We start from the raw sequence: 461,373 nt of genomic DNA on the forward strand, positions 1-461,373 counted from the left end.
CGCCTGCTGGAAATAAGGAAATGCACATGCAACGTCGTGATTTTTTAAAATTTTCTGCCGCACTGGGGGTTGCCAGCGCGTTACCTCTCTGGAGCCGCGCCGTTTTTGCCGCCGACAGACCGGCTTTACCCATTCCTGAATTACTCGCCGCAGATGCCCGCAGCCGCATTCAGCTTGTGGTGCAGGCCGGTAAAACCACGTTCGGTCAGCACGCCGCCACGACGTGGGGCTATAACGGCAATCTGCTCGGCCCGGCGTTGCAGTTACGCAAAGGGAAGGCGGTGACGGTAGACATTCATAACACGCTTGCGGAAGAGACCACGCTGCACTGGCACGGGCTGGAAGTCCCGGGCGAAGTGGATGGAGGGCCTCAGGGCATTATCAGGCCTGGTGGTAAACGCAGCGTAACCTTTACTCCGGAACAACGCGCGGCGACCTGCTGGTTCCACCCGCATCAGCATGGCAAAACGGGCCATCAGGTGGCGATGGGGCTGGCCGGCCTGGTGCTGATTGAAGACGATGAAAGCCGCCTGCTGCGCCTGCCAAAACAGTGGGGAATCGACGATGTCCCGGTGATTGTGCAGGACAAAAAATTCAACGCTGACGGGCAAATTGACTATCAGCTGGACGTAATGAGCGCGGCGGTAGGCTGGTTTGGCGAGACACTCCTGACCAACGGCGCGATCTACCCGCAGCATGCCGCGCCAAAAGGCTGGCTGCGCTTACGTCTGCTTAACGGCTGTAACGCCCGCTCGCTGAACTTCGCCACCAGCGATAAACGCCCGCTTTACGTGGTGGCAAGCGACGGCGGCCTGCTGCCGGAGCCGGTGAAGGTGAGCGAGCTGCCGATGCTGATGGGGGAGCGCTTCGAGGTGCTGGTGGACATCAGCGATGGCAAAGCGTTTGACCTGGTGACCCTGCCGGTCAGCCAGATGGGGATGGCCGTTGCGCCGTTTGATAAGCCGCATCCGGTCCTGCGCATTCAGCCGCTACAGATCACCGCCTCCGGTACGCTGCCGGAGACCCTCACCACGCTGCCAGCACTCCCGTCGCTGGACGGGCTTACGCAGCGTAAACTTCAGCTTTCTATGGATCCGATGCTAGACATGATGGGCATGCAGGCGCTGATGAAGAAGTACGGCAATCAGGCCATGGCGGGAATGCATCACGGCCAGATGATGGGCCATATGAATATGGACCACGGTAAAATGGGCGGCATGGATCACGGCGGCCATGGTTTCGATTTCCACAACGCCAACCGCATCAACGGCAAAGCGTTCGATATGAACACGCCCATGTTCGCCGCCACGAAAGGGCAGTTTGAACGCTGGGTTATTTCAGGCGAAGGCGACATGATGCTGCACCCGTTCCATATCCACGGCACGCAGTTCCGTATTCTGTCTGAAAATGGTAAAGCGCCGGAGGCGCATCGTGCGGGCTGGAAAGATACGGTGAGGGTGGAAGGCGGCGTCAGCGAGGTGCTGGTGAAGTTCGACCACGAGGCGCCGAAAGAGTTTGCCTATATGGCCCACTGTCATCTGCTGGAGCATGAAGATACGGGGATGATGCTCGGTTTTACCGTATAAAAAAAGCCAGGTGGCGGCTTCGCCTTACCCGGCTTACATATGGAAATCGTAGGCCCGGTAAGCGCAGCGCCACCGGGCTTTTTTAATTACTTACTTTCATCTGGCAAAGCATACGCGACAATATAGTCGCCCATCTTCGTGCCAAACGAACCGTGACCACCCGCAGAGATGACAACGTACTGCTTGCCATTCACTTCATAGGTCATCGGCGTTGCCTGTCCACCGGCTGGCAGACGGCCTTGCCACAGTTTCTCACCGTTGGTCATGTTGTACGCGCGCAGGTAGTTATCTGCGGTTGCCGCGATGAACAGCACGTTACCGGCGGTGGAGATTGGGCCACCCAGCATTGGCATACCCATATTGAAAGGCACTGGAACAGGCATCGGGAACGGCATGCTGTCCTGTGGCGTACCAATACGTTTCTTCCAGACGATCTTGTTGGTCTTCAGATCCAGACCAGAGATGTAACCCCAGGCAGGCTGTTTACACGGCAGACCGAACGGAGAAAGGAACGGATTCAGGGTCACACCATAAGGAACGCCATACTGCGGCTGGATACCGGCTTCGGTACCGCTGCCTTTCGCATCTTTCGGCTGCTCCATTGGGTTACCCGGACCACGAGGGATCAGGCGGGAAACGAACGGCAGCGCCATTGGGTTAGCGATGGCGACCTGACGGTTAGGGTCAACGGAGATCCCACCCCATTCGAACATCCCCAGGTTACCCGGGAAGACCAGCGTACCCTGCTCTGACGGCGGGGTGAAAATCCCTTCGTAGCGCAGCTGGTGGAACATCACGCGGCATACCAGCTGGTCAAACATGGTGGCACCCCACATGTCTGCACCGCTGAGATCTTTCTTCGGACGGAAGCTCAGGTCAGAGAACGGCTGCGTTTTGGTGACGTAGTCGCCTTTGGCCGCACCCTGCGGAACCGGTTTTTCCGGCGCAGGAACAACCAGCTTACCGTTGCTACGATCAAGCACGAAGATGTTACCGGTTTTCGCCGGGGCGTAAATCACCGGTACGGTTTTACCGTTAACGGTAATGTCCGCCAGCGTCGGCTGGGACGGCATATCCATATCCCACAGATCGTGGTGAACGGTCTGGTAGCTCCATGCCAGTTTACCGGTCGTTGCGTTCAGCGCCACGATGGAGCTGGCGTAACGTTCCTGCTCCGGCGTACGGTTACCGCCCCAGATATCCGGCGTGGTCACGCCCATCGGCAGATAGACCAGGTCCAGCTTCGCGTCATACGCTGCCGGTGCCCAGGAGTTCGGTGAGTTAAAGGTAAAGGTGTGTTCATCCGATGGGATCGCGTTAGGATCTTTCGCGCCCGGGTCGAAGGCCCACAGCAGTTTACCGGTGTTCACGTCGAAACCACGGATAACGCCGGAGGTTTCACGGGTAGAGAAGTTATCCGTTACCGAACCGGCAATCACGATGGTTTTATCGGTGATGATTGGCGGGGAGGTCGGCTCATACAGGCCCGGCGTGGTGTCCGGCATGTTGGTCTGAAGATTCAGAATGCCTTTATTGGCGAAGGTTTCGCACAGCTTGCCGGTCTCAGCGTTAATGGCAAACAGGCGGCCATCGTTCACCGGCAGCATAATGCGGCGAGGACAGTCGGCAATGACTTCCGGGCTGGCATTATCGGCGCGCGCTTCGTGGTAAGAGACGCCGCGGCAGGTAATGTGCTGGAACGACGGGTTGGAGTTCAGCTGTGGATCAAAGTGCCATTTCTCTTTACCGGTAGCCGCGTCGAGCGCGAACAGACGCTGGTGCGCCGTACACAGGTAGAGCATGTTGCCCACTTTAATCGGGGTCACTTCGTTGGTCAGCTCACCCGGATCGTTTGGCATCTTCAGGTCGCCGGTACGGAATACCCAGGCTTCCTTCAGGTTTTTCACGTTGTCCGCGTTGATCTGCTTCAGCGGGGAGTAGCGTTGACCTTCCTGGTTACGACCATAAGCAGGCCAGTCACCGTCCGCCACCTGCGAAATAGCCGCAGCCGGCGTGGATTCCGCGTTCAGCGTACCGTTGATCTCCTGCGGGTCGTTAAAACCGGCCCAGGTCAGGATGCCGCCACTAATCAGCAGGGCAACGACCAGACCGGCCACGGCGCCACTGGAAGGGACGATCAGACGACGCCAAACAAACGGCAGGATCAGCCAGATACCGAAGAAGACCAGAATGTCGCTGCGCGGCGTCAACGCCCAGAAGTCGAACCCGACTTCCCAGACGCCCCAGATCATGGTTGCGAGCAGTAACGCTGCGTACAGCCACAGAGCAGATTGTTTTCTGCGTAAAAGCAGGACGGTTACGCCAACCATAACCAGACCCGCAATCGGGTAGTACCAGGAGCCGCCAATCGCGACCAGCCATACGCCACCGATTAACAAATACAGCGCGCAGAACGCGGCAAACGCGGCTGTTAATGTCACCAGTAGACGCGGCTGTTTAGTTTTTGTTTCAGCCATAGAAAAGTACTCGTCAGTTTTGTTAATTATTTGCTAGCAATTAATTATAGGTATTAACAACTGTGATCGGAATCACAAATATTGCTTTTTATAACTCATACGCCAGGCTTATCCAATTACTGGTATAATGGCTGGCTTGCGTATCGATGCCGGAGCGAGAGTCATCCGCATTGAGAGATTTTCACTAAAATCATTTGGTTAGTAATATGAAACATACTGTTGAAGTGATGATCCCGGAAGCCGAGATCAAAGCGCGTATCGCCGAACTGGGTCGTCAAATCACCGAACATTACAAGGACAGCGGCAGCGAAATGGTGCTGGTCGGTCTGTTGCGTGGCTCTTTCATGTTCATGGCAGACCTGTGCCGTGAAGTGCAGGTGCCGCACGAGGTCGATTTTATGACCGCCTCCAGCTACGGCAGCGGCATGTCCACAACCCGTGATGTGAAAATCCTGAAAGATCTGGATGAAGATATTCGTGGCAAAGATGTGTTGATTGTTGAGGACATCATCGACTCCGGCAACACGCTCTCTAAAGTGCGTGAGATCCTGAGCCTGCGTGAACCAAAATCACTGGCGATTTGTACTCTGCTGGATAAGCCTGAGCGCCGTGAAGTGCAGGTGCCGGTGGAGTTCGTTGGTTTCTCCATCCCGGACGAATTCGTGGTGGGTTACGGCATTGATTACGCACAGCGTTATCGCCATCTGCCGTATGTTGGGAAAGTAGTGATTCTGGACGAATAATTGCGGGCTGATGCCCTCACCCCAGCCCTCTCCCACAGGGAGAGGGTGAAAACCCCCGGCTTTGTTATTTATGGTTAACGTGCTTAAGCTTGAGGTTGGCAATTCCCGAGCGGTAACGCTGTTCCAGCGTTTCGCGGTTGGTGGCGGTCACTTCCAGATTGCGTAGCAGGCCGTCGTGAATACCGTACGCCCAGCCGTGGATGGAGACCTTCTGTCCGCGTTTCCAGGCAGACTGCATAATCGTCGAGTGGCCCAGGTTATAGACCTGCTCCATCACGTTCAGCTCACACAGCGTGTCGAGACGGCGCTCCTGCGGCATTTCGCCCAGCAGTGAGCTATGTTTGAACCAGATATCACGGATGTGCAGCAGCCAGTTATCGATTAACCCCAGCTCTGTATTTTCGACCGCCGCCTGTACGCCGCCGCAGCCGTAGTGGCCACAAATAATGATGTGCTCAACCTCCAGAACGTCAACGGCATACTGAACAACCGAAAGGCAGTTGAGATCGGTATGAATAACGAGGTTAGCCACATTGCGGTGAACAAACAGTTCGCCCGGTTCAAGACCGGTCAGACGTTCGGCGGGGACGCGGCTGTCGGAACATCCAATCCAGAGAAAGCGCGGGTTCTGCGCCTGTGCCAGTTTTCCAAAAAATCCGGGGTCTTCCTCCACCAGCATTTTTGACCATAGTGCATTGTTGCTGATGAGTGTATCTATGTCGTTCATGGAGGTTAGCGACCTGTAACCAAGTGATTGCGTTGCGCTACTATAGGGTAACCCGACTTTTAATGAAACCACACAACGTGTGTCAGAACTTAAGGTAAGTTGAATTCATGGCGATTGCACTGGAGCTTGAACAGCTCAAAAAAACCTACCCGGGGGGCGTCCAGGCGCTGCGCGGGATAGATCTTAAAGTCGAAGCGGGAGATTTCTACGCGCTTCTGGGGCCGAACGGGGCGGGAAAATCGACCACCATCGGGATTATCAGCTCGCTGGTCAATAAAACCTCGGGCCGCGTCAGCGTGTTTGGCTACGACCTGCAAAAAGACGTGGTCAACGCCAAGCGCCAGCTGGGGCTGGTGCCGCAGGAGTTCAACTTCAACCCGTTCGAGACGGTACAGCAGATTGTTGTTAACCAGGCGGGTTACTATGGCGTTGAGCGCAAAGAAGCGCTGGAGCGCAGCGAAAAGTATCTCAAACAGCTTGACCTGTGGGAGAAGCGTAACGAGCGCGCGCGGATGTTGTCCGGGGGGATGAAGCGCCGCCTGATGATTGCTCGCGCGCTGATGCACGAGCCAAAGCTGCTCATTCTTGATGAACCGACCGCTGGCGTGGATATTGAACTGCGTCGTTCCATGTGGGGCTTCTTGAAGGATCTGAACGACAAAGGCACCACCATCATCCTGACCACACACTACCTGGAAGAGGCAGAGATGCTGTGCCGCAACATCGGCATCATTCAGCACGGCGAGCTGGTGGAAAACACCTCGATGAAGAACCTGCTCTCCAAGCTAAAATCAGAGACCTTTATCCTCGATCTGGCGGCGAAAAGCGCCCTGCCGAAGCTGGAGGGGTATAACTATCGCCTGGTCGATACCTCGACGCTGGAGGTAGAAGTGCTGCGCGAGCAGGGAATCAACAGCGTGTTCTCCCAGTTGAGCGCGCAGGGCGTTCAGGTATTAAGCATGCGTAACAAAGCGAACCGACTGGAAGAGCTGTTTGTCTCTCTGGTGCACGATAAACAAGGAGACAAGGCATGACGCATCTTTACTGGGTCGCGCTGAAAAGCATCTGGGCGAAAGAGATTAACCGCTTTATGCGCATCTGGGTGCAAACCCTGGTGCCGCCGGTGATCACCATGACGCTCTACTTCATCATTTTCGGCAACCTGATTGGCTCCCGCATTGGTGAGATGCACGGCTTTACCTATATGCAGTTTATCGTGCCGGGCCTGATCATGATGGCAGTGATCACCAACGCTTACGCGAACGTGGCATCCTCATTCTTCAGCGCCAAGTTCCAGCGCAACATTGAAGAGCTGCTGGTGGCGCCAGTGCCGACGCACGTCATTATCGCCGGTTACGTGGGCGGTGGCGTGGCGCGCGGGCTGTGCGTGGGTATTCTGGTGACGGCGATTTCGCTGTTCTTCGTGCCGTTCCAGGTGCACTCGTGGCTATTCGTCGCGCTCACGTTATTGCTTACTGCGATCCTGTTCTCACTGGCCGGTTTGCTGAACGCCGTGTTCGCCAAAACGTTCGATGACATCAGCCTGATCCCGACCTTTGTGCTGACGCCGCTAACCTATCTGGGCGGGGTGTTCTACTCCCTGACGCTGCTGCCGCCGTTCTGGCAGGCGCTGTCGCACCTGAACCCGATTGTCTATATGATCAGCGGCTTCCGCTTTGGTTTCCTCGGCATTACCGATGTCCCGCTGTTCACCACCGTTGTGGTGCTGGCGGTATTTATCGTGGCGTTCTATGTGCTGTGCTGGTATCTGATCCAGCGTGGACGTGGGCTGCGTAGCTAATCTTCTGCCCGGCGACGTTCTGTTTGCCGGGCACTTTCTTTGACAGTTATCACCGTAAACTAACCTTCACCTGGATAAACTACTCGCCTGCTAAGGAGAGACGTTATGCTGGGATGGGTTATCACCTGCCACGATGAAGAGGCACAGGAAATGCTCCTGAAGCTGGAGGCCCGATTTGGCCCTCTGGCGCAATGTCGTGCGGTAAATTACTGGCGAGGGCTGAGCACCAATATGCTAAGCCGGATGATGTGCGACGCGCTGCATGAAACCGACACCGGTGATGGCGTGATTTTTCTCACCGACAGATCGGGCGCGGCGCCTTACCGTTCAGCGGCGTTAATGAGCCATAAGCATGATAACTGTGAAGTGATCTCCGGTATCAGCCTGCCTTTACTCGAAGCGATGTATCCGCTGCGCGCAACGTTGAGCAGCGCTGAGTTTCGTCACGCCATTGTGGCGCAGGGCTCGCCGGGCGTGAGCAGCCTGTGGCACCAGCAGCAGAAGAATCCGCCTTTCGTTTTGCTTCACGATCTGTATAAGCATTAAACATTGGTATTGATGTCGCTTTTGCTACAATGGCGACTGATTTTCCGTATCGATTTATATCCCATGCTCATGCGCGTTATCTTTATCCTTCTGCTACTGATTTCCGGTGGTGCGTCTGCCAGCCTGACCAGTCAGCAAGGCCTTCCTGCCCAATATATGCAAACCACCGAAGATGCGGCCATCTGGGCGCAGGTGGGAAATGCTGTCGTGAACGTGGGCAATGTCCGCGCCGGGCAGATCCTCGCCGTCTTTCCGGCCGCGGCGGATTACTATGAATTTCGTTTCGGATTCGGTACGGGGTTTATTGATAAAGAGCACCTGGAAAAAGTGCAGGGTAAGCAACGCGTCGAGGATAGTCTGGGCGATCTGAACAAGCCGCTCAGCAATCAAAACCTCATCACCTGGAAAGACACGCCGGTGTATAACGCCCCCAGCAGCGGAAGCGCGCCCTTTGGCACCTTAAGCGCCAATCTTCGTTATCCGATTCTGAATAAGCTGAAAGATCGCCTGAACCAGACCTGGTTTCAAATTCGCATCGGCAATCGTCTGGCGTGGATCAGCAGCCTGGATGCACAGGAAGATAACGGACTGCCGGTTCTGACCTACCACCATATCCTGCGTGATGAAGAGAACACCCGTTTTCGACATACCTCCACGACAACCAGCGTACGTGCGTTTAATAATCAGATGGCCTGGTTACGCGATCAAGGCTATACCACGCTGACGATGTACCAGCTTGAAGGGTACGTACGTAACAAGATGAATCTGCCCGCGAAAGCGGTGGTGATCACTTTTGATGATGGCCTGAAATCGGTGAGCCGCTACGCGTATCCGGTGCTGAAAGAGTATGGCTTCAACGCGACGGCGTTTATTATCTCATCCCGTATCAAAGGTCACCCTCAGAAGTGGGATCCCCGATCGCTACAGTTTATGAGCGTTCAGGAAATCAAGGCCATCCAGGATGTGTTCGACATTCAGTCTCACACCCACTTCCTGCATCGCATTGATGGGTATAAACACCCCATCTTATTGAGCCGCAGCTATCACGTGATCCTGTTCGATTTTGAACGCTCACGGCGTGCACTGGCGCAGTTCAACCCGCGCGTGCTGTATGTTTCGTACCCGTTTGGCGGGTATGACAATAAAGCGATTAAAGCCGCGAATGATGCCGGTTTTCATCTGGCGGTGACAACGGTGAAAGGGAAGGTGAAGCCGGGGGATAATCCGTTCTTACTGAAGCGGCTGTATATTCTAAGAACGGATTCGCTGGAGACGATGTCGCGGCTGATCAGCAATCAGCCGCAGGGGTAGGGGTCAATCGTAAGAAAGGGTGAACACGCCAGTGGCTTTAAACGAGCCCGGCTTCACCGTGCTTCCATTAGCTACCAGCTGGGCAACATAATCAATTTGCTTTGAACCCGGCGTGTAATAGTCCGTTACGACATAGGTTGAGTTAGGATTATTCGGCATAAGCTGGGACGTCCCGTTATACATTATTCTCACACCTGCCCCCTCAGCTCCGGACGACAATGTGTTACCAAGAAGGTCATTATTAGTTCCGGTCAATTTTGTCGTGGTCAGTTTGGTTGTGAAGTTTGCCACGCTGGTGCAGTTATCCAGCCTTATGGAAAAAGGGACATCCTTGATCCGATTGTTTTTGATATCTGAGACATAATATTCTCCCAGGTCAACATCGTTAGTCCCATCCGAAAGCATGGCAATGTCGCAGGTAGGAAGAACGATAGGGATCTGGAATGAGTTCTCATTGACCATAAATGTCCATGGCCGGTTGTTAGTGTCATTTGGATCGCCAATCGACATTTTTCCCAAAGTCCCTGGTTTGGGTTTGATGAAGGTTTCTTTATTCGGGTTACCTTGATAGCCATCATCAATAAAAATATGAACTGAGGTATTAATCCATTTTCCATCCCAGGGGTCAGCATTATCGGAATGAGAAACCATGGCCCAGCCGGTGGTATTCGTTCCGAAATAGGCCCCCATGCCACCATCGCTTTCGGCAGTGTGAACCCTCACGGAATAATGAATACCGGGAATATTCGTTTCAAACATGGCCTCGCCATAATGGCTCCCCACGAACACGGACGGGTCTGTTTGCGACATGAGGTTATAGCCATCGTTTCCTGGACCACAGTCGGCCTGAATGCCCGGCGTGAGGTTAACGTTAAAAAGGGCGCTGATGTAGTTTCCCGGTGGTGGAAGGCGGATGGGGCCGCCCGAATACTCGGGGTTGATCAGGGTAGTGGTGCCGCCATTCCCATCGTTCATTCGGCACTCCCTTGCCCAGCCTGTCTGGCTAAGGGATAACAACAAGCTCACCATGGCAAACGCCATTGGGCCTTTAAAAGTTAAACCCTTTCTGAAAGCGTTGAACATTCTCATCCTTTTCCTGTTCTGGTTATTATTCGTAAGTGACGTCAACCCGTACTTTACTGGTGACGATACCGCCAGCCACTACGCCAGTGTTCTGATAGCGGGCATAGAACTGATAATCCGTTAAAAATGCAGTACCCTGGTCGCTCACGTCATAAATGACTTTTGACGTACCGTCGTTGTTTAACACATTCGTTTTATATTTCTCAGAGAAAAGGACGACGCCAACATTTTTGGCTGCCCCAGCTGCTGTCTCTTCACTTCTGAATACCTGGTTTTGCCCCGGCCAGAATCCTGATTGTGGCGAGAAGCTAAAATTCAGCTTTTTAGCGGTGCTGCTGTCTCCGTAGCAATCATCAACATGGATCTTAAAAGGGGTGCCGCCTGCATCATCGGTAGCCGTATAGCGATCGCTACCATCAGCGTTATAAAACCAATTCCGCATCACGTTGGGGAGATAGATCTCTCCGCCATTCTCAACGCTTAACTTACAGGTGCTATTAACAATATTGGCCGTAAGATTGACGTCGAGCCCAGAGCCTGCCTGGCTTACGCCCGGCAGGATGTTACCAGCCAGGCCCATTAGCAACACAAGACCGGGCTGGTATAAAGTAAACGGTGATTGTTGCATGATGGTTCCTGGAATTATGGGTAGGTGATAGTGAAGGTTACCGGTGCGGTAACGGCACCTGCGCCAACATCAGCAATCTTTTTGTCTTTCGCAATCACAATGCGTGAATTCATCGGGAATTCCCTTGCACCGTCAGCAATAGTGACTTCCGGTGCCGCCGGAGGTCTTTTGCAGCTCAGCATTACGCCCGTATCGACAGACCCTGACCAAATTTCGAAGCCAGTTGATAACCCTGCGGCATAAGAATCTCCGTCCGTATTCGGACCCGAGCATCCGTTACCAGCACCAGTAATACCACTCGCCGCGGATACCGTCGCCTTGCTTACCCCAGAACAGTTTGTAAAGGCAATTTTTAACGGCTCGACACGGGTTTTATTCACCAGATCGGACTTATATACGTCGCCAAAGGCAATCTCACTGGATGCAGTCCCTGCACCGTTAAGCACTTTTGCTGTACACGTGCCCGATACGACTTTTGTTTTAATCGTCAGTTCGACGCTGCTGGTACCTGTAATTGCTGCACTTGCCATTCCAGAGAACAGAAGGGCAGAAACGGACAGGGCGATAAAAGTTGATTTCATTTTCATAATGTTGCTCCGTTTTCCTGCACCAATCACTCGTAGCTGAATTCAAAGGTTGCTACGGATTGAAAATCGCCAATAGTCATGCTGTTTTCTTTGGTTTCACGTAATGTGGCTACCAGATTAACTTCCTTATTCTGGATTTCTGATGGGCTCCAGACCAGGCGTTCTGCATCCAGGGTAGAGTTAACGATAAAGGGCGCATCCGGAGCATCCGCTCTGGCAATTTCGGCAGCAGAAAAATCAGCGCCGCCGTTAGTTTTTGCTATCTGGTTAACAAGGCCGCTCGCCAAATAACCTGATTTAGTTCCTTTTACGGTTGTTTTTAATGAGGTCAGCGACGCCGGGCATTCAACCATCACGATTTTGAAAGCGGCATTCGCCGTTCCGGCTTTGACATCATCCAAACGCACCTGACCGTTAGTACCGAGAGTCAGCGTTTGCTGCGTATCTGAACCTTCACCGCCAACCAGCTTCATATCGCAGGTGGTTTCGCGAATATTGGCCGTGAAATTAACATTCAGATCGGTTGCCGCAGCATGTCCTGTCATTGCTAACATTGCTAATGCGATTAATGAATAACCGCAACGTTGTTTCTTCATATTATTTCCCATGGGTGTAATTCCCTGTTGTAAATATCATTACATTAGGCACTGCTGATTACTCAGAAGGGTTGTGAGACCCGCTTTTTTCGCATTCGCTGGGATCTGATAATGTACGGTGCAAGAACTGGTGCTATCGCTGCCCCATACCACTCGCAAGACACCTTTATCTTCCACACCGCGTACATACGCTTGCCCAGCTTGTCCTACTGTTCCAATTGGTTCATTCTTCTCGTTCAGCACATCTGCGCCCAGCGGAATAAAGCCCTTATCAGAACGTTGTAATTCCAGAACAAGCGAACGGCCTTCATCTGTTTCAAAATTTACTAATACAACGGAGCCATTACGCGGCACAGCAACTGCACTTGTGTTTTTAATTTCGACATCCGCTTCGAGAGTGCTGATATCAATTGAAACCCGGTTTTCTCTGTAGGCGGACATATACGGCATAATGCCGTACCCGGAGCTATCAATACGGCTCTGGCCATAACCCAGGCGAGCCCCCGTCGCGCCACTCGCTTTCACCAGCGCCAGTGAATCCGTTTCGCCGATACTGCCTGGCGTAAATACAACGCCACCTGAGTGAACAACCATCCCACCGTTGTAACTCGCAGAATATTGCTTACTGTTGTCATCACCAAAGGACGCCGAGACACCGAGCGGGCCGTAAGGACTGTTCCATGAGCTAAAACCGCTGATCTGGTTGAGATTGCCGTAATTTCCACCACTTGAAGAGGCGCTAACGGAGTAACTGACGTCACTGTTTTTGGTGTTACCGCTCGCCGTAGAGTTGAAGCTGGTACCGCCTTTCAAATCTGAGCGCAGGCTCATGTTGACGTTGTTAAACCCGCCTGACTGCGTATGGTCTTTATCAAAAACGCTGAACGGGACGCTGAGGTTGACGTATACGCTGTCATCCTTCTCACCCGATTCGTTATAGGTACGCTGGAGTGAAACGCTATAGCTGCCGTACGCGAAACTATTGTTGTAGCCCAGGCTGTAGTCAGAAGTTGAACTGCTATCGTTCCAGTAATCCTCCCAGGTGCCGCTAATATAGAGAGAACCGTATTCCTCACCGCTTACATTTAACGGCTGGTTAAGACTGACCTGAACCTGGTTTTTTGTACGCTGATAGTCAGCATACAGTTGCGCATTGCTTTCATAGGAACGGTTACCGTATTCCTGATGATGGATACTGTCCTGCAAAGAGGCGGCATCATTCAGGCTAAGGTAATCCTCGGTTGAGAAGCGATAGGCTGCCACGTTCAGGGAGGTGTTAGTCGCTTCCAACATTTTGCTGTAGGTCAGCCGGTAACTTTGTCCTTTAAGCGTGTCGAGCCCATCGATGTCGGCATAAGACTGCGTCACGTCGAATGCAAATGCACCAATACGGGTGTTCATTGCCAGGCCAAGCAGGCCGGCATAGAAATCCATATCTGTATATTGCGCGCCAACGTAGCCGGTAAAGGTATTATTCAGGCCATACGCATAGGTCGCATAACCGACTTTGGGTTTGTCATGCAGTGAATCATCATTCAGCTCGCCTAAACCGACATCCCACCGGCTGGAACCCGGGCGGAGCATTTGCGTTACCGAGGAGAACGGAACGGTAAACGTCCGTTTACTTCCATCAGCTTCTTCTACGGTAACAATCAAATCATTGCCATAGCCTGTCGTACTAAGGTCATTGATCTCAAAAGCACCCGGTGGAACGGTCGTTTCATAAATCTTGTTACCGCTTTGCATTACGCTAACTTTAGCGTTGCTGTTTGCCACGCCACGAATCACGGGCGCATAACCAGTAGCGCCTTGTGGGAGCATGCGGTCATCGTTAAACATACGCGTACCACGCAGGCTCACCGAGTCAAAGATATCGCCGCGGGTATAGGAATCACCCAAAACCATCTGTGCGTTAAGCGGTGTAATGTCTCGCTGAAGATAGATATCCTGGCTTGAATAGTGCGAACCGTTATCGCTGTCCCAGTTCATGCTGCCGCGAGAACGTAAACGCCACGCACCCATGTTCAGGCCATAGCGCAGCCCTGCATATGCAGTATCCGAGTTTGTTCCGTTAGATTCGCTGTGCCAGGTATTGAGATCGTATGAGAGCAATCCAGCGGTAACGCCGTCATCCCATAAAGAGGGATCGACATACCCTGCCGGGAGTTTAGGCACATAGATCTGCGGGAAGTTGAGATCCATTTCCTGCTTACTACTATCAAAACTCTCAGATGCGCCGGGATAATATTTCTTTATATCCACACAGGCTGCTTCATCCTTCTTGATGTCATCACCTAATTTGCTGGTATCTATACCTGATTGAGACAAGATGAGTTTTGTCAGACATGCTGAGGCGCGAGGCGTTTTATTATCAATGAATGTCATCTCAACCGTGGATTTTGAATTGCCATTCAAATTCACTTTTACACGGTAGGTGCCCGGCAATACCGGGTTGCCGTAAGCGTAACGCTCAACGTTGATACTTCCACCATTAGCGATAAGGAACTGGTCATTAAATTCAATGGCCGATTCTGATTCGGAAGCGGTGTCTACATTATTTTTTCCATTCTCGCTGGCGTGCAGCGGTAGTGCTGCACAGATAGCGAGGCATAAAAGTGAACGTTGAAATAGCATGCTTCATCCAGACAAGTCGCCGTTCGAATGCTTCACAACATTCAAACGTTTTATTTTTATAATGTGGCGGTGTTGTATTGATTAATTGACTTTGGCTTCGAAATTATCAGAGCCGCCATTGTCGTTAATCGTGTCGTAAGCAACAGTACCGGCAGTCGTATTGCTGAGGCCTTTTATCTGCATGGTTTGAATGCTAAAAGGTAAAATTGATTTATGAACAACCTGGTATACTTTGCCTGCGGATTTCAATGTGACGTTCGAAATTGAAACGTTATAAGGTGAATCATTGTGGGCGACCAGGTTAACCGTACTGCCTTGTTTTTGCTGCGACCATGTTACTTTGGCTGCGGCGTCTCCTGGCGTACCTTTCAGGCCGTCAGGACGGAAAAAGAGTTTAATACGAGTGCGGAATGCTAACTGAAGCTGGTTTGGGCTTTCACCGTCTTTTACTTTTGATTTTGGTGGGATTTCAAGCACATTGAACCAGAATAAGGATTCTCGATCTTTAGGCAATGAACCGCCCAGATAAGAAATACGAACGGATTGACCTTTTTGTGGATCAATTCTGGATACAGGTGGAGTGATAATAAACGGTAATTTTAATTCTTGTGGGTTAGTATCATCGCGGCCATCATCGAGCCATGACTGTACCAATAACGGTTTTTTACCACGGTTATCTAAAGAAACAATCACATCTTTCTGCGATTGCTGATAAACAATACGCGTACCTGAAATAACGATATCTGCACTTGCCTGAAATGATGCAAAAACAGCAGCAGCAAGGCAGGCTACTTTTAATCCCTTATAAAATGATGTACTTAACATTTTTCCACTTCCTGTTGGAATGATATCAAATAATCCCCCGACGAATGTCAGGGGATGAATAGTACTCTTGAACTACGTTTTATGAATTATTCGTAGATCATTGTGAAAGCAGCTTGAGCCTGAACAACACCCGCAGTTACTGGGTTGCTGTTTGCGTCCCAGCCCTGACCCTGGGTGTAAGCTACACGGTAGTAAAGTGCGCCTGCGCCATTGCTATCAATAGTGGCTTTCTGGGTATTGTTGGTCTGATCAAGTTTGATCTGATCGGTAGCGGAGTTGCCATCGTTTGACAGAACCAGGTTGACGTTTTTCGCAGCACCCTGGGTGTTTGTTGGTGGAACCAGCAGGCCGCCGGAAGTGGAAGAAGAACCCGCCCATGAATCGAACTGAGCAGATGCCTGAGAAACGGTAGCAGAATCGCAGCCAGTCAGCGTCAGGGAGAATTTCTTCTCGCCCAGGGTGCTGTCGGTGCTCAGTGCAGTAGCGAAATCTTTTACAAACACGGTATCCAGGTTAACGTCGAAATCGTTACCGTCCTGGTCAATTTTCTGATCCAGGGATACTTTACAGGTGTTGTTAGAAACCATACCGTGGAAAGTAATGGTACCTGTATCTGAAGGAATTGGATCAGCCGCCATTGCAGAACCAGCGCTCAGAACCATTGCTACTACAGTTGCCAGACCTAATTTATTAAAAGACATTTTTTATATCCATATTAAATGCTAGAAATTAAACATACGCAAAGCCTATGTTTGTTCCGAACTAATGTTTCGGGAAAAGGATTCTAAGGAATGAATAATGTCTGTGAGAAGCTTTCAGGCGTTAGAAATTCTTAAATATTTTTTAGATATAATGTTTATTTGTAGGTGATTGATAATGATGATTTATAATTTTGGGTGGGCGCTTGTCGGACGGGAAATCTAAAACAATAGTTAGTATATATATAAGTTAAATTTATTTGCTTGGTCTATGAATTAATTACCCGACATATTGTTCGGGTAATTAATAATTATATTATCGGTTCAGGCAACCTGCACCGGAATCGCCTTCGCGGTACGTTTCATCTCATTGTCGCCTTCAAAGTAGGCTACTTTTGGCTGCCAGCGACGCGCTTCTTCGTCAGACATCATGACAAAGCTGGCGATAATGACGATATCGCCTACGTCCGCGCAGTGCGCCGCCGCACCGTTGACGGAGATGATTTTGGACCCGCGCTCAGCGGCAATCGCGTAGGTAGAGAAGCGTTTACCGTTGTTCACGTTCCAGATATCAATGGCTTCGTTTTCGAGAATACCCGCCGCGTCGAGAAAATCCTGGTCGATCGCGCAGGAGCCTTCATAATGCAGGTCGGCCTGGGTGACTTTCACACGGTGAAGCTTACCTTGCAGCATTTTGCGAATCATTACGTTTACCTTTCATCTTCCGGGTAGAAAAACTACGCCAGCTCAACCACTTTGTTGTCGATAAGGCGGGCCTGGCCGAGCCATGCCGCCACCAGAATTACCGCACGTTTGCTGGTCTCTGTAAGCGCCAGAAGCGTATCAGCATCCCGAATTTGAACGTCGTCAGCACGAAGGCCTTTCTCGTTCAGCGCCTGTTCAGCCAGGGCGATAATCTCTTCTGCTGTTAACTCTTTCGCCAGCAGTTGCTCTGCCATGGTATTCATGACTTTGCTTAAGCCCGGCGCAATTTTACGCTGTTCGGCGGTCAGATATCCGTTACGGGAGCTGAGCGCCAGGCCATCTTTCGCACGCACAATCGGTACGCCGACGATCTCGATATCGTAACCCATGTCCGCGACCATCTTGCGGATCAGCGCCAGCTGCTGGAAATCTTTCTCACCAAAGCAGGCGATGTCCGGCTGCACCAGGTTAAACAGCTTGCTGACGATGGTGGAGACGCCACGGAAATGGCCCGGGCGGCTGGCGCCCTCCAGCATGGTCGAAATACCCGGCACGTCGACATAAGTCGATTCAGTGGTACCCTGGGGATATACATCTGCGGGTGCCGGTGCAAAGACGATATCCGCATGACGTTTTTTGAGCTTCTCGCAATCTTCCTGCAAGGTACGTGGGTAGCGCGCCAGATCGTCTTCGCGATCGAACTGCATCGGGTTAACGAAGATACTGACCACCACGATATCTGCCCGGGCTCTCGCTTCATCGACCAGCTTCATATGGCCGTCGTGCAGGTTGCCCATGGTCGGGACCAGGGCGATACGTTTACCTTCCTGACGCGCACGGCGGATATGCTGGCGCAGCAGCGGCAGGGTTTCTATGATTAGCACACTTAGACTCCTTAATGGAAACTGTGTTCTTCGCCCGGATAAACGCCGGACTCAACCTCGGCAATATACTGCCGCACAGCAGCACGCATGTCGCCTGCTTCTGACAGGAAATTTTTAGCAAATTTTGGAATGTGGCCGCCGGTGATCCCGAAGGCGTCGTGCATGACCAGAATCTGGCCATCGGTGACGTTGCCCGCGCCGATACCTATCACCGGAATCGACAGCGCCTCAGTGATACGCTTAGCCAGCTCAACCGGCACACACTCCAGCACCAGCAGCTGCGCGCCTGCGGCTTCCAGCGCCACGGCATCATCAAACAGCGTCTGTGCCGCATCGCCTCGGCCCTGCACCTTATATCCGCCAAAGATGTTGACCGACTGCGGCGTCAGCCCCAAATGACCACAAACCGGCACGGCGCGGTCGGTGAGCATTTTCACCGTATCGACCAGCCAGGCGCCGCCTTCGATTTTGACCATATTGGCGCCGGCGCGCATCACGGTCGCCGCATTTTCGAAGGCCTGCTCCGGGGTGGCATACGCCATAAACGGCAGATCGGAAAGCAGCAGGCAGGCGGGGGCACCCCGGCGCACGGCGCGGGTATGGTAAGCAATATCCTCGACCGTGACCGGCAGAGTGGAATCATGTCCTTGTACCGTCATCCCTAACGAGTCTCCGACCAGCATGACGTTGATCCCTTCTTCGGCAAACAGTTTTGCGAAGCTGTAGTCATACGCGGTGATAGTGGCGAAGCGTTTTTTTTCCTGTTTGCATTTCTGCAATAAGGAGATGGTGGTTGGTTTCATACTGTTTCCTGATGGCCCAAAAGCGAATCTTTGCGCATTCTAACAGTAACATTTGAGGGAACAATGATTTTAGGCAATCGATTAACCGCAAATAATGAATGGTTAATCGATGCGGAGGCGGGATTACCAGCGGGCCGGTTTATCCGCGTTGAGATTTTGCAGAACGGCTTGCAGCGAGGAGCCGTCAGGGAAGGTGAGATCGGGCGCGACTTCAAACAGCGGCCAGAGCATAAACCCGCGGTTTTTCATGTCGTAATGCGGAACGGTGAGGCGTTCGGTGTTAATCACCTCGTGACCGAAAAGCATAATATCGAGATCGAGCGTGCGCGGTCCCCAGCGTTCGGCTTTGCGGACACGACCCTGCTGTAGCTCAATACGCTGGGTATTATCCAGCAGCGTTTCTGCGTCAAGGGTCGTTTCCAGCACCACGGCGGCGTTCAGATAATCAGGTTGATCCTGCGGGCCGAGCGGCGGCGTACGGTAAAATGAGGACAGCGCGACAATGCAGCTTTGGGGGATCTCTCCCACGGCCTGCACGGCAGCGTTAACCTGCTCCAGCGGAGAGGCCAGATTGCTGCCGATGGCGATATACGCAAGGGTCATGCCGTACCTTCACGACGCGGTGCGCGTTTGCGCGGGCGACGGTGACGACGGCGCGGTGCCGGTTCATCATCCAGATCCGTAAGCATATCTTTTTGCTCCGGTGGCGCAGAAACCTGAAACTCGCCCCACCACTGCGCCAGGCGCTGTAGTTCCGGGTTCCTTTCAACTTCAGCACGCAGAGAGAGCAGATCGAACGCGGCGCGGAACTTAGGATGCTCCATCAGCTTCCAGGCGCGTTTACCCTGACGGCGGGACATACGCAGCTGAAGCTGCCAGATATCACGCACCAGCGTGGTAATACGTTTCGGGATCGCCAGCGTGCGACAGCCTTCGTCCAGCACGTCGTTTGCCGCCAGCGCGAACGCATCATAATAGGCGAGACCGCTCTCCTGGGTAATGCGCTGCGCCGTTTCCAGCAGCGGATACCAGAACATGGCCGCGAACAGGAACGCCGGATTCACGCGCATATCGTTATGAATACGGGTATCGGTGTTCTTCAGCACCTGCGCAATTATCCGCTCCATTGCGCTGTCACCGTTTTCGGTGAAGTAGCGGGTAATGGTCGGGAACAGCGGCTGGAACAGGTTGTATTCACGCAGCAGGTTGTAGGTTTCAAACCCGTAGCCTGCCTGGAGCAGCTTTAACGACTCCTCAAACAGACGGGCAGGGGGCACGTCGTTGATCAGCGTCGCCAGACGCGGGATCGGCTCTGCGGTTTCCGGGCTGATACGCATGTTCAGCTTGGCGGCGAAACGCACGGCGCGCAGCATTCGGACCGGATCTTCGCGATAGCGTGTTTCCGGCGTGCCGATCAGGCGAATCAGACCGTCTTTCAGATCCTGCATACCGCCGACGTAATCGCGCACGGTAAAATCCGCCACGCTGTAGTAAAGGCTGTTGATGGTGAAATCGCGACGCTGAGCATCTTCTTCAATAGAGCCGAAGATGTTGTCGCGCAGCAGCATGCCGTTTTGGCCGCGCTGGGAAGTCGTGCGATCGTTGACGCCCGCTTCGTGGTGACCGCGGAAGGTCGCCACTTCAATAATTTCCGGTCCAAACATCACGTGCGCCAGACGGAAACGGCGGCCAACCAGACGGCAGTTGCGGAATAATTTACGCACCTGCTCAGGCGTGGCACTGGTCGTCACGTCGAAATCTTTTGGTTTTTTGCCCAGCAGTAAATCGCGCACCCCGCCGCCGACGAGATAGGCCTCGTAGCCTGCTTTATTCAGACGATAGAGCACCTTGAGGGCATTTTCACTGATATCTTTGCGGGAAATATTGTGCTGCTCACGCGGAATGACCGACATGTGTGGCTGTGCAATAGCGTCGTTCGCCATGCTCTCTTCGCGGCTCAGCACTTTACGGCAAAAATTAGCGACTCGGGTAAAAATAGTACACCTCGTAGTGTGTTTTGTTATCAAAAAAGCGGCTAATCATAGCTCAGCGCAACGCATTTGAGAATGCTGGATTTTTGGCACGGCCATAAGCGCCCAGTCAGCAATGGCCGTTTTCAGCAATTCATCCAGACTCAGATCCTGCCATTCCTGCGTTACATTCTGGTTGAGAAATCGCAGCGCGTCGATCAAAACCGGGCGCGGATCGCCGTCAGGCAGCGCCGGGGCATGATTCTGTTTCGATAGCTTATTTCCCTGTTCATTGACTGCCAGCGGCAGATGGATGTAATCCGGCACCGCCCAGCCAAACTGCTGGTAAAGCGATATTTGCCGCACGGTAGGCTCAACCAGATCCGCCCCGCGCACGATTTCCGTAACGCCCTGGAAATGGTCATCGATAACCACCGCCAGGTTATAGGCAAACAAACCATCACGACGGTGAATAATAAAATCTTCACGCGCCAGGCGTTCATCCGCCTGAATTGTTCCTGAGAGTACGTCGGTAAACTGCGTCACCGGAGAACGCTGTATCAGCCGCACGGCGGCATTCTCAGGACCGTTGTGCCGCGTACGGCAGTGGCCGTCGTAAACGCCACCCACGCTCTGAATTCGCGCCCGCGTGCAGGTACAGTTATAGGAAAGGCCCTGTTCAGCAAGCCACGCCAGACGTTCACGGTAGGCATCATGGCGTTGAGACTGCCAGAGTATGTCGCCGTCCCAGTGAAGACCGTAATGTTCCAGCTGACGCAGAATAGTTTCTGCTGCACCGGGAACTTCACGTGGAGGATCGATATCTTCAATGCGGACCAGCCATTGACCCTGACGGGCGCGAGCCTGTAGGTAGCTGCCGAGCGCGGCAATTAATGAGCCGAAGTGTAATTCACCGGAGGGAGATGGCGCAAAGCGCCCGATATAGTGAGATTCAGACATATCAACGGTAACAAGGCGGGAGAGACTCCCGCCTTAGCTGAGTAGTGAGAGGGCAGGCGTTAGCCGGCCATCTGTTTTTCGCGGATTTCTGCCAGCGTTTTACAGTCGATGCACAGATCGGCTGTTGGACGCGCTTCCAGGCGACGAATACCGATTTCAACACCGCAGGATTCGCAGTAGCCAAAATCTTCGTCCTCGACCTTCTTCAGCGTTTTTTCGATCTTTTTGATCAGTTTGCGCTCGCGGTCACGGTTACGCAGTTCGAGGCTGAACTCTTCTTCCTGAGCGGCACGGTCGACCGGGTCCGGGAAGTTAGCAGCTTCATCCTGCATATGTGTAACGGTGCGATCGACTTCATCCCTGAGTTGATTACGCCATGCTTCAAGAATACGCTTGAAGTGCGACAGCTGGGCTTCGTTCATATACTCTTCGCCCGGCTTCTCTTGATACGGCTCCACCCCAGCGATGGCGAGAATACTCAGGGACGATGTTTTACGGTTTTGCCCTTCTTGCATGTTGCTTCTCCTTAACACGCACTATCGATCCCCGTGTTGGGGGAAAAATCAGGTCGCTATAAATAGCAGATGCTTTTCCGTATGGCAATTATCTAAACGTAACACTTGACAACCCTGTGAGGAAAAGCGTATTTGCGCACGCGGCCAGAACACTTATTAGTCAATCGTCTAATCCCTTATAAGACAATGGGAAGAGAGGATCTCAGAGTCATATTATCGGCAGAAAGTTCCGCTTTATAAGCGAAAATCTCCACCCCCTGCTTTTGTGCCTCATTCAACAATTGCGCGTATGTAGGATCAATATGACGGGCCGGGGAAAAGCGTTCAATGGCTGAATGCAGAACCGCAAACAGCAACACGGCGCGCTTGCCCGCCGCCGCTACACTCATTAGCTCTCGCAGATGCTTCTGGCCACGTAGCGTTACCGCATCCGGAAAGAAGCCGTTTTCCTGTTCCGCTAACGTCACTGATTTCACTTCAATATAGCACTCAGGGCGGTCTTCCGCCTGTAACATAAAATCAATTCTGCTGCCTTCATCGCCATATTTCACTTCGCTTTTTTGCGTGCCGTAACCCACCAGTTCAGGAAGCATTCCATTTGTCAGGGCTTCCTTAACCAGCTGATTTGCGCGCAGGGTATTAACGCAAATAAATGCCCCGCTTTGCGTCTCGGTCATTTCCCAGGTATGAGGATATTTGCGTTTAGTATTTTCTGATGTGGAATACCAGACCGTGTCACCCGGCGTGGCGCAACCGGTCATGGCGCCGGTGTTGGGGCAGTGCAGCGTGAGCGTTTCGCCCTCAGGCGTGATCACGTCAGCGAGAAAGCGTTTGTAACGCTGGATCAGCGTAGCGGGCTGGAGTGCAGGGCTAAACTTCATCAGGATTCCTTAACGTGTCGCCCAGCGTCCAGCGCTGGAGCGGAGTATAGCGGGTGCGTCCTTGTACAAAGGCAGATTCGTACAGCGCAAATTCATTCACCTGAAAGGACCAGTGAAAGCCCGGTGGCGGGATGGCAACGGCCTGACCCGCATCGCGCAGCAGGGTAATGTGGGGATGAAACGGCTGCGGGCTCTGATAGCAGCCGCTGCGCGCGGCCTGCGCCCGCAGCATGTTTGCGAGCTGGAGCAGGCCGCGAGGGGGCTGCCGCGTCCCCAGCCAGACCACCCGAGAGCGCAGCCATTGCCCGGCATCGTCAAGATGCAGCGTAAACCCCGGCTGCGAAATGCGTCCGGCCATTGCGCTTAACGCGCGCTGCTTTTCAGCGCTTACTTCACCAAGAAAGGCTAACGTCAGGTGCATATTGGCGGCGACGACGGGGCGGCCCGCTTCCGCGGGGAAGTGGCTGGCGCGCCAGCGAACAATCTGCCGTTGAAGCGTGGTGGGTAATTCAATGGCGAAGAATAGCCGTTTTGACTCAGACATGCGCAAGACTCGGTAATGATATGCGCCGATGCTACAATGTACGCCGATTAATGTTAACCCTCTGGAGCCGTAAGTGTCCTCTTTGCCCGTCGCCGTCGTCCTTCCTGAGCTTCTCGCAGCCTTAGAACATGCGCCACAGGTTTTGCTCAGCGCGCCCACCGGAGCGGGTAAATCCACCTGGCTGCCCCTGCAAATTCTGCGCGAGGGGAGCATCAGCGGGAAAATTATCCTGCTGGAGCCACGCAGGCTGGCCGCGCGCAATGTGGCGCAGCGCCTGGCGGAACTGCTGAATGAAAAACCGGGCGAGACGGTAGGGTACCGGATGCGCGCCGAAACCTGCGTTGGACCGTCCACGCGGCTGGAGGTGGTCACCGAAGGTATTCTCACCCGTATGCTGCAAAACGATCCGGAGCTGACCGGCGTCGGGCTGGTGATCCTTGATGAATTTCACGAGCGCAGCCTCCAGGCCGATCTGGCCCTTGCGCTGCTGCTCGACGTTCAGCAGGGGCTGCGCGACGACCTTCGGTTGCTGATTATGTCGGCGACGCTGGATAACGAGCGGCTCCGGCAGACGCTCCCTGACGCGCCGATGATCTCCTCTGAAGGGCGTGCGTTCCCGGTCGAGCGCCGCTATCAGCCGCTGCCTGCCCATCAGCGTTTTGACGAAGCGGTTGCCATCGCCACCGCCGAATTGCTCCGTCAGGAACCCGGCTCGCTGCTGCTGTTTTTACCCGGCGTAGGCGAAATCCAGCGCGTACAGGAGCAGCTGGCATCCCGGGTGAACAGTGACGTTATGCTGTGCCCGCTCTACGGCGCGCTGCCGTTGGCTGACCAGCGCAAGGCGATCCTTCCCGCACCGGCGGGGCAGCGCAAAGTGGTGCTGGCAACCAATATCGCGGAAACCAGTTTGACCATCGAAGGCATTCGCCTGGTGGTGGACAGTACGCAGGAGAGGGTGGCCAGTTTTGATCCGCGTACCGGGCTGACCAGGCTACTGACGCAGCGCATCAGCCAGGCCTCAATGGTGCAGCGCGCAGGGCGAGCAGGGCGTCTTGAGCCGGGTATTTGCCTGCATTTAACCAGCGCCGAGCAGGCGGAGCGTGCGGCATTGCAGAGCACGCCTGAGATTTTACAAAGCGATCTCTCCGGGCTGGTGATGGATCTGATGCAGTGGGGCTGCCCGGACCCTGACCAGCTCACCTGGCTTAATCCTCCGCCTGTCGTGAACCTTTCCGCCGCGCGCAGCCTGCTGACCCAGCTTGGCGCGCTGGAAGGCGAGCGACTGACGGCGCGCGGTCAGAAAATGGCGGCGCTTGGCAACGATCCGCGTCTGGCGGCAATGCTGGTGGCAGCACAGGGCGACGATGAAATTGCCACGGCGGCAAAACTGGCGGCTATTCTTGAGGAGCCGCCGCGCGGTGGCAGCAGCGATCTGGGACAGGCCTTTTCTCGCCATCAGGGAAACTGGCAACAACGCGCGCAGCAGCTGTGTAAACGCCTGAATTGCCGGGGCGGTTCGCCTGACAGCGATAAAGTTATCCCTCTGCTGGCCCAGGCCTTCCCGGACAGGATCGCTCGCCGTCGCGGGCTGGATGGTCGCTATCAGCTGGCAAATGGGATGGGCGCGATGCTGGACAGCGATGACGCCCTGACGCGTCACGAATGGCTGATCGCGCCGCTCTTGCTCCAGGGCAGCCACTCCCCGGACGCGCGTATTTTACAGGCGGTTGCCGTGGATATTGACGCGCTGACGCGTGCCTGCCCGCAGCTGCTTCAGCAATCTGACATCTTGGAATGGGATGATGCCCAGGGCACGCTGAAGGCGTTCCGTCGTAGCCAGATTGGCAAACTGACGCTCGGGACGAAACCGCTGGCGAAGCCGTCGGAGGAAGAGTTACACCAGGCGATGCTGAACGGCATTCGGGAAAAAGGGCTGAGCGTACTGAACTGGACGCCGGACGCCGAACAGTATCGCATTCGCCTGCACTGCGCCGCGAAGTGGCTGCCGGAACAGGGGTGGCCAGCGGTGGATGATGAGACGCTGCTCGCGACGCTTGAACAGTGGCTGTTGCCGCAGATGAGCGGCGTACACTCGCTGCGCGCCCTGAAGGCGCTTGATGTTAAGGCAGCGTTACAGAATTTACTGGACTGGTCGTTACGTCAACGTCTGGATAGTGAACTGCCTGGGCATTACACTGTGCCAACCGGGAGCCGGATTGCCATTCGTTATCATGAGGATAATCCGCCGGCGCTGGCGGTTCGGATGCAGGAGATGTTTGGTGAGGCCACCACGCCGTCCATCGCTGAAGGGCGCGTGCCGTTAGTGCTTGAGCTGCTTTCGCCTGCGCATCGTCCCTTGCAGATCACCCGCGATCTGGGGGCGTTCTGGGCGGGGAGCTATCGTGAAGTGCAGAAAGAGATGAAAGGGCGATATCCCAAACACGTCTGGCCGGACGATCCGGCGAATACCGCGCCGACGCGGCGCACGAAGAAATATTCGTAATGGATCGAAAAGGGGAGTGCGGCCTGATGCCCTCACCCCAGCCCTCTCCCACAGGGAGAGGGAGAAACAAACTTTGAGAGATTTCTTCTTTCACTGACCTGTGCAAGATAAGAAAATCTGGCCTTTGCGCCTGAATGTTGCGGAGAAAAAGCATGGCGGGGAATGACCGCGAGCCAATAGGACGTAAGGGAAAGCCGACGCGTCCGGCGAAAGAAAAGGTAAGCCGTCGTCGCCTCAGAGATGAGGAGTATGACGATGACTATGAAGACGATTATGAGGATGAAGAACCGATGCCGCGTAAAGGGAAAGGCAAAGGGCGTAAGCCTCGTGGGAAGCGCGGCTGGTTCTGGCTGCTGCTGAAGCTGTTCATTGTTTTTGTTGTCCTGATCGCGATTTACGGCGTTTATCTGGATCAGAAGATCCGCAGCCGTATCGACGGGAAAGTCTGGCAATTGCCTGCGGCAGTGTACGGCCGCATGGTGAACCTTGAGCCGGACATGTCCATCAGCAAGAACGAGATGGTGAAGCTGCTGCAAGCCACGCAGTATCGTCAGGTCACGAAAATGACCCGTCCGGGTGAATTTACCGTCCAGGCGAAAAGCATTGAGATGATCCGCCGTCCGTTCGACTTCCCGGACAGTAAAGAAGGGCAGGTGCGCGCGCGTCTGACCTTTGACGGCGATCGCCTGGAAACCATTGAGAACATGGATAACGATCGCCAGTTCGGTTTCTTCCGTCTCGATCCACGTCTCATCACCATGCTGTCGTCCGCAAACGGCGAACAGCGCCTGTTCGTGGCGCGTAACGGCTTCCCGGATCTGCTGGTAGATACCCTGCTGGCAACCGAAGACCGCCACTTCTACGAGCATGACGGTATTAGCCTTTACTCCATTGGTCGTGCGGTACTGGCGAACCTGACCGCCGGGCGTACGGTGCAGGGGGCAAGTACCCTGACCCAGCAGCTGGTGAAAAACCTGTTCCTCTCCAGCGAGCGCTCTTACTGGCGTAAAGCCAACGAAGCGTACATGGCCGTGCTGATGGATGCACGCTACAGCAAGGATCGTATTCTTGAGCTGTACATGAACGAGGTGTACCTCGGTCAGAGCGGTGATAACGAGATCCGCGGCTTCCCGCTGGCGAGCCTGTACTACTTTGGCCGTCCGGTAGAAGAGCTGAGCCTTGACCAGCAGGCGCTGCTGGTGGGCATGGTGAAAGGCGCGTCGATCTACAACCCGTGGCGTAACCCGAAACTGGCGCTGGAGCGTCGTAACCTGGTGCTGCGTCTGCTGCAACAACAGCAGGTGATTGACCAGGAGCTGTACGACATGCTGAGCGCGCGTCCGCTGGGCGTTCAGCCGCGTGGTGGGGTGATTTCTCCGCAGCCTGCCTTTATGCAGATGGTGCGTCAGGAGTTGCAGTCTAAGCTCGGAGATAAAGTGAAAGATCTCTCCGGCGTGAAGATCTTTACCACCTTTGACTCCGTGGCACAGGACGCCGCAGAAAAAGCGGCGGTAGAAGGTATTCCGGCGCTGAAAAAACAGCGTAAGCTGAGCGATCTGGAAACCGCGATGGTAGTGGTGGACCGTAACACCGGCGAAGTTCGTGCCATGGTGGGCGGTGCTGAGCCGCAGTTTGCGGGTTACAACCGTGCCATGCAGGCGCGCCGTTCAATAGGTTCACTGGCAAAACCGGCGACCTATCTGACCGCGCTGAGCCAGCCGAATCTTTATCGCCTGAATACCTGGATTGCCGATGCGCCAATTTCCCTGCGCCAGCCTAACGGCCAGGTATGGTCACCGCAGAACGATGACAGACAGTTCAGCGGCCAGGTCATGCTGGTGGATGCGTTAACCCGCTCGATGAACGTGCCAACGGTTAACCTCGGAATGGCGCTGGGCCTGCCGGCCATCACCGACACCTGGCAGAAGCTGGGGGTACCGAAAGATCAGCTGCACCCGGTGCCAGCGATGATTCTGGGGGCGCTTAACCTGACGCCAATCGAAGTGGCGCAGGCGTTCCAGACCATCGCCAGCGGCGGTAACCGTGCTCCGCTTTCCGCTCTGCGTTCGGTGATTGCCGAAGATGGTTCCGTGCTGTATCAGAGCTTCCCGCAGGCTGAGCGTGCTGTTCCGGCGCAGGCGGCCTATATGACGCTGTGGACCATGCAGCAGGTTGTCCAGCGCGGTACCGGCCGTCAGCTGGGAGCGAAGTATCCGGGCCTGCATCTGGCGGGTAAAACCGGGACCACCAACAACAACGTCGATACCTGGTTCGCCGGTATTGATGGTCGTGAAGTGGTCATCACCTGGGTGGGGCGCGATAACAACCAGCCGACCAAACTGTATGGCGCGAGCGGTGCGATGTCGATTTACCAGCGCTACCTGGCCAACCAGTCTCCGGTGCCGCTGAACCTGGTTGCCCCGGAAGATATCGTTGATATGGGCGTGGACGCATCGGGCAACTTTATCTGCGGTGGCGGGATGCGTACGCTGCCGGTCTGGACGACTAACCCGGATGCGCTGTGCCAGCAAAGTCAGCCAGAAGAACCAACAGGTAACCCGTTCGATCAGTCTTCTCAACCCCATCAGCCGCAGCAGCAACAGCCGCAGCAGCAGAATGAGAAGAAAGACAGCGACGGTGTCGCCGGCTGGATCAAGGACATGTTTGGCGGAAACTAATTAGTTTCCTGAATAAAAGGCCGCTTAATGATTAAGCGGCCTTTTTTTATATTTACATTCATTTATATTTAAAATTATTAAATTTAAAATGTAGAATTATTAATTTTTGCTTTTTTTAATCTAAAACAGAAAGTTGCAACCGTTTTCCTTAGTATTGCCTTTTTGTGATCTAGACGCGATGAAGAATAATCTGATTAAATCCTCTCCAGAAATTTACTGACCTCACAGGATATTCCTTAGAGGACTTCCCAACATTTTTGTATATATCAAGAATGGATATCTTCATCATCACATATAAGGATATTGTTATGAGTAAATATGTTGTTTCAACGGTGCTGGCCAGCACGTTTATGGCTGCACTTTCTCTGCCGGTATTTGCAGCGAATGATTCTGGCACGGTAAATTTCGCCGGAAAAATTGTGGCGGATACCTGTGAAATTGATGTTGATGGCTCGGGGTCCAATACTTCCACCGTCACATTTGCAGATACTTATCCTTCTGATTTTGGTACTGACGGTCAGGTCGGGACGTCGAAGGCCTTTAAGATTGAAGTGAAAAAATGTGATCCGCTGGTTGCCAAACTGAACCTCAAGTTCAGTGGCACCACAACGGATGCGGAATACAAGCGCCTGAAGAACGATCTTGACGGCGCTGGCAATGCGACCAACGTTGGCATCATTGTCAGTAATGAAAATGGGACTAAGGGGGACGTGGTTTTCAACGGATCAGAACCGGAAGCCGGTACCGATGTTGCGAACGATGCCACTGGCGCCACAGCATCTGTCTTTAATTACACCGCGAAAGTTATTCAGGTTGGTGATAACAAACCAACAGCAGGTCACTACTCCTCATCTGCAACGTTCGAGGTTGTTTATCGCTAAATCTATTTTGGCAGCCTGAAAGGGCTGCCTTCTGGAACGTAGTATGAATTATTTATTAAAATTGTTAGGTGGATGTTTGATTATCTCTTGCTGTTCAGTACAGGCAAGTGTGGTTCTCGGTGGCACGCGAATTATTTATCCATCGAATAAATCCGAAGTACAAATAGCACTCAAAAATAAAGACCCTCATACTCGATATCTGGTGCAAAGCTGGGTGAGTTACCCCAACGATGCAAAAGCACCTTTCATCATTACGCCGCCTGTCTATAAATTACAGGAAAATCGTCAGACCCTTTTGCACATCATTTTTACCGGCGATAAAAAAAATCTGCCCGCAGATCGCGAATCTTTATTTCTGGCGAATGTGAAATCCGTCTCGGCGTTATCACCTGACTTAAAAGACAAGAATACGCTGCAATTCGCGATGAAAACGCGTCTGAAGCTGTTCTGGCGCCCTGCTGATTTGAAAGAAGCCGATGCCCTACAGGCCTATGAAAAAATCACGTTCCTCCGCCAGGGTAACAAGCTCATTGCGAAAAACCCAACGCCGTTTTACGTCTCCTTTGGCGAGTTGGCCGTGGGCGGGAAAAGTGTCCCTGTGACTGACACAAAAACCACGCCGGGGGCGATTTCAATGATGGTCGCACCTTTCAGCGAGCAATATTTTTCTGTGCCTCAATCTGCAAACGGGCCTGTGACGTGGACTGCTATTAGCGATTTCGGCGCGCAAACCCCCCAGCGCAAGCAGGCTCTTTAAACACACAATGCTGGTACCCTATGTCGTCATCTCCACTCTACAAACAGGTTCTGAAGGGAATCGCGTTAGCGCTGCTCGCGATGATCCAGCCTGTGAGTGCAGATGACGAATTTAACCTGCGGATCCTTGAGATGGACACTCCGCTGGAAAACACCTCAACGCTAAAAAATTTCATCAATGATAATGGCCTACTGCCCGGAAACTTTCTGACGACCATTATGTGGGATCGGGATGTTCTGGATAAACGCACGGTGAGTTGGATCTTGTCTGACGATAAGCAGCGCCTGTTACCGGAGCTGACCAAAGCGGATCTGCGTGCATTAGGGGTAAAAGTCGACACGATCCCGGACATGAAAGATCTGGATGATGCAGCGAAAATCGATGACATCTCCCATTTTATTGATAATTCCCGCTACGATTACGACCAGGATAATCAGACGCTCAAGCTGGTGATCCCGCAAAAATACCGCGATCAGGCTGCGGCTGGGGCTATCAACCCGAAATTCTGGGATGACGGTGCTCCCGCCGCCTGGACAAGCTACCAGTTCAGTGGCTCTCAGCAGCACTACCGTACTGGTAAAACGTCATCTGCATGGCTTGGCCTGGAGTCAGGGATCAACCTCGGGGCGTGGCGGTTGCGTAACAACAGCACCTGGAGTGACAACGCCGGTTGGGATGCAATCGCCAGTACGCTGCAACGTGATATCAAAACCCTGCAAAGTCAGCTTGAGATAGGCCAGACGTACACTAACGGCGAGCTTTTCGACAGCGTCCAAATGACCGGCGTGAAGCTGGAAACGGATACTTCCATGCTGCCCACCAGCCAGCAGGGGTTTGCTCCCGTGGTGCGTGGCATAGCAAATAGCGATGCAAAGGTCACCATCAGGCAAAACGGTTACACCATTTATCAAAGCAACGTCTCTCCGGGGCCATTTGAGATCCGCGATTTAAGCCAGGTCACATCCGGTGCGGATCTGGAGGTGACGGTGGAAGAGGCCGACGGTAGCGAACACAGCTTCATCCAGGCCAGTGCATCGGTTCCGGTGCTACAGCGGGAAGGGGCATTTAAATATTCGCTGGCGGCAGGGCGTTATCGCGGTAATGAAGGTGAGGATGAGCCCCCTTTTCTGCAAGGGACGGTCATCTACGGCCTGCCTTATGGCGTAACGACTTACGTCGGCGCGCTTGGTGCATCGCTGTATCAGGCTATGCTGGCGGGAACAGGCGCCGATCTTGGCCGTTTCGGATCGGCATCCGTGGATGTGACCGCCGCCCGTACGGCTTTTGATGATGGACGAGATGATGCCCGCGGGATGTCATGGCGTGCGCAGTATTCCAGGGATATTCCGGATACAGACACCACCGTGACGCTTGCCAGCTACCGTTATTCCACCTCTGGGTTTTATACCTTTCAGGAAGCTGTCGACCAGCGTGACAGCGAGATTGACGACGGGATTTATACCTATCGGCGAACCAATAATCGGCGCAGCCGCATGCAGGTTAATCTTTCCCAACGCGTTTCCGACTGGGGATCGGCTTACCTTAATGGCTATCAGCAGGATTACTGGAACATGGCAGGACACGAGCGCAGCGTCAGTGCGGGGCTAAGCTCCGGCTGGCGCGGTATAACCTGGTCGGTAAGCTACAGCCTGACGCGTACGCCGGACGCCAATACCGATCGGCAAATGGCGTTGATGGTCAACGTACCTCTTTCACGCTGGTTAGCGAACGCCTGGTCAACTTACAGCGTCAACACTGCCAGCGGTGGATTCGTTTCGCATCAGGTAGGGATCGGCGGCACGGCACTTGAGAACAATAACCTCAGCTATAACCTCCAGCAGACCTATGCCAGTCACGATACTGGCTATGGCGGCAGTGTATCCGGGCGCTACCGGGGATCTGCCGGTGATGTCGGGCTGGGGTATAACTACGGGGGCGATAACCGACAGTGGAACTACAGCGCGCAGGGTTCAATTGTTGCGCATGAACATGGAGTAACCCTGGGGCAATCCGTCCGCGATGCCTTTGCCATTGTCCATATCAAAGATGGCGATAACGTCAAAGTACAAAACGGGCGAGGGATTTATACCGACCGCTTTGGCAATGCGATTGTTCCCTCCCTGACGGCCTACCGGCACAATATTCTCACAGTGAATACTCAGGATCGGGAAGATATTGATATTGACGCGGCGACACAGGATCTTGTGCCCACGAAAGGTGCCGCGGTATCCGCCACCTTTGATGCTCGCGTTGGGCAGCGTGCCCTGGTGACCTTATTACGACAGGGAAAAGTGGTTCCCTTTGGCGCTGTTATAGCGCTTGATAACACTACGGCAATCGTGGGGGATGAGGGGGAGGTCTATCTCTCAGGGCTTCGTGGCAAAACGGCATTCAGCGTGCAGTGGGGGGAAACGCCGGAACAACAATGCCAGGGCATGATTGATGTACCTGTCGACAGCCCATCAGGGATCGTTAAAACCACAGTAAATTGTAAGTGAGTCAGGTGACAAAATGAGTCAACGTTTTTCTATGATACCTTACCTTCGGGCCGCTTTTTTACTGGTGCTGAGTGCTTTCTTTCATCCGGCTTTTGCTACGTGTACCTTCAGCGGCGGGGGAGAGAGTGATGGCATAGTCACGTTCCCGCTTCCAGCCGTGATTGTTCTCGAACCTGACACGCCAGTCGGCACGGTGATTTACGAAGATAATGTTGAAAGCAAAGAGATCACCGTGAGGTGCTCAGGCTCTGATGAGATAATCCGTCGGGGGTATTTGACGCTAACGGACGCAGATGCACGCGAAGATGTTCTGCCTGGCGTGTATAAAACCAATGTGCCTGGCATCGGGATCCGCACGGCGTCATCTAACGAGCAGTTTCCCAATTACATCGAAGATAATTTAACTCGCCCGTGGCGCTATATCGGTATGACTCACGGTTCGTCTAAGAACAAGTCAATATTTCGTGCGATTGCACAGTTGGTTGTGATTGGTGATGTGGAAGAGGGCTACCTGGATACTTCCCGATTAACCGCTCAGGACGAGTTAGGGGGCGTCGTCATCGGTGAGATGAGGTTTTCACCTACCAGTGTTCACATTACGACCAACACCTGTAATCTGGTTGATAAGAATATTTATGTTCCGCTTAAGACCGTAAATACACAGGATTTCGACGGACAGTATTCCGATATTCTGACAGACAGTGCCTTCAAAATTAATATTACCGACTGTGCGGCGGGGACGAAGGTGGACTACCAGTTCACTAGTGCAGGATCAACCGGGGTGACCGATGGAAACATTCTTTCTATCGCCGACGGCGATAGTGCAGCGAGAGGTGTCGGTATTCAAATCCTCGACAAGAACGACACGGTGTTGCAGTTCGACCAAAGCTATACGGCGATAACTCGTACTCAGGACAACGTCCCGGTTGAGATCCCTCTCAAAGCCCGTTACATCAAAACGGGAGAGGTTAAAGCCGGGAAAGTCGACGCCGTCGCGACTTTCGAACTCTTCTATCGTTAAGCCCTCCGGCCCGTTTCGGCGGGCTTTAGCGATCATTCCGCTAACTTCATTAACCCTCTATTTTCATCTGGTTAATTCTTAAACCCTTAAATCTTGTAGGGCCGCATACTGCTTGCTATGCAGCCAACGTTTCGCATATTATTCTGCGGTCATAATAATAATTCTCGTTTACGTTATCATTCACTTTTTCCATCAGAGATCCATCATGGCGCTTTCCAATACTGCTCAGCCAATTAACACGTCGCTGCGTAAAATCGCGGTCGTCGTAGCCACAGCGGTTGCCGGCATGTCTGCTTATGCTCATGCCGCCGAAACCCCGAAAAAAGAAGAAACCATTACTGTTACTGCCGCACCGGCTGCGCAGGAGAGTGCCTGGGGGCCTGCACCGACGATTGCAGCAAAGCGCACTGCAACGGCGACGAAAACCGATACACCGATCGAGAAAACCCCGCAGTCCATTTCCGTGGTCACACGTGAAGAGATGGACATGAAACAGCCGGGGACGGTTAAACAGGCGCTGGCCTACACGCCGAGCGTTTTCGCAACGCGCGGCGCCTCCACGACCTATGATGTGGTTTCGATTCGTGGGTTCACCACCTCCAGCACCGTGAATACCAACCAGTATCTGGATGGTATGAAGCTGCAAGGGGATAACTACTCTGAAGCGTCGATGGATCCATACTTCCTGGAGCGCGTAGAGCTGCTGCGAGGCCCGACGTCCGTACTGTATGGAAAAAGCCACCCTGGCGGCGTAGTGAGTATGGTCAGCAAGCGTCCAACCACGGAACCGTTAAAAGAAATTCAGTTCAAAATGGGGACGGATAACCTGTGGCAGACTGGGTTTGACTTCAGCGACGCGATTGATGATAACGGCGTGTGGTCCTACCGTCTGACCGGCCTAGGACGCAGTGAAAATGCGCAGCAGGAGATGGTGAAGTCTACTCGTTACGCGATTGCGCCGTCTTTCAGCTGGCGTCCTGATGATAAAACCGATTTCACTTTCCTGAGCAACTTCCAGAGCGATCCCGATGCGGGTTACTACGGCTGGCTGCCGCGTGAAGGTACCGTTGTGCCTTACTATGATGCTAACGGAAAGGCGCACAAACTGCCGACCGATTTCAACGAAGGCGATGAAGACAATAAGATCTCCCGTCGTCAGAAAATGGTGGGTTACAGCTTCGCGCATGAATTCAACGACACCTTCACCGTGCGTCAGAATCTGCGTTATACCAAAATCAATACGCTTTACCGTTCAGTTTACGGTAACGGCTATATCGCTCCGGCCCAGATCAGCCGTGCGTACGTGCGCTCAGATGAAGACCTCAACTCGTTCACGGTTGATACACAGCTCCAGTCGAAATTCGCGACCGGTGCCGTTGACCATACGCTGCTGACGGGGGTGGATTACCTTCGTATGCGCAATGATATTGATGCTGACTACGGTACCGCCGATCCGATCAGCATGAACAATCCGCAGCACGGCAATGCGAACGTCAATGTGAACTTCCCGTATGCCATGCTCAATCGCCAGGAGCAGACCGGGCTCTATGCGCAGGATCAGGCGGAATGGGATAAGTGGGTACTCACCATGGGTGGCCGCTATGACTTTGCAAAAACGTCTGCCTTTAACCGTAATAACGGGACCACCGCGGAAATTAACGATCAGGCATTTACCTGGCGCGGGGGGATTAACTACCTGTTCGACAACGGGATTACCCCATACTTCAGCTACAGTGAATCCTTTGAACCGCTCTCTGGCACCACCCAGGGCGGCAAACCGTTCGATCCGGCGCGCGGCAAGCAGTATGAAGCGGGCGTGAAGTATGTTCCGAAAGATCTGCCTGTTGTGGTGACGGCCGCGGTATATCAGCTGACCAAGAACAACAACCTGACCGCCGATCCGGCGAACCCGACCAGCGGCTTTAGCGTGCAGGGCGGTGAAATTCGCTCCCGTGGCTTTGAGCTGGAAGCGAAAGCGGCGGTGTCGGCTAACGTGAACGTAACGGCGGCCTACAGCTACACAGATGCGGAATATACCCACGATACCTGGTATGAAGATCGTCGTCCGGCAGAAGTACCGCGCAACATGGCATCCCTGTGGGCGGATTACACCTTCCACGAGACGGCGCTGAGTGGCCTGACCGTCGGTGCGGGCGCGCGTTACATCGGTAACACGGTGACGTACTACTCCTCAGCGTCGCCTAAAGCCTATGAGTCCTTTAACGTCGCGGGTTATGCCCTGGCGGATGCGACCGTGAAATACGATCTGGCGCGCTTTGGTCTGCCGGGATCTTCCGTCGGCGTCAACGTGAACAACATCTTTGACCGTGAATACGTCTCCAGCTGCTACAGCGAGTATGCATGCTACTGGGGAGCAGGACGCCAGGTTGTTGCCACCGCGACCTTCCGCTTCTAACCTCTTTATGGGCACGGTTCGCCGTGCCCTTTTTATTTAAGTTGGCTGACATGCAGGATAATAAAACGCAATCCGACTCCACCTTCACGCTTAACAATCTCTCCTTTCGCGTACCCGGGCGCACCTTGCTGCATCCGCTCTCTTTGACGTTTCCCGCAGGTAAAGTGACCGGTTTAATCGGGCACAATGGTTCCGGTAAATCGACGCTGCTGAAGATGCTGGGTCGTCATCAGCCGCCGTCCGAGGGCGACATATTGCTGGATGACCAGCCGCTGGCGAGCTGGAGCAGTAAGGCCTTTGCCCGCAAGGTGGCCTATCTGCCGCAGCAGTTGCCGCAGGCGGAGGGGATGACGGTGCGCGAGCTGGTGGCGATTGGACGTTATCCGTGGCACGGTGCGCTCGGGCGTTTTGGCGTCGCTGACAGAGAGAAAGTGGAAGAGGCGATCGCGCTGGTTGGGTTAAAACCGCTGGCGCATCGTCTGGTGGATAGCCTGTCCGGTGGCGAGCGTCAGCGCGCATGGATCGCGATGCTGGTGGCGCAGGACAGCCGCTGCCTGCTGCTCGACGAACCCACTTCGGCGCTGGATATTGCTCATCAGGTTGACGTCCTGGCGCTGGTGCATCGCTTAAGTCAGCAGCGCGGCCTGACGGTGATTGCCGTTCTGCATGATATCAACATGGCGGCACGCTATTGCGACTACCTGGTAGCGCTGCGCGGCGGTGAAATGATCGCTCAGGGTACGCCTGCCGAACTGATGCGCAGCGAAACGCTGGAACATATCTACGGTATTCCTATGGGCATCCTGCCTCACCCAGCCGGGGCTGCACCCGTGAGCTTTGTCTACTGATGCTGGATTCAACATTCATTAGCCGCCGTCGCCTGCTGACGGCCATGGCGCTCTCACCGCTGCTGTTAAAGATGGGCCCGGCCCGCGCTGCCGCTATCGATCCGCACCGCATCGTGGCGCTGGAGTGGTTGCCCGTCGAACTGATGATGGCGCTTGGCGTGACGCCTTACGGCGTGGCCGATATTCCCAACTACACCCTGTGGGTGAATGAGCCAAAACTGCCGGACTCCGTCATCGACATTGGCCTGCGTACGGAGCCGAACCTTGAGCTTCTCACCCAGATGAAACCGTCTTATTTATTCTGGTCTGCGGGGTATGGCCCGTCGGAAGAGACCATGGCGAAGATTGCGCCCGGACGGGGCTTTTCCTTTAGCGACGGCAAAAAGCCGCTGACCATGGCAAAAAATTCCATCCACGAGATGGCGCAGTTCCTCAACCGTGAGGCTCAGGCGAAAAAACATCTCGATGAATTTGATGCGCTGATTGATTCCCTCAAGCCGCGCTTTGCCCACCGTGGCGATCGGCCTTTGCTGATGGTAACCCTGCTGGATGCCCGCCATATGCTGGTCTTTGGAAATAACTGTCTGTTCCAGGAAGTGCTCGACAGCTTTGGCATTCGCAATGCCTGGGAAGGCGAGATGACATTCTGGGGCAGTACCGCCGTGGGTATTGACCGTCTGGCGGCGTTTCGTGATGTGGACGTGCTGTGCTTCGATCACGGGAACGAGCGCGAGATGCAAACCCTGATGGCGACCCCGCTCTGGCAGGCAATGCCGTTCGTCCGCGAGCAGCGCTTCCTGCGCGCGCCAGCGGTATGGTTCTACGGCGCGACGCTGTCGGCAATGCATTTTGCCCGCGTGCTGGACAATGCACTGGGAGGCAAGGCATGAGCACGCGTATGGCCCGTTTCCCGATGTTACTGTTAGCGCTCATTTTTCTGGCTGCCCTGATGTTAACCGGCTTTAACCTGAGCACGGCGTTACCGCGCGATCAATGGGCAGCCGCGTTTGCCGCACCGGATATCGATAATATTCAGCAAATGCTGTTCCACTACAGCCTGCTGCCGCGTCTGGCTATCTCCCTGCTGGTCGGGGCGGGACTGGGACTGGTGGGCGTACTGTTTCAGCAGGTGCTGCGTAACCCGCTGGCAGAGCCGACCACGCTGGGCGTGGCGACGGGGGCTCAGCTGGGGATCACCATCACTACTCTCTGGACCCTGCCGGGAGTGCTAACCTCGCAGTTTGCCGCGCTGGCAGGCGCATGCGTGGTCGGTGCGCTGGTCTTTGGCGTGGCATGGGGAAAACGTCTCTCGCCAGTCACGCTGATCCTCGCGGGGCTGGTCGTCAGCCTCTACTGTGGGGCGATCAACCAGCTGCTGGTGCTGTTTCACCACGACCAGTTGCAAAGCATGTTTATGTGGAGTACCGGCACGCTCACCCAGACCGACTGGAGTATCGTCCAGCGCCTGTGGCCGCAGCTGTTCGGCGGCGTGGTGCTGACGCTGCTGCTGCTGCGTCCGCTGACGTTGATGGGCCTCGATGACGGCGTGGCGCGCAATCTGGGGCTGGCGCTGTCGCTGGCGCGTCTGGCGGCCCTGACCCTGGCGATTGTGCTGAGCGCGTTACTGGTTAACGCCGTCGGCATCATCGGTTTTATCGGTCTGTTTGCGCCGTTGCTGGCAAAAATGCTCGGCGCGCGCCGTCTGCTGGCGCGTCTGATGCTGGCTCCGCTGATTGGTGCGCTGATCCTCTGGCTTTCCGATCAACTCATTCTCTGGCTGGCGCGCGTCTGGATGGAAGTTTCCACGGGCTCGGTGACGGCCCTGATCGGCGCGCCGCTGCTGCTGTGGCTGTTGCCGCGCCTGCGCAGCATTAGCGCCCCGGCAATGGATGCCGGCGATAAAGTACATGCCGAACGTCAGTCGGTGGTGTGGTTCAGCCTTGCCGGACTGGCGGTGCTGGTTATCGCCTCGTTTGCCGCACTCTCGCTGGGACGCGACGCCACAGGCTGGCACTGGGCGACGGGGGATTTGCTGCATGAACTCATGCAGTGGCGCTGGCCGCGGATCTTCTCCGCGCTGATTGCGGGCGTCATGCTGGCGGTGGCGGGCTGTATTATCCAGCGTCTCACCGGCAACCCGATGGCAAGCCCGGAAGTATTAGGGATCAGCTCCGGGGCCGCGTTTGGCGTAGTGTTGATGTTGTTCCTCGTGCCGGGAAATGCGTTCGGCTGGCTAATGCCTGCCGGGAGTATCGGCGCGGCAGTCACGCTGATGATTATCCTGATCGCCTCCGGGCGAGGGGGGTTCTCACCTCACCGCATGCTGCTGGCCGGGATGGCGCTCAGCACCGCGTTTACTATGCTGCTGATGATGTTGCAGGCGAGCGGCGATCCGCGCATGGCGCAGATCCTGACCTGGATTTCCGGTTCAACGTACAACGCCACCGGCAGTCAGGTGGTGCATACCGGGATTGTGATGATCGTACTGCTGGCGATTGTGCCGCTGTGCCGTCGCTGGATGACCATTCTGCCGCTGGGTGGGGATACCGCCCGCGCGGTCGGGGTGGCGCTGACGCCAACGCGTATCGCCCTGTTGCTGCTGGCCGCGTGCCTGACGGCGACGGCCACCATGACTATCGGCCCGCTCAGTTTTGTCGGATTAATGGCGCCGCACATCGCCCGTATGATGGGCTTCCGCAGGACTTTGCCGCATATCGTGATCTCTGCGCTGACGGGCGGAGCGATCCTGGTCTTTGCTGACTGGTGCGGAAGGATGGTGCTGTTCCCGTATCAGATCCCGGCGGGCCTGCTGTCGACCTTTATCGGCGCGCCGTACTTTATATATCTGTTGAGAAAGCAAAGTCGGTAATAAAAGTAAACGGCAATCCTTAGATTGCCGTTTTCGTGTTTGCTCCCTCTCCCTGTGGGAGAGGGTTCTCCACAAAATAATGCCTGCACAGACGGCCCCCTCTCCCTTGAGGGAGAGGGCTGGGGTGAGGGGGAACATACGGCTCTGGTGGTCATTCCGTTCACGTTATGTTCCTTGCTACTCTGTCACGACATGAGCGGTGAACGTGCCAGGGTGGCTCAGTCGCCACCACCCTGGCGACCCGGGCTCCCGGCGGAAAATCGCCGCTTCGCGGTGCCTTCGGCTTATTCCTTCCGGCTTATCGGGGACGGGCGGAGGTAACATCCCTGTAAAGCCCGCCCTCTCGGCGCATCCCTGCGCCTCGCCCCGGCCTACAGGAAACGCCTCAGCGATTTACAGCCGGACCGAGGCATCGCTGAAAGCCCTCAGTTATTCTGAGGCAACGTTATCGCTTTTGCTTTCAAATTACTGGGGAACCCTCTCCCTGTGGGAGAGGGTTGGGGTGAGGGCATCAAGCCGTACATTTTACAGCTTCGCGAACACCTTACGCGCGGCGTCGATGGTGTTATTGATATCTTCTTCGCTGTGCGCCACGGACATAAAGCCCGCTTCAAACGCTGACGGGGCCAGATACACGCCTTCTTCCAGCATCAGGTGGAAGAAGCGTTTGAAGCGTTCCACGTCGCATTTCACCACGTCCTGATAGCAGGTCACGGTTTTCGCATCGGTGAAGAAAATCCCGAACATCCCGCCGACGTGGTTTACCACCAGCGGAATACCCGCGTCTTCTGCGGCTTCCAGCAGGCCGTTTGCCAGCTGCGTCGTCCGGTCCGTCAGGGTTTCGTGGATACCCGGCTGCGCCACTTCGGTCAGACAGGCAAAGCCCGCCGCCATCGCAATCGGGTTACCGGAGAGCGTACCTGCCTGGTAAACAGGACCGGTTGGCGCCAGCGCGTCCATCACGTCCTTACGGCCGCCAAACGCGCCGACAGGCATGCCGCCGCCAATGATTTTGCCGAGGCAGGTCAGATCCGGCTCTACGCCGTAGTATGACTGTGCTCCCGCCAGCGCGACGCGGAAACCGGTCATCACTTCGTCGATGATCAGCAACGCGCCGAACTCATCGCACAGTGCGCGCAGGCCCGGCAGGAAATCCGGCTGCGGTGGAATACAGTTCATGTTGCCCGCCACCGGTTCAACGATGATGCAGGCGATCTCCTGCGGATACTGCTCGAACGCGGCGCGAACGGTGTTCAGATCGTTATAGGTGCAGGTCAGCGTGTGTTTCGCGAAATCAGCCGGCACCCCCGGGGAGTTCGGTTGACCGAGCGTCAGCGCGCCGGAACCGGCTTTTACCAGCAGGCAGTCGGCGTGGCCGTGATAACAACCTTCGAACTTGATGATCTTGTCACGACCGGTAAAACCGCGCGCCAGACGGATAGCGCTCATGGTCGCTTCGGTACCGGAGTTCACCATACGCACCATGTCCATCGTTGGCACCAGCTCGGTGACCAGCTCCGCCATTTTGACTTCCATCTCGGTTGGCGCGCCGAAGCTCAGGCCGCGCTGAGCGGCTTCAATCACCGCGTTGCGGATCGCCGGGTGGTTGTGCCCCAGTACCATCGGGCCCCAGGAGCCGACGTAATCGACATAGGCTTTACCATCCACATCATACAGATATGCCCCATCCGCACGTTCGATAAACAGCGGGGTGCCACCCACGCCGGTAAAGGCGCGCACGGGTGAGTTCACGCCGCCTGGGATTAGCTCGCGGGCTGCGCTGTAGAGGTTTTCAGACTTGCTCATGGCGTCGTTCCTGGTTCGTAGAAATAAGTTAAGGCAACTATTCTAAGTGATTCGGAAGAGGTTATAAAATTTTTGCCCCTCAGAAGGCTTAACAATTGTTAAGTATTTTTCAGGGGACGAGGGGATTGTCTCTGGTAGAATCCCTGCGGCCTTTTGTATGACGAAACAGAACAGGTAATGAACGAGAACACACCTTCTTTTGAACAACAACAGTTTACGCGCGCGAAGCACCGGGTCAGTATCCGGCGGCTGCTCAACCGTGACAAAACACCGTTAGCCATTCTGCTGGCAGCCGCCGTGGTCGGTACGCTGGCCGGGCTGGTGGGGGTCGCATTCGAGAAAGCGGTCAACGCGGTGCTCAACTGGCGCATAGGTACTGTCGCCAGCTTTGCCGATCGGGAATGGCTGGTCTGGGTGTGGGCCTTTGGCCTTTCGGCGCTGTTTGCCATGGTGGGGTATTTTCTGGTGCGTAAATTCGCACCTGAAGCAGGTGGCTCGGGGATCCCTGAAATTGAGGGGGCGCTGGAGGAGCTACGCCCGGTTCGCTGGTGGCGGGTGCTTCCTGTGAAATTTATCGGCGGGATGGGAACCCTCGGGGCGGGCATGGTGCTCGGTCGGGAAGGGCCAACGGTACAGCTGGGCGGTAACGTCGGGCGCATGGTCGGCGATCTGTTCCGTATGCGCAGCGCCGAAGCACGGCATACACTGCTGGCGACGGGGGCCGCAGCGGGGCTGTCTGCGGCGTTTAACGCGCCGCTGGCGGGTATCCTGTTTATCATTGAAGAGATGCGCGCCCAGTTCCGCTACAACCTGATCTCCATTAAAGCGGTGTTTACCGGCGTGATTATGTCTAGCATTGTCTTTCGCGTCTTTAACGGCGAAGGGGCGGTGATTGAAGTTGGCAAGCTGACCAATGCGCCGGTCAATACCCTGTGGCTGTATCTGGTTCTTGGGATGATTTTTGGCGTCGTCGGCCCGCTTTTTAACACCCTGATTTTACGGGCGCAGGATATGTTTCAGCGCATCCATGGCGGAAATACCACGAAATGGGTGCTGGTGGGAGGCCTGCTTGGCGGCGTGTGCGGGATCCTCGGCTTTATCGAACCTAATGCGGCGGGCGGCGGTTTCGGCCTGATTCCCATTGCCGCGGCGGGGAATTTCAGCGTAGGCCTGCTGCTGTTTATGTTTATTTCACGCGTCATTACCACGGTATTGTGCTTCTCCTCCGGCGCACCGGGTGGCATTTTCGCTCCGATGCTGGCACTGGGGACGCTGCTGGGTACGGCGTTCGGGATGGCGGCGGCGGCAGGGTTCCCGGCCTACCATCTGGATGCGGGGACGTTTGCGGTTGCGGGAATGGGGGCGCTGCTGGCGGCCTCCCTGCGCGCGCCGCTGACCGGGATCGTACTGGTGCTGGAAATGACCGACAATTACCAGCTCATTTTGCCAATGATCATTACCTGTCTCGGCGCGACACTATTAGCCCAATTCCTGGGTGGAAAACCGCTATACTCCACCATTCTTGCCCGTACCCTGGCGAAACAGGAAGCTGAACAGGCCCTGAAGCAGAATACTTGAATGAATTACCAGGGTATTAGATAATGACAAAAAGAATTGGGTGATTTTTGCCCAATAGCAGTCGCAGTATTCATGGGAGCATAAGATGAGTGATGACGTAGCGTTGCCGCTGGAATTTACCGAAGCAGCAGCGAAAAAAGTGAAAACCCTGATTGCCGACGAGGACAATCCGGATCTGAAACTGCGTGTTTATATTACCGGCGGCGGCTGTAGTGGCTTCCAGTATGGTTTTACCTTTGACGACCAGGTTAACGATGGTGATATGACTATCGAGAAACAGGGCGTCGCGCTGGTGGTTGACCCGATGAGCCTGCAATATCTGGTGGGCGGTTCAGTGGACTACACTGAAGGTCTGGAAGGTTCGCGCTTTGTGGTGACTAACCCGAATGCGACCAGCACCTGCGGGTGTGGTTCTTCGTTCAGTATTTAAGCCTGAACGCAGATTGTAGGCCCGGTAAGCGAAGCGCTACCGGGCTTATAAACGACGCCTATCTTGAATTTTCATCCAGCGCAAACGTCGGCAGCTTCAGGTGCCAGCGTATCGCCGCTAAACGGATCACCAGCGTTACCACCATCCCCAGCATCGCCGCATTCTCCAGCGGGACAGCAAAGGTGTAATACGCCGTGGCGTGAACAATCCCCCCGATGATACAGGCCGTCGCGTAGATTTCCGTTCGCAGGATCATCGGGACTTCTCGCGCCAGTATGTCGCGAATAATCCCTCCGCCCACGCCGGTTAACACGCCCATACAGATCGCCACCAGCGGGCCAGTCCCGGCAATAAAGGCTTTATTCACGCCTATCCCCACAAAGACCGCCAGACCGACGGCATCCAGCACCGGCAATATCCATTTTGGCAGTCTGCGAGGCTGACGAACCAGCACGATGGTTAACAGGCAGGTGACCATCGCCACCACCAGATCCGTGGGATCTTTTACCCAAAATACCGGGCCATTTGCCAGCGCCATATCGCGGATCGTTCCGCCTCCCACCGCCGTAACGACGCCGAGTACCAGTACGCCAAAAGGGTCCATGCGTAGTTTTCCGGCAAGCAAAACGCCGGAGATAGCAAAAACGGCTGTGCCAAGAATATCCAGCCAATACACGAGCATCGTTAAATCCTCGAAGGGGGTATTTATCTGTTTGAGTGACTCTCTGCCAGTTCGGCGCAGAGTTGTTTTGCGGCGAGGATAATACGCGGGCTGGCGCGTTCAAACCAGTCGCTGTTGAGTGCGATAACCGGAATTTTAAGCTGCCGATGCCAGAATTGTTCTATTTTAGGAATCTCGCTCGCATTTCCGACCACCACAATGGCCTGCGGTTGTCGCGCAAGAACCTGCTCACGACTGACCTGGGGCCAGGGAACCCGGCTTTCGGCAAAGATATTTTCACCTCCACAGGTTTCAAGCACCTGGTTCTGGATCGAACCTTTCCCGGTAGTGAACAGCGGCTGGCTGCCAAATTGCAGAAAAACGCGTTGTTTCGGTTGCGTGCCGTATCGGGCTTTTAGCGCGGCATAGTCGTTGAGCATCTGCTGTGCAGCCTGCCCGGCGCGTTGGGGGGTAGGGCTGAAAGGCGCGAGGTCACGGAGGGTTTGCGCCACCTGTTCGATGCTCACCGCGTCCACCCATTTTACCGTTATTCCCAGCGAAGAGAGCTGGTTCACCTGCCGTTCGGCATTACCGCCGCGCCAGGCGAGGACCAGATCGGGCTTCAGCGCCACGATGCGTTCCAGGTTCATTCCCTGCCAGGTGGCAACCTGTTCGATATGGGCGGCCTGCGGTGGATAATCGGAAAAGCTGCTCACCGCAACGGGCGTGATCCCGGCGGCAAACGCCAGTTCCGTATTGGCAGGGGAGAGAGTGATCACCCGCGGCGCGGCGATGAGCCAGGCCGGAGCGAGCAGAAGCAGGGCGACCAGCGCCCTGAATGACACCTTACCCACGCGCCAGTTTCTGCACCAGGGTTTCCACCATCACGGTGGACTGTTTGGCCGCAACGGCCAGGAATTCGTCGAAGCTGATGTGGGACTGCTGGTCCGCCACGTCAGAGATCGCGCGAACGACCACGAACGGCACGCTGAAGTTATGGCATACGTGCGCGATGGCCGTGGCTTCCATCTCAACGGCCACAGCCTGCGGGAAGTTATGACGGATTTTCGCCAGACCGACAGAGCCGTTGATAAAGGCATCGCCGCTGACGATCAGGCCACGTACCGCATTGAGGTTCAGCTCGTTAATGCAGCTTTCAGCGGCGGCAATCAGCTTATCATCCGCTTTAAACCCGGCCGGGCAGCCCGGAAGCTGACCATATTCGTAGCCGAATGCGGTGACATCTGCATCGTGATAACGCGCTTCGTCGGAAACCACGATATCGCCCACTTTCAGCGTTGGCGCCAGACCGCCCGCAGAACCCGTATTAATGATAACGTCAGGCTTGCAGCGCTCAAGCAGCAGGGTCGCGCCCAGTGCCGCTGCAACTTTACCGATGCCTGATTTCAGCAGAGCCACGTCAACACCGTTCAGCTGGCCGGTGTAGATCTCACAGCCACCGAGGGAGAGGGTCTGACGGTTCTCAATTTTGTCACGCAGCAGCGTAACTTCTTCTTCCATTGCACCAATAATGCCGATTTTCATAGATTTACTCGCGATGTGCCTTGTTAAGATGCATAGTCTATCATGCGGTTAAGGGGAAACGCATTCTCACGCGGGGGAGCACATGGCACCAATCGATTTTCGCACCAAAATTAACTGGCACCGACGTTTCCGTTCGCCACAGGGCGAAAAGAGCGAACATGAGATCCTGAGCATTTTCGAAAGCGATCGCGGACGCATCATCAACTCGCCCGCCATCCGTCGGTTACAGCAAAAAACCCAGGTGTTCCCGCTGGAGCGTAACGCCGCGGTGCGTACGCGGTTAACGCACTCCATGGAAGTGCAGCAGGTGGGGCGCTACATTGCGAAAGAGATCCTCAGCCGCCTTAAAGAGCAACGTCTGCTGGAAACCTACGGACTGGATGAACTGACCGGGCCGTTCGAAAGCATCGTTGAGATGGCCTGCCTGATGCACGATATCGGCAATCCTCCCTTTGGTCATTTCGGCGAGGCCGCCATCAATGACTGGTTTAAACAGCGGCTTTTTCCCTCTGACGCCATAAGCCAGCCGCTCAGCGATGACCGCTGTGTGGTACGCGATTTATGCCTGCGTGAAGGCGAAGATAGCCTGAACGATCTGCGCCGTAAGGTGCGCCAGGATCTGTGTCATTTCGAAGGTAACGCGCAGGGGATCCGTCTGGTGCACTCCCTGATGCGGATGAATCTGACCTGGGCCCAGGTGGGCTGTATTCTTAAATACACGCGTCCCGCATGGTGGACCGGAGAAACGCCCGCCACGCATAGCTACCTGATGAAAAAACCGGGCTATTACTTATCGGAAGAAGCATACATCGCGCGGTTGCGTAAAGAACTGTCTCTGACCCCTAATGGCCGTTTTCCATTGACATGGATTATGGAAGCGGCTGATGACATTTCTTATTGCGTGGCCGATCTGGAAGACGCGGTGGAAAAAAGAATATTCAGCGTCGAGGAGCTGTATCAGCATCTTCATGATGCCTGGGGAGAGCATGAAAAAGGTTCTCTGTTTGCGCAGGTCGTCGAGAATGCCTGGGATAAATCGCGTTCAAATTCGCTGAGCCGCAGTACCGAAGATCAGTTCTTTATGTATTTGCGGGTGAACACGCTGAATAAACTGGTGCCGTATGCGGCCGCCCGTTTCATTGATAATTTGCCGATGATATTTAGCGGGGAATTTAATCACGCCCTGCTGGAAGATGAGAGCAGTTTTAGTCAGCTTCTTGAATTATATAAAAACGTGGCTGTTCGCCATGTTTTCAGCCACCCGGATGTCGAGCAGCTGGAGCTGCAAGGATACCGGGTTATCAGCGGGTTGCTGGAGATTTATGGCCCGCTGCTCCAGCTGACGGTCGATGAGTTCAGTGAGCTGGCAGATAATGAACGTGTTCGCCGCCTGCCGATTGAATCTCGTCTCTATCAGAAGCTTTCAACCCGCCACCGGCTGGCATACATTGAGGCCGTCAGTAAAATAGATCGCCATTCTTCCCAATGGCCAGTCATGGAATATTATTATCGCTGTCGCCTTATCCAGGACTATATCAGCGGGATGACAGATTTGTATGCCTGGGATGAATACCGCAAGCTTATGGCCGTTGAATAAGCCATGAGTTTTGTAAAGACGACCAATAAATTTTTACTTTTTCCATAAACTTAATCCCGGAACTAAGCGGTATAAAACGAATCTGAGTTACACAGCAATTTTGCGTTATCTGGTAAATCGAGATTGAGAAACATGAAAAAAACCACATTAGCAATGAGTGCACTGGCTCTGAGTTTAGGTTTAGCGCTGTCCCCTCTGGCGATGGCGGCCGAGACAGCTTCCTCGGCAGCGACTGCGCAGCAGATGCCAAGCCTGGCCCCGATGCTCGAAAAAGTGATGCCATCGGTGGTGAGTATTAACGTTGAGGGCAGCACGACCGTCAATACGCCGCGTATGCCGCGTAATTTCCAGCAGTTCTTCGGCGACAATTCGCCATTCTGCCAGGACGGTTCGCCATTCCAGAGTTCTCCGTTCTGTCAGGGTGGCGGCGCAGGGGATGACGGTCAGGGCGGCGGCCAGCAGCAGAAATTCATGGCACTCGGCTCGGGCGTTATTATTGATGCAGCGAAAGGCTACGTGGTGACCAATAACCACGTGGTAGATAATGCTAACACCATTAAGGTGCAGATGAGCGATGGCCGTAAATTCGATGCCAAAGTGGTCGGTAAAGACCCGCGCTCTGATATCGCGCTGATTCAAATCCAGGATCCGAAGAACCTGACGGCGATTAAGCTTGCCGACTCTGACGCGCTGCGCGTGGGTGACTACACCGTCGCCATCGGTAACCCGTTTGGTCTGGGTGAAACCGTGACCTCGGGTATCGTCTCTGCGCTGGGACGTAGCGGCCTGAACGCGGAAAACTATGAAAACTTCATCCAGACGGATGCGGCCATTAACCGCGGTAACTCCGGCGGTGCGCTGGTTAACCTGAACGGTGAGCTGATCGGTATCAACACCGCTATCCTGGCACCGGACGGTGGCAACATCGGTATCGGCTTTGCTATCCCGAGCAACATGGTGAAAAACCTGACTGCGCAGATGGTGCAATATGGACAGGTGAAACGCGGTGAGCTGGGGATCATGGGTACCGAACTGAACTCCGAGCTGGCGAAAGCGATGAAAGTGGACGCTCAGCGCGGCGCATTCGTAAGCCAGGTCATGCCGAACTCCTCGGCGGCGAAAGCCGGCATTAAAGCGGGTGACGTGATCACCTCCCTGAACGGTAAGCCGATCAGCAGTTTTGCCGCCCTGCGTGCGGAAGTGGGTTCTATGCCAATCGGCAGTAAAGTGACCCTCGGACTGCTGCGTGAAGGTAAGCCGGTTAACGTGAGCCTGGAACTGCAACAGAGCAGTCAGAATCAGGTGGATTCCAGCACCATCTTCAGCGGTATTGAAGGTGCTGAAATGAGCAACAAAGGGGCAGATAAAGGCGTGGTGGTGAACAACGTGAAAGCGAACTCACCTGCTGCCCGTATCGGCCTGAAGAAAGGTGATGTGATCATGGGCGCTAACCAGCAGCCGGTGAAAAACATCGCTGAACTGCGCAAAATTCTCGACAGCAAGCCTTCCGTGCTGGCACTGAATATTCAGCGTGGTGATACCTCTATTTATCTCCTGATGCAGTAATCTTCTTAAGCCCCTGTTCGCAGGGGCTTTCTCTTTTCTGTGACCTTTCCCACAACTCCATACATCTCTCTCTGCCTTTGGGCATCTGCACAATGCAGCCTTACCTGAACTTCCCTATGCTTGAGCTCTGCTCACGGGAGGGTTATATGGCTGGCTGGCATCTTGATACCAAAATGGCGCAGGATATCGTGGCGCGAACCATGCGCATCATCGATACCAATATCAACGTAATGGATGCCCGTGGGCGCATTATCGGCAGTGGCGATCGTGAGCGTATTGGGGAATTGCACGAAGGGGCGTTGCTGGTGCTCTCTCAGGGGCGCGTGGTCGACATCGATGACGCCGTGGCGAAACATCTCCACGGGGTCCGTCAGGGGATCAACCTGCCGCTGCGTCTGGAAGGAGAAATTGTTGGCGTTATCGGTCTGACCGGCGATCCTGAATCGCTGCGTAAATACGGCGAGCTGGTCTGCATGACGGCGGAGATGATGCTGGAGCAGTCGCGTCTGATGCATCTGCTCGCCCAGGACAGCCGCTTGCGTGAAGAGCTGGTGATGAATTTGATTCAGGCGGAGGAGCACACGCCTGCCCTGAGCGAATGGGCGCAGCGTCTGGGTATCGACCTGAATCAGCCGCGCGTAGTCGCCGTTATTGAGGTGGATAGCGGCCAGCTTGGTGTGGACAGCGCCATGGTGGAGCTACAGCAGCTGCAAAACATGCTGGCGACGCCGGAGCGTAACAACCTGGTGGCGATTGTCTCTTTGACGGAAATGGTGGTGCTCAAGCCTGCGCTTAATCAGTTTGGTCGCTGGGACGCGGAAGATCATCGTCGCCGCGTTGAGCTGCTCATCGAGCGCATGAAGGAGAACGGACAGCTCCGTTTTCGCGTCGCGCTGGGAAATTATTTTACCGGGCCGGGAAGTATTGCCCGTTCATGGCGAACGGCGCGCACCACCATGATGGTGGGTAAACAGCGCATGCCGGAGAGCCGCAGTTATTTCTATCAGGATCTGATGCTGCCAGTCCTGCTCGACAGCCTGCGCGGTGGCTGGCAGGCCAACGAGCTGGCGCGTCCGCTTGTGCGTCTGAAAGCGATGGACAACAACGGGCTGCTGCGCCGCACGTTGCAGGCATGGTTCAGGCATAACGTGCAGCCGCTGGCAACGTCAAAAGCGCTGTTTATTCACCGTAATACGCTGGAGTATCGGCTAAACCGGATCTCGGAACTGACGGGGCTGGATTTAGGGAACTTTGACGACCGGCTACTGCTGTATGTGGCGTTGCAGCTGGATGAACAGAGATGATGCTGTTTGCCGGGTGGCGGCTTCGCCTTACCCGGCCTACATGCGTTCGTAGGCCCGGTAAGCGAAGCGCCACCGGGCAATAAAACGGCTCATTTGTTACGCGTCAATTTCTCAAGATCCGCTTCAATCTCGCTGATCTTATTGGTGACTACGCTTTCCAGGTGACGCAGGTCGTCAAGGATCTTACGTTTCAGATCGACTTCGCTGCGATCGCGCTGGCAGATTTGATCGAGTTCGTCGATCACGTAGCGCAGGTTAGGGCTGATTTCCTGTACTTCTTTATATCCCTGACCGATACCGTCAGCGACAACGGTCTTACGCTGGCGAGGGTATTTAAACTTAACGCTTTTGGCGAAGAACTCTCCTTTGTCCTTGTGAAAATAGATTTTCAAAATATCGTTATTGGCTTCCTGGCGGAGACTATAACGATCAATTTCATCAGGATTGGTAATGCCCAGACTTTTCAGATTATCGTACATAGCGGTACCCTTGATCTCAACATAACCTATGAATAATTAACGAAAAAATCTATTTTCGCCACCTTCGGATATAAAAAAAGCGGGGTTGCCCCCGCTTTTTGTTATACCTGATTAATCGATGGTGCGCAGCAGTTCATTGATGCCTACTTTACCGCGCGTTTTCGCGTCCACTTTTTTCACGATGACCGCGCAATACAGGCTGTATTTGCCATCTTTAGACGGCAGGTTGCCGGAAACCACAACGGAACCGGCTGGAACGCGGCCGTAGTGAATTTCACCGGTTTCGCGATCGTAAATACGGGTGCTCTGGCCAATATAAACGCCCATGGAGATCACAGAACCTTCTTCGACGATCACGCCTTCCACCACTTCGGAACGTGCGCCGATGAAGCAGTTGTCTTCGATGATGGTTGGGTTAGCCTGAAGTGGCTCCAGAACGCCACCGATGCCCACACCGCCGGACAGGTGAACGTTTTTACCGATCTGCGCGCAGGAGCCGACGGTAGCCCAGGTGTCCACCATGGTGCCTTCGTCAACGTAGGCGCCGATGTTCACGTAGGATGGCATCAGCACGGTGTTGCGTGCGATGAAGGCACCCTGACGAACGGCCGCCGGTGGTACTACGCGGAAGCCCTCTTTCTGGAAGCGCGCTTCGTCGTAATCCGCAAATTTCATTGGCACTTTATCGAAGTAGCGGCTTTCTGCTCCGTCGATAACCTGGTTATCGTTGATGCGGAAAGAGAGCAGCACAGCTTTCTTCAGCCATTGATGAGTAACCCACTGACCGTCGATTTTTTCTGCCACGCGCAGCGCGCCGGAATCCAGCAGGGAAATAACCTGGTTTACCGCTTCACGGGTCACGGTATCCACATTTGCCGGAGTGATGTCGGCGCGACGCTCAAAAGCGGACTCAATAACGTTCTGTAACTGCTGCATTGTTTACTCTTTCCATTTCACTAAAAAACACGTCACCCTTTATCGTTTGGATTGAGGGCTGCTGTCAACCGTTGTTGCACTTCAAGTTGCAGGTCATTATTAAGGGCACGCCGGTCGGCCGTCGCGATTATAAATAAATCTTCTACTCGTTCGCCAATGGTTGTAATTCGGGCGCCATGAAGCGAAATTCCCAGATCGGCAAAAACCTGACCGACGCGGGCGAGCAGCCCTGGCTGGTCGAGCGCAATCAGCTCAAGGAAGGATTTACGGTCGGTATGGGTCGGCAGGAAATTGACCTCGGTATCGACGGTAAAGTGGCGCAGTTTTGCCGCCTGACGACGCGGCTGCGGAGGTTGCCAGCTGCGCTGCGTAATCGCCTGCTCGAGGCCAAAGCGTATCCCCTCATGCCTGTCCGACGACAGCGGGCTGCCGTCCGGCTCCAGCACAATAAAGGTGTCCATCGCCATGCCGTCGCGGGTGGTAAAAATCTGCGCGTCGTGAACGCTCAGGTTACGCCTGTCCAGCTCGGCACAGACCGCTGCAAACAAATAAGGCCGGTCCGGGCTCCAGATAAAGATCTCCGTCCCGCCGCGCGTGGCCTGTGGGCTGAGCAGAATCATCGGTTTTGTCAGGTCGTGCTTCAGCAGATGCCGGGCGTGCCAGGCAAGCTGGTTTGGGCTGTGGCGCACAAAGTAGTTGGCGCGACAGCGCGCCCAAATCTGATGCAGCGCCTCTTCGTTGATGTTATCCATGCGCAGCAGAGCCAGCGCCTGCAACTGATGGTGGCGCACACGCTCGCGCATGTCGGGGGTGTTCTGCATCCCGCGACGCAGCTGTTTTTCGGTGGCGAAGTAGAGTTCGCGCAGCAGGCTCTGCTTCCAGCTGTTCCACAGGGTTTCGTTGGTGGCGCAGATATCGGCTACCGTCAGGCAGACCAGGTAGCGCAGGCGGTTCTCCGTTTGCACTTCCTCGGCGAACTGCTTGATCACTTCCGGATCCTGAATATCACGACGCTGAGCGGTAACTGACATCAGCAGATGATGGCGAACCAGCCAGGCGATAAGCTGCGTTTCACGCGAGTTCAGGCCGTGCAGCTCGGCAAATTTCAGCACGTCCTGGGCACCGAGCACGGAGTGGTCGCCGCCGCGACCTTTGGCGATATCATGGAACAGGGCGGCGATCAGGATCAGCTCCGGGTGCGCCAGACGTGGCCACAGATCAACGCACAGCGGATGGCGGGAGCGCGTCTCTTCTTTAGCGAAGCTTTCCAGCTTCAGCATGACGCGGATCGTGTGCTCATCTACCGTATAGGCGTGAAACAGGTCGAACTGCATCTGCCCGACAATATGCGACCACTGGGGCATATAGGCCCACAATACGCTGTGACGGTGCATCGGCAGCAGACCGCGGCTGACGGCGCCCGGATGACGAAGCATGCTCAGGAACAGCGAGCGCGCCTCCGGGATGTAACACAGCGGCTGCTTCAGATGACGTCGTGCATGGCGCAGATGACGCAGGGTGGTAGAGTAGATCCCGGTGATCGTGCTGTTGCGCACCATGGTGTAGAACATTCGCAGGATCGCTTCCGGTTCGCGAATGAACAACGTTTCGTCGCGCAGATCGATAAGCGTGCCGCGCAGCTGAAATTCGTCATCAATCGGACGCGGTTTTTCGTCTGCCGTCAGCGCGAGGATCGCCTCATCGAACAGCTGTAACAGCATCTGGTTTAGCTCAGAGACGCGGCGGGTGACGCGGAAGAAATCCTTCATCATTTGCTCGACCGGCTCGTTGCCCTCGCCCTGGTAATTCAGGCGCTGCGCCACGCTGAGCTGTCGGTCAAACAGCAGGCGGTTATCGTAGCGGGTGACTTCCAGGTGCAGGGCAAAACGGATGCGCCACAGCAGATGCAGACACTCATTGAGTTCGTTACGTTCGGCTTCGGTCAGAAAACCAAACCCGACCATTTCGTCCAGCGATGTTGCCCCAAAATGGCGACGGGCGACCCATTGCAGCGTGTGGATATCGCGCAGGCCACCGGGGCTGCTTTTAATATCCGGTTCGAGATTATAGCTGGTACCGTGATAGCGCTGGTGGCGCTGGTTTTGTTCTTCGACTTTCGCGGCGAAGAATTTTTCCGAAGGCCAGAAGCCGTCGCTAAAGATGTGCTTTTGCAGTTCGAGGAACAGCGCCACGTCGCCAATCAGCAGGCGGGTTTCAATCAGGTTGGTGGCGACGGTCAGGTCAGATAACCCTTCCAGCAGACACTCTTCCAGCGTGCGTACGCTGTGGCCCACTTCCAGCTTTACGTCCCAGAGCAGGGTCAACAGTTCACCGATTTTCTGCGCCCGATCGTCCGGCAGTTTTTTACGGCTTAAGATCAGCAGGTCGATATCAGAGAGCGGATGCAGTTCACCCCGGCCATAGCCGCCGACCGCAACCAGCGCGACGTCGCTCACCTGTCCGAAACCGTAGTCGATCCACAGACGTTGCAGGAGCTGGTCGATAAATTCGGTGCGCGCTTCAATGAGCTGCTCGGCTGAAACGCCTGCGTCAAATGCGTTACCCAGCCAGCGATGGAAAACCTCCATGTGGGCTTTGATATGCGCGCAGGTCAGCTCATGTGGTGGCCAGACGCCCGGGTTATCAGGCTGGTCGGGGAGGGTGGGAAGTGCTGTGTTAGCATACTGTTCGGGTAAGAGATTACTCATCGTGCGCCACCCATAAGAAAAAGCTATCGCCATTAAAAAAGCCGGCATTCGCCGGCTTCTTATCACTCAATGTTCGTCAGTATCGCCGGGATGGTGTCATCCTTGCGCAACGTCATAATTTCGCAGCCGTTGTCTGTAACCACAATAGTATGCTCGTACTGGGCAGACAAGCTTCTGTCTTTGGTTTTTACCGTCCAGCCATCTTTCATGGTACGGATGCGGTAATCACCCGCGTTGACCATTGGTTCGATAGTGAAGGTCATGCCCTTTTGCAGCACTACGCCGCCGTCGTCTGCATCGTAGTGCAGAACCTGCGGTTCTTCATGGAACACACGACCAATACCGTGACCGCAATATTCGCGCACCACGGAGAAACCTTCCGCTTCCACAAATTTCTGGATTGCGGCGCCGATGGTGCGCAGGCGGATGCCCGGCTTCACCATTTTCAGCGCCAGGTAGAGGCTCTCTTGCGTCACTTTGCACAGACGCTCGCCCAGAATCGTTGGCTTGCCAACGATGAACATCTTAGAAGTGTCGCCGTGGTACTCGTCTTTAATCACGGTCACGTCGATGTTGACGATGTCGCCATCTTTCAGCAGTTTTTCGTTGTCCGGAATGCCGTGGCAAACCACTTCATTAATAGAGATGCAGACGGATTTCGGGAAACCGTGATAGCCAAGGCAGGCGGAGACCGCGTGCTGCTCGTTGACGATATAGTCGTTACAGATGCGATCCAGTTCGCCAGTGCTGACGCCCGGTTTCACAAACGGCTCGATCATTTCCAGCACGTCCGCGGCCAGACGACCGGCGACGCGCATCTTTTCAATTTCTTCAGGTGTCTTAATAGAGATAGCCATGTAATCTGTCCATCGGTGTCGATTTTTTCGACAATACTAGTGTAAGTGTTGTCAATGGTATCAGTCAGGCGCACCCCGTGCCAAATTGAGAATCATTAACAGCACACTCCGCCAACAATTATTGGTTTCTGGCCGTGTTTTGTGATATAAAGCGCGCCGGACTTCCGATCCATCTCAGATACACAGGCTGGACGGGAGCGACAAATCTCACTTTGTGTAACAACACACACGTATCGGCACATATTCCGGGGTGCCCTTCGGGGTCGGTAATATGGGATACGTGGAGGCATAACCCCAACTTTCAATATAGAGGTTTTAAACATGGCAACTGTTTCCATGCGCGACATGCTCAAGGCTGGTGTTCACTTCGGTCACCAGACCCGTTACTGGAACCCGAAAATGAAGCCTTTCATCTTCGGCGCACGTAACAAAGTTCACATCATCAACCTTGAGAAGACTGTACCAATGTTCAACGAAGCCCTGGCTGAGCTGAACAAGATCTCTTCCCGTAAAGGTAAGATTCTGTTCGTTGGTACTAAGCGCGCTGCAAGCGAAGCTGTGAAAGATGCTGCTAACAGCTGCGACCAGTTCTTCGTGAACCATCGCTGGTTGGGCGGCATGCTGACCAACTGGAAAACTGTTCGTCAGTCCATCAAGCGCCTGAAAGATCTGGAAACCCAGTCTCAGGACGGTACTTTCGATAAGCTGACTAAGAAAGAAGCGCTGATGCGCACTCGTGAACTGGACAAGCTGGAAAACAGCCTGGGCGGTATCAAAGATATGGGCGGCCTGCCAGACGCGCTGTTCGTAATCGATGCAGACCACGAGCACATCGCAATCAAAGAAGCTAACAACCTGGGTATCCCGGTATTCGCTATCGTTGATACCAACTCCGATCCGGACGGTGTTGACTTCGTTATCCCGGGTAACGACGACGCAATCCGTGCTGTTAGCCTGTACCTGAGCGCTGTAGCTGCTACCGTTCGTGAAGGCCGTTCCCAGGATCTGGCTTCTCAGGCGGAAGAAAGCTTCGTAGAAGCTGAATAATAAGGTTTTACCCCTTATTAGTACCGTGTATGAATAGGGGCCCATTATCGGCCCCTTTTTTCAATTTATACTGTTTGGCTCCCGGCCGGGCAGTTCACATCTCCCGAGGATTTAAGAATGGCTGAAATTACCGCATCCCTGGTAAAAGAGCTGCGTGAGCGTACTGGCGCAGGCATGATGGATTGCAAAAAAGCGCTGACCGAAGCGAATGGCGACATCGAGCTGGCAATCGAAAACATGCGTAAATCCGGTGCGATCAAAGCAGCTAAGAAAGCAGGCAACGTTGCTGCTGACGGCGTGATCATCACCAAAATCGACGGCAACTACGGCATCATTCTGGAAGTTAACTGCCAGACTGACTTCGTTGCTAAAGATGCTGGTTTCCAGGCATTTGCTAACAAAGTTCTGGACGCAGCGGTTGCAGGCAAAATCACTGACGTTGAAGTTCTGAAAGCACAGTTCGAAGAAGAGCGTGTTGCGCTGGTTGCTAAAATCGGTGAGAACATCAACATCCGTCGCGTTTCTTCCCTTGAAGGCGATGTTCTGGGCTCTTACCAGCACGGCGCGCGTATCGGTGTTCTGGTTGCGGCTAAAGGCGCTGACGAAGAGCTGGTTAAACAGCTGGCAATGCACATCGCTGCAAGCAAACCAGAATTCGTTAAGCCAGAAGACGTGTCTGCTGAAGTGGTAGAGAAAGAGTACCAGGTTCAGCTGGACATCGCGATGCAGTCTGGTAAGCCAAAAGAAATCGCAGAGAAAATGGTTGAAGGCCGCATGAAGAAATTCACCGGCGAAGTTTCTCTGACTGGCCAGCCTTTCGTAATGGATCCAAGCAAGTCTGTTGCTCAGCTGCTGAAAGAGCACAACGCTGATGTAACTGGCTTCATCCGCTTCGAAGTGGGCGAAGGCATCGAGAAAGTTGAGACTGACTTCGCAGCAGAAGTTGCTGCAATGTCCAAGCAGTCTTAATGATTGAAAAGGAGCCGCCTGAGGGCGGCTTCTTTTTGTCACCCGTCTCACGAAATCAGACAGGCTCCAGTATCGCTGTGCTGATTTGCGACATATCATGTCGCCAGAATTAACCCCATCTTAATCGTTGACAGTCTCAGGAAAGAAACATGGCTACCAATGCAAAACCCGTGTACAAACGCATTCTGCTTAAGCTGAGTGGCGAAGCGCTGCAAGGATCGGAAGGCTTCGGTATTGACGCAAGCATCCTTGATCGCATGGCACAGGAAATCAAAGAACTGGTCGAACTGGGTATTCAGGTTGGCGTGGTCATTGGCGGTGGCAACCTTTTCCGTGGTGCTGGTCTGGCGAAAGCGGGGATGAACCGCGTAGTGGGCGACCACATGGGTATGCTGGCAACCGTGATGAATGGCCTGGCGATGCGTGATGCGCTTCATCGCGCCTATGTGAACGCTCGCCTGATGTCCGCTATTCCTTTGAATGGCGTATGCGATAACTACAGCTGGGCAGAGGCCATCAGCCTGCTGCGCAACAACCGCGTGGTGATCCTCTCCGCCGGTACGGGTAACCCGTTCTTTACCACCGATTCCGCAGCCTGCCTGCGCGGTATCGAAATCGAAGCCGATGTGGTGCTGAAAGCGACCAAAGTAGATGGCGTGTTTACTGCCGACCCGGCAAAAGATCCTTCCGCGACCATGTACGATCAGCTGACCTACAGCGAAGTGCTGGAAAAAGAGCTGAAAGTGATGGATCTTGCCGCCTTTACGCTGGCTCGTGACCACAAACTACCGATCCGTGTCTTCAACATGAACAAGCCTGGCGCGCTGCGTCGCGTTGTTATGGGCGAAAAAGAAGGCACTTTGATCACGGAATAATTTCCGTCGGCGATAAATACAGGTAAGATTCCGCTTTATTTCGACGTGGTATCTTACCCGGGCGCGCCTTTGGCGTTGTCATGAATTAAACGCGACTATACTTAGCACACCTGTAGCGCTGTGCTGGCGGATAGTCTGCCTGAGACAAGTTTTCAAGGATCCGTAACGTGATTAACGACATCAGAAAAGATGCTGAAGTACGCATGGAAAAATGCGTAGAAGCGTTCAAAAACCAAATCAGCAAAATCCGTACTGGCCGTGCTTCCCCAAGCCTGCTGGATGGCATCATCGTAGAATATTACGGTACGCCAACGCCTCTGCGTCAGCTGGCGAGCGTGACGGTAGAAGATACCCGTACCCTGAAAATCAACGTGTTCGATCGCTCAATGAGCCCGGCCGTTGAAAAAGCGATCATGGCATCCGACCTGGGTCTGAACCCAAGCTCAGCCGGCGCGGATATTCGCGTTCCACTGCCTCCGCTGACGGAAGAGCGTCGTAAAGACCTGATCAAAGTAGTTCGTGGTGAAGCTGAGCAGGGTCGTGTTTCCGTACGTAACGTGCGTCGCGATGCGAACGATAAAGTGAAAGCCCTGCTGAAAGAAAAAGAGATCAGCGAAGACGACGATCGTCGTTCTCAGGACGACATTCAGAAAATGACCGACGCGGCCATCAAGAAAATTGATGCGGCGCTGGCAGAAAAAGAAGCGGAACTGATGCAGTTCTGATTTTCGCTGTACACTGATAAACGCCGTTCAGAAGGACATTGAGTCTTGCTGGCGGCGTTTTGCTTTTATCTGGTCTAACTTTTGGGCATCTCATGAAGCATCTCACTCTCCTCGGCTCGACCGGCTCTATCGGTTGCAGCACTCTCGACGTTGTACGTCATAATCCTGACAGCTACACCGTGGCCGCGCTTGTGGCCGGAAAAAACGTGCAGCGAATGGTCGAACAGTGCCTGGAGTTTACCCCCCGTTTTGCGGTGATGGATGACGAAGAGAGCGCCCGCCAGGTGAAAGCGCTGTTGCAGGAGAAGGGCTGCCGTACCGAGGTACTCAGCGGGCAACAGGCGGCGTGCGATATGGCCGCGCTTGATGAAGTTGATCAGGTCATGGCGGCAATCGTCGGGGCGGCGGGTCTTCTGCCGACGCTTGCCGCTATTGATGCGGGTAAAGATGTCCTGCTTGCGAACAAAGAGTCGCTGGTCACCTGCGGACGCCTCTTTATGGAGGCGGTAAAACAGCGTGGGGCGCGTCTTTTGCCGGTCGATAGCGAACACAACGCGATTTTTCAGAGTTTGCCTCAACCTTTTCAACAAAACCTGGGGTACGCTGACCTGGAGCAGAATGGCGTTGTGTCGATTCTGCTTACCGGGTCTGGTGGCCCGTTCCGTGAAACGCCACTGTCTGAATTGAGCGCAATGACGCCGGATCAGGCGTGCCGTCATCCGAACTGGTCAATGGGGCGTAAGATCTCCGTCGATTCGGCCACCATGATGAACAAAGGTCTGGAATACATTGAAGCTCGCTGGCTGTTCAATGCGTCGGCGAAACAGATGGAAGTGCTGATCCACCCGCAGTCGGTGATTCACTCGATGGTGCGCTATCAGGACGGCAGCGTGCTGGCCCAGCTGGGCGAACCGGATATGCGTACGCCTATTGCTCATACGATGGCGTGGCCAAACCGCGTTAAATCGGGCGTTAAACCTCTCGATTTTTGTAAGCTGAGTTCACTGACGTTTAGCGAGCCTGATTACGACCGTTATCCCTGTCTGAAACTGGCGATGACGGCCTTCGATCAGGGGCAGGCGGCGACAACGGCGCTTAATGCAGCCAATGAAGTGACCGTTGAAGCATTCCTGAATCAGCAGATCCGCTTTACTGACATCGCCGCGTTGAATTTATCCGTGCTGGAGATAATGGATTTGCGTGAGCCGCAGAGCGTGGAAGAGGTGCTGGCCGTGGATGAACAGGCACGCATTGTTGCGCGTAAACAGGTGACACGTCTCGCAAGCTGGTGATAAAGCAAGCACTAGTCGTCGTGCTATTTGTTAGCGTTGGGCTTCAGTGATATAGTCTGCGCCACCTGATCGCAGGTATTTGGCTTTAAGTGGTCAGGTAAGCCGTGGTTTGACACGGCTTTTTTATGTATAGGCTTCAGTATTCCTGTGTACCGTTAAATCCTTTCAGGGACTAAAAACGCGTTATGTTGTCTGCGAATCAACCAATAAGCGAAAACTTGCCAGCACATGGCTGTCGCCATGTTGCAATCATCATGGATGGCAATGGCCGCTGGGCGAAAAGACAAGGGAAGATACGAGCCTTTGGGCATAAAGCTGGGGCGAAATCTGTTCGCCGCGCCGTCTCTTTTGCCGCCAATAACGGCATTGATGCGTTAACGCTCTATGCTTTTAGCAGTGAGAACTGGAATCGACCTGCGCAGGAAGTGACTGCGTTGATGGAACTGTTCGTGTGGGCGCTCGATAGTGAAGTAAAAAGCCTGCACCGCCACAACGTCCGCTTGCGTATTATTGGCGAAACCAGTCGTTTTAACTCACGTTTGCAGGAACGGATTCGCAAAGCAGAAGCGCTGACGGAAAATAATACCGGCCTGACGCTCAATATCGCGGCGAATTACGGCGGACGCTGGGATATTATCCAGGGGGTTCGGCATTTGGCTGAGCAGGTTCAGGAAGGGCTGTTAAGACCCGACCAGATTGATGAAGAGGCGCTGAGTCAGCAAATCTGCATGAATGAACTGGCACCCGTGGATTTGGTTATAAGGACAGGGGGGGAACATCGCATAAGTAACTTTTTGCTGTGGCAAATTGCCTACGCCGAACTTTACTTTACGGATGTTCTTTGGCCAGATTTTGATGAACAAGACTTTGAAGGTGCGCTGCATGCCTTTGCCAATCGAGAGCGTCGTTTCGGCGGCACCGAGCCTGGTGGCGATAACGCCTGATGGGGGTAGCTTTTGCTGAAGTATCGCCTGATTTCCGCTTTTGTATTAATACCCGTCGTCATCGCAGCGCTGTTTTTACTGCCTCCGGTGGGATTCGCTATTGTTACGCTGGTGGTGTGTATGCTCGCCGCGTGGGAATGGGGGCAGCTTAGCGGCTTTACCTCGCGCACTCAGCGGGTATGGCTGGCGGTACTCTGTGGTTTTTTACTGGCCCTGATGCTGTATACCTTGCCTGAATATCATCATGATGTTCACCAGCCGCTGGTTGCCGGATCCTTATGGATATCGCTGGCCTGGTGGATTGCTGCGCTTGTTTTAGTGCTTTTCTATCCGGGCTCTGCGGCGATCTGGCGTAACTCTAAAGTGTTGCGCCTTATTTTTGGTCTGCTCACGATTGTTCCGTTTTTCTGGGGGATGGTTGCGTTGCGCGCCTGGCACTATGACGAAAACCACTACAGCGGCGCGATATGGCTGCTTTATGTGATGATTCTCGTCTGGGGGGCTGACTCCGGGGCCTATATGTTTGGTAAACTGTTCGGCAAACATAAACTGGCGCCAAAGGTTTCTCCGGGCAAAACCTGGCAAGGCTTCATCGGCGGCCTGTTTACGGCAGCGATTATCTCCTGGGGCTATGGCGTCTGGGCGAATCTTGAGGTTGCCCCCTCGACGCTGCTGGTATGTTCGATTTTCGCGGCGCTGGCATCGGTGCTGGGTGATTTAACCGAGAGTATGTTTAAGCGTGAAGCAGGGATTAAGGACAGTGGTCACCTGATTCCAGGACATGGCGGAATACTGGATCGCATTGACAGCCTTACCGCGGCTGTTCCCGTATTTGCTTGCCTGCTTTTACTGGTGTTTGGGACGATATAACGGAAGGTTTTATGCTGAGCATTCTCTGGAATCTGGCGGCGTTCATTGTTGCACTGGGTGTACTGATTACCGTGCATGAATTTGGCCATTTCTGGGTTGCCCGGCGCTGTGGTGTGCGGGTGGAGCGATTCTCGATTGGCTTTGGCAAATCGCTCTGGAAGCGCACCGATAAGCATGGCACCGAGTTTGTCATTGCTCTGATTCCCCTGGGCGGCTATGTCAAAATGCTCGACGAACGCGTTGAGCCTGTCGCCCCGGAACTTCGCCATAGCGCGTTTAACAATAAAACTGTTGGACAACGTGCTGCCATCATCGCTGCCGGCCCGGTAGCCAATTTCATCTTCGCTATCTTCGCTTACTGGCTGGTGTTTATCATCGGCGTGCCTGGCGTGCGCCCGGTCGTGGGCGAAATCACTACGGGTTCTATTGCGGCAACGGCGCAAATTACACCGGGAATGGAACTTAAAGCGATTGATGGTATCGAAACCCCTGATTGGGATGCCGTGAGGTTACAACTGGTTGCCAAAATTGGTGATGAGCAGACAACCGTCAGCGTATCGCCATTTGGTTCCGACCAGCGGCAGGAAAAAGTGCTGGATTTACGCCACTGGCGCTTTGAGCCAGACAAAGAGGACCCTGTCGCCGCACTCGGGATTCGACCGCGCGGCGCGCAGATCGAGCCGGTATTAGCCGAAGTACAGGCCAAATCGGCAGCGAGTAAAGCAGGTTTACAAGCGGGTGACAGGATCGTTAAAGTCGATGGTCAGCCATTAACACAATGGATGACCTTTGTTACTCTGGTGCGCGATAATCCAGGCAAGCCGCTCGCGCTGGAAGTGGAAAGGCAGGGGAGTTCGCTCTCACTGACTCTCACCCCGGATACCAAATCGGGCGGCGGTAAGGCGGAAGGGTTTGCAGGCGTTGTGCCGAAAGTGATCCCACTGCCAGATGAGTACAAGACAATACGCCAGTATGGGCCGTTTAGCGCCATCGTTGAGGCCACGGATAAAACATGGCAGCTGATGAAGCTTACGGTCAACATGTTGGGGAAATTGATAACCGGTGATGTGAAACTGAACAACCTCAGTGGGCCAATTTCGATTGCTCAGGGGGCTGGGATGTCAGCGGAGTTCGGGGTGATTTACTATCTCATGTTCCTTGCGCTGATTAGCGTGAACCTGGGGATAATCAACCTGTTCCCGCTTCCCGTATTAGATGGGGGCCATCTGCTGTTTTTAGCGATTGAAAAGCTAAAAGGCGGACCGGTATCCGAGCGAGTTCAAGACTTTAGTTATCGCATTGGCTCGATTTTGCTGGTGCTGTTAATGGGGCTTGCACTTTTCAATGATTTCTCTCGGTTGTAAGAGAGTTAGTTAGGAAGAACGCATAATAACGATGGCGATGAAAAAGTTGCTCATAGCGTCGCTGCTGTTTAGCAGCGCGACCGTATACGGTGCTGACGGGTTCGTAGTGAAAGATATTCATTTCGAAGGCCTTCAGCGTGTCGCCGTTGGTGCGGCCCTCCTCAGTATGCCTGTGCGCCCCGGCGATACGGTTAATGATGAAGATATCAGTAACACCATCCGTGCTCTGTTTGCCACTGGCAACTTTGAGGACGTCCGCGTCCTGCGCGATGGTGATACGCTGGTGGTTCAGGTAAAAGAACGTCCAACGATTGCCAGCATCACTTTCTCCGGTAACAAATCGGTGAAAGACGACATGCTCAAGCAGAACCTTGAGGCATCGGGTGTTCGTGTGGGGGAATCTCTGGACCGCACAACCCTTGCAGACATTGAAAAAGGTCTGGAAGATTTCTACTACAGCGTCGGTAAATACAGCGCGAGCGTTAAAGCGGTTGTTACACCGCTGCCACGTAACCGTGTTGACCTGAAACTGGTCTTCCAGGAAGGTGTTTCTGCGAAGATCCAGCAGATCAACATCGTGGGTAACCACGCGTTCAGCACCGACGAACTGATCTCCAACTTCCAGCTGCGTGACGAAGTGCCGTGGTGGAACGTGGTAGGCGATCGTAAATACCAGAAACAGAAACTGGCGGGTGACCTTGAAACCCTGCGCAGCTACTATCTGGATCGCGGTTACGCCCGTTTCAACATCGATTCAACTCAGGTGAGTCTGACTCCGGACAAGAAAGGTATCTACATTACCGTTAACATCACAGAAGGCGATAAGTACACGCTTTCGGGTGTTGAAGTCAGCGGCAACCTGGCAGGACATTCAGCTGAAATTGAATCTCTGACCAAAATTCAGCCGGGCGATCTGTACAGCGGATCTAAAGTCACCAAAATGGAAGACAGCATTAAGAAGCTGCTCGGCCGTTATGGTTATGCGTATCCGCGTGTGCAAACGCAGCCGGAAATTAACGACACGGATAAAACCGTTAAGCTGCACGTTAACGTTGATGCGGGCAACCGCTTCTACGTGCGTAAGATCCGCTTCGTAGGTAACGATACCTCTAAAGACTCCGTTCTGCGCCGTGAAATGCGCCAGATGGAAGGGGCATGGCTGGGAAGCGATCTGGTAGATCAGGGTAAAGAGCGTCTGAACCGTCTGGGCTACTTCGAAACGGTCGATACCGATACTCAGCGTGTACCAGGTCGTCCGGATCAGGTTGATGTTGTTTATAAAGTTAAAGAACGTAATACCGGTAGCTTCAACTTCGGTATTGGTTACGGTACTGAAAGTGGCGTGAGCTTCCAGGTCGGTGTTCAGCAGGATAACTGGCTGGGTACGGGCTACTCTGTCGGTATCAACGGGACGAAAAACGACTACCAGACCTACTCTGAGTTCTCCGTTACCAACCCATACTTCACCGTCGACGGTGTAAGCCTGGGCGGTCGTATCTTCTATAACGACTTTAAAGCGGACGACGCGGACCTCTCCTCGTATACCAACAAGAGTTACGGTCTGGATGGTACGCTCGGCTTCCCGGTTAACGAATACAACACCTTGCGCGCAGGTTTAGGGTACGTGCATAACGACCTGTCCAACATGCAACCGCAGGTGGCGATGTGGCGTTACCTGGACTCCATCGGTCAGTCGGCGAGTACGTCCAGCGATGATAACGGTTTCGCCGCGGATGACTTCACCTTCAACTACGGTTGGACCTACAACCGTCTTGACCGTGGCTACTTCCCGACGGAAGGTTCACGCGTCAACCTGAACGGTAAAGTGACTATCCCGGGCTCGGATAACGAGTTCTACAAGGTCACGCTGGATACAGCGTCCTACTTCCCAATTGATGAAGATCACAAGTGGGTTGTTCTGGGTCGTACCCGTTGGGGTTATGGTGACGGTATTGGAAGCAAAGAACTGCCGTTCTATGAAAACTTCTACGCCGGTGGTTCAAGCACCGTGCGTGGCTTCCAGTCCAATAACATTGGTCCGAAAGCGGTTTATTACGGCGGTAATGACGAAGATAACTGCGCAAGCCGTGATCCTAAGCAAGTATGTAGCTCTGATGACGCAGTAGGTGGTAACGCTATGGCCGTGGCGAGCCTCGAGTTCATCACGCCTACGCCGTTTATCAGTGATAAGTATGCGAACTCCGTGCGTACCTCCTTCTTTATGGATGCAGGTACGGTGTGGGACACCAACTGGGAGAACACCGCCCAGATGCGTGCGGCGGGGGTTCCGGACTACAGCGATCCGAGCAACATTCGCATGTCCGCAGGTATCGCATTACAATGGATGTCACCGCTGGGGCCGTTGGTCTTCTCTTACGCCCAGCCGTTTAAGAAATACGATGGAGACAAAGCGGAGCAGTTCCAGTTTAACATTGGTAAAACCTGGTAATAATCCGCTGCAATGGAATGCGTTGGCAGTGTAGCGCTGACAACCGGCGATCGGTAACACGGTCGCCTTGCCACGCAAAGAACGGTACCCCTCGGGTGCCAATGGGATGGTAAGGAGTTAATTGTGAAAAAGTGGTTATTAGCTGCAGGTCTCGGTTTAGCGATGGCAACTTCTGCTCAGGCAGCGGATAAAATTGCAATCGTCAACATGGGTAATTTGTTCCAGCAGGTTGCACAGAAAACCGGTGTTTCTGCAACGCTGGAAAACGAATTCAAAGGCCGTGCGAGCGAACTGCAACGTATGGAAGGTGATCTTCAGTCCAAGATGCAGCGTCTTCAGCGTGATGGTTCTACCATGAAAGCGAGCGAGCGCAGCAAACTGGAAAAAGACGTCATGTCTCAGCGCCAGACCTTCTCTCAGAAAGCACAGGCTTTCGAGCAGGATCGTCAGCGTCGTTCTAACGAAGAGCGTGGCAAACTGGTGACGCGTATTCAGTCTGCCGTTAAAGCAGTAGCAGCCGATCAGAGCATCGATCTGGTTGTTGATGCGAACGCCGTTGCATTCAACAGCAGCGATGTTAAAGACATCACCGCTGATGTTCTGAAACAGGTTAAATAAGTAATGCCTTCAATTCGACTGGCTGATTTAGCTCAGCAGTTGGATGCAGAATTACACGGTGATGGCGATATCGTCATCACCGCTGTTGCGTCCATGCAATCTGCTAAAGCAGGCACTATTACCTTCATGGTAAGCCCTAAGTACCGTGAACACCTGGCCCAGTGCCAGGCGTCTGCCGTTGTGCTGACGCAGGACGATCTTCCGTTTGCCACTAGCGCTGCACTGGTAGTGAAAAATCCCTACCTGACCTATGCGCGCATGGCCCAAATTCTTGATACCACGCCGCAGCCGGCACAGAACATTGCAGCCAGTGCTGCGATTGATCCGACGGCTCAGCTGGGTAACAACGTATCAGTCGGCGCAAACGCCGTTATCGAATCCGGCGTTGTTTTGGGTGATAACGTGGTGATTGGCCCTGGCTGCTTTGTTGGAAAAAATACGAAAATTGGCGCAGGGACTCGTCTGTGGGCCAACGTCTCTGTCTACCATGAGGTTGAGATTGGCGAGAATTGTCTCGTACAGTCCAGCACGGTGATTGGTTCTGACGGATTTGGTTACGCCAACGATCGGGGTAACTGGGTTAAGATCCCTCAGCTGGGTCGCGTGATTATCGGCGATCGTGTAGAGATCGGCGCTTGCACAACTATCGACCGCGGTGCGCTTGACGACACCATTATTGGTAACGGTGTTATCATAGACAACCAGTGCCAGATTGCACATAACGTTGTGATTGGCGACAATACCGCAGTTGCGGGTGGTGTTATCATGGCAGGCAGCCTGAAAATTGGCCGTTACTGCATGATTGGCGGTGCCAGCGTGATCAATGGCCATATGGAAATATGCGACAAAGTCACGGTGACGGGGATGGGTATGGTGATGCGTCCAATCACTGAGCCTGGCGTTTATTCCTCAGGTATTCCGCTGCAACCGAACAAGGTCTGGCGTAAAACAGCTGCACTGGTGATGAATATTGATGATATGAGCAAGCGACTCAAAGCGATTGAGCGCAAAATCGATCAACAAGACTAAGCGTTCATCCGTTTAACGCTAAATTTCCCGGCCTGTCGGCTTTGTTTATAAACCGGCAGGCCGTGTTATTATTGCTACTTAGTACATTTGACAGGAAGAGTATTTTGACTACTGACACTCATACTCTGCATATTGAAGAGATTTTAGAACTTCTGCCGCACCGCTATCCGTTTTTACTGGTAGACCGTGTGCTGGATTTTGAAGAAGGTCGCTTTCTGCGCGCAGTGAAAAATGTCTCCGTTAACGAGCCGTTCTTCCAGGGGCACTTCCCTGGTAAGCCTATCTTCCCGGGTGTATTGATCCTGGAAGCGATGGCACAGGCTACCGGTATTCTGGCGTTTAAAAGCGTAGGTAAACTGGAACCGGGTGAACTCTATTACTTCGCGGGTATCGATGAAGCGCGCTTCAAGCGTCCGGTCGTGCCTGGTGATCAAATGATCATGGAAGTCACTTTTGAAAAAACGCGTCGCGGCCTGACTCGCTTCAAAGGCGTAGCTATGGTTGACGGCAAAGTTGTTTGCGAAGCGACAATGATGTGTGCGCGTAGCCGGGAGGCCTGATACGTGATTGATAAATCCGCCTTTATTCATCCTACCGCCATTGTGGAAACGGGTGCCATCATTGGTGCCAATGTCCACATTGGCCCGTTTTGTATTGTTGGACCCCATGTCGAAATTGGTGAGGGTACAGTACTGAAATCTCACGTTGTCGTGAATGGTCATACCACCATTGGCTGCAACAATGAGATCTATCAGTTCGCCTCCATCGGCGAAGTTAACCAGGATCTTAAGTATGCTGGCGAACCGACCCGCGTGGAAATCGGCGATCGTAACCGCATTCGCGAAAGCGTCACCATTCATCGTGGTACAACGCAAGGCGGTGGATTGACGAAGGTGGGCAGCGACAACCTGTTTATGGTTAATGCGCACATTGCGCACGACTGTACCGTGGGTAGCCGCTGTATTCTCGCCAACAACGCAACGCTGGCGGGACACGTATCGGTCGATGATTTCGCAATTATTGGCGGCATGACCGCAGTCCATCAGTTCTGCATCATTGGTGCACACGTGATGGTCGGCGGATGCTCCGGTGTGGCGCAGGACGTCCCACCGTTTGTGATTGCGCAGGGCAACCATGCCACGCCGTTTGGCGTGAACATCGAAGGTCTCAAACGTCGTGGTTTTAGTCGCGAAGCGATTACTGCCATCCGCAACGCGTACAAACTGCTGTACCGTAGCGGTAAAACGCTGGAAGAGGCTAAGCCGGAAATTGCCGAGCTGGCGAATAAGCACCCTGAAGTGAAAACGTTCATGGAATTCTTTGAACGTTCAACCCGTGGTCTGATTCGTTAATGGTCGACAGTCGTCCGCTTACCATCGCCCTGGTCGCCGGAGAAACCTCCGGCGATATTCTTGGTGCAGGTCTTATCCGCGCGCTTAAAGCCCGTGTACCCAATGCCCGCTTTGTGGGCGTGGCTGGGCCGCTGATGCAGGCCGAAGGCTGTGAAGCCTGGTATGAAATGGAAGAGCTGGCTGTGATGGGCATCGTCGAGGTGTTGGGGCGCTTGCGTCGCCTGCTGCATATTCGCGCCGACCTTACCCGCCGCTTTACCGACCTCAAGCCCGATGTTTTTGTCGGCATTGATGCGCCTGATTTCAATATTACCCTTGAAGGGAACCTGAAAAAGCAGGGGATCAAAACTATCCATTACGTCAGTCCGTCCGTGTGGGCGTGGCGACAGAAACGCGTTTTCAAAATCGGACGATCCACTAATCTGGTGCTGGCTTTTCTGCCTTTCGAAAAAGCGTTTTACGACAGATTTAATGTCCCGTGCCGTTTTATCGGTCATACCATGGCGGATGCCATGCCGCTGGATCCGGATAAAAACGCGGCGCGTGACGAACTGGGCATCCCGCATGATGTGCACTGTCTGGCGCTGCTGCCAGGGAGCCGGGGTGCGGAAGTTGAAATGCTCAGTGCCGATTTTCTGAAAACGGCGCAAATTCTTCGCAAGACTTACCCCGATCTTGAAGTGGTCGTGCCGCTGGTGAATGCCAAACGCCGCGAGCAGTTTGAGCGTATCAAAGCTGACGTCGCCCCGGATCTTCACGTCCGCCTGCTGGACGGGAAAGGGCGGCAAGCCATGTTTGCGAGCGATGCCGCACTACTGGCTTCCGGCACGGCTGCGCTGGAGTGTATGCTGGCAAAATGCCCAATGGTGGTCGGTTATCGCATGAAGCCATTTACCTTCTGGCTGGCAAAACGTCTGGTAAAAACAGATTACGTATCCCTGCCAAACCTGCTTGCGGGTCGCGAACTGGTGAAAGAGCTCTTGCAGGATGAATGCCAGCCGCAGGCGCTGGCTGATGCATTACTGCCGCTGCTGGCCAACGGTAAAACCAGCCACCAGATGCATGATACCTTCCGTGAACTGCATCAACTGATCCGCTGTAATGCTGATGAGCAGGCGGCCGATGCGGTGCTGGAGTTAGCACAATGATGGAATTTATTTATCCCCATACCCACCTCGTTGCCGGTGTGGATGAAGTCGGTCGTGGCCCGTTAGTGGGTGCCGTTGTGACCGCGGCGGTGATCCTCGATCCAGCCCGCCCGATCGTTGGCCTGAACGACTCGAAAAAACTGAGTGAAAAGCGTCGCCTGGCGCTGTTCGATGAAATTAAAGAGAAGGCGCTGGCTTGGAGTCTCGGGCGCGCAGAGCCGGATGAGATCGACGATCTGAACATTCTGCACGCCACCATGCTGGCGATGCAGCGTGCCGTTGCTGGCCTGAAGATTGTGCCTGAGTATGTGCTGATCGACGGTAACCGTTGCCCGGCGCTGCCGATGCCTTCCATGGCTGTTGTTAAAGGCGATAGCCGCGTCGCAGAAATCAGTGCGGCGTCAATCATTGCCAAAGTGACGCGCGATGCCGAAATGGCCGCGCTGGACCTCACTTATCCCGTGTATGGTTTCGCCCAGCACAAGGGATATCCAACGGCTTTCCATCTGGAAAAGCTGGCTGAACATGGCGCAACTGAACATCATCGGCGCAGCTTTGGCCCGGTGAAACGCGCGCTGGGACTGGTGTCCTGAATCAAGACGCAAGCAATTAAGTAACGCGGGATTTGAAGATGGCTGAACCACGTTTCGTACACCTGCGGGTGCATAGCGACTACTCCATGATCGATGGGCTGGCAAAGACCGGGCCGCTGGTAAAAAAGGCGGCCTCGCTTGGCATGCCTGCGCTGGCGATCACCGATTTTACCAACCTGTGTGGCCTGGTGAAGTTCTACGGAACGGCGCATGGCGCAGGATTAAAGCCCATCGTCGGCGCGGATTTTCATGTGCAGAGCGACCTGCTCGGCGATGAGATGACGCAAATTTCCGTGTTAGCCATGAATAACACGGGTTATCAGAACCTCACTCTGCTGATCTCAAAAGCCTACCAGCGCGGTTACGGCGCACTGGGTCCATGGATTGACCGCGACTGGCTGGCGGAGCTGAACGAAGGTTTGCTGCTGATCTCCGGTGGCCGTATGGGAGATGTCGGCAAATGTCTGCTACGCGGTAATAACGCGCTGGTGGATCAGTGCGTCTCGTTCTACGAAGAGTATTTCCCGGATCGTTATTACCTGGAGCTGATCCGTACCGGGCGTGCGGATGAAGAGAGCTACCTGCATGCGGCCGTCGCCCTGGCGGAAGCGCGTGGCCTGCCTGTGGTGGCCACCAACGATGTGCGCTTCCTTGAGGCGGGTGATTTTGACGCGCATGAAATTCGCGTCGCCATCCACGACGGCTTCACCCTCGACGATCCGAAACGTCCGCGCAACTACTCATCGCAGCAGTACATGCGCAGCGAAGAGGAGATGTGTGAGCTCTTCTCCGACATCCCGGAAGCGCTGGAAAACAGCGTAGAGATTGCCAAGCGCTGTAATGTCACCGTGCGTCTCGGCGAATACTTCCTGCCGCAGTTCCCGACGGGCGACATGACCACCGAAGATTTCCTGGTCATGAAATCGAAAGAGGGTCTGGAAGAGCGTCTGGAATTCCTCTTCCCGGATGAAGCGGTCCGTAAAGAGAAGCGTCCTGAATATGACGAGCGCCTGGATATTGAACTCCAGGTGATCAACCAGATGGGGTTCCCTGGCTACTTCCTGATCGTGATGGAGTTCATCCAGTGGTCGAAGGATAACGGCGTGCCGGTAGGCCCGGGCCGTGGTTCTGGTGCCGGCTCGCTGGTGGCGTACGCCCTGAAAATCACTGACCTCGATCCGCTGGAATTCGACCTGCTGTTCGAACGTTTCCTCAACCCGGAACGTGTCTCCATGCCCGACTTTGACGTCGACTTCTGCATGGAAAAACGAGATCAGGTGATTGAGCACGTGGCCGATATGTACGGTCGTGATGCGGTTTCGCAGATCATCACCTTCGGTACGATGGCGGCGAAAGCGGTTATCCGCGACGTGGGCCGCGTTCTGGGCCACCCGTACGGTTTTGTCGATCGTATCTCTAAGCTGGTGCCGCCCGATCCGGGCATGACTCTGGCGAAAGCCTTTGAAGCTGAGCCTCAGCTGCCGGAAATCTACGAAGCCGACGAAGAGGTCAAAGCGCTGATCGACATGGCGCGCAAGCTGGAAGGCGTCACGCGTAACGCCGGTAAGCATGCGGGGGGCGTGGTTATCGCCCCGACCAAAATCACCGACTTTGCGCCGCTGTACTGCGATGAAGCGGGCCAGCATCCGGTCACCCAGTTCGACAAGAACGACGTAGAATACGCCGGGCTGGTGAAGTTCGACTTCCTCGGCCTGCGTACGCTGACCATCATCAACTGGGCGCTGGAGATGATCAACGCCCGTCGCGAGAAGAACGGCGAGCCTCCGCTGGATATCGCGGCTATCCCGCTTGATGACAAGAAAAGTTTCGACATGCTGCAACGCTCGGAGACGACAGCCGTCTTCCAGCTTGAATCCCGCGGCATGAAAGATTTGATTAAGCGTCTGCAACCAGACTGCTTCGAAGATATGATCGCGCTGGTGGCCCTGTTCCGTCCGGGGCCGTTGCAGTCGGGGATGGTAGATAACTTTATCGACCGTAAACACGGGCGCGAAGAGATTTCCTACCCGGACGTGCAGTGGCAGCATGAAAGCCTGAAACCGGTACTGGAGCCAACCTATGGCATCATCCTGTATCAGGAACAGGTCATGCAGATCGCCCAGGTGCTTTCGGGTTATACCCTTGGCGGCGCAGACATGCTGCGTCGTGCGATGGGTAAGAAAAAGCCGGAAGAGATGGCCAAGCAGCGTTCCATCTTTGAGGATGGGGCGAAGAAAAACGGCGTCGATGGCGAACTGGCGATGAAAATCTTCGACCTGGTGGAGAAATTCGCCGGGTACGGATTTAACAAATCCCACTCCGCCGCCTATGCTTTGGTTTCGTATCAAACGCTGTGGCTGAAGGCTCACTATCCCGCTGAGTTTATGGCGGCGGTAATGACCGCCGATATGGACAACACCGAGAAGGTGGTTGGCCTGGTGGACGAGTGCTGGCGCATGGGGCTGAAGATCCTGCCGCCGGATATTAACTCTGGCCTGTACCATTTCCACGTTAACGATGACGGGGAAATCGTCTATGGGATCGGCGCGATCAAGGGCGTGGGTGAGGGGCCGATCGAGGCGATCATCGAAGCGCGTAACAACGGCGGCTATTTCCGCGAGCTGTTCGATCTGTGCGCCCGCACCGATACCAAAAAACTGAACCGCCGCGTGCTGGAAAAACTGATCATGTCCGGCGCGTTTGACCGGCTGGGGCCACACCGCGCCGCGCTGATGAACTCGCTCGGCGATGCGCTGAAAGCAGCCGATCAGCACGCGAAAGCGGAAGCCATTGGCCAGGCGGATATGTTCGGCGTGCTGGCGGAAGAGCCAGAGCAGATTGAGCAGTCTTATTCCAACTGCCAGCCCTGGCCAGAACAGGTGGTGCTGGATGGGGAGCGTGAGACGTTAGGCCTGTACCTGACGGGGCACCCGATCAACCAGTATCTGAAAGAAATTGAGCGCTATGTCGGCGGCCACAGGCTTAAAGACATGCATCCGACAGAACGTGGTAAAATCACCACGGCTGCGGGGCTCGTGATTGCTGCAAGGGTAATGGTCACCAAGCGCGGCAATCGTATCGGCATCTGTACCCTGGATGACCGTTCCGGGCGTCTGGAGGTGATGTTGTTCACCGACGCGCTGGATAAATACCAGCAATTGCTGGAAAAAGACCGCATACTTATCGTCAGCGGACAGGTCAGCTTTGATGACTTCAGCGGGGGGCTTAAAATGACCGCCCGCGAAGTGATGGACATTGACGAAGCCCGTGAAAAATATGCTCGCGGGCTTGCTATCTCGCTGACGGACAGGCAAATTGATGACCAGCTTTTAAACCGACTCCGTCAGTCTCTGGAACCCCACCGCTCGGGGACCATTCCAGTACATCTCTACTATCAGAGGGCGGATGCACGTGCGCGGTTGCGCTTTGGTGCAACGTGGCGTGTCTCTCCGAGCGATCGTTTACTGAACGATCTCCGTGGCCTCATTGGTTCGGAGCAGGTGGAACTGGAGTTTGACTAATACAGGAATACTATGAGTCTGAATTTCCTTGATTTCGAACAGCCGATTGCAGAGCTGGAAGCGAAAATCGATTCTCTGACAGCCGTGAGCCGTCAGGATGAAAAACTGGATATTAACATCGACGAAGAAGTGCATCGTCTGCGCGAAAAAAGCGTAGAACTGACGCGCAAAATCTTTGCCGATCTCGGCGCATGGCAGATCGCCCAGCTGGCGCGTCATCCACAGCGTCCGTACACCCTGGATTATGTCCGCCTGGCGTTTGACGAATTTGACGAACTGGCAGGCGACCGCGCATACGCTGACGATAAAGCTATCGTCGGCGGTATCGCGCGTCTGGATGGACGTCCGGTGATGATTATTGGTCATCAGAAAGGCCGTGAAACCAAAGAGAAAATCCGTCGTAACTTCGGTATGCCAGCACCAGAAGGCTACCGTAAGGCCCTGCGTCTGATGGAGATGGCTGAGCGTTTCAATATGCCTATCATCACCTTCATCGACACGCCGGGTGCTTACCCGGGTGTTGGCGCTGAAGAGCGCGGTCAGTCTGAAGCCATCGCACGCAATCTGCGTGAGATGTCTCGCCTGAAAGTGCCGGTCATCTGTACCGTTATCGGTGAAGGTGGGTCTGGCGGTGCGCTGGCAATTGGCGTGGGCGATAAAGTGAATATGCTACAGTACAGTACCTATTCCGTTATCTCTCCGGAAGGCTGTGCCTCCATTCTGTGGAAAAGTGCCGATAAAGCGCCGCTGGCTGCTGAAGCGATGGGCATCATTGCCCCACGTCTGAAAGAGCTGAAGCTGATCGACACCGTTATCCCTGAACCGCTGGGTGGCGCGCATCGTAAGCCGGAAGTGATGGCTGCTTCCCTGAAAGCGCAACTGCTGGCAGATCTGGCGGACCTGGACGTGCTGAGCACAGAAGATCTGCTCAACCGTCGTTATCAGCGTCTGATGACCTACGGTTACGCGTAAGCCTCACAATTATCCTAAAAGCCGCACATTGTTGCGGCTTTTTTTATACCTGCCGTTTACCTTAACTATGCTTATCTGATGTTTTTCAAGGAGGTAAACCATGAACATCATTGCCATCATGGGGCCACACGGCGTCTTTTATAAAGACGAACCCATCAAGGAGCTGGAGCAAGCCCTTAAAGCACGTGGATACCAGCTGATCTGGCCGCAAAACAGCGCCGACCTGCTGAAATTTATCGAACACAATCCGCGCATCTGTGGCGTGATATTCGACTGGGACGAATACGACATGGAGTTGTGCAGCGATATCAATAAGCTCAACGAATATCTTCCGCTGTACGCGTTTATCAACACTCACTCGACCATGGACGTGAGCGCGCATGATATGCGTATGGCGCTGTGGTTCTTCGAATACTCACTCGGCGTTGCCGAGGACATTGCGACCCGCATTCAGCAGTACACCGGTGAATACCTCGATAACATCACACCGCCGTTCACGCGCGCGCTGTTCACCTATGTGAATGAAGGGAAGTACACCTTCTGTACGCCAGGCCACATGGCGGGAACAGCCTATCAAAAAAGCCCGGTGGGATGTCTGTTCTACGATTTCTTTGGCGGTAACACGCTGAAGGCGGATGTGTCGATTTCGGTCACCGAGTTAGGCTCTCTGCTGGATCATACCGGCCCGCATCTGGAAGCCGAAGAGTACATCGCCCGGACCTTTGGCGCCGAGCAAAGCTACATGGTGACCAACGGTACCTCAACCTCGAACAAAATCGTCGGGATGTACGCCGCGCCTGCCGGCAGTACGCTGCTGATTGACCGCAACTGCCACAAATCACTGGCGCATTTGCTGATGATGAGCGACGTGGTGCCGCTCTGGCTGTCGCCTACGCGTAATGCGCTGGGTATTCTCGGCGGCATTCCTCGCCGTGAATTCGCGCATGAAGCCATTGAAAATAAGATCGCGGCGATCCCCGAGGCAAGCTGGCCTGTGCACGCGGTGATCACCAACTCCACCTATGACGGGCTGCTTTACAACACGAACTGGATCAAGCAGACGCTCGACGTGCCGTCGATCCACTTTGACTCCGCGTGGGTGCCTTACACCAATTTCCACCCGATTTACTCGGGTAAAAGTGGGATGAGCGGCGAGCGGGTGCCGGGCAAGGTGTTCTTCGAAACGCAGTCGACGCACAAAATGCTGGCCGCGTTTTCCCAGGCGTCTCTCATTCACATCAAGGGCGAGTACGACGAGGACACCTTCAACGAAGCCTTTATGATGCACACGACCACGTCGCCGAGCTACCCGCTGGTGGCGTCCATCGAAACGGCGGCGGCGATGCTGCGCGGTAATCCGGGTAAACGCCTGATCAATCGTTCGGTGGAACGGGCGCTGCATTTCCGAAAAGAGGTTCAGCGGCTTAAAGATGAAGCGGACGGCTGGTTCTTTGATATCTGGCAGCCGGAAGAGATTGATGAGGCAGAATGCTGGCCCGTCGCGCCGGGGGAGAGCTGGCACGGTTTTCGGGATGCCGATGCGGACCACATGTTCCTCGATCCGGTTAAGGTGACGATCCTGACGCCGGGCATGGATGAGCAGGGCGTGATGGGTGAGGAAGGGATCCCGGCTGCACTGGTGGCGAAGTTCCTTGATGAGCGCGGCGTGGTGGTGGAGAAAACCGGCCCCTATAATTTGCTATTCCTGTTCAGCATCGGGATCGATAAAACCCGCGCGATGGGGCTGCTGCGCGGACTGATGGAGTTTAAGCGCGCATACGATCTGAACCTGCGGGTGAAGAATATGCTGCCGGATCTCTACGCGGAAGATCCTGACTTCTACCGCAATATGCGTATTCAGGATCTGGCCCAGGGGATCCACAGGCTGATCCGCCAGCACGATTTGCCGCGCCTGATGTTGCAGGCATTTGATGTTCTGCCTGAAATGAAGCTGACGCCGCACAGGGCGTGGCAGCGCCAGGTGAAAGGGGAGGTTGAAACCGTTGAGCTGGAGAACCTGGTCGGCCGGGTATCGGCCAACATGATCCTGCCTTATCCGCCGGGCGTGCCGCTGCTGATGCCGGGTGAAATGATCACTGAGGAGAGCCGGGCGGTGCTTGATTTCCTGCTGATGCTCTGTTCGGTGGGGCGCCACTATCCGGGCTTTGAAACGGATATTCATGGCGCGAAACGCGATGATAACGGCGTGTACTGGGTGAGAGTCCTAAAATAAAAGGGTCTGCTTGCCAGGGGCGGGTTGTCGGTTGTAACGTTCAGGGCATCATAAAAAGGAGAAACTATGCTGGGTTTAAAAGCGGTTCATCATATTGCGATCATTGCCACCGATTACGCGAAAAGTAAGGCATTCTACTGCGACGTTCTCGGCTTTACGCTGTTGAGCGAGGCCTACCGTGAGGAGCGCGACTCCTGGAAAGGCGATCTGGCGTTAAACGGACAATATGTGATTGAACTGTTCTCTTTTCCTTTCCCGCCAGCGCGTCCTTCACGCCCGGAAGCCTGCGGCCTGCGCCACCTGGCCTTCAGCGTCGATGACCTGGACAGCGCGGTAAAACATCTGGAAGCCCACGGCGTGGCCTGCGAAGCGATTCGTGTCGATCCCTTTACCGATAAACGTTTCACTTTTTTCAACGATCCGGACGGGCTGCCGCTGGAGCTTTACCAGCAGTGATCGCCGTCATGTGTGATAATGCCCGTTCAGTTCGGGCATTTTTTATGTGTAATTTCCTATGACCTTACCCGCTATCGCGCACGCCGTTTCACCCTACCGCCAGCTGCTGGTGGGGTTCAGCGGTGGCCTGGATTCCACCGTTTTGCTGCACCGCCTTAAGCTCTGGCGCGACCGTGAGCCTGACGTCCAGCTGCGGGCGATGCATATCCATCACGGCTTAAGCCCCCATGCCGACGACTGGGTGGCGCACTGCGAAGCGGTGTGCTCAGGGTGGGACATCCCGCTGATCGTTGAACGCGTCACGCTTGAGGATGAGGGGCTGGGTATTGAGGCGCAGGCGCGGAAAGCCCGCTACGCCGCGTTTTCTGGCGCATTACAGCCTGGAGAAGCGTTGGTCACCGCGCAGCATCTGGACGACCAGTGCGAGACGTTTTTACTGGCGCTCAAGCGGGGCAGCGGGCCTGCGGGTTTATCCGCCATGCCTGAGCGCGCTGATTTTGCTGAAACAGAGCTCATCCGCCCGCTACTGGGTGAGACGCGCGCATCACTGGAAGCCTGGGCACAGCAGCATCATCTGTGCTGGATTGAAGACGAGAGCAATCAGGATGACAGTTACGACCGTAACTTCCTGCGCCTGCGCGTCTTACCGCTGCTGAGTGAGCGCTGGGCCCATTTTTCCGAAGCGGCGGCCAGAAGCGCCATGCTTTGTGCTGAACAGGAAAGCTTGCTGGATGAGTTGCTGAGCGGGGAGCTGAATACGCTGACTACCGCTGACAGTGCCCTGAACATTGCGCCGTTGAAAGTGATGAGCCCTGTGCGTCGGGCTGCTCTGATTCGCCGCTGGCTGGCTTACCACCGTGCGGTTATGCCGTCCCGGGCGATGCTCAACCGTATCTGGGAGGAAGTTGCACAGGCGAGGGAAGATGCCGCACCGTGTATACACCTGAATGGTTATGACGTCAGGCGCTATAAAGGGCAACTCTGGTGGGTAAAATCTGTGCCGTCGCTGGCTGACGTTGTGCTCGACTGGCCGTCGCCGGAAAAAGCATTAACGCTACCGATGAATGCCGGTGTCGTTGCGTTAAGCCATTCGGGGAATGTGCGTCTACCTGAACCGGACGAGAACGTTACCATACGCTTCAGGGCCAGCGGCATGCTGCATATCGTCGGGCGTAACGGCGGGCGTAAGCTGAAGAAAATCTGGCAGGAACAGAATGTTCCGCCCTGGCGACGTGATACCACGCCGCTTCTGTTTTACGGCGACACGCTCATCGCGGCGGCAGGGGTTTTCATCACTGAAGAGGGGTGGGCTGAAGCGGGTGTTAATTTTGAATGGAAAGCGTAACGGGCAGCCTGGCTGCCCGTTGGTTATCAGGATTCGCTCACCACAACGGTGCCGATTTCCGGATGGCTGAAACTGGCAATTTTGTCGAGGCGTAGCTCACGCGTTGCACCTGCATCTTCCACAACCAGGTATTCCACATTTTTACGGGAAACCAGATCGCTGGCCTTTGCCTTTAGCACTTCGCCATCTTTTAGCTCCAGCGTCAGTATTAAATGATGCTGGCAGGCGAGTTCGAGGTTGTCATAGTCATCACAATTGATGGGTTGATAGGTATCATTCATCGACATAATCGCTCACCAGTAAATTCGCCGCAGCATACGCTGCTTTTTCCCTGACCGATTCAGAAAGGCTCTCATCAGAGGCCACTTCATTTAGCACGTTCAATACACAGCCCAACGCATCCGGAATGTACCCCAGATCTCCGCTGGCGATCTCCGCATACCGTCTGCGAATCAACTCACAATAATTATTCACATCACCTCCTGCCAGCGTACTGACTTACTGTGAGATATCATTAAGCCTACGAAGTTAAACTCGGTTTAGCAAGGTGACTATACCATACTCATTTAAGCAATATCAGCGCCTTGATAAGAGGGAGACACCACCTCGTAACAGCCTTTTGCCGCGGTTTTCGCTACAATGTACGCCTGATTCGAAAGGAGTTCTCTCATGGCGCTGAAAGCGACAATTTATAAAGCTGTGGTCAATGTGGCGGATCTTGACCGTAACCAGTTTCTGGATGCGTCATTGACGCTGGCGCGTCACCCTTCTGAAACCCAGGAGCGCATGATGCTGCGCCTGCTGGCGTGGATTAAGTATGCCGACGAGCGTCTGCAATTTACCCGTGGTTTAAGCGCGGAAGATGAACCGGAAGCCTGGCTGCGCAACGATCATCTGGGTATCGATTTATGGATTGAGCTTGGCCTGCCGGATGAACGCCGGATCAAAAAGGCCTGCACCCAGTCTGCTGAAGTGGCGTTGTTTGCCTACAACCAGCGAGCGGCGGAGATCTGGTGGCAACAAAATAAAAATAAATGTGCGCAGTTCAAAAATCTTACCGTCTGGTATCTGGATGATGAACAGCTGGCGCAGCTGAGTGCGTTCGCCAGCCGGACGATGGCGCTACAGGCGACGATTCAGGACGGCGCCATCTGGCTTTCCGATTCTCAGAATAATCTGGAAATTCATCTCACGGCCTGGCAGCCCGCATCATGATTGTATTGTCCCGAAACGTCAGCATCCCTGATAACGAGCTGGAGATCACCGCCATCCGGGCCCAGGGAGCAGGGGGACAGCACGTTAACAAGGCCTCAACGGCTATCCATTTGCGCTTTGACATTCGGGCCTCCAGCCTGCCAGAGTATTATAAAGAAAGCCTGCTTGCCGCCAGCCATCACCTGATCACCAGCGAGGGTGTGATGGTGATTAAAGCGCAGGAGTATCGTAGCCAGGAGCTTAACCGGGAAGCGGCAACAGCCCGGCTGGTCGCGGTCATTAAAGAGCTGACGGCTGTACAAAAAAGTCGCCGGGCAACACGTCCAACGCGGGCATCGAAAGAACGTCGGTTGTCATCGAAGGCGCAGAAATCCACCGTAAAATCACTGCGTGGCAAAGTCCGTCACCCATAATGTGACGAAAGGGATACCCTTTTTCATAAGGAAAGTATTGTGAAAAAAGCATTATTATCAGCGCTGGCCGTGACAAGCCTGTTCGCGCTTTTTGGCTGTAATAACCGTTCAGAAACGCAGGTACTACAGCCAACGCAAAATGAAGAATTAAAGCCGATGCAGCAAAGCTGGCGCGGCGTATTACCGTGTGCAGATTGCGAGGGCATCGAAACCTCTCTGTTCCTGCAAAAAGATGGCACCTGGGTCATGAACCAGCGTTACCAGGGGGCGAAAGAACCGTCTTCTTTTGCATCTTACGGAACATGGGCGCGTACGGCTGAGAAGCTGGTATTGACGGATACCACGGGCGATAAAACCTTCTTCCGCGCCAAAGGCGAGGGGATGGAGATGCTCGATCGCGAAGGTAATCCGATTGAATCCCAGTTCAACTACACGTTGGCCCCGGTAAAAGCGACCCTGCCAGCCACCCCAATGGCGATGCGAGGGATGTATTTCTACATGGCGGATGCGGCGATCTTCACTGACTGTGCAACCGGAAAGAAAGTCAGCGTGGCGAACAATGCCCAGCTGGAGCGAGACTATGCCGTCGCGCGCGGCAACGACAGTAAGCCAGTGTTGCTGACGGTTGAAGGGCATTTTACGCTGGAGCCAAACCCGGATAGCGGCGAGCTGGTGAAAACGCTGGTGGCAGATAAAGACGCGAAGTTTGCTGCGGGGAAAGACTGCGAAAGCAAATAAGATATAGCCATTAAAAAACCCCGCACTGGCGGGGTTTTTTGTTTCTTAACCTTTGATGGCTTTCACCAGGTAATCAAGAATATCTCCCGTCTTGATCATCTGTTTTTCGCCGTTGCGACGGTATTTGTATTCAATCTCGTCGCTGTCGAGGTTACGGTCGCCAATGACGATGGTGTGTGGAATACCGATCAGTTCCATGTCAGCAAACATCACGCCAGGACGCTCTTTACGGTCATCCATCAGCACGTCGATACCTTTCGCGCTCAGCTCAGCGTAGAGTTTCTCAGCCAGTTCCTGCACGCGATAAGACTTGTGCATGTTCATTGGCAGGATCGCCACCTGGAACGGCGCGATGTTATCCGGCCAGACGATTCCGCGTTCGTCATAGTTCTGCTCGATAGCGGCAGCAACAACGCGCGTTACGCCAATGCCGTAGCAGCCCATGGTCAGAACCTGGTTACGGCCATCTTCGCCCTGAACGGCAGCGTTCATTGCGCGCGAGTACTTATCGCCCAGCTGGAAGATGTGGCCTACTTCGATACCGCGTTTGATCATCAGAGTACCCTTGCCGTCCGGGCTTGGATCGCCTGCGACCACGTTACGGATGTCAGCCACTTCCGGCGTCGCCACGTCACGATCCCAGTTGATGCCGAAGAAGTGTTTACCGTCGATGTTTGCGCCCGCAGCGAAGTCGCTCATCGCCGCAACGGTGCGGTCAATGACCACCGGAACAGGCATGTTCACCGGACCCAGAGAACCAGGACCTGCATTCACCACGGCGCGGATCTCTGCTTCCGTTGCGAAGGTCAGCGGGCTGGCAACCTGCGGCAGCTTCTCGGCTTTCACTTCGTTCAGCTCGTGATCGCCTCGTACCAGCAGGGCAACCAGTGGATAAGCGCTACCTTCAGCCGATTTCACCAGCAGGGTTTTCACGGTTTTTTCGATCGGCAGAGTAAACTGCTCAACCAGCTCGGCGATAGTTTTCGCGTTTGGCGTATCAACCAGCGTCATCTCTTGCGTTGCCGCGCCGCGTGGTTCTTTTGGTGCCAGCGCTTCTGCAAATTCGATGTTCGCGGCGTAATCAGAGGAGTCAGAGAAGATCACATCGTCTTCGCCGCTCTGCGCCAGAACCTGGAATTCATGGGAGGCGCTACCGCCGATTGAACCGGTATCAGCCTGTACAGCACGGAAATCCAGCCCCATGCGGGAGAAGATTTTGCTGTAGGCCGCGTACATTTTGTCGTAGGTCTCTTGCAGCGATTCCTGAGAAGTATGGAAAGAGTAAGCATCTTTCATCAGGAACTCGCGAGAACGCATGACGCCAAAGCGTGGACGCACTTCGTCACGGAATTTAGTCTGGATCTGGAAGAAGTTCAGCGGCAGCTGTTTGTAAGAGCTCAGCTCGTTACGGATCAGGTCGGTGATCACTTCTTCATGCGTTGGGCCGAGAACGAATGGACGATCGCCACGATCGGCAATACGCAGCAGTTCAGGACCGTACTGCTCCCAGCGACCGCTCTCCTGCCACAGTTCAGAGGGCTGAACGACCGGCATTAACACCTCGATAGCACCGGCGTTGTTCATCTCTTCACGCACGATGTTTTCGACTTTTTTCAGGACGCGCACGCCGGTCGGCAGCCAGGTGTATAACCCGGAGGCCAGCTTGCGGATCATCCCGGCGCGCAGCATCAGCTGGTGGCTGATCACCTCGGCGTCGGCAGGTGTCTCCTTCAGAGTGGAGAGCAGATATTGGCTAGTACGCATGTTGTTACGGTTCCATTTCGACGATTGGAACAGGCTGAAACACCAGCCTGACACAAAAAAAGTGGTTTAGTTTACCAGTGTGGCAAAGATGCCAAAAGAGAGGAGAACAAAATTACCTGGGTTCCAGGGCAAACACTTCAAAACCCGCCGCAGTCACGCGCCAGCGCACGTTAAAGTCCAGCAGCCAGACGGCGTACGTATTCCCGGCTTCCTCTTCTTTGCGGTAGGCGGGACGGGGGTCCTGCGCCAGCACTTCAACGATAAAGTCACGCAGGCGAGGATAACGCTTTTCCAGCTCGCTGATTTGCGTCGTTATTTCAGACGTGAAGTGAACCGGCATATCTGCCTGCGGTGCGTCCTGAGCATAGCTTGCCCGGGCATCCGGCAGCGCTTCGGCGAAGGGCAGGTAAGGCTTAATATCTATGACTGGCGTGCCATCAACCAGGTCAAGGCTACCTAACTCCAGAATCACCTGATCTTTCTGACAGCGTATGCCTTTCAGCTCGACCAGCGACATCCCGATGGGGTTGGGACGAAAGGTTGAGCGGGTGGCAAAGACACCCATTCTGGCATTTCCGCCCAGACGAGGCGGACGCACGGTGGGACGCCAGCCGCCTTCCATGGTCTGGTGAAACACAAAGACCACCCATAAATGGCTGAACGCCTCAAGCCCGCGCACTGCATCGGCCTGATTATACGGCGCGACAAGATGAAGTTCGCCGCCGCCGTTAATGACCAGACCCGGCTGACGCGGCACGGCGAACTTTTCTTTATAAGGGGAGCGGATAACGCCTATCTGCTCGAACTGAAATGAACTCATTTCGCCGTAATGTTAAGCGCAGAACCGATACATACCGCCTGGCGATAGCAACCTGGTGTGCCGCTGGTGACTTCGCAGCTGTGCAGCAGCACCGCGTTGGCTTTCATTTTCGACGCGTTGATTTGCATACGCTTGCGGGCTGTCGGAATATTGGGTGGGGAGTCCTGATTCGTTGCCTGGCAGGATTCGCCGCTCACTTCGCCCAGTTCACGGAATGGCTTACCGACCAGCTCGTCGGCTTTGGTAATAATACGTACCGGCGCAGCGCGAGGCGCTTTCGGTTTTGCTGGCTCCGCTTTTGGCGGGGTTGCAGTGCTTTGAACAGGTTCAACAGGAGATCTGCTTAGCATAGAACAGCCGCTCAGCATCAGTGCTAAAAAACAGATCGGTAAAGCACGCATAATAATTCCTCAGTGGATAATCAAAACGTCAGATATTGAAGCAGTTGACCGCACAAATGACAAGACGGGCAAATGCCCGTCTTGATGATATTACACTGCCGGGAGATTACCAGCCTTTAACCGCGCCGCCGTTAAACACCTTATTGGCTTCCTGGTACACTTCTTCAGACTGATATGCCTGTATGAATTTCTTCACATTCTCCGCGTCTTTGTTGTCTTCGCGAGTCACGATCAGGTTGACGTACGGGGAATCTTTATCTTCAACGAAGATGCCATCTTTCGCTGGGGTCAGGCCGATCTGGCTGGCGTAAGTGGTGTTGATCACGGCCAGGGCGATCTGCGCATCGTCCAGAGAACGTGGCAGCTGTGGTGCTTCCAGCTCAACAATTTTCAGATTTTTCGGGTTTTCGGTTACGTCCAGAACGGTCGGTAACAAGCCAACGCCTTCTTTCAGTTTAATCAGGCCCACTTTCTGTAGCAGAAGCAGGGAACGGCCAAGGTTGGTTGGGTCGTTAGGGACGGCAACCTGTGAACCCGGCTGGAGTTCATCCAGAGATTTAATTTTCTTGGAGTAACCGGCAATCGGGTAAACGAAGGTGTTACCGACAGCAACCAGTTTGTAGCCGCGATCTTTGATCTGCTGATCCAGGTACGGTTTATGCTGGAAGGCGTTAGCGTCAATGTCGCCTTTGCTCAGCGCTTCGTTCGGCAGAACGTAATCGTTGAAAGTCACCAGTTCAACGTCCAGGCCATATTTCTCTTTAGCGATTTTCTGCGCGGCCTCAGCAACCTGCTGTTCTGCACCGACGATAACGCCTACTTTGATGTGGTTTGGATCTTTTTCGTCCTGACCGCAACCCACCAGTGCCAGCGAGCCAATCAGTGCGCCTACTGCTGCGAAGGTCTTAAATTTAAACGCCATGTTATATCCTTAACTCGTCGAGTTTGTGTTGTTTGTAACGTTATTTATGCGTAACAGCCCGGACGATACGATCGCCAGAGAATTGAATTAAGTAAACCAGCACAACCAGCAATACCAGAACGGTATTCATTACGGTAGCGTTATAGCCAATATAGCCGTACTGATATCCAATCTGGCCTAAACCGCCAGCACCTACGGCGCCGCCCATTGCGGAATAACCGACCAGGGTGATAAGCGTGATGGTTGCTGCGTTCACCAGCCCAGGCAGCGCCTCTGGCAGCAGAACTTTGCGAACGATCTGCATTGGCGTCGCACCCATAGCGCGGGAAGCTTCGATCAGGCCGGTTGGGATTTCCAGCAGGGCGTTTTCCACCATACGGGCGATAAACGGTGCCGCGCCTACGGTCAGCGGGACAATAGCTGCCTGCAAACCAATCGACGTCCCGACGATCACGCGCGTAAACGGAATCATCCACACCAGCAGAATAATGAACGGAATAGACCGGAAAATGTTCACCAGCGCAGAGAGCGTACGATACAGCTTCGCGTTTTCAATAATTTGACCCGGGCGCGTAACGTACAGCAGCACGCCGACCGGCAGCCCAATCACAAAACCAAAGAAGCCCGATACGAAGGTCATTGCCAGCGTTTCCCAAACGCCGCGAACCAGTAGCCACATCATCGGCTCAGACATAACCCAGTACCTCTACTTTTACGTGATGTTCTTGCAGCCAGGCAATTGCCGCCTGGGTTTCTTCCTGTGTGCCGTGCATTTCCGTCAGCATAATGCCGAACTTCACGCCACCGGCGTAGTCCATCTGCGCGCTAATAATGTTGTTATTCACGTTAAAGCGACGCGCGGTTTCGGACAGCAGCGGTGCGTCAACGGACTGGCCCGTGAACTCCATGCGCAGCATCGGGACGCTGTCAGGCGTTGCGTCTGTTTTTAAACGTTCCAGATAATCTTCCGGAATATCCAGATGCAGTGTGGACTGAATGAACTGCTGAGCCAGCGGCGTTTTCGGGTGTGAGAAGACTTCACTCACCGTGTCCTGCTCAATCAGCTCACCGTTGCTGATGACCGCCACGCAGTCGCAGATGCGTTTCACTACATCCATTTCATGCGTAATAAGGAGAATCGTCAGGCCCAGGCGACGGTTAATGTCTTTTAACAGTTCCAGAATAGAGCGCGTGGTGGCCGGGTCTAACGCGCTGGTGGCTTCATCGCACAGCAGCACCTTAGGATTGCTTGCCAGCGCGCGGGCAATGGCCACACGCTGTTTTTGCCCACCGGACAAATTTGCCGGGTAGCTATCATGCTTGTCGCCCAGACCAACAAGGTCGAGCAGTTCGGTGACGCGACGCGTAACTTCTTCTTTCGGCGTGTTATCCAGCTCAAGCGGCAGGGCAACGTTGCCGAACACGGTGCGGGATGCCAGCAGGTTAAAGTGCTGGAAAATCATGCCAATCTGGCGACGCGCTTTGGTGAGTTCTTTTTCTGAGAGAGCGGTAAGCTCCTGGCCGCCAACTTCTACGCTGCCCTGGGTTGGGCGCTCAAGCAGGTTAACACAACGGATCAGCGTACTTTTACCCGCACCCGATGCGCCAATGACGCCATAAATCTGACCAGCAGGCACATGCAGGCTGACGTTGTTCAGCGCCTGAATGGTTCGGTTCCCCTGCTGGAACACTTTGGTGATATTGGAAAGTTTAATCATTAGATTATTTTTATCGTAAGTAAGTTAGCCGTGGCATTTTCTTCTGCCAGATACGGGGAATGACCGTAAACAAAATGGATGTTAAGGCATCCAGACGTCTAAATCAATCCACCTCTGTGCGATGAGCACTTTATTGCGCTGCGATTCATGAGATACTAGCTGAACAAGCCTTTTTCAGGAGCAAACCGGTGGCAAAATCTGTACCCGCAATTTTTCTCGATCGTGACGGCACTATTAATGTGGATCACGGTTACGTCCATGAGATTGATGAGTTCGAGTTTATCGAGGGCGTAATAGATGCCATGCGCCAGTTGAAAGAGATGGGCTATGCGCTGGTGGTGGTGACTAACCAGTCCGGTATCGCCCGGGGTAAATTCACCGAAGCGCAGTTCGAGACGCTGACGGAATGGATGGACTGGTCTCTGGCCGATCGTGGCGTCGATCTTGATGGCATCTATTATTGTCCGCATCACCCGCAGGGAAGTGTAGAGGCGTATCGTCAGACCTGTGATTGCCGTAAGCCACACCCGGGCATGTTTATCTCTGCACAGGAATTCCTGCACATTGATATGGCCGCATCTTATATGGTGGGCGATAAACTGGAAGATATGCAGGCAGCAGCGGCGGCAGGTGTAGGTACCAAAGTATTAGTGCGTACCGGTAAACCGGTCACCCCAGAAGCAGAAAATGCAGCCGACTGGGTGATAACGAGTCTGGCAGAACTGCCAAAAGAGATTAAAAAGCACCAAAAATAGGCGTTTTGGCGAAAAGGTGAGCGGTTGAAATAAAAATGCATTTTTCCGCTTGTCATTCCTCGGCGGCTCCCTATAATGCGCCTCCATCGACACGGCGGATGTGAATCACTTCACAGATAACCCGGTCGGTTGAAGAGAAAAAATCCTGAAATAACGGGTTGACTCTGAAAGAGGAAAGCGTAATATACGCCACCTCGCAACGGTGAGCGAAAGCCGCGTTGCACTGCTCTTTAACAATTTATCAGACAATCTGTGTGGGCACTCAAAGTGACATGGATTCTTAATGTCTTCGGACACTAAATGAATACCAAGTCTCAACGAGTGAACACGTAATTCATTACGAAGTTTAATTCATTGAGCATCAAACTTTTAAATTGAAGAGTTTGATCATGGCTCAGATTGAACGCTGGCGGCAGGCCTAACACATGCAAGTCGAACGGTAACAGGAAGCAGCTTGCTGCTTCGCTGACGAGTGGCGGACGGGTGAGTAATGTCTGGGAAACTGCCTGATGGAGGGGGATAACTACTGGAAACGGTAGCTAATACCGCATAACGTCGCAAGACCAAAGAGGGGGACCTTCGGGCCTCTTGCCATCGGATGTGCCCAGATGGGATTAGCTAGTAGGTGGGGTAACGGCTCACCTAGGCGACGATCCCTAGCTGGTCTGAGAGGATGACCAGCCACACTGGAACTGAGACACGGTCCAGACTCCTACGGGAGGCAGCAGTGGGGAATATTGCACAATGGGCGCAAGCCTGATGCAGCCATGCCGCGTGTATGAAGAAGGCCTTCGGGTTGTAAAGTACTTTCAGCGGGGAGGAAGGCGATAAGGTTAATAACCTTGTCGATTGACGTTACCCGCAGAAGAAGCACCGGCTAACTCCGTGCCAGCAGCCGCGGTAATACGGAGGGTGCAAGCGTTAATCGGAATTACTGGGCGTAAAGCGCACGCAGGCGGTCTGTCAAGTCGGATGTGAAATCCCCGGGCTCAACCTGGGAACTGCATTCGAAACTGGCAGGCTAGAGTCTTGTAGAGGGGGGTAGAATTCCAGGTGTAGCGGTGAAATGCGTAGAGATCTGGAGGAATACCGGTGGCGAAGGCGGCCCCCTGGACAAAGACTGACGCTCAGGTGCGAAAGCGTGGGGAGCAAACAGGATTAGATACCCTGGTAGTCCACGCCGTAAACGATGTCGACTTGGAGGTTGTGCCCTTGAGGCGTGGCTTCCGGAGCTAACGCGTTAAGTCGACCGCCTGGGGAGTACGGCCGCAAGGTTAAAACTCAAATGAATTGACGGGGGCCCGCACAAGCGGTGGAGCATGTGGTTTAATTCGATGCAACGCGAAGAACCTTACCTACTCTTGACATCCAGAGAACTTTCCAGAGATGGATTGGTGCCTTCGGGAACTCTGAGACAGGTGCTGCATGGCTGTCGTCAGCTCGTGTTGTGAAATGTTGGGTTAAGTCCCGCAACGAGCGCAACCCTTATCCTTTGTTGCCAGCGGTCCGGCCGGGAACTCAAAGGAGACTGCCAGTGATAAACTGGAGGAAGGTGGGGATGACGTCAAGTCATCATGGCCCTTACGAGTAGGGCTACACACGTGCTACAATGGCGCATACAAAGAGAAGCGACCTCGCGAGAGCAAGCGGACCTCATAAAGTGCGTCGTAGTCCGGATTGGAGTCTGCAACTCGACTCCATGAAGTCGGAATCGCTAGTAATCGTGGATCAGAATGCCACGGTGAATACGTTCCCGGGCCTTGTACACACCGCCCGTCACACCATGGGAGTGGGTTGCAAAAGAAGTAGGTAGCTTAACCTTCGGGAGGGCGCTTACCACTTTGTGATTCATGACTGGGGTGAAGTCGTAACAAGGTAACCGTAGGGGAACCTGCGGTTGGATCACCTCCTTACCTTAAAGAACCTGCCTTTGTAGTGCTCACACAGATTGTCTGATGAAAAACAGCAGTAAAAAACCTCTACAGGCTTGTAGCTCAGGTGGTTAGAGCGCACCCCTGATAAGGGTGAGGTCGGTGGTTCAAGTCCACTCAGGCCTACCAAATTTTTGCTGATGCTGCGTTGCGGCGACACTCACATACATAAGTATGCTTCGTGTCACCACGGCTTGCCTCAACAAAAATTACCGGTACAGAGGTGACTACGATGGGGCTATAGCTCAGCTGGGAGAGCGCCTGCCTTGCACGCAGGAGGTCTGCGGTTCGATCCCGCATAGCTCCACCATCTTTTACTGCGAACACAAGAAAACTTCAGAGTGAACCTGAAAAGGTGCACTGCGAAGTTTTGCTCTTTAAAAATCTGGATCAAGCTGAAAATTGAAACGACACACAGCTCATGTGTGTTCGAGTCTCTCAAATTTTCGCAAGTCGATGGTGAATCGAAAGAAACATCTTCGGGTTGTGAGGTTAAGCGACTAAGCGTACACGGTGGATGCCCTGGCAGTCAGAGGCGATGAAGGACGTGCTAATCTGCGAAAAGCGCCGGCGAGGTGATATGAACCCTTGACCCGGCGATGTCCGAATGGGGAAACCCAGTGCAATCCGTTGCACTATCGTTAACTGAATACATAGGTTAACGAGGCGAACCGGGGGAACTGAAACATCTAAGTACCCCGAGGAAAAGAAATCAACCGAGATTCCCCCAGTAGCGGCGAGCGAACGGGGAGCAGCCCGGAGTCTGAATCAGCTTGTGTGTTAGTGGAACGGTCTGGAAAGTCCGACGGTACAGGGTGATAGTCCCGTACACGAAAGCACACATGCTGTGAACTCGAAGAGTAGGGCGGGACACGTGGTATCCTGTCTGAATATGGGGGGACCATCCTCCAAGGCTAAATACTCCTGACTGACCGATAGTGAACCAGTACCGTGAGGGAAAGGCGAAAAGAACCCCGGCGAGGGGAGTGAAAAAGAACCTGAAACCGTGTACGTACAAGCAGTGGGAGCCTCTTTATGGGGTGACTGCGTACCTTTTGTATAATGGGTCAGCGACTTATATTCTGTAGCAAGGTTAACCGTATAGGGGAGCCGAAGGGAAACCGAGTCTTAACTGGGCGTTAAGTTGCAGGGTATAGACCCGAAACCCGGTGATCTAGCCATGGGCAGGTTGAAGGTTGGGTAACACTAACTGGAGGACCGAACCGACTAATGTTGAAAAATTAGCGGATGACCTGTGGCTGGGGGTGAAAGGCCAATCAAACCGGGAGATAGCTGGTTCTCCCCGAAAGCTATTTAGGTAGCGCCTCGTGAACTCATCTTCGGGGGTAGAGCACTGTTTCGGCTAGGGGGCCATCCCGGCTTACCAACCCGATGCAAACTACGAATACCGAAGAATGTTATCACGGGAGACACACGGCGGGTGCTAACGTCCGTCGTGAAGAGGGAAACAACCCAGACCGCCAGCTAAGGTCCCAAAGTCATGGTTAAGTGGGAAACGATGTGGGAAGGCACAGACAGCCAGGATGTTGGCTTAGAAGCAGCCATCATTTAAAGAAAGCGTAATAGCTCACTGGTCGAGTCGGCCTGCGCGGAAGATGTAACGGGGCTAAACCATGCACCGAAGCTGCGGCAGCGACGCTTATGCGTTGTTGGGTAGGGGAGCGTTCTGTAAGCCGTTGAAGGTGTGCTGTGAGGCATGCTGGAGGTATCAGAAGTGCGAATGCTGACATAAGTAACGATAAAGCGGGTGAAAAGCCCGCTCGCCGGAAGACCAAGGGTTCCTGTCCAACGTTAATCGGGGCAGGGTGAGTCGACCCCTAAGGCGAGGCCGAAAGGCGTAGTCGATGGGAAACAGGTTAATATTCCTGTACTTGGTGTTACTGCGAAGGGGGGACGGAGAAGGCTATGTCAGCCGGGCGACGGTTGTCCCGGTTTAAGCATGTAGGCGGAGGTTCCAGGTAAATCCGGTACCTTATTAACGCTGAGGTGTGATGACGAGGCACTACGGTGCTGAAGTGATAAATGCCCTGCTTCCAGGAAAAGCCTCTAAGCATCAGGTAACACGAAATCGTACCCCAAACCGACACAGGTGGTCAGGTAGAGAATACCAAGGCGCTTGAGAGAACTCGGGTGAAGGAACTAGGCAAAATGGTGCCGTAACTTCGGGAGAAGGCACGCTGATATGTAGGTGAAGCCCCTGCGGGCGGAGCTGAAATCAGTCGAAGATACCAGCTGGCTGCAACTGTTTATTAAAAACACAGCACTGTGCAAACACGAAAGTGGACGTATACGGTGTGACGCCTGCCCGGTGCCGGAAGGTTAATTGATGGGGTTAGCGGCAACGCGAAGCTCTTGATCGAAGCCCCGGTAAACGGCGGCCGTAACTATAACGGTCCTAAGGTAGCGAAATTCCTTGTCGGGTAAGTTCCGACCTGCACGAATGGCGTAATGATGGCCAGGCTGTCTCCACCCGAGACTCAGTGAAATTGAACTCGCTGTGAAGATGCAGTGTACCCGCGGCAAGACGGAAAGACCCCGTGAACCTTTACTATAGCTTGACACTGAACACTGGTCCTTGATGTGTAGGATAGGTGGGAGGCTTTGAAGCGTGGACGCCAGTCTGCGTGGAGCCAACCTTGAAATACCACCCTTTAATGGCTGGTGTTCTAACGTGGACCCGTAATCCGGGTTGCGGACAGTGTCTGGTGGGTAGTTTGACTGGGGCGGTCTCCTCCCAAAGAGTAACGGAGGAGCACGAAGGTTGGCTAATCCTGGTCGGACATCAGGAGGTTAGTGCAATGGCATAAGCCAGCTTGACTGCGAGCGTGACGGCGCGAGCAGGTGCGAAAGCAGGTCATAGTGATCCGGTGGTTCTGAATGGAAGGGCCATCGCTCAACGGATAAAAGGTACTCCGGGGATAACAGGCTGATACCGCCCAAGAGTTCATATCGACGGCGGTGTTTGGCACCTCGATGTCGGCTCATCACATCCTGGGGCTGAAGTAGGTCCCAAGGGTATGGCTGTTCGCCATTTAAAGTGGTACGCGAGCTGGGTTTAGAACGTCGTGAGACAGTTCGGTCCCTATCTGCCGTGGGCGCTGGAGAATTGAGGGGGGCTGCTCCTAGTACGAGAGGACCGGAGTGGACGCATCACTGGTGTTCGGGTTGTCATGCCAATGGCACTGCCCGGTAGCTAAATGCGGAAGAGATAAGTGCTGAAAGCATCTAAGCACGAAACTTGCCCCGAGATGAGTTCTCCCTGAGACTTTAAGTCTCCTGAAGGAACGTTGAAGACGACGACGTTGATAGGTCGGGTGTGTAAGCGCAGCGATGCGTTGAGCTAACCGATACTAATGAACCGTGAGGCTTAACCTTACAACGCCGAAGGTGTTTTGGCGAAGAGACAGAAGATTTTCAGCCTGATACAGATTAACAGAATTTGCCTGGCGGCTTTAGCGCGGTGGTCCCACCTGACCCCATGCCGAACTCAGAAGTGAAACGCCGTAGCGCCGATGGTAGTGTGGGGTCTCCCCATGTGAGAGTAGGGAACTGCCAGGCATCAAATTAAGTAGTAAGCCGGTGCATTAATCCGGTGGTTACAGAAGTATTCGGTGGAGCGGTAGTTCAGTCGGTTAGAATACCTGCCTGTCACGCAGGGGGTCGCGGGTTCGAGTCCCGTCCGTTCCGCCACTTATTAAAAGCCCTGAGCGTTAGCTCAGGGCTTTTTTCTTATCTGTCGTTTGATTGTTGCGAAATTAGCAAAAATCCTCTGCGTTTCACGATCTTTTTCGTCATAACAACTACAGCGATAATTCTCCTCAGTTTATGAACATAACGATTGAGGAATCATATGACTATCCCTGCACTGGGTCTGGGCACTTTCCGCCTGAAAGACGATGTTGTTATTGCATCTGTTAAAACCGCACTCGAGTTGGGCTATCGTGCTATTGATACGGCGCAGATTTATGATAACGAAGCTGCCGTAGGCCAGGCCATCGAAGAGAGTGGCGTACCGCGCGACGAACTTTTCATCACCACTAAAATCTGGATTGAGAATCTCAGCCAAGACAAGCTGATCCCAAGCCTGAAGGAAAGTCTGAGAAAGCTGCGTACTGACTATGTTGATCTGACGCTGATCCACTGGCCATCACCTGACGATGCCGTCTCTGTGGAGGAGTTCATGCAGGCGCTGCTGGAAGCGAAAGAGCAGGGCCTAACGCGTGAAATTGGCATCTCTAACTTCACCATCCCGTTGATGGAAAGGGCGATTGCCGCAGTGGGTAAAGAGAATATTGCCACCAACCAGGTTGAACTCTCTCCTTACCTGCAAAACCGCAAAGTCGTGGACTGGGCGAAACAGCATGGTATTCACATCACCTCGTACATGACGCTGGCATATGGTAAGGCGCTGAAAGATGAAGTGATTGCACGCATCGCTGAAAAACACAATGCGACAGCCGCACAGGTGATCCTGGCATGGGCGATGGGTGAGGGCTATGCCGTGATCCCGTCTTCAACCAAACGTGAAAACCTGGCAAGTAACCTGTTAGCGCGGGATCTCCAGCTTGATGATGAAGATAAAAACGCGATCGCTGCACTGGAATGCAACGATCGTCTGGTCAGCCCGGAAGGGTTAGCACCAGACTGGGATTAATAAAAGCCCTTCCTCTGTACCCTTAAACCCTCACACAGCTCCTCCGGGAGCTGTTTTTATATGTTCGCTAAGGAAGTCGATAAAAGCGCGTATGCGCGTACTTACCGCTCTGTCACTGTAATACACTGCGCTAAAAGGCATCTCTACAGGTAAGCGTTTGTCAGCCATCAGTTCTACAAGCTGACCCGCAGCTATTTCCTTATCAATCATATAGTCTGATAAACAGGCGATCCCATTTCCTTCAAGACAAAGCTGTTTCAGCGTTTCTCCGCTATTAGACGAAAGTCCGCAGGTGATCTCATGAAGTTGTCCGTCATGACAGGCCACGGGCCAGGTGTTCAGCGAGACAGGTTCCGTAAAGCCCAGGCACAGGTGCTGCTTCAGCTCCTCAACGGCCTCCGGTTTGCCATGCTCTGCAATATATTGCGGTGATGCGATAATTTTGCGGTAGCTGGTGAACAGTGGGCGAGCGCGTAAACTTGAATCCGTCAGGGTTCCCGCGCGGATCGCCACATCAACTTTACGCTCAATCAGGTTAATAAACGTCTCTGAAGAGACCAGAGACAGGGTCATCTCCGGGTAACGCTCCCGGAATGGCTTGATTAACGGCATCAGAAAATGAAGCACGACCGGCGTCGCCGCATCAATGCGTAGCAATCCACGCGGAGTGCTACGCGACTCCATTATTTCCGTCTCAGCTGCCGCCATCTCCTGCAAAACGGATTGCACGCGGCGAAAATAACGTTCACCTTCTTCCGTCAGGCTGAGCTGCCGCGTTGTTCTGTTGAGCAGACTCACCCCGAGCTTCATCTCCAGCTTTTTCACCGAGCGGCTGATGGCGGAGTTCGCCTGCCCGAGCTGTTCGGCCGCACGGCTGAAGCTGCCGCTTTCAACAACGGCAACAAAGATAGTCAGTTCTTCCGATGTGGCTTTCATTATTGCATCATCCGCAAAATTCTATTGAGATTCTAACCATTTTTGTTATTTAAACACTGGCGCATACTGCCTGTCATCTTAATCCTGAAGAGACGGAGTATTTATGCCACTGGCGCTTCTTGCCCTGACGATCAGTGCCTTCGCAATTGGCACGACCGAATTTGTTATTGTAGGACTTGTTCCTACCATTGCTGATCAACTCGCCATTTCGCTGCCTTCTGCCGGACTGCTGGTATCTATTTACGCGTTAGGCGTCGCTGTTGGGGCGCCTGTGCTGACCGCACTGACTGGACGCTTTCCACGTAAACAACTGTTAGTTGCCCTGATGGTGCTCTTCACCGCCGGCAATATTCTGGCGTGGCAGGCACCGGACTACACCACGCTGGTCATTGCCCGTTTGCTGACTGGCCTCGCGCACGGTGTCTTCTTCTCCATCGGTTCCACGATTGCAACCAGCCTGGTGCCAAAAGAGAAAGCGGCGTCAGCCATTGCGATTATGTTTGGCGGCTTAACCGTCGCGCTGGTCACCGGCGTGCCGTCAGGAACGTTTATTGGGCAACATTTTGGCTGGCGAGAAACCTTCCTCGCGGTATCGCTGTTGGGCGTAATTGCTCTGGTAGCCAGCCTGCTGCTGGTGCCCTCCAGTATTTCGGGGCGCGCGAGCGCCAGCCTGAGCGATCAGGTTAAGGTTCTGACACACCCGCGCCTGCTGCTGATCTATGCCGTTACGGCTCTGGGTTATGGAGGTGTGTTCACTGCGTTCACTTTCCTTGCACCGATGATGCAGGAACTGGCTGGTTTTTCTCCGGGCGCAGTGAGCTGGATTTTACTGGGCTACGGTATCTCCGTCGCAATCGGCAATATCTGGGGCGGCAAGCTTGCAGATAAGCATGGTGCGGTACCGGCGCTAAAATTTATCTTCGCCGCGCTGGTTGTCCTGCTGATGATTTTCCAGTTCACCGCGTCGATACAATACGCCGCGCTGGTAACTGTGTTGGTTATGGGAATATTCGCGTTTGGTAACGTACCGGGATTGCAGGTCTATGTTGTACAGAAAGCCGAACGCTATACGCCCAATGCGGTGGATGTCGCATCCGGCCTGAATATCGCCGCATTCAATATTGGTATCGCACTCGGATCGGTTATCGGCGGGCAGACGGTTGAACACGTTGGATTAACCCAAACGCCATGGATTGGTGCGGTAATTGTGCTTGTCGCTTTCCTGCTTATTGGTCTGAGTGGACGGCTTGATAAACCCGCTCGCGTCGCGCTTGGATAAGTATCAGTAAGTGCTTGCTTACAAAACTGGAAAGCGGTTTCTCAGTAATTGCGTTGAAAGTGTGACCTAAAATCCCTATAACATTAGAACCAGTCCGTTTTCCGGGCTGGTTCATGTTACAGAGGTCGTTTCCAAAAGTGCGAAAAAATACCTATGCCATGCGTTATGTTGCCGGAATGCCCGCGGAGAGGATCTTGCCTCCGGGGTCGTTTGCGAGCCTGGGTCAGGCATTACCAGCGGGCACGCCATTAAGCAGTGACGAAAAAATTCGCGTACTGGTGTGGAACATCTTTAAACAACAGCGTGCGGAGTGGTTATCCGTACTTAAAAATTTTGGTAAAGATGCGCATCTGGTGCTGTTACAGGAGGCGCAAACCACGCCTGAGCTGGTCAGGTTTGCAACGACAAACTATCTTGCAGCCGATCAGGTGCCTGCCTTTGTCCTGCCACAGCATCCTTCTGGGGTGATGACCCTTTCAGCCGCACATCCGGTCTATTGCTGTCCGCTGCGTGAACGTGAGCCAATCCTGCGTCTGGCAAAATCGGCGCTGGTCACGGTCTATCCGTTGCCCGACACCCGTCTGCTGATGGTGGTAAACATTCATGCGGTGAACTTTAGCCTGGGTGTTGATGTGTACAGTAAGCAGTTACTACCCATTGGCGATCAGATTGCTCATCACAGTGGGCCGATCATTATGGCCGGGGACTTCAATGCCTGGAGCCGTCCACGTATGAACGCGTTGTATCGCTTCGCGCGTGAAATGTCGCTGCGTGAAGTTCGTTTTAACGATGACCAGCGCAAGAAAGCGTTTGGTCGTCCTCTCGATTTTGTCTTCTATCGGGGTTTAAGCGTGCACGACGCCTCCGTTCTGGTGACGCGCGCCTCCGATCATAATCCTCTACTAGTTGAATTCAGTCCCGGCAAACCTGATAAATAATGGTGCGTCAGGTCTGCCGTGGGGCAGGCCTGTGCGGGTGCTGCCCTTTATTTTTTAACCCATAAAAGGACAGCAACATGACAACAACACACTCCCATCATGACAACGTCGAAAAACAGTTTGGTTCTCAGGCAAGTGCCTACCTGAGCAGCGCCGTGCACGCCTCTGGCCGCGACCTGGTGCGTCTCGGCGAGCGGCTCGCCGCGTTTCCTGACGCGCACGTGCTGGACTTAGGCTGCGGGGCGGGGCACGCCAGTTTTACCGCCGCACAGCAGGTTGCTCAGGTGACGGCATATGACTTATCGAGCCAGATGCTGGATGTGGTTGCTGAAGCGGCGAAAGCGAAAGGGCTGAATAACGTCACGACGCGCCAGGGCTACGCTGAATCTTTACCCTTTGAGGATGCGTCGTTTGAGGTTGTGATTAGCCGTTACTCTGCACACCACTGGCATGATGTGGGGCAGGCATTACGGGAAGTGAAACGCGTGCTCAAACCGGGCGGAATCTTCATCATCATGGACGTGATGTCTCCCGGACATCCAGTACGAAATATCTGGCTCCAGACGGTTGAAGCGCTGCGTGATACCTCGCACGTGCAAAACTACTCCAGTGGAGAGTGGCTTACGTTTATCACCGAAGCCGGCTTGATTTCACGCTCATTGATAACCGACCGTTTGCCGCTGGAGTTCACATCATGGATTGCACGGATGCGCACACCCGAGGCATTGACTCAGGCGATCCGATTGTATCAGGAGAGCGCCTCTGCTGACGTGAAGGCGTACTTTGAACTGCATGACGATGGTTCGTTTACCAGCGACACCATTATGGCTGAAGCGCAAAAAGCGGGATAAATAAAAAAGGCACCGAGGGGAATCGGTGCCTTTTTAACAAGCGATCGTACTATCAGGAATCTGGCGTAGCGCTGTTTTTCACAAACAACGTCAGCTGGTCGCCAGGTTGCAGGTTGTCAGTATCGTTGTTCCAGCGCATCACATCTTTGATGTTTACGCCGTGACGCTTAGCAATACTGGACAGCGAGTCGCCTTTACGTACGCGATAGGTAATGCTATCGCTGTTTTTAGCGAGACGCTGTGCGCTGCTACCTGCACCTACGGTCAGCGTTTGACCCACTTTCAGACCAGATCCGCGCAGATTATTCCACTGCTGGAGATCTTTCGCATTCACGCCAAGACGTGATGCAATACCTGAAAGCGTATCACCTGAACGCACCTTATAGCTGCGGCTGCTTACAGGCGACGTATCAGCGATCAGCGTGGACTGAACGGCTGCAATTTCACCCGAAGCTAAAGACTCTCGTAACTGTTCCGCATGTTTCTGCGGAACCATCACATAGCCAGGGCCACTAGCGCCCAGCGTGGAGCCTTTAACACCTGCATTAAAGGTTTTAAGCTTACTTACCGACATACCCGTCATATCGGCAACCTGTTGAATATCAACCGGGCTGCTGAGGCGGACACGCGCCAGTGCACGACTTTCGTCTGGTGTTGGCAGTTGTACACCGTAACGTTTGCTGTTCTTGAGAATATCGCCCAGTGCCAGCATTTTCGGTACGTAAATCTTTGTTTCCTGTGGCAGTGAGAGCGACCAGAAGTCTGTGGATTTTCCACGCGCTTTATTCGCTTTCATTGCCTTCAGTACACGACCTTCACCACTGTTATACGCCGCGACGGTCAATAACCAGTCGCCGTCAAACATCTTGTTCAGACGTTGCATCATGTCGAGAGCGGCTGTCGTTGAAGCGACAACATCACGACGCGCATCGTAGTTGCGGGTCTGCTTTAAACCATAATTTCGCCCTGTGCTCGGAATGATCTGCCAGATGCCTGCTGCATTGGCGCCAGACGTCGCGTGCGGGTCAAAAGCGCTCTCCACTATGGGTAGTAGTACCAGTTCCATAGGCATGTTACGTTTCTTAACTTGCCCGGCTATCCAGTACATATACGGCTCTGCCCGTAATGTTACATCGTGGAGATAGCTCTTATTTCTCAAATACTTCTGTTTCTGTTCGCGAATCCGGCTGTTTTCCGGAATTCCCATCTTTAGCTCGTCGCCAATAGAGGCCCACAAGTCTTGTTCCTGCGCGAAGGATGTCCCATCGTCCAACCATCGCGCCTGACTCGTAAACTTCCCTGCTTCCCCTTGACCAGCCGCAGAAAGGCTCTGTGCGTGCTGTTGTACGTTGCTGCCGTTTTGTGACTGGCAACCTACAAGCAGGACAGAGGCGAGTAATATCGCTTTTGCCTTCATGTGTGTGTCAATAGTTGCTTAAAAGACGAGCGATGATAACGGCGAAATTTTGAAAAGGCAACCCGCAATTATCTGAAGTTATCTTTCTTTGACCTTAACCATGCAAATCGCGCTTCAGGTTGTAACAAATTTGTTTCTTGATTAATTTTACTAATTAAATCAACATCATCAGTTCTTAAAAATAAATTTATTTGTCGCTCATTTTTCAGAATTACGGGGAGTGTTTTTTGGTTTTTTGCACGTAACTCCTTCACTTTCTGGTAATAATCCTGAATCGCCCGATCCTCAGGCAGCACGCTTGCAGCAAACTTCATATTCCCTAATGTATACTCATGTGCGCAACAAATTACGGTGTCGGCTGGCAGCGCATTAATTTTTTGTAAAGATTGATACATCTGTTCTGGCGTGCCTTCAAACAGCCTTCCACAGCCGCCAGAAAACAGCGTGTCGCCACAAAACAGATAAGGTTTGCTGTAGAAACAGAGATGACCGGAAGTGTGACCTGGCGTGGCAAATACGGAAAACTCCCACCCGAGGATGAGGATACTTTCGCCTTCTTCAACAACTTGCGTCGTACCCTTATCCTGTGTCTCCGCTGGTCCGTAGACGGGAATATGGGGATAGCGCGCAAGGAGATCGGGAACACCGCCGACATGATCGTGATGGTGATGGGTAAGGAGGATCGCTTCAGGCTGCCAGTCGTTTTCTTTTATCGCGTGCAGGATCGGTGCGGATTCGCCTGGATCAACAATGATGCATCTGCGATCGTCGTCGACTAAAACCCAGATGTAATTGTCCTGAAAGGCGGAAATACTGATAAGATTCATGCATTACCTCTTATAGCGTGGCGGGTGTTTTGATGAAACCGGCAAGGATACCTCAGACTGTCGCACCACCGGAACGTTGGGCAGAGTTGCCCTGGGGTGAATATTATCGCGAGGCCTTAGAACTTCAGCTTAAACCCTGGCTCGCGAAAATGTATGGTTTTCACCTGCTTAAGATTGGCAATCTGAGCGCAGAAATCAATACCGAAAGCTGCGCTATCTCGCATCAGGTCAGCGTATCGCTTAATGGCTCCCCGGTTCAGGTGAAAGCGGATCCGCTGCATTTGCCGTTTGCGGAAAAATCCATTGATGCCTGTCTGCTCGCCCACACGCTGCCCTGGTGCAGCGATCCCCATCGTCTGCTGCGGGAAGCCGACCGCGTTTTGATTGATGACGGCTGGCTGATCCTGAGCGGTTTTAATCCGCTGAGTCTGATGGGGCTACGTAAGCTGACGCCCGTTCTGCGTCGCACGCCGCCTTATAACAGCAGGATGTTTACCATGATGCGCCAGCTGGACTGGCTTTCACTGTTAAATTTCGAAGTGCTGAGCTACGGGGGTTTTCAGGTCATCCCCTGGACGCGTAAAGGCGGGGTCTTATTAAGCACCCATTTACCCGCGCTGGGCTGCATGCAATTTATTGTCGCGCGTAAGAGGACGATCCCCCTTACGCTCAACCCGATGAAGCAAAGCAAATCAAAAACGCGGATCCGCCAGACCGTGGGGGCCACGCGGCAGTACAAAAAACCATGATCAGGATTCAGGTTGATAACCTGCATCCTCATGGGTTGGGTTGGATGCCGCCGCGCGAGCCAGCTCGTCACAGCGTTCGTTTTCAGGGTGACCGGCGTGCCCCTTTACCCACTCCCATTTGATTTCGTGCTGACCGAGGGCGGCATCAAGACGCTTCCAGAGATCGACATTCTTGACGGGTTTTTTCTCTGCCGTTTTCCAGCCGCGTTTTTTCCAGTTGTGGATCCATTGGGTAATACCCTGGCGGACATACTGGCTGTCGGTACTCAGCACCACGTCACAATGTTCTTTTAACGCTTCCAGCGCCACGATGGCCGCCATTAGCTCCATGCGGTTGTTGGTGGTCAGGAAATAGCCTTCACTAAATGTTTTTTCATGCTGGCGATAGCGCATAATGGCGCCATAGCCGCCGGGCCCTGGGTTACCGAGACAAGATCCATCGGTGAAAATTTCTACCTGTTTACGCATCTCTGGTAGACTTCCTGTATTTGAAACGTTCAGTAAAACGATAAGTCTGACATAAATGACCGCTATGAGCACTGCAATTACTCGCCAGATTGTTCTTGATACCGAAACCACCGGTATGAACCAGATTGGCGCCCACTACGAAGGGCACAAAATCATTGAGATTGGTGCCGTTGAAGTGGTGAACCGTCGCCTTACGGGCAACAACTTCCACGTTTACCTCAAACCCGATCGGCTGGTGGACCCGGAAGCGTTCGGCGTTCACGGAATTGCCGATGAGTTTTTGCTGGATAAGCCCACCTTTGCCGACGTCGCAGATGAATTTCTCGACTACATCAGAGGTGCGGAACTTGTCATTCATAACGCGTCGTTCGATATCGGCTTTATGGACTATGAGTTCAGCAAGCTCAACCGTGATATTCCGAAGACGAATACGTTCTGTAAAGTCACGGATAGCCTGGCGCTGGCAAGGAAGATGTTCCCCGGCAAGCGTAACAGCCTTGATGCCCTGTGCTCTCGCTATGAGATAGACAACACCAAGCGAACGCTGCACGGCGCGTTGCTCGATGCCCAGATCCTGGCCGATGTCTACCTGACCATGACCGGCGGGCAAACGTCGATGAAATTCAGTATGGAAAATGAATCCCAGCAGACGCGGGATGAAGGGGGAATTCAGCGTATTGTGCGTCAGGCGAATCGCCTGCGGGTTGTTTTAGCCAGTGATGAAGAACTGATGAACCATGAATCTCGTCTCGATTTAGTGCAGAAGAAGGGCGGAAGCTGTTTGTGGCGCACGTGAAAATGTGCCGAAACGTTTGTTAAATCACCGTTTGGGTGAATTTTGCAGCAAACGATTCAAAACCTGAGAAAAAGCGTTGACGAGTTCAGAGGCAAACCGTAATATTCGCCTCGTTCCCCAAACGGGAACAGTGGAGCGGTAGTTCAGTCGGTTAGAATACCTGCCTGTCACGCAGGGGGTCGCGGGTTCGAGTCCCGTCCGTTCCGCCACTATTCAGAAAGCCTGAGTCAGAAATGATTCAGGCTTTCGTCGTTTTATCGTCCCTCGAATATTGTTCATTCCTCTTTTTATTTTTATTAACAAAAAGTTAATAAATGCAGTGCATTTTATTAACAATTGCACGATTTTAGTGCGTTGTTTGCACTGTTTTTGTGCATTTTTTGCCCGCTCTCACCTCCGTGTCCATCTTCTTATGTAATAATTATGTAATATAATTGGTAAGAAATCATTCGGTTACCGATCATTTTTCAGAAAATTACCGAACCAATACGCTATTGGTTCGTTAATTGCTTAATCATTAGCACGTTAAGTTCTGCGTCATATCAATAACTTATTATTAATAAAAATAAAGCAATGATGAAAGCGAGCGAACCAATATGGAAAAGCCTTCACGGTTTTTAGCTAATTCCAGTACCGCGCTTGAGCAGCTGCGCGGGCTTATCAACCAGCACGAGTCAACACCAGGCATTCCGCTGCCCACTGAACGTGAGCTGTCGGACACTCTCGGCGTAGGCCGACGTGAAGTGCGTCGCGCGCTGGACGTGCTGGAAGAGGAAGGGCGTATCTGGCGCAAGCAGGGCAAGGGTACCTTTATTGGTCCATCTGCCCCGGTTGAGCCGTTGGCGCTTCAGGGATTGGTTCAGCAAACCAACCTGCTGGAAGTCATGGAAGCTCGACTACAGCTCGAACCCGGCTTAGCCCGACTTGCGGCACTGCGTGCCACCAGGGAAAACCTCGCGCTCATGCAGCGTATGCTGGAACGCATTAATAAGGTCAGCCCGGATGACCGCGATCTCAACGAACTGTGGGATAGCGCCTTCCACCGCGCCATTGCGGAGGCAGCAGGTAACCGCCTGATGCTTGGGCTTTTTGATGCGATAGATGCCGTCCGCCGGGAGCCTGGCTGGCAGCATTTACGCGAACTTGCCCGCACCCCTGAACGTGTCGATAGCTACAACGACCACCATCACAAAATCATGTCAGCGATTATTCATCGCCAGCCTAATGAAGCAGCTGCCGCCATGCGCGAACACCTGCTCAGCCTGCAAACCGCCCTGATTCAGGCTATCCACCTTGAGGACGATTCCACGCTATGACGACGATACCCTTTAAGGACTCCACGCCCGTACTGCGGCTGCAAAACCTCAACGTTAAATTCGCAGGCTCGCCGGTGAGCGTGCTCGAAGATATCTCGCTGACGGTCAGGGCGGGAGAAACGCTGGCGCTGGTAGGCGAGTCCGGCTGCGGTAAAAGCATCACTTCCCTGGCGCTGATGGGGTTATTACCTGCCAGCGCCCGGGTCGTCAGCGGGGAGATGAATTTCCGCCGCCAGGATCTGCGCAAGCTCTCGCCGCGGGAGTATGCCGATCTGCGCGGCAGCGAGCTGGCGATGATATTCCAGGAGCCCATGACCTCGCTCAACCCGGCCTTCACGCTTGGCGATCAGCTCAGTGAAGCGGTGATGCGCCATCAAACGATCTCCCGGGCTGAGGCGATGACGGTTGCGCTACAGATCCTGGAGAAGGTGCAGATCCCGGCCGCAGAGATGCGCCTTAAGGCTTACCCGCATCAGCTTTCCGGCGGTATGCGCCAGCGCGTGATGATTGCGATGGCGCTGATAAACCATCCCAAACTACTCATTGCTGACGAACCCACTACTGCTCTGGACGTGACCATTCAGGCGCAAATTCTCTCCCTGCTCAATACCTTAAAAGAAGAAACGGGCACGGCGGTGCTGATGATCACCCACGATTTAGGCGTGGTGGCCGAAGTCGCGCAGCAGGTGGCGGTGATGTATGCCGGACAGGTAGTGGAGCAGGGGAGTGTTGAAGCCCTGTTTGCCGATCCGCAGCACCCCTATACCATTGGCCTAATGGGTTCCCTTCCTTCTATGGGCGCGCGTAAAGGCCAGCTATCAACTATTCCCGGATCGGTCCCGCTGCCGGAATCCATGCCTCAAGGCTGCCGCTTTGCCACCCGATGTCCCTTCGCGCAGACGCGCTGTCATGCTGAAAAACCACCGCTCACTACGCTCGGTACGGGCCATCAGGTTGCCTGCTTCCGCGTGCCGCTCGAACACCACATTGCCCTGGGAGAGACCGCATGACTATGCCCATTCTTGAAGCCCGCGATCTGAGCAAGCTTTTCCCCGGCCCGAAAAAACTGTTTACGCCGGCCCGCTTTGTCACCGCTGTCGACCGAGTTTCGATGTCGGTGATGCCTGGCGAAACGCTGGCAATTGTCGGCGAGTCGGGTTCCGGGAAATCCACCCTTGGTCGTCTGCTGCTGCGCCTGCTGGGCGCCAGCGAAGGGCGGGTATTTTATCAGGGTGAGGAGATCACCCACGCCTCGGGCGCCCGTCTGAACCAGCTCCGGCGTGAGCTACAGATCATCTTTCAGGATCCCTTCGCTTCGCTGAACCCGCGCATGACGGTGGAGCAAATTGTCGGTGAGCCGCTGTGGCTGCATCAGAACATGAAAAAAACGGATCGCCAGTACCGCGTCTCCGAGCTACTCAGGACGGTCGGCTTGCCCGCGGCCTGGGCCGGGCGTTATCCACACGAATTTTCCGGCGGGCAGCGTCAGCGTATCGGCATTGCGCGCGCGCTGGCGTCAGGCCCAAAGCTGCTGCTGGGTGATGAGCCGGTTTCTGCGCTGGACGTTTCCGTGCAGGCACAGGTGGTTAATTTACTGGAAAGCCTGAAGCACCAGTTGGGGCTAACGATGGTGATCGTCGCCCACGGGCTGGCGGTTATCCGTCATATGAGCGACCGCGTGGCGGTAATGTATCTTGGGCAAATCGTCGAGCTGGCCACCGTCGACGACATCTTCGACGCACCGTTGCATCCTTATACCCAGGCGTTGATTGCCTCAGCGCCGCAAATGCAGCCAGGCGTAGCGCGGGATACGCCGCTGTTGCAGGGTGATTTACCGAACCCGGCTAACCCGCCGTCCGGCTGCCGTTTCCACACCCGTTGCCCCTACGTTACAGATGAATGCCGCCAGATCGAGCCGATTAATCAGGTGCTCGACGGCGGACGTCAGGTTGCTTGCCATCGCTGGCAGGAGATCAATCGCGATCGCAGCGTTATCCAGATCGCACCGCCATCCGCCGCTTTTCTGCGCCGCCGCGCGCTGTTTGAACACGCGGCCACTCACTCCTCCCTTCCTTCAAGGAACTCATGATAATGACAATGCGTAATTCTCTTTTGACCGTACTGGGAAGTGTTATGTTGCTTGGCGCGGCGCTGCCCGCCCATTCTGAAAGCGTGCTGCGGATCGGCCTGGGGGCCGACCCGGATATGCTCGACCCGCATCTGGCGCGCACCTACTATGGCCGTTTCGTGTTTGCCTCTCTCTGCGACAGGCTGGTGGACGTTGATGAGCATTTAAAGGTGGTGCCGGGGCTGGCAAAAGACTGGGCCTGGAGCGAAGACGGTAAAACCCTGACGCTCAACCTGCGTGAAGGCGTGACCTTCCACGACGGTGAAAAATTTGATGCGGTGGCGGCAAAGTACAACCTCGACCGCGCCCTGACCTTAAAAGGCTCCCTGCGTAAAAGTGAAATCTCGTCCGTAGAGTCCGTGGAAGTTACTGGCCCGATGCAGATCGCCCTGCACCTGAAGACCCCCGATGCCGCGCTGCTGATGCAGCTCACTGACCGCGCCGGGGCGATGATGGCTCCGGAAGCGGCGAAAAAGCCCGACTTTGCCGCCCATCCGGTCTGCTCTGGCCCCTATAAGTTCGACAGCCGCGTCTCGCAGGACCGCATCGTTCTGACCCGCTTCGACAACTACTGGAACAAAGACGCCTACCACTTCGACAAAATCATCTATCTGCCGATCCCGGATGCCTCCGTGCGTCTCGCGAACCTGCGCGCGGGCGATCTCGACCTGACCGAAGGCATTGCCGCCAGCGACGTCAAAACCGTCGAAGCCGACAGCAAGCTGGCGCTGGCGAAGGTCACCGGTCTGGGCTATCAGGGGATCACCTTTAATATTAACAACGGCAAGGTGCCGGCCAACGATCCGTTCAAAGATGCCCGCGTGCGCGAGGCATTTTCTCAGGCAATCGATCGCGATGCCTTAAACCAGGTGGTCTTTGAAGGGCTCTACACCCCGGCAAATCAGGCGTTTTCACCGGTCAGCCCGTACCACGTTAACCTGCCGGTCCCGCCGCGCGACGTCGATAAAGCCAAAGCGCTGCTGAAAGCTGCCGGTGTGACCACGCCGCTGAGCGTCAATCTGCTGGTGCCGAACAACCCAACCTCGCAGCAGGTGGGACAGGTATTGCAGGCGATGGTGGCAGAGGCGGGCTTTAACCTGAACCTGCAAATGACCGAGTTCGCCACGCTGCTGGATCGCCAGCAGAGCGGTGACTACCAGTTGAGCTTCTCCGGCTGGTCGGGGCGCCCGGATCCGGACGGCAGCATTTACGGCTTTATCAACAGTAAAGGCACCCTGAACGACGGTCGCTACAGCAACGCGCAGATCGATGAATGGCTGACTCAGGCGCGTCAGAGCACCGACCAGGCCGCACGCCAGCCGCTGTACGACAAGGTGGTGAAGCAGCTCCAGACCGACATGCCGATTGCCTACCTCTACTTCGAGCCGCGCATTTTTGGACTGAACAAGAACGTGCAGGGCTTTAAGCCGTACCCGGACGGCATCGTGCGTCTGGCCGGTTTGACGCTGGCAAAATAAACGTCCTGAGGAGAACCCATGCTGGAACTGATTTGCAAACGTCTGCTGCTGGCCGTCCCGACGCTATTGCTGGTGAGCATGATGGTGTTCGGACTGCAAAAGCTGCTGCCCGGCGACCCGCTGATCGCCATGGCCGGGGAGGAGCGCGATCCGGCGGTCATTGCCCAGCTGCGTGCTGAGCTTAATCTGGATGCGCCGATCCCCGTGCAGTATTTCCATTGGCTGACGCGCGCGCTGCAGGGCGATCTGGGCGTCTCCTTGCGCACGCATGAACCGGTCACGCAGCTGATTGCCAGCAAGCTGCCGGTCACGCTGGAGCTCTCTCTGCTGGCGATGATCATCGCGCTGGTGTTTGGCATCAGCATGGGGATCCTTGCGGCGGTGAATAAAAACAGCTGGGTGGATCACGGGGCGAACTTTGTGGCGATCTCGGGGATATCAATTCCGCACTTCTGGCTGGGGATCCTGCTGATTCTGGTCTTTTCGGTGAACTTGCAATGGTTACCTGCGTCCGGTTATGTGCCATTCAGTGAAGATCCGATCCAGAACCTGCGCACGCTGCTGCTGCCCGCGTCCGTGCTCGGAACCGGACTGGCGGCGACGCTGATGCGCCATACCCGTGCGTCGATGATTGCGGTGCTGAAAGCGGATTACATCCGCACCGCGCGCGCGAAGGGGCTGCTGCCGAAAGCAGTGATCCTGAAGCACGCCTTTCGCAACGCGCTAGTGCCTGTAATCACCCTCACCACGCTGCTGTTCGGCGAGCTACTGGGCGGCGCGGTGCTGACCGAGCAGGTCTTCACCATTCCGGGCTTTGGCAAAATGATCGTCGACTCGGTGTTCAATCGTGACTATGCGGTGGTGCAGGGCGTGGTGCTGATCGTGGCGATCGGCTTCCTGATGCTCAATCTGCTGGCCGACGTGCTCTACGTCCTTATCAACCCGAAAATGCGAGGTTAACCATGGCGGAACTGACGACGCAAACCGTTTCCCCCACGCTGCCGCGCGCGCAGAACCGGGTGCTGAAGAAATTTCTCGGCAATAAAAGCGCGGTGATTGGCGCGCTTGTGGTGGGTTTTTTTGTCCTGGTGGCGCTGCTGGCGCCGTGGATAGCCCCCTTCGACCCGGTCAAAGCCAACTTCCTGGCGGTGCGCAAAGCGCCGTCGGCGATGTACTGGTTCGGCACCGACGAGCTGGGGCGTGACATCTTATCCCGCATTATTTGGGGGGCGCGCACCTCGCTGATGGCGGGCTGTATGTCGGTCATTATTGCCGTGGTCATCGGCGTGCCGCTGGGGCTGGTGGCGGGCTACTTCCAGAAGATGTGGGACGGCGTCATCTCACGCTTCATTGAGGCGCTGCTGGCCTGTCCATTCCTGATCATGGCGATCGCGCTGGGGGCATTTTTAGGCCCAAGCCTGACGAATGCGATGATCGCCATTGGTCTCTCGGCAATGCCGATCTTCGCCCGGCTGACGCGCGGCCAGGTGATCGCCATTCGCAACGAAGAGTATATCGACGGCGCGCGGGCGATTGGCCTGCCGGATCGCTGGATCATCATTAAATACGTCCTGCCAAACGTGATGTCGCCGATCCTCGTGCAGGCCACGCTGGCGATCGCCTCGGCGATTATCGCCGAAGCCAGCCTGTCGTTTTTGGGGCTGGGACAGCAGCCGCCAAATCCGTCCTGGGGCTCCATGCTCAACACCGCGAAAGGGTTTCTGGAGCAGGCTCCGTGGATGTCCGTTTTCCCCGGCGTGGCGATTTTCCTTGCCGTGCAGGGCTTTAATCTACTCGGCGACGGGCTGCGCGATGCGCTCGATCCGCGCCACGACTAAGGAGTCATGATGACCAAAGCGCTTGATTTTACGTCCGGTTACGATTCACGCCGTCCGCCGATGCTGGGCCATAACGCGGTTGCCACGTCGCAGCCGCTGGCGGCGCAGGCGGGGATGAAGATGCTGCAACTGGGCGGCAATGCCGTCGATGCAGCCATTGCCACCGCGATGGCGCTGACGGTGGTTGAGCCGACCGGCAACGGGATCGGCAGCGACGCCTTTGCCATCGTCTGGGACGGTGAAAAGCTTCACGGCCTCAACGCATCAGGCCGCTCGCCGGCCAGCTGGCATGCGGATCTGTTTGCCGGAAAAAGCGCAGTGCCGGAAATTGGCTGGGACGCGGTGACCGTGCCGGGAGCGGTATCCGGCTGGGTCGCGCTGGCGGAGCGCTTCGGCACGCTGCCGCTGACCACGCTGGCGCAGCCTGCCATTGACTACGCGCGCAACGGCTTTCCCGTCTCGCCGCTGATTGGTCATCTCTGGCAGCGAGGCTATAGCAAGCTGAAAGATCAGCCGGGCTTCAGCGCCTGCTTCGCGCCGGAAGGCCGCGCCCCGCGCGTGGGGGAAATCTTCCGTAACCCGGCGCAGGCGAACTCGCTGGAGCTGATTGCGAAAACCAACGGCGACGCGTTTTACCGCGGCGAGCTGGCGCAGAAAATTGCCGCCTTTGCCAAAGAACACGGTGCGCATCTGACGGCAGAGGATCTGGCAAACCACCGCGTGGACTGGGTAGACCTGCTGTCGCGCGACTTCGCGGGCGGTTCGGTGCAGGAGCTGCCGCCTAACGGTCAGGGGATCGCCACGCTGATTGCGCTGGGTATTCTTGAGCAGTGCGGCATTGAGAAGCATCACCCGGATTCCGTGCAGTCTCTTCATCTCTCCATCGAGGCGATGAAGCTGGCGCTGGCGGATCTCGACCGCTACGTTGCGGATGAAGAACATATGGCGTTCGCGGCGAAAGAACTGCTGAGCGACCATTACCTGAAGTCGCGCGCCGCGCTTATCAACCACGATAAAGCTTCTGATTTTGTGTATGGATCGCCGACGCAGAGCGGGACGGTTTACGTCAGCACCGCGGATGCGAGTGGGATGATGGTCTCGTTTATTCAGTCCAACTATATGGGATTCGGTTCAGGGATCGTGGTGCCGGATACCGGGATCAGCCTGCAAAACCGGGGCTGCGGCTTTGTGCTGGATCCTGCGCACCCGAACGCGCTGGCGGGCAGCAAGCGCCCGTTCCACACCATCATTCCGGGATTTGCGATGGACGGCAGCGGCAAGCCGCTGATGTCCTTCGGCGTGATGGGCGGCCCGATGCAGGCTCAGGGTCACATGCAGATGGCGCTGCGCATTATGCTGCACGGGCAAAACCCGCAGGCGGCAATCGATGCCCCGCGCTGGCGCGTGGTGCAGGGCAGGGAGGTGATCGTCGAATCAACGTTCGATCGCAATACTATCGCGGCGCTGCGCGAGCGCGGGCATCAGATCGTGGTGGAAGATCCGCTTCAGGATTATAACTTCGGCGGTGCGCAGGTGATTTACCGTATGCCGGAAGGGCACTACGTGGCCGCGACGGAAAGCCGCAAAGACGGGCAGGCGCTGGTGAGTTAATTAACGCCCGGTGGCGCTGCGCTTACCGTGCCTACGCTGTGCTTTTTGTAGGCCGGGTAAGGCGCAGCCGTCACCCGGCTTTTTTTCAACCAATGCTAAACGGATCTGCATCCTGCCAGGCCGGAAATTTCTCCCGATACTCCTTTAACGTCGTTAACGAGATCTCAGCGTCAATTCGTGTTGCCTGATGCGGCTCGGCGGTGGCAATAATCTCACCCTGCGGACTTATCACCCGGCTGTCACCGCGATAGTGATGCCCGTTGCCGTCCGTTCCCACGCGGTTACAGCCAACGACATAAGCCTGATTTTCAATCGCGCGCGCGGTCAGTAAAGCCTGCCAGTGCAGGGAGCGTGGGGCGGGCCAGTTGGCGACGTACAACGCCAGGTCATAATCGTTGCGGTTGCGCGACCACACCGGGAAGCGCAGGTCATAGCAGACCAGCGGCAGAATACGCCAGCCGCGCCATTCAAATACCACGCGTTCGCTTCCGGCTTCATAATGTTGATGTTCATCCGCCATGCGGAACAGGTGGCGCTTATCGTAGAAATGGACTTTTCCTTCCGGCTCGACCAGCAGGAAGCGGTTGACCGGTCCGCGCCCGGTCTGGAGTGCGACGCTACCGGCAATCAGCGCATTTGTTTCCTGCGCCCTGGCGTGCATCCAGGCCACCACCTCGTCCTGCGGCATGAACTGTTTTGCTGCCTCCATCGCGAAACCTGTGGTAAACATCTCCGGCAGGACAATCACATCGCGTCCGGTAATCTCTTCCAGCTGGCGATCAAAATGGCGAAGGTTGGCGGGGCCGTCCATCCACACTAAAGGTTGCTGCAAAACAGAAATCTTTAAACCAGGCACGATACAGGCTCCTTAATAAACACTTTTTGACACTGTAGCACGTCATTACCAGAAAATGTGTCAATAAAAAACCCCGCGCGGGGCGGGGTTTGTGGGAGCAAAAGGCCTTATGCCGCTTCAGGTTTGCGGTGCTTCTCTGGCAGCTTTACCGGCTGTGTCGCCAGCTCTTCAGGTTCGAAATCATCCACATTAATACTGCGCAGACGGCTCTCTTCGGCTTTCACCAGAATCGCAGCTTCGCTGTTGTCGATGATGCCACCCGCCAGCGCCTGTTTTGCCAGCTCATCCAGTCGTGTAAACGGCAGGTTTTTGCCCAGCTGTTTGCAGATCTTCTGGTGAATCGGGTCGGCGGCCATCACGTCAAGCAGCGCCTCTTCCAGCAAACCTACCGGGTTATGGGGGGTAGGTGCCAGATATTGACCCCGACCAATACGAGAGCGGGTTGCGCTTGGTACCTGGAGGATTTTTGCCACTTTGTGATCCAGCTTGTCGGACGGCGCCAGGTGATGACGACCGGTCGGGAAGATCACCGCGCGCAGGGCACCCGCCACGAAGCGGTTCGGGAAGTTCGCCAGCAGATCGTCAATCGCCTGTTCGGCCTGATACATCGCATCCTGAACGCCCCAGTGCACCAGCGGCAGATCCGCTTCCTGACGGCCTTCATCGTCGTAGCGTTTCAGCACCGCAGAGGCCAGGAAGATCTGGCTCAGCACATCACCCAGACGGGCGGAGATGCGTTCGCGACGCTTCAGGCTACCGCCCAGCACCGCCATGGAAACGTCAGACAGCAGAGCCAGGTTGGCGCTCAGACGGTTCAGATGCTGGTAGTAACGTTTGGTCGCATCGCCGGTTGGCGTCGCGCTGGTCAGCCCGCGCGTCAGGCCCAGCCAGAAGCTGCGCACCTTGTTACTGCCGACGTGACCGATATGTTTGAACAGCAGCTTGTCGAAGGCATCCACATCATTATTCTGCGCGGCAGCCATCTCTTCCAGCACGTACGGATGGCAGCGAATCGCACCCTGGCCGAAGATCATCATGCTGCGGGTCAGGATGTTTGCCCCTTCCACGGTGATGGCAATCGGCGCACCCTGATAGCCGCGCGCCAGGAAGTTGCCTTCGCCGAGCATGATACCTTTACCGCCTGCGATATCCATTGCATCAATAATTGACTGCTGTGCGCGGTGGGTACAGTGATACTTCACAATCGCCGACAGCACGGCGGGTTTTTCGCCCAGCATAATGCCGTAGGTAATCAGCGAGGCTGCGGCGTCCATCACATAGGCATTGCCCGCAATACGCGCCAGCGGCTCTTCGATACCTTCCATCTTGCCGATGGAGATTTTGAACTGACGGCGGATGTGCGCGTACGCACCAATCCCCATCGCTACCGACTTCAGACCGCCGGTTGAGTTCGACGGCAGGGTAATGCCGCGGCCCACTGACAGACATTCCACCAGCATACGCCAGCCCTGACCGGCCATTTTCGGACCGCCGATGATGTAGTCAATCGGCACGAAGATATCCTGGCCGCGGGTTGGACCGTTCTGGAACGGCACGTTCAGCGGGAAGTGACGACGACCAATTTCAACGCCTGGGGTAGAGGTTGGGATCAGCGCACAGGTAATGCCCAGATCTTCATCGCCGCCCAGCAGTTTTTCCGGGTCAGAGAGCTTAAAGGCCAGACCCAGTACGGTGGCGATAGGCGCCAGGGTGATATAACGCTTGTTCCAGGTCAGGCGCATGCCAAGCACCTGTTCACCCTGCCATTCGCCCATGCAGACCACGCCGGTATCCGGGATCGCGCCTGCATCGGAGCCCGCCTCCGGGCTGGTCAGCGCGAAGCACGGAATTTCCTGACCACGCGCCAGACGCGGCAGGTAGTGATCTTTCTGCTCTTCCGTACCGTAATGCTGTAACAGCTCGCCCGGGCCTAAGGAGTTTGGCACGCCAACGGTGATCGCCAGGATCCCGGAGACACCCGCCAGTTTTTGCAGCACCCGAGCCTGAGCGTAAGCGGAGAATTCCAGACCGCCGTACTCTTTCTTAATGATCATCGCGAAGAAGCGATGCTCTTTCAGGTATGCCCACAGCTCAGGCGGCAGGTCGGCCATTTCGTGAGTGATAGCAAAGTCGTTTGCCATGCGGCACGCTTCTTCTACCGGACCATCAATAAAGGCTTGTTCTTCGGCGGTCAGACGCGGCTGCGGATAGTTGTGAAGCTTTTTCCAGTCCGGGTTGCCCTGGAACAGATCGCCTTCCCACCAGGTCGTACCGGCGTCAATCGCTTCTTTCTCTGTACGCGACATCGGCGGCATCACTTTACGGAATCCCCTGAACACCGGCGCAGAGATCATCGACTTACGCATCGGCGTCAGGTTGAACGGCAGCAAAATGATGGCCAGGGGAACAAGGACCCAGATATTCCACAGGCCAGCGACGCCAAGTGCAGCCGTCCAGGCCAGAAGAATCAGGCTACTCAGGAATAAACTGACACGGTGATAGAACAACACACCGAGCAGCACAACGGTTGCGAAAATGCTCAAAATCATCATAAAGAAAAGCTCCCTTGCTTGTAGGAGGTCTGACCACTTGTGATGATATGGTTGTAGTTGATGTCATTTCCTTTAGCAATGTGTTTACAAAATAATTACAACCTGGTTCACATTGTTCGCGTTTTAGCCGGCACAAAAAATCAAAACGCCGGACGATTCGCATGGCTTTAGCTTCTCGCTTTTACTGCTATCCGGTACACTCCACTGTGTTATTTCATCAATACTGAAGGATTATCCTCATGTACCAGGATCTTATTCGTAACGAACTGAACGAAGCGGCGGAAACGCTGGCGAATTTTCTGAAAGATGATGCCAATATTCACGCTATTCAGCGCGCGGCGGTCCTGCTGGCCGACAGCTTCAAAGCCGGCGGTAAAGTGCTCTCCTGCGGTAACGGCGGTTCCCACTGTGACGCCATGCACTTCGCCGAAGAGCTGACCGGACGCTATCGCGAAAACCGTCCGGGCTACCCGGCGATAGCGATTTCCGACGTGAGCCACATCTCCTGTGTAGGCAACGACTTCGGTTACGACCATATCTTTTCCCGCTACGTTGAAGCCGTAGGCCGTGAAGGCGACGTACTGCTGGGTATCTCCACGTCCGGTAACTCCGCTAACGTGATCAAAGCGATCGCCGCCGCGCGTGAGAAGGGCATGAAAGTGATCACCCTGACCGGGAAAGATGGCGGTAAGATGGACGGTACAGCGGACATTGAAATCCGTGTACCACACTTCGGTTATGCGGATCGCGTTCAGGAAATTCACATCAAAGTGATCCACATCCTGATCCAACTGATCGAAAAAGAGATGGTTAAGTAAGACTTCGCTGGGGGCGCCGGTGCCCCCGCTGTTGTGGAGGTGATCTATGTGCGAACTGCTCGGGATGAGCGCCAATGTGCCAACCGATATCTGCTTTAGTTTTACCGGGCTGGTTCAGCGCGGTGGAGGAACCGGGCCGCATAAAGACGGCTGGGGCATTACCTTCTACGAAGGCAAAGGATGTCGCACGTTTAAAGATCCACAACCCAGCTTTAACTCACCCATTGCCAGACTGGTGCAGGACTATCCTATTAAATCCTGTTCGGTGATCGCCCATATCCGCCAGGCAAATCGCGGCGAAGTGGCGCTGGAAAATACCCATCCGTTTACCCGTGAACTGTGGGGCCGTAACTGGACCTATGCGCACAACGGGCAGCTCTCGGGCTATAAATCACTGGAAACCGGCAATTTTCGTCCTGTCGGTGAAACGGACAGCGAAAAAGCATTTTGCTGGCTGCTGCACAAGCTGACCGAGCGCTACCCCCGTACGCCCGGCAACATGACCGCCGTTTTTAAGTACATAGCGTCACTGGCGTCTGAGTTACGCGAGAAGGGCGTCTTTAATATGCTGTTGTCTGATGGGCGCTACGTGATGGCGTTCTGCTCGACAAATCTGTTCTGGATCACCCGACGTGCGCCGTTTGGGGTCGCCACGCTGCTCGATCAGGATGTGGAAATTGATTTTCAGAAGGAGACCACACCGAACGATGTGGTCACTGTCATTGCAACGCAGCCGCTGACCGGCAACGAAACCTGGCAAAAGATTATGCCAGGCGAGTGGGCGCTATTTTGTCTCGGGGACCGCGTAATTTGACGCCAGCTGCGGCTGAACCACTTCATGGCTGAGCGGTTTACTCACCACGTAACGGCCATTGACGATGGACACCACCGGCGGCTTATGGGTCTGCTCGAAGTAGTCATAGCCCGGTTTTAGCTGTTTCCAGAAATCTGTGTAAACAGAGTATTTATGGCGCGCCATGTTCGCATCCGTCATACGGAACGGATAGATGCTGACCTGAACATTCGGCTGGCCGAAGACCAGTGCGCCCGTGACAAACTGGAAGATTTCATCAATGCCGGAATCCGTCATCGCATAACAACCGACAGACACGCAGGCACCGTGAATCATCAGGTATTTCCCTTCGTAACCGTGCGCACGGTCGAAGGCATTGGGGAAACCGATGTTAATCGCTTTATAGAAGCGGCTGTCCGGTTTTAGCTGGTTACGCTGAACGTTGTAAAACCCTTCCGGACTTTTGAAGTCACCCTGGCGCTGTTTCGGCCCCAGCCCGCCAGAATAGTTACAGATTTTGTAGCTATCGAGCAGCTGATACGTCTCGCCCATTTTGACAAACAGATCGAGTGTGCGCTCTTCCTTGAAGATTTGAATATAAACCGGGGATCCCATCAACTGCTGTTTATACTCTTTGCTGACCGGCGTCGTTGAACTATTACTGCCAAGCAGCCCGGCAAACGACATGCACGGTATCAGAAGCATCGCAATGAACAATGCGATTTTACGCATACTACTGGTTCCTTGATAAAACAATGACCAACTTGCCAGAACGGCAAAAGACACCCGAAATCAGACTAATCTGGACAGGAGCGCTCACATTAGCACCGATGGAGATTTTCGCAAGAGCCAACCTTTGCGTTTACAAATTAGTTTTACTTTATAACCCATTCACATTGTCCTGACTCCAGGAACTTTGCGCAATAGCTCGCATTTCGGCGCGCCAGACGGCGGATTTGCTGCCCTCGTCAGGGCCGAAAATGGTACACTCCGGCCTCTCTGGATTGTTGTTCATGGATACCTGCTAACCACATGTTTAGAATCAGAAAAGGACTCGAGCTGCCAATCTCTGGCGTGCCTGAACAGCACGTAACAACCGGCGCCAGTATTCACCATGTCGCTATTGTAGGTGATGATTACGTGGGCATGCGTCCTGCGATGCTGGTACAGGAAGGCGATCGCGTAATAAAAGGCCAGGCGCTCTTCAAGGATAAAAAAAATCCTGGCGTTATGTTTACAGCCCCAGCCAGCGGCACCGTTGTCGCCATCCATCGTGGTGAGCGTCGCGTCCTGCAATCGGTTGTCATTCGAATTGAAGGCGATGAGAAACGCGAATTTGCGCGTTTTGATGCTGCCGATCTTGCCACCCTCAGCCACGACGCGGTGCAGACGCAACTGCTGGAGTCGGGACTGTGGACGGCGCTTCGCACGCGCCCCTATAGCAAAACGCCCGTGCCTGGCACTGTGCCGGCCGCTATCTTCGTTACGGCCATCGACACCAACCCGCTCAGCGCAGATCCGCAGCCTCTTATCCTGGCGGAACGAAAAGCTTTCGATGCCGGCCTCACCGTGTTAACGCGCCTGACGCCGGGCAAAGTGCATGTCTGCCAGGCCAGCGGGGGTAAGCTGGGCGGTCATCCGCAAGGGCAGGTGGCCTTTAATGAATTTGCCGGCCCGCATCCGGCCGGGCTGGTGGGAACGCATATTCATTTTCTGGAGCCGGTAAGCCTGACGAAACAGGTCTGGCATCTTAATTATCAGGACGTGATCGCTATCGGTAAGCTGTTCACCACGGGTGAGCTGTGCGCAGAACGCATTATTGCCATCGGCGGCCCTCAGGCAACCCACCCGCGTCTGGTTCGCACGCTGCTTGGGGCAGACCTGACGGCGCTGTTGGCTGGCGAAACGAAAGAAGGTGAAAACCGTATTATTTCCGGTTCGGTGCTGAGCGGCAGGCACGCGACAGGCCCGATGGCCTGGCTGGGGCGTTTCCATCTTCAGGTGAGCGTTGTGCTTGAAGGACGCGAGAAAGAGCTGTTCGGCTGGGTACTGCCTGGTGCAGAAAAATACTCGGTAACGCGCACCACGCTCGGCCACTTCCTGCGTCGTAAGCTGTTTAACTTCTCCACCAGTACCAACGGCGGTGAGCGCGCCATGGTTCCGATTGGCAACTACGAACGCGTGATGCCGCTGGATATTCTGCCCACCGTGCTGCTGCGCGATCTCCTGGCCGGCGATACCGACGGTGCCCAGGCGCTGGGCTGTCTGGAGCTGGACGAAGAAGATCTGGCGCTGTGTACCTATGTGTGTCCAGGTAAATACGAATATGGACCCGTATTGCGCGAGGTGTTAACCCGCATTGAGCAGGAAGGATAACCATGGGCTTAAAACACCTCTTTGAAAAAATTGAGCCGCACTTTACCGAAGGGAAGCTCAAAAAGTACTACCCGCTGTATGAAGCGACAACGACCATTTTCTACACGCCGGGTCTGGTGACGAAAGGCGCGGCGCACGTTCGCGACGCCATTGACCTCAAGCGAATGATGATTCTGGTCTGGTTTGCGGTCTTCCCGGCCATGTTCTGGGGGATGTATAACGTTGGGTTGCAAACTATTCCGGCTCTGCATCATATGTACGATGCAGAGCAGCTGGCGCAGGTGATTCAGTCTGACTGGCACTATCGTCTGGCGCAGTCGCTGGGGGTGAGCTTTGCGGCAGATGCCGGCTGGATCAGCATGATGACGCTGGGCGCTGTCTTCTTCCTCCCTATCTATATGACTGTCTTTATCGTGGGCGGTTTCTGGGAGGTGCTGTTCGCCATTATTCGCAAACATGAGATCAACGAGGGCTTCTTTGTTACCTCTATTCTGTTTGCGCTGATTGTTCCGCCAACGCTGCCGCTCTGGCAGGCGGCGATGGGGATCAGCTTTGGCGTGGTGATTGCCAAGGAGATCTTCGGCGGGACCGGACGCAACTTCCTCAATCCGGCTCTGGCAGGGCGCGCGTTCCTGTTCTTTGCTTATCCGGCGCAAATCTCGGGCGACCTGGTGTGGACGGCAGCAGACGGATTCTCCGGCGCGACGCCACTTTCACAGTGGGCGGCTGGCGGCGGCGAAACGCTGGTCAATAATGCAACCGGACAGCCTGTCACCTGGTTTGATGCGTTTATCGGCAATATTCCAGGCTCCATCGGTGAAGTGTCTACCCTGATGATTTTGATCGGCGGGGCCATCATCCTCTTTGGCCGCGTGGCGTCCTGGCGCATTGTCGCAGGCGTCATGCTCGGGATGGTACTCACCGCCACGCTTTTCAACTTCATTGGTTCAGACACAAACCCGATGTTCTCCATGCCGTGGTACTGGCACCTTGTGCTGGGAGGCTTTGCGTTTGGCATGATGTTCATGGCCACCGATCCGGTCTCGGCTTCGTTTACCGACAGAGGTAAATGGTGTTACGGCGCGCTCATTGGGGTGATGTGTGTACTGATTCGCGTGGTCAACCCGGCTTATCCGGAAGGGATGATGTTGGCCATTCTGTTTGCCAATCTGTTTGCGCCGCTGTTCGACTACCTGGTCGTGCGCGCCAACATTAAGCGGAGGAAGGCGCGTGGCTGAGATCAAAAATAACGACAGCATCAGCAAAACGCTGCTGGTGGTGCTGGTACTGTGTCTGGTCTGTTCCATTGTCGTGGCCGGTTCTGCCGTAGGGTTAAAACCGCTACAGCAGGAGCAACGAGCGCTGGATAAACAGCGTAACATCCTGGCCGTGGCCGGGCTGATGCAGGAAGGCATGACGAAGGATGACGTCGCAGCGGTGTTTGCCGAACGTATTACCGCACGGCTGGTGGATTTAAAAACCGGGGAGTTAATGGATAAAGACCCGGCGAAATACAACCAGGCGCTGGCGCTAAAAGATCCGCAGATGAGCACTACGCTTGACGCCTCGCAGGATCCGGCAGGCATTAAGCGCCGCAGCAATGTCGCGGAGATTTACCTCGTCCGTGACGAGCAAAAGCGCATCCAGGAAATCGTGTTGCCCATCTATGGCAACGGTTTATGGTCAATGATGTACGCCTTTGTGGCGTTGGATACCGATGGTCGTACGGTGAAAGGCATTACTTATTACGATCAGGGCGAAACACCAGGGCTGGGGGGCGAAGTTGAGAACCCTAACTGGCGGGCACAGTTTGTTGGTAAAAAAGTGCTCGACGACAACGGCCAGCCTGCGCTGAAGGTGGTGAAAGGGGGCGCGCGTCCCGGCGATGAATTTGCCGTTGATGGCCTTTCCGGTGCCACGCTCACCTCTAACGGTGTACAGCACAGCTTTGATTTCTGGATGGGTGAACTGGGCTTTGGTCCCTTCCTGAAGAATGTACGTGAAGGAGCGCTGAATAATGGCTGATACGGGTGAACTGAAAGAAGTTAAAAAGGTGCTGATTGGCCCGCTGTTAGCCAATAACCCGATAACGCTACAGGTGCTGGGGGTGTGCTCGGCGCTGGCGGTGACCACCAAGCTGGAAACGGCGGTGGTCATGACGCTGGCGGTAACGCTGGTGACAGCGTTTTCCAGCATGTTTATCTCAATGATCCGCCACCACATACCCAACAGCGTGAGGATCATCGTGCAGATGGCGATTATCGCCTCGCTGGTGATCGTGGTCGATCAGCTCCTGCGCGCCTTCGCCTATGAAACCTCGAAGCAGCTTTCGGTGTTTGTCGGCCTGATAATCACCAACTGTATCGTGATGGGGCGTGCTGAAGCCTATGCGATGAAAATGCCACCGCTGGCGAGCTTTATGGACGGTATCGGCAACGGCCTGGGTTACGGCGTGATCCTGTTGACGGTTGGTTTCCTGCGCGAGCTGATTGGCAGCGGCAAGCTGTTTGGCATTCCGGTGCTGGATACGGTACAGAACGGCGGCTGGTATCTGCCGAACGGCCTGTTCCTGCTGGCCCCAAGCGCATTTTTCATTATCGGTTTGCTGATCTGGCTGATTCGTACGTTGAAGCCTGAACAGCAGGAAAAGGAGTAACCGACAATGGCTCATTACCTGAGTTTATTTGTGCGCGCGGTGTTTGTTGAAAACATGGCGCTCGCTTTCTTCCTGGGCATGTGTACGTTCCTTGCCGTTTCTAAAAAGGTATCGACGGCATTTGGTCTGGGCGTGGCGGTCACCGTTGTGCTGGGGCTTTCCGTTCCGATTAACAACCTGGTATTCAACTTCGTGCTGCGCGATGGCGCGCTGGTGGAGGGGGTTGATCTTAGCTTCCTGAACTTCATCACCTTTATCGGAGTGATTGCGGCGCTTGTTCAGATCCTGGAGATGATCCTCGATAAATACTTCCCGTCGCTGTACAACGCGCTGGGGATCTTCCTGCCGCTGATCGCCGTGAACTGCGCCATCTTCGGTGGCGTCTCGTTTATGGTTCAGCGCGATTACAACTTCAGTGAATCGGTTGTGTATGGCTTCGGTTCCGGTATCGGCTGGATGCTGGCGATTGTCACCATGGCGGGGATCCGTGAAAAAATGAAATATGCCAACGTACCTGCGGGGCTTCGTGGCTTAGGGATCACCTTTATCACCACCGGCCTGATGGCGTTGGGCTTTATGTCCTTCTCCGGTGTGCAGCTATAAGGGCTAACAGATGGAAATTATTCTTGGCGTGGTGATGTTCACGCTGATAGTACTGGTGCTGTCAGGGCTGATCCTGGCGGCGCGTGCGAAGCTGGTCAATTCCGGGGATGTGATCATTGATATCAATGACGATCCGCAGAATCAGATCCGTACCCCAGCAGGGGATAAGCTGCTTAACACGCTCTCCGGCAACGGGATTTTTGTCTCGTCTGCCTGTGGCGGCGGTGGCTCCTGTGGCCAGTGCCGTGTGACGGTCAAAGAGGGCGGCGGTGATATTCTGCCAACGGAACTGTCGCATATCACGAAGCGTGAAGCGAAAGAAGGATGCCGTCTGGCGTGCCAGGTCGCTGTGCGCCAGAACATGAAGATTGAGCTGCCGGAGGAGATCTTCGGCGTGAAAAAATGGGAGTGCGAAGTTATCTCTAACGATAACAAAGCCACGTTCATCAAAGAGCTCAAGCTGCGTGTCCCTGAAGGGGAGAGCGTCCCGTTCCGTGCGGGTGGGTATATCCAGATTGAATGTCCGGCACACACCGTCGCGTATGCTGACATCGACGTGCCCGAGGAGTACCGGGCAGACTGGGATAAATTTAACCTCTTCCGCTTTGTTTCTGAGGTAAAAGAGCCCGCGCTTCGCGCCTATTCCATGGCTAACTATCCGGAAGAGAAGGGCATTATTATGCTCAACGTGCGTATCGCCACGCCGCCACCGAATGTGCCTGATGCCCCTCCTGGCATCATGTCGTCGTATATCTGGTCCCTCAAGCCTGGCGACAAAGTGACGATTTCCGGCCCGTTCGGCGAATTCTTTGCCAAAGATACTGACGCGGAGATGGTCTTTATCGGCGGCGGTGCGGGTATGGCGCCGATGCGTTCGCATATTTTTGACCAGCTCAAACGACTTGGCAGCAAGCGTAAGATCAGCTTCTGGTACGGGGCGCGTTCACTGCGCGAAATGTTCTATGACGATGAGTTTGAACAACTGGCGCGTGATAACCCTAACTTTACCTTCCATGTGGCGCTATCCGATCCGCAGCCGGAAGATAACTGGACAGGCTATACGGGCTTCATCCACAACGTGCTGTATGAAAATTACCTCAAACAGCACCCGGCACCGGAAGACTGCGAGTTCTATATGTGTGGTCCACCAATGATGAACGCCGCCGTGATTAAGATGCTAAAAGATCTTGGCGTGGAAGATGAGAACATCATGCTTGATGATTTCGGAGGCTGATTATGCTGACTTTTCTGGCGACCTTTGCGGTGTTTGTGCTGGTGATCTTCGGCATGTCCTTAGGCTGGATCATCAAGCGTAAAAGCATTCAGGGCAGTTGCGGAGGCATCTCTTCCATCGGAATGGAAAAAGTGTGCGATTGTCCGGAACCGTGCGATGCGCGGAAAAAGCGGATGGCTCGCGAGCAGCAACGCATTATTTAGTCTTCCAGGTCGGGTAAGGCAACGCCGCCACCCGACAATTCCTGCGCGCACTTCTCAACCCTCATTTGTTTACTGTATACTTATCCAGTAATAAGTGAGGGCTTACTATGCGCAAAATAATCCATGTCGATATGGACTGCTTTTTTGCCGCAGTGGAGATGCGTGACAACCCGGCGCTGCGGGATATTCCGATCGCCATTGGCGGCAGCCGGGTTCAGCGCGGTGTCATCAGCACCGCCAACTATCCTGCTCGCAAATACGGTGTACGCAGCGCCATGCCGACAGCGATGGCGCTGAAACTGTGCCCGCATCTCACTCTTTTGCCCGGACGTTTTGATGCCTATAAAGAAGCATCGAGCCACATTCGGGAGATCTTCTCCCGCTACACCTCACTGATTGAACCGTTATCGCTGGATGAAGCCTATCTGGATGTCACCCACAGCGTGCACTGCCACGGCTCCGCCACCCTCATGGCGCAGGAGATCCGCCAGACTATTTTTAATGAGCTGAACCTGACGGCATCGGCAGGCGTCGCGCCGGTAAAATTTCTCGCCAAAATCGCCTCCGATTTAAATAAGCCCAACGGCCAGTACGTCATCACTCCGGAAGAGGTTCCGGCGTTTTTAAAGACGCTGCCGCTCAGCAAAATCCCCGGCGTGGGCAAAGTCTCCGCCGCGAAGCTGGAAAGTATGGGGCTACGCACCTGCGAAGATGTTCAGCGCAGCGATCTGGCGCTGCTGCTTAAGCGTTTTGGCAAGTTTGGCCGCGTACTGTGGGAACGCAGTCAGGGCATTGATGACCGGGATGTGAACAACGAACGGCTGCGTAAATCGGTCGGCGTTGAACGCACGCTGAGCGAAGATATCCATGACTGGACCGAGTGTGAAACCATTATTACGGAACAGCTTTATCCTGAGCTTGAACGACGCTTACTGAAGGTCAAACCGGATCTGCTTATTGCCCGACAGGGCATCAAACTGAAATTTAACGATTTTCAGCAGACGACGCAGGAGCACGTCTGGCCACGCCTCAACAAAGAGGATCTTATCGCGACGGCGAAAAAGGCGTGGGAAGAACGACGAGGCGGACGAGGGGTGAGGCTGGTGGGGCTGCACGTCACCTTGCTGGATCCGCAGCTGGAGCGTCAACTGGTGTTGGGACTGTAGATTACGCTAATCGTAGGCCCGGCAAGCGTAGCGCCACCGGGCATCAAACGGCTAATTACTTAACAGGAATTGCTTTCAGCAGCTCAGTCAGCAGCGTCCAGTAGTGACCGACGCTTTCAATGTGAACCTGCTCATCCGGGGAGTGTGGCCCGGTGATGGTTGGCCCGATGGAGACCATGTCCATATCCGGATACGGTTTCTTGAACAGACCACACTCCAGACCCGCATGAATAACCTGAATGTTCGGGGTGCTGTTGAACAGTCGCTGATAAGTTTCACGCACCAGTGCCATGACCGGAGAACTTGCATCCGGCTGCCAGCCCGGGTAGCTGCCTTTTGCAGACGTTTTCGCGCCCGCCAGGGTACCAAGAGATTCCAGCATGCTTACAACGTACTCTTTACCGCTGTCGATCAGGGAACGGATCAGGCAGATGATCTCTGCGCTGTCGTCACCCATGGTCACCACGCCCACGTTCAGGGAGGTTTCCACCACGCCTTTCGCCACGTCAGAGTTGCGAATAACGCCGTTTGGCGTTGCGTTCAGCAGCTGGACGAACGTGTCACGAGACTGTGCGGTCAGCGCGGCTTTATCCGTCGTAACGGACTCCAGCACCACCGTCAGGTTTTTCTCTTTTGCAGACAGTTCGTTTTTCAGGATCTCCAGATACACGCTGGAGAGTTTTTTCAGTTCGTCCGCTTTCGACGCAGGCACCGCCACGGTAGCGAAGGCTTCGCGAGGGATCGCGTTACGCAGAGTACCGCCGTTGAAGTCCACCAGACGCAGATCCAGTTCAGCGGCATGGCCCGCCAGGAAACGCGCCAGCAGTTTGTTGGCGTTGCCCAGGCCCAGGTGAATATCACCGCCAGAGTGACCGCCTTTCAGCCCTTTCAGCGTCAGCTTAAAGGTCTCGAATCCGGCAGGGATCGCTTCGCGGGACAGCGGCAGGGTAGAGATAAAATCGATCCCGCCCGCGCAGCCCATGTAGATCTCACCTTCTTCTTCGGAGTCAGTGTTGATCAGAATGTCCGCTTGCAGCCAATTTGCCTGAAGACCGAACGCGCCATCCATGCCCGCTTCTTCAGTCATGGTCAGCAGCACTTCCAGCGGACCGTGTTCAACGCTGTCGTCAGCCAGCACGGCCAGCGCGGAAGCCATACCAATGCCGTTATCTGCGCCCAGGGTCGTGCCGCGCGCCTTCACCCACTCACCGTCGATGTACGGCTGAATCGGGTCTTTTGTGAAGTCGTGAACGGTGTCGTTGTTTTTCTGCGGAACCATATCCAGGTGCGCCTGCAATACCACTGGCTTACGGTTTTCCATACCTGCGGTGGCAGGTTTGCGGATAAGAATATTGCCAACCTGGTCGCGCTCAGCGTGCAGACCTTTTTCCTTTGCCCAACCCATAATATGTTCGGCAAGCTGTTCTTCGTGATAGGAAGGGTGCGGAATGGAGCAGATTTTGGCAAAAATATCCCACAGTGGTTGTGGAGATAATTGAGACAGTTCAGACACGATAGGTCTCCTTGTCGTTGCGCTGCAAAACAATGTTGCAGGTCACAGGGTTAGCAGGTTAATCGTTACCACAAGTCAGGCTTGCGAGATGCAACTGAGAATACCACTTTCTCCCGTGGCTGGTAGCATTAAGCATGTAAAAACTCAGGCTCATGGCGCGTAACACTGGTTTTTAGTGCGTCAGATCTCTATAATCTCGCGCAACCTGGTTCACCCTCATTTTTTTAAGCCGTATATAAACAGGCTGGGACACTTCACATGAGCGAAAAATACGTCGTCACCTGGGACATGTTGCAGATTCACGCACGCAAACTGGCTGCGCGTCTGATGCCTTCCGAACAGTGGAAAGGCATTATTGCCGTCAGCCGTGGCGGTCTGGTACCGGGGGCGCTGCTGGCACGTGAGCTGGGTATTCGTCATGTCGATACCGTATGTATCTCCAGCTACGATCACGACAACCAGCGCGAACTGAAAGTGCTGAAACGCGCGGAAGGCGACGGTGAAGGCTTTATCGTTATCGACGATCTGGTGGACACCGGCGGTACCGCGGTGGCTATCCGCGAAATGTATCCAAAAGCGCACTTCGTCACGATCTTCGCGAAACCAGCGGGTCGCCCACTGGTTGATGATTACGTCATTGATATCCCGCAGGATACCTGGATTGAACAGCCATGGGATATGGGCGTGGTCTTCGTACCGCCTATCTCTGGCCGTTAATTTCAGTACGTAACTTTACACGCCCGGTTATGCCGGGCGTTGTTCTTTTTACCCTGCCACGCGTTACAATGGTCTTCATATGACGTATCCATGGAGGCAACGCAATGACGCAGGCGAATCTTACCGAAACTCTCTTCAAACCCCGTTTCAAGCACCCTGAAACGTCGACGCTGGTGCGTCGGTTTAATCCGGGGACAATGCCTGCCGTTCAGTCAGCGTTAGACGGTAAAAACGTGCCCCACTGGTATCGAATGATTAACCGTCTGATGTGGATCTGGCGCGGCATCGATCCGCGTGAAATCCTCGACGTGCAGGCGCGTATCGTGATGAGTGAGTCCGAGCGTACCGACGGCGATCTCTACGATACGGTGGTGGGCTACCGTGGTGGAAACTGGATCTACGAATGGTCAAAGCAGGCCATGCTCTGGCAGCAAAAAGCGAGCCAGGAAGAAGATGCCACTCTCAGCGGCAAGCACTGGCTGCATGCGGCAAATCTGTACAGCATCGCTGCATATCCGCATCTTAAAGGCGACGAACTGGCAGAACAGGCGCAGGCGCTGGCAAACCGGGCTTATGAAGAGGCCGCGCAGCGGTTGCCTGGCCGGATGCGTGAAATTGAGTTCGCCATTCCCGGTGGCAGCCCGGTGACCGGATTCTTGCATATGCCGGAGGGGGAAGGGCCGTTCCCGACGGTTCTGATGTGCGGTGGACTGGACTCGTTACAAATTGACTATTACAGCCTGTATGAGCGCTACTTTGCCCCAAACGGAATCGCCATGCTGACGCTTGATATGCCTTCCATTGGTTTTTCATCCAAATGGAAACTTACGCAAGACTCCAGCCTGCTGCATCAGCATGCTTTAAAAGCGCTGGAGAATATCCCCTGGGTTGATCACACCCGGGTTGGCGCGTTTGGCTTCCGCTTTGGCGCTAACGTCGCGGTACGGCTTGCCTACCTTGAATCTTCACGCCTGAAGGCCGTCGCCTGTCTTGGCCCGGTGGTGCATGCTCTGTTAAGCGATCCTGCGCGTCAGGGTAGCGTTCCTGAGATGTATCTGGACGTGCTGGCGAGCCGACTTGGCATGCATGATGCTTCAGACGAAGCGTTGCGCATTGAACTTAATCGTTATTCATTAAAAACGCAGGGCCTACTCGGCCGCCGCTGCCCAACCCCGATGATGTCCGGTTTCTGGAAGAACGATCCGTTTAGCCCGGAAGAGGAGTCACGCTTAATCACGTCGTCATCTTCTGATGGTAAATTGCTGGAGGTACCCTTCAGCCCGGTGTACCAGAATTTTGACAAAGCGCTGAAAGAGATCACACGCTGGATCACGCAGAGATTGTGTTAATAGTTTGCTAAATTTCGTTGGTTTGGTAAAACAGTGCTTCACAAAAGGAGATCGCAATGACGTTACCGAGTGGACACCCGAAAAGTAGACTGATTAAGAAGTTCATGGCTCTTGGCCCGTATATTCGAGAAGAGCAGTGTGAAGAGAATCGCTTTTTTTTCGACTGCCTGGCTGTATGCGTCAACGTGAAGCCTGCACCCGAAAAACGTGAGTTCTGGGGCTGGTGGATGGAAATGGAAGCACAGGAAAACCGTTTTACCTATAGCTATCAGTTTGGCCTGTTTAATAAAGACGGGCACTGGCAGGCGACGAGCATCAAAGATCAGGAAGTGATCGATCGTCTGGAGCATACGCTAAAAGAATTTCACGGCAAAGCTCGTGATCTGCTGGCAACGCTGGATCTGAAGCTGGAGCCTGCGGACGATTTTTCCAGCGAAGCGGTGAAACTGAGAGCCTGATGATGTCACAGCGCCGGGTGGCGGCTACGCCTTACCCGGCCTACAAAAACTGATGCTCTTCTCCCTCTCCCTGTGGGAGAGGGCCGGGGTGAGGGCACCAGACCGCATTAATTCCCGACAAAAAAACCGGCTCAGCGCCGGTTTTTTATTACCACAACATCAGAACTGGTAGGTCATGCCCAGCGCAACGATATCATCGCTGCTTACGCCCAGTTTATTATCGTCATCGATCTGGTTGATCTTATAATCAACAAACGCAGACATATTTTTGTTGAAATAATATGTCGCACCTACGTCGATGTATTTCACGATATCTTCATCGCCGATACCTTCGATATCTTTGCCTTTAGACTGCACGTAACCCAGAGATGGACGCAGACCAAAGTCAAATTGATATTGCGCGACCACTTCGAAGTTTTGTGCTTTATTTGCAAAGCCACCGGAAATAGGGGCCATATTGCGGGTTTCGGAATAGATAGTGGCCAGATAAATATCGTTGGCATCATATTTCAAACCGGTTGCCCAGCCTTCTGCTTTTTTACCTTCGCCGCGTGCCTGAAGGTTTTGATCGTTAGTGCGATCGGAGCTGGCATACGCACCAATCACAGAAAAATCGCTGCCGCCGAAGTCATAGCTCAGGGAGGTACCGAAGCCGTCACCGTTTTGCTTCTTCACGTCGCGGTTTTCATTTTTGCCCTGGTATTGCAGGGTCATATTCAGGCCGTCAACCAGGCCAAAGAAATCGGTATTACGGTATGTGGCCAGACCGGAGGCGCGTTTCGTCATGAAGTTATCGGTCTGTGCCAGGCCGTCACCGCCGAACTCCGGGAACATATCGGTGTATGCGGCGACGTCATACAGCGCGCCCAGGTTACGGCCGTAATCCAGTGAGCCGAAGTCTTTCAGTTTCAGCCCGGCAAATGCCAGACGTGTTTTTTGAGAAGAGTCGCTCTCAGCTTTGTTACCTGCGAACTCAGCTTCCCAACGTCCGTAGCCCGTCAGCTGATCGTTAATCTGCGTTTCACCCTTAAAGCCGAAACGAACGTAAGTCTGGTCACCATCCTTAGCGTCATCATCACTGATGTAGTGCATTGCTTTTACTTTGCCGTACACGTCCAGTTTATTCCCGTTTTTATTATAAACTTCTGCTGCCTGAACAGATGCGGAAGCAACTACGCCCATTACCACTAATGCCAGAGTGCTCTTTTTCATTTTCAATCCTGATTTTATAAAAACGCGCTAATATTCGCTGAGCAATAAGATTCGACTTATTACCCCGTGAAAAACAGGAAGGGTTTTATCGTTCGTGGGTGAAAGTTTTATGACAAAGTAAGAATATGTCTAAAAAAGTATGTTTTAATTTTTCGGTAATAAAATTGTCAAAATCTGCCGCTACGCTTCCTGATCCCGCGCAACAAAGTGACGGGTCATGCGCTAAGGCAGTTGGCAACGGAGCTGACACCTGTTAAAACGTCTGACTGACATCATTTTCCCTTATTGTTGAACGGCAGAGAATCATGAGTGACAGCCAGACGCTGGTGGTAAAACTCGGTACCAGTGTGTTAACAGGCGGATCGCGCCGCCTGAATCGTGCCCATATCGTTGAGCTTGTACGTCAGTGCGCTCAGTTGCATGCCGCAGGGCATCGTATTGTGATTGTGACTTCCGGGGCGATTGCCGCCGGGCGTGAACACCTGGGCTACCCCGAACTCCCCGCGACGATCGCCTCCAAACAGCTGCTGGCCGCCGTGGGACAAAGCCGACTCATACAGCTCTGGGAACAACTGTTCTCCATCTACGGCATTCACGTCGGGCAGATGCTGCTGACGCGTGCGGATATGGAAGACAGAGAACGTTTCCTGAACGCCCGCGATACGCTGCGTGCGCTGCTGGATAACCATATCGTTCCGGTCATTAACGAAAACGACGCTGTTGCCACCGCTGAAATCAAAGTAGGCGACAACGATAACCTCTCTGCGCTGGCGGCGATCCTGGCAGGGGCCGATAAGCTGCTGCTTCTGACCGATCAGCAGGGGCTGTTTACCGCTGACCCGCGCTCTAATCCACAGGCTGAACTGATCAAAGACGTTCACGGCATTGACGATGCGCTGCGTGCCATTGCGGGTGACAGCGTTTCTGGTCTGGGGACAGGCGGCATGGGCACCAAGCTCCAGGCCGCGGACGTGGCGTGCCGGGCCGGTATCGACACCATCATCGCCGCGGGCAGCCGTCCGGGCGTGATCGGTGATGTGATGGAAGGCATCTCTGTGGGCACTCGCTTCCACGCCCAGGCGTCCCCGCTGGAAAACCGAAAACGCTGGATCTTTGGTGCGCCCCCGGCTGGCGAACTGACCGTGGATGAAGGCGCGACCGCCGCTATTCTGGAAAGAGGAAGCTCGTTACTTCCAAAAGGAATTAAAAGCGTGACAGGCAACTTCTCGCGTGGTGAAGTGATCCGAATCCGTAACCTTGAAGGTCGCGACATCGCTCATGGCGTAAGTCGTTATAACAGCGACGCGCTGCGTCGGATTGCTGGTCACCATTCCCAGCAGATCGACGCCATCCTGGGCTATGAATATGGCCCGGTTGCCGTGCATCGTGACGACATGATTATTCGTTAAGGAGCCAGAACATGCTGGAACAAATGGGCGCAGCCGCGAAAGCCGCCTCTTATAAACTGGCGCTCCTTTCCAGCCGCGAGAAAAATCGCGTGCTGGAAAAAATCGCTGATTATCTGGAATCTCAGTCGCAGGAAATTTTGCTCGCCAACGAGCAGGATCTGCTGGAAGCGCGTCGCAACGGCTTGAGTGAAGCGATGCTCGATCGTCTGGCGCTGACCCCGGCGCGTCTGAAAGGTATTGCCGACGACGTCCGTCAGGTGTGCAACCTCGCCGACCCGGTAGGGCAGGTGATTGACGGTGGGGTGCTCGACAGCGGATTACGCCTTGAGCGTCGCCGCGTGCCGCTTGGCGTCATTGGGGTGATTTACGAAGCGCGTCCAAACGTGACGGTGGATGTCGCCTCCCTGTGCCTGAAGACCGGTAATGCCGCGATCCTGCGTGGCGGGAAGGAGACCTGGCGCACCAACGCCGCGACGGTAAACGTCATTCAGCAGGCGCTGGAGGAGTGTGGTTTACCGGCGGGTGCCGTGCAGGCGATTGAAAGCCCCGACCGTGCGCTGGTCAACGAGATGCTGCGCATGGACAAATACATCGACATGCTCATCCCACGCGGCGGCGCGGGCTTGCACAAGTTGTGCCGTGAGCAATCTACCATTCCGGTGATCACCGGCGGTATTGGCGTATGCCATATCGTAGTGGATGACACCGCGGAGATCGAACCGGCGCTGAAGATTATCGTCAACGCTAAAACCCAGCGTCCAAGCACCTGTAATACGGTGGAAACGCTGCTGGTGCATCAGGGCATCGCCAGTACCTTCCTGCCAGCGCTGAGCAAGCAGATGGCGGAAAGTGGCGTCACACTGCATGCGGACGAGAGCGCTCTCGCCCTGCTGAAAGACGGTCCGGCGAAGGTCGTTCCGGTTAACGCGGAGCAGTACGACGATGAGTATTTGTCGCTGGATTTGAACGTGAAGGTGGTTGCGGATCTCGATGACGCTATTGCGCACATTCGTGAACACGGAACCCAGCATTCTGACGCGATCCTGACACGCACCCTGCGCAATGCCGATCGGTTTGTGAATGAAGTGGATTCGTCTGCGGTTTATGTGAATGCCTCGACGCGCTTCACCGATGGCGGCCAGTTTGGTCTGGGCGCGGAGGTGGCTGTGAGCACTCAGAAGCTGCACGCCCGCGGTCCGATGGGGCTGGAAGCACTGACCACCTACAAGTGGATCGGCTACGGTGATGATACGATTCGTGGGTAAATAATCGCGGGTGATGCAAAAATAGCCGTTTGATTCAAAAGGGCATTGACGCATCACCCGGTTAGATCTACTCTTTTGCCCCGTGGTTACGCTCGTAACCGGCCTTTCAGGGCCGATATAGCTCAGTTGGTAGAGCAGCGCATTCGTAATGCGAAGGTCGTAGGTTCGACTCCTATTATCGGCACCATCTCAACTTCCTCAAACGTCCGTATCCATCCATAACTACCATGATTTATATAGATTTTATCGAATTTTAGTCCGTCACTGTCCGTAACCATCCAGTAGAATCCGATACGGAATGTGTATAGGATTGTGTATATGTTCATGTTCGGTCTTGGATTCCTATACACATGCCTTTAAACGATATGCAGATTCGCCGCGCTAAGCCTGAAGCTAAAGCCTATACACTTGGAGATGGGCAAGGGCTGTCATTGCTTATAGAGCCTAATGGAAGCAAGAGCTGGCGGTTCCGTTATCGTTTTGCCGGTAAACCCAAAATGATCTCGCTTGGTGTTTATCCAACAATCACACTTGCCGATGCGCGTTCCCGTCGTGAGGATGCCCGAAAGCTGGTCGCCGAAGGAAAGAATCCGAGTGAGGTTCGAAAAGAGCAGAAGATTGCTTTGCAAACGGAATCCGAAAATGCGTTTGAAAAGATAGCCACAGAATGGCATCAGATGAAGTCTACCAAATGGTCGGCAGGATATGCGTCAGACATCATGGAAGCATTTCAGAATGATATTTTCCCATATGTAGGGGAAAGACCCATTGGCGAAATAAAACCGCTAGAACTGCTTAATGTGCTGCGTAAAATTGAAAAGCGCGGAGCGTTAGAGAAGATGCGCAAAGTGCGACAGCGTTGCTCAGAGGTTTTTCGTTACGCGATCGCTACAGGAAGGGCTGAGTTTAATCCTGCTGCGGATCTATCCAGTGCTCTCGAAGTACATCAATCCAATCACTACCCTTTTCTAAAAGCTGACGAGATAACTGATTTTCTGCGTGCTTTAGACAGTTATACAGGGAGTCGGCTTGTCCAAATTGCTACTAAATTACTGATGATCACAGGTGTAAGAACCATCGAATTGCGTGCAGCATTATGGTCAGAATTTGATCTAGATAACGCTCTTTGGGAAATTCCTGCCGAAAGGATGAAAATGCGTAGGGCGCATCTTGTGCCATTGTCAACTCAGGCGTTAGATTTACTCAATGAACTCAAGATAATGACAGGAAACTATCTTTATGTTTTTCCGGGACGTAACGATCCGAACAAACCTATGAGTGAAGCAAGCATAAATCATCTTATCAAACGTATTGGATACGGTGGGAAGCTAACTGGACATGGTTTCAGACATACATTGTCTACAATTTTGCATGAGCGTGGTTATGAAAGTATATGGATTGAAATGCAACTAGCTCATGTGGACAAAAACAATATCAGAGGTACTTACAACCATGCTCAATATATATCAAATAGAAGAGTCATGCTTTCATGGTATAGTGATTTTATTTTTAAAAGTGGTGAATGATGAAATTCCAAATTGAAAAAGTGACTAGTGATAGTCGTGTGTTTACCTTAAGCAAAGGTAATGTAAGTGAACAAAACACATATACGATTATCACTGGTAAAAATTCAAGCGGTAAGAGCCGTCTACTTAGTAAGGTAGTTAATTCTTTTATATTCTCTAAAGATGACAGTGCACTCTTAGCATCAGGTTCAATTACTAGTCCAAAGAAAGTTATTGCAGTTTCAACTGGGCGATTTGATAAGTTTCCTTTATATGTGCATGCTGCAAAAAATAGCAACTTTAAGAATAATTATTTTTATTATGGTTTAAAAACAACTAGTAATTCACCACACGCGATTCTGACTAAAGGTATCGCCTCAATTTTTTATGGCATGAGTATTAATCATGGCATCTTAAAAAGATTAGGGAGACTATTTTCATATTTAGGATTCGCTCCAATGATGGATATTAGTTTCTCTTTAAATGTCAATCTCGGCAAGTTAAAAAGCGGCAACTATGTAGAATTCTATAACGATTACGTAGAGAGAAACAGATTTAAAGATCCATTGTTCATTGAAAAACTTAATAATTATAAAGAAAAGAATAATTTAACTCATCTTGAAGATTTTATATCAAATGTTTCTAAATACATCGATTATACCCAATATCATTATCTTGGTAAAAACTTCTATTTCAGGCTCAACTTATATTCAGAAAGCGATATGTTTGAATCTGAGATTGAAAATTTGTTGGTTCTTATTGATTTAAATATTTTGCAAGTTAAAGATATTAGGGTCTTTGGGAAGACTGAAAAAAACAAAATAAGCCTTTTCCAATCTAGTTCTGGTCAGCAATGTATGATTTTGATGATGATGGGGATAGCGAGTTCCATCTCAAATGGCTCTCTAATTTGCATTGATGAGCCAGAGATAAGTCTTCACCCGAAATGGCAGCTAGAATTTATAGATTTACTACAAAATACATTTTCTGACTATGTTGGTTGTCATTTTTTAATTGCGACACACTCTCCGCAAATAGTATCAGGTTTAAAGTCTGATAATGGATACATTCTCTCTCTTGAGAATGATGAGCTAACTTCTTCTGTCGATAATTCATTTAGATCAGCTGATTATCAACTAGCAGAAGTGTTCGATGCTCCTGGGTATAGAAATGAATATATAACGAAGTTAGCAATCAACTTATTTTCAAAAGTTAAAAAGAATAAATCTTTCGATGTAGAAGATACTGCTTTGTTGGAAAGGTTAAAAAGTTTTAAGGAAAATATAGCATCAGAGGATCCTGTCTACGAGTTGATTAAAGTGTTGGAGGAGGTTTTCGATTATTATGGCTGATATTGAAAACCTTTATGTTTTTACCAGGGATGATCTTTTGGCTATCGATGAGGTCAAGCGAGGTAATTATACACATTTGTCTTGGGGGGAGGGTTTGCTATCTAATCTTAGAGCAAGAATTAGGGATTTTTATCGTGGTGAACAACGCGGTACGTGTGCATTTTGTAAAAATGATATTTCATTACGCTCTGCTCTAAACTGTACTGTTGAACATATAATACCAAAATCCTTAAAGTTAGATTTTATGTTCACTTCTAGAAATCTATGTGTAATATGTGCTGATTGTAATGAGATTAAACGCGCTCAGGAAGTGATTAATGAAGTTCCTGATGTAACTAGAAAAAGCTCTCGACGTGTAAGATACCCAACGACAGGTACTGTCTTTAAAATAGTACATCCCCATTTTGATTCATGGGATGAGCACATTATCAGGTTTGGCAGGGCATATATTGACAAATCAATGAAAGGTGCGAATACCATAAGCATCTGTAAGCTAAACAGATTTTTTCATGAATTTGAAGTTGGTGATGAATATATAACCGAAACTGACTTGACCGGTTTGATGGAAGAGTATCTCAGCACTCAGAGTATTATTAGGCGGGCTGAACTTTTGTTGCAAATAAAAGCAGCCTTGCGATAGTTTATGGTTACGCCTCTCATGTAAAAAAGGATATGATTTTTATTTTTAGATGTGAGGCGTTTGTTAATATTTCAAGAAGTCAATGTAGTGCGTAATGTGCAATTATTCGAGGTTATTGGAATAACCAGAGTGATAGTATGCTATTATTTTATTCTGGAGTTATTTTACATGTACATAGGATGTTTGTTTTTTATAGGTTTTTTAAAGAAGGTTTTTTATATTCTATTTTTTTTGCAGTGATTATATGTCAAGGAATTGAGTCTAAAACTAGTAATGTCTCGCATTCTGTATGCACAGCTTAATTACTCAATGTCATACCGTTTATGGACCACAATCAGATGTTAATATTTAACCGAAAGTTTACGCTTTATCTCTATGTAAGTGGTTCTATAAATATTCGAATAGTATAAATTAAAAATGATTAATCACTGTCTTGGCGCGCAATGCTCTCCCCGCCACGCCTGCCCGCTTAAGGGGGCGCTTTTAATGCAGGTGCATGACCGGCCTCAGGGCGCGCCAGTGCTGGCGCTGGCGGGGAATTCAGTGTCGTTAAAACGCATGCAAAACCATGCACCTATGCATGCATGGCTTTTATACGTAAAAATGGAGGGATTTTTGGGGATTTTTAAGCGGACTACTGCACGGCCAGTTCTGCACGGCGGCGGGTGTAATTCAGGTTCTGTGCAGGCGTGAATTTTTCACGATTATCATCGCGCGAAGCCGCGTCAGGCCTGAATCCGATGGTCGTTAAAATGTCATTATCCTGCGCCGAATAATTGATTTTTTCACCGGCGGACAGCCAGAGCTGTAGCGCCTCGCGCAGATAATCGAGTGAGTGCTGCATAGCGCAGCGCTGAACGGCGGAATGTTGCCCGGAATAATTCATCAGTTCAGGGGCAAGGGCGGCGGCCAGCTCCGCGCCGTGCACCTGCATAAAATCATTTAATCGGTCGCGGATGCTGATGCGCTGCACCTCCTCATGTGAGCGGATGTAGCGACCGGCAGCCTGATTAATTTCCCATTTTTTCACGTCGATAATCTCACGCAGCGTTTGCAGGCTCCGGCCGCTGTGGCCGCTGCCGGCAAGCTGTTCGCGGTATGCCTGTTCGGCCTGCGTCAGTTCTTCCCTGCGTTGCAGCCAGGCGGTTTTGTTTGCCTGACAGGTCTCAAAGGCTTTCTGTAGCGTCAGTGTGGTCACGTATGTTTCTCCTGATGACTGGCCGTGCTTACGCACCGGCACGGTTAACGGTGGCCGCCGGTGCGGGTACAGGGATGACCGGCTCTGTTACCGGTGAACGAATAACCCCGTCGATGGATTCAAGCGTGCGGAACGTGGCCGAGCACTCGATGTTCATGCACTGGTGATAGCGCTGTTTGACGTTATCGGACAGATAGCGACTGGTGCGGGAATGCGCGCTGGTTTTGCAGAACGGGCAGTGAAACATGCTTACCCCTCCGCTTCTGTCTCGCCATTTTCAGCCAGCTTTCTGGCAAGCATCATTCTCTTCGCAGGGCTGCGTAACAGCTCCGTATCAACGTCAGTAATCTGCGGCCGGTGCATGCCCGTCACGGACAACACCGGCTCCTGCGTCATATCGAAGTGATACAGGCTGCCCTGACGGCTCAGCGCATCGCGCAGCTCGCCAGTGGCCACGGACTGCGGGGCGCTTTCTCCCTTCATTTCGAGGGCACGAATGCGCAGCAGGAAAGCGCGGATGAGGGTGACAGGAACCGCATTGACAGCCTGAGCCCATTCCGCACCGGCATAAGCGGTAAAGGCATCTTCATGCGCTGAAAGGTATTTATTGCCGGTGGAGCAGGCAGTCAGCATGGCGCGCGTCCGGTCGGCCTCCAGCTCGGCAATCAGGCTGGTGAACTCGTCGGCCAGCTCGCGGCTGGCGATACGCCTGCTGTGCTCAGCTTTCATTTCAGGGGTAAGACTGCCGCGCAGGGTGCGAAAGCGGCTGCGCCAGTCCTGCTCCGCCTCAGTGCTCTCATCGAGAGCGGTCTGCCGCTCCTGCTTACAGCGTTGAATGGACGTATCAATCTCTTTCAGTACCTGCATGCTGGCCGCGTGGGTGTCTCTGGCCGCAGTAAATGCGCTCAGCTTATTAGTGATGTGCTGGCTGTTCTCTGCGTACTGCCTGGCGGCAACATTTTGCAGGGCGGTAATGACTGTTTCGGGTTTCATGTTCAGGCTCTCCGTTTATTCAACCTGAAATGATTCTGCCCTTCATCACACAACATCTCGATTCATTGCAGTTGTGGCAGTTCTGGCACAAACATCACTCAAAACCCGGCTGGCCAGAGACAGGTCTCAGCAAAACCTTACTCATCGTTTGTTTTTTTACATATAACTGTTCACTACTGTTCACCTTAAATAAAAATATAAGTAATACAGTAAGATAAAGGGTGAACAGTTGAGGGTCTGACTGTTCACCGTCTGTTCACCACTGTTCACCACTGTTCACCTATCTTCTGAACTCTCCTGGAGGTGTATATATTTTTTATCAATAAAAAATACGCTATTAACCACTTTTGATTATGTATGGATATGCCAGAATGTGCCAAAGGATACCCACGATATACCAGAACATTGTCAGAGATTGTCGCTGTATAAAAAACAGTCTGTTGTGTGGTGAAGTCCTGCAAAATGACTTGTTGCCCTGAGGGAAAATATTCACAAAATAGAGAGCTACCCGAGGCCGGACGGACACGACCGGCACTGTATGGACATTATGAGGTAGCCCGATGCAAACCGCTTTTTCTTCCCCGTCTTCTGCCCCTGCCGCGCCACTGATGCCGGTTTCTGATGCCGTTCAGGAGCGCTTTATCCGCCTGCCCGAAGTGATGCATCTGTGTGGCCTGTCCCGGTCGACGATTTACGACCTCATCAGCCGGGAAGCCTTCCCGAAACAAATCAGTCTGGGCGGTAAAAACGTGGCGTGGGCGCAGTCTGAAATCACTGCATGGATGGCAGATCGCATTGCCGAACGCAACCGGGGCTATGACGCATGATGATGACCGTTCAGCAAACAGCCCCTTTTTCTGGCTTGCTTCCTGTCGCCGTTTCCAGGTATAGTTTTCCCGCTGTCGCAAAATCGGCAGCCGGGCGTGAGAACCCGAGTTACTCAGTGGCGACACCGGACGCGCCATGCGTCTTTTTTTGTGTCTATGCCTTTGTGCACCTGTTGTTTACGCATCGGTTCTTAAGCCGTTGCTGTATCTGCGTAATGGTGGCTCAGGCGGGGCAGTCTTCGGGCTGGCCGGTACCCATTGAGGCCGGTTTCTCACCCCCGTCTGGGCTACCACCCGAGCGTGAGAACTCCGGTGGTAGCGTTAACCGCTACTCAATGGAGGTTGCCCTTATGGCTACGACCCTCACCCCGTCACACCCGCAGTTTGTTTTTGTGTTTGCCGCCGTTCGTCGCGCAGACCGTAAACCCCGTATCTGTATGCTCCGCACCGTTGCCGGTGATGAGCACGCCGCACGCCTGTCCCTCGTTCGCGACTACGTTCTGTCGTTCGCTGGCCGCCTGCCGGTTGCGGAGGTGCGTGCATGAGACACACCACCATTACCGCCCGTGACCTCGAATGTCTGGAGCATATGCGCAACGTCGGCCAGCTCGTCAATGAGCTGATGCAGGTGCAGGACTGCGCCACCGTTCGTCGTGACCCTGCGCAGCAGTCGCAACTCACCTCCGTGATTTACCTTATGACCGCCCAGCTCGACGGCGTGGTAGAGCGCTGCAATCAGCGCTGGCTGACCGGGGAGGGCAACGTATGAAAAAGCCATTACCGCCCGTATTACGCGCCGCGCTATATCGCCGCGCTGTCGCCTGTGCATGGCTGACGGTATGCGAACGCCAGCGCCGCTACCCGCACCTCACCCTCGACACGCTGGAAAGCGCCATTGCCGACGAGCTGGAGGGCTTCTACCTGCGCCAGCACGGCGAGGAAAAAGGCCGCCAGATTGCCTGTGCACTACTGGAAGATTTAATGGAAGCCGGACCACTCAAATCCGCGCCGTCACTGTCCTTTCTCGGGCTGGCCGTGATGGATGAGCTTTGCGCCCGTCATATCACCGCAACGGTACTGCACTGAGGGAGAAAATAACGATGAAAATGAACGTAACGGAAACGGTAAAACATGCCTGCGGCCACTGGTCGCGTATTCTCCCGGCGCTGGGTGTGAAGGTGATTAAAAACCGGCATCAGGCCTGCCCGATGTGCGGCGGCTCTGACCGTTTCCGCTTTGACGATAAAGAGGGACGCGGGACGTGGTTCTGCAACCAGTGCGGCGCAGGTGACGGGCTTAAGCTGGTTGAGAAGGTATTTGGCGTGTCGGCCTCCGAGGCCGCCGGAAAGGTGAACGCCGTGACCGGCAACATGCCGCCGGTTGCCCCGGAAGTGATTGCGGCCGCAGAGGCTGAAACGGAGGCTGACCGCAAGGCTGCGGCCGCACTGGCCGTCAGGCTCATGGAGAAAACCCGACCTGCCAGCGGCAACGCCTACCTGACCCGCAAGGGCTTCCCCGACCGGGAATGTCCGGTACTGACGTCGATGCATAAAACCGGCGGCGTGACGTTCCGCGCCGGTGATGTGGTTGTCCCGCTGTATGACGATACCGGCGCACCGGTTAACCTTCAGCTTATCAATGCTGACGGTCTCAAACGCACCCTGAAAGGCGGTCAGGTCAAAAGGGCATGTCATGTCATCGAAGGGAAAAAACAGGCCGGAAAACGCCTGTGGATTGCAGAGGGTTATGCGACCGCACTCACCGTGCATCACCTGACTGGGGAAACCGTCATGGTGGCGCTGTCCTCCGTGAACCTCCTTTCTCTGGCGAGCCTTGCCCGACAAAAACACCCGGCCTGTCAGATTGTTCTCGCCGCCGACCGTGACCTTAACGGCGACGGCCAGAGCAAAGCCGCTGCGGCCGCAGCCGCCTGTGAGGGTATTGTTGCCCTGCCGCCGGTGTTCGGTGACTGGAACGATGCGTTCGTTCAGAAAGGCGAGGAGGCGACGCGGAAAGCGATTTATGACGCCATCCGGCCACCGGCTGACAGTCCTTTCACTACCATGAGCGAGGCGGAATTTACCGCCATGAGCGCCAGCGACAAGGCTCTGCGGGTGCATGAGCATTACGGCGAAGCGCTGGCGGTGGATGCGAACGGACAGCTCCTGTCCCGCTATGAAAACGGCATCTGGAAAAATATCCCTGCCGCCACTTTTTCACGGAATGTGGCTGACTTATTCCAGCGCCTGCGCGCCCCGTTCTCGTCCGGGAAAATTGCCTCGGTGGTGGAGACCCTGAAACTGATTATTCCGCAGCAGGATACACCGGCGCGCCGTCTGATTGGCTTTCGCAACGGGGTACTCGATACCCAGAGCGGCGTATTCAGCCCGCACCATAAATCGCACTGGCTGCGCACGCTGTGCGACGTGGATTTCACCCCACCGGTGGACGGGGAAACGCTGGAGACTCACGCGCCGAACTTCTGGCGCTGGCTCGACCGTGCAGCCGGTAAAAGTCCCCAAAAACGCGACGTGATTCTAGCTGCGCTGTTTATGGTACTGGCGAATCGTTACGACTGGCAGCTCTTTCTCGAAGTCACCGGTCCCGGCGGGAGCGGTAAAAGTATTCTGGCTGAAATCGCGACCCTGCTCGCCGGGGAAGATAACGCCACGTCAGCCGATATCGACACACTGGAAGACCCGCGCAAGCGTGCCTCCCTGATTGGCTTCTCGCTTATCCGTCTGCCAGACCAGGAAAAATGGAGCGGTGACGGCGCAGGACTCAAGGCCATCACCGGCGGCGATGCGGTCTCGGTTGACCCGAAATATCAGAACCCGTACTCAACACATATTCCGGCGGTGATTCTGGCCGTGAACAACAACCCGATGCGCTTCACCGACCGCAGCGGCGGCGTGTCACGTCGCCGGGTGATTATTCACTTTCCGGAGCAGATTGCGCCGGAGGAACGCGACCCGCAGCTCAGGGATAAAATTGCGCGCGAGCTGGCCGTGATTGTGCGCCAGCTTATGCAGAAATTCAGCGACCCGATGACCGCCCGCGCACTGCTCCAGTCGCAGCAGAACTCCGACGAGGCGCTCAGCATCAAGCGTGATGCTGACCCGACGTTTGATTTTTGTGGCTATCTGGAAATGCTGCCGCAGACCAGTGGAATGTTTATGGGTAATGCCAGCATTATCCCGCGTAATTACCGTAAATATCTTTATCACGCGTATCTGGCCTATATGGAGGCTAACGGATACAGGAACGTGCTCAGCCTGAAAATGTTCGGGCTGGGGCTGCCCATGATGCTGAAAGAGTACGGCCTGAATTATGAAAAGCGGCACACAAAGCAGGGGATACAGACCAACCTGTCGCTGAAAGAGGAAAGCTACGGCGACTGGCTGCCGAAATGTGATGAACCCGCAGCGACATAACCTGACTCAGACCGGCTATAGCCGGTCTGTTACTTTAACTACCAACATAACGATTTACGAGATGTGTATAATGGTCGAATATTTCATCTTTTTTTCGAGAGGTAGAAAATGGATTACTTTCAGACTAGTGGGTTATTAATAAATATATTAACAATGTTAGTTGCCGTTGGCTCATCATGTATTAGTTACCTTGTATACAAAGAGAGCACCTACCCAGACGTCATTGTTTACCTTGAACAAAACAATGAAGTCAAAACTGTTTTAAATATTGTAATTAAGAATATAGGTAAAAGTGCTGCAAAAGATGTAACCTTCAGTTTTGATGAAAAGACCTTTAAGAATTCACTGCCTAATGGTGAGTATAGTGCGTTAACGAAAGGTGCATTGGTTTCAGGCATACCATTCCTTGCACCTGGTTCATGCAGGATATTGAGGCTTGGAAATTTCGCTGATTCGAAGATGATTTTAGGTGACCACAAAATTAGAGTAACTACAACTTTCCGTAAAGCTAATAGCAAGAACCCTTTCGCAAAAAATATTACTAATGAAAGTTATATTGAATTGTTATCGTTGGCTAGGGTGGATGCCTCAGATAACAGTAATGAGAAAAAGATTGCTGAAAATCTAGCCAGAATTGAGAAAGCTTTGCTTAATATCAAAACACAACACTAATTCATCTGCGCCAGGATAATCTTTCTTACCTGCAATTTATATTTTCTGCCATGAAGGGTGAACAATCTACTGTTCACCCTTCACCGTATGTTCACCCTTTATCACTATGAAATTATTGATAAAAAACAAGAGGTGAACAGTGTGAACAGTCAAACCCAAAAAAACTTTTTATCCCCCCGCTCATCGCCTGACCGGGCACATCCAGAACGAGCAAAAATCACAATGGTGAAGAGTCGACTGTTCACTCTTCACCAACTCATCACCATCTAACAACATGATATTAAATGATAAATAATCGAGGTGAACAGTGTGAACAGTTAAGTGTAAAAAAACTTTTTCTTACCCAGAATCAGGTCCAAAAAATGAACGCTATCGCTGATGTGTATAGGGATGTGTATAGTTTTATTTATCGAATTTAAATTTTCACAATAAATCAGTATGTTGAGTTGGTTTGTTGGTTCCTATTATCGCACCATTCATATCAAGTAGTTACGCGTCATTTGTACCTTCCTTATTTTCACTATGGGACATATTTGGGACAGAACACCCAAAAATCGAGTCAATTTGTCGTGCATGTTCCGTCAGGTGGTTAGGCGCAAGGTGAGCATATCGACGAACCATTTCGATTGACTCCCAGCCTCCCATCTCCTGCAACACAGAAATAGGGACTCCAGCCTGAACAAGCCAACTTGCCCACGTATGTCTCAGGTCATGAAAACGTAAATCCTCAATACCTGCGCGTTTTAGAGCAGCCCTCCATGCAGTGTTGGCATCGTAGCGCATCTTCCTCACTACAGGTGATTTAGTTCCGTCAGGCTTAGTGCTGCTTTCCTTGTAAACGAACACCCACTTGTGGTGATTTCCGATTTGCTTTTTCAGCACCCGGCAAGCAGTATCATTCAGCGCCACGCCAATGGCCTGATTTGACTTGCTCTGCTCCGGATGAATCCACGCAACCTTTCTCTGCATGTCTATCTGCTGCCATTCCAGATTGATGATGTTCGAACGTCTTAAGCCAGTAGAAAGCCCAAACTCTACGACTGACTTAAGCGGCTCCGGACATTCATCAATCAACCTTCTCGCCTCGTAAGGCTCAAGCCATCTGATGCGCTTGTTCTTCGGTTGAGGAACTTTGACGATCGGAGCCTTATCCAGCATCTTCCATTCACGTTCTGCCGCCCTGAGAAGCGCCTTAATGAATGAGAGGTGAGTTGCTTTTGTGGCTACCGCTGCCGGCTTTGGTTTGTATTCTGGAGGTTTCTTCCCTTTCTTGCGACACGCCTCTTCCATGAGCTTCCAGTTCTCCTCGTGACGGCGATTTGTCATCTTCTGGATAGCAGAGTAAATCTTCGTTTCTGTAATGTCCTTCAACTGCATCCCTGCAAAATGCTGTAGCCAGAATCCGATCCGACTCTTGTCATCGTCCAGTGACTTCTTGTGCGACTTCTCCTCCAGCCACCTGACACAAGCCTCCTCAAAGGTCATATCAGGGGTCTCGCCTAACTTACTTACCCGGGGAAATACATAAACTATGATCTGCAAGAACCCTATGGGCTATTTTTATTCTATGCAAATCATCTCCATACATGCACAGTTGTTGTGATTGAGAACTGATACTTAAATTTTGGTTAGGGGTGCTAAAATTTTTCTGGGGAATGATTTTTAATAATTCATTCTTTATGTGAATGTATTTTGTCTCAGAATAAAATAATAGATTACTGAATTGTCTTTTGGATTATTTCCAGATTATTTCCAATTCCGCTTGTGACAAGGCTTCAGAGGCTGAGATACTATTTGCGTTACATTTTGTAACATCCATTTCATTGCCCGGCCAATTGCGCGCAAATACCATCATTGAAAATGAGCCTCATTCTAATCATGGACATAGCCGCGTGATCTCAACGAGTTCCGGGACGGATATTCAGGCACACCCCATTATATCAACATTCATCGATAATATATTCCAGGATACATGGCTTCTCGCATTGGCTATTAGGAATATTCCCGGTGTTGTTGTGGATAAAGCGCTTTATCAGCATTGCGAAAGCATGATTGAACAAGTTCAAAAAGATCTCAATAAAGCCGATGCTACCAACCACCTTGTCGACGAAATTAAATTTGCACATTGTGTATTTCTGGATGAAGCCGTAATGACTCAGCCAGATACCGATGTGTCTGTCTGGTATTCAGAGACTCCGTCAACTGAACGACCGCAAGACCTTTGATAATACGGAGTACACAGACCTGCTGGCACAGCCGGATGTGGTGCTGAAGGACTCGCTGCTGACTTCGCGCCAGATCACGGTTAACCCCGGCCAGACGGTCAATCTTGATATCCCGATGGACGAAAAAGCACAGTTTGTGGCGGTGGTCGGTCTGTTCCGCAAGCCGGACAGAACCCGTGGCACCTGGAAGAAGGTGTTAAGCCGCGACTCACTTGACCCGGATGAGCCGCGCGTCATTGAAGTACGAGATAACACCCTGTTTTTAAGACCATTGAAATAGAAATCCCTCAAACACAAGGCAGGAGCCATAACGTGACTCTGTATGACATCAAACCTAAGTTTCAGAATTTACTTCGACCTACCGTCGTCAGACTGCATGCCATGGGAGTGACGGCAAATCAGGTAACAATATTGGCAATGCTGGCCTCGGTTCTGCTCGGCGGCATGTTGATGTGCCTCCCGAACCCTCTGTTTTTTATATCATTGCCGGTCTTTTTATTTTTCCGCATGGCGCTGAATGCTATCGACGGCATGTTAGCACGGGAATTTAACCAGCAGTCCAGGCTTGGGGCGATCCTCAATGAAGTCGGCGACATTATCGCTGATGCTGCACTCTATCTCGCGTTTGCTTTTTTGACCGGAGTTGCTCCGTGGTTGGTTGTGCTGGTGGTACTGCTGTCGTGGCTGACAGAGTTTTGCGGCATCACTGCCCAGACCCTGACGGGCAGCCGAAATTATCGTGGCCCGATGGGTAAAAGTGACCGTGCCTTTGTTCTGGGGGCTTTGGGTCTGTTTATCGCGCTTTGGCCGCAGTACATCATCGTCGCCAATATCGTCTTTGGTATCTCGGCTGTGCTGCTGGCCTGGACCTCAATCAACCGCTGTCGCAGTGCGCTGGAGGTCACCAATGCCTGATTCCCTGCACACGTTGTATTACTGTCTTGGTGGGTTCTTCAGCGTTTTAGTACTGGCGACCGCCATTATCTTCATCTTAAAAAAGTGCAGCCCGCAGCGTAACTGGCTGGAACTCCAGCAGCGGATCAACAGCTGGTGGGTCATCGTTGGCTTATTTTCGCTGGCGATGCTTTCGCCTAAAGGGCTGGCACTCACCTTCTTCGGATTTCTCAGCTTCCTGTCACTGAAGGAGTATCTGACGCTGGCCCCGACACGCCGCTCTGACAGCGTGCCGTTGCTGTGGATGTATGCCGCGATCCCGCTGCAATATATCTGGGTGGGGATGTCGTGGTACGGCATGTTCATTATCTTCATCCCGATTTACATCTTCTTATTCCTGCCCGCCCGCATGGTGCTCGTTGGCGATACGAAAGGGTTCTTACACTCTGCATCCGTCATGCACTGGGGCATGATGACAACAGTCTTTGCTTTAAGCCACGTCGCGTTCCTGATGATGTTGCCAGGCGTGGATATTAAAGCAGGCGCACTGCTGGTTATATTCCTGGTCGCGACCACTGAGCTTAACGATATTGCGCAATATCTGTGGGGAAAATCATTGGGCAAAATCAAGGTCACGCCGAAGGTCAGTCCGAATAAAACGCTGGGCGGATTGTTGGGCGGCGTGCTGACCACCACGCTGCTGGCGGCCATTTTCGGCCCGCTGCTGACACCGATGAACTGGATCCACTCGCTGGGTGCCGGGGTGATTATCGGCCTGAGCGGGTTCTGCGGCGATGTGGTGATGTCGGCCATCAAGCGTGATTTTGGTGTGAAAGACTCTGGGAAACTGCTGCCGGGGCACGGCGGCATCCTTGACCGTCTGGATTCGCTGATTTACACCGCGCCGCTGTTCTTCCACTTCTATTACTACTTCTACGTATAAGGAGCGCAGATGAACCGTTTTATGCGCTGGATCTTTACGTTGTGTATTGCGTACCCCGTGGTCTGGATATGGCTGGGTGTTCGCGTGTCAGGCCGCAAAAAGCTGCCTGTGGAAGGCCCGGCCATTATCGTGGCGAACCACAACAGCCATCTGGATGTGCTGACGCTGTTCACGCTGTTTCCACTTTCAACGCTGGTGAACGTGCAGCCCGTGGCGGCGGCAGACTATTTCCTGCGAAACAAAGTGATTGGCTGGTTTGCACTGAAGGTCATCGGCATCATTCCTGTTTATCGTGGAGCCCATCAGGCCAATCCGCTGCAGGCCTGCGTCGATGCGCTGGCAGCAAAGAAAATTGTGATTATTTTCCCTGAAGGCACGCGGGGCGAGCCGGGGAAATTCGCAGAGATCAAATCTGGCATCTGGCATTTAAGCCAGCAGTGCCCGGAGGTGCCGATTATACCCGTCTACATGCACGGTCTGGACCGCTCAATGGGCAAAGGGCAGAAAATCCCCGTGCCGTTTTTTATCGACATCTTTATCGACGAACCGCTGTTTTACGACGCGGATAAAGTCACTTTTAAACAATCGTTATTCACTCGTTTCGTCACATTACAACAGCAGGCGACAAGGAAAACCACATGAGTCAGGAAGCGCGTTTATTTCAGGAAAATACATTTGCAACCAGCGATGGTGAGCCGCTCTATTTTCGCCACTGGCCTGCAACGGAAGGCAACGGTAAGAAAGTGATCGTGTTGTTTCACCGTGGGCATGAACATTCCGGGCGTCTGCAGCACATTGTCGATGAGCTGAATATGCCCGATACGCATTTTTACGCCTGGGATGCTCGCGGTCACGGTCAATCGCCGGGCGCTCGCGGTTACAGCCCGAGCCTGGCTCGCTCTGTTCTGGACGTGGATGAATTTGTGCGCTTCGTGGCGAAGGACACGCAGGTCAGCCTTGAGGATATCGTAGTGATTGCGCAGAGCGTGGGGGCGGTACTGGTCTCTACCTGGGTTCACGACTATGCGCCGAAAATTCGGGGGATGGTGCTGGCTTCCCCGGCCTTTAAGGTCAAACTGTATGTGCCGTTCGCCCGAACGGGCCTTGGGTTGATGCAGCGGATCCGTGGCCTGTTCTACGTCAACTCCTACGTGAAAGGAAAATTCCTTACCCACGATCCGGTGCGTGTTGCCAGTTTTGAGCAGGATAAACTCATCACGCGGGCAATCGCGGTGAACATTCTTCTTGATCTCTACAAAACGGCTGAGCGCATTGTGTCCGACTCTGCCGCCATTACGCTGCCGACCCAATTACTTATCTCTGGCGATGATTTTGTCGTGCATGCGAAGCCGCAAAAACAATTCTACGCCGGTCTGCGAAGTTCTATCAAAGAGCAGCATATTTTACCCGGTTTCTATCACGATACGCTGGGTGAAAAAGACAGGGCTATGGCCTTCGATAAAATGAAAACCTTTATCGACAAACTGTATGCGGCAAAACCTTACACCTTCGATTACAGCCATGAAGACCAATGGAGCCCGAGTGCCGACGCGTACCGCGAACTGCAGGCACCGCCAAAAGCACGCTCGCTGGAGGGGATGTTCTATTCCTCAATGAGCTATGGCATGAAAACAATCGGCAGACTGTCAAAGGGGATGCGTCTGGGCTACGAGACGGGCTTTGATTCCGGTAGTACGCTGGATTATGTGTACCGTAACTACCCGGAAGGCACAGGTATTCTGGGGCGCATGATTGACCGACACTACCTGAGCAGTATTGGCTGGCAGGGGATCCGGGTACGAAAAGTCAATATTCAGCAGGTCATAGAGCAGGCTGTCGCCTGGCTGAAAGAGAGTGATATGCCGGTACGTGTAGTGGATATCGCAGCCGGACACGGTCGCTATGTGCTCGACGCGCTGGAGAAACATCAGGATATCGAAAGCATCCTGCTGCGTGATTACAGCGACCTGAATGTCGAAAAGGGCCAGGCCATGATTGAAGAACGCGGGTTAAGTCACGTTGCTCAGTTCAAAAAGGGCAATGCCTTTGACTATGATTCTCTCGCCACGCTTGAGCCTGCTCCTACTCTGGGGATCGTTTCAGGGCTGTATGAACTCTTCCCGGATAACTCCTTAATCAAAGCCTCGCTCGCCGGGCTGGCTGCAGCAATCCCGCCTGGCGGCGTGCTAGTTTACACCGGGCAACCGTGGCATCCGCAGTTGAAGACCATCGCTTATACCTTAACCAGCCACCAGAACGGCATTCCGTGGATGATGCGAGTGCGTACCCAAAAAGAGATGGACACGCTGGTGGAGCTGGCGGGCTTCGAGAAATGCCACCAGATGATTGATGAGTTTGGTATTTTCACCGTCTCGCTGGCCGTGAGAAAGCAGCATGGCTGAGTCCACGCTCATGCAGAACAAGGTCAGCCTCTGGAAACAGGGGATGTGCTGGCTGATGCTGCTGGGACCGCTGTTTTTCCTCAGCTATGAGCAGGTGAATCAGTTCACAGCCACACGTCATGATGTGGGAAGCATGGTCCTTGGATGGGAACATGCTATCCCGTTTATGCCCTGGACCATCGTGCCCTACTGGAGCATTGACCTGCTGTATGGCATTTCGCTGTTTATATGTACTACAAAGCAGGAGCTGACCCGCCACGGCTGTCGGCTGTTCGCCGCATCGCTGATTGCCTGTGTCGGTTTTCTCCTTTTCCCGCTGAAATTCACCTTCATTCGCCCGGAAACGCAGGGGATGTTTGGCTGGCTTTTTCAACAGCTCGAACAGTTTGACTTGCCTTATAACCAGGCTCCGTCGCTGCATATCATCCTGACATGGCTGCTGTGGCTGCGTTTTCGTCAGCAACTGGGGAAGGGCGCAAGGCTGCTTTCCGGTGCGTGGTTTTTGCTGATAGCGGTATCTGTGCTTACCACCTGGCAGCACCATTTCATCGATGTCGTTAGCGGGTTTGTGGTCGGCGTGGTGGTTAGCTATGCCATTCCGGTTGAAGGCCACTGGCGGTGGAAGCGCCCATCAGCGCACGCCGTACGGCTCGCAGCGAAATATGGTGCTGGTGGAATAGTGTTTTTATTGGTGGGATTGTGGATCCCCCACGGCTTCATTTTGCTGTGGTTTGCAGCGGCATTATTGATGGTGGCGGCGGGCTATGCCGGGCTCGGGGTGTCGGTGTTTCAGAAAAATAATCACGGCGATTTATCCCTTTCTGCCCGCTGGCTGTTGTTCCCCTATTTAGCCGGGGCATGGCTTTCAAAAAAATGGTTTTCCCGACGGATATCTCTGAGCAACGTTGTTTATGATGGCGTGGCATTGGGTCGCTTTCCGGATAGAACCATGGCGCAGGCCGCCGTTTTCGATCTGACGGCTGAATTTCATAGGGGCCGCCGCAAAGCAGATCACTGGGAAGCTTACCCGCTGATGGATTTGATGGTGCCGGACGTACGGGGTATCCGCCAGGCCGTGATGAGGCTCAGTCAGCTGCAGCAAGGACATGAAAGTGTGCTTGTGTGCTGCGCCTTAGGTTTATCCCGTAGTGCAACAGTTGTAGCTGCATGGCTGCTGAGTGAAGGCCATGCCGAATCTGTATCGCAGGCTGTAGCGTTAATCAAATCCCAGCGCCCTCAGGTTGTGCTTACGCCCGCCCATCTTCAGTTTCTGGAAACGTTCAGCAAGGAGCTGCAATGTCAGATATCACCATGACCAACAAAATCATGCACATTCATCTGTCGAGCTGGCGCTACTTTGCTGCGCTGACGCTGCCACCTTTGGTGCTGATCTTTAACCTGTTGTTTTCACTCGATTGCGTGTTGCTGATGGGACTCTTTTTGCTGACCCATTATTACTGTTGGCGTATATGGCTGGATGAACGACTTTTTCAGCTCATTGAGAGTGAAAGCGATCTCGCTGAATTTGATAACGGGATGGCGAATTTGTGGGCCAAAAAGACGGGTAACACTCGTACGCTGGCTGAACGTTGGCGAGGGGCGAGAAACCTTTTTTACCGGGCCATGTTCTCGCTAATGGCGCTGTGGGTCGCCTCACTGTGCACAGTCCTTTACCAGTCTTTTACGTTGGTGGATTAACCAGCCTATGAATGACCATGACTTTCTGAAATATTTCGACAGCGAAATGCACTGGCTGAAGGCGGTGGCGCGTGAGTTTGCTGAACAACACCCGGAGGCCGGTCGGCGGCTGGGTATCGACCGACAGTCTCATAAAGCTGATGATGGCACAACTCAGGCGCAAGCTTGATGACGATATCCCGGAGCTTACGGAGCCGCTGCTGGGCCATCTGTTGCCGATATCCATCATCCTCTCCTCAACGATTATCAGGCTGAGCGCGAACATTGTTCAGCCCGGTGGTGTTAATGCGGTAGGGCTGACCGTTAACGGATTTGATCAGCTTTTTGGTTTTGAGCTTTTTGAAAACGGCGAGGGTGCAGTCAGCCAGCAGTAGCCCTTCGCGGCTATAGCATTCAACGGCGGTGACGCGGCCGGAGGTATCGCGGACGTGCACAATACGGCCACCTTTGGCGAGAACGTGTAAGGTACGTTGTTCCTGACGGGATAAATTCATACTGGAAAACCTGTTTAATCATCATGTGCAAAACGTGCAAACACACAGCGGTGTCCGCATACGATTTCGGCGCATTGATAATCAGTCCGGCCTGGAAAGGTCGGGAAGCTGATTATCGGATGATTACATTCTCCAGCATCAAAGCCTCGGATTGAGTTGATAGGTATTTACGGGGTGAATGATAACACCTGGTTATTGTCAGTGAATACCCAGGGGTGAAAAATGTGATCCCGGTTGGTATCGGGCTGAGGAGAGGGGATCATTCCTGGCCGCTCTTAATTTTGCTGTCGACCTGAGGCTGTGGTTTGCTGAAAAGATATCCCTGCACAAGCTCGCAACCCAGAGCCTGAAGCCGCTCAAGCTGCTCTTCGGTCTCAACGCCCTCGGCAATGACGCCCATATTAAGGCTTTTAGCCATACCGGTAATCAGCTTCACAATATTAAGCGCATCTTCCTGCGTAGATATCGGATTGACAAAAGATTTATCGATCTTGATTTTATCAAAATTCAGTTCGCTGAGTCTGGAGAGCGACGAATAACCCGTGCCAAAATCATCAATAGAAATTCTTACGCCCAGTGAGCGTAGTTTTTTGAGGATCGCAATGGGGTTATTTCTGTCACTGAAGAGGGAAGACTCTGTGACCTCTAACTCAAGACGGTTAGCCGGGAGCCCGGTCTCAGCTAGAACGGACTGCACCGTATTAATAAATGATTTGCTGCCCAATTGAACAGGCGAGACGTTGACGGAGATCCTGGCCGGAACAGCCCAGGAGACCGCCTCCCTACAGGCCAGTTTAAGTACGGTTTTACCTATCTCGTTGATCATGCCTGTTTTTTCAGCGGCGAAAATAAAGCTATCCGGGGAGAGCATCCCCTTGACGGGGTGCATCCAGCGAATAAGCGCTTCATAGCCGTAAATTTCCTTGCTGACGGAATTCACAATAGGCTGGTAATAAACAATAAACTCATCATTCTCTATTGCTCTTGCCATATCATTTTCAAGGGTTCTGCTTTCCTGCAACTTCTGTAGCATTCGCTGGCGGAAGACTTTGATTTGCTGAGAACCTTCTTTCTTGGCTTCATAGAGCGCCAGATCGGCAAATTTATAAAGGTAATCTGAACGTCGTTCGTTATCCGATAAAACAATACCCACACAGGTGGCTATTTTTATAAGTTGATTATTAATTGTATAGGGCTTGCTGATGCTATCACTGATTTCTCGCGCGCGTGAAACGGTTGCGGCTTCGGTTAAGCCACTGGAGAGGAACGCAAATTCGTCGCCGCCCAAACGATAAAATGTCTCTGAAAAGCGGCTCAAAGCGTTAAGGCGCGTGGATACCTCACGTAACAGTAAATCGCCAGCATCATGACCGTAGGTATCATTCACCTCTTTGAACCGGTCTAAATCGAATAACATCACCGTGACCGAAATATGTTTTTCCTCAGCCTGTAGATTAAGTTTATTGAGATCATCCCAGAAGAAAAGACGGTTTTTCATGCCGGTAAGGGAGTCATGATAAACATCGTATTCCAGTTTTGTATTCTGGATTTGCAGGGTTTCTTTGGACAGCTGAAGTTCTTCAGCCAGAGTTTTAACCTGTGTATGTGCTTTGAGAATGTTTTTATTTTGATAGATAATCAAAAAGCCCAGTATGAAGCTTAAAATAACCAGTAACAGCGAAAGTGCTGAATAAATATAATACAGAACCTGTATTTTTAGGTTAGTTTCATTGATTGTATTAACATCTTTTGTTAAAGCCGTTGATGAAAGCTGGCTTAGCGGTGCATCCAGTAAATGCATATTTTTCAGATAGAGCTTTAACTCTGAACGGCTCATTTTCTCAAGGTGACCATCCAGATAGTTCAGTATATTTTCCAGGCGTAAGGCGAGCACCTGATGCGCTTTCGCGCTGTTTATATAACGACCCAGGCCGCCCTCTTTCAATAAATCATTCTGGCTCAGCATGATTTCCAGGCGCATGCGAACCTGGTCTACCGTAACGTCATCAGTCTCGGTTGCGTACAGTCCAATCCATGATTCAAATCGGTAATATTCAGATACCAGTTGGGCTACAGACCAGGACTCAGTGTAGTGAGTCAATTTTTGCAACTCCTGCTGACGGTCGTAGACAAGAAAGGCTATATATCCCGTAGTGATAAAAAGAGAAAAAATGATACCAACCAGTATCCTGTTCATTATGTTCTCCTGAACTACTATTCAATCTTCATTTTGCTGACCTGCCATGCCGATCGCGAGTAATAAATCTGATTATTGAGTTCAGGAAGACTGTCATAAGGGTAGACGATGAATGACGGACCTTTATCGCGGATGCGCATATATTCGCCATTGACCTTTAACGCCAGGATGGCGTTGTATTTCTGGAAGTCGCTGAGAGGGATGACGGTAGTATAATCATTGAGTGCAACCACATTCAGAACAGAACCCTTAGCACCCACATACTCCATGAGTTTGCGCATTGGGATACCCTCAAACTTCGTGCGGCCATTATACCAGGGAGAGGTCGTCTGGAAACTCACCATCCCCAGTTTTTCCAGGCCGGCAATATCAAAAACGGCTTTTCCATTTTCGTTCGTATTTTCTATATTACCGGTAATGGTTAAGATAGGTTTGCCCACAGGCTTTGGCAGTTCGCCAGCCCAGCTTAAACTTTGTACCAAAAAGCAGCACAGCATTAGGATTATTCGCATATTGGCCTCCTCTTTTTAACAGAAGTATAAGAATTATAAGTTATTTATCCTATAAGTTTGTCTATTTTGTTGAACGCCACGGCTTTTTGCAAACGATACCTCATTAAATGTATTAAAATCAAATGGATAATCGTTGTTTGCCCCGTGATTGCAGACCTCTGGCTGGAGCTTACGTTTTTTAAAACATAAAAACTCAGTGTAATTAGCCACCCGGGTTTAAAAAATGATCGCTTTGATTATTGATATATTTACGCCCCCCCATTTTTTATCAATGGTGGCATCGTTAAGATTGATTTATTTGTACAAAGAATGATAACGCACCCTCAATGTGAGGGAATAAGAGAGTGCGCGTACCTCTGACGTCATTTGCACTGAGTTTCGGTTAACCCGTCTCCAGCATACTAAAACTGACGATCCGCGAGCGCCCCAGCTCTTTCGCCCGGTAAAGCGCCACGTCTGCCGCGCGCAGCAGGTCGTCGCTTTGGGCGTGCTGCGGGTAACTGGCGATCCCGATCGACACATCCACCGGGCCAATCTCAGCAAGCCCATAGCGCAGCGACAGCGTATGGACGCCGTTATAAATCTCCGTTGCGCAGGCGTGAGCCGCTTCCTCATCCGCACCCGTTAGCAGCACCAGAAACTCTTCGCCACCAAAGCGGAAGGCCAGGCCGGCATCGTGCACGGCACGCTGAACAATTGTCGCCACGCTCTTTATCACATGATCGCCAGCCTCATGGCCGAAGCGATCGTTAATGCTTTTAAAGTGATCGATGTCGATCATCATGCAGCTCATCGGCTCATCATTGCGCATTGCCTGAGCTATCTGAGTGCGCAGGGTATCTTCCAGGTGGTGACGGTTACGCAAGCCGGTGAGCGGGTCGAATAGCGCTTTTTCCAGCAGGGCATCGCGCAGACGCTGGTTGGCCAGCGCCAGACCCAGGGCTTCCGCCATTAATTCGAGATATGCGCGGGACGGTGCCGTTTCTGGCGTGATGTTCTGAAACGACAGCAAACCAATGGCTTCCCCCTGCGCAATGAGCGGCACGCACAGTGAGCTGTCTTTTTGTGATTCAGGCAGATGCTGGCAACCGATATCCGGCTCGCCGTTGACCGGTGGATGGCTCTGACCACGGCGTATGGCCCAGCATTGATCGGGGTGGAAAGCATTTTTTTCTCCCTGTGGAGATAACCATTCCGCCGCACAGCGCATCTCCCACGGGTTTCGATCCAGGATATACAGACGTCCGGCGATACCCGGCGCAATGTTGGGAGCAAACAGCTCTGCCACCTCAATCACGTCGCTGACGTTCTCGCACCCCTGCAAGCGCTGGGTCATTCGCGCGAGCAGCTCGCGGATGGCCCAGTCTGCGTCGCGTTCTTTTTCAAGCCGCTGCCTTGCCAGCCCGTTCTCGCGGAAAATGCGAATGGCCTGCGCCATATCGCCTATCTCATCGACCTGGTTGAAATTGGGCGTTTCGACGCCGTAATCCTGTGAGGCCAGGCGGTGAACCACATCGCTGAGGCGCACTACCGGGCGCAGCACGCGGTGCTTGAGAATAAAGCCCATCACGAATAAGAAGAGCAGGGCGGTCAGGCCGACCATCAGCTCTGAGGCGGTACGCAGCGTTTTCGACGTGTTGGTCGCTGCCTGGACATCAGCAATAATGCGCTTATCCAGCAGCATACGAAAATGGTCAATCTTGCTCTGGGCGCGTTCCGTTTCAAGTTCGTAGATTTTGCCGAAGAGTAACGCAATGGCCTGTTGTTCCTCACCCCGGGCGACGCTGGCAATTGCTGCCTGCTGTTCATCCTGGAGGCCATCAACAATCTTCAGCCCTTCATACAGCAGCGCCAGCTCTTCGCCCGTTGCGCCCGTATCTTTTAACTGTCCCACTTTGTGTTCAATATTCTTCAGTTCACCTTCTTTCGCCTGGTACGCTTTCAGCACATCGGGCTCTTTTTTGATGGCGTAAAGGCGCGCTAAATCGGAGAGCATCCAGGTTTCTGCCTCAATCTCTTCCGTAAGCTGGTCAAAAATTTGTCGTTGCTTAACAGCCTGACGCTCTACGTTGTCGGCATGGGAAGCCATCAGCATGACGATACCGGAGGCAATGGTCAGGCACACCGTGACACCATAGGCCCAGTTTGTGATCGTGGCGATTCGCACCTGTTGGATCCTTCTACGACAAATGTGGAAGAGCGTTCATTTCAGATTATAGAAAACCCCTGATTTATCGCGAAAAAAAAGGCGGCACAGGGCCGCCTGACAAAACGCGTTTCGTTAGAGATCCGGAGGGTTTTTTCCCTCTTCGATAAAGTCTGCGTCCAGCTCCTCGGCGTTGCCTGCGTGGTCGCGGCCGGAGAAGAGGTTCCAGCAGGCGATAAACAGGGCGGCAATCAGCGGCCCAATAACAAAACCGTTAATGCCGTACAGCTCCATACCGCCGAGCGTGGTGATCAGTATCAGGTAGTCCGGCATTTTGGTGTCTTTGCCCACCAGCAGCGGACGTAAAAGGTTGTCCACCAGCCCGACGATAATGACAAAAAAGCCCACAATGAACAGACCCTGCCACAGCTGGTGAGTGGCAAACAGGAAGATCGCGGCGGGAACCCAGACGATAGCCGAGCCGACGGCGGGCACCAGGGAGAGGAACGCCATCAGCGCTCCCCACAGTACGCTACCGTCAATACCGACGATGGCAAAGGCGATACCGCCAAGCGTACCCTGAACCACTGCCACGACCGCCGTACCTTTTACCGTGGCTCGTGAGACGCCGACAAACTTAGCGAACAGGTGCTGTTTGGCGAAGTCAGACAGCGGCAGCGAGTCGAGGATCTGGCGCACCAGATAGGGCCCGTCTTTGAGCAGGAAAAACAGCAGGTACAGCATAATGCCGAAGCTAATAGCAAAGCCGAACGTCCCTTTACCAATCAGGAACGCGCTTCCCGCCAGATACTGTCCACCCTGTAACGCGACATCGGAAAGCTTTTTCTGAATCTGCGCGGCGTTGGTCAGGTTGTGATCCGCCAGGAAGCCGCTGGCCCAGTCCGGCAGTCGGTTGAAAATACCGGCGATGACTTCCGGGAACTGCGTGTTGTTCTGTTGCAGCTTGGTGTAAACCATGTTCAGTTCCACCGCGAGCGAGGAAAGGATCACCATCAACGGAATAAACACGATCAGGCAGATAATGCCGAGTGTAAGGAGGGAAGCCAGCCCGTTGCGATCGCCCAGCGCGGTACGCAATTTGTTTTTCACCGGGTTGAAAATGATGGTCAGGATCGCGGCCCACAGAATCGCCGAGAAATAGGGTGACAGCACGTCAAAGAAAGCCCAGGTAACAAGGGCCAGGATGAGAATAAAGAAACCTTTGGTCAGTCCGTTAAATCGCATAGTGAGTCCTGGTGAAGAAGAAACTGTGTCGACTATAGAACTGATTTAAAGATTTACCAATAATTGCGCCGAAGTCGCGTCGGGTGGCTTTTTGTTAACAATCGCGGTATAACACCCTTCTTTGGATGTTTAGATGTCCATACGTTTAGAAGGTAATATGCAAACAGAACAACAAAACGGGCAGCTTAAGCGCACCATGAAAACCCGTCACCTGATTATGCTCTCGCTGGGGGGCGTTATCGGCACAGGGTTATTCTTCAATACCGGATACATCATTTCGACAACCGGCGCGGCGGGCACGCTGCTGGCGTATCTTATTGGTGCGCTGGTGGTCTGGCTGGTTATGCAGTGTCTGGGCGAGCTTTCCGTAGCAATGCCGGAAACCGGCGCGTTCCACGTCTACGCCGCTCGTTATCTCGGCCCGGCGACAGGGTATACCGTGGCGTGGCTCTACTGGCTTACGTGGACAGTGGCGCTGGGATCGAGCTTTACCGCAGCCGGGTTCTGTATGCAGTACTGGTTCCCGCAGGTTCCCGTCTGGACGTGGTGCGTCGTCTTTTGCGTGGTGATTTTTGCTCTTAACGTCATTTCCACGCGCTTCTTCGCCGAAGGGGAATTCTGGTTCTCGCTGGTGAAAGTCATCACCATCATCGCCTTCATTATTCTCGGCGGGGCGGCGATCTTCGGTTTTATCCCGATGCAGGACGGTTCACCGGCGCCGGGCTTGAGCAACATTACTGCCGAAGGCTGGTTCCCGCACGGCGGTCTGCCGATCCTGATGACCATGGTGGCGGTCAACTTTGCCTTCTCCGGAACGGAGCTTATCGGCATCGCGGCAGGAGAAACGGAAAACCCACACAAGGTTATTCCGGTTGCTATTCGCACCACCATCGCCCGGCTCATCATCTTCTTTATTGGCACCGTGTTTGTGCTGGCGGCGCTGATCCCGATGCAACAGGCTGGCGTGGAGAAAAGCCCGTTCGTGCTGGTGTTTGAAAAGGTCGGCATTCCGTATGCGGCGGATATCTTTAACTTCGTGATCCTGACGGCGATCCTCTCGGCGGCGAACTCGGGCCTGTATGCCTCTGGCCGTATGCTGTGGTCTCTGTCTAACGAGAAAACGCTGCCACGCTGCTTTGCCCGCGTCAACAAAAACGGCGTGCCGCTGACGGCGCTCTCCGTTTCCATGCTGGGCGGCGTGCTGGCGCTGTTCTCCAGCGTGGTCGCGCCGGATACGGTGTTTGTGGCCCTGTCAGCCATTTCCGGTTTTGCGGTGGTGGCGGTGTGGATCAGCATCTGCGCGTCACACTTCGTGTTTCGTCGCCGTCACGTGCAGTCCGGGCAGCCGCTTTCGGCGTTGCAGTATCGCGCGCCATGGTATCCGCTGGTGCCCGTGCTTGGCTTTATCCTCTGCCTGGTGGCCTGTGTCGGCCTGTGGTTTGACCCCAGCCAGCGTATTGCCCTTTATTGCGGGCTTCCGTTTGTCGCCCTGTGTTATGGTGCGTACTACCTGACCCGAAACCTGACCACGCAGGAGCCTGAACATGTCGCAGAATAATCCGCTTACCGCCCTCCTTGAAAACCAGCCGTTTGTCGTGCTGGATGGGGCGATGGCAACGGAGCTGGAAGCGCGCGGTTGTAACCTTGCCGACAGCCTCTGGTCGGCCAAAGTGCTGATGGAAAACCCGGAGCTGATCCGTGACGTGCACCTCGACTACTACCGCGCGGGGGCACAGGTGGCGATCACCGCGAGCTATCAGGCCACGCCTGCGGGCTTTGCCGCACGCGGGCTCGACGAGGCGCAATCCCGGGCGTTGATTGGCAAAAGCGTAGAGCTGGCACGCAAAGCGCGGGAAGCGTACCTGGCAGAGAATGCGCAGGCGGGCACGCTGCTGGTGGCGGGGTCGGTAGGGCCGTACGGCGCGTATCTTGCCGATGGATCTGAATATCGCGGCGATTACGCGCGTCGCGCCGAAGAATTCACCGCGTTCCACCGTCCCCGCGTGGAGGCGCTGCTGGATGCGGGCGCGGATCTGCTGGCCTGTGAAACGCTGCCTTCGTTCCCGGAGATTAAGGCGCTGGCGGCGTTGCTGACGGCGTATCCTCGCGCCCGGGCATGGTTCTCATTTACCCTGCGTGACAGCGAGCATCTGAGTGACGGGACGCCGCTGCGGGATGTCGTTTCTGCGCTCGAAAGCTATCCACAGGTTGTCGCGCTGGGGATCAACTGTATCGCGCTGGAAAACACCACCGCTGCGCTGACGCATCTGCACAGCCTGACGTCGCTGCCGCTGGTGGTCTATCCGAATTCCGGCGAGCATTATGATGCGGTGAGCAAAACCTGGCATCACCACGGTGAAGCCTGCGAGACGCTGGCGGGGTATTTACCGCAGTGGCTGGATGCCGGTGCGAAGCTGATTGGCGGCTGCTGTCGCACCACGCCGCAGGATATTGCTGCGCTGACGGTTCAGCGCTGAGGTTTTTGCCGGGTGGCGGCTGCGCCTTACCCGGCCTACAAATTGCACGAACCGTAGGCCGGGTAAGCGCAGCGCCACCCGGCGAAACAACCGCACAAAATTCACTATCCTTTCCCGCTTTTTTTCTAAAAACGAATCGTCATTAGCGATTCTTTTTTATTCCTTTATCAAAATTCTCGCGCCGGAAATACTGCCCTCATAACAACAAGGGGAGCAGACTTATGGCAATTTCATCGCGGATCACACTTCTCGGCGCACTGGCGCTGTGGGCATTTCAGGCGCAGGCGGTGGACGTCACCGTCGCGTATCAGACTTCCGCTGAGCCGGCGAAAGTCGCGCAGGCGGATAACATCTTCGCCAAAGCGAGCGGGGCGAATGTCGACTGGCGCAAGTTCGACAGCGGCGCGGCGATTGTGCGGGCGTTAGCCTCGGGCGACGTGCAGATTGGCAACCTGGGCTCCAGCCCGCTGGCGGTGGCCGCCAGCCAGCAGGTGCCGATTGAAGTCTTCCTGCTGGCGTCGCAGCTCGGAAATTCCGAAGCGCTGGTGGTGAAGAAAAGCATCACAAAACCTGAAGATTTGATCGGCAAACGCATCGCGGTGCCGTTTATCTCCACTACGCATTACAGCCTGCTGGCAGCGCTGAAACACTGGGGCATTAAGCCGGGCCAGGTGCAGATCATTAACCTGCAACCTCCGGCGATTATTGCCGCCTGGCAGCGTGGCGACATCGACGGAGCATACGTCTGGGCGCCCGCCGTCAACGAGCTGGAAAAAGAGGGCACCGTGCTGACCGACTCCGAAAAAGTGGGGCAGTGGGGGGCGCCAACCCTTGATGTCTGGGTCGTACGTAAGGACTTTGCCGAGAAACACCCTGAAGTGGTGAAAGCCTTCGCCAAAAGCGCCATCGACGCACAGCAGCCATACATCAGCAACCCGGATGAATGGCTGAAACAGCCCGCCAACCTGGAGAAACTCTCACGTCTGAGCGGCGTGCCGGAAGCTGACGTGCCGGGGCTGGTAAAAGGCAACACCTATCTGACGCCTGCGCAGCAGGTCCAGCAGCTGAACGGGCCGGTGAGCAAAGCGATTGTCGACACTGCGACGTTCCTGAAAGAGCAGGGCAAAGTGCCTGCGGTGGCGGCGGATTACAGCCAGTTCGTGACCGATCGCTTTGTGAAATAAGGGGGCTGCAATGCTGAACATTACAAACCTGTCTGCCGATTACGGCGGCAAACCCGCCCTGGAAGAGATCAACCTGACGCTGGACAGCGGTGAACTGCTGGTGGTGCTGGGGCCGTCCGGCTGCGGGAAAACGACGCTGCTGAACCTGATCGCCGGGTTTGTACCGTATCAGCACGGCACGATCCAGCTGGAAGGGAAACGGGTAACGGGGCCGGGCGCAGAGCGCGGCGTGGTCTTCCAGAATGAAGGATTACTCCCGTGGCGAAACGTTCAGGAAAACGTTGCGTTTGGTCTGCAACTGGCCGGTGTAGCGCGTGAACAACGCCTGAATACGGCGCGCGATATGCTGAAAAAGGTCGGGCTGGAGGGGGCTGAAAAACGCTTTATCTGGCAGCTTTCAGGCGGGCAGCGTCAGCGCGTCGGGATCGCCCGTGCGCTGGCGGCTAACCCACAGCTGCTGTTGCTGGACGAACCTTTCGGGGCGCTGGATGCCTTCACTCGCGAGCAGATGCAAACCCTGCTGCTGCGCCTGTGGCACGAAACCGGCAAGCAGGTGCTGTTAATCACCCACGATATCGAAGAGGCCGTGTTTATGGCGACGGAGCTGGTGCTGCTCTCACCAGGGCCGGGACGCGTGCTGGAGCGCCTGCCGCTTGAGTTTGCCCGGCGTTATGTGGCGGGAGAGCCGGTACGCAGCATCAAATCCGATCCGCTGTTTATTGAACAGCGTGAATACGTCTTAAGCCGCGTGTTTGAGCAACGGGAGGCGTTCTCATGAGCATTGTTTTCAGTGAAAAAACGCGGCGGACGCGCCTTGCCTTACGCTGGCCGTTCTCTCGCCAGCTCACTTTAAGCGTCAGCACGCTGGTGGTGTTGCTGGCGGTATGGTGGGCGGTTGCCGCGCAGCAGTGGGTCAGCCCGCTGTTTCTGCCCCCGCCAGGCCAGGTTCTGGAAAAACTGATTACTATCGCCGGGCCGCAGGGCTTTATGGATGCCACGCTCTGGCAGCATTTAGGCGCCAGTCTGACGCGTATTCTGGTGGCGCTGCTGGCGGCGGTCATTATTGGCGTTCCGGTGGGGATCGCGATGGGACTGAGCCCGACGGTACGCGGCATTCTCGACCCGCTGATAGAGCTTTACCGTCCCGTCCCGCCGCTGGCTTACCTGCCCCTGATGGTGATCTGGTTTGGCATCGGCGAGACGTCAAAGATCTTACTGATATACCTGGCGATATTTGCGCCGGTAGCCATGTCGGCCCTGGCTGGCGTAAAGAGTGCGCAGCAGGTACGCATACGTGCGGCGCAGTCGCTCGGCGCCAGCCGCGCGCAGGTACTGCTGTTCGTCATTTTACCGGGCGCGCTGCCGGAGATATTGACCGGGCTGCGCATCGGCCTTGGGGTGGGCTGGTCTACGCTGGTGGCGGCAGAGCTGATAGCCGCCACGCGCGGCCTTGGGTTTATGGTGCAGTCGGCGGGAGAGTTCCTGGCGACTGACGTAGTACTGGCAGGGATCGCGGTGATCGCCGCGATTGCCTTTGGATTAGAACTGGGACTGCGCGCGCTACAGCGTCGCCTGACGCCCTGGCATGGAGAAATACAATGAGTGAACGACTGACCATTACCCCGCTGGGGCCGTATATTGGCGCGCAGGTGTCGGGCCTGGACGTAACCCGTCCGCTGAGCGATAACCAGTTTGAGCAGCTGTACCACGCGGTGCTGCGTCATCAGGTGGTGTTCCTGCGTGAACAGGCCATTACCCCGCAGCAGCAGCGCGCGCTGGCCCTGCGTTTTGGCGACCTGCATATCCACCCGGTCTACCCGCATGCGGAAGGGGTGGAGGAAATTATCGTGCTGGACACCCATAACGATAACCCGCCCGATAATGACAACTGGCACACGGACGTTACCTTTATCGACACACCGCCAGCCGGGGCGATTCTGGCAGCAAAACAGCTGCCGGAGACGGGTGGGGATACGCTGTGGGCCAGCGGGATTGCCGCGTTTGAGGCGCTCTCCGCGCCGCTCCAGACCCTGCTGAGCGGCCTGCGGGCGGAGCATGACTTCAAAAAATCGTTCCAGGAATACAAGTACCGCAAAAGCGAAGAGGAGCACCAGCGCTGGCTGGATGCGGTCGCAAAACATCCCCCGCTGCTGCACCCGGTGGTGCGTACCCATCCGGTGACCGGAAAGCAGGCGCTGTTTGTGAATGAAGGGTTTACCACGCGTATCGTGGACGTAGCGGAAAAAGAGAGTGAGGCGCTGCTCGGCTTCCTGTTCGCGCACATCACCAAACCGGAGTTCCAGGTGCGCTGGCGCTGGCAGGAGAACGATCTGGCGATCTGGGATAACCGCGTCACGCAGCATTACGCCAATGCGGATTACCTGCCGCAGCGAAGGATTATGCAGCGGGCGACGATCCTGGGGGATAAACCGTTTTACCGTGCGCCTTGATTGCCGGGTGGCGGCGTTGCCTTACCGGGCCTACGTTTAATTGTAGGCCCGGTAAGCGCAGCGCCACCGGGCAACGGAGCTAGAGGTGTGCTTCTATATACCGCTGATAGCGGTTTGCCTTCAGATAACACAGATCCACCAGCACCAGCCCGTCGATACAGTTATTGAACGCCGGATCGCTGCCGAAATCGATAAACTGCACGCCGCCTGGCTCGCATAGCTCGGAATACTGTTTATAGAGCGGCGGAATGCCGCAACCCAGGTTGCCGAGCAGGGATTTCAGCTTTGTCAGGTCATCTACGTAATCCACTCCGCCAAACTGTGCCAGCACGTCCGGAAGTGAGGCCGGGTAGGGTTGACGCGAGGCGGCTAAGGGATGGCTGGCCGGAAACCAGAGACGATAAAACGCCACCAGCAGATCCCGTGCGGCAGGCGGTAAGCCGCCGGAGATGGACACCGGACCAAACAGGTAACGGTAATGGGGATAGCGTGCCAGATAGGCGCCAATGCCTGACCACAGATAGTCCAGACCGCGACGCCCCCAGTAGCGCGGCTGTATAAAGCTGCGCCCCAGCTCAATACCGTGCTCAAGTATGTCTTGCATTTTTTCGTCGTAGTGGAACAGGCTGTAGCTGTACAACCCCTCGACGCCGCGCTTTTCCACCTGCATGGCCGTTGGCATAAAGCGGTACGCGCCGACAATCTCCAGGTCATCGTCATCCCACAGAATAAGGTGCAGATAGTCATCATCGTAGCTGTCGGTATCCCGGCGCTTCCCGCTGCCTTCCTCCACGGCACGAAAGGCAATCTCGCGCAGCCGCCCAAGCTCGCGCAGCAGAGGCGCCTCTTCCTGCCCGTTGCGCTGCCAAAGATAGATGGCCTTACCATCGCTGGTTTTGCCCAGACACTCGGCCTGCGCCAGTTCGCGCTTGAGCGTGGCCCTGTCTTCCGGGCGGGCAATGGCGCACTGGGTTTTAAAGACGCCAGGCAATCCCTTGCCAAGACGTATCACGTGCTGACGACACTGCTCGGCCATCTCACGCGATGAAAGGGTAGAACTAAACCGGTCATTCCAGGCAATCTGCTGGCCGATTTTGATCGGCAGCTGACTGTGACGGCGGCGAAACATCTGTTGCATCAGCAGCAGCATGGATACCGTTGGCGAGACCAGGGTACTGGCATAAAACAGCAGGCTGTTGTGCGCCTGGATATGTACCGGGAGTAGCGGCACCCGTAGTTTGCCGGCCAGCTTGATAAAGCCCGGATGCCATTTTTTATCGCGGATGCCTTTGCGCGTTGGGCGGGAAACTTCGCCCGCCGGAAAGAAGATCAGCACGCCGGCGTTTTGCAGGTGCTGCTCCATCTGTATCAGCGAAGCTTTTGCGGTTCTTCCGCCCATATTATCTACGGGAATAAATAATGAACTGAGGGGCTCAAGGTGGGACAGCATCCTGTTGGTAACAACCCTGACGTCGCGGCGCACGCGGGAAACGGCATACAGCAGCGCCAGCCCATCCAGGGTGCCGGTGGGGTGGTTCGCTATCACAATGAGTGGGCCGTGTTCGGGGATTTGTTCGAGGTCGCGGGCGGAAACGGAGCAGTGAATATCAAGGTGTTCCAGTACCTGCTCCACCATATCCAGCCCTTTCAGGTGACGGTGGCTGGCGGCAAACTGCTGAAATTCGTCTTCGTGAAGCAGTCTTTTTAACAGACTTTTTTGCCAGGGTGCGGGCCTCGCCTGAGGCCAAAGGTCATCAAGAACGCTGTCGAGACTAAACATTGATCACTCCTCCTGCCGTCTTGCCCAGACAGTAGAAGGAGGAGATGTCGTTTGTATTGCAGTTTGGTGAAGATTAGCGCAGAGAGCAGGCCGGGTAAGGCGAAGTCGTTACCCGGCGCTAAAGCGGATTAACGCAGAATTTTCTTCTCAGCCAGATCCAGCGCGAAATAGCTGAAGATCAGATCCGCGCCCGCGCGTTTGATCGCCCCCAGGCTTTCGAGGATCACTTTCTCTTCGTCGATGGCACCCGCCTGCGCGGCGAATTTGATCATCGCGTACTCGCCGCTCACCTGGTAGGCGCCCAGCGGCAGTTCGGTGCGTTCGCGAATGTCGCGCAGGATATCCAGGTATGCGCCAGCCGGTTTCACCATCAGGCAGTCAGCGCCCTGGGCTTCATCCAGCAGAGACTCACGAATCGCTTCGCGGCGGTTCAGCGGGTTCATCTGATAGGTTTTACGATCGCCTTTCAGCGCCGTGCCGGCTGCTTCACGGAACGGGCCGTAGAAAGAGGAGGCGAATTTGGTGGAGTAGGACATGATGGCGGTGTCGGTGAAGCCCGCGGCGTCCAGCGCCTGACGGATCGCCTGCACCTGTCCATCCATCGCCGCAGAAGGCGCAATGAAATCCGCACCCGCAGCGGCGGCAACCACCGCCTGCTTGCCCAGATTTAGCAGGGTCGCATCGTTGTCCACGCCGTGATCGCACAGCACACCGCAGTGGCCATGAGAGGTGTATTCGCAGAAGCAGGTATCGGACATGACGATCATCTCCGGCACACTCTCTTTGCAGATGCGCGACATGCGGGCGACGAGGCCGTCTTCTTTCCAGGCATCGCTGCCGGTCGCGTCAGTGTGGTGGGAGATACCGAACGTCATTACCGAGCGGATGCCCGCATTCGCAATGCGTTCGATCTCGCGGGCCAGATGCTTTTCAGGAATGCGCATCACGCCCGGCATCGCGTCGATGGCTTTGTAGTCATCGATCTCTTCTTCAACAAAAATCGGCAACACCAGATCGTTTAAGGTCAGTGTTGTCTCTTCAAACATGGCGCGCAGTGCGGGTGACTTGCGCAGGCGACGGGGACGTGCAATTAAATCGGTCATGGTATGCCTGATGTTTGTGGAACAAAGAGGCATAGTGTACCTGAAAGCGGGGAGCGGTGTTTTACTAAAGTTGTCTTTTAGATTTTCGAAATCGACTAATATTCGCTACATGTAATTTATATATTATAAGACTTATTATGGTGTTGAGAGGGGTGTGCAATATTGGCGAGGCTTCTGTATTGGGCGGGGATTATAACTATGAATGATTCATTGTGTTATATTACATGTGTCGGCCCGATTGAGGTGGTTTGTAATCAATTGAATTTATAATATTTATTCATAATGATTGTTATTGCCCTGGGTTTATAAGCTTATTTGTCTGAATACGGACTTAATGGAATCATTCATTGAACCTTTTCGAAGTGAAACTGCATAATTCCTTCCGCAATTTAATGTTGCCAAATGATTTGATGGACAAACTTGCTTACGTCCCTGAGGAGGGATGACCCAATGCAAACATGGAAAAAGAAACTGGTTGTATCACAACTTGCATTAGCCTGCACACTGGCTATCGCTTCTCAGGCCAATGCGAAAGATATATCCGGCACGACATATAATACTTTTGGATATGACAATACCGCGTCCACGCCATGGTATTATGGTTATTCTGACTGGGATTATTCAGATGCCACACATGATGGTGACATTTATCCAGTCATCAATAAATCAACCGTAAACGGAGTTATTTCAACATACTATCTGGATGATGGTGTCAATGGCCGTGCGAACGCGTTGAGTATTTCTAACAGCACCATTAACGGCATGATCACGTCAGAGTGTATGACCACGACGTGTGCAGATGGCGTGGATACTGACGGCACCACTCATACCCAGTATGATCGTTTTAGCCTGACTGTTGATAACTCCACCATCAACGATACCTATGAGCATTACGCGTATGATGTCGTCAACGGCGAAACCACTGAAACGCATTATCTGGACACCTATGGTCTGGGTAACGCGATCACCCTGGACGTTGAATCTGATATCGTTATTCAGAACAATTCCCACATCGCGGGTATTACACTGACGCAGGGTTACCATGAACTGGATAACACGCCATACGACGGTGTTGAAGGGGTTGCTAACAGCAGCAATATCTTTACCGATACGCTGGTGGTGAAAGACTCTGTGCTGACCTCTGGCGCGTACAGCGATCTCGGTACCAGTGGCTTCTACGGTCAAACGGCGAAGCCGAGCGACTACGGTGAAACCAACGCCACGGCTGCGGATGATGCGGCGCTGATCGTTGTTGCTGGCGCGTCTGATAACGCCATGCAGACCACCGCCACCTTCGATCACTCTACCATTACCGGCGACATCCTTTTCGCCAGCACCTTTGATAACAACTTCTACGAGAATGGCGATCCGGCAACGGATACCACCGATGACGGCGTCTATAACCCAACTACCAACGGCTGGGATGATACCGACAAGCTGGATGTCACACTGACCAACGGCAGTAAATGGGTGGGTGCCGCGCAGTCCAGCGTTGAAGCCATCGGCACGGCGCAGATGTATGGTGAAGGCTACAGCGATGTAGACTGGCACACGCTTTCTCCAAACAGCATCTGGCCTGATTCTACCTACGACAGCAACGGTCACGTTGCGGGTGAAGAGGTTTATCAGAGCGGCCTGTTCAACGTGGCGCTGGATAACGGTTCCGAGTGGGATACCCGTAAGATCTCCAACATCGACGCGCTGACGGTGAATAACCAGTCTCAGGTCAATGTTGAAAACTCCGGCCTGCTGGCTGATTCCATCACCCTGACCAATGCGTCTGGCCTGAACATCGGCGACAGCGGCGCAGTAGCAACCGACAGCTTGTATCTGGATAGCTACAGCCGTGCTGCACTGACTGAAGAGACAGCTGAGCTGTATGCCAACACTATTACCGTGGACAACGGTGCAGAGCTGGCGCTGGGTCTGGGTCAGGTTGATACACACAATATGGTGCTGACTGATGGTGGTGTGCTCAACGTTGCCAGCCGCGATTATGTGCTGAACAGCGACCTGAACAACGCACGCTATATCACCAACGATCGCTATAAAGCAGACTACGATTACGGTATTGTCGCGCTGAACTCCGACGGCCATCTGGCGGTGAATGGTGACGTTGCCGGTAACTATAAAGTGCGCATCGACGATGCGACCGGCGCAGGCTCCGTAGCTGACTACAAAAACAAAGAGATCGTTCGCGTCTATGACAATAACGCGGATACCGCAGCCAGCTTTACTGCCGCAAACAAAGCCGATTTAGGTGCTTACACCTATCAGGCGCAGCAGAAGGGCGACACCGTTGTTCTCCAGCAGGAAGAGCTGACTGACTACGCCAACATGGCGCTGAGCATTCCTTCTGCTAATACCAACATCTGGAATCTGCAACAGGATACCGTGGGTACCCGTCTGACCAACAGCCGTCATGGCCTGGCAGATAACGGCGGCGCATGGGTGAGCTATTTCGGCGGCAACTTTGACGCGGATAATGGCACCGTTAGCTACGATCAGGACGTAAGCGGCATTATGGTAGGTCTGGATACTCAGATCGACGGTAATAACGCGAAGTGGATTGTCGGTGGTGCGGCTGGTTTCGCGAAGGGTGATATCAGCGATCGTACTGGTCAGGTCGATCAGGACAGCCAGACTGCGATGATCTACGCGTCGGCGAAGTTCATGAACGACATCTTCCTCGACAGCTCCCTGAGCTACACCCGCTTCAACAACGACCTCTCTGCTACCATGAGCAACGGTCAGTATGTTGACGGTAATACCACGACTGACGCCGTTGGTTTCGGGATGAAACTGGGCTATGACTGGAAACCAAACCTGTCTGGCTACGTCACGCCTTACGCGGCGATCTCTGGCCTGTTCCAGTCCGGTGATGACTACCAGTTAAGCAACGACATGCATATCGATGGTCAGTCTTACGACAGTATGCGTTATGAACTCGGCGTGGATGCAGGTTATACCTTCAACTACGGCGGCGAGCAGGCATTAACGCCTTACTTCAAACTGGCTTACGTGTATGACGATGCCGACAACAATGCTGATATCAACAATGACAGCATTGATAACGGCGTGGAAGGCTCTGCGGTTCGCGTGGGACTGGGCACTCAGTTCAGCTTCACGAAAAACTTCAGTGCTTACACTGATGCGACTTATCTGGGCGGCGGCGACGTTGACCAGAACTGGGGAGCAAACCTGGGTGTGAAATACACCTGGTAATATAGAAAGCGCGGGGGATTTTTCCCCCGCTTTTTTATGTGTTTTAAAAATTATAAAGAACCGACAGATACAGATGACTTGAGGTATGCATGAACGTTAATGCGAAGCCACTTTCTGAATTAAGCCGGCTCATAAAGTGTCTGGAAGTCGCCGGTACCCCATTTAAGAACGAACCACAACAATTAATAACTACCGGCAATAATGATGATGAACCATTGACCGTTGTCATACAATCCGGCCTGACGGCCGTCCACCGTAAATCAGACGAATTACTTATGGGTATTGCGCGGGCACCGTATATCCACGGTTTAAGCGCATGGATAAATGAAAACTATCTTGAATATTCTTTGATGGCACAGACGCCTTGTACCGGATTTTATTTACCGGCATCTGACGCGTACCAGCTTATTCAGGACGCGCAACTTTGGCAAGAGGCTTTCTGCTGGCTGTCATGGCTTAACCATTTATTGGGAAAACGTGACATGCAGTTGGTCGGAAATAATTCCTATAGCCAAATCCGGGCGATGCTGATCAATATGGCCGAGTGGGATGACACGCTACGTTCAAAAATTGGTGTTATGAATCATATTCAGCGTAGCACTCGTATTTCTCGTTCGGTCGTTGCTGAGGTTCTGGCGGCGCTGCGACAGGGGAACTACATCAATATGAGCCGGGGCAAACTGATCAGTATCAACCGTTTGCCCACGGACTATTGAGATCAGTTAGAGGCCGTAAGCACCTGCGCTTTATTGGCGCTCAGCTCGGCCACCAGGTTATTTATGCCATCACTCATATTCACGAAGCGTGTATTTGGCGACCGGGTGACCACCACAAAAGCGCCTACGTTTGATTGCGGAATCATCGCCATGTAGGTGATGAATCCGCCACCTCCACCGGTTTTTTGAATAATCCCCGGTCGGCCATCTTTTGGCGCCATATACACCCAGCCCATGCCGAGGGCATCGGCTTTACCTGGAACATCCATGCCAATGACGCGTCGTAGCTGAGCACGCTGGTAGATGAGCGTCTGCATTCGGTCGGCCTGATTGCTACGCGCGTAAAAATCCGATGAGAGGAACTGTTGCATCCAGCGCATCATGTCGCCAGGCGTAGAGTAAACGCCACCGCTGCCAATGGCGGCCAGCGTGTTATTGCACGGGCTGGCCCCTTTTTCCGCCACCATCAGACGCTTGCACTGGTCCGGGGAAGGGGTGTAAGTGGTATCTTTCATCCCGAGCGGACGCGTGATCTGCTCTTCAAACAGTTGAGGGTAAGGCTTACCCGACGCCGTCGCTAAAGCGTCGGCCAGCAGATCAAACGCCAGGTTAGAATAGCCGGCCTGCGAGCCCGGGGCCGATTTCAGGGTTGCTGTGCTCAGGTAGTTCCAGCGTTGCTCGCGGGTTGGCCAGACAAAGACAGGGCGATGCGCAGCGCCACCGGGCTGTTCTCGCGGCAGGGCGCTGGTATGGGTCGCCAGATTCACCAGTCTGATCGGCGTTCCCTGATATGTCGGAACGCGAGCGCCGGCCGGTGCATATTTGCTGAGCGGATCGTCGAGTTTCACCACGCCCTGATCGAGCAGTTTCACCAGCATTTCGCTGGTCATCAGCTTGGTTATCGATGCGACACGGATAACGGAATCCAGCTGCGGACGAACGTTATTTCCCGGTCGTGTTTCACCGAAGCTGCGAAACACTCGCTGGTTACCGTCGATCACGACCAGCGCCATTCCCGTCGCACCGCTGCCGTAATAAATAAGGTTCGCGTAGCGATCGGCAATGTCAGAGGCCAGAACCGGGGCCGTCAGAGGCTGTGCTGCCTGGGCGGTGGACAGGCTCACCGCACACAGCGCGGCGATAGAGAGCAGACAACGTTTCAACGAAAAGCATCCATCAAGTGAATAAGGAAAGTTACGGGTAGTTATACTACTAATCGACGTCGGGCAATGGCCCGATTTGCATAACGATAGCGAGAAAAACGTAACCGTGGGTAAATTTGAACAATTTACTTGCGGCGTGGCTCCCATTTTGTGACATCGACCGTATGATAGACGCTACGATCGCTGTTGCGAATGAAACGCACCGAAACAATTCTTGAAAACTGGGAAGCGAACTAATAATTCACCCGCAGGTCTCACTTTTTTGCCTGAGCCGGGAGGCTGGCACAGGCAAGGTTTCGTGTGGCGATATGTTGAACACAGCAACAGCCATAACAACAAAAGGAAGCACAATGTTTAAATCTTTTTTCCCAAAGCCGGGGCCCTTTTTCCTGTCGGCATTTATTTGGGCACTGCTGGCTGTCATTTTCTGGCAGGCCGGTGGCGGCGCGTGGCTGACCCGTCTTACGGGGGCAACGGGCGACATTCCCATTAGCGCAGCGCGCTTCTGGTCCATGAGCTATCTGCTTTTCTACGCTTATTACGTGCTCTGCGTAGGGCTTTTTGCCATGTTCTGGTTCGTCTATTCTCCTCACCGCTGGCAATACTGGTCGATTCTCGGCACGTCGTTAATCATCTTTGTCACCTGGTTCCTGGTGGAAGTGGGCGTAGCGGTCAACGCCTGGTATGCGCCGTTTTACGATCTGATCCAGACGGCGCTGAGTTCGCCGCATAAAGTGACCATCAATCAGTTCTACCATGAGGTGGGGATCTTCCTCGGCATCGCCCTTATCGCCGTGGTGATTGGCGTGATGAATAACTTTTTCGTCAGCCACTATGTGTTCCGCTGGCGTACCGCGATGAACGAACACTATATGGCGCACTGGCAGCACCTGCGGCATATCGAAGGTGCCGCACAGCGTGTGCAGGAAGACACCATGCGTTTTGCCTCTACTCTGGAAGATATGGGCGTGAGCTTTATCAACGCCATCATGACGCTGATCGCCTTCCTGCCGGTGCTGGTGACGCTCTCGTCGCACGTTCCGGAGCTGCCGATTGTCGGCCATCTGCCATACGGCCTGGTGATTGCTGCGATTGTCTGGTCGCTGATGGGAACGGGGCTGCTGGCGGTGGTGGGGATCAAGCTGCCGGGGCTGGAGTTTAAAAACCAGCGCGTGGAAGCGGCCTACCGTAAAGAGCTGGTGTATGGCGAAGACGATGCCAACCGTGCGTCACCGCCTACCGTGCGTGAGCTGTTTGGCGCCGTACGTCGTAACTATTTCCGCCTCTATTTCCATTACATGTATTTCAATATCGCGCGCATTCTTTATCTTCAGGTTGATAACGTTTTCGGGTTGTTCCTGCTGTTCCCGTCCATCGTTGCGGGTACGATTACGCTCGGTCTGATGACCCAAATCACCAACGTCTTTGGTCAGGTTCGCGGTTCGTTCCAGTATCTGATTAGCTCCTGGACTACGCTGGTGGAGCTGATGTCCATCTACAAACGTTTACGCAGTTTCGAGCGTGAGCTGGACGATAAGGACGTGCAGGAAGTCACCCATACATTAGGTTAAAAAGGAATTGCTATGCCATTTGCCGTACCACGTGCATTACCGCTGACGTTACTCGCCGCTTTCGTGCTGGCGGGCTGTGCCGAAAAAGGGGCTGCCCCGCTCAAAGAAGGGGAGAAGCCCGTTGATGTGGCGAGCGTGGTGCGGCAAAAAATGCCCGCCAGCGTGAAGGATCGCAGTGAGTGGGCTGATGCGCTGGCAGCGACCTTCAAAAGCCAGAAGATCGCGCCTACCGAGGAGAATATCTGCTCGGTGCTCGCGGTGGCGCAGCAGGAATCGATGTATCAGTCAGATCCTGTTGTGCCTGGCCTGAACAAAATTGCCTGGAAAGAGATCGACCGCCGGGCCGAATCGATGCATATCCCGGTTTTCCTGGTGCATACCGCCCTTAAAATCACCTCGCCAAACGGTAAAAGCTACAGTGAACGGCTGGATACGGTGAAAACCGAGAAACAGCTTAGCGCCATTTTCGATGATTTCATCAATATGGTGCCGATGGGGCAGAAGCTGTTTGGCTCGCTAAATCCGGTGCATACCGGCGGTCCGATGCAGGTCAGTATCGCATTTGCGGAAAAGCATACTGACGGCTATCCGTGGGATATCGACGGTACGGTACGTCAGGAGGTCTTCTCCCTGCGCGGTGGGCTGTGGTTTGGGACGTATCACCTGCTAAATTATCCGGCCAACTACGATAAACCGCTGTATCGCTTTGCCGACTTTAACGCGGGCTGGTATGCCAGCCGAAATGCAGCCTTCCAGAATGCGGTAAGCCGCGCCAGCGGCGTAAAGCTCGCTTTGGACGGCGATCTCATTGCATATGGCAGCAGTGAGGCAGGGACAACCGAACGTGCGGTGCGAAAACTGTCGACAAAGCTGGAGATGAGCAACAGCGACATTCGCCGACAGCTGGAGAAGGGCGACAGCCTGGCGTTTGAGAAAACGGATCTGTATAAGCAGGTCTTTGCGCTGGCCGACAAGAAAAGTGGAAAGGCTTTACCCAGAGCCATTCTGCCAGGCATTCAGCTGGAAAGCCCGAAGATCACGCGTAACCTGACGACCGCCTGGTTCGCGAAACGCGTTGACGATCGTCGGGCACTCTGTATGGGACTGTAATCAGTGGCGGTTGCGCCAGCGCAGGACAAGGGCAATCACGCCCAGAACCATGCTGCCCGCGAGGAAGGGAATGAGTCCAAATACGGTGCTCACGCCTAAACCGATTTCAACGCGCGGGCGGCCTGTATCCTGCACCTGCATCAGATGCTCATACACGCCAGGGGCATGCACCAGCATATTCAGCAGTTGGGTTCCTGCCCAGAAACAAAACAGAACAAACAGGGCATAGGCAATATTCCCCGCCGTGGAGGTTTTTGGTTGTTTTCCGCCAAAAATCGGTTTCGACAATGTAAAGTCTGCCATAAGACCTCCCGATAATATCACTCTGTTTTAATACGCGTCGTACAGGGTGAGTGTGACAGGTCATAGCATTTGTCAATATCAGAATCGTGGGAAATTCGGCTCAGGATTTCTCCTGGATTGTCGATTTCTGCATCACGTCACAAATTGATAACATAAGTGAAACTGCGCTGCATTTCAGAATTTACGTATCCGCCACAGACGCCTTTATCAAACTGTGAGAGGATAGTTTTTTTTCTGCCGGAGTTGTCATGAAGCTCACTTCCAAATTACGCCGTGACTGGCATTACTACGCCTTTGCGATCGGGCTGATCTTTATTCTCAACGGTGTTGTCGGGCTGCTGGGATTTGAAGCGAAAGGCTGGCAAACCTATGCGGTTGGGCTGGTAACCTGGGTAATCAGTTTCTGGCTGGCGGGATTTATTATCCGCCGTCGTCCCGATGAGACGACGACGGCAGAGAAAGCTGACTAAGCGTTAGTTAACGGAACTTTTCAGGGCGCTGTCATCGGCGTGGCGCTCCAGTGCCAGTTCAATCAGGCGGGTGATCAGTTCCGGATAGCTTATCCCGCTGGCCTGCCACAGCTTCGGGTACATGCTGATATTGGTAAAGCCCGGCAGAGTGTTGATTTCGTTAATCACCACCTCGTTATCCGGCGTCAGAAACACGTCGACGCGCGCCATCCCACAGCATCCCAGCGCCTGATAGGCTTCAACGGCGATCGCCCGGATCTTGTCGTTAACGTCGGGATCGAGCGCGGCGGGAACCACAACCTGGGCACCTTTGTCGTCAATATATTTGGTGTCGTAGGAATAGAAGTCACTGTTCAGTACCACTTCACCACAGGTACTCGCCTGCGGGAAGTCGTTGCCCAGCACGGCGCACTCAATTTCACGACCGTTAATTCCCTGCTCAACCACCACCTTATGGTCAAACTCAAAGGCCATACGAACGGCATCGTTAAACTGCGCTTCGCTGGTGACTTTGCTGACGCCGACGGACGAGCCCTGATTTGCTGGTTTCACAAACAGCGGCAGGCCGAGTTGCGCCTGGATCTGCGCGAAGCTGTGTTTATCGCGGTTGGCGCGAGTGAGCGTCACGAACGGCGCAATATTCAGACCGGCGTCGCGCAGGAGACGTTTTGTGACGTCTTTATCCATGCAGGCGGCAGAGCCCAGCACATCGGAACCGACAAACGGCAGGTTCGCCATCCGCAACATGCCTTGCAGAGAGCCGTCTTCGCCCAGCGTGCCGTGAACGATAGGGAATACCACGTCAATCTGTGCCAGCGCCTGCGCGTTCCCGGCATCGATAAGCTGTCCCTGTTCCACGCCTGGAACCGTTGCGACGCTGATATCAGAAGGATTAAGGGCAATGTGCGCCGGATCGTCAGCGTGTAACAGATACTGGCTGGCATCGTTAACATGCCACTGGCCCTGTTTATCAATGCCCAGCAGCACCACGTCAAAACGGCTTTTATCAATCGCATCAACGATATTTTTAGCCGATTGCAATGACACCTCGTGCTCTGCCGATTTTCCCCCAAAGACAATACCTACGCGCTGCTTTGCCATCTCACTCTCTTCCAGTCTGACGAAAAGCCAATAACATACCACGATGCCCGGCGGGTTTCGCGGCCTTCTGCCATAATGTTTTGAGGGATGCTGAAGGGGGGCGCGTGAAAGGAAAAGGTCTGCTTATTCTTATTGTTATTGCCGGGATCGCCACGGTGGGCTACCGCTGGTTGCCGCCGTATTACAATCCTTTCGTGCCGCTTACGCTTGACGATCCGCCCGGAAAAATCACCCAATTTAAACTTCGACGTTTAACACCCCAGGCGTGCGAAAGCCTGTTAGCGCAGGCGAATCAACGCCAGCTTATCCGTACCCAGGCTGTCGCTGACAGCGCCGGTGAGTGTCCGCTGAGTAACGTGGTGCGCGTGCGCGATTTGGGCCCGGTGAGCCTGAACAGCAGCTTTCTGGCCAGTTGCCCGCTGGCGTTAAGTTCGGCGCTGTTTGTCAGCCAGCAGGCCCGACCGCTCACCAAAACCTGGACCGGAAGCGAGCTTACGCGTATTGAACATCTGGGCAGCTTCGCCTGCCGCAATATCTACAGCCGCCCGGATGCGCGGCGCAGCGAACATGCCACGGCGGATGCGCTGGATATCAGCGCTTTCAGGCTGGCAAATGGACAGCGCGTTACCGTCCTGAACGGCTGGAAAGCGGAAAAAACGCAGCCCTGGCTACAGGCCCTGCTCTCGGCAAGCTGTGGCTATTACGGTAACGGTCTGGGGCCGGACTATAATGCCGCCCATGCCAACCATTTCCATCTGGGGATGCGCGGCTATGGATTATGTCGATGAAGAATAATCTTCCGCCAAAAATTGGATAAATTGTGACTTATTTCACAAATATGATGACTGGGAAGATAAAACACCAAAGTCTGCAAGGCCGCATCTCTGGCGCTATGTCATTGCGCGTAACTTGCTAATCTGTCGGCGAATTCGCCTAAAAATGAAGACTATTTCTGTTATGGAATCCTGGAAAGTTAATCTCATTTCAGTCTGGTTCGGCTGCTTCTTCACCGGACTGGCTATCAGCCAGATATTGCCCTTCCTGCCGCTGTATGTGTCGCAGCTGGGAGTGACTTCTCATGAAGCGCTCTCTATGTGGTCCGGCCTGACGTTCAGCGTGACGTTTCTGGTCTCCGCCATTGTGTCGCCGATGTGGGGCAGCCTGGCGGATCGCAAGGGGCGCAAGTTGATGCTGCTCCGCGCCTCGCTGGGGATGGCGATAGCCATTTTGCTCCAGGCCTTCGCCACCAACGTCTGGCAGCTGTTTATTCTGCGGGCGATAATGGGGCTGACCTCCGGTTATATTCCAAATGCCATGGCGCTGGTGGCCTCACAGGTACCGCGTGAGCGAAGCGGCTGGGCGCTCAGCACGCTTTCCACCGCCCAGATCAGCGGGGTAATTGGCGGCCCGCTGCTCGGCGGCTTCCTGGCTGACCATGTCGGGCTGCGTGCGGTCTTTATCATTACCGCGATCCTGCTGACCATCAGCTTTCTGGTCACCCTTTTTCTGATTAAAGAGGGCGGGCGGCCTGTTGTCAGTAAATCCGAACGCCTGAGCGGAAAAGCGGTTTTCGCCTCGCTGCCTTATCCTGGCCTGATGATTAGCCTCTTTGTGACGACGATGGTGATCCAGCTCTGTAACGGTTCGGTAGGGCCGATTCTGGCGCTGTTTATCAAGTCGATGGCGCCGGACAGCAGCAACATTGCTTTTCTGAGCGGGATGATTGCCGCGGTGCCGGGCGTGTCGGCGCTGATGTCTGCTCCGCGTCTGGGGAAACTGGGCGACAGGATCGGTACGGCACGTATTCTGATGGCAACGCTCATCATTGCGGTGATCCTTTTCTTTGCCATGTCATTCGTCACCACACCTCTTCAGCTCGGCATCCTGCGCTTCCTGCTTGGCTTCGCGGATGGCGCCATGCTGCCCGCTGTTCAGACGCTGCTGGTGAAATATTCCAGTGACCAGGTAACCGGCCGCATTTTTGGCTACAACCAGTCGTTCATGTATTTAGGCAACGTAGCAGGCCCGCTTATCGGCGCCTCGGTCTCGGCGATGGCGGGTTTCCGCTGGGTATTTGCCGCGACGGCGGTGGTGGTCCTGCTGAATATTATTCAACTGGCCTTTGCCTTGCGACGCCGCAGGCGAATCGCTGAGGCAAAGTCGGCCCGGTAAACACGATAATATATTATTTATTCTTATGAACGCCGCATTTTTATATAACGAAATGCGGCGCCTTTCTTTCAGGAAAACGTTTCGCTTCCGCGCTGAAATATCTTTTTTGGCAGCGATGTCACTTTTGCATAAGATAAAGCCAATCCATGCTTTTCATTATTCAGAGAGGGTGTTAATTTCAGGGGAAATCACATAAGGAAATAGCACCATGAAAAATCTCATTGCTGAGTTGTTGGTTAAGCTTGCCCAAAAGGAAGAAGAGTCGAAAGAGCTGGTTGCCCAGGTCGAGGCGCTGGAAATCGTTGTGACGGCGCTGCTGCGACAGATGGCAAAACCGGAACAGGAGGCGTTGATCGACAACGTTGAAGGCGCGCTGGAAAAAGCGCGTCCTGATTCCCAGGTGCCTGCGGAAGATGCGGAGCTGCTTCAGCAATACGTAAAGAAGCTTTTAAGGCATCCTCGCAGCTAACCTGTCTGAGGTGAAATGACCTGTCACAGAATTGTCATGCAGGATGCCTGGCGTCGCTCTGTTTTTATTTTTACACATTTATGCAGGGAAAATTAAATTGAGACAGAGCACACCTTTCACCGCATAATTTCTGTTATTAATTACCGCCTCCCCCCCGGCGAAACCGGTTAATGAATATTATGCCGATACAGGGCTGAAATAACCGCAGAGCCCGGCGAAAATCAGAGTCGCAGGGTGGTTTTTTTCCCGTAACGAGCCAGACTTAACGTGGAACTTCACATAAAGGATGGTGCAATGAAAACAACAATACTGGTTACCCTGCTCTCTGGCCTGTGTCTGATCGCCTCAGCACACGCGGAAGAGAAAACGTTAACGCCCCAGCAGCAGCGCATGACGACCTGTAACCAACAGGCGACATCGCAAAGCCTGAAAGGGGATGCCCGTAAAACGTACATGAGCGACTGCCTTAAAAATGGTGCGGCTAAACCCGGTGAAAAAAGCCTGACCCCACAGCAGCAAAAAATGCGTGAGTGCAACGCCCAGGCGACACAGCAGATGCTGAAAGGCGACGATCGCAGCAAGTTTATGAGCGCGTGCCTCAAAAAACAGGCGTAGTGCTAACGGGTGAGTCACGGCTGTGGCTCACCCAAAATTTCATACTTTCCCCGCTATCCCCCTCTCTATAATTTGGGAAAATGTTTCAGAATATTCCCAAAAATGATGAATGATGAGTTTTATGACAATCACGAGAACATTCGGGAAGCGTGGCACCAGCAGCTTTCTCAGGATGATTCATACCGTTCCGGTCTGCGATTTGCCCGGCGAATACGGCTGGCACGCATCGTTGGTCTGGCGGCGCTATTTGTTCCGCTTGCCAGTGTTCTGGTGAGCCAGTTTCTTTCCGGCGTCTGGTGGTTATTGCTGGTGGGCTGGGTCTTTGTCTGGCCCCATCTGGCCTGGCAGCTGGCTTTTCGTTCGGCTGAACCCCACAGCAGTGAAATTGTTAATCTGAAAATCGATGCCATTATTGCCGGTGTCTGGATGGGGCTAACAGGGTTCAATGCGCTACCTACGGCGGCGCTGATCGTGATGATCGGCATGAATATGATGGGATCGGGGGGATGTCGGTTATTTCTGACAGGACTGGCGCTGCTTGCCCTGTCTGCTCTGCTCACCGTGCAATCCACGGGTACTCCTGTGGTATTGACCTCTGAACCACTGGCGTTGTGGCTGACGCTCCCCGTGCTGGTGGTCTACCCCATACTGTTTGCCTGGCTCAGCCACCGCACGGCGATCCGTCTGGCAGAGCATAAGCGTCGGCTTGAGCTGATGAGTACCCGCGACGGAATGACCGGCGTGTTCAATCGCCGTCACTGGGAAACGCTGCTGCGTAACGAATTTGAGGCCTGCCGTCGAAGCCATCGACAGGCGACGATACTGCTCATCGATATCGATCACTTCAAGACGATCAACGACACCTGGGGGCATGACGTGGGGGATGAAGCGATTGTCGCCATCACGCGCCAGCTTCAGCTGACCCTGCGCTCAGGCGATTATATTGGCCGTTTTGGCGGGGATGAGTTCGCGGTGATCATGTCCGGCACGCCTGCCGACAGCGCGATTGCTGCGATGTCGCGCGTCCACGAACGGCTGGTCAACATGCCGCTGCACGGAGCACCTATGGCGAGGTTGTGTATCAGCGTTGGGGTTGCTCCCTGGGGGGCGCAGTTCACCCACTATCGTGAATGGCTAAAGGCGGCGGACGTGGCCCTCTATAAAGCCAAAAATGCCGGACGGGGCCGCACCGAAGTGGCCGCCTGACGCCCGGCGTAGCGCATCAGGACTTACTGAGCTTCTCTGATTTTTCCATGCATTTTTCCATCGCCTCGATCACGGCGGAGCGGAACCCGCGATCTTCCAGCACGCGCACGGCTTCAATGGTTGTGCCCCCCGGTGAGCACACCATATCTTTCAGTTCGCCCGGATGTTTACCCGTTTCCAGCACCATTTTGGCCGAACCCATCACCGCCTGCGCTGCAAATTTGTAGGCCTGCGCGCGCGGCATTCCACCCAGTACGGCGGCATCGGCCATGGCTTCGATAAACATAAAGACATACGCCGGGGCAGAGCCGCTCACGCCGACTACCGGGTGGATCATCGGTTCGGCAATCACTTCCGCTTCGCCGAAGCAGCGGAAAATATTCAGTACATCCGCCACGTCTTCAGATGTGACCAGCGCGTTCGGGGTAACGGATGTCATACCGGCGTTCACCAGCGACGGGGTGTTTGGCATGGCGCGAACAATCTTACGGTCGTGGCCCAGCGCGCGGGCGAGCTGATCGAGGGTCACGCCTGCGGCAATCGATACCACCAGGGTCTCTTTGTTAAGGCTGGAGGTGATCTCGCTCAGGACTTTAATCATGATATTCGGTTTAACGGCGCCAAAGACAATATCCGCCACCTGAGCCACGTCCTGTGCGCTTTCGGCAGCGTTGACACCATACTCATCACGCAGCGCCGCGACTTTATCCGGGGATGGGGTATAGACCCAAATCTGCCCCGGCAGCACCTGCCCGCTGGCAATCAGTCCGCCGAGGATAGCTTTGCCCATATTTCCGCAGCCGATAAACCCGATTTTCTTATCCATCACGTCTCTCCGTTATTATGCGTTGTTATCTCTCATTGATAGCTTAACAACGAAATGCAGGCGACAATAGTCACCAGAATCATAATGGGGAGAGACTATGGCGATTTGGGTTGATGCGGACGCGTGTCCGAATGTCATCAAAGAGATTTTATTTCGCGCTGCCGAGCGCGTGCAGATGCCGCTGACGCTGGTGGCGAACCAGAATATCCGCGTGCCGCCCTCCAGATACATCCGTTCTCTGCGCGTTCCGGCCGGGTTTGATGTGGCGGATAACGAGATAGTACGCCTGTGTGACGCAGGAGATCTGGTGATCACCGCGGATATCCCGCTGGCTGCCGATGTACTGGCGAAAGGGGCGGCGGCGCTGAACCCGCGCGGAGAACGCTATTCGCCGGCAACGATCCGCGAGAAGCTCACCATGCGTGATTTTATGGATACGCTTCGTTCCAGCGGCGTGCAAACCGGTGGGCCGGACAGCCTGTCGCAGCGCGATCGCCAGCAGTTTGCCGCCGAGCTGGATAAATGGCTGCTGGAAGTGAAGCGCCGCCCGGCGTAGCCCACCTCCGGGCGGTTTTGTGGTACAGTGTGGCTTCCACAGGCTTGTCATTCCGTACCGCTTTGCAGTAAAGTTAGCGCAACATCTACTGCAATCATTTCTTTACAGCCTTCAGTTATCCGGCAGCAAGGGGAACACCTGGTAATGAACCCACCCATCTTTTTAGTTGGCCCTCGCGGCTGTGGGAAAACCACCGTTGGTCTGGAGCTGGCGCGTCTGTGCCAGAGTCAGTTTGTCGATACTGACCACTGGCTCCAGGAGAATGCCGGTAAGACCATCGCCGATATCGTTGAGGATGAGGGTTGGAAGAGCTTTCGTGCGCGTGAAACGGCCACGCTGGAAGCGGTGACCGCGCCGTCAACCGTGATTGCGACCGGTGGGGGCATTATTCTGGCACCGTATAACCGCCAGTTTATGCGCGAAAAGGGTGTCGTGATCTACCTCTGTGCCCCGGTCTCTACGCTGGTGGGGCGGCTGGAGGCGTTTCCGGAAGAGGGACAGCGCCCGGCGCTGACCGCGAAACCGCTGAATGAAGAGGTCAGCGACGTCCTCGCCGAACGCGATGCACTGTACCGCGAGGCGGCACACCACGTTGTGGATGCGTCGGCGTCACCCGAGAAAGTTGCGATTCAGATTATTACCGCCCTGCGTTTGGCTTGCGCCAGCTAACAGCCGTCTATACTCATAGCTCAGACATAAAAAAAGGATGAGCTATGCCAACCAGACCTCCCTATCCACGTGAAGCCCGCATCATTACCGTTGAAAAAGGTAACGGCGATCAGACCGTAACCTGGTACCAGCTGCGTGCCGATCACCCTAAACCTGATTCGCTGATCAGCGAACATGAAACCGAACAGGAAGCGCTAGATGCGAAACGGCGCTATGAGGATCCTGAGAAGTCCTGACAGGAATCCGAATTCGTTACAACCGTGCCTGAATCACACTTTTAACATATCGCTGATGTTAAGCAGCAGTTAATATTTAGTTATTACAGGTGGATTCGGAAAGGCCAGTCGATCTTTACATTACGGTGTAGAGATCCCCTGCTACCCTTGGTGCTGTTTTGTTGAAAAAATGAACAGTGCAGCGTAGTGAGCCTGTACTTATGTGGCAGTTGTGGTAGTAACGGAAGGCGATCAAAATGAAGGCGACGTTGGCGATCCTCACGATTGGTGTGGTGCCTGTAAGCGAAGTATTACCGCTCTTAACCGAGCATGTCTCTGAACAACAAATTACGCATCTCAGTCTGTTAGGGAAGCTCAGTCGGGAAGAGGTCATGGAAGACTACGCGGTCGGAGAGGGGGAAGATCCCCTGGCAACGTTACTCAGTGACGGTAAACTGGCGCATGTGTCACGCCAGAAAATCGAGCGCGCGCTACAGGGCGTGATCGAAGTGCTCGACAATCAGGACTATGACGTTATTTTGCTGATGAGCACGGCACCCGTTAAAGGGCTCAGCGCGCGTAATGCCATTCTGCTCGAACCGATGCGGATTATCCCCCCGCTGGTGGCCTCAATTGTTGATGGTCATCAGGTTGGGGTCATCGTTCCCGTTGAGGAACTGCTGGATAACCAGACGGTGAAGTGGGCCGCGCTGGAGCACACCCCGCTGTACGCGCTGGCAAACCCGTTCTGGGACAGCGAAGCGAAGCTGATTGCGGCCGGGCAGGAGTTGATCGACAGAGGGGCGGATGTCCTGATGCTCGACTGCCTGGGCTTCCATCAGCGGCATCGTGATTTACTGCAAAAGGCGCTGGATGTTCCGGTGTTGCTCTCTAACGTCCTGATGGCGCGCCTGGCGTCAGAATTACTGGTGTAATGATTTTGCGTGACAGGTCATGAGCATGGCCCCTATAGTGGATTTTTCTCAATAAATATAAGGGCCAGTTCATGCTTCAAAGTAACGAATACTTTTCCGGTAAAGTGAAATCCATTGGTTTTACCAGCAGCAGCACTGGCCGCGCCAGTGTCGGCGTAATGGCGGAAGGGGAATACACCTTTGGCACCGCAGAAGCGGAAGAGATGACGGTGGTCAGCGGCGCGCTGAACGTCCTGCTGCCGGGTGAAACGGAGTGGAAAGTCTACAGTGCCGGGCAGGTCTTCAACGTGCCGGGCCACAGCGAGTTCCATTTACAGGTTGCAGAGCCAACCTCTTATCTGTGCCGCTATCTGAAATAAAAGCATGCCGGGTGGCGCATTCGCTTACCCGGCCTACGTTTTGCCTGTCAGCGCTGCGCTTCGCCGCCGAGACCTTCCACCAGGTTCTGAATTAACGCCGCCAGCTCGCCGGTCATCAGGATAAAGTCTGCGTCAAAGCGCTGAGCATAATCTTCGCGGTCGATATCTTCGTTCTGATCGCGCAGTTCATCGCAGAACTTAAGGCGCTTCACGGAGCCGTCATCACACATCACAAACTGAATGCGCTGCTGCCAGTCGAGTGCCAGTTTGGTCACCACTTTGCCCGCTTCAATGTGCACGGCGATTTCGTCGCTCACCAGATCCTGTTTCTTCGCGCGGATCACGCCGCCATCTTCCAGCAGCGCTTTCAGCTCTGCTTCATCAAGGATCTGGAAGCCCTGCGCGGCAGTCCCGCTGCGCACCCACTCGGTCAGGGTCAGCTCAATCGGCGTTTCCAGCGCCAGCGGTACCACCGGTAATGAGCCAAGGCTCTTACGCAGCAGCGCCAGCGTATCTTCCGCTTTTTTGGCGCTGGCGCAGTCCACCATGATCAGCCCGTTAACAGTGTCGATCCACATCATGGTCTGGCTAAAGCGGCTAAAAGCGCGCGGCAGCAGCGAGTGCAGCACTTCATCCTTCAGCGAATCTTTTTCGGTTTTTTTAAGCTTACGGCCCTGTTCAGCTTCCAGCTTGAAGATCTTCGCTTCGAGCGCCTGCTTAACCACGGGCGTCGGCAGGATCTTCTCTTCTTTACGGGCGCAAACGATGATTTGCCCCGTGCTGCTGGCGTGGGTCAGCGCATCGCTTTGAGAACCCATTGGCGGAACCCAGCCGGTTTTTGCCATATCCTGGCTACCGCAAGGGGTAAAGGAGTAAGCGGCTAACTGTTTTTCCATCTCTTCTGCACGCAGCGAAACGTCGCGGCTGAGACGGTAAACCATCAAATTTTTGAACCACAGCATGATAATTTCCACGGCCTTGTCGTTAAATCAGCGGGCATGATAACGAATTGTCGCATCGCTTGCATTGCTAATCGGGAAGCGGGCTTCTACTCTGTTGATAATCAAAATAATGAGGAGTGTCTTGTGCGTATTGGGATTGATTTGGGCGGCACCAAAACAGAAGTTATTGCGCTGAGCGAGCAGGGGGAGCAACTGTTTCGCCACCGTCTGCCTACGCCGCGCGATGATTATCACCAGACCATAGAGACGATTGCCCGCCTGGTCGATATGGCAGAGCAGGCAACGGGCGAGACGGGCACGGTCGGGATGGGGATCCCCGGCTCCATTTCGCCGTATACCAGCGTGGTGAAAAATGCCAACTCCACCTGGCTCAACGGTCAGCCATTTGATAAAGACTTAAGCGAACGCCTGAACCGGGAGGTGCGTCTGGCGAATGACGCTAACTGCCTTGCGGTGTCTGAGGCCGTGGATGGCGCAGCGGCTGGCGCGCAGACCGTATTTGCGGTCATTATCGGCACCGGCTGCGGGGCGGGCGTGGCCTTCGGTGGGCGCTCGCATATTGGCGGCAACGGCACCGCGGGCGAGTGGGGGCACAATCCGTTGCCGTGGATGGATGAAGATGAACTCAAATACCGCGCCGAAGTACCGTGCTACTGTGGCAAGCAGGGCTGTATTGAGACCTTTATTTCCGGCACGGGGTTTGCCACCGATTATCATCGTCTGAGCGGTCAGCCGCTGAAAGGTAACGAGATTATGCGTCTGGTTGAGGAGCAGGATCCGGTGGCTGAACTGGCGCTCAGCCGCTACGAAATGCGGCTGGCTAAGTCACTGGCGCATGTGATCAATATTCTTGATCCCGACGTGATTGTACTGGGCGGAGGCATGAGCAACGTCGACCGGCTGTACGCCACGGTGCCAACGCTGGTGAAACAGTGGGTATTTGGCGGCGAGTGCGAAACGCCGATCCGCAAAGCCGTCCACGGTGACTCCAGCGGCGTACGCGGCGCGGCGTGGCTCTGGCCGGAATAAACGCAAAACCGTTTTTGATGTTTGTAGCCTCTCCCCGTGGGGAGAGGCTACCCCAGTAATTTGAAAGCAAAAGCTATAACGTTGCCTCAGAATAACTGAGGGCTTTCAGCGATGCCTCGGTCCGGCTGTAAATCGCTGAGGCGTTTCCTGTAGGCCGGGGCGAGGCGCAGGGATGCGCCGAGAGGGCGGGCTTTACAGGGATGTTACCTCCGCCCGTCCCCGATAAGCCGGAAGGAATAAGCCGAAGGCACCGCGAAGCGGCGATTTACCGCCGGAAGCCCGGGTCGCCAGGGTGGTGGCGACTGAGCCACCCTGGCACGTTCACCGCTCATGTCGTGACAGAGTAGCAAGGAACATAACGTGAACGGAATGACCACCAGAGCCGTATGTTCCCCCTCACCCCAGCCCTCTCCCTCAAGGGAGAGGGGGCCGTCTGTGCAGGCATTATTTTGTGGGGAACTCTCAGCCCACAGGGAGAGGGCCAGGGTGAGGGCAGCAGAGCGCATCATCCCCCCATTTACTGCACCGCAAACTCCCTGTCCAGCCTGCTATATCCCAGCCCGTTGATCTTCTTCACTTTGATCTGCACCGGAATGCGCTCTTTCATTGCCTCTACGTGGCTGATCACGCCAATGGTTTTCCCGGTGGCGTTCAGCGCGTCGAGCGCATCCAGCGCGGTGTCCAGCGTTTCGCTGTCGAGCGTGCCGAACCCTTCATCCAGGAACAGCGAGTCAATGCGCGTTTTATGACTGACCAGATCGGAAAGCGCTAAAGCCAGCGCCAGGCTGACCAGGAAACTCTCCCCGCCGGAAAGGGTACGGGTATCGCGTACCGCATCGGCCTGCCAGGTATCGACCACTTCCAGCTCCAGCGCATCGCTGGCTTTACGCTGAAGCAGATAGCGGCCATGCAGACGGTTGAGCTGCTGGTTGGCAAGCCACACCAGATTATCCAGCGTCAGCCCCTGGGCGAATTTACGGAATTTATCGCCGGTGCTGGAGCCTATCAGCGCGTTGAGATAGCCCCAGTCGTCGGCCTGACGCGCCGCCTCCTCAATCTGCTGCATAAGCGCCTGCTGGTGCAGACGGTTATCGGCGTCCTGTTTGAGCTGCTGGCGGATCTCCCCCTGATGCGTGGTGTTGTCCCGAAGCTGTTGCGCCAGCTGGTGTAACTGCGCCTGAAGCGTTGCGGCATCGGTTTCCAGCCCCTCGGGGCGCTGTGCCTGATGCGCCTGAAGCTGCTGGCTTGCCTGCACCGAAAGCGCCGTGGCCTGCTGGAGCTGGTTTTCCAGCGTCTGCTTTTGTTGTTCAAGCTGGTGGATCGACGTTTCATCCAGCAGGGCGGAGAGAAATGCCTCCCGATCGGCAAAGCAGCTCGCGGTCAGCGCGGCGTTGAACTGAGCCTGTGATTGCTGGAGCCGTTCACGCTCAAGCGTCTCCTGTTGCTGTAGGGTGGTGAGCTGACTTTGCAGCGACACGCATTCGTCGTGGATGCCGCGCCAGTTCTCAGGGATAACCGCGTCGGCTTCTGCATCATTGGTAACCGGCAGCGTCTCCAGAATGGGCATCAGGGCGTTAATACCTTCCTGAATCGTACCGTGCTGGGCCTGTTTTTCCTGCCACAGGGTATATTCGCTTTCGCGCGCGCTCAGCCAGGCGCTTTCAGCCCCTTCATCGGGCACGCTAAGCGACAGCGATTGTAACGAGGCCGCCAGCGCCTGACGCGTCGCCGTCAGCTGCTGCTGGTACTGGCGCGCCTGACCTTCCTGTTCATTGAGCTGGTTTTGCAGCGTCAGACGCTGGCTGAGCTGATACAGCTGGCGTTCATACTGTTCCTGTTCGCTCATCCAGGGGGCAATATCATCCTGAATATTCAGCGCTATGTTCAGGGAGGCGCAGACCTCCAGCCACTCTTTAGTGAGTGCTTGCTCTTCCTCAGAGAGAGCCTGTGCTTCCTCTGTCTCGCGCTGGATCTGCTGGGTCAGCGCATTCACCTGCCCGAGCACCAGCAATCCTTCCTCTTTTAGCGCAGCAACCTCTTTCTCCAGCGCGTCGCGGCGGCGCTGATTGTCGGTCAGTTCAAGCGCCTGATACTGCACAACTGCCGGGTGTTCGCGTGAACCGCAGAGCGGGCAAGGCTTACCCGCTTCGAGTTGTGCACGATAGTTCTCAAGATCCTTGATTGTCGCCTCACGCTCACAGAGCGCTTTCAGGTCGGCATAGTGCTGATTTTTCTCTTTAAACTGCTGACGCCGCAGGATCAGCGTTTCATTGAGCTTAGCCTGCTCAGCCTGCGCTTTATGCACGCTTTCCGCATTCTGGCGCAGCCGTTTTTGCAGCGGCTGAAAGCGAGCGTGAAGCGCTGTCAGACGCTGGCGGAGCGCCCGCGACTGTGCCTGTTGCTCCATTGCCGTCGCGAGATCCTCAGCCGTCAGCGTCAACGTACTTTCAGGCAACTCAGCCAGCTTCTGACGAAGCTCAGCCATGCGCGCTGACTGGGCAACAAGCTGATTTTTATCGCGACCCAGCTGCGTAAAATGCGCCCGCCAGCCGGCAATTTCCTGCCCCCACTGACGGAAACGGTCGTGTTCGGTCAGCCACTCCGTCAGTACCGTGTGCTCTGTCTGCAACTGTTCACGGTTGCGCAGCGCACCGTTGCGAATACGCGAGCGCTGCGCCGCTCTGTCGAGTAAGCGAGTATTTACTTCAACAATTCGCTCTGTTGTCTGCGCCAGGCGGGTGGTCTGCTCCTGCTGATACTCCCATAGCGGACGTAGCTGGGCGGCGGGCTGCGCCAGCTGGAGCTTCGCCAGTTGGGGCGCGGCGTCCGTCAGAGCCTGTTGCGCCTGCTGCTGCGAAGCGGCTGCACGCTGCTGCTCACGTATCAGTTCGTCGTTACGCGTAAGCCACTGAAAATCTTTCTGTTGGCTTTGCTGCTGTGCCAGCAGGACTTTTTCTTCGTCAGTAAGTGCCTGCAAACTTTGCTGCAAGTGCTGCTGCTGTTCCTCGCTCAGCAGCACAACCCCTGCGGCCTGCGCTTCGCACATCTCCAGCGCGTTACGTGCCGCTTTGTGTTTTTCAAAAACCATGGCGGAAATCTGGCCGTAAATTTCCGTGCCGGTCAGTTCCTCCAGCAGCTCAGCGCGATCGCTCGGTTTAGCATTCAGGAAGGCGGCAAACTGCCCCTGAGAGAGCAACATCGAGCGGGTAAAGCGACCATAGTCCAGCCCGGTAAGCGTGGCGGTTTGTTCCAGCTTATCCGTGACTTTGTCGGCCAGAATTTTGCCGTCTTCGCAGCGGGCCAGCTCAACGCGCGGTGCCTGTAAGTTCCCGTCCGGCTGGTTGCGGGCGCGGTTCTGGCTCCAGAAAGCGCGATAAGCAACGCCTTTGACCTCAAATTCCACTTCTGCCAGGCATTCGGCGGTATCGCGCGTCATCAGGTCGTTTTGCGCCTGAGAGACCTTATTAAGACGCGGCGTTTCGTGGTAAAGCGCCAGGCAGATGGCATCCAGCAGCGTGGTTTTACCCGCGCCGGTTGCGCCGGTGATGGCAAACAGCCCGTTGCTGGCGAACGGCTCCGCGGTGAAATCAATTTTCCACTCATCCTTTAGCGAATTTAGATTTTTCAGGCGCAGGCTCAGAATTTTCATGCGTTTTCGTCCTCGTCATGGAGGGAATGCAGGGTCTGGGCAAACAGCTCGTTAAGCCTGGTGCGTCTGGCCTCGTCCACCTCTTCATGCGCAAGCCGCCGCGCGAACACCTCTTCAACCCGAAGTTCGCTAAGCGTTTCACGCTGGGCGTTGAGCAGTATTTTCTCGCGCTGCTCGCGGCTGCGGCGTACCAGCAGCACCTCCACGGGAAGGTCTTCCGTCAGCGTCTGAATTTTACGCTGCATATCGTACAGGTAGTCGTCGGTGGTGATTTCGATATCGAGCCAGACGGGGGGATTAAGCGCTGCGCCGCGCCACTGCTCAAGCTGAGCGGTAATGGCGGCCAGATCGCCTTTCAGCACCGCCAGCGGCTGGGTGACCGGCACCTCACGCGTCTCAACGGCGCTGAGTTTGCCTCCGGTGAAGCTCACCAGATGCACGGATTTGGCTTTGCCCGTTTCGTCAAAGCTGAGCGAAATGGGCGAGCCGCAGTAGCGGATATGCTCGCAGCCGCCGATGATCTGCGCCCGGTGAATATGCCCGAGGGCAATGTAGTCGGCCGGGGGAAAGTTTTGCGCCGGAAACGCGTCCAGCGTACCGATATAAATCTCGCGCACCGCGTCACTCTTACTGGCCCCGACGGTGGTGAGGTGCCCGGTGGCAATGATCGGAATGGCCTGTTCGCCGCGCAGGGCGCAGGCTTCCGTATGCTGCTGGTGATAATAGCGGGTGATGGCCTGCAACAGATGCTGCTGTTTTTCGCTGCCGGACAGACCTGCCTGGCTTTGCACGATATCGCGCGGGCGTAAAAACGGAATTGGGCACAGCACTGCGCCCGGCGTGCCGTCGCGTTTTTTCAGGATCTGCGGCGCGTGTCCGGCGCTGGCCACCACGGTGGTATTGAGGAACGCCAGAATATCGCGGGATTCATTCAGCGTCGCCACCGAGTCATGGTTTCCAGCGACAATCACAAGGTGACAACCGGTTTGCTGGAGGTTGACCACAAAACGGTTGTACAGCTCACGCGCATAGCTCGGCGGCGATCCGGTATCAAAAATGTCGCCCGCCACAATAATCGCGTCCACCTCGTGAGCCTGAGCCGTCTCCAGCAGCCAGTTCAGGAACGCTTCATGTTCCGCGGCGCGGCTTTTGCTGTAAAAATTTTGACCCAGGTGCCAGTCTGAGGTGTGAAGTATGCGCATAAAAGATCCGTGGCAATAATAAGAAAGCAGGATTATAAACGTTCAGGGAAGGGAAAATAACCGCTGTAATAAAACAACAGTTTGCCATTTATAGTGGTAATGTTTTTCATAAATCTGTCATAAATCTGACGCATAATGACGCCGCATTACAGACTTGTAACTTAAATACGATAAGACAGGGCAAAGTATGGCGAGACGTATTCTGGTCGTAGAAGATGAAGCTCCGATCCGTGAAATGGTGTGCTTCGTGCTTGAACAAAATGGCTTCCAGCCGGTTGAAGCGGAAGATTATGACAGCGCGGTGAACCAGCTGAATGAACCCTGGCCCGATCTGATCCTGCTGGACTGGATGCTGCCTGGCGGTTCCGGATTGCAGTTTATCAAGCATATCAAACGCGAGGCGATGACCCGCGATATCCCGGTGGTAATGCTGACGGCGCGCGGCGAGGAAGAGGATCGCGTGCGCGGTCTGGAAACCGGCGCGGACGATTACATCACTAAACCGTTCTCCCCGAAAGAGCTGGTGGCGCGTATCAAAGCCGTGATGCGCCGTATTTCACCGATGGCGGTGGAAGAGGTGATTGAGATGCAGGGGCTGAGCCTGGATCCTACCTCACACCGGGTCATGACCGGTGAAAATCCCCTCGATATGGGACCGACCGAATTTAAACTCCTGCACTTCTTTATGACCCACCCGGAGCGCGTTTACAGCCGCGAACAGTTGCTGAATAACGTCTGGGGAACTAACGTCTATGTCGAAGACCGAACGGTTGACGTCCATATTCGCCGCCTGCGTAAAGCACTGGAACTGAGCGGCCACGATCGCATGGTACAGACGGTCCGCGGCACGGGTTATCGTTTCTCGACCCGTTTCTGAACAATGACAGGAGTGTGACGCGTGCTGGAACGTCTGTCATGGAAAAGGCTCGTCTTTGAACTGATCTTATGTTGTATTCCGGCCCTCATTCTGGGGGCTATCTTTGGCTATCTGCCGTGGTTTTTACTGGTGGCCGTGACGGGATTGCTCGTCTGGCATTTCTGGAATTTACTGCGTCTCTCCTGGTGGCTGTGGGTCGACAGAAGTATGACACCCCCGCCGGGAAGCGGGAGCTGGGAACCGCTACTCTACGGCCTGCACCAGATGCAGATGCGTAACAAAAAGCGCCGTCGTGAGCTGGGAAGCCTGATCAAACGCTTTCGTAGCGGTGCGGAGTCGCTGCCGGACGCGGTGATCCTGACGACAGAAGAAGGGACAATCTTCTGGTGTAATGGCCTCGCGCAACAGCTGCTGGGCCTGCGTTGGCCGGATGATAATGGTCAGAACATCCTGAACCTTCTGCGTTATCCCGAGTTCACGCTGTATCTGAAAAAGCGGGATTTTTCGCGCCCGCACAATCTGAAGCTCAATAACGGTCGCCATCTGGAAATCCGCGTGATGCCCTACAGCGATCGGCAGTGGCTGATGGTGGCGCGGGACGTTACCCAGATGCACCAGCTTGAGGGCGCGAGACGTAACTTCTTTGCCAACGTCAGCCACGAGCTGCGTACGCCGTTGACGGTGCTTCAGGGCTATCTGGAGATGATGCAGGAACAAACGCTTGAGGGGGCGCCGCGTGAGAAAGCACTGCATACCATGCGGGAGCAGACGTTCCGCATGGAAGGGCTGGTCAAACAGCTGCTGACGCTTTCAAAGATTGAGGCTGCGCCGTCGCTGGCGCTAAACGACATCATTGATGTGCCGATGATGTTGCGGGTGGTGGAGCGCGAAGCCCAAACGCTGAGTCATAATCAGCACACCCTGAGTTTTGACGTTGATAACACGCTGAAAGTGCTCGGCAGTGAAGATGAGCTGCGAAGCGCTATCTCAAACCTGGTCTATAACGCCGTGAATCATACCCCGAAAGGGACGCATATCGCGGTGCGCTGGCAGCATACCCCGGCGGGCGCTGAGTTTAGCGTCGAGGACAACGGGCCGGGGATTGGGCCCGAACACCTCCCGCGTCTCACCGAACGGTTCTACCGGGTGGATAAGGCGCGCTCGCGGCAGACCGGCGGGAGCGGACTGGGACTGGCAATTGTGAAGCATGCCGTCAGCCACCATGAAAGCCGGCTCAATATCGAAAGCACCCTGGGTAAGGGCACGCGCTTTAGCTTCGTGATTCCGGAACGATTAATTGCCAAAAAAAGCGCCTGACGGCAGATGTGTCAGGCTACCTTTCCACGGGCCAGCGATTGCTGGCCCGTTTGCTTTGCAGTCAAGCGAAACGCGGATGAATATTATACGGCTGGTGCTTTTTTGTTCGCATGATTAGCCATGAGTTTTTCTTATACATGGCATATTATTTTGGTCTGAATTTTCATGCTGGCATATTGTTCTGGTTTTACGATCCCTTCTTGCCTTTAAACGTTATAAGCGTTTAAATTGCCCCCCATATACTGTCAGACCGACTGTATTTGCGTGGTAAATCGAAAAACTATTCTTCGCCACGCCAGGACGGGAGCATATCCCGCTGAAATTGAGCAAATTTTCCGCTGTATCGTCCCGTGAGGGATGGCGAAAATCTCAACGTATTCAACACCACATCCACAGGCAGTAAGGTTTTATGACCCATCACTTGAAATCGCGTGACATTATCGCGCTGGGCTTTATGACATTTGCGCTGTTCGTTGGCGCAGGCAACATCATTTTTCCTCCAATGGTTGGCTTACAGGCGGGTGAACATGTCTGGACGGCTGCGTTTGGCTTCCTGCTTACTGCCGTGGGCCTGCCGGTACTGACCGTTATCGCGCTGGCGAAAGTCGGTGGCGGTGTGGACAGCCTCAGCACCCCGATTGGCAAAGTGGCTGGCGTTCTGCTGGCAACCGTCTGCTATCTGGCCGTTGGCCCGCTGTTCGCGACCCCGCGTACGGCGACCGTCTCCTTTGAAGTGGGTATCGCCCCGCTGACCGGTGACGGCGCGATGCCGCTGTTTATCTACAGCCTCATTTACTTCGCCATCGTGATCCTGGTTTCGCTTTATCCGGGCAAACTGCTGGATACCGTGGGTAACTTCCTGGCTCCGCTGAAAATTGTGGCGCTGATCGTGCTGGCGGTTGCGGCCATCGTCTGGCCTGCGGGGCCCATCAGCTCCGCGATGGACGCTTACCAGAACGCGGCGTTCTCAAACGGTTTCGTGAACGGCTATCTGACAATGGATACGCTCGGTGCGATGGTGTTTGGTATCGTTATCGTTAACGCCGCGCGTTCCCGCGGGGTGACCGAAGCGCGCCTGCTGACTCGCTACACCATCTGGGCTGGCCTGATGGCCGGTGTCGGCCTGACGCTGCTGTATCTGGCGCTGTTCCGTCTGGGTTCAGATAGCGCAACGCTGGTCGATCAGAGCGCAAACGGCGCGGCAATCCTGCATGCTTACGTGCAGCATACCTTTGGTGGTGCAGGCAGCATGCTGCTGGCGGCGCTGATTTTCCTGGCCTGTCTGGTGACGGCGGTGGGTTTGACCTGCGCCTGCGCGGAGTTCTTCGCTCAGTATCTGCCGCTCTCTTACCGCACGCTGGTGTTTATCCTCGGCATCTTCTCCATGGCGGTGTCAAACCTCGGTCTGAGCCACCTGATTCAGGTGTCAATTCCGGTGCTGACGGCGATCTATCCGCCATGTATCGTGCTGGTGGTGCTGAGCTTCACCCGCCCGTGGTGGCATAACTCGACGCGAATTATTGCGCCGGCCATGTTTATCAGCCTGATTTTTGGTATCCTTGACGGGATCAAAGCATCAGCATTTGCAGAAATCCTGCCAGCCTGGACACAGCGTCTGCCGCTGTCCGAGCAGGGCCTGGCCTGGCTGATGCCTTCCGTTGTAGCGCTGGTTCTGGCGATTATCTGGGACCGTGCGGCAGGGCGTCAGGTGACATCCAACGCCCATTAATCAACGGCAACAAATTGTTTAACCACGGGGCTTAAGGCCCCGTGGTTTTTTGTTTTTTTCGTGTTGAATGGCAAGATTTTAATGGAAAGCACTAACAAACTTAAACGTGGATTGAGCACCCGCCACATCCGCTTTATGGCGCTGGGCTCGGCTATCGGCACCGGTCTTTTTTATGGCTCGGCAGATGCCATCAAAATGGCCGGTCCAAGCGTTCTGCTGGCCTACATCATCGGCGGCGTGGCGGCCTATATCATCATGCGTGCGCTGGGGGAGATGTCGGTTCACAACCCCTCTGCCAGTTCCTTCTCCCGCTACGCGCAGGAAAACTTAGGTCCGCTGGCCGGGTTTATCACCGGCTGGACCTACTGCTTCGAAATTCTGATTGTCGCCATTGCCGATGTGACGGCGTTTGGCATCTATATGGGGGTCTGGTTCCCCGCCGTGCCGCACTGGATCTGGGTACTGAGCGTGGTGCTGATCATCTGCGCCGTCAACCTGATGAGCGTGAAGGTGTTTGGCGAGCTGGAGTTCTGGTTCTCCTTCTTCAAGGTCGCGACCATTATCATCATGATCCTCGCCGGTTTCGGCATCATCATCTGGGGTATCGGTAACGGTGGGCAGCCAACCGGCATCCATAACCTGTGGAGCAACGGCGGCTTCTTTAGCAACGGCTGGCTCGGGATGGTCATGTCGCTCCAGATGGTCATGTTCGCCTACGGCGGTATTGAGATTATCGGCATCACCGCCGGGGAAGCGAAAGATCCGGAGAAGTCCATTCCGCGCGCCATCAACTCGGTGCCGATGCGTATCCTGGTGTTCTACGTGGGCACGTTGTTTGTGATTATGTCCATCTACCCGTGGAACCAGGTGGGCACCAACGGCAGCCCGTTTGTCCTGACTTTCCAGCATATGGGCATTGCGTTTGCCGCCAGCATTCTCAACTTTGTGGTACTGACCGCCTCGCTGTCGGCCATCAACAGTGACGTGTTCGGCGTGGGTCGTATGCTGCACGGCATGGCGGAGCAGGGCAGTGCGCCGAAGGTGTTTGCCAAAACGTCGCGTCGCGGCACCCCGTGGGTAACGGTGCTGGTCATGACCGTGGCGCTGCTGTTCTCGGTTTACCTGAATTACATCATGCCGGAGAACGTCTTCCTGGTGATTGCGTCACTGGCGACCTTTGCGACGGTGTGGGTGTGGATCATGATCCTGCTGTCGCAGATTGCGTTCCGTCGCCGCCTGTCGCCAGAAGAGGCCAAAGCGCTGAAGTTTAAAGTGCCGGGCGGCGTGCCAACGACCATTGTCGGTCTCATCTTCCTGGTCTTCATCATTGGCCTGATTGGTTATCACCCGGATACCCGTATTTCCCTGTACGTGGGCTTCGCGTGGATCGTCCTGCTGCTGGTGGGCTGGATGTTTAAATGTCGCCGCGATCGTCAGCTGGCGGAAGCACAGTAACATTCTTTTCACCCTCTCCCCGTGGGCTGAGGGTTCCCCGCAAAATAATGCCTGCACAGACGGCCCCCTCTCCCTTAAGGGAGAGGGCTGGGGTGAGGGGGAACATACGGCTCTGGTGGTCATTCCGTTCACTCTATGTTCCTTGCTACTCTGTAGCGAAATGAGCGGTGAACGTGCCAGGGTGGCTCAGTCGCCACCACCCTGGCGACCCGGGCTCCCGGCGGAAAATCGCCGCTTCGCGGTGCCCTCAGCTTATTCCTTCAGGCTATCGGGTCGGGCATGAGCCTGCATCCATGCAGGCCACGCCCTCTCGGCGCATCCCTGCGCCTCGCCCCGGCCTTACGGCAACGCTTCGGCGATTTTCAGCCGGACCGAGGCATCGCTGAAAGCCCTCAGTTATTCTGAAGGGAACGTTATTGCTTCTGCTTTCAAATTGCTGGGGCTATCTCTCCCCGTAGGAGAGGGGGAGAGCATCAGGCCGCACTGATGCCTCCTCCCCCGTCCTCCTCCCCCAATAAATCCCATCATGGTGAGCTATCCTTAATCACCCTGTGGCAAGGTGACGTCAATTTCATCAAAGGGGATTCGTGATGTTAAACGCCTGGCACCTTCCGGTTGCCCCATTTGTTAAGCAAAACAAAGACAACCTTGTGATTACGCTCTGGCTGGCAGGGGACAATCAGCCTGAACGTGTGACCCTGCGCGCCGAAGTGGATAACGAAGAAACGTCGCTGAAAATGCACAAAGTGCGCAGCCAGCCGCAGCCGGGCGTCACGGCGTGGCGGGCAAATATCAATTTGCGCAGCGGGCAGCCGCGTCGCCGCTACGGCTTTAAGCTGCTGTGGAACAACCGCCAGCTGTGGTTTACCCCGCAGGGCTTCAGCCGTTTTCCTCCGGCCCGGCTGGAGCAGTTTGCCGTGGATCACCCGGATAACGGCCCGCAGTGGGTTAACGATCAGGTCTTTTACCAGATTTTCCCGGACCGCTTTGCGCGCAGCGAAAAGCGCACCGCCGATCAGGACAAGGTTTATTACCATCATGCGGTCGGTCACGACATTATTCTGAAAAAATGGGACGAGCCGCTGACCGCCCAGGCGGGGGGATCGACCTTTTACGGCGGCGATCTCGACGGTATCAGCGAAAAACTGCCGTACCTGAAAACGCTCGGCGTCACGGCGCTGTACCTGAACCCGGTGTTTAAAGCGCCAAGCGTGCACAAATACGATACGCAGGATTATCGCCACGTTGACGAGCAGTTTGGCGGTGACGAGGCGCTGCTGCGGCTGCGACACAACACGCAAAAAGAAGGTATGCGCCTGATCCTTGATGGCGTGTTCAATCACAGCGGTGATTCTCACGCGTGGTTTGACCGTCATAATCAGTCGATGAGCGGCGCATGCCATAATCCTGACTCACCGCAGCGTGACTGGTACAGTTTTGATGAGAATGGCCGCGCCCTGGACTGGCTGGGCTACCCGAGCCTGCCGAAGCTCGATTTCCAGTCGCCATCGCTGGTGAATGAGATCTACGGCGGCGACGACAGCATCGTGCGCCACTGGCTGAAAGCGCCGTGGAACATGGACGGCTGGCGGCTGGATGTGGTGCATATGCTGGGTGAATCAGGCGGGGCGCGGAATAACCTTCAACATGTCGCCGCCATTACCCGGTCGGCAAAAGCGGCCCGGTCGGAAGCATTCGTCTTCGGGGAGCACTTTGGCGACGCGCGTCAGTGGTTGCAGGCTGATGCAGAAGACGCGGCGATGAACTATCGCGGCTTCACCTTCCCGCTGTGGGGTTTCCTCGCTAACACCGATATCTCTTACGATCCGCAGCATATCGACGCCGAAACCTGCATGGTGTGGATGGAAAACTATCGCGCTGGCCTGTCGCATCAGCAGCAGCTGCGGATGTTTAACCAGCTCGACAGCCATGATACCGCGCGCTTTAAATCATTGCTGGGTAAAGATGTGGCGCGTCTGCCGCTGGCAGTGACCTGGCTCTTTACCTGGCCGGGCGTACCCTGCATCTACTATGGCGATGAAGTGGGGCTGGAGGGGAATAACGATCCGTTCTGCCGTAAAACCTTCCCGTGGGAGAGTGAAAAACAGGATCAGGATCTGCTCAGCCTGTACCAGCGTATGGCGACGCTGCGCAGGCAGAGTCAGGCCCTGCGCTACGGGGGCTGTCAGGTGATGTACGCCCACGATAACGTGGTGGTGTTTGTCCGCGTCTATAACCAGCAGCGCGTGCTGGTGGCGATCAACCGGGGCGAGGCGTGTGAAGTGGTGCTGGAAGATTCACCGCTGCTGGCCGGTAAAACGTGGAAGATCAAAGAGGGTAAAGCGACGTTCCAGGAGAGCGTGCTCACGCTGCCCGCGATCTCCGCTGCGGTCTGGTTCGGCAGCTAAGCGCAGGCAGAATGGTTTTCACCTTTTAAGATGGCGCAAATGCAACGATTTGTGTCAATCTTAGCGGATCGTTTACGGTGAAGGTGGAAACATGGACGAGCTTTACATCCTTGGCTGTTTGTTCCTGGTTTTTGCGCTGGTCGTGGCACCCGTGCTCGCGCTGATAGGTTTTAACCGAAGCACGGCGGCGCGGCAGGAGATCGCCCGGCTTCGCCAGCGCATTGAGGCGCTTGAGCAGCGCGGTGTCGCTGAGAAAGCGCCGGAGCCGGTGCAGGCCGCCGCGCCGGTGGAGACGCCAGCGTCGGTGGCAGAAGCCGTTACCGCACCTGTCGATCCCTGGCGTCCCGAACCGCCCGTCACTCAAGCAGAACCTGCGCGTGTACCGGCGGCAAAACGGCCTTCCGCCTTTGGCGGTATCCTGTCCTCGCTGACGCGCTGGTTTATGCAGGGCAATCCGCTGGCAAAACTGGGGATTGTACTGCTCTTCCTCGGCCTCTCTTTCCTGCTGCGCTATACCGTTGAACATTCACTGTTTCCGCTTGAACTGCGTCTTGCCGCCACGGCGCTGTTTGCCATGGTTCTGCTGGCCGTTGGATGGCGGCTGCGGCACAGGCAGCGGATCTACGCGCTGATCCTCCAGGGCGGGGCGACCGGCGTGCTTTATCTGACCGTCTTTGGCGCATTCCGGCTGTGGCAAATGCTGCCGATGACGCTGGCGTTTGCGCTGCTGGTGGTGATTTGCGCGGCGAGCGTCGGGCTGGCCGTGCTGCAAAAGGCGCTGAGCCTTGCCATGCTGGCGAGCCTCGGCGGATATCTTGCGCCGCTGCTCCTGTCTACCGGGGGCGGTAGCTTTGTGGCGCTGTTCTCCTTCTATCTCCTGTTATCCATCGGTATTCTCGTCATCAGCATCTGGCAGCACTGGCGCGAGCTCAACCTGCTCGGGCTGCTCTTCACGTTTGGCGTTGGCGGGGTATGGGGGCTGAGCGACTACCAGCCTGAAGACTATGCTATCTGTCAGCTGTTCCTGATTGCTAATACGCTTATTTTTGGCGTGTTTAGCGTGGCGCTGTCGCTGCGGGCGCAGGAAAAAGGCAAACAGATTATTGACGGCGTACTGCTGTTTGCTCCGCCGCTGATTGGTTTTGGGATGCAGTATGGCATGACGTCTCACTGGACGTACGGCCCGGCGCTCAGCGCGCTGGGCTATGGTGCGTTTTATCTCTCACTGGCGTTTCTCGCACTGCGACGCTATCCGTCTGTCGGGCGGCCACTGGTTATGGCGGCGCTGGCGATCGGCGGCGGGTTTGCCACGCTTGCCATTCCGCTGGCGCTTTCAGCGCGCTGGACGGCGATGGCCTGGGCGCTGGAAGGGCTGGGTATTCTCTGGCTGGGCGTGCAACAGCAGCAGCGGCGCATGAGCTATAGCGGGACGGCCCTGCTGGCGCTGGCGCTCGGCAGCGCGATATGGGCGCAAATGGACGGCGTCACCTCGCTGAGCCTGCTGCTTATTTTCGCAGTGCTCAGTCTTTGCTGGCTGGCTGCGGCCTGGCTGTGGCAGAAAATCGCGCAGCCGGGCAGTTGGGCATTGCTGGCCGGTGGGCTGCTGTTCTGGTTAGTGGCGCTGCTGGGCGCGTCGCAGCTGTTCCTGAAGCAGGAGTTATCGGTTCTGGCAGGCGTGATGGCGCTGACGGCGGCGTCGGCCTGGGGATGGCGGCAGGCTGCCGCTCGTCTGGCATGGCGGGAGCTGGATGCCAGCAAATGGCTGCTGTGGCCGGTGATGCTGCTGATGGTGCTGTATCAGGTCTGGCAACAGCAGATCCTGGCGGCCGGCTGGGCAAATCTGGCCTGGGCTATCGCGCTGCCTGCCGCCCTGATGCTGCTGCGGCGCGACGAAGATAAACTTCTGCCGCGCATCTCAATGGGGCTGCATCTGTCGCTGGTGTGGATGATTTTACTCGCCATAGCCGCCGAGCTTTACTGGTTTGCCCGCTCCCTGCCGTGGGGCATGGCGGCCTGGGGAAGCGGCATTGCGATGGCTGTTGGCGGTGGGGTGATTATGGCGCTCTCCGCGGCCGTACGGCGTCGCGGGTGGCCGTTCCGGGTATGGCCTGCGCTCTACGCCTGCCTTGCCGCGATCCCTGTGGTTGTGGCGCTGGTGGTATTACTGGTCGTGACCAATTTGCAGGACGGTGTGGTCTATCAACAGACCTGGCTGCCGCTGGTGAACCCGCTTGAGGAAGGGGCGGCGTTCGCGCTGCTGGGGCTGGTGGTGTTTTATCGGGCAGTGGATCGCTACTATCCGGCATCGCTTGCGCAGTCCCGTCCGTGGCCCGCCGTTGTGCTGATGGCCCTGGGTTTCTGGTGGCTTAACGGCGCACTGCTGCGCGCGCTGGCGTGGTACGGCGAGGTGGCCTGGAATATGGAGTCGTTGTGGCATTCGCGGCTTATCCAGACCACCTTTGCCCTGTTCTGGATGTTCTGCGCGCTGGTGGTCATGATCCGCGCCACCCGTCACGCCTCCCGTCAGCAGTGGCTTGGCGGTGCGGCGCTACTGGCGGTGGTCATGCTCAAACTGATGCTGGTGGACAGCGCGGGCGGTGGCGGCCTGGCGCGCGCCGTCGCGTTTATTGGCGTGGCGATCCTGGTCCTGATTGTGGGCTATTTCTCGCCGCTACCGCCTAAAGCAGGAGAAGAAAAATGAAATGGATGAACGCGGTTGTTTGTGCGGCACTGCTGGCCCTGGCCGGTCCGGCATTCAGCGAGGGCGCGCCAGCGGAATCCCCGCGGGATTATGCCTATGGCCTGTCCCTTGATACCTCTGCCTCTTCGCCGTGGTATCGGGTCATGCTGCCGCTGGCGGTTTATCAGCAGAGCACATCGCCCGATCTGCGCGACGTGCGCGTGTTTAATCAGTCGGGCGAGCCGGTACCGTTCAGCCTGGTTACCACGACGCGTCCGCAGCCGGCACCGACCACCACGGCGCTGCGCCTCTTTGCGCTTAACGCCTCGCCGGGCGGGGAAGAGGGGAGCGGCGATAAAATTATGCTACGGGCCAGAAACGGCGTGGAAATTGTGCTGGAAGGGCAACACGCGGCGGCTGCCGGACAGCACTATCTGCTGACTTTGCCGGAAAACGCGACGGAGGTTCCACTCTCTCAGCTCCAGCTTTTCTGGGACACGCCGCAGGGCTCGTGGCAGGGGACGGCATCGGTCTATTACAGCGAGGATCTGAAAAACTGGTATACCCTGCGCGAAGAGATGCCCCTGCTGGACGTGATGAGTGGACAGGATCGCCTGAAGCTCGACCGCATCGATACCGATCTGGTGTTATCTCCTGAGGCGAATCGCTATCTGCTGCTGGTGCTGAACACGGGGCGTTCTGCCCTGACGTTAACCGGCGTCAACGCGATTAACGCGCCTGCGCAGCCGGAATCAGAGCACATTAGCCTGGCGGGAGAGGGGGAGCGGTTATCCGAAAGCGAAGCCGTGTGGCGCTGGAAACATCCGCAGCCTCTGAGTGCGATCGGCTTCATGCTGAATGGCGACGGCGTTCTCCCGGCAGAAATAGCCTGGCGGGAGGCGGATAAGGATCGGTGGCATACGCTGAAAAAAGAGGTGATCTACCAGCTCGGCGGCAAAACGTCTGAACCTGTTCCGCTTCCTGGCGGGCTGGTCGAGGCGGTAAAAATTAAGACCCTCAATGCGCGACTGCCTGAGAACCTGCCTGGCGTAACCGGGCAACGCGTGCGCTACGATCTGGTGTTCAACGCGCAGGGGAAGGGGCCGTACCTGCTCGCGTGGGGGAACGGGGCTGCGAAACCGGCGAGCGTGGAGACGAATATGCTGATCCCGACCGAACTGCGTAAAACCTACGATCTGGCAGCCCTGCCGATGGTGGATACGCTGGAACCTGTCCCGCTGGGCGGCGAGTCGCGTTTAACCGCGACGTCTGCGGCTGAGCAGGAAAGCAGAATGAAAACGCTGATGGTCTGGGGCGTACTGATTGCGGGGGTGATGGTGCTTGCGGGTATGGCATGGCGCATCTGGCGCGAGGTAAAAAAAGACGGCGCAGCATAAGCCAAAAAAAACCCGCGTATTCGCGGGTTTTTTCGTAAACCGTGCCGATTACAGGCTGGATACGTTCTCAGACAGGTATTTAGCTACGCCGTCTGGGGAAGCCGCCATACCTTCTTTACCTTTTTCCCACTGAGCCGGGCACACTTCACCGTGCTCTTCGTGGAACTGGAGCGCGTCAACCATGCGCAGCATTTCGTCGATGTTACGACCCAGCGGCAGATCGTTCACAACCTGGTGACGAACGATGCCGTTCGCGTCGATCAGGAAAGAACCACGCAGTGCAACGCCAGCGTCCGGATGTTCAATACCGTAAGCCTGCTGGATTTCGCGTTTGATGTCCGCAACCATCGCGTATTTCACTGCACCGATGCCGCCGTTTTCGACAGGGGTGTTACGCCATGCGTTGTGTACAAATTCAGAGTCGAAGGAGACGCCAACCACTTCCACGCCACGCTTCTGGAATTCTTCGTAACGTTTGTCGAACGCGATCAGCTCAGACGGGCAAACGAAAGTGAAGTCCATTGGCCAGAAGAACAGAACGGTCGCTTTACCGTTGGTGTGCTGTTTGAAGTTGAAGTTTTCAACGATTTCACCATTGCCCAGAACGGCGGCAGCTGTAAAATCCGGAGCCGGACGAGTTACCAGAACCATATGATTCTCCTGTAGATACTAAGGTTATTTAGAACGCAACGCGGGCCAGTATAGAGAGTGTTCGCGAATAAGACAAAGAGGTGGCGACAATCGTTCCGCCAGCTTTTACCTATCAATCATACCGGCATCACAGTTCTTTATTTTTCGCCTGCGTCATCATTCGCGGGTAGAACTGCCAGAAGCGGGTTTCCAGCGCATCGTAATGTTCATCCAGGTCATGCCATGAGTCGCGCAGCGCGTCCAGACGCGGTCGACGGCTCGCCATGCCGTTCAGGACGTTCTGAATGAAATCCATCTCGCGGTATCGCTCCAGCCAGCGTTCAGACCAGAGATAGTTATTCAGATTCACAAAGCGCGGCGGGGAGTCCGGCAAAATGATAGACACCTGCGCGTGGGCGTAGCGCACAAACTCAGGCAGCGACATATCAGGCGACAGCCGGGACCAGTGGCGCGACAGGAAATGATCCCACATGACGTCGAGCGTGATCGGCGCCACGCGTCGCGTTTCGGGGCGGAACCAGGCTTTGGCTTCCGTCACTTCCGGCAGGTTATCGGTCAGCACGTCGATGCGGCGGTGCATAAAAATCCCGTCGACAACCTCAGGGGAATACGCTTCCGCGGGGTTGCCGCGTACAAAATCGGCCAGCAAATTGCCGGAGAGGGAGCTGTCCGCGAGATGAGCGAGATGCAGGTGAGCGAGAAAATTCATGCGTTTTCGTTGTCCGGTGGCGGCTAGTTGTTGCAGCAAAAGGGTGTGAGCACTAGACTATGCCGCCTGTTTTTAAGTCACGAGTATACGTCATGCGCGTCGCCGATTTCTCCTTTGAACTACCTGAATCCCTGATTGCTCACTACCCCATGCCTGAGCGAAGCAGCTGTCGCTTGCTGTCACTGGACGGGCCAACGGGCGCGCTGACGCACGGTACTTTCACCGATCTGCTCGACAAGCTCAACCCTGGCGATCTGCTGGTCTTTAACAATACCCGCGTGATCCCGGCGCGTCTGTTTGGCCGTAAAGCCAGCGGCGGTAAGATTGAGGTGCTGGTCGAACGTATGCTCGATGATAAACGTATTCTGGCACATATTCGCGCCTCTAAAGCGCCGAAGCCGGGCGCTGAACTGCTGCTGGGGGATGACGAGAGCATCAAAGCGACCATGACCGCGCGTCACGATGCGCTATTTGAAGTGGAATTCAACGACGAGCGCACGGTGCTCGATATCCTCAACGCCATCGGCCACATGCCGCTGCCGCCGTATATTGAGCGCCCGGACGAAGAGGCCGACCGCGAGCTGTATCAGACTGTCTACAGCCAGAAGCCTGGCGCGGTGGCGGCGCCAACGGCGGGCCTGCACTTTGATGAGCCGCTGCTGGAGAAACTGCGCGCGAAGGGCATTGAGATGGCGTTCGTGACGCTGCACGTTGGTGCAGGCACCTTCCAGCCGGTGCGCGTGGACAGCATCGAAGACCACATCATGCACTCTGAGTATGCCGAAGTGCCACAGGAGGTTGTGGATGCGGTGCTGGCGGCGAAAGCGCGCGGTAATCGCGTCGTGGCCGTCGGTACAACGTCGGTACGTTCCCTTGAGAGCGCTGCGCAGGCCGCGAAAAGCGAGCTGATTGAGCCGTTCTTTGGCGATACGCAGATCTTTATCTACCCGGGCTATCAGTACAAAGTCATTGATGCGCTGGTGACCAACTTCCATCTGCCTGAATCGACGTTGATTATGCTGGTCTCCGCGTTTGCGGGGTATCAGCATACGATGAACGCCTACAAGTCTGCGGTAGAACAAAAATATCGCTTTTTTAGCTACGGTGACGCGATGTTTATCACGTACAATCCGCAGGCTTTGAATGAGCGTGTCGGGGAATAAGTCCGCGGCACCGTGTTACAACGTTGGACTGTTTTTCTGACGTCGGAGAAAAAATGAAATTTGAACTTGATACCACCGATGGCCGCGCGCGTCGCGGTCGTCTGGTGTTTGATCGCGGCGTGGTCGAAACCCCCGCGTTTATGCCTGTGGGCACGTACGGCACCGTAAAAGGAATGACGCCGGAAGAAGTTGAAGCCACTGGCGCACAGATTATCCTCGGCAACACCTTCCACCTGTGGCTGCGTCCGGGTCAGGAGATCATGAAGCTCCACGGCGACCTGCACGATTTCATGCAGTGGAAAGGCCCGATCCTCACCGACTCCGGCGGTTTCCAGGTCTTCAGCCTGGGCGATATCCGTAAGATCACCGAGCAGGGCGTACACTTCCGTAACCCGATCAACGGCGATCCAATCTTCCTCGATCCGGAAAAATCGATGGAGATTCAGTACGATCTCGGCTCTGACATCGTGATGATCTTCGACGAATGTACGCCTTACCCGGCCGACTGGGACTACGCGAAACGCTCTATGGAGATGTCTCTGCGTTGGGCGAAGCGTAGCCGCGATCGTTTTGACGCCCTGCAGAACAAAAATGCGCTGTTCGGCATTATTCAGGGCAGCGTTTACGAAGATTTACGCGATATCTCGGTTAAAGGTCTGGTAGAGATAGGCTTTGATGGCTACGCTGTCGGCGGTTTGGCTGTGGGTGAGCCGAAGGAAGACATGCACCGCATTCTGGAGCATGTCTGCCCGCAAATCCCGGCGGATAAACCACGATACCTGATGGGTGTGGGTAAACCAGAAGATCTGGTGGAAGGCGTACGTCGCGGCATTGATATGTTCGACTGCGTTATGCCAACCCGAAATGCGCGTAACGGTCATCTGTTCGTTACCGATGGCGTGGTGAAAATCCGTAACGCGAAGCATAAGAGTGACACCAGCCCGCTCGATTCCGAGTGCGATTGCTATACCTGTCGCAATTATTCTCGCGCGTATCTGCATCATCTCGATCGTTGCAACGAGATTTTGGGGGCGCGTCTCAATACCATTCATAATCTTCGTTATTATCAGCGCTTAATGGCTGGTTTACGTAAGGCTATCGAAGAGGGTAAATTAGAGAGCTTCGTGACCGATTTCTACCAACGTCAGGGGCGGGATGTTCCACCGTTGAACGTTGATTAATTTTAATAATGAGGGAATTTGAATGAGCTTTTTTATTTCTGATGCGGTAGCAGCAACGGGTGCACCAGCGCAGGGCAGCCCGATGTCTCTGATTCTGATGCTGGTTGTGTTCGGTCTGATCTTCTACTTCATGATCCTGCGTCCACAGCAGAAGCGTACTAAAGAGCACAAAAACCTGATGAACTCCATCGCGAAGGGCGATGAAGTCCTGACCAATGGTGGCCTGGTGGGTCGCGTAACCAAAGTAGCGGAAAACGGCTACATTGCTATCGCCCTCAACGACACCACTGAAGTGGTTATCAAACGTGACTTCGTAGCTGCCGTTCTGCCGAAAGGCACCATGAAGGCGCTGTAATCCCAACTTTTCCCAAAGGGAACTGCCGTGTTAAACCGTTATCCTTTGTGGAAGTACATCATGCTGGTCGTCGTGATTATCGTCGGCCTGCTGTACGCGCTTCCCAACCTGTATGGTGAGGATCCGGCCGTTCAAATCACTGGCGCGCGCGGTGTCGCCGCCAGTGAGCAAACGCTGATCCAGGTCCAGAAAACGTTACAAGAAGAAAAAATTACCGCTAAGTCTGTGGCACTGGAAGAGGGCGCAATTCTTGCTCGCTTCGACACCACCGACACGCAGCTCCGCGCACGTGAAGCGCTGATGGGCGTGCTGGGTGATAAGTATGTCGTGGCGCTTAACCTTGCTCCTGCAACCCCACGCTGGCTGGCTGCGCTGAACGCAGAGCCAATGAAACTGGGTCTTGACCTGCGTGGCGGCGTTCACTTCCTGATGGAAGTGGATATGGATACCGCGCTCGGCAAGTTACAGGAACAGAATATCGACAGCCTGCGCAGCGATCTGCGCGATAAGGGCATTCCGTACACCACCGTACGTAAAGAAGATAACTACGGCCTGAGCATCACGTTCCGCGACAGCGCGGCACGCGATCAGGCTGTGACCTATCTGTCTCAGCGTCACCGCGATCTGGTGATCACCTCTCAGGGCAGCAACCAGCTGCGTGCGGTAATGACCGACGCGCGTCTGAGTGAAGCTCGTGAATACGCCGTTCAGCAGAACATTAACATTCTGCGTAACCGTGTAAACCAGCTGGGCGTGGCTGAGCCACTGGTACAGCGTCAGGGTGCTGACCGTATCGTGGTCGAACTGCCGGGTATCCAGGATACCGCCCGTGCGAAAGAGATTCTGGGCGCGACGGCGACCCTGGAGTTCCGTCTGGTTAACTCCAATGTCGACCAGGCTGCTGCGGCTTCAGGCCGTGTACCGGGCGATTCCGAAGTGAAACAGACCCGCGAAGGCCAGCCGGTTGTGCTGTACAAACGCGTGATCCTGACCGGTGACCATATCACCGACTCCACTTCAAGCCAGGATGAGTACAACCAGCCGCAGGTTAACATCTCGCTGGATAGCGCAGGCGGCAACATCATGTCTAACTTCACCAAGGACAACATCGGCAAGCCGATGGCGACCCTGTTCGTGGAGTACAAAGACAGCGGTAAGAAAGACGCCAATGGCCGTGCCGTGCTGGTGAAAGAGGAAGAGGTGATTAACATCGCCAACATCCAGTCTCGTCTGGGTAACAGCTTCCGTATTACCGGTATCAGCAACCCGAACGAAGCGCGTCAGCTCTCTCTGCTGCTGCGTGCCGGTGCGCTGATTGCGCCAATTCAGATTGTTGAAGAACGTACCATCGGTCCAACCCTGGGTATGCAGAACATCAAACAGGGTCTGGAAGCGTGTCTGGCCGGTCTGGCGGTGTCCATCATCTTCATGATCTTCTTCTATAAGAAGTTCGGCCTGATTGCGACCTCCGCGCTGATTGCCAACCTGGTGCTGATCATCGGTATCATGTCTCTGCTGCCGGGGGCGACGCTGACCATGCCGGGGATTGCGGGTATCGTTCTAACCCTTGCGGTGGCGGTCGACGCCAACGTACTGATAAACGAACGTATCAAAGAAGAGTTGAGTAACGGTCGTTCTGTACAGCAGGCGATCGAAGAAGGCTACAAAGGGGCGTTCAGCTCCATCTTCGATGCGAACGTAACAACACTGATTAAGGTTCTTATCCTGTATGCAGTGGGTACTGGCGCGATCAAAGGCTTTGCGATTACTACCGGTATCGGTGTCGCAACGTCGATGTTTACCGCTATTGTCGGCACCCGTGCCATCGTGAACCTGCTGTACGGCGGCAAGCGCGTCAAAAAGCTGTCTATCTGAGGAGTGCGTTGTGGCACAGGAATATACTGTTGAACAATTGAACCACGGCCGTAAAGTCTGGGACTTTATGCGCTGGGACTACTGGGCCTTCGGCATTTCAGGTTTTCTGCTGATCTTGTCCATCGTCATTATGGGCGTGAAAGGCTTTAACTGGGGTCTGGATTTCACCGGTGGTACGGTGATCGAAATTACCCTGGAAAAACCGGTCGATATGGACCAGATGCGTGAGTCTCTGCAAAAAGCGGGCTTTGAAGAGCCGCTGTTACAGAACTTCGGCAGCAGCCGCGACATCATGGTGCGTATGCCGCCGGTTCACGATGCCAACGGCAGCCAGGAGCTGGGCAGCAAGGTCGTCCAGGTTATTAACGAAACGACCAGCCAGGATGCAACGGTTAAGCGTATTGAGTTTGTCGGCCCGAGCGTTGGTGCTGACCTGGCGCAGACCGGTGCGATGGCGCTGCTGGTGGCGCTGATCTCGATCCTGATTTACGTCGGTTTCCGCTTTGAGTGGCGACTGGCGGCAGGCGTGGTTATCGCCCTGGCGCACGACGTGGTGATCACCATGGGCATACTGTCTCTGTTCCACATTGAGATTGACCTGACGATTGTGGCATCCCTGATGTCCGTTATCGGTTACTCACTGAACGACAGTATCGTGGTATCTGACCGTATTCGTGAAAACTTCCGTAAGATCCGTCGCGGCACGCCGTACGAAATCTTTAACGTGTCGTTGACCCAGACGTTGCACCGTACGTTGATCACCTCCGGCACCACCCTGATGGTGATCCTGATGCTGTTCCTGTTCGGCGGCCCGGTGCTGGAAGGCTTCTCGCTGACCATGCTGATCGGTGTGTCTATCGGTACGGCCTCGTCTATCTACGTCGCGTCCGCACTGGCGCTGAAGCTGGGCATGAAGCGTGAGCATCTGATCCAGCAGAAAGTCGAGAAAGAAGGGGCGGATCAGCCGTCCATTCTGCCGTAAGAGTCTTATGTAGTATCGAAATCCCGGCCTGTTGGCCGGGATTTTTTTTGTCTGCATCTCAAAAACACTCCTGACAGTATGCTGTCAGGAGCCCTGTCGTAGACTCCTTCTGAACCCTAACAACAGGCAGGAGGACGTATGAAAAGTGTTATTAACTGGTTTGAAATTCCGGTCGCCGATATGGATCGCGCCATCAAATTTTATGAGTCGGTGATGCAGGTCGCGCTGCGGCGCGAGAAGATGGACGTGGCTGATCTGGCGATTTTCCCGCACGAGGATCCGGCCACCGGCGGCGCGCTGGCGAAATTTGACGGCGTTACACCGTCTTCGCAGGGCGCTATTATTTACCTGCATACTGACAATCTGGCGGCCACGCTCGATCGTATTGCTTCTGCGGGCGGTGAGTGCGTGTTTGGCCCGCTGGAACTGCCGCAAGGCATTGGTACTATAGCCCTGTTTACCGACAGCGAAGGTAATCGCGTCGGCCTCCATCAACCGGTATGAGAGTAAACCGATGACCCGACGCGCTGACCGTTTGTTCCAGATTGTGCAGATCCTTCGGGGCAGGCGTCTGACAACGGCAGCGCATCTGGCGGAAAGGCTTGGCGTGTCCGAGCGCACGGTGTACCGCGATATCCGCGACCTGTCGCTTTCCGGCGTGCCGGTGGAAGGCGAGGCGGGAAGCGGATATCGGCTGATGTCGGGTTTTGATTTACCCCCGCTGATGCTGACCAACAAAGAGTCCGAGGCGCTGATGGTGGCGATTCGCCTGCTCAAAACCTGGGGCGGGGAATCGCTGTCGCGCGAGCTGGAGTCGGCCCAGGAAAAAGTGCTGGCGATCCTGCCAGAAGAGAGCCGCCGCAAAGCTGAGCAGACGCGGATTTACGCGCCGGATATTGCCCTTCAGCCACATTCCCGTAGTGGTTTCGACGTGATCCATCAGGCGATTTCCGCCCAGCGTGTGCTGGCACTGCATTATCGTGATGAGGCAGGACAGTTATCATGGCGTGAAGTGCAACCTCTGGGGCTGTTCTTCTGGGGTGAGCACTGGCTGCTGGCCGCGTGGTGTGAACGGCGCGATGACTACCGCTGCTTCCGTCTCGACCGATGCCTCAATATTGTGCAGACGAAGAGGCGGTTTAGCGAAAGTGCGGACAGGTCATTGGCAGATTTTTTGCGCAAGGTGAGGCAGTAAAAAGCCGGGGGGCGGCTACGCCTTACCCGGCCTACATTCGGATCGTAGGCCCGGTAAGCGTAGCGCCACCGGGCGGAATCCGCACTGTTTAGAAGTTGTAACCCACGACCAGGTAACCACCCCAACCGGTAGAGCGAACGCTGAAGTCGCCGTTGCCAAAGTTCAGGCTGGCGTCGTCGTTCCACTGGCCACCGTTGTGCCAGTAACGCGCAACAACAGAGTAGTGCCAGTGATCGTAGTTCAGCGCCAGGATGTGGCTGGACGCGATGGAGTCGTTAGTGCGCGCTTTTCTGCCGTTCAGGTCGCGGAAATCGTTATCGCCCAGGTCTGAACCCCAGTCAAAGTTGGTGAAGCCGATATAGCTCAGGTTGCCGCCCCACAGTTGGGTAATTGGCACGAAGTATTTCACTTTGAAACGGTAGCCGTCCCACTCGTTCTCGTTCGCGGCGCCGTAGTTCTGCCACTGGTATTTCGCGTACACGTTCATGGACAGGCTCATCGGCAGGCCAGTCTCAATGTCTGTACCCAGACCCATATACCAGGTGCTCTGGCGACCGGACTTGTTGCGACCCATGTCGTAGATGTAGTTGTTTGCGAAATACCACTCTTTGAACGGACCAAACGCCAGACTGGTACCGGTCAGTTTATCAATGGAGAAGCGGGGTTCGATCTCCATGAACAGTGGGGAACCGTGGTTCCAGATACCTTTCGCGTCGGTATTACCGCCGAAGAATACCGGTGCGTCCATGTAGCCATAGAAATCAAACCAGTCTTTTTTAGCGAATGCTTCGTACTCGAGGTAGGTATCGTTACGGATCTGCGGTCCGAAACGGGTATGGTAGCTGCCTACAACGTTAACGCTCTGATGCCACCAGTCGGAAAGGTATTGTGGTTTGTCGTTTTCCGCTGCGTTAACAGTGAAAGAGGTGGAGAGTGCCAGAACTGCACCGGCTGCGAGTAATGTTTTTTTCATAATCATGCCACTGATTGAAATTCCCTTCCGGGAGTGAAAAATGCGCGAATTGCGTTTCTAAATATTTCGTATTTCTGCGGAGCCTATTATAGGAATCCTTGCTCACAAAAATATGTGTTGTTTCACATATCTCTCACATACGTAATCGATTGCGTTCACGTTTGCGTACTTTAGACGGGCGGGATTGTAGCGGCAATCATTTATGTTGCCAATCCATACGAAATGTAAATGTTAGCGGAGTGACATTTCACTCCGCTAAAAGGGCGGGTTATTGCGCGGCGGGTTGAATGTCATGAATACGGATAAAGCCCAGCTGTTCTGGCGTCAGTCCGCTCAGCTGGAGCGGGATATCAACATCGCTCGGCGCCAGCGTGCTGGCGGGGGCGGTGAAGAGCTGATTCTTCACGTTCACTTCCTGATAGCTCTCCGTGGTGCCCTGAATCTGGCCCCACTCTACGGTGCCGCTGAACGCGGGAAGCGGATCGTTGGACTCACCCTGAATGCGTAATGTTGCGCGAGTACCATCGGCATTTGCTGCAACATTCACCACAGACATCTTTAGGGTGCCAATCTGGCTGTTCAGACGTGCGGGCGTGTTTGCACCTGGCAATAAATAAACGCCATTGCTGGATTTGGCATTGAGCGCGTTCTGCTGGGTGATCTTCACGGTTTCTTTGTTAAGGTTGTCCATCGCCACGTTAAGCGTATTCACGCTTTGTTTCATCTCGCGGACTTCGCTTTGCTGTGCGCAGGCGCTGAGCGTGAACAGGCTCCCCACCAGCACTATTTTCAGGTAACTTCTTGTCATTGCGTTTAATTCCTAGAAATCACAGATTACTGCAATGGTAGACAGGATAGTGCCGTCAGGCATAGATCCTTTGTCTCAAAAAGCTCTTCCTTTGTTGTCGGGCCAGTTCAGGGTAAAATAGAAATCAGTTAACCAGATAACAGGGACATCGTATGCATTGCCCATTTTGCTCCGCTGTGGATACCAAAGTCATCGACTCACGTCTTGTAGGCGAAGGGTCTTCCGTGCGTCGTCGTCGGCAGTGTCTGGTGTGCAACGAGCGTTTTACCACCTTTGAGGTGGCAGAGCTGGTAATGCCGCGCGTGGTAAAAAGTAACGATGTGCGCGAACCGTTCAATGAAGAGAAACTGCGTAGCGGGATGCTCAAGGCGCTGGAAAAACGGCCCGTCAGCTCCGATGACGTCGAAATGGCGTTAAACCATATTAAATCTTATCTGCGGGGGTTAGGTGAGCGCGAAGTGCCGAGCAAAATGATCGGCAATCTGGTGATGGAACAGCTGAAGAAGCTCGATAAAGTCGCCTATATCCGCTTTGCCTCCGTTTACCGCAGCTTCGAAGACATCAAAGAGTTTGGCGAAGAGATCGCCCGCTTACAGGATTAAGCCCATGCACGATGAGATGTACATGGCGCGCGCCATGAAGCTGGCGCAGCGCGGTCGGTTTACCACTCACCCTAACCCCAATGTCGGGTGCGTCATTGTTAAAGATGGCGAGATCGTGGGGGACGGTTTTCACTACCGCGCAGGCGAGCCGCATGCTGAAGTGCATGCCCTGCGCATGGCGGGTGAGAAAGCGCGTGGCGCGACGGCCTATGTGACGCTGGAGCCATGCAGCCATCACGGACGTACGCCGCCGTGCTGTGAGGCGCTGATTGCGGCGGGCGTCTCGCGCGTTGTCGCCGCCATGCAGGATCCTAATCCGCAGGTGGCGGGCCGCGGGCTGTATCGTCTGCAACAGGAAGGCATCGACGTCAGCCACGGCCTGATGGTGCAGGATGCCGAAAACATCAACAAAGGCTTCCTGAAGCGTATGCGCACCGGCTTCCCGTTTATCCAGCTTAAGCTTGGCGCGTCACTGGATGGCCGCACGGCGATGGCGAACGGCGAGAGCCAGTGGATCACCTCGCCGCAGGCAAGGCGCGATGTGCAACGTCTGCGCGCGCAAAGCCATGCTATTCTCACCAGCAGTGAAACGGTACTGGCTGACGATCCGGCCATGACCGTGCGCTGGGAAGAGCTGAATGCGGATACGCAGGCGCTCTATCCGCAGGAGAACCTGCGTCAGCCGCTGCGCATTATTGTTGATAGCCAGAACCGCGTGACGCCGGAGCACCGCATCGTGCAGCAGCCGGGTGAAACCTGGATTGCCCGCACCAAAGAAGATACGCGCGAGTGGCCGGAAGGCGTGCGCAGCATTATGGTGCCGGAACATAACGGGCATCTCGATCTCGTGGTGCTGATGATGTTGCTCGGCAAACAGCAGGTCAACAGCATCTGGGTTGAAGCCGGTCCGACGCTCGCCGGCGCACTGCTTCAGGCGGGGCTGGTGGATGAGCTTCTCGTCTACGTTGCGCCTAAACTGTTAGGTAATGACGCGCGCGGCCTGTTTGTGCTGCCCGGCCTTGAAAAACTGGCCGATGCGCCGCAACTCTCATTCAGCGAGATTCGTCCGGTAGGCCCGGATGTCTGCCTCCATTTAACGACAGCGTAATTGCTCCTGAAATAGGGAAGCAGTGCGCAAAGTATTATGATAAAATCCGCCCCCCTGCGGGGCCAAATGAACCCGTAAAGGAAGAGTATGAACATTATTGAAGCTGCTGTAGCTACCCCGGACGCTCGCGTCGCCATCACCATTGCGCGTTTCAACAACTTCATCAACGATAGCCTGCTGGAAGGTGCGGTTGACGCCCTGAAACGTATCGGCCAGGTTAAAGATGACAACATTACCGTCGTTTGGGTACCAGGTGCTTACGAACTGCCACTGGCAGCGGGCGCGCTGGCGAAAACCGGTAAATACGACGCGGTGATTGCGCTGGGTACTGTTATTCGTGGCGGCACTGCGCACTTCGAATACGTTGCGGGCGGTGCAAGCAATGGTCTGGCGCACGTTGCACAGGATGCTGAAATCCCTGTCGCGTTCGGCGTGCTGACCACCGAAAGTATTGAACAAGCCATCGAACGTGCTGGCACTAAAGCCGGTAACAAAGGTGCAGAAGCTGCACTGACCGCGCTTGAAATGATCAATGTATTGAAAGCCATCAAGGCCTGATTTTTTTGTAAGGGGAATTCCGTGAAACCTGCTGCTCGTCGCCGCGCCCGTGAATGTGCCGTCCAGGCACTTTACTCCTGGCAGTTGTCCCAGAACGACATCGCTGATGTTGAATACCAGTTCCTGTCAGAACAGGACGTGAAAGACGTTGACGTTCTGTACTTCCGTGAACTGCTGTCGGGAGTGGCGACTAATAGCGCGTATCTCGATGGTCTGATGAAGCCATACCTGTCCCGTCTGCTCGAAGAGCTGGGCCAGGTCGAAAAAGCAGTGTTGCGTATCGCGCTGTTTGAGCTGTCTAAACGTGATGATGTGCCGTACAAAGTGGCTATCAACGAAGCGATCGAACTGGCGAAAACCTTCGGCGCTGAAGACAGCCACAAGTTTGTTAACGGCGTGCTGGATAAAGCCGCACCTGCGATCCGTCCCCACAAAAAGTGATCCGCAAACCGGAGTCTTGCATTGCCTTTTTGGCAGTGCGGCTCCGGTTTTTTATTTAATTTGCTGAGGCATAACGTATGGCATGCGGCGAATTCTCCCTGATTGCCCGTTATTTCGACCGTGTCAGAACCTCTCGTCTTGATGTTGAAACCGGCATTGGCGATGACTGCGCACTTCTCAATATTCCCGAAAAACAGACGCTGGCAATCAGCACCGACACCTTAGTGTGTGGGCGTCATTTCCTGCCGGATATCGATCCTGCCGATCTGGCGTATAAAGCGCTGGCGGTGAACGTTAGCGATCTGGCGGCAATGGGCGCCGACCCGGCCTGGCTGACGCTGGCTCTGACCCTGCCGGAGGTGGATGAAGCCTGGCTTGAAGCCTTCAGCGATGCCCTGTTTGAACAGCTTAATTATTACGATATGCAGCTGATTGGCGGTGATACCACCGCCGGTCCGCTGTCCATGACCCTGGCAATCCACGGCTATGTGCCTGCCGGGCGCGCGCTGAAGCGCTCGGGTGCAAAACCAGGCGACTGGATCTACGTGACCGGTACGCCGGGCGACAGCGCGGCAGGGCTGGCGATCCTTCAGAACCGTTTAATGGTTGAAGATGCTGACGATGCGGCGTATCTGGTGAAGCGCCATCTGCGGCCAACGCCGCGTATTCTGCACGGTCAGGCGCTGCGCGAGCGGGCCAGTTCGGCTATCGATTTGTCTGACGGGCTGATCTCCGATCTCGGCCATATCCTGAAGGCCAGCGGCGTGGGCGCACGCGTTGACCTGGATCTGTTCCCGCTGTCGGAGCAACTGCTTCGCCATGTCGAACCTGAACAGGCGCTGCGCTGGGCGTTATCCGGTGGAGAAGATTATGAGCTGTGCTTCACCGTGCCTGAGCTGAATCGCGGGACGCTTGATGTGGCGCTAGCGCATCTGGGGGCGAAATTTACCTGCATCGGGCAGGTGATGCCGGAAAGTGAAGGGCTGAAGTTTGTGCAGAATGGCGCACTGCGAGAACTTGACGTGAAAGGGTTTGATCACTTTGCCTGACTCAGGATGCAGATTGCATCCTGGATTCTCGCGGATTATTTGAATAACGAATGTTCCGGGCATGCTCGCTCATTAACTTCCACCTTCTCTCTATCGGATTCAGGTTAGGGTTGTAAGGTGAAAGATAATGAAAGTTCTTTTTTATAAAACGGATCGCAAAATTTAATTAGGTTAATAGATTTATCAGTGCAATATTATTCATTGCGTGAATGTCATTTATATAATTTTGGCAATTACTTTATTTATAATGTTTTTATCTTGCCGTCTGGCGTATGATGACCCTGAAATGAGGATGTAAATTATAGGATTGTTAGTACGTGTACTATTAAGGGATGAATATGTACGAAATGAATTTTCCTTGCGAAATACTTTTTCAGACAAAACACAGAATTAATGATGCAAGTACAGATGATATGCGGTATAGCGATCTGTCTGCTGTAGAATTACAATCATTAGGGCTAAACGACGTTTCTTCTATGGTCAACCCCTATAATATGATCTTCAAAGATAACGCTGATAAATACTTCAAATTTCCATCTATTGCTGGGTATTCCCTTAAAGACGATCGGCCCGTTACCCCTGATGAATGCGCCAGTATTCTTTTTGATGAAATGAGAGAATTGTCAGGGGCGTTTGCGTTCGGGCAATATAAAAACTTAACTGGAGAGATGATTAACCATTTTCAGCATGGAGATGGCAGACCTTATGGTCATAGTGCGTTACTCAACAGGTCATACTCTGATCTTCTCAGGGCAAAGCAATATGGAGATACTACGCTTGGTGTTATCAGGGATATAATTAATAAATATGTCAGTGACAGGCGAAAACAAGTTGGTAGTCAGGATTTTATTTGGGATGTACAAACAGAAATATCGAGGACGATATTGCCTAAGTTTAATGATTTCGAAGACAGATTTAACGGAATGGGGATCACCGTCCATGATATCTATTTCCAGCGGATTGTTATGCTTAATTTTAGACGATACCAGATAGGATGGGAAGCGGATATATTATTTGAAGCTCAGGACCATTTTGGACTGGGGCGAGAAGATATCATGAAAAAACCATACCAAAACTTCAGGTTTTTTCGGATATGGTTTGTTCTTCAGCGTTATAACCGCTTTTCATTTAAACCTTTTGTGACGAACTTTAATGCTTCTATAAAATTAACGGGGTAATAATGCTATGAAGAAATTCAGGTTTCTTTATATAGCAACTGTTTTTGTTGTGATTGTTTGCAGTCATTGGGGTGATATTTATCCGGTGAAAATCATTGATGTCCATCGCAGTACTGATCGCTTTGGCTATGATGATATTATCGTTGACCATTTTCCGTTAACGGATCGGGGAAGAATCAACTGGTGGCTATCTCAGCGGGATATGCTTAAGAAAAAATATAACATCCCCTCCGGGCAGGAGTTTGTTTTGACGGTCTGGGATATGGGGGGCGGGTATCTGCGGGACTCACCACGAGAGGATTATTTTTGTTTTCCTGATATGACATCAGAGAAGAACTGTATTGAGAAAAATAAACTTCTTAAGGTTGATGCCAGGTTTTCTGATAAAAACAAAGTTAATTTCATTATTGGTGATAATAAGTATGTTATGGATAAAAAAGATGGTTCAATGACGAAAGCGCGGTACTGAAAACCGCAATTGGGAATTATCAAATTATCGGAGCGATAATGCTATGAAAAAATCCTGGTTTCTTTATACGGCGATTGCTTTGGCTGTGATTGTTCTTAGTTCCTGGGATTATATCTATCCTGTGAGAATTATTGATATCCATCGCAGCACGAATAGACTTGGCTATGATTATATTATCGTTGACCATTTCCCGTTAACTGACCGGGGGAGAATCAACTGGTGGCTATCTCAGCGGGATATGCTTAAGAAAAAATACAACATACCCTCCGGGCAGAGATTTGTTTTGACGGTCTGGGATGTGGGGGACGGGTATCTGCGGGATTCGCCGCACGAGGATTATTTTTGTTTTTCTGAAATGACTTCAGAGAAAAATTGTATTGAGAAAATTGAACTACTTGAGGTTACTTTCAGATTTCCTGAAAGCAATAAAATCAAGTTTTATGTTGATGGTAATCTGTACATTATGAATAAAAAAGATGGCTCAATGACCAAAGAGCGGTATTGAAAGCTACTGCCTATAATGGCGTCAGAGAGTGTAGGCCGGGTAAGCGCAGCGCCACCCGGCTTGTGTTTACTTAAACCCCACCACCGGATGCTGCTGATACGGCGTTTCCAGCTCAGCAATCTGCTCCGACGTTAGCGTTAAATCCACCGCACTCAGCAGCTCATCCAGCTGTTCCTCGCGCGACGTGCCAATGATCGGTGCCGCAACGCCGCGCTTGCTCAGCAGCCACGCCAGCGCCACCTGCGCGCGCGTTGCGCCCGTATCGTCGGCAATGCCTGCAAGACGTTCGGCAATCAGCGCATCGCTGCCCTCTGTGCCTTCATACAGCGTTTTGCCAAACTCGTCAGATACCGAGCGGGCGGTAGTTTCCCCCCACGGACGGGTTAACCTTCCGCGCGCCAGCGGACTCCACGGGATCACCGCCACGCCTTCCTGGTAGCAGAGCGGCAGCATCTCGCGTTCTTCTTCCCGGTAGATCAGGTTGTAGTGATCCTGCATGGTGACAAAGCGCGCCCAGCCGTGCTGCGCCTGGAGATCGAGCGCCTGGGCAAACTGTGAGGCATGCATGGATGATGCGCCGATGTAGCGCGCTTTACCGGCTTTCACAACGTCGTTCAACGCTTCAAGCGTCTCCTCGATCGGCGTGTTGTAATCCCAGCGGTGAATTTGCAGCAGGTCGACGTAATCCATGTTCAGGCGTCTGAGGCTGTCATCAATGGAACGCAGGATCTGCGCGCGAGAAAGGCCTTCCGCCAGATCGCCTGACGGGTAGTACACCTTAGTGGCGACCACAACGTCATCCCGACGGGTAAAATCTCGCAGGGCGCGGCCGACAATCTCTTCGCTGCTGCCGTCTGAGTAGCTGTTGGCGGTATCGAAGAAGTTGATGCCGCCGTCAATGGCGCGCTTGATGATAGGGCGGCTGCTCTCTTCCGGCAGCGTCCAGGCATGATTTCCCCGGTCAGGCTCGCCAAACGTCATGCATCCCAGGCAAAGCCGGGACACCTTAAGGTCCGTTTTTCCTAATGTCGTGTATTGCATGGTTCCGCTCCTGCTGTTTAAACAATACGTTTAAGCATAGCAGGAGCAGAAAAGGGGAGGGATCAGGCCAGCCAGGTGCGGATTTTAGCTTCGATACCGGCGGCGTCCAGACCAATGTCGGCGCGCGCCTCATCCTGGGTGCCTTGCGGGATGAAGTGGTCAGGGAGGCCGAGATTAAGCACCGGAACGGCTTTACGGTTCGCCATCAGCACTTCGTTCACGCCGCTACCCGCGCCACCCATGATGGCGTTCTCTTCCAGCGTGACCAGCACGTCATGGCTTTCCGCCATGCTCAGAATCAGAGATTCATCGAGCGGCTTCACGAAGCGCATATCGACCAGCGTCGCATTCAGGTTTTCAGCGACTTTTGCCGCTTCCGGCATCAACGTACCAAAGTTCAGGATCGCCACTTTTTCACCGCGGCGTTTCACCAGACCTTTACCGATGTCCAGTTTTTCCAGCGGCTGTAATTCAACGCCAAGGGCATTACCGCGCGGATAACGTACCGCGCAGGGGCCGTCCTGATAGTGGTAACCGGTATACAGCATCTGACGACACTCGTTTTCGTCGCTTGGCGTCATGATCACCATGTCAGGGATGCAGCGCAGGAAGGAGAGATCAAACGCGCCCTGGTGCGTCTGGCCGTCAGCCCCCACAATGCCCGCGCGATCGATAGCAAACAGCACCGGCAGCTTCTGGATGGCAACGTCATGGATAACCTGATCGTAGGCGCGTTGCAGGAAGGTAGAGTAGATCGCTACCACCGGCTTGTAGCCGCCAATCGCCAGGCCCGCAGCAAAGGTTACCGCGTGCTGCTCGGCAATGGCGACGTCGAAATACTGGTCCGGGTATTTTTTGGAAAATTCCACCATGCCGGAGCCTTCACGCATGGCAGGCGTCACCGCCATCAGCATGTTGTCTTTCGCCGCCGTTTCGCACAGCCAGTCGCCAAATATTTTTGAGTAGCTTGGCATCCCGCCGCTGCTTTTCGGCAGACAACCGCTGGTATGGTCGAACTTAGGCACCGCGTGGAAGGTGATCGGATCTTTTTCCGCCGGTTCGTAACCACGCCCTTTTTTGGTCATGATATGGAGGAACTGCGGGCCTTTCAGGTCGCGCATGTTTTTAAGCGTCGTCACCAGGCCCAGCACATCGTGGCCGTCCACCGGGCCAATATAGTTAAAGCCCAGCTCTTCGAACAGCGTACCCGGCACGACCATGCCTTTGATGTGTTCTTCGGTACGCTTAAGCAGCTCTTTAATCGGCGGTACGCCGGAGAAGACTTTTTTACCACCTTCACGCAGTGAGGAGTAAAGCTTGCCGGACAGCAGCTGCGCCAGATGGTTATTCAGCGCGCCGACGTTCTCGGAGATCGACATTTCGTTATCGTTGAGGATCACCAGCATGTCCGGTTTGATATCGCCCGCGTGGTTCATGGCCTCAAAGGCCATCCCGGCGGTGATCGCCCCGTCGCCAATCACGCAGACGGTGCGGCGTTGTTTATTCTCTTTTTCGGCAGCAACGGCAATACCAATGCCCGCAGAAATGGAGGTGGAAGAGTGGCCGACGCTTAACACATCATATTCACTCTCGCCGCGCCACGGGAACGGGTGCAGGCCCCCTTTCTGGCGAATGGTGCCAATTTTATCGCGACGTCCGGTCAGAATTTTGTGCGGATAGGCCTGGTGGCCTACATCCCAGATCAGCTGATCGAACGGCGTGTTATAGACGTAATGCAACGCCACGGTCAGCTCAACCGTGCCAAGTCCGGAGGCGAAGTGGCCGCTGGAGCGGCTAACGCTGTCGAGCAGGTAGCGACGCAGCTCGTCACACAGCTTCGGCAGACTCTCTTTCGGCAACAGACGTAACTCCTGAGTGGAGTCAACTAACGCCAGTGTCGGGTATTTGGCAATATCAAAACTCATCAAAGGCTCATCGAGATTTATAGTTTATTTATCACGCTGGATTATGTAGTCCGCTAGCGCTTCCAGTGCCGAGGTATCCAGCGATTGCGCGGCCAGCTCATTCAGCGACCGGCGGGCATCGTCTATCAGATCCCGGGCTTTACGTTGGGCATGCTCAAGGCCCAACAGGGCGGGGTAGGTACTTTTGCCAAGCTGCTGATCCGCACCCTGACGTTTTCCCAATGTTGCAGTATCGCCCACCACATCCAGAATGTCATCCTGAACCTGGAATGCCAGACCGATACTTTCTGCGTATCTGTCCAGAATCGACAGGGCTTTACGCCCGCGTTCACCCGCGCTCAACGCGCCCAGGCGAACGGCTGCACGAATCAGTGCGCCCGTTTTGTGACGGTGGATGCGCTCCAGCTGTTCCAGGGTAACCTGACGACCTTCAGCCTCTAAATCCAGCGCCTGGCCGCCGCACATCCCGGCGACGCCGCTGGCCATTGCCAGTTCGGACACCATTGCCAGACGATCGCGATCGCTCACCTCAACCATCGGCGCATCGCTCAGAATGGAGAAGGCCAGGGTTTGCAGCGCATCCCCCGCCAGAATGGCATTCGCTTCGCCAAATTTTATATGGCAGGTTGGCTGACCGCGACGCAAATCGTCATCGTCCATGGCCGGCAAATCATCGTGGATCAGCGAATAGGCGTGGATACACTCCACGGCGGCTGCCGGGGCGTCCAGCGTGTTATCGCTGATACCGAACATATTGCCCGTGGCATACACCAGGAACGGACGCAGGCGTTTACCCCCCAAGAGTGCGCCATAGTGCATGGCTTCAACCAGTGGAGTGTTCTGAAAAGGCTGCGGCGCAATGAATCGGCGCAGCGCATCGTTGGCGCGGATGACGCGCGCCTGAAGCGCGTTGGAAAAATCCATTTACTCGGCGTCCGGTGTGAATGGCGTGGTTTTAGCGTCTTCGCTGTCGGAAAGCAGGATCTGCACACGCTGCTCGGCCTGCTGGAGTTTTACCTGCCCCTGGCGCGCGAGCTGCACGCCGCGTTCAAATTCGTTGAGCGCGTCTTCCAGCGGGAGATCGCCGCTCTCAAGACGGGTAACGATCTGCTCCAGTTCACTCAGCGCAGTTTCGAAACTGGCCGGTGCGTCGTTTTTCTTCGGCATAGTGAATTGACTCTTAAATTTTTCGCCCTGACATGGTAACGGACTCGGGGCAATTATCAAATAACGCGAGTGGCGCGATGGTGGTATACTTGCGCGCCTGGATGCAGCCACGGGTGTGGGCTGCTGTATCATTTTCCACTACAAGCCTTTATAAGCTTGCCTAAGAAACATTGCCGCCATGAAGTTTATCATTAAATTGTTCCCTGAAATCACCATCAAAAGCCAATCCGTGCGTTTGCGCTTTATTAAAATTCTCACCGGGAACATTCGTAACGTATTAAAACACTACGACGAAACGCTCGCCGTGGTGCGTCACTGGGACCACGTAGAAGTCCGCGCGAAAGACGAAAACAAACGTCTTGATATTCGCGACGCGCTGACCCGTATCCCGGGTATTCACCATATTCTGGAAGTGGAAGACGTTCCCTTCACCGATATGCACGATATCTTCGAAAAGGCGTTGGTGCAGTACCGCGACCAGATCGAAGGGAAAACGTTCTGCGTGCGCGTGAAGCGCCGGGGTAAGCATGAGTTTAGCTCTATTGAGGTTGAGCGCTACGTCGGCGGTGGTCTGAACCAGCACGTTGAAACGGCGCGCGTGCGCCTGACTAACCCGGACGTCACCGTTAACCTTGAGATCGAAAACGATCGCCTGCTGCTGGTCAAGGGCCGTTACGAAGGTATTGGCGGTTTCCCTATCGGCACTCAGGAAGATGTGCTGTCGCTGATCTCCGGCGGGTTCGACTCCGGCGTGTCCAGCTATATGCTGATGCGTCGCGGCTGCCGCGTGCATTACTGCTTCTTCAACCTGGGCGGCGCGGCGCATGAAATCGGCGTACGTCAGGTGGCGCATTACCTGTGGAACCGCTTCGGCAGCTCTCACCGCGTGCGTTTTGTGGCGATCAACTTTGAGCCGGTGGTCGGCGAAATCCTCGAAAAAGTGGACGACGGCCAGATGGGCGTGGTGCTGAAACGTATGATGGTGCGTGCGGCGTCCAAAGTGGCTGAGCGCTACGGCGTGCAGGCGCTGGTCACCGGTGAAGCGCTGGGGCAGGTCTCCAGCCAGACGCTGACCAACCTGCGTCTTATCGATAACGTGTCTGATACGCTGATCCTGCGTCCGCTGATCTCTCACGATAAAGAGCACATCATCGATCTGGCGCGTAAAATCGGTACTGAAGATTTTGCCCGCACCATGCCGGAATATTGCGGTGTGATCTCAAAAAGTCCAACCATCAAAGCGGTAAAGGCGAAGATCGAAGCGGAAGAAGAGAACTTCGATTTCAGCATCCTGGAAAAAGTGGTGGCGGAAGCGTCCAACATCGATATCCGTGAGATCGCTCAGCAGACCGAGCAGGAAGTGGTTGAGGTAGAGACGGTCAGCGGCTTCGGTGCTAACGATACGATTCTGGATATCCGTTCTGTTGATGAGCAGGATGACAAGCCGTTGCAGGTGGAAGGCGTCGAGGTGGTTTCGCTGCCGTTCTACAAGCTGAGCACCCAGTTTGGCGATCTCGACCAGAGCAAAACGTATCTGCTGTGGTGCGAACGTGGGGTCATGAGCCGTTTGCAGGCGTTGTATCTGCGTGAGCAGGGCTTCGCGAACGTGAAGGTGTATCGCCCGTAGTTTCTCGCCCGGTGGCGCGAGCGCTACCGGGCCTGCGATTCTATGCTCTTTTTGGCCGGGTAATCGACAATGGAAAAAAAACATAAGTACTGGGAAATCAAAGAGAGAATCAAAAAAGATATTCTCAATGAAGTCTACAAAAAGGGCGAAAGCATTCCGTCGGAGCGCGATCTTGCCGGTATTTATGACGTTACGCGCGTAACGGTTCAGAAAGCCATGGCGATGCTGGTACAGGAAGGGTATATCGAGCGTATCCACGGCAAGGGCATGTTTGTTTTAAAGAATACTGCCAGCAATATTTACATTCTGAATAATGAAAAGAGTGACAGTATTCTCGGGTTTTCCCGTGAATTTCAGGGGCGGGTCAACGTAACCAGCCGCTTGCTGACGTTGACGACCCTTCACGCCGACGCGGCGCTGGCACAGCACCTCGAAATTGCGCAGGGTGATGATGTCTGGTTTATTCGCCGTATCCGTTTACTGGACGGACAGCCGGTGTTAATTGAAGACAGCAATATTCCTCACAAGGTGGTTGCCACTGTTCCGCAGGCTATTCTCGAAGTGGGATCGCTGTATGGCTATATTGAAGACTTTACCGGTAAGAAAATCAGCGACGCCGATTCACTGATTGAAGCGGATCTTTTTGATGAGGAGCTGGCGGCCCATCTCAATATTCTGCCAGGCCAGCCGATGTTGAAAATTACCGAAGTCACGCGCCTCGATGACGGTAGAGCATTTAACTTCTCCATCAGCTACAACCGGGCAGATATTTTCCGCGTCAAGAATATGCACATCAAACGATAACAGGCGCATCAGCGCCTGTTTCTCTTTTACAGCTTAGCGGCTGCCGCTTTATCGACAATGATCCTTAACCGTGGGTGCGGCTTTAGCAGCGTCGCGGGAACCGCCGGGTCCGGTGCGGAATTGACGGTTGTTGCGATGATGTCGGCTTTTTTCTCGCCGCTTGCCATCAAAATAATGGCCCGTGAGGCCAGGATAGTCTTCATCCCCAGCGAAATGCCCTGACGGATATGACGCTGCTGGCCGAAGTATTTAACCGAAACGGCCTGCGTCACCGCATCCAGGTCCACGACGTGGCAACCGGTATCGAGGGCGGCGCCCGGTTCATTGAAGCCGATATGGCCGTTCATACCGATCCCCAACACAATGATGTCAGGCCCACCGTGGGCCGTAATAAAGTTATCCACACGCTGACACTCTTCCTCGGGGGATTGCGTCAGGCCATCAAAGAAACAGATCTGATCGTCGCGCAGGGCCAGGTGGCTGAAGAAATGGCCCCATACCATCTCCCGGCAGCTGCCTTTATCGGCCTGACCCAGCCCCAGCCACTCATCCAGGCCAACAAATGCCGCACGGGAAAAATCGACCTTACCCTGTTTGCTGGCGTGCACAAGCGCGGCAAAAACGCCCAGCGGCGTATCTCCACCCGCGATGCAAATCAGCGCATCGGGTTTTTGCGTAACGGTTTCAATGACCGCTTTCGCCACGGCGTCACTCAGCGCCGCATAATCGTCTGTCTGTTCTACGTTCATTGTGCGTCCTTACGTTTAGCATACTGGGGTAAATAACGGTGGTTGACCTCAAGATATTCATTAAGGATCTGTTCTGCCGCGGCGGCAGAAGGCACAAGGGGATTTACGCTCAGCGCCAGCAGCGCCGTGTCGTAATTTCCAGTGACAGCGGCCTCAACGGTGAGCTCTTCATAGGCCTTCACGCTCTGGATCAGGCCGCGGATCTTCACGGGCAGCCTGCCATAGGCGAGGGGATGCGCGCCGTTTCGGTCGATCATGGCGTTGGTTTCCAGCGTAACGTGATCCGGCAGATCGGGTGTTGTGCCCCTGTTAGGAACATTTACGACGTGGATCTCTTTTTTATCGTTATAAATAGCGCTGATGATCGAGCATGCAGTATCGGAGTACCAGGCGCCTCCGCGCTGCTCCAGCTCTTTCGGCTTGTGCGCGAGATGGGGATCCTGATAAAGCGTAAAAAGCCGTTGCTCAATTTCGCGCGTCTGCTCGCCGCGGGTTCCCTTAGTATTTGCATCGCGCAGCGCGGCGTCGGTCATCTCGCGGGTCAAAAAATAGTATTTGAGGTAGGAGATAGGGTACATGTGGAGTGCCCTGGCAAAGCGGGCACTAAACCCAATGTCCGGTATATTTTTCAGGGAGTTATTTGCGCTGCCCTCGGCCAGTTTTTCAATAAAGTCGTCAGTATAATCCTCTCCCTTGAGGAAAATTTGGTCGGCAAAAATAAGATGGTTCAGACCAATAATGCGTGCGTAAACGTCCGACTTCTGCACGCCGTAGGCTTTGGCGATGTCCATCATCATGCTGTTTGCGCCACTGCAAATGCCTATGGTCCGAATGGCCGAGTGGCGGGTGATTGCCTCGGTGACAATCCCGGCCGGGTTGGTGAAGTTAATCAGCCAGCCGTTCGGGCACCATCTTTCCATGTCCTTACAGATATCCAGCAGGACCGGGATCGTGCGTTGAGCTTTCATAAACCCGCCGGGACCTGTCGTCTCTTGCCCCAGAACGCCGTATTTTAGCGGGATTTTTTCATCGTTGATGCGGGCATCAAGAAAGCCGACACGCAGCTGCGTGGTGACAAAATCGGCATCTTTCAGCGCCTCTTCCCGATCGAGCGTCAGGTGGATATTCATTGGGAGCCCGGCTTCAGCTACCATGCGCTGGGCCAGCTTTCCGACAATCTCCAGCTTCTCTTTTCCCTCTTCAATATCCAGCAAATAATAATCGGTGACCGGCAGCTCTGCGTAGCGTTTGATAAAACCGTCGATCAATTCTGGCGTGTAGCTGGAGCCGCCGCCAATAGTGACAACCTTGAGCTTTTTCATCGTGGTTCCTTTTTACAAGATGGGGTCGGAAAGCGTGTCCGCGTTGCGGCGGGCATTCTCTTCGGCCGCTTCGGTTTCAAGTTGTTTGCGCTCGGCCAGTTTGAAAAACGGCAGCCAGACCAGGGCGGAAATAACCAGCGTGCAGACGGACCAGATCACGGCAGGGATATTGCCGCCGGTCACGAACCATGCGGCGAAAATCGGCGGCATGGTCCAGGGGATCTGTAAGACGGGGCGACCAATGATGTCGAAGTACATCAGCGACCAGGTTGAGATGCACAGGATCATCGGCGTCAGGGTAAACGGGATCATCAGCAGTGGGTTGAAGACTATCGGGCAACCGAAAATGACAGGTTCGTTAATACAAAATATCGCGGAGGGCAGGGAGAGCTTGCCCACTGATTTGTACAGCCGACTGCGGGAACGCAGCATGGCAATGACCAGCCCCATGGTCGCGCCCGTTCCGCCCAGGCACATAAAGACGATATAAAACCCGTCGGCGGTAATATGGGGAATGGGCTGATGATGCAGATAGGCCTGAGTATTTTCAGCGATGTATTTCAGGAAAATGGGACTGGTGATGCCGGAAAGCACGTTGTCGCCATGTATGCCGCAGCACCACAGCAGCGAAATCAGAAAAATAAGCACCAGCATGCCCGGCAGCGAACCGAGGCCGGAGACGAGCGGGCTGAGCAGCAGGGTGAAGAAGTGGTTGATATCAAAATTCAGGATGACCCTAATCAGCCAGATCAGAGTGATTGCTACCGCGGCGGGGATCAGGCTCGCAAAAGATTGCGCCACGGCAGGAGGCACGCCCTCCGGCAGGGTGATCACGACGTTGTGCCGGATAAAAAATCGCACGATGTGCACCGTCAAAATCGCCAGGATGATGGCAGAAAACAGCCCCGCCGCACCAAGATTGTCAACGTTGAGCTGATAGCTGTCGTTGAGTTGCGCCAGTAAGAAAACCACCAGCGTGACTATGCAGCAGGTGATAGCGTTGAGGTTGTACTCCTTCGCGAGGTTGTAGCTGATACCCACCGCAGAAATCAGCCCTATCGCACCAAAGGTAACGCCCACCGGGGCGCTGAGCTTTTCGGCAAACGGGCCAAGCCATTCACTCCAGCCGGGTATCGGTAGATTGGCGAGAATGAGAAACAGGCTACCGGTGATGGTGAAGGGTAAGGTCAGCGCAATACCGTTGCGCACGGCGACCAGTATTTTATTTTCGCCTACGCGAATCAGTACAGGAATGACTCTGTGCTCAAGAAATGTAATCACATTGCTTACTCCAGAAGAGATTTCTGCTCTCCCGCCGCTGTTGATGTTATCAGCTTTGCTGGCGGATTTTTCAACTGGTATATACCAGTTGAATGCAGTTTTTCACGGTTCTTTTAGCCTGTCAAACAGGCATGCAATGCGGTGCAGATGTGATTATTTGCCTGAAAATAAAGGGTTTTTGGAAGGGGTGAACGGTGGGGAGACGCTTCAGGGCAGGAAAATGAATCGCGGAACTGTGACGCTGGCTGCACTATTTCTGTAGGGCAGACGGGCCAGCGCGTTGCCAGCCCGGGAGGACATCAGGCTTCGTAGAAATTATAAATCCCCGCCGCCATCACCAGCGATGACGCCACTTCGTACGCTTTTTCGCGCCCGACCAGCAGGTCAATAATCTTCAGGCCAAAATCAATGGCGGTGCCAGGCCCCTGGCTGGTGAGCAGGTTAACACGCGGATCCCAGACCACGCGTTTATCCACCCACTGGTCTTCCGGAATTGTGTCCTTCAGGCCAGGGAAGCCGGTCATATTGCCGATGGGGAAAATGTCGTGCGGAACCAGCACCGTACCTGCGGCCGCACAGATTGCCGCGACGATACGCCCGGAAAGATGAAACTGACGAACGGTTTCAACCAGCAGCGGGCTGTCGCGGAAACACTCTGCACCCTTCAGCCCACCCGGCAAAACGATCATGTCGTAATCACCGTCCGCCACCTGTACAAGCGGTGCATCCGCCAGGATCTTCACCCCACGCGAGCAGGTAATCGCCAGACTTCCGTCGCTGGCGACGCTGGCGGTAGTAACCTTAATACCACCACGCACCATCAAATCAATGGTAGTGACTGCTTCTGTCTCTTCGCTACCAGGGGCGAGGCATACCAGTGCCGATGCGCTCATACTCACTCTCCTTTCGTTTTACTAACTCAAACAGACGGCTGTTTTCCGCAACGGTAATACCGTGTGCCCGGGCGCGTTTTAACAGATAACCGGTAATGTAATCAATTTCGGTATGCCGCATAGCCCGGATATCCTGCAACATTGAGGAGATATTTTCTGCCGTACTCTCAATGACCTGGTCGACATAATAACGTAAATCGGACTCTGAGGTGTGGTAGCCTTCGCGTTCAATGACGGCGGCAACTTCCCGGCAAATCAGCGCTACCCGATCGGGATGCTTGCGCAGTTCACCGTTAGGGCAATCCAGCAGGGCGGTCAGCGGATTGATCGCGCAGTTCACCGCCAGTTTGCGCCACAGTTCCGCGCGAATGTTATTGTGCCAGGCGACGTCAGGCAGCGTGCTTTGCAGGGTATCCGCAAGATAGCTGTAATCGCCGGGCTGTTCACGCGCAGGACCGATATGGGTGATACCACTGGCAACATGGATAATGACGTTACCGTCGCGACGTGCCGCGTGGGTGGTTGTCCCCATCAGCAGCGGTTGCCGGACAGATTTTAGCTCTTCAATGGTACCCATACCGTTGTGAATCAGCAGGATTGGCGTGCTTTCAGGTAACTGGGCGGCCAGGCTTTTCACCGCATCGGAGACCTGCCAGGCCTTCAGCGTGACCAGCAGCAAATCGCTGGTGGCAAGAAATTCCGGATCGTTTGCCGTCAAAGACTCGTTAAAAATTGAACCGTCTGTACCAATTACGTTCACACTGCAATAGGGCTGGGGAATTCGCAGCCAGCCCTGAACGTCGTGTCCCTGTTTGCATAGCGCTGTAAGCCAGAGTTGGCCAAGGGCTCCGCATCCAAGCACTGTTACTTTCATCGTTCCTCCTCACCTGCAACGGTGCCAGGTGCTATGACGCTAAGTATAGCGCCATCAGCTAAGCTTCTCGTTATGCCTCGTTGCGGGTATTATGCAACGCAACAAAAATGAAGGGAGAAGAAAAGATGCCATCTTTCGATATTGTTTCTGAAGTTGATTTGCAGGAAGCGCGTAACGGCGTAGAAAATGCTGTCCGTGAGGTTGAGTCACGTTTCGATTTTCGTGGCGTTGAGGCGACCATTGAACTGAACGACGCGAACAAGACGATCAAAGTCCTGAGCGAGTCTGATTTCCAGGTCAACCAGTTGCTGGATATCCTGCGCGCCAAGCTGCTCAAGCGCGGCATTGAAGGGACCTCACTCGATGTACCGGAAGATTTTGTTCACAGCGGCAAAACCTGGTTTGTGGAAGCGAAGCTGAAGCAGGGGATTGAGAGCGCGGTACAGAAAAAAATCGTTAAGCTTATCAAAGACAGTAAGCTCAAAGTGCAGGCGCAGATCCAGGGTGAAGAGATCCGCGTGACCGGAAAATCCCGTGATGACCTGCAATCCGTGATGGCGCTGGTGCGTGGCGGCGATCTCGGTCAGCCATTCCAGTTTAAAAACTTCCGCGATTAAGACAATCATGCCCGGCTAAACCGGGCATTTTTTCAGGCCTTCAGCGCCTGCTCCACCTCAAAGCGGTTAGTCACTTTGCTGTCAATTTTGACATAAGCACTGCGCTCTTCCGGGACAATCAGCACTTCGCTCACGCCCTCTGTCGCTTCCAGACGCTGTTTTAACGCGTCACCGATTGCCACGTCATCGGGAATTTCTACCCGCAGGCTACTCACATAGCGCGGCTCTTTCATGGTGCTGGCAACAAACAGCCAGAGCATCGCCAGCAGCGCACCGACGAGGAAAACGGTCTGGGAGTCAAACAGACCGTCCACCCAGCCGCCGAGCGACCCGCCGATCGCCACGCCGAGAAACTGGCTGGTGGAGTAAATGCCCATCGCGGTGCCTTTGTATCCTGCCGGAGACTCTTTGCTGATAAGCGACGGCAGCAGGGCTTCCATCAGATTAAACGCCAGGAAGAACAGCTGTACGCCGGCGATCAGTTCCCAGAAATGCGGGCCAGCGCCCCACAGCACAATCTCGGCAATCAGCAATAACGCCACGCAGCCCACGAAGACGCGTTTCATTTTGCGCTTCACTTCGGCGTAAATAATGAAGGGCACAACGGAGACAAACGAGATCAGCATTGTGACCAGATAAATTTTCCAGTGCTCTGCCGCCGGGAAACCTGCTGCGGCAAGTTGACCGGGCAGGGCGACGAAGGTGGACATCAGCAGAATGTGCAGGCACATAATGCCGAAGTTCAGCTTAAGCAGGCGCGGCTCGGCGATGACTTTGCTGAAGCAGCCTTTCACCATCCCGGATTCACGGTTGAGGACGTGGTTTTTACTGTCAGGCACAACCCACAGCGTGAGTGCGATCCCGATGGTCGCCAGCACCGCAATCATCCAGAACAGGGCGTGCAGGCCGAGCGCATGAGTGATAACAGGCCCCAGCACCATGGCGATGGCAAACGTGACGCCGAAGCTGACGCCGATAAACGCCATGGCTTTGGTGCGGTTTTGCTCGCGGGTTAAGTCTGACAGCAGCGCCATCACGGCGGCGGCAATCGCACCGGAACCTTGCAGGGCGCGCCCAAGAATAATTCCCCAGATGGAGTGGGAGAGGGCGGCGATGATGCTGCCAAGTACAAACACCAGCAGCCCGCCGACAATCAGCGGTTTGCGACCCACACGGTCGGAGAGCAGGCCAAAGGGGATCTGGAATATCGCCTGCGCCAGGCCGTAGATACCAATCGCCAGACCAATCAGCGCTTCGCTGGCACCCTGTAACGCCATGCCATATGTGGTCAGAACGGGCAGGACCATAAACATGCCAAGCATCCGCAGCGAGAAAACAGTCCCTAAACCCCAGGTCGCACGCAGTTCGCCTGGCGTCATTTTATAATCGTTCATTACCACCTCAGTTCAAAAGCAGGCCATAGTGTAGTGCGGGGAAGGGGCGGGGTAAATAAAGGCTTATTTAACAAATATTACATGCGTGATTAATGGATTTGGTGAATAAAAAAGGGTGCCGAAGCACCCTTTTCATCATCACATAAACTTACCAGACGTAAGTCAGCAGGTGTTGTGAATCTGGCACCATGAAGTCTACGGACATCATCACGGACAGGGAGGTGATGGCGACAATCGAGAACACAAACAGCTTGCGTGCCCAGACCTTGTCATCTTCCACTTTATAACCGCGCAGGGCCATGCCGAGCCACCATACGCTCACCGCAGCTGCTACCACCAGATATTTATATCCGGCGTAACCGCCCAGAGAGAGCATCAGCGTTGCCACGGCAAAAGCGATGATGTAGAGCGTAATGTGGTTCTTGGCAACCGAAATGCCTTTCACGACCGGCAGAACCGGAATGTTCGCCGCCTGATAATCCTTAAAGCGGAAAATCGCGATGGCGTAAGAGTGCGGCATCTGCCACAGGCTAAAGATAGCCAGCAGGATAGCCGCACCGCTGTCGAACTCGTTCGTGACGGCGCAGTAGCCAATCACCGGCGGCGCCGCGCCGGAGAGAGAACCAATCAGCGTGCCGTAGACGGAGTGACGTTTCATATACAGGCTGTAGACGCCCACATACACCACGAACCCCATCACCCCCAGCCAGCAGGCCAGCGGGTTTGCACCAAACCACAGCAGCATAAAGCCAGCAATACCCAGCAAGGTGGCGTACACCAGCGAGACGGAAGGAGCAATCAGGCCTTTAACCAGCACCCGATTTTTGGTCCTTTCCATCTTCTTGTCGATATCCATGTCGATGTAGTTGTTAAATACACAACCGGACGCAACCACCAGTGACACACCGACCAGCGTGTAAATAAAGAGGGTGTAATCAATGCTGCCTTTAGAGGCCAGCAGGAACCCTCCGATTACGGAGATCAGGTTGCCAAAGATGATGCCTGGTTTCGTGACTTGCAGGTATTGCTTAAACATACTCGCCGCTCTTAGTGAACCATCATGTTGTAGTTAAGGTTCCACATAATCCAGATGGAACCGACTACCAGGATAGCGATGATAATCACGGTAAAGATAAAGGCCGTCATGTTCCAGCCTTCATCGGACTTGGTGTTCATGTGCAGGAAGCAAACCAGATGCACCAGAATCTGAATCACCGCGGTCACCAGGATTGCGCCCAGGATAACCGGCTTAGATGCAGAACCGTTCATCACCATCCAGAACGGGATCACCGTCAGAATGATCGACAGGATGAAACCTGTCATGTAGGTTTTTACGCTGCCGTGGGAAGCGCCATGATCGTTAGAATGACTCATTACATCGCCCCCATCAGATAGACAACAGAGAACACACAGATCCATACCACGTCCAGGAAGTGCCAGAACAGGCTCAGGCACATAATACGGGTACGGTTAGTACTGGTCAGGCCGCGACGGGAGATCTGGAACATCAGCACCGCCATCCAGATCAGACCCGAGGTCACGTGCAGACCGTGGGTGCCTACCAGCGCGAAGAACGCTGACAGGAAGCCGCTACGATCCGGGCCGAAACCTTCCATGATCAGGTGATGGAATTCATAGATTTCCATCCCGATAAAGCCAGCACCAAACAGCCAGGTCAACGCCAGCCAGGAGACAACCTGGCTCTTGTTGTTTTTGTACATGGCGATAGCCGCCATGCCGTAGGTGATGGAGCTGAATAACAGCAGTGCGGTTTCAACCAGAACGAACGGCAGTTCAAAGATGTCCTTACCGGTCGGGCCGCCCGCTGTGCCGTTCACCAGAACGGCATAGGTTGCGAACAGACAGCAGAACAGGATGCAGTCGCTCATCAGGTAGATCCAGAAACCGAAGACTTTCGTCGGTCCTGTATCATGGTGCGCATGTTCATGCGCGTGGGCAGTTGAGTGCGCCAGAGTATCAGTTGCCATTTTTCAGCCCCGCTTTAGAAATCTCGTCAAAATGCTGGTTTTCCAGCTTTTCAACTTCACGGACTGGTACGTAGTAGTCCACGTCCTCGTCAAAGCTCTTCACAATCCAGCTGATTACGATGCCAGCGAAGCCAACAATCGCCATCCACCAGATGTGCCAGATCATTGCGAAACCAAATACCGTTGCGAAAGCGGCAATAACCATGCCCGCGGCGCTGTTTTTCGGCATATGGATCTCTTCGTAATGCTCAGGTTGCTTGTACGCTTCACCTTTTTCTTTCATTTCCCAGAATGCATCACGCTCGTGAATGTGCGGCACTACGGCAAAGTTATAGAACGGAGGCGGAGAAGAGGTCGCCCACTCCAGCGTACGGCCACCCCACGGGTCACCGGTCAGGTCGCGGTTCAGGTTACGGTCACGGATAGACACGTAGTACTGAATCAGCTGGCACAGAATACCGCAGGCAATCAGCGCTGCGCCGCCCGCTGCAACCATCAGCATTGGGTGGAACTGCGGATCGATCTGCTGGCTCAGACGACGGGTCATCCCCATGAAGCCCAGCACGTACAGCGGCATAAACGCCACGAAGAAGCCGATGATCCAGAACCAGAACGCGCGTTTACCCCATTTTTCGTTCAGGGTGAAACCGAACGCTTTTGGCCACCAGTAGGTCACACCAGCGAAGCAGCCGAAGACCACGCCACCGATGATAACGTTATGGAAGTGCGCAATCAGGAACAGACTGTTGTGCAGAACGAAGTCAGCACCTGGTACCGCCAGCAGTACGCCGGTCATCCCACCTACGGAGAAGGTCACGATGAAGCCGATGGTCCACAGCATAGCTGAGTGGAACACGATACGACCCTGGTACATGGTGAACAGCCAGTTGAAGATCTTAACCCCGGTCGGGATCGCGATAATCATGGTGGTAATACCGAAGAAGGCGTTTACGTTGGCACCCGCACCCATGGTGAAGAAGTGGTGCAGCCAGACGATGAACGACAGGACGGTAATACATACGGTTGCCCACACCAGAGAGGTGTAACCAAACAGGCGTTTACGCGAGAAGGTTGCCGCGATTTCGGAGAACACACCGAACACCGGCAGAACCAGGATGTACACTTCCGGGTGACCCCAGGCCCAAATCAAGTTGATGTACATCATCATGTTGCCACCCATATCATTCGTGAAGAAATGGGTGCCCAGATAGCGATCCAGGGTCAGCAGCGCGATGGTGACGGTCAGAATTGGGAACGACGCGATAATCAGGACGTTGGCGCACAGAGATGCCCAGGTAAATACTGGCATCTTGAACATCGTCATACCTGGTGCACGCATCTTCAGGATGGTCACGAAGAAGTTAATACCGGTCAGGGTGGTACCGACACCGGAGAGCTGAAGCGCCCAAATCCAGTAGTCAACGCCCACGCCCGGACTGTACTCAATTCCCGACAGCGGCGGGTAGGCCAGCCAGCCAGTCTGAGCAAATTCGCCCACACCCAGTGACAGGTTAACCAGGATAACGCCGACAACCGTGAACCAGAAGCTCAGGTTGTTCAGGAACGGGAACGCAACGTCGCGCGCGCCGATTTGCAGCGGAACGACCACGTTCATCAGACCGATTACCAGCGGCATCGCCACGAAGAAGATCATGATAACGCCGTGGGCGGTAAAGATCTGATCGTAGTGGTGCGGTGGCAGGAAGCCGGCTTCGCCCGCAGACGCAAGCGCCTGCTGGCTACGCATCATGATTGCATCCGCAAAGCCACGAATTAACATGACGATACCGACGATGCAGTACATGATACCGAGTTTTTTGTGGTCAACCGAAGTCAGCCACTCATTCCACAGGTAGCTCCACTTACCGAAGTAAGTGATCAGGCCAACTAAGGCCGCGCCACCAATGATAATTGCAGCCACCGTAACCATAATAATCGGTTCATGGTAGGGCACTGCATCCAGTGTCAATTTTCCGAACATTTTCTTCCTCGGCCCCTTAGTGAGCGGTTTCCGCGTGGCTCATGTCCATGCCTTCCATACCCTGGTGCGTGTTGTGCTCGCCTTCAGGCTGGGTCATGTCCATGCTCATGCCGTGATCCATAAATTTGCCAATAACGTCTTTGAACAGATTCGGTTTCACGTTAGAGAAGTACTCCACCTTGTTGTATTCGCTAGGTGCAGCCACTTTTTCGAACGCCGCCATGTCAGACATGGTGTTTGGAGACTGCTTCGCTTTTGCAACCCACTGGTCGAAAGTCGCGCGGTCTGGCGTAGCGATAGCTTTGAACTTCATACCCGAGAAGCCCGGGCCACTATAGCTGGCGGAGATACCGTCGTAGGTGCCTGCTTCATTCGCAATCAGGTGCAGGTTAGTCTGCATACCGGCCATCGCGTAAATCTGGCTGCCCAGACGTGGGATGAAGAAGGAGTTCATTACGGAGTTGGAGGTCACTTTGAACTGAACCGGAGTGTTCGCCGGGAAGGCGATTTCATTCACGGTAGCAATGCCCTGTTCTGGATAGATGAAGAACCATTTCCAGTCCATGGAGACCACTTCAATGGTAATAGGTTTTTCATCGTGAACCAGCGGTTTGCTCGGCTCAAGTGCGTGAGTGGTTTTCCAGGTCAGTACAGCAAGGAACAGGATGATCAGAATAGGTACCGTCCAGACCACAGCTTCCACTTTATTGGAGTGTGACCAGTTAGGGCTATACTTCGCATCTTTATTGCTCGCACGATACTTCCAGGCGAAACCAACAGCCATCAAGATGGCAGGAATAACCACAATCAACATCAGGCCAAAAGCCGTCAGTATCAATGAACGTTGTTCCAGTCCAATCTGTCCTTTGGGGTCTAGTAGTGCAGAATCGCAGCCACTGAGTAATACAGTGCCTGCGAATAATGACAACCATCCCAAACTTTTATTGTATTTCCTGAGTCTCATTTAACGACCTCAATTCCACGGGAGTCTGGTGGCGTTTAAAGTGTGGGGGCATTTTACGGGAAGGTTACATTACTGTAAACATCATTAGCCCTGTGTCAGGAAGGTGTTACCGGGTTCTGCCGCACATGTCACAAGTGTTGCAAATTATGTCGCGTTTTCCGGGGGAAGCCGCACGGAGCGGGCGTTATAACGAAAGGGTGCCCCAGCATACCGCAAAAGGGACAATTGGTATAACCATTGTGAAAAATACACAAATAATTAACAATTAATTATCAATAAAAAGACAACTAAAAAACGAAAATTCAATCTTTCGAATGCTGAATCGTTTAACGGAAAATAGCGTAGCGAAATAAGCTCCAATAATTTCCGAATGCTATCCCGCACAAAACAACAAATATTTTTTTTGCCGATGGCGGTTATTTCGCCGTTATAATTTCGTGTCGTTATTACAACGGGAAATAACCTTTCGCTTTTTACTTCATGTCATCTGCGTTTTCCGCAATGACATGAAATCCAGCATCCCACCGGTCAGGATACCCACGATGGCGAGTAACACCCCTGCATCAAGCAGCTGGGTTTCAAACGGAAGCGACAAGGTGGTCGTCGCATTCAAGATGAGTACCGCGAGCCACACTACCAGCGCAAGACAACCAGCCATCAGCAGACGCAGGGCAAACCGATAGGCAGCCTGATATTCCGTGCGCGGCATGAAGTGTTCCGTCCGCTGGGTATATTCCAGCGTCTGGCGACAGACCAGCAGCAATAAAATCCCCGGCACCGCCGCCACCACCGAGAAGAGATAAAACGTCGGCCAGCCGTGAGCTTCAACAAACCAGCCCGCGACGGGGCCAACGTATACGCGCCCGACGGCAGAAAGGGCAGACAGTAGCGCAAATTGGGTGGCGGAAAATGACTTATTGCACAGCGTCATCAGCAGGGCGACAAATGCCGCAGTGCCCATACCGCCACACAGGTTTTCAAAGAATACCGCCGTCGCCATGCTGATCATATGCTTGTCGGTGATCGACAGCAGCCAGTAACCGGCATTCGATGCGCCCTGAAGGATGCCGAAGATCAGCAGAGCGCGGAACAGCGTCAGGCGCTGCATCAATACACCGCCGTACAGCGCGCCGACGATCGTGGCAAACAGTCCCAGGGTTTTGTTCACCACGCCGACTTCGCCCGCATCAAACCCGACGCCGCGGATCAGGAAGGTGGTGGTCAGACTCATGGCGAAAGCGTCGCCAAGCTTATAAAGGACAATCAGCAGCAGGATCAGCCAGGCATTATTGCGACCAAAGAAGTCGCGGAGCGGTGCGGCGACGGCCTGCTCCAGCGAGCGGGGGACCGGAATCACATCGCTCGGTTCGGGCGCGAATAGCGTGGCAATAATGCAGGGGATCAGCAGAGCGGCCATCAGCCAGTACATTCCCTGCCAGCCGAGATAGCGGTCGGCAAGCCAGAGGGCCAGCCCGCCGGAAACCAGCATACCCAGGCGGTAGCCAAGCACGCTGATTGCCGCACCGGCGCCACGCTCTTCCGCTGGCAGGACGTCCGTCTTCCAGGCGTCAAAAACAATGTCCTGCGAAGCGGAACAGAAGGCGATGACTACCGCAAGCGCGGCCATCCAGCGCAGCTGTGTTGACGGCTCAAGGAAACCCATTGCGGCAATGGCCAGCAACAGCAGCACCTGCGTCATCACTAACCAGCCGCGACGGCGCCCGAGTAACGGTGGGGTATAGCGATCCATCACCGGCGACCACAGGAACTTAAAGACGTAAGCCTGGCCGACGAGCGAGAAGAAACCAATGGTTTTAAGATCGATGTTCTCAACCGTCATCCACGCCTGTAACGTGCCGGAGGTGAGCGCAAGCGGTAAACCGGAGGCGAAACCAAGGATCAGCAGAATAGCTGATTTCGGTTGCTGGAAAATACGTAAGTAGTGACTGGACATGTTCTTATGAACTGACCCGGTGAAGCACCGGGTCAGTCAGCAGGATTAACGGGCGTTCTGCTTGATGAAGTCGTGAATGCTGGTGTCCTGCGCCATGTCGGCAATAGTGTCAGTCAGCACGCTGTTAACCGCGTCAGCGATATTTTTGTTGGAGGCCTGGAATGCGCCTTCAACGGAATAGCTTGCACGGTAGTTTTTGTTCATTTTGTTGCCGTTCTTCGCGGTAGCGATGATGGCGATATCGGCTTTAGTCGCAATGTTGTAGCGAACGTTACCCTGGGAGACGTCAGCGTACAGGTTGTTCACGATGATTTGCAGATCAACCGCGCCGCTTGGGCCAATCATGTAGCCACGGGAGGTCATCTGTTTTTCCAGCACTTCCTGCAACAGGAAGCGCAGGTCGCGGGAGGCGGTTAGCGTGACCTGCTGGTTGTCGCGAGTCACTTTCGCCAGCGCCTGGTCCTGACGCTGATCGGCGCCATTAATGCTGACCGTGACGCCCATCAGGCTTGGATCCTGCTGAGGCAGGGTAATTTTTGGTGAAACGTCAATGGTCGTCGGCGGAGTCGCGCAGCCGGCGAGCATAAAGAGTGCTACCAACGGAAAGAAGAGTTTTTTTAACATTTTCGGGTTCTCAACGAATCGTAAGCAAAGAGAGAAAAATTGCCGCCATCATAACATCGCTAACGGCCAGGGGAAGTGGTCAACGCATGTAAATTCATCGCCTTGTCCGAAAACTGACCACCTTTCCGCTTTTCTCTGCCTGTAAGTGACAAAACGTATGAACCTCCTAGTGAACTTCATTCGTTTGGATGAGAAAATCAGACGAAAGCTAAATATTTGTTGTCAAGGTGTAATGGAACCGGTAAAAGCGGCTAATATTTAAAGGGATGGGTGACATCTTAGCGTTGTCGGAGGAGTGATTTCATGATGATACGTGAACAGATAGAAGAAAAATTAAGGGCAGCGTTCAACCCTGTGTTTCTCGAAGTTGTCGACGAAAGCTATCGTCATAACGTGCCGGCAGGTTCTGAAAGCCACTTTAAAGTGGTTCTGGTCAGCGATCGCTTCACGGGAGAACGTTTCCTGAACCGACACCGCTTGATCTACAGCACCTTGACGGAAGAACTCTCCACAACCGTACATGCGCTGGCGCTGCATACCTACACCATCAAGGAATGGGAAGGGCTACAGGATACGGTATTCGCATCACCGCCTTGTCGGGGTGCAGGCACCATCGCCTGATAAATCGGATTTGCAACCGCCGGAGTTTTTCCAGTATGTTGCTTACAGATTTCGTCAAAACGGCCTTCGGGCCGTTTTGTTTTGTCTGAGTTTTGAGCGGATGGCGCGTTTTTAAGGCTAAAAATAGCCTTAAAGTGTGAAAAAAGCCGCAGCAACTAGCTCCAACCGTTCTCGACTCACCTAAGTGATGCCGCTATAATGCCGCGTCTTATTGAATGTCTTCGGGATGATTCTGGCGACAGGGAATGTGAATCTGCACATAAGAGAGCATCCCGGTATAACAGACAGATTCAGAGTTGACCGAGCACTGTGATTTTTTTGAGGTAACAAGATGCAAGTTTCAGTTGAAACCACTCAAGGCCTTGGCCGCCGTGTAACGATTACTATCGCTGCTGACAGCATCGAAACTGCTGTGAAAAGCGAGCTGGTCAACGTAGCAAAAAAAGTACGTATTGACGGCTTCCGCAAGGGCAAAGTACCAATGAATGTTGTTGCTCAGCGTTATGGCGCTTCCGTGCGTCAGGATGTGCTGGGTGAACTGATGAGCCGCAACTTTATCGACGCGATCATCAAAGAAAAAATCAATCCAGCCGGCGCGCCGAACTACGTTCCAGGTGAATACAAGCAGGGCGAAGACTTCACCTACTCCGTAGAGTTCGAAGTGTACCCGGAAGTTGAGCTGAAAGGTCTGGAATCTATCGAAGTTGAAAAACCGATCGTTTCCGTGACTGACGAAGACGTTGACGGCATGCTGGATACCCTGCGTAAGCAGCAGGCGAACTGGAAAGAGAAAGAAGGCGCTGTTGACGCGGAAGACCGTGTAACCATCGACTTCACCGGTTCTGTAGACGGCGAAGAGTTCGAAGGCGGTAAAGCGTCTGACTTCGTACTGGCGATGGGCCAGGGTCGTATGATCCCAGGCTTCGAAGACGGTATCAAAGGCCACAAAGCGGGCGAAGAGTTCACCATTGACGTGACCTTCCCTGAAGAATACCACGCTGAAAACCTGAAAGGTAAAGCAGCGAAGTTCGTTATCAACCTGAAGAAAGTGGAAGAGCGCGAACTGCCAGAGCTGACTGAAGAATTCATCAAGCGTTTCGGCGTGGAAGATGGTTCTGTTGCGGGCCTGCGTACCGAAGTGCGTAAAAACATGGAGCGCGAGCTGAACGGCGCTGTACGTAACCGCGTGAAGTCTCAGGCGATTGAAGGTCTGGTGAAAGCGAACGACATCGACGTTCCTGCTGCCCTGATCGACAGCGAAATCGACGTTCTGCGCCGTCAGGCCGCACAGCGCTTCGGTGGCAACCAGCAGCAAGCGATGGAACTGCCACGCGAGCTGTTCGAAGAGCAAGCGAAACGTCGCGTTGTTGTCGGCCTGCTGCTGGGCGAAGTGATTCGTACCCACGAGCTGAAAGCTGACGAAGAGCGTGTGAAAGGCCTGATCGAAGAGATGGCTTCTGCATACGAAGATCCATCAGAAGTGATCGAGTTCTACGGTAAGAACAAAGAGCTGATGGACAACATGCGCAACGTCGCACTGGAAGAGCAGGCTGTTGAAGCGGTACTGGCGAAAGCGAAAGTGACCGAAAAAGAGACCTCTTTCACCGAACTGATGAACCAGCAGGCGTAATTTCGCCCCGACGGTTTAAAGTTTGAACAAAAAACCCGTTGCCCTCCGGCGACGGGTTTTTTTTATCACAGCTTTAGTCCTGGAAGGGTGCTAAAACGCCCTTTCAGTGTTAGCGTTACAACAAAACGTTGTTATGCTTGAAATAGGGCATAACGACCCCCATTAGTATGTAATCACGATGATTGAGACTGGCTGATAATCCGTCCATAAGGTTACAATCAGTACAGCAGGTGTTTTCAATTTTGAACCAGGAGACGGAAATGTCATACAGTGGCGAACGAGATAACTTTGCACCCCATATGGCGCTGGTGCCAATGGTTATTGAACAGACCTCACGCGGTGAGCGTTCTTTCGATATCTATTCCCGTCTACTCAAGGAACGCGTTATCTTTCTGACCGGCCAGGTGGAAGACCATATGGCTAACCTGATCGTGGCGCAGATGCTGTTCCTGGAAGCGGAAAACCCGGAAAAAGACATTTACCTGTACATCAACTCGCCAGGCGGTGTGATTACGGCGGGCATGTCAATTTATGACACCATGCAATTCATCAAGCCGGATGTCAGCACCATCTGTATGGGGCAGGCGGCATCCATGGGTGCTTTCCTGTTAACCGCAGGGGCGAAAGGTAAGCGTTTCTGCCTGCCTAACTCGCGCGTGATGATTCACCAGCCGCTGGGTGGTTACCAGGGCCAGGCGACGGATATTGAAATCCACGCCCGAGAAATTCTGAAAGTAAAAGCGCGCATGAATGAACTTATGGCGCAGCATACGGGTCAACCTCTCGAGCAGATCGAGCGCGATACCGAGCGCGATCGCTTCCTCTCTGCACCAGAGGCAGTTGAGTACGGCTTAGTCGACTCCATTTTGACCCATCGTAATTGATGCCCGCGACGCGAGTGTGCCGCTATACTAAGGTAGGGCGGCACGTTGCCTGTAAGCAGCTTGCGTCTGAGAATGGCATTTGCGTCGTCATGTGCGGCACATAGAACTTAAAAAAGAGGTTTGGACTCATGACAGATAAACGCAAAGATGGTTCGGGCAAACTGCTGTACTGCTCTTTTTGCGGCAAAAGCCAGCATGAAGTGCGTAAACTGATTGCCGGGCCGTCCGTGTATATCTGCGACGAATGCGTCGATTTATGTAACGACATCATTCGCGAAGAGATTAAAGAAGTCGCGCCGCACCGTGAGCGCAGCGCGTTACCAACGCCACACGAGATTCGCCACCACCTGGACGACTATGTCATTGGTCAGGAGCAGGCGAAAAAAGTGCTGGCGGTGGCGGTATACAACCACTACAAACGTCTGCGTAACGGCGATACCAGCAATGGCGTAGAGCTGGGCAAAAGTAACATTCTGCTGATCGGGCCTACGGGTTCCGGTAAAACCCTGCTGGCGGAAACGCTGGCGCGCCTGCTGGATGTTCCGTTCACCATGGCGGATGCCACCACCCTGACCGAAGCCGGTTATGTGGGTGAAGACGTTGAAAATATTATCCAGAAGCTGCTCCAGAAGTGCGATTACGACGTACAGAAAGCCCAGCGCGGGATCGTCTATATCGATGAGATCGACAAAATCTCCCGTAAATCAGACAACCCGTCGATCACCCGTGACGTCTCGGGCGAGGGCGTGCAGCAGGCGCTGCTGAAGCTGATTGAAGGTACGGTTGCGGCTGTTCCACCGCAGGGTGGGCGTAAACATCCGCAGCAGGAATTCTTGCAGGTTGATACCTCCAAGATCCTGTTTATCTGTGGTGGTGCGTTTGCAGGCCTGGATAAAGTGATCTCTCACCGTGTGGAAACCGGCTCCGGCATTGGTTTTGGCGCAACGGTGAAAGCCACGTCTGAAAAACCAAACGAAGGCCAGCTGCTGGCGCAGGTTGAACCGGAAGATCTGATCAAATTCGGTTTGATTCCAGAATTTATCGGCCGTCTGCCGGTTGTGGCGACCCTGAACGAACTGAGCGAAGACGCGCTGATTCAGATCCTGAAAGAGCCGAAAAACGCGCTGACCAAGCAGTATCAGGCGCTGTTTAATCTGGAAGGCGTTGAGCTGGAATTCCGTGACGAAGCACTGGACGCGATTGCCAAGAAAGCGATGGCGCGTAAAACCGGTGCCCGTGGCCTGCGTTCTATCGTAGAAGCAGCATTGCTCGACACGATGTACGATCTTCCTTCTATGGAAGACGTTGAAAAAGTCGTGATCGACGAGTCCGTCATTGGTGGCCAGTCCAAGCCGTTACTGATTTACGGTAAACCGGAAGCGCAGCAGGCATCTGGCGAATAATTCACCATTTCATACAATCAGTTAATCAAAAAGGGGGGATTTTATCTCCCCTTTACTTTTTCCGTATTCATGGCGTTGAATGTATGGGAAACATCCCCATATACTGGATTACATGTTAATGGTTGTGTGAAGCACAGTTACATGACCAGTTTACCTGGCGGACACTAAACTAAGAGAGAGCTCTATGAATCCTGAGCGTTCTGAACGCATTGAAATCCCCGTATTGCCGTTGCGCGATGTGGTGGTTTATCCGCACATGGTCATACCCTTATTTGTAGGGCGGGAAAAATCTATCCGTTGCCTCGAAGCCGCCATGGATCATGATAAAAAAATCATGTTGGTCGCGCAGAAGGAAGCATCAACGGATGAGCCGGGTGTAAACGATCTTTTCACCGTCGGGACCGTGGCCTCTATTTTGCAGATGCTGAAGCTGCCAGACGGCACCGTGAAGGTGCTGGTGGAAGGCTTACAGCGTGCGCGTATTACCACTCTGTCAGACGATGGCGAACACTTCTCTGCGAAGGCAGAGTACCTTGATTCACCGGAACTTGATGAGCGCGAACAGGAAGTGCTGGTACGCACCGCGATCAGCCAGTTCGAAGGCTACATCAAGCTGAATAAGAAAATCCCACCTGAAGTGCTGACGTCGCTGAACAGCATCGACGATCCTGCACGTCTGGCGGATACCATCGCTGCGCACATGCCGCTGAAGCTGGCTGACAAACAGTCCGTGCTGGAAATGTCCGACGTTAACGAACGTCTGGAATACCTGATGGCGATGATGGAGTCTGAGATCGATCTGCTCCAGGTTGAGAAGCGCATTCGCAACCGCGTCAAAAAGCAGATGGAAAAATCGCAGCGTGAGTACTATCTGAACGAGCAAATGAAAGCCATTCAGAAAGAGCTCGGCGAGATGGACGATGCGCCGGATGAAAACGAAGCGCTGAAGCGTAAGATCGACGCGGCGAAGATGCCGAAAGAGGCGAAAGAGAAAGCCGAAGCTGAGTTGCAGAAGCTGAAAATGATGTCTCCGATGTCGGCAGAGGCGACCGTCGTGCGCGGCTATATTGAGTGGATGGTGCAGGTTCCGTGGAATGCCCGCAGCAAGGTCAAAAAAGACCTGCGTCAGGCGCAGGAAATCCTCGATACCGACCACTACGGCCTGGAACGCGTGAAAGACCGCATTCTTGAGTACCTCGCGGTACAAAGCCGTGTGAACAAAATCAAAGGCCCAATTCTGTGCCTGGTAGGGCCTCCAGGCGTGGGTAAAACCTCTCTGGGTCAGTCCATCGCCAAAGCGACCGGACGTAAGTATATCCGTATGGCGCTGGGCGGCGTACGCGATGAAGCGGAAATCCGCGGTCACCGCCGTACCTACATCGGTTCTATGCCGGGCAAGCTGATCCAGAAGATGGCGAAAGTGGGGGTTAAAAACCCGCTGTTCCTGCTGGATGAGATCGACAAAATGTCTTCGGACATGCGTGGCGATCCGGCGTCGGCGTTGCTGGAAGTGCTTGATCCAGAACAGAACGTGGCGTTCAGCGATCACTACCTGGAAGTGGACTACGACCTGAGCGATGTGATGTTCGTGGCGACTTCCAACTCCATGAACATTCCGGCCCCGCTGCTGGACCGTATGGAAGTGATCCGTCTCTCCGGTTATACCGAAGATGAGAAGCTGAACATCGCTAAGCAGCACCTGCTGCCGAAACAGATTGAGCGTAACGCGCTGAAAGCCAACGAGCTGACCGTCGAGGACAGCGCGATTATTGGCATCATTCGCTATTACACCCGTGAAGCGGGCGTGCGTAGCCTTGAGCGTGAAATCTCCAAACTGTGTCGTAAAGCGGTGAAACAGCTGCTGCTGGATAAGAGCCTGAAACACATTGTGATTAACGGCGACAATCTGCATGCGTACCTGGGCGTTCAGCGCTTCGACTATGGTCGCGCAGACAACGAAAACCGCGTTGGTCAGGTGACCGGTCTGGCATGGACGGAAGTGGGCGGCGATCTGCTGACCATCGAAACCGCCTGTGTCCCGGGCAAAGGCAAGCTGACCTACACCGGTTCGCTGGGTGAAGTGATGCAGGAGTCCATCCAGGCGGCGCTGACCGTGGTGCGCGCGCGTGCGGAAAAACTGGGTATCAACCCGGATTTCTACGAAAAACGCGACATTCACGTTCACGTTCCGGAAGGGGCGACGCCGAAAGATGGCCCAAGCGCGGGTATTGCCATGTGTACGGCGCTGGTTTCCTGCCTGACAGGGAACCCGGTTCGTGCTGATGTGGCCATGACCGGTGAAATTACGCTGCGTGGTCAGGTACTGCCTATCGGCGGGTTAAAAGAAAAACTGCTGGCGGCACACCGCGGTGGGATCAAAACCGTATTGATCCCTTACGAAAATAAACGCGATCTGGAAGAGATTCCGGACAACGTTATTGCCGATTTGCAGATCCATCCGGTGAAACGCATTGAGGAAGTTCTGACTCTCGCACTGCAAAATGAACCGTCCGGAATGCAGGTTGTAACCGCAAAATAGTGACCTCGCGCAAAGAGCGCCAATAAAAACAAGGCTGGTAAGTCATTTCGTACTTGCCAGCCTTTTTTTGTATAGCTAATTTAGATTGCTGATTGGGTTAGCCATCAACAACGGGTGTTGTAAGGTCATAGCAGGACTGATATAACTGCTGCGCGGTCGCGCTGTGAAGGATTCAGGTGCGATATAAATTATAAAGAGAGGAAGAGAACAGTGAATAAATCTCAACTGATTGACAAAATTGCTGCGGGTGCTGATATTTCTAAAGCTGCAGCGGGACGTGCTTTAGATGCTTTAATTGCTTCTGTTACTGAATCTCTGCAAGCTGGGGACGACGTTGCACTGGTAGGCTTCGGTACTTTTGCGGTTAAAGAGCGTGCAGCCCGTACTGGCCGCAACCCTCAAACCGGTAAAGAGATCACCATTGCTGCCGCTAAAGTGCCGGGTTTCCGTGCAGGTAAAGCGCTGAAAGACGCAGTAAACTGATTGCTTTCCCGCTCCAGGGAAGCTGAAAAGTACAAGGGCGCATCGTTTGATGTGCCTTTTTTGTTTGTCCAGACCTGATTTGTGCGAGTTTATGCGAGTTGTGGGCTGACAATTGCCCTGTTTTCTTGTCACAATACGCCTTTACGCGCGACGGTCAGGATTTTCCGTCAGCGTCAGGTAACCAGTCACCTACAGCGGAGTGTTGTTACACCATGATGGACAGCTTACGCACGGCTGCTAACAGTCTCGTGCTCAAGATTATTTTCGGTATCATTATCGTGTCGTTCATATTGACCGGTGTGAGTAGTTACCTCATCGGCGGTGGCGCGAACTACGCCGCAAAAGTGAATGGCCAGGAAATTAGCCGTGGGCAGTTTGAGAACGCTTTTGCTGGTGAACGTAACCGCATGCAGCAGCAACTGGGCGACCAATACTCTGAACTTGCAGCCAACGAAGGCTATATGAAAAACCTGCGTCAGCAGACGCTGAACCGCCTTATCGACGAAGCGCTGCTGGATCAGTACGCGAAAAGCCTCGGTCTGGGCATCAGCGATGAGCAGGTTAAAAAAGCCATCTTCTCGACGCAGGCTTTCCAGTCTAATGGGAAGTTCGACAACGCGCGTTACAACAGCATTGTTAACCAGATGGGTATGACGGCTGACCAGTACGCTCAGGCGCTGCGTAACCAGTTGACCACGCAACAGCTGATCAACGCGGTGGTGGGCACCGATTTCATGCTGAAAGGCGAAACTGAAGAGCTGGCGGCACTGGTGGCGCAGCAACGCGTGGTGCGTGAAGCGACGATTGATGTCAACGCACTGGCAGCGAAACAGCAGGTTAGCGACGCTGAAGTTAATGCTTACTACGAGCAAAACAAGAACAACTTCATCTCTCCGGAACAGTTCCGCGTAAGCTATATCAAGCTGGATGCAGCTGCGATGCAGGAAAACGCGACTGACGCCGAGATCCAGTCTTATTACGACCAGCATCAGGATCAGTTCACTCAGCCGCAGCGTAACCGTTACAGCGTGATCCAGACCAAAACGGAAGCAGAAGCGAAAGCCGTGCTGGACGAGCTGAATAAAGGCGCTGATTTCGCCACCTTAGCGAAAGCAAAATCCACCGACATTATTTCTGCCAAAAACGGTGGTGATATGGGCTGGCTGGAAGAGTCCACTACCCCGGACGAGCTGAAAAATGCAGGCCTGAAAGAGAAAGGCCAACTGTCTGGTGTAATCAAATCCTCCGTCGGCTTCCTGGTGGCGCGTCTGGACGATGTTGTGGCGGCGAAAACCAAGCCGCTGGCTGACGTTCGTGATGATATCGCTGCGAAAGTGAAGCAGGAGAAAGCGCTGGACGCCTTCTATGCTCTGCAACAGAAAGTGAGCGATGCCGCAAGCAACGACAACGAATCACTGGCGGGCGCTGAGCAGGCTGCTGGCGTGAAAGCGGTTGAGACGGGCTGGTTCAGCCACGAAAACCTGCCGGAAGAACTGAACTTCAAACCGGTTTCAGATGCCATTTTCAATGGTGGTCTGGTCGGTGAGAACGGTACGCCGGGCAGCAACTCAGACATCATTACCGTTGATGGTGACCGAGCGTTCGTACTGCGCGTCAGCGAGCACAAAGCCGAGGCAGTGAAGCCCCTGGCGGAAGTGAAAGATCAGGTGGTGGCGCTGGTCAAACACAACAAAGCGGCACAGCAGGCAAAACTGGATGCAGAGAAAATTCTGGCCGATCTGAAAGCCGGTAAGAACGATGCGCTGAAAGCGGCTGGCCTGAGCTTTGGCGAAGCAAAAACGCTGAGCCGTACCGGTCAGGACCCTGTCAGCCAGGCGGCGTTTGGTCTGAGTCTGCCGGCGAAAGACAAACCTGTCTATGGTACCACGACCGATATGCAGGGTAACGTGGTGCTTCTGGCGCTGGATGAAGTAAAAGCCGGTACGCTGCCAGACGCGCAGAAGAAGGCCATGGTTCAGGGAATTACCCAGAACAATGCCCAGATTGCTTTCGAAGCGATGATGAGCAACCTGCGTAAAGAAGCCAAAATCAAACTGGGTGATGTGGTCACTCAGGAGCAATAATTACGTATCTGCTCGCAGATTTTCGTAACGCTCTGCAAAAATTAAAGGCCGCTTTCGCGGCCTTTTCCATTTCTGCAATCTGTTGTTTGTCCCTGTTTTCCCGTGCGGTTATCGTGGTGTGGCTGTCAACAAACAAGGAGAAAACAGCATGAAATGTGGAATCAAAGCACTGTTAATTACACTGGCTATTGCCACTTCCGGGATGAGTGCAGGCGCGCTGGCGGCGTCCCCCTCGGCTAAAGCGCAGGCTGCACAAAACCAGGCCGATGCATCGTCACAAGGTCATGTTAAAGCCAACGCGACGGCCAGCACGAAAGCCATTGAGGACGAGGGTACGCGGGTCAGTATCAATACTGCCTCTGCGGACGATCTTGCCCGCGTTATGAATGGCGTGGGCCTAAAAAAAGCGCAGGCCATCGTCAGCTATCGTGAAGAGTATGGCCCTTTCAAAACCCTTGACGATCTCAAGCAGGTGCCGGGTATGGGCAGCGCGCTGGTTGAGCGCAATCTCGCACACCTGACGCTGTAATCGCGTAATCACTTGCACTGAGGCAAAAATTTGCCAGGATAAAGAGGTCATACCAGTTATGACCTCTGAACCTATAACAACGTAAGGCTATTGCGCTATGCAGACACAAATCAAAGTCCGTGGTTATCACCTCGATGTTTACCAGCACGTCAATAACGCCCGCTACCTTGAATTTCTTGAAGAGGCGCGCTGGGACGGCCTGGAGAACAGCGAAAGCTTCCAGTGGCTGACCGCACACAACATCGCGTTTGTGGTCGTCAATATCAACATTAACTACCGCCGCCCGGCTGTGCTGGGGGATGTGCTCACCGTGACCAGTGAGGTCCAACAACTGAATGGCAAAAGTGGTGTATTGAGCCAGGTCGTTATGCTGGAGCCAGAAGGGCAGGTGGTGGCCGATGCGCTGATCACCTTTGTCTGTATCGATCTCAAAACCCAGAAAGCGTTGCCGCTGGAAGGGGAGTTGCGCGAAAAGCTAGAGCTGATGATCGCGTAAAGTTTTGTCTTTTATAAAAGACAAAAAGGGTTTTCAGGGATAAAATCATGAACAGGGACTACGTTGTTAAACGTTACCGAACCCGCGACGGAAAAATACCGTTTGAGGATTGGGTAGCAAAGATGAGACGAAAGGATCCGGAGCTGGCGTTTCGGATCCTTCTGCGAATCGACCGCGCGGAGAAGGGGAATTTTGGCGATTACCGTTATCTCAGAGAGGGTGTCTGGGAGTTGAAGGTTGATTGTGGTCCCGGTTATCGAGTCTATTTTGCAGTCCAGCGTCGGGAAATCTTATTGTTGCTGATCGGCGGTGATAAAAAGAGCCAGAAAGCGGATGTGATGCTGGCAATAGACTACTGGAAAGATCATCAAAAGGATAAACCCAATGAGCAAAAGTGAGCGAAAATTCTCAAGTACCGTCAGCCATGATGAAGCTGTAGTCAAAATGCTGCGCGAAAATCCTTCTTACGCGCAACTCTATCTGCAAATTGCACTGGATGAAATTTACGAAGACCAGGGGATCCCAGCCTATTTGATTGCCCTCAGACGCGTTATCGAAGCGCGCGGCGGTATCGGAGAGATTTCAGCCAAAGCGGGGCTTTCACGTCAGCAGCTATACCGCACCCTGTCCGAAAATGGTAACCCAACGCTGACTACACTGATGAAAATTACCCGTGCTGCCGGTGTAAAACTGTTCGACAGCACGGTCAGGTAGCCCTTATTTCAGCCCGGTCTTTTTCTGCATCGCGGCCATCACGCCAGGTTTATCCGCAAGGTAATGATTCAGACCGTTCGCGCGCAGGTTACAGGCGGCACACTGCCCGCAGCCGTCCCCTTTAATGCCGTTGTAGCAGGTCAGGGTCTCGTTGCGAACAACATCCAGCTTGCCCCAGTAGTCGGCCAGCGCCCAGGTTTCAGCCTTATCCAGCCACATCAGCGGCGTTTCGAAGCGGGTCTCTTTTGCCATTCCCAGATCGACGGCGTGATTGAGTGCTTTCACGAATTCATCCCGGCAGTCCGGGTAGCCAGAGAAGTCGGTCTCACACACGCCCGTGATCACCGCTTCGGCTTTCACCTGGTAGGCATAGATCGCCGTCAGGGTCAGGAAGAGAATGTTGCGGCCCGGTACGAAGGTGTTCGGAATGCCGCTGGCATCCGGTTCGTAATCAGGCACCGGAATGCTGTCGCGGGTGAGGCTGCTGACGGCCAGTTCATTTAACAGCGTCACGTCCAGCACTTTATGAGCGCGGGCGCCCAGTTTGAGGGCCAGTTCACGAGCGACATCGATTTCAGCGCGATGACGCTGACCATAATCAAAAGTGACGCAGTGCACTTCATCATACTGGTGAAGCGCCTGAATCAGGCAGGTTGTGGAATCTTGTCCTCCGCTGAACACGACGACGGCACGTTTCATAGATCATCTCGACAGTTACAATAAAAGCGTCATGTTAACGCCTGGCTAAAGCGGCGACCAGCTTCTTCACGCGTTTGGGGGAGGAAGCCAGGCTTCGGTGAAGTCAAACCAGCCGCGAGTGTTAAGGCGTATGCCGTTGACGCCCGGAGGCGCGCTGATTTGATACTGGTAGTTAAAGAGCGGCGTCAGGACGGCTGTCTCCATTAACCGGCTGAAGATAGCCTGAAGTCCTGCGTGTCGGTCACGTTCGTCGGCCTGCGTCTGCACCGCATCCAGCGTGGCCTGCAAATGGGCGTATGCCGGTGCGCTCAGCAGATGCGGCCAGAGCGCATCGCAGCGGAGCCACTGCTCAAGCGTGTACGCTGGCGCTTCGCCAATCAGTCTGTCTCCCATCATGATGTCTGCATCGGCAAGCTGCTGGCACCCGTCCCACGTTTTTGCGTCGTGAAAGATGACGGTCAGTTCACAACCCTGCCGCGCAAGGTATGCTTTTAACTGGCTGGCCATGGTGTGAAGCTCAACCGGCAGGTGGTAGACCAGCGTCAACGCCTCTGGCAGCGCAACGTCGGTTAAATCAGGCCACTGGGGGATCGCCCAGCCGGGAAGCAGTTCCTCGGTAGGGGTGATGAGTCCTTCGTTCAGAGGAAGCGTGTGCAGCAGCGTTGAGAGATGAATGATATTAATCAGCCGCTTTGCCTGAAGTTCGCTCAGACGCGGGCTCTGTTTCAGCGTGAGGTAGCAGAAACCCAGACTGGTGCTGTTACTCACCAGCCGCAGGCTGGCCAGCTCGTCGGCCTCGCCAATGGCGATTTGCACCGGGTGGCGACAGCTGGTGCCCAGACTGTAGTCAAAAAGCTGGGGCGTGATCCAGTACTCGATAGCCTTAAGCAACGGATGCCCAAGGTGATACTGCTCGTGGCTTTCCAGACGCACCAGTTCAGGCTCAAAAACGCTCAGCCGGAAGGGACCGCTGCCCACCACGGGGTAGTCGGGATGCGCCAGACGGCTACAGTAGGTTGCCAGCCTGTGCGCCAGCCAGTAGTCAGGTTGATGGAGAATAAACGTCAGGCACTGCGGATGCGTGGTTTCGATACGTAAGACGCTGCGGAAAAGCGTGCCCATGCCGGCCTGCGATAACAGCGCCGTCAGGCTTTGCCGGAGCTGTGCCGTCTCTATTTTATCGCCGTTATGCCAGTGCAGGGTGGAGCGAATGTAGAAATGCCAGCGCAGGCCGTCAGCGGAGATTTCCCAGTGATGCGCCAGATCGCCCGTGGGTTCACTGCTGTTACCATTAAAACGCGTCAAACCAGAGAATACCTGTCCCGCCAGATGCTGCTCCGCCCGGCCAGGGAGAAACCCCGGCTGAAGCGGCTCCAGCGAGCGATAGTAGGGAATACGCAGCGTCGGCGTATCGTTCTGCCACTGCCCGCCCATAAACGGATGCAGCAGCGATCGCAAATCTTCAGGCGCGAGCTGGGCCAGCTCCAGCGCGTTGTGCTGCTGTCCACTTTTCAGGGCCTCTTCCATCATCGTATTACGCAACGAATCCGGAGTGACGTGAAAGCGTAATTCCCCACGCTTACCTCGTCCGGAGCGGGCGTGCCAGCTTAGCCAGCCCGCCTCCTGCGCCTGGCGCAGCAGGGTGCGAACATGTCGCTCGCTGCAAAAGCAGCGGCTGGCAAGTTCACTGATGTTAACCTGCTGCGGTGCGCCGGCGGAGGGGTGCCACAGACGCTGATACTGGTTAAGACGATTAAGCTGGCGCATGAAAAACCCGGAACAATAATTATCATCTATTCACTATTACTTCCGTATATCTCACGTAATACTGATGCACAAGTTAACCGCCTCACATTTCGGGAGTAATTATGGCTCGGCTCGCTGCATTTGATATGGACGGCACGCTGTTAATGCCGGATCACCGTTTAGGGGAGAAAACCCTGAACACACTTAAGCGCCTGCGCGAGCGTGAAGTCACCCTGACGTTTGCCACTGGTCGTCATGTTCTCGAGATGCGCCATCTGCTGGGAACATTTGCCCTCGATGCGTTCCTGATCACCGGCAACGGGACGCGCATTCACTCCGTCGACGGCAATGTGCTGCACCGTCAGGATCTGAACCCGGAAGTGGCGGACATTGTCCTGCACAGCACCTGGGATACGCAGGCCAGCGTGCATGTTTTTAATGATGAAGGCTGGTTTACCGGGCGTGAGATCCCGGCCTTGCTGCACGCTCACGTTTACAGCGGCTTTAAATATCAGCTTATCGATTTGCGCCGCATTCCGGCACACAAGGTGACCAAGATCTGCTTCTGCGGCGATCACGATGATCTCTGCCGCCTGCGTATTCAGCTTAACGAGGCGCTGGGCGACCGGGCGCACCTGACTTTCTCGGCGGTGGACTGCCTTGAAGTGCTGCCGGTGGGCTGTAACAAAGGATCTGCGCTGGCGGTGCTGAGCGATCATCTGGGGCTGACGATGCAGGACTGTATGGCCTTTGGTGACGCCATGAACGACCACGAGATGCTGAGCAGCGTGGGTCGTGGACTGATTATGGGGAACGCGATGCCGCAACTTATCGCCGCGCTCCCGCATTTACCGGTTATCGGACACTGTCGTAACGAAGCGGTGTCCCATTTTTTGACGCATTGGCTGGACAAAAATAACCTCCCATATTCCCCCGAATAGTGAGACCCTTCCAGCAAGCCAGGCTTTAGCCTGGCTTTTTTTATTTCACCAGCTGCGAAATCTGCGCTTTCCACGGTTCTACATCGCCAATAGTTGCCTGCACCCATTCTGCGTTGTAATAGGTGTCCAGGTAGCGCTCCCCGCTGTCACACAGCAGCGTGACGACAGAGCCGGTACGGCCTTCTTCGCGCATCCTCGCGGCCAGCTGTAGCGCGCCCCACATATTGGTGCCGGTGGAAGCCCCGACTTTACGGCCAAGCTGTGTCTCCAGCCAGTGCGCCGTCGCGACGCTGGCGGCGTCCGGCACGCGGAGCATCTCATCCACAACGTCCGGAATGAACGAGGGTTCGACGCGCGGGCGACCAATCCCTTCGATCTTGCTCCCCACGGGGCTGCGCAGGCTGGCATCGCGGGATTGCCAGTAATCGAGGAACACCGAGTTTTGCGGGTCAACCACCATCAGCTGCGTATCATAACCCTGACAGCGGATATAACGTCCGATGGTGGCGGAGGTTCCGCCCGTGCCCGCGCTCATGACAATGTAAGAGGGAACAGGATGCGGCTCGTGGGTCATCTGGCGGAAAATGCTGTCCGCAATGTTATTATTGCCGCGCCAGTCGGTGGCGCGCTCGGCGAAGGTGAATTGGTCCATATAGTGACCATTCAGTTCGCGGGCCAGCATTTCGGAGGCCGCATAGATTTCGCAGGCGCTTTCCACAAAGTGGCAGCGTCCGCCGTAAAATTCGATCTGTTCGACTTTACGTTTCGCCGTGCAGGAGGGCATCACGGCGATAAACGGCAGACCCAGCAGGCGGGCAAAGTAGGCTTCGGAGACGGCAGTTGATCCGGACGACGATTCAATAATCGTGGTGCCTTCTTTGATCCAGCCGTTACATAAACCGTATAAAAAGAGTGAACGCGCCAGGCGATGCTTCAGGCTGCCGGTAGGATGGGTGCTTTCATCCTTCAGGTAAAGCTGAATACCGGGAAATCCAGGCAGAGGCAGGCGGATCAAGTGGGTGTCTGCCGAGCGCTGATAGTCGGCATTTATTTCGCTGATGGCATGTTTAACCCAGGTGCTATTCATCGTAGTTATCCGTTTGTCATTTTGTGCCCAGCATAGCGAAAAGCACAGAAAAAATTGTTGCTATCTGACCTTTAAAATAGAATGTAAGGAGAATAATTTTCTCTTCGAGGTGGCTATGTTAGATAAAATTGATCGTAAGCTGCTTTCTTTGCTGCAAAGCGACTGCACCCTCTCTTTGCAGGCGCTGGCAGATGCCGTTAATCTGACCACCACACCGTGCTGGAAGCGCCTCAAGAAGCTGGAAGATGATGGCATTCTGCTGGGACGCGTGGCGTTGCTGGATCCCGAAAAACTGGGGCTTGGACTGACCGCCTTCGTCCTGATAAAAACGCAGCATCACAGTAGCGAATGGTACTGCCGCTTCGTCACCCAGGTTTCCGACATGCCCGAGGTGCTCGGCTTCTGGCGCATGGCGGGGGAATACGACTATCTGATGCGCGTTCAGGTGGCAGACATGAAGCGCTACGATGATTTCTACAAGCGGCTGGTCAATAGCGTACCGGGCTTGTCCGATGTCACCTCCAGTTTCGCCATGGAACAGATTAAATACACCACAGCGTTACCCATTGAATAACTTCTTAAAATACCTTCAGGAAAAGACCGCGTGCGATTATTTGCCCAATTAAGCTGGTACTTTCGTCGGGAGTGGCAACGCTACCTCGGCGCGGTGGCCCTGCTTATTATCATCGCCATTCTGCAACTAATCCCGCCCAAAGTGGTGGGTTACGTCGTGGATGGCGTTACGGAACAACATTACACCGCCGCACGGGTGATGATGTGGGGCGGTACGCTGGTGCTGACGGCCGTGGTGGTTTACCTGCTGCGTTATGTCTGGCGCGTGCTGCTGTTCGGCGCGTCCTATCAGCTTGCCGTTGAGCTGCGCGAGGACTTTTACCGCCAGCTGAGCCGCCAGCACCCTGAGTTTTATCTGCGTCACCGTACCGGGGATCTCATCGCCCGCGCCACTAACGATGTAGACCGCGTGGTGTTTGCCGCCGGTGAAGGGGTGCTAACGCTGGTGGATTCCCTGGTGATGGGCTGTGCGGTACTGATTGTGATGTCTACGCAAATTAGCTGGGAGCTCACGCTGCTGGCGCTGCTGCCGATGCCGCTGATGGCGCTGGCAATTAACCGCTACGGCGAGCAGCTCCATGAACGCTTTAAGCTGGCGCAGGCGGCGTTCTCGTCGCTGAACGATCGCACCCAGGAGAGCATGACCAGCATCCGCATGATCAAAGCGTTTGGTCTGGAAGACCGCCAGTCCGCGCTGTTTGCCGCCGACGCCGCCGATACCGGCGCGAAAAACATGCGCGTGGCGCGTATTGATGCCCGTTTCGATCCGACAATTTATATTGCGATTGGCATGGCGAACCTGCTGGCAGTGGGCAGCGGCAGCTGGATGGTGGTGCAAGGCACGATGACCCTCGGGCAGTTAACCAGCTTTGCGATGTACCTTGGGCTGATGATCTGGCCGATGCTGGCGCTGGCCTGGATGTTTAATATCGTTGAACGCGGGAGCGCCGCTTACAGCCGTATCCGCGCCATGCTGGCGGAAGTGCCGGTCGTGAACGATGGCAGCGAGCCGGTGCCGGAAGGTCCGGGTATTCTCAAGGCTGATATCCGCGCCTTTATCTACCCGCAAACGGAACATCCGGTGCTTGAGAACGTCAGTTTCACGCTGCGTCCTGGTCAGATGCTGGGCATCTGTGGCCCGACGGGTTCCGGTAAAAGCACCATTCTGTCACTGATTCAGCGCCATTTTGACGTGAGCGAAGGCGATATCCGTTTCCACGACGTCCCTCTGCCACGTCTGCTGCTGGATGACTGGCGCAGCCGCCTGGCGGTCGTCAGCCAGACGCCGTTTTTGTTTTCAGACACCATTGCCAACAATATCGCGCTCGGGTGTCCGACGGCGACACAGGACCAGATCGAGCACGTGGCGCGTCTGGCCAGCGTCCACGAGGATATTCTGCGCCTGCCGCAGGGCTACGATACGGAAGTGGGTGAGCGGGGCGTTATGCTCTCCGGCGGACAAAAACAGCGTATCTCTATTGCCCGCGCGCTGCTGCTGGACGCTGAGATCCTGATACTGGATGATGCGCTGTCCGCGGTTGACGGACGTACTGAACATCAAATTTTGCATAACCTTCGCCAGTGGGGAGAGGGGCGCACGGTCATCATCAGCGCGCACCGTCTGTCGGCCCTTACCGAAGCCAGCGAAATTCTGGTGCTTCAGCACGGGCATATTGCTCAGCGTGGTCAGCATGAGCAGCTTGCCGGGCAGACCGGATGGTATCGGGATATGTACCGCTATCAACAGCTTGAAGCCGCGCTGGATGAGGAGGTCGCCGATGCGTAAGTTTGGACAGATGTGGCCGACGTTAAAACGGCTGCTGGCCTATGGCTCACCGTGGCGCAAACCGCTTTCCATCGCCGTGCTGTTGCTGTGGATCGCCGCGATTGCGGAGGTGACCGGTCCGCTGCTTATCAGCTATTTCATCGACAATATGGTGGCGAAAAACTATCTGCCGCTGGGGCTGGTGGCGGGGCTGGGCGTGGCGTATGTCGGCCTACAGCTGACGGCGGCGGGGCTGCACTATGCGCAGTCGCTGCTGTTTAACCGGGCCGCCGTGGGCGTGGTCCAGCAGCTACGCACGGATGTGATGGATGCCGCGCTGCGCCAGCCGCTGAGCGAGTTTGATACCCAGCCGGTCGGACAGGTTATTTCGCGCGTCACCAATGACACCGAGGTGATCCGCGACCTCTATGTAACCGTTGTCGCAACGGTTCTGCGCAGTGCCGCGTTAATTGGCGCGATGCTGGTGGCGATGTTCAGCCTGGACTGGCGTATGGCGCTGGTGGCGATCGCTATTTTCCCGGCGGTGCTGATTGTGATGGTAATTTACCAGCGCTACAGCACGCCGATTGTTCGTCGCGTGCGCGCTTACCTCGCAGATATCAATGATGGCTTCAACGAAGTGATCAACGGCATGAGCGTTATCCAGCAGTTTCGCCAGCAGGCGCGTTTTGGCGAGCGAATGGGAGAAGCCAGCCGCTCGCACTATATGGCGCGGATGCAGACGTTACGGCTGGATGGCTTCCTGTTACGCCCGCTGCTGAGCCTCTTCTCTGCGCTGGTGCTGTGCGGGCTGTTGATGCTGTTTGGCCTGACGACGCGCGGAACCATCGAGGTGGGGGTGCTGTACGCATTTATCAGCTATCTTGGTCGCCTTAACGAACCGCTGATTGAACTCACCACGCAGCAATCGATGCTGCAACAGGCAGTGGTCGCAGGCGAACGTGTATTCGAGCTGATGGACAGGCCGCGTCAGACCTATGGCGATGACGAACGCCCGCTGGAAAGTGGGTCCATAGCGTTTGATCATGTCTCGTTTGCCTACCGCGACGACCAGCTTGTCTTGCAGGATATTAACCTCGAGGTACCGTCGCGCGGTTTTGTCGCCCTGGTTGGGCATACCGGTAGCGGCAAAAGCACGCTCGCCAGTTTGCTGATGGGCTACTATCCGTTGACGCAGGGGGAGATCCGTCTGGACGGACGGCCGCTTGCCTCGCTTAGCCACAACGCGTTGCGTAAGGGCGTCGCGATGGTGCAGCAGGATCCGGTGGTACTGGCGGATACCTTTTATGCCAACGTGACGCTGGGACGACCTTTCACGCCTGAGCAGGTATGGGAGGTGCTGGAAACGGTGCAGCTGGCGGATCTGGCGCGCGGGCTAAGCGAGGGGATCCATACCCGGCTGGGTGAGCAGGGCAACAACCTCTCCGTCGGGCAAAAGCAACTTCTTGCGCTGGCGCGCGTGCTGATTGAGACGCCGCAGGTGTTAATTCTGGATGAAGCGACCGCAAGCATTGACTCCGGTACCGAGCAGGCGATCCAGCAGGCGCTGGCTGCCGTGCGGGATCGCACTACGCTGGTGGTGATCGCCCACCGCCTGTCAACCATCGTCGATGCTGATACCATTCTGGTGCTGCACCGTGGCCAGGCCGTTGAACGGGGGACGCACAGAGCGCTGCTTGAGGCAAAAGGACGCTACTGGCAGATGTATCAGTTGCAGCTGGCAGGCGACGAACTGGCCGCCAGCGAGCGCGAGGAAGAGTCACTCAGCGCCTGATGCACCATAACAAGGCAATGCGCTAACAGACTTAACCGTTGGTGCAAAACTGAAACGCACCCTGCACTGCCATGGTGCGTTTTTTTTCGTCTCTTCCCGGCGCATCCGCGCCGCGGCGCTTTCCTCCTCACCTTTCACTTCTGGCACACCCTTTGCAATATCCCTTTCGTGTTAGCTGCGGCCATTACCGAATTCTGACTGGAGGGGATATATGAAGCTGGTTACGGTGGTAATCAAACCATTCAAACTCGAAGACGTGCGTGAAGCGCTGTCTTCCATGGGTATTCAGGGACTGACTGTCACCGAAGTGAAAGGCTTTGGGCGTCAGAAAGGTCATGCCGAGCTTTATCGCGGGGCGGAATACAGCGTTAACTTCCTGCCAAAAGTGAAGATTGATGTGGCGATTGCCGACGATCAGCTTGATGAGGTGATTGATGTCGTCAGCAAAGCAGCCTACACCGGAAAAATTGGCGACGGCAAAATTTTCGTTGCCGAACTACAGCGCGTCATTCGCATCCGTACCGGCGAATCTGACGAAGCGGCGTTGTAAGTAACTCCTGGCACACAGTGATAGGGATCGAGAAAATGAAGAAAGCAACAATGAAAACAGGTCTGGGTTCGCTGGCACTGCTGCCGGGCCTGGCAATGGCTGCACCTGCTGTGGCAGACAAAGCCGATAACGCCTTTATGATGATTTGCACCGCGCTGGTGCTGTTCATGACGATTCCGGGGATCGCGCTGTTTTACGGCGGCCTGATCCGCGGCAAGAACGTACTCTCCATGCTGACGCAGGTTGCCGTCACGTTCGCGCTGGTGTGCGTGCTGTGGGTGGTTTACGGTTACTCGCTGGCCTTCGGGGAGGGCAACGCCTTCTTCGGCAACGTTAACTGGGCGATGCTGAAAAATATCGAACTGACCGCGGTGATGGGCAGCTTTTATCAGTATATTCATGTCGCGTTCCAGGGCTCATTCGCCTGCATCACCGTGGGGCTGATTGTGGGCGCGCTGGCTGAGCGTATCCGCTTCTCTGCGGTACTGATTTTCGTGGTGGTCTGGCTGACGCTCTCCTATATCCCGATTGCGCATATGGTCTGGGGAGGTGGTCTGTTGGCTTCCCATGGCGCGCTGGACTTTGCGGGTGGTACCGTTGTGCACATCAACGCCGCGGTAGCAGGTCTGGTAGGCGCATACCTGATTGGTAAGCGCGTGGGCTTCGGGAAGGAAGCATTCAAGCCGCACAATCTGCCGATGGTCTTTACCGGCACCGCCATCCTCTATTTTGGCTGGTTCGGCTTCAACGCAGGTTCAGCCAGCGCCGCTAACGAAATCGCCGCGCTGGCCTTCGTGAATACCGTTGTGGCAACCGCCGGCGCTATCCTCTCATGGGTATTTGGCGAGTGGGCCGTTCGCGGCAAGCCATCGCTGCTGGGTGCCTGTTCCGGGGCGATTGCCGGTTTGGTAGGTATTACGCCAGCGTGCGGTTACGTGGGTGTGGGCGGTGCGCTGCTGATCGGTATCGTCGCAGGACTGGCGGGGCTGTGGGGCGTTACCGCACTGAAACGTATTCTGCGCGTTGACGATCCGTGTGACGTATTCGGCGTACACGGTGTGTGCGGCATCGTCGGCTGTATCATGACCGGTATCTTTGCTGCCCAATCTCTGGGCGGTGTGGGTTACGCAGAAGGCGTGACCATGATGCATCAGGTGCTGGTACAGCTGGAAAGCATCGCGATCACCATTGTCTGGTCCGGTGTTGTGGCCTTTATCGGTTACAAGCTGGCTGATATGACCGTTGGGCTGCGCGTGCCGGAAGAGCAGGAGCGCGAAGGCCTGGACGTCAACAGCCACGGCGAGAATGCCTATAACGCATAATTTGAGTGCCTTGCCGGGCGGCGGCTTCGCCTTACCCGGCCTGAAAAAGCACAATTCGCAGGCCCGGTGAGCGCAGCTCCACCGGGCTTTTTACATCACCCGCGATTACGCATCACACCTTCCTGCACGGTAGAAGCAACCAGCACGCCATCCTGAGTGTAAAACTCCCCGCGTACAAAGCCGCGCGCGCTGGACGCAGAGGTACTTTCCACGCTGTAAAGCAGCCATTCATTCATATCGAATGGACGGTGGAACCACATGGAATGGTCAATTGTGGCTACCTGCATCCCTTTTTCGAGGAAGCCCACACCGTGCGGCTGTAGCGCAACCGGCAGGAAGTTGAAATCCGACGCATACCCCAGCAGGTACTGATGCACGCGCAAATCTGCCGGTACGCTGCCGTTGGCGCGGATCCACACCTGGCGGGCGGGCTCAGCGGTATGCCCCTTCATTGGGTTATGAAATTCGACCGGGCGGATCTCCAGCGGTTTATCGCACAGAAACTTCTCTTTTACCTGCGGCGGCAGCAGATGCGCGAGAGCGCGGGCAATTTCGGTTTCCGATTTTAGATCGTCCGGCGACGGGGCAGACGGCATCTTTTTTTGATGCTCATAGCCCGGCTCTGGCGCCTGGAACGAGGCGGTCATGTAGAAGATGGGTTTGCCATGCTGGATGGCCGCCACGCGACGGGCGCTGAAGCTTTGACCGTCACGCAGAACTTCCACGTCGTAAACAATCGGTTTAGCGCTGTCACCGGGGCGTAAAAAGTAGCTGTGAAACGAGTGCACCAGACGGTCTGCCGGGACGGTCTCCTTGGCGGCATACAGCGCTTGCCCCACGACCTGGCCGCCAAAAACCTGGCGTAAGCCTAAATCTTCGCTCTGTCCGCGAAATAGCCCTTCTTCTATTTTTTCCAGGTTCAGCAATGTCAGCAGATTGTTCAGTGCCTGACTCATAGTGGTCCTCAATAAACGCCGTGGCGAAAGATACGCTGAGTATAACCCAGAAATGAAAGTGGTCCGATGGGTAGAATAATCTTAATATCCGGACGAAATTAGGCATAAATCCGTGATTTGTGCCACACTTGTATTCGTTGTGTGAATAAAACGACATCAGATGGGATCGATCCCGCTGGTGCATTGATGATAAGGAGACTTCAATGAAACTCGTGCCTATGCTCAGTGGTGTAGCAATTGCGGTAGCGTTGTCCGCCTGTGCTGGTAAGAGTGCCGATGTACCGGTGCCAACAGCAAGCGCAAACGGGATTAACACCCTTTCGCAGCAAGCTATTCAGCAGCCAAATGTTTCCGGTACGATCTGGATCAAACAGAAGGTTGCGCTGCCGCCGGATGCGGTTTTAACGGTCACGCTGTCTGATGCTTCCCTGGCGGATGCGCCGTCCAAAGTGCTTGCGCAGCGCGCGGTTCGTACGGAGGGTAAACAGGCGCCGTTCAGCTTTGTGCTGCCGTACAACCCGTCTGACGTGCAACCCAATGCGCGTATCCTCCTGAGCGCGGCGGTAACGATCAACGATAAGCTGGTCTTTATCACCGATACCGTGCAGGAAGCGGTCAACAAAGGCGGCACCAAAATCGACCTGACCCTGGTACCGGTGCAGCAAACTGAAGTACCTGTTGCAACGCAGACCAATCAGCCGACTCTGCCTACACCGCCAACACAGCTGTAATTCTCTTTCGCCCTCTCCATGTTGACGGGAGAGGGCGTCAGTACTCCCAGCGATACTTCTGCATATCAATCTGTCCTGCCCCGGAAACCTGCACCCCTTCTGAAAGTAAAGCCTGACGCTGGCGCTGCAAGTCTGGCCCGGTGAGGGAAATGGCGCCATGGCGATTGACGACCCGGTGCCACGGTAACGTGCTTCCTTCCGGTAGCCTCCTTAGCACGCCGCCTACCTGACGCGCCGCGCGCGGAGAACCCGCCAGCCGGGCGACTTCCCCATAGGTCGTGACACAGCCTTCCGGGATCGAGGCTACGATTTGCCACACTCGCTGTGGGAAAGTGTCATGTTCGTCCATTGTTACTCCTGCGGGAAATCAGCGAAGGGTAATGTTATACGAAGATAAAGAAGATTGTCGGGGCAGTTTGCGCAATAATCCAGCATCCGGTTGCCAGCGGCTTGCAATTGAGGTGCTCCACAGGGATAATGCGCCAGCGCGTTGGTTATCAACGCTCTCAATGGGGGCTCTGTTGGTTCTCCCGCAACGCTACTCTGTTCACCAGGTCAGGTCCGGAAGGAAGCAGCCAGGGCAGACGACGTGGGTGCCGGGATGTAGCTGGCAGGGCCCCCACCCATTTGAGCTTACGCTAAGTCGTATAGCTTAAAACCTCATCTCTTTGCCAACAATCATTCTGATATAGAGCCGATTATATCCGGCTCCCTTAATCGAAGATGACGTTTTCGGTTTAAGTATGGGGTCCAAGGAATCGATCGCCGTTCAGGTGGATCATATGGGTTGGAGCATCAGCTACCCAGACCTCTGTTTCCCAGGATAATTCCATCAGATATTTTGCCATCACTTTCCGGTCAGGGAAGGCTGTAACGTATACCAATCCGGGTTTAGCAGAAGCAAATAATTTTGCTAACTCACCGTGACGCTTTCCATCGACGGGCCCGTGGGAAGTAACTGATTCAATTAACAGTAGCCAGTTGCGTTTTTGCCAATAAAGAACAACATCGGGCAGTTTACCTTTTCGATCAACACTTACTCCCAGTTCCGCAAGTCGGTCTTTTCTAAAATGATCTTCCTTCGCGCCAGTATCTCCGATGTAAATAACTTCTGCTTCAGGAGCGAAACGAGGACCAAACTCAACGATGATATCCTTGATGAGCTGGCTATGCGCACCGGGGCTTAATTCTAATTCAGTACCGTCATTCAGCTTTAATGGCACCATTTCCATTTTTCGCGCCATGGCATACTGCTCAACTAAGGTCGGTACGTTGCCCATATGTTCTTCAAGCGCTGTTTCCCATTTGGCAGAACCATAGTTTAATAACACGGTATGCAGTTCAGGCGCTATCTGATAGCAAGCTTTAGGGGAGTTAACGGGGCGATCGGGTTTATCCGGATTGTATATAGCTATTCCGCCATCACAAAACTGATGGAGCGTTTGTCGACGGAAGGTTTCACGCGTGTTTGGGGCGTACTCTTTTCCGTAAACGTCTCTACACCAATCCATGATCGGTGTCACACCCAACATTGGGCGTTCAATTTTCTCCCACTCGCCATCAGGATGAAGATCAAGCAATGCGAGCAAAGTTAAAGCCGAACGCTCGTTTATTTGAGCACGAGGCATTCCAAGTTGACGCAACACATCAAGAGCTTGCTCTATTTTTTCCTGCGCTTTCAACGGGTCAGCGATTTTTCCTTTCGTCATAAGATCTAACTCCCTGTTAATAATTTCGTCAATTTGGTTCTGTTTAAGCACTTCATCATCGAACTCACTACCCATTTTTCGCAATACTTGCATTGATGGATAATGAATTGATCTTAAATCAGAGGCATTTACCTGAGTATGCCCACCAAACTGACGGTAATACTTATCCAGCAAAGTGCAGTTCAGATAGACATAAAGCCCGCGGGCGAGATCCGCATCCATACCCATCTTCTGAATATGGAAGACATTGGTTTTATTATCGAAACCGATCAACTCGCCAGGAAGTGAGGAGTCATATAATGTTGCGACAATGCGACGCTTTTCCTCTTTACTGCTAAATCTTTTTAAAATCAGGAAGTAGCCCTGGTTTTTCCATAACCAGGGACGTGATGATTCGGAAACCCTAATTGCATTAGGCTTTTTCCCATCAAGGGGCCAATTCACTTTGCCGTTCAAATGCTGAGGAAAAAGTAGCGGCACTGACCCGGAATCCATTCTTTCTCTGAGGTCATTTTTAAGGCGAAAGTCAACTACCGGCCCAGTACTAACCTGAACATTAAGCTCGTCCAGAGTTGTTGTAAAAGGGGATAATCTCTCGATTATGTCCTGTTCTCTGGGACTTGCAGCGATATGAATGAACTTTTGTTTGTCTGCTGGGTTAACTATTTTGTCTATCGACACCTTGCGCTGCGTCATATCGGTGGCCGTGATTTGCCCGGATTCTTCATCAAGATGAAAATCTGACGTTGGGCTGGAGGTGATAATAACCTGCCCCTGCGGAACGCCTTTAACACAGTGAATGATGATATTTTCTTGAAGCACTTCATCCTCAGCAAATGCCGCATTACGGGAGTCGAAAATGTGGATGTGCTTGATGGACGTTTCAGAGAGTAAATGCTCACGGAAAGGCTGATAGTAAGGGCCATTACAGAAAGAGCGTGGAATAATCGCCACTAACTCTCCTCCCTTTTTCAGCTGTTTCAAAGCTAACGCCACAAACCCAGAGTATAGGTTGACCGTTTCTATGCCTGCATTGCGTAAAGAGGCCCGGTGAGCGCTCGACGAGAGAATTTTTTTATAAGGGGGATTCATAATCACATGGCTATAAGTCCCTGGCTCTTCACTGGTCGATATATTTTTAGCCAGAAGACTTGCCTCAAGTATGTAATCTACCTTACTAATTTTATGGGTTAATTTTCCATTTGCAGCCTCATCACAGGCTTTCAGTGTCTTGCTAAGATACGGAAGCATCACATCTGCAATGTCGATGGCGTCGAGCTCCATCTTGTCGACATCAAGGCGCAACGCTCGTTCTACAAACGCCGCAGAGAGCGACCCCACTCCGCAGCCTGGATCGAGTAGCTTGATGTCACCTTTTATGTTGTCAAACAGGCTTGCCATGAACAGACAAATCGGAGCCGGTGTCATAAACTGACCGAGTGCAGATTTTGTCTTTGGATTTAACAGCTTATTCGCTTCTTTTCTATGCTGATCAGCCAGTTCCAACAAGCGCATCATATTTCCACTAGGTAACAAAAAAGTTCAAATTGCATACTGCTCCTGTGTCATCCGGAACAATATTAAGAGTCAGAATGCGTTACATGCCGACAATGTTACTACAAACAGAGCAGCGATCAGGATATCTTTAGTCCGTAAAAGGCCGCTTTGCCGATCGCCAGCCTATCCTGCGCCACCGCTAATGGTAAACCCAGCGTCAACAGTCCGTAGCTGTTCAACGGTTGCTTTACCGGTTCTGCTATCCTGGCGTGTAATACAGACTTCATTTAACTGAAATAATAATGTCATAAACTTGTAATAATAGACTGTCATTTTATTTTCGGATGCCTTTATTCTGTCATAAGCTAAAAAATATATATCTGGATAACAAACTTATCTTCGTGTATTAAATTAAACACGTGTTCCGAAAGGATGTGACAATCATGGTTACTGCGGTTTTAAACGTTAAAATTGATGAAGCGCTAAAAGAAAGACTTCGCCACTATGCGGAAGACAATAATGAGAATTTAAGCGTGACCACAGAGAAACTGCTGCTGCTGGCATTTGAAGCGGTAGAAGAGGCGGGAGTATCGGAAGAGGATGTTGATAATCAGCATACGGAAGAAGAGAGCGTAACTCCATTTACTCCTAAAGAAATCAAAGCACTACGTAAACTTCTGAAGAAGAGAAAATGAAACAACAACTATCGACTGCCAGTGACTACAACGAGGCCTGCAATCTGTTACGTTCCGGCTACGTGAAACATGTTCGTCTTGGCTGGAATGTAGGAAGTGATGAGTTCTTTCGTATTGCGTCTGACTGGTGTGATACCGGTGCAAAAATAAAGAAAGAAGGGGATAATTTCATTATTTCGCTGAAAGGCTTCCCGATTCCACCTCAACATTAAGTTGTTCTTCATGAAAACTGCTGACTGCATGCGATACAGTCAGCAGTTTTTATTGTTTCTGGCGAATAATTTACACCAGGCTCCGTTTTACTGGCGCTACACTTTTATTTAATGCACGCCACAGCGGTTTGATCCGCAATAATGCCTCTTCAAGTTCTGGCGGACTGAGTGAGAAGGGCATACGCAGGTAGCGGTCAAACGCGCCTGATAGTCCAAAACGCGTGCCGGTGCCCATAATGATGCCTGTCGTTTCGGCGCGTGCCGCCAGCTGTGTCGCCAGCATGCCGGGTAATTCAATCCAATATGAAAGCCCTCCCTCCGCCTCCTGAAACCGCCATTCGGGGAAATGTTCCCGCAGCATCTGGCCGCAGCGGTCGCGCCGTTCTGCCAGCATTTGCCGCCGGGCAGGCAGGAAGGTTGCACTGTTTTCGATAAGCCACAGCGTGGCCAGCTGTTCCAGCACCGGAGAGCCCAGATCCAGCGTGTCGCGCGTTTGCGCGAGGGTGGCGATAGTGCGTGACGAGGCGCGGATCCAGCCGAGACGCAGCCCACCCCAGAAGCTTTTGCCTGCGGAACCCAGCGTCATCACCGTGGCCTCCGGGTTAAAGGCGGCCAGCGGCGGCGGCGGGGGAGCATCGAACCAGAGATCGACCATGGTTTCATCCACCACCAGCGTGGTGCGGGTCTGCGCGGCGATGTCGGTTATGGTCTGGCGCGTCGCGGCATCCATGCAACGTCCGGTCGGATTATGAAAATCCGGCATCAGATAGGCCAGACGCGGGGCGGTCTGGGCAAGCGTTGCGGCAAAACCGTCGGTATCCCAGCCCGTTTCAGGCAGCGAAACGCCCACGGGCCGGCATAGCGCCCCCTGAATAGCGGCTATCGCCAGCGGATAGGTGGGATGATCCACCACCACGCGATCCCCGGGACCGGTCATCATTCTTAAGATCAGGGCGAAGCCGCTGACGGCGCCGTTCACCACCATCACTTCGTCTGCCCGGGTGGGCAGACCGCGTGCGGTGTAGCGGGCGGCGATAGCTTCACGCAGCGCCGGAAGCCCAAGCTGATCGTACCCGGTCAGCGCCAGATTCGGCGTGATGGCCGTCAGCGCGTGGGCGTAGGCCTGGTGGATCTCTGGTCCCGCGTTGAGTGCGGCGGTTGAGAGATCCAGCGCCGCGCTGGCAGTAGAAAGCGTGGGCACGGCGCGGCTGTCTGGCAGGATCGCCCGCGAACCGCTGCCGTGACGGCTCTCCAGATAACCCTCTTCCCGCAGATGCGCCAGCGCGCTGCTGATGGTGGTGCGGCTTACGCTCAGAGCGGCGGCCAGTTCCCGCTCTCCGGGCAGGCGCGTGTTTAACGCCAGCCTGCCATCCAGAATTAACAGGCGTAACGCGTCAGCCAGCTGGCGCCACAGCGGGGTGCGGGAAGAGGCTTGCTGCCAGTGCCCTAACAGGCGTACCAGAGACTGGCTTCCAAAACGACGTGATGACATATGCAGTCCACTATTTGAAAACTGGACATTAATCATAGTGCCATTTTCACCGAAGATGGAACCTGGTTCTTCGGAGAAGAGAAAATGGTACGTCGTCTGGTACAACTTAATGTCGGTTTAGGCCTGTACGGGCTTTCAACCGCGATGTTTATTCGTTCGGATCTGGGTGTCGACCCGTGGGATGTCTTTCACCTTGGCGTCGCCATCCAGACCGGGATGAGCATCGGCACGGTGATTATTTTAACCGGGGCCGCGGTGCTGCTGCTATGGATCCCGCTGCGTCAGCTGCCGGGACTGGGTACTATCAGTAATGTGATTTGTATTGGTCTGGCGGCCGATGCGTCAATGGCGCTGATCCCTGAGCTCACCTCGCTGCCCGTGCGCATCACTCTGCTGGTTTCCGGCATTGTGGTTAACGCCCTTGCCACCGGGATGTATATCGGCGCGGGTTTTGGCGCAGGCCCGCGCGACGGTCTGATGACCGGCATACATGCCCGGCTGGGCTGGTCGATACGCAGCGTGCGTACCGCGATCGAGGTGACCGTGTTGATCGTCGGCTACCTCCTCGGGGGAGCGTTTGGCGTTGGAACCGTACTGTATGCATTAACCATCGGCCCGCTGATCCAGCTCTGTTTGCCGTGGTTTCGTCAGGGACCGCGCATTCAGAAAGCCGCGCGGCCGGAGCGGATTGTTTAATTTTGCGAAGCGCTCACAGGCTATGATGGCGTAACTGTGTCAGAATAGAGACTTCTCTTTTTACGACGCCAGAATGTATGAAAGCGATCACTCTTTATGACGTTGCCCGCGTGGCGGGCGTTTCCTATCAGACCGTTTCCCGGGTGATTAACGACGCAGAACACGTTTCTGCCCGTACGCGGGAAAAGGTCCGGCAGGCCATGGCGGCGCTACACTATGTGCCTAACCGTGGCGCGCAGCAGCTGGCCGGGAAACGTACCCGCACGCTGGGGCTGATGACCAGCGATCTGGCGCTGCATGCGCCGTCGCAAATCGCCTCAGCTGTAAAATCCCGGGCAGTGGAGCAGGGGGCTAGCGTACTCATCTCCATGGTGGAGCAACCCGCGCAGTGTCAGGCTGCTTTGCAGGAATTACTGGCGCAGCGCGTAGAGGCGCTGCTGGTGAACGTTCCGCTGGAAGATCCACAGGCAGAAATGCTTCAGGAAATGGCCTCGCCGACCCCGGTTCTTTTTCTCGATGTTTCCCCCACAGCTCGGGTTAACAGCCTTGTTTTCAATGCCGAACAGGGCGCTGGCCTGGGGGCAGAGCATCTGCTTTCGCTGGGGCACCAGCGAATTGCGCTGCTCGCCGGGCCGGAAAGTTCTGTCTCTGCCCGGGCTCGTCTGGCAGGATGGAAAACCACGCTGGCTCAGGCCGGCGTGGAGGCGTTTGCGGTGGCGCAGGGCGACTGGAGCGCGGCCTCGGGCTATGAGAAAGGGCATCAGCTCCTGGCGGGCGCGCAACTGCCGGAGGCGATCCTCGTCGCTAACGATCAGATGGCGCTTGGCGTTTTACGCGCCTGTGCGGAAAAAGGCGTTGCGGTACCGGGGCAGATCTCGGTTGTCGGGTTTGATGATACGGCTGACAGCGCGTGGTTTTCACCTCCGCTCACCACCGTTCGGCAGGCATTCCGCGAGGCCGGTGAGCGCAGCGTGGAGTGGCTGATGGCACCTGCCCATCACGACGAATGCTGGCACGAACAACTTCCCGTTACGTTGATCGTGCGTCATTCCACCGCGCCGCGCGCCGCACAGCAGACCGATCGTGAAGATCTGGCGCAACAGCTCAGAACGCTGGCGCTGCTGGCGGAGAAACTGGCGCGCAGCTAGCACTTTTGTGATCGTGCTCGCCTGGTGACGATCAAAGTCTTTACCGCCACCGTTTACCAGGGCATGTTGGCTGAAATTGTGAGCGCTTCGCAAAGAGGTTGATATGTCTTCTACATTGCCGCTGACCCTCAGCGCACTTCTGGCGCGTCGTGACTGGGAAAACCCGGGCGTGACGCAGTGGAATCGTCTGGCCACACACGCGCCTTTTCATAGCTGGCGCGATGAAACCTTCGCCCGCGAGGATAAACTTTCGCTGAGCAAGCGTCTGCTTAACGGCGTCTGGCGATTCAGCTTTTTCCCGTCGCCAGAGCAGGTTCCCGAGGCATGGATAACGGACGATCTGGCTGACGCCGTTGGGATGCCCGTGCCGTCGAACTGGCAGATGGAGGGATTTGACACTCCCATCTATACCAACGTCACCTATCCGATAAATGTGAACCCGCCGTATGTTCCGGCTGAAAACCCAACTGGTTGTTACTCGCTCGCATTTGATATGAATGACGCCTGGCTGTGCAGCGGGCAAACCCGCATTATTTTTGACGGGGTGAATTCAGCTTTTCATCTGTGGTGTAACGGCCAGTGGGTGGGCTATTCGCAGGACAGCCGTCTGCCTGCGGAGTTCGATCTCAGCGCGGTGCTGCGACCGGGGCAGAACCGTCTGGCGGTGATGGTGTTACGCTGGTGCGACGGAAGCTACCTGGAAGATCAGGACATGTGGCGGATGAGCGGCATTTTCCGTGACGTCTCGCTGCTGCACAAGCCGGAAACGCGAATTGCCGATTATCAGATCGTGACCGATCTGAATGCCGAATGCGATCGGGCGATACTCCGGGTTGACGTTGCGCTGGAAGGCTCACGCTACGCCGAATGCGAGGTGGCGTTTACCCTGTGGCGTAATGGCGAAGCCTGCGCGCAAACCACGCAGCAGCCCGGATCGGCCATCGTGGACGAACGCGGCAGTTGGGCTGAACGGCTTACGGTGGCGATACCCGTGAACGCTCCCGCGCTGTGGAGCGCTGAAACACCGGAATGCTATCGGCTGACAATGTCGCTTCGGGATGCGCAGGGTAACGTGCTGGAAACTGAAGCCTGCGATGTCGGTTTCAGACGCGTCGAAATCAGCAACGGCCTGCTGAAGCTTAACGGCAAACCGCTGCTGATCCGCGGCGTGAACCGTCACGAACATCATCCTGAGAAGGGGCAGGTGATGGATGAGGCGACCATGCGCCGCGACATCGAACTGATGAAGCAGCATAACTTCAACGCCGTGCGCTGCTCGCATTATCCGAACCATCCTCTGTGGTACACGCTTTGCGATCGCTACGGCCTGTACGTGGTCGATGAGGCGAATATTGAAACCCACGGCATGGTGCCGATGAGCCGCCTGGCGGACGATCCGCGCTGGTTGCCTGCCATGAGCGAACGCGTAACGCGTATGGTGCAGCGGGACCGGAATCATCCGTCCATCATCATCTGGTCCCTGGGGAATGAGTCCGGGCATGGGGCGAATCACGATGCGCTGTACCGCTGGCTGAAAACCGCCGATCCCACGCGGCCGGTGCAGTACGAAGGCGGTGGCGCCAGTACGGCCGCTACCGATATTGTCTGCCCGATGTATGCCCGCGTCGATCAGGATCAGCCATTCCCGGCGGTGCCAAAGTGGTCGATTAAAAAGTGGATCGGCATGCCGGACGAAACCCGTCCGCTGATCCTGTGCGAGTATGCCCACGCGATGGGCAACAGCTTTGGCGGCTTTGCCAGCTACTGGCAGGCATTCCGCAGCCATCCCCGGTTGCAGGGCGGGTTTGTCTGGGACTGGGTCGATCAGGCGCTGACGAAAAAAGCGGAAGACGGCACGGCATTCTGGGCCTACGGCGGCGATTTTGGCGATAAGCCCAACGACCGTCAGTTCTGCCTCAACGGGCTGGTGTTTCCCGATCGCACTCCGCACCCCGCCCTTTACGAGGCGCAGCGTGCCCAGCAGTTCTTTACCTTTACGCTGGTGAGCACCGCTCCGCTGGTCGTCGAGATCCAGAGCGATTATCTGTTCCGTCATACTGACAACGAGCATCTGCGATGGTCAGTGGCACGTGACGGTGCGGTATTGGCCTCCGGCGAAACACCCCTTTCTGTTGCGCCTCAGGAGACGCAGCGCGTTGAGATCCCGCTGCCTGAGCTTGTCGCTGAGCCGGGCGAGGTCTGGCTCAACGTGGAGATCGTTCAGCCGCAGGCCACGCCGTGGTCGCCGCCCGGCCACCGTTGTGCCTGGGATCAGTGGCCGCTCCCGGTTCCGCTGTACCTTGCGCCACCGAAAGCGGGCGGAACCCCTCCGCAGCTAACGGTGCAGGACGAGGCGCTGGACATCACTCATCAGCAGCAGCGCTGGCAGTTTAGCCGTCTCACCGGAAACCTGACCCAGTGGTGGAACGAGGGCGCTGAAACGCTCCGTTCCCCGCTAACGGATAACTTCACCCGCGCGCCGCTGGACAATGACATTGGCGTCAGCGAGGCGACCCGCATCGATCCGAACGCGTGGGTGGAACGCTGGAAAGCGGCGGGGATGTATGAGATGTCCTCGCGCCTCCTCCAGTGTGAAGCGGAGCAGCATGCCCGTGAGGTGGTGGTGACCACGCAGCACGTCTGGGAACATCAGGGAAAAGCGCTGTTTCTCAGCTGCAAGGTCTGGCGGATTGATGACCACGGGGTACTGCACGGTGATGTGCAGGTGACGGTGGCATCTGACATTCCTGAGCCCGCTCGCGTGGGCCTGAGCGTTATGCTGGCGGATATCCCGGAAACGGTGCGCTGGCTGGGGCTCGGCCCGCTGGAGAACTATCCGGACAGAAAACTGGCGGCGCAGCAGGGGCGCTGGGCGTTACCGCTGGAAGAGATGCAGACGCCGTATATCTTCCCGACGGAGAACGGTTTGCGCTGCGACACCCGCGAGCTGACGTTTGGCTCCCATCAGTTGCAGGGACAGTTCCATTTCTCCCTGAGCCGTTATAGCCAGCGGCAGCTGCATGAGACAACGCATCAGCATTTGCTGCGGGAAGAGGCTGGCTGCTGGTTGAATCTTGATGCGTTTCACATGGGCGTAGGGGGGGACGACTCATGGAGCCCGAGCGTAGCCCCGGCCTTCATTCTGCAAAACCGCCGGCTGCGCTACACGTTTAGCTGGCAGCAGAACGGCTGAGTGGAAACGTGCGGCCACGGCAGTGGCCGCACGTAACACCGCGCAATCGGTTTATTTCCTGAGGTTGTGCCCGGCCCAGAGAATGAAATCCTCTTTAGGCAGCGCCTTGCTGAAATACCAGCCCTGGCCGTACTGCACGCCGTGGCGATGCAACCATTCAATCTGCCCTTCAGTTTCAATGCCTTCTGCGACCATCGCCAGTTTAAGCGATTTGGCCATTTCGATGATGTGGGGAGTCACGTTCTTGTACTCCAGCGCATCCACAAAGGATTTATCAATCTTCAGGGTATCGACATCCAGGTCCTGCAAATAGCTCAGGCTGGAGTAACCCGTACCAAAATCATCAATGTAGATAGCGTGCCCGGCGCGGCGAAACGCAGCGATGGCAGGCACGCTGACGGCGGGATCGGCAAAGCCGCGCTCGGTCAATTCAAGGGCGATCTGGCGCGGGTGGACGCCCCATTTGTTGAGCAACTGACTCAACTGGCGAGGCAGCTCGGGGGACGTTAAATCGGATGGCGCAAGGTTGACAGAAATGTGCAGTTCCGGGTGATGATGCAGCCAGGCGCCTAAATCCTCAAACACCTTATTCACCACCAGCTGCGTCAGCGTTGAAATAAGCCCCGTCTGCTCAGCCAGCGGCACAAAGAGATTGGGCGACAGGTGACTGCCATCTGGCTGCGGCCAGCGCATCAGCGCTTCAGCACCCACCAGTTTTCCACTGCACAGCGCCACGATGGGCTGATAGTAAACCTCGATCTCCCGGTTGTTGATTGCGTCGATCAGGCGGTTACGCGGGGATAACAAACGGCGGAGGATGCGCAGGACAATAAGGGCAGCAGCCAGGCTTAGCAAGATGCCAGCCGGTAGCCAGATGATCAGCTGCTGGTGCCAGGATTCCGCCAGCGGTTTTAACGACGCCCACGCGATCACCGTAAACCCCAGTTCGGGTACAGGTTTCAACACGTACATCGAGCCGTTGTATTGTACGCGCGTAACGTCCTGCTGCTCCTTAACGACAGAAAGAATATACGGGTCGACAATATTGCTTCTGGCAAATATCCGATGGGTTTCACTGCCCACCAGGGCGGCATCCATCGAAATATCACCGAAAGGGACAACATCCACAAGCGAGGCCGGATCAACCATCACCAGATAATGTCCTTTCCCCAGAACGGCCATATAACGGTGAATGCCGAGGTCGTTTTGCGAGGTGAGCCACGCGCTATACCCGTCTGCGGTGATCCGCATCGGGGGCGGTAAGATCGCCGTATTACTGGATTGTTCAAGGGATGAGCAGAGCGGCTTCAGGTTATCGATATACATCACTTCCTGAATATAGCGCCAGGAGAATTCAACCCGACGCATTTCGCGTAAATGCGGGGGAGTGCAGGGTGGGGCGTGGAATGTCTGTAGGTGCGTGAGCGCCTGTTTTGCCTGCGCAACGACTCTGTCGGTACGGATCAGGACGCGCGAGGCATAGCTATCCAGAGCGTCCACAAATTTATCCTCTGCCTGACGATGCGCCAGCCAGATACTGAGACACACAGGGACCAGCACAGAGAAGATCAGTATGCCTGTTACCAGGCTGACCAGATGTCGGGTTCGCATGCTGCTTTATCCTTTCCATATGCCCACCTTGGGCCTGGAGTTTGCGCGCCAGAAGAAAAAGTTTTTTATCGCTAAATGATATAGTTATAGCATGTGACAGTCTCAGGCAGGTATCTGAATCAACCTTTCAAAAACAGGCTGTGCGTGACAGGGGTTGTTTTTGCAGCAAAGCTCAGATAGTATTTTGTTATGTTATAACAATACATGAAGGCCAGAGATGAAACCGAATATCCATCCAACCTATCGCACCGTTGTGTTTCACGACACCACGGCTAATGAATACTTTAAAGTCGGCTCAACAATTAAGACAGACCGTGAAATTGAGCTGGAGGGGAAAACGTATCCCTACGTTACCCTTGATGTCTCCTCTAAATCACATCCGTTTTATACCGGGAAGCAGAAGACCTTCTCGACGGATGGCAGCGCGGCACGCTTCCGCAAGCGTTTTGGTGGCTTTCTTGATGCGAAGCGAGGCTAATCATGCAGGTGCTGAACTCATTGCGCAGTGCAAAACAGCGTCACCCGGATTGCCAGATAGTCAAACGCAAGGGACGCTTATACGTGATCTGCAAATCTAACCCGCGCTTTAAGGCGGTGCAGGGGCGTAAAAAAAGGCGCTAGACGCGCGTTTCTCGCCAGCTTTCCAGGGATCTTTTCTGTTTGCCATCGGCGTTAAAATTGTCGGTGGCAAGCCAGCTTTCAAACGCGCTCGCCAGCGCTGGCCACTCTTTGTCGAGAATTGAAAACCAGTCGGTGTCCCGGTTTCGGCCTTTAATAACCAGCGCCTGGCGAAAACGTCCTTCAAACTGAAAGCCCAGACGCAGTGCCGCTTTGCGGGATGGTTCGTTCAGGCTGTTGCACTTCCATTCATAGCGTCGGTAGCCCAGGGTATCGAACACATACCGCATCAGCAGATACTGCGCTTCTGTCGACATGGGCGTGCGACTTAACAGTGACGAGAAGTGAACATGTCCCACTTCCACAACGCCGTTTTTAGGATCGATCCGCATCAGGGACAGCGTCCCGACAGGAGACTGGGTCTGGTTATCGATAACGGTAAAGTGGATGGGATCGGCTAATTCGCTCACGCTCGCCACCCATTCGGCAAACTCCTCTGCGGTGGCATCGGGTTCACGCAGTAGCCACGTCCAGCTTCGGGTATCTCCGGCCAGGGAATACGCAGAGAACAACGCCGGGGCATGCTCCACGCGCAGCGGCTCAAGCCGACAATAGCGACCCTGAAGTACCACCCGGGACGGGTGCGGGCGAGGCTGCCAGTCGATAAGGTTTTCGCCTACAGGTTGTCCAAACTCATTGAATGTATTCATCTTTATTCCCGTCACATTGAAAAGATCTCCAGATTAATGAATTGCTGGTTCCTTAAAAAGAACCACCAGGCTATGTTTTTCTGGTACCACGAGGAGGAAAGATGAATATTCCGGGTGATGAGCTATACACCTTGCTCCATGCTGCGCTGAAAAAACGTGGGGAAGAGACGCTCCAGCGTGCGCTCTATCTTGCTTTGCGGGAGGCCATACTGTGCGGAAGGCTTCGGTCCGGCAGCCATTTGCCCGGCTCGCGAACGCTGGCGCAGCAGATCTCGGTGTCCCGAAACACCGTCAATGCGGCGCTGGACCAGCTCACGCTCGAAGGTTATTTGCTGCGTAGCCGCCAGGGTACGCGGGTGGGGCAATTCGCTCCTCGGACGATTGCCCGGACATTACAGGACCCGAAAGTCAGGCTGACAAAACGTGCCGCCCTGCTGCCCGCGCCTGTGCTGCGCGACACCCCGGTGATGGCGTTTACGCCGGGAACGCCTGCCATCAACTATTTCCCCTTACCGCTGTGGCGGCGGTTGTACGATCGTGTTCTGCGCGAGGAGGGAAGCACCCTGTTAGGGTATGGCGACCCGGCCGGCGAGCCGACGCTGCGGGCCGCCGTTGCCCGCCATCTTGCGCTGTCCCGCGGCATTGACTGCGATGCCAGCCAGATTGTGATAACCGAAGGGGCGCTGGAGGGCGTCAATCTGTGCACGATGCTGTTAAGCGAGCCGGGGGATGTTGCCTGGGTGGAAAATCCCGGCTATAGCGGCGCCAAAAGCGCTTTCGTCAAAACCGGCCTGGCGATGACCGGCATACCGGTGGATGACGAGGGGATGTGCTGGGAAGGGCTGTCTGCGCCTTCACCCACGCTGATTTTTACCTCGCCATCGCATCAGTTCCCTTGCGGAAGCGTGCTCAGCGCGCGGCGGCGTCTGGCGCTGCTGGAACTGGCCCGGCAGCACAGCGCGTGGATCATTGAGGATGATTACGACAGCGAATTTCGTTATACCGGTGAGCCCGTCCCGGCGATGCTCGGAATGGTCAACAATGCGCCCGTTGTGTATCTGGGGACGTTCAGCAAAACGCTGTTTCCATCGCTCCGGATGGGGTTCATGGTGTTACCGCCAGCGCTGGCGAAGGCGGCGCGTCCGGCCATCGGCTCGCTGCTGCGCGGCGGGCATCGCGCTGAACAGCGCACCCTGGCGCTGTTTATTGAGGAAGGCCACTATGCACGGCATCTTGCCGCCATGCGTCGCCTTTATCGTAAGCGTTACCGCCAGCTGCGGGAGGTGCTGAGCGCAGAGCTTCATACGCCGCACCGTGTTCTTGCCGGGGAAGGGGGAATGCACCTGACGCTGGCGATTGACGGTATCGACGACCAGCGGCTGGTGGAGCAGGCGAGAGCGTTTCAGCTGGCACCCGCTGCGCTGAGCGGGTATTACCTTGAGACGAAGCAGGGGCAAACCGGTTTGGTTTTAGGTTACGGTAATACCTCTGCTTCGCAGTTTGCGCCGGGTATCCGACGTCTTCAGGCGCTCATTACACAGCAGTGGGGCGGGAAAGGGTAAAGACATCATAAAAAGAGAGCTGGCCCTTAGTGAGGACCATTTTCTGCAACTTCTCTTTTTGCCCGGCTTCGACGGCCGGCGAGTGCAGGATGCTGTCGATCAGCTCCTTCGGCACGTAGCGCGTGTTGTACCACTCCCCGTTGTAGCACACGCGGAAATCGAGTACATCGATATCTTCATACCGGTAACGCGGATTGACGTCGAAAAAGAAAAACGCGTTAAACACCACGAACAGCACAACCAGTAGCCAGACGGAATCGACCAGTGTTTCAGACTTCAGCATGACGATAAGCGTTGCCAGCCAGGCGGCGTACATGGCGACGAACAATCCGGGGTGTTTGCGAATAAAGCTGATGCTAAAACGCGGGCGATTGTCGCGCTTTTCGCGGGTATTGAGATCGTCGATGGTGGCGGTAAGCAGGCGCTGTATCTCTGTCATTTTTTGCCTTTATGATTGTTAAAAATACAGGTGATCTGCCTATTTTATGAGAGGGGTTTATGCGATGAAAGTAACAGTTATGCCAGGAAAAAGCATAACAGTTACTCAGGATGCGCTTAGATCATTTTAATGATTTTCGCCGGATTCCCGCCCACTACCGCATTGGCCGGCACGTCTTTGGTCACTACCGCGCCGGAAGCGATAACCGCATTATCGCCAATGGTCACGCCTGGATTAATCACCGCGCGTCCGCCGATCCAGACATTATCACCAATGGTGACCGGTTTACCGTACTCCAGCCCGCTGTTACGTTCGGTCGCGTCCAGAGGATGCGTGGCCGTATAAATGTGCACTCCCGGCGCAAGCATACAGTTATCGCCAATGCGGACAGGGCAGACGTCCAGCATGACGCAATCGAAGTTAGCGTAAAAATTGTTGCCCAGATAGATGTTATACCCGTAGTCGCAGCGGAAGCTTGGCTCTATATAGGCACCTTCGCTTTGACCCAGCAGGTCAGCCAATAAGGCGCGACGTTCGGCCTTCTCATCGGGTGCGGTATGGTTATAGCGGTGAACAAGATGACGCGCGCGTAAACGGTCAGCCCTCAGCGTGTCATCGCCAGGGCGGTAATATTCACCTGCAATCATCTTCTGTTTTTCTTCACTCATGGGAACCTCTCTGGAATCGTTTTACGCAGCGTAAAGAGGATTAACCAGAAAGGGAACGTTCCCTAAAAGTGGCTGTGACGGGAGTCACAACATTCTTGCGCATAAATACGTTTTATACGGGAACCTGGCGTTTGCATTTGAAGCGTAATTCGAAAGGTAAATTCAGCTTAACAACGGGCGTAATGCCTTTACAGTCTCTCTTCAACGATTAACGAACAAATTTCCACACCGAAGAGGGGATCTTGTCATACAGTTTATTCATGGTCAGCTCAGCAAGACGATGGTCGGCAGCTGAATAAAATACCGCCAGTTCATTATCAGACAGCTCGTATTTATTTTTCTCAATAACTCGTTCAAGGGTGTCAATTGACTGGCAGCGTCGCAGGCGCATCAAATAATCGACTTTTGTTAATGGTTTATCAGACATAAATTCACCTTAGTAATTGTAATAATTTTAACAGGAAAGACTAACCGGATTAGCTCTGCTGACATTAGTGAAGCAGCGAAATAGACGGTTTCCTGATTTACGCCATTTCTGCAAATCCTGTGCGTTAATGCCGTAGCTGCTGAACAACATAAAGGTGTCGTCCAGGTATTCATCAATTTGCTCTATCAACTTATTATCTTCATTGTACTTAATTTTATAATTAAGTGCGAAGGTGGCGATATGCTCGATCAGCTCGTTAAGCTGTAAATTGATAGCAGACGTTGGATCGTTCACCCAGCCATGGTTACTTTCTTCAAGATTGGCAAGGCAGTCATGGTACAAGGATTCGCAGAGAAATTTCAACTGCGCGATATCATGCCTTTTTGGCGAGTACTCGTCCATAGCGCATCCCCTTCTGAGTGATTTTTTACTCACCGAACATCATGTCGGGATGGATACAACTTGCTTAGCCACACGGGAGCTGTGTTCCTGATAACTCTAACTATAAGCCACTCTGATCAAGATTTCACCGCGCTATTACGAAAAATTACAATTAAATCGTTACTGTTCGAGCCTTTACGCAAATCTACCTTTTGCAGCGTACGTGTTAATCAATAAAAAAGCCGATTTTTATCGGTTCCTTAGAATTCATTGAGTTAGCGCAAAGTTTCACGTGAAGTCCGAAACCAGACATCTTCAGATATTTTCTGTTGCTTAGGAATAGTCCGAATAATTTACGTCGCGAAATGATAATTAAAGAATGCTGAGTTCCTGGTGTAAGTTATCGGCCTATTATGATAGGCCTTATTAAAAAAGAGGAAAATAAATAGAAAGGCAATAGGTCTATTTTATGATTTTTTCTGAAAAAGAAAAAGGCCGCAAATGCGGCCTTTTTATCATGTGAAACCGGTATCAGTGATGTTCTACCGAATGATTGTGCTCAACGTCTTCATTCTTACGGCTGAAGCGGCGGCGAACCACCACGAAGAACACCGGTACGAAGAAGATCGCAAGAACGGTCGCGGTTACCATCCCACCCATTACGCCGGTACCTACTGCGTTCTGTGCGCCGGAGCCCGCGCCGGAGCTGATAACCAGCGGCATAACGCCGAGGATAAACGCCAGAGAGGTCATCAGGATTGGACGCAAACGCATACGAACGGCTTCCAGCGTTGCTTCAATCAGGCCTTTTCCTTCTTTCTCCATCAGATCTTTGGCGAATTCGACGATTAGTATCGCGTTCTTCGCCGACAGGCCAATGGTTGTCAGCAGGCCCACCTGGAAGTAAACGTCGTTGGTCAGCCCACGGAACGTTGCGGCAAGCAGCGCACCGATAACCCCCAGCGGAACCACCAGCATAACGGAGAATGGAATCGACCAGCTCTCATACAATGCCGCCAGACACAGGAACACCACAATCAGTGAAATGGCGTACAGGGCAGGGGCCTGGTTACCGGACAGACGTTCCTGGTAGGACATGCCGGTCCAGTCGTAGCCGACACCCGCAGGCAGTTTGCTGGCCAGTTCTTCCATCAGGTTCATGGCTTCACCGGTGCTTCGGCCCGGCGCTGCCTGACCGAGGATTTCCATCGATGGCAAGCCGTTATAACGCTCCAGACGCGGTGAACCGTATTCCCAGCGCGAGGTTGAGAAGGCGGAGAACGGCACCATCTGGCCATCGCTGCCGCGAACATACCAGTTGTTGATATCGTTCGGCAGCATACGGTATTGCGCTTCGGACATCACGTAGACTTTCTTCACGCGACCACGGTCGATGAAGTCGTTGACGTAGCTGCCACCCCAGGCTGCACCCAGCGTGGTATTAATGTCGCTGATGGAAACACCCAGCGCCTGCGCTTTTTCCTGGTCGATATCGATCTTGTACTGCGGCGTATCTTCCAGACCGTTAGGACGTACGCCCACCAGCAGGTCAGGGTGTTTTGCCACCTCGCCAAACAGCTGGTTACGCGCCTGAGTCAGTTTTTCGTGGCCCAGACCGCCCTGGTCAATCAGCTGGAAGTCGAAGCCGGTCGCCGTACCCAGTTCAACAATCGCTGGCAGGTTAAAGGCGAAGACCATCGCATCTTTAATCTGTGAGAAGGTGCCCATCGCGCGGCCGGTAATGGCTTCTACCTTGTTCTCTGCGCCCGGACGTTCAGACCAGTCTTTCAGAGAAACGAAGGCGATACCGGTGTTCTGACCACGACCCGCGAAGCCAAAGCCGTTAACCGCAAACACGGATTCGACGTTGTCTTTCTCTTTGGTCAGGAAGTAGTCGGTCATTTCATCCAGCACCTTTTGCGTACGCTCTTGCGTCGCACCGGCCGGAAGCTGCGCCATACTCAGGAACACGCCCTGGTCTTCATCTGGCAGGAACGAGCTTGGCAGACGAACGAACAGGAAAGCCATGCCCACCACGATGATGATATAGAGCAGCAGGTAACGACCGGTGCTGCGCAGGATGTTACCCACGCTGTCGGTGTAGTGGTGCGTACTCTTATCAAACATGCGGTTGAACCAGCCGAAGAAGCCTTTATGCTCGCCGTGACCGCCTTTCTGAATCGGCTTCAGCATCGTCGCGCACAGGGCTGGCGTCAGGATCAGTGCAACCAGTACCGACAGCGCCATCGCCGAAACAATGGTGATGGAGAACTGACGGTAAATCGCACCGGTAGAGCCGCCAAAGAAGGCCATCGGGATAAATACCGCAGACAGTACCATCGCGATACCGACCAGCGCGCCCTGGATCTGGCCCATTGATTTACGGGTTGCTTCCTTCGGCGGCAGGCCTTCTTCCGCCATGACACGCTCGACGTTTTCGACCACCACGATGGCGTCATCCACCAGCAGGCCGATGGCAAGCACCATCCCGAACATCGTCAGGGTGTTTATCGAGTAGCCAAATATCGCCAGCACCGCGAAGGTCCCGAGCAGTACAACCGGCACGGCGATGGTTGGGATCAGCGTTGCGCGGAAGTTTTGCAGGAACAGGTACATCACCAGGAAGACGAGAATGATCGCCTCAACCAGGGTTTTCACCACTTCGTGAATCGAAATTTTAACGAATGGCGTGGTGTCATACGGATAAACGATTTTCAGACCTGACGGGAAGAACGGTTCCATCTTCTTCAGTTCTGCACGGATAGCCGTCGCGGTGTCCAGGGCGTTCGCGCCCGTCGCCAGTTTGATACCCAGACCGGAAGCCGGTTTACCGTTGAACTTCGCAATGATGTCGTAGTTCTCACCGCCCAGCTCAACCTTCGCCACGTCACGCAGGCGAACCTGCGAACCGTCCTGATTCACCTTCAGCAGAATTTTGCTGAACTCATCCGCAGAGGTCAGACGCGTTTGCGCGATGATCGACGCGTTAAGCTGCTGGCCTTTCACCGGCGGTGTACCACCCAACTGACCGGCGGCAACCTGGGCGTTCTGCGCTTTAATTGCGCTGATCACGTCAACCGGCGTCAGCTGGAAGTTGTTCAGTTTATTCGGATCCATCCAGATACGCATCGCGTACTGGGAACCGAACAGCTGAACGTCACCCACACCAGACGTACGGCTGATGGCGTCCTTCATGTTGGCGCCCACGTAGTCGGAAATATCCTCCTGCGTCATGGTGCCGTTGGTGTTGATCACGCCGACAACCATCAGGAAGCTACTGGACGATTTCTCGACGCTCACGCCCTGCTGTTGTACTTCCTGCGGCAGCAGAGGCATCGCCAGCTGCAATTTGTTCTGCACCTGAACCTGTGCAATGTCCGCATCCGTACCGGATTCAAAGGTGAGGGTGATCTGAACCGTACCGGTTGAGTCACTGTTGGAGGACATGTACATCAGGTTATCGATACCGTTCATGTTCTGTTCGATAACCTGCGTAACGGTATCCTGCACCGTTTTGGCATCAGCGCCCGGATAGGTTGCGGAGATCGTCACTGCCGGCGGCGCAATCGTTGGATATTGCGCGACAGGCAGCTTCAGGATCGCAAGTCCCCCGGCCAGCATGATGATTATGGCGATCACCCACGCAAATATGGGGCGATCGATAAAGAAATTAGGCATGTCTTAACGGCTCCTGTTTAAGTTAAGACTTGGTTTGTTCTGACTGGCCAGCGGCCGACGCTTGTTGTTTGTCGTCAGATTTCACTTCCTGAGCTTTGACCTGCGCACCAGGACGAACTTTTTGCAAACCAGTAATAATTACGCGATCGCCATCTTTCAGACCTTCCGTTACCAGCCACTTGTCGCCAATCGCCTGCGTTGCAGTGATATTGCGCGTTTCGACTTTGTTATCGGCACCCACAACCAGTGCGCTCGCATCGCCGCGTGGCGTACGGGTCACACCTTGCTGAGGAACCAGAATGGCGCTTGGGTTAGTCCCTTCCTCAAGACGGGCGCGTACGAACATACCCGGCAGCAGGGTTTTATCCGGATTAGGGAAAATGGCCCGGATGGTGATAGAGCCGGTGGTCTGATCGACGGTCACATCAGAAAATTCCAGTGTGCCAGTCTGTGAGAACTTGATACCGTCGTTGGTAACCAGTTCCACTTTGGCTTTACCGTTTTCCTGTTTCAGGGTGCCGTTAGCCAGCTCCTGTTTGAGACGCAGGAAATCGTTGCTGGACTGGGTGACGTCAACGTAGATCGGGTCAAGCTGCTGCACGGTGGCCAGCGCGTTGGTTTGACCGTTCTGCACCAGCGCACCTTCGGTGACGGCAGATTTACCAATGCGACCACTGATAGGGGAGGTCACTTTGGTGTAAGCCAGGTTAATACGCGCGGTTTCTACCGCCGCTTTCGCCGCCACAACGGCTGCGTTGGCTTGCTGTGCATCGGCCAGGGCAGAATCGTAATCCTGTTGGCTGATGTACTGCGTGCCGAGCAGTTTCTTGTAACGATTCAACGTCAGCTGCGAGATTTTGGCTGCCGCTTCGGCTTTAGCCAGATCGCCCTTAGCGCTCTCATAAGACGCCTGATAGGTTGCTGGATCAATCTGATACAGAGACTCGCCTGCCTTGACATCACCGCCTTCGGTGAAGTTACGTTTCAGGATGATACCGCTCACCTGCGGACGCACTTCCGCAATGCGGTAGGCGCTGGTGCGGCCCGGTAGTTCTGTTGTCATCTGGAGAGGTTCGGATTTGAGCGTCACGACGCCAACTTCTGGCACCTGCTGAGCTCCTTGTTGAGCCTGTTTGTCGTCACATCCTGTAAGCGCTAAGCTGCCTGAGAGCATCAGAACGACCGCCAGAGGCGTTAACCCTCTGTTTTTGTTCATATGTAAACCTCGAGTGTCCGATTTCAAATTGATCAAGGGTCCTGAGTCTAAAACCCATTGCTGCGTTTATATTATCGTCATGCTATGGTACATACATTCATAAATGTATGTAAATCTGACTCCTGTAAATTCATCAACGTATGGCACGAAAAACCAAACAACAAGCGCTGGAAACCCGACAACACATTCTGGATGTGGCAATGCGTTTGTTCTCACAGCAGGGTGTTTCGGCAACCTCGCTGGCACAGATTGCTCAGGCCGCGGGCGTCACGCGGGGAGCGATTTACTGGCATTTCAAAGACAAGTCCGATCTGTTTGGTGAAATCTGGGAGCTTTCAGAGTCCAGCATTAGCGATCTTGAGAGTGAGTATCGGGCAAAATTCCCTCACGATCCACTCTCAGTGTTAAGAGAAATTCTAGTATATATCCTTGAAGCGACGGTTGTTGAAGAGCGTCGTCGTCTGATGATGGAAATCATCTTCCATAAATGTGAGTTCGTTGGTGAAATGGCGGTGGTTCAGCAGGCGCAGCGCGACCTGTGTCTGGAAAGCTACGATCGCATCGAACAGGTCCTCACGGAGTGCATGCAGGCCAAAATGCTTCCTGCCACATTACTCACCCGCCGGGCGGCGATCCTGATGCGCAGCTATATTTCCGGCCTGATGGAAAACTGGCTTTTTGCTCCGGAGTCGTTCGATCTCAGATCAGAGGCGCGCAGCTACGTCGAAATTTTTCTTGAGATGTGCCAGCTCTGTCCGACCCTTCAAAGTAAACATAGCCCGCGCTCTGCCTGATCGGGCATGGGAAAAATCGTAGACCCTTTCCGTCGTACTATTCTGCTTCAGCCGGGCGTGATATCCTTCATGCCCGACTATTTCCGGTCATTTCTCACATCACATTCACAACTATGCTGCACATCAATCGCTCGCAACATCCTGTTCTGGCCCTGTTTTTGATCCTGCTGTTTTACTTTGCAGCCGCGCCGCTTTCATGGGCCCGTGCAGACAATGGCAGTGACATTCCCACGCGTGCTGATGTTCAGTCGCAACTCGACACCCTGAATAAGCAAAAAGATCTCTCCGCCCAGGAAAAACTCGTTCAGCAGGATCTGACGGAAACCCTGGAAACGCTGGACAAGATCGATCGCATCAAAGCCGAAACAGCCCAGCTACGGCAGAAGGTCGCTCAGGCGCCGGAGAACATGCGTAAGGCAACGGAGGCGCTGAGTGCGCTCAGCGACGTCGATAACGACGATGAAACCCGAAAAACGCTTGCCACGCTGTCGTTGCGCCAGCTTGAGTCGCGAGTGGCGCAGCTACTGGACGATCTGCAAACGGCGCAGTCCGATCTCTCAACCTACAACAGCCAGCTGGTTTCGCTGCAAACCCAGCCTGAGCGCGTGCAGAACGCCATGTACTCGGCGTCGCAACAGCTACAGCAGATACGTAACCGTCTGAATGGCATCACCGTGGGGGAAGGGGCGCTTCGTCCCAGCCAGCAAACGCTGTTGAACATCCAGCAGACGCTGCTAAACGCGGAGATTGAACAGCAGCGTAAGAGCCTGGAAGGCAACACGGTGCTACAGGATGCGCTGCAAAAACAGCGTGACTACGTGACCGCGAATATCAACCGGCTTGAGCATCAGCTTCAGCTGTTGCAGGAAGCGGTGAACAGCAAGCGCCTGACGCTGACTGAAAAAACGGCGCAGGAAGCGGTTTCGCCAGACGAGACGGCCCGTATTCAGGCCAACCCGCTGGTGAAGCAGGAGCTGGAGATTAACCACCAGCTGAGCGAGCGTCTGATTCAGGCGACTGAAAACGGCAGCGCGCTGGTGCAGCAAAATATTAAGGTCAAAAACTGGCTGGATCGCGCTTTGCAGGCCGAGCGCAACGTCAAGGAGCAGATTGCCGTCCTGAAGGGCAGCCTGCTGCTGTCGCGCATTCTCTACCAGCAACAGCAGACGCTGCCTTCCGCCGACGAGCTGGAAGACATGACCAACCGCATTGCGGATTTGCGTCTTGAACAGTTTGACGTTAACCAGCAGCGCGATGCGCTATTTCAGAGCGATACCTTCGTTGCCAAAGTGGAAGAGGGCCATTCAGGTGAAGTGAACGCTGAAGTTCACGACGCGCTGTTGCAGGTGGTGGACATGCGCCGCGAATTGCTCGATCAGCTTAACAAGCAGCTGGGCAACCAGCTGATGATGGCGATTAACCTGCAAATCAACCAGCAGCAGCTGGTGAGCGTTTCTAAAAGCCTCCAGGAGATCCTGACCCAGCAGATTTTCTGGGTGAACAGCAATAAACCCATGGACTGGGACTGGTTTAAATCTTTCCCCGAAACGCTGAAATCCCAGATCAAAAGCATGAAAATTACCGTGAACTGGGAGAAAGCCTGGCCTGCGGTGATGATTGCCTTCCTGACGGGGCTGCCTTTGCTGCTCATCGCCGGCGTCATACGCTGGCGTTTGAAATGGCTGAAACAGTACCAGGCGAAGCTGGCCTCGGAAGTGGGGCAACTGCGTAACGACAGCCAGTTGCACACCCCGAAAGCGATCCTGATCGATCTGATCCGTGCTCTGCCGGTCTGCCTGTTGATACTCGCCGTGGGCCTGATCCTGCTGACCATGCAGCTGAATATCAGCGATCTGCTGTGGGCGTTCAGCAAGAAGCTGGCGCTGTTCTGGCTGGTGTTTGGTCTGTGCTGGAAAGTGCTGGAAAAAGATGGCGTCGCCGTCCGCCACTTCAACATGCCGGAAAAACTCACCAGCCACTGGCGTCGCCAGATTGTGCGCATCAGCCTCGCGCTGCTGCCGCTGCACTTCTGGTCAGTTGTGGCGGAGCTTTCCCCGCTGCACCTGATGGATGACGTGCTGGGGCAACTGGTGATTATGCTGAACCTGCTGCTGATTGCCGTTCTGATGTGGCCAATGTGCCGCGACAGCTGGCGGGATAAAGAGTCCCACAATCTTCGTCTGGCTACCGTAACGGTACTGGCGATCATTCCTCTGGCGCTGATGGTGCTGACGGCGACGGGTTACTTCTATACCACGCTGCGTCTTTCCGGCCGCTGGATCGAAACGGTTTATCTGGTGATTGTATGGAACCTGCTGTTCCAGACCGTGCTGCGTGGTTTGAGCGTGGCGGCGCGCCGCATTGCTTATCGTCGTGCTGTTGCCCGTCGGCAGCATCAGGTGAAAGAGGGGGCTGAAGGGGCAGAGCCGCAGGAAGAGCCGACCATTGCTCTGGAGCAGGTTAACCAGCAAACGATGCGTATTACCATGCTGGTGATGATCGCCCTGTTTGCGGTGATGTTCTGGGCAATCTGGTCTGATTTAATTACCGTCTTCGCCTACCTCGACAGTATCACGCTCTGGCAATACAACGGTACCGAAGCGGGCGCTGCGGTAATGAAAAGCGTCACCATGGGCAGCCTGCTCTTTGCGCTGGTGTCGTCAGTGGTTGCCTGGGCGTTGATCCGCAACCTGCCGGGTCTGCTGGAAGTGCTGGTGCTCTCAAGGCTGAACCTGCGTCAGGGGGCGTCGTACGCCATTACCACCATCCTGAACTACGTCATTATTATTGTCGGGGCGATGACGGTATTCGGCTCGCTGGGCGTCTCGTGGGATAAACTCCAGTGGCTGGCGGCGGCGTTGTCGGTGGGTCTGGGCTTCGGCTTGCAGGAGATCTTCGGTAACTTTGTCTCTGGCCTGATTATCCTGTTCGAACGTCCGGTGCGTATCGGCGATACCGTCACCATCGGTACTTTCTCCGGGACCGTCAGCAAGATCCGCATTCGTGCGACCACCATTACCGACTTCGATCGTAAAGAGGTGATCATCCCGAACAAAGCGTTTGTGACCGAGCGTCTGATCAACTGGTCGCTCTCGGATACCACCACTCGCGTGGTGATCCGACTCGGGGTGGCCTATGGCTCGGATCTGGACAAGGTGAAAGAGGTACTGCTGAAGGCGGCAGCCGACCACCCAAAAGTGATGCACGATCCTGCGCCAGCGGTATTCTTCACCACCTTCGGGCCGAGCACTTTGGATCATGAGCTGCGCCTGTACGTACGCGAACTGCGCGATCGCAGCTACACCGTCGATGAGCTGAACCGCACCATTGACCGTCTGTGTCGTGAAAACGATATTAATATCGCCTTTAACCAGCTTGAGGTTCATCTGCGCAACGAGAAAGGCGATGAGCATACGGAAGTGAAGCGCGAGATTAAGGGTGATGACCCTCACCCTAACCCTCTCCCTTGAAGGGAGAGGGAATAATCTGGTGCGGGCTGCTTTTACCCTCTCCCCTCAGGGGAGAGGGCAGGGTGAGGGGGAAGTTTCCCCTCAAAATCTCGTCGCACAATCTCCAGCGCTTTCAGCACCGTCTCCGCCGGGATCTCGTGATTCTCCAGCAGCATAATTAAATCGACGGCCAGCTTGACCTCGTCGGGGGCATTTTCCAGTGACATCAGTGGCTCCTGTTAACGGGTCAGGCGTTCAATGACGCGTTCAATCTCATCCAGCGCCTGACGGCAGCGGACGATGCGGCCTTCCAGCGCGCTGATTTCACGCATTAATAACTGCTGCTCTTCCAGCGTTTCGCTGGTGTTCAGGCGGGCTTCGCGCTCGCGCTTCATCTCAAACAGACGGCGCTCAAACTCCTGGTTCTCCAGCCGCTTGCGCTGCCATTTACCGAGCCCCGGCGAGGCGCTGTCCCACGCCCGTAACGGCCAGGCGGCGATTTCCCGGTGCAGGGCGGTGATCTGCTCGGTAAGATGCTCCGCAAGCCACGCGACCTGTTCCTGCTGTTCACTCTCAACCGCGTGACGAAGCTCGTCGAGATTGGTCTGCGCTTCAGCAAGATAATCCTCAATGACGGTGCTGCGGGTGCGGAAGAGCTGCCGGTCAAAGCGCGGTTTCAGCGTGGCGTGGCCCATCAACGGCGTGGCCTGCGCCCGCAGCGCGATCAGCTGATTTTGCAGCCTCTCAAGAAGCAGTGCTGTTTTCAAGGCGCTCTCCAGTGGTAAAGTAGCCGTTCAGTTTGATAACGATTCGCATTATGCAGCGTACTATTTTAATCATCATTGGCTGGCTCGCGGTAGTGCTGGGCACGCTGGGTGTGGTTTTACCCTTGCTGCCGACCACCCCGTTTATCCTGTTGGCCGCCTGGTGCTTCGCCCGCTCGTCGCCGCGTTTTCACCACTGGCTTCTGTACCGCTCGTGGTTTGGCGGCTACCTGCGGCACTGGCAAAAACACCGGGCCATGCCGCCCGGGGCTAAGCCGCGCGCCATTGCCTTCATCCTGATCACCTTCGCCGTCTCGTTATGGCTGGTGAAAATGATGTGGGTGCGCATTCTGCTGCTGGCGATCCTGGTCTGCCTGCTGATCTTTATGTGGCGGATCCCCGTGGTTGATGAAAAGCAACAAAAGCACTGAAGCCTCATCATGGCGGTTGCAATTATGGCGCACAGCCAGTAAATTCGACCGTTTTCGAGCACAGGTGCGCCTGGTCAAAGGTTAAACAACTGTTACTTTGACCGACTCGTCGCGCGCCGTGAGTAACACTGTTTCATTTAGGCACAAACCGATGACCGCAACTGCACAGCAGCTTGAATATCTGAAAAATAGCATCAAAAGTATCCAGGACTATCCAAAACCTGGCATTCTTTTCCGCGATGTCACCAGCTTGCTGGAAGACCCGAAAGCGTACGCGCTCAGCATTGAACTGCTGGTTGAGCGTTATAAAAACGCCGGGATCACCAAAGTAGTAGGTACTGAAGCCCGTGGCTTCCTGTTTGGCGCACCGGTTGCGCTGGCGATGGGCGTGGGTTTTGTGCCGGTGCGTAAGCCGCGCAAACTGCCGCGTGAAACCATTGCTGAAAGCTATGAACTGGAATACGGCACCGATCAGCTGGAAATTCACGTTGATGCCATCAAGCCAGGCGACAAAGTGCTGGTGGTGGACGATCTGCTGGCAACCGGCGGCACCATCGAAGCGACCGTGAAGCTGATCCGTCGTCTGGGCGGGGAAGTGACCGACGCGGCATTCATCATCAACCTGTTCGATCTCGGCGGCGAGCAGCGCCTGGAAAAACAGGGTATTACCAGCTACAGCCTGGTGCCATTCCCGGGACATTAATCCCGTATCTCACAACCTCGCTCAATGGGTGAGGTTGTGATAGCATTCCCCTCCATTAATTCACCTTCCAGCGTTGCAGAGCCTGCCCATGAGTTATCAGGTGTTAGCCCGTAAATGGCGACCACAAACCTTTGCTGACGTTGTCGGTCAGGAACATGTGCTGACGGCCCTGGCGAACGGCTTGTCGCTAGGTCGCATCCATCACGCCTATCTTTTTTCCGGCACCCGCGGCGTCGGTAAAACCTCTATTGCCCGTCTGCTGGCAAAAGGTCTGAACTGCGAAACCGGGATCACCGCCACCCCGTGCGGCGTGTGCGACAACTGTCGTGAGATCGAGCAGGGGCGTTTTGTCGATCTGATTGAGATCGACGCCGCCTCGCGCACCAAAGTGGAAGATACCCGCGATCTGCTCGACAACGTGCAGTACGCCCCGGCGCGCGGCCGCTTCAAGGTCTATCTGATCGATGAAGTGCACATGCTGTCGCGCCACAGCTTCAACGCCCTGCTGAAAACGCTGGAAGAGCCGCCTGCGCATGTCAAATTCCTGCTGGCGACCACCGATCCGCAAAAGCTGCCGGTCACGATCCTCTCGCGCTGCCTGCAATTCCATCTGAAGGCGCTCGACGTTGAGCAGATCCGCGCTCAGCTTGAGCATATCCTCGATGAAGAGAACATTGTCCACGAGCCGCGTGCGCTGCAACTGCTGGCCCGTGCCGCGGACGGCAGCCTGCGCGATGCGTTGAGCCTGACCGACCAGGCGATTGCCAGCGGTGACGGTAAACTCTCCACCGACGCGGTCAGCACTATGCTCGGCACGCTGGATGACGATCAGGCGCTGTCGCTTATTGAAGCGATGATTGCCGCCAACGGTGAGCGAGTGATGGCGCTCGTCAACGACGCTGCTGCCCGTGGCATTGAGTGGGAAGCGCTGCTGGTCGAGATGCTCAGCCTGCTGCATCGCGTGGCGATGCTGCAACTGTCTCCGTCGGCCATTGGCGCGGACATGGCGACCATTGAACAGCGGATGCGTGAACTTGCGCGCACCGTGCCGCCGGCTGACGTTCAGCTTTATTATCAGACGCTGCTGATTGGCCGCAAAGAGCTGCCGTTTGCACCGGATCGCCGGATGGGCGTTGAAATGACGCTGCTGCGCGCGCTGGCCTTCCATCCGCGCAAGCCACTGCCGGAGCCGGAAACGCCCCGGCAGTCCTTTGCGCCGGTTGCGCCGACCGCGGTAATGTCACCGCAGCAGGTGCCACCGCAACCGGCATCGCCGCCGCCGCAAAACGTGCCGCTGTCGGATGCCACCAGTTCGGTGCTTGCCGCACGAAGCCAGTTGCAACGTGCGCAGGGAGCAACCAAACCAAAAAAGAGTGAACCGGCAGCGCCTGCAAGAGCGCGGCCGGTGAACAACGCCGCGCTTGAACGACTGGCCTCGGTAACGGAGCGCGTGCAGTCGCGTCCGGCACCGTCCGCGCTCGAGCAAAAAGCCCCGGCGAAAGAAGAGGCATACCGCTGGAAGGCGACCACCGTCGTTGAAACGGTCAAGGAAGTGGTCGCCACGCCAAAAGCGCTGAAAAAGGCGCTGGAGCATGAAAAAACGCCGGAGCTGTCCGCGAAGCTCGCGGAAGAGTCCATTGAGCGCGATGCCTGGGCCGCCGAGGTCAGCAAACTGCAACTGCCGAAGCTGGTGGAGCAGGTCGCGCTGAACGCCTGGAAAGAGCAGGACGGCAATCAGGTGCGTTTGCACCTGCGTCCGGGTCAACGCCACCTGAATTCCCCTGGCGCGCAAAAGGCGCTGGCCGAGGCGCTTACCGCATTACAGGGTGTACCGGTTGAATTGACTATCATTGAAGATGATAATCCGGCGGTGAAAACGCCGCTGGAGTGGCGTCAGGCCATTTATGAAGAGAAGCTCGCGCAGGCGCGCGAGGCGATAATTGCGGATAACAACATCCAGACCCTGCGCCGGTTCTTCGACGCCGATCTGGATGAAGAGAGTATTCGCCCCATTTGATCGTGAGTCTGACTTACGGTTGTAATCCTTAACGTGAAAGAAGAGAGAAGCCTATGTTTGGTGGAAAAGGCGGTCTGGGTGGCCTGATGAAGCAGGCTCAGCAGATGCAGGAAAAAATGCAGAAGATGCAGGAAGAGATCGCTCAGCTGGAAGTCACGGGTGAATCCGGTGCCGGTCTGGTCAAGGTGACCATCAACGGTGCGCATAACTGCCGTCGCGTTGAAATCGACCCGAGCCTGCTCGAAGACGACAAAGAGATGCTGGAAGATCTGGTTGCAGCCGCGTTTAACGATGCCGCTCGCCGTATCGACGAAACCCAGAAAGAGAAAATGGCCTCTGTTTCCAGCGGTATGCAACTGCCGCCGGGCTTTAAGATGCCATTCTGATGCAAACCAGTCCGCTGCTCACGCAGTTAATGGAAGCACTGCGCTGCCTGCCGGGCGTTGGCCCGAAGTCGGCGCAGCGTATGGCGTTTACGCTATTGCAGCGCGACCGCAGCGGCGGGATGCGCCTGGCGCAGGCTCTGACCCGCGCCATGTCAGAAATTGGCCACTGTGCGGATTGCCGGACCTTTACCGAGCAGGACGTATGTAACATCTGCACGAACCCGCGTCGTCAGGAAAATGGTCAGATTTGCGTGGTGGAGAGTCCGGCGGACATCTACGCCATCGAACAAACCGGGCAGTTTTCCGGCCGCTATTTCGTGCTGATGGGGCATCTCTCCCCGCTGGACGGCATCGGCCCGGACGATATCGGTCTTGACCGCCTGGAGCAGCGCCTGGAGTCGGAAACCATCAAAGAGGTGATCCTCGCCACCAACCCGACGGTGGAAGGGGAAGCAACCGCCAACTACATCGCCGAACTGTGCGCGCAGTACGGCGTTGACGCCAGCCGCATCGCCCACGGCGTGCCGGTCGGCGGTGAGCTGGAGATGGTCGACGGCACCACGCTGTCACACTCGCTGGCCGGACGTCACAAGATTATTTTCTGACCAAACGGAGGCTGCGCGCGCGGCCTCCGCTTGAAAATTCCTCCCCTTATCCCCATCTCTCACTCAACGTTTTACAACCCCATTAAATGGCATTGTTGAGGTCGACTTAGATGAAAGGACAAGAAACCCGTGGTTTCCAGTCAGAAGTAAAACAGCTTCTGCACCTGATGATCCATTCCCTGTATTCCAACAAAGAAATCTTCCTGCGTGAGCTGATTTCCAACGCCTCTGATGCGGCGGACAAGCTGCGCTTCCGCGCGCTGTCTAACCCGGATCTGTATGAAGGCGACGGCGAGCTGCGCGTGCGCGTCTCGTTTAATAAAGAGAACCGCACCCTGACCATCGCCGATAACGGCATCGGGATGAACCGCGACGAGGTGATTGACCACCTCGGAACCATCGCCAAATCCGGCACCAAAGCGTTCCTTGAGTCCATGGGCTCTGACCAGGCGAAAGACAGCCAGCTGATCGGTCAGTTCGGCGTAGGCTTCTACTCGGCGTTCATCGTGGCGGACAAAGTCACTGTGCGCACCCGCGCCGCGGGCGACAGCGCCGAGAACGGCGTGCTGTGGGAGTCTAAAGGTGAAGGTGAATACACCGTTGATGACATCACCAAAGCGGATCGCGGCACCGAAATCACCCTGCACCTGCGTGAAGGCGAAGACGATTTCCTGAACGACTGGCGCGTACGCTCCATCATCAGCAAATATTCCGACCATATCGCGCTGCCGGTAGAGATTGAAAAACAGGAAGAGAAAGACGGCGAAACCGTGGTTTCCTGGGAGAAAATCAACAAGGCGCAGGCGCTGTGGACGCGTAATAAAGCTGAAATTAAAGACGACGAGTACAACGAGTTTTACAAGCACATCGCCCACGACTTCACCGATCCGCTGACCTGGAGCCACAACCGTGTGGAAGGGAAACAGGAGTACACCAGCCTGCTGTACATTCCGGCGCAGGCGCCGTGGGACATGTGGAACCGCGATCACAAGCACGGCCTGAAGCTGTACGTGCAGCGCGTCTTCATCATGGACGACGCCGAGCAGTTCATGCCGAACTACCTGCGCTTTGTGCGTGGCCTGATAGACTCCAACGATCTGCCGCTGAACGTCTCCCGTGAAATTCTTCAGGACAGCACCGTCACCCGTAACCTGCGCAACGCCCTGACCAAACGTGCGTTGCAGATGCTGGAAAAACTGGCGAAGGACGATGCGGAAAAATACCAGACCTTCTGGAAACAGTTTGGCCTGGTGCTGAAAGAAGGTCCGGCGGAAGATACTGCGAACGTGGAAGCTATCGCTAAACTGCTGCGCTTCGCCTCTACGCACAACGACTCCTCCGCCCAGACCGTGTCGCTGGAAGAGTACGTCTCCCGCATGAAAGAAGGGCAGGAGAAGATCTACTACATCACCGCCGACAGCTATGCGGCAGCGAAGAGCAGCCCGCATCTGGAACTGCTGCGTAAGAAAGGCATCGAAGTGCTGCTGCTGTCTGACCGCATCGACGAGTGGATGATGAACTACCTGACCGAGTTCGACGGTAAATCCTTCCAGTCCGTTGCCAAAGCCGACGAGTCTATCGATAAGCTGGCGGATGAAGTGGACGACAGCGCGAAAGAAGCCGAGAAGGCGCTGGAGCCGTTCGTTGAGCGCGTTAAAACGCTGCTGGGCGACCGCGTGAAAGAGGTGCGCTTCACGCACCGTCTGACCGATACGCCAGCCATTGTCACCACCGATGCGGACGAAATGAGCACCCAGATGGCGAAACTGTTCGCTGCGGCGGGCCAGGCCGTGCCGGATGTGAAATATATCTTTGAGCTTAATCCGGATCACCCGCTGGTGAAACGCGCGGCGGATACCCAGGACGACGCCCGCTTTGCGGAGTGGGTTGAACTGCTGCTGGATCAGTCCCTGCTGGCCGAGCGCGGTACGCTGGAAGATCCTAACCTGTTCATTAAACGTGTGAATGCGCTGCTGCTGGCGTAATCTTCCCTCACCCCGGCCCTCTCCCACAGGGAGAGGGTGAAAGAGTTCCCTCTCCCTGTGGGAGAGGGTTAGGGTGAGGGCACCAGACCGCCCGAAGCCAAATTATCTCCCCCCGTTAACCGTTTCAGCCTTCCCGCCTTCCTTGAGCCATACCCGTTCTGGTGGTATTGTTTAGCGCTTTTTGAAAAATTGAATCGACTTTTGAGGGGATTTTCGCAATGCGTATTATTCTGCTTGGCGCTCCGGGCGCGGGTAAAGGAACTCAGGCTCAGTTCATCATGGAGAAATACGGTATTCCGCAAATCTCCACCGGTGACATGCTGCGCGCCGCTGTTAAATCTGGCTCCGAGCTGGGTAAACAAGCGAAAGACATCATGGACGCAGGCAAACTGGTGACCGACGAACTGGTTATCGCGCTGGTTAAAGAGCGCATTGCTCAGGAAGACTGCCGTAACGGTTTCCTGCTGGACGGCTTCCCGCGCACCATTCCTCAGGCTGACGCCATGAAAGAAGCGGGCATCAACGTGGATTACGTGCTGGAGTTCGACGTACCAGACGAGCTGATCGTTGACCGTATCGTTGGCCGTCGCGTACACGCTGCTTCTGGCCGCGTTTACCACATCAAATTCAACCCACCTAAGGTTGAAGGCAAAGACGACGTGACCGGCGAAGAGCTGACCACCCGTAAAGACGATCAGGAAGAAACCGTGCGTAAACGCCTGGTGGAATACCATCAGATGACCGCACCGCTGATCGGCTACTACACCAAAGAAGCGCAGGCGGGTAACACCAAATACGCGAAAGTGGACGGCACAAAAGCCGTGGCTGACGTACGTGCAGAGCTGGAAAAAATCCTCGGCTAAGCACACCGCTCTCACCCGGAGCCCCGGGTGAGAAAAATTCTCATCTTACCTATTACAGCAATGGGTTTCGTTTAAACGCATTTCCGCTACAATTGACAGCCTATCAAATGGTTAAGAGGCGTGAATGAGTCAGGCGAAAACCGGCATCCTGCTTGCCAATCTGGGCACCCCAGAAGCACCTACTCCAGCGGCGGTCAAACGCTACCTGCGACAATTTTTAAGCGACACGCGCGTCGTGGATACCCCAAGACTGCTGTGGTGGCCACTGCTGCGTGGCGTCATTCTGCCGATTCGTTCCCCGCGTGTGGCAAAGCTCTATCAGTCCGTGTGGATGGAAGAGGGCTCGCCACTGATGGTCTACAGCCGTCGTCAGGAGAAGGCGCTGGCCGCCCGCCTGCCGGACATGCCCGTTGCGCTCGGCATGAGCTACGGTAAGCCGTCCCTGGAAAGCGCCGTCGACTCTCTGCTGGCGCAGGGCGTTGAACACATTGTGGTGCTGGCCCTTTATCCGCAGTATTCGTGCTCCACGGTGGCTGCCGTCTGGGACGAACTGGCGCGCATTCTGGCGACCCGCCGCCGTATACCGGGTATCACTTTTATCCGCGACTACGCCGATAACGAGCTGTACATTCAGGCGCTTGCCAGCAGCGCGCGCGCGTCGTTTGAAAAACACGGCGAGCCGGATCTGCTGCTGCTCTCCTATCACGGTATTCCGCAGCGTTTCGCGAACGAAGGGGATGATTACCCCCAGCGTTGCCGCGATACCACCCGCGAGCTGGTCTCCGCCCTCGGCCTGCCGCCTGAGAAGGTGATGATGACCTTCCAGTCGCGCTTCGGTCGTGAACCGTGGCTCACCCCGTATACTGATGAAACGCTTAAAATGCTGGGCGAGAAGGGCGTGAAGCACATTCAGGTGATGTCGCCGGGCTTCTCGGCGGACTGTCTGGAAACGCTGGAAGAGATTGCTGTCCAGAACAAAGAGTTCTTTATGGAGGCGGGCGGAACGAAATACGAATACATTCCTGCGCTTAACGACTCCCCTGAACACATCGACATGATGGTCTCACTGGTCACCACCCGCCGCTGATCGCGTTACGGGCCGGGTTTGTGCTACCATTCCCGGCCCGTATTCTTTGCACAGTTCAGACCATGAAATTTCCCGGTAAACGTAAGTCCAAACACTATTTCCCCGTCGATGCCCGCGATCCGCTGTTACAGCAAATTCAGCAGGAAAGCGAAACCAGCGCTGCCTGGGTGGTCGGTATCGATCAGACGCTGGTGGACATTGAAGCCAAAGTGGATGATGCGTTTGTCGCACGTTACGGTCTGAGCGCCGGGCACTCGCTGGTGATTGAGGATGACGTTGCTGAAGCGCTGTATCAGGAGCTGGTGCGCGAAAATCTTATCACCCACCAGTTTGCCGGCGGCACCATCGGCAACACCATGCACAACTACTCCGTACTGGCAGACGACCGCTCGGTGCTGCTTGGCGTGATGTGCAGCAATATCGAAATTGGTGGCTACGCCTACCGCTACCTGTGCAATACCTCCAGCCGCACCGATCTGAACTATTTACAGGGCGTTGACGGGCCGATTGGCCGCTGCTTTACGCTGATAAGCGATTCCGGCGAGCGTACCTTTGCCATCAGCCCCGGCCATATGAACAAGCTGCGCGCTGAAAGTATCCCGGAAGAGGTGATCGCGGGCGCGTCTGCGCTGGTATTGACCTCCTATCTGGTGCGCTGCAAGCCGGGCGAACCAATGCCGGACGCAACCATGAAGGCAATTGAGTACGCGAAGAAATACAACGTGCCTGTGGTTCTGACGCTGGGCACCAAATTCGTCATTGCCGACAATCCGGAGTGGTGGCAGGCCTTCCTGAAAGAACACGTCTCGATTCTGGCGATGAATGAAGAAGAAGCCGAAGCGCTGACCGGCGAAAGCGATCCGCTGCTGGCGTCTGATAAGGCGCTGGACTGGGTGGATCTGGTGCTCTGCACCGCCGGGCCGGTCGGGCTGTACATGGCGGGCTTTACGGAAGAAGAGAGCAAGCGGAAAACCCAGCACCCGCTGCTGCCGGGCGCAATCGCCGAATTTAACCAGTACGAGTTCAGCCGCGCCATGCGTCATAAAGACTGCATCAACCCGCTGCGTATCTTCTCCCACATTGCACCGTATATGGGTGGCCCCGAGAAGATCATGAACACCAACGGCGCGGGCGACGGCGCGCTGGCCGCACTGCTGCACGACATCACCGCCAACGCCTACCACAAAACCAATGTGCCGAATTCCAGCAAACATACCTTCAACTGGCTGACCTATTCCTCGCTGGCGCAGGTGTGCAAGTACGCGAACCGCGTGAGTTATCAGGTGCTGAACCAGCATTCACCGCGCTTAACGCGGGGGCTGCCGGAACGGGAAGACAGCCTCGAAGAGGCGTATTGGGACAGGTAAAAGCAAAACGGCAACCCGTGGTTGCCGTTTTTAGTGTTTGTTCCCTCTCCCTGTGGGAGAGGGCCAGGGTGAGGGCATCAGGCCGCACATAACTTAACCCGTCACCGCCTCTTCAACCGGCGGTTTCGTCAGCATTGTCAGCATGGTATTCGCAATCTCACGCTCGCCCATCACCACCTGATTCGCGCCGCGCTCGGTGATGTACTCCACTTCGTCATCATAATGGGCGCGGGCAATGATTTCGATATGCGGGCATTTTTCACGGGCTGTGGCGACAATCTCGCCAGCTTCGTAACCGTTCGGGATAGTGAGCAGCAGCCAGCGAGCGCAGTCCAGATGCGCCAGATTCATAATCTCTTCGTTAGCAGCGTTGCCCAGCACCGCACGGATGCCGCGCTCGCGAAGCTCGTCGACGCGGGTGCGGGAGGTTTCAATCACCACCAGGGGGATCCCCTGGGCCATCAGCTTCTCACCGAGCAGGCTGCCGACGCGGCCAAAACCGACCAGCAGCGCGTGGTTGCAGATATCCACGGGGATCTGTTTCTCCTCCTCAATCGCTTCTTCCAGGGTTTGCTCTTCGAGGGTTTCGGTCTTCTCGAGATATTTCTCCAGCAGGGCAAACAATACCGGGTTTAGCATAATGGAGAGGATCGCCCCCGCCAGCACCAGATTTTGCCCCGCCTGTGGCAGCAGGTTCAGGGCCATCCCCAGACCGGCCAGAATAAAGGCGAACTCGCCAATCTGCGCCAGGCTGGCGGCGATGGTCAGCGCCGTGCGCGGCGAGTGACCGAACATCCGTACCAGGAAGAAGGCGGCAACGGACTTACCAAAGATAATGATCGCCAGCGTGCCCAGCACCGCCAGCGGCTGCTGGATCAGAACCAGCGGATCAAACAGCATCCCGACGGAGACAAAGAACAGCACGGCGAAGGCGTCTCGCAGCGGCAGGGTGTCGTGCGCCGCGCGGTGGCTCAGCTCGGATTCGTTCAGTACCATCCCCGCGAAGAACGCGCCCAGCGCAAAGGAGACGTCAAACAGCTCAACCGCGCCAAAGGCGATCCCCAGCGCCAGCGCCAGCACGGAGAGAGTAAACAGCTCGCGTGAACCCGTCGCTGCGCTGCGGGACATGATCCACGGCACCAGACGGCGACCCACCAGCATCATGATGGCGATAAACGCCACGACTTTACCAATGGTGATACTCATATCCAGCGCCAGCGAGGCAAAACCGACGTTGTCTTTTTCCATCATACCGGCAACGGCAGGCAGCAGAACCAGCGTCAACACCATCACCAGATCTTCAACAATCAGCCAGCCAATCGCGATTTGCCCGCGCTGGCTGTCTATTAGCTGTCTCTCTTCAAGCGCGCGCAGCAGCACCACGGTACTGGCGGTTGAAAGACACAGCCCAAACACGATGCCGGTCATCAGCGACCAGCCCAGCACCGCCGAAAGCGCCATCCCCAGCAGCGTCGCCACCCCTATCTGGGCGATCGCTCCCGGTATGGCGATAGACTTTACCGCCATCAGGTCCTTCAGCGAGAAATGCAGGCCTACGCCAAACATCAGCAGAATCACGCCCAATTCCGCCAGTTCAGGTGCCAGTTTAGTATCCGCCACAAAACCCGGCGTAAAGGGCCCCGCCAGCACGCCCGCTAACAAATAGCCTACCAGGGGCGAAATACGCAGTTTATTGGCAATCATGCCGAGGATAAAAGCGAGCACAAGTCCACCAACAATGGTGGTGATAAGCGGTGTGGCGTGGTGCATTCCGTCTCCTTTCGCGATGGGTGATCCATTTTTGGTGCAAATACCAAAAAGCCGATTAATAGTTTATGACAATTTTTACGCTTATGTTTATGAATAATTGTTGAAATCAGAATAAAAACGCAATAAGCGTGAAAAAGTGCATGTTTTGGTAAATTTGCAGGGGGGAGGGAGAGGAAAGCCTTATGGCCTCAGGTTATCTGGCTGCCAAAGTTTAACTTTGGCAGCCGTGAAGTCACGCTTTATGACGGTTGTCAGGCAGGAATATGGTCAACATCCCAAGAAGTGGCAGGAAAGCGCAGATTTTATAAACCAGGAAGATACTGGTGTGGTCTGCAACCATCCCTAACACCGCGGCTCCCAGGCCACCCATGCCAAAGGCAAAACCAAAAAAGAGGCCGGAAACCATACCGATACGTCCCGGCAGCAGCTCCTGCGCGTAGACCAAGATGGCTGAAAATGCCGATGCGAGGATAAAACCAATAATCACCGTCAATATTCCAGTCCATTCCAGCGTTGCGTACGGTAAAACAAGCGTAAACGGCGCAACGCCGAGGATAGAGCCCCAAATCACATATTTACGTCCAATTTTATCCCCCACAGGGCCGCCAATCACCGTGCCTGCCGCCACCGCAAACAGGAAGGCAAAGAGGTGGAACTGGGCATTTTGTACCGATAATCCGAATTTTTGCATCAGATAGAAGGTGTAATAGCTGCTAATGCTCGCCATATAGAAATATTTTGAGAAAATCAGCACCAGCAGCACGCTGACGGCAAGGATCACCTTATTGCGCGGAAGGGGATTGGTTATCTTCGCGGCAGGTTTTCCCTTATTTACGCGATGCTGCGCGGCATACCAGCGGCTGATTTGCGCCAGGACGACAATCGCCAGCAGAGCGGCCAGCACAAACCACGCCACGTTGCCTTTGCCGTAAGGCGCGATAATTACCGCCGCCAGCAGAGGACCGAGGGAGCTACCAAAGTTCCCCCCCACCTGGAACAGGGACTGCGCCAGCCCGTGGCGTCCGCCGGAGGCCATACGCGCCACGCGGGACGATTCCGGATGGAACACCGATGAACCGGTTCCCACCAGCGCCGCGGCAACCAGTACCGCCTCAAAGCTGCCCGCCATGGCCAGCAGCACCAGCCCGCTCAGGGTGAAGCACATGCCAATGGGCAGCGACCATGGCATCGGGTATTTGTCCGTCCAGTAGCCCACCACCGGCTGTAGCAGCGAAGAGGCCAGCTGGAAGGTCAGGGTGATCATCCCGATCTGCACGAAGGTTAATGAGAACTCAGATTGCAACAGCGGGTAGATCGCCAGAATCAGCGACTGGATCATGTCGTTGAGCAGATGAGAGAGACTGATTGCGCCTAATACTTTAAAGGAAGTGCGCGATTTCGGCGGCGACGCCGGAGCGCCCTGGACGGGCTGGGTTGATTCACTGATTGCCATAAATACCACGTCGATTTGTTATTAGAGATGCAGGGAGTAATTATTATCCGACTAACATACCCGTCCGTGACATTTGAAGAAAGTCGCAATTCTGAAAACTTATTTGTCTATTCTTGTGAGTCACTGTAATTTTTGCGTTTGTCTATGGGTCAGGGAGAGAGAAGATGAAGTTAATGAAGCGTGGCGTCGCGCTGGCGCTCATCGCCGCATGGGGGCTGACAAGCCTGCCCGCGCAGGCGTATGAAAAAGATAAAACCTATAAAATTACCATTCTGCATACTAACGATCATCACGGCCATTTCTGGCGCAGCGAATACGGTGAATATGGCCTGGCGGCGCAAAAAACGCTGGTGGACGGCATTCGTAAAGAGGTCGCGGCCCAGGGCGGCAGCGTCCTGCTGCTGTCGGGCGGGGATATTAATACCGGGGTGCCGGAATCTGATTTACAGGATGCCGAGCCTGATTTCCGCGGCATGAATTTAATTGGTTACGACGCGATGGCGGTCGGAAACCACGAGTTTGATAATCCGCTGAGCGTGTTGCGCCAGCAGGAGAAGTGGTCCAAATTCCCGTTCCTTTCCGCCAATATTTATCAGAAAAGCACCGGCGAGCGCCTGTTTAAACCGTGGGCGCTGTTTAAGCGTCAGGATCTGAAGATCGCGGTCATCGGCTTAACCACCGAGGATACGGCCAAAATTGGCAACCCTGAATTTTTCACCGACATCGAATTCCGTAAACCGGCGGACGAAGCGAAGCTGGTGATCCAGGAGTTGCAGCAGAATGAAAAACCGGATGTGATTATCGCTACCACCCACATGGGGCATTACGATAACGGTCAGCACGGCTCTAACGCGCCGGGCGACGTGGAGATGGCGCGCAGCCTTCCTGCGGGCTCGCTGGCGATGATTGTGGGCGGTCACTCACAGGATCCGGTCTGCATGGCTTCTGAGAATAAAAAGCAGGTAGATTATGTGCCCGGTACGCCGTGTGCGCCGGATCGTCAGAACGGGATCTGGATTGTACAGGCCCACGAGTGGGGGAAATACGTTGGTCGCGCGGATTTCGAATTCCGTAACGGCGAGATGAAGCTGGTGCACTATCAGCTCATCCCGGTCAACCTGAAGAAGAAAGTGACCTATCCGGACGGCAAAAGCGAGCGGGTACTCTACACGCCAGAGATCGCTGAAAACCAGCAGATGCTCTCTCTGCTGACGCCGTTCCAGAGCAAAGGGAAAGCGCAGCTGGACGTGAAGATTGGCACGCTTAACGGACGACTGGAAGGAGACCGGAGCAAAGTTCGCTTCGTACAGACCAACATGGGGCGTCTGGTGCTGGCCGCGCAGATGGCGCGCACGAATGCGGATTTCGGCGTGATGAGCGGCGGCGGTATTCGTGATTCCATTGAAGGCGGAGACATCACCTATAAAGACGTGCTCAAAGTACAGCCGTTTGGCAACGTGGTGGTCTATGCGGACATGAGCGGGAAGGAGGTGATTGACTACCTGACCGCCGTGGCGCAGATGAAGCCGGATTCCGGGGCGTATCCGCAGTTTGCTAACGTCAGCTTTGTCGCGAAGGACGGCAAGCTTAACGATCTCAAAATCAAAGGCGAACCGGTTGATCCGGCGAAAACCTACCGCCTGGCAACGTTAAGCTTTAACGCCACCGGCGGCGACGGCTATCCGCATATCGATAACAAACCGGGCTATGTAAATACCGGGTTTATTGATGCGGAAGTGTTGAAGCAGTTTATCCAGCAAAATTCACCGATTGACGTGAATACGTATGAGCCGAAGGGCGAGGTGAGCTGGCAGTAGTGCGTTTTTTTGCCGGGTGGCGGCTTCGCCTTACCCGGCCTACATTCGAATCGTAGGCCCGGTAAGCGCAGCGCCACCGGGCAATTTTCTCAATCCCGGCGCGCAATATCCGCAAATTTCGCGTCCAGCATTTTCGCCAGATCGCCTGCGGCCAGTTCGATATCCAGCCCGCGTTTGCCGCCAGAAATATAGATCGTCTCAAATTCCTGCGAAGGCGCATCGATCAGCGTCGGCAGACGCTTTTTCTGGCCGAGCGGGCTGATCCCGCCGACCAGATAACCCGTTGTGCGTTGCGCAACCATCGGGTCAGCCATATCGACCTTTTTCGCTCCCAGCGCTTTGGCCACTTTCTTCAGATCCAGCTGTCCGGCGACGGGCGTCACTGCCACGGCGAGGTGCTTCATATCGCCGTTCACCGCGACCAGCAGCGTTTTGTAGACCTGGTCCGCGTTCAGCCCCAGCTTGCGCACCACTTCATCACCAAAGTTGGTTTCGTTCGGATCGTGATCGTAGGTGTGGATCCGGAAAGAAATTTTGTTTTTTTCGAGTAATTTAACGGCGGGAGTCATGGCTATCCTTCTTACGACAGACGATTCATACCAGCAGCATACGCCTGACGTTTGTCTAAAAAATAGCACCATCTTGCGCAATAGTATTGGCAGTGATGGTTACTTTGAGCGACAATCGGCGTAGCCGAAGGTCACTTCGGTATAATAAAAACGATGAAATTCCTCTTTGACGGGCCAATAGAGATATTGGCCATTTTTTTATTTCAGCAGCGACGGCAAATTCCCTTCTCCGTACAAATGCAACGCGCCAACCGCGACAACATAACGACCGGCAGGCAGGGCATATAGTGTCTCCCGCCACGCCTGGTTGCGCGCGTTCATCAGCACATCATACAACGATTCACTGAACGTCGACGGTAACGCCAGCTTACCGTCTGCGGGCGGCGCATCCAGCCACCAGCCAATCATCGTTTGCAGCAGACGCGCGTTGGTGTGCCAGTGGGTCAGGGTATCATCCAGCAGCATCAGGCCGTCATCGGGAAGCTGGCGAAGAAGCGCAATCTGGCTGTCCGTGCCTTCCAGTTCAATGACGGACAGGTTGCGCGCCCTTGCCGCATTCAGCAGTTGATAATCGATACCGTAATCGCCGCGCAGCCCCAGGCGCTGCGCCTGGGTGGCCTGTAACACCATGGCAATTTGCCACAGGGGCAGAGTGTCGAGCATTGAGAGCGAGACGCCGGTCTCATCCGCAAGACGGGTAAGCTCAGCCAGCTGCGTCCCGTTAAGACGTTCCGCCAGGGGGCGATCGCTTTCCAGCCCGGCAAACGGCGATTCATGGCCGGAGATGTCGGCTTCGACGATCAGCGCGTCGGCGCGCTTCAGCAGTTTAATCAGGCCGGAGGGCAGGGGGGACATGTCCTGCGTGCCCATATGAATGCTTCCCACCAGGTGCAGATGCTGCCCGCCCGGAAGCGAAATATCCATACCGGGCCAGGCATAACGGCGGGGAAAAAGGGCGCGAAACGATGTTTTTAGACGATTAAACAGACCCATACGCGCTCCATGATCGGAAAGGTTCATGCTAGCGCGTACGGGTACAAGGTTCAATCCTTCGGTTTAAACCGCAGCAGACGGTTAGCGTTGCTCACCACGGTAATTGACGAGAGCGCCATCGCCGCACCCGCAACAACCGGGTTCAGCAGGGTGCCGGTCAGCGGCCACAAAATCCCGGCGGCAATCGGAATGCCGAGCGAGTTATAGACGAAGGCCCCCAGCAGGTTCTGCTTCATGTTGCGCAACGTGGCTTTCGAAATCGCCAGCGCATCCGCCACCCCCATCAGGCTGTGGCGCATCAGGGTGATCGCCGCGGTTTCAATGGCGACATCGCTCCCGCCGCCCATCGCAATGCCTACGTCAGCCTGCGCCAGCGCCGGGGCGTCGTTGATGCCGTCGCCCACCATCGCCACCTGGCGACCCTGACTTTGCAGGTTCTTGATGGCGTCCGCTTTGCCGTCCGGCAGCACGCCCGCGATCACCTCATCAATACCGGCTTCTTTCGCAATGGCATTGGCGGTGGTCGGGTTGTCCCCGGTCAGCATCACCAGACGATAGCCCGCGCGGTGCAGGCGCTGTAAGGCATCTACGCTGTCCTGGCGTAACGGATCGCGCACGGCCAGCAGCGCCGCCACCTGACCATCCCTCGCCAGCAGAACCGGCGTCGCGCCCTGAGAGGCCTGCGCGTTTAGCTCTGCGTCCAGCGCGGACGTATCAACGCCTTGTTCAGTCAGCAGTGCCTGGTTGCCCAGCAGCAGCGTATGGCCTTCGGCTTCACCGCTGACCCCTAAACCGCGCAGGGTGCGGAAGTTGCTGACCTGCGGCAGACGGCCATCACCGGCTTTCTCCAGGATGGCGCGCGCCAGCGGGTGGCTGGAACCTTGTTCCAGCGCGGCGGCAAGGCGCAGGGCGTCCGTCTCCGTACAGCCAACGGTACTGACGGCCACCACCTGCGGTTTGCCCTCGGTGAGCGTGCCGGTTTTATCAAAGACAAGGGTGTCCAGCGTGCTTGCCCGTTGCAGGGCGTCAGCATCACGGACCAGTACGCCAAATTCGGCGGCGCGTCCGACGCCAGAGATAATCGACATCGGCGTGGCCAGGCCAAGGGCACAAGGGCAGGCGATGATCAGCACCGTGGTGGCGATCACCAGGGTGTAGACAATCTGCGGCGCCGGGCCGAAGAAATACCAGATCGCCGCGCTCAGCAGGGCAATACCAACGACCACCGGCACAAAAATGGCGGAGATTTTATCGGCAAGCTGACCAATCTCCGGCTTACTGCTCTGCGCCTGGCGGACCATGCGAATGATGCGTGACAGCGTGGTATGGCTCCCGACCGCGCTGGCGCGGAACAGTACGCTGCCGTCCTGTACCACCGTACCCGCATGCACCGCATCGCCCTGAGATTTCTGCTGGGGTATCGGCTCGCCGGTCAGCATCGCTTCATCCAGCCAGGCATCGCCCTGGGTGATTTCACCGTCGACGGGCACGCGGTCGCCGGTGGTCAGGCGCAGCGTCATTCCCGGCTGTACCTCTGAGAGCGGAACGCTTTTTTCCCCGTCATCCGTGACCACGCGGGCCGTCGGCGGGGTTAAATCGAGTAATCTTTCCAGCGCTTTCGACGAGCGCTGACGCGCGCGGGCTTCGAGCATATGGCCTAAGTTAATCAGACCGATAATCATCGCACTCGCTTCATAATAGAGATGGCGCGCCTCCATCGGGAACCACTGCGGCCAGACGTTCACGCTCATCGAATACAGCCACGCCGCGCCGGTACCGAGCGCGACCAGCGTGTCCATCGTCGCGGTGCGGTTTTTCAGGCTCTTCCAGGCGCTGGTATAGAAATGTCCGCCAGCAAACACCATCACCGCAAGGGTAATCAGACCAATCACCAGCCACAGGGTGCGGTTGTCAGCGGTGACCATCATGTTGTCACCCATCATGCCCCACACCATCACCGGAATACCGACCAGCAGGGCGACAATCGCCTGCCAGCGGAAACGCTTCATAGTGGCGACAGCCGTTTCCTGCTGGCGCTCGCGGCGCTCGGCATCATCTTCGATGGCCTCTGCCCCGTAGCCCGCTTTCTCCACGGCCTGCACTAACTCTGCGGCGGAGGCGCTGCCCATCACCAGCGCAGTACGCTCCGCCAGGTTTACCCGTGCCTGTGCGACGCCCGGTACCGCCTGTAAGGCGTTTTGTACCCGTGAGACGCAGCTGGCGCAGCTCATGCCGTTGATCAGCAGCTGTTGGCTGTCATCAATATCATCAGCTACCGGAAGCTCAGGAGTGGCCGCTGTCAGTGCTTCCGACGGGGATGATGACTCTGCCAGCGGTTTAGCCTTTGGGTGGCTTAACTCCGCCCCGTAACCGGCCTGTTTAATGGTATCAATCAGCGCGTCGGCGCTGGCGCTGCCGGTCACGGCGGCATGATCGATACTCACCTCAGCGCTTTCCACGTCAGGACGCTGCTCCAGGCTTTCTTTAACGCGTTTGACACAGTGGCCGCAGGAGAGGCCGTCCAGTGTCAGGTCAATAGTGTGAGACATAACAAAACTCCCGTATAATGTTCTGGTCAATTGTTGACCTTCACTCTGCTTTTCGCTAACTGTTATGAAGGTTAAACCTTCCATCAAGGGGAAGGTCAAGGGGGAAATGTGAATATCAGCGATGTTGCGAAAAAAACCGGCTTAACCAGCAAAGCGATTCGCTTTTATGAGGAAAAAGGGCTGGTGACGCCACCGTTGCGCAGTGAGAACGGCTACCGCAGCTATACGCAGCTGCATCTTGATGAACTGACGTTACTGCGCCAGGCAAGACAGGTAGGATTTAACCTTGAAGAGTGCGGCGAGCTGGTTAACCTGTTTAACGATCCGAAACGCCACAGTGCCGACGTGAAAAAACGTACGCTGGAAAAAGTGGCGGAGATCGAACGCCATATCATCGAATTACAGGCGATGCGTGAGCAACTGTTACAGCTGGCAGAATCCTGCCCGGGAGATGACAGCGCCGAGTGCCCGATTATCGACAATCTTTCCGGCTGCTGCCACCGTAAAACCCACGCCTAACAGGCTTTAACCCGCAGGGTAATGCCTTCCACCGCAATGACCTCAACCCGCGTGCCGGCGCTGAGGTCATCGTCGGCCACCACCGGCCACGAACTGTCCCCCACGCGCATATGACCGCGTCCGTTGATCAGCGCGTTATCAAGCGTAAAGCGTCTACCCACGATCTGCTGCCCACGCTGGTTGAGGTGCGCGTCGACCGGCTTCTGCGCCTTCACCCGTTTGTTCAGCCAGCGCCACCACAGCCAGGCGGCCAGCAGCGTCAGCACGGCAAACAGCGCGCCCTGCCACTCCCAGCCGACAGGCAGCAGCCAGACGACCAGCCCGGTAATCACCGCGGCAACCCCGCTCCACAGCAGATAACCGTTGCCGCCAAGCATCTCGGCGGCCAGCAGTAAGCCGCCAAGGCTTAGCCAGAACGCATGAGGATGTGCAACGATGAGCTCAATCATTTTTTACGCTCGTTTCCGCCGTCTTTGATCAACTCGGCAATTCCGGCGATAGATCCCATCAGACTGCTGGCATCCAGCGGCATCATCACCACCTTGCTGTTGTTCGCGGAGCCGATCTCCTTCAGCGCATCGGTATATTTTTGCGCGACGAAGTAGTTCACGGCCTGGATATCCCCGGCGGCAATCGCCTCGGAGACCATTTGCGTCGCACGGGCTTCTGCTTCTGCCGAACGTTCACGCGCTTCCGCCTGGAGGAAGGCAGACTGACGGTCGCCCTCGGCTTTCAGGATCTGCGACTGTTTTTCCCCTTCCGCTTTCAGGATTTCAGCCTGACGCACCCCTTCGGCTTCAAGAATATAGGCACGCTTGGTACGCTCGGCCTTCATCTGCGCGTTCATGGAAGCAATCAGCTCTGCCGGTGGGCGCACGTCGCGGATCTCAATGCGGGTCACTTTGATCCCCCACGGATTGGTGGCTTCATCCACAATGTGCAGCAGGCGGGTATTTATGCTGTCGCGCTGGGAGAGCATTTCGTCCAGCTCCATTGAGCCAAGCACGGTACGGATGTTGGTCATGGTCAGGTTGACGATCGCCAGCTCCAGGTTGCTCACCTCATAGGCCGCTTTCGGCGCATCAATCACCTGAATAAAGCACACCGCATCGATGGTGACGTTGGCGTTATCCTTGGAGATGACTTCCTGGGAAGGGATATCCAGCACCTGCTCCATCATATTGATCTTACGCCCAATTCTGTCCATGAACGGGACGATCAGGCTTAAACCCGGCTGAAGAGTATTGGTGTAGCGACCGAAGCGTTCGACGGTCCACTGGTAACCCTGCGGGACAATTTTGACGCCTGCGCCCACGATAACCAGCGCAACGAATATAAGGACAGGAACAACGATGAGCATAAAAACCTCCTGTTTTGCATGCCGTAACGAGAAAAACTGCGTATTTGTTGAACGTAAGTATATCGGCTAACGAACAGGATTTCGCCCCTGTAAAGAGGTGGGAACCGGACTGGCAGAAATAAAACGCCCCGTTCGGGATGCGGGGCGCAAAGCGTTACTTTTCAGACCAGGTATAGCTGAAGTCAGTGATAAACCCATCCCCGGCGTCAGCGATAGCTTTTGATAAGCCCTGATAGTATTTTTCCAGGCCGATGGCCTCTATCTGCTGGATCTGCTCGCGAACGGGAGCGCAGAACAATACCGCATTGCCCGCCCCGACACGTTTGTTGTTCGGCGGCAGATCGCCGGTAATCGCTTTAAACCAGGTTCTGATCCCTTGCTTTAAGCTGTGCGGCGCTTTTGTAAGATCCTCCTGGCCGGTCAGTACCTGTAGGGTAGGGAATTCATTAGCATTGACGGCGGTTTTCATACGCGCAAAGAACGCGGTAAAAAGCTCAAAAGAGCCGAGATCTGTGACGCGAGGCTTGGTGGTTTTTCCGTTTTTATTGCCCATTTTTCCGGCAGGGGCTGTAGGCGCCGGAACCACATTGACCTTATGCAGATCCAGACCAAACAGCAGATTGCAGTGCGCCCGGCGCTCTTTAAGCGGATAGGACATCAGCACGTCAATAAACGCCGTCGCCTTCACATCGGCCAGATCATGGTTAATCAGCCATTGCGAGCGGGCAAATTCCGCGGGGGAAACGAACCAGTCCGGCACCTCAGTAAAGCGTCTGGATTTACCCTTGCCGTCAAACTCGAGAAAGTAAGCTCCATCATCGAAAGCAAAATAGCAGTTTTTAAAGCTACCGATTGTGGTGTTAACGATGAGCGCCTTCTTAACAAAATCGACCACCTCTGCACCCATGACAAAACGCGTGAGTTCAGAAGAATTGATGACTTCCATTAATGTTTCCACATCAGGAACACCAGGCTTCAGGGAAGAGAACTCATAAAAGATATGTGTCATGTTGCTGACTTCCTGTAGTTATAGAGGTGACAATTAGCGAGCAAAAAGTTTAACACTTGCTATAGGTTAAGGCTATTCGCGCTGCGTAGCGGAAAGGATTATGCTAAAGGCTGTTCTTATTACAGCGGTTAACGGAATCGGAATGAATAATAAAAAAAATCTTCTGGATATCAGGGATGTTGGCTTTCGTGTGGGTGATAACACCATCCTTCAGCACGTCGATTTTTGTCTCTCTCCGGGCGAATTTAAACTGATAACTGGCCCCTCCGGCTGCGGCAAAAGCACCCTCCTGAAAATCGTGGCTTCGCTACTGAGCCCAACGGAGGGAACCATCCTGTTTGCAGGAAAAGATATCGCCACGCTTTCACCGGAAAGCTATCGCCAGCAGGTGTCATACTGCGTGCAAACGCCGTCCCTGTTTGGCGACACGGTGTATGACAATCTGGTTTTCCCCTGGCACATCCGCAACCAAACGCCTGATCCGAAAAAGTTTACCGACGATCTGACCCGGTTCGGGCTTTCGCCGGAGACGCTGACCAAATCGATCGCCGAACTGTCGGGAGGGGAAAAGCAGCGCGTCTCGCTGATCCGTAACCTGCAATTCTTGCCGAAGGCGCTGTTGCTGGACGAAATCACCAGCGCGCTGGATGATGCTAACAAGCGCAACGTCAATGACATTATCCATCGCTACGCCCGGGAGCAGAATATTGCCGTGCTGTGGGTGACGCATGATTCAAATGAAATTACCCATGCGGATGATGTCATCACGCTCAGGCCGCAGGGCGGGAAAATGGAGGAGGCTCACCGTGGGTGAACATAACATAACCAACGAATCGCTGGCGCTGTCGATGGTCCTGGTGCTGGTGGCGATTGTGGTCAGCTACCGGGAAAAGCTGGGGCTGGAAAAAGATATTCTTTGGAGTATCGCCCGCGCGGTTATTCAGCTCATCATCGTCGGCTATGTGTTGAAATACATCTTCAACGTCAATCATGCCGTGCTGACCCTGTTGATGGTGCTGTTTATCTGCTTTAACGCGGCATGGAACGCGCAGAAACGCAGTAAATACATCGATAAAGCGTTCATTTCGTCGTTGATCGCCATCACTACCGGGACCGCGTTAACGCTGGCGGTACTGGTACTCTCCGGCTCGATAGAATTTACGCCGATGCAGGTGATCCCCATTTCCGGGATGATTGCGGGCAATGCGATGGTGGCGGTCGGGTTGTGCTACAACAATCTGGGGCAACGGTTCAGCAGTGAACAGCAGCAGCTTCAGGAGAAGCTAAGCCTGGGCGCGACGCCGAAGGTGGCCTCGGCGAGGTTGATCCGCGACAGCATTCGCTCTTCGCTGATCCCAACGGTGGATTCCGCCAAAACGGTGGGTCTGGTGAGCCTGCCGGGCATGATGTCGGGGCTGATTTTTGCCGGTATCGATCCGGTAAAAGCCATTAAATACCAGATTATGGTGACGTTTATGCTGCTCTCTACGGCGAGCCTGTCCACCATCATTGCCTGCTACCTGACCTATCGGAAGTTTTACAACGCGCGCCACCAGCTGGTGGTGACGCAGTTGAAAAAGACGGGGTAATATCGGCTTTTGTAGGCCCGGTAAGCGTTAGCGCCACCGGGCATTTTTTTACTAGTAGAGCAACGCGTACAGCTGACGACGATATTTCGACGCCAGCGCGTCACCGGTACCCAGCGCGGCCAGGATCTCCTGGAACATCTTCCGCGCCTGTCCGTCTGCGGCGCCCAGGTCCTTCTGAAGATGGCTAAACAGCAGCTCCAGCGCCTCTTCGTTACGCCCCACCTGATGAAGCTGAAGCGCCAGCTGGCTTGCCAGCGCGGCATCCTGCGGGTTGTCCGCAACCTGCTGCTGAAGCTGTTGAATTTCAGGGGTATCGGCCGCCTGTTTCAGCAGGTCAATCTGCGCCACCAGACCCTGATAACGGGTATCCTGATCCTGCATCGGCACCGTTTTCAGCACGGCTTCCGCGTCTTCAGGGCGGTGCAGCGCAATCTGGGTCTCTGCCAGCAGCAGACCAATCTGGCTGTTCTGGTTCGACAGCTGCCACGCGTCTTTTAACAGCGGCAGCGCCTCGTCGTACTTGCCTTCCTGCATCAGCGCCATGGCTTCCTGCGCTTTCAGCTCTTCTTCGCGCGGCAGAACTTTATCCAGCAGGGCGCGGATCGCCTCTTCCGGCTGCGGCCCCTGGAAGCCATCCACCGGCTGACCGTTCTGGAACAGGTAGACGGTTGGGATCGCGCGCAGGCCAAACTGGGAAGCCACCATTGGTTCGGCGTCACAATCCAGCTTCGCCAGAATGAACTGACCGTTGTACTGCGCGGCAAGGCTTTCCAGGACCGGCGTCAGTTGCAGGCAGTGTTGGCTGCGTTCAGACCAGAAGTAGAACAGCACCGGTTTAGTCATTGACTGTTCGAGCGTCTGTTGCAGGTTAGCTTCAGTTATGTTGACGATATTCTGTACGGACATGCGGCATTCTCTTTTATCGGTTTACTCTTTACATGGGGGTAAGCGTCGTCGCTTCAACTCAACCCTGCAAAATTTTGTCCATCATCCGCCCCGGCAGCAGGCGTTTCAACCAGCCGACGGCATGGGTTACCAGCGTGACCGGATAGCGCATTTTAGGGGTATCGCTCTCAAACGCGTGGCGCACTTTGGCAACAACGGCTTCTGGCCCAAGCGTAAAACGCGCCGCGATGCCGGGGTTTTCGACCGGTTTGTCCGCCTGCGTCTGGTTAACGTTTTCCGTAAAGCGGGTGCGGATCGGGCCCGGTTCAATCAGGCTGACCTTAATACCGCTGTGGCGCAGCTCCATGCGCAACGCATCGGACCAGGCTTCAAGCGCATATTTACTGGCGGCGTAAGCCCCGCGGCCCGGCGTGGAGATCAGGCCCATGACCGAGGAGGTCATCACGATGCGCCCTTCGCCGTGCGGCAGCATGGCGGGGAGAAGGCGCATGGTAAGCTGATGCGCCCCGAAAAAGTTTGCGGAGAACTGCTGCTCCAGCTGTTCCCGTGAGAGAGTCTGTAGCGGGCCGTACACGCCGTAGCCCGCATTGTTGAACAGACCGTAAAGACGGTTGTTGGTCAGGGCGATAACCTCATCGGCGGCCTGCTCTACGCTCTCTGGCGAATCGAGATCCAGCAGAATGCCGGTAAATCCCAGCCCTCGCATGCGTTCGACATCCTCGGGTTTGCGGCAGGCTGCCAGTACCCAAAACCCCTGACGTTTCAGTTCAAGGGCGCTTTCAAGGCCAATTCCGCTGGAACATCCTGTTATTAAGACCGATTTTTGCATAACTTTACCTGTCAGGTTCTCAGCTGTTTGACGAGTCATGTTTTACTAAAGGAGCCAGCCGGGTTGCCATCCAGTCGGCAATGAACGGCTGGGCATCGCGATTGGGGTGAATGCCATCATCCTGCATCCACTGGGGTTTCAGATAGACCTCTTCCATGAAAAATGGCAGCAGCGGAATATCAAACTCTTTGGCAAGCTTAGGATAGATCGCGCTAAACGCCTCATTATACCGACGGCCGTAGTTGGCGGGCAGGCGAATTTGCATCAGCAGCGGCTGGGCATTGGCGGCCTTAATGGTCTGCAAAATGGTCCGCAGCGTTTGCTCCGTTTGCTGAGGCTGGAAGCCGCGCAGACCATCATTACCGCCTAGTTCAACCAGCACCCAACGCGGTTGATGCTGCTTAAGCAGGGCAGGCAGGCGCGATAAGCCTTGCTGCGACGTATCGCCGCTGATGCTGCCGTTCACGACAGACGCCCGGGACTGCCATTTATCATTGAGCAGGGCGGGCCAGGCCGCACTGGCGGCCATACGATAGCCCGCGCTCAGGCTGTCGCCCAGAATCAATAACGTGTCCGCAGCCGCCGCGCGGAAGGTCATCAGCATCAAAAACAGGAAGGGCAAATGCCAGCGGAAAACATTGTTGAAGTTCATCGTCTTAAGAAGTCCGTCGGTCAGGGAGAACACGAGCTTTCCATCCTCACCGGAGTTGAACTCGTTGTCAAACGTGCCGAAACCATCGCCCTGATTGGTGAATCCGGTTCCGGTAAGTCCACGCTGCTGGCCATTCTCGCCGGTCTGGACGATGGCAGCAGTGGGGAAGTGAACCTGGTCGGCCAGCCCCTCCACGCGCTTGATGAAGAGGCCCGCGCCGCGCTGCGTGCCCGGCATATCGGGTTTGTCTTTCAGTCATTCATGCTGATCCCGACGCTGAACGCGCTGGAAAACGTTGAGCTGCCCGGCCTGCTGCGTGGTGACAATACCCGTGAAAGCCGCGATCACGCGAAGGCGTTGCTGGAACAGCTGGGGCTAGGCAAACGTCTCGACCATCTTCCGGCACAGCTTTCCGGCGGTGAGCAGCAGCGCGTGGCGCTGGCGCGGGCGTTTAACGGGCGCCCTGAAGTGCTGTTTGCCGATGAACCCACTGGTAACCTTGACCGTAAAACCGGAGACAAGATTGCCGATCTGCTGTTTTCCCTCAACCGCGAGCACGGCACCACGCTGATTCTGGTTACCCACGATCCGCAGCTGGCCGCCCGCTGCGACCGCCGCCTGCGGCTGGTGAACGGTATTCTTCAGGAGGAAGCATGATTGCCCGCTGGTTCTGGCGCGAATGGCGCTCACCCTCACTGCTGATTGTCTGGCTGGCGTTGAGCCTGGCGGTGGCCTGCGTGCTGGCGCTCGGTAGCGTCAGCGATCGTATGGAGAAAGGGCTTAGCCAGCAGAGTCGGGAATTTATGGCCGGGGACCGGGCTCTGCAAAGTTCTCGCCCCGTGCCGCCGGGCTGGATTGAGGAAGCGCGCAAAGAGGGGCTGAAGGTAGGGGAGCAGATCACCTTTCAGACCATGACCTTTGCGGGCGACACGCCGCAGCTCGCCAGCGTAAAAGCCGTGGATGACATCTACCCGATGTACGGTGACTTACAAACCAGCCCGCCGGGGCTAAAACCGACGGCCGGTACGGTCCTGCTGGCATCGCGACTGATGGCGCTGCTGAACCTGAAACCCGGCGACAGTATCGACGTCGGCGACGCGACACTCAAAATTGCCGGGGAAGTAGTGCAGGAGCCCGACTCTGGATTTAATCCGTTCCAGCTTGCGCCGCGCCTGCTGATGAACACCGCCGATGTGGCGAAAACCAACGCCGTCCAGCCGGGAAGCCGTGTCACCTGGCGGTATAAGTTTGGCGGGACGCCTGCTCAACTGGAGGCGTACGAAAAATGGCTCCTGCCGCAGCTCAAGCCGGAACACCGCTGGTACGGGCTGGAGCAGGATGACGGGGCGCTCGGCAAATCTCTTGAGCGTTCCCAGCAGTTCCTGCTGCTGTCGGCGCTGTTAACCCTGCTGCTTGCCATTGCAGCGGTTGCCGTGGCGATGGGGCACTACTGCCGCAGCCGTTACGATCTGGTGGCGATCCTCAAAACCCTCGGCGCGGGCCGCGCGCAGCTGCGCAAGCTGATTGTCGGCCAGTGGCTGATGGTGCTGGCGCTGTCGGCTCTGACCGGCGGGGCGATAGGGCTGCTGTTTGAAAAGCTGCTGATGGTGCTGCTCAAACCGGTACTGCCCGCCGCATTACCGCCTGCCAGCCTCTGGCCGTGGCTGTGGGCCATCGGCGCGATGACGACGATCTCCCTGCTGGTGGGGTTACGCCCGTACCGGCTGCTGCTCGCCACCCAGCCGCTGCGCGTGCTGCGCCGCGATGTGGTGGCCAGCGTCTGGCCGCTGAAGTTCTATCTGCCGGTGATTATTGCGGTGGCGGTCGGGCTGTTGGCCTGGCTGATGGGCGGCAGTACGCTGCTGTGGGCGGTGCTGGCGGGCGCGGTGGTGCTGGCGCTGCTGTGCGGCGTGGTGGGCTGGATACTGCTTAACCTGCTGAGAAAGCTGACGGTTAAATCGCTTCCCGTGCGGCTGGCGGTCAACCGCCTGCTGCACCAGCCGTGGTCTACCCTCAGCCAGCTCTCGGCATTTTCGCTGTCTTTTATGCTGCTGGCGCTTCTGCTGGTACTGCGCGGGGATCTGCTCGATCGCTGGCAGCAGCAGCTTCCGCCGGAAAGCCCGAACTATTTCCTGATCAACATTGCTCCCGAACAGGTGACGCCGCTGAAGGGTTTCCTGTCTGAGCATCACATTATTCCGGAATCGTTCTATCCGATCGTGCGCGCCCGCCTGACGCAGATCAACGGCCAGTCCACGGAGGGAAATAAGGATGAATCGCTCAATCGCGAACTCAACCTGACCTGGCAGGCGAAACGTCCGGACCATAACCCGATCGTTGCCGGCACCTGGCCGCCGAAAGCGGGCGAAGTGTCGATGGAGGAGGGGCTGGCGACACGCCTGAACGTGAAGCTCGGCGATAGCGTGACTTTCACCGGCGATACCCAGGATTTCACCGCCAAAGTCACCAGCCTGCGTAAAGTGGACTGGGAAAGCCTGCGACCAAACTTCTTCTTCATCTTCCCGCCGGGTGCGCTGGACGGACAGCCCCAGAGCTGGCTCACCAGCTTCCGCTGGGAAAACGGCAACGGCATGCTGACGCAGCTTAACCGGGAATTTCCGACGGTGAGCCTGCTGGATATCGGCGCGATCCTCAAACAGGTCGGGCAGGTGCTGGAGCAGGTGAGCCGCGCGCTGGAGGTGATGGTAGTGCTGGTGACCGTCTGCGGCGTGCTGTTGCTGCTGGCGCAGGTGCAGGTGGGCATGCGTCAGCGTCATCAGGAGCTGGTGGTCTACCGCACGCTGGGAGCCAGTAAACGGCTGCTGCGCGCCACGCTGTGGAGCGAATTTGCCCTGCTCGGGCTGGTGGCGGGCCTGGTGGCGGCCATCGGGGCGGAAACCGCGCTGGCGGTACTCCAGAGCAAAGTCTTCGACTTCCCGTGGGAGCCCGACTGGCGGCTGTGGCTCACGCTGCCCGTCTGCGGCGCCGTGCTGCTGTCCCTGTGCGGCGGCTGGCTCGGAACCCGGCTGTTGAAAGGTAAAGCGCTATTCCGCCAGTTTGTCAGCTAGTTTACTGACGTGATGATGACGCACCGGCATTTCTGCTGGTGCGTCATCGCTTAACGGCACAAATCGTTAATGCCCCTGCATTTAGTAGCACAAAACATTAAAAACCCGCCCACACAGCCCGAATTTTTCCGGTTAATATTCACCAGCTAAATATTTAGCAGCGTGTCTATCAAGGAAAAAGAATGACTATAAGAAAAACAGCGCTGGCGACAACGATCGGCGCAGCAGTGGCATTGGCTTCTTTCGCATCTCAGGCGGAAATCACCCTTCTGAAACAGGATCCGCAGGCGGGTAACCCGCTGAGCCGCCTGAACTTTACCGTTGGCGGCAGTATTCGTCCTCAGTTCCAGAATATGACCGGTGATGACGGCAAAAACAGCTACAAGCGCAACGGCTTTGACGGCGGCACCCGCTTCCGTTTCGCTGCGGATTACTACCTGTTCGATGACATCAGCTGGATCAGCTACTACGAGCTGGGTGTGAATATTCCGGCGCAGTTCAACTGGGATCATCACTACGCCGACGGCGCGCACGACACCTCTCGTCGTATGCTCTACACCGGTCTGAAGAGCGACACCTGGGGTACGCTGACCTTCGGCCAGCAGAACAGCGTGTACTATGACGTAGTGGGCGCAAAAACCGATATCTGGGACTACGACATGATTGGTCAGGCGCCAGGTAACGGGATCAACGGCGACTATGACGGCTCTTACCGTTCACGCCAGATGCTGAAGTACAAGAAAACCGTGGGCGATGCTGACATCTACGCCTCTTACCTGTTTGAAGACAGCGAATACCTGCCGGGCAACGGCCTGCGTTACAAACGTAAAGGCGGCGGTTCACTGGGTATCGATTATCACCTGACCACCGATCTGACCTGGGGCGCAGCGTGGAACTACACCCGCGCGGACATGCGTAACCCGGACAACGGCGACAGCAAATCCTACGACCAGAACATCCTTGGTACCGCCCTGAGCTGGACGCCGGATAACTGGACCTTCTCCGCAGGCGGCGGCTGGTATCAGAACTTCCTGACCACCAAAAAAGTGTCCGTTAACGACTACTTCGCCGGTGATGCATGGGGTATTGAATACTTTGCGGGTTACAAGTTCCCGGTTGGTCAGTATGCGGTGAAATCCATCCAGCCGTACTTCATGGGCGACCGTATCGAGTACGTGAATGGCCGTAACTACCAGCGCATCGACAACGGTGTGGGTATCAGTTTCCAGCTGGATTACGGTTTCCGCGTGGATTACGAACACGTGTTCACCTCCAGCACCGACAACCTGGGCGATATGAACCTGGTGCGTCTGCGTTACGACTTCTGAGTTGTCATGTAGGGTGCGGCCTGATGCCCTCACCCTGACCCTCTCCCACGGGGAGAGGGAAAAAACATTAAAAACGGCAACCCAGGTTGCCGTTTTGCTTTTACCTCGCCACCCGGCTTTTTTCAGCGATCAAGCCACTCAGCAATTTCTTCGTACGTCCCGCGAAAAACAATCTTCTCCGCCTTTTTCTCCAGCTGGTAGCCGTACATCGGGTCGTAATAGTCCTTCAGCAGCGGCACAAGCCAGCTGAAGTGCGCGTCAGTGCTGCCAGTACGCTGTTGCTCGACAAGCGCGGCATCCAGCAGGGCGGTAAATTCCGCGAAGCGTTGCAGCCCCAGACGGCGACGAATGGCGTACAGGCCGTGATGCAGATATTCGCTGTATGCTTTCCAGCCCGCTTCTTCACCACAGGCGGCAGAAAAGTCGGCCCACATGTGGACGAAATACTCTTCGCGCAGGCGCTCAAGACGGATCTCAAACGGATCTTCAACCACCACGACAGGCGCTTCAGCCATGCCGTCGCGCAGGCATTCCGGCAGGTGGTTAGAGCCAATCATCCGGCCTTCATCTTCCAGCACCCAGCGCGCGGCGTCTTTTTTCAATAGCTCAACCGCAAGGTGATTTTCGAAGCTCGCCTGAGAAAGCTGCGGGGTGAGCGTGCGACCAAATGACGAGCCGCGATGGTGCGCCAGCCCTTCCAAATCGATGCCCTGCGCATGCTGCTTCACCAGCAGCGTTTTACCGTTACCGGTACAGCCGCCGATAAGCACCATCGGCTTTTGTGACTGCTCAATGGTCACCTGAATCGCCGTCTGACGCAGGGCCTTATAGCCGCCGCGGATCAGCGGGTAGTCGATTCCCGCCTCTTTCAGCCAGGCCTGGGAGATGTGTGAGCGCTGGCCACCGCGCGCGCAGCAAAGGTAGCCCTCAGGATGGGCAAGGCTGGCTTCCCGCCAGGCGCTGATGCGCGCCTCGCGCGTCTCGCCGTTGACCAGGCTATGGCCGAGCGCCAGCGCGGCGTCCGGACCCTGGCGTTTATAGCAGGTGCCGACGGCGGCACGCTCGTCGTCGTTCATTAAGGGCAGGTTGAGTGCGGCGGGCATCGCACCCTGGGCAAATTCGATCGGCGCGCGAACGTCGATTAAAGGGGTATCGGACGCGAGGATCGCGCGATAGTCCGTTCCATCGTTCATGGTGGTTCCAGAAGAAAACTGAGCAGCAATGGGCGGGGATTGTACGCCGGGGAAGGGGAAGGTCAACTCCCCGGCGAGGGATACTTACTTCAGTTTTGACTGCGCCCAGACAATACCGCTCGCATATTCTGGCGGCAGCAGGGGAACAATCGCTTCCAGCGTGGCGCTCAGTCGGTCCGTGTCGGTATCGTTCAGGTTCAGATGGCCGACCTTACGCCCCGGACGCACCTCTTTGTCGTACCAGTGCAGGTGCACCAGCGGCAGCTTCAGCCAGTTGTAGTTCAGATCGGTGCCGATCAGGTTGATCATCACCGACGGGCTGGTCACCACCGGCTGCGGCAGCGGCAGATCGGTGATGGCGCGCAGGTGCAGCTCGAACTGGCTGATGGAGGCGCCGTTTTGCGTCCAGTGGCCGCTGTTGTGCACGCGCGGCGCAAGTTCGTTGATCAGCAGACCCGACGGCGTGACGAAACACTCCATCGCCATCACGCCCACATAGCCCAGCTCATGCATGATGGCAGAGAGCATCTCTTCCGCCTGCGCCTGCTGGTCAGCATTGGCCTGCGGGAAGGCAACGCTGGTGCGCAGAATGCCGTCCTGATGCAGGTTATGCGTTAGCGGGTAAAAAACGGTGCGCCCGTCATGCCCGCGCGCGCCAACCAGCGACACTTCACCGCTAAAGTTAATGCCCTGCTCAACAATGCATTCGCCGTAGCAGTCGTCCGGCAGCTCGGCGGTGTCGTTCGCGCGCAGGCGCCACTGCCCGCGGCCGTCGTAGCCGCCGACGCGACGCTTCACAATCGCCAGGTCTCCCAGCATCGCAAACACGTCATCCCACTCGCGCTTATCGGAAAGCAGCTGCCACGGCGCGGTCGCGAGGCCGAGCTTGTCGAAAAGCTGTTTTTGCGTGAGACGGTCGGCAATGATCGGGAAGACGTCGCGGTTCACAAAGGCGTTATGGCGCGCCAGCTCGCGGGTCAGGGCGGTTTCCGGCCAGCGTTCAATTTCGGCAGTGATCACGCTCTGATGGAACGGCACGGCTTCTGGCTCGGCGTCCAGCCCGACGGGCCAGACGGCAATGCCCAGCGGTTCACCGGCCTGACGCAGCATCCGGCCTAGCTGACCGTTGCCAAGAACGCAAACCTGCTTCATGCCGCACCCCGCGGGTCCGGGTTATCCAGCACCTCGTCGGTCTGGGCTTTACGCCACTCCGCCAGGCGCTGATGTAAGTCTTTATCATGCGTCGCCAGGATCTGCGCGGCCAGCAGGGCGGCATTTGCCGCACCCGCTTTACCAATCGCCAGCGTACCGACGGGAATACCGCGCGGCATCTGGACGATAGAGTAAAGGCTATCAACCCCGCTTAACGCGGCGCTTTGCACGGGAACACCCAGTACCGGCACCAGCGTTTTGGCGGCAATCATGCCCGGCAGATGTGCTGCGCCGCCCGCACCGGCAATGATCACCTCGTAACCGTTCTCTTCGGCGCTTTCGGCGAAGCTGAACAGTTTATCCGGCGTACGGTGCGCGGAAACCACTTCGACGTGGTGCGGAACATTCAGGATTTCAAAGATTTCGGCGGCGAACTGCATGGTAGCCCAGTCGCTTTTGGACCCCATCACGATGGCGACACGCGCCGGATTATTGCGGGAAGACATGCGTCTTAAAACTCCTGTGGTGCGGAACACACTGCTTTCGAGGGCACAGAGAATAGCATGTAATACCGGCAAGGAAAACGGTTGCGTGGTCGGGAAATGAGCGAAAAGACGGGGGGCGTTAAAACGGGAAGGCGATCAGTTCAACACCTTCCGGCGTGACTTTGACCATCGATCCTTCGCTGTGCCAGGCGCCTAAAACCACGCGATGGGCGGGCTCGCCGTTGACGATAAGGGAATGCACATCGGGACGATGGGTATGGCCGTGGATCAGCCACTGAACACGGTGCTTCTCCATCACCTTTACCACCGCCTGCGGGTTGACGTCCATGATGGTCATCGATTTGCTGCTGTTGGCGGCCTTGCTGCCCGCGCGCATTCTGGCGGCGATGCGGTTGCGGATAAACAGCGGCAGGGCGAGGAACACTTTCTGGATCCACGGGGTGTGAACTTTGGCGCGAAACGCCAGGTAGCCGGTATCGTCAGTGCAGAGCGTGTCGCCGTGCATGATCAGAATATTGCGGCCATAGAGGTTGAGCACCTGCTCTTCCGGCAGCAGCGTCATACCGCTCTCGCGGGCGTAGCGCTGGCCGATCAGGAAATCACGGTTGCCGTGAATGAAATAGCAGGGGACGCCGGAATCCACCAGCACTTTAATGGCCGCAGCTATCTCACGGTGCAGCGGGTTCGGATCGTCGTCGCCTATCCAGGCCTCAAACAGGTCGCCCAGAATGTACAGCGCGTCGGCGCTTTTCGCTTCACCGCGTAAAAAACGCAGAAAACCGGCGGTTATCGCCGGTTCTTCTGTTTGCAGATGCAGATCCGCAATAAAGAGTGTCGCCACGAATTACTCGCTGACGGTCACGCTTGTGATCACAACGTCTTCTTTAGGAACGTCCTGGTGCATACCGCTGCGGCCAGTAGAAACGGCTTTGATCTTGTCGACCACGTCCATGCCTTCAACCACTTCTGCGAATACGCAGTAGCCCCAGCCTTGCAGACTTTCGCCAGAGAAGTTCAGGAAGTCGTTGTCCGCTACGTTGATGAAGAACTGTGCGGTCGCAGAGTGTGGCGCCTGAGTACGGGCCATTGCCAGCGTACCACGGGTGTTTTTCAGGCCGTTGTTCGCTTCGTTTTTGATCGCTTCTTTCGTCTCTTTCTGGCGCATGCCAGGCTCGAAACCGCCGCCCTGGATCATAAAACCGTTGATCACGCGGTGGAAAATGGTGTTGTTGTAGAAACCTTCGCGGCAGTAGTCCAGGAAGTTTTTAACTGTTTCAGGCGCTTTGTCATCAAAGGTTTTGATTACGATATCGCCATGATTAGTGTGGAAAGTAACCATTTTTGCATCCTGTTCCGTTATTGTGGTGCGTCGACCCGTGCTCGGGTCACATATAGGGGCTTGTTATAGCATAACCACAGGACACGATCACCTTGCATTGTGTGCTGACCGTACTCCGAATTATGGGTATTATAAGGAACAAACAATCCACACACGTGTTTACATGGAATCTTCGATGTTAAAAATCTTTAATACAATGACGCGCCAAAAAGAGGAATTTAAACCTATCCATGCCGGGGAAGTCGGCATGTACGTGTGTGGTATTACGGTTTACGATCTCTGTCATATCGGCCATGGCCGTACCTTTGTCGCGTTCGACGTGGTGTCACGCTACCTGCGCTTCCTGGGCTACAACCTGAAGTACGTGCGCAACATCACCGACATCGACGACAAAATCATTAAACGTGCTAATGAAAATGGCGAAAGCTTTGTCGCGCTGGTGGATCGCATGATCGCCGAAATGCACAAGGATTTTGATGCCTTAAATATTCTGCGCCCGGACAGCGAGCCGCGTGCGACCCACCATATCCATGAAATCATTGATATCACCCAAAAGCTGATCGAGCGCGGTCACGCCTATGTGGCGGACAACGGCGACGTGATGTTCTCGGTGCCGACGGACCCAACCTACGGTGCGCTTTCCCGCCAGGATCTGGACCAGCTCCAGGCCGGCGCGCGCGTGGACGTGGTTGACGTGAAGCGTAATCCGATGGACTTCGTGCTGTGGAAGATGTCCAAAGCAGGCGAACCGAGCTGGCCATCCCCGTGGGGCGAAGGGCGTCCGGGCTGGCACATTGAATGTTCCGCGATGAACTGCAAACAGCTGGGTAACCATTTCGACATCCACGGCGGCGGTTCGGATCTGATGTTCCCGCACCATGAAAACGAAATCGCGCAGTCCACCTGTGCACACGGCGGCGAGTACGTGAACTACTGGATGCACTCCGGGATGGTGATGGTTGACCGCGAGAAGATGTCGAAATCGCTGGGAAACTTCTTCACCGTGCGCGACGTGCTGAAGTATTACGACGCGGAAACCGTGCGCTACTTCCTGATGTCTGGCCACTATCGCAGCCAGCTGAACTACAGCGAAGAGAACCTGAAGCAGGCGCGCGCTGCGCTGGAGCGTCTGTATACCGCCTTGCGCGGCACCGATAAATCTGTTCCGGCCGCAGGCGGTGAGGCGTTCGAGGCCCGCTTCGTTGAGGTCATGAACGACGACTTCAACACCCCGGAAGCCTACTCCGTGCTGTTCGACATGGCGCGTGAGGTGAACCGCCTGAAGTCAGAAGATATGGCGGTGGCCAATGCGCTGGCGTCTCATCTGCGTAAGCTCTCTTCCGTGCTCGGCCTGCTGGAGCAGGAGCCGGACCTGTTCCTGCAAAGCGGCGCGCAGGCGGACGACGGTGAAGTGGCGGAAATTGAAGCACTGATCAAAGCACGTCTCGAAGCGCGTCAGGCGAAAGACTGGGCGGCGGCGGATGCGGCGCGTAACCGTCTGACCGAGATGGGCATTATTCTGGAAGACGGCCCGCAGGGAACCACCTGGCGTCGTAAGTAATTTTCCCCTCACCCTAACCCTCTCCCGCAGGGAGAGGGAATTGTTAGGTTTTCTCCCTCTCCCCGTGGGAGAGGGCCGGGGTGAGGGCATCAGCGCGCACGTTTTCTCCACCACAGCAACCCCATCAGCACCATCCCCGGCAGCCACACCCACAGCAGTTCTGAAATGATTACCTGATGCCCGTACGGCGTGGTATAGCGCGACAGCGCAAACGGCGCGACCTTGATCACCTGCCACGGCGCAAAGAAGCGCTCATCTGACCAGGGCCACAGCCAGCCGACGCCTTTCCCGCCTGTCGTTATTGAATCCAGCAGGCTGTGCGACAGCAATGACACGGTTAAAAACAGCCAGCACCGCGTCAGGCTGGCCCAGAACCAACGTCGGCCAGCCTGCACGCAGAGTATCGGCACCACCAGGGCAAACAGTAGCGAATGAGTGAAACCGCGGTGGCCGAAAATATTCCCGTAGGCAACACCGAATTTAAACGCCAGTACGTCGGCATCGGGCAGCATGGCGAGGACGATCCCGGCAAACAGCAGGCGGGGTGGGATGACGTTGGTTCCGAGCCCTAAACCCAGACACAGAGGTACGGCAGCGTGGGTGATAACGGTAGGCATTGCATTTATCCATGGCAAATCATGGGAATATAGCAGCAGATCCGCCGCAGCAAACCTGTGCTAAATTCTGATTTTACGCCGATTCCCGCGCGATAAGCTGCCCGGAGAGGGTAATGCGCTGCGTTTGCAGATCCGGCTCTTTCAGCCTGCGGATCATCAGCCCTGCCGCCTGGCGGCCGGTCTCTTCGCTGGCAGACGAAACGTAAGTCAGTGACGGCGACGTGAGATTAACGTGGAGCATATCTTCAAAACCAATCAGCGCCACCTGCTGGGTTAAAAACACGTCTTTACCCACCGTGCGCCCCACCTGGTGAATACCTGAGATTGAACCGATCATCGCGTCCGGTGAATGGCAGAGCAGGGCGGTAATCGTGTTGTTCTTCTCCAGCAGCTGACGAGTCGCCATGGCCGCCGCCTGCGTGTCATCGGTACAGGCGGGAGAATATTCCTCACGCCAGACCAGGCCGCTCTGCGTCATCGCGCTGCGAAAACCAAGCAGGCGCTGCTCGCGGATACGGCACCCGTCGCGCCCGCCAATGTAGGCGATGTTACGGTGCCCGCGCTCGATAAGATAACGCGCGGCCAGGTTCGCCGCCTGGCGGTTATCGCGCATCACCAGGTTGCATTTCTCTTCCAGCAACGACTGCGAAACCGCCACAAGCGGCAGCGGGCAGTGACGAATGTGTTCCGGAAGAGAGGCGGCGCGGGTGTCCGACGCCAGGTAGATGACGCCCGCCACGCCCTGCTGCTTAAACGAGAGCAGGGTACGCTCAAGATGTTCGCCGTCGTTCAGCGGCTGACCGAGAAATACCATATAACCCTGTTTCTCCAGCTCCTGAACGATGCTCGCCATCACCTTGATGGAAAAGCTGTCGCTGAAGTCGCGCAGGATCAGGCCGATTAAGTTGGAGGTGTTGGCGCGAAGATTGGCAGCGGCGACGTTATGAACATAGCCCAGCGTTGTGATGGCGGCATTGACCTTCCCGATCGTCGCCTCTGAGATCTTCCCTTTCTGGCGCAGCACCAGCGAAACGGTAGAAACCGACACGCCCGCATGCTTTGCGACATCAATAATGCTGACTTTCTTCAAAACCGCTCCCTGAAATTTCCCGATTATCAGCCAGATAAGAGACGTCCCCCAGCGTACAGGAGACGCCTCCTTCAGGCATCTTATTATTTGCCAATCATCGTGGACATGGTCTGGGCGATAAACTGTGCTCTGGCCCCGAAAATCACCTGTATTCCGTTATCGCCAACGAACACCACGCCGCGCGCGCCAAGCCCGTTCAGCCCGTCCCGGTCCACCGCTTCGCTCTTCGCCACTTCCAGACGCAGACGTGTGATGCAGGAGCCGACGGAATCAATGTTCTGCGCACCGCCCAGCAGGCCGATGATTTCGGTGGCAAGTTCGGAATCGGACTTGTCATTCGCGCTGGCGGTCACTTCGGTGCGGCCCGGCGTTTTCACGTCGAAGCGACGGATCACGAAGCGGAAGGTGAAGTAGTAGATCAATGCCATCGGAATGCCGATGATAATGGCGCTCAGGAAGTTGGTCTGATAGCCGTTAAACGACGGCAGGATCCCGAACGACAGGTAGTCGATAAAGCCCGCCGAGAACGACTTGGCGATGTGCGCATGCAGCAGGTACATGGTCATGTACGCCAGGCCCGCCATGATGGCGTTGAAGACGTAAAGGATCGGCGCCACGAAGATAAAGGTGAACTCTACCGGCTCGGTGATGCCCGTCAGGAAGCAGGTGAGGGCCGCAGAGAACAGAATACCGGCCGCGATTTTCTTATTCTTCGTGTGCGCTTCGTGGTACATCGCCAGACACGCCGCGGGCAGTGCGAACAGCATCAGCGGGAACTCGCCCTGCATGAATTTCCCGGCGTTCTGGTAGGTGTCGCTGCTGAAGGATTTCACTCCCTCTTCCAGCATCTTGAACCAGATGGTCTGGTCACCGTGGATCACCTGACCCGCCTGGGTAGTATAATCCCCGAACGAATACCAGAAGGAGGGATACCAGATATGGTGCAGGCCGAGCGGGATCAACGCGCGCTCCACCAGCCCGAAGATAAAGGTCGAGGCCGCCTGGTTATCGCCGTTCACCACCACGGACAGGGCGTCGATCCCGGATTGAATATGCTGCCAGACGTACGGCAGCAGCAGGCCGAGCAGGAACGACAGAAACGCCGTCGCAATCGCCACAAAGCGCTTGCCGGAGAAGAAGCCGAGGAACTCCGGCAGCTGCATGGTGTGGAAGCGGTTGTAACACCAGGCCGCAAGAATACCGCAGATCAGGCCGCCAAAGACGCCCATCTGCAACGTCGGAATGCCAACGACCATGGCGTATTTGCCGCCCTGAGAGGCCATTTCCGGCGTGATGCTCAGCACGGTGCTGATGGTGATGTTGGTGACAAACACGGAGACCGCCGCAGAGAGTGCGGCAATGCCGGATTCCGAAGCCAGTCCGACGGCAGAGCCGATGGCGAACAGCATCGGCAGGTTATCAAAGATAACCCCGCCGGCGTTCATCATCAGCGGCAGATGGAACTTATCGCCGAAGGCCAGCAGCAGGCCCGCAGCGGGAAGCAGTGAAATTGGCAGCATTAAGGCGCGACCAATCATCGATAACTTAGACAGCGATTTAACAAACCCTGATATCAGGCTCATGCTGATTTCCCCCGAATAGCGCTTTTTTCACGCTGTTATTGTAAGTAGAACGTTTTAGTAGAACGTTCTACTTATCGTGGGGAAAGTCTGAAAATCGCGCAACTTAATTTTCACATTTCGCCAGAGGGAATAGTGATTATTTGAAGTTGATCGATAATTAACCGTGATGGGTGTGAGGGGATTGTGAGAGAAATTGCCGGGTGGCGGCTTCGCCTTACCCGGCCTACAAATGGAGACAGTACGTAGGCCCGGTAAGTGCAGCGCCACCGGGCATCAGACAGCTCAGGCCGTCACGGTCACGCTCTGTCCTGCGAAGCTCACGGTCTGACCCGCGACAATTTTGCAGCGCTTGCGGGTTTCCACTGCGCCGTCTACTTTTACCTGCCCGTCGGCGATGACGATCTTCGCCTGCGCGCCGCTTTCGCTCCAGCCTTCCAGCTTCAGCAGATCGCACAGCTCAACGTGCGGGTGTTTACCCAAAGAAAAAGTTGCCATGATTACGCGTCCTCTACGTCGTGATACTCCTCGCACGCCTGCAAGGTATTCTGAATCAGTGTTGCGACCGTCATCGGGCCTACGCCGCCCGGGACCGGAGTGATATAGGATGCGCGCGCTGCGGCATCTTCATACACCACGTCGCCGACCACTTTGCCGTTTTCCAGACGGTTAATACCCACGTCCACGACGATTGCGCCCTCTTTGATCCACTCGCCCGGAATAAAGCCCGGCTTGCCGACCGCAACGATCAGCAGATCGGCGTTTTCGACGTGGTGACGCAGGTTTTTAGTGAAGCGGTGGGTAACGGTGGTGGTACAGCCCGCCAGCAGCAGCTCCATGCTCATCGGGCGGCCCACGATGTTGGAGGCGCCAATCACCACGGCGTTGAGGCCGTAGGTATCAATGTTATAACGCTCCAGCAGCGTCACGATGCCGCGCGGGGTGCACGGACGCAGGCGCGGCGCGCGCTGGCACAGTCGGCCTACGTTATACGGATGGAAACCGTCAACGTCTTTGTCCGGCGCGATGCGCTCCAGCACCTTCACGTTGTCAATGCCCGCAGGCAGCGGCAGCTGAACCAGGATGCCGTCGATCTCTTTATCGGCATTCAGGGTGTCGATCAGTTCCAGCAGTTCCGCTTCGCTGGTGGTTTCCGGCAGATCGTAAGAGCGGGAGACGAACCCCACCTCTTCACACGCTTTGCGTTTGCTGCCGACATAAATTTGCGAAGCCGGGTTGCTGCCAACCAGCACAACGGCCAGCCCGGGGGCGCGAAATCCGGCGGCTTTACGCGCCTTCACTTTTTCCGCAACCTCAGAGCGCACCTGCTGCGCAATCGTTTTACCGTCAATAATCTTTGCTGCCATCAGAGAGAAGATTCCGTCTGTAACGTTAGAAAGGAGGGATTGCCTGTATTTTGTCAGAAGCGAGCGCCGCTGTCAGTCACCCTTTACGAGATTTCATCGATGTCCCGCAAAATCCCTTCTCAGGGCATGGTCAATTTCTTAGAGGTGATTAGGATGTGACCTGGCAAAATGGCAGCGTTTTGACATATTACAAAATAAATTCCTGAGCTACTTTGTCCTCTCCGAAATAAGCCTTCAATTTTTTAATTGATCGTATTTCTTATTCCCGAATATGCGCGGGAAGGGTTATTTACATTTTAAAGGAATAGACATGAAACTCAGCAACATTGCTTCTACTGTTATTGCAACTCTGGCCCTGGTCGCGGGTGCCGCTCACGCAGAAGATCCGGTAGCGCCTGTATCTGTAAACGGTGGTACGGTGCATTTTAAAGGTGAATTAGTGAATGCCGCGTGTTCAGTGAATACTGACTCTTCAGAGCAGACGGTTAATCTTGGCCAGTACCGTACCGCGAAATTCACTAAAGTGGGTGACACCACCTCCAATATTCCGTTCACCATCGAACTGAACGACTGCGATCCTGCGGTCGCGAAAACTGCTGCTGTCGCGTTTACCGGCCAGATCGACGCCACCGACAAAACGCTGCTGGCGGTGAGCTCCGGTAACAACGACAACTCTGCGAAGGGCGTGGGTATTGAGATCCTCGACAGCAAATCCTCCACGTTGACCCCGGACGGTGCCACCTTCTCTGCGGCGCAGAACCTGATTGAAGGGACTAACACCCTGAACTTCACCGCGCGCTATAAAGCCACGGCGGCGACCACCGAGCCAGGCCAGGCAAACGCGGATGCAACATTCGTAATGAAATACGAGTAATGCCTGAGTACAGGGATGTGGCTGGCCTCAGGGAAGAGGTCTTTTGATCGCCTATACCGGGAGCGAAGGATGACAAGGACTGGGATACTGCTGTGTGCCCTTGCGATTGCCTCAGCGGTAAACGCACATACCGTGGTCATAGACGGAGGCAAAGTACACCTCAGGGGAGAGCTGGTTAACGGCGGCTGCGCCGTGGCCCCGGACAGCCAGAATATGCGCGTGGATATGGGGCAATACCGCACAAACGCCTTTTCCGGCGTCGGCAGCTTTTCCACGGTTAATGTGCCTTTCACCGTACGTCTGCTGGATTGCAGCGTGGACGTCTCCCGCACCGTGGGGATCCAGTTCCAGGGAGTGACACCGGCAGAAGACCCGCAGGTTTTCCTGGCGACATCGCGGCCGGGGGAAAATGCGGTCAGCAGCGGTGTCGGGCTGGCGCTTTTTGACGAACAGCAACGTCAGATCATCCCGAACGCGACGGCGGTGAGCTGGTTACCCATTGACACCCGCGAGCTGGTATTTCATTTCAGCGCCCGCTACCGGGCAATTTCCGAACACCTTGTACCAGGCACTATTCAGTCGAATGTCTGGTTTACGTTGATTTATCCCTGACGCCTGCGAACTAATTATTAAAGGTACGGTTGTGATGAACACCCTGATTAAACCTGGACTGTTTTTAGCTTTTATTCTGATGATGGTTTCTGCCAGCGCGAATGCGTCCGGCGGGATTGCGCTGGGCGCGACGCGCGTTATTTATCCGGCCGATGCCAAACAAACGTCGCTGGCGATCACCAACAGCAATAAACAAGAGCGCTATTTAATTAACGCGTGGATAGAAAATGCCAACGGGCAAAAGGAAAAAACCTTTGCCGTCACGCCGCCGCTGTTTGTCAGCGAGCCGGCCAGCGAAAACACCCTGCGCATTATCTACGCAGGCCCGGCGCTGCCTGCCGATCGCGAATCACTCTTTTACATGAACGTCAAAGCGATTCCCTCCGTCAGCAAAAAACATCAGGACGGCAACAACGTCCTGCAACTGGCTATTCTGTCACGTATCAAGCTGTTTGTTCGCCCGGCTAACCTGGCGATGCCGCCGGAAGAGGCGCTCTCACAGCTGCGCTTTGAGCGCGTCGGCAACCATCTTAAGGTGAGCAATGCCTCGCCATATTACGTCACGCTGGTCAATCTGAAGCTCGGCGGTCAGACGCTGGATAACCTGATGGTTGCCCCTAAAAGCTCGGCACAGCAGGTGCTGCCTGCCGCTGCGAGCGGCACGCTCTCCTGGCAGAGTGTGAATGACTATGGCGCCATTACGCCGGCGCGTAGCGTCAGCCTGTGAGCAGAGACAGGGCGATGAACACTCAATGGCGTTACTGCCCGGTTGCGCTGGCACTGATGGCAACGCTCTGGCCACTCGCTGGCTGGGGCGAAAGCTACTTTAACCCGGCGTTTCTCTCCGATGACACGGCGAACGTGGCGGATTTGTCGCGTTTTGAAAAAGGCCACCAGCAGGCACCGGGCGTCTATCGCGTCGATATCTGGCGTAACGATGAGTTTATCGGCACGCAGGACGTGCGGTTTGAGCAAGCTGACAACACGCCGCCGGTCGCGGGCGGTTTGTCGCCGTGCATTACGCGCGCGATGCTCGATCGCTTTGGCGTCAATATCGCCGCCTTCCCGGAACTGAGCAACGTGCAGGGCGATACCTGCGTTCCGCTCACCACGGCTATTCCGGGCAGCGAAACGGCGTTCAACTTCGCCTCGTTGCGCCTGAACGTCAGCCTGCCTCAGGTGGCGATGCAAAATAGCGCCCGCGGGTATATTCCGCCTGAACAGTGGGATGAAGGCATCCCCGCCGCGCTGCTGAACTACAGCTTTACCGGCAACCGGGGCAGCGACGACGACAGCTACTATCTGAACCTGCAAAGCGGGTTGAACTATGGCGCCTGGCGATTACGCAATAACGGCGCGTGGCGTTATACCGAAAGCAACGGCCAGCGGCACAGCAGCTGGCAAAATATTGGTACCTGGGCGCAGCGTACGATCATCCCGCTGAAAAGCGAGCTGGTGCTTGGCGACAGCAACACCGGTAACGATGTCTTCGACAGCGTTGGTTTTCGCGGTGGTCGCCTCTATTCGTCCGACAGTATGTACCCGGACAGCCTGCAAGGTTACGCGCCTACCGTGCGCGGAATCGCCCGCACCCCTGCCAAAGTGGTGATCCGCCAGAACGGATACGTGATTTACCAGAGCTATGTGCAGCCGGGGGCTTTTGCGATAACTGATCTTAACCCGACCTCCTCAAGCGGTGACCTGGAGGTGACGGTGGAAGAGAAGGACGGCAGCCAGCAGCGCTACACCGTCCCGTATTCCACCGTTCCGCTGCTCCAGCGTGAAGGACGCTGGAAATACGATCTGGTGGCAGGGGACTATCGCAGCGGCAACAGCGAGCAGGACACGCCGTTCTTTACTCAGGGTACGATGATTGCGGGTCTTGCCGACGGCTACACGCTGTACGGCGGAACGCAGCTGGCCTCGCGCTATACCGCCATCGCCATTGGCGCGGGTAAAAACCTCGGTGACTGGGGGGCGGTTTCACTTGATCTCACCCATGCCCGCAGCCAGCTTGCCGATGACAGCCGCCATGAAGGGCAGTCCCTGCGGTTCCTGTACGCAAAATCCCTTAACGGATTCGGCACCAACTTCCAGCTGCTGGGCTATCGCTACTCGACCAAAGGCTTCTACACCCTCGACGATGTGGCCTGGCGCACAATGGAAGGCTACCAGTATGGCGACGATCAGGACGATGACGGCGTGCCGGACGTGCAGAGCTATCACAACCTGACGCTGAATAAAAAAGGGCGTTTCCAGCTCAATATCTCCCAGTCTCTCGGCGATTACGGCTCGGTGTACGTGTCGGGCAGCCAGCAGAGTTACTGGGGCACCAGCGAATCCAACGTCTGGTATCAGCTTGGCTACGCGGGCGGGGTGAAAGGGGTCAGCTACGCCTTATCCTGGTCGTGGAACAAGGCCGTCGGCATTGACGGAACCGACCGGATCGCCTCGTTCAACGTCTCCGTCCCGTTCAGCCTGTTCACCCGTCACGGCTACCGTCGCGATAACGCGATCGACCGGGCCTATGCCACAGCCTCTGCCAGCCGTAACAGCGACGGTGATACCAGCTGGCAGACCGGTATCAGCGGAACGCTGCTCCAGGATCGTAACCTGAACTACAGCGTCACGCAGGGTCACACCAGCAATAACGGTGCCAGCGGCAGCGTCAGCGCTAACTGGCAGGCGACGTACGGCACGCTGGGCGTGGGCTACAACTACGCCCGGGATCAGCACGACCTCAACTGGCAGCTCTCCGGCGGCGTGGTAGGGCATTCAGACGGCATCACATTCAGTCAGCCGCTGGGCGATACCAACGTCTTGATCAAAGCGCCGGGCGCGTCAGGCGTGAGCGTCGAAAACCAGACCGGCGTCAAAACAGACTGGCGTGGCTATGCGGTGATGCCGTACGCCACGGTGTACCGTTACAACCGCGTGGCGCTCGACACCAACACCATGAGCAACAACACCGACATTGAAAATAACGTTTCCAGTGTCGTGCCGACGAACGGTGCGCTGGTGCGCGCCAGTTTTGACACCCGCATCGGCGTGCGTGCGCTGCTCACCGTGAAGCGTGATAACCAGCCTGTACCGTTTGGGGCGGTGGTACGCGAGACGCAGAGCGGCGTAACCAGCATGGTGGGAGATGACGGTCAGATTTACCTGAGCGGGCTGCCGCTGAGCGGAGAACTGCTGATTCAGTGGGGAGACGGGAAACAGTCCCAGTGTCGTGCGCCCTACAGCCTGCCAGAACAAAGCCTGCAACAGGCGATCACACTTAAGGGGATCCGCTGTGAATAAAATCCATTATCTGGGGCTATCCCTGCTGGCGTTTTTTCCGCTATCTGAGGCCTTCGCCACGGTCTGCGTCAATGAAAATGGCGTGCCGACGGAGGTGTATTACGACCTGACGGATAAATTTAACAGCTCCAATAACCAGGTGGGGCAGATTGTCACGCTCAGCGAGAAGTCCCAGTGGGTGGGCGTCAACGCCGTCTGCCCTAAGGGAACGTCCGGGAACACCACCAAGCGCAGCTATGTTACCGATTTCCCTGTTACGGGCACCAGCGATGGCTACCAGTATCTGAAGCTAAACGACTATCTGGACGGGGCGATGAAAATTACCGACAGCTACGCTGGCACGTTTTATCCGCCCAAAAGCTACATCCAGATGGGGAGCCACCCGAATGTGTCTAAAAACAAACCGTTTGGCGTACAGGATTCCAGCCTCGTCTTCCGGCTTAAAGTGACCCGACGCTTTATCAATATGGTGGTGATCCCTCGGGCGACCATGTTCCGGGTTTACGTCACCACGACCTCCTCGGATCCGCTCACCACGCCGGTTTATACCATCAGCTACAGCGGGACTATTCAGGTGCCTCAGAGCTGTGAAATTAATGCCGGGAATGTGGTGGAGTTCGATTTCGGAGACATCGGCGCCTCCCTGTTCAGTAAAGCAGGCATCGGGAATAAGCCGGAGGGGATCTCAGCGCAAAGCAAAACCATCGGCATCAAATGCACCAACGTCGAGGCGAACGCCATGCTCACGATGCGTGTTGAAGCGGAGAAGGTTTCAGGCAGTGCGCTGGTTTCCGATAACGCGGATGTGGGTTTTGTGATTGCCAACAGTAATGGCGTGCCGCTGACGCCCAACAACCTGACCAGCAAAATCCCGTTCCGTCTGGACGACAGCGCTCAGGCGCAGGTGGGGATCCGCGCGTGGCCCGTCAGCGTAACCGGTAAAAAACCTGCCGAGGGGCGTTTTACCTCTCGCGGCTATTTACGCGTCGACTACGACTAAGGAGCAGGTATGCGAAACGGAATGCGGTATTTAGCCGTCGCGCTCTTTGCGCTTTGCTCCCCTGCACACGCAGAGACGGCGCTTGGGGAAATTAACATTCAGCTCTACGGCAATATCGTGGATTTTACCTGCGTGGCGGAGGGGGACGACAGCAATAAAACCGTCACGCTCGGCACCTGGCCCACGAAACAGCTTCGCACAACGGGGAGCCGGACGCAGCCTGTACCGTTCACCCTGAAGCTGACCGGATGTCCGCCGGGGGCGGCTTCGGTCACATTTACGGGGAAGATGGACGGGCATGATAATAGCCTGCTGGCGCTGAATGATGCCAGCGCGGCCAGCAACGTGGCCGTGGAGATCCTCGACCGGGATAAAACGCGCCTCGCGTTGCAGCAGACCAGCCAGACGGTGGCGGTAGATGCGCAGGGAAATGCCGAACTGTCGTTTTATGCCAATTATATCGCCACGGCGGATAACCCGCAGCCGGGACGGGCTGACGCCGATGCAACTTTCATGATTAATTATAATTAATCGTATCCACTCTCCCTGTAACGGTTATATGTTGCAGGGAGAGGGTAGGATTATAGTAATTCGTGCGCTTTCGCGTAATCAATTAATTCAACGATACTTTGCACGCCCAGCTTGGAAAAGATATTAGACTTATGGGCGCTAATTGTTTTGTTGCTAAGTAATAATTGATCCGCAATCTCCTTATTAGATAATCCGTTCGCCAGATATCGCAGAACCGTCACTTCACGATTCGATAATGGCATATCCACGGCGGCGCCCGTCCGCGAGCCCAGGTGGTTTATAAAACTCAATGTTTCTGAGGGGAAGAAGGAATAGCCCGTCAGGATCATTTCCACCGCGTTATAAATTTCCCCCAGATCTTTTCGCTTACTGACAAAACCATTTGCCCCGGCGCGGATGGCGCGTCCTGCGTAGAAGGCTTCAGATTTCGAAGAGAGGAAAAGAACCTTAATGTCTTTATTTAAGTTCCTGATTCTTTTCAGTAATACGAACCCATCCGTGCCCGTCATTTCAATATCGAGAATGACCAGGTCAATGGGGTGGTTGCGTATACAGTCAAGCACCTCGTGGCTGTCGCCTGACTTCAGTTTGACCTGGATGTTTTTATTTTTCTGTAGCAGGACTTCTATCGACATTCTGACGATAGGGTGTTCGTCCATAATGATAACGGATGCCGGTTTCATTTTTTATGCCTCAGATTGTTAAAAGCGTTATGCTGAGTTTTGTTAAAACTCTCGAAAAGCCGGAAGGATAATTGCGCAGATCCTTGTACGGTAAATGTCCCTGGGAAGAGCGAAAGCATCCTTGTTTACGTAGTGGTGATATCAATGCCTCAGCGCAGTTATCTCATAAGGCTGGTTATGGCAAAATGATTTTTCTTATTCGCGTGTCAAACACGTCTTATTATACCGTTTAAGTATTGTCCGAAAAGCCTGTAAATTAATATCCATATATTGCTGATTATTATGTTCTGGATCTGAATCACTAACTTTTTAAAATTAGCAAAAATGTCCTGATATTGCATTTACCACACACTTTCATCTTTATGTAATAACAAAAAATAAACGATTTTACTGTATGTTAAATGAATGTTAACAGCGAGCAGGCTGTGACAACCAGCATCCCGCCTGCCTGCCATCCCTAAAATCCGCCATTTCGTGCGTCATCTCTCCGTTTCAAACGCCTCCTGGCAAATTGCCGTTCCCAACAACAGAACAGTACTATCTGCTGTTTTCTTCACCTCTCATCGCATTCTTTTACAGGTGAATCGCTTGTTTTTACACCATTATCATCCTGTTAACTGAAGCGCCAGAACCTTAACGCATGGATAAAATCACTCTCGTTGAGCGTACCGGCAGCATTTCGCATGGTTTAAGACCTGGAATTAGGAATAGTTATAAAATCGAAAGTTTTGTTAAAAAACACAAAAATTTAACATACATCCTAAGTAATTTCCTAAAGGTCTTTAGGAATTAAGAAGTTACTGAATACGTTAATACGTGAAATCTGAGAGGTTGTTGAGAAGATGTAGCAACTCATGACGATGATTCAGCCCAAGTTTCGCCAGGATGCAGCTGAGACGGTAAATAATGCGGCTGTAGGGGCGGTTCTGTAACTGCGCGATCTGCCGCAAGGAGCTCCCCTGCGACAGCGCCTGTAAGATCGGCCATTCATCCCGTGAAAACCACTCTTTGCGGTTGCCGGCCGGTGACGGTGCTTCCAGCAAGGTTTGTTGCATAGCCAGCGCCGTTAGCTGGCGTTCAAGCACATGAAAAGGGCCAGCCGCTTTACAAAACAGGCGAGCATCATAATCATCGGCGCGGACGAGCAGGTAGGGTGTCAGGTAGGGGGCGAACAGGCTGTGGCGGCGTAATCGGTCCAGCAGGTCGATGAGCGGCGAGGCGCGGCTCTCAATGTCTATTACCAGACGCGATGAAGGCCAGTGATTTAAATCACTGAGGGCGGCTTCCAGCGTGGAATAGTCGCAGCAATTGCTCAGGGGCGACTGCCCGCTCAGTAAACCGGAACGGAAAAAATTATCCTGTGTGACCAGAATGATAAAGGGAGCATCGGTTTTGCGGGTCTGGTTGATTGACTGGCTCAAATATTCGAGACGATCAAAAAATGGGAGAGCAAAAGGCGAGTGCGTAGAACCCAGTGAATCACTTCCTGTCCGACGACGCCGGTAACGGCGCACTGTCATTCGCATAGCTTCCCTCTTGGCGATGACCGTTCAGTCCTCCTGCCATCTCCAGGATGGCCAATAATATCCCTGACCGAAGCGCGCGCCAGCATGAAGCGCGCAAGTACGGTCCCGTTCTGTTTCAATGCCTTCAATAAGCACATTCGCAGCGATTTTTGAACAAAGGGTGACCAGCTGTGTCAGCGCCTGCGTTTCACGTAAACGCCAGAAAGCGATCTTATCGATTTTTATTCCGCTTAATGGCAGGCGGCAGGATAAAAATGCTTGTCCTGACGCTTCATCAATATCATCCAGCCAGATCCGGTGTCCTCGCGCGGTCAACTGCTGAAGCGCACAACTCACCCTCAGACGCGCCGGGTCTGAGAGTGTAAAGAACGAGGCAGGCTCCACGAGTTCAATGTTCAGCGGTGGGCTGTTAAGTTGCAGTAAACGCTGGAACATTTCCGGTATGGTCAGAACGGTTATCGGCAAATTTATGAAAAGGTTGTCACAGGGGAAGGGGTTTTTTAACGCGGCGATCTGTGCTTCCAGCAGCATAAGCGCCCGGGCGGCGGACCAGTCCTGGAAAAAGCTTTCGCTTTGCTGATGCGGCGACAGCACGCTGAGCACTTCGGCCCCCACCGTGTGCGAAGAGGAGAGGGCGACAATGGGTTCAAGCTTGATGCCTGTAATATCGTGTGAGATGTGCTGCACGCACGAGGGGAAACCTGTCTGGTCTGGCGCTGTCACTCCGTCGTCCTGTTCACTTCCAGCCTCCAGGCGGCCGGGTTACCGCAGGACAGTGTGAAGGTGAAGTAAACAGGAAAACAGCAGGCGTTACTTAAAAGCGGCTAAGCCTTTTCGCAGCCCGTAAAAGAGGGATAAATGTTGAAAAAACAGCCGTATTTACAATCAGCTAGTGATTATCGCCAGAGAAGGCGGAAAAGGCATTGACTCACTACGCATTGACCGTATAATTCCAGGCGTTTCACCACCGCGAAGTACACTCTTCTCCGTGCGCCCTTAGCTCAGTTGGATAGAGCAACGGCCTTCTAAGCCGTAGGTCGTAGGTTCGAATCCTACAGGGCGTGCCATTAAATTTCACAGATTGCCGCCTGCGTGACGCCCTGCTGATTTTCCCCATGAAACACCCATTCCGAAAGTAGCGTTAACGCACATTTTTCACAGCACAATTGACTGTTATAACAGTATTTTTTTTACACTGTGGCAATTTTGCTATTCCTCTACCATGCTCATATCACCTCACTCTTACTCGTGGGGCTTTTTGTAGTTGCTGATTAATCTCAAGGAAAAAGGTTATGAAAAAAACGACTGCTATTTTGATGGGCGCTGCATTTCTGTTTACCACCAATACCTTTGCGGCTGAACTGCTGACGAAAAACGAGTTTGAGAAAGTGGAATCACAGTATGAAAAAATCGGTACGGTTAGCACTTCCAATGAAGTCTCGGTAGACGACGCGAAAAAAGAGCTGATCGAGAAAGCCGATAAAGAAGGTGCTGATGTTCTGGTGCTGACTTCCGGTAATACCAACAACAAAATTCACGGTACCGCCGATATTTTCAAGAAAAAATAATGCCTTAGCAACCACCCCTGTTTCGGGGTGGTTGCGCGCCATATCTCCCGCCAGCCTTGTTTCTTGTCTCTTCTCGCTCAGAGATGTCCGTTGACACTTGATTACGTATTCATAATGCGTATAGTTCTCATTTGCATTTCTTTTAATAACTTTTAAGGCCCGACAACGGGTCATTTTTGCGCGCACGTTAAGAGCTCATTATGAACAACACCACAATGCACAAAACGCTGCTGGCGATTGCCATCGGCGCGGTTACACACTCCGCCTTTGCGGCGGATGAGAAAAAAGAGGACACCATCGTGGTCCAGTCCACGGCGGGGAGTGATTTCAAACCCGGTGGTGACCAGCTGCTTCCGGCCTTCCTCGACGGCCAGGTGGCGAACGGCGGGCGCATGGGGATGCTCGGTCAGCAGAACGCCATGGACGTGCCGTTCAACATCATCAGCTACACCTCGAAGCTGGTGGAAGATCAGCAGGCAAAAACCATTGCTGACGTGGTTGCCAACGACGCGGGCGTGCAATTCGTTCAGGGTTACGGCAACAGCGCGGAAACCTTCCGCATTCGCGGCCTGAAGTTTGACGGCGACGATATGACCTTTGGCGGATTGTCCGGGGTGCTGCCGCGTCAGGTGGTGGATGCCCAGATGGTTGACCGCATCGAGATCTTCAAAGGGGCCAACTCCCTGATGAACGGCGCCGCAAGCTCCGGCGTGGGCGGGATGATCAACCTTGAGCCTAAACACGCGGGCGACACCCCGCAGGCGAAAGTGGGCGTTGACTACACCTCGGATTCCCAGATTGGCACCACGCTGGATGCGGGTCGTCGCTTTGGCGATAACGACCAGTTTGGCGCGCGCGTGAACCTCGTGCATCGCGAAGGGGAAACCGGCGTGCCGAACGACCGCCGCCGCACCACGCTGCTCTCCACCGGCCTGGATTACAAAGGCGACCGCTTCCGCACCTCGCTGGACCTGGGCTACCAGAAAAAAACCTTCCACGGCAGCCCAACCAGCGTCAACATCTCGGCGGTGGACTTTGTGCCTGAGCCGCCGAAGAACGATCGCAACTTCTCGCAGAAGTGGGCCTACAGCGATATCGAAAACGAGTTCGGGATGTGGCGCAGCGAGTATGACATCACCGATAGCTGGACGGCATATACCGGTCTCGGCGCGCAGCACGCGCACGAAGAAGGGATCTACAGCGCGCCGAAGCTCCTCGATAAGAGCGGTAATGCGACGGTCAGCCGCCTTGATACCAACCGCATCAGCGATTCCGTCAGCGGCATGGCGGGCATTCGCGGTAACTTCACTACCGGCTTCGTCTCGCACAAGGTCAACGTCGGGTATTCGGCGATGACCAAAAACGAAAAAATCGCGTGGAAAATGTCGGCCGCGGCGGATAATCCGACCACCAACATCTACCACAACACCGGCGTGGCTATGCCGGACAGCAGCAACTTCAGCGGCTCAGGCGGCAAATACAGCGATCCGCTGACCAGCGGGCGCACCCGCACGCAGGGCTGGCTGCTGAGTGATACCCTGGGCGTGCTGGACGACAAGCTGCTGTTCACCGCAGGCGCGCGTCATCAGAAAGTTGTCATCCGCGGGTACAACAAAATCACCGGCGCGGAAAACGACGCGGACGGTTTCGACGGCAGCCGCTGGATGCCAACCTACGGCGTAGTCTATAAACCGTGGGAGGAAATTTCCCTCTACGCCAACCACACCGAGGCGTTACAGCCCGGTGAAACTGCGCCGAACACTGCTACTAACTACGGCCAGAGCACCGGTATCGTGCACTCTAAGCAGAACGAAGTGGGCGTAAAGGCGGACTTTGGCCGCGTGGGCGGCTCCCTGGCGCTGTTTGAGATCAAAATGCCGTCGGCGATCCTTGACGACAGCGGTCACTACGGCCTGGATGCAGAACAGCGTAACCGCGGCGTGGAGCTGAACGTCTTCGGCGAGCCAATGCTTGGGATGCGTCTGAATGCCAGCGCCACCTGGTTGCAGGCTGAGCTGACCAAAACCAAAAACGGCGTCAATCAGGGCAACGATGCGATCGGTATTCCGAGCTTCTACGCCGTGCTGGGCGCAGAGTACGATATCAAGCCGATTGAAGGCCTGACGGCGACCGCACGCGTTAACCACTCCGGCACGCAGTATGCCGATCTTGCGAACACCAAAAAGCTGGACAGCTACACCACGCTGGATCTGGGCATGCGCTATCGCTTCGCGGTGAACCACAATGAAAACCAGATGACCGTGCGGGCAGGCATCGACAACGTGACCAACGAGAACTACTGGTCAAGCGTGGACGATTCCGGTACTTACATCACTCAGGGCGAGCCGCGTACCTTTAAGGTCTCGGTTGGCTACGAGTTCTAAGCGTTCCACCTCGTTATCCGGGGCAGGGACGCCCCAATCCCTTCGTTGTCGTGTTATAAAATTGTAATAAAAGCTTCTTACACTGGTCGCCACATCCTTACCTCTTGGCCAATGACAGGAAGCCGCTATGGGCAGACCCCTCAAATCCGTATTTAAAAAAGAACATCGCGACGATATCAGTAACCGCAGCGCTAACCCGGTATTCTCCGAGGTTGCAGAGGTGTTCCTCTCCCGCCGCCGTTTTCTCCAGATGGGGGCCGTAGCGGGGGCCGCCGTATCATTCCCGTATCTGATCACACCCGAAAATGCCATTGCCGCGGTATCGAAGCCTTCCGCGCTGGCAAAAGCAGTTTCCCTGGGCTTTACCAGCATCGACGTCTCCACGGAAGACACGGTCAGGGTGCCAGAAGGCTATATTGCCCGCCCGTTCTATCGCTGGGGTGATCCGACGGGGATCAAAGACAACATGCCGGCATTTAAGCCGGACGCCAGCAATACCACAGACGAACAGGCTGTGCAGGCGGGCATGCACCACGACGGCATGGCGTGGTTTAGTCTGCCGCAGGGGGCGCAAAACCCGGAGCATGGCCTGCTGGCGCTGAACCATGAATACATCGATAACGGGATGCTGTTTACCGACGGTACGGCGAACTGGAGCCTCGACAAAGCCCGCAAGGGGCAGAACGCGATGGGCGTGTCGGTGGTGGAAGTGAAAAAAACGGGCTGCGGCTGGGAGGTGGTGCGTCCGTCTTCCTTCGCCCGGCGTATTACCGTCAATACGCCGATGCAGCTTACCGGCCCGGCGCGGCATCAGGATTTAATGAAAACCGCCGCCGATCCGCAGGGGGAACGCGTTCTGGGCACCATGCAGAACTGCGCCAACGGCCACACGCCGTGGGGCACCTATCTCACCTGCGAGGAGAACTGGTCGGACATTTTTGTGAAAAAAGCCGATCTCAAACCGCTGGAAAAACGCTACGGCATCAGCGACAGCGATGAGTCCTATCGCTGGAACGAGGTGGATGAGCGGTTCAGCGTCGATAAAACCCCTAACGAACCCAACCGTTTCGGCTGGGTGGTGGAGATCGATCCCTACAACCCGACCTCCACGCCTCGCAAGCACACCGCGCTGGGCCGCTTCAAGCATGAGGGGGCAGCCGTCACGCTCGCCGCCGATAATTGCGTGGTGGTCTACATGGGCGACGACCAGAAGTTTGAGTACATCTATAAGTTTGTCTCCGACAAAAAATACGATCCCGCGAACCGGGAAGCCAATATGCAGCTGCTGACGTCCGGCACGCTGTACGTCGCCAGGTTCAACCAGGACGGAAGCGGCGACTGGCTGCCGCTGATCTTCGGGCAAAATGGCCTGGATAAAAGCAACGGGTTTGAAAGCCAGGGCGATCTGCTGATCAAAACCCGCCTGGCGGCCGACGCGGTGGGGGCAACGAAAATGGATCGTCCCGAGTGGATTGCCGTCGATCCGCACGCCAGCGGCAGCGTCTACTGTACGCTCACCAACAACAGCGATCGCGGGAAGGAGGGGAAGGCGCCGGTCGATGCCGCTAACCCGCGCGCCAACAACGTGTTTGGTCACATCATGCACTGGCACGAAGAGGGTGCCGATCCTGCCGCCGCACGCTTTAAGTGGGATATTCTGGTTATGGCCGGGCGTACCGACGGCGACGATCCGAAGGCCAAAGGCTCCATGCAGGGCGCGGCATTCGGCAGCCCGGATGGGTTGTCGTTCGATCACCAGGGCGTCCTGTGGATCCAGACCGACGTCTCCTCCAGCACCATCAATAAGAAAGCGTACGAGGGGATGGGCAATAACCAGATGGTCGCCACCATTCCGGGCACCAACGAGTATCGCCGTTTTCTGACCGGGCCGCGCGGATGTGAAATCACCGGCATTGCGTTTACGCCGGACAACCGCACGCTGTTTATCAACATTCAGCATCCGGGGGAGGGCGGGGATGATATTACCGACCCGGCCAATCCGCGCGCTGTTTCCAACTGGCCAGACGCCAGCCCGAACGGGCGTCCGCGATCGTCAACGGTGGTGATTACCAAAGCGGACGGCGGGATCATCGGGTCGTGACGTTTATCCGCCGGGCGCATGCGCTGGCCCGGCGTTAAGCTTGCTACCACCAGCATGAAGTGTTAAAACGTGCCCCTTCTAAAAAAGAGACAGGGGTAGGGCGTGAAAGACGCGTCATCCGCTTCAGGCCGTGGTAGCGCTGAAGCTTCGTCGGATCAGAGTCCGACGCTGCAACGTGGTTTGCAAAATCGACATATTCAGTTAATTGCCCTCGGCGGCGCGATCGGTACCGGGCTGTTTCTCGGCATCGGCCCCGCCATTCAAATGGCTGGCCCGGCGGTTCTGCTGGGTTACGCTATCGCCGGGATTATTGCCTTCCTGATCATGCGCCAGCTCGGCGAGATGGTCGTTGAAGAGCCGGTGTCCGGCTCCTTCGCACACTTTGCCTATAAATACTGGGGGCCGTTCGCAGGCTTCCTCTCCGGCTGGAACTACTGGGTGATGTTCGTGCTGGTGGGCATGGCAGAGCTGACCGCCGCCGGCATCTATATGCAGTACTGGCTCCCGGACGTGCCAACGTGGATTTGGGCCGCGGCCTTCTTCATCATCATTAACGCCGTTAACCTTGTGAACGTGCGCCTGTATGGCGAGACCGAGTTCTGGTTTGCGCTGATCAAGGTGCTGGCGATTATTGGCATGATCGGCTTTGGCCTGTGGCTGCTGTTCTCCGGTCACGGCGGCGAGCGTGCAAGCATCGACAACCTGTGGCAGCACGGCGGCTTTCTGGCGACCGGCTGGAAAGGGCTGATCCTGTCGCTGGCGGTCATTATGTTCTCCTTCGGCGGGCTGGAGCTGATTGGCATCACCGCGGCTGAAGCGCGCGATCCGCACAAAAGCATTCCGAAAGCGGTCAACCAGGTGGTGTACCGTATCCTGCTGTTCTATATCGGCTCGCTGGTGGTGCTGCTGGCGCTCTATCCGTGGGTAGAAGTGAAATCTGACAGTAGCCCGTTCGTGATGATCTTCCACGATTTGAACAGCAACGTGGTGGCTTCGGCGCTCAACTTCGTCATTCTCGTGGCGTCATTGTCGGTTTACAACAGCGGGGTTTACTCCAACAGCCGCATGCTGTTTGGCCTCTCCGTACAGGGCAACGCGCCGAAGTTCCTCACCCGCGTCAGCCGTCGCGGCGTGCCGATCAATTCGCTGTTCCTTTCTGGCGCTATCACCTCGCTGGTGGTGCTGATCAACTATCTGCTGCCGAAAGAGGCGTTTGGCCTGCTGATGGCGCTGGTTGTCGCCACGCTGCTGCTGAACTGGATCATGATCTGCCTGGCGCACTTGCGCTTCCGGGCGGCGATGCGCCGCAAGGGGCGCGAGACGCAGTTCAAGGCGCTGCTCTACCCGGCGGGGAACTACCTCTGTATCGCTTTCCTCGGGCTGATTCTGGTGCTGATGTGCACCATGGATGAGATGCGCCTGTCAGCGATGCTGCTGCCGGTGTGGGTGGTGTTCCTGTTTATTGCGTTTAAGCTCTCACGTAAAAAGTAGCGCGGTTTTCTCCCTCTCCCTGTGGGAGAGGGCCGGGGCGAGGGCACCAGACCGCACCAAACCAGACCGCACCACACTGCCCGCCTTCACGCCCGGTGGCGCTGCGCTTACCGGGCCTACATGTTCGGAGGCCGGGTAAGGCGCAGCCGTCACCCGGCACCTCCCCTTCACCTTTATCGTGACTCCCCTCCCAATTCTGTTTTGATCCACAGGATCTTTGTTTTGTAATCGATTACTTTTCATTTGAACGAATTTGTAATCGATTACTTTTTCCGGGTGAGGCTTATCATGGTGTCAACTGAGAGTAGTGAAAAGGCGATAACGCAGCACCGGCTGCTGGTGCCGCGTCTGTCGCTGATGATGTTTCTGCAATTTTTTATCTGGGGTAGCTGGTCGGTCACGCTTGGCCTGGTGATGACCCGGCACAACATGTCTTTGCTGATTGGCGACGCGTTCTCTGCCGGACCCATCGCTTCCATTCTTTCGCCGTTCGTGCTCGGGATGCTGGTGGACCGCTTCTTCGCCTCGCAGAAGGTGATGGCGGTGATGCACCTCGCGGGCGCGGCGATCCTCTGGTTCGTGCCGGGGGCGTTGATTGCTGAGAACGGCGCGCTGCTGATTGGCCTGCTGTTTGGCTACACGCTCTGCTATATGCCGACGCTGGCGCTGACCAACAACATTGCGTTTCACAGTCTGGCGAACGTGGATAAAACCTTCCCGGTAGTGCGCGTGTTCGGCACCATCGGCTGGATCGCGGCGGGCATTTTCATCGGCGTCACCGGCGTGGCGTCCAGCGTCACCATCTTCCAGGTGGCGGCGGTCAGCTCCGTGTTGCTGGCGATCTACAGCCTGACGCTGCCGCACACGCCCGCCCCGGCGAAAGGCCTGCCGGTAAAGGTGCGGGATCTCTTCTGCGCGGACGCCTTCGCGCTGCTCAAAACCCGCCACTTCTTCGTCTTCTCCGTCTGCGCGATGCTGATCTCCGTCCCGCTCGGCACCTATTACGCCTACACCGCCTCGTATCTGGCGGATGCCGGCATTGCCGACGTCAGCACCGCCATGTCCTTCGGGCAGATGTCTGAGATCGTCTTCATGCTGGTTATTCCTCTGCTGTTCCGCCGCCTGGGCGTGAAATATATGCTGCTGATCGGCATGCTGGCGTGGTTCGTGCGTTATGCCATGTTCGCGCTGGGCGTCAGCGAGGAGGGGCGCATTCTGCTGTATCTCGGCATTCTGCTCCACGGCGTCTGCTACGATTTCTTCTTTGTCGTTGGCTTTATCTACACCGACCGCGTGGCGGGCGAAAAGGTCAAAGGCCAGGCGCAGAGCATGATCGTGATGTTCACCTACGGCATCGGCATGCTGCTCGGCTCGCAGATTTCCGGCGCGCTCTACAACCGCCTGGTGGCAGGACAGACCGTGCCGCAGGCGTGGGTCACATTCTGGTGGATCCCGGCGGTGGCTGCCGCGGCGATCGCGCTGATTTTCCTTCTCACGTTTAAGTATGACGATGACAAGGCGTAACGTTCAGGAGGTGGTATGAGGACAATGAAAGGACCGGGCATTTTTCTGTCGCAGTTTATTGGCGGGGAAGCGCCCTTCAACACGCTCGACGGGCTGGCAGGATGGGCGGCGGGGAAGGGTTACAAAGCGGTGCAGATCCCCTGCAACCATCCGCATATTTTTGATGTGGAGAAAGCCGCAGAGAGTCAGGCCTACTGCGACGACATCACCGCCAGGCTGGCCGCGCATGGGCTGGTCATCAGCGAGCTGTCGACCCATCTGGAAGGGCAGCTTGTTGCGGTAAACCCGGTTTACAGCGAGGCGTTTGACCACTTCGCCCCTGCTTCCGTGCGCGGTAACGAGGCGGCGCGTCAGGCGTGGGCGACGGAAAAGCTGAAGCAGGCGGCGGTCGCCTCGGCCCGATTAGGCCTGAAAGCACACGCCACCTTCTCCGGATCGCTGGCCTGGCCGTTTTTCTACCCGTGGCCGCCGCACAACGAGCAGCGTTTTCAGGATGCATTCGGGGAGCTGGCAGCCCGCTGGCGGCCGATTCTGGATACCTTCGACGAGCAGGGCGTGGACGTCTGCTTTGAGCTGCATCCGGGGGAAGATCTGCACGACGGCGTCACCTTCGAGCGTTTTCTGGCGCTGGTCGATAACCATCCGCGCTGTAATATTCTCTACGATCCAAGCCATATGCTGCTCCAGCAGATGGACTATCTGGCCTTTATCGATATCTACCATGCGCGCATTAAAGCGTTCCACGTGAAGGACGCCGAGTTCCGCCCCAGCGGGCGCAGCGGCGTCTACGGCGGCTACCAGCCGTGGATCAACCGCGCCGGACGCTTCCGCTCGCCCGGCGACGGACAGATCGACTTTAAGGGCATTTTCAGCAAGCTGACCCAGTACGACTACGACGGCTGGGCGGTGCTGGAGTGGGAGTGCTGCCTGAAGGATGGCGATACCGGCGCGAGTGAGGGCAGTGAATTTATCCGCCGTCATATCATCCCGGTTTCCGGACGGGCGTTTGATGATTTCGCCGCAGGGGGCAGCCATGATTAACGTCGGGATTATCGGCAGCGGGTTTATTGGCCCGGCACATATCGAGGCGCTAAGGCGTCTCGGGTTTGTGCAGGTGGCCGCGCTCTGTGACGGCTCGCTCGTTAAGGCGCAGGAAAAGGCGCACCAGCTCAATGTGCCGCACGCCTGTGCCAGCGTGGAGGAACTGCTCGCGCTCCCTAATCTGCACGCGGTGCACAACTGCACGCCAAACCACCTGCACGCGGAGATTAACCGCCAGATCCTGCGTGCGGGCAAGCACGTGTTTTCCGAAAAGCCGCTGTGCATGACGCCGGACGAGGCGCGCGAGCTGGTGGCGCTGGCGGAGCAGGCAGGCGTGGTGCATGGCGTGAGTTTTGTCTATCGCCAGTTTGCGATGGTGCGCCAGGCGGCGAGCATGATGCGTGCGGGCAGCCTCGGGCGGCTGTTTGCTTCGCACGGCAGCTATTTACAGGACTGGATGCTGCTGGAAACCGACTACAACTGGCGGGTGGATGCCGCGCTCGGCGGCGCGTCGCGGGCGGTGGCGGATATCGGCTCCCACTGGTGCGATACGGTACAGTATGTGACCGGCAGGCGTATTACCGAGGTGATGGCTGATTTATCCACCGTCTGGCCAACGCGCAAGGCCAGCGCGGGCGGTCATCAGACCTTCTCCCATGACGAACAGGCGGAGTATGAAGACAAACCGGTCACCACCGAAGACTTTGGCTCGGTGCTGTTCCGCTTTGACGACGGCAGCAAGGGCAGCTTTAGCGTCTCGCAGGTGAGCGCGGGGCGAAAAAATCGCCTGACCTTTGAAATTAACGGTAGCGGGCAGTCGGTGGCGTGGGATCAGGAAATCCCGCAGCAGCTGTGGGTCGGCCATCGCGCCCGGGCAAACCAGATACTCAGCGACGATCCGGGCCTGATGAACCGTGACGTGGCCGACAGCGCCCACTTCCCCGGCGGGCACATTGAAGGCTGGCCGGATGCCTTTAAAAATATGATGGCGCAGTTTTACCGTGCCGTGCAGGCGGGCGCGATGCCGGATAATCCGCAGTTTGCCACCTTCCACGATGGCGCCTGTGTGATGTATATCATTGATGCGATTGTGAAAAGTCATCAGCAGCAGCGCTGGGTGCGCGTGGAATACTGACGTATTGCCCGGTTCGCCGGGCAATCAATTTATGGTAGCCTGCACAAAACGCTAACCGCAGGATGTATCGTCGCTATGTCAATTCAGAAAATCGCTCAACTGGCCGGGGTATCCGTGGCAACGGTCTCCCGCGTACTGAATAACAGCGATACCGTGAAGGCGAAAAACCGCGAGCGCGTTTTGCAGGCGATCCAGGAGAGTAACTATCAGCCCAATCTGCTGGCGCGTCAGCTGCGCACCGCCCGCAGCTATATGATCCTGGTGATGGTCTCGAACATCGCCAACCCGTTCTGCGCCGAAGTGGTGAAGGGCATTGAAGCCGAGGCAGAAAAGAACGGCTATCGCATTCTGCTGTGCAACTCCGGCTCGGATATTGAGCGCTCCCGCTCGGGCTTAAGCCTGCTCTCCGGCAAAATCGTCGACGGCATTATCACCATGGATGCATTCTCGAAACTGCCGGAGCTGGCCGCGCTGATTGGCAACGCGCCGTGGGTGCAGTGCGCTGAATACGCCGATGCGGGCGCGGTCTCCTGCGTGGGGATTAATGATGTTGATGCCTCCCAGCACGTTGTCAGCCAGCTTGCCGACGGGGGACGCAAACGCATTGCGCTCATCAACCACGACCTCAGCTACAAATATGCCCGTCTGCGCGAGCGCGGCTATAAGAGCGTCATACACCTGCGGGATCTGGATTATCAGGCGGTGGAGTACGCCAGTGAGCTCAGCTCCGGTGCGGGCATGGCGGCGATGCAAAACCTGTTAAAAGCAAACCCGCCGGATGCGGTGTTTGCCGTTTCCGATACGCTGGCGGCGGGGGCGCTGCGCGCCATTCAGCAGGCAGGGCTGCGGGTGCCAGAAGATATCGCGGTGGTCGGCTTTGACGGCACCGAGCTGGCGGAGATGATTTCACTCACCACTATTGAACAGCCGTCGCGGGATATCGGGCGCAAGGCGGTCAATCTGCTGTTAAATAAGATCGACAACCCGGATGCGCCCACGGAAAGGGTCATGATGGACTGGCGCTTTATTTCCCGCGCCAGCTCCTGATTATCTGGCGATGACGCCAGCCAGCGAGCGAATATCGTTTCCGGTTGGCGACTGGTGAATACGCAGGCCAAATTCATCTACCACCGCGAAAATATGATCGAAGATGTCGGCCTGAATATCTTCGTATTCCGCCCAGATCACCGTGTTGGTAAAGGCATATATTTCAATCGGCAGCCCGTTGGCATCCGGCGCGAGCTGGCGCACCATCAGCGTCATATCTTTGCGAATGCGCGGGTGGTTACGCAGATATTCATTCAGGTAGGCACGGAAGGTGCCGATATTGGTCATCTTGCGCAGGTTTAATACCGATTCCCCTTCGCCGTTCTGCTGATTCCACAGGTTAATTTCCTCATGACGCGCCGCCAGATACGGCTTCAGCAGTTTCGCCTGAATCAGTTTCTGCTGCTCCTGCTCGTCGAGGAAATGAATGCTGGTGGTATCGATGTTCAGGCTGCGCTTAATGCGGCGGCCACCGGAGGCGGACATGCCGCTCCAGTTGATGAACGCATCGGACACCAGCGCCCAGGTCGGGATGGTGGTGATGGTGTTATCGAAGTTGCGCACTTTAACGGTGGTCAGGCCGATGTCGGTCACCGTGCCGTTGGCGCCGTACTTCGGCATCTCCAGCCAGTCGCCGAGCTTGAGCATGTCGTTGGCGGAGAGCTGAATGCCCGCCACTAAGCCCAGTATCGGGTCTTTAAAGACCAGCATCAGAACGGCAGCCATCGCACCCAGGCCGCTTATCAGAATGGCGGGTGACTGACCGATCAGCAGGGAGATAATCAGTATCCCCACCAGAATGGCACTCACCAGCTTAACGCCCTGGAATATCCCCTTCAGCGGCAGCTGCGAGGCGGTAGCCATTTTCTGCGACAGATTGAAAATCACGTCCAGCAACGAGAAGAAGGAGAGCAGGGCATAAACCATCACCCACAATTTCGCGCAGGTGGTGAGTAATTCCGCCGCTTCGCTGCCTTTTTGCAGCCACAGAACCGCCTGAACGTTGACGATTATCCCCTGGAGGGTAAACGCCAGACGGTGAAATAATTTGTTCTGCGTAATGATCTGCAACCATAAATGACTGCTGGCCTGGGCGCGTTTCTCGAATGCGCGCAGCACCACTTTGTGCAGAATAAAATGAACGATAATGGCCGTAAGAAAAATAATACCAAAGATAATCACTAAAGAGGTGGTGTGATTAATTTCAATCCCTAACTCTTCAACCTGAGCAATTAATTCCTGCATAACGTCTCCTGTATTGATGCAGCCCCATAATGGCGGCTGCGGATCTATTATGCAAATTCAGGCAGTTTTATTTTGTCGCCGGACAGGCCTTGACGACCGGTAAACACAGACGATGACGCATACGCAGCGTGACCAGCGCCAGCACCACCATCATGGCCGTTTCCACCATCAGGAAGACGTTGACCGCCTGGGTATAATCTCCGTGATGATTTTGCAGCCCGTGCAGCAAAATCGCGCCGAAAATGGCCGGGCCAAGCCCCAGCGCAGCCTGTTGCAGCGTGCTTAAAATCGCGCTCGCGGCCCCCGCGTCGTCAGGCTGAATATCGCGCATCCCGATACGGTAGAAGCTGTTTACAATCAGCGCCTGCCCGTAACCCACCAGCCCGGTGGCCGGGGCCAGCGTCAGCGCGGTATTCTGCATTCCCCAGTGACGGAACGTGGCGATCAACGCCACCAGGCCGACAAGCTGAATCGCAAGCCCGGTCAGCAGGATGGCGCTGGTGCTGTAGCGGGCAATCAGGCGTGGGGCGAACCAGGCAGAAATAAAATAGGTGACGCCAAGCGCGATAAAGCTGTTCCCGGACTGCCACGGCGCCATCCCCAGACCGCTTTGCATGGTCAGCGCCATACAGAACATGAACCCGGACCAGACGCTGAAAAAGAGTATCCCGATCAGCACGCCAAAGCGGATGCTGCGCAACTGCAACAGGCGCGGCGCGATGAGCGGGTGGGCATTCTCACGCTCTTTTTTGCGCGCGTTCAGCACCATCAAACAGGCCAGCGGCACAATCGCCAGCAGTGCGGCCTTCAGCGGCCACGACCAGTGCCACTGCGGGCCGAGCGCCATCGGGAACAGCAGACAGCACAGTATTGCCGTCAGCAGGACAGTCCCGGTCCAGTCAATGCGCGACGGCGAGTCGCGGCGGGTTTCCGGAACGTAGCGACGGCTCAGCGCCAGCACCACCAGACAAATCGGCACGTTGATAAAGAAGGCGTTGCGCCAGCCCAGCCCGGCGATGTCCGCCGACACCAGCCAGCCGCCACCCATCTGGCCGACGATAAACGCAATTCCGCCGATACCCCCGAACAGGCTGATCGCTCTGGCGTGTGCCGTTCCTTTTAACGTCACATGCAACGTCGCGAGAATTTGCGGCATGATCAGCGCGGCGCCCGCACCCTGCATAATGCGCGCGCCAAGCAACTGTTCGATATTGCCCGCCATGCCGCACAGCAGCGAGGCCAGGCCAAAACACGCCACGCCCCACATAAACAGGCGACGGCGGCCAAGGTTATCACCCAGCTTGCTGCCGGGGGCCAGGCAGACGGCAAAGGCCACGCCGTAGAGGGCGACGATCAGCTCCAGTTCGGTGGCGGTGGCGTGTAACGAATGGGTGATGGAATCCAGCGCCACGTTGGTGATTGAGGTATCAATCAGCGGCAGCATCTGGCCGGTTAACAGCAATATCAGGCCCGCACGACCCGGTGAAACAACTGACGTATTCATGGTGACTCCATTGCGTCAAACAGCGTAGAGTCGTAGCATCAACCATCTGATAAACGGGTACCAGTTCTTGCTTATACTGGTACTGACACTACCATGCAGGAGATGTTATGGCGCTGATGTCTGAACCTGTCACCTCTCTCCAGGATGACACCCGCAAGCAGTTGGGCGCGTTTTTGCGAGCCCGGCGCGAAAGCCTCGATCCGCAGCGGCTCGGCTTACCGCGCAGCGGCCGCCGCCGCACGCCGGGCCTGCGCCGGGAAGAGGTGGCGATGCTCGCCGACGTGGGGGTGACCTGGTACACCTGGTTGGAGCAGGGCCGGGACGTCAATCCGTCCAGCGCGGTGATGGCCGCCATCGCAAAAGCGCTGCAATGCACCCCGACCGAAGCCCGGCATCTTTTTGTGCTCGCCGGTTTGCCGCCGGGCGAAGCCCCGCAGGCGGTGTGCTGCGAGGGGATCAGCGAAGGCACGCGTCGCCTGCTGGATACCTTGATGCCGAAACCTGCCAGTATTCAGAAACCGAATTTCGATATCGTGGCGTGGAACGACAGCTTCGGCCACCTGATGGGCGTCGATTTCAACGCCATCCCGCCGGAAGATCGCAACTGTATTTACCTGTTCCTCACCCATCCGGCGTGGCGCGCGCGGCTCGGCAAACGTGACGACGTGCTGCCGATTTTCGTCTCCTACTTCCGCGCGGCCATGGCTGAGCACCGGGGCGACCCGCTCTGGGAAGCGAAGCTGGCGCGTTTTTTTGCGGTGTCCGAAGAGTTCAAAACCCTGTGGCACCAGCGTAACGACGTGCGCGGCGTGGAGAACCAGCTCAAGCTGTTCACCCATCCCGAGCTGGGGGATTTTCATCTCCAGCAGATGTACTGGTACTCTGCGCCGCGAAACGGATCGCGGCTGCTGGTCTATTTACCCGTGGATGAGGCAGGGGAGAGGGCGATGGCGTGGCTGGCGGAGCAGGGGAAATAAGTTTTTGCGAGGGGCTTTCAGGGAATCAACGCGGATCCGGTCCTGCCTGGAATAAGCTGGTAAGGTGAATCACGAAAGGCAAAATTAGCCTTTAATGCAAATTGCCTTACATGCTAATATTATCAGGGATGAAATACAGTGTTCAGACTTATCGTTCATGCGGCAGTCAGGGAGGAGATCCTCTCATTGCCTGCGGGAGTACAGGCGAAGCTGATTCGCCAGCTTGATAAATTACGCAACAACCCGACAGTATTGCGTGAACCTGACAGCAAACCCTTACCCAATGGTTTGTTCGAAATCCGAACCGTCGGGCTGATCCATACTCGTGGGATCTACGTTTATCAGCGGGAAAGAACCATTTTTCTGCTGCGGGTGTTTATCAAGAAGACGCAAAAAACGCCCTCTGCTGAACTCCGTCTGGCACTGAAACGACAACAGGAGATGTTGGATGAGCAAAAAGATTATTGACTGGGACGAACTCAGAGCTGAACTGTTAAGCGATTCAGAAGTTCAGGCTTCCTTTGATGCAGAAGAGCGCAAGGAACGCCTGCGGGAGATGCTGGCGCAATGGCGCAATCATGCTGGTCTGACGCGCGCCCAGGTGGCGGAGCGGATGGGCGTCAGCGCACCGACGGTATCACGAATGGAAGCAAATATTACCCGGGCGAGTCTCGATACATTAACGCGTTATGCGCTGGTGTGCGGGGTAAAGCATCCGCAGATAACGCTTTACTGAAAACGGGCACGCCGATAGCCGGCGTGCCAGAAGCGCTTAGCATTCAGTCACAATCGTGCTCAGCGGCAGGCGAGATTTCGGCAGCGTGGCGTTGAAATCTTCCACGCTGTGATGCCCGACCGGGACCACCACCAGGCTGGTGAAGCCTTTCTCTTTCAGGCCAAACTCTTCGTCGAGGATCGCGGCGTCAAACCCTTCGATGGGTACCGCATCCAGGCCCATCGCGGCCACGCCCAGCAGGAAGTTGCCGACGTTCAGGTAAACCTGCTTCGCCATCCACTGGTCGTCATCTTTCAGATCCACGCGGTGCATGTCGGCAAAATAGCAGCGGCCTTTGTGGTTCGCGGCTTTTGCTTCTGGCGTGGCGAAACGGCCGTCAGCCTCTTCCTGATCGACAACGCGCTCAAGCCAGGCATCGTCCATCGCGGTTTTCGCGCAGAACACCACCACGTGAGAGGCATCCAGCATTTTGCGTTCGTTAAACACATAGGTGCCCGCCGCGGATTTTGCCACGCGCGCTTTACCCTCTTCAGTGCTGGCAACAATAAAGTGCCACGGCTGGGAGTTGGTGCTGGACGGGCTGTATTGCAGCAGCGTTTTGATTTTTTCCGCTTCTTCTGCGGTCAGTTTTTTGGCTGGGTCGAACGCCTTGGTAGAGTGGCGTTTCAGGGCGACAGAAATAATATCCATAACAACTCCTGGTGATGAAATTCGCCCGCGGGCGGGCGTGAAAGGAAAGCAGATTACCGCGCGAAGCGGGAAAAGATAAGTGCGATTCGAGCGCTTATTCTGTTCGTCTCAGACGAACAATCAGGCTGGCCGAATCCACTTCTGATCTTTTTTCGGCAGTTTATCAACGACCAGATTCCACGAATCCGTAATCAGGTCGGTGACCAGTTCAGGCGTGATGTCGTCCGTGCCATAAAGTGAGATCCAGTGTTTTTTATTCAGATGGTAACCGGGCTCCACGCCACGGTAGATCTGCTGATTGAGCAGCGATTTTTCCGGATCGGATTTCAGGCTGACGTGGGCCCGACCGTGTGCGGTCGCCATCAGCATAAAAATTTTCCCGCCCACCTTAAACACGTCATACTCCGGGCCAAACGGCCAGCAATGTTCGGTAAAAGGCATCTCCAGCGCGACGCGTCTGGCATGTTCCTGCAAGGATTTACTGTCCATGGTTATCTTCCTCAGCAAGCCCGCGCCACATGGCTTCAAAGCCCAGCGCTTTAAAATCGACGGCACGGGACGGATCGCGCGCGGCAAACTCCATGGTGGTTTCAGCCAGCGATAAGAACATTGCATCACCGAAGGTCTTAAACTCGTCAGACATAAACACCGGGCGGATCGAACGACGACACAGTTCATGCAGTTCAGGGAACATGTCTTTCACCGCCTGCTCGGTTTCGGCGTTCAGCTTTTCACTGACGCCAATCTGGCGGATAGCCGCATGCGCCAGGGGGTTACGAATGCCCCAGTCTACATAGCTGTTCCAGATATTGCGGGTATGCTCTTTTGGCTCGGTGATGGTGCGATCGAGATTCGCCAGCATGGTCTGGCAGAGATCCTGCTTCAGATGCAGGTAGAGGGCATTCAGCAGATCGTCTTTGGTAGCAAAGTAGCGAAACAGTGTCCCTTCAGCGACGCCCGCATTACGGGCAATTAACGCCGTTGAGGCGGCAATACCTGACTGCGCAAACGCAGCCGTTGCTGCTTCCAGTAAGGCCTGTTTTTTATCTTCACTCTTCGGACGTGCCACTAAATTTTTCCTCCCGTCAATTGTAAAAGCCCTGATTGAAACACGAGCCTTGATACGCTGCAACGCGGAATGTCAAAGAACGAAAACCTTCTTGACGGCGTAATCATCCTATCTATAATGAGTGCTTACTCACTCATAATCAAGTGTCACCCGCGCAAACCATCGGATGGGGCGCGTAGGCGGGTCAGGAAATGAAAAAGCCTCTATTCATCTGCGTGGTGTTAGTCATGATTATTGCTTCAGCTGCCAGTTTACCGTTTGTACTGAATGCCGGATTTGGCCAGCCACCGCAGGGTGCGCAGCTCTCTGAAGTGGAAGCCTCTCCGCACTATCGCGACGGGCAATTCCATAACACGCTCCCTACGCCGGGCTTTACCGGGCAACAAAATATGCTGGTGGCGTGGTGGCAGTTCCTTACCCGTAAAACCGAAAACGCCCGTCCTGCGCAGCCGCTGCCGCTGGTGAAAACCGATCTGGCGAGCCTGTCGCCTGAACAGGACACGCTGGTGTGGCTCGGCCACTCCTCCTGGTATATGCAGCTGGCGGGGAAACGCATCCTGATCGATCCGGTTCTGAGTAGCTACGCCGCACCGTTCTCCTTCCTCAATAAAGCGTTTGCGGGGGAGTACCCGTGGCGTGCGGAGAGCATGCCGGAGATCGACCTGCTGATTATCTCCCACGATCACTATGACCATCTGGATTACGCCACCATCAAGGCGCTGCTGCCGAAGGTTAAGCACGTGGTCATCCCGCTGGGCGTGGGGTCGCATCTGCGCTACTGGGGGATGAACCCTGAGATTATCGACGAGCGGGACTGGAACCAGTCGGTGCATATCAGCGATACGCTGACGGTGCACGTTCTGCCGGCGCGCCATTTTTCCGGGCGCGGCATTAAGCGTAACCAGACCCTGTGGGGCAGCTTTATGTTTGTCACCCCAGAGCGAAAGGTCTACTACAGCGGAGACTCCGGTTACGGCCCGCACTTCAAAGCGATTGGCGAGCAGTTTGGCGGAGTTGACTTAGCCATCATGGAAAACGGCCAGTACGACCAGGACTGGAAGTACATCCATATGCACCCGGCAGAAACGGCGCAGGCCTCGGCAGATCTCAATGCCAAAGCGGTCGTACCGGGACATAACGGGCGTTTTGTGCTGGCGAAACATACCTGGAACGATCCACTGATCCAGCTGGCGAAAGCCAGTAAGGATAAAAACTACCGGCTGCTGACGCCGGAGCTGGGCGAGCCCGTGCGGGTGAGTGATACCACGCAACAATTTCGCGAGTGGTGGGAATAATGTTTAAGCGAGAAGCAGAGGGGGAGAGCAGTATGACGATTTCCGCTCAGGTCATTGATACGATTGTCGAATGGATTGATGACAATCTACACCAGCCGTTACGCATCGAAGAGATTGCCCGCCATGCGGGTTACTCAAAATGGCATTTACAGCGGCTGTTTATGCAGTACAAAGGCGAAAGTCTGGGGCGCTACATCCGCGAACGCAAGCTGCTGATGGCGGCGCGCGATCTGCGTGAGTCAGACGAGCGCGTGTACGATATCTGCCTGCGCTACGGGTTTGACTCGCAGCAGACGTTTACCCGCATCTTTACCCGCACCTTCAACCAGCCGCCCGGGGCGTATCGCAAAGAAAACCACGGTCGGGCGCACTGAAAAACATCCCCTCACCCCGGCCCTCTCCCCAAAGGGGCGAGGGTGTAATCGTCCCCTCTCCCCTTTGGGGAGAGGGTTAGGGTGAGGGGATCAGACCGCACCATGCTTACCAGCTGTAATTCACCGTCGCCGTCACCGTCCGGCCAATCCCGTAGAAGCACGCCGTATCGCTTGCGCACGACGCCACATACTTCGTGTCTGCCACGTTATTAACGTTGAACTGCACGCTTGCCCCTTTCAGGCTGCGGTTCATCTCGCCCAGATCGTAGCGCAGCATCGCGTCATACAGATCCACCGATGGCACCTTGAAGGTGTTCTTCGCATCGCCGTAGCTGGTGCCGATGTAGCGCATCCCCACGCCAGCGGTCAGGCTCTTCAGCGCTCCGCCCGGAACGGTATAGCTGGCGAACGCCGATGCCATATGCGCTGGAATGCGCGCAGGCGTTTTGCCTTCAGTTCCCGCCACCGTGGTGCTTTCGGTTTTTGCATCGGTGTAAGTGTAGGAGCCAATCAGGTTGATGTTATCCATCAGCGTGGCGTGGATTTCCGCTTCAGCGCCTTTCGAACGCACCTTGCCCGCATTTTCGAACCAGCCTTCAGCGCTGTTATAGGTCGCTACGTTGTCCTGAGTCAAATCGTACAGCGCCAGGGTCATCAGCGTGGTGTCGACCGGCTGATATTTCACGCCAATCTCGGTCTGCTCCCCGGTAGTAGGCCTGAATGGCGCAACGCCCGGCGCACGGTTGGTTTGCAGGTTCGGTTCAAACGAGGTGCTGTAGCTGATGTACGGCGACAGGCCAGAATCAAACGCGTACAGCAGGCCAGTGCGCCAGGTAAATTTGCTGTCGTTCTGCTGCGTAAAGCTGTTATCGGTGAAGTCGTTGGTACGCACTTCGCTCCAGTCGTAGCGCCCGGAAACCAGCCACTCCCAGTTGTTCCAGCTCATCTGATCCTGAAGATACAGGCCCATCTGGTCGAGATTTTGCTGCTCGTCGGTGGCCGTTTTGAAGGTACTTTCATCCACGTTCACGCCGTAAACCGGGTTTGTCCAGTCGAGGTCATACTGTGAGCCGCTCCCGCGCGCCAGCAGCTGTTTATCCTTACTGGTCTTGTAATCAAACCCGCCGAGCAGGGTGTGGTTGACGCTTCCGGTCTCCAGCAGATATTCCAGCTGGTTATCAAGGCCAAATTCGTTGGTCGTGCGCTCTTCACGCTGGGCGCGACGGGTCAACACCGTGCTGTTGGCCGCGCTGTTGGCGTAAACCAGATAACGATATTTCTGCTTGATGGTGGCGTAACGGGCGTTCTGGCGGAAGGTGAGGTTGTCGGCGAACTGGTGTTCCAGCTCGTAGCCAATCATCGTCTGCTCGCGCCAGGATTGATTGTAATTCGGATCGCTGACGTTAAAGTCGCGCGGGATGTACTTCCCGTCGGCACTTTTCACCGTGCCATACGCGGGCAGGAAGTTGCGGTATCCGGCATCCGGATCTTTCTGGTAGCTGATCAGCAGCGTAAAGCGGGTCTGATCGTTCGGGTACCAGGTGATCGCCGGGGCAATCGCCATCCGCGTCTCTTTATAATCGTCCACCTGATTATGCTGCGTACGGGCGATACCGTTCACGCGATACAGCACGCGGCCGTCGTCGCTCAGCTTGCCGCCGAAATCAAACGCACCTTCGGCGAGATCGTTATTGCCGGTGCGGAACTGCACGTTGTGAATGGCCTCCGCCGTCGGGCGCTTGCTGGTCATGCTGATTAATCCGCCCGGATTCACCTGTCCAAACAGCACCGACGCCGGGCCGCGCACCAGCTCCACGCGCTCCAGCAGCCACGGGTCAACTGTGCCCGTCTGTGAGGAAGCCGTTGCGCCAAAGCTTAAGCCGTCGAGGAATTTCGGCACGTAGCTAAAGCCGCGCACAAACACCTCGTCGTTACGGTTAGACGAGCCCCGGTACTCGGTAAACACGCCCGCCGAGTAGCGCAGCGCCTGCGAAACGGAGGTGACGTCCTGCATGTTCATCTGATCGCGGGTGATCACTGATACCGACTGCGGCGTCTTCACGATCTCCGCGCTGGTCTTGGTGGCGGAGAGCGTTTTCGTCGCCACAATGCCTTTTACGGGCGCAGTGGGCTCTTCACTCACGCCCTGCGTCACCGTAATCGTTTCTTCTTTCGTTTCTGCCTGAGCCGCGACGCTGGTCGTCGCCAGACTCAGCAGCCAGAGCTGCATTATCTTATTATTTTTAAACATTTTTATTGAACGTCCTTGGTTGCTATCGCCATAAAAACACCGGTAAAACGCCGTTGATGATATTGCAAATTATTACCATTTGCATTAGCGTTGTTAACAAATTTCGTTGGGGAACAAGCGGTAATGAAGAGGGTATGGAGTGGGTTGCTGTTGGGGATCGGCGCGCTGCCCGCCGTGGCGGCAACGTGCGAGCAGTCGTCCCGGCAGGGCGATGTTCAGGGAAAGTTTGATGCCAGCGGCGAAGTCTGCTTCTCCCTGCCCGAGCTGGATGAAAATTACGTTTCCGCCACGCTGCATGGCGTGACGGATGCGCGCCTGCTGGATGGGCAAAACCGTCGCATCCGCACGCTGATCGAAAACGGTCCTGCGGACGGGGAACACACGCTGCTGTTTGCCCTGCCGGTGAAACAGAACACCTCGCTGGTGCTACACGGCGAAGCTGGCAAGCCGTGGCGTTTTCAGTGGCGGATGAAAGAGACCTCTCCGTTACCACGCGTGCAGATGCTGGCGCCAGAAAGCCCGACGCTGAAGGCGCTGGCAAACGTCATTTCTGCCGGTGGAAGTACCGAGGCGTTCTGGCAGGCGCAGCGTCGACAGGGAACGCCGATGGTGGAGCCGGTAGATGCGAGCCATAAGCGGGTGACCTTTCTGTGGCGCGGCGCGCGGGATAACGTCTTCATTCTCGGCTCTCCGGCGGGGGATCACGATCCGCTGTTCCGTCTGGGCAACAGCGACGTCTGGTTCCGCAGCTACGTGGTCCCCGCTGATACGGTGATGCAGTACAAGCTCGCCCCCGATGTGCCGATCGTTGAAGGCTCTGCCCGCGATCAACGCCGCGCCATCCTGGTGAGCGCGCAGGCCGATCCGCTTAACCCGAATAGCTTTGGGGAGCAGAAGACCGATCGCTGGAATCGCTATTCTCTGCTCGATCTCAGCCCGGCGCGCTACTGCTCCGTTCGGGCTACGGCACAGCCGCTGGTGCACGGGACGTTGAGCCGCCAGAGGCTGAGCAGCAACATTCTCGGCAATGCCCGCGACGTGATGATCTACCAACCGCGCGGCGCACAGCCTGCACGCTGGACGCTCATCCTTTTCGACGGACAGGTTTATCAGGACGAATACCATTTTGCCAACGTGCTGGACGGTCTGATTGCCCGACATCACCTGCCTCCGATTAACGTGGTGTTTATCGACAGCCTCGATCACGCCCGTCGCGGCAACGAGCTGCCGCCAAACCCGGATTTTGCTGACTTTATGGCGCACGAGCTGCTGCCGTGGCTGCGGGGGAAGGGCATCGGCTTGCAGCGGCAGAAAACCGTACTGGCAGGATCAAGCTACGGGGGAATTGCCTCTTCATGGGTGGCGCTGCGCTATCCGCGCCTGTTTGGCAACGTGCTGAGCCTTTCCGGTTCTTACTGGTGGGCGCCAGAAGGCGACGCCCCCGGCTGGCTGACGCGTCAATACCAACAGTCTCCACCTTATCCGGTGCGTTTCTGGTTACAGGCCGGGAAGTTTGAAACCACGGGGCCGGGTGGCGGCATCTATCGCACCACGCAGGATTTTGAACAGGTGCTGAGGAATAAAGGCTACCGCGTCAGCTTCCACCCCTCATCCAGCGGCCACGACTACGCGGCCTGGTGTGAAGCGCTGATCCACGGGATGCGCGATCTCACTGGCTTACGACGCCAGTGAAAACCAGCGGCGCCAGATGAAACGCAGGATAAAGAATTCGATGGCGCCGAGCACCAAAAACCACAGACAGAACAGAATGGTGTACAGCTGATTCAGATCGACCATATGAAAGGTCTGAACCAGCTTCTGCGCCAGCACCAGACCCAACGACGGCGCGGGTAACAGCAGGCAGGAGAGCAGGGCCATCAGCAAAATGCCCCCTGCGGTGAGCAGCGATTCTAACGGGTGTTTCATCGTAATGTTAATCGTCAGTTAAAAATGTCATTGTCCGGCATCCTGAAACGTAAAGCAATATCATCCCCGCTGGCAAAATTGGGTAAAAGGCCACCGTTATTCTGCGAATGAATAACAGAAAATAGGTAATATTTTCGGGGCGATTAAATTAATATCGCGTTATGTAAATAAACGTCTTTCTCACGAAAATAATTTTACAAAGCTATAGGTGCTATATCCAATTAACGTCGCAATAACAATGGCTGCGACAATGTATAACGCCAGACGCCGTCCGCGATAAATACCAAACATGCTTCCTCCTCGTTTAGTGTTGGTTTAGAAATATTTTGTAAAAATCAACGCGTCGAAATAATTTTAATCAGTTTTGAATAACCGGGTAGTCAATATATTGCGGTAGATCAATTTAACCCGCAAGACTTAAAAATGAATTATTTAAAGCCAGAAAGGAATTCCGGCTTCCGTCCACCGGATATTGAAGGAAAAATACCATGACCAAAAAAAATTTCTCGCAGAATATGCCACCCGCAGGCGGGCAGGCGTACCAGCAGACCGTAGAGCAGGTGCTTGCTCAGGCGCAGAGCCAGGCTAATGGCCTGGACCGTGCCGAGGCGCAGGCGCGTTTACAGAAGCATGGCCCGAACGCGCTGCCGGAGAAAAAAGGCAAGCCGGGCTGGCTGCGTTTTCTCGCGCATTTTAACGATGTCCTGATTTACGTCCTGCTGGCAGCCGCCGTATTAACGGCAGTAATGGGACACTGGGTTGATACGCTGGTTATTCTGGGCGTGGCGGTAATCAATGCCTTAATTGGCCACATTCAGGAAAGTAACGCGGAAAAATCCCTGAAGAGTATTCGCAATATGCTCTCCAGCGAGGCGCGCGTTATTCGTAACGGCAACCATGAAACTATCCCGACGACGGAAATCGTCCCGGGCGATATTATTGTGTTGCGCGCAGGAGATCGTATACCGGCGGATATGCGCTTAATCGAAGCGCATAATTTACGCGTGGAAGAGGCAATTCTGACCGGTGAATCCACCGTGGTGGATAAACACACGAACCCGCTGAACGGCGAATTACCGCTGGGCGACCGCACGAACCTGGTCTTTTCCGGTACGACGGTCAGCGCGGGCGGCGGCGTTGGCGTGGTCATTGCCACGGGCCAGGAGACCGAACTCGGCCACATCAACCAGATGATGGCGGGCATTGAAAAACACCGCACCCCGCTGCTGGTGCAGATGGACAAGCTGGGCAAAGCGATCTTCGCCATCATTCTGGCGATGATGGCCGCACTGTTTGTCTTCAGCCTGGTGTTCCGCGAGATCCCGATGGGCGAGCTGCTGCTCTCCCTGATTAGCCTGGCGGTAGCCTCCGTACCGGAAGGTCTGCCAGCGATTATCTCCATCATCCTCTCGCTGGGCGTACAGGCGATGGCGCGCAAGCGGGCCATCATCCGCAAGCTGCCGACGGTTGAAACCCTTGGCGCGATGACCGTGGTCTGCTCGGATAAAACCGGCACCCTGACCATGAACGAGATGACGGTGAAAGCCATCATCACCGCGGACACCTGCTACCGCGTGGACGGCAACAGCTACGAGCCGGTGGGCAACATCTACCTCGAAGGCAGCGACGAGCCGGTGCAGATCCAGCCGGGCACCGTGCTGGAGCAGTACCTGCGCACCATCGACCTGTGTAACGACAGCCAGCTGATTCAGGACGAGCGTGGCCTGTGGGGCATCACCGGCGGGCCAACCGAGGGCGCGCTGAAGGTGCTGGCGGCCAAGGCCCACCTCGAGCCGGTCGTGACCACGCTGGTTAACAAGATCCCGTTCGACTCTCAGTACAAGTACATGAGCACCCACTACCAGATTGGCAGTGAGGAGCAGATTTTGATTACCGGCGCGCCGGACGTGATTTTCGCCCTGTGTGAGCAGCAGCAGACCCGCAACGGTGCGCAAGCCTTTGACCGCGCGTACTGGGAAACGGAGATGGAGCGCTATGCGCGTCAGGGGCTGCGCATGGTCGCCGCGGCGTTCAAGCCAGCGAACGGCGAGCAGGCATTAACTCACGACGACCTGAGCCACGGTCTGATCTTCCTCGGCATTGCCGGGATGATGGATCCGCCGCGTCCGGAAGCGATTGAGGCGATTAACGCCTGCCAGCAGGCGGGGATCCGCGTGAAGATGATCACCGGGGATCACCCGCAGACGGCGATGAGCATCGGCCAGATGCTGGGGATCACCAACAGCGAGCAGGCGGTCACCGGCTACCAGCTGGAGAAGATGAACGACGCCGAGCTTGCGGAAGCGGCGGTGAAGTATGACATCTTCGCCCGTACCAGCCCGGAGCATAAGCTGCGCCTGGTGAAAGCGTTGCAGGATAAAGGCGAAATCGTCGGCATGACCGGTGACGGCGTGAACGATGCCCCGGCGCTGCGCCAGGCGGACGTGGGTATCGCGATGGGCATCAAAGGCACGGAAGTGACCAAAGAGGCGGCGGACATGGTCCTGACGGACGATAACTTCGCCACCATCGCCAGCGCGGTAAAAGAGGGGCGTCGCGTTTACGACAACCTGAAGAAGACCATTCTGTTCATCATGCCGACCAACCTGGCGCAGGGGCTATTGATTGTGATTGCGCTGCTGGCGGGGAACATCATTCCGCTGACGCCAGTGCTGATCCTGTGGATGAACATGGCGACCTCCGCCACGCTCTCCTTCGGCCTGGCCTTCGAGGCCGCCGAGCGCAACATTATGCGCCGCCCGCCGCGTCAGACCGGGCAGCACGTGATGGACGCCTACGCCGTCTGGCGCGTGGCCTTCGTCGGCACCATGATTGCCATCGCCGCCTTTGCGCTGGAAGCCTGGCTGGCCCCGCGCGGCCACAGCGCAGAGTTCATCCGCACCGTGCTGTTGCAGATGCTGGTCTGCGCCCAGTGGGTTTACATGATTAACTGCCGCAACACCGACGGGTTCTCCCTGAACCGCGGCCTGCTGGCGAACAAAGGGATCTGGCTGGTAACGGGCGTACTGTTCCTGCTCCAGGCGGCGATCATCTACCTGCCGTTTATGCAGATGCTGTTCGGCACCGAAGCGCTGCCGCTGCGCTACTGGTTCGTGACGCTGGCGGTGGCGGCGGTGATGTTCTTCGTCGTCGAAATCGAGAAGCGACTGACCCGCAGGTTCCGTAAGGCTGCATAACCTTTTGCCCTCACCCTAACCCTCTCCCACAGGGAGAGGGAACTCTGACCTCCCTCTCCCTGTGGGAGAGGGCCGGGGTGAGGGAAAACAACGCCGAGGTACTCCCATGAAATTCCCACTCCTGTTCGCGCTCCTCGCCTGCACCCTGCAACCCGTATTCGCTGCCGCCATCCCCGTTCGCGTCGCCGCCGTAGAGCAGACCGCTCACGCCGCCGAGCGGCAAATTCCGGGCCGTATTGAAGCCATCCACACCGTTGAGCTGCGCGCCCGCACGGAAGGCGTCATCACCAGAATCCACTTCCGCGACGGGCAGTACGTGAAAAAAGGCGACTTGTTGTTCGAACTGGACGATGCCGAGCCGCGCGCCGCCCTGCGTCTGGCGCAGGCCGAAGTGAGAAGCGCCAAAGCCACGCTGCGTCAGGCGCAGCAGCAGCTGTCACGCTTCGAAAGCCTGGGCAGCAGCAACGCCATCAGCCGCCACGACGTGGACAACGCCCGCATGCAGCGCGACGTAGCGAGCGCCGCGCTGGAGCAGGCGAAAGCCCGTCTCGACACCCGCAGCGTCACCCTCAACTACACGCGTATTATTTCACCGATTGACGGGCGCGTGGGGCACAGCAACTTTCACGTCGGCAGCCTGGTGAATCCTGCCAGCGGTGTGCTGGTGGAGGTGGTGCAGCTCGATCCCATCCGCATCGCCTTTGCGCTGGAAGAGGGCTCGTTTGCCACTAAAGCCGGACAGCATGCGGATATCAGCGCCATGAAGCAGGCCTGGCAGGCGCTGATTGACTGCAACGGCCAGCGCATCAGCGGGGAACTCACCTCCGTGGACAACCGGATCGACCCGCGCACCGCCAGCGTGATGCTGCGCGCCGAGTTCGCCAACCCGCGCCATCAGCTGCTACCCGGCGGCAACGTGAACGTCTACCTGCGTCCGTCAAGTGAGCAACCAGTGCTGACCCTGCCCGCCGCTGCCGTACAGCAGAATGGCCACGGGTTCTTTGCATGGGTGGTTAACGCCGAGGATAAAGCCGAAATGCGTCCGCTGAAGGTCGCCGGGCAGATCGGCCAGCAGTTCCAGATTGCCTCCGGCCTGAAGCCCGGTGAGCGAGCGATTACTGACGGTGCGCAGCGCGTGCAGCCAGGCGTTGCCGTCCAGATACTGAATTAAGGAGCCATCATGCTGACGTTTTTCATCAAACGCCCGCGCTTTGCGATGGTGATTGCGCTGGTCATCACTCTGCTGGGGGCCATCGCGCTGAGGATTATTCCGGTGGAGCAGTACCCGCAGATCACCCCGCCGGTCGTGAATGTGTCAGCGTCATGGCCGGGCGCCAGCTCGGCTGACGTGGCGGAGGCCATCGCCACGCCGCTGGAAACCCAGCTGAACGGGGTGGATCATATGCTCTATATGGAGTCCACCAGTTCGGACGAGGGTAGCTATAGCCTGAACATTACCTTTGCGGCAGGCACCGACCCTGATCTCGCCGCCATTGACGTGCAGAACCGCGTGGCGCAGGCCGTGGCGCAGCTGCCGACCGAGGCGCAGCAAAACGGCGTGCAGGTGCGCAAGCGCGCCACCAACCTGATGATGGGGGTAAGCCTTTACTCACCGAACAACACCCACACGCCGCTGTTCGTCAGCAACTACGCCAGCACCCAGGTGCGCGAGGCGCTGTCGCGTCTGCCGGGCGTAGGGCAGGTACAGATGTTTGGCGCACGGGACTACAGCATGCGCATCTGGCTGCGCCCGGACCGCATGAACGCCCTGAACGTGACCAGCGATGACGTGGCGCAGGCGCTGCGCGAGCAGAACGTGCAGGGGGCGGCAGGCCAGGTCGGCACGCCGCCGGTGTTTAACGGCCAGCAGCAGACCCTGACCATTAACGGGCTGGGGCGCTTAAACCAGGCCGACGACTTTGCCAACATCATTATCCGCGCCGGGGAGATGGGGCAGCTGGTGCGCCTGAAGGACGTCGCCACCATCGAGCTTGGCTCGCGTAGCTACAGCTCTGGCGCGCAGCTGAACGGGCACGACTCCGCCTACCTCGGCATCTACCCGACGCCGTCCGCTAACGCCCTGCGCGTGGCCGATGCGGTGCGCGCGGAGCTGGAACGGTTATCCACGCGCTTCCCGGACGATCTGGTCTATGAAGTCAAATTCGACACCACCTCGTTTGTGGCCGCCACCATCAAAGAGATTGGCGTCTCGCTGGCGCTGACGATGCTGGCGGTGGTGGTCGTGGTGTCCTTGTTCCTGCAAAGCTGGCGCGCGACGCTGATTGTTGCCCTTGCCATTCCGGTGTCGCTGGTGGGCACCTTCGCGGTGCTCTATACGCTCGGCTACTCCGCCAATACGCTGAGCCTGTTCGCCATCATTCTGGCGCTGACCATGGTGGTGGATGACGCCATCGTGGTGGTGGAGAGCGTCGAAACGCTGATGGCGGAAGGGCAGAGCCGGACGGCGGCGACCGCGCTGGCGCTGCGCCAGATCGCCGGGCCAGTGATTGCCACCACGCTGGTGCTGCTGGCGGTGTTTGTGCCGGTGGCGCTCTTGCCGGGGATCGTGGGCGAGCTGTACCGCCAGTTCGCGGTGACGCTCTCGACTGCCGTCACGCTCTCAAGCCTGGTGGCGCTCACCCTGACGCCCGCGCTCTGCGCGATGCTGCTGCGCCCGCGTCCGGCACAGCCCACCGCCGTTTTCCGTGGGTTCAACCGCGGGCTGGACGCCACGCGCACGCTTTACACCCGGATCGTGAGCGTGTTCAACCTCCGTCCGTGGCTGGCGCTGCTGGCCACCGCAGGCGCGGCGGCGGTGGTGGTATTCAGCTTCATGTCGATGCCAAAGGGCTTCCTGCCTCAGGAGGATCAGGGCTACTTCTTCGCCAGCGTCCAGCTGCCGGAGGCAGCCTCGCTGGAGCGCACCGAAGCGGTGATGACCACCGCGCGCGAGCTGATCGCTAACAACCCGGCGGTAGAAGACGTGATTCAGGTCTCCGGGTTTAACATCCTCAACGGCACCAGCGCATCGAACGGCGGGTTTATCTCCATCATGCTAAAAGACTGGAGCGAGCGTCCGCCGCTGGATGAGGTGATGGGCATCCTTCAGCGCCAGCTGCTGGCCCTGCCGGAAGCCACCATCATGACCTTTGCGCCGCCGACGCTGCCGGGGCTGGGCAACGCCTCCGGCTTCGACCTGCGCATTCAGGCGCAGGCGGGGCAAAGTCCGGCGGAGCTAGAGCGCGTGACGCGTGAGGTGCTGGCGAAAGCCAACCAGAACCCGCAGCTGAGCCGCGTGTTCACCACCTGGAGCAGCAACGTGCCGCAGATGACGCTCACCGTTGACCGTGAGCGCGCGGCCCGCCTCGACGTGCCGGTGTCACGCATCTTCAGCAGCCTGCAAACCGCCTTTGGCGGCACGCGCGCCGGGGATTTCAGCGTCAACAACCGCGTCTACCACGTAGTGATGCAGAACGAGATGCAGTGGCGCGAGCGCGCGGAGCAAATCAGCGAGCTGTTCGTGCGCAGCAACAGCGGCGAGCGGGTGCGTCTGAGCAACCTCATCACCATCACGCCGACCGTCGGCGCGCCATTTATTCAGCAGTACAACCAGTTCCCGTCGGTATCGGTGAGCGGCTCGGCAGCGGAAGGAGTGAGCAGCAGCACAGCAATGGCGGCGATGGGCGAGATTCTGGCGGAAAACCTGCCCGCCGGGTACGACTACGCCTGGAGCGGCATGTCGTATCAGGAGCAGCAGACCGGCAATCAGGCGATATGGATCGTGCTGGCGGCGGTGGTGATGGCGTGGCTGTTCCTCGTCGCCCAGTACGAGAGCTGGACGCTGCCGGCGAGCGTGATGCTCTCGGTGCTGTTCGCTATCGGCGGGGCGCTGGTCTGGCTGTGGCTGACGGGCTATGCCAACGACGTATACGTGCAGATAGGTCTGGTGCTACTGATAGCCCTCGCCGCCAAGAACGCAATTCTTATCGTGGAGTTTGCCCGCGCCCGGCGCATGGATGGAATGGCGATTGTCGATGCCGCACGGGAGGGGGCATCGCGCCGCTTCCGCGCGGTAATGATGACCGCCGTGTCGTTCATTATCGGCGTCCTGCCGATGATGCTGGCGACCGGGGCGGGTGCCCAGAGCCGCCGCATCATCGGCACTACGGTGTTCAGCGGCATGCTGGTGGCGACCGTGGTGGGGATAGTGTTCATCCCGGCGCTGTTCGTGCTGTTCCAGCGCCTGCGCGAGTGGGGCCACGGCCTTACGGACTCGTCGCCCACAGCTCACAGTGCTTCTGCACCAGAGAAATCAGCGAGCCGCCATCGGCGATAAAGTCCCGCATGCGCTGCGCCTCGCTCTTGCCCTGCTTTAACAGCAGGGCAATCTCATTGATTGCGCTTGTCGCGCCGAGCTTCTCGGCCGACGGTGCAACCTGCTCAAGCAGCCAGGCGATATCGTCCGCCACGGTTTTTTGCTCGCCAGTATGCACGTCCGTCAGAATACCTTCCAGCCCGTAGCGACAGGCCTGAAAACGGTTAAAGCGGTACAGCAGAAAATCCCGTTCCTGATGCTTATACGGCCGCGTGGTCAGCAGCCAGTGCGACGTCGCCTGAATAAGCCCGGCGATGTTAATGGCGTGGCCGAGCGTCAGCGGCGTATCCATCACCCGCACCTCCACGGTGCCGAAGTGCGGGCTGGGGCGGATGTCCCAGTGCAGATCCTTAATGCTGTCGATCATGCTGGTGGAGCTCAGGCGGCGGAACAGCCCCTCGAACTCCTGCCAGCTGTTGACCCACGGCATCTGGCCGTTATCCGGGAAGCCCGAGAAGATGTTGAGGCGCGATGAGGCGAACTTCGTGTCCGTGCCCTGCATATACGGTGATGCGGCGGCCAGGGCGATAAAGTGCGGCACAAAGCGCGACAGGCCGTGCAGCAGGTAAATGGCGTCGTCCCCGGTCCGACAGCCGACGTGTACGTGCTGGCCGAACACCGTCGCCTGCAAAATCAGATAGCCAAAGCGCTCCAGCGTGACGTTATAGCGCTCGTCGTCGCACACTTCCTGCCGCTGCCATTTCTGGAACGGATGCGTCCCACCGCCGCAGATCTGAATATGCTGATCTTCCGCCGCGCGCAGGATGCTCTGCTGCATCACCGAGAACTGCGCCGCTGCCTGGTCGATGGTCTGGCACACGCCGGTGGCGATTTCGAGCATGCTTTCGGTGATGTCGTGTTTGACTTCCCCCCCTTTGATGTCGTCTTTGACGGCGGCGATGAGGGCAGAGGAGTCCTGGCTCAGATCGTAACCCGGCGGGTTAACCACCTGGAGTTCGAGCTCAATGCCGAGGGTATAAGGTTCAGAGGATTTGAAGTCGGGTAAAGGCATGGCGCACTCCGTTGTCTGTTATGAGTTGAGTATAGACAATGGGCGTGGCGCGCTCTTTTCAGGGTGGTATAACTGATAGCAGGCTTAGCAAAAGGGGAGTGATCCATGTCTGACTATCCAACCATTGCGCTGACAGGACCCGGTGCGATTGGGACCACCATCGCCGCGGTGCTGCATGAAGCGGGCCGCACGCCGCTGCTGTGTGGGCGCACCGCGCATCCGGAACTGCGCCTGCGTCATGATGAGGGTGAAATTGTGGTGCCCGGTCCGGTACTCACCGATCCCAGCGTCATTACGCGCCCCGTTGACCTCGTTTTTTTGGCGGTCAAAACGACGCAAAATGCCGACAGCACCGGTTGGCTGCGCGCCCTGTGCGATGAAAACACCGTGGTCTGCGCGCTGCAAAACGGCGTGGAGCAGAAAGCCCAGTTGGAGCAGTGGGTAAACGGCGCGACGGTGCTGCCGTCGGTGGTCTGGTTCCCGGCGCAGCGCGAGCCGGATGCCTCCGTATGGCTGCGCGCCAAACCGCGCCTTACGCTGCCGGACGTGCCGCAGGCGCAGCGGGTGGTGGAGGCGCTTCGCGGGACGCGCTGTGACGTTGAGCTCTCGACAGATTTCACTACCGTTGCCTGGCGCAAGCTGCTGCAAAACGCGGTCGCCGGGCTGATGGTGCTGGCCAATCGCCGCGCCGGGATGTTCAGGCGCGAGGATATCAGCGAGCTGGCGCTGGCCTACCTGCGCGAGGGGCTTACCGTCGCCCGCGCCGAAGGGGCGAAGCTGGACGATGCGGTGGCGGAGGAGATCCTGGCGAACTTCCAGCGCGCGCCTGAGGACCTGGGCACCTCGATCCTTGCCGACCGTCAGGCGGATCGCCCGATGGAGTGGGACATACGCAACGGCGTGATCCAGCGCTATGGCCGCAGGCACGGGATTGCGGTGCCCATCAGCGACGTGGTGGTGCCGCTGCTGGCGGCGGGGAGCGAGGGGCCGAGGTGAGAGATATAGTGGTATTAACGTCTGGGGAATTGGTCTGGGTGAAAACTTCGCATCAGTTCCCCACAAATGCGCTCACCGGCAAACCGAAACGCTTCGCCAGCGCTCGCATATGATCTAGCGTTAACGTGCGCTGTCCGTTAAGGATCCGACTTACCAGAGACTTCTTACCAATCTCGTTCTCGAAATCACTCTGAGTGAGCTGGTACTGATCCATTAGCGTTCGCAGTAACGCAACGCCTGACGGAATGCTGGCAATACGCGCGTTAAATTCTGCAAACTCCGGGGACGCGTTTTCATACTTATCGATTTTGGCAGTGAGCATATCTACCAGCGGGTTATCGGGGTCGTGCTCGATAAGATACTCTACCAGCGCCAGCGCATCCTCGTAGTCTTGCCGCGACGGGCTTGAACCCAGGAAAGGGAGCTCGTTTGTCAGAGCGTTTGCCGCTTTGATGGCTGCTGCATAATTCATTCTTTCGTTCTCCGGTAGTAGTCCGTGAGCTTGTCATAGTCTGCGTGAGTGCTGATGTGTTTGATGAAGATCTTTCCACGCTCAAAATCAGCAAAAAACATCACTCTTAGATGCCCGCCACCCACATCAATGACCCACCATTTTTCCCGGTATTTCATCCGGTCCAGGCTAGGAAAGCGCTTTCGCATCTCGTCTGGTGAGGGGTAGTGTTCCTTTTTTAGTACCCGGTAAAGATCGTCCAGGGCTTGTGCTTGATTGGGATAATGTCTGGCCGCTGTGTCGAAAGGCGCTCTTGAGACTATGTGCATCCTTGCCCCTTGTTTCCAGGTTGGAAATATTATAGATGGTGGTTGGTGGGTTGACAATGCGGAAACTTCGATGAAATTGCAGTTTCTACATGATCGTGACAATTGAACTTTGCATTGAGTGCGAGCACTTTAAGTTGGAGTGGTATGTCATTAAAGTGCCAGAAGTATCTCGGCCTGAAGTATTTATGTGATTTGCGAAGCGTATTCAGGAATTGCTTGCTGGGAAGGAGTTCCGTGGAGATAGTTTTGCTAACCAGGTTATTTAGAAGCGTGTGAAAGATGCGTCCGCTATGTGCCAGAAGCAGACATTGTCAATATCGATTTTCTTCAATTGAAAGGCCCTCTTCTTATGCTCGAATAACTAAGCCTGATAGGTTCTCTGCATCTACCACTGCCACTGCCACTGCCACTGCCACTGGTATGGCATTTTGTGAGTAGCTATACATATGTCTTATGATTATAACGAAATTTGTTAGATTATTGATTTATGGAAGCAATGAAAGGCACTTTTGAACTACCTCAACTCGTCTTCATTTTTGAAAAAGTTAAGGGGGAAAAGATTATGCAAGATTACAACCTTGACTTTGCTGAGCCACTGTGTTGAAAATTTATACTGTATGTTTTTTAATTAATTCGCATGATAGTGCTTTTCATTTACACCTGTTGAGGGCACAATAAGAGGACCTTTTGGCTAAACAACCTATGCTGATGACTCCAAATATAAACATCAACGAACTTGATAATGAGAAAATATTTTTAATATTCCTTTTTATTGTGTTAATCATGGCTTTTGGCTTCATTTTGTACAACTCAACAAAATTTATAAATTCATTGTCCCTTAAAGAAAAGAAATATTTTATTAAAAGATTCTTTACTAATATAAGTGCGGTTGGGATGACATACTCCATCCTTTCCAGTTTTTTATATATTAATAAAGGGAAAGACATAGCGATAGAAAGAAGCGGTCCTCTAGGAAATACAGAACCAAAACTGAAAAGTTTAAACAATTATCTTGAAGAGGAGTACTCTAGCGCAAAAACCACTCGCATGATATTTATCAATCTATTCTTTATATCTACTATTTCAGTGATATGTGGTTTCATATGGCTTGATAAATTATCTTATGAAGTTAGAATAACAATTGCTTGCTTGTATTTTGGTCTTAGTTTTTTCGTCCTATTTGTAATAAAGTCCTGTTATTCAAGGACGGCCGTTATAATGGCAATACTGGAAGACCAACAAAAAAAGGATGACATCAAAGATTTCTTCATTAAGTATAAAAAAGGGTCAGATTTAAATGAACGCGATATCGAGCTAATTAAAATAATATGCGTATCTCGTTCTGAGCGAGAAAAAGCAGCTAAACATCCTTATGAAATAATACTAAAAAACATCTCTGGTAGCAGTTTAAGCTTTGGAAATAGCAAGCTAAAAATAAGTGATGAAGAAAGAAAATGACTATTCACCCCGTAATTAATATATAAAGCGGGTTAAAATAGGCGTGACGGTTATGCTGGCATTTCTACTAGTGGTGGAACCGCTAAGGCTCGTGCAACGTCTAGGGGCATTCAATCGTCCCTAGCCTACCCGCGCTGGGAACTACCTTTTAAAATACATTTAGTCTTCGCGCATGATTGTAATCAGCAAGCGCGAGCAGGCATGATTGTTATGTCACGCCATCTGCGGCGTGACAGCCTACCTGTGCTTTCCTCTAACAACTGCATATGTCACCCGGCACGCAACATTTATTTTTCAGTCATGAGATGGCTAAACGACGATCTTGCACTGAAATGTCTGCTGATCGCTCACAGCGGACCTCCAGCTCCGTTAGCTACGTCCGCTTAGTGCCAAAAGCGGACGTTAATAAATATTTAGTAACTGGTAACCCCTGTAACTATAACCAGTTTTTAAAAGCCTCCCTACTCGCTTATTATGCGGCACCTCGTTTAACATTTAAGTACAATCAGCCTTACCGTCATTAAGGTTGGCGGCGATAAAAACGATGTAGTATTATGTCCATGAGTCTTAAACCATGTGAGAGCTTGCAATTAAAACCGGTTTTTCCTCTTAAATACCTCTGAGCTTTTTAAAATAAAAGGTGAAAAAGTGAGTAATAAGAAAATAAAAAATTACTGTCGTGATTGTTGCAAAGTGACTAATCACGTCATTTTGTCAGAGCATACCGATTCGCATCGCGAAGAATACAGTTGTGATATTTCGTATCAAATATTGCAGTGTTTAGGTTGTGACACTAAATCATTTCGTAACGTGTTTTACGATTTAGAGGCTGCATACCCAACTGATGAAAATCAATGGGAGATTCCAGAGGATGTTACTGTCTATCCTAAGGCCGTTGAAGGCCACAAAGAAATACAAAACCTATGGGAATTGCCAGATATCGTAAGAACTATCTATTCAGAAGTACTCACCGCCTTGCGGGAAAATTCGAAAGTTCTCGCCGGATTAGGGCTAAGAGCAGTTGTCGAGGCGGTATGCAATGACTTAACAATTTCAGGACGAAGCCTTGAAGTTCGAATAAACAAATTAACAAGCTCTGGATATATTTCAAAAAATGATGCAGAGCGGTTACATGGAATTAGGTTCATGGGCAATGATGCCGCACATGACATTAAAAAGCCTAAGCATTCATCGCTATCTGTTGCACTTCAAATCGTAGAGCATTTGATAACTTCTGTGTACATTCTCGAAAATAAAGCAAATGGTAATATTGACACTGCAGTTTCTAAATATGAAATCTTCGAAAGGTTGCTTATTGAAAAACTGCAAAGTTTCAAGGCCGGAGACGAGTTTCCGATAGCAAAATATCTTGAAAAAGATATGCGAAGAGTAAAGGAATCCATATCTACATTAGAGCAAGAACTAATATCGAAAATTGGAAGTGGTGAGTTCACTAAATTGTCGGTGGGTAAATTAGATAAATATCAAAATTCTCAAAATAAATTGCAACATTTTATCGTCACATAATCGAAAATAAGATCATTATTTATTCATTATCCCCAGTCAATGCAACTCCGAGGTCCGCCCTTCGCTCACTGCGGGCCTTCAACTGAGCAAACTCGTCCGATCAGTGCCAAAATCAGACTCTCATGCCCATAATAGACCTCTGTTATATACCATTAGCATCTATACCGTTATCAAAATTATTTAAATAAATCTTTAGGCAAATCTGAAATTGTTTTTATAGCGAACCATAACACTACTACACTCACACATATAAATAAAATATGGAGTAATTCGAAAGTGATCCAATGATAATTAATCGGGAGTGCTAATAACCCCAATGAACACCAAGTAGCTGAAATGACGAGGTTAAGTATCACCATTCCAGCAGCTCTAGCTAATGCAGAAAAAAGCCCCCAACCTTTCTTTAACATTACTTCCGCTTGTGTTATTTCAAATTCGCTTGAACCGTTGGTGGTGCAAGAAATAATTTTTATATCATGTAAGGATTTTGAAACCCATTGCTCAGTTATCATTTTCCATGCCCCCCAAACATTAAAGATGTGATAAATCTTTAGAAGATTAAATATGGGGTGAAATAATGATAGTGTTTGACCACTGAATGTGATGTCTACCATTGGTTCGCTTGCAGTGAATCTCTTTAAACAATAAAAAGGCATGTGTTTATTTTTTAGGTAGTTATTAATTGATAATGAATCAACTCCATTCTTATTGTTCTTGTTTGTCGATACGTATGCACGACCTTCGGTACGAGTTATGAATAGTTTATCATTGAAGATTTTTTGGGCAGAAATCAAAGAGCAATTATGATAAAAAAAATTGATTTCCTTTTTTTTTCGGCTTTTCACGGTTGCAATCAAAATGAGCAGAATATAACTCAAAGGGAAAAATAAAAATACATAATTTAACATTATCTTCTCCATTACCTATTTCGCCGCGCTAATGTAACACAAACCCATACCTTGATCATTATGAAAAAGATCTGTTAATGGAAATAGATTATAAAAGTTTTAAGGAAAGATGATAATGTCCGCTCTTCGCTCGCAGCGGACTTTCATCTCATATAACTTGTTCACTTCGTGCGAGAAACGGACGTGTCTGACATTGGATGTACTAATCTGCTGGGAGCAGATTACTGGGTATCAAGCATCGCAACATCAAACCTTTTTCCAGTAGAATGCACCATGCTATTCCTGCAAATATAACAAATAACTACAGACACCTTTGCCATCAAGAAATGATGATATTCTTGAAATACATCAATATAAAATTCAAGAATATCAATAGATTGAGAATTAAACTCTAAAATAGAGAACCAAAAAAGTTACCCCCCCTCGTCTAGAGTACAGGGATGCTGTTACTTTAAAATTTCCGAAATAGTTTTCGCTAAGTTTATAGATTTATAAAAGTCAACTTGATTAGCTTTTTTTCTATATTTCTCGTTTTGACTTATTGCTTTTTCATGCTGTTCTAAACATATCTCTTTTTGATCTTTGGTTAAATTTTTCATATCTAATTTTGAAAAGTAATCGTGTAACACCCAAGATTGCCAATTGAGCACATCAGCTACTATTTTTTCTTCTGTACAAAAAGGATAAAGATCATTGTATTTTGTAAAGACAATCTTTTCCTTTTTTCTCATTGGTCTTATTGTATTTTCACCTATAAATATATCACCTTGACCATTTTTATAGTCCAGACTATTATTTATTATGTAATTGGTACTATATAGTTCTTTGTCATTACCAATAGTTTGTGGATTAAAAATAGGTTGATACAGTTTGACCGACATGCCAGGGGAATCAATTAAAGGCAATGGTGCTTTCAATTTCTCAGTGCCTTTAATTAATGAAATATCAATATGACTAGTCTCATAATCTAAAATAGCGGATTCATAGTATGGGAACCCAAGCTCTTTTGACAAAAGAAAAAGAGAAGACATATTGTATAAAAGATATTCATTAATACGTAAGCAAAAAACTGATGGCGCTGTGTAAAATGCATACGTGTCAATACCAATGAGATTTATACCATCGGATAACCCATCTATGCGCCTTATCATCAAAACTCGATCAGATGCTCCCATTCTTTGTTTAATTGCAAACTTAGGTTTAACATTATGAGCATTTTTATCTAGTAGCAAGTTTCCCAACCAAACGCCCACCCTGACTTTATCCAACCAATCCAATAACTTAGGGATGTTTTCTTTCTGAAGTGTATTATTTTTCACGAGCTTCTCAACTATTGGCTTGGTTTCCCGCTCCAGAATTCCAAATTCATCATTACATTTTTTACAAGCAGGGAACTTAAAGGAAGAAAAACTAAAAGTACGATGCGGATTGCTTGGCTCTCTGGATGAGATTTCATCTACATCCGCAATGGGAATTGGGAATTCTTCATTCTCTTTTTTCATTCCAAAATAAGCAATCCTATTTTCATCACCAGTGAGCTTTAGAAGCCATTTGGGAATTATATGTTCTTTGTTCTGTTTTTTAGGCTCTCCCCCACAGAATATACAATTCACCTTCTTTTTTTTGCTCATTGTTTGGTTCCATCCTTTATTCTGTGTTTACTAACTATCTTTTAATAAGTGCTACATTGCTACATTTTTATATCAAATGTGGCGAAAACTGATAAAGCTAGCTTACTGATATAGAACAATTATAGTTTTTCTTAAATCATATATCTTGGAACCACAGCATCACCTCAAACATTTTGAAATAATTATGGCCATACATAGTATTAATGGTAAATTGCCTTAAATAATACATTGTTTAAGAGATGAATTCAACGTCCGCTCCTCGCTCATAAGAGACAACCATACTCAAATCTCCCACATTGCAGGAGATTTGAGTATGAACACGTCACCGTGGAATAAAGACCGTATCATAGGCCAAAAAAGACCACTTCAGATATCTCATATCTGGGGGATCCGAATCCGGCTTGAACTGGAAGGTAAAACGCGTGATTTAGCTCTGTTCAATATGGCCTTAGACAGTAAGCTACGAGGCTGCGATCTGGTGAACCTGAAAGTATCTGATGTTGCATATGGTAGCTCGGTTTCAAGCAGAGCAACGGTGCTGCAACAGAAAACCGGTAGCCCTGTGCAATTTGAGATAACCAAAGGGACAAGAGAAGCTGTTGCTGCATTGATAAAGCTTGGCAATTTGCACAGTAAAGACTTCTTGTTTCGGTCTCGGATCGGAACTAACCGGCACATATCAACCCGACAATACAGCCGAATTTTTCATGGGTGGGTAGAAAAGCTTGGTCTCGAAGCTTCGCTTTACAGCACACATTCCATGAGAAGAACAAAACCTTACCTGATATATAAGAAAACCAAGAATCTCCGGGTGATCCAACTTCTGTTGGGCCATAAGAAACTGGAAAGCACTGTCCGTTATCTAGGCATCGAAGTCGATGATGCGTTAGAGATCTCTGAATCGATTGAAGTCTAAGGTTGTCAGGGCTGCAACAGCAGCCCTGTGTCAATAACAGGCATTGCGGGATATGTATGAGACTGGCCGCCATTCCCGATAGCACAGCTCTGATGCTACACTGTTTTCAGTCCTCATTACCTCATCAAATAAATTTATGACTACCGCTGATTTCAAACGCCCTAAACTAGAACTCCCAAACGGGGCTGATAAACTGCTGCTGCACTCCTGTTGCGCTCCGTGTTCTGGTGAGGTAATGGAGGCGATCCAGGCCTCAGGGATCGACTACACCATCTTCTTCTACAATCCGAACATTCATCCGCAGAAAGAGTATCTGATTCGTAAGGATGAAAATATTCGCTTTGCCGAACAGCACGGCGTACCGTTTATCGATGCGGATTACGATACAGATAACTGGTTTGAGCGCGCCAAAGGCATGGAATGGGAACCCGAGCGCGGCATTCGCTGCACCATGTGTTTTGACATGCGCTTTGAGCGGACTGCGCTTTACGCCGCTGAAAATGGCTTCAACGTGATTAGCAGCTCACTGGGCATCTCTCGCTGGAAAAATATGCAGCAAATCAACGACTGCGGTCAGCGAGCCGCCGCCCACTATCCGGGTATGGTCTATTGGGACTATAACTGGCGGAAACAGGGCGGTTCGTCGCGCATGATTGAAATCAGCAAGCGCGAACAGTTCTACCAGCAGGAATACTGCGGCTGCGTTTATTCACTGCGTGACAGCAACCTGCACCGCAAATCCCAGGGCCGTCCTCTCATTCAGATCGGTAAGCTTTACTACGGTAAAGAAGACGACCAGGCCTGATTTTATGTCACGCCCTCTGTGGCGTGACCGCCTTCCTGTGCATTCCTCTAACAAACCGTCATTCATCAAACAACGTTGTCCTTTGTGTAAGGCCGACTCAGTGAGCCGTTATATAAGGCTCCTTCACAAACTCCGCTAACAACCCAGCAGTTGCTTACAGAGCGTAGAAAATGTCACCGCATCGTCCATTTCCACCAGTACGCTCACGTACGCCGCACAGGTGCCAGCCAGTTCAAAGAGATCCGCAGAATCGGGAAGTTGCAGGTGAAGAAGGTGATGAACAGCGCTTTCTTCAGCGTATACGTATGAAAATCCAGGGGTAGTCGCCATTTAGCATCCTCGTTGTCCAAAAAAAATGTCATGTCATGCTAATGGGTACCTACGCCCGGTTACGGATGTGCCGCAACGCAGGCACTTTACGACCGTGAAGAAAGGATGAAAAGGGATACCCCTGAATTACATAAGGTTGCTTAAAAGTTTGCGAGGCGGCTTCCAAAGGGCATTGCCGGGTGGCGGCTGCGCCTTACCCGGCCTACAAAACCGCCAACAAGCCAACCAACCCGCGACACGAACCGTAGGCCCGCGCAAGCGCAGCGCCGCCGGGCACAGCCACACCGTAGCTACCCCTCGCTCATCATCGCCAGAAACCGCTTCACCGTCCGCGAACGCTCAAAACGCCGCCAGCAGAGCGCGATATCGGTATAAAGCTCCGGTGAGCGCAGCGCATGGTAGGTGACATTCGGCGGAGAAATAGCGGCCATGGATTTCGGCACCAGCGCGAACCCGCCGCCAGCGGAGACCATGCTCAGGGAAGAGGAAAGTTGTGAGGATTGCAGCGTGTGTTGCATATCGATCCCGGCCCGCTCGCAGCTGCCGTAAACGCGGTCATACAGCCCCGGTGCTACCTCCTGGGGGAACAGCACCACCGGCGTATCCCGCAGCTCATCCAGCGCCAGATCGCCACATGCCGCCAGGGGATGATCGCGATGCAGCGCCACCACCATCGGCTCCCGGTCGAGGATTTTTAATTCGAACACCTTGCTGCTTTCGCACGGCAGGCGCACAAAGGCGATATCCAGCTCACCCTCCGCCAGCATCGTCGTCAGCGACGACATATTGGCTTCCACCTGGTGAACCTGCACCGCCATGTTCTGCACCTGAAACTGACGTATCAGGGCGAAGATTTTGGGATGAAAAGCATCTGAACTGGTGATGCCAATCGACAGGCTGCCGTTCAGCCCGCGCGCGATGCCCCGGGCTTTCTCCAGCGCGGCGTCGCTCAGCGCCAGGATCTTACAGGCGTCCTCATAGAAGGCCTCTCCCGCCTCGGTCAGCTCCACGCCCCGCGTCAGGCGCCTGAACAGCGGCGTGCCCACTTCCTCTTCGAGCCGTTTGATCTGCTGACTCAGAGGAGGCTGTGAAATACCCAGCGCTTTGGCCGCCCTGGTGAAGTGTCGCTCGCGTGCTACCGCGACAAAATAGCGCAGATAACGAAGTTCCATATCAAAAACGTCTCAAACCAGCATGGATTCTATATTGGAACTCTCTGCTGAATCGGGTCAACATTTATTTAACCTTTATAAATAAAGTTGAAGAGGACGGGCATGATGATGCATTCATCTGCATGCGACTGTGAGGCGAGTTTATGCGAGACCCTGCGTGGGTTCTCGGCTCAGCATCCTGACAGCGTGATCTATCAGACATCGCTAATGAGCGCCCTGCTAAGCGGCGTCTACGAAGGGGAGACGACTATCGCCGATCTGCTGGCTCACGGTGATTTTGGTCTCGGTACCTTTAACGAGCTGGACGGTGAAATGATTGCCTTCAGCAGCCAAGTGTACCAGCTGCGCGCCGACGGCAGCGCCCGCGCCGCGAAGCCGGAGCAAAAAACGCCGTTCGCGGTGATGACCTGGTTCCAGCCGCAGTACCGCAAAGCCTTCGACGGGCCGGTCAGCCGTCAGCAGATCCACGACGTGATCGACCAGCAAATCCCCTCCGATAACCTGTTCTGCGCGCTGCGCATCGACGGCAATTTCCGCCACGCGCACACCCGCACCGTACCGCGCCAGACACCGCCGTACCGGGCGATGACCGACGTGCTGGATGACCAGCCGGTGTTCCGCTTTAACCAGCGCGAGGGCGTGCTGGTCGGGTTCCGCACACCACAGCATATGCAGGGCATTAACGTGGCGGGCTATCACGAACACTTTATCACCGACGACCGTCAGGGCGGGGGCCACCTGCTCGACTATCAGCTGGAGAACGGCGTGCTCACCTTCGGCGAAATCCACAAGCTGATGATTGACCTGCCCGCCGACAGCGCGTTTTTACAGGCCAACCTGCACCCCAGCAACCTTGATGCGGCTATCCGCGCCGTCGAAAACTAACAGGAGAACTACCGTGAACAGTGAGAAACAGTCACGTCAGTGGGCGCACGGCGCCGATATGGTTGTCGGCCAGCTGGAAGCGCAGGGTGTGAAGCAGGTGTTCGGCATACCGGGCGCAAAAATCGACAAGGTCTTTGACTCCCTGCTGGACTCCTCCATCGAGATTATCCCGGTGCGTCACGAGGCGAACGCGGCGTTTATGGCGGCAGCGGTAGGGCGGTTAACCGGCAAGGCCGGGGTCGCGCTGGTCACCTCCGGGCCGGGCTGCTCCAACCTGATCACCGGCATCGCCACCGCCAACAGCGAAGGTGACCCGGTGGTGGCGCTGGGCGGGGCGGTGAAGCGGGCAGATAAAGCGAAACTGGTGCACCAGAGCATGGATACCGTCGCCATGTTCAGCCCGGTCACCAAATACGCCGTCGAAGTTAATTCACCGGACGCGATTGCCGAGGTGGTGTCGAACGCGTTTCGCGCTGCCGAGCAGGGCAGGCCGGGCGGGGCGTTTGTCAGCCTGCCGCAGGATATTGTCGACCAGCCCACCACGGGGGCGATTTTACCCGCCAGCACCGCGGCGCTGATGGGCCCGGCGCCGGAGTCAGCCATCAACGACGTGGCGAAGCTTATCGCGAAGGCCAAAAACCCGGTCATCTTACTCGGCCTGATGGCCAGCCAGCCCGCCAACAGCGCCGCACTGCATAAGCTGCTGGAGAGAAGCCGTATTCCGGTCACCAGCACCTATCAGGCCGCCGGGGCGGTGAATCAGGAACACTTCACCCGCTTCGCCGGACGCGTCGGTCTGTTTAACAACCAGGCGGGCGATCGGCTGCTGCATCTGGCGGATCTGATCATCTGTATCGGTTACAGTCCGGTGGAATACGAGCCGTCCATGTGGAACAGCGGCGACGCGACGCTGGTGCACATTGACGTGCTGCCCGCCTATGAGGAGCGCAAGTATGTTCCCGATCTGGAACTGGTCGGGGATATTGCCGCCACGCTGAATCTGCTTGCCAGTCGAATCGAGCACAAACTTGAACTCAGCCAGCGCGCCTCGGAAATTCTTGTCGATCGCCAGCATCAGCGGGACCTCCTCGACCGTCGCGGCGCATCGCTTAACCAGTTTGCCCTGCATCCGCTGCGCATCGTCCGCGCCATGCAGGACATCGTGAACAACGACGTGACGCTCACCGTCGACATGGGCAGCTTCCATATCTGGATCGCCCGCTACCTCTACAGCTTCCGGGCGCGTCAGGTGATGATCTCCAACGGTCAGCAGACCATGGGCGTGGCGCTGCCGTGGGCGATTGGCGCGTGGCTGGTCAACCCGGGGCGCAAGGTGGTCTCGGTCTCCGGGGACGGCGGCTTTTTGCAGTCGAGCATGGAGCTGGAAACCGCCGTACGCCTCAACGCCAATGTGCTGCACATCATCTGGGTGGATAACGCCTACAACATGGTGGCCATCCAGGAAGAGAAAAAATACCAGAGGCTTTCCGGCGTCGAGTTCGGCCCGGTCGATTTCAAAGCCTATGCCGACGCGTTCGGTGCGAAAGGCTTTGCCGTCGAGAGCGCCGATGCGCTCGAACCGACGCTGCGTGCGGCAATGGATGTCGATGGACCGGCCGTGGTGGCCATTCCCGTCGACTACAGCGATAACCCGCTGCTGATGGGCCAGCTCCATCTCAGCCAGATTTTGTGAATCAATATAAGGACAGAGAAATGCAAAAAGTGGCTCTCGTAACCGGCTCCGGCCAGGGGATTGGCAAAGCGATCGCGCTTCGCCTGGTGAAGGATGGTTTTGCCGTTGCTATTGCGGATTACAACGAAGAGACGGCGAAAGCGGTCGCGGATGAGATCACCCGTAACGGCGGGAAGGCCGTCGCCGTGAAGGTGGACGTCTCTGACCGCGAGCAGGTGTTCGCGGCGGTGGAAAAAGCCCGCACCGCGCTGGGCGGTTTTAACGTCATCGTCAATAACGCCGGGGTGGCGCCGTCCACGCCCATCGAATCCATCACGCCGGAGATTGTCGACAAGGTCTACAACATCAACGTGAAAGGGGTGATCTGGGGCATTCAGGCCGCGATTGACGCCTTTCGCAAAGAGGGGCACGGCGGCAAAATTATCAACGCCTGCTCTCAGGCGGGCCACACCGGCAACCCGGAGCTGGCGGTCTACAGCTCCAGCAAGTTCGCGGTGCGTGGCTTAACCCAGACCGCCGCGCGGGATCTCGCGCCGCTGGGGATCACCGTTAACGCCTACTGCCCGGGGATCGTCAAAACGCCGATGTGGGCGGAAATCGACCGTCAGGTCTCCGAGGCGGCGGGTAAACCGCTTGGCTACGGGACGGAAACCTTTGCCAAACGCATCACGCTTGGCCGTTTGTCCGAGCCGGAAGACGTGGCCGCCTGCGTCTCTTACCTCGCCGGGCCGGATTCCGACTACATGACCGGTCAGTCGCTGCTGATTGATGGTGGGATGGTGTTCAACTAAATACACAATACTAAAAAGCTCTGACATGAACTTTCCCCTGCTCCCGTGCAGGGGCTTTTTTTTGTCTCGTCAGCCATTGTGCATTACACTGCGCGCTGCAAAACTTTAGTCTTGAGATCTGACAGGCGGTAACAGCGATGAACGGTACAATCACAACGTGGTTTAAAGATAAAGGCTTTGGATTTATCAAAGATGAAAACGGCGACAACCGCTATTTTCATGTGATTAAGGTCGCGAACCCTGATCTGATTAAGAAAGATGCGGCGGTGACCTTTGAGCCAACCACCAACAGCAAAGGCCTTTCCGCGTATGCGGTGAAGGTGATCCCTGAGAGTAAGCATCTTTATATTGCGGGCGAGCGCGTGAAGCTCACCTCAATTAAATCCTTCGTGGTGTTCAGCGAGGAAGAGCCCGTTGAGACCAAAATCGACAAAGAGAATGCGGTGCTGTCGGTGGGGCTGCTGATGAACAGCATCAAGCCGAAGTCCGATAAAAAGCCGGGCGAAACGCGTTCGGTGAAGAAGCTGGCGATCACCACCTTCCAGAACACGACGATGATCTTCACTGAAGATGAGATCGACATTGATGCCACGGTGAAGCTGCTGAAGTAACGTTTTGCCGGGTGGCGGCTACGCCTTACCCGGCCTACGAAACCCGTGCGGCACGCGCCGTCGGATTTATACGCAACATATCAACGCGGCACGAAACGTAGGTCCGGTAAGCGTAGCGCCACCGGGCACCGCCGCGCGCACTTACCCCATCCTGTGCTCACCCCTTAACATTGCCTCACGGTCAAACACCTTCTGGATCTCGCCGTGCGCCATAAACGCCGCCCGGTCGGACATATGCGCAATCACGTCCGCGTCGTGGCTCACCAGCAGATAGGTCATGCCGTGCTGCGCCTTCAGGCGGTTGAGCAGGTTCAGAATCTCCGCCTGTACCGACATATCCAGCGCCGAGGTCGGTTCATCCAGCAACAGAAGCTGCGGGCGCAGCAGCAGCGCGCGGGCAATGGCCACGCGCTGACGCTGTCCGCCGGAAAGCTGATGCGGGTAACGCCTGCCGGCGTCGGCAGCCAGACCCACCTGTTGCAGCGCATCCGCCACCTTTTCGGCAACCTGTGTTTCGCCGTGGATGTTTAACGGCTCCGACAGGGTGCGGGCAATGGTGTGGTTCGGGTGCAAAGACGCCCACGGATCCTGGAACACCATCTGCACGTTACGGCGAAGCGCGCCTTCAAAACGTCGTCCTGGCCGTAGCGCATCTCCCAGGATCGAAATGCGGCCGTTCCAATCGCGCTGCAGCCCCGCCAGCACGCGCAGAATAGTCGATTTACCGCAGCCGGATTCACCGATCAGGCTGAAAGTTTCGCCTTTTTCGATCGCAAAACTGGCGGCGGAAACCGCCGTTTTTTCACCAAAACTCACCCGGAGCTGGTTAACCTCAACGAGTGCCATTGTCGGCCTCCTTCCACGGTTGCGAACGGTCGAGCGTCGGCAGCATCTGGCCAAACGTCCCGGCGTTCGGGCGGCAGGTCCAGAGCGTGCGCGTGTAGGGATGGGTTGCCTGCGGCAACTGGCTCGCCGCCATTTCATCAACGTTCTCACCCTGATACATCACCAGCACGCGGTCACAGTGTTCCGCGACGAGCGGCAAATCGTGGCTGATTAACAGCATCGCCATCTGCCGCGCCTCGCACTGCTCCACCAGCAGCTCAAGGATCTGGTTGCGCAGGCGGGCGTCCAGCGCGGAAGTCGGTTCGTCGGCGATCAGCACCTGCGGGTTGTTGATGAGTGCAATGGCGATCATCACGCGCTGGCCCATGCCGCCGGAGAGTTCGCCGGGATAGCGCTGAAGCACGTGCTCGTTCAGCCCCACGGCGCGGATGATATCGTGAATGCGCGCCAGGCGTTCGGCGCGGGGCAGGCGCTGATGGAGGGTCAGCGCCTCATCAAGCTGGGCGGCGACGGTTTTCACCGGGTTTAGCGCGTAGCGCGGGTCCTGTAGAACCATCGCAATGCCGTTGCCGCGCAGCGCCTGCCAGCGGCGGCTGTTCAGGGTCAGCAGGTCGTTGCCAAGCACGTTAAGCCGCTTAGCGCTCACGATGCCGGGCTTGCGCACCAGCCCCATCAGGGCGCGGGCAGACATGGACTTGCCGGAGCCGGATTCCCCCACCAGCGCCAGCCGCTCGTTGCCAAGCGTGAAGCTCAGATTATTCACCACGCGCGCGGCGGGGTAGTCGATATTCAGCGCATCGACGATGACGCGTTGTTCAGTCATGCTGTGGCTCCAGTACGTCGCGCAGGCCATCGCCCAGCAGGTTAAAGGCCAGGCTGGCAAACAGAATCGCCCCGCCTGGAATGGCGGCAATCCACCACTGGTCAAAAATGACCTGCATGCCGTCGGCTATCATCGCGCCCCATTCCGCCATCGGTGGACGTGCGCCCAGGCCAAGGAAGCCCAGCCCGGCGGCGGCCAGAATGATCCCGGCCAGATCCAGCGCCAGCCGTACAATCGCGGAGGGCAGGCACAGGGGCAGAATATGGCCAACCAGCAGGCGCGGACCGCGAAAGCCCATCATCTCCGCGGCGGCCAGATAATCGCTGTGGCGCAGACGCTGGATTTCACTGCGCGCCTGGCGCGCATAGGCAGGCCAGGTCGTTAAGGCCAGCGCCAGCGCGCCGTTCACCAGACCGGGGCCGAGCATCGCGACAAACGCGAAGGCGAGGATCAGGCGCGGCATCGACATCACCACGTCGGTAAAGCGCATCAGGATGCGCTCCATCCAGCCGCCGTAGTAGCCTGACAAAATCCCCACCAGCAGACCGGCGGGGAGGGTAATAACGGTGACTAAGGCCACCAGCCCCAGTGCCGGACGGGTGCCGTAGATTAATCGGGAGAGCAGATCCCGCCCATAGCTGTCGGTACCCAGCCAGTGCTGCGCGTTGGGCGGTTGCAAACGCGCGGCGGCGTCCTGCCAGTTGGGATCATGCGGTGCAAGCCACGGCGCGAACAGGGCAATAAGCACCAGCAGCGCGATGGCGATCAGCCCGAAAAACGCAGCAGGGGAGCGGCGCAGGCGGCGTAAGAAGAGATAAAACGGCATTAGCGCACCCTGGGATCGGTCGCCCGCACAAGCAGGTCGGTAAGGTTATTGATCAGAACAAAGCAGACGCCAATCAGCAGCGTGCCGCCCATCACCGCGGTGGTGTCACCGGCGAACAGGGCGGTGGTGAGGTAGCGCCCGATGCCCGGCCACGAGAAGACGGTTTCGGTTAATACCGCGCCCTCCAGCATGCTGGTGTAGGCCAGGGCAATCACCGTCAATAGGGTGCTGCGAATGTTCGGCAGCACGTGACGCAGCAGGATGGTCATCTCTCCGGCGCCTTTGGCGCGGGCGAGCAATATGTACTCTTTGTTCATCTCGCTCAGACAGGCGGAGCGCGTCAGGCGGGTGATACTTGCCAGCGAGTAGTAGGCCAGCAGCAGCACCGGCAGCACCAGGTGGCTGATGGCGTTGCGGAACGCCTCGCGGTCGCCGGAAAGCCAGGTATCAACCAGCGCAAATCCGGTTCGTGGCTCGACGGTGAATTGCCAGATGTCGTCCAGCCTGCCGGGGCCAGCGCTCCACTGTAGTTTCGCGTAGAACAGAGCCAGCATCAGCAGTCCGAGCCAGAATATTGGCACCGAATTGCCGAGCAGGGTGAGCGTTCTGATCGCTAAGTCCAGTGGCGAACCGACGTAGCGGGCGCACAGTACACCCGCAATCACGCCGAGTACCGTGCCGATAATTAGCGCCAGCGTTGCCAGTTCCAGCGTGGCGGGAAAGGCGTGCAGCAGGTCCTGCAATACCGGCTGACCGGTAGCGCTGGCGGTGCCTAAATCCCCGTTAGCGAGGTTTTGCAGGTAGTGCCAGAACTGCACCGGCAGGGGCCGATCCAGCCCAAGCTGGTGGCGAACCTGATCGTAAGTGGACTGGCTGGCGTGATCGCCGACGATCTGCAATACGCGATCGACCGGGGAAAAGGCAGAGAGCGCAAACGTGACCAGCAGTAGCCCGAACAGCGTGAGCAGGAGAGTCAGCAGACCCTGAAGCACGCGGGTGGAAAGATGTGGCATGGGAAATCTCTTTATGCCGGGTGGCGGCTTCGCCTTACCCGGCCTACAAAAACCAGGAACGTAGGCCGGGTAAGCGCAGCGCCACCCGGCAACAAGGGCTACTTCGTAACGCGATCGTACCAGACCATATCCGCGTTGAGCCCCTGCTGATACCCCTTCACGTTATCGCGCACCACGATCTGGGTTTTGCCCTGGTCAACGAACACATACGGCGAGTTATGCTGTAACTGTTCCTGCATCTTCTTATACAGATCCAGACGTTTTGCCGGATCCGGCTCGGCAACCGCCGCCAGCGTAGCGTTGTTCAGCTCCGGAATTTGCCAGCCGTTAAGCCCGGCCACGGTGCTGGATTTCCCGTCATTCCATGCGAAGGCGCTGGCGTTGGAGTGTGCATCGAAGTAGTCCGGGATCCACAGACGTATGGCCGCCTGATGCTGTTTCGCACGCACGCGGGCGTACACCTGGCTACCCGCCGCGGGCAGCAGATCCACCTTCACGCCGCCCTGAGCGAAGCTCGCCTGCATGGATTGCGCGATGGTGATGAACGGCGGTTTATTCTCTACGTCCAGCGTGAAATGCGCGTCTTTGATGCCCGCTTTGGCGAGGATCGCTTTTGCTTTTGCCGGGTCAAACGTGAACGGATTGTCCTCCAGCGCGCCCGGCAGGCCGACCGGCAGGAAGCTCTGATGAACAAAATACTGGCCTTTCAGCAGGTCCTTGGTGATGCCTTCATAATCCACCAGCCAGCGCGAGGCTTCCCAAAACGCTGGATTATTCAGCAGCGGGTTAGCGCTGTTGCCGGTGTTAAACACCAGATAGTTTTGCTCGGCAGAAGGGATGCTCAGCACCTTCACGCCCGGCTTGCCGCTGAGGGCGCTTATCTGGTCTGCACCCGGATCGCGCGCCACGTCCGCATCACCCTGCTGGATAAGCAGGCGGCGGGAAGCGGGATCGGGGACGTTTTTAATGATGATGCTTTTAAGCTTCGGTGCGCCGCCGGGCGCGGATTCGTTGGCTTCCAGCACGATGGCCTGATGCGGCTGGTAAACGCGCATTTTGAACGCGCCGCTGCCCGCAGAGTGCATTTTTAACCACGCGTTGCCGAAGTCGTTATCCTTCACGTTTGCCGCAACCTGTTTTTCATCGACGATGGAGGCAATCGGCGTGGAGAGAATATTCAGCGCCACCGACGGGCTAACGTCGGCCGTCCAGTGAAGCGTGAGGGTATGGTCGTCCACTTTCTTTAGCTGGCTGGCGATGTTGCTGGCGTCCCAGCCCAGTACGTTGAGGATAAACGCCGGGGATTTGTTCAGCGTCACGGCGCGGGTATAGGAGAAGATCACATCTTCCGGGCGCAGCGGGTTGCCGGAGGCGAATTTTGCATCGGGCTTAAGTTTGATGGTCAGTGTTTTTGCTGCCGCGTCCGCTTCCCAGCTTTCGGCCAGAACCGGGGTGATTTTTTCCGGGTTATCGCGGTCCGGCTGTACCAGACGCTGATACAAACTCGGTACGGTCTGGATGCTGGAAAGTTCGTTGGCTTCGGCCGGGTCAAGGCTCACGATATCATCCAGACCCTGGGCGACAACCAGCGTGTTGGGTGGGGTAGCGGCGTGAGCAGCGCTTGAGAGCGCAGCCAGCACTAGTAAAGGCAGCAGTTTTTGAGTCATAGCGATCCCTGAAGAAAATATATTGTGATTGTTTTATGCACCGTTACGGTAGGCTGGCTGAGGATTTCCTCAAAGTCGAAATTCTGCTTTGCTTATGCCATCCGGAAATAACGCATTCGGTCTGGTTATGAGCCACCTCTCTTTTCGTTCGCTTTTTAACCTGCTATAACAAACCCCTTACCTTTCAGGGAGTCACCGCCATGCCCGAAATCAATCAACATGGTCAAACCGTTAACGATATTGTCCCGGACTGGAAATGCGCCCGCGCGTTAACCCGTACCCTGCTCACCGGGCAGTATTGCCGCCTGGAGCCGCTGGATGCCGACCGCCATTCGGCTGATTTGTTTGAAGCCTATGCGCTGGGTGACGACAGCGACTGGACGTGGCTTGCCAGCACTCAGCCTGTGAGCGTTGAGGCCACTGCGCACTGGGTGCTGGGAAAGGTGCTGGATGACGACCTGATACCCTTTGCCGTCATCGATCTGCGAACCGAAAAGGCGGTAGGGCTGGTCAGCTATATGGCGATAGAACGCTTTCAGGGCTCGGTTGAGATCGGCCACGTCACCTGGTCGCGCAGAATGAAGGGCACCCGCGTGGGTACCGAAGCGGTGTGGCTGCTGCTGAAAAATGCCTTTGAGCATAAATATCGTCGGCTGGAGTGGAAGTGCGATTCGATGAACATCGCCTCACGCAACGCGGCGGAGCGGCTGGGGTTTGTCTGGGAAGGGCGCCTGCGGCAGAAGCTGGTGCGCAAAGGGCGCAACCGCGACAGCGATATGCTCTCGATTATTGACGGTGAATGGCCGCAAAAGGATGCGGCACTGCGCGCCTGGCTGGCGGCGGAGAATTTTGACGGGGAAGGGCGGCAGGTTAAGCGGCTTGAAGCATTTCGGCAATAATTTCCCCTCACCCTAACCCTCTCCCAGAGGGAGAGGGGACGATGACACCCTCTCCCTCTGGGAGAGGGCCGGGGTGAGGGGAGAAGTTCGCACTCAGCGACGAACCGGCGCCCCGTTCGCCACATAATACGCCGCCGTGCTCTTCGCCAGCGGCTCGCGCCCGCGAATGGCGTCGGCAATCTTTTCGCCAATCATGATGGTGGTGGCGTTCAGGTTGCCGGTAATAATCTGCGGCATAATCGACGCATCCACTACGCGTAACCCTTCCAGCCCGTGAACCCGGCCTTCGCCGTCGACCACCGCCATTTCGTCGTAGCCCATTTTGCAGGTGCCGCACGGGTGGAAGGCGGTTTCGGCGTGGTTGCGCACGAACTCGTCCAGTTGTTCGTCGGTCTGGCATTCGACGCCCGGGCTGATTTCACGACCGCGATACTTGTCCAGCGCCGGCTGGTGCATGATCTCGCGGGTGATGCGGATCGCGTCGCGGAACTCCTGCCAGTCCTGCTCGTGGGACATGTAGTTGAACAGGATCGCCGGATGCTGGTGCGGATCGCGCGACTTGATGCGCACGTGGCCGCGGCTCGGTGAGCGCATGGAGCCAACGTGGCACTGAAAGCCATGTTCTTTCACCGCGTTCGAGCCGTTGTAGTTAATCGCCACCGGCAGGAAGTGGTACTGAATGTTCGGCCACTCGAACTCCTCGCGGCTGCGGATAAACCCGCCCGCTTCGAAGTGGTTGCTCGCGCCCACGCCTGTGCCGCCAAACAGCCACTCCGCGCCAATCTTCGGCTGGTTCCACCATTGCAGGGCAGGGTAGAGGGAGACCGGCTCCTTACATTCATACTGAAGATACATCTCCAGGTGATCCTGCAAGTTTTCCCCCACCCCGGGTAAATCATGTACCAGTGGGATATCAAACTGCTTCAGCAGTTCAGCGTTGCCCACGCCGGAGCGCTGGAGGATCTGCGGAGACGCGATGGCGCCCGCGCACAGCAGCACCTCTTTCTTCGCCGTCGCTTTTGACGGAATGGTGCTTTCGCCTTCCAGCCACTCGACGCCCACCGCGCGCTTGCCGTCAAAGATAATGTGATCGGTCATGGCGTGGGTGCGGATGGTCAGATTCGGGCGCGGTTTGGCCTGGTCCAGATAGCCGCGCGCGGTGCTGGCGCGTCGACCCTGCGGCGTGACCGTACGGTCCATCGGGCCGAAGCCTTCCTGCTGATAGCCGTTAAGGTCGTCGGTGCGCGGGTAGCCCGCCTGCACGCCCGCCTCTACCATCGCTTCAAACAGCGGGTTCACGCCCGGCTTAGAGGTGGTGACGCTCACCGGACCGTCGCCGCCGTGGTAGTCGTTCGGCCCCACGTCGCGGGTCTCTGCCTTGCGGTAGTAGGGCAGGCAGTTGAGGTAGCTCCAGTGCTCCAGACCCGATTGTTTCGCCCAGTTGTCCAGATCCATCGCGTTACCGCGCACGTAGCACATGCCGTTGATCAGCGACGAGCCGCCCAGCCCTTTACCCCGTCCGCATTCCATGCGGCGATTGTTCATGAAAGGCTCAGGCTCGGTTTCATACGCCCAGTTGTAGCGCTTGCCCTGCAACGGGAAGGCCAGTGCGGCTGGCATCTGGGTGCGGAAGTCAAAGCGATAGTCCGGCCCGCCCGCCTCAAGCAGCAGGACGGTGGTGTTCGGATCTTCAGTCAGTCGTGTTGCCAGTACGTTGCCGGCAGAGCCGGCCCCGATAATGATGTAGTCAAATTGCAAATAAACCTCCCGGTTAAAATATGGACTGGAATTTACCCATCTCAACCTGGATGGACTTCACCTGGGTGTAACTCTGAAGCGTCATGACGCCGTTCTCACGGCCAATGCCGGAGTGTTTGTAGCCGCCCACCGGCATCTCCGCGGCGGATTCACCCCAGGTGTTGATCCAGCAGATGCCCGCTTCGAGCTGATGAATAGCGCCGTGGGCGCGGTTCAGATCGGCGGTGACGATGCCCGCCGCCAGACCGTAGTCGGTATCATTGGCGCGGCGAATGGCCTCTTCGTCAGTGTCATAGGTAAGAATGGACATCACCGGGCCGAAGATCTCTTCGCGCACGATGGTCATTTCGTCGGTGCAGTCGGTGAACACGGTCGGGGCCACCCACGCGCCGTTGTCAAAGCCGTCACCCTTCAGCACGTCGCCGCCGCACAGCACGCGCGCGCCTTCCTCTTTGCCTTTGGCGATGTAGCGCAGCACGCTGTCGCGGTGCGGGAAGCTGACCATCGGGCCAAAGTTGGTGTTTTCATCGAACAGGTCGCCCGCGCGGATGCGGCCCACGCGCTCAACGATTTTTTGCTCAAACGCGGCTTTGACCTTCGCAGGCACGAACACGCGGGTGCCGTTGGTGCACACCTGGCCGGAGCTGAAGAAGTTCGCCATCATGGCGATATCTGCCGCGAGATCCAGATCCGCATCGTCAAATACTATCAGCGGAGATTTACCGCCCAGCTCCATCGTCACCTCTTTCAGGGACGAGGCTGCCGAGTTCGACATCACCTTTTTGCCGCTGGCCACGCCACCGGTGAAGGAGACTTTGGCGATGCCCGGATGCTCGGTCAGGAACTGGCCGGTCTCTGCGCCCACGCCCGGCAGGACGTTAAACACGCCGTCCGGCACGCCTGCTTCGGTGTAGATCTCCGCCAGTTTCAGGGCGGTAAGCGGCGTCACTTCGCTCGGCTTGAAGATCATCGCGTTGCCCGCCGCCAGCGCCGGGGCAGATTTCCACAGGGCGATCTGGATCGGGTAGTTCCACGCGCCGATGCCCGCCACCACGCCCAGCGGCTCGCGGCGGGTGTAGACGAACGAGGTGTCGCGCAGCGGGATCTGGCTGCCTTCCAGCGCCGGGATCAGCCCCGCGTAGTACTCCAGCACGTCCGCGCCGGTAACGATGTCGACGGTCGAGGTTTCGGAATACGCTTTACCGGTGTCGAGGGTTTCCAACGTTGCCAGCTCGTCGTTGCGCTCGCGCAGGATATCGACGGCGCGGCGCAGGATGCGCGAGCGCTCCATGGCGGTCATCGCCGCCCAGATTTTTTGCCCGCGTTTTGCGCTTTCGACGGCGCGGTCCACGTCTTCGCGCCCGGCGGCCTGCACGGTCGCCAGAACTTCACCGTTGGCCGGGTTGATGGTCTCGAAGGTGCGACCGCTGGTGGCCGATGTGTAACCACCATTGATATAAAGCTGCTGTTCTGCCATTCGGGACATAAATTCTCCTCGGTTAATCGGTCGGTAAATGCTGGCTGATAAAGTGGCTGGTGAGCGACTGGGCCAGGGTTTTATCCAGCGGTTTGCCGCTGAGCGCAGCGCGCAGCCATAGCCCGTCAATCAGTGCGGCAAGCCCGTAGCCCGCCTCTTCAGCCTGTTCACGCGGCAGCTCGCGGCGGAACTCGTACACCAGGTTAGAGAGCAATCGGCGGCTGCTGACCTGCTGCAAACGGTAGAGCATCGGCTGATGCATGCTGCTGGCCCAGAAGGCCAGCCAGGCCTTCATCGCCGCGCCGCTAATCTGGGTTTCATCAAAATTGCCGCCGACAATCGCCTGCAATCGCTGCTCTGCGCTGCCGTCCGGCAGGGCGCGTAAACGGCTTAATACCGCGTCGCGCAGCTGACCGGTGATGTCACGCATGGTCGCTTCCAGCAGACCGTTTTTATCTTTGAAATAGTGGCTGATGATCCCCGTGGATACGCCCGCCCGACGGGCGATTTGCGCGATGGTTGCGTCATGCATTCCCACTTCATTAATTGCTTCCAGCGTGGCATCGATTAGCTGCCTGCGCCGGATCGGCTGCATCCCCACTTTGGGCATTTTTGCCACTCCATTCATCAGCGTTGGTAATCTATTAAAGCGGTTTTTGATTGGACGTTCAATATAAAATGTGTCTTAATTGTTGCGATTTTGGATTTCAATAGTTGCAAAAACAGTGGGGATACTGGATGACAGACCTTTCACAAGACAGAGAAAAAGACAAAATCAACCCGGTCGTTTTTTATACGTCCGCCGGGCTGATTTTGTTGTTTTCCCTGACGACCATCTTCTTTCGTGATTTTTCTGCCGAGTGGATTGGGCGCACCCTGAACTGGGTGTCGAAGACCTTCGGCTGGTACTATCTGCTGGCCGCGACGCTCTATATCGTCTTCGTGGTCTGCATTGCCTGCTCGCGCTTCGGTTCGGTGAAGCTCGGGCCAGAGCAGTCCAAGCCCGAGTTCAGCCTGCTGAGCTGGGCCGCGATGCTCTTTGCCGCCGGCATCGGCATCGACCTGATGTTCTTCTCCGTGGCGGAACCGGTCACGCAGTATATGCAGCCGCCGGAAGGGGCAGGGCAGACGATGGAGGCCGCGCGCCAGGCGATGGTCTGGACGCTCTTCCACTACGGCCTGACGGGCTGGTCGATGTACGCCCTGATGGGCATGGCGCTCGGATACTTTAGCTATCGTTATAATTTGCCCCTCACCATCCGCTCCGCGCTCTACCCGATCTTCGGTAAAAAGATCAACGGCCCGATAGGCCACAGCGTCGACATTGCGGCGGTGATCGGCACCATCTTTGGTATCGCGACAACGCTCGGCATCGGCGTGGTGCAGCTTAACTACGGGCTGAGCGTGCTGTTTGACATCCCGGATTCGATGGCGGCGAAGGCGGCGCTGATTGCGCTGTCGGTGATTATCGCCACCATCTCGGTGACCTCCGGCGTGGATAAAGGGATTCGCGTGCTCTCCGAGCTGAACGTGGCGCTGGCGCTGGGTCTGATCCTGTTCGTGCTGTTTATGGGCGACACCTCGTTCCTGCTCAATGCCTTAGTGCTGAACGTGGGTGATTACGTGAACCGCTTTATGGGAATGACGCTGAACAGCTTCGCCTTTGACCGTCCGACAGAGTGGATGAACAACTGGACGCTCTTCTTCTGGGCGTGGTGGGTGGCGTGGTCGCCGTTTGTCGGCCTTTTCCTCGCGCGCATTTCGCGTGGCCGCACCATTCGTCAGTTCGTGATGGGCACGCTGATCATCCCGTTCACCTTTACCCTGCTGTGGCTGTCGATTTTCGGCAACAGCGCGCTGCACGAGATCATCCACGGCAATGCGACTTTTGCCCAGGAAGCGATGGCGCACCCGGAGCGCGGCTTCTACAGCCTGCTGGCGCAGTATCCGGCGTTTACCTTTAGCGCGTCCGTAGCGACCATTACCGGCCTGCTGTTCTACGTCACCTCGGCGGACTCCGGCGCGCTGGTGCTGGGGAACTTCACCTCGAAGCTTAAGGACATTAACAGCGACGCGCCGAACTGGCTGCGCATCTTCTGGTCCGTCGCCATCGGCCTGCTGACGCTCGGCATGCTGATGACCAACGGTATCTCGGCGTTGCAGAACACCACGGTGATCATGGGCCTGCCGTTCAGCTTCGTGATCTTCTTCGTGATGGCCGGGCTGTATAAATCGCTTAAGGTGGAAGACTACCGCCGCGTCAGCGCCAGCCGCGACACCGCCCCGCGTCCGCTGGGCGCGCAGGACAGGCTGAGCTGGAAGAAACGCCTCTCGCGCCTGATGAACTACCCCGGCACGCGCTACACCAGCCAGATGATGGAGACGGTCTGCTTCCCGGCGATGGAAGAGGTGGCCCAGGAGCTGAAGCTGCGTGGCGCCTACGTGGAGCTGAAAAACCTGCCCCCGGAAGAGGGCGAAAATCTGGGGCACCTGGATCTGCTGGTGCACATGGGCGACGAGCAGAACTTTGTCTATCAGATCTGGCCGCAGCAGTATTCGGTGCCCGGGTTCACCTACCGGGCGCGCAGCGGGAAGTCGACCTACTACCGGCTGGAGACCTTCCTGCTGGAAGGCAGCCAGGGGAATGATTTGATGGATTACAGCAAGGAGCAGGTGATCACGGACATTCTGGACCAGTATGAACGGCACCTGAACTTTATCCATCTGCACAGGGAAGCGCCGGGGAATAGCGTGATGTTCCCGGATGTTTGAGGCTTGATCTGAAGAACCTACAAAGGCAGCGCCGCTGCCCTCATGCCGGGTGGCGGCGATGCCTTACCCGGCCTACAAAACCGGTTTATCGTAGGCCTGATAAGCGAAGCGCCATCAGGCGTTTAATGAGCATTGGATCTGAAGGGCAATATTTCCTTTCTTTATATTCACCATTTTATTTTCTTTATTTACTCGAGCAGCCTCGCATTTCCCTAATATTCGACCCCTGTACATTTATCCATGGCAGTATAATAGCGGCAGTTAAGTCAGCACTGAGATCTTGAAAGAATATGTAAAAAGGTAAGAAAAGGAATCGCGGTACAAAGGTGTGCGACCACCTCCATACCGCTAATCACAAACAACTAATACGGAGTTGATTATGGCTGCGAAGAATTCTATGCCAGAGCGGGCTATTGCCCAAACACAAAATGCAGATTTAGAGATTCAGCAAGAAAATCGCGAGAAGCTACGCAAAAAACGCATCCGGGCGTTGCATGACGAGCCGGTTCACTCTGCGTATCTTCATGAAAGAGGAGAGGCGGATTCCGCCTGTGTAGAACTTTATACTCGAATGGAGCGCAACTATCTGCCGTTAACCGGCGCGTGGTTAACCCGCGCAGGGTTTAAAGCAGGAATAGCCGTGAAGATCCGCGTGATGCCGGATTGTATTGTGATTACGCCGCAAAATTCCCGTGAGCTGTGGGGCTGTCTGGAAGGCGTCAGCGCGACGTATACCAACAAACTGAAGGTGATGAAGTGGCTGGAGACGTTTCCGGGAGCGTTAATTGATACGGGGGATTTGCCCGTGAACGAAAGTGGAAAAGGGTAGCGCTTAAGATTAACCAGGCGATCCAGGGAATGCCAGGATCGCCGTTTCTGAGCAGCAGCATGCATTGATCCTTATGAGCCAGGTAAATTATGCGTTACTCCTCTCTTTCTGAGCTGGTTTCATCCATGCATCGCCATAAAGAATATTACCTTTCACATAATTCCACTGAATGCCCCGGAATCGAAACCCAACAACTTCATGCATATTCGGGGCTGAGCTGCCAGGGTAATAAACGTGCGTGAAATCCAGAGATGAGATCACCACGCTATCAAGCGTAATGGTGTAGATCTCTCTTTCTGCTCCCGCTTCAACAATTTCATAATATTTGATAATGGCTTTTTGCAGCCGTCTGCCCTCGCAGGCGGCAACGGCAAGATAAGGGCTCACTTTATCTAATTGCTTATGCACGGTAACCGGACTATGCTGCCGTGTTCCGGTCATATTCCCGGTATGGCTGTCCACTGCCTGTTTTATGCCGTAACTGCTGTTCATAATTTCGATAGCACCTTCCCGGCCTGGCATCATACAGTCGCCCTGAACCTGCATTCCGTTCTCATCGTAGAGAAATAAGTAAGCGGGTAATGACATTATAATTCTCCTAAATTAGTAAGCTGTCCGTCATTATCAATAAAGAATTCGTGATGATAATTTTTATTATTTAAACCATAGCTAATAACATATGTATAGCCATACTCCCAATTCACATCTATGCAACTGTTAGGATAAGACCAACTGATTTTATTCCTTCCCGAACTTGTGATGGTAGTAATGTCGGGGCCTTTGCTGGAATCAATGGTGTAATAGTTCACGATATCGTTTTTATTAATACTAAAGCAAACATGGTTACCATCAATAAAAGTAGCTCTGGGATGAGACAACGGCGGGCAACCAGGACACCCCGTCAGGAGAATACATAATGGTGAGATGAGCGTTATAGTTTTCATCCTGGGAATCCTTTCAGAATATTTTTATATTTTTGCAGCAGAGAATAAACGGGTTCATTCGAATTAATATCTCGATATTTTGGCAGGAATGTATATTTTTCAAACCCATAAAACTGTAATAACCAGTAGTCACTTACGATCGATGCTTGCTGTTCTAATCCGTAATGCAATAGATCTGCTTTATCAAAGCTATAGGTGTAGTCAGCAATACCAGAGAATAATCCCCTTGTTCTGACAAACATCCCTTTTTGGGCTTGCCAGACATGCATCATTTCATGCATGAATAGGTGTTTTTTATCTAACAATTTTTCTAATGAAAAATCCGGAGAATATGTGTCTTCTCTAAACCACATTTCCCCGTTGGGAGTCATAGCAACATTTACAGGTTGTAAATTAAAAGGAAGATAACTTTCCCTGTGTACCCACACCAGATGATAACGGATGCTGTAACCGTAAAGCGTCTTCGCAAGGGCGATTTCACCGATCGTGAGCTGTCGGACCCCGCCTGGATTAATTGGGGTTCCCGAAGTGGGGTGGATCCTTTCATTAACAGGCATAACAATTCCATTTTTTTTATATGGGTATTGGTCTTCAATCATACGCCTGAACTGCAGAGGAAAAAGAACGCACTTTTCCTAAAACTTCCCCGTCACACCCTTCATTGACACAACTTTAATGATAATTATTTTCATTTAAACATAGCCTGTGCTATACCTTATAGCACAGGCTAATTTTGCTTTGATTTTAATCACCTCAGGAGACTTCTGCGATGCATCCACGGCAAGGATTGAAGCGTCTGTTGCTCGGCGCGCTGCTCATGACCGCGACCACTACCGGCGCGCTGGCGGCTGAAAAGTTCCAGGTCATCACCACTTTTACCGTTATTGCTGATATGGCGAAAAACGTGGCGGGGGATGCCGCAGAGGTCACCTCCATCACCAAACCGGGCGCTGAAATTCACGAATACCAGCCCACTCCGGGCGATATCAAACGCGCGCAGAAGGCACAGCTGATCCTGGCGAACGGCATGAATCTGGAGCTGTGGTTCCAGCGCTTTTATCAGCATCTGAACGGCGTGCCGGAGGTGATTGTCACCAAAGGCATCACCCCGATGGGCATCAGCGAAGGGCCCTATAACGGCAAGCCCAATCCGCACGCGTGGATGTCGCCGGACAACGCCCTGATTTACGTCGATAACATCCGCGACGCGCTGGTGAAGTACGATCCGGCCAACGCGCAGACCTACCAGCGCAATGCGGAAGCCTACAAGCAGACGATCACCGCCACTCTCGAACCGCTGCGCAAGCAGGTCGCGGAGATACCGGAAGACAAACGCTGGATGGTGACCAGCGAAGGGGCGTTCTCCTATCTGGCGCGGGATTTGGGCCTGAAGGAGCTTTACCTGTGGCCGATCAACGCCGATCAGCAGGGCACGCCCCAGCAGGTGCGCAAGGTTATCGATCTGGTGAAAAAACATCACATTCCGGCGGTGTTCAGCGAAAGCACGGTCTCGGATAAGCCCGCCCGTCAGGTGGCGCGTGAAACCGGCGCCCACTATGGCGGCGTGCTGTACGTCGACTCTCTGAGCGCGGAAAACGGCCCGGTGCCGACCTATATCGATCTGCTGAACGTCACCACCCGCACGCTGGTGCAGGGCATCCGTGACGGGATGAAGGAGTAACCATGCACGAGGGGATTGTTGTAACCGACGTGACCGTGACCTACCGCAACGGCCACACGGCGCTGCGCGACGCATCGTTCAGCGTGCCGGGCGGATCGATTGCCGCCCTGGTGGGGGTGAACGGTTCCGGCAAGTCCACGCTGTTTAAGGCGGTGATGGGGTTTGTGCGGGCGGCGAGCGGCACCATCTCCATTCTGGGGCTGCCGCCTCACCGGGCGCTGCGTCAGAACCTGGTCGCCTACGTGCCGCAGTCGGAAGAGGTCGACTGGTCGTTTCCGGTGCTCGTCGAGGACGTGGTGATGATGGGCCGCTACGGGCATATGGGGTTTCTGCGTCGTCCCAAAGAATGCGATAAGCAGATCGTCACCGACGCCCTGAAGCGTGTAGATATGCTCGAGCTGCGCCATCGGCAGATTGGCGAGCTGTCCGGCGGGCAGAAGAAGCGCGTGTTTCTGGCGCGGGCGATTGCCCAGCAGGGCGAGGTGATCCTGCTCGACGAGCCGTTTACCGGCGTGGACGTCAAAACCGAAGCCAGGATCATCAGCCTGCTGCGGGAGCTGCGCGACGAGGGCAAAACGATGCTGGTCTCGACCCATAACCTGGGCTCGGTCACGGAATTCTGCGATTACACGGTGATGGTCAAAGGCACCGTGCTGGCGAGCGGCCCGACGGAAACCACCTTTACCGCCGAGAATCTCGAGCGCGCCTTTAGCGGCGTGCTGCGCCACGTGGTGCTCAGCGGCTCGGAAGATCGCATTATTACCGACGACGAACGCCCCTTCGTCACGCACCGTCAGGAGGCCAAATGAACGTGCTTCTCGAACCCTTCGGCTACGAGTACATGCTCAACGCGATGTGGGTCTCGGCGATGGTGGGCGGGCTGTGCGCGTTTCTCTCCTGCTATCTGATGCTCAAAGGCTGGTCGCTGATCGGCGATGCGCTGTCGCACTCCATCGTGCCGGGCGTAGCGGGGGCCTACATGCTCGGGCTGCCGTTCTCGCTGGGGGCGTTTTTATCGGGCGGGCTGGCGGCGGGCAGCATGCTGTTTCTCAACCAGCGCAGCCGCCTGAAGGAGGACGCCATTATCGGGCTGATCTTCTCCTCGTTTTTCGGGCTGGGGCTGTTTATGGTCTCGCTCAACCCGACCTCGGTGAACATTCAGACCATCGTCCTCGGCAATATTCTGGCTATCGCCCCGGAAGATATCGTCCAGCTGGCGATTATCGGCGTGGTGTCGATAGTTATCCTGCTGTTCAAATGGAAAGATCTGATGGTGACCTTTTTTGATGAGAACCACGCCCGCGCCATCGGCCTGCGTCCTGAACGCCTGAAAATTCTCTTCTTCACGCTGCTGGCGGTCTCTACCGTGGCGGCGCTGCAAACCGTCGGCGCATTTCTGGTGATCTGTCTGGTGGTCACGCCCGGCGCGACCGCGTGGCTGCTGACCGACCGCTTCCCGCGCCTGCTGATGATTGCGGTCGCCATTGGCAGCATCACCAGCTTCCTCGGCGCGTGGGCCAGCTATTACCTGGACGGCGCCACCGGCGGCATTATCGTGGTCGCCCAGACGCTGCTGTTCCTGATGGCGTTCGTCTTTGCGCCGAAGCACGGACTGCTTGCCAGCCGCCGTCGGGCGCGGGAGGCACACCCATGTTGACGCTGCTTCTCGAACCGTTCCAGTTTGCGTTTATGAACAACGCGCTGCTGATTTCACTCCTGGTGGCCGTGCCCTGCGCGCTGCTGTCGGTTTTTCTGGTGCTGAAAGGCTGGGCGCTGATGGGCGACGCCATGAGCCACGCGGTGTTTCCCGGCGTCGTGCTGGCCTGGATGATGGGCCTGCCGCTGGCGCTGGGCGCGTTCGTGGCCGGTCTTTTCTGCGCGGTCGCCACCGGATATCTGAAGGATAACAGCCGCATCAAACAGGATACGGTCATGGGGATCGTCTTTTCCGGCATGTTCGGCGCCGGGCTGATCCTCTATATCGCCGTCAAACCTGAGGTGCATCTCGACCACATTCTGTTCGGCGATATGCTGGGTATTAACGGGATGGACATTCTGCAAAGCGGTCTCGTCGCGGGGCTGATTGCGCTGGTGATTGGCCTGAAGTGGCGCGATTTTCTGCTGTTCTGCTTTGACTATCAGCAGGCGCAGGCGAGTGGCCTGCGCACCCGCTGGCTGCACTACGGCTTACTGTGCATGGTTTCGCTGACCATCGTCGCGACGCTGAAAGCGGTGGGGATCATACTGTCGATTTCCCTGCTGATTGCGCCCGGCGCCGTGGCGGTGCTGATTACCCGACGCTTTCACATGGCGCTGCTGGTGGCGGTCGCCGTTTCAGCGCTGGTGTCGGTAAGCGGCGTTTATGCCTCGTTTTATCTCGACAGCGCGCCTGCGCCGACCATTGTGGTCCTGTTCGCGATGGTGTTTATCGTGACGTTTGTGGTGACCAGCGTGAAGGCTCGTCGCCAGGAGCGTGTGACAGCAGGGTGATGACCTGTTCGCCGTGCTGCTGCCAGTGCAGGGGGAAGGCGGTGCCTTCCTTAAAGCCTGCAAGTTGACGGGTCAACGCCAGCGTGAGCGTCTTGTCGTCGAGCATGGTAACGCGGGCGCAGTCAAAACCCATCCAGGCCTGTACCTGCGGAAAGAGGGCCTTGAACAGGCTCTCTTTGGCGCTGAAGACCAGCGTCAGGGCGAGGGCGAACGGGTATCCCAGGCGGGAAAACACAGGTTCTTCCTGCGTATCAATAATGCCGTCTTTGATTTCCCTGGCTTCGTTTTCGGAGAGGATCGTTTCACAATCGATGCCGATAAGCGCCGGGTATTGCGTGACGACGGCTATCGCCTGCGTGCCGCTGTGGGTGATGCTGCCGGAAATACCTTGCGGCCAGAGCGGTTCCCCGCTGGGGCCGATGGCGGGCATGGTGTGGTCAGGTAAGGCGTGCGCGGCGGCGATGCGGCCTGCCAGGTGGTCGGCCTTGCGTTTGCGTCCGGCGTCAGCAAGCTGCGCGTGATGGAGGAGCCAGAGGAGATCGGCGTCGGTAAAGGTGGCGGGGTCGAAAGTGATGCGGTGGAGGGTGTGGCCGGCGAGAGAAAATGTGCTGTGGGTGGTGTGCATGGTTTTCCCTTCAGTATTGTGCGGCCTGATGCCCTCACCCCGGCCCTCTCCCATGGGGAGAGGGGGAAGTCACTGCCTTTATCAGAACCTCGTATTCACGCTCATATACCAGGTACGGCCCGGTTCATTATACGTATACGCGCCCGCACCGTACATATACGCGCCGGTGGTGGTATTACCCGTGGTCTGGGCGTTACCCGCACGCCACTGGCGCTTGTCGAAGACGTTGTCCACGCCGCCGGTCAGGCTGACGTTTTTGGTCACGTCCCAGGTCGCGCTCAGGCCCACGATGCTGTACGGGCTGACTTCGTCTTTCTCAGACCCGGTGACCGGCTGACCTTTGTAGTTGTACTTCTTCGGCTGCTGCTTGCCGTACCAGGTGAAGGTCGACTGGAGCGATACGTCCTGATGCACCTGCCAGCTCAGGGTTGAGTTCAGCGTGTACTCAGGAATGATCGACAGACGATCGCCGGTCTCCTTGTTCTTGCTTTGCAGCATGTAGGTGATGTTATTGGTCCAGTTGATGGTGTCGCTGACCGGCACGTTCAGGGAGCCTTCCAGACCTTCCACTACCGCCTTCGGCACGTTTTCCCACTGGTAGATATCGGTGGTGACTTTGCCGGTGGACGTCTGGCCAATCGGCGCGTAGCCCGCTTCAATCTTGTTGCGGTAGTCGTTGCGGAACCAGGTCACGCCCGCCAGCCAGCCGTCGCGTTTCCACTCCAGGCCAATCTCTTTGTTGATGCTGGTTTCCGCTTTCAGATCGTCGTTACCCATCATGTAGCAGCCCACGCCGTCGGAACTGGCGTAGCAGCCCTGGCCTTTACTGTACAGCAGGTAGTTCGGGTTGGTCTGATACAGGCTTGGCGCTTTATAGGCGCGCGCGATGCCCATCTTCAGGGTGAAGTCATCCCCCAGACCCTGCGACAGGTTCAGGGACGGGCTCCAGTTATTACCCACAATGGTGTGGTGGTCGAAGCGCAGGGCAGGGGTCAGCATGGTGCTGTCGGTCAGCTCCATGTTGTTTTCGGCAAACAGGGAGAAGATCTCCGCTGAAGTGTACGGGCTACGGTCTTCGCTCATGCCCGGAATGGTGCCCCCCTGTTGGGTTTGCGTGAAGGAGGTCGAGTCCTTCATGCGCTGCTGGTTCCATTCGGTGCCGAGCGTCAGGTTCTGGTTCACAATGAAATCAATCGGCAGGTTGATTTCGCTGTGCAGCATCACGTCGGCCAGGTCGGTGTCGGTGAATTTATTGCTGTTGAACAATCCTTCCAGACCGCCCGCCAGCCCTTCGCCCAGACGGGAGTTGCGGGTGTGTTCGTACTGCGCCCAGTTGCTGGTGGTAATGCCGTTATCCCAGCCGCCGTTCCAGGTCACCGCGAAGTTCTGACGATAGATACGGTTAGTCTCTTTACCGTAGTTCTTCTTCACCAGCCCGCTGGAGCTGTTGTCGTTGTTGGTATTCTGGGTATCGCCCGCGTAAAGGTTGTTCTGGCGGCTGTATCCCGCCTCAAACTCCAGGGACTGCATCGGCGCGAAGTCCCAGCGCACCACGCCGTTGATGTCTTTATTCTCGACCCCTTCACGGCCTGCCGGCAGCGTGTCGGCATATGCGCCGGTACGGTCAGACTGATGGCCCTGGTTAATGTCCCAGGCGTCGGCCTGAGTTTTATCCAGGTTACCGTACATGCGGAAGCTGAAATCCCCGCCCAGCGGGCCGCTCAGGCTGAAGTTAGTGCGTTTGGTGGAACCTTCGTCTTTATGCTCTGGCGCATTCAGGTAGGTGTTCCAGGAGCCGTGCCACTGGTCGTCAAATTTTTTGGTGATGATGTTCACCACGCCGCCCGCCGCACCGTTACCGTAGCGGGCAGCAGCCGGGCCACGGATCACTTCGATGCGCTCGATCATCTCCGGCGGGACCCAGCCGGTATCGCCGCGGGTATCACGCTCGCCGCGCCAGCCCAGACGGATGGAGTTGCGGCTGGTGACCGGCTTGCCGTCGATCAGGATCAGGGTGTTTTCCGGGCCCATGCCGCGAATGTCAATCTGACGGTTATTCCCGCGCTGGCCGCTGGTGGAGTTGCCGGTCAGGTTAACGCCCGGCATGGTGCGGATGATTTCCGCCACGTCGCGCGCGGGCGGGTTTTTGCGGATCTCGTCGGCGGTGATGGTCGACACGCCCGGCGCCTGCAAATTCTGCTCGGCGGCGGTGATCACCATGGTGTCTTCATGCTGCGCGGAGGCGGTGTTGTCGTCTGCCATGACGGGCAGCGCGACACCATAAATCCCTAAATTGACCAGCAAGGCCAGAGAGTGAATCTTCTTATTCATTGTACGTCCCGCTTTTATGGTTATTTAATGAGCGCGCTTCCCACAGCGCGGGCATTACGCTATTGCAAATGCAAATAGTTATCAATAATATTATCAATAAAATTTGCTCTGAAACAAAAAAGACTGTTAAACATGGGGTTATAAGGGTGACGGCGTTAACAACCGGAAGTGAAGCGTGGTGGCAGGCGAAAGACGGGCCGGAACGGGAACGTCATCAGGAAAACTATCGCGTGACATTCTGGTGGCGGGACCCGGCGGGAACGCAGAAAACGTCGACGGTTAAACGCGTCTGGCTCTACGTCACCGGTGTGACCGATCACCATCAAAATGCCCGTCCGCAGTCCCTTGAACGTATCCCGGATACCGACGTCTGGCAGTGGCAGGGCGAGTTCAGCCCGGAATGGCGCGGCAGCTACTGTTTTATCCCCTCCGACAATGAAAACGATTTTGCCAGCGCAGTGTTTGAAGGCGATCAGCCGGACCGCATGGCGCTGCGCGAAGGCTGGCGCAAACTATTGCCGCACGCGGTGTCCGACCCGCTGAATGCCCAGAGCTGGCGCGGCGGGCGCGGGCACGCCGTCTCGGCGCTGGAGATGCCGGAGGCGCCCGTACAGCCCGGCTGGAACCATCCCGATACACCTTACAAAAAGCCTGTCTGCATTGAGTGGCACAGCGCGCGTCTGAAGAACCGTCGCCGCGTGTGGATTTTTACCACCGGGGATGAAAGCCCCGAGCGCCCGCTGGCGGTGCTGCTCGACGGGCAGTTCTGGGCCGAAAGCATGCCCGTCTGGCCTGCGCTGGCGTCGCTCACCCATGAAGGCAAACTGCCGCCTGCGGTCTATGTCTTAATCGACGTGATTGACACCGCACACCGCAGCCGCGAGCTGCCGTGTAACCCTGATTTCTGGCTGGCGGTGCAGGACGAACTTCTCCCGCAGGTGAAAAGCATGGCCCCGTTCAGCGACCGCGCCGACCATACCGTGGTGGCGGGTCAGAGCTTCGGCGGGCTCTCTTCCCTCTATGCGGGCCTCAACTGGCCGCAGCGTTTTGGCTGCATCCTCAGCCAGTCCGGATCCTACTGGTGGCCGCACCGCGGCGCGCAGCAGGACGGGCTGCTCATCGAACAACTCAAAGCGGGTGACAAAACCGCTCGCGGGCTGCGCATCGTCCTTGAGGCCGGGCGCAACGAGCCGCTTATTTTGCGCGCAAACCAGGCGATCCTCGCCGAACTATACACTCAGCAACCGGTTTTCTGGCGTCAGGTTGACGGCGGACACGATGCGCTTTGCTGGCGCGGTGGGCTGACGCAGGGGCTGATGACCCTCTGGCAGCCGCTTATTCAATAACGGAGTCTGTATGGAATTCAGCAATCCTTTCGATAATCCGCAGGGACAGTTCGCCATTTTGCAAAATGACCAGGGGCAGTACAGCCTGTGGCCGCAGCAGTGCGAGTTGCCCGCGGGCTGGCGCGTGGTCTGCGAACCGCAATCTCAGGAGGCGTGCCAGCAGTGGCTGGCGGAACAGTGGCAGACGCTTGAGCCGTCATGTTTTGCGGGGGAGCGCGCATGAACCGTCTCCCTCTTGTCGCCGCCCAGCCGGGGATCTGGATGGCAGAGCAGCTTTCCTCCCTGCCAAACGCCTGGAGCGTCGCGCACTACACCGAGCTGAAAGGCGCTATCGATGCGCCATTGCTGGCAAAAGCCATCGCTGAAGGCATGATGCAGGCCGACACCCTGCGGATGCGTTTTGCCGAAGATAACGGTGAGGTGTGGCAGTGGATCGATGAGGCCATGCTCCTGCCGGAGCCGTCCATCGTGCGCGTTGACTCCCACGACGCCGCCGTGGCGCTGATGGAGGCCGATCTCAACCAGAACCTGCGCGTCGACAGCGGTCAGCCGCTGGCGTTTCACCAGCTGATCCAGGTGGGAGAAAGCCACTGGTACTGGTATCAGCGGTATCATCATCTGGTGGTAGATGGCTTCAGCTTCCCTGCTATTACCCGTCAGATCACCGCCATTTACGCTGCGTGGCAGAAAGGTGAATCCACGCCGGCCTCGCCGTTCACCCCGTTCGCCGAGGTGGTGGAGGAGTATCAGCGCTATCGCGACAGCGAGGCGTATCAGCGCGACGGTGCTTTCTGGGCCGAACAACGCAAACAGCTTCCTTCTCCGGTCTCGCTCTCTTCCGCGCCGCTGCCGGGACGCGCCGCCACCACCGATATCCTGCGCCTGAAAATTGCGATGGACGGCCGTGCGTTCAGCCAGCTTGCACAGAAGGCAGGCCAGGCGCAGCGTACCGATCTGGCCCTTGCGCTGGTGGCGCTGTGGCTGGGCCGCCTGACCGGACGGCTGAACTACGCCGCCGGGTTTATCTTTATGCGCCGCATGGGCTCCGCCGCGCTGACCGCGACCGGACCGGTGCTCAACGTCCTGCCGCTGGCGGTGAATATTCGCCCGCACGAGAGCCTGCCGGAACTGGCGCTGCGCCTGGCGAACCAGCTGAAAAAGATGCGCCGCCATCAGCGTTACGACGCCGAGCAGATCGTGCGCGACAGCGGGCGTGCCGCAGGCGATGAAGCCCTGTTTGGTCCGGTGCTGAACGTCAAGGTGTTCGATTATCAGCTGAATATCGACGGCGTGGAGGCCATTACCCACACGCTGGCAACCGGCCCGGTGAACGATCTGGAGCTGGCGCTGTTCCCGGACGAGCAGGGCGGACTGAGCATTGAGATCCTCGCCAACGGGCAGCGTTACGACGAGGCGACGCTGAAGGGGCACGCGGCGCGCCTGAACGCAATGCTGACGCAGTTTGCCGCCAATCCGGACCTGCGCTGTGGCGACGTGGAAACCGTATCAGAGCAGGAATACGCCCGGCTGGCGCGCATCAACGATACCGGGCTGGCGCTGCCGTCCACCACGCTGGCGGATCTTGTGGCGGAGCAGGCGAGCAAAACGCCGGACGCCCCCGCGCTGGCGGATGCCCATACTGAACTGAACTACCGCCAGATGCGCGAGCAGGTGGTCGCGCTGGCAAACCTGCTGCGCGCGCGCGGCGTGAAGCCGGGCGACAGCGTGGCGGTGGCGCTCCCGCGCTCGGTGTTCCTGACCCTGGCGCTGCACGGGATTGTTGAAGCAGGCGCCGCCTGGCTGCCGCTGGATACCGGTTACCCGGATGACCGTCTGCGGATGATGCTGGAGGACGCGAAGCCGTCGCTGCTCATTACCACCGACGAGCAGCTTCCGCGCTTTAACGATCTGCCGATCGCCACCTTTAGTTACAACACACTATTACCGGCCACCGATGCTGAACCTCTGCGCCTGGCGAAGCCGGAGCAGACCGCGTACATCATCTTTACCTCCGGTTCGACGGGGCGTCCAAAAGGGGTGATGGTCGGCCATACCGCCATCGTTAACCGCCTGAAGTGGATGCAGGATCATTATCCACTGGCGGCGCATGACGTGGTGGCGCAGAAAACGCCGTGCAGCTTTGACGTGTCGGTGTGGGAGTTCTGGTGGCCGTTTATCGCCGGGGCGAAGCTGGTGATGGCCGAGCCGGACGCGCACCGCGATCCGCTGGCGATGCAGGGCTTCTTCGCAGAATATGGCGTAACCACCACCCACTTCGTGCCGTCGATGCTGGCGGCGTTCGTCGCCTCGCTGACGCCGGAAAACGTCGACTGTTGCAGGACGCTGAAGCAGGTGTTCTGTAGCGGCGAGGCGTTGCCGACTGCGCTGTGTCGCGAGTGGGAACAGCTCACCCATGCGCCGCTGCACAACCTCTATGGCCCGACCGAAGCAGCGGTGGACGTCAGCTGGTATCCGGCGTACGGCCCCGAGCTGGCGGCGGTGGAAGGCAACAGCGTACCGATCGGCTTCCCGGTGTGGAATACGGGGCTGCGCATTCTGGACGCGATGATGCGCCCGGTGCCGTTCGGCGTGGCGGGGGATCTGTATCTCACCGGCATTCAGCTGGCGCAGGGGTATCTGGGACGCCCCGACCTTACCGCCAGCCGCTTTATCGCCGATCCGTTTGCCCCCGGCGAGCGAATGTACCGCACCGGGGACGTTGCCCGCTGGCTGGACAACGGCGCGGTGGAATATCTGGGCCGCAGCGACGATCAGCTGAAAATCCGCGGCCAGCGCATCGAGCTGGGCGAAATCGACCGGGCGATGCTCGCGTTGCCGGATGTGGCCCAGGCGGTGGCGCACGCCTGCGTGTTCAACCAGGCGGCTGCCACGGGCGGCGATGCCCGCCAGCTGGTGGGATACGTTGTCTCTGAATCCGGCTTACCGCTGGATCGCGACGCGCTGCTTGCATCACTTAAAGCCCAGCTGCCACCGCATATGGTGCCGGTGGTGCTGCTGCAAATCAGCGCGCTGCCGTTAAGCGCCAACGGCAAGCTGGATCGCAAGGCGCTGCCGCTGCCGGAGCTGACCAGCAAAACTTCCGGTCGCGCGCCCGAGACGCAAACCGAAGTCGCCGTGGCGCAGGCATTTTCTGCCCTGCTGGGCTGCGCAGTGAACGATATCGAAGCCGATTTCTTTGCCCTCGGCGGCCACTCGCTGCTGGCGATGCGCCTCGCGGCTCAGCTCAGCCGTGCGTTCAGCCGCAAGGTCACGCCGGGGCAGATTATGGTCGCCTCGACGGTGAGCAAGCTTAGCGCCCTGCTGGACTCTCAGATGAGCGACGAGCAGGCGCAGCGTCTGGGGTATGAAACTGTTCTCCCGCTGCGTGAAAGCAACGGCCCCACGCTGTTCTGCTTCCATCCGGCGTCCGGCTTTGCCTGGCAGTTTAGCGTCCTGGCGCGCTACCTCAGCCCGCGCTGGTCAATCGTCGGCATTCAGTCTCCCCGGCCTGAGGGGCCGATGCAGCAGTGTGCGGATCTCGATGCGGTGATCGAACATCATCTGAACACGTTGCGTAAGCAGCAGCCGCAGGGGCCGTATTATCTGTTCGGCTATTCCCTCGGCGGCACGCTGGCGCAGGGCATTGCGGCGCGTCTGCGCGAGCAGGGTGAAGACGTAGCGTTCCTCGGCCTGCTGGATACCTGGCCGCCGGAAACCCAGAACTGGGCGGAGAAAGAGGCCAACGGCCTCGATCCGGAGGTGCTGGCGGAAATTGAGCGCGAACGTCAGGCGTTTATTGCCGCCCAGCAGGGGCAGGGCTCCAGCGAGTTGTTTAACGCCATTGAAGGCAACTATGCGGACGCGGTGCGGCTGCTCACCACGGCACACAGCGCGCGGTTTGACGGTAAAGCGACGCTGTTTGTCGCCGAGCGCACGCGAACCCTGGATCCGCAGGCCGCGTGGGCGCCGTGGGTGGGTGAACTGGAGGTGTACAGCCAGGACTGCGCCCACGTGGATATTATTTCACCGCAGGCGTTTGAAAAGATTGGGCCGGTACTGAAGGAAATTTTGGGGTAACGTTTAAAGCCCCTCACCCTAACCCTCTCCCACGGGGAGAGGGGATGGTTTGCTCCCTCTCCCTGTGGGAGAGGGCCGGGGTGAGGGCATCAGACCGCACGCTTGCCCAACGGCACCACCAACGGCGTACCCGCCACCGGATCGTCAATAATCATGCAGCGCATGCCGTAGATCCGCGCGATCAGATCCGGCGTCACAATCTCCTTCGGCGCGCCCTGCGCCACAATCTCGCCGTCGCGCAACGCAATCAGATGCGTCGCGTAGCGGCACGCCTGGTTTAAGTCGTGCAGCACTGCCGCCAGGGTGTACCCCTGCGTACGGTTCAGTTCGCTCAGCAGCTCCAGCAGGTCAATCTGATGGCTGATATCCAGCCAGGTCGTCGGCTCGTCCAGCAGCATGATCGAGGTTTCCTGCGCCAGCACCATCGCGATCCACGCGCGCTGGCGCTGTCCGCCGGAGAGGGTATCGACGCTTTGCTGGGCCAGATCGGTGATGCCCGTCGCCTGCATCGCGCGCTTCACGGCCTCGTCGTCCTCCTTGCGCCAGCGGGTAAACAGCGGCTGGTGCGGATAGCGCCCGCGGGAGACCAGCTCTTGCACGGTAATATCCCCCGGCGTGGTGGCGTTTTGCGCCAGCAGCCCAATTCGGCGCGCCACCTCTTTGCTGGCGAAGCGCTGGATCTGCTCCCCGTCGAGGAACACGCTGCCCTCAACCGGCGACATCAGGCGGCTCAGCGTGCGCAGCAATGTCGATTTGCCGCAGCCGTTTGGCCCGATGATGGCGGTGAAGTGGCCGTCCGGAATGGCAACGGATAAGTCCCGGGCAATGATTTTTTTACCATAGCCGAGGGTCAAGTTTTCGCCGCGCAAGCGGGGTGTTGAATCTGTCATTTCTTGCGTGACTCCTGAACGAGCAAGACGATGAGGTAAATCCCGCCGAGGCTGACGGTCACCACGCCCACCGGTAGTTGATAAGGCGTAAACAGCCGCTGAGCGCAGAGATCGGCGGCCAGCAGTAATACTGCGCCGCACAGCGCTGCCTGGGTTAATCCCCAGCGCGCGGTGCCGCTAAGTCGCCGCGCGATATGCGGCGCGACAAGGGCAATAAACGAGATCGGCCCGGCGATGGCGGTAGACGCTGCGGTCAGCAAGACCGCCACCAGCATCAGCATCAGGCGCGAGCGCTCTACGCTCACGCCCAGCGCGCAGGCGCTGTCGTCGCCCATTTCCAGCAGGCGCATGCGCCTGAACAGCAGCAACGCGCCAATAAACATCAGGATAATCAGCGGCGCGGCGGGCCAGGTTTTTCCCCACGTCAGACCGTTGAGGGAACCGGCGTACCACAGCCCGGCGGAGAGTGCGGTTTCCAGCGACGCCTGTAGCAGAAGCCAGGTGTTAAACGCCATCAGCATCGCGCGGATGCCGATCCCGATGATGATCAGGCGGAAGGTGTCGATGCCGTTGCGCCAGGCCAGGGCCCAGATAAGCAGGGAGGTGAGAATGCCGCCCGCCATCGCCGTAAAGGTAATGGCCATGAGATGCTGCCCGAACAGCACCATCGCCACCAGCACGCCGCTCCACGCGCCGGTATTCAGGCCCATCACGTCCGGGCTGCCGAGGGGGTTACGCATCAGCGACTGGAATATTGCGCCGCTGACGCCAAGCGCCGCGCCAACCAGGATCGCCATCGCCACGCGCGGCAGTCGCCATTCGGTGACCACCATGGTGATGTTACGCGGCGCGCTGCCGGTGAGAGCGTGAAAGACCTGCGCGAAATCAAGCGTTACGGCACCGCTTTGCAGGCTCCAGACCGCCAGCAGCAGACTGGCGACGACCAGCAGGACGACGCTGGTGAGTAATCTACGGGACGGGGCCATCATGCGCCACCCCCGCGTCTGCGTCGTACCAGGAAGATCAGCACCGGCGCGCCGATAAAGGCGCTGACCACCGAGACGCGCAATTCACCCGGCACCAGCAGGCGGCCCAGTACGTCGGCAAACAGCAGCAGGGCAGGGGTCGCCAGCAGCGTGACCGGCAGTGACCAGCGGTGATCCGCCCCCACCAGCCAGCGCGCCATGTGCGGCATCATCAGGCCGATAAAGGCAATCGGCCCGACGACGGCGGTCGCGCTGCCGCACAGCACGGTGATGACAAGCAGGCCCGTCAGCTGCGTGCGCGCCACGCGGTTGCCGAGGGCGGTCGCGGTGTCGCTGCCGAGGCTCAGGCTGTTGAGCGCCCGGCTTAAACACAGCGCTACGGCGGCAGAGATAAACACCGGGAATGCCACCACTTTCAGGGTATCAAGGGTACGGATATCCAGCGAACCGGCCTGCCAGAAGCGCAGCTGGTCATACACGTCCGGGTTGAGCAGGGCGATGCCGTTCGATAAGCCTTCCAGCACCGCCGCGAGCGCCACGCCCGCCAGTGTCAGACGTACCGGGCTGAGCTGTCCGCCGCCCTGGCTGCCGGTAAAGGCCACCACCAGCGAGGCGGCCAGCGCGCCGCAGAAGGCCATCACCAGCTGTTCAGACGGAGAGGTGAAACCAAACAGCGCCGCGCCGAGCACAATGGCGAAACTGGCACCAGAGTTCACGCCGAGAATGCCAGGGTCCGCCAGCGGGTTGCGGGTGAGGGTTTGCATCAGGGCACCGGCAAGCCCGAGTGCGCCACCGGCCAGCAGGCCGGCAAGGGTGCGGGGCAGCCGGGCGTCGAGCACGATGGTGCAGTCGGCGCTCTGGCAGGTACCGGAGAGTGCATCGACAATAACGGACGCGGGCAGCGGCTTCGCGCCAACCAGCAAACTGAGTGCAATCGCAAGGATCAACAGCAGCAATAAAACGGGCACGGCTACGGCGCGCACCGCGGAAGAGGAAAACGACATAGCAACGTCCATGATGTGATAATGATAGTAATTATCGTTATCTATCTTATTTGGCTATGTTAGCATGTGCGCCCATGGAAATGGTAGACCGATACCTCAAGGCCTTGTCATGAATCAAAAATCCTGGCTGCTCAACCTCAGCCTGCTGAAAACGCACCCGGCGTTTCGAGCGGTTTTTATCGCCCGCTTTATCTCCATTTTATCCCTCGGCCTGCTCGGGGTCGCCGTGCCGGTACAGATCCAGACCATGACCCACTCCAGCTGGCTGGTGGGGTTATCCGTCACCTTAACCGGCGGGGCGATGTTTATCGGCCTGATGGTGGGCGGCGTACTGGCGGATCGCTACGAGCGTAAAAAACTGATCCTGCTGGCGCGCGGCACCTGCGGGGTGGGCTTTGTCGGGCTGTGTCTGAACGCAATGCTGCCGGAGCCGTCGCTGATGGCGATTTATGCCCTGGGCCTGTGGGACGGCTTTTTTGCCTCGTTAGGCGTGACGGCGCTGCTGGCGGCCACGCCCGCGCTGGTCGGGCGCGAGAACCTGATGCAGGCGGGGGCGATCACCATGCTCACCGTGCGTCTGGGATCGGTGATTTCGCCGATGGTCGGCGGCCTGCTGCTGGCGACCGGCAACGTGGCGTGGAACTACGGCCTTGCCGCGGCGGGAACCTTTATCACCACACTGACGCTGCTGCGTCTGCCGCTCCTGCCACCGCCGCCGCAGCCGCGCGAGCATCCGCTGAAGTCCCTGATGGCCGCGATTCGTTTTCTGTTCAGCAACCCGCTGATTGGCGGCATTGCGCTGCTCGGCGGCCTGCTGACGATGGCGAGCGCCGTGCGCGTGCTGTACCCGGCGCTGGCGGGCGAGTGGCAGATGAGCGCCTCAGAGATTGGCGTGCTGTACGCCGCCATTCCGCTCGGCGCCGCGTGCGGGGCGCTGACCAGCGGAAACCTGGCGCAGAGCGCGAGACCGGGGTTAATCATGCTGGTGGCGACGCTGGCCTCGTTTATCGCGATTGGTTTCTTCAGCCTGATGCCGGTGTGGGCGCTGGGGGTGATGTGTCTGGTGATTTTTGGCTGGCTGAGCGCGGTCAGCTCTCTTTTACAGTACACCCTGATCCAGACCCAGACGCCGGAAGGGATGCTCGGGCGCATTAACGGCCTGTGGACGGCGCAGAACGTCACGGGCGATGCGATTGGCGCAGCGATCCTCGGCGGGCTGGGGGCGATAATGACCCCGGTGGCGTCGGCGAGCAGCAGCGGGTTTGTGTTAGCCGTGGTTGGCGTGATTTTATTGGCGGTTTTGGTGGAGTTGCGTCGGTTCAGGCAGAACCTGTAGGTCGGGTAAGGCGTAGCCGCCACCCGACAAAACGCCCGGTGGCGCTGCGCTTACCGGGCCTACGGGAAACGTGCCTCTTATTTAAAAATTGAATTCAAACGCTGCAACACCAACAACGCGCTGTAATAATCCAGGCGGAACGTCTCCGTTCCCAGCGCCCAGACGCGCTTGTTCTTGACCGACGGCAGATGCGCCAGCAGCGGATTGGCGTAAATCGCGTCCACGTCTTTCTGGTCGCCGGCAAACACGAACAGCCCTTCGCCGTTCAGCCCCGTCGCCAGGTTTTCCCCGCCCAGCTGAATAATGTCGTGACGCTTGCCCTGGCTTTTCGAGGTGTGCAATCCATCAGGTAACGCCGCCAGCGTGAAGCCCAGCTGGTGCAGCAGTTTGCCCTGAGCCGAGTCTGTCGTCCACAGGTTCGCCGTGTGCGCCGCGGCGGTGTAGACGATGGCGTTCACCGGCTGCGGCGGCAGCTTCATCTGCTGCTTCACCTGGGCGAGCTGTTTATCGAAGGCAGCGATGCGCTCTGCGGCCTGTGTTTCCTGCCCGGTGATCGTCCCCAGCTGGGTCAGCAGTTCCTGCCAGCTTTTGTCGTCGTAGTTAATGATAAGCGTCGGGGCGATGGCGGAAAGCTGATCGTAGAGTGCCAGCGCGGAATCCCCGCCGGTGGCGCTGATCAAAATCAGGTCCGGCATCTGGGCCGCGACGGCTTCGGCGCTCGGCTCGCCGATGTACAGCCGGGCAACCTTACGCTGTTTCGCGATATCGCCCCACTGACGTAAAAAGCCCTGTGCATCCGCCACGCGGTTGTTTGGCGTGGTGGCTCCGCTGGCAATAACCGGGGCGTCAATGGCCAGCAGGGAGCCGGTTAGGGTCACGCTGGTGGAGACAATGCGCGTCGGTTTGCTCTCAAGCGTATGTACGCCGCGGCTGTCTGTGACCTGACGCGGCCAGTCGGCGGCCGTCGCTGAGGTTAGTCCTAAAACAAAAAGTCCTGTTAAAAGAAAGGCATTACGGCAAACGGCAGGGAGTTTCACAGAACGGCATCCTGTTTTTGTTGAAGTTAATGCTTCTCATTTTCATGATTGCGGGGAAGGTATGCAAGCGTTAGTCGCACAAGTTGTTTGCTCTGCGGTTGACACCAGGGCGATGTGGGATTAGGTTAGCCGACGAAAATATAAATGATAATCATTATTACTGCTTTTATCATTTTAGGAGGATGATATGGATACGTCATTGGCTGAGGACCTTCAGCACACCGCGACCACGCTGCAATCAGACAGCTTTTTCTTTATGTCGCCCTATCGCAGTTTTACCACGTCAGGCTGTTTTGCCCGTTTTTCTGAACCCGCCGTCGGCGGTGACGATCCGGCGGGCCCCTTTCAGCAGAAATTAGCTCAGGCTTTCCGGAATGCGAAAAACAGCGGCATTGCCCATCCGGTGATGGTAGGGGCGATCCCCTTCGATACCCGCAAATCGTCATCGCTGTTTATTCCGCAACGCTGGCAAACCTTCTCCCGCCCGGCGCGTCAGCAGTCCGCACGCTACGCCTCCGGCGCGCAGACGCTGAACGTGCAACAACGCACCGAGATCCCGCCGCAGCCGGTTTTCGAGGAGATGGTCGCTCGCGCCGCGTCGCTCACCGCCACGCCGCAGGTGAATAAGGTGGTGCTGTCGCGCCTGATTGATATCGCCACCGACAAACAGATTGATAGCAGCGCGCTGATGGAGCGTCTTATCGCCCAGAACCCGGCGAGCTTTAACTTCCACGTACCGCTGGAAGACGGCGGCGTGCTGCTGGGCGCCAGCCCGGAACTGCTGCTGCGTAAAGAGGGCGCGCACTTTAGCTCGCTGCCGCTGGCGGGCTCTGCGCGCCGTCAGCCGGACGATGTGCTGGATCGCGAAGCGGGCACTAAGCTGCTGGCCTCCGAAAAAGACCGTCACGAGCACGACCTGGTAACGCAGGCGATGAAAACCATTCTGGAACCGCGCAGCCATCATCTGACCATGCCGGCTTCCCCGCAGCTCATCACCACCCCGACGCTGTGGCATCTGGCGACGCCGGTAGAAGGTGACGCGCGTGAAAACGAGAACGCCCTGACGCTGGCCTGCCTGCTGCACCCGACGCCAGCGCTGAGCGGCTTCCCGCATCAGGCGGCAAAAGAGCTGATTGCCGAGCTGGAGCCGTTCGATCGTGAGCTGTTCGGCGGCATCGTCGGCTGGTGCGACAGCGAAGGTAACGGCGAGTGGGTGGTAACTATCCGCTGCGCGCGGCTGCATCAAAATACCGTTCGCCTGTTTGCCGGCGCGGGCATTGTGCCTGCTTCCTCCCCGGTGGGCGAGTGGCGCGAGACGGGCGTGAAGCTCTCCACCATGCTCAACGTGTTTGGTTTGCACTAAGGAATACTCATGACCATCCCTTTTACCCGCTGGCCTGAGGATTTTGCCCGCCGCTACCGTGAAAAAGGCTACTGGCAGGATCTGCCGCTGACCCACATCCTGACGGACCATGCGGACAACGATGCGGTCGCGATAATTGACGGCGATCGCCGCATCACCTACCGCGCGTTTAATCAGGCGGTGACGAATCTGGCGTCAGCCCTTCAGGCGCAGGGGCTGCATCGCGGCGAGACAGCGCTGGTGCAGCTCGGCAACGTGGCCGAGTTCTACATCACCTTCTTCGCGCTGCTGCAAATCGGCGTCGCACCGGTCAACGCGCTCTTTAGCCATCAGCGCAGCGAACTCAACGCCTACGCGGAGCAGATCAAACCCGCCGTGCTGATTGCCGACCGCGACCACACGCTGTTCGCGGGTGATGATTTTCTCAATACCTTTGTGGATGCGCATCGCTCGGTACGCGTTGTGCTGCTACGCGGCGATAAGGGCGAACACGCGCTGGAGGCGGCGATTGCACGCCCGGCGGACAATTTCATCCCGAACCCGACGCCCGCCGACGAAGTGGCGTTCTTCCAGCTCTCCGGCGGCAGCACCGGCACGCCGAAGCTGATCCCGCGTACGCACAACGACTACGACTACAGCATCCGTCGCAGCAACGAAATCTGCGGTATCACTGCGCACACCCGCTATCTGAACGCGCTTCCCGCGGCGCATAACTACGCCATGAGCTCGCCGGGATCGTTAGGCGTCTTCACGGCGGGCGGCTGCGTGGTGCTGGCTAACGATCCGAGCGCCACGCTCTGCTTCCCGCTGATTGAGCAGCATCAGATAAACGTCACCTCACTGGTGCCGCCCGCGGTCAGCCTGTGGTTGCAGGCGATTGCCGACGGCGCGGGGAACGCCCAGCTGAAATCCCTCGAACTGCTCCAGGTAGGCGGCGCACGTCTCTCCTCCACGCTTGCGGCACGTATTCCGGCGGAAATTGGCTGCCAGCTTCAGCAGGTGTTTGGCATGGCGGAAGGGCTGGTGAACTACACCGCCCTCGACGATGCGCCGGAGCGCATCATCAATACCCAGGGCCGCCCGATGTGCCCGGACGATGAAGTGTGGGTGGCGGACGAGGACGGTAACCCGCTGCCGCGCGGGGAAGTCGGGCGTCTGATGACGCGCGGCCCTTACACCTTCCGCGGCTATTTCAATAGCCCGGAACACAACGCCAGCGCCTTTGATGCCAACGGTTTCTACTGCTCGGGCGATCTGATCGCCATCGATGAGCAGGGTTACATCACCGTGCAGGGGCGCGAGAAAGATCAGATCAACCGCGGTGGCGAGAAGATCGCCGCCGAAGAGATCGAAAACCTGCTGCTGCGCCACGATGCGGTGATCCACGCCGCGCTGGTGAGCATGGAGGACAGCCTGCTGGGCGAAAAAAGCTGCGCGTACCTGGTGGTGAAACAGCCCCTGCGCGCGGTGGAGGTGCGCCGCTTCCTGCGCGAGCAGGGCGTCGCCGAATTTAAGCTGCCGGACCGCGTGGAGAGCGTGGATGCGCTTCCGCTCACGCCGGTCGGCAAAGTTGATAAGAAACAGTTGCGCCTGTGGCTTGCTGAACGCGCCCGGGGCTGAGGAACAGAGAATGGCCATTCCAAAATTAACCGCATACGCGCTGCCAACCGCCGCCGAACTGCCGACCAGTAAAGTGAACTGGGCGTTTGAACCGGAGCGCGCCGCGCTGCTGATCCACGATATGCAGGAGTACTTCCTGAACTTCTGGGGCGAAAATAGCGACATGATGCAGCAGGTAGTGGCGAACATCGCTAAACTGCGCGCATACTGCAAAGAGCACAATATTCCGGTGTACTACACCGCGCAGCCGAAAGATCAGAGCGATGAAGACCGCGCCCTGCTGAACGATATGTGGGGGCCGGGCCTGACTCGCTCGCCGGAGCAGCAGCGCATCGTCGCTGAGCTGACCCCGGACGAAGCGGACACCGTGCTGGTGAAGTGGCGCTACAGCGCGTTTCACCGCTCGCCGCTGGAGCAGATGCTTAAAGAGACCGGGCGCAACCAGCTTTTGATCACCGGCGTGTACGCCCACATCGGCTGCATGACCACCGCCACCGACGCCTTTATGCGCGACATCAAACCGTTCTTTATCGCCGACGCGCTGGCGGATTTCACCCGCGACGAGCACCTGATGTCGCTGAAATATGTGGCAGGACGTTCGGGCCGCGTGGTGATGACCGACGAACTGCTGCCGTCCGTTCCGACAACGAAAGCCGCGCTGCGTGAGCTGATCCTGCCGCTGCTGGACGAGTCCGACGAGCCAATGGATGACGAAAACCTGATCGACTACGGTCTGGATTCAGTGAGGATGATGGCGCTGGCCGCCCGCTGGCGCAAAGTGCACGCCGACATTGATTTCGTGATGCTGGCAAAAAATCCGACCCTCGATGCCTGGTGGGCGCTGCTCTCCCGCGAGGTGAAGTGATGGCTTTTGATTTCACCGGTAAAACGGTCTGGGTGACGGGCGCGGGCAAGGGCATTGGTTATGCGACCGCGCTGGCATTTGTGGAGGCCGGGGCGCAGGTGACCGGGTTCGATCTGGCTTTCCCTCACGGCGTATATCCGTTTGCCACCGAAACGCTGGACGTGGCGGATGCGGCGCAGGCGAGTGACGTCTGCGGGCGTTTGCTCAGCAGCCTTGAGCGGCTCGACGTGCTGGTTAACGCGGCGGGCATTCTGCGTATGGGCGCCACGGATCAGCTCTCGCAGGAGGACTGGCAGCAGACCTTTGCGGTCAACGTCGGCGGCGCGTTCAACCTGTTCCAGCAGACGATGGGCCAGTTCCGTCGTCAGCAGGGGGGGGCGATTGTGACGGTGGCCTCCGACGCGGCGCACACGCCGCGCATCGGCATGAGCGCCTACGGCGCGTCGAAAGCGGCGCTGAAAAGCCTGGCGCTGACCGTCGGGCTGGAACTGGCGGGCAGCGGCGTACGCTGTAACCTGGTGTCGCCGGGTTCAACGGATACCGACATGCAGCGCACCCTGTGGACCAGCGACGATGCGGAACAGCAGCGCATTCGCGGCTTTGGTGAGCAGTTCAAGCTCGGCATTCCGCTCGGTAAAATTGCCCGTCCACAGGAGATTGCTGCGACCGTGCTGTTCCTGGCATCCGATGCCGCCAGCCATATCACCTTGCAGGATATCGTGGTGGACGGCGGCTCCACGCTGGGGGCGTAATGATCTGGAAACGTCATTTAACGCTCGAGGAGCTGAACGCCACCAGCCTGAATACGATGGTGGGGCACCTTGGCATCGTCTATACCCGCCTCGGGGACGATACGCTGGAAGCAGAGATGCCGGTGGATGCCCGCACCCACCAGCCGTTTGGCCTGCTGCATGGCGGCGCCTCGGCGGCGCTGGCGGAAACGCTGGGCTCAATGGCCGGTTTTCTGATGACCCGTGACGGGCAGAACGTGGTGGGCACGGAACTGAATGCCACGCACCACCGCGCGGTCTCTCACGGTAAGGTACGCGGCGTGTGTCAGCCGCTGCATCTGGGCCGTTCCAGCCAGAGCTGGGAGATCGTGGTGTTCGACGAGCAGGGGCGGCGGTGCTGTACCTGTCGGTTGAGTACGATGGTGTTGGGGTAAGTCATTCAGCTGAAAGTGATCGGCTTAACACTGTGGTGTAAATCTCTGGTTTGACCACGCATTATTGCGTTTCAAAGTTGTTAAATTTTATCCGTTGTTCTAGAAACAAAATGTAACATCTCACTGTTTCACAACAACGGACAACAACTATGAACAACTCAGGGAAATACCTTACGTGGGCGGTGCTCTCCGTGGTGGGAGCCTTTGCCCTGGGCTATATCGCCCTCAACCGGGGGGAGCAGATCAACGCGCTGTGGATCGTCGTCGCCTCCGTCTGCATTTATCTGATCGCATACCGTTTTTATGGCCGCTATATTGCGAAAAACGTGTTAGGGGTTGATGCCACGCGCATGACGCCTGCCGTGCGTCACAATGACGGTCTGGACTACGTGCCGACCGATAAAAAAGTGCTGTTCGGTCACCATTTCGCGGCGATTGCCGGGGCAGGCCCGCTGGTGGGGCCGGTACTGGCCGCGCAGATGGGCTATCTGCCGGGGATGATCTGGATCCTCGCGGGGGTGGTGCTGGCGGGTGCGGTGCAGGACTTCATGGTGCTGTTCGTCTCCACCCGCCGCGACGGTCGTTCGCTGGGTGAGCTGGTGAAAGAGGAGATGGGGGCAACCGCCGGGGTGATTGCGCTGGTGGCGACCTTTATGATCATGGTGATCATCCTCGCGGTGCTGGCGATGATCGTGGTGAAAGCCTTGACCCACAGCCCGTGGGGAACCTACACGGTCGCCTTTACCATTCCGCTGGCGCTGTTTATGGGGATCTATATCCGCTATCTGCGTCCGGGGCGCATTGGTGAAGTGTCGGTGATTGGCCTGGTGTTCCTGGTGTTTGCCATTATCTCCGGCGGCTGGGTAGCGGAAAGCCCGACCTGGGCGCCGTTCTTCGACTTCACCGGCGTGCAACTGACCTGGATGCTGGTGGGCTACGGCTTCGTGGCGGCGGTGCTGCCGGTGTGGCTGCTGCTGGCCCCGCGTGACTACCTCTCCACCTTCCTGAAAATCGGCACCATCGTCGGGCTGGCGATCGGCATTCTGATTATGCGCCCGACCCTGACCATGCCTGCGCTGACCAAATTTATTGACGGCACCGGCCCGGTCTGGACCGGTAACCTGTTCCCGTTCCTGTTTATCACCATCGCCTGCGGCGCGGTGTCGGGCTTCCACGCGCTGATCGCCTCCGGAACCACGCCGAAGATGCTGGCGAATGAAAATCAGGCCTGCCTGATTGGCTACGGCGGCATGCTGATGGAATCCTTCGTGGCGATTATGGCGCTGGTTTCGGCCTGTATTATTGACCCGGGCGTTTACTTTGCGATGAACAGCCCAATGGCGGTACTGGCCCCGGCCGGCACCGTTGACGTGGTTGCCTCTGCCGCGCAGGTGGTCAGCGGCTGGGGCTTTGCGATTACCCCTGAAACGTTGACGCATATCGCTAATGAGGTCGGCGAGCAGTCAATTATCTCCCGCGCAGGCGGGGCGCCAACGCTGGCGGTGGGCATGGCCTACATTCTGCACGGCGCGCTGGGCGGGCTGATGGATGTCTCGTTCTGGTATCACTTCGCCATTCTGTTCGAGGCGCTGTTTATTCTGACGGCGGTGGATGCCGGTACGCGTGCGGCGCGCTTTATGTTGCAGGATCTGCTGGGGGTGATCTCCCCGAACCTGAAGCGTACCGATTCACTCCCGGCTAACCTGCTGGCGACGGCGCTGTGCGTGCTGGCGTGGGGCTACTTCCTGCATCAGGGCGTGGTCGATCCGCTCGGCGGGATTAACACCCTGTGGCCGCTGTTCGGTATCGCCAACCAGATGCTGGCGGGCATGGCCCTGATGCTCTGTGCCGTAGTCCTGTTCAAGATGAAGCGCCAGCGTTACGCATGGGTGGCGCTGGTGCCAACGGCGTGGCTGCTGATCTGTACCCTGACCGCGGGCTGGCAGAAAGCCTTCAGCCCGGACAATAAGGTGGGCTTCCTGGCGATCGCCAACAAGTTCCAGGCGATGATCGACAGCGGTAAGATCCCGGCACAGTACACCGAATCTCAACTGTCGCAGCTGGTGTTTAACAACCGTCTGGACGCCGGGCTGACCATCTTCTTTATGGTGGTGGTTGTGGTGCTGGCGTTGTATTCTCTGAAAACCGCGCTGGCGGCGTTGAAAGTCGACAAACCGACGGCGAAAGAGACGCCGTATGAGCCAATGCCTGAGAACCTGGACGAGATTGTCACCCAGGCGAAAGGGGCGCATTAACCCGTGTGCCGGGTGGCGGCTTAGCCTTACCCGGCCTACATTTCCTGTGAGATCAGAACTATGTTCGACACCCTTTCCAAAGCAGGTAAATACCTGGGCCAGGCCGCTAAAATGATGATTGGCGTGCCGGATTACGACAACTACGTCGAGCATATGCGCGTCAACCACCCGGACCAGACGCCCATGACCTACGAAGAATTTTTCCGCGACCGCCAGGACGCCCGCTACGGTGGCAAGGGTGGGGCGAAGTGCTGTTAACCCTCTTTTGGTAAATAGAGACTGATCTGCTCCTGTTTACAGCCGTAAATTACCGCCAGCTTTTCGCGGGTGCGCTTTTGCGGTCGGGAGTCCAGCGCTTCAAGCTGTGACACGGCGGACTGGCTGATGCCGAGCTTCTCCGCCACCTCCTGCTGGGACATACCGCGTAAAATGCGCCAGGCGGCCTGTAGGCTGACGTTCTCGTTATGCATAATGTCGCACACTTCACCCGGTAAACCCACGTTATCGTAGATGTCTGATTCGTAAGGGATGTCTTCCCAGTCGTTTTCATCATCGTCATCGTACTCAAGCATGGCTAAACGCATGCGAAAATATTCACCGTAGGGTATGACAACATACTGTTTTTTTCCTTCTTCATCCTTGATGAACTGAATAGTCATATTCCGTATGCTCCTCATGAAGGTAGGTGGTGGTTGTCCGGCGTTTTACTGCCACTACGTAGCAGATATCACCCGGCGGGTCTCCGAAGGTGTAAATGACCCTGTAATCACCTAATCGCAACCTGTAGTGGTTTTCGGGAGAAGATAATTTCTTGATATCCGCGACAGGTGATGTTTTATCATCCATCTTCTCCAGCCTGAATTTAATGCGGTTCTGATATCGAGGATCGATTTTAGAAAACTGCTTCTCTGCTGTTTTAGACCACACAATCTTCATCCGTACCTCCACTGTACGCCCACGCAAAATATAAGGAAATAATAAGACTATTAGATAAATTCCGAATTTCTAATGAGGTACTGTAGAGCGGAGAACAACCGCGAGAAAGCGGCAAAACGCGAATCGTCGAGGCGGCTCGAACAGGCCTCTGCCGGGCGACAGAGGCTTGCAGAAAAAGATGCGATCAGGCGTTCAAACCGCCGTCCACGTCCAGACCGGTGCCGGAAATTTGCCCCGCGGCCCCAGATCGCGACCCAGCCCACGGCTGGCGCCGGTAACCCGCGCCTTTTTCCTGTTAAATCGATCTGCATGATGACCTCGTTGCAAGAGTGGAGAGAATCATCATTCGGTATAGCCCGTCGGCGCAATTAACGGCTGAAGGATTCCACCTTCTCAAACGCGGCGCGCAGAACCTCAGGCGTTAACGTCACCGGCAGATAGTGAATCGACTCCACCGGGCGCAGGGTGTGGGCAATGACCTTATCCAGCTCGTCGCGGTTGTGAATATCGACGTCCAGCTCGCTAAGCGTGGTCGGCAGATTGAAGCGCTGGTACGCCGCCACCAGCTGCGCCAGCACGTCGTCCTGACCGAGCAGGGCGCTCTGCACCAGAATGCCGTAGGCCACCTTGGTGCCGTGCAGGTATTTTTCCGTCTGCGGCAGCACGGTTAAGCCGTTGTGCACCGCGTGCGCCGCCGCCACGCGGGTATAGCGCTCACCCAGACCGCCTACCATTCCGCCTCCGGCAATAATTGCATCCACCACGTCCCGGAACGCCTGCGTCTGTTCGCCGCGCTGCTGATCCGCAAGCGCCTCTTCGCTGCGTTCCAGCAGCACGTCGCGGATCGCCAGCGCACCGTTCAGGCCAAGACGCACGGTCAGCGGCAGACTCTCAGGTTGAGGGGCGAGCACCGCCGCTTCGTACCACTTCGCCAGCGTATCGCCGATGCCCGCCAGCAGGTATTCCGCCGGGGCGTTAAGGATGATCTGCGGCTCCACCAGCACCAGAAAGTTGGCGTCGTCAAAAATCTCAAACTGTAGCGCCTGACCGGCATCGTTGTACCAGACGGAGAGCGGTGTCCACGCCGCGCAGGTGGCGGCGATAGTGGGAATGCCTACGAACGGCACGCCCAGACGACGCGCCACGGCCTTGACGGTATCCATTACCGCACCGCCGCCCACGCCAATCACCACGCTGGTTTCACTACCCGACTCGTTCACCAGATGGGTGACGTCACTCTCGCTGCAATGGCCCTTAAACAGCAGATGTTTTGCCCCCGTCGCGTTAAAACTCTGCGGCAGATAAGGGCGTGCACCCTCGATTGCCCGCTCGCCGTAGATCCACACCGCGCGGGAAAGCTGTTCCGGAGTAAAGAAATCATCCAGGTGGGCAAGGCTTCCCGGATGAGAGAAGTAGTTCGCCGGGCCGGGCACGACGCGGATATCGGTGTTGCTCATGAAGTTGTCCTTTTTTAGCAAGCGCTAACCCGATGTTATGTCTGGACATCCGGATGGCTAATAATATTTTGCTTTAACTTATGCCTTTTCCGTCGTTGTCAGTCAACAAGAGCTGTGAAAAATTCGCTAAATCAGAAGAGTAATGAAGGATTTACGCGGATGGTTTCCAGTCGCCTAGAGATGCGCGGTATCAGCCTGGCCTTTTCCGGCTTTCAGGCCCTGTCGCGCGTGGATTTCACCCTGAACGGCGGGTCGGTGCATGCGCTGACCGGCGCCAACGGCGCGGGGAAATCGACGCTGATGGCGGTGCTGTGCGGGACGCACGATCGTTATGAAGGCGAAATCTGCATTAACAACCAGCCGGTAAGTATCCGCGAGCCGCTGGACGCCAAACGGCTGGGTATCCACCTTGTGCAGCAGGAGGTGGATGTGGCGCTCATCCCCGGGTTAAGCATTGCCGAAAACATCATGCTCGACCAGCTGGCGTATCCGGGGCACCGCTACAGCTGGCGCGCGGTTCGTCAGCAGGCGCGGCAGGCGCTGGCGCAGCTGGATGTTTCGCTCGACGTACGCCGCTCCATCGACAGTTGCACGCTGGCTGAAAAACAGCAGATTTTGCTGGCGCGGGCGCTCTCGCACCACTGCCGTTTTCTCATTCTTGATGAGCCCACCGCGCCGCTGGACGCGCACGAGAGTGAGCGCCTGTTTGCGGTAGTAAGACGTCTGCAACAGCAGGGTATCGGCGTGGTGTTTATCTCTCACCGCATTCACGAGCTGAAGGCCATCTGCGACACCCTGACGGTGCTGCGCGACGGCAGGCTGATTGAGTCCGGCCCGATGGCGGATCTGAGCGGCGAAGCGATTGTTGAGAAGATGCTTGGCCACGAGCTGAGCGATATCTATCCGCCCCCACGCCCGCCGCACGGTGAGGAGACGCTGCTGCGGGTGGAAGGGCTGCACGACGATGCCCTGCTCAAAGATATCTCCCTGCACCTGCGCAAAGGTGAAATCCTCGGCATTGCCGGGCTGGCGGGGGCGGGGAAAACGGAACTCTGCAAGGCGCTGTTTGGCGCCAGCTTAAGCCGCGTAGCGCGCGGCGAGCTGAACCATCAGGCCTGGAAACCGCGCGATCCGGCAGACTCGGTACTGCGCGGTCTGGCGCTGGTGCCGGAGGAGCGGCGCAAAGAGGGCATTTTTATCGACGAGCCGGTGAGCATGAACCTTGCCGTGTGCGCCGATAACAGCTTCTCGCGCTGGAGCCTGTTTGGTCATCGTCAGGCGTGGCGCTGGGCAGAAGAGGTGATTGCCCGCGTCGGCGTGCGCACGCGCGGGCCGGGGCAGGTGCTGCGTCGGCTTTCCGGCGGTAACCAGCAGAAGGTCGCCATCGGGAAATGGCTGCGCAATGACGCCAGCGTGCTGATATTCGACGAGCCGACCAAAGGCGTGGACGTGAAGGCCAAAACCGATCTGTTTCAGCTGATCGACGGCCTGGCGCGCGAGGGCAAAGGGGTGATTTACGCCTCGGGCGAGTTCGCCGAGCTGGTCGGGCTGTGCGACCGCATCTGCGTGCTGTGGGACGGACGCATCGTGGCGGAAATCGCCGGAGCCGAGGCCCGGGAAGAGACACTACTTTATTATTCAACCGGAGGAACGGCGTCGTGAGCAAGGCCCTTTCAGTGAACGCGGCGGCGTCTGGCCGTCAGCAGATTTTCGATTTTCTCTACAGGTGGGGCATGCTGTTGACCGTCGTCGCGCTGGTGGCGGTGTTTGGCCTGGCGTCGGACAGCTTCCTCGATCCGAACAACATCATCAACATTCTGCGCTCGATTGCCATCGTGACGGTGATTGCCATCGGCGTCTCGATTTCACTGACCGTCGGCGGGTTCGATCTGTCGGTGGGGTCAACCGCGTCGCTGGCGAACGCGCTGGTGGTTTCACTCTTCGTCTGGCACGGCTTCGGCACCACCGAGTCGATTCTGCTGACCCTCGCGCTCTGCACGCTGGTCGGCCTGTTTAACGCCTTCCTGATCGTCATTCTGCGCATTCCGGACATGCTCGCGACCCTTGCCAGCCTGTTTGTCATCCAGGGCGTGGCGATGACCTACAGCTACGGCGGGTCGATTACCGAGAACATGGTGCTGCCGAGCGGCGACATGGCGGAAGGGACCATTCCGGCGGCGTTCAGCCTGCTGGGGCAGGTGCCGACCATTGTGATCGTCATGCTGGTGGTGACGATTCTGGCGCAGCTTGGCCTGTCGCTGACCACCCACGGACGCCGGATGTACGCCATTGGCGGCAACCCGGAAGCCGCGCGTCTCTCCGGTATTCGTACCACGCGCTACAAGGTGGCGGCCTACGTGATCGCCTCGCTGCTGGCGGGACTGGGCGGAATTTTGCTGGCTTCGCGTATCGGTTCATCGCAAGTGAATGCGGGTGGCGGCTACCTGATGGATGCGGTGGCGGCGGCGTGGATCGGGTTCTCGCTGGCCGGGTCCGGCAAGCCGAACGCGCTGGGCACGCTGGTGGGGGCGGTGATCCTCGGCGTGCTGTCGAACGGGCTGGTGATGCTCTCCGTGCCGTATTACGCCATGGACATTATAAAAGGGCTGGTGCTCGCGATGGCACTGGCGATTACTTACATACAAAAACGCTGACAACACAACGGGATAATAAATGAAAAAGATTGCGCTCTCTTTGGTAGCTCTTGGATTACTCACTTCTTTGCCGGGCCTGGCGGCTACCCCCGCGCCGGTTCCGGCCGCCATTGCCAGCCATGACGGCCCCATTCGCATTGCGGTGATCCGCAACCTGGGCTCGGACGACAACACCACGCAGTTTGTTGCCGGGGCGATTCAGGAAGGGAAGAAGCTTGGCTTTAAGGTCAGCACGTTTTTAAGTAACGGGGACGATGCCAAATTCCAGGACTTCGTTAACCAGGCCATCAGCCAGAAATATGACGGGATTATTCTCTCCCAGGGGCGCGACCCGTACTCCACCGCGCTGGTGAAGAAGGCGGTGGATGCCGGGATCAAAGTCGCGGTATTTGATACCGCCGTGAACGGCGAGATCCCGGGCGTAACTGTTACCCAGCAGGACGATGCCTCCCTGACCAACCTCTCTTTTGGTCAACTGGCGAAAGATTTCAACGGCAAGGCCAATATCGTCAAGCTGTGGGTCGCGGGCTTCCCGCCGATGGAGCGCCGTCAGGCGGCCTACAAAGAACTGCAAAAACAGTATCCGGAGATTAAAGAGCTGGAGTCCATCGGCGCGGTCTCCTCTGACGTGCAGGGCGACACCGCCAACAAGGTGGGGGCGATCCTCGCGAAATACCCGAAAGGTAAAATCGACGCCATCTGGGGGACCTGGGATGCCTTCAGTCAGGGCGCGTATAAGGCGCTGAAAGAGAACGGCCGCACCGAGATCAAGCTCTACAGCATCGACATCTCCAACCAGGATCTCCAGCTGATGCGCGAGCCGGGTAGCCCGTGGAAGGTGAGCGTGGCGGTAGATCCGAAGCTGATTGGCGCGACCAACGTACGCCTGATCGCCAATAAGATTGCCGGAGAAGCGACGCCTGCCACCTACGATTTCAAGGCGGCGGCTATTCCGCAGGCGTTGCTGACCGCCCAGCCGGGTGCGGTGAACGTGGCGTCGCTGGGGAAAATCATTCCAGGCTGGGGCCAGACGGAAGATTTTATCGCGCCGTGGTTTGCGACGCTTGCCGCTAAAAACAAGTAAACCAAGCCGGGTGGCGGCTGCGCCTTACCCGGCCTACATTTCGCACCTGTAGGCCCGGTAAGCGCAGCGCCACCGGGCGTAAGGAGCATAAGGTGTCTCAATTACCCCCTCCCGAATACAGCCGCAATATGCGGCTGATTGGCCATAGCGACCAGGGCGGTCGTCCGGACGGTGTACAGCTGATGGTGCACCGTGGTTTCGCCTATATCGGTCATATGGTGTCGCAGGGCTTTTCCATTGTCGACGTGCGCGATCCGAAAAAACCAAAAGCCGCAGGTTACGTGCCCGCGCCGCCGGGTACCTGGAACGTACACCTCCAGGCGCACGACGATCTGCTGCTGGTGATCAACGCCCGGGATCTGTTTGCCGATGCGCGTTTTGCCGATGAGAAGGTCTACTACACGCGCCAGGTGGGGGAGACCGTCAGCGACGTGCAGGATAAAGGCTGGAGCGCCGGGCTTCGCGTCTTTGATATCTCCACGCCGGACAGGCCGCGCGAAATCGGTTTTCTGTCGCTGAGCGGCATCGGCATTCACCGCATCTGGTACGTCGGCGGCCGCTGGGCCTACGTTTCAGCGCTGATCGACGGCTTTACCGACTATATCTTCCTGACCATCGATCTTGCGGACCCGCGTAAGCCTGAAGTCGCGGGGCGCTGGTGGCTGCCCGGGATGAACCAGGCCGAAGGTGAGAAGCCGGACTGGCCGGAAGGAAAACGTTACGCCCTGCACCATGCGATTATTGCCGGCGACACCGCCTACGGCAGCTGGCGTGACGGCGGCCTGACGCTGCTGGACGTGAAGGACCGCACCCGGCCTAAGCTCATTAGCCACCGTAACTGGAGCCCGCCGTTTGGTGGTGGGACGCACACCGCGCTGCCGCTGCCGGATCGCGACCTGCTGGTGGTACTGGACGAGGCGGTGCTGGATAACCAGCAGGACGGCGAAAAGCTGATCTGGCTGTTTGATATCCGCGAGCCGTCGAACCCGGTAAGTATTGCCACCTTCCCGCAGCCGGATGAAACCGACTACGTGGCGAAAGGGGCGCATTTCGGCCCGCACAACCTGCACGAGAACCGGCCGGGAAGCTTCGTCAGCTCGACGCTGATCTTCGCGACGTACCAGAACGCGGGCGTGCGCGCGTATGACATTTCCAATCCGTATCGCCCGGTAGAAACGGGAGCGCTGGTGCCCGCGGCGCCGGAGAGGATGATGGATACGCGGCCCAACCGCCCGCAGGTGATCCAGTCGTGCGACGTGTTTGTGGATGCGCAGGGGATTATTTACAGCACGGATTATAACGGCGGGATGTCGGTGATTGAGTATCTGGGGTGAGTTTTTGCCGGGTGGCGGCTTCGCCTTACCCGGCCTACATTTTGCACCCGTAGGCCCGGTAAGCGGAGCGCCACCGGGCAAACGTTCTCAGCTGTACTGCCGCACCCGTGCCACCAGCTCTTCCGCGCTGTCGATGCGGTCGGCAATGACAATCAGCGCTTTACCGAGGGATATTGCATGGCGGAGGCATTCGTGGCGCATGGCTTCATCCTGGATGGTATCGATATCCGCCACGTGTGAAAGCCCGACGCTGCGGCGAATCAGCTCGGTGCCGCAGAACCCGATGGCGTCATGCCAGACCTTTTTCAGGAACGCGGAGGCATAGCCCGGCGCGCTGAGTGCGGCGTCGCGGGCTTTCTCGTTTGCCAGCGCCTGGAAGCGCTCCGCGAAGGTGTTCCACAGCTCCTGAATATCGGTCAGGCGCTGCTCGCGCGCGGCGGCGGCATCGCGAATGCCGAGGTGCCCCGGCAGGCCGCAGAAGTTCAGCAGCAGGTTGCCGATGGCGGTGCCAACGTCAAAGCCAATCGGCCCGAAATAGCCGAACTCAGCGTCGATGGCCTTCAGGCTGCCGTCGGCCACAAAAATCGACCCGCTGTGAATATCGCCGTGCAGCAGGGCTTCGGCGTGCGAGAAAAAGCGGTGCTTGAGGGAGGCCACGGCGATTTTAAGCTGAGCGTCGTCGCGCAGGGCCGCTACGTCATTTTCCAGCTCGGCCGGGTAGCTGTTGCGCTCGTGGATCTGGTACGGATCGTTGAAGAACAGATCTTCGGTGATCTCGCACATCTCCGGGTTGATGAATTTCGCCACCTGCGCTTTTTTCTCGTGCGGGTGCAGGTAGAAATCGCTGGTGTGGAACAGCGCGTGCGCGAGGTATTCGCCCAGCTGCTGCGCCGCCTGCGGGTAGTAAATGTTGTTGATCAGCTCGCCGCGCCAGATGCGGTGGCTGGAGAGATCTTCCATCACCATCACCGCCAGCTCCGGGTCGAAGTGGTGGATTTTCACGGTGTGCTGCGGGCTGTGCTGGTAGTGCTCAACCAGGGTTTGCGCCTCAAGACGGGCGCGGTCCAGCGTCAGCGGCCAGGACTCCCCGACGCAGCGCACGTAGGGCAGCGCCTGCTTAACGATGATGCGGCTCACGCCCGCGCCGTCGAAAATTTTAAATACCAGATTGAGGTTGCCGTCGCCTACCTCCTGCGCCTCCACCAGCGATGATGGGTCATCAAGGCCGCCAAACTGCCTGGCATACTCCACGGCGTCATGAGCGGTAAAGGTACGGTATTGCGACATGGCCTGTTCCTCACGGGTTTGCTAATAAAGACATGTAGACGTCTATACATCTGGATTTCATCCTGACACAATGTGATACAACAACGCAACAGGGAATTAACGACATGCAGACATTACAGACGACCAGCCTGCGGGTGGCGGATAATCAGCTCTTTATTCTCGACCAGCAGGCGCTTCCGCAGGAGAAACGCTGGCTGGATGCCTCGACGGTTGAGGCGCTGGTTGGGCATATTCACGCCCTGCGGGTGCGCGGCGCGCCGCTGATTGGTCTCTCTGCAAGCCTGCTGCTGGCGCTGCTGGCGGAAAACGGCAAAAGCCGCGACGAGCTGGCGGCGGCGCTGGACACCCTGCGCGCCTCCCGCCCGACGGCGGTGAACCTGATGAACAACCTTGACCGCATGAAGATTGCGCTGTGGCAGGAAGATTATGTTCCGGCGCTGGTCGCCGAAGCGCTGCGGCTGATTGACGAAGACAAACGGCTTTGCGACGCGATTGCGAAAGCGGGAAGCGCGCTGGTGAAGCCCGGCAGCCGCCTGCTGACCCACTGCAACACCGGCGGGCTGGCAACGGCGGGCGTCGGTACCGCGCTGGGGGTGATTGCTCGCGCGCATCAGGAAGGCAAGGTAAGCAACGTCTGGGTGGATGAAACCCGTCCGCTATTGCAGGGCGGCAGGCTGACCGCGTGGGAGCTCGGCGAGCTGGGCGTACCGTATCAGCTGATTACCGACTCGATGGCCGCCAGCCTGATGGCAAAAGGGCAGGTGGACGCCGTGTGGGTGGGTGCAGACCGCATTGCTGCCAACGGCGACGTGGCGAACAAAATCGGCACCTATTCCCTGGCGGTGCTGGCGAAGTTTCACGGCATTCCGTTCTACGTCGCTGCCCCGCAAACGACCCTCGACCCGGACTGCCCGAACGGTGACGCGATCCCGATTGAGCAGCGTGCGGCCAGCGAAGTGACGGGCGTGGCGGGGAGCTTTGGCGCGGTGCAGTGGGCGCCGCAAGAGGCGCAGGTCTATAACCCGGCGTTTGACGTCACGCCCGCCTCGCTGATTAGCGGCTGGGTGCTGGATACAGGCGTGATCACGCCGGACGAGGTAGCGAAAGGGAAATTTGCCTGAGTCCGGCTATCCTTTAAGGGGGTTCCCTGAGAGGACAACATCGTGACGCTCGATCCTGACACAGACTTAAAACTGGAGCGCGTGGTGGATGCACCGCGCGACCTGCTGTGGCTCTGCTGGACCACGCCGGAGCACATCAAAAACTTCTTCATCCCTGCACCGCATAAGGTGATCGACTGCGACCTCGATCTGCGCGTGGGTGGGCGGTTCAATACCGTATTTGAGGTGGATGGGCAGCGGATGGATAACCGGGGCGTGTTTCTTGAAATCGACCCGGGGAACAAGCTGGTCTTTACCGACGGTTATACCGAGGGCTGGAAGCCTGCCGAGAAGCCGTTTATGACGGCGATCCTGCTGTTGGAGGACGTTGGGGAGGGCAAAACCCGCTACACGGCGATTGCGCGTCACCCGACGAAGGAAATCCGCGAGCAGCATGAGCAGATGGGCTTCCATGAAGGGTGGGGTGTTGTGCTGGATCAGCTGGTGGGGTATGTGAAGTCTCTTCAACCCCCTCTCCCTTGAGGGAGAGGGATGGGGAGAATGCGTTAATCATGTCAAAGAAAGATTTTTCTTTTTTGTATGCCTCATCTGACGAAATACTGGCGCTCCCTTTTCATCAAAATATCTTTCCGGCCATATCACATCAGGCGGAATGTCTAGCGCCTGAGCGATAAGCAATTCACCTTTAGGCCATGGTCGGGTAAGCGCATTTGCCAGTGTGGATGATGAAAGCCCAGCCTTTCGAGACAAGGCTGCGAGGCTTGTTCCATGTTTCTTTAGTGCGGCGATAATATCGGCTGAGTGCCAGTTCTGCTGACGCATTTTGTCCTCCTTAGGTGTGTTTGTTACGCACTCAATTATCCTGTTTTGGGATAAAAACACAACGGGAGGATATTCGATTTCAGGATATTTGTATGGAATCGGAACAATGGCCTCAGTTTACTCGGATGAATACCAGCGTGTTATCAATGCGTTGAAGAAAGCTCGTAAAGAGAAGGGGATTACTCAGGCCCAGCTTGCGGAGGCTTTAGGGAAACCCCAATCGTTTATCGCTAAAGTGGAAAGTGGTGAACGCAGGTTAGACGTGGTGGAGTTTGTGCATCTGGCGAGATTACTTAGCTTAAGTAACGAAGAGGTCCTTACTATTTTACAATCTTTAATATGTTAAAATTATGGGCGCATTATATTTTTAGCGCCCTAACTCAAAAATTACTCAATCTATCTCGTCATCTCTATCATCTTTATTATAAATATCAGATATCGCAATTTTTATATCTAATGCTTTATGCAACATTTTATGTACTTTGATATGACTTGCCCTCTTTATTTCAGCTTTATTTACAGGACCACTATCTCTGAAAGACCATTTATATGGAGTTAAGGGGCTAACTTTGAATCCTATCGCACTAATATTGTATAAGCATAAAAATATCTCGTTAATGACATCAGATTCTCTTACTTCGCTATTGAGCATTTTAGAAGCGATGATTGCGCATGGGTCATTAGTATTTTGAATGGCGAGTTCCGATGCTACAGATTCTATGTTGTTTTTAGGAATAAGTGTTCGGGTGAATTTTTCTGGAACCTCTCTGAGGATTTCTATAGTTTCTTCGAAAGATGGATATATATCTCCCCATTCTTCTTTTAAAGAACGCAATCTTTTTTCTGAATAAACACTTTCAGCTTTATGAATGGAATCCCAGGAGATTCGTTCTCTGTTGAGTGCTATTTTAAAACATTCATTTACGAACTGTAAAACATCCCTTGGCCGATATAGTGTTCTCTCTATAATATACTCGATTGGCAACATTCCCTTACTCCCTCCTTTGGGGGATGGGAAAAGATCATTAATTTCGACGTTTTCTCTTGTATATTGTTTTTTGAAAACCTCTTGGATTCTCTTTGAAACTAACTCATTAAGTTGATTTGCGGTCCATTGAAGATCAAGAATATATGATTCGTACTTCTCCTCTTGAAATCCAGAGCCTCTTGTGATATTGAATACAGATTTAAGAAGGTCATGTCTTAAAGCAGCTATTATCTTGACGTTCTTGATACGTCTGAATACTTTTATCTCTTCAATTAATGCTCTTATGAATTTATATCGAGTGTTGTTTTCGGCCCAGTTTTCATCAAGCTGATCTATAACAATGTAATGTTTCTTTTGAAGATCTGAGAATGAATGTTCTGCAAGCATATCGAGAACTTCATTTAATTTTTGAATTTGCATTCCACTAACAACCTCAGAAGCTCTTTTCTTTATTTCATGCTTATCTTCCTCAGATATTCTCTTGGCTGCCTCAGCATTTAATTCAATGCCATGAAGTGCTGTTCCTATTTTGGCTTTAGTGTCATTCTCAAGTTTTTTTGTTATTTCTCTCAGGTGTGTGTCTGTGTCAATCCAAAATTTATCACCCCATTCTCTAAAATATTCTAATGCGCGTTTCCTGATTTCATCTTTTCTTAAAAAACTAGCTAAGCTGGTGAGGAAATTTCTTGTGTCACTCTCGCTGCTTATATCATGACGTATTTTTAAAAACTCCATTATAAGTATGTGTCGCCAGAGTATTTTATAGAATAAATCTAAATTTACGTCTAGCGCTTCAAAAAAAGAAATAATATCAGAGTGCTCAAGAAAACGGATTGATATATCGTTAGGATCAAGCTTCTTGTATCTATATGCTTTATTCATTACTTTGTGCAATAATGCGCTTTTCCCTGCTCCAGTTCTTCCTACAACAATAGAAGATGTATCATTAGTATCTAGTAATTTTGATAGATATCCACTATCTACAAAGCATTCATCAAGTAATTGTGTATCGGATTCGGCATCGAGTTCGCCAATCCTCAAGTTTTGTCGTATTATTATTGGATTTTTTGCCATGTTAATCTCTTTGGGAATAAGTAATAATCATTAACGATAATTTATTTTTATAGAATATTAGTTGTGTTTTTTACTGAATGAAGTAAAGTATTTGTGATTTGCTTCGCAAATTTAAGAATAAGATATAATTTATAAAAGTTCCTTCATCTTGAAGGAACTGTACTTGTTTATTTGGATATTATTTTAGGCGTGGGTATGCATCCGCAATCGCATCCCCGGTAAACTGCGCCACCCAACCCTCCGGGTTATCGAAAATACGAATCGCCGTAAAGTTCGGCTCTGAGCCCATATCAAACCAGTGCGGCGTGCCTGCGGGAACGGAGATCAGGTCGTTTTTCTCGCACAGCACCTGATACACCTCATCGCCGATGTGCAGGCAGAACAATCCCGCCCCTTCCACGAAAAAGCGCACTTCGTCTTCGCCGTGAGTGTGTTCGTTCAGAAACTTCGCGCGCAGCGCCTCTTTCTGCGGATTGTCGGCGCGCAGGCTAATCACGTCCCAGCTCTGGTAGCCTTTCTCTGCCACCAGCTTGTCGATCGCATGCTGATAGGCCGCGATCACGGCTTCAGGTGCGGGATCGTGCCCTACATCGCGATCCGCAGCCCAGCGTTCAAAACGCACGCCTTTGGCGTTCAGCTGTTGGGCGATCTCGACGGCGTCGGTGCTGTGCCACTGGTGCTGACTGGCGTCTTTATCGGAATAAATGGTCAATGCGCTCATGAAGGGATCTGCTCCGGATTAATCTCGTCAAACTGGTGAATCTGATGATGATGGCTTGCGCCGTCATCTTCACCGCGAATCAGCTGCAGGGTGCGAAAACCTGCCCGTTCAGCCGCGTCCAGCTCCTGATGAATATCGGACAGGAACAGGATCTGCGACGGGGCGATGCCCGTTTGTGCCGCAATGTTTTGATAAGACTGCACCTCGCGCTTGGCGCCGATGTGGGTATCAAAATAGCCGCTGAACAGATGAGTAATATCACCTTCGTCGCTGTAGCCAAATAACAGTTTCTGCGCGGCGACGGAGCCAGAGGAATAAACATAGAGATCAATGCCTTGTGCCTTCCATTTTTCCAGCGCAGGCAGCACGTCCGGATAGAGGTGTCCGGTAAAGTCGCCGTTGACGTAGCCGTCTTGCCAGATGATGCCTTGCAGGGCTTTGAGCGCCGTCGATTTGCGGTCTTCATCCATAAAGGTAAACAGCACGTTGATGAGATCGCTGACGCTGGCGTGCGGGTGGCCAATTTCATCACGCAGGTTGTCCAGAATCGATTTGACCGGCTCGGCGTACTGCTGCGCGGTCACGAAGGCCGCCAGCCGCTCACGCGCGTAGGGGAACAAAACATCATGGACAAAACGGATATCGCTGGTGGTCCCTTCAATATCCGTCACAATCGCGCGAATCATACTCTCTCCCATTGTCGTAAACGCATTTCGCATTCAAATAAGAATTCTAAACCTTCCAGATGACGGCGGGCTTCGGCCACGTCGCGTCCCCAGCAGGTTAAGCCATGGCCGCGCAGAAGAAAACCATAATTAAGCGGGCGTTCCTGCGCGTAATGGGCGATGCGCGAGGCGAGGGCGTCGATGTCCTGGTCGTTATCAAACACCGGGATGGCCACCGTATCCTGGTGCGTGGTCTGCCCGGTAAGGGATTTTTGCATCTCGAAACCGGTGATCTTCAGCTCGGCCTCGTTGACCAGACGCGACAGCACCGTGGCATTGACGGTGTGAACGTGCAGGACGGCGTTAGCCTCGGGAAACAGGCGATAGATGAGGGTATGCAGCCCGGTCTCTGCCGACGGTTTACGGCCAGACGGCGCACGGTTGGTGGCGATTTCAACCTGTAGAAAATCGGCGGTGGTCAGGCTGCCTTTATCTTTTCCGGATTCGCTCAGCCAGCACAGGTGTTCATCCTGACGCACGGACATATTGCCGCCGGTAGCGGGCGCCCAGCCTTTAGCGCCAATCCAGCGGCAGGCCTCGACCAGGTGTGTGAGTTGCAGGTTGTCTGTCATTTCCTTTTACCCTCTCGGTCAGGAATATTTATATCGTTTAGACGTCTAAGCGTCTTGATTGCCAAAGACTAACATCGTGTTATAGTGTCAGCAACATAAGTATTACAGGCAGGCACACTACAATGAGCAATAACCCGTTGATCCCGCAAAGTAAACTTCCAAATCTCGGCACGACGATTTTTACGCAGATGAGCGCTCTGGCGCAGCAGCACAACGCCATTAACCTCTCGCAGGGGTTCCCGGATTTTGACGGCCCGCGCTATTTGCAGGAGCGTCTGGCGTACCACGTGGCGCAGGGGGCAAACCAGTACGCGCCGATGACAGGCGTGCAGGCGTTGCGTGAAGCCATTGCGGATAAAACGGCTGAGCTGTATGGCTATAAACCTGATGCGAACAGCGATATCACGGTAACCGCAGGGGCGACCGAAGCGCTGTATGCGGCGATAACCGCCCTGGTGCGTACCGGCGACGAGGTTATTTGTTTTGACCCAAGCTACGATAGCTACGCCCCGGCGATTGAACTGGCCGGCGGCGTGGTGAAACGCGTGGCGCTCCAGCCGCCTCATTTTCGTCCGGACTGGCAGGCGTTTGCCGCGCTGCTGAGCGATAAAACCCGGCTGGTGATCCTGAATACGCCGCACAACCCATCGGCGACGGTGTGGCTGAAGAGCGATTTTGCCGCCCTGTGGCAGGCCATCGCCGAACGTGAAATCTATGTTCTGAGCGACGAGGTGTATGAGCATATCTGCTTCGCCGAAGAGGGGCATGCCAGCGTGCTGGCGCATCCGCAGCTTCGCGAGCGTGCAATCGCGGTATCGTCATTTGGCAAAACCTACCATATGACCGGCTGGAAGGTCGGGTACTGCGTGGCGCCCGCCGCCATCAGCGCTGAGCTGCGTAAAGTGCATCAGTATCTGACGTTTGCGGTGAACACACCCGCTCAGCTGGCGCTGGCGGATATGCTGCGCAGCGAACCCGGGCACTACCGTGAGCTACCGGATTTCTACCGTGCGCGTCGGGATGGGTTTGTGGCTGCGTTGAGCAAAAGCCGTCTGGAGATTTTACCCTGTGAAGGGACCTATTTCCTGCTGGCCGACTACAGCGCGATTTCCGATCTGGACGACGTGAGTTTCTGCCAGTGGCTGACGAAAGAGGTGGGCGTGGCGGCCATTCCGCTGTCGGTGTTCTGCGCCGATCCCTTCCCGCATAAGCTGATCCGACTTTGCTTTGCGAAGCAGGAATCGACGCTGCTGGCAGCGGCAGCGAGGTTAAACGCGCTCTGACTATTTCACCGTCCAGGCTTCAGAAAAACGACGGTCTGCGAAGAGTTCGAGCAGGCCGTTGATTTGTTTGAGGCGCAGCACTTCGTCGCTATCCATCCCAAGCTCCTTGCCTATCCTCTCGTCGTCCCAGCCGAGCTGAACCAGTTCACGAACAATCTCTGACATGGCGTTGATTTGATGCCGCCCACGAGCCCGGTTGTGGCGAATGGTGGCCGCCATTCGGTTATGTTTGTCCTGTCGCTCCTGGCGCAGGCAAGTGACGGGTAAGTACCCTTTGAGCTGGCGCTTCAAAACCGCCCGGGTTGTACCAATTTCATGGCGGTGAAAACCGTCCACGATTTCATACTGCTGCTGTTCGCTTTCGGTCACAACGATAGGCTGGGTGAACCCATCAAGTTCCAGTGACTTGCTGAGTAATCGTTTTTCCGGTGGGGCAACGTTATTGGGGTTGTAATCGTTGGCGGTAATCGCGTCCTGTTTAACCCAGAGCACACAGTCTATAGGTTGCTCACGAAAAGGGCTGTTTTTATGTATTGCCTGACGGAAGGCGTTAATGGCATTGATTCGATCCTCTTCGGGAAGTGATTGAAGGTAGATGTCAATTTCGGTGATTATTCGCTGTCGCATAAAATGCCCCACTCCTTGCGTTTTGCCTTCACTCTGTCGCTGTAGCGCTGATAGTGTTTTGGTTTATTTGGGCTAAATGACAGGGCCCTGCACCAGTAATCGTTATTAAGTAAAACCTTACAGATACGTCGCCATGAGGGAATATCCTTGGCGCCAATGTCACCCTCCTGCGTATCAGGAATATCGTTCATGCCTCGCTTTTGATACCAGTGGAGATACACCGCGATTTTATTGCGGTAATGTTCCGCCGTATTTTGCGGCATGCTGTCGAGTAGCAGCATGGCGTATTCGCGCCAGCCAAGATGGTCTGGTTTCAGGATCTTCCGGTGGCCATAAAAATGGTTGTCGTGCCCGGCATAAATACCGCCGCTGCGCACCCCGCAGGCGCGTTCACACATCGCTGCCCAGCGTTCGGGTTCAATGACATGATAGAGCCACAAGCCCTGGCGCTGTTCCGGGCCAAACGGTTCGCAGATGCGCATATAGCGTGGCGGCACCCCCGCCTTGTACATCAGATCGTATAGCGGGTTATAGCAACATTTTGATTTCGCGAACCACGTCCAGATATCGGCGGTTTTCCAGTCGTACAGAGGGTAGATATACCAGGAGTGACCACCTGGCGCGACGGTCGTCCAGGGTTTATCGTCAGAAAAGCGCTGCTTACGTGCCGACGCGATAGCCAGAAAACGGTTGTAGGATTCATCGGCGCGGATCCCCACCATGACGGCGGCAGGACGTTTTTGCGCATACCATTCGGCAAACTCGCGCACAAAGACTTCAAACGTCATTCCCTGCTGATAAAAATCAAAATAGTGATAATCGGTAATGGCATCTTCCGGTGGCTGGCGAACCCAGTTTGTCCCGGGTTCCCAGCACTGCCATTCAGGTTGAAACTGTGACAGGGCGTTCTGGGTCGTGAGCGGAAGCGCTACCCACCAGAACTGGTGGATAACATCCCGATACAGCGTTCTCATCGTGTCAACATGCTGAATGGTTGACGAGAATTGTGCTTCCCAGTCCAGAAAGATGACATCTATTTTTCGCTTTAATTGCCGTGCTTTTTGGGCAACGAGATGCAGCATCACGGTAGAATCTTTTCCACCGGAAAAGGAAACGCATACCCTGGGGAAATTGTTTAGCGTCCAGTCTATGCGTTCCGCAGAAGCGTCTAAGACATTTTCCTCTAAAGGGATTTTATAGATCGACATGGTTAATCGCATCCTGCGTGTTAAATGTCTGGAAGAAATTAAGACGATATTATGAAATCATTTTTCATTATTTTCACGGAATCATTTTTTTAGTTTGCGATTTTTATATTCACCATGTAAATGATTTTACGCAGACGGAGCGGAAAGACAGAGTTTATGCATTTTCTCAATGAACGTTGAAAAAACGCTGCTGTTCAGAGATGAACGGCTGTAAAGCATATAGACATTTATTTCGGGCAATTCAAAAGGGGCGGCGACCCGTTTTAATTTTAACGTCTCTTTATAGGCTTCATAGATTGATACGGGTATGAAGCCTAACAGATCAGATGAACTGACCATGGAGATAAGCGAGCTGATGGAGTCCGTGCGAAAAGCAATATTTCTTTCCGGGAAAACGTCATTGGCACGATTCTGGAACTCTTTAACGCCCGGGTGAGTACTCTGGTAAAAGGTGAATTTCTCCCGGTATAACGCCTCGAGACTGACCGTATCGGTGAGTCTTGGATGGTTTTCCCGGCAGATTAACATTATTGGCACCGTGGCAAAGTGAACACACACCACAGAGCGATTTTTCACCGGGGCAATTGTGAAAATCAGGTCCGCTTTACGGTAGGCGAGCAGGTCCTCTGCGGATTCCGGAGAGATAAGCATATCGCGTTGTTCTATCTCATAATTTTCCTCAGACATTAACAGTTTCATCGGTTCGAGCATATAGCCGGGCGATACCATTTGAGAGCAATAAATGACGAAATTTTTCTTGATCTCAGAGTGATGCATCATGTTGATAGTTTGTTCAATCTGGTTGAGATTTTGTTCAAGATGATGATGCAGGTTAGTGCCCACCGTGGTTGGCGTAATCCCTTTACCTGAACGGATAAAAAGGGGATCATTGAGCTGGCCACGCAGACGTTGCAGCGACTGGCTCACGGCCGAAGGCGTGATATAGAGCGTCTCGGCAGCCTTACTGATACTGAGATGTTGGTAAATGCATTCGAAGATGACTAACAGATTGAGATCGAATTTTTTTAGGTCGTAGAGGTTGGCCATGTTTCGTCCTGAGTGTGCTGTGCTTGCTGTCGTTATCACATCATGGAGTACGACAGAGGGAAGTTACCTTTAACAATCCGTGGGGGTAACTCGCTTAATTTAAAAATTAAGTGATCTTAATATATCACGGCTTTGGATTATTGAAACACAACTTCAAGACTTATTAAGATAATTTTATCTTTGAAGTGTGATTGAATTATTTGAATAACAACTGGCATTTATATATAGCGCGAAATTTATAATGAAATTAAATTTATAACGTTTCAGAAGCCTGTTCGGTTCAGCCTATCACAACCATAGGCAGGACTATCCCTCTTATGCATTGCTCAATGCGCGCACGGATGCTGTAATCAAACCGCTGTTACGGCCTTGATACAAGGTATGTAGAGCGCAACGCAACGCCAGCTTCGGCTGGCACTGAATGTACCTGCGGGGAATTCAGGTATCAGGGCCGCCCGTTGAGGCGGCCTTTTTACTTTCAGGCTTTCCTGTAAAAGGTTCACCTTGCTGTCTTGTTGCTGTTGTAAGGTTTGGCTGATTGATTTGATAAAGCATACGCATTAGCCCCGATGAACAAAGTTAGTTACCTTACATCTCAACGAAAACACGGAGGAAGTACAGATGTCCTTGATTAACACCAAAATTAAACCTTTCAAAAACCAGGCGTTCAAAAACGGTGAGTTCATCGAAGTAACTGAGAAAGATACCGAAGGCCGCTGGAGCGTGTTCTTCTTCTATCCGGCTGACTTCACCTTCGTTTGCCCGACCGAACTGGGTGACGTGGCAGACCACTACGAAGAACTGCAAAAGCTGGGCGTAGACGTTTACTCTGTTTCTACCGATACCCACTTCACCCACAAAGCGTGGCACAGCAGCTCTGAAACTATCGCTAAAATCAAATACGCGATGATCGGCGACCCGACTGGCGCCCTGACCCGTAACTTCGACAACATGCGTGAAGATGAAGGCCTGGCTGACCGCGCGACCTTCGTTGTTGACCCGCAGGGCATTATCCAGGCTATCGAAGTTACCGCTGAAGGTATCGGCCGTGATGCATCTGACCTGCTGCGCAAAGTGAAAGCGGCTCAGTACGTTGCTTCTCACCCAGGCGAAGTGTGCCCGGCGAAATGGAAAGAAGGCGAAGCGACGCTGGCTCCATCTCTGGACCTGGTCGGCAAGATCTAAGTCTGTAAAGCCTGGCGGCGCTACGCTTGCACAGGCCTACAGTATCGTAGGCCGGGTAAACGAAGTGCCACCCGGCAATCAATGGGCGCTCCCCGCGCCCATTTCATTCCAGCACCATGATGCAAGTTGCATTCAGGCAGCCCGTATTAAGGCGGCTTGCATGATGACGTTTTAAGAGAGGGAACAATAATGCTCGACGCTAACATGAAAACCCAGCTCAAGGCCTACCTTGAGAAACTGACCAAACCTGTTGAGCTGATTGCCACGCTGGACGACAGCGCGAAATCGGCAGAAATCAAAGCGCTGCTGACAGAGATTGCTGAGCTGTCGCCGAAAGTGACCTTCAAAGAAGACAACACGCTGGCAGTTCGTAAACCTTCTTTCCTGATCGCCAACCCTGGGTCTGACCAGGGGCCGCGTTTTGCGGGCTCTCCGCTGGGGCACGAATTTACGTCCCTGGTGCTGGCGCTGCTGTGGACCGGTGGTCACCCGTCAAAAGAAGCGCAGGCGCTGCTGGAGCAGATCCGCGATATCGACGGTGATTTTGAGTTTGAAACCTATTACTCACTCTCCTGCCACAACTGTCCGGACGTGGTGCAGGCGCTGAACCTGATGTCAGTCCTCAACCCACGCATTAAGCACACGGCGATTGACGGCGGTACGTTCCAGAACGAAATCACCGAGCGCAACGTGATGGGCGTTCCGGCGGTTTACCTGAATGGTCAGGAGTTCGGCCAGGGGCGTATGACCTTGACCGAAATCGTCGCCAAAGTGGATACCGGCGCAGAAAAACGTGCGGCGGAAGAGTTGAACCAACGCGATGCGTACGACGTGCTGATTGTTGGCTCCGGCCCGGCGGGCGCGGCGGCAGCGGTCTACTCCGCACGTAAAGGGATCCGTACCGGTCTGATGGGCGAGCGTTTCGGTGGTCAGGTTCTGGATACCGTTGACATTGAAAACTACATTTCCGTGCCGAAAACCGAAGGTCAGAAGCTGGCCGGGGCGCTGAAGGCGCACGTCAGCGATTACGACGTGGATGTCATTGACAGCCAGAGCGCCAGCAAACTGGTTCCGGCCGCGGTCGAGGGTGGTTTGCACCAGATTGAAACGGCGTCCGGCGCGGTGCTGAAGGCGCGCAGCGTGATCATTGCCACCGGCGCGAAATGGCGCAACATGAACGTCCCGGGCGAAGACCAGTACCGCACCAAAGGCGTGACCTATTGCCCGCACTGTGACGGCCCGCTGTTCAAAGGTAAACGCGTCGCGGTGATCGGCGGCGGTAACTCCGGCGTGGAAGCGGCTATCGATCTGGCGGGAATTGTTGAACACGTTACCCTGCTGGAGTTCGCCCCTGAGATGAAAGCGGACCAGGTGTTGCAGGATAAAGTACGTAGCCTGAACAACGTCGACATTGTGCTCAATGCCCAGACGACAGAAGTGAAAGGCGACGGCAGCAAAGTGACCGGTCTGGAATACCGTGACCGCGTGAGTGGCGATATCCACAGCGTGGCGCTGGCAGGGATCTTTGTTCAGATTGGCCTGCTGCCAAACACCACCTGGCTGGAAGGCGCGATTGAGCGCAACCGCATGGGCGAGATCATCATCGATGCGAAATGCGAAACCAGCGTGAAGGGCGTATTTGCGGCGGGCGACTGCACCACCGTGCCGTACAAACAGATCATCATCGCCACCGGCGAAGGTGCGAAAGCGTCGCTGAGCTCGTTTGATTATCTGATCCGCACCAAAACCGCATAATAAAAGAAAGCAAGACGACACCTGCAATGCCAGAGGCCACCAAAAGGTGGCCTCTTTTTTTATCTCACGACCATCACCGGAATGTGGGTGTGGCGGATCACGCTGGAGGCGTTCGACCCCAGCAGGTGAGTGGTGATGGAAGGGTTACGTGAACCAATCACTACCACGTCGGCATTTAATTCCCCCGCCAGCTCATTAACGGCGTCGCGCACGCTACCGAACCGGACGTGGGTTTTGATGCGGGAAGGATCGATGCTGAAGTGCCCGACCATGGTTTGCAGGCGTGTCTCGGCTTCATGCTGTAAATGCTCTTCAAAACGACGCACATCAGCAGCGAAACGATGCAGGCTCAGGCTGGCAGAGCCCGGTAAAACATGCAGAAGATGAATAACTCCGTCCTGCTGCGCGAGAAATTCCGCGTGACGTACAGCCTTATCACTCAGTTCCATTTCGAAAACATCAACCGGCATAATGATTGTTTGATACATAACCGTTTCTCCTTGTTTATAAACGCTGAAATCATTCAACCACAAAATATAAAAGGTTTCTGTAATCCCGACAGCACTTTTTTATCTCGCCAGGATAAATCTCAAAACAGCCGGATTCCGGGGCAGATCCCGAGAGGTAGCTACCCTTTTATAAGCTTACCCACACCCTTTCGGAGGTTGCATGAAAGCTCTCACCTATCACGGTCCACATCATGTTCGGGTCGATAATGTCCCCGATCCGGGCATCGAACAGCCTGACGATATCATCCTGCGCGTAACGGCCACGGCGATCTGTGGTTCTGATTTGCATCTTTATCGCGGAAAAATTCCCAAGGTCCAGCACGGCGATATCTTTGGTCATGAATTTATGGGCGAGGTGGTGGAGTGCGGGAGCGAAGTGAAAAACGTGCAGAAAGGTGACCGGGTGGTGATCCCGTTTGTGATTGCCTGCGGTGACTGCTTCTTTTGCCAGATGCAACAGTACGCGGCCTGCGAAAACACGAACCGCGGGCAGGGCGCGGCGCTGAACAAAAAGCAAATTCCCGCCCCTGCCGCGCTGTTTGGCTACAGCCATCTTTACGGCGGCGTGCCGGGCGGACAGGCGGAGTATGTGCGCGTCCCGAAAGGCAACGTGGGGCCGTTTAAAGTGCCCCAGCTGCTGTCTGACGACAAAGCGCTTTTCCTGTCAGATATTCTGCCTACCGCCTGGCAGGCGGCAAAAAATGCGCAGATCCAGAAAGGCTCCAGCGTCGCCGTATTCGGGGCCGGGCCGGTGGGGTTACTGACCATTGCCTGCGCGCGGCTTCTCGGCGCAGAGCAGATTTTCGTGGTTGACCATCATCCCTATCGACTGCGGTTTGCCCAGGAGCGCTACGGCGCGATCCCGATTAACTTTGATGACGATAACGACGCGGCGGAGAAAATCATTGAGCAAACGGCCGGACAGCGCGGAGTGGATGCGGTGATTGATGCCGTCGGGTTTGAGGCCAAAGGCAGCACCACGGAAACGATCCTCAGTAACCTGAAAATTGAAGGCAGCAGCGGCAAAGCCCTGCGCCAGTGCATTGCTGCGGTGCGACGCGGCGGCGTGGTCAGCGTGCCGGGCGTGTACGCCGGTTTTATTCACGGCTTCCTGTTTGGCGATGCCTTCGATAAAGGGCTGAGCTTTAAGATGGGGCAGACCCACGTCCATGCCTGGCTGGGAGAGCTGCTGCCGCTCATCGAAAAAGGGCTGCTTACCCCAGAAGATATTGTGACCCACTATCTTCCGCTGGCTGATGCGGAACGCGCCTATAAGATCTTCGAAAAACGGGAGGAGGAGTGCCGCAAGGTGATCCTGGTGCCTGGCGCAGACACCCCGGAGGCAGCGCAGCAGAAAGTGAAGGGGCTGGTGAATGCCTTCCCCGGCGGCGTTGTGTGAGGTTCCTCACTCACCAGTGGCGCTCAAGATACAGCACCGCCACGACGAGGATCGCCAGGATGATGAGAAAAACCAGTGTGATAACAAGTATCTCACCCATGACCGTCCCCACGGCACTACAACAGACTAAGCGTGGATTAAGCGGTTTTTGTCCGATATAACACAATCGGGTGAATTTGCGGAAAGAGGATGCGGGTGCATCCTCTGTGCAAAGCGGGGTCGCTTGTTCAGAAGGGATTAACGCAGGTAATCGCCAGCGGCTTCGGGCTGGTAGAGCAGCTCAAGCACTTCCAGGTGAGCTGAGGCACCGCCCGGGAGTTCCCAGTGGATGGTATCGCCCGTGCGCAGTCCAAGCAGCGCTGCGCCCACGGGTGCCAGCACCGACAGTTGCGTGCTGCTGTCGGTCATCTGCGCCGGATAGACCAGCGTACGGGTGAGCTCCTCTCCGGTGGTCAGGTTGCGGAACTTCACCTGGCTGTTCATGGTGACCACATCATGCGGCATGGTTTCAGGCGTACACATCTGCGCCCGGTCGAGCTCTTCGTTCAGCGCATCGGCTACCGGCAGCGAGGCGAATTCTGGTTTCTCCAACAGTCGGTCAATACGTTCTGCGTCGAGTTCATTGATGATAATCGTAGGTCTGGACATTTTTACTCCATGTCGTTAATGCTGCGTGTAACGCAGAAACCAATCCAAAAGAAAACCCTCGCCGTCTGGCAGCGAGGGTTTAACTTATCTGATGATACTGTCTGAAACCGTAAGTTTGAAGTGATGAAGGTCACAATCATGCGCCATATGAATTTTTGGCAATAAACCCGGCGTCCCGATTCACGCTGAACGGAAATTTCGTTACGCTGGAAAGACTGAACCCGGGCAATGCGCGTTGCAGCCCCAGCGTAGAGAGAGCGATATGTACTTTTACCAACCGTCTCAGGGGCACGGCCTGCCGCACGACCCGCTGAACGCCATTATCGGTCCACGTCCGATTGGCTGGATCTCATCCTGTGATAAGGCCGGTCAACTGAACCTTGCCCCGTACAGCTTCTTTAACTGCTTTAACTATCGCCCACCGATCATTGGTTTTTCCAGCAACGGCTGGAAGGATAGCGTGCGGAATATTACCGAAACGGGGGAGTTTGTCTGGAACCTCGCAACGCGCGATCTCGCCGAGGCGATGAATGAAACCTCCGCCACGCTCCCTCATGGCGAGGATGAATTTACCTTTGCCGGCCTGACGCCCGTAGCCAGCCAGCTTGTGAGCTCGCCGCGCGTGGCGGAAAGCCCGGTGAATTTCGAGTGTCGATTGTCACAGTGCATTCAGCTTACCGGCGCGGATGGGACACCGATTGATACCTGGCTGGTGCTCGGCGAAGTCGTGGGCGTCCATATCGCCGAGAGTTTGCTGGAAGAGGGGATTTACCAGACCGCGAAAGCGCAGCCCATTCTGCGTGCGGGTGGACCGACGGCCTACTACGCCATCAGTGACAGCCATCGCTTCGATCTGGTACGCCCGGATGCGCGCAGGGGGTGATATGCACGCAACCCTGTTGCCCGCCGATCAGCAGTTTTTTGCCGATCTGTTGAGCGGCCTGGTGCTCAACCCACAGCAGCTGGGGCGAGTCTGGTTTGCTCAACGTGGCGCGTCTGACGCTGTCGGAAGCGTGAGCCGCGACTGGCCACGGCTTGATGTCGTTCTTCGCGGGGAATATGGCAACAGACTGGTTACCGGGCAGCAGACCCTCTGCCAGGGGGAAATGCTGTTTCTTCCCGCCCAGGCCGCCAGCGCCCCGGTGTTTGAACGACCGGTCATGCTGCTGAGCATTCTTTTTGCGCCGTCGTGGCTGGGGCTGGTGTTTCATGATACCCGTCACGGGCGCTCCGTGCCTGCGCAGCGACACGTTGAGCTTCCTCATCCTGAACGAGGCGAATGTGCTGCGATGCTGATGGCCCTGACGCACCTGAGCGCTTCCCCGCAGGATCAGGCCATTATTCAACCGCTGGTGCTGAGCCTGCTGCACTGGTGCCGGAAAGTGGTGTCGTCGCTGCCTGAACCGGGACTGTCGCGTGGGGATTTCCTCTATCAGAGCATTTGTAACTGGGTGCAGGAAAACTATGCTGAATCCCTGTCGCGGGACAGCGTCGCCGCGCTGTTTAATATTTCGGCTAACCATCTGTCACGCCTGTTCTCCCAACAGGGGACGATGAGTTTTGTGGATTACGTTCGTTGGGTGCGTATGGCGAAGGCGAGAACCATCCTGCAAAAATACCACCTGCCGGTGGGGGAAGTGGCGAAGCGCTGCGGCTATGCCGATAGCGACTATTTTAGCCGTCTGTTCCGGCGCCAGTTTGGCCTGACGCCGGGGGAGTATCGCGCACGCTTTCAGTGACAGTCAGAACGTAATTTCAGCGTTCAACAGATCCAGAATACTTTGCGGCGTCGTTGCTGCAAACAGCGACTCGCGAAACGTTTTATTGACCAGCTTCCGCGCCAGCTGGGAAAAGACCTTCACGTGATTAATCCCTTCCTGAGCGCCGAGCGTCAGCATGATCACCAGCTCGACGTCGCCCAAATCCGACTCCCAGTCAATCGCCTTGTCCAGCCGGGCAATGCTGATGCTGGAGTGGCGTATCCATTGCGATTTGGTGTGAGGGATCGCCACGCCAAACCCGACGGCGGTGGTGACAATCTCTTCGCGCTGCCAGAGATCTTCTTCAAGCTCCAGCGGGTTTTCGGTCCTGCCATGAATCGCAAGATTTCCGCATAAGAACTGAAGCACCTGCTCTTTTGAGGTCAGCGGCTCATTGACCACGATAGTCTCCAGCGCCAGCAAGGGACGCGGCGGCGCTTCCGGTGTGAAATCCGCCAGCAGGGCTTCAATCTCCTCTGCGCTGCGGCTGTCGCAGGCCTTATCTGCCAGCGCCCGGCAGGTCGCCATGTCCAGCTGACGCAGCTGGGTTTTTACCGCAGGGATGCGCGGCCCGCTCATGCTGAACTCATCTAAGCCCAGCCCAAGCAGAAGAGGGAGGTAGCGCTGCTCTCCGCCAAGCTCCCCGCAAATGCCGACCCATTTCCCGTGACGATGCGCTGCGGTGACGATCTGGCGAACCATGCGTAAAAAAGACGGTGTGATGGGGTTATACAGCCCCGAAACGCGCGGGTTGTTGCGATCGACAGCGTAGAGATACTGAGTCATATCGTTCGAGCCGATACTGAAGAAATCCACCTCTTCGCAGAAGTGATCGATGATAAAGCAGACTGAAGGCACTTCAACCATGATCCCCAGCGGCAGGTGTGCGGTGTGACGTAACCCCTGTGAGGCCAGGGCGTCACGAACGTTTTGCAGCTCCTGTTTGATCCATAAAATCTGATCGAGGCTGTGCACCATCGGGATCATCAACAGCGCATTGCCGCTGGCGCCTGCGCGTAAAATCGCGCGCAGTTGGGTGCGGAAGAGATCGGCAAATTCGGGATAAATACGAACGGCACGATAGCCGAGGAACGGGTTTTCTTCCTGGGGTATGTTCAGGTAAGAGAGCTGCTTATCGCCGCCGATGTCCATTGTGCGAAAGATGACCGACTTGCCCTGCGCGGAGAGCAGCACCTGCTGATAGGCTTCGAATTGCTCCTGCTCGTCCGGCGCGGAGTCTCTGTCCATATACAGCATTTCAGTGCGAAACAGCCCGATACCCTGCGCGCCGCAGGTAAACGCCCCGGGCGCTTCCAGCGCGCTGCCGATGTTGGCGGCAATCTCTACCGGTACGTTGTCGCGGGTGAGCGCTGGAAGACCCGCATCTTTGATCTGCTGCTGGTGGCGTCGGTCGGCAAGGCGCTGCGCCACGCTGTAGTAATCATTCACCGCGTCGTTGGGTTCAACGACCAGCACGCTACAGATGCCGTCCAGAATGACCTCTTTTCCCATCAACGGCGCCAGCGAGGCGACCGTTAAACCACTCAGCACAGGCACGGAGGCCGCGCGTGCCAGGATCAGCGTATGCGACGTCCGGCCTGTTTTTTCAAGCACCATGCCTTTCAGATACTGCGTGTCGAGGCTGAGAAACTGGCTGGGCGTCAGATCTTCCGCCACCAGAATAGTGGGAGCGCTGAGGGTGAATGCGGAGGTTTGCTGTAACTCCGGCCAGGTAATGTTAAGAAGCTGCTCGCTGATGTCGCGAATATCGCTGACGCGTTCACGCAGGTAGTCGCTGGCGGAGAGCGACAGCTTGTCGCAGATCAGCTCCATATTACGAATGATCGCCTCCGCAAGGCTTAGCCGCTCCTCGGCGATCAGTCGGCGTATGGTGCCGCCAAACTCCTCATCCTGGATCAGCGAAAGATGCGCGCTGAGAATGGTTTTACTCTCGCCGTCCAGCCCGCGCAGACGGTGGTTGAGCTGTTCAGCCAGCGTCGCCAGGCTGTGTTCCAGGCGGGTAACATCTTCCGGCGAGGCGGGGATCTGACAATAACGTTTGAGGTTATCGCTCTGCCAGCCTCGCAGAGTGCCAGCCCCGATGCCACTGGCGAGCGTAATGCCGTGCTGAAGGTGGGGAGCAAGCCTTACAAGCGAACGGGGCAGGGGATGCGCAACGTGCGGCGCGTCGCCGGAGGGAATACTGTCGCTGTCGATAAACGCGCCGGTGAGATACGCCTCCAGCACGCGTCGGGCCTGCTCCTCGTCACTGCCGTTAATTTCCAGCACGCAGCTGTCATTAAACAGCGTACCGGTACTGATCAGCGCCAGCGAGCTTTTGGCATCCGCGTGAGTGTTAAGCCGTCTGTTGATAAAACGGATGTCGCTGCGCCATGCGCTGCACTGCTCTTTTAACGCCCAGGCCGGACGCGCATGCAGGCCGTTGGGCAGTGGGCAGAAAAATTCAATTGAAAGCATACTTCCTCCTGGCCGCGTGAGATCAGCATCTGAAGTCCGTCAGATGATCCACGGTCTCACGGTTCATGCATGCCACAAGCGCGACAAGCAGTTGTTGGGTGTGATGAATGTCTTTTTCGTCGGCAATGGATGCCGCGCAGTGCCCGTGTCGGGTCGGGGGACCAAGCACAAGAGTCGGCACGCCAGTGCCGGAGAGATGGATCGCCCCGCCGTCCGTTCCGCCGTTGCTGAACATGTCTTTTTGCAGCGGGATCCCTTGCGAGCGCGCGATCGTCTCAGCCAGCGCAATCAGTTTGGCTGGGGCGATGAGCGTTTTGTCGTACAGCACCAGCATCGGGCCCGCACCGATCTGGCGATGGTTGGCGCTGCCATAATCGAAATTTTTTGACCAGCAGGCGGTATCCAGCACCAGCGCGATATCAGGATGAATGGCACGCGTGGCGGTTTGGCCGCCGCGCAGGCCGACCTCTTCACTTGAGCTGGCCACCAGCCAAAGCTCGCAGTCGAGCGGCGTCTGGTGCAGCTCGCGCAGCAGCGCGATCAGCAGGTAACAGCCGAGACGATCGTCGAAGGCTTTACCCATCACCCGATTGTGGGGAAGGGTCTGAAAGGGTGTATCGAACGTCACGCGGTCGCCTGCGTCGATACCGGCGGCGAACACCTCCTCCGCCGACGTCGCGCCAATGTCGACACGCAAATTGTCAACGTTTTCTCCTTTCAGATCCCCATCCAGCAGTCCCGGTATTTTTTCCCCGTTACGCGTGGTGATGCGCACCGGCTGAAGGGTACGGGCCATCATGCGCACGTTGCCGATGGGCAGGATATCAATGGCCCCTTCGCGCGAGACGCTACGCACCATAAAACCGACTTCATCCATATGGGCGCAGACCATCACCTTCGGGCCCCGGCTCTGGTTGACGCGGATAAGCACGGAACCCAGCCCATCAAACTGAACCTCTTTATGGTATTTTTGCGCCTCACTGAGCAGGATGTCGCGCACCTCTTGCTCTGAGGCCGCAATGGCGTCTGCTTCGCTCAGGGCGCGCAGTAAATCTCTGTCCACTCTTGTTCTCCCGTCAGCAATAGCCGTTTGTCGAGGGTATAAAGCACCTCGGCGCCCGTTTCCGTCACCAGCACCACATCTTCAATTCGTACCCCGCCCTGGTGTTCAAGGTAGATCCCCGGTTCAACGGTCAGCACCATGCCGGGCTGCAACGGGGTGCGGTCGGTAGGGGAAAAACGTGGATTTTCATGGACATCAATACCAATGGCATGGCCGGTGTTATGCCCGAACTGCGGGCCGTAACCTGCACGTTCAATCACGGAACGTGCGGCGCTATCGATCTGATTACAGGAAACGCCGGGGCGGATGGCATCAATGGCCGCCTGTTGTGCCGCCAGAACGATCTGGTACACCGCATAGAGAGGGTGCTCCTCCGGCGGCGTGTTTTGCCCGGCGACAAGAAAGGTCCTTGTCATATCCGAGCAATACCCCTGGTGTTGGGCGCCGAAATCAAGGGTGATCATCTCGCCAGGCATAATCACTTTGTCAGAGGCTTTGCCGTGGGGCAGCGCACCGCGCGGCCCGCTGGCGACAATGGTGTCGAAAGAGGGCTTGTCCGCACCCTCCTGCTTCATAAACCACTCCAGCTCGGCAGCGACTTCACGCTCGCGCATACCGGGCTGAATGAAACGCCGGATGTGTCGTGCGGCGCGGTCGGCAATGCCGCATGCTGCACGGATACGGTCGATTTCGTCAGCGCTTTTTATCTGCCGCAGCGCGTCGAGCGAGGTGCTGCAAAGGGTGGTATTCAGCGTATCGCGCCACAGCACGCCTGTTTGCCAGCTCACGTATTCACCCTCAAAGCCAAGACGGGCGAGATTGTCCTTCGCAATAATCTGGTTCATCGCCTGCGCAAACGGGTTCTCCGTGTTAAGCAGATGCATCTCATAGCCCGCCGCTCGTGGAGCGATATCGCTGTAGTAACGGAAATCTACCAGGATATGTGCCGCGGTTTGTGTCACCAGCACATATCCCGAACCGGTTGAAATGCCCAGGTGCGGCTGTTTATTCTGGCGCGAAGAGATGAGCACGCCGTCCAGTTTTTCCGCAGCCAGCCAGGCACGAAGCTTTCTCAGTAGTTCCATGTTTCACCCCGTTACAGCGTGTCGATAGCGAGTTTTCCGCGCTTGTGCAGACTGTTACGAATAATCACTACCAACAGCGCGGTGATCGCCGCCCCGACCACAATACTGAGCATGTACGCCCCCAGATTGGTGACCAGCGGCCACGCCCAGATCGCCGATTCAGGGAACCACTGCACGGCACCGAGCGCGGTGGCGGTCATCGCACCCGCGATCGCACCCGCCATATACGCCGGCAGCGTCGCAAGCGGATTTTCCAGCAGGAACGGGATGGCCCCTTCACTGATGCCCATAAAGGCGAGGAACATGGCCGTTTTGCCTTGCGGATAAAGCTGCGGACTAAACAGTCGTTTGCCGGTCAGACGATGGTCAATCAGCGTGGCCAGCCCCAGACCAATGGGCGGAATAACAATCGCCACGGCGCGGGAGGTGATGGGCAGGACATGATCGGTTGTCAGCCCCAGGCCAACAAATCCCGCCGCTTTGTTAATGGGGCCGCCGAGATCGATCGCCGTGGCCGCCGCCATCCCGATGGCATACATCATGGAGCCCGCCTGACCCGCCGCCAGCAGTACGGTCCGCATACCTGCATTCAGCCAGCCGCCAATCGGCGTGATGATGTAATACATCGCCAGCATCACAAACAGCGCCGAGAGGATTGGGATCAGAAAGGTGCTTTTAAAGGCCAGCAGATACTGCGGTACGTTAATACGGCTATTCAGCCATTTGACCAGATAGCCTGCGGCTATGGCGATAATCAGCGCGCCAATAAACGTGGAGGGCACGGGTTTGGTGGCAAGCCAGGTCAGTTTTTCCGCATCAAAGTTCAGCACCAGCGTCGGCTGCGTGGCGACAAGGCCACCGATAAACCCGGCCGGAAAGGCCAGCTTTCCGCCGATAGAGTTGGCGACAAAGGCGGCAAACATCGGGATGGCGAAGCTGAACAGCAGCCCGCCGAACGATTCGGTCAGATAGGCAAATTTCAATACCGAGAGATTGAAACCGGTGAATTTGCCAGAGTTAAGCGCGTCGAGAATACCGGTGTCAGGCGGGATCTCCAGCCAGACGTAGGCGATGAGCTGTGAAATGGCGAGGATAACCCCGCCCATGATAAGCGTTGGCACCATGCGGGATATCCCCGACATAATGTGCTGTGGAAGCTCTTTCCAGAAAGACGCACCGGCGGCAACCGGTGCGGATTTGATGGCAAGTGTGTCACCCTCGTGACTGTCCGGGCGAACCGCGCTGCGTTTTTTAATAGCCATGACGAAAACCCCTGGGTGTGAGGATTATTATTGTTCTGCTGCAATCATCTCTTCGATCTCTTTCAGGGTGCCTGCCGCGTTTTTAATAGCGTCCTGAAGCGTAATCTCATACACGTCGCGCGTTTCGAAGCGCTCATTGTCTTCCGGGGTGATCGCGATGGCGTGGATAATAATGTCAGCGTCGGCAATATCCTGTGGGGTCAGGCGATTCTGGATCCCGTCCGCGCCCTGGGTTTCAATTTTTACCTCATAACCGGCTTCCGTCGCCGCGTCTTCCAGCGCCTGGGCTGCCATGAAGGTATGTGCCAGGCCCATCGGGCAGGCGCACAGTGCAATCAGTTTTTTAGCCATGTGAAATTCCTCCTGTAGATAACGCCATGATTATGGCGGGGAGGTTTCAGTGATGTTTACCGGATTAATAATGCTTTTGCTGGAAAAATGATGCGTGTGAGCGGAAGTGTGAGGTTAATCGTCATATCACGGAAATCAATGAAAAACCGGGCAAAAAGGTGCCCGGCGCAGCATCAGTAACCGGCTTTATCAATGACAAACTGTTTGCCGCAGTTGCCCGGATGCGGCTGTGGCGCAAAGGAGCCGGCAGAGAGCGGGTTGTTGATGGTGCTGGCGTTCAGCGAGATCTGCATCTCGGTCAGATAAGCCGGATTGCCGTGGCAGGTAAGCTTGAACGCTTTTACGCTCTGTTTCCCCCAGCTTTTGGCCACGGCTGCATCGAAGTCGCTGCGGCGGACGGTTTTGCCATAATTTTCCGCCAGAAATTTTCCTGCCGCGCTGTGCTTCACTTCCTGGTTCATGCGCACCATGGTGCCGAAGTAAGCGTCGGGATCAAAACCAAAGCAGACGCCGTGTTTCGCGTATTCATAACGTTCAAGGCAGGAGTTGCCGCCCGCGCCGGGCATCACGCTGTTCAGCTTCGCCGCGCCGGTTAGCGATAGTCCGGTCTCTGCGGCGTCACATTTGCGGCTGGCTTTTGCTTCCGGCATATTCGGAACCGGACGAGTGGCACAGCCGAAGCGCATCCAGCGGCGTTCATCCACTCCGCGAGCGGCAATAGATTTCGGCAGCGCGGGCCATAAGCCGTGGACGGTCAGAAAATCGGTTTTGTTGCTGCTCTCTTTTTGCAGGCGACACTCTTCCGGTTCGTCACGGTTACGTTCGACCATGCTCTGGCAAAATCCGGTTTGCCAGGAAAGGGCCAGAACGTAGCGATCGAAATCGCCGTACTGGGTTGGCTTAAGCGGATCTGCCTGAATTGAGAAGACACAGAGTGCAAGCGCTACTGCGCCAGACGGGATAACGATATCCTTCCTGAACATTTGCTTTCCTGATTGGTTGGGCGCGATTAATTTCTGGGGGTTATTAAAGCACAAAAAGCGCCCGCAGGCGCTTTTTGGAAATCAGGAATTTCGCTTAGGCAGCGCCGGGAAGCAGCACTTCGGTGGCGATAATAACGATAATCAGGCCAACCAGCACCGGCACTGACGTGCGTTTTACCACTTCAAACGGAGAGATTTTCGCCATCCCCGCAACCGCAACCACCACGCCCGATACCGGAGAAATGGTACGACCCAGGTTGGAAGCCTGAAGCATTGGAATGGACAGGTAAGCCGGGTTGATGCCGGAGGAGTGCGCCAGCTTAGGGATCATCTCAACAAAGGCGTAGAACGGCGCGTTACCGGAGCCGGTGGTCATCGCCGCCAGCATGGTCAGCACCACCAGCACCAGCATCAGGATAATGCTGGCCGAGCCGAACGAGGTGGCGATAGAGATCAGGCTCTGAATAAAGCCGATGGTGCTCAGCCCCTGGGCAAACACCCCCGCGGCAACCAGCAGCATCACCACGCCCGCGAAGGCATCCGCCATACCGCGGAAGGCAACTTCCAGACCCGTGAACACTTTCTGGGTATTAAAACCACGAACGAATTCCAGGATGGCCGCCAGCAGCATACAGATCACCAGGATAGTGATGATGTGCAGCTGCGGGCCCCATTTGCCGTCGAAAATAAGCACGCCAATAATCGGCGTGAAGGGCAGGATGGAATAAAACGCCGGGGCGGTAGTGGTGATTTCGCTGACGTCCATCATTTCGTGGCTGACGTTCTCTTTCTTATCGAGATAGCGCTGCCAGAAGAAATGCGCCACGCCCATGCCGAGAATAGCGGTGATGGAGATCGGCAGTGTGGTTTTGAAGGCGAAGTCAATCAACGACATTTCCGCGGCTTTTGCGGCCAGCACTACGTCACCGGAAGTAGGGGAGAGAATAATCGCCGCCGGAGAGGCGCAAATAGCCGCCGCTGCGCCACGGCTGATCCCGACGTTAACCATTACCGGGAATAACGTTGCCATTAACAGCACACCAAGACCCGTTGCTGAGGAAACGGCTAATGACATCAGACAGGCCAGGAAATAGGCCGCGACCATCAGCAGATAGGGGGAATTAATATATTGCAGCGGCTTAGAAGCCAGCTTTACCACCATATCATTCGCGCCGATATGGGTCATATAGGCAGCAAAACCGCAGAGCATCATGATCATCATGCCCAGGTCGCCGCCGCGGCTCATCAGCAGAATTTTTATATATTCCACAATATCGGTAGCGGTATATCCGGTGCTGGCTTCGCTGGCGGGTAAAACCTGATGACCCATTAGCGCGCTAATGATCAGCAGCGTCAGGCCGCCGACAAATAGCACGCCGGTGGCTGAGTAACCTTTAATGATGTAGCGTGCTACACCGACAATGACCACGACTCCAATGAGGAGTTCGAGAAAAGTAAGCATGATTTCCCCTGTATCCTTGCTGCCCGAGAGACAAATAATCAATAAAAAAGAAGCTGAAATGTGCCGAATAAATGTCCAGTCCTTGCTGATTAAAATCAAGAAAGAGACTACTAAAGGCACTGATGACGATATTTTTGCTAACCCTGCGTCATTTATATTAAGACGTTATTGACCTGATGAATAGATATTATATGTCATTAAATTGATGGTGAAGTGTTAAGGTTTTGAGTATTACTTGCCGAGAATCGATTTAAAACGTAAATCTCTTTAAAACCACTTCTCTTTCATTCTTTTGCCTGCTTATACTCGGTTCACTTTTACCCTATCCGACGATCTGAATATGCACGCCAGCTGGACATATCGCCTGCGCTTTATCAAAAAACATCTGCTGATGTTTTTGCTGGCGTTTGGCTGGCTGTTGATCCAGAGTCAGGTGGCCGTCGCCTCCCATCAATGTTCAATGGATTTGCGCGGTGAGGTAGCCACCATCCAGCATATGGAGATGATGGCGCAACCGGGGCCGCATTATGCTGCCGGTGCTTCACCGCTGTGTGAAAAGCATTGTGTGCCGGATCAGGTACAAAAAGATCCTGCCCAGCCGCATCTGGTGGCGCTGCCTGCCGCCATGACCCTGACCTTAACGACCCCAGAGTGCTCG

General features: G+C 55.3%; 422 protein-coding genes, 6 tRNA genes, 3 rRNA genes, 1 other RNA gene, 2 pseudogenes and 1 other annotated feature (1 of these 435 cut by a window edge). Of the genes and pseudogenes, 257 read left to right on the forward strand and 177 right to left on the reverse strand.

The features are described from left to right. Nucleotides 1–26 precede the first annotated feature (26 nt). The gene (cueO, locus tag RS584_RS03840) at nucleotides 27–1,586 is read left to right on the forward strand and encodes a multicopper oxidase CueO (protein ID WP_315748964.1); all 1,560 of its coding nucleotides are present in this window, start codon (nucleotides 27–29) and stop codon (nucleotides 1,584–1,586) included. An 86-nt stretch (nucleotides 1,587–1,672) separates the two neighbouring features. On the opposite strand, the gene RS584_RS03845 is transcribed toward cueO, so the two are convergent. Continuing rightward, complete coding sequence (locus tag RS584_RS03845) at nucleotides 1,673–4,063, reverse strand: glucose/quinate/shikimate family membrane-bound PQQ-dependent dehydrogenase (protein WP_315748965.1); 2,391 nt, start codon at nucleotides 4,061–4,063, stop codon at nucleotides 1,673–1,675. 206 nt (nucleotides 4,064–4,269) lie between these two features. On the opposite strand from RS584_RS03845, the gene hpt reads away from it, so the two are divergent. Continuing rightward, entirely contained in the window at nucleotides 4,270–4,806 is a 537-nt protein-coding gene (gene hpt, locus RS584_RS03850) for a hypoxanthine phosphoribosyltransferase (RefSeq protein ID WP_003856303.1), read from the forward strand. Between the two features lie 64 nt (nucleotides 4,807–4,870). On the opposite strand, the gene can is transcribed toward hpt, so the two are convergent. Then, nucleotides 4,871–5,533: a carbonate dehydratase gene (can, locus tag RS584_RS03855; protein WP_003856301.1), complete on the reverse strand. Its 663-nt coding sequence runs from the start codon at nucleotides 5,531–5,533 to the stop codon at nucleotides 4,871–4,873. A gap of 107 nt (nucleotides 5,534–5,640) precedes the next feature. Between can and RS584_RS03860 the strand changes: the two genes are divergently transcribed. The 4 genes from RS584_RS03860 to RS584_RS03875 all read left to right on the forward strand — a co-directional run bounded on the left by RS584_RS03860 (nucleotide 5,641) and on the right by RS584_RS03875 (nucleotide 9,191). Beyond that, the gene (locus RS584_RS03860; RefSeq protein ID WP_017383763.1) at nucleotides 5,641–6,567 is read left to right on the forward strand and encodes an ABC transporter ATP-binding protein; all 927 of its coding nucleotides are present in this window, start codon (nucleotides 5,641–5,643) and stop codon (nucleotides 6,565–6,567) included. Next, nucleotides 6,564–7,334: an ABC transporter permease gene (locus RS584_RS03865; RefSeq protein WP_315748966.1), complete on the forward strand. Its 771-nt coding sequence runs from the start codon at nucleotides 6,564–6,566 to the stop codon at nucleotides 7,332–7,334. The genes RS584_RS03860 and RS584_RS03865 overlap by 4 nt, the downstream gene beginning before the upstream one ends. 105 nt (nucleotides 7,335–7,439) lie before the next feature. Next, on the forward strand, nucleotides 7,440–7,880 hold the full coding sequence (locus RS584_RS03870) for a PTS sugar transporter subunit IIA (protein WP_015572698.1): 441 nt from the start codon (nucleotides 7,440–7,442) through the stop codon (nucleotides 7,878–7,880). 63 nt (nucleotides 7,881–7,943) lie between these two features. After that, entirely contained in the window at nucleotides 7,944–9,191 is a 1,248-nt protein-coding gene (locus RS584_RS03875; RefSeq protein ID WP_315749916.1) for a polysaccharide deacetylase family protein, read from the forward strand. Between the two features lie 3 nt (nucleotides 9,192–9,194). Here RS584_RS03875 and RS584_RS03880 read toward each other — a convergent pair whose 3' ends face one another. The 16 genes from RS584_RS03880 to thpR all read right to left on the reverse strand — a co-directional run bounded on the left by RS584_RS03880 (nucleotide 9,195) and on the right by thpR (nucleotide 23,504). After that, complete coding sequence (locus RS584_RS03880) at nucleotides 9,195–10,166, reverse strand: fimbrial protein (RefSeq protein ID WP_162268514.1); 972 nt, start codon at nucleotides 10,164–10,166, stop codon at nucleotides 9,195–9,197. 133 nt (nucleotides 10,167–10,299) lie between these two features. Beyond that, entirely contained in the window at nucleotides 10,300–10,902 is a 603-nt protein-coding gene (locus tag RS584_RS03885) for a fimbrial-like protein (RefSeq protein ID WP_315748967.1), read from the reverse strand. A gap of 14 nt (nucleotides 10,903–10,916) precedes the next feature. Next, nucleotides 10,917–11,489, reverse strand: coding sequence for a fimbrial protein (locus RS584_RS03890; RefSeq protein WP_315748968.1), 573 nt, complete (start codon nucleotides 11,487–11,489; stop codon nucleotides 10,917–10,919). A gap of 26 nt (nucleotides 11,490–11,515) precedes the next feature. Further along, nucleotides 11,516–12,085: a fimbrial protein gene (locus RS584_RS03895; protein ID WP_032671536.1), complete on the reverse strand. Its 570-nt coding sequence runs from the start codon at nucleotides 12,083–12,085 to the stop codon at nucleotides 11,516–11,518. Between the two features lie 39 nt (nucleotides 12,086–12,124). Then, nucleotides 12,125–14,719 carry an outer membrane usher protein gene (locus RS584_RS03900; RefSeq protein ID WP_315748969.1) on the reverse strand — a complete coding sequence of 865 codons (2,595 nt, stop codon included), beginning with the start codon at nucleotides 14,717–14,719 and terminating at the stop codon, nucleotides 12,125–12,127. Nucleotides 14,720–14,800: 81 nt separating this feature from the next. Beyond that, nucleotides 14,801–15,544 carry a fimbrial chaperone gene (locus RS584_RS03905; RefSeq protein ID WP_315748970.1) on the reverse strand — a complete coding sequence of 248 codons (744 nt, stop codon included), beginning with the start codon at nucleotides 15,542–15,544 and terminating at the stop codon, nucleotides 14,801–14,803. Between the two features lie 86 nt (nucleotides 15,545–15,630). Continuing rightward, nucleotides 15,631–16,245, reverse strand: coding sequence for a fimbrial protein (locus RS584_RS03910; RefSeq protein WP_032671422.1), 615 nt, complete (start codon nucleotides 16,243–16,245; stop codon nucleotides 15,631–15,633). Between the two features lie 321 nt (nucleotides 16,246–16,566). Further along, entirely contained in the window at nucleotides 16,567–16,947 is a 381-nt protein-coding gene (panD, locus tag RS584_RS03915) for an aspartate 1-decarboxylase (RefSeq protein ID WP_003856284.1), read from the reverse strand. Nucleotides 16,948–16,979: 32 nt separating this feature from the next. Then, on the reverse strand, nucleotides 16,980–17,831 hold the full coding sequence (gene panC, locus RS584_RS03920; RefSeq protein ID WP_003856282.1) for a pantoate--beta-alanine ligase: 852 nt from the start codon (nucleotides 17,829–17,831) through the stop codon (nucleotides 16,980–16,982). A gap of 11 nt (nucleotides 17,832–17,842) precedes the next feature. Then, nucleotides 17,843–18,634, reverse strand: coding sequence for a 3-methyl-2-oxobutanoate hydroxymethyltransferase (panB, locus tag RS584_RS03925; RefSeq protein WP_015572705.1), 792 nt, complete (start codon nucleotides 18,632–18,634; stop codon nucleotides 17,843–17,845). A gap of 123 nt (nucleotides 18,635–18,757) precedes the next feature. Further along, nucleotides 18,758–19,237 (reverse strand): 2-amino-4-hydroxy-6-hydroxymethyldihydropteridine diphosphokinase, encoded by a 480-nt coding sequence (folK, locus tag RS584_RS03930; RefSeq protein WP_315748971.1) that lies wholly within the window; start codon nucleotides 19,235–19,237, stop codon nucleotides 18,758–18,760. Next, nucleotides 19,234–20,631 carry a polynucleotide adenylyltransferase PcnB gene (pcnB, locus tag RS584_RS03935; RefSeq protein WP_026080645.1) on the reverse strand — a complete coding sequence of 466 codons (1,398 nt, stop codon included), beginning with the start codon at nucleotides 20,629–20,631 and terminating at the stop codon, nucleotides 19,234–19,236. The genes folK and pcnB overlap by 4 nt, the downstream gene beginning before the upstream one ends. 42 nt (nucleotides 20,632–20,673) lie before the next feature. Beyond that, nucleotides 20,674–21,564: a tRNA glutamyl-Q(34) synthetase GluQRS gene (gene gluQRS, locus RS584_RS03940; RefSeq protein ID WP_193041421.1), complete on the reverse strand. Its 891-nt coding sequence runs from the start codon at nucleotides 21,562–21,564 to the stop codon at nucleotides 20,674–20,676. Between the two features lie 59 nt (nucleotides 21,565–21,623). Continuing rightward, nucleotides 21,624–22,079 (reverse strand): RNA polymerase-binding protein DksA, encoded by a 456-nt coding sequence (gene dksA, locus RS584_RS03945; RefSeq protein ID WP_001155232.1) that lies wholly within the window; start codon nucleotides 22,077–22,079, stop codon nucleotides 21,624–21,626. Nucleotides 22,080–22,255: 176 nt separating this feature from the next. Then, nucleotides 22,256–22,960, reverse strand: coding sequence for a DNA/RNA nuclease SfsA (gene sfsA / locus RS584_RS03950; protein WP_193041420.1), 705 nt, complete (start codon nucleotides 22,958–22,960; stop codon nucleotides 22,256–22,258). Further along, nucleotides 22,950–23,504, reverse strand: a complete 555-nt coding sequence (gene thpR / locus RS584_RS03955; RefSeq protein ID WP_003856249.1) for an RNA 2',3'-cyclic phosphodiesterase — start codon at nucleotides 23,502–23,504, stop codon at nucleotides 22,950–22,952. The genes sfsA and thpR overlap by 11 nt, the downstream gene beginning before the upstream one ends. 73 nt (nucleotides 23,505–23,577) lie before the next feature. On the opposite strand from thpR, the gene hrpB reads away from it, so the two are divergent. From hrpB to fhuB, 10 genes are all read left to right on the forward strand, one after another. Beyond that, nucleotides 23,578–26,007 (forward strand): ATP-dependent helicase HrpB, encoded by a 2,430-nt coding sequence (gene hrpB, locus RS584_RS03960; RefSeq protein WP_315748972.1) that lies wholly within the window; start codon nucleotides 23,578–23,580, stop codon nucleotides 26,005–26,007. A 152-nt stretch (nucleotides 26,008–26,159) separates the two neighbouring features. Continuing rightward, a complete protein-coding gene (gene mrcB / locus RS584_RS03965) occupies nucleotides 26,160–28,685 on the forward strand; it encodes a bifunctional glycosyl transferase/transpeptidase (protein WP_193041418.1) in 2,526 nt (841 codons plus the stop codon). A gap of 272 nt (nucleotides 28,686–28,957) precedes the next feature. Beyond that, on the forward strand, nucleotides 28,958–29,566 hold the full coding sequence (locus RS584_RS03970; protein WP_193041417.1) for a fimbrial protein: 609 nt from the start codon (nucleotides 28,958–28,960) through the stop codon (nucleotides 29,564–29,566). 43 nt (nucleotides 29,567–29,609) lie between these two features. Continuing rightward, complete coding sequence (locus RS584_RS03975; RefSeq protein WP_193041416.1) at nucleotides 29,610–30,323, forward strand: molecular chaperone; 714 nt, start codon at nucleotides 29,610–29,612, stop codon at nucleotides 30,321–30,323. Between the two features lie 20 nt (nucleotides 30,324–30,343). Further along, complete coding sequence (locus RS584_RS03980; RefSeq protein WP_315748976.1) at nucleotides 30,344–32,821, forward strand: fimbria/pilus outer membrane usher protein; 2,478 nt, start codon at nucleotides 30,344–30,346, stop codon at nucleotides 32,819–32,821. Between the two features lie 13 nt (nucleotides 32,822–32,834). Further along, the gene (locus RS584_RS03985) at nucleotides 32,835–33,842 is read left to right on the forward strand and encodes a fimbrial protein (RefSeq protein ID WP_315748977.1); all 1,008 of its coding nucleotides are present in this window, start codon (nucleotides 32,835–32,837) and stop codon (nucleotides 33,840–33,842) included. 205 nt (nucleotides 33,843–34,047) lie between these two features. Continuing rightward, a complete protein-coding gene (gene fhuA, locus RS584_RS03990; RefSeq protein ID WP_315748978.1) occupies nucleotides 34,048–36,258 on the forward strand; it encodes a ferrichrome porin FhuA in 2,211 nt (736 codons plus the stop codon). A gap of 50 nt (nucleotides 36,259–36,308) precedes the next feature. After that, nucleotides 36,309–37,106 (forward strand): Fe3+-hydroxamate ABC transporter ATP-binding protein FhuC, encoded by a 798-nt coding sequence (gene fhuC / locus RS584_RS03995; RefSeq protein WP_003856242.1) that lies wholly within the window; start codon nucleotides 36,309–36,311, stop codon nucleotides 37,104–37,106. Continuing rightward, nucleotides 37,106–37,996 carry a Fe(3+)-hydroxamate ABC transporter substrate-binding protein FhuD gene (gene fhuD / locus RS584_RS04000; protein ID WP_003856240.1) on the forward strand — a complete coding sequence of 297 codons (891 nt, stop codon included), beginning with the start codon at nucleotides 37,106–37,108 and terminating at the stop codon, nucleotides 37,994–37,996. Before fhuC ends, fhuD begins: the two co-directional genes overlap by 1 nt. After that, nucleotides 37,993–39,975: a Fe(3+)-hydroxamate ABC transporter permease FhuB gene (gene fhuB / locus RS584_RS04005; RefSeq protein WP_315748979.1), complete on the forward strand. Its 1,983-nt coding sequence runs from the start codon at nucleotides 37,993–37,995 to the stop codon at nucleotides 39,973–39,975. Before fhuD ends, fhuB begins: the two co-directional genes overlap by 4 nt. Before the next feature lie 525 nt (nucleotides 39,976–40,500). Here the strand turns inward: fhuB and hemL are convergent. Next, nucleotides 40,501–41,781 (reverse strand): glutamate-1-semialdehyde 2,1-aminomutase, encoded by a 1,281-nt coding sequence (gene hemL / locus RS584_RS04010; RefSeq protein ID WP_015572714.1) that lies wholly within the window; start codon nucleotides 41,779–41,781, stop codon nucleotides 40,501–40,503. Nucleotides 41,782–41,958: 177 nt separating this feature from the next. Here hemL and clcA point away from each other — a divergent pair, with 177 nt between their 5' ends. Further along, nucleotides 41,959–43,359, forward strand: a complete 1,401-nt coding sequence (gene clcA, locus RS584_RS04015) for a H(+)/Cl(-) exchange transporter ClcA (protein WP_017383743.1) — start codon at nucleotides 41,959–41,961, stop codon at nucleotides 43,357–43,359. An 85-nt stretch (nucleotides 43,360–43,444) separates the two neighbouring features. Continuing rightward, complete coding sequence (erpA, locus tag RS584_RS04020) at nucleotides 43,445–43,789, forward strand: iron-sulfur cluster insertion protein ErpA (RefSeq protein ID WP_003856230.1); 345 nt, start codon at nucleotides 43,445–43,447, stop codon at nucleotides 43,787–43,789. 58 nt (nucleotides 43,790–43,847) lie between these two features. Here the strand turns inward: erpA and RS584_RS04025 are convergent, their stop codons facing one another. The 3 genes from RS584_RS04025 to mtnN are packed head-to-tail and all read right to left on the reverse strand — an operon-like array spanning nucleotide 43,848 to nucleotide 45,995. Beyond that, nucleotides 43,848–44,471 (reverse strand): TRIC cation channel family protein, encoded by a 624-nt coding sequence (locus RS584_RS04025; protein ID WP_003856227.1) that lies wholly within the window; start codon nucleotides 44,469–44,471, stop codon nucleotides 43,848–43,850. Between the two features lie 23 nt (nucleotides 44,472–44,494). After that, entirely contained in the window at nucleotides 44,495–45,304 is an 810-nt protein-coding gene (gene btuF, locus RS584_RS04030) for a vitamin B12 ABC transporter substrate-binding protein BtuF (RefSeq protein WP_017383741.1), read from the reverse strand. Then, nucleotides 45,297–45,995 (reverse strand): 5'-methylthioadenosine/S-adenosylhomocysteine nucleosidase, encoded by a 699-nt coding sequence (gene mtnN, locus RS584_RS04035; protein ID WP_003856223.1) that lies wholly within the window; start codon nucleotides 45,993–45,995, stop codon nucleotides 45,297–45,299. Before mtnN ends, btuF begins: the two co-directional genes overlap by 8 nt. A gap of 82 nt (nucleotides 45,996–46,077) precedes the next feature. Here mtnN and dgt point away from each other — a divergent pair, with 82 nt between their 5' ends. From dgt to RS584_RS04050, 3 genes are all read left to right on the forward strand, one after another. Continuing rightward, nucleotides 46,078–47,592, forward strand: coding sequence for a dGTPase (gene dgt / locus RS584_RS04040; protein ID WP_315748980.1), 1,515 nt, complete (start codon nucleotides 46,078–46,080; stop codon nucleotides 47,590–47,592). A gap of 132 nt (nucleotides 47,593–47,724) precedes the next feature. After that, complete coding sequence (gene degP / locus RS584_RS04045; RefSeq protein ID WP_015572718.1) at nucleotides 47,725–49,158, forward strand: serine endoprotease DegP; 1,434 nt, start codon at nucleotides 47,725–47,727, stop codon at nucleotides 49,156–49,158. A gap of 146 nt (nucleotides 49,159–49,304) precedes the next feature. After that, nucleotides 49,305–50,462: a CdaR family transcriptional regulator gene (locus RS584_RS04050; protein ID WP_003856217.1), complete on the forward strand. Its 1,158-nt coding sequence runs from the start codon at nucleotides 49,305–49,307 to the stop codon at nucleotides 50,460–50,462. A gap of 89 nt (nucleotides 50,463–50,551) precedes the next feature. On the opposite strand, the gene RS584_RS04055 is transcribed toward RS584_RS04050, so the two are convergent. The 4 genes from RS584_RS04055 to map form a co-directional block, all read right to left on the reverse strand. Then, nucleotides 50,552–50,941, reverse strand: coding sequence for a DUF3461 family protein (locus RS584_RS04055; RefSeq protein ID WP_015572719.1), 390 nt, complete (start codon nucleotides 50,939–50,941; stop codon nucleotides 50,552–50,554). Between the two features lie 111 nt (nucleotides 50,942–51,052). Then, entirely contained in the window at nucleotides 51,053–51,877 is an 825-nt protein-coding gene (gene dapD, locus RS584_RS04060) for a 2,3,4,5-tetrahydropyridine-2,6-dicarboxylate N-succinyltransferase (protein ID WP_003856214.1), read from the reverse strand. A 32-nt stretch (nucleotides 51,878–51,909) separates the two neighbouring features. Next, nucleotides 51,910–54,585, reverse strand: coding sequence for a bifunctional uridylyltransferase/uridylyl-removing protein GlnD (gene glnD / locus RS584_RS04065; RefSeq protein ID WP_032666890.1), 2,676 nt, complete (start codon nucleotides 54,583–54,585; stop codon nucleotides 51,910–51,912). A 62-nt stretch (nucleotides 54,586–54,647) separates the two neighbouring features. Then, nucleotides 54,648–55,442 (reverse strand): type I methionyl aminopeptidase, encoded by a 795-nt coding sequence (gene map / locus RS584_RS04070; RefSeq protein WP_032652626.1) that lies wholly within the window; start codon nucleotides 55,440–55,442, stop codon nucleotides 54,648–54,650. Between the two features lie 321 nt (nucleotides 55,443–55,763). On the opposite strand from map, the gene rpsB reads away from it, so the two are divergent. From rpsB to tilS, 20 genes are all read left to right on the forward strand, one after another. Next, nucleotides 55,764–56,489: a 30S ribosomal protein S2 gene (gene rpsB, locus RS584_RS04075; protein ID WP_003856207.1), complete on the forward strand. Its 726-nt coding sequence runs from the start codon at nucleotides 55,764–55,766 to the stop codon at nucleotides 56,487–56,489. Nucleotides 56,490–56,606: 117 nt separating this feature from the next. Then, nucleotides 56,607–57,458: a translation elongation factor Ts gene (tsf, locus tag RS584_RS04080; RefSeq protein WP_015572722.1), complete on the forward strand. Its 852-nt coding sequence runs from the start codon at nucleotides 56,607–56,609 to the stop codon at nucleotides 57,456–57,458. A 149-nt stretch (nucleotides 57,459–57,607) separates the two neighbouring features. Further along, nucleotides 57,608–58,333, forward strand: a complete 726-nt coding sequence (pyrH, locus tag RS584_RS04085; RefSeq protein ID WP_002889306.1) for a UMP kinase — start codon at nucleotides 57,608–57,610, stop codon at nucleotides 58,331–58,333. A gap of 167 nt (nucleotides 58,334–58,500) precedes the next feature. Next, the gene (frr, locus tag RS584_RS04090; RefSeq protein WP_017383739.1) at nucleotides 58,501–59,058 is read left to right on the forward strand and encodes a ribosome recycling factor; all 558 of its coding nucleotides are present in this window, start codon (nucleotides 58,501–58,503) and stop codon (nucleotides 59,056–59,058) included. 92 nt (nucleotides 59,059–59,150) lie between these two features. Next, nucleotides 59,151–60,350 (forward strand): 1-deoxy-D-xylulose-5-phosphate reductoisomerase, encoded by a 1,200-nt coding sequence (gene ispC, locus RS584_RS04095; RefSeq protein ID WP_015572723.1) that lies wholly within the window; start codon nucleotides 59,151–59,153, stop codon nucleotides 60,348–60,350. Nucleotides 60,351–60,535: 185 nt separating this feature from the next. Continuing rightward, nucleotides 60,536–61,294 carry a (2E,6E)-farnesyl-diphosphate-specific ditrans,polycis-undecaprenyl-diphosphate synthase gene (gene ispU, locus RS584_RS04100; protein ID WP_003856176.1) on the forward strand — a complete coding sequence of 253 codons (759 nt, stop codon included), beginning with the start codon at nucleotides 60,536–60,538 and terminating at the stop codon, nucleotides 61,292–61,294. A gap of 12 nt (nucleotides 61,295–61,306) precedes the next feature. Further along, nucleotides 61,307–62,164 (forward strand): phosphatidate cytidylyltransferase, encoded by an 858-nt coding sequence (cdsA, locus tag RS584_RS04105; protein ID WP_003856175.1) that lies wholly within the window; start codon nucleotides 61,307–61,309, stop codon nucleotides 62,162–62,164. A gap of 11 nt (nucleotides 62,165–62,175) precedes the next feature. Further along, nucleotides 62,176–63,528 (forward strand): sigma E protease regulator RseP, encoded by a 1,353-nt coding sequence (gene rseP / locus RS584_RS04110; protein ID WP_023303108.1) that lies wholly within the window; start codon nucleotides 62,176–62,178, stop codon nucleotides 63,526–63,528. Nucleotides 63,529–63,559: 31 nt separating this feature from the next. Next, nucleotides 63,560–65,977, forward strand: a complete 2,418-nt coding sequence (gene bamA, locus RS584_RS04115; protein WP_315748981.1) for an outer membrane protein assembly factor BamA — start codon at nucleotides 63,560–63,562, stop codon at nucleotides 65,975–65,977. A gap of 123 nt (nucleotides 65,978–66,100) precedes the next feature. Then, nucleotides 66,101–66,595 (forward strand): molecular chaperone Skp, encoded by a 495-nt coding sequence (skp, locus tag RS584_RS04120; protein ID WP_006810039.1) that lies wholly within the window; start codon nucleotides 66,101–66,103, stop codon nucleotides 66,593–66,595. A 3-nt stretch (nucleotides 66,596–66,598) separates the two neighbouring features. Further along, a complete protein-coding gene (lpxD, locus tag RS584_RS04125; RefSeq protein WP_003856168.1) occupies nucleotides 66,599–67,624 on the forward strand; it encodes a UDP-3-O-(3-hydroxymyristoyl)glucosamine N-acyltransferase in 1,026 nt (341 codons plus the stop codon). 104 nt (nucleotides 67,625–67,728) lie between these two features. Continuing rightward, complete coding sequence (gene fabZ / locus RS584_RS04130; RefSeq protein ID WP_003856165.1) at nucleotides 67,729–68,184, forward strand: 3-hydroxyacyl-ACP dehydratase FabZ; 456 nt, start codon at nucleotides 67,729–67,731, stop codon at nucleotides 68,182–68,184. A 3-nt stretch (nucleotides 68,185–68,187) separates the two neighbouring features. Then, nucleotides 68,188–68,976, forward strand: coding sequence for an acyl-ACP--UDP-N-acetylglucosamine O-acyltransferase (gene lpxA / locus RS584_RS04135; RefSeq protein ID WP_003856164.1), 789 nt, complete (start codon nucleotides 68,188–68,190; stop codon nucleotides 68,974–68,976). Further along, nucleotides 68,976–70,124, forward strand: coding sequence for a lipid-A-disaccharide synthase (lpxB, locus tag RS584_RS04140; protein ID WP_003856161.1), 1,149 nt, complete (start codon nucleotides 68,976–68,978; stop codon nucleotides 70,122–70,124). The genes lpxA and lpxB overlap by 1 nt, the downstream gene beginning before the upstream one ends. Then, the gene (rnhB, locus tag RS584_RS04145; protein WP_047737100.1) at nucleotides 70,121–70,717 is read left to right on the forward strand and encodes a ribonuclease HII; all 597 of its coding nucleotides are present in this window, start codon (nucleotides 70,121–70,123) and stop codon (nucleotides 70,715–70,717) included. Before lpxB ends, rnhB begins: the two co-directional genes overlap by 4 nt. Nucleotides 70,718–70,755: 38 nt before the next feature. After that, the gene (gene dnaE / locus RS584_RS04150) at nucleotides 70,756–74,238 is read left to right on the forward strand and encodes a DNA polymerase III subunit alpha (protein ID WP_017694479.1); all 3,483 of its coding nucleotides are present in this window, start codon (nucleotides 70,756–70,758) and stop codon (nucleotides 74,236–74,238) included. Nucleotides 74,239–74,250: 12 nt separating this feature from the next. Beyond that, a complete protein-coding gene (gene accA, locus RS584_RS04155) occupies nucleotides 74,251–75,210 on the forward strand; it encodes an acetyl-CoA carboxylase carboxyl transferase subunit alpha (RefSeq protein ID WP_003856154.1) in 960 nt (319 codons plus the stop codon). Between the two features lie 100 nt (nucleotides 75,211–75,310). After that, nucleotides 75,311–77,443, forward strand: a complete 2,133-nt coding sequence (locus tag RS584_RS04160) for a lysine decarboxylase LdcC (protein ID WP_015572729.1) — start codon at nucleotides 75,311–75,313, stop codon at nucleotides 77,441–77,443. 66 nt (nucleotides 77,444–77,509) lie between these two features. Further along, nucleotides 77,510–77,899 carry a VOC family protein gene (locus RS584_RS04165; protein WP_003856151.1) on the forward strand — a complete coding sequence of 130 codons (390 nt, stop codon included), beginning with the start codon at nucleotides 77,510–77,512 and terminating at the stop codon, nucleotides 77,897–77,899. Between the two features lie 58 nt (nucleotides 77,900–77,957). Further along, nucleotides 77,958–79,244: a tRNA lysidine(34) synthetase TilS gene (gene tilS, locus RS584_RS04170; protein WP_315748982.1), complete on the forward strand. Its 1,287-nt coding sequence runs from the start codon at nucleotides 77,958–77,960 to the stop codon at nucleotides 79,242–79,244. Between the two features lie 26 nt (nucleotides 79,245–79,270). Here the strand turns inward: tilS and rof are convergent, their stop codons facing one another. Together rof and RS584_RS04180 are read right to left on the reverse strand one after the other, a co-directional pair. Continuing rightward, entirely contained in the window at nucleotides 79,271–79,531 is a 261-nt protein-coding gene (rof, locus tag RS584_RS04175) for a Rho-binding antiterminator (RefSeq protein ID WP_003856148.1), read from the reverse strand. Next, nucleotides 79,518–79,718 carry a YaeP family protein gene (locus tag RS584_RS04180; RefSeq protein ID WP_003856146.1) on the reverse strand — a complete coding sequence of 67 codons (201 nt, stop codon included), beginning with the start codon at nucleotides 79,716–79,718 and terminating at the stop codon, nucleotides 79,518–79,520. The genes rof and RS584_RS04180 overlap by 14 nt, the downstream gene beginning before the upstream one ends. 195 nt (nucleotides 79,719–79,913) lie before the next feature. On the opposite strand from RS584_RS04180, the gene RS584_RS04185 reads away from it, so the two are divergent. Genes RS584_RS04185 through nlpE form a run of 3 tightly spaced genes read left to right on the forward strand, consistent with a single transcriptional unit; the run spans nucleotide 79,914 to nucleotide 81,610 of the window. Further along, on the forward strand, nucleotides 79,914–80,459 hold the full coding sequence (locus RS584_RS04185) for a YaeQ family protein (RefSeq protein WP_003856144.1): 546 nt from the start codon (nucleotides 79,914–79,916) through the stop codon (nucleotides 80,457–80,459). Next, a complete protein-coding gene (gene arfB / locus RS584_RS04190; protein ID WP_315748983.1) occupies nucleotides 80,456–80,872 on the forward strand; it encodes an alternative ribosome rescue aminoacyl-tRNA hydrolase ArfB in 417 nt (138 codons plus the stop codon). The genes RS584_RS04185 and arfB overlap by 4 nt, the downstream gene beginning before the upstream one ends. Before the next feature lie 39 nt (nucleotides 80,873–80,911). Next, the gene (gene nlpE / locus RS584_RS04195) at nucleotides 80,912–81,610 is read left to right on the forward strand and encodes an envelope stress response activation lipoprotein NlpE (protein ID WP_017383734.1); all 699 of its coding nucleotides are present in this window, start codon (nucleotides 80,912–80,914) and stop codon (nucleotides 81,608–81,610) included. A 45-nt stretch (nucleotides 81,611–81,655) separates the two neighbouring features. Here nlpE and proS read toward each other — a convergent pair whose 3' ends face one another. The 6 genes from proS to metN form a co-directional block, all read right to left on the reverse strand. Then, on the reverse strand, nucleotides 81,656–83,374 hold the full coding sequence (gene proS, locus RS584_RS04200; protein ID WP_015572733.1) for a proline--tRNA ligase: 1,719 nt from the start codon (nucleotides 83,372–83,374) through the stop codon (nucleotides 81,656–81,658). Between the two features lie 112 nt (nucleotides 83,375–83,486). Beyond that, nucleotides 83,487–84,194, reverse strand: coding sequence for a tRNA (N6-threonylcarbamoyladenosine(37)-N6)-methyltransferase TrmO (tsaA, locus tag RS584_RS04205; RefSeq protein ID WP_015572734.1), 708 nt, complete (start codon nucleotides 84,192–84,194; stop codon nucleotides 83,487–83,489). Continuing rightward, nucleotides 84,191–84,595 (reverse strand): Rcs stress response system protein RcsF, encoded by a 405-nt coding sequence (rcsF, locus tag RS584_RS04210; RefSeq protein WP_015572735.1) that lies wholly within the window; start codon nucleotides 84,593–84,595, stop codon nucleotides 84,191–84,193. Before rcsF ends, tsaA begins: the two co-directional genes overlap by 4 nt. Before the next feature lie 106 nt (nucleotides 84,596–84,701). Further along, the gene (gene metQ, locus RS584_RS04215) at nucleotides 84,702–85,517 is read right to left on the reverse strand and encodes a methionine ABC transporter substrate-binding lipoprotein MetQ (protein WP_003856132.1); all 816 of its coding nucleotides are present in this window, start codon (nucleotides 85,515–85,517) and stop codon (nucleotides 84,702–84,704) included. 40 nt (nucleotides 85,518–85,557) lie between these two features. Continuing rightward, the gene (locus RS584_RS04220; protein WP_003856130.1) at nucleotides 85,558–86,211 is read right to left on the reverse strand and encodes a methionine ABC transporter permease MetI; all 654 of its coding nucleotides are present in this window, start codon (nucleotides 86,209–86,211) and stop codon (nucleotides 85,558–85,560) included. Next, nucleotides 86,204–87,235, reverse strand: coding sequence for a methionine ABC transporter ATP-binding protein MetN (gene metN, locus RS584_RS04225; RefSeq protein ID WP_006810022.1), 1,032 nt, complete (start codon nucleotides 87,233–87,235; stop codon nucleotides 86,204–86,206). Before metN ends, RS584_RS04220 begins: the two co-directional genes overlap by 8 nt. Before the next feature lie 188 nt (nucleotides 87,236–87,423). Between metN and gmhB the strand changes: the two genes are divergently transcribed. The 8 genes from gmhB to dkgB all read left to right on the forward strand — a co-directional run bounded on the left by gmhB (nucleotide 87,424) and on the right by dkgB (nucleotide 94,596). Next, on the forward strand, nucleotides 87,424–87,990 hold the full coding sequence (gene gmhB / locus RS584_RS04230) for a D-glycero-beta-D-manno-heptose 1,7-bisphosphate 7-phosphatase (protein ID WP_017383733.1): 567 nt from the start codon (nucleotides 87,424–87,426) through the stop codon (nucleotides 87,988–87,990). 371 nt (nucleotides 87,991–88,361) lie between these two features. Next, nucleotides 88,362–89,903 (forward strand): 16S ribosomal RNA (locus RS584_RS04235). A 70-nt stretch (nucleotides 89,904–89,973) separates the two neighbouring features. Then, a tRNA-Ile gene (locus tag RS584_RS04240) sits at nucleotides 89,974–90,050 on the forward strand. A 105-nt stretch (nucleotides 90,051–90,155) separates the two neighbouring features. Continuing rightward, nucleotides 90,156–90,231 (forward strand) — tRNA-Ala (locus tag RS584_RS04245). Between the two features lie 180 nt (nucleotides 90,232–90,411). After that, nucleotides 90,412–93,317: ribosomal RNA gene (locus RS584_RS04250) — 23S ribosomal RNA — on the forward strand. 67 nt (nucleotides 93,318–93,384) lie between these two features. Continuing rightward, a 5S ribosomal RNA gene (gene rrf, locus RS584_RS04255) occupies nucleotides 93,385–93,500 on the forward strand. The 16S, 23S and 5S rRNA genes sit together here with 3 tRNA genes alongside, the layout of an rRNA operon. Nucleotides 93,501–93,555: 55 nt before the next feature. After that, nucleotides 93,556–93,632 (forward strand) — tRNA-Asp (locus tag RS584_RS04260). Nucleotides 93,633–93,792: 160 nt separating this feature from the next. Next, on the forward strand, nucleotides 93,793–94,596 hold the full coding sequence (gene dkgB / locus RS584_RS04265) for a 2,5-didehydrogluconate reductase DkgB (protein WP_315748984.1): 804 nt from the start codon (nucleotides 93,793–93,795) through the stop codon (nucleotides 94,594–94,596). Between the two features lie 30 nt (nucleotides 94,597–94,626). On the opposite strand, the gene yafC is transcribed toward dkgB, so the two are convergent. Then, on the reverse strand, nucleotides 94,627–95,532 hold the full coding sequence (gene yafC / locus RS584_RS04270; RefSeq protein WP_315748985.1) for a DNA-binding transcriptional regulator YafC: 906 nt from the start codon (nucleotides 95,530–95,532) through the stop codon (nucleotides 94,627–94,629). 103 nt (nucleotides 95,533–95,635) lie between these two features. On the opposite strand from yafC, the gene RS584_RS04275 reads away from it, so the two are divergent. The 3 genes from RS584_RS04275 to RS584_RS04285 all read left to right on the forward strand — a co-directional run bounded on the left by RS584_RS04275 (nucleotide 95,636) and on the right by RS584_RS04285 (nucleotide 98,600). Further along, a complete protein-coding gene (locus RS584_RS04275) occupies nucleotides 95,636–96,811 on the forward strand; it encodes an MFS transporter (RefSeq protein ID WP_315748986.1) in 1,176 nt (391 codons plus the stop codon). Between the two features lie 137 nt (nucleotides 96,812–96,948). After that, on the forward strand, nucleotides 96,949–97,749 hold the full coding sequence (locus RS584_RS04280) for an endonuclease/exonuclease/phosphatase family protein (RefSeq protein ID WP_026080641.1): 801 nt from the start codon (nucleotides 96,949–96,951) through the stop codon (nucleotides 97,747–97,749). A gap of 77 nt (nucleotides 97,750–97,826) precedes the next feature. Next, a complete protein-coding gene (locus tag RS584_RS04285; RefSeq protein WP_015571390.1) occupies nucleotides 97,827–98,600 on the forward strand; it encodes a class I SAM-dependent methyltransferase in 774 nt (257 codons plus the stop codon). A gap of 52 nt (nucleotides 98,601–98,652) precedes the next feature. On the opposite strand, the gene mltD is transcribed toward RS584_RS04285, so the two are convergent. Both mltD and gloB read right to left on the reverse strand, forming a co-directional pair. Then, nucleotides 98,653–100,017, reverse strand: coding sequence for a murein transglycosylase D (mltD, locus tag RS584_RS04290; RefSeq protein ID WP_032671409.1), 1,365 nt, complete (start codon nucleotides 100,015–100,017; stop codon nucleotides 98,653–98,655). A gap of 68 nt (nucleotides 100,018–100,085) precedes the next feature. Continuing rightward, on the reverse strand, nucleotides 100,086–100,844 hold the full coding sequence (gloB, locus tag RS584_RS04295; protein ID WP_315748987.1) for a hydroxyacylglutathione hydrolase: 759 nt from the start codon (nucleotides 100,842–100,844) through the stop codon (nucleotides 100,086–100,088). A 32-nt stretch (nucleotides 100,845–100,876) separates the two neighbouring features. On the opposite strand from gloB, the gene RS584_RS04300 reads away from it, so the two are divergent. Further along, nucleotides 100,877–101,593, forward strand: a complete 717-nt coding sequence (locus tag RS584_RS04300; protein WP_017383714.1) for a class I SAM-dependent methyltransferase — start codon at nucleotides 100,877–100,879, stop codon at nucleotides 101,591–101,593. On the opposite strand, the gene rnhA is transcribed toward RS584_RS04300, so the two are convergent. Next, a complete protein-coding gene (gene rnhA / locus RS584_RS04305; RefSeq protein WP_160840538.1) occupies nucleotides 101,594–102,172 on the reverse strand; it encodes a ribonuclease HI in 579 nt (192 codons plus the stop codon). On the opposite strand from rnhA, the gene dnaQ reads away from it, so the two are divergent. From dnaQ to RS584_RS04350, 9 genes are all read left to right on the forward strand, one after another. Next, entirely contained in the window at nucleotides 102,126–102,857 is a 732-nt protein-coding gene (dnaQ, locus tag RS584_RS04310; protein WP_003863237.1) for a DNA polymerase III subunit epsilon, read from the forward strand. The two genes, rnhA and dnaQ, sit on opposite strands and share 47 nt — an antisense overlap. 132 nt (nucleotides 102,858–102,989) lie before the next feature. After that, a tRNA-Asp gene (locus RS584_RS04315) sits at nucleotides 102,990–103,066 on the forward strand. Between the two features lie 387 nt (nucleotides 103,067–103,453). Continuing rightward, nucleotides 103,454–104,173 (forward strand): FadR/GntR family transcriptional regulator, encoded by a 720-nt coding sequence (locus RS584_RS04320; protein WP_015571386.1) that lies wholly within the window; start codon nucleotides 103,454–103,456, stop codon nucleotides 104,171–104,173. After that, nucleotides 104,170–105,183 carry an ABC transporter ATP-binding protein gene (locus RS584_RS04325; RefSeq protein WP_315748988.1) on the forward strand — a complete coding sequence of 338 codons (1,014 nt, stop codon included), beginning with the start codon at nucleotides 104,170–104,172 and terminating at the stop codon, nucleotides 105,181–105,183. Before RS584_RS04320 ends, RS584_RS04325 begins: the two co-directional genes overlap by 4 nt. Next, nucleotides 105,180–106,262 carry an ABC transporter ATP-binding protein gene (locus tag RS584_RS04330; RefSeq protein ID WP_032652644.1) on the forward strand — a complete coding sequence of 361 codons (1,083 nt, stop codon included), beginning with the start codon at nucleotides 105,180–105,182 and terminating at the stop codon, nucleotides 106,260–106,262. The genes RS584_RS04325 and RS584_RS04330 overlap by 4 nt, the downstream gene beginning before the upstream one ends. 2 nt (nucleotides 106,263–106,264) lie before the next feature. Next, entirely contained in the window at nucleotides 106,265–107,779 is a 1,515-nt protein-coding gene (locus RS584_RS04335) for an ABC transporter substrate-binding protein (RefSeq protein ID WP_315748989.1), read from the forward strand. An 18-nt stretch (nucleotides 107,780–107,797) separates the two neighbouring features. Continuing rightward, nucleotides 107,798–108,739 carry an ABC transporter permease gene (locus RS584_RS04340; protein WP_015571382.1) on the forward strand — a complete coding sequence of 314 codons (942 nt, stop codon included), beginning with the start codon at nucleotides 107,798–107,800 and terminating at the stop codon, nucleotides 108,737–108,739. Nucleotides 108,740–108,741: 2 nt separating this feature from the next. Beyond that, entirely contained in the window at nucleotides 108,742–109,617 is an 876-nt protein-coding gene (locus RS584_RS04345; RefSeq protein WP_259385261.1) for an ABC transporter permease, read from the forward strand. Nucleotides 109,618–109,626: 9 nt separating this feature from the next. Then, nucleotides 109,627–111,228, forward strand: coding sequence for a gamma-glutamyltransferase family protein (locus tag RS584_RS04350; protein WP_315749918.1), 1,602 nt, complete (start codon nucleotides 109,627–109,629; stop codon nucleotides 111,226–111,228). Nucleotides 111,229–111,313: 85 nt separating this feature from the next. On the opposite strand, the gene RS584_RS04355 is transcribed toward RS584_RS04350, so the two are convergent. Both RS584_RS04355 and fadE read right to left on the reverse strand, forming a co-directional pair. Then, a complete protein-coding gene (locus tag RS584_RS04355; protein ID WP_315748990.1) occupies nucleotides 111,314–112,084 on the reverse strand; it encodes an amidohydrolase in 771 nt (256 codons plus the stop codon). Nucleotides 112,085–112,191: 107 nt separating this feature from the next. Next, nucleotides 112,192–114,636 (reverse strand): acyl-CoA dehydrogenase FadE, encoded by a 2,445-nt coding sequence (gene fadE, locus RS584_RS04360; RefSeq protein ID WP_315748991.1) that lies wholly within the window; start codon nucleotides 114,634–114,636, stop codon nucleotides 112,192–112,194. A gap of 239 nt (nucleotides 114,637–114,875) precedes the next feature. Here fadE and lpcA point away from each other — a divergent pair, with 239 nt between their 5' ends. Both lpcA and RS584_RS04370 read left to right on the forward strand, forming a co-directional pair. Continuing rightward, on the forward strand, nucleotides 114,876–115,454 hold the full coding sequence (gene lpcA / locus RS584_RS04365; protein WP_003863232.1) for a D-sedoheptulose 7-phosphate isomerase: 579 nt from the start codon (nucleotides 114,876–114,878) through the stop codon (nucleotides 115,452–115,454). A 46-nt stretch (nucleotides 115,455–115,500) separates the two neighbouring features. Further along, entirely contained in the window at nucleotides 115,501–116,268 is a 768-nt protein-coding gene (locus RS584_RS04370; RefSeq protein WP_017383120.1) for a class II glutamine amidotransferase, read from the forward strand. Here the strand turns inward: RS584_RS04370 and dpaA are convergent. Next, on the reverse strand, nucleotides 116,239–116,979 hold the full coding sequence (gene dpaA / locus RS584_RS04375; protein WP_006810008.1) for a peptidoglycan meso-diaminopimelic acid protein amidase: 741 nt from the start codon (nucleotides 116,977–116,979) through the stop codon (nucleotides 116,239–116,241). The genes RS584_RS04370 and dpaA overlap by 30 nt on opposite strands. Before the next feature lie 300 nt (nucleotides 116,980–117,279). On the opposite strand from dpaA, the gene RS584_RS04380 reads away from it, so the two are divergent. The 8 genes from RS584_RS04380 (at nucleotide 117,280) to dinB (ending at nucleotide 124,485) form a co-directional block, all read left to right on the forward strand. Then, nucleotides 117,280–118,623, forward strand: coding sequence for a Na(+)-translocating NADH-quinone reductase subunit A (locus tag RS584_RS04380; protein ID WP_315748992.1), 1,344 nt, complete (start codon nucleotides 117,280–117,282; stop codon nucleotides 118,621–118,623). A 2-nt stretch (nucleotides 118,624–118,625) separates the two neighbouring features. Then, nucleotides 118,626–119,861 (forward strand): NADH:ubiquinone reductase (Na(+)-transporting) subunit B, encoded by a 1,236-nt coding sequence (locus tag RS584_RS04385; protein WP_022647143.1) that lies wholly within the window; start codon nucleotides 118,626–118,628, stop codon nucleotides 119,859–119,861. Beyond that, the gene (locus RS584_RS04390; RefSeq protein ID WP_023295964.1) at nucleotides 119,854–120,648 is read left to right on the forward strand and encodes a Na(+)-translocating NADH-quinone reductase subunit C; all 795 of its coding nucleotides are present in this window, start codon (nucleotides 119,854–119,856) and stop codon (nucleotides 120,646–120,648) included. The genes RS584_RS04385 and RS584_RS04390 overlap by 8 nt, the downstream gene beginning before the upstream one ends. Continuing rightward, nucleotides 120,641–121,279 carry an NADH:ubiquinone reductase (Na(+)-transporting) subunit D gene (locus RS584_RS04395; RefSeq protein WP_003863219.1) on the forward strand — a complete coding sequence of 213 codons (639 nt, stop codon included), beginning with the start codon at nucleotides 120,641–120,643 and terminating at the stop codon, nucleotides 121,277–121,279. Before RS584_RS04390 ends, RS584_RS04395 begins: the two co-directional genes overlap by 8 nt. A 6-nt stretch (nucleotides 121,280–121,285) precedes the next feature. After that, nucleotides 121,286–121,882, forward strand: coding sequence for an NADH:ubiquinone reductase (Na(+)-transporting) subunit E (nqrE, locus tag RS584_RS04400; RefSeq protein WP_003863217.1), 597 nt, complete (start codon nucleotides 121,286–121,288; stop codon nucleotides 121,880–121,882). 10 nt (nucleotides 121,883–121,892) lie between these two features. Further along, entirely contained in the window at nucleotides 121,893–123,116 is a 1,224-nt protein-coding gene (gene nqrF, locus RS584_RS04405; RefSeq protein WP_315748993.1) for an NADH:ubiquinone reductase (Na(+)-transporting) subunit F, read from the forward strand. 2 nt (nucleotides 123,117–123,118) lie between these two features. Next, nucleotides 123,119–123,319 carry a (Na+)-NQR maturation NqrM gene (nqrM, locus tag RS584_RS04410; RefSeq protein ID WP_003863212.1) on the forward strand — a complete coding sequence of 67 codons (201 nt, stop codon included), beginning with the start codon at nucleotides 123,119–123,121 and terminating at the stop codon, nucleotides 123,317–123,319. A gap of 107 nt (nucleotides 123,320–123,426) precedes the next feature. Continuing rightward, nucleotides 123,427–124,485, forward strand: a complete 1,059-nt coding sequence (gene dinB, locus RS584_RS04415) for a DNA polymerase IV (protein WP_023295965.1) — start codon at nucleotides 123,427–123,429, stop codon at nucleotides 124,483–124,485. 55 nt (nucleotides 124,486–124,540) lie between these two features. Here dinB and pepD read toward each other — a convergent pair whose 3' ends face one another. Continuing rightward, on the reverse strand, nucleotides 124,541–125,998 hold the full coding sequence (gene pepD / locus RS584_RS04420) for a cytosol nonspecific dipeptidase (protein ID WP_032652656.1): 1,458 nt from the start codon (nucleotides 125,996–125,998) through the stop codon (nucleotides 124,541–124,543). Between the two features lie 258 nt (nucleotides 125,999–126,256). Between pepD and gpt the strand changes: the two genes are divergently transcribed. The 3 genes from gpt (at nucleotide 126,257) to crl (ending at nucleotide 128,522) form a co-directional block, all read left to right on the forward strand. Continuing rightward, nucleotides 126,257–126,715, forward strand: coding sequence for a xanthine phosphoribosyltransferase (gene gpt, locus RS584_RS04425; RefSeq protein ID WP_003863205.1), 459 nt, complete (start codon nucleotides 126,257–126,259; stop codon nucleotides 126,713–126,715). 104 nt (nucleotides 126,716–126,819) lie between these two features. Further along, entirely contained in the window at nucleotides 126,820–128,064 is a 1,245-nt protein-coding gene (gene frsA / locus RS584_RS04430) for an esterase FrsA (protein WP_017694464.1), read from the forward strand. A gap of 56 nt (nucleotides 128,065–128,120) precedes the next feature. Further along, a complete protein-coding gene (gene crl / locus RS584_RS04435) occupies nucleotides 128,121–128,522 on the forward strand; it encodes a sigma factor-binding protein Crl (protein WP_006809999.1) in 402 nt (133 codons plus the stop codon). Between the two features lie 159 nt (nucleotides 128,523–128,681). Here the strand turns inward: crl and phoE are convergent, their stop codons facing one another. Further along, nucleotides 128,682–129,734 carry a phosphoporin PhoE gene (gene phoE / locus RS584_RS04440; protein ID WP_017383128.1) on the reverse strand — a complete coding sequence of 351 codons (1,053 nt, stop codon included), beginning with the start codon at nucleotides 129,732–129,734 and terminating at the stop codon, nucleotides 128,682–128,684. A 305-nt stretch (nucleotides 129,735–130,039) separates the two neighbouring features. On the opposite strand from phoE, the gene proB reads away from it, so the two are divergent. From proB to RS584_RS04470, 6 genes are all read left to right on the forward strand, one after another. Next, nucleotides 130,040–131,143 (forward strand): glutamate 5-kinase, encoded by a 1,104-nt coding sequence (gene proB, locus RS584_RS04445; protein WP_015571369.1) that lies wholly within the window; start codon nucleotides 130,040–130,042, stop codon nucleotides 131,141–131,143. Between the two features lie 11 nt (nucleotides 131,144–131,154). Further along, nucleotides 131,155–132,408: a glutamate-5-semialdehyde dehydrogenase gene (gene proA / locus RS584_RS04450; protein ID WP_193042639.1), complete on the forward strand. Its 1,254-nt coding sequence runs from the start codon at nucleotides 131,155–131,157 to the stop codon at nucleotides 132,406–132,408. Nucleotides 132,409–132,519: 111 nt separating this feature from the next. Further along, nucleotides 132,520–132,595: transfer RNA gene (locus tag RS584_RS04455), tRNA-Thr, on the forward strand. 163 nt (nucleotides 132,596–132,758) lie between these two features. Further along, nucleotides 132,759–133,934 (forward strand): tyrosine-type recombinase/integrase, encoded by a 1,176-nt coding sequence (locus tag RS584_RS04460; RefSeq protein WP_315748995.1) that lies wholly within the window; start codon nucleotides 132,759–132,761, stop codon nucleotides 133,932–133,934. Then, the gene (locus RS584_RS04465; protein WP_315748996.1) at nucleotides 133,931–135,265 is read left to right on the forward strand and encodes an ATP-binding protein; all 1,335 of its coding nucleotides are present in this window, start codon (nucleotides 133,931–133,933) and stop codon (nucleotides 135,263–135,265) included. The genes RS584_RS04460 and RS584_RS04465 overlap by 4 nt, the downstream gene beginning before the upstream one ends. Then, nucleotides 135,258–135,905: an HNH endonuclease domain-containing protein gene (locus tag RS584_RS04470; RefSeq protein WP_315748997.1), complete on the forward strand. Its 648-nt coding sequence runs from the start codon at nucleotides 135,258–135,260 to the stop codon at nucleotides 135,903–135,905. Before RS584_RS04465 ends, RS584_RS04470 begins: the two co-directional genes overlap by 8 nt. A 634-nt stretch (nucleotides 135,906–136,539) precedes the next feature. Here the strand turns inward: RS584_RS04470 and RS584_RS04475 are convergent. The 3 genes from RS584_RS04475 to RS584_RS04485 are packed head-to-tail and all read right to left on the reverse strand — an operon-like array spanning nucleotide 136,540 to nucleotide 138,096. Continuing rightward, the gene (locus RS584_RS04475; RefSeq protein WP_315748998.1) at nucleotides 136,540–137,103 is read right to left on the reverse strand and encodes a phage polarity suppression protein; all 564 of its coding nucleotides are present in this window, start codon (nucleotides 137,101–137,103) and stop codon (nucleotides 136,540–136,542) included. A 28-nt stretch (nucleotides 137,104–137,131) separates the two neighbouring features. Further along, nucleotides 137,132–137,350 (reverse strand): ogr/Delta-like zinc finger family protein, encoded by a 219-nt coding sequence (locus RS584_RS04480; protein WP_015570058.1) that lies wholly within the window; start codon nucleotides 137,348–137,350, stop codon nucleotides 137,132–137,134. A gap of 2 nt (nucleotides 137,351–137,352) precedes the next feature. Further along, a complete protein-coding gene (locus RS584_RS04485) occupies nucleotides 137,353–138,096 on the reverse strand; it encodes a capsid protein (RefSeq protein ID WP_315748999.1) in 744 nt (247 codons plus the stop codon). 560 nt (nucleotides 138,097–138,656) lie between these two features. On the opposite strand from RS584_RS04485, the gene RS584_RS04490 reads away from it, so the two are divergent. From RS584_RS04490 to RS584_RS04515, 6 genes are all read left to right on the forward strand, one after another. Continuing rightward, entirely contained in the window at nucleotides 138,657–138,923 is a 267-nt protein-coding gene (locus RS584_RS04490) for a helix-turn-helix transcriptional regulator (RefSeq protein WP_045344418.1), read from the forward strand. Continuing rightward, the gene (locus tag RS584_RS04495) at nucleotides 138,920–139,468 is read left to right on the forward strand and encodes a host cell division inhibitor Icd-like protein (RefSeq protein ID WP_315749000.1); all 549 of its coding nucleotides are present in this window, start codon (nucleotides 138,920–138,922) and stop codon (nucleotides 139,466–139,468) included. Before RS584_RS04490 ends, RS584_RS04495 begins: the two co-directional genes overlap by 4 nt. Then, on the forward strand, nucleotides 139,465–139,692 hold the full coding sequence (locus tag RS584_RS04500) for a hypothetical protein (RefSeq protein WP_017692848.1): 228 nt from the start codon (nucleotides 139,465–139,467) through the stop codon (nucleotides 139,690–139,692). The genes RS584_RS04495 and RS584_RS04500 overlap by 4 nt, the downstream gene beginning before the upstream one ends. After that, nucleotides 139,689–140,009 carry a DUF5375 domain-containing protein gene (locus RS584_RS04505; RefSeq protein ID WP_315749001.1) on the forward strand — a complete coding sequence of 107 codons (321 nt, stop codon included), beginning with the start codon at nucleotides 139,689–139,691 and terminating at the stop codon, nucleotides 140,007–140,009. Before RS584_RS04500 ends, RS584_RS04505 begins: the two co-directional genes overlap by 4 nt. Before the next feature lie 14 nt (nucleotides 140,010–140,023). Beyond that, complete coding sequence (locus RS584_RS04510) at nucleotides 140,024–142,357, forward strand: primase-helicase zinc-binding domain-containing protein (protein WP_315749002.1); 2,334 nt, start codon at nucleotides 140,024–140,026, stop codon at nucleotides 142,355–142,357. Between the two features lie 108 nt (nucleotides 142,358–142,465). Then, nucleotides 142,466–143,029 (forward strand): hypothetical protein, encoded by a 564-nt coding sequence (locus tag RS584_RS04515; protein WP_315749003.1) that lies wholly within the window; start codon nucleotides 142,466–142,468, stop codon nucleotides 143,027–143,029. A gap of 489 nt (nucleotides 143,030–143,518) precedes the next feature. Here RS584_RS04515 and RS584_RS04520 read toward each other — a convergent pair. Next, a pseudogene (locus RS584_RS04520) lies at nucleotides 143,519–144,544 on the reverse strand (tyrosine-type recombinase/integrase); the annotation flags it as partial. Nucleotides 144,545–144,882: 338 nt separating this feature from the next. Here RS584_RS04520 and RS584_RS04525 point away from each other — a divergent pair. Genes RS584_RS04525 through RS584_RS04565 form a run of 9 tightly spaced genes read left to right on the forward strand, consistent with a single transcriptional unit; the run spans nucleotide 144,883 to nucleotide 151,360 of the window. Then, nucleotides 144,883–145,254: a DotU family type IV/VI secretion system protein gene (locus RS584_RS04525; RefSeq protein WP_410493173.1), complete on the forward strand. Its 372-nt coding sequence runs from the start codon at nucleotides 144,883–144,885 to the stop codon at nucleotides 145,252–145,254. Then, nucleotides 145,199–145,534 (forward strand): type VI secretion system lipoprotein TssJ, encoded by a 336-nt coding sequence (tssJ, locus tag RS584_RS04530; RefSeq protein ID WP_315749004.1) that lies wholly within the window; start codon nucleotides 145,199–145,201, stop codon nucleotides 145,532–145,534. Before RS584_RS04525 ends, tssJ begins: the two co-directional genes overlap by 56 nt. Before the next feature lie 32 nt (nucleotides 145,535–145,566). Beyond that, nucleotides 145,567–146,169 (forward strand): CDP-alcohol phosphatidyltransferase family protein, encoded by a 603-nt coding sequence (locus tag RS584_RS04535; RefSeq protein ID WP_315749005.1) that lies wholly within the window; start codon nucleotides 145,567–145,569, stop codon nucleotides 146,167–146,169. Next, the gene (locus RS584_RS04540; RefSeq protein ID WP_315749006.1) at nucleotides 146,162–147,091 is read left to right on the forward strand and encodes a phosphatidate cytidylyltransferase; all 930 of its coding nucleotides are present in this window, start codon (nucleotides 146,162–146,164) and stop codon (nucleotides 147,089–147,091) included. Before RS584_RS04535 ends, RS584_RS04540 begins: the two co-directional genes overlap by 8 nt. 9 nt (nucleotides 147,092–147,100) lie before the next feature. Further along, nucleotides 147,101–147,733 (forward strand): lysophospholipid acyltransferase family protein, encoded by a 633-nt coding sequence (locus tag RS584_RS04545; protein ID WP_315749007.1) that lies wholly within the window; start codon nucleotides 147,101–147,103, stop codon nucleotides 147,731–147,733. Next, nucleotides 147,730–149,493, forward strand: a complete 1,764-nt coding sequence (locus RS584_RS04550) for a bifunctional alpha/beta hydrolase/class I SAM-dependent methyltransferase (protein ID WP_315749008.1) — start codon at nucleotides 147,730–147,732, stop codon at nucleotides 149,491–149,493. The genes RS584_RS04545 and RS584_RS04550 overlap by 4 nt, the downstream gene beginning before the upstream one ends. After that, nucleotides 149,486–150,808: a phosphatase PAP2/dual specificity phosphatase family protein gene (locus RS584_RS04555; RefSeq protein WP_315749009.1), complete on the forward strand. Its 1,323-nt coding sequence runs from the start codon at nucleotides 149,486–149,488 to the stop codon at nucleotides 150,806–150,808. Before RS584_RS04550 ends, RS584_RS04555 begins: the two co-directional genes overlap by 8 nt. Next, on the forward strand, nucleotides 150,790–151,191 hold the full coding sequence (locus RS584_RS04560; protein ID WP_271454936.1) for a hypothetical protein: 402 nt from the start codon (nucleotides 150,790–150,792) through the stop codon (nucleotides 151,189–151,191). Before RS584_RS04555 ends, RS584_RS04560 begins: the two co-directional genes overlap by 19 nt. Before the next feature lie 7 nt (nucleotides 151,192–151,198). After that, nucleotides 151,199–151,360: a type VI secretion system baseplate subunit TssF gene (locus tag RS584_RS04565; RefSeq protein ID WP_315749010.1), complete on the forward strand. Its 162-nt coding sequence runs from the start codon at nucleotides 151,199–151,201 to the stop codon at nucleotides 151,358–151,360. A 67-nt stretch (nucleotides 151,361–151,427) separates the two neighbouring features. On the opposite strand, the gene RS584_RS04570 is transcribed toward RS584_RS04565, so the two are convergent. The 5 genes from RS584_RS04570 to RS584_RS04590 all read right to left on the reverse strand — a co-directional run bounded on the left by RS584_RS04570 (nucleotide 151,428) and on the right by RS584_RS04590 (nucleotide 157,785). Continuing rightward, entirely contained in the window at nucleotides 151,428–151,685 is a 258-nt protein-coding gene (locus tag RS584_RS04570) for a YjhX family toxin (protein ID WP_003863178.1), read from the reverse strand. Between the two features lie 259 nt (nucleotides 151,686–151,944). Further along, nucleotides 151,945–153,882: a putative bifunctional diguanylate cyclase/phosphodiesterase gene (locus tag RS584_RS04575; RefSeq protein WP_023295995.1), complete on the reverse strand. Its 1,938-nt coding sequence runs from the start codon at nucleotides 153,880–153,882 to the stop codon at nucleotides 151,945–151,947. Nucleotides 153,883–153,899: 17 nt separating this feature from the next. Beyond that, nucleotides 153,900–154,394: a molybdopterin-dependent oxidoreductase gene (locus tag RS584_RS04580; protein ID WP_165747358.1), complete on the reverse strand. Its 495-nt coding sequence runs from the start codon at nucleotides 154,392–154,394 to the stop codon at nucleotides 153,900–153,902. Nucleotides 154,395–154,776: 382 nt separating this feature from the next. After that, a complete protein-coding gene (locus RS584_RS04585) occupies nucleotides 154,777–156,561 on the reverse strand; it encodes a diguanylate cyclase (RefSeq protein WP_315749011.1) in 1,785 nt (594 codons plus the stop codon). Between the two features lie 114 nt (nucleotides 156,562–156,675). Further along, complete coding sequence (locus RS584_RS04590) at nucleotides 156,676–157,785, reverse strand: AI-2E family transporter (RefSeq protein WP_017383139.1); 1,110 nt, start codon at nucleotides 157,783–157,785, stop codon at nucleotides 156,676–156,678. A gap of 157 nt (nucleotides 157,786–157,942) precedes the next feature. On the opposite strand from RS584_RS04590, the gene mmuP reads away from it, so the two are divergent. The 6 genes from mmuP (at nucleotide 157,943) to tauD (ending at nucleotide 163,896) form a co-directional block, all read left to right on the forward strand. Then, nucleotides 157,943–159,343 carry an S-methylmethionine permease gene (mmuP, locus tag RS584_RS04595; RefSeq protein ID WP_017383140.1) on the forward strand — a complete coding sequence of 467 codons (1,401 nt, stop codon included), beginning with the start codon at nucleotides 157,943–157,945 and terminating at the stop codon, nucleotides 159,341–159,343. Continuing rightward, nucleotides 159,330–160,262: a homocysteine S-methyltransferase gene (mmuM, locus tag RS584_RS04600; protein WP_315749012.1), complete on the forward strand. Its 933-nt coding sequence runs from the start codon at nucleotides 159,330–159,332 to the stop codon at nucleotides 160,260–160,262. Before mmuP ends, mmuM begins: the two co-directional genes overlap by 14 nt. Nucleotides 160,263–160,483: 221 nt before the next feature. Further along, nucleotides 160,484–161,446 carry a taurine ABC transporter substrate-binding protein gene (gene tauA / locus RS584_RS04605; protein ID WP_315749013.1) on the forward strand — a complete coding sequence of 321 codons (963 nt, stop codon included), beginning with the start codon at nucleotides 160,484–160,486 and terminating at the stop codon, nucleotides 161,444–161,446. A gap of 10 nt (nucleotides 161,447–161,456) precedes the next feature. Then, on the forward strand, nucleotides 161,457–162,224 hold the full coding sequence (gene tauB / locus RS584_RS04610) for a taurine ABC transporter ATP-binding subunit (protein WP_015571326.1): 768 nt from the start codon (nucleotides 161,457–161,459) through the stop codon (nucleotides 162,222–162,224). Further along, nucleotides 162,221–163,048, forward strand: a complete 828-nt coding sequence (gene tauC / locus RS584_RS04615; protein WP_003863170.1) for a taurine ABC transporter permease TauC — start codon at nucleotides 162,221–162,223, stop codon at nucleotides 163,046–163,048. Before tauB ends, tauC begins: the two co-directional genes overlap by 4 nt. Then, nucleotides 163,045–163,896, forward strand: a complete 852-nt coding sequence (gene tauD, locus RS584_RS04620; RefSeq protein ID WP_315749014.1) for a taurine dioxygenase — start codon at nucleotides 163,045–163,047, stop codon at nucleotides 163,894–163,896. The genes tauC and tauD overlap by 4 nt, the downstream gene beginning before the upstream one ends. Before the next feature lie 79 nt (nucleotides 163,897–163,975). On the opposite strand, the gene RS584_RS04625 is transcribed toward tauD, so the two are convergent. Further along, nucleotides 163,976–165,676, reverse strand: coding sequence for a lysophospholipid acyltransferase family protein (locus tag RS584_RS04625; protein ID WP_015571324.1), 1,701 nt, complete (start codon nucleotides 165,674–165,676; stop codon nucleotides 163,976–163,978). Between the two features lie 128 nt (nucleotides 165,677–165,804). After that, nucleotides 165,805–166,779, reverse strand: coding sequence for a porphobilinogen synthase (hemB, locus tag RS584_RS04630; RefSeq protein ID WP_015571323.1), 975 nt, complete (start codon nucleotides 166,777–166,779; stop codon nucleotides 165,805–165,807). A 450-nt stretch (nucleotides 166,780–167,229) separates the two neighbouring features. On the opposite strand from hemB, the gene RS584_RS04635 reads away from it, so the two are divergent. Further along, a complete protein-coding gene (locus RS584_RS04635; RefSeq protein ID WP_315749015.1) occupies nucleotides 167,230–170,004 on the forward strand; it encodes an autotransporter outer membrane beta-barrel domain-containing protein in 2,775 nt (924 codons plus the stop codon). Nucleotides 170,005–170,093: 89 nt separating this feature from the next. Further along, a complete protein-coding gene (locus tag RS584_RS04640; protein ID WP_315749017.1) occupies nucleotides 170,094–170,720 on the forward strand; it encodes a helix-turn-helix domain-containing protein in 627 nt (208 codons plus the stop codon). Nucleotides 170,721–170,722: 2 nt separating this feature from the next. Here RS584_RS04640 and ampH read toward each other — a convergent pair whose 3' ends face one another. Then, on the reverse strand, nucleotides 170,723–171,883 hold the full coding sequence (ampH, locus tag RS584_RS04645) for a D-alanyl-D-alanine-carboxypeptidase/endopeptidase AmpH (RefSeq protein ID WP_315749018.1): 1,161 nt from the start codon (nucleotides 171,881–171,883) through the stop codon (nucleotides 170,723–170,725). 350 nt (nucleotides 171,884–172,233) lie between these two features. Here ampH and sbmA point away from each other — a divergent pair, with 350 nt between their 5' ends. Then, nucleotides 172,234–173,454: a peptide antibiotic transporter SbmA gene (gene sbmA / locus RS584_RS04650; protein ID WP_003859162.1), complete on the forward strand. Its 1,221-nt coding sequence runs from the start codon at nucleotides 172,234–172,236 to the stop codon at nucleotides 173,452–173,454. A 12-nt stretch (nucleotides 173,455–173,466) separates the two neighbouring features. Continuing rightward, nucleotides 173,467–174,564: a DUF1615 domain-containing protein gene (locus tag RS584_RS04655; RefSeq protein ID WP_315749019.1), complete on the forward strand. Its 1,098-nt coding sequence runs from the start codon at nucleotides 173,467–173,469 to the stop codon at nucleotides 174,562–174,564. Here RS584_RS04655 and RS584_RS04660 read toward each other — a convergent pair whose 3' ends face one another. Next, nucleotides 174,565–174,867, reverse strand: coding sequence for a DUF2755 family protein (locus RS584_RS04660; RefSeq protein ID WP_003859159.1), 303 nt, complete (start codon nucleotides 174,865–174,867; stop codon nucleotides 174,565–174,567). Between the two features lie 248 nt (nucleotides 174,868–175,115). On the opposite strand from RS584_RS04660, the gene RS584_RS04665 reads away from it, so the two are divergent. After that, a complete protein-coding gene (locus RS584_RS04665; protein WP_015571318.1) occupies nucleotides 175,116–175,337 on the forward strand; it encodes a DUF2754 domain-containing protein in 222 nt (73 codons plus the stop codon). A gap of 3 nt (nucleotides 175,338–175,340) precedes the next feature. Here RS584_RS04665 and ddlA read toward each other — a convergent pair whose 3' ends face one another. After that, nucleotides 175,341–176,438, reverse strand: coding sequence for a D-alanine--D-alanine ligase (gene ddlA, locus RS584_RS04670; RefSeq protein ID WP_315749020.1), 1,098 nt, complete (start codon nucleotides 176,436–176,438; stop codon nucleotides 175,341–175,343). A gap of 104 nt (nucleotides 176,439–176,542) precedes the next feature. Here ddlA and RS584_RS04675 point away from each other — a divergent pair, with 104 nt between their 5' ends. From RS584_RS04675 to adrA, 5 genes are all read left to right on the forward strand, one after another. After that, the gene (locus tag RS584_RS04675; protein WP_315749021.1) at nucleotides 176,543–177,226 is read left to right on the forward strand and encodes an extensin family protein; all 684 of its coding nucleotides are present in this window, start codon (nucleotides 176,543–176,545) and stop codon (nucleotides 177,224–177,226) included. A 169-nt stretch (nucleotides 177,227–177,395) separates the two neighbouring features. Next, nucleotides 177,396–178,610, forward strand: coding sequence for a multidrug efflux MFS transporter (locus RS584_RS04680; RefSeq protein WP_015571317.1), 1,215 nt, complete (start codon nucleotides 177,396–177,398; stop codon nucleotides 178,608–178,610). Nucleotides 178,611–178,818: 208 nt separating this feature from the next. After that, nucleotides 178,819–179,079, forward strand: a complete 261-nt coding sequence (gene iraP / locus RS584_RS04685) for an anti-adapter protein IraP (RefSeq protein ID WP_003859148.1) — start codon at nucleotides 178,819–178,821, stop codon at nucleotides 179,077–179,079. A 294-nt stretch (nucleotides 179,080–179,373) separates the two neighbouring features. Beyond that, nucleotides 179,374–179,694 carry a phosphate starvation-inducible protein PsiF gene (gene psiF / locus RS584_RS04690; protein ID WP_015571316.1) on the forward strand — a complete coding sequence of 107 codons (321 nt, stop codon included), beginning with the start codon at nucleotides 179,374–179,376 and terminating at the stop codon, nucleotides 179,692–179,694. 102 nt (nucleotides 179,695–179,796) lie between these two features. Beyond that, nucleotides 179,797–180,900, forward strand: a complete 1,104-nt coding sequence (gene adrA, locus RS584_RS04695; RefSeq protein ID WP_023296005.1) for a diguanylate cyclase AdrA — start codon at nucleotides 179,797–179,799, stop codon at nucleotides 180,898–180,900. A gap of 16 nt (nucleotides 180,901–180,916) precedes the next feature. Here the strand turns inward: adrA and proC are convergent, their stop codons facing one another. Next, a complete protein-coding gene (gene proC / locus RS584_RS04700) occupies nucleotides 180,917–181,726 on the reverse strand; it encodes a pyrroline-5-carboxylate reductase (protein WP_015571314.1) in 810 nt (269 codons plus the stop codon). Nucleotides 181,727–181,823: 97 nt separating this feature from the next. Here proC and RS584_RS04705 point away from each other — a divergent pair, with 97 nt between their 5' ends. From RS584_RS04705 to ppnP, 5 genes are all read left to right on the forward strand, one after another. Beyond that, nucleotides 181,824–182,282: a YaiI/YqxD family protein gene (locus RS584_RS04705; protein ID WP_003859141.1), complete on the forward strand. Its 459-nt coding sequence runs from the start codon at nucleotides 181,824–181,826 to the stop codon at nucleotides 182,280–182,282. Nucleotides 182,283–182,426: 144 nt separating this feature from the next. Beyond that, entirely contained in the window at nucleotides 182,427–182,951 is a 525-nt protein-coding gene (gene aroL / locus RS584_RS04710; RefSeq protein ID WP_315749022.1) for a shikimate kinase AroL, read from the forward strand. 44 nt (nucleotides 182,952–182,995) lie between these two features. Then, complete coding sequence (gene yaiA / locus RS584_RS04715; protein ID WP_315749023.1) at nucleotides 182,996–183,187, forward strand: protein YaiA; 192 nt, start codon at nucleotides 182,996–182,998, stop codon at nucleotides 183,185–183,187. Nucleotides 183,188–183,423: 236 nt separating this feature from the next. Continuing rightward, a complete protein-coding gene (locus RS584_RS04720; protein WP_003859133.1) occupies nucleotides 183,424–184,101 on the forward strand; it encodes an AroM family protein in 678 nt (225 codons plus the stop codon). A gap of 71 nt (nucleotides 184,102–184,172) precedes the next feature. Then, nucleotides 184,173–184,460 carry a pyrimidine/purine nucleoside phosphorylase gene (ppnP, locus tag RS584_RS04725; RefSeq protein ID WP_003859131.1) on the forward strand — a complete coding sequence of 96 codons (288 nt, stop codon included), beginning with the start codon at nucleotides 184,173–184,175 and terminating at the stop codon, nucleotides 184,458–184,460. A 47-nt stretch (nucleotides 184,461–184,507) separates the two neighbouring features. Here the strand turns inward: ppnP and rdgC are convergent, their stop codons facing one another. Further along, on the reverse strand, nucleotides 184,508–185,422 hold the full coding sequence (gene rdgC / locus RS584_RS04730; protein WP_006809928.1) for a recombination-associated protein RdgC: 915 nt from the start codon (nucleotides 185,420–185,422) through the stop codon (nucleotides 184,508–184,510). Between the two features lie 123 nt (nucleotides 185,423–185,545). Here rdgC and mak point away from each other — a divergent pair, with 123 nt between their 5' ends. Continuing rightward, nucleotides 185,546–186,451, forward strand: coding sequence for a fructokinase (gene mak, locus RS584_RS04735; RefSeq protein ID WP_196277692.1), 906 nt, complete (start codon nucleotides 185,546–185,548; stop codon nucleotides 186,449–186,451). Between the two features lie 517 nt (nucleotides 186,452–186,968). Here the strand turns inward: mak and sbcC are convergent. Continuing rightward, a complete protein-coding gene (gene sbcC, locus RS584_RS04740; RefSeq protein ID WP_315749024.1) occupies nucleotides 186,969–190,100 on the reverse strand; it encodes an exonuclease subunit SbcC in 3,132 nt (1,043 codons plus the stop codon). Further along, nucleotides 190,097–191,302 (reverse strand): exonuclease subunit SbcD, encoded by a 1,206-nt coding sequence (sbcD, locus tag RS584_RS04745; RefSeq protein WP_315749025.1) that lies wholly within the window; start codon nucleotides 191,300–191,302, stop codon nucleotides 190,097–190,099. Before sbcD ends, sbcC begins: the two co-directional genes overlap by 4 nt. Before the next feature lie 187 nt (nucleotides 191,303–191,489). Between sbcD and phoB the strand changes: the two genes are divergently transcribed. From phoB to RS584_RS04780, 7 genes are all read left to right on the forward strand, one after another. Then, nucleotides 191,490–192,179 (forward strand): phosphate response regulator transcription factor PhoB, encoded by a 690-nt coding sequence (phoB, locus tag RS584_RS04750; protein ID WP_003859122.1) that lies wholly within the window; start codon nucleotides 191,490–191,492, stop codon nucleotides 192,177–192,179. A gap of 21 nt (nucleotides 192,180–192,200) precedes the next feature. Further along, complete coding sequence (gene phoR / locus RS584_RS04755) at nucleotides 192,201–193,496, forward strand: phosphate regulon sensor histidine kinase PhoR (protein ID WP_023315505.1); 1,296 nt, start codon at nucleotides 192,201–192,203, stop codon at nucleotides 193,494–193,496. Nucleotides 193,497–193,905: 409 nt separating this feature from the next. Next, the gene (brnQ, locus tag RS584_RS04760) at nucleotides 193,906–195,225 is read left to right on the forward strand and encodes a branched-chain amino acid transporter carrier protein BrnQ (RefSeq protein WP_003859118.1); all 1,320 of its coding nucleotides are present in this window, start codon (nucleotides 193,906–193,908) and stop codon (nucleotides 195,223–195,225) included. Between the two features lie 81 nt (nucleotides 195,226–195,306). Further along, nucleotides 195,307–196,680, forward strand: coding sequence for a proline-specific permease ProY (proY, locus tag RS584_RS04765; RefSeq protein WP_017383160.1), 1,374 nt, complete (start codon nucleotides 195,307–195,309; stop codon nucleotides 196,678–196,680). Nucleotides 196,681–197,270: 590 nt separating this feature from the next. Next, entirely contained in the window at nucleotides 197,271–199,088 is a 1,818-nt protein-coding gene (gene malZ / locus RS584_RS04770; protein WP_315749026.1) for a maltodextrin glucosidase, read from the forward strand. A 91-nt stretch (nucleotides 199,089–199,179) separates the two neighbouring features. Beyond that, the gene (locus tag RS584_RS04775; protein WP_315749027.1) at nucleotides 199,180–201,789 is read left to right on the forward strand and encodes a DUF2339 domain-containing protein; all 2,610 of its coding nucleotides are present in this window, start codon (nucleotides 199,180–199,182) and stop codon (nucleotides 201,787–201,789) included. Further along, nucleotides 201,786–203,165: a DUF3999 domain-containing protein gene (locus RS584_RS04780; RefSeq protein WP_315749028.1), complete on the forward strand. Its 1,380-nt coding sequence runs from the start codon at nucleotides 201,786–201,788 to the stop codon at nucleotides 203,163–203,165. The genes RS584_RS04775 and RS584_RS04780 overlap by 4 nt, the downstream gene beginning before the upstream one ends. Before the next feature lie 48 nt (nucleotides 203,166–203,213). Here the strand turns inward: RS584_RS04780 and RS584_RS04785 are convergent, their stop codons facing one another. Together RS584_RS04785 and acpH are read right to left on the reverse strand one after the other, a co-directional pair. After that, nucleotides 203,214–203,816 carry a peroxiredoxin C gene (locus RS584_RS04785; protein ID WP_003859113.1) on the reverse strand — a complete coding sequence of 201 codons (603 nt, stop codon included), beginning with the start codon at nucleotides 203,814–203,816 and terminating at the stop codon, nucleotides 203,214–203,216. Nucleotides 203,817–203,943: 127 nt separating this feature from the next. Then, a complete protein-coding gene (gene acpH / locus RS584_RS04790) occupies nucleotides 203,944–204,525 on the reverse strand; it encodes an ACP phosphodiesterase (protein ID WP_015571305.1) in 582 nt (193 codons plus the stop codon). A 92-nt stretch (nucleotides 204,526–204,617) separates the two neighbouring features. Here acpH and queA point away from each other — a divergent pair, with 92 nt between their 5' ends. The 7 genes from queA (at nucleotide 204,618) to RS584_RS04825 (ending at nucleotide 211,276) form a co-directional block, all read left to right on the forward strand. Further along, complete coding sequence (gene queA / locus RS584_RS04795) at nucleotides 204,618–205,688, forward strand: tRNA preQ1(34) S-adenosylmethionine ribosyltransferase-isomerase QueA (protein ID WP_015571304.1); 1,071 nt, start codon at nucleotides 204,618–204,620, stop codon at nucleotides 205,686–205,688. A gap of 53 nt (nucleotides 205,689–205,741) precedes the next feature. Next, nucleotides 205,742–206,869, forward strand: a complete 1,128-nt coding sequence (tgt, locus tag RS584_RS04800) for a tRNA guanosine(34) transglycosylase Tgt (RefSeq protein ID WP_015571303.1) — start codon at nucleotides 205,742–205,744, stop codon at nucleotides 206,867–206,869. Nucleotides 206,870–206,891: 22 nt separating this feature from the next. After that, nucleotides 206,892–207,224 (forward strand): preprotein translocase subunit YajC, encoded by a 333-nt coding sequence (gene yajC, locus RS584_RS04805; RefSeq protein WP_003859109.1) that lies wholly within the window; start codon nucleotides 206,892–206,894, stop codon nucleotides 207,222–207,224. Nucleotides 207,225–207,251: 27 nt separating this feature from the next. After that, a complete protein-coding gene (gene secD, locus RS584_RS04810) occupies nucleotides 207,252–209,099 on the forward strand; it encodes a protein translocase subunit SecD (protein ID WP_017383164.1) in 1,848 nt (615 codons plus the stop codon). A 10-nt stretch (nucleotides 209,100–209,109) separates the two neighbouring features. Next, nucleotides 209,110–210,081, forward strand: a complete 972-nt coding sequence (gene secF / locus RS584_RS04815; protein WP_003859105.1) for a protein translocase subunit SecF — start codon at nucleotides 209,110–209,112, stop codon at nucleotides 210,079–210,081. A gap of 138 nt (nucleotides 210,082–210,219) precedes the next feature. Next, nucleotides 210,220–210,585 (forward strand): VOC family protein, encoded by a 366-nt coding sequence (locus RS584_RS04820; RefSeq protein ID WP_017383165.1) that lies wholly within the window; start codon nucleotides 210,220–210,222, stop codon nucleotides 210,583–210,585. Nucleotides 210,586–210,595: 10 nt separating this feature from the next. Next, nucleotides 210,596–211,276, forward strand: a complete 681-nt coding sequence (locus RS584_RS04825) for a helix-turn-helix transcriptional regulator (RefSeq protein WP_193041817.1) — start codon at nucleotides 210,596–210,598, stop codon at nucleotides 211,274–211,276. Between the two features lie 88 nt (nucleotides 211,277–211,364). Here the strand turns inward: RS584_RS04825 and RS584_RS04830 are convergent, their stop codons facing one another. Then, nucleotides 211,365–212,249, reverse strand: coding sequence for a nucleoside-specific channel-forming protein Tsx (locus RS584_RS04830; RefSeq protein ID WP_026080602.1), 885 nt, complete (start codon nucleotides 212,247–212,249; stop codon nucleotides 211,365–211,367). A gap of 268 nt (nucleotides 212,250–212,517) precedes the next feature. Continuing rightward, nucleotides 212,518–213,057 carry a DUF3251 domain-containing protein gene (locus RS584_RS04835; RefSeq protein WP_315749029.1) on the reverse strand — a complete coding sequence of 180 codons (540 nt, stop codon included), beginning with the start codon at nucleotides 213,055–213,057 and terminating at the stop codon, nucleotides 212,518–212,520. Between the two features lie 152 nt (nucleotides 213,058–213,209). Between RS584_RS04835 and nrdR the strand changes: the two genes are divergently transcribed. The 5 genes from nrdR to thiL all read left to right on the forward strand — a co-directional run bounded on the left by nrdR (nucleotide 213,210) and on the right by thiL (nucleotide 216,815). Further along, nucleotides 213,210–213,659 carry a transcriptional regulator NrdR gene (gene nrdR, locus RS584_RS04840; protein WP_003859099.1) on the forward strand — a complete coding sequence of 150 codons (450 nt, stop codon included), beginning with the start codon at nucleotides 213,210–213,212 and terminating at the stop codon, nucleotides 213,657–213,659. A 4-nt stretch (nucleotides 213,660–213,663) separates the two neighbouring features. Beyond that, nucleotides 213,664–214,767: a bifunctional diaminohydroxyphosphoribosylaminopyrimidine deaminase/5-amino-6-(5-phosphoribosylamino)uracil reductase RibD gene (gene ribD / locus RS584_RS04845; RefSeq protein WP_315749030.1), complete on the forward strand. Its 1,104-nt coding sequence runs from the start codon at nucleotides 213,664–213,666 to the stop codon at nucleotides 214,765–214,767. Between the two features lie 87 nt (nucleotides 214,768–214,854). After that, nucleotides 214,855–215,325, forward strand: a complete 471-nt coding sequence (ribE, locus tag RS584_RS04850) for a 6,7-dimethyl-8-ribityllumazine synthase (protein ID WP_003859098.1) — start codon at nucleotides 214,855–214,857, stop codon at nucleotides 215,323–215,325. Between the two features lie 21 nt (nucleotides 215,326–215,346). After that, nucleotides 215,347–215,766 carry a transcription antitermination factor NusB gene (gene nusB, locus RS584_RS04855; protein ID WP_006809908.1) on the forward strand — a complete coding sequence of 140 codons (420 nt, stop codon included), beginning with the start codon at nucleotides 215,347–215,349 and terminating at the stop codon, nucleotides 215,764–215,766. A gap of 77 nt (nucleotides 215,767–215,843) precedes the next feature. Next, nucleotides 215,844–216,815: a thiamine-phosphate kinase gene (gene thiL / locus RS584_RS04860; protein WP_315749031.1), complete on the forward strand. Its 972-nt coding sequence runs from the start codon at nucleotides 215,844–215,846 to the stop codon at nucleotides 216,813–216,815. A gap of 19 nt (nucleotides 216,816–216,834) precedes the next feature. On the opposite strand, the pseudogene RS584_RS04865 reads toward thiL, so the two are convergent. Next, nucleotides 216,835–216,945, reverse strand: a pseudogene (locus RS584_RS04865) (IS630 family transposase); the annotation flags it as partial. A 208-nt stretch (nucleotides 216,946–217,153) separates the two neighbouring features. Between RS584_RS04865 and RS584_RS04870 the strand changes: the two are divergent. Genes RS584_RS04870 through RS584_RS04880 form a run of 3 tightly spaced genes read left to right on the forward strand, consistent with a single transcriptional unit; the run spans nucleotide 217,154 to nucleotide 218,967 of the window. Beyond that, a complete protein-coding gene (locus RS584_RS04870) occupies nucleotides 217,154–217,993 on the forward strand; it encodes a DUF3289 family protein (RefSeq protein WP_315749032.1) in 840 nt (279 codons plus the stop codon). Between the two features lie 7 nt (nucleotides 217,994–218,000). Further along, nucleotides 218,001–218,462, forward strand: coding sequence for a DUF943 family protein (locus tag RS584_RS04875; RefSeq protein WP_315749033.1), 462 nt, complete (start codon nucleotides 218,001–218,003; stop codon nucleotides 218,460–218,462). 43 nt (nucleotides 218,463–218,505) lie between these two features. Continuing rightward, a complete protein-coding gene (locus RS584_RS04880; protein ID WP_315749034.1) occupies nucleotides 218,506–218,967 on the forward strand; it encodes a DUF943 family protein in 462 nt (153 codons plus the stop codon). A 66-nt stretch (nucleotides 218,968–219,033) separates the two neighbouring features. Here RS584_RS04880 and RS584_RS04885 read toward each other — a convergent pair whose 3' ends face one another. From RS584_RS04885 to xseB, 4 genes are all read right to left on the reverse strand, one after another. Then, the gene (locus RS584_RS04885; RefSeq protein ID WP_315749035.1) at nucleotides 219,034–220,008 is read right to left on the reverse strand and encodes an aldo/keto reductase; all 975 of its coding nucleotides are present in this window, start codon (nucleotides 220,006–220,008) and stop codon (nucleotides 219,034–219,036) included. A 62-nt stretch (nucleotides 220,009–220,070) separates the two neighbouring features. Beyond that, nucleotides 220,071–221,933 carry a 1-deoxy-D-xylulose-5-phosphate synthase gene (dxs, locus tag RS584_RS04890; RefSeq protein ID WP_015571294.1) on the reverse strand — a complete coding sequence of 621 codons (1,863 nt, stop codon included), beginning with the start codon at nucleotides 221,931–221,933 and terminating at the stop codon, nucleotides 220,071–220,073. A gap of 24 nt (nucleotides 221,934–221,957) precedes the next feature. Further along, a complete protein-coding gene (gene ispA, locus RS584_RS04895) occupies nucleotides 221,958–222,857 on the reverse strand; it encodes a (2E,6E)-farnesyl diphosphate synthase (protein ID WP_315749036.1) in 900 nt (299 codons plus the stop codon). Continuing rightward, a complete protein-coding gene (gene xseB, locus RS584_RS04900; protein WP_003859094.1) occupies nucleotides 222,858–223,100 on the reverse strand; it encodes an exodeoxyribonuclease VII small subunit in 243 nt (80 codons plus the stop codon). It lies immediately after the preceding gene. A 178-nt stretch (nucleotides 223,101–223,278) separates the two neighbouring features. Here xseB and thiI point away from each other — a divergent pair, with 178 nt between their 5' ends. Next, nucleotides 223,279–224,727, forward strand: a complete 1,449-nt coding sequence (gene thiI / locus RS584_RS04905; protein WP_006809903.1) for a tRNA uracil 4-sulfurtransferase ThiI — start codon at nucleotides 223,279–223,281, stop codon at nucleotides 224,725–224,727. A gap of 69 nt (nucleotides 224,728–224,796) precedes the next feature. Then, the gene (locus RS584_RS04910; RefSeq protein WP_023296016.1) at nucleotides 224,797–225,531 is read left to right on the forward strand and encodes a GntR family transcriptional regulator; all 735 of its coding nucleotides are present in this window, start codon (nucleotides 224,797–224,799) and stop codon (nucleotides 225,529–225,531) included. A 26-nt stretch (nucleotides 225,532–225,557) separates the two neighbouring features. Here RS584_RS04910 and RS584_RS04915 read toward each other — a convergent pair whose 3' ends face one another. From RS584_RS04915 to panE, 5 genes are all read right to left on the reverse strand, one after another. After that, entirely contained in the window at nucleotides 225,558–226,280 is a 723-nt protein-coding gene (locus tag RS584_RS04915) for a glucosamine-6-phosphate deaminase (protein ID WP_023296017.1), read from the reverse strand. Beyond that, on the reverse strand, nucleotides 226,277–227,602 hold the full coding sequence (locus tag RS584_RS04920) for a 6-phospho-beta-glucosidase (protein WP_015571289.1): 1,326 nt from the start codon (nucleotides 227,600–227,602) through the stop codon (nucleotides 226,277–226,279). The genes RS584_RS04915 and RS584_RS04920 overlap by 4 nt, the downstream gene beginning before the upstream one ends. A 12-nt stretch (nucleotides 227,603–227,614) precedes the next feature. Beyond that, on the reverse strand, nucleotides 227,615–228,883 hold the full coding sequence (locus RS584_RS04925) for a PTS sugar transporter subunit IIC (protein ID WP_017694419.1): 1,269 nt from the start codon (nucleotides 228,881–228,883) through the stop codon (nucleotides 227,615–227,617). Between the two features lie 299 nt (nucleotides 228,884–229,182). Beyond that, nucleotides 229,183–229,776 (reverse strand): protein deglycase YajL, encoded by a 594-nt coding sequence (gene yajL / locus RS584_RS04930; RefSeq protein WP_015571288.1) that lies wholly within the window; start codon nucleotides 229,774–229,776, stop codon nucleotides 229,183–229,185. Then, the gene (gene panE, locus RS584_RS04935) at nucleotides 229,739–230,650 is read right to left on the reverse strand and encodes a 2-dehydropantoate 2-reductase (protein ID WP_023296020.1); all 912 of its coding nucleotides are present in this window, start codon (nucleotides 230,648–230,650) and stop codon (nucleotides 229,739–229,741) included. The genes yajL and panE overlap by 38 nt, the downstream gene beginning before the upstream one ends. A 125-nt stretch (nucleotides 230,651–230,775) precedes the next feature. Between panE and RS584_RS04940 the strand changes: the two genes are divergently transcribed. Beyond that, on the forward strand, nucleotides 230,776–231,267 hold the full coding sequence (locus RS584_RS04940) for a YajQ family cyclic di-GMP-binding protein (protein WP_017383179.1): 492 nt from the start codon (nucleotides 230,776–230,778) through the stop codon (nucleotides 231,265–231,267). 32 nt (nucleotides 231,268–231,299) lie between these two features. Here the strand turns inward: RS584_RS04940 and RS584_RS04945 are convergent, their stop codons facing one another. The 8 genes from RS584_RS04945 to RS584_RS04980 all read right to left on the reverse strand — a co-directional run bounded on the left by RS584_RS04945 (nucleotide 231,300) and on the right by RS584_RS04980 (nucleotide 240,172). After that, a complete protein-coding gene (locus RS584_RS04945; protein WP_252010929.1) occupies nucleotides 231,300–232,661 on the reverse strand; it encodes an MFS transporter in 1,362 nt (453 codons plus the stop codon). Between the two features lie 148 nt (nucleotides 232,662–232,809). Next, nucleotides 232,810–233,697, reverse strand: coding sequence for a heme o synthase (gene cyoE / locus RS584_RS04950; protein ID WP_315749037.1), 888 nt, complete (start codon nucleotides 233,695–233,697; stop codon nucleotides 232,810–232,812). Between the two features lie 11 nt (nucleotides 233,698–233,708). Further along, complete coding sequence (locus tag RS584_RS04955) at nucleotides 233,709–234,035, reverse strand: cytochrome o ubiquinol oxidase subunit IV (protein WP_006809888.1); 327 nt, start codon at nucleotides 234,033–234,035, stop codon at nucleotides 233,709–233,711. After that, on the reverse strand, nucleotides 234,035–234,649 hold the full coding sequence (locus tag RS584_RS04960; RefSeq protein ID WP_003859057.1) for a cytochrome o ubiquinol oxidase subunit III: 615 nt from the start codon (nucleotides 234,647–234,649) through the stop codon (nucleotides 234,035–234,037). Before RS584_RS04960 ends, RS584_RS04955 begins: the two co-directional genes overlap by 1 nt. Then, nucleotides 234,639–236,630 carry a cytochrome o ubiquinol oxidase subunit I gene (cyoB, locus tag RS584_RS04965; RefSeq protein WP_017383189.1) on the reverse strand — a complete coding sequence of 664 codons (1,992 nt, stop codon included), beginning with the start codon at nucleotides 236,628–236,630 and terminating at the stop codon, nucleotides 234,639–234,641. The genes RS584_RS04960 and cyoB overlap by 11 nt, the downstream gene beginning before the upstream one ends. Before the next feature lie 16 nt (nucleotides 236,631–236,646). Next, complete coding sequence (cyoA, locus tag RS584_RS04970; protein WP_006809886.1) at nucleotides 236,647–237,594, reverse strand: cytochrome o ubiquinol oxidase subunit II; 948 nt, start codon at nucleotides 237,592–237,594, stop codon at nucleotides 236,647–236,649. A 478-nt stretch (nucleotides 237,595–238,072) separates the two neighbouring features. Beyond that, nucleotides 238,073–239,548: a muropeptide MFS transporter AmpG gene (gene ampG / locus RS584_RS04975; RefSeq protein WP_315749038.1), complete on the reverse strand. Its 1,476-nt coding sequence runs from the start codon at nucleotides 239,546–239,548 to the stop codon at nucleotides 238,073–238,075. Nucleotides 239,549–239,593: 45 nt separating this feature from the next. Beyond that, complete coding sequence (locus RS584_RS04980) at nucleotides 239,594–240,172, reverse strand: lipoprotein (RefSeq protein ID WP_003859052.1); 579 nt, start codon at nucleotides 240,170–240,172, stop codon at nucleotides 239,594–239,596. Between the two features lie 303 nt (nucleotides 240,173–240,475). On the opposite strand from RS584_RS04980, the gene bolA reads away from it, so the two are divergent. The 11 genes from bolA to RS584_RS05035 all read left to right on the forward strand — a co-directional run bounded on the left by bolA (nucleotide 240,476) and on the right by RS584_RS05035 (nucleotide 251,555). Further along, complete coding sequence (bolA, locus tag RS584_RS04985; protein ID WP_003859051.1) at nucleotides 240,476–240,793, forward strand: transcriptional regulator BolA; 318 nt, start codon at nucleotides 240,476–240,478, stop codon at nucleotides 240,791–240,793. Between the two features lie 331 nt (nucleotides 240,794–241,124). Continuing rightward, entirely contained in the window at nucleotides 241,125–242,423 is a 1,299-nt protein-coding gene (tig, locus tag RS584_RS04990; protein WP_015571277.1) for a trigger factor, read from the forward strand. A gap of 260 nt (nucleotides 242,424–242,683) precedes the next feature. After that, complete coding sequence (clpP, locus tag RS584_RS04995) at nucleotides 242,684–243,307, forward strand: ATP-dependent Clp endopeptidase proteolytic subunit ClpP (protein ID WP_006809880.1); 624 nt, start codon at nucleotides 242,684–242,686, stop codon at nucleotides 243,305–243,307. A gap of 128 nt (nucleotides 243,308–243,435) precedes the next feature. Then, nucleotides 243,436–244,710 (forward strand): ATP-dependent protease ATP-binding subunit ClpX, encoded by a 1,275-nt coding sequence (gene clpX, locus RS584_RS05000; protein ID WP_015571275.1) that lies wholly within the window; start codon nucleotides 243,436–243,438, stop codon nucleotides 244,708–244,710. A gap of 184 nt (nucleotides 244,711–244,894) precedes the next feature. After that, nucleotides 244,895–247,249, forward strand: coding sequence for an endopeptidase La (lon, locus tag RS584_RS05005; protein WP_014882775.1), 2,355 nt, complete (start codon nucleotides 244,895–244,897; stop codon nucleotides 247,247–247,249). A 210-nt stretch (nucleotides 247,250–247,459) separates the two neighbouring features. Next, nucleotides 247,460–247,732 carry a nucleoid-associated protein HU-beta gene (gene hupB / locus RS584_RS05010; protein WP_002444653.1) on the forward strand — a complete coding sequence of 91 codons (273 nt, stop codon included), beginning with the start codon at nucleotides 247,460–247,462 and terminating at the stop codon, nucleotides 247,730–247,732. Between the two features lie 212 nt (nucleotides 247,733–247,944). Beyond that, nucleotides 247,945–249,816 (forward strand): peptidylprolyl isomerase, encoded by a 1,872-nt coding sequence (gene ppiD, locus RS584_RS05015; protein ID WP_032670485.1) that lies wholly within the window; start codon nucleotides 247,945–247,947, stop codon nucleotides 249,814–249,816. 148 nt (nucleotides 249,817–249,964) lie between these two features. Beyond that, nucleotides 249,965–250,345, forward strand: a complete 381-nt coding sequence (locus RS584_RS05020; RefSeq protein ID WP_047063244.1) for a helix-hairpin-helix domain-containing protein — start codon at nucleotides 249,965–249,967, stop codon at nucleotides 250,343–250,345. Between the two features lie 97 nt (nucleotides 250,346–250,442). Further along, the gene (locus tag RS584_RS05025; protein ID WP_015571272.1) at nucleotides 250,443–250,841 is read left to right on the forward strand and encodes a YbgC/FadM family acyl-CoA thioesterase; all 399 of its coding nucleotides are present in this window, start codon (nucleotides 250,443–250,445) and stop codon (nucleotides 250,839–250,841) included. A gap of 47 nt (nucleotides 250,842–250,888) precedes the next feature. After that, on the forward strand, nucleotides 250,889–251,239 hold the full coding sequence (locus RS584_RS05030) for a type II toxin-antitoxin system RelE/ParE family toxin (RefSeq protein WP_032670484.1): 351 nt from the start codon (nucleotides 250,889–250,891) through the stop codon (nucleotides 251,237–251,239). Beyond that, entirely contained in the window at nucleotides 251,226–251,555 is a 330-nt protein-coding gene (locus tag RS584_RS05035; protein WP_022650480.1) for a DNA-binding protein, read from the forward strand. Before RS584_RS05030 ends, RS584_RS05035 begins: the two co-directional genes overlap by 14 nt. A 3-nt stretch (nucleotides 251,556–251,558) precedes the next feature. Here the strand turns inward: RS584_RS05035 and queC are convergent, their stop codons facing one another. Both queC and RS584_RS05045 read right to left on the reverse strand, forming a co-directional pair. Next, complete coding sequence (gene queC / locus RS584_RS05040) at nucleotides 251,559–252,254, reverse strand: 7-cyano-7-deazaguanine synthase QueC (RefSeq protein WP_047355296.1); 696 nt, start codon at nucleotides 252,252–252,254, stop codon at nucleotides 251,559–251,561. 66 nt (nucleotides 252,255–252,320) lie between these two features. Further along, entirely contained in the window at nucleotides 252,321–254,021 is a 1,701-nt protein-coding gene (locus RS584_RS05045) for an SgrR family transcriptional regulator (protein WP_315749039.1), read from the reverse strand. A gap of 101 nt (nucleotides 254,022–254,122) precedes the next feature. Here RS584_RS05045 and cof point away from each other — a divergent pair, with 101 nt between their 5' ends. Next, entirely contained in the window at nucleotides 254,123–254,941 is an 819-nt protein-coding gene (gene cof / locus RS584_RS05050; protein WP_045338274.1) for an HMP-PP phosphatase, read from the forward strand. Nucleotides 254,942–254,981: 40 nt separating this feature from the next. Here cof and RS584_RS05055 read toward each other — a convergent pair whose 3' ends face one another. After that, entirely contained in the window at nucleotides 254,982–256,028 is a 1,047-nt protein-coding gene (locus RS584_RS05055; RefSeq protein WP_017383196.1) for a PLP-dependent cysteine synthase family protein, read from the reverse strand. Nucleotides 256,029–256,143: 115 nt separating this feature from the next. Here RS584_RS05055 and RS584_RS05060 point away from each other — a divergent pair, with 115 nt between their 5' ends. From RS584_RS05060 to amtB, 5 genes are all read left to right on the forward strand, one after another. Continuing rightward, a complete protein-coding gene (locus RS584_RS05060; RefSeq protein ID WP_015571267.1) occupies nucleotides 256,144–256,602 on the forward strand; it encodes an Lrp/AsnC family transcriptional regulator in 459 nt (152 codons plus the stop codon). A 30-nt stretch (nucleotides 256,603–256,632) separates the two neighbouring features. Further along, nucleotides 256,633–258,387 (forward strand): SmdA family multidrug ABC transporter permease/ATP-binding protein, encoded by a 1,755-nt coding sequence (locus tag RS584_RS05065; RefSeq protein WP_315749040.1) that lies wholly within the window; start codon nucleotides 256,633–256,635, stop codon nucleotides 258,385–258,387. After that, entirely contained in the window at nucleotides 258,380–260,161 is a 1,782-nt protein-coding gene (locus RS584_RS05070) for a SmdB family multidrug efflux ABC transporter permease/ATP-binding protein (RefSeq protein ID WP_315749041.1), read from the forward strand. Before RS584_RS05065 ends, RS584_RS05070 begins: the two co-directional genes overlap by 8 nt. A 211-nt stretch (nucleotides 260,162–260,372) precedes the next feature. Then, nucleotides 260,373–260,711 carry a P-II family nitrogen regulator gene (gene glnK, locus RS584_RS05075; RefSeq protein ID WP_006809867.1) on the forward strand — a complete coding sequence of 113 codons (339 nt, stop codon included), beginning with the start codon at nucleotides 260,373–260,375 and terminating at the stop codon, nucleotides 260,709–260,711. Nucleotides 260,712–260,746: 35 nt separating this feature from the next. Continuing rightward, a complete protein-coding gene (gene amtB / locus RS584_RS05080; protein WP_315749042.1) occupies nucleotides 260,747–262,033 on the forward strand; it encodes an ammonium transporter AmtB in 1,287 nt (428 codons plus the stop codon). A 95-nt stretch (nucleotides 262,034–262,128) separates the two neighbouring features. Here the strand turns inward: amtB and tesB are convergent, their stop codons facing one another. Beyond that, nucleotides 262,129–262,989: an acyl-CoA thioesterase II gene (tesB, locus tag RS584_RS05085; protein ID WP_015571264.1), complete on the reverse strand. Its 861-nt coding sequence runs from the start codon at nucleotides 262,987–262,989 to the stop codon at nucleotides 262,129–262,131. 203 nt (nucleotides 262,990–263,192) lie between these two features. On the opposite strand from tesB, the gene RS584_RS05090 reads away from it, so the two are divergent. Further along, a complete protein-coding gene (locus RS584_RS05090; RefSeq protein ID WP_023296032.1) occupies nucleotides 263,193–263,720 on the forward strand; it encodes a YbaY family lipoprotein in 528 nt (175 codons plus the stop codon). Between the two features lie 37 nt (nucleotides 263,721–263,757). On the opposite strand, the gene RS584_RS05095 is transcribed toward RS584_RS05090, so the two are convergent. Further along, nucleotides 263,758–264,069, reverse strand: a complete 312-nt coding sequence (locus RS584_RS05095; RefSeq protein ID WP_003859016.1) for an MGMT family protein — start codon at nucleotides 264,067–264,069, stop codon at nucleotides 263,758–263,760. 170 nt (nucleotides 264,070–264,239) lie between these two features. Here RS584_RS05095 and ffs point away from each other — a divergent pair. After that, nucleotides 264,240–264,336, forward strand: an RNA gene (gene ffs, locus RS584_RS05100) — signal recognition particle sRNA small type. Between the two features lie 121 nt (nucleotides 264,337–264,457). On the opposite strand, the gene RS584_RS05105 is transcribed toward ffs, so the two are convergent. Then, nucleotides 264,458–266,947, reverse strand: coding sequence for a BsuBI/PstI family type II restriction endonuclease (locus RS584_RS05105; RefSeq protein WP_315749043.1), 2,490 nt, complete (start codon nucleotides 266,945–266,947; stop codon nucleotides 264,458–264,460). A 422-nt stretch (nucleotides 266,948–267,369) separates the two neighbouring features. Between RS584_RS05105 and RS584_RS05110 the strand changes: the two genes are divergently transcribed. After that, nucleotides 267,370–267,621 (forward strand): hypothetical protein, encoded by a 252-nt coding sequence (locus RS584_RS05110; protein ID WP_006809862.1) that lies wholly within the window; start codon nucleotides 267,370–267,372, stop codon nucleotides 267,619–267,621. After that, nucleotides 267,618–267,833 carry a hypothetical protein gene (locus RS584_RS05115; protein ID WP_015571263.1) on the forward strand — a complete coding sequence of 72 codons (216 nt, stop codon included), beginning with the start codon at nucleotides 267,618–267,620 and terminating at the stop codon, nucleotides 267,831–267,833. The genes RS584_RS05110 and RS584_RS05115 overlap by 4 nt, the downstream gene beginning before the upstream one ends. Before the next feature lie 70 nt (nucleotides 267,834–267,903). Here RS584_RS05115 and RS584_RS05120 read toward each other — a convergent pair whose 3' ends face one another. Further along, on the reverse strand, nucleotides 267,904–269,325 hold the full coding sequence (locus tag RS584_RS05120) for a PLP-dependent aminotransferase family protein (protein ID WP_213342723.1): 1,422 nt from the start codon (nucleotides 269,323–269,325) through the stop codon (nucleotides 267,904–267,906). Nucleotides 269,326–269,409: 84 nt separating this feature from the next. Here RS584_RS05120 and RS584_RS05125 point away from each other — a divergent pair, with 84 nt between their 5' ends. The 3 genes from RS584_RS05125 (at nucleotide 269,410) to RS584_RS05135 (ending at nucleotide 274,362) form a co-directional block, all read left to right on the forward strand. Beyond that, nucleotides 269,410–270,021, forward strand: a complete 612-nt coding sequence (locus tag RS584_RS05125) for a hypothetical protein (RefSeq protein WP_315749044.1) — start codon at nucleotides 269,410–269,412, stop codon at nucleotides 270,019–270,021. Between the two features lie 77 nt (nucleotides 270,022–270,098). After that, nucleotides 270,099–271,169: a LacI family DNA-binding transcriptional regulator gene (locus RS584_RS05130; RefSeq protein WP_315749045.1), complete on the forward strand. Its 1,071-nt coding sequence runs from the start codon at nucleotides 270,099–270,101 to the stop codon at nucleotides 271,167–271,169. 103 nt (nucleotides 271,170–271,272) lie between these two features. Further along, on the forward strand, nucleotides 271,273–274,362 hold the full coding sequence (locus RS584_RS05135; RefSeq protein ID WP_315749046.1) for a beta-galactosidase: 3,090 nt from the start codon (nucleotides 271,273–271,275) through the stop codon (nucleotides 274,360–274,362). A 51-nt stretch (nucleotides 274,363–274,413) separates the two neighbouring features. Here the strand turns inward: RS584_RS05135 and RS584_RS05140 are convergent, their stop codons facing one another. Next, a complete protein-coding gene (locus RS584_RS05140; RefSeq protein ID WP_315749047.1) occupies nucleotides 274,414–275,973 on the reverse strand; it encodes an EAL domain-containing protein in 1,560 nt (519 codons plus the stop codon). A gap of 217 nt (nucleotides 275,974–276,190) precedes the next feature. Between RS584_RS05140 and RS584_RS05145 the strand changes: the two genes are divergently transcribed. Both RS584_RS05145 and ykgO read left to right on the forward strand, forming a co-directional pair. Then, the gene (locus tag RS584_RS05145) at nucleotides 276,191–276,451 is read left to right on the forward strand and encodes a type B 50S ribosomal protein L31 (RefSeq protein ID WP_015571255.1); all 261 of its coding nucleotides are present in this window, start codon (nucleotides 276,191–276,193) and stop codon (nucleotides 276,449–276,451) included. Nucleotides 276,452–276,453: 2 nt separating this feature from the next. Then, nucleotides 276,454–276,594 (forward strand): type B 50S ribosomal protein L36, encoded by a 141-nt coding sequence (gene ykgO, locus RS584_RS05150; RefSeq protein ID WP_003859006.1) that lies wholly within the window; start codon nucleotides 276,454–276,456, stop codon nucleotides 276,592–276,594. On the opposite strand, the gene RS584_RS05155 is transcribed toward ykgO, so the two are convergent. Beyond that, nucleotides 276,591–277,301: a GNAT family protein gene (locus RS584_RS05155; protein WP_315749048.1), complete on the reverse strand. Its 711-nt coding sequence runs from the start codon at nucleotides 277,299–277,301 to the stop codon at nucleotides 276,591–276,593. The genes ykgO and RS584_RS05155 overlap by 4 nt on opposite strands. Before the next feature lie 101 nt (nucleotides 277,302–277,402). Between RS584_RS05155 and RS584_RS05160 the strand changes: the two genes are divergently transcribed. Further along, nucleotides 277,403–278,863 (forward strand): PLP-dependent aminotransferase family protein, encoded by a 1,461-nt coding sequence (locus RS584_RS05160; protein ID WP_315749049.1) that lies wholly within the window; start codon nucleotides 277,403–277,405, stop codon nucleotides 278,861–278,863. Here RS584_RS05160 and RS584_RS05165 read toward each other — a convergent pair. The 6 genes from RS584_RS05165 to acrA all read right to left on the reverse strand — a co-directional run bounded on the left by RS584_RS05165 (nucleotide 278,835) and on the right by acrA (nucleotide 285,672). Next, complete coding sequence (locus tag RS584_RS05165) at nucleotides 278,835–279,302, reverse strand: YlaC family protein (RefSeq protein ID WP_315749050.1); 468 nt, start codon at nucleotides 279,300–279,302, stop codon at nucleotides 278,835–278,837. The genes RS584_RS05160 and RS584_RS05165 overlap by 29 nt on opposite strands. Nucleotides 279,303–279,418: 116 nt before the next feature. After that, nucleotides 279,419–279,970 carry a maltose O-acetyltransferase gene (gene maa / locus RS584_RS05170; protein ID WP_015571251.1) on the reverse strand — a complete coding sequence of 184 codons (552 nt, stop codon included), beginning with the start codon at nucleotides 279,968–279,970 and terminating at the stop codon, nucleotides 279,419–279,421. A gap of 208 nt (nucleotides 279,971–280,178) precedes the next feature. Next, entirely contained in the window at nucleotides 280,179–280,397 is a 219-nt protein-coding gene (locus RS584_RS05175; RefSeq protein ID WP_015571250.1) for an HHA domain-containing protein, read from the reverse strand. Between the two features lie 27 nt (nucleotides 280,398–280,424). Next, nucleotides 280,425–280,799: an Hha toxicity modulator TomB gene (gene tomB / locus RS584_RS05180; RefSeq protein ID WP_006809850.1), complete on the reverse strand. Its 375-nt coding sequence runs from the start codon at nucleotides 280,797–280,799 to the stop codon at nucleotides 280,425–280,427. A 510-nt stretch (nucleotides 280,800–281,309) separates the two neighbouring features. Beyond that, a complete protein-coding gene (gene acrB / locus RS584_RS05185; protein ID WP_015571248.1) occupies nucleotides 281,310–284,456 on the reverse strand; it encodes a multidrug efflux RND transporter permease subunit AcrB in 3,147 nt (1,048 codons plus the stop codon). 22 nt (nucleotides 284,457–284,478) lie between these two features. Next, a complete protein-coding gene (gene acrA / locus RS584_RS05190) occupies nucleotides 284,479–285,672 on the reverse strand; it encodes a multidrug efflux RND transporter periplasmic adaptor subunit AcrA (protein WP_017694395.1) in 1,194 nt (397 codons plus the stop codon). Between the two features lie 140 nt (nucleotides 285,673–285,812). On the opposite strand from acrA, the gene acrR reads away from it, so the two are divergent. Together acrR and mscK are read left to right on the forward strand one after the other, a co-directional pair. Next, the gene (gene acrR, locus RS584_RS05195; RefSeq protein WP_193041799.1) at nucleotides 285,813–286,466 is read left to right on the forward strand and encodes a multidrug efflux transporter transcriptional repressor AcrR; all 654 of its coding nucleotides are present in this window, start codon (nucleotides 285,813–285,815) and stop codon (nucleotides 286,464–286,466) included. A 113-nt stretch (nucleotides 286,467–286,579) separates the two neighbouring features. Next, nucleotides 286,580–289,936 carry a mechanosensitive channel MscK gene (gene mscK / locus RS584_RS05200; protein ID WP_252010918.1) on the forward strand — a complete coding sequence of 1,119 codons (3,357 nt, stop codon included), beginning with the start codon at nucleotides 286,580–286,582 and terminating at the stop codon, nucleotides 289,934–289,936. A 32-nt stretch (nucleotides 289,937–289,968) separates the two neighbouring features. Here the strand turns inward: mscK and rsmS are convergent, their stop codons facing one another. Both rsmS and priC read right to left on the reverse strand, forming a co-directional pair. Beyond that, on the reverse strand, nucleotides 289,969–290,142 hold the full coding sequence (gene rsmS, locus RS584_RS05205) for a pleiotropic regulatory protein RsmS (protein ID WP_023334736.1): 174 nt from the start codon (nucleotides 290,140–290,142) through the stop codon (nucleotides 289,969–289,971). A 12-nt stretch (nucleotides 290,143–290,154) separates the two neighbouring features. Next, a complete protein-coding gene (gene priC, locus RS584_RS05210; RefSeq protein WP_017383213.1) occupies nucleotides 290,155–290,682 on the reverse strand; it encodes a primosomal replication protein N'' in 528 nt (175 codons plus the stop codon). 50 nt (nucleotides 290,683–290,732) lie between these two features. On the opposite strand from priC, the gene RS584_RS05215 reads away from it, so the two are divergent. The 9 genes from RS584_RS05215 to RS584_RS05255 all read left to right on the forward strand — a co-directional run bounded on the left by RS584_RS05215 (nucleotide 290,733) and on the right by RS584_RS05255 (nucleotide 300,123). Beyond that, nucleotides 290,733–291,110 (forward strand): DUF454 family protein, encoded by a 378-nt coding sequence (locus RS584_RS05215; protein ID WP_015571246.1) that lies wholly within the window; start codon nucleotides 290,733–290,735, stop codon nucleotides 291,108–291,110. Nucleotides 291,111–291,261: 151 nt separating this feature from the next. Further along, nucleotides 291,262–291,813: an adenine phosphoribosyltransferase gene (gene apt / locus RS584_RS05220; protein ID WP_000127359.1), complete on the forward strand. Its 552-nt coding sequence runs from the start codon at nucleotides 291,262–291,264 to the stop codon at nucleotides 291,811–291,813. 88 nt (nucleotides 291,814–291,901) lie between these two features. Continuing rightward, nucleotides 291,902–293,830 carry a DNA polymerase III subunit gamma/tau gene (gene dnaX / locus RS584_RS05225; protein WP_017694393.1) on the forward strand — a complete coding sequence of 643 codons (1,929 nt, stop codon included), beginning with the start codon at nucleotides 291,902–291,904 and terminating at the stop codon, nucleotides 293,828–293,830. Continuing rightward, nucleotides 293,160–293,224, forward strand: a sequence feature (DnaX frameshifting element). (Overlaps the previous gene by 65 nt.) 53 nt (nucleotides 293,831–293,883) lie before the next feature. Next, nucleotides 293,884–294,216 carry a YbaB/EbfC family nucleoid-associated protein gene (locus tag RS584_RS05230; protein WP_003858972.1) on the forward strand — a complete coding sequence of 111 codons (333 nt, stop codon included), beginning with the start codon at nucleotides 293,884–293,886 and terminating at the stop codon, nucleotides 294,214–294,216. Continuing rightward, nucleotides 294,216–294,821, forward strand: coding sequence for a recombination mediator RecR (gene recR / locus RS584_RS05235; protein ID WP_006809843.1), 606 nt, complete (start codon nucleotides 294,216–294,218; stop codon nucleotides 294,819–294,821). The genes RS584_RS05230 and recR overlap by 1 nt, the downstream gene beginning before the upstream one ends. A gap of 110 nt (nucleotides 294,822–294,931) precedes the next feature. Next, nucleotides 294,932–296,806 carry a molecular chaperone HtpG gene (htpG, locus tag RS584_RS05240; RefSeq protein WP_032670453.1) on the forward strand — a complete coding sequence of 625 codons (1,875 nt, stop codon included), beginning with the start codon at nucleotides 294,932–294,934 and terminating at the stop codon, nucleotides 296,804–296,806. Nucleotides 296,807–297,024: 218 nt separating this feature from the next. Then, nucleotides 297,025–297,669, forward strand: coding sequence for an adenylate kinase (adk, locus tag RS584_RS05245; protein WP_006809841.1), 645 nt, complete (start codon nucleotides 297,025–297,027; stop codon nucleotides 297,667–297,669). Between the two features lie 124 nt (nucleotides 297,670–297,793). Further along, entirely contained in the window at nucleotides 297,794–298,756 is a 963-nt protein-coding gene (gene hemH, locus RS584_RS05250; RefSeq protein ID WP_017383216.1) for a ferrochelatase, read from the forward strand. 62 nt (nucleotides 298,757–298,818) lie between these two features. Next, on the forward strand, nucleotides 298,819–300,123 hold the full coding sequence (locus tag RS584_RS05255) for an inosine/guanosine kinase (RefSeq protein ID WP_032104066.1): 1,305 nt from the start codon (nucleotides 298,819–298,821) through the stop codon (nucleotides 300,121–300,123). 93 nt (nucleotides 300,124–300,216) lie between these two features. On the opposite strand, the gene ybaL is transcribed toward RS584_RS05255, so the two are convergent. Both ybaL and RS584_RS05265 read right to left on the reverse strand, forming a co-directional pair. Further along, nucleotides 300,217–301,893 (reverse strand): YbaL family putative K(+) efflux transporter, encoded by a 1,677-nt coding sequence (gene ybaL, locus RS584_RS05260; RefSeq protein ID WP_252010916.1) that lies wholly within the window; start codon nucleotides 301,891–301,893, stop codon nucleotides 300,217–300,219. 232 nt (nucleotides 301,894–302,125) lie between these two features. Then, the gene (locus tag RS584_RS05265; protein ID WP_015571242.1) at nucleotides 302,126–303,346 is read right to left on the reverse strand and encodes an MFS transporter; all 1,221 of its coding nucleotides are present in this window, start codon (nucleotides 303,344–303,346) and stop codon (nucleotides 302,126–302,128) included. A 164-nt stretch (nucleotides 303,347–303,510) separates the two neighbouring features. On the opposite strand from RS584_RS05265, the gene ushA reads away from it, so the two are divergent. Next, the gene (gene ushA, locus RS584_RS05270) at nucleotides 303,511–305,163 is read left to right on the forward strand and encodes a bifunctional UDP-sugar hydrolase/5'-nucleotidase UshA (protein ID WP_315749051.1); all 1,653 of its coding nucleotides are present in this window, start codon (nucleotides 303,511–303,513) and stop codon (nucleotides 305,161–305,163) included. A gap of 89 nt (nucleotides 305,164–305,252) precedes the next feature. On the opposite strand, the gene ybaK is transcribed toward ushA, so the two are convergent. The 3 genes from ybaK to copA form a co-directional block, all read right to left on the reverse strand. Then, the gene (ybaK, locus tag RS584_RS05275; protein WP_010428207.1) at nucleotides 305,253–305,732 is read right to left on the reverse strand and encodes a Cys-tRNA(Pro)/Cys-tRNA(Cys) deacylase YbaK; all 480 of its coding nucleotides are present in this window, start codon (nucleotides 305,730–305,732) and stop codon (nucleotides 305,253–305,255) included. Nucleotides 305,733–305,930: 198 nt separating this feature from the next. Continuing rightward, nucleotides 305,931–306,725, reverse strand: coding sequence for a TraB/GumN family protein (locus tag RS584_RS05280; protein WP_017383220.1), 795 nt, complete (start codon nucleotides 306,723–306,725; stop codon nucleotides 305,931–305,933). A gap of 50 nt (nucleotides 306,726–306,775) precedes the next feature. Beyond that, nucleotides 306,776–309,274, reverse strand: a complete 2,499-nt coding sequence (gene copA, locus RS584_RS05285) for a copper-exporting P-type ATPase CopA (RefSeq protein WP_315749052.1) — start codon at nucleotides 309,272–309,274, stop codon at nucleotides 306,776–306,778. Between the two features lie 108 nt (nucleotides 309,275–309,382). Here copA and cueR point away from each other — a divergent pair, with 108 nt between their 5' ends. Next, nucleotides 309,383–309,793 carry a Cu(I)-responsive transcriptional regulator gene (cueR, locus tag RS584_RS05290; protein WP_017383222.1) on the forward strand — a complete coding sequence of 137 codons (411 nt, stop codon included), beginning with the start codon at nucleotides 309,383–309,385 and terminating at the stop codon, nucleotides 309,791–309,793. Here cueR and RS584_RS05295 read toward each other — a convergent pair. The 3 genes from RS584_RS05295 to RS584_RS05305 form a co-directional block, all read right to left on the reverse strand. Next, on the reverse strand, nucleotides 309,790–310,242 hold the full coding sequence (locus RS584_RS05295) for an NfeD family protein (protein WP_015571238.1): 453 nt from the start codon (nucleotides 310,240–310,242) through the stop codon (nucleotides 309,790–309,792). The genes cueR and RS584_RS05295 overlap by 4 nt on opposite strands. Further along, the gene (locus RS584_RS05300; protein WP_003858941.1) at nucleotides 310,239–311,153 is read right to left on the reverse strand and encodes an SPFH domain-containing protein; all 915 of its coding nucleotides are present in this window, start codon (nucleotides 311,151–311,153) and stop codon (nucleotides 310,239–310,241) included. Before RS584_RS05300 ends, RS584_RS05295 begins: the two co-directional genes overlap by 4 nt. Nucleotides 311,154–311,307: 154 nt before the next feature. Next, nucleotides 311,308–312,162: a hypothetical protein gene (locus RS584_RS05305; RefSeq protein ID WP_015571236.1), complete on the reverse strand. Its 855-nt coding sequence runs from the start codon at nucleotides 312,160–312,162 to the stop codon at nucleotides 311,308–311,310. Between the two features lie 142 nt (nucleotides 312,163–312,304). Here RS584_RS05305 and fetA point away from each other — a divergent pair, with 142 nt between their 5' ends. Together fetA and fetB are read left to right on the forward strand one after the other, a co-directional pair. Further along, nucleotides 312,305–312,976, forward strand: a complete 672-nt coding sequence (fetA, locus tag RS584_RS05310; protein WP_015571235.1) for an iron efflux ABC transporter ATP-binding subunit FetA — start codon at nucleotides 312,305–312,307, stop codon at nucleotides 312,974–312,976. Next, a complete protein-coding gene (fetB, locus tag RS584_RS05315; protein WP_017383223.1) occupies nucleotides 312,969–313,751 on the forward strand; it encodes an iron efflux ABC transporter permease subunit FetB in 783 nt (260 codons plus the stop codon). The genes fetA and fetB overlap by 8 nt, the downstream gene beginning before the upstream one ends. A 51-nt stretch (nucleotides 313,752–313,802) precedes the next feature. Here the strand turns inward: fetB and RS584_RS05320 are convergent, their stop codons facing one another. The 3 genes from RS584_RS05320 to tesA are packed head-to-tail and all read right to left on the reverse strand — an operon-like array spanning nucleotide 313,803 to nucleotide 316,138. Then, nucleotides 313,803–314,657, reverse strand: a complete 855-nt coding sequence (locus RS584_RS05320; RefSeq protein WP_003858935.1) for a co-chaperone YbbN — start codon at nucleotides 314,655–314,657, stop codon at nucleotides 313,803–313,805. A 58-nt stretch (nucleotides 314,658–314,715) separates the two neighbouring features. Further along, nucleotides 314,716–315,525, reverse strand: a complete 810-nt coding sequence (locus RS584_RS05325) for an SDR family oxidoreductase (RefSeq protein ID WP_006809829.1) — start codon at nucleotides 315,523–315,525, stop codon at nucleotides 314,716–314,718. After that, nucleotides 315,506–316,138 carry a multifunctional acyl-CoA thioesterase I/protease I/lysophospholipase L1 gene (tesA, locus tag RS584_RS05330; protein ID WP_003858933.1) on the reverse strand — a complete coding sequence of 211 codons (633 nt, stop codon included), beginning with the start codon at nucleotides 316,136–316,138 and terminating at the stop codon, nucleotides 315,506–315,508. Before tesA ends, RS584_RS05325 begins: the two co-directional genes overlap by 20 nt. On the opposite strand from tesA, the gene ybbA reads away from it, so the two are divergent. From ybbA to RS584_RS05345, 3 genes are all read left to right on the forward strand, one after another. After that, nucleotides 316,109–316,795, forward strand: coding sequence for a putative ABC transporter ATP-binding protein YbbA (ybbA, locus tag RS584_RS05335; RefSeq protein WP_017383226.1), 687 nt, complete (start codon nucleotides 316,109–316,111; stop codon nucleotides 316,793–316,795). The genes tesA and ybbA overlap by 30 nt on opposite strands. Beyond that, the gene (gene ybbP / locus RS584_RS05340; RefSeq protein ID WP_063136477.1) at nucleotides 316,792–319,206 is read left to right on the forward strand and encodes a putative ABC transporter permease subunit YbbP; all 2,415 of its coding nucleotides are present in this window, start codon (nucleotides 316,792–316,794) and stop codon (nucleotides 319,204–319,206) included. The genes ybbA and ybbP overlap by 4 nt, the downstream gene beginning before the upstream one ends. 182 nt (nucleotides 319,207–319,388) lie before the next feature. Then, a complete protein-coding gene (locus RS584_RS05345) occupies nucleotides 319,389–320,534 on the forward strand; it encodes a porin (protein ID WP_017383228.1) in 1,146 nt (381 codons plus the stop codon). A 122-nt stretch (nucleotides 320,535–320,656) separates the two neighbouring features. Here the strand turns inward: RS584_RS05345 and mnmH are convergent, their stop codons facing one another. From mnmH to ppiB, 5 genes are all read right to left on the reverse strand, one after another. Next, on the reverse strand, nucleotides 320,657–321,727 hold the full coding sequence (gene mnmH / locus RS584_RS05350; RefSeq protein WP_315749053.1) for a tRNA 2-selenouridine(34) synthase MnmH: 1,071 nt from the start codon (nucleotides 321,725–321,727) through the stop codon (nucleotides 320,657–320,659). Between the two features lie 84 nt (nucleotides 321,728–321,811). Then, nucleotides 321,812–322,879, reverse strand: a complete 1,068-nt coding sequence (gene purK / locus RS584_RS05355) for a 5-(carboxyamino)imidazole ribonucleotide synthase (protein ID WP_315749054.1) — start codon at nucleotides 322,877–322,879, stop codon at nucleotides 321,812–321,814. Continuing rightward, nucleotides 322,876–323,385, reverse strand: a complete 510-nt coding sequence (gene purE / locus RS584_RS05360) for a 5-(carboxyamino)imidazole ribonucleotide mutase (protein ID WP_006809824.1) — start codon at nucleotides 323,383–323,385, stop codon at nucleotides 322,876–322,878. Before purE ends, purK begins: the two co-directional genes overlap by 4 nt. Nucleotides 323,386–323,503: 118 nt before the next feature. Continuing rightward, nucleotides 323,504–324,226 (reverse strand): UDP-2,3-diacylglucosamine diphosphatase, encoded by a 723-nt coding sequence (gene lpxH / locus RS584_RS05365; RefSeq protein WP_315749055.1) that lies wholly within the window; start codon nucleotides 324,224–324,226, stop codon nucleotides 323,504–323,506. Nucleotides 324,227–324,229: 3 nt separating this feature from the next. Then, complete coding sequence (gene ppiB / locus RS584_RS05370) at nucleotides 324,230–324,724, reverse strand: peptidylprolyl isomerase B (protein WP_000256009.1); 495 nt, start codon at nucleotides 324,722–324,724, stop codon at nucleotides 324,230–324,232. Nucleotides 324,725–324,899: 175 nt separating this feature from the next. Between ppiB and cysS the strand changes: the two genes are divergently transcribed. Next, nucleotides 324,900–326,285, forward strand: a complete 1,386-nt coding sequence (cysS, locus tag RS584_RS05375; RefSeq protein ID WP_193041776.1) for a cysteine--tRNA ligase — start codon at nucleotides 324,900–324,902, stop codon at nucleotides 326,283–326,285. A gap of 89 nt (nucleotides 326,286–326,374) precedes the next feature. On the opposite strand, the gene RS584_RS05380 is transcribed toward cysS, so the two are convergent. From RS584_RS05380 to folD, 5 genes are all read right to left on the reverse strand, one after another. Further along, on the reverse strand, nucleotides 326,375–326,902 hold the full coding sequence (locus RS584_RS05380; protein WP_315749056.1) for a metal-dependent hydrolase: 528 nt from the start codon (nucleotides 326,900–326,902) through the stop codon (nucleotides 326,375–326,377). A gap of 73 nt (nucleotides 326,903–326,975) precedes the next feature. Continuing rightward, nucleotides 326,976–327,992 carry a Mal regulon transcriptional regulator MalI gene (gene malI / locus RS584_RS05385; RefSeq protein ID WP_023303216.1) on the reverse strand — a complete coding sequence of 339 codons (1,017 nt, stop codon included), beginning with the start codon at nucleotides 327,990–327,992 and terminating at the stop codon, nucleotides 326,976–326,978. A gap of 83 nt (nucleotides 327,993–328,075) precedes the next feature. Beyond that, nucleotides 328,076–329,575: a PTS transporter subunit EIIC gene (locus tag RS584_RS05390; RefSeq protein ID WP_003858916.1), complete on the reverse strand. Its 1,500-nt coding sequence runs from the start codon at nucleotides 329,573–329,575 to the stop codon at nucleotides 328,076–328,078. A 282-nt stretch (nucleotides 329,576–329,857) separates the two neighbouring features. Next, nucleotides 329,858–330,070 carry a ribosome-associated protein YbcJ gene (gene ybcJ, locus RS584_RS05395; protein ID WP_017694378.1) on the reverse strand — a complete coding sequence of 71 codons (213 nt, stop codon included), beginning with the start codon at nucleotides 330,068–330,070 and terminating at the stop codon, nucleotides 329,858–329,860. A gap of 2 nt (nucleotides 330,071–330,072) precedes the next feature. Next, nucleotides 330,073–330,939: a bifunctional methylenetetrahydrofolate dehydrogenase/methenyltetrahydrofolate cyclohydrolase FolD gene (gene folD / locus RS584_RS05400; RefSeq protein ID WP_006809817.1), complete on the reverse strand. Its 867-nt coding sequence runs from the start codon at nucleotides 330,937–330,939 to the stop codon at nucleotides 330,073–330,075. Nucleotides 330,940–331,249: 310 nt separating this feature from the next. Here folD and fimA point away from each other — a divergent pair, with 310 nt between their 5' ends. From fimA to sfmF, 6 genes are all read left to right on the forward strand, one after another. Next, on the forward strand, nucleotides 331,250–331,813 hold the full coding sequence (fimA, locus tag RS584_RS05405; protein ID WP_003858911.1) for a type 1 fimbrial major subunit FimA: 564 nt from the start codon (nucleotides 331,250–331,252) through the stop codon (nucleotides 331,811–331,813). 69 nt (nucleotides 331,814–331,882) lie between these two features. After that, a complete protein-coding gene (fimI, locus tag RS584_RS05410; protein ID WP_017383235.1) occupies nucleotides 331,883–332,425 on the forward strand; it encodes a type 1 fimbrial protein subunit FimI in 543 nt (180 codons plus the stop codon). A gap of 34 nt (nucleotides 332,426–332,459) precedes the next feature. Next, nucleotides 332,460–333,152, forward strand: a complete 693-nt coding sequence (fimC, locus tag RS584_RS05415; protein WP_015571222.1) for a type 1 fimbria chaperone FimC — start codon at nucleotides 332,460–332,462, stop codon at nucleotides 333,150–333,152. Between the two features lie 14 nt (nucleotides 333,153–333,166). Further along, entirely contained in the window at nucleotides 333,167–335,725 is a 2,559-nt protein-coding gene (locus RS584_RS05420; RefSeq protein WP_315749057.1) for a fimbrial biogenesis usher protein, read from the forward strand. Beyond that, nucleotides 335,718–336,725, forward strand: a complete 1,008-nt coding sequence (gene fimH / locus RS584_RS05425; protein WP_047063265.1) for a type 1 fimbria D-mannose specific adhesin FimH — start codon at nucleotides 335,718–335,720, stop codon at nucleotides 336,723–336,725. The genes RS584_RS05420 and fimH overlap by 8 nt, the downstream gene beginning before the upstream one ends. 9 nt (nucleotides 336,726–336,734) lie before the next feature. Continuing rightward, nucleotides 336,735–337,256: a fimbria assembly protein gene (gene sfmF, locus RS584_RS05430; RefSeq protein WP_017383239.1), complete on the forward strand. Its 522-nt coding sequence runs from the start codon at nucleotides 336,735–336,737 to the stop codon at nucleotides 337,254–337,256. A gap of 50 nt (nucleotides 337,257–337,306) precedes the next feature. Here the strand turns inward: sfmF and fimZ are convergent, their stop codons facing one another. From fimZ to RS584_RS05445, 3 genes are all read right to left on the reverse strand, one after another. After that, on the reverse strand, nucleotides 337,307–337,939 hold the full coding sequence (gene fimZ / locus RS584_RS05435) for a fimbria biosynthesis transcriptional regulator FimZ (protein WP_003858901.1): 633 nt from the start codon (nucleotides 337,937–337,939) through the stop codon (nucleotides 337,307–337,309). A gap of 809 nt (nucleotides 337,940–338,748) precedes the next feature. After that, nucleotides 338,749–339,465 carry a response regulator transcription factor gene (locus RS584_RS05440; RefSeq protein WP_017383240.1) on the reverse strand — a complete coding sequence of 239 codons (717 nt, stop codon included), beginning with the start codon at nucleotides 339,463–339,465 and terminating at the stop codon, nucleotides 338,749–338,751. Between the two features lie 24 nt (nucleotides 339,466–339,489). Continuing rightward, nucleotides 339,490–340,152, reverse strand: a complete 663-nt coding sequence (locus RS584_RS05445) for an EAL domain-containing protein (RefSeq protein WP_182384767.1) — start codon at nucleotides 340,150–340,152, stop codon at nucleotides 339,490–339,492. A 303-nt stretch (nucleotides 340,153–340,455) separates the two neighbouring features. Between RS584_RS05445 and RS584_RS05450 the strand changes: the two genes are divergently transcribed. The 9 genes from RS584_RS05450 (at nucleotide 340,456) to RS584_RS05490 (ending at nucleotide 351,756) form a co-directional block, all read left to right on the forward strand. Then, a tRNA-Arg gene (locus tag RS584_RS05450) sits at nucleotides 340,456–340,532 on the forward strand. A 225-nt stretch (nucleotides 340,533–340,757) separates the two neighbouring features. Continuing rightward, on the forward strand, nucleotides 340,758–341,033 hold the full coding sequence (gene yahO, locus RS584_RS05455; RefSeq protein ID WP_015571217.1) for a DUF1471 family periplasmic protein YahO: 276 nt from the start codon (nucleotides 340,758–340,760) through the stop codon (nucleotides 341,031–341,033). Nucleotides 341,034–341,233: 200 nt separating this feature from the next. Further along, a complete protein-coding gene (locus RS584_RS05460) occupies nucleotides 341,234–343,417 on the forward strand; it encodes a TonB-dependent receptor (protein WP_023296057.1) in 2,184 nt (727 codons plus the stop codon). A 127-nt stretch (nucleotides 343,418–343,544) separates the two neighbouring features. Further along, a complete protein-coding gene (locus tag RS584_RS05465) occupies nucleotides 343,545–345,518 on the forward strand; it encodes a PhoX family phosphatase (protein WP_315749058.1) in 1,974 nt (657 codons plus the stop codon). 102 nt (nucleotides 345,519–345,620) lie between these two features. Next, the gene (gene pheP, locus RS584_RS05470; protein WP_252010907.1) at nucleotides 345,621–347,009 is read left to right on the forward strand and encodes a phenylalanine transporter; all 1,389 of its coding nucleotides are present in this window, start codon (nucleotides 345,621–345,623) and stop codon (nucleotides 347,007–347,009) included. A gap of 288 nt (nucleotides 347,010–347,297) precedes the next feature. Further along, nucleotides 347,298–348,533, forward strand: a complete 1,236-nt coding sequence (locus RS584_RS05475; protein WP_015571216.1) for an MFS transporter — start codon at nucleotides 347,298–347,300, stop codon at nucleotides 348,531–348,533. Nucleotides 348,534–348,548: 15 nt separating this feature from the next. Beyond that, nucleotides 348,549–349,574, forward strand: coding sequence for a sugar phosphate isomerase/epimerase family protein (locus RS584_RS05480; protein ID WP_047717968.1), 1,026 nt, complete (start codon nucleotides 348,549–348,551; stop codon nucleotides 349,572–349,574). Then, nucleotides 349,567–350,709 carry a Gfo/Idh/MocA family oxidoreductase gene (locus RS584_RS05485; RefSeq protein ID WP_315749059.1) on the forward strand — a complete coding sequence of 381 codons (1,143 nt, stop codon included), beginning with the start codon at nucleotides 349,567–349,569 and terminating at the stop codon, nucleotides 350,707–350,709. Before RS584_RS05480 ends, RS584_RS05485 begins: the two co-directional genes overlap by 8 nt. A gap of 75 nt (nucleotides 350,710–350,784) precedes the next feature. Continuing rightward, nucleotides 350,785–351,756 carry a LacI family DNA-binding transcriptional regulator gene (locus RS584_RS05490; protein WP_015571213.1) on the forward strand — a complete coding sequence of 324 codons (972 nt, stop codon included), beginning with the start codon at nucleotides 350,785–350,787 and terminating at the stop codon, nucleotides 351,754–351,756. Here RS584_RS05490 and RS584_RS05495 read toward each other — a convergent pair whose 3' ends face one another. Together RS584_RS05495 and RS584_RS05500 are read right to left on the reverse strand one after the other, a co-directional pair. Beyond that, nucleotides 351,757–353,001: a mechanosensitive ion channel family protein gene (locus RS584_RS05495; RefSeq protein WP_015571212.1), complete on the reverse strand. Its 1,245-nt coding sequence runs from the start codon at nucleotides 352,999–353,001 to the stop codon at nucleotides 351,757–351,759. It abuts the gene before it with no gap. A gap of 67 nt (nucleotides 353,002–353,068) precedes the next feature. Continuing rightward, nucleotides 353,069–354,505 (reverse strand): MFS transporter, encoded by a 1,437-nt coding sequence (locus tag RS584_RS05500; protein WP_193041770.1) that lies wholly within the window; start codon nucleotides 354,503–354,505, stop codon nucleotides 353,069–353,071. Between the two features lie 107 nt (nucleotides 354,506–354,612). Here RS584_RS05500 and RS584_RS05505 point away from each other — a divergent pair, with 107 nt between their 5' ends. The 3 genes from RS584_RS05505 (at nucleotide 354,613) to RS584_RS05515 (ending at nucleotide 356,218) form a co-directional block, all read left to right on the forward strand. Then, nucleotides 354,613–355,482 carry a helix-turn-helix transcriptional regulator gene (locus tag RS584_RS05505; RefSeq protein WP_017382554.1) on the forward strand — a complete coding sequence of 290 codons (870 nt, stop codon included), beginning with the start codon at nucleotides 354,613–354,615 and terminating at the stop codon, nucleotides 355,480–355,482. A gap of 138 nt (nucleotides 355,483–355,620) precedes the next feature. Continuing rightward, nucleotides 355,621–355,950 (forward strand): type II toxin-antitoxin system RelE/ParE family toxin, encoded by a 330-nt coding sequence (locus tag RS584_RS05510; protein WP_017382553.1) that lies wholly within the window; start codon nucleotides 355,621–355,623, stop codon nucleotides 355,948–355,950. Beyond that, nucleotides 355,931–356,218, forward strand: coding sequence for a helix-turn-helix domain-containing protein (locus tag RS584_RS05515; protein ID WP_015571209.1), 288 nt, complete (start codon nucleotides 355,931–355,933; stop codon nucleotides 356,216–356,218). The genes RS584_RS05510 and RS584_RS05515 overlap by 20 nt, the downstream gene beginning before the upstream one ends. A 36-nt stretch (nucleotides 356,219–356,254) precedes the next feature. Here the strand turns inward: RS584_RS05515 and nfsB are convergent, their stop codons facing one another. The 3 genes from nfsB to RS584_RS05530 form a co-directional block, all read right to left on the reverse strand. After that, on the reverse strand, nucleotides 356,255–356,908 hold the full coding sequence (gene nfsB, locus RS584_RS05520; RefSeq protein ID WP_003858884.1) for an oxygen-insensitive NAD(P)H nitroreductase: 654 nt from the start codon (nucleotides 356,906–356,908) through the stop codon (nucleotides 356,255–356,257). A 120-nt stretch (nucleotides 356,909–357,028) separates the two neighbouring features. After that, the gene (locus RS584_RS05525) at nucleotides 357,029–357,397 is read right to left on the reverse strand and encodes an MmcQ/YjbR family DNA-binding protein (protein ID WP_003858883.1); all 369 of its coding nucleotides are present in this window, start codon (nucleotides 357,395–357,397) and stop codon (nucleotides 357,029–357,031) included. After that, the gene (locus RS584_RS05530; RefSeq protein WP_003858882.1) at nucleotides 357,387–357,977 is read right to left on the reverse strand and encodes a TetR/AcrR family transcriptional regulator; all 591 of its coding nucleotides are present in this window, start codon (nucleotides 357,975–357,977) and stop codon (nucleotides 357,387–357,389) included. The genes RS584_RS05525 and RS584_RS05530 overlap by 11 nt, the downstream gene beginning before the upstream one ends. A 191-nt stretch (nucleotides 357,978–358,168) precedes the next feature. Between RS584_RS05530 and RS584_RS05535 the strand changes: the two genes are divergently transcribed. After that, nucleotides 358,169–359,272, forward strand: a complete 1,104-nt coding sequence (locus RS584_RS05535; RefSeq protein WP_315749060.1) for a RomA family MBL fold metallo-hydrolase — start codon at nucleotides 358,169–358,171, stop codon at nucleotides 359,270–359,272. A 32-nt stretch (nucleotides 359,273–359,304) separates the two neighbouring features. Continuing rightward, nucleotides 359,305–359,646 carry a RamA family antibiotic efflux transcriptional regulator gene (locus tag RS584_RS05540; protein WP_003858880.1) on the forward strand — a complete coding sequence of 114 codons (342 nt, stop codon included), beginning with the start codon at nucleotides 359,305–359,307 and terminating at the stop codon, nucleotides 359,644–359,646. Between the two features lie 106 nt (nucleotides 359,647–359,752). Here RS584_RS05540 and RS584_RS05545 read toward each other — a convergent pair whose 3' ends face one another. Next, entirely contained in the window at nucleotides 359,753–361,897 is a 2,145-nt protein-coding gene (locus tag RS584_RS05545) for a TonB-dependent siderophore receptor (RefSeq protein WP_315749061.1), read from the reverse strand. A gap of 123 nt (nucleotides 361,898–362,020) precedes the next feature. On the opposite strand from RS584_RS05545, the gene RS584_RS05550 reads away from it, so the two are divergent. Next, on the forward strand, nucleotides 362,021–363,589 hold the full coding sequence (locus RS584_RS05550) for an alpha/beta hydrolase-fold protein (RefSeq protein WP_315749062.1): 1,569 nt from the start codon (nucleotides 362,021–362,023) through the stop codon (nucleotides 363,587–363,589). Here the strand turns inward: RS584_RS05550 and RS584_RS05555 are convergent. After that, entirely contained in the window at nucleotides 363,575–363,823 is a 249-nt protein-coding gene (locus RS584_RS05555) for a DUF1158 domain-containing protein (protein WP_003858875.1), read from the reverse strand. The two genes, RS584_RS05550 and RS584_RS05555, sit on opposite strands and share 15 nt — an antisense overlap. Nucleotides 363,824–364,311: 488 nt before the next feature. On the opposite strand from RS584_RS05555, the gene RS584_RS05560 reads away from it, so the two are divergent. The 3 genes from RS584_RS05560 to RS584_RS05570 all read left to right on the forward strand — a co-directional run bounded on the left by RS584_RS05560 (nucleotide 364,312) and on the right by RS584_RS05570 (nucleotide 371,356). After that, entirely contained in the window at nucleotides 364,312–367,020 is a 2,709-nt protein-coding gene (locus tag RS584_RS05560) for a cation-transporting P-type ATPase (protein ID WP_315749063.1), read from the forward strand. A gap of 106 nt (nucleotides 367,021–367,126) precedes the next feature. Next, nucleotides 367,127–368,191, forward strand: a complete 1,065-nt coding sequence (locus RS584_RS05565; protein ID WP_315749064.1) for an efflux RND transporter periplasmic adaptor subunit — start codon at nucleotides 367,127–367,129, stop codon at nucleotides 368,189–368,191. 9 nt (nucleotides 368,192–368,200) lie between these two features. Further along, nucleotides 368,201–371,356, forward strand: coding sequence for an efflux RND transporter permease subunit (locus RS584_RS05570; protein ID WP_315749065.1), 3,156 nt, complete (start codon nucleotides 368,201–368,203; stop codon nucleotides 371,354–371,356). Here RS584_RS05570 and RS584_RS05575 read toward each other — a convergent pair. Further along, entirely contained in the window at nucleotides 371,286–372,407 is a 1,122-nt protein-coding gene (locus RS584_RS05575) for a YbdK family carboxylate-amine ligase (protein ID WP_315749066.1), read from the reverse strand. The two genes, RS584_RS05570 and RS584_RS05575, sit on opposite strands and share 71 nt — an antisense overlap. 105 nt (nucleotides 372,408–372,512) lie before the next feature. Between RS584_RS05575 and RS584_RS05580 the strand changes: the two genes are divergently transcribed. Beyond that, nucleotides 372,513–373,403, forward strand: a complete 891-nt coding sequence (locus tag RS584_RS05580) for an oxidoreductase (protein ID WP_315749067.1) — start codon at nucleotides 372,513–372,515, stop codon at nucleotides 373,401–373,403. Between the two features lie 52 nt (nucleotides 373,404–373,455). Here RS584_RS05580 and RS584_RS05585 read toward each other — a convergent pair whose 3' ends face one another. Both RS584_RS05585 and RS584_RS05590 read right to left on the reverse strand, forming a co-directional pair. Beyond that, nucleotides 373,456–373,875: a type II toxin-antitoxin system HigA family antitoxin gene (locus tag RS584_RS05585; RefSeq protein ID WP_045349893.1), complete on the reverse strand. Its 420-nt coding sequence runs from the start codon at nucleotides 373,873–373,875 to the stop codon at nucleotides 373,456–373,458. Further along, the gene (locus RS584_RS05590; protein WP_033486526.1) at nucleotides 373,872–374,183 is read right to left on the reverse strand and encodes a type II toxin-antitoxin system HigB family toxin; all 312 of its coding nucleotides are present in this window, start codon (nucleotides 374,181–374,183) and stop codon (nucleotides 373,872–373,874) included. Before RS584_RS05590 ends, RS584_RS05585 begins: the two co-directional genes overlap by 4 nt. Nucleotides 374,184–374,870: 687 nt before the next feature. Between RS584_RS05590 and RS584_RS05595 the strand changes: the two genes are divergently transcribed. Together RS584_RS05595 and RS584_RS05600 are read left to right on the forward strand one after the other, a co-directional pair. Next, nucleotides 374,871–375,641 (forward strand): hypothetical protein, encoded by a 771-nt coding sequence (locus RS584_RS05595; protein ID WP_315749068.1) that lies wholly within the window; start codon nucleotides 374,871–374,873, stop codon nucleotides 375,639–375,641. A 648-nt stretch (nucleotides 375,642–376,289) separates the two neighbouring features. Beyond that, a complete protein-coding gene (locus tag RS584_RS05600) occupies nucleotides 376,290–377,168 on the forward strand; it encodes a DUF4145 domain-containing protein (RefSeq protein WP_315749069.1) in 879 nt (292 codons plus the stop codon). Nucleotides 377,169–377,344: 176 nt separating this feature from the next. On the opposite strand, the gene RS584_RS05605 is transcribed toward RS584_RS05600, so the two are convergent. Together RS584_RS05605 and RS584_RS05610 are read right to left on the reverse strand one after the other, a co-directional pair. Next, nucleotides 377,345–378,076, reverse strand: a complete 732-nt coding sequence (locus RS584_RS05605; RefSeq protein WP_315749070.1) for a hypothetical protein — start codon at nucleotides 378,074–378,076, stop codon at nucleotides 377,345–377,347. 446 nt (nucleotides 378,077–378,522) lie between these two features. Beyond that, nucleotides 378,523–379,707 (reverse strand): hypothetical protein, encoded by a 1,185-nt coding sequence (locus RS584_RS05610; protein WP_315749071.1) that lies wholly within the window; start codon nucleotides 379,705–379,707, stop codon nucleotides 378,523–378,525. Between the two features lie 313 nt (nucleotides 379,708–380,020). Here RS584_RS05610 and RS584_RS05615 point away from each other — a divergent pair, with 313 nt between their 5' ends. Next, a complete protein-coding gene (locus RS584_RS05615) occupies nucleotides 380,021–380,623 on the forward strand; it encodes a site-specific integrase (protein ID WP_023320086.1) in 603 nt (200 codons plus the stop codon). Nucleotides 380,624–380,759: 136 nt separating this feature from the next. Further along, the gene (locus RS584_RS05620; protein ID WP_023296073.1) at nucleotides 380,760–381,428 is read left to right on the forward strand and encodes an epoxyqueuosine reductase QueH; all 669 of its coding nucleotides are present in this window, start codon (nucleotides 380,760–380,762) and stop codon (nucleotides 381,426–381,428) included. 135 nt (nucleotides 381,429–381,563) lie between these two features. On the opposite strand, the gene RS584_RS05625 is transcribed toward RS584_RS05620, so the two are convergent. Continuing rightward, nucleotides 381,564–381,758 carry a hypothetical protein gene (locus RS584_RS05625; RefSeq protein ID WP_223230141.1) on the reverse strand — a complete coding sequence of 65 codons (195 nt, stop codon included), beginning with the start codon at nucleotides 381,756–381,758 and terminating at the stop codon, nucleotides 381,564–381,566. Between the two features lie 290 nt (nucleotides 381,759–382,048). Continuing rightward, nucleotides 382,049–382,930 carry a LysR family transcriptional regulator gene (locus RS584_RS05630; RefSeq protein ID WP_003858850.1) on the reverse strand — a complete coding sequence of 294 codons (882 nt, stop codon included), beginning with the start codon at nucleotides 382,928–382,930 and terminating at the stop codon, nucleotides 382,049–382,051. A 105-nt stretch (nucleotides 382,931–383,035) separates the two neighbouring features. Between RS584_RS05630 and budA the strand changes: the two genes are divergently transcribed. The 4 genes from budA to RS584_RS05650 all read left to right on the forward strand — a co-directional run bounded on the left by budA (nucleotide 383,036) and on the right by RS584_RS05650 (nucleotide 386,910). Then, a complete protein-coding gene (gene budA / locus RS584_RS05635) occupies nucleotides 383,036–383,815 on the forward strand; it encodes an acetolactate decarboxylase (RefSeq protein WP_026080550.1) in 780 nt (259 codons plus the stop codon). A 58-nt stretch (nucleotides 383,816–383,873) separates the two neighbouring features. After that, complete coding sequence (alsS, locus tag RS584_RS05640) at nucleotides 383,874–385,508, forward strand: acetolactate synthase AlsS (protein WP_226877298.1); 1,635 nt, start codon at nucleotides 383,874–383,876, stop codon at nucleotides 385,506–385,508. A 20-nt stretch (nucleotides 385,509–385,528) separates the two neighbouring features. Further along, entirely contained in the window at nucleotides 385,529–386,299 is a 771-nt protein-coding gene (locus RS584_RS05645; protein WP_003858846.1) for a (S)-acetoin forming diacetyl reductase, read from the forward strand. Nucleotides 386,300–386,436: 137 nt separating this feature from the next. Beyond that, nucleotides 386,437–386,910 carry a cold shock domain-containing protein gene (locus RS584_RS05650; RefSeq protein ID WP_315749072.1) on the forward strand — a complete coding sequence of 158 codons (474 nt, stop codon included), beginning with the start codon at nucleotides 386,437–386,439 and terminating at the stop codon, nucleotides 386,908–386,910. 141 nt (nucleotides 386,911–387,051) lie between these two features. On the opposite strand, the gene RS584_RS05655 is transcribed toward RS584_RS05650, so the two are convergent. From RS584_RS05655 to RS584_RS05675, 5 genes are all read right to left on the reverse strand, one after another. Continuing rightward, nucleotides 387,052–387,756, reverse strand: a complete 705-nt coding sequence (locus tag RS584_RS05655) for an ABC transporter ATP-binding protein (RefSeq protein WP_315749073.1) — start codon at nucleotides 387,754–387,756, stop codon at nucleotides 387,052–387,054. Next, entirely contained in the window at nucleotides 387,743–388,579 is an 837-nt protein-coding gene (locus RS584_RS05660) for an ABC transporter ATP-binding protein (RefSeq protein ID WP_315749074.1), read from the reverse strand. Before RS584_RS05660 ends, RS584_RS05655 begins: the two co-directional genes overlap by 14 nt. Then, nucleotides 388,572–389,405, reverse strand: coding sequence for an ABC transporter permease (locus tag RS584_RS05665; RefSeq protein WP_315749075.1), 834 nt, complete (start codon nucleotides 389,403–389,405; stop codon nucleotides 388,572–388,574). The genes RS584_RS05660 and RS584_RS05665 overlap by 8 nt, the downstream gene beginning before the upstream one ends. Beyond that, nucleotides 389,405–390,418 carry an ABC transporter permease gene (locus RS584_RS05670; RefSeq protein WP_032670417.1) on the reverse strand — a complete coding sequence of 338 codons (1,014 nt, stop codon included), beginning with the start codon at nucleotides 390,416–390,418 and terminating at the stop codon, nucleotides 389,405–389,407. Before RS584_RS05670 ends, RS584_RS05665 begins: the two co-directional genes overlap by 1 nt. A 98-nt stretch (nucleotides 390,419–390,516) precedes the next feature. Then, nucleotides 390,517–392,085, reverse strand: a complete 1,569-nt coding sequence (locus RS584_RS05675) for an ABC transporter substrate-binding protein (RefSeq protein ID WP_315749076.1) — start codon at nucleotides 392,083–392,085, stop codon at nucleotides 390,517–390,519. A gap of 200 nt (nucleotides 392,086–392,285) precedes the next feature. On the opposite strand from RS584_RS05675, the gene RS584_RS05680 reads away from it, so the two are divergent. Continuing rightward, complete coding sequence (locus RS584_RS05680) at nucleotides 392,286–392,984, forward strand: GNAT family protein (protein WP_315749077.1); 699 nt, start codon at nucleotides 392,286–392,288, stop codon at nucleotides 392,982–392,984. 93 nt (nucleotides 392,985–393,077) lie between these two features. Here the strand turns inward: RS584_RS05680 and betA are convergent, their stop codons facing one another. Genes betA through betI form a run of 3 tightly spaced genes read right to left on the reverse strand, consistent with a single transcriptional unit; the run spans nucleotide 393,078 to nucleotide 396,829 of the window. Beyond that, nucleotides 393,078–394,742 (reverse strand): choline dehydrogenase, encoded by a 1,665-nt coding sequence (betA, locus tag RS584_RS05685; RefSeq protein ID WP_045334404.1) that lies wholly within the window; start codon nucleotides 394,740–394,742, stop codon nucleotides 393,078–393,080. 13 nt (nucleotides 394,743–394,755) lie between these two features. Further along, on the reverse strand, nucleotides 394,756–396,228 hold the full coding sequence (gene betB / locus RS584_RS05690; RefSeq protein WP_315749078.1) for a betaine-aldehyde dehydrogenase: 1,473 nt from the start codon (nucleotides 396,226–396,228) through the stop codon (nucleotides 394,756–394,758). A 13-nt stretch (nucleotides 396,229–396,241) separates the two neighbouring features. Then, entirely contained in the window at nucleotides 396,242–396,829 is a 588-nt protein-coding gene (gene betI / locus RS584_RS05695) for a transcriptional regulator BetI (protein WP_017382531.1), read from the reverse strand. 128 nt (nucleotides 396,830–396,957) lie between these two features. On the opposite strand from betI, the gene betT reads away from it, so the two are divergent. Beyond that, the gene (betT, locus tag RS584_RS05700; RefSeq protein WP_023296083.1) at nucleotides 396,958–398,991 is read left to right on the forward strand and encodes a choline BCCT transporter BetT; all 2,034 of its coding nucleotides are present in this window, start codon (nucleotides 396,958–396,960) and stop codon (nucleotides 398,989–398,991) included. Between the two features lie 379 nt (nucleotides 398,992–399,370). Next, nucleotides 399,371–399,820: a SymE family type I addiction module toxin gene (locus RS584_RS05705; RefSeq protein WP_315749079.1), complete on the forward strand. Its 450-nt coding sequence runs from the start codon at nucleotides 399,371–399,373 to the stop codon at nucleotides 399,818–399,820. Between the two features lie 87 nt (nucleotides 399,821–399,907). Here RS584_RS05705 and RS584_RS05710 read toward each other — a convergent pair whose 3' ends face one another. From RS584_RS05710 to RS584_RS05720, 3 genes are read right to left on the reverse strand one after another with little or no spacing between them, the layout of a single operon-like run. Continuing rightward, entirely contained in the window at nucleotides 399,908–400,408 is a 501-nt protein-coding gene (locus RS584_RS05710) for an Hcp family type VI secretion system effector (protein WP_096205587.1), read from the reverse strand. Then, nucleotides 400,408–400,764 (reverse strand): putative T6SS immunity periplasmic lipoprotein, encoded by a 357-nt coding sequence (locus tag RS584_RS05715; protein WP_193041752.1) that lies wholly within the window; start codon nucleotides 400,762–400,764, stop codon nucleotides 400,408–400,410. The genes RS584_RS05710 and RS584_RS05715 overlap by 1 nt, the downstream gene beginning before the upstream one ends. Beyond that, nucleotides 400,761–401,321, reverse strand: a complete 561-nt coding sequence (locus RS584_RS05720; RefSeq protein ID WP_193041781.1) for a type IV secretion protein Rhs — start codon at nucleotides 401,319–401,321, stop codon at nucleotides 400,761–400,763. The genes RS584_RS05715 and RS584_RS05720 overlap by 4 nt, the downstream gene beginning before the upstream one ends. Nucleotides 401,322–401,533: 212 nt before the next feature. Here RS584_RS05720 and sitA point away from each other — a divergent pair, with 212 nt between their 5' ends. From sitA to RS584_RS05740, 4 genes are read left to right on the forward strand one after another with little or no spacing between them, the layout of a single operon-like run. Then, complete coding sequence (sitA, locus tag RS584_RS05725; RefSeq protein ID WP_193041751.1) at nucleotides 401,534–402,445, forward strand: iron/manganese ABC transporter substrate-binding protein SitA; 912 nt, start codon at nucleotides 401,534–401,536, stop codon at nucleotides 402,443–402,445. A 2-nt stretch (nucleotides 402,446–402,447) separates the two neighbouring features. After that, nucleotides 402,448–403,254 (forward strand): iron/manganese ABC transporter ATP-binding protein SitB, encoded by an 807-nt coding sequence (sitB, locus tag RS584_RS05730; protein ID WP_017382524.1) that lies wholly within the window; start codon nucleotides 402,448–402,450, stop codon nucleotides 403,252–403,254. Next, nucleotides 403,251–404,102, forward strand: coding sequence for an iron/manganese ABC transporter permease subunit SitC (gene sitC / locus RS584_RS05735; RefSeq protein ID WP_023296090.1), 852 nt, complete (start codon nucleotides 403,251–403,253; stop codon nucleotides 404,100–404,102). Before sitB ends, sitC begins: the two co-directional genes overlap by 4 nt. Beyond that, complete coding sequence (locus RS584_RS05740) at nucleotides 404,096–404,935, forward strand: metal ABC transporter permease (RefSeq protein WP_017382522.1); 840 nt, start codon at nucleotides 404,096–404,098, stop codon at nucleotides 404,933–404,935. The genes sitC and RS584_RS05740 overlap by 7 nt, the downstream gene beginning before the upstream one ends. Here the strand turns inward: RS584_RS05740 and entD are convergent. Both entD and RS584_RS05750 read right to left on the reverse strand, forming a co-directional pair. Further along, on the reverse strand, nucleotides 404,871–405,560 hold the full coding sequence (gene entD, locus RS584_RS05745) for an enterobactin synthase subunit EntD (RefSeq protein WP_315749080.1): 690 nt from the start codon (nucleotides 405,558–405,560) through the stop codon (nucleotides 404,871–404,873). The genes RS584_RS05740 and entD overlap by 65 nt on opposite strands. Nucleotides 405,561–405,641: 81 nt before the next feature. Further along, entirely contained in the window at nucleotides 405,642–407,891 is a 2,250-nt protein-coding gene (locus RS584_RS05750; protein WP_017382520.1) for a TonB-dependent siderophore receptor, read from the reverse strand. 146 nt (nucleotides 407,892–408,037) lie between these two features. Between RS584_RS05750 and fes the strand changes: the two genes are divergently transcribed. From fes to entF, 3 genes are read left to right on the forward strand one after another with little or no spacing between them, the layout of a single operon-like run. Next, nucleotides 408,038–409,237, forward strand: coding sequence for an enterochelin esterase (gene fes, locus RS584_RS05755; RefSeq protein WP_086626427.1), 1,200 nt, complete (start codon nucleotides 408,038–408,040; stop codon nucleotides 409,235–409,237). Nucleotides 409,238–409,247: 10 nt separating this feature from the next. After that, nucleotides 409,248–409,460, forward strand: coding sequence for an MbtH family protein (locus RS584_RS05760; RefSeq protein WP_015571182.1), 213 nt, complete (start codon nucleotides 409,248–409,250; stop codon nucleotides 409,458–409,460). Continuing rightward, entirely contained in the window at nucleotides 409,457–413,314 is a 3,858-nt protein-coding gene (gene entF, locus RS584_RS05765) for an enterobactin non-ribosomal peptide synthetase EntF (protein ID WP_315749081.1), read from the forward strand. Before RS584_RS05760 ends, entF begins: the two co-directional genes overlap by 4 nt. Nucleotides 413,315–413,403: 89 nt before the next feature. On the opposite strand, the gene fepC is transcribed toward entF, so the two are convergent. From fepC to fepD, 3 genes are read right to left on the reverse strand one after another with little or no spacing between them, the layout of a single operon-like run. Then, on the reverse strand, nucleotides 413,404–414,204 hold the full coding sequence (gene fepC / locus RS584_RS05770) for an iron-enterobactin ABC transporter ATP-binding protein (RefSeq protein ID WP_032647637.1): 801 nt from the start codon (nucleotides 414,202–414,204) through the stop codon (nucleotides 413,404–413,406). Beyond that, nucleotides 414,201–415,190 (reverse strand): iron-enterobactin ABC transporter permease, encoded by a 990-nt coding sequence (fepG, locus tag RS584_RS05775; protein WP_315749923.1) that lies wholly within the window; start codon nucleotides 415,188–415,190, stop codon nucleotides 414,201–414,203. The genes fepC and fepG overlap by 4 nt, the downstream gene beginning before the upstream one ends. Beyond that, entirely contained in the window at nucleotides 415,190–416,194 is a 1,005-nt protein-coding gene (fepD, locus tag RS584_RS05780; protein ID WP_077579915.1) for a Fe(3+)-siderophore ABC transporter permease, read from the reverse strand. The genes fepG and fepD overlap by 1 nt, the downstream gene beginning before the upstream one ends. A 109-nt stretch (nucleotides 416,195–416,303) precedes the next feature. Between fepD and entS the strand changes: the two genes are divergently transcribed. Beyond that, entirely contained in the window at nucleotides 416,304–417,530 is a 1,227-nt protein-coding gene (entS, locus tag RS584_RS05785; protein WP_017382514.1) for an enterobactin transporter EntS, read from the forward strand. Between the two features lie 77 nt (nucleotides 417,531–417,607). Here entS and fepB read toward each other — a convergent pair whose 3' ends face one another. After that, nucleotides 417,608–418,567, reverse strand: coding sequence for a Fe2+-enterobactin ABC transporter substrate-binding protein (gene fepB / locus RS584_RS05790; protein ID WP_017382513.1), 960 nt, complete (start codon nucleotides 418,565–418,567; stop codon nucleotides 417,608–417,610). Nucleotides 418,568–418,754: 187 nt separating this feature from the next. Here fepB and entC point away from each other — a divergent pair, with 187 nt between their 5' ends. The 7 genes from entC (at nucleotide 418,755) to RS584_RS05825 (ending at nucleotide 426,093) form a co-directional block, all read left to right on the forward strand. Beyond that, nucleotides 418,755–419,930, forward strand: a complete 1,176-nt coding sequence (gene entC, locus RS584_RS05795) for an isochorismate synthase EntC (protein ID WP_193041745.1) — start codon at nucleotides 418,755–418,757, stop codon at nucleotides 419,928–419,930. A 9-nt stretch (nucleotides 419,931–419,939) separates the two neighbouring features. Further along, nucleotides 419,940–421,550: a (2,3-dihydroxybenzoyl)adenylate synthase EntE gene (gene entE, locus RS584_RS05800; protein WP_315749082.1), complete on the forward strand. Its 1,611-nt coding sequence runs from the start codon at nucleotides 419,940–419,942 to the stop codon at nucleotides 421,548–421,550. 10 nt (nucleotides 421,551–421,560) lie between these two features. Continuing rightward, the gene (locus RS584_RS05805) at nucleotides 421,561–422,415 is read left to right on the forward strand and encodes an isochorismatase (RefSeq protein WP_193041743.1); all 855 of its coding nucleotides are present in this window, start codon (nucleotides 421,561–421,563) and stop codon (nucleotides 422,413–422,415) included. Then, the gene (gene entA, locus RS584_RS05810) at nucleotides 422,415–423,167 is read left to right on the forward strand and encodes a 2,3-dihydro-2,3-dihydroxybenzoate dehydrogenase EntA (RefSeq protein ID WP_315749083.1); all 753 of its coding nucleotides are present in this window, start codon (nucleotides 422,415–422,417) and stop codon (nucleotides 423,165–423,167) included. Before RS584_RS05805 ends, entA begins: the two co-directional genes overlap by 1 nt. After that, nucleotides 423,167–423,580 (forward strand): proofreading thioesterase EntH, encoded by a 414-nt coding sequence (gene entH, locus RS584_RS05815; protein ID WP_015571173.1) that lies wholly within the window; start codon nucleotides 423,167–423,169, stop codon nucleotides 423,578–423,580. The genes entA and entH overlap by 1 nt, the downstream gene beginning before the upstream one ends. A gap of 149 nt (nucleotides 423,581–423,729) precedes the next feature. After that, nucleotides 423,730–425,835, forward strand: coding sequence for a pyruvate/proton symporter CstA (gene cstA / locus RS584_RS05820; protein ID WP_047737918.1), 2,106 nt, complete (start codon nucleotides 423,730–423,732; stop codon nucleotides 425,833–425,835). A gap of 60 nt (nucleotides 425,836–425,895) precedes the next feature. Next, the gene (locus tag RS584_RS05825) at nucleotides 425,896–426,093 is read left to right on the forward strand and encodes a YbdD/YjiX family protein (protein WP_006809671.1); all 198 of its coding nucleotides are present in this window, start codon (nucleotides 425,896–425,898) and stop codon (nucleotides 426,091–426,093) included. On the opposite strand, the gene RS584_RS05830 is transcribed toward RS584_RS05825, so the two are convergent. From RS584_RS05830 to RS584_RS05840, 3 genes are all read right to left on the reverse strand, one after another. Beyond that, the gene (locus RS584_RS05830; protein WP_193041741.1) at nucleotides 426,090–426,494 is read right to left on the reverse strand and encodes a helix-turn-helix domain-containing protein; all 405 of its coding nucleotides are present in this window, start codon (nucleotides 426,492–426,494) and stop codon (nucleotides 426,090–426,092) included. The genes RS584_RS05825 and RS584_RS05830 overlap by 4 nt on opposite strands. Continuing rightward, complete coding sequence (locus RS584_RS05835; protein ID WP_022647393.1) at nucleotides 426,469–426,771, reverse strand: type II toxin-antitoxin system RelE family toxin; 303 nt, start codon at nucleotides 426,769–426,771, stop codon at nucleotides 426,469–426,471. The genes RS584_RS05830 and RS584_RS05835 overlap by 26 nt, the downstream gene beginning before the upstream one ends. 368 nt (nucleotides 426,772–427,139) lie before the next feature. Beyond that, nucleotides 427,140–428,228, reverse strand: coding sequence for an oxidoreductase (locus tag RS584_RS05840; protein ID WP_315749084.1), 1,089 nt, complete (start codon nucleotides 428,226–428,228; stop codon nucleotides 427,140–427,142). A gap of 159 nt (nucleotides 428,229–428,387) precedes the next feature. On the opposite strand from RS584_RS05840, the gene RS584_RS05845 reads away from it, so the two are divergent. The 4 genes from RS584_RS05845 to RS584_RS05860 all read left to right on the forward strand — a co-directional run bounded on the left by RS584_RS05845 (nucleotide 428,388) and on the right by RS584_RS05860 (nucleotide 433,300). After that, nucleotides 428,388–429,890 carry a sugar ABC transporter ATP-binding protein gene (locus RS584_RS05845; protein WP_315749085.1) on the forward strand — a complete coding sequence of 501 codons (1,503 nt, stop codon included), beginning with the start codon at nucleotides 428,388–428,390 and terminating at the stop codon, nucleotides 429,888–429,890. Then, on the forward strand, nucleotides 429,887–430,882 hold the full coding sequence (locus RS584_RS05850; protein ID WP_315749086.1) for an ABC transporter permease: 996 nt from the start codon (nucleotides 429,887–429,889) through the stop codon (nucleotides 430,880–430,882). The genes RS584_RS05845 and RS584_RS05850 overlap by 4 nt, the downstream gene beginning before the upstream one ends. A 19-nt stretch (nucleotides 430,883–430,901) precedes the next feature. Beyond that, the gene (locus RS584_RS05855; RefSeq protein ID WP_315749087.1) at nucleotides 430,902–431,966 is read left to right on the forward strand and encodes a sugar ABC transporter substrate-binding protein; all 1,065 of its coding nucleotides are present in this window, start codon (nucleotides 430,902–430,904) and stop codon (nucleotides 431,964–431,966) included. Nucleotides 431,967–432,058: 92 nt separating this feature from the next. Beyond that, nucleotides 432,059–433,300: an LVIVD repeat-containing protein gene (locus RS584_RS05860; RefSeq protein ID WP_062938163.1), complete on the forward strand. Its 1,242-nt coding sequence runs from the start codon at nucleotides 432,059–432,061 to the stop codon at nucleotides 433,298–433,300. Nucleotides 433,301–433,387: 87 nt separating this feature from the next. Here RS584_RS05860 and mtnK read toward each other — a convergent pair whose 3' ends face one another. Next, a complete protein-coding gene (gene mtnK, locus RS584_RS05865) occupies nucleotides 433,388–434,587 on the reverse strand; it encodes an S-methyl-5-thioribose kinase (RefSeq protein ID WP_315749088.1) in 1,200 nt (399 codons plus the stop codon). Between the two features lie 104 nt (nucleotides 434,588–434,691). Between mtnK and mtnA the strand changes: the two genes are divergently transcribed. Both mtnA and RS584_RS05875 read left to right on the forward strand, forming a co-directional pair. Then, nucleotides 434,692–435,708, forward strand: coding sequence for an S-methyl-5-thioribose-1-phosphate isomerase (gene mtnA / locus RS584_RS05870; RefSeq protein ID WP_315749089.1), 1,017 nt, complete (start codon nucleotides 434,692–434,694; stop codon nucleotides 435,706–435,708). Between the two features lie 42 nt (nucleotides 435,709–435,750). Next, on the forward strand, nucleotides 435,751–436,230 hold the full coding sequence (locus RS584_RS05875; protein WP_315749090.1) for an SRPBCC family protein: 480 nt from the start codon (nucleotides 435,751–435,753) through the stop codon (nucleotides 436,228–436,230). A gap of 27 nt (nucleotides 436,231–436,257) precedes the next feature. On the opposite strand, the gene RS584_RS05880 is transcribed toward RS584_RS05875, so the two are convergent. After that, nucleotides 436,258–436,530, reverse strand: coding sequence for a helix-turn-helix transcriptional regulator (locus RS584_RS05880; protein WP_315749091.1), 273 nt, complete (start codon nucleotides 436,528–436,530; stop codon nucleotides 436,258–436,260). A 106-nt stretch (nucleotides 436,531–436,636) separates the two neighbouring features. Here RS584_RS05880 and RS584_RS05885 point away from each other — a divergent pair, with 106 nt between their 5' ends. Continuing rightward, entirely contained in the window at nucleotides 436,637–436,876 is a 240-nt protein-coding gene (locus tag RS584_RS05885) for a helix-turn-helix domain-containing protein (RefSeq protein ID WP_017382498.1), read from the forward strand. Between the two features lie 45 nt (nucleotides 436,877–436,921). Here RS584_RS05885 and RS584_RS05890 read toward each other — a convergent pair whose 3' ends face one another. From RS584_RS05890 to RS584_RS05905, 4 genes are all read right to left on the reverse strand, one after another. Then, entirely contained in the window at nucleotides 436,922–438,592 is a 1,671-nt protein-coding gene (locus RS584_RS05890) for a P-loop ATPase, Sll1717 family (protein ID WP_315749092.1), read from the reverse strand. A 178-nt stretch (nucleotides 438,593–438,770) separates the two neighbouring features. Next, nucleotides 438,771–439,313: an acireductone dioxygenase gene (locus RS584_RS05895; protein WP_315749093.1), complete on the reverse strand. Its 543-nt coding sequence runs from the start codon at nucleotides 439,311–439,313 to the stop codon at nucleotides 438,771–438,773. Next, on the reverse strand, nucleotides 439,310–439,999 hold the full coding sequence (gene mtnC, locus RS584_RS05900; RefSeq protein WP_315749094.1) for an acireductone synthase: 690 nt from the start codon (nucleotides 439,997–439,999) through the stop codon (nucleotides 439,310–439,312). Before mtnC ends, RS584_RS05895 begins: the two co-directional genes overlap by 4 nt. After that, nucleotides 439,996–440,610 (reverse strand): methylthioribulose 1-phosphate dehydratase, encoded by a 615-nt coding sequence (locus tag RS584_RS05905; protein WP_017382494.1) that lies wholly within the window; start codon nucleotides 440,608–440,610, stop codon nucleotides 439,996–439,998. Before RS584_RS05905 ends, mtnC begins: the two co-directional genes overlap by 4 nt. A gap of 122 nt (nucleotides 440,611–440,732) precedes the next feature. On the opposite strand from RS584_RS05905, the gene RS584_RS05910 reads away from it, so the two are divergent. Beyond that, the gene (locus RS584_RS05910) at nucleotides 440,733–441,893 is read left to right on the forward strand and encodes a pyridoxal phosphate-dependent aminotransferase (RefSeq protein ID WP_315749095.1); all 1,161 of its coding nucleotides are present in this window, start codon (nucleotides 440,733–440,735) and stop codon (nucleotides 441,891–441,893) included. Here RS584_RS05910 and RS584_RS05915 read toward each other — a convergent pair whose 3' ends face one another. The 3 genes from RS584_RS05915 to citR form a co-directional block, all read right to left on the reverse strand. Beyond that, the gene (locus RS584_RS05915; RefSeq protein WP_315749096.1) at nucleotides 441,894–442,520 is read right to left on the reverse strand and encodes a ParB/RepB/Spo0J family partition protein; all 627 of its coding nucleotides are present in this window, start codon (nucleotides 442,518–442,520) and stop codon (nucleotides 441,894–441,896) included. After that, entirely contained in the window at nucleotides 442,505–443,728 is a 1,224-nt protein-coding gene (locus tag RS584_RS05920) for a phosphoadenosine phosphosulfate reductase (protein ID WP_193041730.1), read from the reverse strand. The genes RS584_RS05915 and RS584_RS05920 overlap by 16 nt, the downstream gene beginning before the upstream one ends. A gap of 126 nt (nucleotides 443,729–443,854) precedes the next feature. Beyond that, nucleotides 443,855–444,775, reverse strand: a complete 921-nt coding sequence (gene citR, locus RS584_RS05925) for a DNA-binding transcriptional repressor CitR (RefSeq protein ID WP_315749097.1) — start codon at nucleotides 444,773–444,775, stop codon at nucleotides 443,855–443,857. 621 nt (nucleotides 444,776–445,396) lie between these two features. On the opposite strand from citR, the gene ahpC reads away from it, so the two are divergent. Both ahpC and ahpF read left to right on the forward strand, forming a co-directional pair. Further along, on the forward strand, nucleotides 445,397–445,960 hold the full coding sequence (gene ahpC / locus RS584_RS05930; RefSeq protein WP_014882974.1) for an alkyl hydroperoxide reductase subunit C: 564 nt from the start codon (nucleotides 445,397–445,399) through the stop codon (nucleotides 445,958–445,960). 189 nt (nucleotides 445,961–446,149) lie between these two features. Further along, a complete protein-coding gene (gene ahpF / locus RS584_RS05935) occupies nucleotides 446,150–447,715 on the forward strand; it encodes an alkyl hydroperoxide reductase subunit F (protein WP_017382489.1) in 1,566 nt (521 codons plus the stop codon). 59 nt (nucleotides 447,716–447,774) lie between these two features. Here ahpF and uspG read toward each other — a convergent pair whose 3' ends face one another. Then, complete coding sequence (gene uspG / locus RS584_RS05940; RefSeq protein ID WP_006809652.1) at nucleotides 447,775–448,203, reverse strand: universal stress protein UspG; 429 nt, start codon at nucleotides 448,201–448,203, stop codon at nucleotides 447,775–447,777. Between the two features lie 181 nt (nucleotides 448,204–448,384). Between uspG and RS584_RS05945 the strand changes: the two genes are divergently transcribed. Continuing rightward, nucleotides 448,385–449,623 carry a zinc-dependent alcohol dehydrogenase gene (locus RS584_RS05945; RefSeq protein WP_015571156.1) on the forward strand — a complete coding sequence of 413 codons (1,239 nt, stop codon included), beginning with the start codon at nucleotides 448,385–448,387 and terminating at the stop codon, nucleotides 449,621–449,623. 10 nt (nucleotides 449,624–449,633) lie between these two features. On the opposite strand, the gene yldA is transcribed toward RS584_RS05945, so the two are convergent. Both yldA and rnk read right to left on the reverse strand, forming a co-directional pair. Further along, nucleotides 449,634–449,723, reverse strand: coding sequence for a small membrane protein YldA (gene yldA / locus RS584_RS05950; RefSeq protein WP_015571155.1), 90 nt, complete (start codon nucleotides 449,721–449,723; stop codon nucleotides 449,634–449,636). 137 nt (nucleotides 449,724–449,860) lie between these two features. Then, nucleotides 449,861–450,271, reverse strand: a complete 411-nt coding sequence (gene rnk, locus RS584_RS05955) for a nucleoside diphosphate kinase regulator (RefSeq protein ID WP_006809650.1) — start codon at nucleotides 450,269–450,271, stop codon at nucleotides 449,861–449,863. Nucleotides 450,272–450,533: 262 nt separating this feature from the next. On the opposite strand from rnk, the gene RS584_RS05960 reads away from it, so the two are divergent. Both RS584_RS05960 and RS584_RS05965 read left to right on the forward strand, forming a co-directional pair. After that, on the forward strand, nucleotides 450,534–451,154 hold the full coding sequence (locus tag RS584_RS05960) for a flavin reductase family protein (RefSeq protein WP_003858756.1): 621 nt from the start codon (nucleotides 450,534–450,536) through the stop codon (nucleotides 451,152–451,154). Between the two features lies 1 nt (nucleotide 451,155). Then, on the forward strand, nucleotides 451,156–452,010 hold the full coding sequence (locus tag RS584_RS05965; protein ID WP_047365419.1) for a helix-turn-helix domain-containing protein: 855 nt from the start codon (nucleotides 451,156–451,158) through the stop codon (nucleotides 452,008–452,010). Nucleotides 452,011–452,013: 3 nt separating this feature from the next. On the opposite strand, the gene ptsP is transcribed toward RS584_RS05965, so the two are convergent. The 7 genes from ptsP to dcuC form a co-directional block, all read right to left on the reverse strand. Then, on the reverse strand, nucleotides 452,014–454,509 hold the full coding sequence (ptsP, locus tag RS584_RS05970; protein WP_315749098.1) for a phosphoenolpyruvate--protein phosphotransferase: 2,496 nt from the start codon (nucleotides 454,507–454,509) through the stop codon (nucleotides 452,014–452,016). 22 nt (nucleotides 454,510–454,531) lie between these two features. Further along, the gene (gene ypdE / locus RS584_RS05975; protein ID WP_017694324.1) at nucleotides 454,532–455,572 is read right to left on the reverse strand and encodes an aminopeptidase; all 1,041 of its coding nucleotides are present in this window, start codon (nucleotides 455,570–455,572) and stop codon (nucleotides 454,532–454,534) included. Further along, nucleotides 455,545–456,657: an aminopeptidase gene (gene ypdF, locus RS584_RS05980; RefSeq protein ID WP_315749099.1), complete on the reverse strand. Its 1,113-nt coding sequence runs from the start codon at nucleotides 456,655–456,657 to the stop codon at nucleotides 455,545–455,547. Before ypdF ends, ypdE begins: the two co-directional genes overlap by 28 nt. Nucleotides 456,658–456,668: 11 nt before the next feature. Further along, nucleotides 456,669–457,919, reverse strand: coding sequence for a PTS fructose transporter subunit IIC (locus RS584_RS05985; RefSeq protein ID WP_015571150.1), 1,251 nt, complete (start codon nucleotides 457,917–457,919; stop codon nucleotides 456,669–456,671). A 27-nt stretch (nucleotides 457,920–457,946) separates the two neighbouring features. Continuing rightward, on the reverse strand, nucleotides 457,947–458,270 hold the full coding sequence (locus RS584_RS05990; protein WP_017382483.1) for a PTS fructose transporter subunit IIB: 324 nt from the start codon (nucleotides 458,268–458,270) through the stop codon (nucleotides 457,947–457,949). A gap of 173 nt (nucleotides 458,271–458,443) precedes the next feature. Then, nucleotides 458,444–459,253, reverse strand: coding sequence for a ribonuclease I (gene rna, locus RS584_RS05995; RefSeq protein WP_003858741.1), 810 nt, complete (start codon nucleotides 459,251–459,253; stop codon nucleotides 458,444–458,446). Between the two features lie 94 nt (nucleotides 459,254–459,347). Next, the gene (gene dcuC / locus RS584_RS06000; RefSeq protein WP_045328961.1) at nucleotides 459,348–460,715 is read right to left on the reverse strand and encodes an anaerobic C4-dicarboxylate transporter DcuC; all 1,368 of its coding nucleotides are present in this window, start codon (nucleotides 460,713–460,715) and stop codon (nucleotides 459,348–459,350) included. A gap of 340 nt (nucleotides 460,716–461,055) precedes the next feature. On the opposite strand from dcuC, the gene RS584_RS06005 reads away from it, so the two are divergent. Next, nucleotides 461,056–461,373: the 5' portion of a hypothetical protein gene (locus RS584_RS06005; protein WP_032620077.1), read on the forward strand. Its footprint extends 84 nt past the window's final position; the window shows 318 of its 402 coding nt (coding positions 1–318); the start codon lies at nucleotides 461,056–461,058; the stop codon falls past the right edge of the window.

Source organism: Enterobacter sp. DTU_2021_1002640_1_SI_PRY_ASU_LCPMC_013, from assembly GCF_032389435.1.
GTDB classification, from domain to species: domain Bacteria; phylum Pseudomonadota; class Gammaproteobacteria; order Enterobacterales; family Enterobacteriaceae; genus Enterobacter; species Enterobacter hormaechei_C.

Bases quoted from the DNA above. Each gene is read 5' to 3' on its own strand.
- RS584_RS05155 (WP_315749048.1), bottom strand. From the start codon at position 277,301: ATGAATACATTCAATGAGTTTGGACAACCTGTAGGCGAAAACCTTATC.
- rof (WP_003856148.1), bottom strand. From the start codon at position 79,531: ATGTCGATGAATGATACCTATCAACCCATCAATTGTGATGACTATGAC.
- malZ (WP_315749026.1), top strand. From the start codon at position 197,271: ATGTTAAACGCCTGGCACCTTCCGGTTGCCCCATTTGTTAAGCAAAAC.
- RS584_RS05145 (WP_015571255.1), top strand. From the start codon at position 276,191: ATGAAACCGAATATCCATCCAACCTATCGCACCGTTGTGTTTCACGAC.
- betB (WP_315749078.1), bottom strand. From the start codon at position 396,228: ATGTCCCGAATGGCAGAACAGCAGCTTTATATCAATGGTGGTTACACA.
- RS584_RS05055 (WP_017383196.1), bottom strand. From the start codon at position 256,028: ATGAATAGCACCTGGGTTAAACATGCCATCAGCGAAATAAATGCCGAC.
- dgt (WP_315748980.1), top strand. From the start codon at position 46,078: ATGGCACCAATCGATTTTCGCACCAAAATTAACTGGCACCGACGTTTC.
- rseP (WP_023303108.1), top strand. From the start codon at position 62,176: ATGCTGAGCATTCTCTGGAATCTGGCGGCGTTCATTGTTGCACTGGGT.
- acrA (WP_017694395.1), bottom strand. From the start codon at position 285,672: ATGAACAAAAACAGAGGGTTAACGCCTCTGGCGGTCGTTCTGATGCTC.
- RS584_RS04870 (WP_315749032.1), top strand. From the start codon at position 217,154: ATGTACGAAATGAATTTTCCTTGCGAAATACTTTTTCAGACAAAACAC.
- RS584_RS03865 (WP_315748966.1), top strand. From the start codon at position 6,564: ATGACGCATCTTTACTGGGTCGCGCTGAAAAGCATCTGGGCGAAAGAG.
- fhuD (WP_003856240.1), top strand. From the start codon at position 37,106: ATGCTGGATTCAACATTCATTAGCCGCCGTCGCCTGCTGACGGCCATG.
- fepC (WP_032647637.1), bottom strand. From the start codon at position 414,204: ATGACAGATTCAACACCCCGCTTGCGCGGCGAAAACTTGACCCTCGGC.
- RS584_RS03870 (WP_015572698.1), top strand. From the start codon at position 7,440: ATGCTGGGATGGGTTATCACCTGCCACGATGAAGAGGCACAGGAAATG.
- RS584_RS05125 (WP_315749044.1), top strand. From the start codon at position 269,410: ATGGTACGTCGTCTGGTACAACTTAATGTCGGTTTAGGCCTGTACGGG.
- ppiD (WP_032670485.1), top strand. From the start codon at position 247,945: ATGATGGACAGCTTACGCACGGCTGCTAACAGTCTCGTGCTCAAGATT.
- tig (WP_015571277.1), top strand. From the start codon at position 241,125: ATGCAAGTTTCAGTTGAAACCACTCAAGGCCTTGGCCGCCGTGTAACG.
- RS584_RS05175 (WP_015571250.1), bottom strand. From the start codon at position 280,397: ATGTCTGATAAACCATTAACAAAAGTCGATTATTTGATGCGCCTGCGA.
- RS584_RS04590 (WP_017383139.1), bottom strand. From the start codon at position 157,785: ATGCGATTTAACGGACTGACCAAAGGTTTCTTTATTCTCATCCTGGCC.
- RS584_RS05880 (WP_315749091.1), bottom strand. From the start codon at position 436,530: ATGCGTCAGCAGAACTGGCACTCAGCCGATATTATCGCCGCACTAAAG.
- mtnN (WP_003856223.1), bottom strand. From the start codon at position 45,995: ATGAAAATCGGCATTATTGGTGCAATGGAAGAAGAAGTTACGCTGCTG.
- mnmH (WP_315749053.1), bottom strand. From the start codon at position 321,727: ATGAACGATGGAACGGACTATCGCGCGATCCTCGCGTCCGATACCCCT.
- betI (WP_017382531.1), bottom strand. From the start codon at position 396,829: ATGCCCAAAGTGGGGATGCAGCCGATCCGGCGCAGGCAGCTAATCGAT.
- maa (WP_015571251.1), bottom strand. From the start codon at position 279,970: ATGAGTGAAGAAAAACAGAAGATGATTGCAGGTGAATATTACCGCCCT.
- RS584_RS05230 (WP_003858972.1), top strand. From the start codon at position 293,884: ATGTTTGGTGGAAAAGGCGGTCTGGGTGGCCTGATGAAGCAGGCTCAG.
- lpxD (WP_003856168.1), top strand. From the start codon at position 66,599: ATGCCTTCAATTCGACTGGCTGATTTAGCTCAGCAGTTGGATGCAGAA.
- tilS (WP_315748982.1), top strand. From the start codon at position 77,958: ATGACCTTACCCGCTATCGCGCACGCCGTTTCACCCTACCGCCAGCTG.
- RS584_RS05295 (WP_015571238.1), bottom strand. From the start codon at position 310,242: ATGATTGAGCTCATCGTTGCACATCCTCATGCGTTCTGGCTAAGCCTT.
- lpcA (WP_003863232.1), top strand. From the start codon at position 114,876: ATGTACCAGGATCTTATTCGTAACGAACTGAACGAAGCGGCGGAAACG.
- RS584_RS05740 (WP_017382522.1), top strand. From the start codon at position 404,096: ATGTTGACGCTGCTTCTCGAACCGTTCCAGTTTGCGTTTATGAACAAC.
- RS584_RS05535 (WP_315749060.1), top strand. From the start codon at position 358,169: ATGAAAAAGCCTCTATTCATCTGCGTGGTGTTAGTCATGATTATTGCT.
- RS584_RS04480 (WP_015570058.1), bottom strand. From the start codon at position 137,350: ATGTTTCACTGCCCGTTCTGCAAAACCAGCGCGCATTCCCGCACCAGT.
- RS584_RS05580 (WP_315749067.1), top strand. From the start codon at position 372,513: ATGTCTGACTATCCAACCATTGCGCTGACAGGACCCGGTGCGATTGGG.
- ispA (WP_315749036.1), bottom strand. From the start codon at position 222,857: ATGGATTTTTCCAACGCGCTTCAGGCGCGCGTCATCCGCGCCAACGAT.
- ppiB (WP_000256009.1), bottom strand. From the start codon at position 324,724: ATGGTTACTTTCCACACTAATCATGGCGATATCGTAATCAAAACCTTT.
- RS584_RS04820 (WP_017383165.1), top strand. From the start codon at position 210,220: ATGAAAAGTGTTATTAACTGGTTTGAAATTCCGGTCGCCGATATGGAT.
- ampG (WP_315749038.1), bottom strand. From the start codon at position 239,548: ATGTCCAGTCACTACTTACGTATTTTCCAGCAACCGAAATCAGCTATT.
- RS584_RS05855 (WP_315749087.1), top strand. From the start codon at position 430,902: ATGAAAAAGATTGCGCTCTCTTTGGTAGCTCTTGGATTACTCACTTCT.
- RS584_RS05500 (WP_193041770.1), bottom strand. From the start codon at position 354,505: ATGAATACGTCAGTTGTTTCACCGGGTCGTGCGGGCCTGATATTGCTG.
- RS584_RS05460 (WP_023296057.1), top strand. From the start codon at position 341,234: ATGAACAACACCACAATGCACAAAACGCTGCTGGCGATTGCCATCGGC.
- RS584_RS04395 (WP_003863219.1), top strand. From the start codon at position 120,641: ATGGCTGATACGGGTGAACTGAAAGAAGTTAAAAAGGTGCTGATTGGC.
- mmuM (WP_315749012.1), top strand. From the start codon at position 159,330: ATGTCGCAGAATAATCCGCTTACCGCCCTCCTTGAAAACCAGCCGTTT.
- RS584_RS05465 (WP_315749058.1), top strand. From the start codon at position 343,545: ATGGGCAGACCCCTCAAATCCGTATTTAAAAAAGAACATCGCGACGAT.
- RS584_RS05835 (WP_022647393.1), bottom strand. From the start codon at position 426,771: ATGAAGATTGTGTGGTCTAAAACAGCAGAGAAGCAGTTTTCTAAAATC.
- RS584_RS04505 (WP_315749001.1), top strand. From the start codon at position 139,689: ATGAAAAAGCCATTACCGCCCGTATTACGCGCCGCGCTATATCGCCGC.
- sitA (WP_193041751.1), top strand. From the start codon at position 401,534: ATGCATCCACGGCAAGGATTGAAGCGTCTGTTGCTCGGCGCGCTGCTC.
- RS584_RS05090 (WP_023296032.1), top strand. From the start codon at position 263,193: ATGAAACTCGTGCCTATGCTCAGTGGTGTAGCAATTGCGGTAGCGTTG.
- RS584_RS04495 (WP_315749000.1), top strand. From the start codon at position 138,920: ATGATGATGACCGTTCAGCAAACAGCCCCTTTTTCTGGCTTGCTTCCT.
- RS584_RS05490 (WP_015571213.1), top strand. From the start codon at position 350,785: ATGTCAATTCAGAAAATCGCTCAACTGGCCGGGGTATCCGTGGCAACG.
- pyrH (WP_002889306.1), top strand. From the start codon at position 57,608: ATGGCTACCAATGCAAAACCCGTGTACAAACGCATTCTGCTTAAGCTG.
- rdgC (WP_006809928.1), bottom strand. From the start codon at position 185,422: ATGCTGTGGTTCAAAAATTTGATGGTTTACCGTCTCAGCCGCGACGTT.
- RS584_RS04665 (WP_015571318.1), top strand. From the start codon at position 175,116: ATGAAGCTCACTTCCAAATTACGCCGTGACTGGCATTACTACGCCTTT.
- RS584_RS05620 (WP_023296073.1), top strand. From the start codon at position 380,760: ATGACTACCGCTGATTTCAAACGCCCTAAACTAGAACTCCCAAACGGG.
- panE (WP_023296020.1), bottom strand. From the start codon at position 230,650: ATGAAAGTAACAGTGCTTGGATGCGGAGCCCTTGGCCAACTCTGGCTT.
- RS584_RS03885 (WP_315748967.1), bottom strand. From the start codon at position 10,902: ATGCAACAATCACCGTTTACTTTATACCAGCCCGGTCTTGTGTTGCTA.
- entC (WP_193041745.1), top strand. From the start codon at position 418,755: ATGGATACGTCATTGGCTGAGGACCTTCAGCACACCGCGACCACGCTG.
- RS584_RS05920 (WP_193041730.1), bottom strand. From the start codon at position 443,728: ATGTCGATCTATAAAATCCCTTTAGAGGAAAATGTCTTAGACGCTTCT.
- gpt (WP_003863205.1), top strand. From the start codon at position 126,257: ATGAGCGAAAAATACGTCGTCACCTGGGACATGTTGCAGATTCACGCA.
- RS584_RS05710 (WP_096205587.1), bottom strand. From the start codon at position 400,408: ATGTCATTACCCGCTTACTTATTTCTCTACGATGAGAACGGAATGCAG.
- fhuA (WP_315748978.1), top strand. From the start codon at position 34,048: ATGGCGCTTTCCAATACTGCTCAGCCAATTAACACGTCGCTGCGTAAA.
- RS584_RS05325 (WP_006809829.1), bottom strand. From the start codon at position 315,525: ATGACTCGTCAAACAGCTGAGAACCTGACAGGTAAAGTTATGCAAAAA.
- queC (WP_047355296.1), bottom strand. From the start codon at position 252,254: ATGAAACGTGCCGTCGTCGTGTTCAGCGGAGGACAAGATTCCACAACC.
- RS584_RS04955 (WP_006809888.1), bottom strand. From the start codon at position 234,035: ATGAGTCATTCTAACGATCATGGCGCTTCCCACGGCAGCGTAAAAACC.
- RS584_RS04510 (WP_315749002.1), top strand. From the start codon at position 140,024: ATGAAAATGAACGTAACGGAAACGGTAAAACATGCCTGCGGCCACTGG.
- RS584_RS05045 (WP_315749039.1), bottom strand. From the start codon at position 254,021: ATGCGCCAGCTTAATCGTCTTAACCAGTATCAGCGTCTGTGGCACCCC.
- ybbA (WP_017383226.1), top strand. From the start codon at position 316,109: ATGCCAGCGGAAAACATTGTTGAAGTTCATCGTCTTAAGAAGTCCGTC.
- RS584_RS05570 (WP_315749065.1), top strand. From the start codon at position 368,201: ATGCTGACGTTTTTCATCAAACGCCCGCGCTTTGCGATGGTGATTGCG.
- rcsF (WP_015572735.1), bottom strand. From the start codon at position 84,595: ATGCGTGCTTTACCGATCTGTTTTTTAGCACTGATGCTGAGCGGCTGT.
- RS584_RS05300 (WP_003858941.1), bottom strand. From the start codon at position 311,153: ATGCTCATCGTTGTTCCTGTCCTTATATTCGTTGCGCTGGTTATCGTG.
- gluQRS (WP_193041421.1), bottom strand. From the start codon at position 21,564: ATGTCTGAATCTCACTATATCGGGCGCTTTGCGCCATCTCCCTCCGGT.
- cysS (WP_193041776.1), top strand. From the start codon at position 324,900: ATGTTAAAAATCTTTAATACAATGACGCGCCAAAAAGAGGAATTTAAA.
- entS (WP_017382514.1), top strand. From the start codon at position 416,304: ATGAATCAAAAATCCTGGCTGCTCAACCTCAGCCTGCTGAAAACGCAC.
- RS584_RS04350 (WP_315749918.1), top strand. From the start codon at position 109,627: ATGACCAAAGCGCTTGATTTTACGTCCGGTTACGATTCACGCCGTCCG.
- dnaX (WP_017694393.1), top strand. From the start codon at position 291,902: ATGAGTTATCAGGTGTTAGCCCGTAAATGGCGACCACAAACCTTTGCT.
- RS584_RS04660 (WP_003859159.1), bottom strand. From the start codon at position 174,867: ATGGCAGACTTTACATTGTCGAAACCGATTTTTGGCGGAAAACAACCA.
- RS584_RS05115 (WP_015571263.1), top strand. From the start codon at position 267,618: ATGAAACAACAACTATCGACTGCCAGTGACTACAACGAGGCCTGCAAT.
- RS584_RS04830 (WP_026080602.1), bottom strand. From the start codon at position 212,249: ATGAAAAAAACATTACTCGCAGCCGGTGCAGTTCTGGCACTCTCCACC.
- RS584_RS04705 (WP_003859141.1), top strand. From the start codon at position 181,824: ATGGCGATTTGGGTTGATGCGGACGCGTGTCCGAATGTCATCAAAGAG.
- ybbP (WP_063136477.1), top strand. From the start codon at position 316,792: ATGATTGCCCGCTGGTTCTGGCGCGAATGGCGCTCACCCTCACTGCTG.
- cyoA (WP_006809886.1), bottom strand. From the start codon at position 237,594: ATGAGACTCAGGAAATACAATAAAAGTTTGGGATGGTTGTCATTATTC.
- RS584_RS04920 (WP_015571289.1), bottom strand. From the start codon at position 227,602: ATGAAAAAGCTCAAGGTTGTCACTATTGGCGGCGGCTCCAGCTACACG.
- frsA (WP_017694464.1), top strand. From the start codon at position 126,820: ATGACGCAGGCGAATCTTACCGAAACTCTCTTCAAACCCCGTTTCAAG.
- RS584_RS05655 (WP_315749073.1), bottom strand. From the start codon at position 387,756: ATGGCACTCGTTGAGGTTAACCAGCTCCGGGTGAGTTTTGGTGAAAAA.
- RS584_RS04780 (WP_315749028.1), top strand. From the start codon at position 201,786: ATGAAATGGATGAACGCGGTTGTTTGTGCGGCACTGCTGGCCCTGGCC.
- adrA (WP_023296005.1), top strand. From the start codon at position 179,797: ATGATGAATGATGAGTTTTATGACAATCACGAGAACATTCGGGAAGCG.
- ykgO (WP_003859006.1), top strand. From the start codon at position 276,454: ATGCAGGTGCTGAACTCATTGCGCAGTGCAAAACAGCGTCACCCGGAT.
- RS584_RS05605 (WP_315749070.1), bottom strand. From the start codon at position 378,076: ATGTTAAATTATGTATTTTTATTTTTCCCTTTGAGTTATATTCTGCTC.
- RS584_RS05625 (WP_223230141.1), bottom strand. From the start codon at position 381,758: ATGGCGACTACCCCTGGATTTTCATACGTATACGCTGAAGAAAGCGCT.
- mtnC (WP_315749094.1), bottom strand. From the start codon at position 439,999: ATGATTCGCGCGATTGTGACGGATATTGAAGGGACCACCAGCGATATC.
- RS584_RS04575 (WP_023295995.1), bottom strand. From the start codon at position 153,882: ATGAACAGGATACTGGTTGGTATCATTTTTTCTCTTTTTATCACTACG.
- RS584_RS04470 (WP_315748997.1), top strand. From the start codon at position 135,258: ATGGCTGATATTGAAAACCTTTATGTTTTTACCAGGGATGATCTTTTG.
- entH (WP_015571173.1), top strand. From the start codon at position 423,167: ATGATCTGGAAACGTCATTTAACGCTCGAGGAGCTGAACGCCACCAGC.
- acrB (WP_015571248.1), bottom strand. From the start codon at position 284,456: ATGCCTAATTTCTTTATCGATCGCCCCATATTTGCGTGGGTGATCGCC.
- RS584_RS05390 (WP_003858916.1), bottom strand. From the start codon at position 329,575: ATGAGCCTGATATCAGGGTTTGTTAAATCGCTGTCTAAGTTATCGATG.
- cof (WP_045338274.1), top strand. From the start codon at position 254,123: ATGGCTCGGCTCGCTGCATTTGATATGGACGGCACGCTGTTAATGCCG.
- RS584_RS04330 (WP_032652644.1), top strand. From the start codon at position 105,180: ATGACTATGCCCATTCTTGAAGCCCGCGATCTGAGCAAGCTTTTCCCC.
- RS584_RS04635 (WP_315749015.1), top strand. From the start codon at position 167,230: ATGCAAACATGGAAAAAGAAACTGGTTGTATCACAACTTGCATTAGCC.
- clcA (WP_017383743.1), top strand. From the start codon at position 41,959: ATGAACGAGAACACACCTTCTTTTGAACAACAACAGTTTACGCGCGCG.
- hpt (WP_003856303.1), top strand. From the start codon at position 4,270: ATGAAACATACTGTTGAAGTGATGATCCCGGAAGCCGAGATCAAAGCG.
- uspG (WP_006809652.1), bottom strand. From the start codon at position 448,203: ATGTATCAAACAATCATTATGCCGGTTGATGTTTTCGAAATGGAACTG.
- fimC (WP_015571222.1), top strand. From the start codon at position 332,460: ATGAACACCCTGATTAAACCTGGACTGTTTTTAGCTTTTATTCTGATG.
- RS584_RS04910 (WP_023296016.1), top strand. From the start codon at position 224,797: ATGGAAAAAAAACATAAGTACTGGGAAATCAAAGAGAGAATCAAAAAA.
- RS584_RS04515 (WP_315749003.1), top strand. From the start codon at position 142,466: ATGGATTACTTTCAGACTAGTGGGTTATTAATAAATATATTAACAATG.
- fhuC (WP_003856242.1), top strand. From the start codon at position 36,309: ATGCAGGATAATAAAACGCAATCCGACTCCACCTTCACGCTTAACAAT.
- proC (WP_015571314.1), bottom strand. From the start codon at position 181,726: ATGGATAAGAAAATCGGGTTTATCGGCTGCGGAAATATGGGCAAAGCT.
- RS584_RS05025 (WP_015571272.1), top strand. From the start codon at position 250,443: ATGCAGACACAAATCAAAGTCCGTGGTTATCACCTCGATGTTTACCAG.
- folK (WP_315748971.1), bottom strand. From the start codon at position 19,237: ATGACCCTTGCGTATATCGCCATCGGCAGCAATCTGGCCTCTCCGCTG.
- yldA (WP_015571155.1), bottom strand. From the start codon at position 449,723: ATGGGTGAGATACTTGTTATCACACTGGTTTTTCTCATCATCCTGGCG.
- betT (WP_023296083.1), top strand. From the start codon at position 396,958: ATGACAGACCTTTCACAAGACAGAGAAAAAGACAAAATCAACCCGGTC.
- arfB (WP_315748983.1), top strand. From the start codon at position 80,456: ATGATTGTATTGTCCCGAAACGTCAGCATCCCTGATAACGAGCTGGAG.
- ahpC (WP_014882974.1), top strand. From the start codon at position 445,397: ATGTCCTTGATTAACACCAAAATTAAACCTTTCAAAAACCAGGCGTTC.
- RS584_RS05575 (WP_315749066.1), bottom strand. From the start codon at position 372,407: ATGCCTTTACCCGACTTCAAATCCTCTGAACCTTATACCCTCGGCATT.
- RS584_RS05705 (WP_315749079.1), top strand. From the start codon at position 399,371: ATGGCTGCGAAGAATTCTATGCCAGAGCGGGCTATTGCCCAAACACAA.
- fepG (WP_315749923.1), bottom strand. From the start codon at position 415,190: ATGGCCCCGTCCCGTAGATTACTCACCAGCGTCGTCCTGCTGGTCGTC.
- RS584_RS05505 (WP_017382554.1), top strand. From the start codon at position 354,613: ATGGCGCTGATGTCTGAACCTGTCACCTCTCTCCAGGATGACACCCGC.
- proB (WP_015571369.1), top strand. From the start codon at position 130,040: ATGAGTGACAGCCAGACGCTGGTGGTAAAACTCGGTACCAGTGTGTTA.
- RS584_RS05750 (WP_017382520.1), bottom strand. From the start codon at position 407,891: ATGAATAAGAAGATTCACTCTCTGGCCTTGCTGGTCAATTTAGGGATT.
- entE (WP_315749082.1), top strand. From the start codon at position 419,940: ATGACCATCCCTTTTACCCGCTGGCCTGAGGATTTTGCCCGCCGCTAC.
- RS584_RS04875 (WP_315749033.1), top strand. From the start codon at position 218,001: ATGAAGAAATTCAGGTTTCTTTATATAGCAACTGTTTTTGTTGTGATT.
- RS584_RS05095 (WP_003859016.1), bottom strand. From the start codon at position 264,069: ATGGACGAACATGACACTTTCCCACAGCGAGTGTGGCAAATCGTAGCC.
- tomB (WP_006809850.1), bottom strand. From the start codon at position 280,799: ATGGACGAGTACTCGCCAAAAAGGCATGATATCGCGCAGTTGAAATTT.
- sbcD (WP_315749025.1), bottom strand. From the start codon at position 191,302: ATGCGCATACTTCACACCTCAGACTGGCACCTGGGTCAAAATTTTTAC.
- dcuC (WP_045328961.1), bottom strand. From the start codon at position 460,715: ATGCTTACTTTTCTCGAACTCCTCATTGGAGTCGTGGTCATTGTCGGT.
- aroL (WP_315749022.1), top strand. From the start codon at position 182,427: ATGAACCCACCCATCTTTTTAGTTGGCCCTCGCGGCTGTGGGAAAACC.
- ddlA (WP_315749020.1), bottom strand. From the start codon at position 176,438: ATGGCAAAGCAGCGCGTAGGTATTGTCTTTGGGGGAAAATCGGCAGAG.
- RS584_RS04680 (WP_015571317.1), top strand. From the start codon at position 177,396: ATGGAATCCTGGAAAGTTAATCTCATTTCAGTCTGGTTCGGCTGCTTC.
- nqrF (WP_315748993.1), top strand. From the start codon at position 121,893: ATGGAAATTATTCTTGGCGTGGTGATGTTCACGCTGATAGTACTGGTG.
- RS584_RS03970 (WP_193041417.1), top strand. From the start codon at position 28,958: ATGGATATCTTCATCATCACATATAAGGATATTGTTATGAGTAAATAT.
- rnhB (WP_047737100.1), top strand. From the start codon at position 70,121: ATGATGGAATTTATTTATCCCCATACCCACCTCGTTGCCGGTGTGGAT.
- proA (WP_193042639.1), top strand. From the start codon at position 131,155: ATGCTGGAACAAATGGGCGCAGCCGCGAAAGCCGCCTCTTATAAACTG.
- RS584_RS03895 (WP_032671536.1), bottom strand. From the start codon at position 12,085: ATGAAGAAACAACGTTGCGGTTATTCATTAATCGCATTAGCAATGTTA.
- tesA (WP_003858933.1), bottom strand. From the start codon at position 316,138: ATGAACTTCAACAATGTTTTCCGCTGGCATTTGCCCTTCCTGTTTTTG.
- mmuP (WP_017383140.1), top strand. From the start codon at position 157,943: ATGCAAACAGAACAACAAAACGGGCAGCTTAAGCGCACCATGAAAACC.
- RS584_RS05135 (WP_315749046.1), top strand. From the start codon at position 271,273: ATGTCTTCTACATTGCCGCTGACCCTCAGCGCACTTCTGGCGCGTCGT.
- copA (WP_315749052.1), bottom strand. From the start codon at position 309,274: ATGTCTCACACTATTGACCTGACACTGGACGGCCTCTCCTGCGGCCAC.
- RS584_RS05760 (WP_015571182.1), top strand. From the start codon at position 409,248: ATGGAATTCAGCAATCCTTTCGATAATCCGCAGGGACAGTTCGCCATT.
- hemH (WP_017383216.1), top strand. From the start codon at position 297,794: ATGAGTCAGGCGAAAACCGGCATCCTGCTTGCCAATCTGGGCACCCCA.
- budA (WP_026080550.1), top strand. From the start codon at position 383,036: ATGATGCATTCATCTGCATGCGACTGTGAGGCGAGTTTATGCGAGACC.
- htpG (WP_032670453.1), top strand. From the start codon at position 294,932: ATGAAAGGACAAGAAACCCGTGGTTTCCAGTCAGAAGTAAAACAGCTT.
- tgt (WP_015571303.1), top strand. From the start codon at position 205,742: ATGAAATTTGAACTTGATACCACCGATGGCCGCGCGCGTCGCGGTCGT.
- acpH (WP_015571305.1), bottom strand. From the start codon at position 204,525: ATGAATTTTCTCGCTCACCTGCATCTCGCTCATCTCGCGGACAGCTCC.
- RS584_RS05805 (WP_193041743.1), top strand. From the start codon at position 421,561: ATGGCCATTCCAAAATTAACCGCATACGCGCTGCCAACCGCCGCCGAA.
- RS584_RS05565 (WP_315749064.1), top strand. From the start codon at position 367,127: ATGAAATTCCCACTCCTGTTCGCGCTCCTCGCCTGCACCCTGCAACCC.
- RS584_RS04885 (WP_315749035.1), bottom strand. From the start codon at position 220,008: ATGCAATACACGACATTAGGAAAAACGGACCTTAAGGTGTCCCGGCTT.
- RS584_RS04940 (WP_017383179.1), top strand. From the start codon at position 230,776: ATGCCATCTTTCGATATTGTTTCTGAAGTTGATTTGCAGGAAGCGCGT.
- dnaE (WP_017694479.1), top strand. From the start codon at position 70,756: ATGGCTGAACCACGTTTCGTACACCTGCGGGTGCATAGCGACTACTCC.
- folD (WP_006809817.1), bottom strand. From the start codon at position 330,939: ATGGCAGCAAAGATTATTGACGGTAAAACGATTGCGCAGCAGGTGCGC.
- thiL (WP_315749031.1), top strand. From the start codon at position 215,844: ATGGCATGCGGCGAATTCTCCCTGATTGCCCGTTATTTCGACCGTGTC.
- hemB (WP_015571323.1), bottom strand. From the start codon at position 166,779: ATGACCGATTTAATTGCACGTCCCCGTCGCCTGCGCAAGTCACCCGCA.
- RS584_RS04570 (WP_003863178.1), bottom strand. From the start codon at position 151,685: ATGAATTTATCCCGTCAGGAACAACGTACCTTACACGTTCTCGCCAAA.
- RS584_RS04160 (WP_015572729.1), top strand. From the start codon at position 75,311: ATGAACATCATTGCCATCATGGGGCCACACGGCGTCTTTTATAAAGAC.
- dpaA (WP_006810008.1), bottom strand. From the start codon at position 116,979: ATGCGTAAAATCGCATTGTTCATTGCGATGCTTCTGATACCGTGCATG.
- RS584_RS05555 (WP_003858875.1), bottom strand. From the start codon at position 363,823: ATGAAACACCCGTTAGAATCGCTGCTCACCGCAGGGGGCATTTTGCTG.
- alsS (WP_226877298.1), top strand. From the start codon at position 383,874: ATGGTTGTCGGCCAGCTGGAAGCGCAGGGTGTGAAGCAGGTGTTCGGC.
- ppnP (WP_003859131.1), top strand. From the start codon at position 184,173: ATGCTTCAAAGTAACGAATACTTTTCCGGTAAAGTGAAATCCATTGGT.
- RS584_RS05945 (WP_015571156.1), top strand. From the start codon at position 448,385: ATGAAAGCTCTCACCTATCACGGTCCACATCATGTTCGGGTCGATAAT.
- rna (WP_003858741.1), bottom strand. From the start codon at position 459,253: ATGTTCAGGAAGGATATCGTTATCCCGTCTGGCGCAGTAGCGCTTGCA.
- RS584_RS04370 (WP_017383120.1), top strand. From the start codon at position 115,501: ATGTGCGAACTGCTCGGGATGAGCGCCAATGTGCCAACCGATATCTGC.
- RS584_RS05615 (WP_023320086.1), top strand. From the start codon at position 380,021: ATGAACACGTCACCGTGGAATAAAGACCGTATCATAGGCCAAAAAAGA.
- RS584_RS03905 (WP_315748970.1), bottom strand. From the start codon at position 15,544: ATGTTAAGTACATCATTTTATAAGGGATTAAAAGTAGCCTGCCTTGCT.
- RS584_RS05645 (WP_003858846.1), top strand. From the start codon at position 385,529: ATGCAAAAAGTGGCTCTCGTAACCGGCTCCGGCCAGGGGATTGGCAAA.
- RS584_RS05280 (WP_017383220.1), bottom strand. From the start codon at position 306,725: ATGGGTCTGTTTAATCGTCTAAAAACATCGTTTCGCGCCCTTTTTCCC.
- RS584_RS05960 (WP_003858756.1), top strand. From the start codon at position 450,534: ATGTACTTTTACCAACCGTCTCAGGGGCACGGCCTGCCGCACGACCCG.
- tsf (WP_015572722.1), top strand. From the start codon at position 56,607: ATGGCTGAAATTACCGCATCCCTGGTAAAAGAGCTGCGTGAGCGTACT.
- RS584_RS05905 (WP_017382494.1), bottom strand. From the start codon at position 440,610: ATGACAGACAACCTGCAACTCACACACCTGGTCGAGGCCTGCCGCTGG.
- queA (WP_015571304.1), top strand. From the start codon at position 204,618: ATGCGCGTCGCCGATTTCTCCTTTGAACTACCTGAATCCCTGATTGCT.
- RS584_RS03910 (WP_032671422.1), bottom strand. From the start codon at position 16,245: ATGTCTTTTAATAAATTAGGTCTGGCAACTGTAGTAGCAATGGTTCTG.
- RS584_RS04465 (WP_315748996.1), top strand. From the start codon at position 133,931: ATGATGAAATTCCAAATTGAAAAAGTGACTAGTGATAGTCGTGTGTTT.
- lpxB (WP_003856161.1), top strand. From the start codon at position 68,976: ATGGTCGACAGTCGTCCGCTTACCATCGCCCTGGTCGCCGGAGAAACC.
- RS584_RS05420 (WP_315749057.1), top strand. From the start codon at position 333,167: ATGAACACTCAATGGCGTTACTGCCCGGTTGCGCTGGCACTGATGGCA.
- RS584_RS05265 (WP_015571242.1), bottom strand. From the start codon at position 303,346: ATGGCAATCAGTGAATCAACCCAGCCCGTCCAGGGCGCTCCGGCGTCG.
- apt (WP_000127359.1), top strand. From the start codon at position 291,262: ATGACCGCAACTGCACAGCAGCTTGAATATCTGAAAAATAGCATCAAA.
- bamA (WP_315748981.1), top strand. From the start codon at position 63,560: ATGGCGATGAAAAAGTTGCTCATAGCGTCGCTGCTGTTTAGCAGCGCG.
- RS584_RS04960 (WP_003859057.1), bottom strand. From the start codon at position 234,649: ATGGCAACTGATACTCTGGCGCACTCAACTGCCCACGCGCATGAACAT.
- RS584_RS05915 (WP_315749096.1), bottom strand. From the start codon at position 442,520: ATGCGACAGCGAATAATCACCGAAATTGACATCTACCTTCAATCACTT.
- RS584_RS05110 (WP_006809862.1), top strand. From the start codon at position 267,370: ATGGTTACTGCGGTTTTAAACGTTAAAATTGATGAAGCGCTAAAAGAA.
- RS584_RS05670 (WP_032670417.1), bottom strand. From the start codon at position 390,418: ATGCCACATCTTTCCACCCGCGTGCTTCAGGGTCTGCTGACTCTCCTG.
- RS584_RS05990 (WP_017382483.1), bottom strand. From the start codon at position 458,270: ATGGCTAAAAAACTGATTGCACTGTGCGCCTGCCCGATGGGCCTGGCA.
- nqrE (WP_003863217.1), top strand. From the start codon at position 121,286: ATGGCTCATTACCTGAGTTTATTTGTGCGCGCGGTGTTTGTTGAAAAC.
- panB (WP_015572705.1), bottom strand. From the start codon at position 18,634: ATGAAACCAACCACCATCTCCTTATTGCAGAAATGCAAACAGGAAAAA.
- RS584_RS05020 (WP_047063244.1), top strand. From the start codon at position 249,965: ATGAAATGTGGAATCAAAGCACTGTTAATTACACTGGCTATTGCCACT.
- RS584_RS05985 (WP_015571150.1), bottom strand. From the start codon at position 457,919: ATGGCTATTAAAAAACGCAGCGCGGTTCGCCCGGACAGTCACGAGGGT.
- RS584_RS05890 (WP_315749092.1), bottom strand. From the start codon at position 438,592: ATGGCAAAAAATCCAATAATAATACGACAAAACTTGAGGATTGGCGAA.
- RS584_RS04050 (WP_003856217.1), top strand. From the start codon at position 49,305: ATGGCTGGCTGGCATCTTGATACCAAAATGGCGCAGGATATCGTGGCG.
- RS584_RS04785 (WP_003859113.1), bottom strand. From the start codon at position 203,816: ATGGTTCTGGTAACTCGTCCGGCTCCGGATTTTACAGCTGCCGCCGTT.
- proS (WP_015572733.1), bottom strand. From the start codon at position 83,374: ATGCGTACTAGCCAATATCTGCTCTCCACTCTGAAGGAGACACCTGCC.
- ribD (WP_315749030.1), top strand. From the start codon at position 213,664: ATGCACGATGAGATGTACATGGCGCGCGCCATGAAGCTGGCGCAGCGC.
- RS584_RS03975 (WP_193041416.1), top strand. From the start codon at position 29,610: ATGAATTATTTATTAAAATTGTTAGGTGGATGTTTGATTATCTCTTGC.
- yajL (WP_015571288.1), bottom strand. From the start codon at position 229,776: ATGAGCGCATCGGCACTGGTATGCCTCGCCCCTGGTAGCGAAGAGACA.
- RS584_RS05320 (WP_003858935.1), bottom strand. From the start codon at position 314,657: ATGTCCGTACAGAATATCGTCAACATAACTGAAGCTAACCTGCAACAG.
- RS584_RS04185 (WP_003856144.1), top strand. From the start codon at position 79,914: ATGGCGCTGAAAGCGACAATTTATAAAGCTGTGGTCAATGTGGCGGAT.
- tssJ (WP_315749004.1), top strand. From the start codon at position 145,199: ATGTGTCTGTCTGGTATTCAGAGACTCCGTCAACTGAACGACCGCAAG.
- RS584_RS05540 (WP_003858880.1), top strand. From the start codon at position 359,305: ATGACGATTTCCGCTCAGGTCATTGATACGATTGTCGAATGGATTGAT.
- tsaA (WP_015572734.1), bottom strand. From the start codon at position 84,194: ATGAGTTCATTTCAGTTCGAGCAGATAGGCGTTATCCGCTCCCCTTAT.
- RS584_RS04655 (WP_315749019.1), top strand. From the start codon at position 173,467: ATGCCATTTGCCGTACCACGTGCATTACCGCTGACGTTACTCGCCGCT.
- psiF (WP_015571316.1), top strand. From the start codon at position 179,374: ATGAAAACAACAATACTGGTTACCCTGCTCTCTGGCCTGTGTCTGATC.
- proY (WP_017383160.1), top strand. From the start codon at position 195,307: ATGGAAAGCACTAACAAACTTAAACGTGGATTGAGCACCCGCCACATC.
- tauB (WP_015571326.1), top strand. From the start codon at position 161,457: ATGCTGAACATTACAAACCTGTCTGCCGATTACGGCGGCAAACCCGCC.
- RS584_RS05585 (WP_045349893.1), bottom strand. From the start codon at position 373,875: ATGAATTATGCAGCAGCCATCAAAGCGGCAAACGCTCTGACAAACGAG.
- dksA (WP_001155232.1), bottom strand. From the start codon at position 22,079: ATGCAAGAAGGGCAAAACCGTAAAACATCGTCCCTGAGTATTCTCGCC.
- RS584_RS04565 (WP_315749010.1), top strand. From the start codon at position 151,199: ATGAATGACCATGACTTTCTGAAATATTTCGACAGCGAAATGCACTGG.
- yaiA (WP_315749023.1), top strand. From the start codon at position 182,996: ATGCCAACCAGACCTCCCTATCCACGTGAAGCCCGCATCATTACCGTT.
- tauD (WP_315749014.1), top strand. From the start codon at position 163,045: ATGAGTGAACGACTGACCATTACCCCGCTGGGGCCGTATATTGGCGCG.
- thpR (WP_003856249.1), bottom strand. From the start codon at position 23,504: ATGTCTGAGTCAAAACGGCTATTCTTCGCCATTGAATTACCCACCACG.
- rnk (WP_006809650.1), bottom strand. From the start codon at position 450,271: ATGTCCAGACCTACGATTATCATCAATGAACTCGACGCAGAACGTATT.
- fadE (WP_315748991.1), bottom strand. From the start codon at position 114,636: ATGATGATTTTGAGCATTTTCGCAACCGTTGTGCTGCTCGGTGTGTTG.
- sitC (WP_023296090.1), top strand. From the start codon at position 403,251: ATGAACGTGCTTCTCGAACCCTTCGGCTACGAGTACATGCTCAACGCG.
- RS584_RS03985 (WP_315748977.1), top strand. From the start codon at position 32,835: ATGAGTCAACGTTTTTCTATGATACCTTACCTTCGGGCCGCTTTTTTA.
- RS584_RS03860 (WP_017383763.1), top strand. From the start codon at position 5,641: ATGGCGATTGCACTGGAGCTTGAACAGCTCAAAAAAACCTACCCGGGG.
- RS584_RS05165 (WP_315749050.1), bottom strand. From the start codon at position 279,302: ATGACAGAGATACAGCGCCTGCTTACCGCCACCATCGACGATCTCAAT.
- RS584_RS04385 (WP_022647143.1), top strand. From the start codon at position 118,626: ATGGGCTTAAAACACCTCTTTGAAAAAATTGAGCCGCACTTTACCGAA.
- RS584_RS05120 (WP_213342723.1), bottom strand. From the start codon at position 269,325: ATGTCATCACGTCGTTTTGGAAGCCAGTCTCTGGTACGCCTGTTAGGG.
- RS584_RS05480 (WP_047717968.1), top strand. From the start codon at position 348,549: ATGAGGACAATGAAAGGACCGGGCATTTTTCTGTCGCAGTTTATTGGC.
- rpsB (WP_003856207.1), top strand. From the start codon at position 55,764: ATGGCAACTGTTTCCATGCGCGACATGCTCAAGGCTGGTGTTCACTTC.
- RS584_RS05965 (WP_047365419.1), top strand. From the start codon at position 451,156: ATGCACGCAACCCTGTTGCCCGCCGATCAGCAGTTTTTTGCCGATCTG.
- clpX (WP_015571275.1), top strand. From the start codon at position 243,436: ATGACAGATAAACGCAAAGATGGTTCGGGCAAACTGCTGTACTGCTCT.
- RS584_RS04980 (WP_003859052.1), bottom strand. From the start codon at position 240,172: ATGTTAAAAAAACTCTTCTTTCCGTTGGTAGCACTCTTTATGCTCGCC.
- RS584_RS05030 (WP_032670484.1), top strand. From the start codon at position 250,889: ATGAACAGGGACTACGTTGTTAAACGTTACCGAACCCGCGACGGAAAA.
- RS584_RS04345 (WP_259385261.1), top strand. From the start codon at position 108,742: ATGGCGGAACTGACGACGCAAACCGTTTCCCCCACGCTGCCGCGCGCG.
- RS584_RS04285 (WP_015571390.1), top strand. From the start codon at position 97,827: ATGACAACAACACACTCCCATCATGACAACGTCGAAAAACAGTTTGGT.
- cyoB (WP_017383189.1), bottom strand. From the start codon at position 236,630: ATGTTCGGAAAATTGACACTGGATGCAGTGCCCTACCATGAACCGATT.
- panD (WP_003856284.1), bottom strand. From the start codon at position 16,947: ATGATTCGCAAAATGCTGCAAGGTAAGCTTCACCGTGTGAAAGTCACC.
- RS584_RS04335 (WP_315748989.1), top strand. From the start codon at position 106,265: ATGACAATGCGTAATTCTCTTTTGACCGTACTGGGAAGTGTTATGTTG.
- RS584_RS05525 (WP_003858883.1), bottom strand. From the start codon at position 357,397: ATGGACAGTAAATCCTTGCAGGAACATGCCAGACGCGTCGCGCTGGAG.
- RS584_RS05845 (WP_315749085.1), top strand. From the start codon at position 428,388: ATGGTTTCCAGTCGCCTAGAGATGCGCGGTATCAGCCTGGCCTTTTCC.
- can (WP_003856301.1), bottom strand. From the start codon at position 5,533: ATGAACGACATAGATACACTCATCAGCAACAATGCACTATGGTCAAAA.
- entD (WP_315749080.1), bottom strand. From the start codon at position 405,560: ATGCACACCACCCACAGCACATTTTCTCTCGCCGGCCACACCCTCCAC.
- RS584_RS04915 (WP_023296017.1), bottom strand. From the start codon at position 226,280: ATGAACGTAGAACAGACAGACGATTATGCGGCGCTGAGTGACGCCGTG.
- RS584_RS05840 (WP_315749084.1), bottom strand. From the start codon at position 428,228: ATGAGCAACACCGATATCCGCGTCGTGCCCGGCCCGGCGAACTACTTC.
- RS584_RS05140 (WP_315749047.1), bottom strand. From the start codon at position 275,973: ATGCGAACCCGACATCTGGTCAGCCTGGTAACAGGCATACTGATCTTC.
- cstA (WP_047737918.1), top strand. From the start codon at position 423,730: ATGAACAACTCAGGGAAATACCTTACGTGGGCGGTGCTCTCCGTGGTG.
- adk (WP_006809841.1), top strand. From the start codon at position 297,025: ATGCGTATTATTCTGCTTGGCGCTCCGGGCGCGGGTAAAGGAACTCAG.
- RS584_RS04220 (WP_003856130.1), bottom strand. From the start codon at position 86,211: ATGTCTGAGCCGATGATGTGGCTACTGGTTCGCGGCGTTTGGGAAACG.
- ispU (WP_003856176.1), top strand. From the start codon at position 60,536: ATGTTGTCTGCGAATCAACCAATAAGCGAAAACTTGCCAGCACATGGC.
- recR (WP_006809843.1), top strand. From the start codon at position 294,216: ATGCAAACCAGTCCGCTGCTCACGCAGTTAATGGAAGCACTGCGCTGC.
- RS584_RS04500 (WP_017692848.1), top strand. From the start codon at position 139,465: ATGAGACACACCACCATTACCGCCCGTGACCTCGAATGTCTGGAGCAT.
- RS584_RS04340 (WP_015571382.1), top strand. From the start codon at position 107,798: ATGCTGGAACTGATTTGCAAACGTCTGCTGCTGGCCGTCCCGACGCTA.
- ypdF (WP_315749099.1), bottom strand. From the start codon at position 456,657: ATGGAACTACTGAGAAAGCTTCGTGCCTGGCTGGCTGCGGAAAAACTG.
- RS584_RS05650 (WP_315749072.1), top strand. From the start codon at position 386,437: ATGAACGGTACAATCACAACGTGGTTTAAAGATAAAGGCTTTGGATTT.
- RS584_RS05345 (WP_017383228.1), top strand. From the start codon at position 319,389: ATGACTATAAGAAAAACAGCGCTGGCGACAACGATCGGCGCAGCAGTG.
- acrR (WP_193041799.1), top strand. From the start codon at position 285,813: ATGGCACGAAAAACCAAACAACAAGCGCTGGAAACCCGACAACACATT.
- RS584_RS05675 (WP_315749076.1), bottom strand. From the start codon at position 392,085: ATGACTCAAAAACTGCTGCCTTTACTAGTGCTGGCTGCGCTCTCAAGC.
- RS584_RS05060 (WP_015571267.1), top strand. From the start codon at position 256,144: ATGTTAGATAAAATTGATCGTAAGCTGCTTTCTTTGCTGCAAAGCGAC.
- rsmS (WP_023334736.1), bottom strand. From the start codon at position 290,142: ATGTCACTGGAAAATGCCCCCGACGAGGTCAAGCTGGCCGTCGATTTA.
- RS584_RS03900 (WP_315748969.1), bottom strand. From the start codon at position 14,719: ATGCTATTTCAACGTTCACTTTTATGCCTCGCTATCTGTGCAGCACTA.
- nrdR (WP_003859099.1), top strand. From the start codon at position 213,210: ATGCATTGCCCATTTTGCTCCGCTGTGGATACCAAAGTCATCGACTCA.
- sbcC (WP_315749024.1), bottom strand. From the start codon at position 190,100: ATGAAAATTCTGAGCCTGCGCCTGAAAAATCTAAATTCGCTAAAGGAT.
- thiI (WP_006809903.1), top strand. From the start codon at position 223,279: ATGAAGTTTATCATTAAATTGTTCCCTGAAATCACCATCAAAAGCCAA.
- yajC (WP_003859109.1), top strand. From the start codon at position 206,892: ATGAGCTTTTTTATTTCTGATGCGGTAGCAGCAACGGGTGCACCAGCG.
- RS584_RS04720 (WP_003859133.1), top strand. From the start codon at position 183,424: ATGAAGGCGACGTTGGCGATCCTCACGATTGGTGTGGTGCCTGTAAGC.
- RS584_RS05720 (WP_193041781.1), bottom strand. From the start codon at position 401,321: ATGCCTGTTAATGAAAGGATCCACCCCACTTCGGGAACCCCAATTAAT.
- amtB (WP_315749042.1), top strand. From the start codon at position 260,747: ATGAAGAAAGCAACAATGAAAACAGGTCTGGGTTCGCTGGCACTGCTG.
- map (WP_032652626.1), bottom strand. From the start codon at position 55,442: ATGGCTATCTCTATTAAGACACCTGAAGAAATTGAAAAGATGCGCGTC.
- dnaQ (WP_003863237.1), top strand. From the start codon at position 102,126: ATGAGCACTGCAATTACTCGCCAGATTGTTCTTGATACCGAAACCACC.
- crl (WP_006809999.1), top strand. From the start codon at position 128,121: ATGACGTTACCGAGTGGACACCCGAAAAGTAGACTGATTAAGAAGTTC.
- RS584_RS05715 (WP_193041752.1), bottom strand. From the start codon at position 400,764: ATGAAAACTATAACGCTCATCTCACCATTATGTATTCTCCTGACGGGG.
- RS584_RS04490 (WP_045344418.1), top strand. From the start codon at position 138,657: ATGCAAACCGCTTTTTCTTCCCCGTCTTCTGCCCCTGCCGCGCCACTG.
- hemL (WP_015572714.1), bottom strand. From the start codon at position 41,781: ATGAGCAAGTCTGAAAACCTCTACAGCGCAGCCCGCGAGCTAATCCCA.
- mrcB (WP_193041418.1), top strand. From the start codon at position 26,160: ATGGCGGGGAATGACCGCGAGCCAATAGGACGTAAGGGAAAGCCGACG.
- fepD (WP_077579915.1), bottom strand. From the start codon at position 416,194: ATGTCGTTTTCCTCTTCCGCGGTGCGCGCCGTAGCCGTGCCCGTTTTA.
- RS584_RS04640 (WP_315749017.1), top strand. From the start codon at position 170,094: ATGAACGTTAATGCGAAGCCACTTTCTGAATTAAGCCGGCTCATAAAG.
- ybcJ (WP_017694378.1), bottom strand. From the start codon at position 330,070: ATGGCAACTTTTTCTTTGGGTAAACACCCGCACGTTGAGCTGTGCGAT.
- sitB (WP_017382524.1), top strand. From the start codon at position 402,448: ATGCACGAGGGGATTGTTGTAACCGACGTGACCGTGACCTACCGCAAC.
- RS584_RS05380 (WP_315749056.1), bottom strand. From the start codon at position 326,902: ATGCCTACCGTTATCACCCACGCTGCCGTACCTCTGTGTCTGGGTTTA.
- RS584_RS05665 (WP_315749075.1), bottom strand. From the start codon at position 389,405: ATGCCGTTTTATCTCTTCTTACGCCGCCTGCGCCGCTCCCCTGCTGCG.
- RS584_RS04945 (WP_252010929.1), bottom strand. From the start codon at position 232,661: ATGAACGATTATAAAATGACGCCAGGCGAACTGCGTGCGACCTGGGGT.
- xseB (WP_003859094.1), bottom strand. From the start codon at position 223,100: ATGCCGAAGAAAAACGACGCACCGGCCAGTTTCGAAACTGCGCTGAGT.
- cyoE (WP_315749037.1), bottom strand. From the start codon at position 233,697: ATGTTTAAGCAATACCTGCAAGTCACGAAACCAGGCATCATCTTTGGC.
- RS584_RS04880 (WP_315749034.1), top strand. From the start codon at position 218,506: ATGAAAAAATCCTGGTTTCTTTATACGGCGATTGCTTTGGCTGTGATT.
- nqrM (WP_003863212.1), top strand. From the start codon at position 123,119: ATGCTGACTTTTCTGGCGACCTTTGCGGTGTTTGTGCTGGTGATCTTC.
- purE (WP_006809824.1), bottom strand. From the start codon at position 323,385: ATGTCTTCCCGCAATAATCCGGCGCGTGTCGCCATCGTGATGGGGTCC.
- RS584_RS03880 (WP_162268514.1), bottom strand. From the start codon at position 10,166: ATGAACGATGGGAATGGCGGCACCACTACCCTGATCAACCCCGAGTAT.
- RS584_RS05440 (WP_017383240.1), bottom strand. From the start codon at position 339,465: ATGCGAATGACAGTGCGCCGTTACCGGCGTCGTCGGACAGGAAGTGAT.
- RS584_RS04380 (WP_315748992.1), top strand. From the start codon at position 117,280: ATGTTTAGAATCAGAAAAGGACTCGAGCTGCCAATCTCTGGCGTGCCT.
- tauA (WP_315749013.1), top strand. From the start codon at position 160,484: ATGGCAATTTCATCGCGGATCACACTTCTCGGCGCACTGGCGCTGTGG.
- sfsA (WP_193041420.1), bottom strand. From the start codon at position 22,960: ATGAAGTTTAGCCCTGCACTCCAGCCCGCTACGCTGATCCAGCGTTAC.
- phoE (WP_017383128.1), bottom strand. From the start codon at position 129,734: ATGAAAAAGAGCACTCTGGCATTAGTGGTAATGGGCGTAGTTGCTTCC.
- erpA (WP_003856230.1), top strand. From the start codon at position 43,445: ATGAGTGATGACGTAGCGTTGCCGCTGGAATTTACCGAAGCAGCAGCG.
- RS584_RS04775 (WP_315749027.1), top strand. From the start codon at position 199,180: ATGGACGAGCTTTACATCCTTGGCTGTTTGTTCCTGGTTTTTGCGCTG.
- yahO (WP_015571217.1), top strand. From the start codon at position 340,758: ATGAAAAAAACGACTGCTATTTTGATGGGCGCTGCATTTCTGTTTACC.
- ushA (WP_315749051.1), top strand. From the start codon at position 303,511: ATGAAGTTAATGAAGCGTGGCGTCGCGCTGGCGCTCATCGCCGCATGG.
- ribE (WP_003859098.1), top strand. From the start codon at position 214,855: ATGAACATTATTGAAGCTGCTGTAGCTACCCCGGACGCTCGCGTCGCC.
- RS584_RS05680 (WP_315749077.1), top strand. From the start codon at position 392,286: ATGCCCGAAATCAATCAACATGGTCAAACCGTTAACGATATTGTCCCG.
- iraP (WP_003859148.1), top strand. From the start codon at position 178,819: ATGAAAAATCTCATTGCTGAGTTGTTGGTTAAGCTTGCCCAAAAGGAA.
- RS584_RS04275 (WP_315748986.1), top strand. From the start codon at position 95,636: ATGCCACTGGCGCTTCTTGCCCTGACGATCAGTGCCTTCGCAATTGGC.
- mtnA (WP_315749089.1), top strand. From the start codon at position 434,692: ATGCAGACATTACAGACGACCAGCCTGCGGGTGGCGGATAATCAGCTC.
- RS584_RS05105 (WP_315749043.1), bottom strand. From the start codon at position 266,947: ATGATGCGCTTGTTGGAACTGGCTGATCAGCATAGAAAAGAAGCGAAT.
- entA (WP_315749083.1), top strand. From the start codon at position 422,415: ATGGCTTTTGATTTCACCGGTAAAACGGTCTGGGTGACGGGCGCGGGC.
- RS584_RS04540 (WP_315749006.1), top strand. From the start codon at position 146,162: ATGCCTGATTCCCTGCACACGTTGTATTACTGTCTTGGTGGGTTCTTC.
- RS584_RS05070 (WP_315749041.1), top strand. From the start codon at position 258,380: ATGCGTAAGTTTGGACAGATGTGGCCGACGTTAAAACGGCTGCTGGCC.
- RS584_RS04025 (WP_003856227.1), bottom strand. From the start codon at position 44,471: ATGCTCGTGTATTGGCTGGATATTCTTGGCACAGCCGTTTTTGCTATC.
- sfmF (WP_017383239.1), top strand. From the start codon at position 336,735: ATGCGAAACGGAATGCGGTATTTAGCCGTCGCGCTCTTTGCGCTTTGC.
- RS584_RS04580 (WP_165747358.1), bottom strand. From the start codon at position 154,394: ATGCGAATAATCCTAATGCTGTGCTGCTTTTTGGTACAAAGTTTAAGC.
- phoB (WP_003859122.1), top strand. From the start codon at position 191,490: ATGGCGAGACGTATTCTGGTCGTAGAAGATGAAGCTCCGATCCGTGAA.
- RS584_RS05495 (WP_015571212.1), bottom strand. From the start codon at position 353,001: ATGCAGGAATTAATTGCTCAGGTTGAAGAGTTAGGGATTGAAATTAAT.
- RS584_RS05035 (WP_022650480.1), top strand. From the start codon at position 251,226: ATGAGCAAAAGTGAGCGAAAATTCTCAAGTACCGTCAGCCATGATGAA.
- RS584_RS05160 (WP_315749049.1), top strand. From the start codon at position 277,403: ATGAATATTCCGGGTGATGAGCTATACACCTTGCTCCATGCTGCGCTG.
- mltD (WP_032671409.1), bottom strand. From the start codon at position 100,017: ATGAAGGCAAAAGCGATATTACTCGCCTCTGTCCTGCTTGTAGGTTGC.
- yafC (WP_315748985.1), bottom strand. From the start codon at position 95,532: ATGAAAGCCACATCGGAAGAACTGACTATCTTTGTTGCCGTTGTTGAA.
- dkgB (WP_315748984.1), top strand. From the start codon at position 93,793: ATGACTATCCCTGCACTGGGTCTGGGCACTTTCCGCCTGAAAGACGAT.
- RS584_RS04460 (WP_315748995.1), top strand. From the start codon at position 132,759: ATGCCTTTAAACGATATGCAGATTCGCCGCGCTAAGCCTGAAGCTAAA.
- citR (WP_315749097.1), bottom strand. From the start codon at position 444,775: ATGGCCAACCTCTACGACCTAAAAAAATTCGATCTCAATCTGTTAGTC.
- RS584_RS04055 (WP_015572719.1), bottom strand. From the start codon at position 50,941: ATGTACGATAATCTGAAAAGTCTGGGCATTACCAATCCTGATGAAATT.
- mscK (WP_252010918.1), top strand. From the start codon at position 286,580: ATGCTGCACATCAATCGCTCGCAACATCCTGTTCTGGCCCTGTTTTTG.
- entF (WP_315749081.1), top strand. From the start codon at position 409,457: ATGAACCGTCTCCCTCTTGTCGCCGCCCAGCCGGGGATCTGGATGGCA.
- nfsB (WP_003858884.1), bottom strand. From the start codon at position 356,908: ATGGATATTATTTCTGTCGCCCTGAAACGCCACTCTACCAAGGCGTTC.
- RS584_RS05630 (WP_003858850.1), bottom strand. From the start codon at position 382,930: ATGGAACTTCGTTATCTGCGCTATTTTGTCGCGGTAGCACGCGAGCGA.
- fetA (WP_015571235.1), top strand. From the start codon at position 312,305: ATGAATAATAAAAAAAATCTTCTGGATATCAGGGATGTTGGCTTTCGT.
- RS584_RS04320 (WP_015571386.1), top strand. From the start codon at position 103,454: ATGGAAAAGCCTTCACGGTTTTTAGCTAATTCCAGTACCGCGCTTGAG.
- RS584_RS04485 (WP_315748999.1), bottom strand. From the start codon at position 138,096: ATGAAACCCGAAACAGTCATTACCGCCCTGCAAAATGTTGCCGCCAGG.
- glnD (WP_032666890.1), bottom strand. From the start codon at position 54,585: ATGAGTAATCTCTTACCCGAACAGTATGCTAACACAGCACTTCCCACC.
- tesB (WP_015571264.1), bottom strand. From the start codon at position 262,989: ATGAGTCAGGCACTGAACAATCTGCTGACATTGCTGAACCTGGAAAAA.
- dapD (WP_003856214.1), bottom strand. From the start codon at position 51,877: ATGCAGCAGTTACAGAACGTTATTGAGTCCGCTTTTGAGCGTCGCGCC.
- brnQ (WP_003859118.1), top strand. From the start codon at position 193,906: ATGACCCATCACTTGAAATCGCGTGACATTATCGCGCTGGGCTTTATG.
- ispC (WP_015572723.1), top strand. From the start codon at position 59,151: ATGAAGCATCTCACTCTCCTCGGCTCGACCGGCTCTATCGGTTGCAGC.
- RS584_RS04555 (WP_315749009.1), top strand. From the start codon at position 149,486: ATGGCTGAGTCCACGCTCATGCAGAACAAGGTCAGCCTCTGGAAACAG.
- RS584_RS05895 (WP_315749093.1), bottom strand. From the start codon at position 439,313: ATGAGCGCATTGACCATTTATTCCGATAAAGACGCCAGTCAGCACCAG.
- RS584_RS04545 (WP_315749007.1), top strand. From the start codon at position 147,101: ATGAACCGTTTTATGCGCTGGATCTTTACGTTGTGTATTGCGTACCCC.
- fimZ (WP_003858901.1), bottom strand. From the start codon at position 337,939: ATGAAACCGGCATCCGTTATCATTATGGACGAACACCCTATCGTCAGA.
- metQ (WP_003856132.1), bottom strand. From the start codon at position 85,517: ATGGCGTTTAAATTTAAGACCTTCGCAGCAGTAGGCGCACTGATTGGC.
- cueO (WP_315748964.1), top strand. From the start codon at position 27: ATGCAACGTCGTGATTTTTTAAAATTTTCTGCCGCACTGGGGGTTGCC.
- accA (WP_003856154.1), top strand. From the start codon at position 74,251: ATGAGTCTGAATTTCCTTGATTTCGAACAGCCGATTGCAGAGCTGGAA.
- RS584_RS03845 (WP_315748965.1), bottom strand. From the start codon at position 4,063: ATGGCTGAAACAAAAACTAAACAGCCGCGTCTACTGGTGACATTAACA.
- ptsP (WP_315749098.1), bottom strand. From the start codon at position 454,509: ATGCTTTCAATTGAATTTTTCTGCCCACTGCCCAACGGCCTGCATGCG.
- clpP (WP_006809880.1), top strand. From the start codon at position 242,684: ATGTCATACAGTGGCGAACGAGATAACTTTGCACCCCATATGGCGCTG.
- dxs (WP_015571294.1), bottom strand. From the start codon at position 221,933: ATGAGTTTTGATATTGCCAAATACCCGACACTGGCGTTAGTTGACTCC.
- RS584_RS05215 (WP_015571246.1), top strand. From the start codon at position 290,733: ATGCAGCGTACTATTTTAATCATCATTGGCTGGCTCGCGGTAGTGCTG.
- RS584_RS05825 (WP_006809671.1), top strand. From the start codon at position 425,896: ATGTTCGACACCCTTTCCAAAGCAGGTAAATACCTGGGCCAGGCCGCT.
- mtnK (WP_315749088.1), bottom strand. From the start codon at position 434,587: ATGTCGCAATACCGTACCTTTACCGCTCATGACGCCGTGGAGTATGCC.
- RS584_RS04625 (WP_015571324.1), bottom strand. From the start codon at position 165,676: ATGTTTAGTCTCGACAGCGTTCTTGATGACCTTTGGCCTCAGGCGAGG.
- RS584_RS05255 (WP_032104066.1), top strand. From the start codon at position 298,819: ATGAAATTTCCCGGTAAACGTAAGTCCAAACACTATTTCCCCGTCGAT.
- lon (WP_014882775.1), top strand. From the start codon at position 244,895: ATGAATCCTGAGCGTTCTGAACGCATTGAAATCCCCGTATTGCCGTTG.
- RS584_RS05910 (WP_315749095.1), top strand. From the start codon at position 440,733: ATGAGCAATAACCCGTTGATCCCGCAAAGTAAACTTCCAAATCTCGGC.
- RS584_RS04835 (WP_315749029.1), bottom strand. From the start codon at position 213,057: ATGACAAGAAGTTACCTGAAAATAGTGCTGGTGGGGAGCCTGTTCACG.
- RS584_RS05130 (WP_315749045.1), top strand. From the start codon at position 270,099: ATGAAAGCGATCACTCTTTATGACGTTGCCCGCGTGGCGGGCGTTTCC.
- RS584_RS05660 (WP_315749074.1), bottom strand. From the start codon at position 388,579: ATGACTGAACAACGCGTCATCGTCGATGCGCTGAATATCGACTACCCC.
- RS584_RS04550 (WP_315749008.1), top strand. From the start codon at position 147,730: ATGAGTCAGGAAGCGCGTTTATTTCAGGAAAATACATTTGCAACCAGC.
- RS584_RS03980 (WP_315748976.1), top strand. From the start codon at position 30,344: ATGTCGTCATCTCCACTCTACAAACAGGTTCTGAAGGGAATCGCGTTA.
- fimA (WP_003858911.1), top strand. From the start codon at position 331,250: ATGAAACTCAGCAACATTGCTTCTACTGTTATTGCAACTCTGGCCCTG.
- glnK (WP_006809867.1), top strand. From the start codon at position 260,373: ATGAAGCTGGTTACGGTGGTAATCAAACCATTCAAACTCGAAGACGTG.
- tauC (WP_003863170.1), top strand. From the start codon at position 162,221: ATGAGCATTGTTTTCAGTGAAAAAACGCGGCGGACGCGCCTTGCCTTA.
- degP (WP_015572718.1), top strand. From the start codon at position 47,725: ATGAAAAAAACCACATTAGCAATGAGTGCACTGGCTCTGAGTTTAGGT.
- RS584_RS05610 (WP_315749071.1), bottom strand. From the start codon at position 379,707: ATGAGCAAAAAAAAGAAGGTGAATTGTATATTCTGTGGGGGAGAGCCT.
- dinB (WP_023295965.1), top strand. From the start codon at position 123,427: ATGCGCAAAATAATCCATGTCGATATGGACTGCTTTTTTGCCGCAGTG.
- RS584_RS05475 (WP_015571216.1), top strand. From the start codon at position 347,298: ATGGTGTCAACTGAGAGTAGTGAAAAGGCGATAACGCAGCACCGGCTG.
- ybaL (WP_252010916.1), bottom strand. From the start codon at position 301,893: ATGCACCACGCCACACCGCTTATCACCACCATTGTTGGTGGACTTGTG.
- RS584_RS05885 (WP_017382498.1), top strand. From the start codon at position 436,637: ATGGCCTCAGTTTACTCGGATGAATACCAGCGTGTTATCAATGCGTTG.
- metN (WP_006810022.1), bottom strand. From the start codon at position 87,235: ATGATTAAACTTTCCAATATCACCAAAGTGTTCCAGCAGGGGAACCGA.
- ahpF (WP_017382489.1), top strand. From the start codon at position 446,150: ATGCTCGACGCTAACATGAAAACCCAGCTCAAGGCCTACCTTGAGAAA.
- gloB (WP_315748987.1), bottom strand. From the start codon at position 100,844: ATGAATCTTATCAGTATTTCCGCCTTTCAGGACAATTACATCTGGGTT.
- fhuB (WP_315748979.1), top strand. From the start codon at position 37,993: ATGAGCACGCGTATGGCCCGTTTCCCGATGTTACTGTTAGCGCTCATT.
- ybaK (WP_010428207.1), bottom strand. From the start codon at position 305,732: ATGACTCCCGCCGTTAAATTACTCGAAAAAAACAAAATTTCTTTCCGG.
- RS584_RS03890 (WP_315748968.1), bottom strand. From the start codon at position 11,489: ATGAAAATGAAATCAACTTTTATCGCCCTGTCCGTTTCTGCCCTTCTG.
- sbmA (WP_003859162.1), top strand. From the start codon at position 172,234: ATGTTTAAATCTTTTTTCCCAAAGCCGGGGCCCTTTTTCCTGTCGGCA.
- RS584_RS05545 (WP_315749061.1), bottom strand. From the start codon at position 361,897: ATGTTTAAAAATAATAAGATAATGCAGCTCTGGCTGCTGAGTCTGGCG.
- RS584_RS05590 (WP_033486526.1), bottom strand. From the start codon at position 374,183: ATGCACATAGTCTCAAGAGCGCCTTTCGACACAGCGGCCAGACATTAT.
- RS584_RS05515 (WP_015571209.1), top strand. From the start codon at position 355,931: ATGAGCAAAAAGATTATTGACTGGGACGAACTCAGAGCTGAACTGTTA.
- RS584_RS04560 (WP_271454936.1), top strand. From the start codon at position 150,790: ATGTCAGATATCACCATGACCAACAAAATCATGCACATTCATCTGTCG.
- RS584_RS04825 (WP_193041817.1), top strand. From the start codon at position 210,596: ATGACCCGACGCGCTGACCGTTTGTTCCAGATTGTGCAGATCCTTCGG.
- fimI (WP_017383235.1), top strand. From the start codon at position 331,883: ATGACAAGGACTGGGATACTGCTGTGTGCCCTTGCGATTGCCTCAGCG.
- RS584_RS05485 (WP_315749059.1), top strand. From the start codon at position 349,567: ATGATTAACGTCGGGATTATCGGCAGCGGGTTTATTGGCCCGGCACAT.
- RS584_RS05560 (WP_315749063.1), top strand. From the start codon at position 364,312: ATGACCAAAAAAAATTTCTCGCAGAATATGCCACCCGCAGGCGGGCAG.
- RS584_RS05305 (WP_015571236.1), bottom strand. From the start codon at position 312,162: ATGACACATATCTTTTATGAGTTCTCTTCCCTGAAGCCTGGTGTTCCT.
- bolA (WP_003859051.1), top strand. From the start codon at position 240,476: ATGATGATACGTGAACAGATAGAAGAAAAATTAAGGGCAGCGTTCAAC.
- RS584_RS03875 (WP_315749916.1), top strand. From the start codon at position 7,944: ATGCTCATGCGCGTTATCTTTATCCTTCTGCTACTGATTTCCGGTGGT.
- RS584_RS05550 (WP_315749062.1), top strand. From the start codon at position 362,021: ATGAAGAGGGTATGGAGTGGGTTGCTGTTGGGGATCGGCGCGCTGCCC.
- RS584_RS04300 (WP_017383714.1), top strand. From the start codon at position 100,877: ATGAAACCGGCAAGGATACCTCAGACTGTCGCACCACCGGAACGTTGG.
- purK (WP_315749054.1), bottom strand. From the start codon at position 322,879: ATGAAGCAGGTTTGCGTTCTTGGCAACGGTCAGCTAGGCCGGATGCTG.
- RS584_RS04325 (WP_315748988.1), top strand. From the start codon at position 104,170: ATGACGACGATACCCTTTAAGGACTCCACGCCCGTACTGCGGCTGCAA.
- RS584_RS04165 (WP_003856151.1), top strand. From the start codon at position 77,510: ATGCTGGGTTTAAAAGCGGTTCATCATATTGCGATCATTGCCACCGAT.
- RS584_RS05830 (WP_193041741.1), bottom strand. From the start codon at position 426,494: ATGACTATTCAGTTCATCAAGGATGAAGAAGGAAAAAAACAGTATGTT.